The sequence below is a fragment of the Kribbella sp. NPDC020701 genome (assembly GCF_055562215.1).
The window spans coordinates 255,636-620,241 of the sequence record NZ_JBVHFT010000003.1 but is presented as its reverse complement, the minus strand read 5'-3'; the positions used below and the strand labels follow the sequence as shown (position 1 = coordinate 620,241).

General features: G+C 68.4%; 348 protein-coding genes, 10 tRNA genes, 2 pseudogenes and 1 riboswitch. Of the genes and pseudogenes, 209 read left to right on the top strand and 151 right to left on the bottom strand.

The window, feature by feature from the left end; all coding sequences use genetic code 11:
- Positions 1-272: 272 nt before the first annotated feature.
- The 14 genes from ACZ3HV_RS10180 (at position 273) to ACZ3HV_RS10115 (ending at position 14,140) form a co-directional block, all read left to right on the top strand.
- Positions 273-1,640: an FGGY-family carbohydrate kinase gene (locus ACZ3HV_RS10180; protein ID WP_465682798.1), complete on the top strand. Its 1,368-nt coding sequence runs from the start codon at positions 273-275 to the stop codon at positions 1,638-1,640.
- Positions 1,637-2,266, top strand: coding sequence for a histidine phosphatase family protein (locus ACZ3HV_RS10175; protein ID WP_465682796.1), 630 nt, complete (start codon positions 1,637-1,639; stop codon positions 2,264-2,266). The genes ACZ3HV_RS10180 and ACZ3HV_RS10175 overlap by 4 nt, the downstream gene beginning before the upstream one ends.
- Positions 2,263-3,063, top strand: coding sequence for a DeoR/GlpR family DNA-binding transcription regulator (locus ACZ3HV_RS10170; RefSeq protein WP_360366317.1), 801 nt, complete (start codon positions 2,263-2,265; stop codon positions 3,061-3,063). Before ACZ3HV_RS10175 ends, ACZ3HV_RS10170 begins: the two co-directional genes overlap by 4 nt.
- A gap of 41 nt (positions 3,064-3,104) precedes the next feature.
- Positions 3,105-4,568: an FGGY family carbohydrate kinase gene (locus tag ACZ3HV_RS10165; RefSeq protein WP_465682793.1), complete on the top strand. Its 1,464-nt coding sequence runs from the start codon at positions 3,105-3,107 to the stop codon at positions 4,566-4,568.
- A complete protein-coding gene (locus tag ACZ3HV_RS10160) occupies positions 4,565-5,584 on the top strand; it encodes a 2-hydroxyacid dehydrogenase (RefSeq protein ID WP_465682791.1) in 1,020 nt (339 codons plus the stop codon). Before ACZ3HV_RS10165 ends, ACZ3HV_RS10160 begins: the two co-directional genes overlap by 4 nt.
- A gap of 21 nt (positions 5,585-5,605) precedes the next feature.
- The gene (locus ACZ3HV_RS10155) at positions 5,606-6,304 is read left to right on the top strand and encodes an MgtC/SapB family protein (RefSeq protein WP_465682789.1); all 699 of its coding nucleotides are present in this window, start codon (positions 5,606-5,608) and stop codon (positions 6,302-6,304) included.
- A 22-nt stretch (positions 6,305-6,326) separates the two neighbouring features.
- Positions 6,327-6,758: a MarR family winged helix-turn-helix transcriptional regulator gene (locus tag ACZ3HV_RS10150; protein WP_465682787.1), complete on the top strand. Its 432-nt coding sequence runs from the start codon at positions 6,327-6,329 to the stop codon at positions 6,756-6,758.
- On the top strand, positions 6,755-8,155 hold the full coding sequence (locus ACZ3HV_RS10145; protein ID WP_465682785.1) for an MFS transporter: 1,401 nt from the start codon (positions 6,755-6,757) through the stop codon (positions 8,153-8,155). Before ACZ3HV_RS10150 ends, ACZ3HV_RS10145 begins: the two co-directional genes overlap by 4 nt.
- 40 nt (positions 8,156-8,195) lie before the next feature.
- Positions 8,196-9,008, top strand: coding sequence for an inositol monophosphatase family protein (locus tag ACZ3HV_RS10140; protein ID WP_465682783.1), 813 nt, complete (start codon positions 8,196-8,198; stop codon positions 9,006-9,008).
- A complete protein-coding gene (locus ACZ3HV_RS10135; RefSeq protein ID WP_465682781.1) occupies positions 9,005-9,955 on the top strand; it encodes a carbohydrate ABC transporter permease in 951 nt (316 codons plus the stop codon). Before ACZ3HV_RS10140 ends, ACZ3HV_RS10135 begins: the two co-directional genes overlap by 4 nt.
- Entirely contained in the window at positions 9,952-10,764 is an 813-nt protein-coding gene (locus ACZ3HV_RS10130; RefSeq protein WP_465682779.1) for a carbohydrate ABC transporter permease, read from the top strand. The genes ACZ3HV_RS10135 and ACZ3HV_RS10130 overlap by 4 nt, the downstream gene beginning before the upstream one ends.
- Entirely contained in the window at positions 10,761-12,095 is a 1,335-nt protein-coding gene (locus ACZ3HV_RS10125) for an ABC transporter substrate-binding protein (protein WP_465682777.1), read from the top strand. Before ACZ3HV_RS10130 ends, ACZ3HV_RS10125 begins: the two co-directional genes overlap by 4 nt.
- Positions 12,092-12,766, top strand: coding sequence for a glycerophosphodiester phosphodiesterase (locus ACZ3HV_RS10120; RefSeq protein WP_465682775.1), 675 nt, complete (start codon positions 12,092-12,094; stop codon positions 12,764-12,766). Before ACZ3HV_RS10125 ends, ACZ3HV_RS10120 begins: the two co-directional genes overlap by 4 nt.
- A gap of 177 nt (positions 12,767-12,943) precedes the next feature.
- Positions 12,944-14,140, top strand: a complete 1,197-nt coding sequence (locus ACZ3HV_RS10115) for a Gfo/Idh/MocA family protein (protein WP_465682773.1) — start codon at positions 12,944-12,946, stop codon at positions 14,138-14,140.
- Here the strand turns inward: ACZ3HV_RS10115 and ACZ3HV_RS10110 are convergent.
- Positions 14,137-14,517: a VOC family protein gene (locus tag ACZ3HV_RS10110; protein ID WP_465682771.1), complete on the bottom strand. Its 381-nt coding sequence runs from the start codon at positions 14,515-14,517 to the stop codon at positions 14,137-14,139. The genes ACZ3HV_RS10115 and ACZ3HV_RS10110 overlap by 4 nt on opposite strands.
- Positions 14,518-14,630: 113 nt before the next feature.
- Between ACZ3HV_RS10110 and ACZ3HV_RS10105 the strand changes: the two genes are divergently transcribed.
- Positions 14,631-14,975 carry a VOC family protein gene (locus ACZ3HV_RS10105; RefSeq protein ID WP_465682769.1) on the top strand — a complete coding sequence of 115 codons (345 nt, stop codon included), beginning with the start codon at positions 14,631-14,633 and terminating at the stop codon, positions 14,973-14,975.
- Positions 14,976-14,981: 6 nt separating this feature from the next.
- Here the strand turns inward: ACZ3HV_RS10105 and ACZ3HV_RS10100 are convergent, their stop codons facing one another.
- The 3 genes from ACZ3HV_RS10100 to ACZ3HV_RS10090 form a co-directional block, all read right to left on the bottom strand.
- Positions 14,982-15,551 carry a hypothetical protein gene (locus ACZ3HV_RS10100; RefSeq protein WP_465682767.1) on the bottom strand — a complete coding sequence of 190 codons (570 nt, stop codon included), beginning with the start codon at positions 15,549-15,551 and terminating at the stop codon, positions 14,982-14,984.
- Between the two features lie 106 nt (positions 15,552-15,657).
- Entirely contained in the window at positions 15,658-16,065 is a 408-nt protein-coding gene (locus ACZ3HV_RS10095; RefSeq protein ID WP_465682765.1) for a ParB N-terminal domain-containing protein, read from the bottom strand.
- Positions 16,062-16,742 (bottom strand): GntR family transcriptional regulator, encoded by a 681-nt coding sequence (locus ACZ3HV_RS10090; RefSeq protein WP_465682763.1) that lies wholly within the window; start codon positions 16,740-16,742, stop codon positions 16,062-16,064. The genes ACZ3HV_RS10095 and ACZ3HV_RS10090 overlap by 4 nt, the downstream gene beginning before the upstream one ends.
- Before the next feature lie 115 nt (positions 16,743-16,857).
- Between ACZ3HV_RS10090 and ACZ3HV_RS10085 the strand changes: the two genes are divergently transcribed.
- From ACZ3HV_RS10085 to ACZ3HV_RS10050, 8 genes are all read left to right on the top strand, one after another.
- Positions 16,858-19,572, top strand: coding sequence for a UxaA family hydrolase (locus ACZ3HV_RS10085; protein ID WP_465682761.1), 2,715 nt, complete (start codon positions 16,858-16,860; stop codon positions 19,570-19,572).
- A gap of 11 nt (positions 19,573-19,583) precedes the next feature.
- On the top strand, positions 19,584-20,474 hold the full coding sequence (locus ACZ3HV_RS10080; protein WP_465682759.1) for a fumarylacetoacetate hydrolase family protein: 891 nt from the start codon (positions 19,584-19,586) through the stop codon (positions 20,472-20,474).
- On the top strand, positions 20,471-21,958 hold the full coding sequence (locus ACZ3HV_RS10075) for an aldehyde dehydrogenase (NADP(+)) (RefSeq protein WP_465682757.1): 1,488 nt from the start codon (positions 20,471-20,473) through the stop codon (positions 21,956-21,958). The genes ACZ3HV_RS10080 and ACZ3HV_RS10075 overlap by 4 nt, the downstream gene beginning before the upstream one ends.
- On the top strand, positions 21,955-23,814 hold the full coding sequence (locus ACZ3HV_RS10070) for an IlvD/Edd family dehydratase (protein WP_465682755.1): 1,860 nt from the start codon (positions 21,955-21,957) through the stop codon (positions 23,812-23,814). The genes ACZ3HV_RS10075 and ACZ3HV_RS10070 overlap by 4 nt, the downstream gene beginning before the upstream one ends.
- A gap of 146 nt (positions 23,815-23,960) precedes the next feature.
- Positions 23,961-25,205: a nickel pincer cofactor-dependent isomerase, group 22 gene (locus ACZ3HV_RS10065; RefSeq protein WP_465682753.1), complete on the top strand. Its 1,245-nt coding sequence runs from the start codon at positions 23,961-23,963 to the stop codon at positions 25,203-25,205.
- Positions 25,202-26,068 (top strand): U32 family peptidase, encoded by an 867-nt coding sequence (locus ACZ3HV_RS10060; protein WP_465682751.1) that lies wholly within the window; start codon positions 25,202-25,204, stop codon positions 26,066-26,068. Before ACZ3HV_RS10065 ends, ACZ3HV_RS10060 begins: the two co-directional genes overlap by 4 nt.
- Entirely contained in the window at positions 26,065-27,441 is a 1,377-nt protein-coding gene (locus ACZ3HV_RS10055; RefSeq protein WP_465682749.1) for an FAD-binding oxidoreductase, read from the top strand. The genes ACZ3HV_RS10060 and ACZ3HV_RS10055 overlap by 4 nt, the downstream gene beginning before the upstream one ends.
- Positions 27,441-28,826, top strand: a complete 1,386-nt coding sequence (locus ACZ3HV_RS10050; RefSeq protein WP_465682747.1) for an alpha-L-fucosidase — start codon at positions 27,441-27,443, stop codon at positions 28,824-28,826. Before ACZ3HV_RS10055 ends, ACZ3HV_RS10050 begins: the two co-directional genes overlap by 1 nt.
- Before the next feature lie 323 nt (positions 28,827-29,149).
- On the opposite strand, the gene ACZ3HV_RS10045 is transcribed toward ACZ3HV_RS10050, so the two are convergent.
- From ACZ3HV_RS10045 to ACZ3HV_RS09990, 12 genes are all read right to left on the bottom strand, one after another.
- Positions 29,150-29,231, bottom strand: a tRNA-Tyr gene (locus ACZ3HV_RS10045).
- Entirely contained in the window at positions 29,232-29,663 is a 432-nt protein-coding gene (locus tag ACZ3HV_RS10040) for a methyltransferase family protein (protein ID WP_465682746.1), read from the bottom strand.
- Between the two features lie 5 nt (positions 29,664-29,668).
- Positions 29,669-30,511, bottom strand: coding sequence for an alpha/beta fold hydrolase (locus ACZ3HV_RS10035; protein ID WP_465682744.1), 843 nt, complete (start codon positions 30,509-30,511; stop codon positions 29,669-29,671).
- A 99-nt stretch (positions 30,512-30,610) separates the two neighbouring features.
- Positions 30,611-30,683: transfer RNA gene (locus ACZ3HV_RS10030), tRNA-Glu, on the bottom strand.
- A 33-nt stretch (positions 30,684-30,716) separates the two neighbouring features.
- Positions 30,717-30,805 (bottom strand) — tRNA-Ser (locus tag ACZ3HV_RS10025).
- A 224-nt stretch (positions 30,806-31,029) separates the two neighbouring features.
- A complete protein-coding gene (locus ACZ3HV_RS10020) occupies positions 31,030-32,226 on the bottom strand; it encodes an RtcB family protein (protein ID WP_465682742.1) in 1,197 nt (398 codons plus the stop codon).
- 44 nt (positions 32,227-32,270) lie between these two features.
- Positions 32,271-32,343 (bottom strand) — tRNA-Gln (locus ACZ3HV_RS10015).
- Positions 32,344-32,376: 33 nt separating this feature from the next.
- Complete coding sequence (locus ACZ3HV_RS10010; protein WP_465682740.1) at positions 32,377-32,823, bottom strand: HNH endonuclease; 447 nt, start codon at positions 32,821-32,823, stop codon at positions 32,377-32,379.
- Between the two features lie 125 nt (positions 32,824-32,948).
- Positions 32,949-33,022 (bottom strand) — tRNA-His (locus ACZ3HV_RS10005).
- Between the two features lie 2 nt (positions 33,023-33,024).
- Positions 33,025-33,098 (bottom strand) — tRNA-Arg (locus ACZ3HV_RS10000).
- A 91-nt stretch (positions 33,099-33,189) separates the two neighbouring features.
- Positions 33,190-33,265: transfer RNA gene (locus tag ACZ3HV_RS09995), tRNA-Pro, on the bottom strand.
- A gap of 176 nt (positions 33,266-33,441) precedes the next feature.
- A tRNA-Trp gene (locus ACZ3HV_RS09990) sits at positions 33,442-33,510 on the bottom strand.
- A gap of 553 nt (positions 33,511-34,063) precedes the next feature.
- Between ACZ3HV_RS09990 and ACZ3HV_RS09985 the strand changes: the two genes are divergently transcribed.
- Positions 34,064-34,139, top strand: a tRNA-Thr gene (locus ACZ3HV_RS09985).
- A 401-nt stretch (positions 34,140-34,540) separates the two neighbouring features.
- Here ACZ3HV_RS09985 and ACZ3HV_RS09980 read toward each other — a convergent pair.
- The 3 genes from ACZ3HV_RS09980 to selD form a co-directional block, all read right to left on the bottom strand.
- Complete coding sequence (locus tag ACZ3HV_RS09980; protein ID WP_465682738.1) at positions 34,541-34,870, bottom strand: hypothetical protein; 330 nt, start codon at positions 34,868-34,870, stop codon at positions 34,541-34,543.
- A gap of 114 nt (positions 34,871-34,984) precedes the next feature.
- Positions 34,985-35,422, bottom strand: coding sequence for a hypothetical protein (locus ACZ3HV_RS09975; protein ID WP_465682736.1), 438 nt, complete (start codon positions 35,420-35,422; stop codon positions 34,985-34,987).
- 105 nt (positions 35,423-35,527) lie between these two features.
- Entirely contained in the window at positions 35,528-36,529 is a 1,002-nt protein-coding gene (selD, locus tag ACZ3HV_RS09970) for a selenide, water dikinase SelD (protein WP_465682734.1), read from the bottom strand.
- 129 nt (positions 36,530-36,658) lie between these two features.
- On the opposite strand from selD, the gene ACZ3HV_RS09965 reads away from it, so the two are divergent.
- The 4 genes from ACZ3HV_RS09965 to ACZ3HV_RS09950 all read left to right on the top strand — a co-directional run bounded on the left by ACZ3HV_RS09965 (position 36,659) and on the right by ACZ3HV_RS09950 (position 40,514).
- A tRNA-Sec gene (locus ACZ3HV_RS09965) sits at positions 36,659-36,755 on the top strand.
- Between the two features lie 49 nt (positions 36,756-36,804).
- Positions 36,805-38,103, top strand: a complete 1,299-nt coding sequence (gene selA / locus ACZ3HV_RS09960) for an L-seryl-tRNA(Sec) selenium transferase (protein WP_465682732.1) — start codon at positions 36,805-36,807, stop codon at positions 38,101-38,103.
- Position 38,104: 1 nt separating this feature from the next.
- A complete protein-coding gene (gene selB, locus ACZ3HV_RS09955; protein ID WP_465682730.1) occupies positions 38,105-39,871 on the top strand; it encodes a selenocysteine-specific translation elongation factor in 1,767 nt (588 codons plus the stop codon).
- 181 nt (positions 39,872-40,052) lie between these two features.
- Positions 40,053-40,514, top strand: coding sequence for a rhodanese-like domain-containing protein (locus ACZ3HV_RS09950; protein ID WP_465682728.1), 462 nt, complete (start codon positions 40,053-40,055; stop codon positions 40,512-40,514).
- 514 nt (positions 40,515-41,028) lie between these two features.
- Here ACZ3HV_RS09950 and ACZ3HV_RS09945 read toward each other — a convergent pair.
- From ACZ3HV_RS09945 to ACZ3HV_RS09930, 4 genes are all read right to left on the bottom strand, one after another.
- Positions 41,029-41,910 (bottom strand): SDR family oxidoreductase, encoded by an 882-nt coding sequence (locus ACZ3HV_RS09945; RefSeq protein ID WP_465682726.1) that lies wholly within the window; start codon positions 41,908-41,910, stop codon positions 41,029-41,031.
- Between the two features lie 48 nt (positions 41,911-41,958).
- Positions 41,959-42,681, bottom strand: a complete 723-nt coding sequence (locus ACZ3HV_RS09940; protein ID WP_465682826.1) for a DUF4386 domain-containing protein — start codon at positions 42,679-42,681, stop codon at positions 41,959-41,961.
- 288 nt (positions 42,682-42,969) lie between these two features.
- The gene (locus ACZ3HV_RS09935; protein WP_465682724.1) at positions 42,970-43,482 is read right to left on the bottom strand and encodes a hypothetical protein; all 513 of its coding nucleotides are present in this window, start codon (positions 43,480-43,482) and stop codon (positions 42,970-42,972) included.
- A gap of 309 nt (positions 43,483-43,791) precedes the next feature.
- Positions 43,792-44,457, bottom strand: a complete 666-nt coding sequence (locus ACZ3HV_RS09930; RefSeq protein ID WP_465682722.1) for a TetR/AcrR family transcriptional regulator — start codon at positions 44,455-44,457, stop codon at positions 43,792-43,794.
- A gap of 95 nt (positions 44,458-44,552) precedes the next feature.
- On the opposite strand from ACZ3HV_RS09930, the gene ACZ3HV_RS09925 reads away from it, so the two are divergent.
- The 4 genes from ACZ3HV_RS09925 to ACZ3HV_RS09910 all read left to right on the top strand — a co-directional run bounded on the left by ACZ3HV_RS09925 (position 44,553) and on the right by ACZ3HV_RS09910 (position 48,075).
- Complete coding sequence (locus tag ACZ3HV_RS09925; RefSeq protein WP_465682720.1) at positions 44,553-45,593, top strand: NAD(P)-dependent alcohol dehydrogenase; 1,041 nt, start codon at positions 44,553-44,555, stop codon at positions 45,591-45,593.
- A complete protein-coding gene (locus tag ACZ3HV_RS09920) occupies positions 45,590-46,240 on the top strand; it encodes a DUF4386 domain-containing protein (RefSeq protein ID WP_465682718.1) in 651 nt (216 codons plus the stop codon). The genes ACZ3HV_RS09925 and ACZ3HV_RS09920 overlap by 4 nt, the downstream gene beginning before the upstream one ends.
- 132 nt (positions 46,241-46,372) lie before the next feature.
- The gene (locus ACZ3HV_RS09915) at positions 46,373-46,804 is read left to right on the top strand and encodes a BON domain-containing protein (protein WP_465682717.1); all 432 of its coding nucleotides are present in this window, start codon (positions 46,373-46,375) and stop codon (positions 46,802-46,804) included.
- A gap of 509 nt (positions 46,805-47,313) precedes the next feature.
- Complete coding sequence (locus tag ACZ3HV_RS09910; protein WP_465682715.1) at positions 47,314-48,075, top strand: class I SAM-dependent methyltransferase; 762 nt, start codon at positions 47,314-47,316, stop codon at positions 48,073-48,075.
- Between the two features lie 14 nt (positions 48,076-48,089).
- Here the strand turns inward: ACZ3HV_RS09910 and ACZ3HV_RS09905 are convergent, their stop codons facing one another.
- Positions 48,090-48,590 (bottom strand): hypothetical protein, encoded by a 501-nt coding sequence (locus ACZ3HV_RS09905; RefSeq protein ID WP_465682713.1) that lies wholly within the window; start codon positions 48,588-48,590, stop codon positions 48,090-48,092.
- A gap of 176 nt (positions 48,591-48,766) precedes the next feature.
- Between ACZ3HV_RS09905 and ACZ3HV_RS09900 the strand changes: the two genes are divergently transcribed.
- Positions 48,767-49,201, top strand: a complete 435-nt coding sequence (locus tag ACZ3HV_RS09900) for a VOC family protein (RefSeq protein ID WP_465682711.1) — start codon at positions 48,767-48,769, stop codon at positions 49,199-49,201.
- Between the two features lie 53 nt (positions 49,202-49,254).
- On the opposite strand, the gene ACZ3HV_RS09895 is transcribed toward ACZ3HV_RS09900, so the two are convergent.
- Positions 49,255-49,884 (bottom strand): histidine phosphatase family protein, encoded by a 630-nt coding sequence (locus ACZ3HV_RS09895; RefSeq protein ID WP_465682709.1) that lies wholly within the window; start codon positions 49,882-49,884, stop codon positions 49,255-49,257.
- A gap of 129 nt (positions 49,885-50,013) precedes the next feature.
- Here ACZ3HV_RS09895 and ACZ3HV_RS09890 point away from each other — a divergent pair, with 129 nt between their 5' ends.
- Positions 50,014-50,289: a YggT family protein gene (locus tag ACZ3HV_RS09890; protein WP_465682707.1), complete on the top strand. Its 276-nt coding sequence runs from the start codon at positions 50,014-50,016 to the stop codon at positions 50,287-50,289.
- Between the two features lie 449 nt (positions 50,290-50,738).
- Positions 50,739-51,005: a nucleoside/nucleotide kinase family protein gene (locus ACZ3HV_RS09885; protein WP_465682705.1), complete on the top strand. Its 267-nt coding sequence runs from the start codon at positions 50,739-50,741 to the stop codon at positions 51,003-51,005.
- 4 nt (positions 51,006-51,009) lie between these two features.
- Here ACZ3HV_RS09885 and ACZ3HV_RS09880 read toward each other — a convergent pair whose 3' ends face one another.
- Together ACZ3HV_RS09880 and ACZ3HV_RS09875 are read right to left on the bottom strand one after the other, a co-directional pair.
- The gene (locus tag ACZ3HV_RS09880) at positions 51,010-51,537 is read right to left on the bottom strand and encodes an AAA family ATPase (RefSeq protein WP_465682703.1); all 528 of its coding nucleotides are present in this window, start codon (positions 51,535-51,537) and stop codon (positions 51,010-51,012) included.
- Positions 51,538-51,639: 102 nt separating this feature from the next.
- Positions 51,640-52,125 carry an NUDIX domain-containing protein gene (locus ACZ3HV_RS09875; RefSeq protein ID WP_465682701.1) on the bottom strand — a complete coding sequence of 162 codons (486 nt, stop codon included), beginning with the start codon at positions 52,123-52,125 and terminating at the stop codon, positions 51,640-51,642.
- Between the two features lie 116 nt (positions 52,126-52,241).
- Here ACZ3HV_RS09875 and ACZ3HV_RS09870 point away from each other — a divergent pair, with 116 nt between their 5' ends.
- Positions 52,242-52,820 carry a mycothiol transferase gene (locus ACZ3HV_RS09870; RefSeq protein WP_465682696.1) on the top strand — a complete coding sequence of 193 codons (579 nt, stop codon included), beginning with the start codon at positions 52,242-52,244 and terminating at the stop codon, positions 52,818-52,820.
- Between the two features lie 6 nt (positions 52,821-52,826).
- Here ACZ3HV_RS09870 and ACZ3HV_RS09865 read toward each other — a convergent pair whose 3' ends face one another.
- The 4 genes from ACZ3HV_RS09865 to ACZ3HV_RS09850 all read right to left on the bottom strand — a co-directional run bounded on the left by ACZ3HV_RS09865 (position 52,827) and on the right by ACZ3HV_RS09850 (position 57,315).
- Positions 52,827-54,719 (bottom strand): heparinase II/III domain-containing protein, encoded by a 1,893-nt coding sequence (locus ACZ3HV_RS09865; protein WP_465682693.1) that lies wholly within the window; start codon positions 54,717-54,719, stop codon positions 52,827-52,829.
- Positions 54,720-55,033: 314 nt separating this feature from the next.
- On the bottom strand, positions 55,034-55,807 hold the full coding sequence (locus ACZ3HV_RS09860) for an SGNH/GDSL hydrolase family protein (RefSeq protein ID WP_465682691.1): 774 nt from the start codon (positions 55,805-55,807) through the stop codon (positions 55,034-55,036).
- Between the two features lie 86 nt (positions 55,808-55,893).
- The gene (locus ACZ3HV_RS09855) at positions 55,894-56,697 is read right to left on the bottom strand and encodes an SGNH/GDSL hydrolase family protein (protein WP_465682689.1); all 804 of its coding nucleotides are present in this window, start codon (positions 56,695-56,697) and stop codon (positions 55,894-55,896) included.
- 246 nt (positions 56,698-56,943) lie between these two features.
- A complete protein-coding gene (locus ACZ3HV_RS09850; RefSeq protein ID WP_465682687.1) occupies positions 56,944-57,315 on the bottom strand; it encodes a VOC family protein in 372 nt (123 codons plus the stop codon).
- 109 nt (positions 57,316-57,424) lie between these two features.
- Here ACZ3HV_RS09850 and ACZ3HV_RS09845 point away from each other — a divergent pair, with 109 nt between their 5' ends.
- The 4 genes from ACZ3HV_RS09845 (at position 57,425) to ACZ3HV_RS09830 (ending at position 60,253) form a co-directional block, all read left to right on the top strand.
- The gene (locus ACZ3HV_RS09845) at positions 57,425-57,835 is read left to right on the top strand and encodes a VOC family protein (RefSeq protein WP_465682685.1); all 411 of its coding nucleotides are present in this window, start codon (positions 57,425-57,427) and stop codon (positions 57,833-57,835) included.
- Positions 57,836-57,896: 61 nt separating this feature from the next.
- The gene (locus ACZ3HV_RS09840; protein ID WP_465682683.1) at positions 57,897-58,769 is read left to right on the top strand and encodes an alpha/beta fold hydrolase; all 873 of its coding nucleotides are present in this window, start codon (positions 57,897-57,899) and stop codon (positions 58,767-58,769) included.
- A 5-nt stretch (positions 58,770-58,774) separates the two neighbouring features.
- Positions 58,775-59,287 carry a DinB family protein gene (locus ACZ3HV_RS09835; protein ID WP_465682681.1) on the top strand — a complete coding sequence of 171 codons (513 nt, stop codon included), beginning with the start codon at positions 58,775-58,777 and terminating at the stop codon, positions 59,285-59,287.
- 81 nt (positions 59,288-59,368) lie between these two features.
- Positions 59,369-60,253: an RNA polymerase sigma-70 factor gene (locus tag ACZ3HV_RS09830; RefSeq protein ID WP_465682679.1), complete on the top strand. Its 885-nt coding sequence runs from the start codon at positions 59,369-59,371 to the stop codon at positions 60,251-60,253.
- Here the strand turns inward: ACZ3HV_RS09830 and ACZ3HV_RS09825 are convergent.
- Positions 60,243-61,202, bottom strand: a complete 960-nt coding sequence (locus tag ACZ3HV_RS09825; protein ID WP_465682677.1) for a 2-hydroxyacid dehydrogenase — start codon at positions 61,200-61,202, stop codon at positions 60,243-60,245. The genes ACZ3HV_RS09830 and ACZ3HV_RS09825 overlap by 11 nt on opposite strands.
- A gap of 91 nt (positions 61,203-61,293) precedes the next feature.
- Here ACZ3HV_RS09825 and ACZ3HV_RS09820 point away from each other — a divergent pair, with 91 nt between their 5' ends.
- From ACZ3HV_RS09820 to ACZ3HV_RS09810, 3 genes are all read left to right on the top strand, one after another.
- Entirely contained in the window at positions 61,294-62,298 is a 1,005-nt protein-coding gene (locus ACZ3HV_RS09820) for a magnesium and cobalt transport protein CorA (RefSeq protein WP_465682675.1), read from the top strand.
- A 75-nt stretch (positions 62,299-62,373) separates the two neighbouring features.
- On the top strand, positions 62,374-63,315 hold the full coding sequence (locus ACZ3HV_RS09815; RefSeq protein ID WP_465682673.1) for a hypothetical protein: 942 nt from the start codon (positions 62,374-62,376) through the stop codon (positions 63,313-63,315).
- 57 nt (positions 63,316-63,372) lie between these two features.
- Positions 63,373-63,789 carry a VOC family protein gene (locus tag ACZ3HV_RS09810; protein WP_465682671.1) on the top strand — a complete coding sequence of 139 codons (417 nt, stop codon included), beginning with the start codon at positions 63,373-63,375 and terminating at the stop codon, positions 63,787-63,789.
- Positions 63,790-63,803: 14 nt separating this feature from the next.
- Here ACZ3HV_RS09810 and ACZ3HV_RS09805 read toward each other — a convergent pair whose 3' ends face one another.
- Positions 63,804-65,120 carry a Gfo/Idh/MocA family protein gene (locus ACZ3HV_RS09805; protein ID WP_465682669.1) on the bottom strand — a complete coding sequence of 439 codons (1,317 nt, stop codon included), beginning with the start codon at positions 65,118-65,120 and terminating at the stop codon, positions 63,804-63,806.
- A 78-nt stretch (positions 65,121-65,198) separates the two neighbouring features.
- On the opposite strand from ACZ3HV_RS09805, the gene ACZ3HV_RS09800 reads away from it, so the two are divergent.
- Positions 65,199-66,170, top strand: coding sequence for a LacI family DNA-binding transcriptional regulator (locus tag ACZ3HV_RS09800; RefSeq protein WP_465682667.1), 972 nt, complete (start codon positions 65,199-65,201; stop codon positions 66,168-66,170).
- Here ACZ3HV_RS09800 and ACZ3HV_RS09795 read toward each other — a convergent pair.
- Positions 66,167-66,655, bottom strand: a complete 489-nt coding sequence (locus tag ACZ3HV_RS09795; RefSeq protein WP_360377593.1) for an Lrp/AsnC family transcriptional regulator — start codon at positions 66,653-66,655, stop codon at positions 66,167-66,169. The genes ACZ3HV_RS09800 and ACZ3HV_RS09795 overlap by 4 nt on opposite strands.
- Before the next feature lie 198 nt (positions 66,656-66,853).
- Here ACZ3HV_RS09795 and ACZ3HV_RS09790 point away from each other — a divergent pair, with 198 nt between their 5' ends.
- The 3 genes from ACZ3HV_RS09790 to ACZ3HV_RS09780 are packed head-to-tail and all read left to right on the top strand — an operon-like array spanning position 66,854 to position 70,181.
- Entirely contained in the window at positions 66,854-67,942 is a 1,089-nt protein-coding gene (locus ACZ3HV_RS09790; RefSeq protein WP_465682665.1) for a thiamine pyrophosphate-dependent dehydrogenase E1 component subunit alpha, read from the top strand.
- A 2-nt stretch (positions 67,943-67,944) separates the two neighbouring features.
- Complete coding sequence (locus tag ACZ3HV_RS09785; RefSeq protein ID WP_465682663.1) at positions 67,945-68,931, top strand: alpha-ketoacid dehydrogenase subunit beta; 987 nt, start codon at positions 67,945-67,947, stop codon at positions 68,929-68,931.
- Entirely contained in the window at positions 68,928-70,181 is a 1,254-nt protein-coding gene (locus ACZ3HV_RS09780) for a dihydrolipoamide acetyltransferase family protein (RefSeq protein ID WP_465682661.1), read from the top strand. The genes ACZ3HV_RS09785 and ACZ3HV_RS09780 overlap by 4 nt, the downstream gene beginning before the upstream one ends.
- 69 nt (positions 70,182-70,250) lie before the next feature.
- Here ACZ3HV_RS09780 and ACZ3HV_RS09775 read toward each other — a convergent pair whose 3' ends face one another.
- Positions 70,251-70,958, bottom strand: a complete 708-nt coding sequence (locus ACZ3HV_RS09775) for a TetR/AcrR family transcriptional regulator (RefSeq protein ID WP_465682659.1) — start codon at positions 70,956-70,958, stop codon at positions 70,251-70,253.
- 244 nt (positions 70,959-71,202) lie between these two features.
- On the opposite strand from ACZ3HV_RS09775, the gene ACZ3HV_RS09770 reads away from it, so the two are divergent.
- Together ACZ3HV_RS09770 and ACZ3HV_RS09765 are read left to right on the top strand one after the other, a co-directional pair.
- Positions 71,203-72,204 carry a hypothetical protein gene (locus tag ACZ3HV_RS09770; RefSeq protein WP_465682657.1) on the top strand — a complete coding sequence of 334 codons (1,002 nt, stop codon included), beginning with the start codon at positions 71,203-71,205 and terminating at the stop codon, positions 72,202-72,204.
- Position 72,205: 1 nt separating this feature from the next.
- On the top strand, positions 72,206-72,931 hold the full coding sequence (locus tag ACZ3HV_RS09765) for a class F sortase (protein ID WP_465682655.1): 726 nt from the start codon (positions 72,206-72,208) through the stop codon (positions 72,929-72,931).
- Positions 72,932-73,316: 385 nt separating this feature from the next.
- Here ACZ3HV_RS09765 and ACZ3HV_RS09760 read toward each other — a convergent pair whose 3' ends face one another.
- A complete protein-coding gene (locus ACZ3HV_RS09760) occupies positions 73,317-74,147 on the bottom strand; it encodes an aldo/keto reductase (protein WP_465682824.1) in 831 nt (276 codons plus the stop codon).
- Entirely contained in the window at positions 74,144-75,331 is a 1,188-nt protein-coding gene (locus tag ACZ3HV_RS09755; RefSeq protein ID WP_465682653.1) for an MFS transporter, read from the bottom strand. The genes ACZ3HV_RS09760 and ACZ3HV_RS09755 overlap by 4 nt, the downstream gene beginning before the upstream one ends.
- 123 nt (positions 75,332-75,454) lie before the next feature.
- On the opposite strand from ACZ3HV_RS09755, the gene ACZ3HV_RS09750 reads away from it, so the two are divergent.
- Positions 75,455-75,904 (top strand): MarR family winged helix-turn-helix transcriptional regulator, encoded by a 450-nt coding sequence (locus ACZ3HV_RS09750; RefSeq protein WP_465682651.1) that lies wholly within the window; start codon positions 75,455-75,457, stop codon positions 75,902-75,904.
- Position 75,905: 1 nt separating this feature from the next.
- A complete protein-coding gene (locus ACZ3HV_RS09745; RefSeq protein WP_360377565.1) occupies positions 75,906-76,088 on the top strand; it encodes a DUF3099 domain-containing protein in 183 nt (60 codons plus the stop codon).
- On the opposite strand, the gene ACZ3HV_RS09740 is transcribed toward ACZ3HV_RS09745, so the two are convergent.
- Positions 76,079-77,002 (bottom strand): cation diffusion facilitator family transporter, encoded by a 924-nt coding sequence (locus ACZ3HV_RS09740; RefSeq protein ID WP_465682649.1) that lies wholly within the window; start codon positions 77,000-77,002, stop codon positions 76,079-76,081. The genes ACZ3HV_RS09745 and ACZ3HV_RS09740 overlap by 10 nt on opposite strands.
- A complete protein-coding gene (locus tag ACZ3HV_RS09735) occupies positions 77,002-77,889 on the bottom strand; it encodes a LysR family transcriptional regulator (RefSeq protein WP_465682647.1) in 888 nt (295 codons plus the stop codon). The genes ACZ3HV_RS09740 and ACZ3HV_RS09735 overlap by 1 nt, the downstream gene beginning before the upstream one ends.
- Before the next feature lie 71 nt (positions 77,890-77,960).
- On the opposite strand from ACZ3HV_RS09735, the gene ACZ3HV_RS09730 reads away from it, so the two are divergent.
- From ACZ3HV_RS09730 to ACZ3HV_RS09705, 6 genes are all read left to right on the top strand, one after another.
- Positions 77,961-79,013 (top strand): SDR family oxidoreductase, encoded by a 1,053-nt coding sequence (locus ACZ3HV_RS09730; RefSeq protein ID WP_465682645.1) that lies wholly within the window; start codon positions 77,961-77,963, stop codon positions 79,011-79,013.
- Between the two features lie 137 nt (positions 79,014-79,150).
- Complete coding sequence (locus tag ACZ3HV_RS09725) at positions 79,151-79,756, top strand: helix-turn-helix domain-containing protein (protein WP_360374156.1); 606 nt, start codon at positions 79,151-79,153, stop codon at positions 79,754-79,756.
- Between the two features lie 100 nt (positions 79,757-79,856).
- Positions 79,857-81,017: an NAD(P)/FAD-dependent oxidoreductase gene (locus ACZ3HV_RS09720; RefSeq protein ID WP_465682642.1), complete on the top strand. Its 1,161-nt coding sequence runs from the start codon at positions 79,857-79,859 to the stop codon at positions 81,015-81,017.
- Entirely contained in the window at positions 81,014-82,954 is a 1,941-nt protein-coding gene (locus ACZ3HV_RS09715; protein ID WP_465682640.1) for an FAD-dependent oxidoreductase, read from the top strand. Before ACZ3HV_RS09720 ends, ACZ3HV_RS09715 begins: the two co-directional genes overlap by 4 nt.
- On the top strand, positions 82,951-83,853 hold the full coding sequence (locus tag ACZ3HV_RS09710; protein ID WP_465682638.1) for a dihydrodipicolinate synthase family protein: 903 nt from the start codon (positions 82,951-82,953) through the stop codon (positions 83,851-83,853). Before ACZ3HV_RS09715 ends, ACZ3HV_RS09710 begins: the two co-directional genes overlap by 4 nt.
- Complete coding sequence (locus tag ACZ3HV_RS09705; protein WP_465682636.1) at positions 83,850-84,851, top strand: proline racemase family protein; 1,002 nt, start codon at positions 83,850-83,852, stop codon at positions 84,849-84,851. The genes ACZ3HV_RS09710 and ACZ3HV_RS09705 overlap by 4 nt, the downstream gene beginning before the upstream one ends.
- Before the next feature lie 3 nt (positions 84,852-84,854).
- Here ACZ3HV_RS09705 and ACZ3HV_RS09700 read toward each other — a convergent pair whose 3' ends face one another.
- Together ACZ3HV_RS09700 and ACZ3HV_RS09695 are read right to left on the bottom strand one after the other, a co-directional pair.
- Positions 84,855-85,199 (bottom strand): UBP-type zinc finger domain-containing protein, encoded by a 345-nt coding sequence (locus ACZ3HV_RS09700; RefSeq protein ID WP_465682634.1) that lies wholly within the window; start codon positions 85,197-85,199, stop codon positions 84,855-84,857.
- Between the two features lie 130 nt (positions 85,200-85,329).
- The gene (locus ACZ3HV_RS09695) at positions 85,330-88,923 is read right to left on the bottom strand and encodes a hydantoinase B/oxoprolinase family protein (RefSeq protein WP_465682632.1); all 3,594 of its coding nucleotides are present in this window, start codon (positions 88,921-88,923) and stop codon (positions 85,330-85,332) included.
- 129 nt (positions 88,924-89,052) lie between these two features.
- On the opposite strand from ACZ3HV_RS09695, the gene ACZ3HV_RS09690 reads away from it, so the two are divergent.
- The 3 genes from ACZ3HV_RS09690 to ACZ3HV_RS09680 all read left to right on the top strand — a co-directional run bounded on the left by ACZ3HV_RS09690 (position 89,053) and on the right by ACZ3HV_RS09680 (position 91,717).
- On the top strand, positions 89,053-89,778 hold the full coding sequence (locus tag ACZ3HV_RS09690; RefSeq protein WP_465682631.1) for a GntR family transcriptional regulator: 726 nt from the start codon (positions 89,053-89,055) through the stop codon (positions 89,776-89,778).
- Between the two features lie 88 nt (positions 89,779-89,866).
- Positions 89,867-91,297, top strand: coding sequence for an aminopeptidase P family protein (locus ACZ3HV_RS09685; RefSeq protein ID WP_465682629.1), 1,431 nt, complete (start codon positions 89,867-89,869; stop codon positions 91,295-91,297).
- A 192-nt stretch (positions 91,298-91,489) separates the two neighbouring features.
- Entirely contained in the window at positions 91,490-91,717 is a 228-nt protein-coding gene (locus ACZ3HV_RS09680; protein WP_465682627.1) for a hypothetical protein, read from the top strand.
- 55 nt (positions 91,718-91,772) lie between these two features.
- Here ACZ3HV_RS09680 and ACZ3HV_RS09675 read toward each other — a convergent pair whose 3' ends face one another.
- A complete protein-coding gene (locus ACZ3HV_RS09675; protein ID WP_465682625.1) occupies positions 91,773-93,206 on the bottom strand; it encodes an alpha/beta hydrolase in 1,434 nt (477 codons plus the stop codon).
- A gap of 126 nt (positions 93,207-93,332) precedes the next feature.
- On the opposite strand from ACZ3HV_RS09675, the gene ACZ3HV_RS09670 reads away from it, so the two are divergent.
- Both ACZ3HV_RS09670 and ACZ3HV_RS09665 read left to right on the top strand, forming a co-directional pair.
- A complete protein-coding gene (locus ACZ3HV_RS09670) occupies positions 93,333-93,686 on the top strand; it encodes a DUF3817 domain-containing protein (RefSeq protein ID WP_360374178.1) in 354 nt (117 codons plus the stop codon).
- Positions 93,684-93,776, top strand: a riboswitch (glycine riboswitch). (Overlaps the previous gene by 3 nt.)
- A 79-nt stretch (positions 93,777-93,855) precedes the next feature.
- Positions 93,856-95,229 (top strand): L-serine ammonia-lyase, encoded by a 1,374-nt coding sequence (locus ACZ3HV_RS09665; protein ID WP_465682623.1) that lies wholly within the window; start codon positions 93,856-93,858, stop codon positions 95,227-95,229.
- On the opposite strand, the gene ACZ3HV_RS09660 is transcribed toward ACZ3HV_RS09665, so the two are convergent.
- Positions 95,230-95,937, bottom strand: coding sequence for an SDR family NAD(P)-dependent oxidoreductase (locus ACZ3HV_RS09660; protein WP_465682621.1), 708 nt, complete (start codon positions 95,935-95,937; stop codon positions 95,230-95,232).
- 102 nt (positions 95,938-96,039) lie between these two features.
- Here ACZ3HV_RS09660 and ACZ3HV_RS09655 point away from each other — a divergent pair, with 102 nt between their 5' ends.
- Positions 96,040-96,870 (top strand): helix-turn-helix transcriptional regulator, encoded by an 831-nt coding sequence (locus ACZ3HV_RS09655; RefSeq protein ID WP_465682619.1) that lies wholly within the window; start codon positions 96,040-96,042, stop codon positions 96,868-96,870.
- Here the strand turns inward: ACZ3HV_RS09655 and ACZ3HV_RS09650 are convergent.
- Positions 96,863-97,543 (bottom strand): alpha/beta fold hydrolase, encoded by a 681-nt coding sequence (locus ACZ3HV_RS09650; protein WP_465682617.1) that lies wholly within the window; start codon positions 97,541-97,543, stop codon positions 96,863-96,865. The genes ACZ3HV_RS09655 and ACZ3HV_RS09650 overlap by 8 nt on opposite strands.
- 177 nt (positions 97,544-97,720) lie before the next feature.
- Here ACZ3HV_RS09650 and ACZ3HV_RS09645 point away from each other — a divergent pair, with 177 nt between their 5' ends.
- The 3 genes from ACZ3HV_RS09645 to ACZ3HV_RS09635 are packed head-to-tail and all read left to right on the top strand — an operon-like array spanning position 97,721 to position 99,059.
- Positions 97,721-98,362, top strand: coding sequence for a hypothetical protein (locus ACZ3HV_RS09645; RefSeq protein WP_465682615.1), 642 nt, complete (start codon positions 97,721-97,723; stop codon positions 98,360-98,362).
- Between the two features lie 29 nt (positions 98,363-98,391).
- Positions 98,392-98,628: a ribbon-helix-helix domain-containing protein gene (locus ACZ3HV_RS09640; protein ID WP_465682613.1), complete on the top strand. Its 237-nt coding sequence runs from the start codon at positions 98,392-98,394 to the stop codon at positions 98,626-98,628.
- On the top strand, positions 98,625-99,059 hold the full coding sequence (locus ACZ3HV_RS09635) for a PIN domain-containing protein (RefSeq protein ID WP_465682611.1): 435 nt from the start codon (positions 98,625-98,627) through the stop codon (positions 99,057-99,059). The genes ACZ3HV_RS09640 and ACZ3HV_RS09635 overlap by 4 nt, the downstream gene beginning before the upstream one ends.
- Positions 99,060-99,083: 24 nt before the next feature.
- Here ACZ3HV_RS09635 and ACZ3HV_RS09630 read toward each other — a convergent pair whose 3' ends face one another.
- Both ACZ3HV_RS09630 and lysX read right to left on the bottom strand, forming a co-directional pair.
- On the bottom strand, positions 99,084-99,932 hold the full coding sequence (locus tag ACZ3HV_RS09630; RefSeq protein ID WP_465682609.1) for a hypothetical protein: 849 nt from the start codon (positions 99,930-99,932) through the stop codon (positions 99,084-99,086).
- Positions 99,933-100,067: 135 nt separating this feature from the next.
- A complete protein-coding gene (gene lysX / locus ACZ3HV_RS09625; RefSeq protein WP_465682607.1) occupies positions 100,068-103,424 on the bottom strand; it encodes a bifunctional lysylphosphatidylglycerol synthetase/lysine--tRNA ligase LysX in 3,357 nt (1,118 codons plus the stop codon).
- 109 nt (positions 103,425-103,533) lie between these two features.
- Here lysX and ACZ3HV_RS09620 point away from each other — a divergent pair, with 109 nt between their 5' ends.
- On the top strand, positions 103,534-104,220 hold the full coding sequence (locus tag ACZ3HV_RS09620) for a DUF998 domain-containing protein (RefSeq protein WP_465682605.1): 687 nt from the start codon (positions 103,534-103,536) through the stop codon (positions 104,218-104,220).
- On the top strand, positions 104,217-104,972 hold the full coding sequence (locus tag ACZ3HV_RS09615; protein ID WP_465682603.1) for an alpha/beta fold hydrolase: 756 nt from the start codon (positions 104,217-104,219) through the stop codon (positions 104,970-104,972). Before ACZ3HV_RS09620 ends, ACZ3HV_RS09615 begins: the two co-directional genes overlap by 4 nt.
- Here the strand turns inward: ACZ3HV_RS09615 and ACZ3HV_RS09610 are convergent.
- The 4 genes from ACZ3HV_RS09610 to ACZ3HV_RS09595 all read right to left on the bottom strand — a co-directional run bounded on the left by ACZ3HV_RS09610 (position 104,965) and on the right by ACZ3HV_RS09595 (position 112,333).
- Positions 104,965-106,194: an ROK family transcriptional regulator gene (locus ACZ3HV_RS09610; RefSeq protein ID WP_465682601.1), complete on the bottom strand. Its 1,230-nt coding sequence runs from the start codon at positions 106,192-106,194 to the stop codon at positions 104,965-104,967. The two genes, ACZ3HV_RS09615 and ACZ3HV_RS09610, sit on opposite strands and share 8 nt — an antisense overlap.
- Before the next feature lie 172 nt (positions 106,195-106,366).
- Complete coding sequence (locus ACZ3HV_RS09605) at positions 106,367-109,288, bottom strand: ATP-binding protein (protein WP_465682599.1); 2,922 nt, start codon at positions 109,286-109,288, stop codon at positions 106,367-106,369.
- 103 nt (positions 109,289-109,391) lie between these two features.
- Positions 109,392-109,601, bottom strand: coding sequence for a hypothetical protein (locus tag ACZ3HV_RS09600; protein ID WP_360374208.1), 210 nt, complete (start codon positions 109,599-109,601; stop codon positions 109,392-109,394).
- Positions 109,598-112,333 carry a type 2 lanthipeptide synthetase LanM family protein gene (locus ACZ3HV_RS09595; RefSeq protein ID WP_465682597.1) on the bottom strand — a complete coding sequence of 912 codons (2,736 nt, stop codon included), beginning with the start codon at positions 112,331-112,333 and terminating at the stop codon, positions 109,598-109,600. Before ACZ3HV_RS09595 ends, ACZ3HV_RS09600 begins: the two co-directional genes overlap by 4 nt.
- 718 nt (positions 112,334-113,051) lie before the next feature.
- Between ACZ3HV_RS09595 and ACZ3HV_RS09590 the strand changes: the two genes are divergently transcribed.
- The gene (locus ACZ3HV_RS09590) at positions 113,052-114,080 is read left to right on the top strand and encodes an MsnO8 family LLM class oxidoreductase (RefSeq protein ID WP_465682595.1); all 1,029 of its coding nucleotides are present in this window, start codon (positions 113,052-113,054) and stop codon (positions 114,078-114,080) included.
- Positions 114,081-114,113: 33 nt separating this feature from the next.
- A complete protein-coding gene (locus ACZ3HV_RS09585) occupies positions 114,114-115,574 on the top strand; it encodes an NAD-dependent succinate-semialdehyde dehydrogenase (protein WP_465682593.1) in 1,461 nt (486 codons plus the stop codon).
- A 15-nt stretch (positions 115,575-115,589) separates the two neighbouring features.
- On the opposite strand, the gene ACZ3HV_RS09580 is transcribed toward ACZ3HV_RS09585, so the two are convergent.
- The 6 genes from ACZ3HV_RS09580 to ACZ3HV_RS09555 all read right to left on the bottom strand — a co-directional run bounded on the left by ACZ3HV_RS09580 (position 115,590) and on the right by ACZ3HV_RS09555 (position 121,921).
- Positions 115,590-116,012, bottom strand: a complete 423-nt coding sequence (locus tag ACZ3HV_RS09580) for a DUF5655 domain-containing protein (RefSeq protein ID WP_465682591.1) — start codon at positions 116,010-116,012, stop codon at positions 115,590-115,592.
- A 28-nt stretch (positions 116,013-116,040) separates the two neighbouring features.
- A complete protein-coding gene (locus ACZ3HV_RS09575; RefSeq protein WP_465682590.1) occupies positions 116,041-116,787 on the bottom strand; it encodes a 3D domain-containing protein in 747 nt (248 codons plus the stop codon).
- A gap of 90 nt (positions 116,788-116,877) precedes the next feature.
- A complete protein-coding gene (locus tag ACZ3HV_RS09570; protein ID WP_465682588.1) occupies positions 116,878-119,325 on the bottom strand; it encodes a glycoside hydrolase family 2 protein in 2,448 nt (815 codons plus the stop codon).
- 67 nt (positions 119,326-119,392) lie between these two features.
- Positions 119,393-119,992 carry an SGNH/GDSL hydrolase family protein gene (locus ACZ3HV_RS09565; RefSeq protein ID WP_465682587.1) on the bottom strand — a complete coding sequence of 200 codons (600 nt, stop codon included), beginning with the start codon at positions 119,990-119,992 and terminating at the stop codon, positions 119,393-119,395.
- Between the two features lie 5 nt (positions 119,993-119,997).
- Complete coding sequence (locus ACZ3HV_RS09560) at positions 119,998-121,095, bottom strand: Gfo/Idh/MocA family protein (protein WP_465682585.1); 1,098 nt, start codon at positions 121,093-121,095, stop codon at positions 119,998-120,000.
- A gap of 76 nt (positions 121,096-121,171) precedes the next feature.
- Complete coding sequence (locus ACZ3HV_RS09555) at positions 121,172-121,921, bottom strand: sugar phosphate isomerase/epimerase family protein (protein ID WP_360374226.1); 750 nt, start codon at positions 121,919-121,921, stop codon at positions 121,172-121,174.
- A gap of 280 nt (positions 121,922-122,201) precedes the next feature.
- Here ACZ3HV_RS09555 and ACZ3HV_RS09550 point away from each other — a divergent pair, with 280 nt between their 5' ends.
- Positions 122,202-122,693: a LacI family DNA-binding transcriptional regulator gene (locus ACZ3HV_RS09550; protein WP_465682583.1), complete on the top strand. Its 492-nt coding sequence runs from the start codon at positions 122,202-122,204 to the stop codon at positions 122,691-122,693.
- On the opposite strand, the gene ACZ3HV_RS09545 is transcribed toward ACZ3HV_RS09550, so the two are convergent.
- The 3 genes from ACZ3HV_RS09545 to ACZ3HV_RS09535 all read right to left on the bottom strand — a co-directional run bounded on the left by ACZ3HV_RS09545 (position 122,674) and on the right by ACZ3HV_RS09535 (position 126,007).
- Positions 122,674-124,767 carry a molybdopterin-dependent oxidoreductase gene (locus ACZ3HV_RS09545; protein WP_465682581.1) on the bottom strand — a complete coding sequence of 698 codons (2,094 nt, stop codon included), beginning with the start codon at positions 124,765-124,767 and terminating at the stop codon, positions 122,674-122,676. The genes ACZ3HV_RS09550 and ACZ3HV_RS09545 overlap by 20 nt on opposite strands.
- 35 nt (positions 124,768-124,802) lie before the next feature.
- A complete protein-coding gene (locus tag ACZ3HV_RS09540) occupies positions 124,803-125,315 on the bottom strand; it encodes an AAA family ATPase (protein ID WP_465682579.1) in 513 nt (170 codons plus the stop codon).
- Between the two features lie 92 nt (positions 125,316-125,407).
- Positions 125,408-126,007: a TetR/AcrR family transcriptional regulator gene (locus tag ACZ3HV_RS09535; RefSeq protein ID WP_465682577.1), complete on the bottom strand. Its 600-nt coding sequence runs from the start codon at positions 126,005-126,007 to the stop codon at positions 125,408-125,410.
- Between the two features lie 142 nt (positions 126,008-126,149).
- Between ACZ3HV_RS09535 and ACZ3HV_RS09530 the strand changes: the two genes are divergently transcribed.
- From ACZ3HV_RS09530 to ACZ3HV_RS09520, 3 genes are read left to right on the top strand one after another with little or no spacing between them, the layout of a single operon-like run.
- Complete coding sequence (locus ACZ3HV_RS09530) at positions 126,150-126,635, top strand: 2TM domain-containing protein (RefSeq protein WP_465682575.1); 486 nt, start codon at positions 126,150-126,152, stop codon at positions 126,633-126,635.
- Positions 126,636-126,675: 40 nt separating this feature from the next.
- Positions 126,676-127,317 (top strand): Pr6Pr family membrane protein, encoded by a 642-nt coding sequence (locus tag ACZ3HV_RS09525; protein WP_465682573.1) that lies wholly within the window; start codon positions 126,676-126,678, stop codon positions 127,315-127,317.
- Positions 127,318-127,321: 4 nt separating this feature from the next.
- Positions 127,322-127,975: a class I SAM-dependent methyltransferase gene (locus ACZ3HV_RS09520; protein ID WP_465682571.1), complete on the top strand. Its 654-nt coding sequence runs from the start codon at positions 127,322-127,324 to the stop codon at positions 127,973-127,975.
- A 217-nt stretch (positions 127,976-128,192) separates the two neighbouring features.
- Here the strand turns inward: ACZ3HV_RS09520 and ACZ3HV_RS09515 are convergent, their stop codons facing one another.
- From ACZ3HV_RS09515 to lanKC, 8 genes are all read right to left on the bottom strand, one after another.
- Positions 128,193-128,819, bottom strand: coding sequence for a transglycosylase family protein (locus ACZ3HV_RS09515; protein ID WP_465682569.1), 627 nt, complete (start codon positions 128,817-128,819; stop codon positions 128,193-128,195).
- A gap of 302 nt (positions 128,820-129,121) precedes the next feature.
- Positions 129,122-129,625, bottom strand: a complete 504-nt coding sequence (locus ACZ3HV_RS09510; protein WP_465682567.1) for a DUF5946 family protein — start codon at positions 129,623-129,625, stop codon at positions 129,122-129,124.
- 224 nt (positions 129,626-129,849) lie between these two features.
- On the bottom strand, positions 129,850-131,091 hold the full coding sequence (locus ACZ3HV_RS09505; RefSeq protein ID WP_465682565.1) for an ATP-binding cassette domain-containing protein: 1,242 nt from the start codon (positions 131,089-131,091) through the stop codon (positions 129,850-129,852).
- A complete protein-coding gene (locus ACZ3HV_RS09500) occupies positions 131,088-132,650 on the bottom strand; it encodes an ABC transporter ATP-binding protein (RefSeq protein ID WP_465682563.1) in 1,563 nt (520 codons plus the stop codon). Before ACZ3HV_RS09500 ends, ACZ3HV_RS09505 begins: the two co-directional genes overlap by 4 nt.
- A complete protein-coding gene (locus tag ACZ3HV_RS09495) occupies positions 132,647-134,560 on the bottom strand; it encodes a prolyl oligopeptidase family serine peptidase (RefSeq protein WP_465682561.1) in 1,914 nt (637 codons plus the stop codon). The genes ACZ3HV_RS09500 and ACZ3HV_RS09495 overlap by 4 nt, the downstream gene beginning before the upstream one ends.
- A 240-nt stretch (positions 134,561-134,800) precedes the next feature.
- A complete protein-coding gene (locus ACZ3HV_RS09490; RefSeq protein ID WP_130387812.1) occupies positions 134,801-134,938 on the bottom strand; it encodes a SapB/AmfS family lanthipeptide in 138 nt (45 codons plus the stop codon).
- 3 nt (positions 134,939-134,941) lie between these two features.
- The gene (locus ACZ3HV_RS09485) at positions 134,942-136,210 is read right to left on the bottom strand and encodes a hypothetical protein (RefSeq protein ID WP_465682559.1); all 1,269 of its coding nucleotides are present in this window, start codon (positions 136,208-136,210) and stop codon (positions 134,942-134,944) included.
- A gap of 2 nt (positions 136,211-136,212) precedes the next feature.
- The gene (gene lanKC / locus ACZ3HV_RS09480) at positions 136,213-137,517 is read right to left on the bottom strand and encodes a class III lanthionine synthetase LanKC (protein WP_465682557.1); all 1,305 of its coding nucleotides are present in this window, start codon (positions 137,515-137,517) and stop codon (positions 136,213-136,215) included.
- A gap of 258 nt (positions 137,518-137,775) precedes the next feature.
- Between lanKC and ACZ3HV_RS09475 the strand changes: the two genes are divergently transcribed.
- Positions 137,776-138,330: an NUDIX hydrolase gene (locus ACZ3HV_RS09475; RefSeq protein WP_465682555.1), complete on the top strand. Its 555-nt coding sequence runs from the start codon at positions 137,776-137,778 to the stop codon at positions 138,328-138,330.
- Entirely contained in the window at positions 138,327-139,406 is a 1,080-nt protein-coding gene (locus ACZ3HV_RS09470) for a hypothetical protein (RefSeq protein ID WP_465682553.1), read from the top strand. Before ACZ3HV_RS09475 ends, ACZ3HV_RS09470 begins: the two co-directional genes overlap by 4 nt.
- Before the next feature lie 31 nt (positions 139,407-139,437).
- On the opposite strand, the gene ACZ3HV_RS09465 is transcribed toward ACZ3HV_RS09470, so the two are convergent.
- The 6 genes from ACZ3HV_RS09465 to ACZ3HV_RS09440 all read right to left on the bottom strand — a co-directional run bounded on the left by ACZ3HV_RS09465 (position 139,438) and on the right by ACZ3HV_RS09440 (position 143,379).
- Complete coding sequence (locus ACZ3HV_RS09465; RefSeq protein ID WP_465682551.1) at positions 139,438-139,671, bottom strand: hypothetical protein; 234 nt, start codon at positions 139,669-139,671, stop codon at positions 139,438-139,440.
- Between the two features lie 8 nt (positions 139,672-139,679).
- Positions 139,680-139,970: a DUF6247 family protein gene (locus tag ACZ3HV_RS09460; protein ID WP_465682549.1), complete on the bottom strand. Its 291-nt coding sequence runs from the start codon at positions 139,968-139,970 to the stop codon at positions 139,680-139,682.
- A 315-nt stretch (positions 139,971-140,285) separates the two neighbouring features.
- Positions 140,286-141,374 carry an ABC transporter ATP-binding protein gene (locus ACZ3HV_RS09455; protein ID WP_465682547.1) on the bottom strand — a complete coding sequence of 363 codons (1,089 nt, stop codon included), beginning with the start codon at positions 141,372-141,374 and terminating at the stop codon, positions 140,286-140,288.
- Positions 141,371-142,144 carry a molybdate ABC transporter permease subunit gene (modB, locus tag ACZ3HV_RS09450; protein WP_465682545.1) on the bottom strand — a complete coding sequence of 258 codons (774 nt, stop codon included), beginning with the start codon at positions 142,142-142,144 and terminating at the stop codon, positions 141,371-141,373. Before modB ends, ACZ3HV_RS09455 begins: the two co-directional genes overlap by 4 nt.
- Before the next feature lie 54 nt (positions 142,145-142,198).
- Complete coding sequence (modA, locus tag ACZ3HV_RS09445) at positions 142,199-142,984, bottom strand: molybdate ABC transporter substrate-binding protein (protein WP_465682543.1); 786 nt, start codon at positions 142,982-142,984, stop codon at positions 142,199-142,201.
- On the bottom strand, positions 142,984-143,379 hold the full coding sequence (locus ACZ3HV_RS09440) for a TOBE domain-containing protein (RefSeq protein ID WP_360374266.1): 396 nt from the start codon (positions 143,377-143,379) through the stop codon (positions 142,984-142,986). The genes modA and ACZ3HV_RS09440 overlap by 1 nt, the downstream gene beginning before the upstream one ends.
- A gap of 100 nt (positions 143,380-143,479) precedes the next feature.
- Here ACZ3HV_RS09440 and ACZ3HV_RS09435 point away from each other — a divergent pair, with 100 nt between their 5' ends.
- Both ACZ3HV_RS09435 and ACZ3HV_RS09430 read left to right on the top strand, forming a co-directional pair.
- Positions 143,480-145,402 carry an acyl-CoA dehydrogenase family protein gene (locus tag ACZ3HV_RS09435; RefSeq protein ID WP_465682541.1) on the top strand — a complete coding sequence of 641 codons (1,923 nt, stop codon included), beginning with the start codon at positions 143,480-143,482 and terminating at the stop codon, positions 145,400-145,402.
- The gene (locus ACZ3HV_RS09430; protein WP_465682539.1) at positions 145,395-146,015 is read left to right on the top strand and encodes a hypothetical protein; all 621 of its coding nucleotides are present in this window, start codon (positions 145,395-145,397) and stop codon (positions 146,013-146,015) included. Before ACZ3HV_RS09435 ends, ACZ3HV_RS09430 begins: the two co-directional genes overlap by 8 nt.
- Before the next feature lie 462 nt (positions 146,016-146,477).
- On the opposite strand, the gene ACZ3HV_RS09425 is transcribed toward ACZ3HV_RS09430, so the two are convergent.
- Positions 146,478-149,045 carry a bifunctional FO biosynthesis protein CofGH gene (locus ACZ3HV_RS09425; RefSeq protein ID WP_465682537.1) on the bottom strand — a complete coding sequence of 856 codons (2,568 nt, stop codon included), beginning with the start codon at positions 149,043-149,045 and terminating at the stop codon, positions 146,478-146,480.
- A 91-nt stretch (positions 149,046-149,136) separates the two neighbouring features.
- Between ACZ3HV_RS09425 and ACZ3HV_RS09420 the strand changes: the two genes are divergently transcribed.
- From ACZ3HV_RS09420 to ACZ3HV_RS09405, 4 genes are all read left to right on the top strand, one after another.
- Positions 149,137-149,691, top strand: coding sequence for a TetR/AcrR family transcriptional regulator (locus ACZ3HV_RS09420; protein WP_360360294.1), 555 nt, complete (start codon positions 149,137-149,139; stop codon positions 149,689-149,691).
- A gap of 46 nt (positions 149,692-149,737) precedes the next feature.
- The gene (locus ACZ3HV_RS09415) at positions 149,738-152,044 is read left to right on the top strand and encodes a CehA/McbA family metallohydrolase (protein WP_465682535.1); all 2,307 of its coding nucleotides are present in this window, start codon (positions 149,738-149,740) and stop codon (positions 152,042-152,044) included.
- Positions 152,044-152,442 carry a hypothetical protein gene (locus tag ACZ3HV_RS09410; RefSeq protein WP_465682533.1) on the top strand — a complete coding sequence of 133 codons (399 nt, stop codon included), beginning with the start codon at positions 152,044-152,046 and terminating at the stop codon, positions 152,440-152,442. The genes ACZ3HV_RS09415 and ACZ3HV_RS09410 overlap by 1 nt, the downstream gene beginning before the upstream one ends.
- A 98-nt stretch (positions 152,443-152,540) precedes the next feature.
- Positions 152,541-154,379: an FtsX-like permease family protein gene (locus ACZ3HV_RS09405; protein WP_465682531.1), complete on the top strand. Its 1,839-nt coding sequence runs from the start codon at positions 152,541-152,543 to the stop codon at positions 154,377-154,379.
- Here ACZ3HV_RS09405 and ACZ3HV_RS09400 read toward each other — a convergent pair.
- The 6 genes from ACZ3HV_RS09400 to ACZ3HV_RS09375 form a co-directional block, all read right to left on the bottom strand.
- Entirely contained in the window at positions 154,362-154,865 is a 504-nt protein-coding gene (locus ACZ3HV_RS09400; RefSeq protein WP_465682529.1) for a DUF2867 domain-containing protein, read from the bottom strand. The two genes, ACZ3HV_RS09405 and ACZ3HV_RS09400, sit on opposite strands and share 18 nt — an antisense overlap.
- A gap of 10 nt (positions 154,866-154,875) precedes the next feature.
- Positions 154,876-155,409: a TetR/AcrR family transcriptional regulator gene (locus tag ACZ3HV_RS09395; protein WP_465682527.1), complete on the bottom strand. Its 534-nt coding sequence runs from the start codon at positions 155,407-155,409 to the stop codon at positions 154,876-154,878.
- Between the two features lie 30 nt (positions 155,410-155,439).
- Positions 155,440-157,866 (bottom strand): GH116 family glycosyl-hydrolase, encoded by a 2,427-nt coding sequence (locus ACZ3HV_RS09390; RefSeq protein WP_465682525.1) that lies wholly within the window; start codon positions 157,864-157,866, stop codon positions 155,440-155,442.
- A 79-nt stretch (positions 157,867-157,945) separates the two neighbouring features.
- Positions 157,946-159,160, bottom strand: coding sequence for an MFS transporter (locus ACZ3HV_RS09385; RefSeq protein ID WP_465682523.1), 1,215 nt, complete (start codon positions 159,158-159,160; stop codon positions 157,946-157,948).
- Positions 159,157-159,603 (bottom strand): MarR family winged helix-turn-helix transcriptional regulator, encoded by a 447-nt coding sequence (locus ACZ3HV_RS09380; RefSeq protein WP_465682521.1) that lies wholly within the window; start codon positions 159,601-159,603, stop codon positions 159,157-159,159. The genes ACZ3HV_RS09385 and ACZ3HV_RS09380 overlap by 4 nt, the downstream gene beginning before the upstream one ends.
- Before the next feature lie 61 nt (positions 159,604-159,664).
- Positions 159,665-160,909: a glycosyltransferase family protein gene (locus ACZ3HV_RS09375; RefSeq protein ID WP_465682519.1), complete on the bottom strand. Its 1,245-nt coding sequence runs from the start codon at positions 160,907-160,909 to the stop codon at positions 159,665-159,667.
- A gap of 38 nt (positions 160,910-160,947) precedes the next feature.
- On the opposite strand from ACZ3HV_RS09375, the gene ACZ3HV_RS09370 reads away from it, so the two are divergent.
- The gene (locus ACZ3HV_RS09370; protein ID WP_465682517.1) at positions 160,948-161,427 is read left to right on the top strand and encodes a MarR family winged helix-turn-helix transcriptional regulator; all 480 of its coding nucleotides are present in this window, start codon (positions 160,948-160,950) and stop codon (positions 161,425-161,427) included.
- Complete coding sequence (locus ACZ3HV_RS09365) at positions 161,420-161,884, top strand: methyltransferase family protein (RefSeq protein WP_465682515.1); 465 nt, start codon at positions 161,420-161,422, stop codon at positions 161,882-161,884. Before ACZ3HV_RS09370 ends, ACZ3HV_RS09365 begins: the two co-directional genes overlap by 8 nt.
- Here ACZ3HV_RS09365 and ACZ3HV_RS09360 read toward each other — a convergent pair.
- A complete protein-coding gene (locus tag ACZ3HV_RS09360) occupies positions 161,865-162,380 on the bottom strand; it encodes a hypothetical protein (RefSeq protein ID WP_465682513.1) in 516 nt (171 codons plus the stop codon). The genes ACZ3HV_RS09365 and ACZ3HV_RS09360 overlap by 20 nt on opposite strands.
- Before the next feature lie 96 nt (positions 162,381-162,476).
- Here ACZ3HV_RS09360 and ACZ3HV_RS09355 point away from each other — a divergent pair, with 96 nt between their 5' ends.
- The 5 genes from ACZ3HV_RS09355 (at position 162,477) to ACZ3HV_RS09335 (ending at position 166,042) form a co-directional block, all read left to right on the top strand.
- A complete protein-coding gene (locus tag ACZ3HV_RS09355; RefSeq protein WP_465682511.1) occupies positions 162,477-162,872 on the top strand; it encodes an aldo/keto reductase in 396 nt (131 codons plus the stop codon).
- Positions 162,791-163,471, top strand: a complete 681-nt coding sequence (locus ACZ3HV_RS09350; protein WP_465682822.1) for an aldo/keto reductase — start codon at positions 162,791-162,793, stop codon at positions 163,469-163,471. Before ACZ3HV_RS09355 ends, ACZ3HV_RS09350 begins: the two co-directional genes overlap by 82 nt.
- An 83-nt stretch (positions 163,472-163,554) precedes the next feature.
- On the top strand, positions 163,555-164,181 hold the full coding sequence (locus ACZ3HV_RS09345) for a TetR family transcriptional regulator (protein WP_465682820.1): 627 nt from the start codon (positions 163,555-163,557) through the stop codon (positions 164,179-164,181).
- Positions 164,178-165,746: an MDR family MFS transporter gene (locus ACZ3HV_RS09340; protein ID WP_465682509.1), complete on the top strand. Its 1,569-nt coding sequence runs from the start codon at positions 164,178-164,180 to the stop codon at positions 165,744-165,746. The genes ACZ3HV_RS09345 and ACZ3HV_RS09340 overlap by 4 nt, the downstream gene beginning before the upstream one ends.
- Positions 165,743-166,042: a thiamine-binding protein gene (locus ACZ3HV_RS09335; protein WP_465682507.1), complete on the top strand. Its 300-nt coding sequence runs from the start codon at positions 165,743-165,745 to the stop codon at positions 166,040-166,042. Before ACZ3HV_RS09340 ends, ACZ3HV_RS09335 begins: the two co-directional genes overlap by 4 nt.
- Here ACZ3HV_RS09335 and ACZ3HV_RS09330 read toward each other — a convergent pair.
- A complete protein-coding gene (locus tag ACZ3HV_RS09330; RefSeq protein ID WP_465682505.1) occupies positions 166,031-166,771 on the bottom strand; it encodes an SDR family oxidoreductase in 741 nt (246 codons plus the stop codon). The two genes, ACZ3HV_RS09335 and ACZ3HV_RS09330, sit on opposite strands and share 12 nt — an antisense overlap.
- Before the next feature lie 99 nt (positions 166,772-166,870).
- Between ACZ3HV_RS09330 and ACZ3HV_RS09325 the strand changes: the two genes are divergently transcribed.
- Positions 166,871-167,716, top strand: a complete 846-nt coding sequence (locus ACZ3HV_RS09325) for a helix-turn-helix transcriptional regulator (RefSeq protein ID WP_465682503.1) — start codon at positions 166,871-166,873, stop codon at positions 167,714-167,716.
- Here the strand turns inward: ACZ3HV_RS09325 and ACZ3HV_RS09320 are convergent.
- Complete coding sequence (locus tag ACZ3HV_RS09320; protein WP_465682501.1) at positions 167,692-168,576, bottom strand: bile acid:sodium symporter family protein; 885 nt, start codon at positions 168,574-168,576, stop codon at positions 167,692-167,694. The two genes, ACZ3HV_RS09325 and ACZ3HV_RS09320, sit on opposite strands and share 25 nt — an antisense overlap.
- Positions 168,577-168,754: 178 nt before the next feature.
- Here ACZ3HV_RS09320 and ACZ3HV_RS09315 point away from each other — a divergent pair, with 178 nt between their 5' ends.
- The 4 genes from ACZ3HV_RS09315 (at position 168,755) to ACZ3HV_RS09300 (ending at position 173,653) form a co-directional block, all read left to right on the top strand.
- Positions 168,755-170,026, top strand: a complete 1,272-nt coding sequence (locus tag ACZ3HV_RS09315; RefSeq protein ID WP_465682499.1) for a ThuA domain-containing protein — start codon at positions 168,755-168,757, stop codon at positions 170,024-170,026.
- Between the two features lie 21 nt (positions 170,027-170,047).
- Entirely contained in the window at positions 170,048-171,118 is a 1,071-nt protein-coding gene (locus ACZ3HV_RS09310; protein WP_465682497.1) for a WD40/YVTN/BNR-like repeat-containing protein, read from the top strand.
- 63 nt (positions 171,119-171,181) lie between these two features.
- Positions 171,182-171,994 carry an endonuclease/exonuclease/phosphatase family protein gene (locus ACZ3HV_RS09305; protein ID WP_465682495.1) on the top strand — a complete coding sequence of 271 codons (813 nt, stop codon included), beginning with the start codon at positions 171,182-171,184 and terminating at the stop codon, positions 171,992-171,994.
- A 249-nt stretch (positions 171,995-172,243) separates the two neighbouring features.
- Positions 172,244-173,653 (top strand): C40 family peptidase, encoded by a 1,410-nt coding sequence (locus ACZ3HV_RS09300; RefSeq protein ID WP_465682493.1) that lies wholly within the window; start codon positions 172,244-172,246, stop codon positions 173,651-173,653.
- A 215-nt stretch (positions 173,654-173,868) separates the two neighbouring features.
- Here ACZ3HV_RS09300 and ACZ3HV_RS09295 read toward each other — a convergent pair whose 3' ends face one another.
- A complete protein-coding gene (locus tag ACZ3HV_RS09295; RefSeq protein WP_465682492.1) occupies positions 173,869-174,834 on the bottom strand; it encodes a quinone oxidoreductase family protein in 966 nt (321 codons plus the stop codon).
- Between the two features lie 85 nt (positions 174,835-174,919).
- Between ACZ3HV_RS09295 and ACZ3HV_RS09290 the strand changes: the two genes are divergently transcribed.
- A complete protein-coding gene (locus ACZ3HV_RS09290; RefSeq protein ID WP_465682490.1) occupies positions 174,920-175,351 on the top strand; it encodes a MarR family winged helix-turn-helix transcriptional regulator in 432 nt (143 codons plus the stop codon).
- A gap of 56 nt (positions 175,352-175,407) precedes the next feature.
- On the opposite strand, the gene ACZ3HV_RS09285 is transcribed toward ACZ3HV_RS09290, so the two are convergent.
- Positions 175,408-175,896: an inorganic diphosphatase gene (locus ACZ3HV_RS09285; protein ID WP_360360231.1), complete on the bottom strand. Its 489-nt coding sequence runs from the start codon at positions 175,894-175,896 to the stop codon at positions 175,408-175,410.
- 50 nt (positions 175,897-175,946) lie between these two features.
- Between ACZ3HV_RS09285 and dacB the strand changes: the two genes are divergently transcribed.
- The 15 genes from dacB to ACZ3HV_RS09210 all read left to right on the top strand — a co-directional run bounded on the left by dacB (position 175,947) and on the right by ACZ3HV_RS09210 (position 188,835).
- A complete protein-coding gene (gene dacB / locus ACZ3HV_RS09280; protein ID WP_465682487.1) occupies positions 175,947-177,317 on the top strand; it encodes a D-alanyl-D-alanine carboxypeptidase/D-alanyl-D-alanine endopeptidase in 1,371 nt (456 codons plus the stop codon).
- A gap of 93 nt (positions 177,318-177,410) precedes the next feature.
- Positions 177,411-178,505 carry a zinc-dependent metalloprotease gene (locus ACZ3HV_RS09275; protein WP_465682485.1) on the top strand — a complete coding sequence of 365 codons (1,095 nt, stop codon included), beginning with the start codon at positions 177,411-177,413 and terminating at the stop codon, positions 178,503-178,505.
- A complete protein-coding gene (gene tilS, locus ACZ3HV_RS09270; protein WP_465682483.1) occupies positions 178,477-179,541 on the top strand; it encodes a tRNA lysidine(34) synthetase TilS in 1,065 nt (354 codons plus the stop codon). Before ACZ3HV_RS09275 ends, tilS begins: the two co-directional genes overlap by 29 nt.
- A 5-nt stretch (positions 179,542-179,546) precedes the next feature.
- Positions 179,547-180,098, top strand: a complete 552-nt coding sequence (gene hpt, locus ACZ3HV_RS09265; protein ID WP_360360220.1) for a hypoxanthine phosphoribosyltransferase — start codon at positions 179,547-179,549, stop codon at positions 180,096-180,098.
- Positions 180,099-180,271: 173 nt separating this feature from the next.
- A complete protein-coding gene (gene ftsH / locus ACZ3HV_RS09260) occupies positions 180,272-182,311 on the top strand; it encodes an ATP-dependent zinc metalloprotease FtsH (protein ID WP_465682481.1) in 2,040 nt (679 codons plus the stop codon).
- A gap of 66 nt (positions 182,312-182,377) precedes the next feature.
- Positions 182,378-182,950, top strand: a complete 573-nt coding sequence (gene folE, locus ACZ3HV_RS09255; protein ID WP_465682479.1) for a GTP cyclohydrolase I FolE — start codon at positions 182,378-182,380, stop codon at positions 182,948-182,950.
- 131 nt (positions 182,951-183,081) lie between these two features.
- Positions 183,082-184,230 (top strand): S1 family peptidase, encoded by a 1,149-nt coding sequence (locus ACZ3HV_RS09250; RefSeq protein WP_465682477.1) that lies wholly within the window; start codon positions 183,082-183,084, stop codon positions 184,228-184,230.
- 103 nt (positions 184,231-184,333) lie between these two features.
- Entirely contained in the window at positions 184,334-185,131 is a 798-nt protein-coding gene (folP, locus tag ACZ3HV_RS09245) for a dihydropteroate synthase (RefSeq protein WP_465682818.1), read from the top strand.
- A 59-nt stretch (positions 185,132-185,190) separates the two neighbouring features.
- Positions 185,191-185,610, top strand: coding sequence for a nuclear transport factor 2 family protein (locus ACZ3HV_RS09240; RefSeq protein WP_465682475.1), 420 nt, complete (start codon positions 185,191-185,193; stop codon positions 185,608-185,610).
- A 76-nt stretch (positions 185,611-185,686) separates the two neighbouring features.
- On the top strand, positions 185,687-186,076 hold the full coding sequence (gene folB / locus ACZ3HV_RS09235) for a dihydroneopterin aldolase (RefSeq protein ID WP_465682473.1): 390 nt from the start codon (positions 185,687-185,689) through the stop codon (positions 186,074-186,076).
- A complete protein-coding gene (folK, locus tag ACZ3HV_RS09230) occupies positions 186,073-186,630 on the top strand; it encodes a 2-amino-4-hydroxy-6-hydroxymethyldihydropteridine diphosphokinase (RefSeq protein ID WP_465682471.1) in 558 nt (185 codons plus the stop codon). Before folB ends, folK begins: the two co-directional genes overlap by 4 nt.
- Positions 186,631-186,632: 2 nt before the next feature.
- Positions 186,633-187,157, top strand: a complete 525-nt coding sequence (locus tag ACZ3HV_RS09225; protein WP_465682469.1) for a DUF3180 domain-containing protein — start codon at positions 186,633-186,635, stop codon at positions 187,155-187,157.
- 95 nt (positions 187,158-187,252) lie between these two features.
- On the top strand, positions 187,253-187,609 hold the full coding sequence (locus ACZ3HV_RS09220) for a hypothetical protein (RefSeq protein ID WP_360360198.1): 357 nt from the start codon (positions 187,253-187,255) through the stop codon (positions 187,607-187,609).
- 37 nt (positions 187,610-187,646) lie between these two features.
- The gene (locus ACZ3HV_RS09215; RefSeq protein WP_360360195.1) at positions 187,647-188,039 is read left to right on the top strand and encodes a hypothetical protein; all 393 of its coding nucleotides are present in this window, start codon (positions 187,647-187,649) and stop codon (positions 188,037-188,039) included.
- Between the two features lie 25 nt (positions 188,040-188,064).
- Complete coding sequence (locus ACZ3HV_RS09210; RefSeq protein ID WP_465682467.1) at positions 188,065-188,835, top strand: inositol monophosphatase family protein; 771 nt, start codon at positions 188,065-188,067, stop codon at positions 188,833-188,835.
- Here ACZ3HV_RS09210 and ACZ3HV_RS09205 read toward each other — a convergent pair whose 3' ends face one another.
- Positions 188,836-190,041: an NADH-quinone oxidoreductase subunit D gene (locus ACZ3HV_RS09205; RefSeq protein ID WP_360360189.1), complete on the bottom strand. Its 1,206-nt coding sequence runs from the start codon at positions 190,039-190,041 to the stop codon at positions 188,836-188,838.
- 90 nt (positions 190,042-190,131) lie between these two features.
- Between ACZ3HV_RS09205 and ACZ3HV_RS09200 the strand changes: the two genes are divergently transcribed.
- Both ACZ3HV_RS09200 and ACZ3HV_RS09195 read left to right on the top strand, forming a co-directional pair.
- Positions 190,132-190,620 (top strand): PH domain-containing protein, encoded by a 489-nt coding sequence (locus tag ACZ3HV_RS09200; RefSeq protein WP_465682464.1) that lies wholly within the window; start codon positions 190,132-190,134, stop codon positions 190,618-190,620.
- Positions 190,617-192,029 carry a PH domain-containing protein gene (locus tag ACZ3HV_RS09195; RefSeq protein ID WP_465682462.1) on the top strand — a complete coding sequence of 471 codons (1,413 nt, stop codon included), beginning with the start codon at positions 190,617-190,619 and terminating at the stop codon, positions 192,027-192,029. The genes ACZ3HV_RS09200 and ACZ3HV_RS09195 overlap by 4 nt, the downstream gene beginning before the upstream one ends.
- Before the next feature lie 107 nt (positions 192,030-192,136).
- Here ACZ3HV_RS09195 and ACZ3HV_RS09190 read toward each other — a convergent pair.
- Positions 192,137-192,772: pseudogene (locus tag ACZ3HV_RS09190) on the bottom strand (SAM-dependent methyltransferase); the annotation flags it as partial.
- A gap of 192 nt (positions 192,773-192,964) precedes the next feature.
- Between ACZ3HV_RS09190 and ACZ3HV_RS09185 the strand changes: the two are divergent.
- From ACZ3HV_RS09185 to ACZ3HV_RS09155, 7 genes are all read left to right on the top strand, one after another.
- Positions 192,965-193,822 carry a Rossmann-like and DUF2520 domain-containing protein gene (locus ACZ3HV_RS09185; protein WP_465682460.1) on the top strand — a complete coding sequence of 286 codons (858 nt, stop codon included), beginning with the start codon at positions 192,965-192,967 and terminating at the stop codon, positions 193,820-193,822.
- Positions 193,819-194,646, top strand: a complete 828-nt coding sequence (gene panC, locus ACZ3HV_RS09180; RefSeq protein ID WP_360360178.1) for a pantoate--beta-alanine ligase — start codon at positions 193,819-193,821, stop codon at positions 194,644-194,646. Before ACZ3HV_RS09185 ends, panC begins: the two co-directional genes overlap by 4 nt.
- Before the next feature lie 22 nt (positions 194,647-194,668).
- Positions 194,669-196,336 (top strand): L-aspartate oxidase, encoded by a 1,668-nt coding sequence (locus ACZ3HV_RS09175; protein ID WP_465682458.1) that lies wholly within the window; start codon positions 194,669-194,671, stop codon positions 196,334-196,336.
- Entirely contained in the window at positions 196,329-197,183 is an 855-nt protein-coding gene (gene nadC, locus ACZ3HV_RS09170) for a carboxylating nicotinate-nucleotide diphosphorylase (protein WP_465682456.1), read from the top strand. The genes ACZ3HV_RS09175 and nadC overlap by 8 nt, the downstream gene beginning before the upstream one ends.
- A gap of 5 nt (positions 197,184-197,188) precedes the next feature.
- Positions 197,189-197,953, top strand: coding sequence for a type III pantothenate kinase (locus tag ACZ3HV_RS09165; RefSeq protein ID WP_465682454.1), 765 nt, complete (start codon positions 197,189-197,191; stop codon positions 197,951-197,953).
- 78 nt (positions 197,954-198,031) lie between these two features.
- Entirely contained in the window at positions 198,032-198,463 is a 432-nt protein-coding gene (locus tag ACZ3HV_RS09160; RefSeq protein WP_465682452.1) for a hypothetical protein, read from the top strand.
- On the top strand, positions 198,464-199,912 hold the full coding sequence (locus ACZ3HV_RS09155; protein ID WP_465682450.1) for a multicopper oxidase family protein: 1,449 nt from the start codon (positions 198,464-198,466) through the stop codon (positions 199,910-199,912).
- Here the strand turns inward: ACZ3HV_RS09155 and ACZ3HV_RS09150 are convergent.
- Positions 199,900-200,460, bottom strand: coding sequence for a carboxymuconolactone decarboxylase family protein (locus ACZ3HV_RS09150; protein WP_465682448.1), 561 nt, complete (start codon positions 200,458-200,460; stop codon positions 199,900-199,902). The two genes, ACZ3HV_RS09155 and ACZ3HV_RS09150, sit on opposite strands and share 13 nt — an antisense overlap.
- Positions 200,461-200,596: 136 nt before the next feature.
- Here ACZ3HV_RS09150 and ACZ3HV_RS09145 point away from each other — a divergent pair, with 136 nt between their 5' ends.
- The gene (locus ACZ3HV_RS09145; RefSeq protein WP_465682446.1) at positions 200,597-201,895 is read left to right on the top strand and encodes a hypothetical protein; all 1,299 of its coding nucleotides are present in this window, start codon (positions 200,597-200,599) and stop codon (positions 201,893-201,895) included.
- Here ACZ3HV_RS09145 and ACZ3HV_RS09140 read toward each other — a convergent pair.
- From ACZ3HV_RS09140 to ACZ3HV_RS09125, 4 genes are all read right to left on the bottom strand, one after another.
- The gene (locus ACZ3HV_RS09140; protein WP_465682444.1) at positions 201,881-202,534 is read right to left on the bottom strand and encodes a DedA family protein; all 654 of its coding nucleotides are present in this window, start codon (positions 202,532-202,534) and stop codon (positions 201,881-201,883) included. The two genes, ACZ3HV_RS09145 and ACZ3HV_RS09140, sit on opposite strands and share 15 nt — an antisense overlap.
- Before the next feature lie 46 nt (positions 202,535-202,580).
- Entirely contained in the window at positions 202,581-203,483 is a 903-nt protein-coding gene (locus tag ACZ3HV_RS09135) for an SPFH domain-containing protein (RefSeq protein ID WP_465682442.1), read from the bottom strand.
- Positions 203,471-203,917 carry an NfeD family protein gene (locus ACZ3HV_RS09130; RefSeq protein WP_465682440.1) on the bottom strand — a complete coding sequence of 149 codons (447 nt, stop codon included), beginning with the start codon at positions 203,915-203,917 and terminating at the stop codon, positions 203,471-203,473. The genes ACZ3HV_RS09135 and ACZ3HV_RS09130 overlap by 13 nt, the downstream gene beginning before the upstream one ends.
- A gap of 74 nt (positions 203,918-203,991) precedes the next feature.
- The gene (locus tag ACZ3HV_RS09125; RefSeq protein WP_465682438.1) at positions 203,992-204,570 is read right to left on the bottom strand and encodes a helix-turn-helix domain-containing protein; all 579 of its coding nucleotides are present in this window, start codon (positions 204,568-204,570) and stop codon (positions 203,992-203,994) included.
- 58 nt (positions 204,571-204,628) lie between these two features.
- Here ACZ3HV_RS09125 and ACZ3HV_RS09120 point away from each other — a divergent pair, with 58 nt between their 5' ends.
- From ACZ3HV_RS09120 to ACZ3HV_RS09095, 6 genes are all read left to right on the top strand, one after another.
- Positions 204,629-205,858 (top strand): MFS transporter, encoded by a 1,230-nt coding sequence (locus ACZ3HV_RS09120; protein WP_465682436.1) that lies wholly within the window; start codon positions 204,629-204,631, stop codon positions 205,856-205,858.
- A 9-nt stretch (positions 205,859-205,867) separates the two neighbouring features.
- Positions 205,868-207,388 (top strand): lysine--tRNA ligase, encoded by a 1,521-nt coding sequence (lysS, locus tag ACZ3HV_RS09115; RefSeq protein WP_465682434.1) that lies wholly within the window; start codon positions 205,868-205,870, stop codon positions 207,386-207,388.
- Positions 207,389-207,709: 321 nt separating this feature from the next.
- The gene (locus ACZ3HV_RS09110) at positions 207,710-208,039 is read left to right on the top strand and encodes a histone-like nucleoid-structuring protein Lsr2 (RefSeq protein ID WP_360360137.1); all 330 of its coding nucleotides are present in this window, start codon (positions 207,710-207,712) and stop codon (positions 208,037-208,039) included.
- Between the two features lie 336 nt (positions 208,040-208,375).
- Positions 208,376-210,913 (top strand): ATP-dependent Clp protease ATP-binding subunit, encoded by a 2,538-nt coding sequence (locus ACZ3HV_RS09105; RefSeq protein ID WP_465682432.1) that lies wholly within the window; start codon positions 208,376-208,378, stop codon positions 210,911-210,913.
- A gap of 406 nt (positions 210,914-211,319) precedes the next feature.
- Positions 211,320-213,302 carry a kinetoplast-associated-like protein gene (locus ACZ3HV_RS09100; protein WP_465682430.1) on the top strand — a complete coding sequence of 661 codons (1,983 nt, stop codon included), beginning with the start codon at positions 211,320-211,322 and terminating at the stop codon, positions 213,300-213,302.
- Positions 213,303-213,374: 72 nt separating this feature from the next.
- Complete coding sequence (locus tag ACZ3HV_RS09095) at positions 213,375-214,325, top strand: DivIVA domain-containing protein (RefSeq protein WP_360360129.1); 951 nt, start codon at positions 213,375-213,377, stop codon at positions 214,323-214,325.
- Between the two features lie 37 nt (positions 214,326-214,362).
- Here the strand turns inward: ACZ3HV_RS09095 and ACZ3HV_RS09090 are convergent, their stop codons facing one another.
- Positions 214,363-215,241 carry an HhH-GPD family protein gene (locus ACZ3HV_RS09090; RefSeq protein ID WP_465682428.1) on the bottom strand — a complete coding sequence of 293 codons (879 nt, stop codon included), beginning with the start codon at positions 215,239-215,241 and terminating at the stop codon, positions 214,363-214,365.
- A gap of 163 nt (positions 215,242-215,404) precedes the next feature.
- On the opposite strand from ACZ3HV_RS09090, the gene ACZ3HV_RS09085 reads away from it, so the two are divergent.
- Positions 215,405-216,061: a hypothetical protein gene (locus ACZ3HV_RS09085; RefSeq protein ID WP_465682426.1), complete on the top strand. Its 657-nt coding sequence runs from the start codon at positions 215,405-215,407 to the stop codon at positions 216,059-216,061.
- Here the strand turns inward: ACZ3HV_RS09085 and ACZ3HV_RS09080 are convergent.
- The 11 genes from ACZ3HV_RS09080 to ACZ3HV_RS09030 form a co-directional block, all read right to left on the bottom strand.
- Positions 216,032-217,546 (bottom strand): DHA2 family efflux MFS transporter permease subunit, encoded by a 1,515-nt coding sequence (locus ACZ3HV_RS09080; protein ID WP_465682424.1) that lies wholly within the window; start codon positions 217,544-217,546, stop codon positions 216,032-216,034. The two genes, ACZ3HV_RS09085 and ACZ3HV_RS09080, sit on opposite strands and share 30 nt — an antisense overlap.
- Positions 217,522-218,118 carry a PadR family transcriptional regulator gene (locus ACZ3HV_RS09075; protein WP_465682422.1) on the bottom strand — a complete coding sequence of 199 codons (597 nt, stop codon included), beginning with the start codon at positions 218,116-218,118 and terminating at the stop codon, positions 217,522-217,524. The genes ACZ3HV_RS09080 and ACZ3HV_RS09075 overlap by 25 nt, the downstream gene beginning before the upstream one ends.
- A gap of 102 nt (positions 218,119-218,220) precedes the next feature.
- Positions 218,221-219,276, bottom strand: coding sequence for a DNA integrity scanning diadenylate cyclase DisA (gene disA / locus ACZ3HV_RS09070; RefSeq protein ID WP_465682816.1), 1,056 nt, complete (start codon positions 219,274-219,276; stop codon positions 218,221-218,223).
- Between the two features lie 219 nt (positions 219,277-219,495).
- The gene (locus ACZ3HV_RS09065; RefSeq protein ID WP_465682420.1) at positions 219,496-220,434 is read right to left on the bottom strand and encodes a beta-ketoacyl-ACP synthase III; all 939 of its coding nucleotides are present in this window, start codon (positions 220,432-220,434) and stop codon (positions 219,496-219,498) included.
- Positions 220,435-220,589: 155 nt separating this feature from the next.
- The gene (radA, locus tag ACZ3HV_RS09060) at positions 220,590-221,993 is read right to left on the bottom strand and encodes a DNA repair protein RadA (protein WP_360360113.1); all 1,404 of its coding nucleotides are present in this window, start codon (positions 221,991-221,993) and stop codon (positions 220,590-220,592) included.
- 71 nt (positions 221,994-222,064) lie between these two features.
- Positions 222,065-223,378 (bottom strand): hypothetical protein, encoded by a 1,314-nt coding sequence (locus ACZ3HV_RS09055; RefSeq protein ID WP_465682418.1) that lies wholly within the window; start codon positions 223,376-223,378, stop codon positions 222,065-222,067.
- Entirely contained in the window at positions 223,375-225,147 is a 1,773-nt protein-coding gene (locus ACZ3HV_RS09050) for an ABC transporter permease subunit (protein ID WP_465682416.1), read from the bottom strand. The genes ACZ3HV_RS09055 and ACZ3HV_RS09050 overlap by 4 nt, the downstream gene beginning before the upstream one ends.
- On the bottom strand, positions 225,147-226,394 hold the full coding sequence (locus ACZ3HV_RS09045; RefSeq protein ID WP_465682414.1) for an ABC transporter substrate-binding protein: 1,248 nt from the start codon (positions 226,392-226,394) through the stop codon (positions 225,147-225,149). The genes ACZ3HV_RS09050 and ACZ3HV_RS09045 overlap by 1 nt, the downstream gene beginning before the upstream one ends.
- A complete protein-coding gene (locus ACZ3HV_RS09040) occupies positions 226,384-226,935 on the bottom strand; it encodes a P-loop NTPase family protein (RefSeq protein ID WP_465682412.1) in 552 nt (183 codons plus the stop codon). Before ACZ3HV_RS09040 ends, ACZ3HV_RS09045 begins: the two co-directional genes overlap by 11 nt.
- Positions 226,936-227,047: 112 nt before the next feature.
- Positions 227,048-227,743: a class I SAM-dependent methyltransferase gene (locus ACZ3HV_RS09035; protein WP_465682410.1), complete on the bottom strand. Its 696-nt coding sequence runs from the start codon at positions 227,741-227,743 to the stop codon at positions 227,048-227,050.
- Between the two features lie 4 nt (positions 227,744-227,747).
- Complete coding sequence (locus ACZ3HV_RS09030) at positions 227,748-228,980, bottom strand: MFS transporter (RefSeq protein ID WP_465682408.1); 1,233 nt, start codon at positions 228,978-228,980, stop codon at positions 227,748-227,750.
- A gap of 160 nt (positions 228,981-229,140) precedes the next feature.
- Here ACZ3HV_RS09030 and ACZ3HV_RS09025 point away from each other — a divergent pair, with 160 nt between their 5' ends.
- On the top strand, positions 229,141-230,565 hold the full coding sequence (locus ACZ3HV_RS09025; RefSeq protein ID WP_465682406.1) for a beta-N-acetylhexosaminidase: 1,425 nt from the start codon (positions 229,141-229,143) through the stop codon (positions 230,563-230,565).
- 153 nt (positions 230,566-230,718) lie between these two features.
- Complete coding sequence (locus tag ACZ3HV_RS09020; RefSeq protein WP_465682404.1) at positions 230,719-232,119, top strand: WS/DGAT/MGAT family O-acyltransferase; 1,401 nt, start codon at positions 230,719-230,721, stop codon at positions 232,117-232,119.
- Here ACZ3HV_RS09020 and ACZ3HV_RS09015 read toward each other — a convergent pair.
- Genes ACZ3HV_RS09015 through ACZ3HV_RS09005 form a run of 3 tightly spaced genes read right to left on the bottom strand, consistent with a single transcriptional unit; the run spans position 232,116 to position 233,691 of the window.
- Positions 232,116-232,604 (bottom strand): SRPBCC family protein, encoded by a 489-nt coding sequence (locus tag ACZ3HV_RS09015; RefSeq protein WP_465682402.1) that lies wholly within the window; start codon positions 232,602-232,604, stop codon positions 232,116-232,118. The two genes, ACZ3HV_RS09020 and ACZ3HV_RS09015, sit on opposite strands and share 4 nt — an antisense overlap.
- A gap of 55 nt (positions 232,605-232,659) precedes the next feature.
- Positions 232,660-233,007, bottom strand: a complete 348-nt coding sequence (locus tag ACZ3HV_RS09010) for an ArsR/SmtB family transcription factor (RefSeq protein WP_465682400.1) — start codon at positions 233,005-233,007, stop codon at positions 232,660-232,662.
- A gap of 51 nt (positions 233,008-233,058) precedes the next feature.
- Positions 233,059-233,691, bottom strand: a complete 633-nt coding sequence (locus tag ACZ3HV_RS09005) for a VOC family protein (RefSeq protein WP_465682399.1) — start codon at positions 233,689-233,691, stop codon at positions 233,059-233,061.
- 67 nt (positions 233,692-233,758) lie between these two features.
- Between ACZ3HV_RS09005 and ACZ3HV_RS09000 the strand changes: the two genes are divergently transcribed.
- A complete protein-coding gene (locus ACZ3HV_RS09000) occupies positions 233,759-234,712 on the top strand; it encodes an NAD-dependent epimerase/dehydratase family protein (protein ID WP_465682397.1) in 954 nt (317 codons plus the stop codon).
- Here ACZ3HV_RS09000 and ACZ3HV_RS08995 read toward each other — a convergent pair.
- Positions 234,705-235,445 carry a DUF3109 family protein gene (locus ACZ3HV_RS08995; protein WP_360360078.1) on the bottom strand — a complete coding sequence of 247 codons (741 nt, stop codon included), beginning with the start codon at positions 235,443-235,445 and terminating at the stop codon, positions 234,705-234,707. The two genes, ACZ3HV_RS09000 and ACZ3HV_RS08995, sit on opposite strands and share 8 nt — an antisense overlap.
- 87 nt (positions 235,446-235,532) lie before the next feature.
- On the opposite strand from ACZ3HV_RS08995, the gene ACZ3HV_RS08990 reads away from it, so the two are divergent.
- From ACZ3HV_RS08990 to ACZ3HV_RS08965, 6 genes are read left to right on the top strand one after another with little or no spacing between them, the layout of a single operon-like run.
- Complete coding sequence (locus tag ACZ3HV_RS08990) at positions 235,533-236,465, top strand: Ppx/GppA family phosphatase (RefSeq protein ID WP_465682395.1); 933 nt, start codon at positions 235,533-235,535, stop codon at positions 236,463-236,465.
- Positions 236,466-236,472: 7 nt separating this feature from the next.
- On the top strand, positions 236,473-237,324 hold the full coding sequence (locus tag ACZ3HV_RS08985; RefSeq protein WP_465682393.1) for a sugar phosphate isomerase/epimerase family protein: 852 nt from the start codon (positions 236,473-236,475) through the stop codon (positions 237,322-237,324).
- Entirely contained in the window at positions 237,321-237,971 is a 651-nt protein-coding gene (locus ACZ3HV_RS08980) for a TetR/AcrR family transcriptional regulator (protein WP_465682391.1), read from the top strand. Before ACZ3HV_RS08985 ends, ACZ3HV_RS08980 begins: the two co-directional genes overlap by 4 nt.
- Positions 237,971-238,567 carry an HDIG domain-containing metalloprotein gene (locus ACZ3HV_RS08975; protein ID WP_465682389.1) on the top strand — a complete coding sequence of 199 codons (597 nt, stop codon included), beginning with the start codon at positions 237,971-237,973 and terminating at the stop codon, positions 238,565-238,567. Before ACZ3HV_RS08980 ends, ACZ3HV_RS08975 begins: the two co-directional genes overlap by 1 nt.
- 48 nt (positions 238,568-238,615) lie before the next feature.
- Complete coding sequence (locus tag ACZ3HV_RS08970) at positions 238,616-239,338, top strand: ABC transporter ATP-binding protein (protein ID WP_465682387.1); 723 nt, start codon at positions 238,616-238,618, stop codon at positions 239,336-239,338.
- The gene (locus ACZ3HV_RS08965; RefSeq protein WP_465682385.1) at positions 239,335-240,072 is read left to right on the top strand and encodes an ABC transporter permease; all 738 of its coding nucleotides are present in this window, start codon (positions 239,335-239,337) and stop codon (positions 240,070-240,072) included. The genes ACZ3HV_RS08970 and ACZ3HV_RS08965 overlap by 4 nt, the downstream gene beginning before the upstream one ends.
- A gap of 6 nt (positions 240,073-240,078) precedes the next feature.
- On the opposite strand, the gene ACZ3HV_RS08960 is transcribed toward ACZ3HV_RS08965, so the two are convergent.
- Positions 240,079-241,113, bottom strand: coding sequence for a DUF695 domain-containing protein (locus tag ACZ3HV_RS08960; RefSeq protein ID WP_465682383.1), 1,035 nt, complete (start codon positions 241,111-241,113; stop codon positions 240,079-240,081).
- A 155-nt stretch (positions 241,114-241,268) separates the two neighbouring features.
- Here ACZ3HV_RS08960 and ACZ3HV_RS08955 point away from each other — a divergent pair, with 155 nt between their 5' ends.
- Complete coding sequence (locus ACZ3HV_RS08955; RefSeq protein WP_465682381.1) at positions 241,269-242,198, top strand: proline dehydrogenase family protein; 930 nt, start codon at positions 241,269-241,271, stop codon at positions 242,196-242,198.
- A 29-nt stretch (positions 242,199-242,227) separates the two neighbouring features.
- Positions 242,228-243,031: a pyrroline-5-carboxylate reductase gene (gene proC / locus ACZ3HV_RS08950; protein WP_465682375.1), complete on the top strand. Its 804-nt coding sequence runs from the start codon at positions 242,228-242,230 to the stop codon at positions 243,029-243,031.
- 98 nt (positions 243,032-243,129) lie between these two features.
- Here the strand turns inward: proC and ACZ3HV_RS08945 are convergent, their stop codons facing one another.
- On the bottom strand, positions 243,130-244,350 hold the full coding sequence (locus ACZ3HV_RS08945) for an RNA-guided endonuclease InsQ/TnpB family protein (protein WP_465682373.1): 1,221 nt from the start codon (positions 244,348-244,350) through the stop codon (positions 243,130-243,132).
- 103 nt (positions 244,351-244,453) lie between these two features.
- On the opposite strand from ACZ3HV_RS08945, the gene ACZ3HV_RS08940 reads away from it, so the two are divergent.
- Positions 244,454-245,035: a hypothetical protein gene (locus ACZ3HV_RS08940; protein ID WP_465682371.1), complete on the top strand. Its 582-nt coding sequence runs from the start codon at positions 244,454-244,456 to the stop codon at positions 245,033-245,035.
- Here the strand turns inward: ACZ3HV_RS08940 and ACZ3HV_RS08935 are convergent.
- On the bottom strand, positions 245,032-245,460 hold the full coding sequence (locus ACZ3HV_RS08935) for a TIGR03618 family F420-dependent PPOX class oxidoreductase (RefSeq protein WP_465682369.1): 429 nt from the start codon (positions 245,458-245,460) through the stop codon (positions 245,032-245,034). The two genes, ACZ3HV_RS08940 and ACZ3HV_RS08935, sit on opposite strands and share 4 nt — an antisense overlap.
- A 52-nt stretch (positions 245,461-245,512) precedes the next feature.
- Between ACZ3HV_RS08935 and ACZ3HV_RS08930 the strand changes: the two genes are divergently transcribed.
- Together ACZ3HV_RS08930 and ACZ3HV_RS08925 are read left to right on the top strand one after the other, a co-directional pair.
- Entirely contained in the window at positions 245,513-245,869 is a 357-nt protein-coding gene (locus ACZ3HV_RS08930; protein ID WP_465682367.1) for a winged helix-turn-helix transcriptional regulator, read from the top strand.
- 5 nt (positions 245,870-245,874) lie between these two features.
- Positions 245,875-246,777, top strand: coding sequence for a TIGR03560 family F420-dependent LLM class oxidoreductase (locus ACZ3HV_RS08925; protein WP_465682365.1), 903 nt, complete (start codon positions 245,875-245,877; stop codon positions 246,775-246,777).
- Here the strand turns inward: ACZ3HV_RS08925 and ACZ3HV_RS08920 are convergent.
- The 4 genes from ACZ3HV_RS08920 to ACZ3HV_RS08905 form a co-directional block, all read right to left on the bottom strand.
- A complete protein-coding gene (locus ACZ3HV_RS08920; protein ID WP_465682363.1) occupies positions 246,774-247,517 on the bottom strand; it encodes an endonuclease/exonuclease/phosphatase family protein in 744 nt (247 codons plus the stop codon). The genes ACZ3HV_RS08925 and ACZ3HV_RS08920 overlap by 4 nt on opposite strands.
- Positions 247,514-248,482, bottom strand: a complete 969-nt coding sequence (trpS, locus tag ACZ3HV_RS08915; RefSeq protein ID WP_465682361.1) for a tryptophan--tRNA ligase — start codon at positions 248,480-248,482, stop codon at positions 247,514-247,516. The genes ACZ3HV_RS08920 and trpS overlap by 4 nt, the downstream gene beginning before the upstream one ends.
- Before the next feature lie 192 nt (positions 248,483-248,674).
- Complete coding sequence (locus ACZ3HV_RS08910; protein WP_465682359.1) at positions 248,675-249,442, bottom strand: SGNH/GDSL hydrolase family protein; 768 nt, start codon at positions 249,440-249,442, stop codon at positions 248,675-248,677.
- Positions 249,443-249,769: 327 nt separating this feature from the next.
- On the bottom strand, positions 249,770-250,312 hold the full coding sequence (locus tag ACZ3HV_RS08905) for a TetR/AcrR family transcriptional regulator (RefSeq protein ID WP_465682357.1): 543 nt from the start codon (positions 250,310-250,312) through the stop codon (positions 249,770-249,772).
- Positions 250,313-250,394: 82 nt separating this feature from the next.
- On the opposite strand from ACZ3HV_RS08905, the gene ACZ3HV_RS08900 reads away from it, so the two are divergent.
- From ACZ3HV_RS08900 to ACZ3HV_RS08890, 3 genes are all read left to right on the top strand, one after another.
- Entirely contained in the window at positions 250,395-250,706 is a 312-nt protein-coding gene (locus tag ACZ3HV_RS08900) for a hypothetical protein (RefSeq protein WP_465682355.1), read from the top strand.
- Between the two features lie 93 nt (positions 250,707-250,799).
- The gene (locus tag ACZ3HV_RS08895) at positions 250,800-251,975 is read left to right on the top strand and encodes an acetoin utilization protein AcuC (protein ID WP_465682353.1); all 1,176 of its coding nucleotides are present in this window, start codon (positions 250,800-250,802) and stop codon (positions 251,973-251,975) included.
- Between the two features lie 118 nt (positions 251,976-252,093).
- Positions 252,094-252,309, top strand: coding sequence for a helix-turn-helix domain-containing protein (locus ACZ3HV_RS08890; protein ID WP_012923942.1), 216 nt, complete (start codon positions 252,094-252,096; stop codon positions 252,307-252,309).
- Positions 252,310-252,356: 47 nt separating this feature from the next.
- Here the strand turns inward: ACZ3HV_RS08890 and ACZ3HV_RS08885 are convergent, their stop codons facing one another.
- On the bottom strand, positions 252,357-252,857 hold the full coding sequence (locus ACZ3HV_RS08885; RefSeq protein ID WP_465682352.1) for a MarR family winged helix-turn-helix transcriptional regulator: 501 nt from the start codon (positions 252,855-252,857) through the stop codon (positions 252,357-252,359).
- A 64-nt stretch (positions 252,858-252,921) separates the two neighbouring features.
- On the opposite strand from ACZ3HV_RS08885, the gene ACZ3HV_RS08880 reads away from it, so the two are divergent.
- Entirely contained in the window at positions 252,922-254,160 is a 1,239-nt protein-coding gene (locus ACZ3HV_RS08880; RefSeq protein WP_465682350.1) for an amidohydrolase family protein, read from the top strand.
- On the opposite strand, the gene ACZ3HV_RS08875 is transcribed toward ACZ3HV_RS08880, so the two are convergent.
- A complete protein-coding gene (locus ACZ3HV_RS08875; RefSeq protein ID WP_465682348.1) occupies positions 254,150-255,004 on the bottom strand; it encodes an alpha/beta fold hydrolase in 855 nt (284 codons plus the stop codon). The genes ACZ3HV_RS08880 and ACZ3HV_RS08875 overlap by 11 nt on opposite strands.
- Before the next feature lie 54 nt (positions 255,005-255,058).
- On the opposite strand from ACZ3HV_RS08875, the gene ACZ3HV_RS08870 reads away from it, so the two are divergent.
- Entirely contained in the window at positions 255,059-256,873 is a 1,815-nt protein-coding gene (locus ACZ3HV_RS08870) for an AfsR/SARP family transcriptional regulator (RefSeq protein WP_465682346.1), read from the top strand.
- A gap of 3 nt (positions 256,874-256,876) precedes the next feature.
- On the opposite strand, the gene ACZ3HV_RS08865 is transcribed toward ACZ3HV_RS08870, so the two are convergent.
- A complete protein-coding gene (locus ACZ3HV_RS08865) occupies positions 256,877-257,092 on the bottom strand; it encodes a hypothetical protein (RefSeq protein ID WP_465682344.1) in 216 nt (71 codons plus the stop codon).
- Positions 257,093-257,135: 43 nt separating this feature from the next.
- Here ACZ3HV_RS08865 and ACZ3HV_RS08860 point away from each other — a divergent pair.
- From ACZ3HV_RS08860 to ACZ3HV_RS08850, 3 genes and pseudogenes are all read left to right on the top strand, one after another.
- Positions 257,136-257,381: pseudogene (locus ACZ3HV_RS08860) on the top strand (LLM class flavin-dependent oxidoreductase); the annotation flags it as partial.
- A 37-nt stretch (positions 257,382-257,418) separates the two neighbouring features.
- Complete coding sequence (locus ACZ3HV_RS08855) at positions 257,419-257,718, top strand: hypothetical protein (RefSeq protein ID WP_465682828.1); 300 nt, start codon at positions 257,419-257,421, stop codon at positions 257,716-257,718.
- Positions 257,719-257,800: 82 nt separating this feature from the next.
- Positions 257,801-257,977 (top strand): hypothetical protein, encoded by a 177-nt coding sequence (locus tag ACZ3HV_RS08850; RefSeq protein ID WP_360359998.1) that lies wholly within the window; start codon positions 257,801-257,803, stop codon positions 257,975-257,977.
- A gap of 12 nt (positions 257,978-257,989) precedes the next feature.
- Here ACZ3HV_RS08850 and ACZ3HV_RS08845 read toward each other — a convergent pair whose 3' ends face one another.
- Both ACZ3HV_RS08845 and ACZ3HV_RS08840 read right to left on the bottom strand, forming a co-directional pair.
- Positions 257,990-258,472 carry a GNAT family N-acetyltransferase gene (locus tag ACZ3HV_RS08845; protein ID WP_465682342.1) on the bottom strand — a complete coding sequence of 161 codons (483 nt, stop codon included), beginning with the start codon at positions 258,470-258,472 and terminating at the stop codon, positions 257,990-257,992.
- Positions 258,473-258,509: 37 nt separating this feature from the next.
- Entirely contained in the window at positions 258,510-259,181 is a 672-nt protein-coding gene (locus tag ACZ3HV_RS08840) for a class I SAM-dependent methyltransferase (RefSeq protein ID WP_465682340.1), read from the bottom strand.
- 144 nt (positions 259,182-259,325) lie between these two features.
- On the opposite strand from ACZ3HV_RS08840, the gene ACZ3HV_RS08835 reads away from it, so the two are divergent.
- The 3 genes from ACZ3HV_RS08835 to ACZ3HV_RS08825 all read left to right on the top strand — a co-directional run bounded on the left by ACZ3HV_RS08835 (position 259,326) and on the right by ACZ3HV_RS08825 (position 261,634).
- On the top strand, positions 259,326-259,427 hold the full coding sequence (locus ACZ3HV_RS08835; RefSeq protein ID WP_008356322.1) for a 30S ribosomal protein bS22: 102 nt from the start codon (positions 259,326-259,328) through the stop codon (positions 259,425-259,427).
- A 67-nt stretch (positions 259,428-259,494) separates the two neighbouring features.
- Positions 259,495-260,502: an NAD-dependent epimerase/dehydratase family protein gene (locus ACZ3HV_RS08830; RefSeq protein WP_465682338.1), complete on the top strand. Its 1,008-nt coding sequence runs from the start codon at positions 259,495-259,497 to the stop codon at positions 260,500-260,502.
- Positions 260,495-261,634, top strand: a complete 1,140-nt coding sequence (locus ACZ3HV_RS08825) for a lysophospholipid acyltransferase family protein (RefSeq protein ID WP_465682336.1) — start codon at positions 260,495-260,497, stop codon at positions 261,632-261,634. The genes ACZ3HV_RS08830 and ACZ3HV_RS08825 overlap by 8 nt, the downstream gene beginning before the upstream one ends.
- 10 nt (positions 261,635-261,644) lie before the next feature.
- Here ACZ3HV_RS08825 and ACZ3HV_RS08820 read toward each other — a convergent pair whose 3' ends face one another.
- The 3 genes from ACZ3HV_RS08820 to ACZ3HV_RS08810 all read right to left on the bottom strand — a co-directional run bounded on the left by ACZ3HV_RS08820 (position 261,645) and on the right by ACZ3HV_RS08810 (position 264,394).
- The gene (locus ACZ3HV_RS08820) at positions 261,645-262,466 is read right to left on the bottom strand and encodes a MerR family transcriptional regulator (RefSeq protein WP_465682335.1); all 822 of its coding nucleotides are present in this window, start codon (positions 262,464-262,466) and stop codon (positions 261,645-261,647) included.
- An 88-nt stretch (positions 262,467-262,554) separates the two neighbouring features.
- The gene (locus ACZ3HV_RS08815; RefSeq protein ID WP_465682333.1) at positions 262,555-263,598 is read right to left on the bottom strand and encodes a DUF5667 domain-containing protein; all 1,044 of its coding nucleotides are present in this window, start codon (positions 263,596-263,598) and stop codon (positions 262,555-262,557) included.
- A 253-nt stretch (positions 263,599-263,851) separates the two neighbouring features.
- A complete protein-coding gene (locus ACZ3HV_RS08810; RefSeq protein ID WP_363683870.1) occupies positions 263,852-264,394 on the bottom strand; it encodes a sigma-70 family RNA polymerase sigma factor in 543 nt (180 codons plus the stop codon).
- Between the two features lie 385 nt (positions 264,395-264,779).
- Here ACZ3HV_RS08810 and ACZ3HV_RS08805 point away from each other — a divergent pair, with 385 nt between their 5' ends.
- The 9 genes from ACZ3HV_RS08805 (at position 264,780) to ACZ3HV_RS08765 (ending at position 274,681) form a co-directional block, all read left to right on the top strand.
- Complete coding sequence (locus ACZ3HV_RS08805) at positions 264,780-266,228, top strand: class I adenylate-forming enzyme family protein (RefSeq protein WP_465682331.1); 1,449 nt, start codon at positions 264,780-264,782, stop codon at positions 266,226-266,228.
- Complete coding sequence (locus tag ACZ3HV_RS08800; protein ID WP_465682329.1) at positions 266,225-266,461, top strand: glutaredoxin family protein; 237 nt, start codon at positions 266,225-266,227, stop codon at positions 266,459-266,461. The genes ACZ3HV_RS08805 and ACZ3HV_RS08800 overlap by 4 nt, the downstream gene beginning before the upstream one ends.
- Positions 266,462-266,606: 145 nt before the next feature.
- Entirely contained in the window at positions 266,607-267,362 is a 756-nt protein-coding gene (locus tag ACZ3HV_RS08795) for a redox-sensing transcriptional repressor Rex (protein ID WP_465682327.1), read from the top strand.
- 76 nt (positions 267,363-267,438) lie between these two features.
- Entirely contained in the window at positions 267,439-268,722 is a 1,284-nt protein-coding gene (locus ACZ3HV_RS08790) for a glutamyl-tRNA reductase (RefSeq protein ID WP_465682325.1), read from the top strand.
- Positions 268,719-269,600: a hydroxymethylbilane synthase gene (gene hemC / locus ACZ3HV_RS08785; protein WP_465682323.1), complete on the top strand. Its 882-nt coding sequence runs from the start codon at positions 268,719-268,721 to the stop codon at positions 269,598-269,600. Before ACZ3HV_RS08790 ends, hemC begins: the two co-directional genes overlap by 4 nt.
- A 92-nt stretch (positions 269,601-269,692) precedes the next feature.
- Positions 269,693-271,360, top strand: coding sequence for a bifunctional uroporphyrinogen-III C-methyltransferase/uroporphyrinogen-III synthase (locus ACZ3HV_RS08780; RefSeq protein WP_465682321.1), 1,668 nt, complete (start codon positions 269,693-269,695; stop codon positions 271,358-271,360).
- 1 nt (position 271,361) lies between these two features.
- Entirely contained in the window at positions 271,362-272,345 is a 984-nt protein-coding gene (gene hemB, locus ACZ3HV_RS08775; protein WP_465682319.1) for a porphobilinogen synthase, read from the top strand.
- A gap of 253 nt (positions 272,346-272,598) precedes the next feature.
- The gene (locus ACZ3HV_RS08770) at positions 272,599-273,135 is read left to right on the top strand and encodes a mycothiol transferase (protein WP_465682317.1); all 537 of its coding nucleotides are present in this window, start codon (positions 272,599-272,601) and stop codon (positions 273,133-273,135) included.
- 28 nt (positions 273,136-273,163) lie between these two features.
- Positions 273,164-274,681, top strand: a complete 1,518-nt coding sequence (locus ACZ3HV_RS08765; RefSeq protein ID WP_465682315.1) for a KAP family P-loop NTPase fold protein — start codon at positions 273,164-273,166, stop codon at positions 274,679-274,681.
- A 515-nt stretch (positions 274,682-275,196) separates the two neighbouring features.
- Here ACZ3HV_RS08765 and ACZ3HV_RS08760 read toward each other — a convergent pair.
- From ACZ3HV_RS08760 to ACZ3HV_RS08740, 5 genes are all read right to left on the bottom strand, one after another.
- Positions 275,197-275,730, bottom strand: coding sequence for a dihydrofolate reductase family protein (locus tag ACZ3HV_RS08760; protein ID WP_465682313.1), 534 nt, complete (start codon positions 275,728-275,730; stop codon positions 275,197-275,199).
- 1 nt (position 275,731) lies between these two features.
- Positions 275,732-276,571, bottom strand: a complete 840-nt coding sequence (locus ACZ3HV_RS08755; protein WP_465682311.1) for an alpha/beta hydrolase — start codon at positions 276,569-276,571, stop codon at positions 275,732-275,734.
- Positions 276,572-276,619: 48 nt separating this feature from the next.
- Positions 276,620-278,215, bottom strand: a complete 1,596-nt coding sequence (locus tag ACZ3HV_RS08750) for an FAD-dependent oxidoreductase (protein ID WP_465682309.1) — start codon at positions 278,213-278,215, stop codon at positions 276,620-276,622.
- Positions 278,216-279,232 (bottom strand): LacI family DNA-binding transcriptional regulator, encoded by a 1,017-nt coding sequence (locus tag ACZ3HV_RS08745; RefSeq protein ID WP_465682307.1) that lies wholly within the window; start codon positions 279,230-279,232, stop codon positions 278,216-278,218. It lies immediately after the preceding gene.
- A gap of 107 nt (positions 279,233-279,339) precedes the next feature.
- Positions 279,340-281,091: a hypothetical protein gene (locus tag ACZ3HV_RS08740; RefSeq protein ID WP_465682305.1), complete on the bottom strand. Its 1,752-nt coding sequence runs from the start codon at positions 281,089-281,091 to the stop codon at positions 279,340-279,342.
- 197 nt (positions 281,092-281,288) lie between these two features.
- Between ACZ3HV_RS08740 and ACZ3HV_RS08735 the strand changes: the two genes are divergently transcribed.
- From ACZ3HV_RS08735 to ACZ3HV_RS08715, 5 genes are read left to right on the top strand one after another with little or no spacing between them, the layout of a single operon-like run.
- On the top strand, positions 281,289-282,248 hold the full coding sequence (locus ACZ3HV_RS08735; protein ID WP_465682303.1) for a carbohydrate ABC transporter permease: 960 nt from the start codon (positions 281,289-281,291) through the stop codon (positions 282,246-282,248).
- Positions 282,238-283,122, top strand: coding sequence for a carbohydrate ABC transporter permease (locus tag ACZ3HV_RS08730; protein WP_465682301.1), 885 nt, complete (start codon positions 282,238-282,240; stop codon positions 283,120-283,122). The genes ACZ3HV_RS08735 and ACZ3HV_RS08730 overlap by 11 nt, the downstream gene beginning before the upstream one ends.
- A gap of 19 nt (positions 283,123-283,141) precedes the next feature.
- Positions 283,142-284,467 (top strand): ABC transporter substrate-binding protein, encoded by a 1,326-nt coding sequence (locus tag ACZ3HV_RS08725; RefSeq protein WP_465682299.1) that lies wholly within the window; start codon positions 283,142-283,144, stop codon positions 284,465-284,467.
- Between the two features lie 25 nt (positions 284,468-284,492).
- A complete protein-coding gene (locus ACZ3HV_RS08720; protein WP_465682297.1) occupies positions 284,493-285,617 on the top strand; it encodes a Gfo/Idh/MocA family protein in 1,125 nt (374 codons plus the stop codon).
- Positions 285,617-286,531 (top strand): DUF6807 domain-containing protein, encoded by a 915-nt coding sequence (locus ACZ3HV_RS08715; RefSeq protein ID WP_465682295.1) that lies wholly within the window; start codon positions 285,617-285,619, stop codon positions 286,529-286,531. Before ACZ3HV_RS08720 ends, ACZ3HV_RS08715 begins: the two co-directional genes overlap by 1 nt.
- Before the next feature lie 349 nt (positions 286,532-286,880).
- Here ACZ3HV_RS08715 and ACZ3HV_RS08710 read toward each other — a convergent pair whose 3' ends face one another.
- Positions 286,881-288,299, bottom strand: a complete 1,419-nt coding sequence (locus ACZ3HV_RS08710) for a sensor histidine kinase (RefSeq protein WP_465682293.1) — start codon at positions 288,297-288,299, stop codon at positions 286,881-286,883.
- A 256-nt stretch (positions 288,300-288,555) separates the two neighbouring features.
- Here ACZ3HV_RS08710 and ACZ3HV_RS08705 point away from each other — a divergent pair, with 256 nt between their 5' ends.
- Complete coding sequence (locus ACZ3HV_RS08705; RefSeq protein WP_465682291.1) at positions 288,556-290,007, top strand: hypothetical protein; 1,452 nt, start codon at positions 288,556-288,558, stop codon at positions 290,005-290,007.
- 39 nt (positions 290,008-290,046) lie between these two features.
- On the opposite strand, the gene ACZ3HV_RS08700 is transcribed toward ACZ3HV_RS08705, so the two are convergent.
- From ACZ3HV_RS08700 to ACZ3HV_RS08675, 6 genes are all read right to left on the bottom strand, one after another.
- Positions 290,047-291,255 carry a cytochrome P450 gene (locus ACZ3HV_RS08700; protein WP_465682289.1) on the bottom strand — a complete coding sequence of 403 codons (1,209 nt, stop codon included), beginning with the start codon at positions 291,253-291,255 and terminating at the stop codon, positions 290,047-290,049.
- A 41-nt stretch (positions 291,256-291,296) separates the two neighbouring features.
- Complete coding sequence (locus ACZ3HV_RS08695) at positions 291,297-292,016, bottom strand: hypothetical protein (protein ID WP_465682287.1); 720 nt, start codon at positions 292,014-292,016, stop codon at positions 291,297-291,299.
- The gene (locus ACZ3HV_RS08690; protein WP_465682285.1) at positions 292,013-292,813 is read right to left on the bottom strand and encodes a CPBP family glutamic-type intramembrane protease; all 801 of its coding nucleotides are present in this window, start codon (positions 292,811-292,813) and stop codon (positions 292,013-292,015) included. Before ACZ3HV_RS08690 ends, ACZ3HV_RS08695 begins: the two co-directional genes overlap by 4 nt.
- Before the next feature lie 207 nt (positions 292,814-293,020).
- Positions 293,021-293,665 carry a response regulator transcription factor gene (locus ACZ3HV_RS08685; protein ID WP_465682283.1) on the bottom strand — a complete coding sequence of 215 codons (645 nt, stop codon included), beginning with the start codon at positions 293,663-293,665 and terminating at the stop codon, positions 293,021-293,023.
- Positions 293,656-295,389, bottom strand: a complete 1,734-nt coding sequence (locus ACZ3HV_RS08680) for a sensor histidine kinase (RefSeq protein ID WP_465682281.1) — start codon at positions 295,387-295,389, stop codon at positions 293,656-293,658. Before ACZ3HV_RS08680 ends, ACZ3HV_RS08685 begins: the two co-directional genes overlap by 10 nt.
- 128 nt (positions 295,390-295,517) lie before the next feature.
- Positions 295,518-296,750, bottom strand: a complete 1,233-nt coding sequence (locus ACZ3HV_RS08675; protein ID WP_465682279.1) for an aldose epimerase family protein — start codon at positions 296,748-296,750, stop codon at positions 295,518-295,520.
- Between the two features lie 202 nt (positions 296,751-296,952).
- Between ACZ3HV_RS08675 and ACZ3HV_RS08670 the strand changes: the two genes are divergently transcribed.
- The 3 genes from ACZ3HV_RS08670 (at position 296,953) to ACZ3HV_RS08660 (ending at position 300,712) form a co-directional block, all read left to right on the top strand.
- On the top strand, positions 296,953-297,552 hold the full coding sequence (locus ACZ3HV_RS08670) for an isochorismatase family protein (protein ID WP_465682277.1): 600 nt from the start codon (positions 296,953-296,955) through the stop codon (positions 297,550-297,552).
- Between the two features lie 7 nt (positions 297,553-297,559).
- On the top strand, positions 297,560-298,486 hold the full coding sequence (locus tag ACZ3HV_RS08665; RefSeq protein ID WP_465682275.1) for a GlxA family transcriptional regulator: 927 nt from the start codon (positions 297,560-297,562) through the stop codon (positions 298,484-298,486).
- Between the two features lie 99 nt (positions 298,487-298,585).
- On the top strand, positions 298,586-300,712 hold the full coding sequence (locus ACZ3HV_RS08660; RefSeq protein WP_465682273.1) for an MMPL family transporter: 2,127 nt from the start codon (positions 298,586-298,588) through the stop codon (positions 300,710-300,712).
- 38 nt (positions 300,713-300,750) lie between these two features.
- Here the strand turns inward: ACZ3HV_RS08660 and ACZ3HV_RS08655 are convergent, their stop codons facing one another.
- Together ACZ3HV_RS08655 and ACZ3HV_RS08650 are read right to left on the bottom strand one after the other, a co-directional pair.
- On the bottom strand, positions 300,751-303,891 hold the full coding sequence (locus ACZ3HV_RS08655; RefSeq protein ID WP_465682271.1) for a glycoside hydrolase family 3 N-terminal domain-containing protein: 3,141 nt from the start codon (positions 303,889-303,891) through the stop codon (positions 300,751-300,753).
- Between the two features lie 106 nt (positions 303,892-303,997).
- Positions 303,998-304,657, bottom strand: a complete 660-nt coding sequence (locus ACZ3HV_RS08650; protein WP_465682269.1) for a hypothetical protein — start codon at positions 304,655-304,657, stop codon at positions 303,998-304,000.
- Between the two features lie 180 nt (positions 304,658-304,837).
- Here ACZ3HV_RS08650 and ACZ3HV_RS08645 point away from each other — a divergent pair, with 180 nt between their 5' ends.
- From ACZ3HV_RS08645 to ACZ3HV_RS08635, 3 genes are all read left to right on the top strand, one after another.
- Positions 304,838-306,697, top strand: coding sequence for a S8/S53 family peptidase (locus ACZ3HV_RS08645; protein WP_465682267.1), 1,860 nt, complete (start codon positions 304,838-304,840; stop codon positions 306,695-306,697).
- Positions 306,698-306,838: 141 nt separating this feature from the next.
- Positions 306,839-307,801 (top strand): LLM class F420-dependent oxidoreductase, encoded by a 963-nt coding sequence (locus tag ACZ3HV_RS08640; RefSeq protein WP_465682265.1) that lies wholly within the window; start codon positions 306,839-306,841, stop codon positions 307,799-307,801.
- A gap of 175 nt (positions 307,802-307,976) precedes the next feature.
- Positions 307,977-311,639, top strand: coding sequence for a S8 family serine peptidase (locus ACZ3HV_RS08635; RefSeq protein WP_465682263.1), 3,663 nt, complete (start codon positions 307,977-307,979; stop codon positions 311,637-311,639).
- A 102-nt stretch (positions 311,640-311,741) separates the two neighbouring features.
- Here ACZ3HV_RS08635 and ACZ3HV_RS08630 read toward each other — a convergent pair whose 3' ends face one another.
- Positions 311,742-313,100 (bottom strand): lytic transglycosylase domain-containing protein, encoded by a 1,359-nt coding sequence (locus ACZ3HV_RS08630; protein ID WP_465682261.1) that lies wholly within the window; start codon positions 313,098-313,100, stop codon positions 311,742-311,744.
- Between the two features lie 256 nt (positions 313,101-313,356).
- On the opposite strand from ACZ3HV_RS08630, the gene hemL reads away from it, so the two are divergent.
- The 9 genes from hemL to ACZ3HV_RS08585 all read left to right on the top strand — a co-directional run bounded on the left by hemL (position 313,357) and on the right by ACZ3HV_RS08585 (position 321,993).
- Positions 313,357-314,679 (top strand): glutamate-1-semialdehyde 2,1-aminomutase, encoded by a 1,323-nt coding sequence (hemL, locus tag ACZ3HV_RS08625; RefSeq protein WP_465682259.1) that lies wholly within the window; start codon positions 313,357-313,359, stop codon positions 314,677-314,679.
- Positions 314,680-314,737: 58 nt separating this feature from the next.
- Positions 314,738-315,361 carry a histidine phosphatase family protein gene (locus ACZ3HV_RS08620; RefSeq protein WP_465682814.1) on the top strand — a complete coding sequence of 208 codons (624 nt, stop codon included), beginning with the start codon at positions 314,738-314,740 and terminating at the stop codon, positions 315,359-315,361.
- Positions 315,361-315,924, top strand: coding sequence for a TlpA family protein disulfide reductase (locus ACZ3HV_RS08615; RefSeq protein ID WP_465682257.1), 564 nt, complete (start codon positions 315,361-315,363; stop codon positions 315,922-315,924). Before ACZ3HV_RS08620 ends, ACZ3HV_RS08615 begins: the two co-directional genes overlap by 1 nt.
- Positions 315,925-315,928: 4 nt before the next feature.
- Complete coding sequence (locus ACZ3HV_RS08610) at positions 315,929-316,672, top strand: cytochrome c biogenesis CcdA family protein (protein WP_360360306.1); 744 nt, start codon at positions 315,929-315,931, stop codon at positions 316,670-316,672.
- Between the two features lies 1 nt (position 316,673).
- Positions 316,674-318,260 carry a cytochrome c biogenesis protein ResB gene (gene resB / locus ACZ3HV_RS08605; RefSeq protein WP_465682255.1) on the top strand — a complete coding sequence of 529 codons (1,587 nt, stop codon included), beginning with the start codon at positions 316,674-316,676 and terminating at the stop codon, positions 318,258-318,260.
- Positions 318,257-319,294, top strand: coding sequence for a c-type cytochrome biogenesis protein CcsB (ccsB, locus tag ACZ3HV_RS08600; RefSeq protein WP_465682253.1), 1,038 nt, complete (start codon positions 318,257-318,259; stop codon positions 319,292-319,294). Before resB ends, ccsB begins: the two co-directional genes overlap by 4 nt.
- A 1-nt stretch (position 319,295) precedes the next feature.
- Entirely contained in the window at positions 319,296-319,547 is a 252-nt protein-coding gene (locus ACZ3HV_RS08595; protein WP_360359867.1) for a DUF4229 domain-containing protein, read from the top strand.
- Between the two features lie 208 nt (positions 319,548-319,755).
- Positions 319,756-320,364, top strand: coding sequence for a TetR-like C-terminal domain-containing protein (locus ACZ3HV_RS08590; protein WP_465682812.1), 609 nt, complete (start codon positions 319,756-319,758; stop codon positions 320,362-320,364).
- Between the two features lie 60 nt (positions 320,365-320,424).
- Positions 320,425-321,993: an MFS transporter gene (locus tag ACZ3HV_RS08585; protein WP_465682250.1), complete on the top strand. Its 1,569-nt coding sequence runs from the start codon at positions 320,425-320,427 to the stop codon at positions 321,991-321,993.
- A gap of 63 nt (positions 321,994-322,056) precedes the next feature.
- On the opposite strand, the gene ACZ3HV_RS08580 is transcribed toward ACZ3HV_RS08585, so the two are convergent.
- From ACZ3HV_RS08580 to ACZ3HV_RS08570, 3 genes are read right to left on the bottom strand one after another with little or no spacing between them, the layout of a single operon-like run.
- On the bottom strand, positions 322,057-322,539 hold the full coding sequence (locus tag ACZ3HV_RS08580; protein ID WP_465682248.1) for a GNAT family N-acetyltransferase: 483 nt from the start codon (positions 322,537-322,539) through the stop codon (positions 322,057-322,059).
- On the bottom strand, positions 322,536-323,552 hold the full coding sequence (locus tag ACZ3HV_RS08575) for a M48 family metallopeptidase (RefSeq protein ID WP_465682246.1): 1,017 nt from the start codon (positions 323,550-323,552) through the stop codon (positions 322,536-322,538). The genes ACZ3HV_RS08580 and ACZ3HV_RS08575 overlap by 4 nt, the downstream gene beginning before the upstream one ends.
- Entirely contained in the window at positions 323,549-323,905 is a 357-nt protein-coding gene (locus ACZ3HV_RS08570) for a hypothetical protein (RefSeq protein WP_465682244.1), read from the bottom strand. The genes ACZ3HV_RS08575 and ACZ3HV_RS08570 overlap by 4 nt, the downstream gene beginning before the upstream one ends.
- 82 nt (positions 323,906-323,987) lie before the next feature.
- Between ACZ3HV_RS08570 and cds1 the strand changes: the two genes are divergently transcribed.
- Complete coding sequence (cds1, locus tag ACZ3HV_RS08565) at positions 323,988-325,109, top strand: L-cysteine desulfhydrase Cds1 (RefSeq protein WP_465682242.1); 1,122 nt, start codon at positions 323,988-323,990, stop codon at positions 325,107-325,109.
- A 3-nt stretch (positions 325,110-325,112) separates the two neighbouring features.
- Here the strand turns inward: cds1 and ACZ3HV_RS08560 are convergent, their stop codons facing one another.
- Together ACZ3HV_RS08560 and ACZ3HV_RS08555 are read right to left on the bottom strand one after the other, a co-directional pair.
- Positions 325,113-326,174, bottom strand: a complete 1,062-nt coding sequence (locus ACZ3HV_RS08560) for a hypothetical protein (protein ID WP_465682240.1) — start codon at positions 326,172-326,174, stop codon at positions 325,113-325,115.
- Between the two features lie 162 nt (positions 326,175-326,336).
- Positions 326,337-327,209 (bottom strand): 1,4-dihydroxy-2-naphthoate polyprenyltransferase, encoded by an 873-nt coding sequence (locus tag ACZ3HV_RS08555; protein ID WP_465682238.1) that lies wholly within the window; start codon positions 327,207-327,209, stop codon positions 326,337-326,339.
- 63 nt (positions 327,210-327,272) lie between these two features.
- Here ACZ3HV_RS08555 and menE point away from each other — a divergent pair, with 63 nt between their 5' ends.
- From menE to menD, 3 genes are read left to right on the top strand one after another with little or no spacing between them, the layout of a single operon-like run.
- Complete coding sequence (gene menE / locus ACZ3HV_RS08550) at positions 327,273-328,364, top strand: o-succinylbenzoate--CoA ligase (RefSeq protein WP_465682236.1); 1,092 nt, start codon at positions 327,273-327,275, stop codon at positions 328,362-328,364.
- Positions 328,361-329,293 carry an o-succinylbenzoate synthase gene (locus ACZ3HV_RS08545; RefSeq protein ID WP_465682234.1) on the top strand — a complete coding sequence of 311 codons (933 nt, stop codon included), beginning with the start codon at positions 328,361-328,363 and terminating at the stop codon, positions 329,291-329,293. The genes menE and ACZ3HV_RS08545 overlap by 4 nt, the downstream gene beginning before the upstream one ends.
- The gene (menD, locus tag ACZ3HV_RS08540) at positions 329,290-330,930 is read left to right on the top strand and encodes a 2-succinyl-5-enolpyruvyl-6-hydroxy-3-cyclohexene-1-carboxylic-acid synthase (RefSeq protein ID WP_465682232.1); all 1,641 of its coding nucleotides are present in this window, start codon (positions 329,290-329,292) and stop codon (positions 330,928-330,930) included. The genes ACZ3HV_RS08545 and menD overlap by 4 nt, the downstream gene beginning before the upstream one ends.
- Here menD and mptB read toward each other — a convergent pair.
- The 4 genes from mptB to ACZ3HV_RS08520 all read right to left on the bottom strand — a co-directional run bounded on the left by mptB (position 330,917) and on the right by ACZ3HV_RS08520 (position 335,761).
- Complete coding sequence (mptB, locus tag ACZ3HV_RS08535) at positions 330,917-332,338, bottom strand: polyprenol phosphomannose-dependent alpha 1,6 mannosyltransferase MptB (RefSeq protein WP_465682230.1); 1,422 nt, start codon at positions 332,336-332,338, stop codon at positions 330,917-330,919. The two genes, menD and mptB, sit on opposite strands and share 14 nt — an antisense overlap.
- Positions 332,339-332,388: 50 nt before the next feature.
- Positions 332,389-333,189, bottom strand: coding sequence for an ABC transporter permease (locus ACZ3HV_RS08530; protein ID WP_360359825.1), 801 nt, complete (start codon positions 333,187-333,189; stop codon positions 332,389-332,391).
- A complete protein-coding gene (locus ACZ3HV_RS08525) occupies positions 333,186-334,187 on the bottom strand; it encodes an ATP-binding cassette domain-containing protein (protein ID WP_465682228.1) in 1,002 nt (333 codons plus the stop codon). The genes ACZ3HV_RS08530 and ACZ3HV_RS08525 overlap by 4 nt, the downstream gene beginning before the upstream one ends.
- 944 nt (positions 334,188-335,131) lie before the next feature.
- Entirely contained in the window at positions 335,132-335,761 is a 630-nt protein-coding gene (locus ACZ3HV_RS08520; protein ID WP_465682226.1) for a PadR family transcriptional regulator, read from the bottom strand.
- 56 nt (positions 335,762-335,817) lie between these two features.
- On the opposite strand from ACZ3HV_RS08520, the gene ACZ3HV_RS08515 reads away from it, so the two are divergent.
- Positions 335,818-336,645 carry a GNAT family N-acetyltransferase gene (locus tag ACZ3HV_RS08515; RefSeq protein ID WP_465682224.1) on the top strand — a complete coding sequence of 276 codons (828 nt, stop codon included), beginning with the start codon at positions 335,818-335,820 and terminating at the stop codon, positions 336,643-336,645.
- Here ACZ3HV_RS08515 and ACZ3HV_RS08510 read toward each other — a convergent pair.
- Positions 336,635-339,172, bottom strand: coding sequence for a helix-turn-helix transcriptional regulator (locus tag ACZ3HV_RS08510; protein WP_465682222.1), 2,538 nt, complete (start codon positions 339,170-339,172; stop codon positions 336,635-336,637). The genes ACZ3HV_RS08515 and ACZ3HV_RS08510 overlap by 11 nt on opposite strands.
- On the opposite strand from ACZ3HV_RS08510, the gene ACZ3HV_RS08505 reads away from it, so the two are divergent.
- From ACZ3HV_RS08505 to ACZ3HV_RS08495, 3 genes are read left to right on the top strand one after another with little or no spacing between them, the layout of a single operon-like run.
- Positions 339,165-340,337, top strand: a complete 1,173-nt coding sequence (locus tag ACZ3HV_RS08505; RefSeq protein WP_465682220.1) for a xanthine dehydrogenase family protein molybdopterin-binding subunit — start codon at positions 339,165-339,167, stop codon at positions 340,335-340,337. The two genes, ACZ3HV_RS08510 and ACZ3HV_RS08505, sit on opposite strands and share 8 nt — an antisense overlap.
- The gene (locus ACZ3HV_RS08500) at positions 340,334-340,954 is read left to right on the top strand and encodes a hypothetical protein (RefSeq protein ID WP_465682218.1); all 621 of its coding nucleotides are present in this window, start codon (positions 340,334-340,336) and stop codon (positions 340,952-340,954) included. The genes ACZ3HV_RS08505 and ACZ3HV_RS08500 overlap by 4 nt, the downstream gene beginning before the upstream one ends.
- Entirely contained in the window at positions 340,951-341,277 is a 327-nt protein-coding gene (locus tag ACZ3HV_RS08495) for a hypothetical protein (RefSeq protein ID WP_465682216.1), read from the top strand. Before ACZ3HV_RS08500 ends, ACZ3HV_RS08495 begins: the two co-directional genes overlap by 4 nt.
- A gap of 13 nt (positions 341,278-341,290) precedes the next feature.
- Here ACZ3HV_RS08495 and ACZ3HV_RS08490 read toward each other — a convergent pair whose 3' ends face one another.
- Positions 341,291-341,908 carry an MBL fold metallo-hydrolase gene (locus tag ACZ3HV_RS08490; protein WP_465682214.1) on the bottom strand — a complete coding sequence of 206 codons (618 nt, stop codon included), beginning with the start codon at positions 341,906-341,908 and terminating at the stop codon, positions 341,291-341,293.
- 2 nt (positions 341,909-341,910) lie between these two features.
- Entirely contained in the window at positions 341,911-343,182 is a 1,272-nt protein-coding gene (locus ACZ3HV_RS08485; RefSeq protein WP_465682212.1) for an isochorismate synthase, read from the bottom strand.
- 142 nt (positions 343,183-343,324) lie between these two features.
- Between ACZ3HV_RS08485 and ACZ3HV_RS08480 the strand changes: the two genes are divergently transcribed.
- The 17 genes from ACZ3HV_RS08480 (at position 343,325) to ACZ3HV_RS08400 (ending at position 362,252) form a co-directional block, all read left to right on the top strand.
- Positions 343,325-344,026, top strand: coding sequence for a demethylmenaquinone methyltransferase (locus ACZ3HV_RS08480; protein ID WP_465682210.1), 702 nt, complete (start codon positions 343,325-343,327; stop codon positions 344,024-344,026).
- Positions 344,027-344,219: 193 nt separating this feature from the next.
- Positions 344,220-345,533, top strand: a complete 1,314-nt coding sequence (locus tag ACZ3HV_RS08475; RefSeq protein WP_465682208.1) for a geranylgeranyl reductase family protein — start codon at positions 344,220-344,222, stop codon at positions 345,531-345,533.
- 108 nt (positions 345,534-345,641) lie between these two features.
- Complete coding sequence (locus tag ACZ3HV_RS08470; RefSeq protein ID WP_360359788.1) at positions 345,642-346,001, top strand: NADH-quinone oxidoreductase subunit A; 360 nt, start codon at positions 345,642-345,644, stop codon at positions 345,999-346,001.
- Between the two features lie 3 nt (positions 346,002-346,004).
- Positions 346,005-346,559 (top strand): NuoB/complex I 20 kDa subunit family protein, encoded by a 555-nt coding sequence (locus tag ACZ3HV_RS08465; RefSeq protein WP_360359785.1) that lies wholly within the window; start codon positions 346,005-346,007, stop codon positions 346,557-346,559.
- Positions 346,560-346,632: 73 nt separating this feature from the next.
- Positions 346,633-347,340: an NADH-quinone oxidoreductase subunit C gene (locus ACZ3HV_RS08460; RefSeq protein ID WP_465682205.1), complete on the top strand. Its 708-nt coding sequence runs from the start codon at positions 346,633-346,635 to the stop codon at positions 347,338-347,340.
- Entirely contained in the window at positions 347,340-348,689 is a 1,350-nt protein-coding gene (locus ACZ3HV_RS08455) for an NADH-quinone oxidoreductase subunit D (RefSeq protein ID WP_465682203.1), read from the top strand. The genes ACZ3HV_RS08460 and ACZ3HV_RS08455 overlap by 1 nt, the downstream gene beginning before the upstream one ends.
- A complete protein-coding gene (nuoE, locus tag ACZ3HV_RS08450; RefSeq protein ID WP_465682201.1) occupies positions 348,690-349,421 on the top strand; it encodes an NADH-quinone oxidoreductase subunit NuoE in 732 nt (243 codons plus the stop codon).
- A 2-nt stretch (positions 349,422-349,423) separates the two neighbouring features.
- Positions 349,424-350,725 carry an NADH-quinone oxidoreductase subunit NuoF gene (gene nuoF, locus ACZ3HV_RS08445; protein WP_465682199.1) on the top strand — a complete coding sequence of 434 codons (1,302 nt, stop codon included), beginning with the start codon at positions 349,424-349,426 and terminating at the stop codon, positions 350,723-350,725.
- Complete coding sequence (locus ACZ3HV_RS08440) at positions 350,722-353,157, top strand: NADH-quinone oxidoreductase subunit G (RefSeq protein WP_465682197.1); 2,436 nt, start codon at positions 350,722-350,724, stop codon at positions 353,155-353,157. The genes nuoF and ACZ3HV_RS08440 overlap by 4 nt, the downstream gene beginning before the upstream one ends.
- A 76-nt stretch (positions 353,158-353,233) precedes the next feature.
- A complete protein-coding gene (nuoH, locus tag ACZ3HV_RS08435) occupies positions 353,234-354,556 on the top strand; it encodes an NADH-quinone oxidoreductase subunit NuoH (RefSeq protein WP_465682195.1) in 1,323 nt (440 codons plus the stop codon).
- Positions 354,549-355,112, top strand: coding sequence for an NADH-quinone oxidoreductase subunit NuoI (nuoI, locus tag ACZ3HV_RS08430; protein WP_360359773.1), 564 nt, complete (start codon positions 354,549-354,551; stop codon positions 355,110-355,112). The genes nuoH and nuoI overlap by 8 nt, the downstream gene beginning before the upstream one ends.
- Positions 355,112-355,948, top strand: a complete 837-nt coding sequence (locus tag ACZ3HV_RS08425; protein ID WP_465682810.1) for an NADH-quinone oxidoreductase subunit J — start codon at positions 355,112-355,114, stop codon at positions 355,946-355,948. The genes nuoI and ACZ3HV_RS08425 overlap by 1 nt, the downstream gene beginning before the upstream one ends.
- The gene (nuoK, locus tag ACZ3HV_RS08420; RefSeq protein WP_360359771.1) at positions 355,945-356,244 is read left to right on the top strand and encodes an NADH-quinone oxidoreductase subunit NuoK; all 300 of its coding nucleotides are present in this window, start codon (positions 355,945-355,947) and stop codon (positions 356,242-356,244) included. The genes ACZ3HV_RS08425 and nuoK overlap by 4 nt, the downstream gene beginning before the upstream one ends.
- 11 nt (positions 356,245-356,255) lie before the next feature.
- Positions 356,256-358,127 carry an NADH-quinone oxidoreductase subunit L gene (gene nuoL / locus ACZ3HV_RS08415; RefSeq protein ID WP_465682193.1) on the top strand — a complete coding sequence of 624 codons (1,872 nt, stop codon included), beginning with the start codon at positions 356,256-356,258 and terminating at the stop codon, positions 358,125-358,127.
- The gene (locus ACZ3HV_RS08410) at positions 358,124-359,647 is read left to right on the top strand and encodes an NADH-quinone oxidoreductase subunit M (RefSeq protein ID WP_465682191.1); all 1,524 of its coding nucleotides are present in this window, start codon (positions 358,124-358,126) and stop codon (positions 359,645-359,647) included. Before nuoL ends, ACZ3HV_RS08410 begins: the two co-directional genes overlap by 4 nt.
- Positions 359,647-361,233 carry an NADH-quinone oxidoreductase subunit NuoN gene (gene nuoN, locus ACZ3HV_RS08405; protein WP_465682808.1) on the top strand — a complete coding sequence of 529 codons (1,587 nt, stop codon included), beginning with the start codon at positions 359,647-359,649 and terminating at the stop codon, positions 361,231-361,233. Before ACZ3HV_RS08410 ends, nuoN begins: the two co-directional genes overlap by 1 nt.
- Entirely contained in the window at positions 361,230-362,252 is a 1,023-nt protein-coding gene (locus ACZ3HV_RS08400; RefSeq protein ID WP_465682189.1) for a polyprenyl synthetase family protein, read from the top strand. The genes nuoN and ACZ3HV_RS08400 overlap by 4 nt, the downstream gene beginning before the upstream one ends.
- Positions 362,253-362,270: 18 nt before the next feature.
- Here ACZ3HV_RS08400 and ACZ3HV_RS08395 read toward each other — a convergent pair whose 3' ends face one another.
- Positions 362,271-363,785 (bottom strand): phospholipase D-like domain-containing protein, encoded by a 1,515-nt coding sequence (locus tag ACZ3HV_RS08395; RefSeq protein WP_465682187.1) that lies wholly within the window; start codon positions 363,783-363,785, stop codon positions 362,271-362,273.
- Positions 363,786-363,890: 105 nt separating this feature from the next.
- Here ACZ3HV_RS08395 and ACZ3HV_RS08390 point away from each other — a divergent pair, with 105 nt between their 5' ends.
- On the top strand, positions 363,891-364,283 hold the full coding sequence (locus ACZ3HV_RS08390) for a hypothetical protein (protein WP_465682185.1): 393 nt from the start codon (positions 363,891-363,893) through the stop codon (positions 364,281-364,283).
- 12 nt (positions 364,284-364,295) lie between these two features.
- A complete protein-coding gene (locus ACZ3HV_RS08385; protein WP_465682183.1) occupies positions 364,296-364,445 on the top strand; it encodes a hypothetical protein in 150 nt (49 codons plus the stop codon).
- Positions 364,446-364,606 lie beyond the last annotated feature (161 nt).

Below are 364,606 nucleotides of genomic sequence, written 5' to 3'. Positions count from 1 at the left end.
AACTGAACGGGCAACCCCTTGTGCTGGTGGCGTCCCCGCGGACCGACGGCGGCCAGTCCGCGCCAGGCGCGGACAGATCACCCACACATCAAGCAGGAGAGCCGAAATAACCTGTGGTGAGTCCCCGGTTCCTCTCCAGGGCCCCGCTTTCCGGCCGAGCGGTGGGCCGAGATCGGCCTGTGGTGGCCGGGTTCGGACGGGGGCTGGCGCGTTCTTATCGTTATCTGGTGTTATGTTATCAACGTAGATAACACTCACCTGGGAGGCGAGACGTGGCAGGACCCGGCTGGATCGGTCTCGACCTCGGTACCCAAAGTGTGCGCGCCATCCTGGCCGATGCCAACGGCGCTGTTCTGGCTCGTGCAACCCGGCCGCTGACCAGCCGCCGCGACGGTGTGCGGCACGAGCAGGATCCCCAGTCCTGGCTCGATGCGGTCGACGCGGTCCTGGCCGAGGTCACCGAAGGCCCCGCCGACGGCATCGCCATCTGCTCGACCTCCGGCACTTTCCTCCTCACGGATCTGAACGGCCGTCCGGTCACCCCCGCACTCATGTACGACGACGCCCGCGCGGCCGATCGTCGCGACCGCATCGTGGACGCCGATCCGGACCGCTGGTCGACCGCGATGCAACCCACCTGGGCGCTCCCGAAGATCCTCGCGCTGGTCGCAGACGGCTACGACCTGACGAACCACCGCGTCGTCCACAGCGCAGACTTCGTCGCGGCCCACCTGGTCGGTCACCCCGTCGCCACAGACACCAGTCACGCCCTCAAGACCGGCTACGACCTGATCGCCGACACCTGGCCGACCACCGCCTTCGACAAACTCGGCCTGCCGCTCACCGCCTTCCCCGAAGTCGTCCTGCCCGGCACCGAGCTTGGCCGCACGCCCGCCGGCGTCCCGGTCTACGCCGGGATGACCGACGGCTGCGCCGCCCAGATCGCCGCCGGTGCCCTCGCCCCCGGCGCCTGGAACTCGGTCCTCGGTACGACGCTCGTTCTCAAAGGCGTCAGCAAAGACCTCCTCGACGACCCGACCGGTGCCGTCTACAGCCACCGGCACCCGGACGGCGGCTGGCTCCCGGGTGGCGCGTCCAGCACCGGCGCCGGCGTACTCACCGAGCTCCTTCCGGGCGCCGACCTCGACGCGTTCGACACCGCTGCCCGCAAACTCGGCCCCATCGACGCAGTCATCTACCCCCTCACCAAGACCGGCGAGCGATTCCCCTTCGTCGCGCCCCGAGCCGAGCGCTTCACCCTCGGCGCGACCCCCGACGACCTGCACACGTACGCCGCCGTCCTGCAAGGGGTCGCCTTCATCGAGCGCCTCGCGCTCGAGCACCTCGAGTCCCTCGGCGCCGACCCCGTGAGCTCGGTCTCGCTCACCGGCGGCGCCATCCGCAGCGGCTACTGGAATCAGCTCCGCTCCGACGTCCTCGGCGTACCGGTCGAGCTCCCGGCCGTCCCGGATCCGGCGTACGGCATGGCAGTCCTCGCCGCGTCGGGTGGAAACGAGCTCACCGCGACCGCGCGAAGAATGGTCCGCGTGGACCACGTTCTCGAACCGCGCAAGCAGCCGCTCGATGAGCTGTACGGCGAGTTCGTGGCCGAGCTGGATCGCCGGGGGTACCGCGGATGAGGACCACGATCGTCCTGGCCCGGCACGGGCGGACCGAATGGCACCACGGCAACCGGTACACGGGTTCCACGGACCTTCCGATCGACGACGTCGGCGTACGGCAGGCGCAGCAACTCAAGGACTGGGCGACCGACTACGCGCCGGACGCGCTGTGGTGCTCGCCGATGCTCCGGGCCCGGCAGACCGTCGGGCCGACGGCGCGGGCCCTCGGGCTGGAGCCGAGGCTGGACGCGCGGCTGCGCGAGGTCGACTTCGGTTCGGCCGAGGGCAAGATGCTCAGCGAACTCCCGCCCGCCGTGGCCAAGGCGTTCCAGCTGGACCCGGTCCGCGATCACTTCCCGGGCGGTGAACCTCCCGTCGAAGCGGCCGATCGGGTGTGCGACGTCTTCCAGGAGATCGGGCGGCGGAACGAGGGCAAGAAGGTGCTCGTCGTCGCGCACAACACTCTCATCAGGCTGCTCGTGTGCAGGGCGCTCGGACTGCGTTTGAACGACTACCGCAGACTGCTACCTGCGCTCGGTCCCGCGGCGCTGGTGCGTTTCCGGTGGCAGGACGGCACAGTGGGTCTCGAGGCGTACAACGTTCCCCCTGTGATTCCTCCTGCGCGAATGGAGACCCTGGCATGACATCGGATGTCGACGGTGACACCACCGAACTGAGCCGTCCCGCCCGGCGGCAGGCCGAGATCGCGGCCTACGTCGTCGAGCACGGCTCGGTCTCGGCCAACGATCTGGTCGAGGCGTTCGGGGTGAGCGTGATGACGGTGCACCGCGACCTCGACGAGCTCGAGCGGCAAGGCGTGGTGCGCAAGTACCGCGGCGGCGTCAGTGCGCAGCCGACGAGCGTGTTCGAGAGCAACGTGGCGTACCGGCTGAACACGGCGACCGCCGAGAAGGCGGCGCTGGCCCGGCACGCCCGGGCGATGATCGAGCCCGGGATGTCGGTGATGCTCGACGACTCGACCAGCGCGCTGGCCCTGGTCGACCTGTTCGAGGACATCACTCCGTTGACCGTGGCAACGAACTTCCTGCCCGCGATCAGCAAGCTGACCCAGCTGCGCGACATCACCCTGCTCGCGCTCGGCGGGATCTACTCCGCGACGCACGACTCGTTCGGCGGGATGCCGTGCGCGGAGGCGGTCGAGGCGCTGCACACCGACCTGCTGTTCTGCTCGGTGTCCGCGGTGTCGGCGACGCACGCGTTCCACCAGGAGGAGGAGATCGTCCTGGTGAAGCGGGCGATGCTGCGCTCGGCGAAGACCAAGGTGCTGCTGGTCGACCACGCCAAGCTGCAGCGGACCGCCCTGCACCGGCTCGCGCCGCTCACCGACTTCGACGTCGTGGTGGTGGACGAGAAGACCCCGCAAGACCTGATCACTTCGTTGCGCGACCACGGCGCCACCGTGGAGGTAGCCAAACTCTGAGGACCCCGGACGTGCGGCGGCCGGGGTGGTAGGGAGCGATGATGGACGTCGGAGTTGACGTCGGTACCACCGTCACCAAGGCTGTCGCGTTCGACGAGGCCGGCCGGCCGGTGGCCGAGGCGTCCCGGCCGACCCGGCTGGTCCGGCCCGGGACAGGCCGGTTCGAGCACGAGACCGCGGAGATCGTTGCCTCGGTCAACGAGGTGGTCGGTGAGCTGGCCGGCACCGTGGGGGACCGGCCTGGTGTCCTGGCGATCACCGCGCAGGGCGACGGTCTCTGGCTGGTCGATCCGGGCGGTACGGCGGCCCGCCCGGCGATCTCGTGGCTGGACGCGCGCAGCAGCGCGATCCTCGAGCGCTGGACCTCCGACGGTGTCGCCGAGCGAGTGTTCCGGCGCTCCGGCAACCGGATGTTCCCGGGTGCCTCCGGTCCGCTGCTGGCCGCCGTACTCGCGGAGGAGCCGGAGGTGATCGCCCGCGCCGGCACAGCGGCGTACTGCAAGGACGTCGTGATGCAGAACCTCACCGGGGTCCGCGCGACGGACGTGTCGGACTCGTCCGCACCGTTCCTCGACCCACGCACGAACCAGTACGACGACGAGGCGCTGAAGGCGACCGGCCTGTCGGAGCTGAAGCACTTGCTGGCACCTGTGGAGCCGGCCGGACCAGTCGGCGAACTGCGCGGCGACTCGACCGGCATGGCTCGTGGCACCAGAGTCTCCGCCGGCCCGTACGACCTTCCGGCCGCAGCCGCCGGAGCGGGCGTCGACGAGCCCGGCGACGCCCTGCTGACCGTCGGTACGACGCTCGCCTGCCAAGTGGTCACCCGCGAGCTACCCGTCGACGGCGAGCCCGCTGGATTGTTCCTCGGCACGTGGACACCAGGCGTCTGGCTCCGCGCGATGCCCGCGATGGTCGGTACGGCGGCTCTCGACCGAGTCCTCGCACTCGTCGGCGTCGGCACCGGCCAACTGCCCGCGTTGCTCGCGGAGAGCCCGGTCGGCGCACAAGGCGTGACCGTCCTGCCCTATCTGTCCGAAGCCGGCGAGCGCGCGCCCTTCGTGGACACCCGGGCCCGCGGCACGATCGACGGGATCTCGCTGTCCACGACGACGGCCGACCTGGTCCGCGCGACCTGTGAAGGCATCGCGTACGCCGCTCGCCACTGCCTGGACGCGGCCGGGTGGACCGGCCGGGTGACGGTCTGCGGCGGAGGCGCCCGCAGCAAGGAGTGGACCCAGATCCTCGCGGACGTGCTCAACGCGCCACTGCACACAGCCGAGGCCGAGCAGGTCGCCGCGCGGGGTGCGGTGATCTGCGCGCGGCGCGCGATCGATCCGGACAGTGCCGGACCGGAGTGGATCGCCGAGACGCGTCAGGTCGATCCCGATCCCGCCCGCGCGGAGTTCTACGCCGAGGGATACGCCCACTACCTGCGCAGGATCGAGGCAGCCCGCCCGCGCTGGTCCGACCCAGCACCAACCTTTGATTCAGGAGTTCGATGAGAACCATCACGACATTGCTTGCCGGTGACCACTTCGTCCGCAACGAACTCCTCGCCACAGCATTGTCCTCCCTCGAGCACGTCAGCTTCGACTTCCGCGAGGTCACCCTGCCCTGGCCGCTCACGCCGTACCGGCGGGTGGCCGAGGTGGACGAGGCGAGCGATGCCGAGGACCAGTTGATCGAGGCGCTGTCCGGAGTCGAGCTGGCGGTCACCCAGATGGGCCCGTTCACCGAACGAGTGCTGGACAACGCACCTGACCTGCGGTTCCTGGTCGTCTGCCGTGGTGGCCCGGTCAACGTGAACGTGCCTGCGGCAACCAAGCGCGGGATCATGGTCGCCTCCACGCCTGGACGCAATGCGGTCGCCGCCGCCGAGCACGCGGTCGCGCTGATGATGGGTGCCCTGCGCAACCTTCCCCGGCTGCAGCGGACGCTGGAGCAGGGCGAGTGGCGCAGCGACCTCTACGCGTACGACGAATGCGGCCTGGAGCTCGACGGTGCGACCGTCGGCCTGGTCGGGTACGGCGCGATCGGCCAACGCGTCGCCCGGGTGATGCTTGCCTTCGGCGCGCACGTTCTGGTCGCCGATCCCTACATCGACAAGGCTCCTGAAGGCATCGAGCTGGTCGAGCTCGACGAGCTGCTGCGACGGTCCGATGTGGTCAGTCTGCACGCCCGGCTGACCGACCAGACCCGCGGCCTGATCGGTGCCGACCAGATCGCGATGATGCCGCGCGGCGCCGTACTCGTGAACACAGCGCGTGGCGGCCTGCTCGACTACGACGCGACCGTGGACGCGCTGGAGTCCGGTCAGCTGGGGGCGGCGGCGTTCGACGTGTTCCCGGCCGAGCCGGTCCCGGCCGGCTCCCGGTTACTCACCGCGCCCAACGTGGTGATGACACCGCACCTCGCCGGCGCGACCAAGCAGACCGCCCTCCGGGCCGGCTCGATCGCTGCCGAGGCGGTCGCCGCCTACCTTGCCGGAAAGGACCCTCTGGGACTGGTTTCCGCGTAGTCGGGGAACTGGTCGAACATCATGAAACTCGCAACATCAACCACCTGGACCGAGCTCCTGCTGCTCCTGATCGCGTTCGTGCTGTCGATGGTCATCGGCATCGAGCGGCAGGTCCGGCAGAAGAGTGCGGGAATGCGGACGCACACGCTCGTCGGCACCGGGGCCGCGCTGTTCACGCTCGTGTCGGGCTTCGGCTTCAGCGCCGTCCTCGGGACCGACGTCAACCTCGACCCGTCGCGAATCGCGGCCCAGATCGTCTCGGGCGTCGGCTTCCTCGGGGCCGGGGTGATCTTCATGCGCCGCGACGTGGTCCGCGGGCTGACCACCGCCGCGACGATCTGGATGACCGCCGCGATCGGGATGGCCTGCGGCGCCGGAATGCCGGTGCTTGCGGTCGCCGCGACAGTGCTCCATCTCGTCGCGGTCGGGCCATTCGCCCGGCTGGGCCAGCTGCTGCCGTCACCGGATCGTCGTCGGACCGTCACCGTGCGGTACGACGACGGCGCCGGCGTACTGCGGTCGATCCTGGGGACCGCGACGTCGATGGGCTTCGAGGCGTCGGTGCTCGGCACCGAGGTGCACCGGGACGGTAACCGGCCGCAGGTCCGGGCCTCGATGCGGTTCCGCGGGCGCCCGCCGCTGCAGAACCTCGTCCTCGCGCTCGACGATCTGGACGGGGTGACCGGGGTCCGGCTCCGGAACGACGAGGACGACGATTGAGACCATCAGCTATGCTGATGGTATGACTTCCGCTGATGCCGCTGCCCACGAGATCCGGACCAGCCTGTTCCGGCTGGTCCGGCGGCTGCGTCAGGAGCGACCCGAGGGAGAGCTGAGCTATTCCCAGCTGAACGTGCTGGGCTGGCTCGAGCGGGAAGGCCCGATGACGAACGCCGACCTGGCGGCCGCCGAGCGCGTCACTCCCCAGACGATGATGCGCGCGACCGCGGACCTGGTCGGCACCGAACTCATCAGCCGTGCTGATAATCCGACCGACCGGCGTCAGGTGCTGCTGAAGATCACTCCGGCCGGGACGACGCTGGTCCGCGAGGACCGGCGCCGCCGCGACAGCTTCCTCGCCCAGGCGATGGAGAGCACTCTGACCCCCACCGAGCGCGACCTGCTCCGCCTCGCCGCCGGCCTGATGGACAAACTGTCCGAGGTCCACGAATGACCAAGGTCGTCGAAGAGCCGCGCGCTGCCGCGGAGGTTCAGGTCCAGCCTGGGCTGCCGGCGAAGTACGCGGCCTCGGTCGGGTTGGGCACGCTGCTGCAGCCGCTCAACTCGTCGATGATCGCGGTCGCCCTGGTGGCGATCGGGAATGACTTCCACGCGGGCAGCGAGACCCAGTGGCTGGTTTCTGGCCTCTACCTCGCGACAGCCGTCGCCGCACCGACGGCGGGGCGATTGGCCGACCTGCTGGGTGCGCGGCGCGTGTTCCTGGCCGGGCTCGGGCTGGTGGCTGTGGTGTCGGCGCTGGCGCCGTTGGCCCCGAATCTTGGCTGGCTGATCGCGGCGCGGGTGCTGCTCGGCATCGGGACCGGGGCGCAGTTCCCGTCCGGCGTCGCGATGATCCGGCGGATCGCCGACCGCCGGAAGGCCTCCGCGGTCGGCGCGCTCGGATTGATCTCGGTCTTCGCCCAGACCTCCGCCGCGCTCGGTCCGAGTGTCGGCGGCTTCCTGGTCGGTGCCTTCGACTGGCAGGCGATCTTCTTGGTCAACCTGCCCGTCTCAGCGATCGCCGCGTTCTTCGTCCTGCGTCTCGTCCCGGCCGATCCGCCGCGACCGGCCGACGACGGCCGCAAGCTGTGGCGCGAGATCGACCTGACCGGCCTGTTCCTGTTCACGCTGGCGATGACCTCGGTGATGCTGATCCTGCTCTCGCTGGCCGGCCACCCGACCTGGTGGTTGCTCGCGGCAGCGATCCCGCTCGCCGTTCTCTTCGTCCTGTGGGAACGCCGTGCCGCCACGCCGTTCGTCGACGTACGGCTCCTCGCCCGCAGCGCACCGCTCTCCCTCGGCTACCTGCGCACGATGCTCACCTACGTCGCGTTCTACGCGATCTTCTACGGTCTCCCGGGCTGGCTCGAGCAAGGCCGCGGACTCGATCCGATGCAGGTCGGCCTGGTCGTGCTCCCGATCGCAGCCCTGGGCGCGGTCACCGTCGCCGTCGCGACCAGGCTCGCCCGTCGCCACGGCCCGCGGCTCCTGCTGATGATCGGATCCGCCGGCCTCCTGGTCGGCGGCGCCGCGCTCGCCTTCGGTGTCCACGCCGGTACGCCGATCGCCGTCCTGGTCCTGATCTGCGCGGTGCTGGGTATCCCCAACGGCTTCAACGGACTCGGCAACCAGCTGGCCGTCTACAGCGCCGCCCCGCCTGAGGCCGCCGGTGCCGCGGCCGGTCTGTTTCGTACGTCGCAGTACGTCGGAGCCAACCTGGCGGCGGCCGCCATCGCGCTGGTCTTCGCCGGCCCGGCCACCGATGCCGGCCTCCACCGCCTCGGCCTGCTGGTCGGCGGGATCGCGGCCATCCTGCTCGTCGATGTGATCTTGGTGAGAAAATCACATTGATTGTCTATACCTAACCATCAAACGGTGATAATTTCACCGCGTGCTTAACACTCCGCCCCTCACTGAACTGCGCGCGCTGGCCGTCAGGCTGGCGTTCGCGGCCGGCGAGGAGTTGCTGGCACGCCAACGGAGTCTGTCGATCGATGCCGCCGGTGTCGAGACCAAAAGCTCCGCGAGTGATCCGGTCAGCGCTGCCGACCGTGCATCCGAGAAGCTGATCACCGACGGGATCACGACGGCCCGACCCGGCGACGGCCTGCTCGGTGAAGAGGGCGCCGCGCGTACGTCGGAGACCGGACTCACCTGGGTGATCGACCCGCTGGACGGCACGGTCAACTACCTCTACGGCCGCGTGGACTGGTGTGTCTCCATCGCGGTGCGGGACGAAGCCGGTGCACTGGCCGGCGTGGTTCACCAACCTCGGACCGGCATCACCTGGTCCGCGATCCGCGGTGGTGGCGCACACCGCGACGACGTCGTCCTCGGCCCGCCGCGCAAGGTCGAACTCGCCGCCGCCCTGGTCAGCACAGGCTTCTCTTACCTGTCCGATCGACGGGCCGAACAGGCTGATCACCTCCGCCGCGTGCTGCCCGCCGTACGGGATGTGCGTCGCGGCGGATCGGCCGCTCTTGATCTGTGCTCGGTCGCCGACGGTACGGCGGACGCGTACTACGAACACGTGATCCAGCCGTGGGACATCGCGGCCGGCGCACTGATCGCACGCGAGGCCGGCGCGGGAATCGTCGGCGGACCCGGGACCGCGCTCCCGGATGGCGTTTTGGCGGCAGCCCCCTCGCTGGCCGTCGCTCTTGTCGAGTTGCTCTCCCCAACAACCCCGAGGAGGTCGGTGTGACCGCACTGGACCTGCCGGTCCGGACTCAACCGGACGAACGCAAGCCGGCCGCCGGCAGCGACCAGCGACGGCGGAGGCGGCGGCGCGAGTACGGGCTGTTCGCCTTGCTGGTGGCGCCGAACCTGCTGGTGATCGCCGTCTTCGCGTACTGGCCGATCATCTACAACGCCTTCCTGAGCCTGACCGACTGGAACATGATCGCGGCCCGGCCGAAGTTCGTCGGGCTGGCGAACTACGGCCGTACGCTGACCGACCCGGCGTTCCACAAGACCCTGTGGATCACCATCGTGTTCACCGGCCTGATCGTGGCCGGCAGCCTGGTGATCGGGCTGGCGCTGGCCTTGCTGTTCAACCTTCCTTTGAAGGGACGCGGCGCGGTCCGGACGCTCGCCTTCGCGCCGCACATCCTGTCCGGTGCCGCGGTCGCGACCATCTGGCTGTTCATCTTCGACCCCGGCTACGGCCTGATGCGGGCGCTGATCGAGCCGTTCGGCGCCGAGCCGCCGGACTGGATGAACAACTCCGACTGGGCGCTCCCGGGTCTCGTCATCGTCTACCTGTGGAAGAACGTCGGCTTCGCCGCGCTGATCTACCTGGCCGGTCTGCAGGGACTGCCGAAGGAGCTCGACGAGGCGGCCGCGATCGACGGCGCTTCGACGTGGACCCGGTTCCGGGCCATCAAGCTCCCGTTGCTTGCCCCGATCACCTTCTTCCTCCTGATCACCACGGTGATCGGGACCTTCCAGGCCTTCGACGTGATCGCCGTGATGACCGGTGGTGGCCCTGGTGATGCCACCACCACGCTGAGCTGGTCGATCTACAACGAGGGCTTCCAGGCGTTCAACGCGGGCCGCGCGGCGACGCTGTCGATCATCATGTTCGTCGTCCTGCTGGTCGTCACCGCGGTGCAGGCCCGGGTGATGGAGAGGCGGGTGCATTACCGATGAAGGTGCGCGCGATCCAGTACGTCGTACTGGTCGGTGTGGCGGCCGTGTTCCTCGGACCGCTGTACTGGCTGCTGTCGACGGCGTTCAAGCAGCCGACCGAGATCTATCAGTGGCCGCCGGCGTGGTGGCCGCACTTCACCTGGGAGAACTTCAGCCTGGCCTGGAAGGCGGCGCCGTTCGACCGGTTCTTCCTGAACTCCACGATCATCACCGTGGTGGGGACCGCCCTGAAGGTGATCAACGCCGTGCTGACGGCGTACGCCTTCGCGTACTTGCGGTTCCCGTTCAAGAAGGTGCTGTTCTTCCTGGTGCTCGGCGCGATGATGGTGCCCGGTCACGTGACGCTGCTGCCGAACTACTTGACCGTGGCAACACTCGGCTGGATCAACACGTACGCGGGCCTGATCATCCCCGGCATCGGGTCGGCGTTCGCGACCTTCCTGATGCGGCAGCACTTCCTCACGCTGCCGTCGGAGGTGACGGACGCGGCCGCGGTCGACGGTGCCGGACACCTGCGCACGTTGTGGCGCGTGGTGCTGCCGATGTCGCAGCCGATGCTGATCACCGTCGTCGTGATCACCGCGGTCGAGGAGTGGAACAACTTCGTCTGGCCGCTGATCGTGACCAACACCGCGTCGATGCGGACGCTGCCGGTCGGCCTGCTGATCCTGAAGGACGAGGAGGGCCTGGCGGCCTGGGGCACCATCATGGCCGGCACTCTGCTCGTGCTCGCGCCGATGCTGCTGATCTTCCTGATCGCCCAGCGCTACATCGTCGGCGGCATCACGCAGGGAGCTCTGAAGGGATGACGATGCCCATGATCATGCGCCGCAGGATGTTCCTGGGACTCGCGGCCGGAACGACGCTGGCGGGCTGCGGCTACCGCTCCGTCGACGCGATCTACTCGCAGCCGGCCGGGACGGTCCCGAAGCAGTACGCGAACCGCGTCCGGGTCGTCTTCTGGACGTCGTACGGCGGGGTGAACGGCAAGGCCGTCGACAAGCTCGTTGCCAAGTTCAACGACTCCCAGCAGGACGTGTACGTCGAGGTGCAGTTCCAGGGCAGCTACGACGACGTGGCCCAGAAGGTCGCGGCCGCGCTGGTCGCCAAGCAGGCGCCGGATCTCGCGATCCTCTCCGACGTCACCTGGGAACGCTTCTTCCTGAACGAGGCGCTGGAGCCGCTGAACAACTACTTCAACGACGGCTTCGGCCCGGGCGTCTATCAGCAGAAGCTGTTCGGCGAGTACGTCGTGAGGGGGCAGAGCTGGGCGGTTCCGTTCGCCCGGAGTACGCCGATCATGTACTACAACCGCGATGCGTTCGCGAAGGCCGGGCTGCCGGACCGTGCGCCGCGGACCTGGAGTGAGCTGCGGTCGTGGGTGCCCGACCTGGCGAAGGTGCAGTCGGGCGGGCGGTCGCTGCGGACGATCGCGTTCGCGAAGGTCGACGGCGACTGGCAGTTCCAGGGGAACGTGTGGCAGTTCGGTGGCGCGTACTCGAAGGGACTCGACGTCACGATCGACGAGGCCGGCGCGGTCGCGGCCGGTGAGTGGCAGCGGTCGATGGTGCACGACCTCGGGGCGGCGTACATGGCGAGCAGCCCGAGCACGGACTTCGCCAACGGGCTGGTCGGCGTGATCCAGGAGTCGACCGGTGGCATGAAGACCATCACCGGCAAGGCGAAGTTCAAGGTCGGCGCCGGATTCATCCCGTCCGAGGTGGCGTCCGGGCTCGCGACCGGTGGTGGCGGGATCGGCATGCTGCGGAACATCTCCGACGAGCGCAAGCAGGCCGCCGCCACGTTCCTGTCGTTCCTTGCGCGCCCGGAGAACTCCGCCTGGTGGACGACGCAGACCGGCTACCTGCCGGTGGTGGACGCGGCCCGCGAAGACCCCGAGCTGAAGAAGCTGATCGCCGAGCAGCCGAACTACGGCGTCGCGATCGCGCAGCTGGCCAACGCCCGCCAGCAGGACGCGATCCGGCTCTACGGCCGGAACGCGAACGTCCAGATCTACACCGGACTGCAGCAGATCTACGCCGACAACGCCGCACCGAAGAAGGTGTTCGGCTCGGTCGCCAAACGGCTCGAGGCCATCGGCGACGAAGTCAAACGACTCTACGAGGAGAAAGTGCTGTGATCATCACCGGCCACCGGGGTGCACTCGGGACCGAACCGGAGAACACGTTGCGATCCTTCCGGCGCGCGGTCGCCGACGGGTGTGACGAGATCGAGCTGGACCTCCGGGTCACTGCCGACGGTGAGCTGGTGATCATGCACGACGCGACCGTCGACCGGACCACGTCGGGGTCCGGCGAGGTCGCCGTACTCTCGTACGACGAGGTCCGGTCGCTCGACGCCGGACTCGGGGAAGTGGTCCCGACCTGGGCGGAGACGGTCGCCGCGATCGACGTCCGCTTCCAGACCGAGGTGAAGGCGGAGGCCGCGGTACCGCTGCTGGCGCAGTCGCTGAAGGCCGACCGCTCGCTGGCGGAGCGGACGCTGGTCACGTCGTTCCACCCGGAGATCCTGCTGGCCGTCCGCCAGGCGTTCCCGGACGTGTCCACGGGCCGGATCTTCGGTCGTACGCCGCCCGTCGCCGACGTACTCACGCTCGCCCGCGAGGCCGAGGCCGGCTGGGCCCTGTGCGGCATCGCCGGCCTCACCCCGGAGGGCGTCGCGGAACTCCAGTCCGCCGGCCTGGCCGTCACCGCCTGGCCCGTCCCCGACGCCGAGACCCTCACCCAGGCGGAAGCCCTCGGCGTCAGCGGCATCACCACCGACAACCCCCACCTCCTCCACCGCCCCTAACCCCCCGCCCCCCGTCTCGGCGCTCTTTGAGAAGCCACCAACCGTTTTCGGTACGCCGAAATGGTTGGTGGCTTCTCAAAGTGGTGGGGGAGGGTGGCGGCGCGTGGTCGGGGTCACACGTTCCAACGTGTGAATTTGTTCTTCCGTGGAAGAAAAATGTGTGATTGCCTAGTCCGCATGGGAATCAGCATCGGTGTGGTCGGCGCCGGCCAGTTCGCTCCTTCGTTCCTGCGGCTGTGGTCCGCGCACCCGGACGTGTCCGACGTGCGGCTGACCGACGTACTGCCCGAACGGACTGCCGAGATGGCGGCCAAACAGGGCATCAAGGTCACGCACGCGTCGTTCGAGGAGATGCTCGAGTCGGACCTGGACGCGGTGGCGATCTTCACCCAGCGGTGGCTGCACGGCGAGATGGCGATCCGGGCCCTCGAGGCCGGCAAGCACGTGTACTCGACCGTCCCGATGGCGATCGAGGCGGACCAGATCGCCCGCATCATCGAGCTCGTCAAGGAGACCGGCCTGACGTACATGATGGGCGAGACCAGCTTCTACTACCCGTCCTCGGTGTACTGCCGGCAGAAGCTCGCTGCCGGTGAGTTCGGCCGGGTGTTCTACACCGAGGGCGACTACGTCCACGACATGGATCTCGGCTTCTACGCCGCATACCAGTACAGCGGTGGCGACGACTGGAAGAAGACCGCGTCGTTCCCGCCCCTGCTCTACCCGACGCATGCCGTGGGCAACGTTCTCTCGGTGACCGGGCAGCACGCGACGCACGTGTCCGCCATCGGGGTGCAGGACGACCGCGGCGACGGTGTCTTCGACAAGGACGTCAGCCAGTTCGACAACGACTTCAGCAACGCGACCGCGCTGTTCAAGCTCGCCGACGGCGGCGTGATGCGGACCAACGAGATGCGCCGCGTCGGGTACCCGTCACACATCCGCGAGTCCCGGCTGCGCGTGTTCGGGACCGAGGGCAGCTTCGAGCAGCTCGCCACGACCACGCTCTGGCAGACCAAGGAAGGCGTCGAGGACGTCAGCCACCTGATGGAGACCAAGCCGAGCAGCAACCTGGACGACGCCGACCTCGCGAACGTCGACCCGGCACTCCGGGACGCGTTCCGCTCCGGTCTCTCCCCGGTCCACGACCGCAGCCGGCTCCCGGCCGAGTTCGACGGCCTCCACAACGGCCACGAGGGTTCCCACCACTTCCTCGCCGACGACTTCGTCCGCGCGGTCGCCGACAAGACCCTCCCCCCGATCAACGCCTGGGTCTCCGCCCGCTACACCCTCCCCGGCATCTACGCCCACCAGTCCGCCCTGCAAGGCGGCGTACAACTAGAAATCCCCGACCACGGCGACGCCCCGGTCTAGAGGTAGTTGCTGAGTTCGATGAGGTTTTGGTCGGGGTCGCGGAGGTAGACGCTGAGGATGGGCCCGGTTGCGCCAGTGCGCTCGACCGGGCCTTCCTCGATCTCGACTCCGTGGCTGATCAGCTCGGCCTGTATCTGCTCGATCGGCTCGTCGACGATGAAGCACAGATCCGCGGTGCCGGCGCCGGGGTGCTCGGCCTTCGGTTCGAACTCGTGGCCGGCCTGGTGCAGGTTGATCTTGCTCGTCCCGAAGGCGAGCGCGCGTCGCCCACCCTTGAACGTGACCGCCGCCATCCCCAGCACGCGCTCGTAGAAGTCGGTCGTCGCGTCGAGGTCGGCGACGGTGAGCACCAGATGATCCAGCCGATTCACCTTCATGTCCCGACTCTAAGGACAGGAGGTAGTGCCCTCACCGGTCGGTTGCGTCGCCTGCGCGCACCGCGGGCGACGTGATCCCGGGGACTACCTCCTGTTCTTAGGTACGATCCGCTATGGCTCTGGACCTGTTTGCCGGGATCTCTGTCAGTGATTACGCGGCCGCGGTTGCCTGGTACGAGCAGCTGCTGGGTGCACCGCCGAGCTTTCTGCCGAACGACATCGAGGCGGTGTGGGAGGTCGGGGAGCACCAGTTCCTCTACATCGAGGTGGTGCCCGAGCACGCCGGACATGCCCAGCACACGTTGTTCGTCGAGGACTTCGAGGCTGTGATCCAGGCGATCGCCGAGCGCGGACTCGAGCCGGCGGTGCGGGAGACGTACGAGAACGGCGTCCGGCATGTCACCTTCTACGACCCGGACGGCAACGAGGTCTCGTACGGCGGCGCCCCGGTGGAGTGAGGTCGATTAGGGTTCGTGGTCGGCGCGGTAGTGGTAGAGGTCGGGGAGGAAGTTCTCCAGGTTGCCGATCTCCTCGACGTGGTGGCGGATCCAGGCGGCCAGCTTCGGCGGTGGGAACGCGTGCTTGTGGGCGAGCGAGTTGAAGCACAGCCGCCCGAGCGTCGTGGTGTCGCCGACGGTCAGCCGGGTCAGGTAGCGGCAGCCGGCGCTGGTGCGGGTGAACTCGTTCTCCAGCCGGATGATCGAGCTGCCGAGCACCCGCTTGGAGATGATCGCCGCCTCGTTGTCGATCGTCTCGACCGTGACCTGTAGGTCGACCAGCTTGTCCAGGTCACGGCCGAGAGCCTCGGTCATGCGGAGCTGTGAACCCGCACCGACGACGCCGGGGGTCGTGAGCTCGTACGTGATGTGGTCCAGCGGGTGCCAGACGAGATACCGCGGCCAGGTCTCACCGGCGTACTGCATCGTCCCGGGGATGTGCCCGTACCACCAGGCCAGCATGTCCGGCGTGACCTGTTGCAGTGGTGCATGGGCGATCGTGACGACGGTCCGGCTGTCGTCCGACGATGTGGTCACGGCCGCAGACTCCAGTGGCCGCAACGGCCAGAGAACCGGACGGGGAGCGGGCAGTGCCGGTGCCTTCATCCCGTCGCCGGTGCCCGAACCCCACTCCAGTAAACGCTCACCTACGTACGGCGATCGCGTCGAGGTCCTCCCATTCCAACACCCGAACCCCAATCACCTCTCGCCCCTCCAATTCGGCCCGTAACAGTCGGTGGATTCCGTCGAGAATCGTGATCCGGCCGTCCGGTCGGCGTACGACGTCCAGCGGGTGGCGGAGGTCCGCGGCCAACGTCCGCGCGTACTGCTCGTCATACCGATCCGGATCAGTGGCGACCTGCCGGGGCGTGACCTGGAAAGGTCGCTCGTACCGCCAGAACGGCAGGTCCAGGTGATGGGCCAGGTCGGACAGCGGGAGCTCAGCTGTGGGGAGATCGAGCCCGTGGAGCAACTCGACGTCCCAGTGGAAGTCGAGGATGTACGGCGTCAGGATCGGTGGGATGGCCAGCGGGAAAGGGCGGCGGGTCACTCGTAGATTCTGCGGAGGCGGAGGCTCATCGAGTTCTCGATGTGGTGGGTCATGGCGGACTCGGCGGCGGCGGGGTCGCCGGAGGTGATGGCTTCGACCAGGGTGCGGTGTTCGGTGAGGACCTCGGGGCCGATGTCGCGGTCGTAGTGCAGGCGGAAGATGTGCAGGTGGCAGTGCGTACGCTCGAACGCCGAGCGGACCTGTTCGCTGCCGGACAGCGCCGCGATCAGCAGGTGGAAGCGGCTGTCGTGGACCGTGAGTGACTTGTAGCCGGCGTAGTCGACCGAAGTCGGCTCGACCGCGGTCGCCAGCTCGGTCCGCAGCCGGTCGCGGCCGTGGTCGTCGATCAGCTCGGCCGCTCGCCGGGCCGCCCAGGGCTCGAGCAGCAGCCGGAATCTGTAGAGATCGTCGAACTCCTCGAGCGAGAGCAGCGGCGTCGCGCGGTATCCCTTCAGCGGCTCCTTCACCGCCAGCCCCTCCGACTCCAGCCGCGCCAACGCCTCCCGCACCGGCGTCGACGACACCTGGAACTCGCGCGCCAGCCCGTCGATCGAGATCCGCGCGCCCGGCCGGATGACGTGGTCCATCAGCATCGTCTTGATCGCCTCGTACACGTCGTCGGCGAGCATCTGCCGCCGGAGCAGCCGCCGGTCCTGCGGCTCCACGGTGTCCGTCATCGGTCCTCTCCGGATCCTGGTCGCGGCCTTGACCCAGCCGGGTGGTCTTCGGCAGGGTGTCACTGTAATCATGCATCATGCACGATTCGTGGTGAGAGAGCCAGAGAGGCGACACATGCTGAGGTTCGACGAGGTCGGCGTCCTGCCGGAACCCGGGGACAACGCGGCGATCTGTTCCCGCCGGCTCGACGCCGGTACGCCGATCGACCTCGACGGCACCGTGATCACGCTGCCGCACACGATCCTCGAAGGACATCGCTTCATCGTCCGCCCGGTCGCCCGGGGCGAGGCGATCACCTCCTGGAACACCCCGTTCGCCCGGGCTTCCCGTGACCTGGTCCCCGGCGACTACGTGTGTACGCCGACCAGCCTCGCGGCCGTCACCGCCCGCGGAGTGGAGGGTCTTCCGGCCCAGCCTTCGGCGACCAACGAGCCCCTCGACCCGTACGAGCTCGACGAGTCCGCACTCAACCTCGGCCGGCAGGTGACCAGCGTCGAGCAACCCGGTACCTTCCTCGGCTACCCCCGCGAGCAGGGCGCCGCGGGCACCCGCAACCACGTGGTCCTGCTGGCGACCAGTTCCCGTAACAGTGGCTTCGTCACCGAGCTCGCCCGCCGCTTCGACGGCGCGGCCGCCGGCGACGGCGTCGTACCGGTGGCGCACACCGAGGGCGGCGAGGACGAGGTCCCGAACAACCTGCACTTCCTGCTCGCCACGCTGGCCGGTTTCACGCTGAACCCGAACGTCGGCGCAGTCCTGATCGTGGACACCGGCGACGACGTGGTCTCCGGCCAGGCCATCAAGGACTTCATGGCCGAGCACGACTACCCGTCGATCAACGTGCCGCACGCGTTCTTCACCCGCCAGGCCGGCTTCGAGCATGACCTCACCGCGGCCGGTGCGCTGGTCGAGCCGTGGCTGCCGATTGTCGACAATCAGACGCGCGCTGAGGTCCCGCTCGCGGATCTGAAGATCGCCTTGCAGTGCGGCGGATCTGACGCGTTCTCCGGGATCTCGGCCAACCCGCTCTCCGGTCTGGTCGGCGCGGAGGTGATCAAACACGGCGGCACCGCCGTACTCGCGGAGACCGACGAGCTGATCGGCGCGGAACCCTACGTGCTGAAGAACGTCCGCGACCTGGCGACCGCGCGGCGGTTCCTCACCACGATCCGCTCGTTCAAGGAGCGCGTCGGCTGGCACGGCCACACCGCGGAGGGCAACCCGTCCGGCGGCAACGTGTATCGCGGTCTCTACAACATCGTCCTGAAGTCGATCGGCGCCGCCCGCAAGCTGCCCCGCGAGGTCCGGTTGGACCACGTGATCGACTACGGCGAGCCGCTGCCCGGCAACGGCTACATCTTCATGGACAGCCCCGGCAACGACCTCGAGTCGGTAGCCGGCCAGATCGGCAGCGGCTGCAACCTGATCTTCTTCACCACCGGGAACGGCTCGATCACGAACTTCCCGTTCGTCCCAACCCTCAAGTTCGTCACCACCAGTGCCCGGTACGAGCGGCTGCACGCGGAGATGGACGTGGACGCGGGCAAGTACCTCACCGGTACGCCGATGGCCGACCTGACCGCGGAGACCTTCGACCTGACCGTCCGGGTCGCGTCCGGCGAACCGAGCGCGGGGGAGCGGGCGGGCCACAGCCAGGTGTCGATCTGGCGGAACTGGAAGCAGAACGGGCCGCGCGAGGGCATCTCGATCACCACCGACGGCCGCACGAGCCGCAAGCTGACCGACCTCCCGGCCGACGACCGCGACGCGCCACTCGACGGCCTCCCGCTTGCGGGTCTCGGCGCTGACGGCCGGACGTCCGCACGCCTGCTGCAGGTCGACGACCGGCTCGTCCCCGAGGCCGTCGGCCTGATCCTGCCGACCAGCCTGTGCTCGGGACAGATCGCCTTGCGGCTAGCAGCTCAGGCGGAGCTGGAGAAATGGGCCGGCGACGCGGTCACGCGGATGGTCGCGCTCCCGCACACCGAGGGCTGCGGCAGCAGTGGCGGCGCGTCCGAGGAGACCTTCGCCCGCATCATGCTCGGCTACCTCCTGCACCCGAACACTCGGATGGCGCTCCTGCTGGAGCACGGCTGCGAGAAGACGCACAACGACTACTTCCGCTCGCGTCTGGTCGAGGCCGGCGCGGATCCGTCCCGCTTCGGCTGGGCCAGCATCCAGGCGGACGGTGGACTCGACGCTGTCGGTGCCAAGGTCAAGGACTGGTTCAACAGCTTCGACCTGGACGAGCCGATCGAGCAGAGTGGAGACCTCGGCGCCCTCACGGTCGGCCTGGAAGCGCGCGGCGCGTTGACCGATACGACCGCCGAGGCGCTGGCCCTGATCGGCCGGGAGATCGTGGGCGCCGGCGGTTCCGTCGTACTGTCGTCGCGCGGTGCACTGCTCGCGGATCCGGGCTTCCGCTCGGCCGCCTTCGGTTCGGCGGACGAGGTCGGCCCGACGATCGCGCACGGCCAGCGACTCGCCCAGCCGGGCTGGCACGTGATGCGGATGCCTGGTACCGATTGGATGGAGACCGCGACCGGCTTCGGTGCCTCCGGGGTCCAGCAGGTACTCGCGCATGTCGCCGGTGGAACCCTGTCCGCGCAACGGTTCGTCCCGGTCGTCGAGTTCAGCAACGACGCGGCGACGGTCGCGACGTACGGCGACGACCTCGATGCGGTCGCCACCGGGAGCGCGGCCGACCAGGCGCGGATCGGGCTGGACACGATCGCGGCGGTCGCGAGCCGGCAGCTCGTCCCCAAGGCGGTTGCGTCCGGCAACATCGGCTTCCAGATCACCCGTGGTCTCCTCGGCACCTCGATGTGAAAGGTCTTTCCATGCACTTGGTCCGTTACCAGTCGCCTGATGGCCGACCGGTGGTCGGCGTACGTACCGACGACACCGTCGCGCCGCTCGAGGGCGTCAGCAGCGTCGCGGAATTGCTCCGACTCCCGTTGGCGGAGCTGCAGACCGCAGTGGGCAAGACGGGTGAGGCGGTTCCGGTCGACGGTCTCAAGTTCCTCCCGCCCCTCGATGGGCGCGGTGAGGTCTGGTGCTCGGGCGTCACGTACGAGCGTTCCCGTGGCGCTCGGATGGAGGAGAGCACCGAGCAGTCCGTGTACGACAAGGTCTACACCGCGGACCGGCCCGAACTGTTCCAGAAGGCGCCGGCCTGGCGGGTCGTCACCGATGGCGAGCCGGTGGGGATCCGGGTCGACTCGGGTCACGACGTACCCGAGCCGGAGCTCGCGGTCGTGGCCAACAGTCACGGCGAGATCGTCGGCTTCACGGTCTGCAACGACATGAGCTCGCGCTCGATCGAGGGCGTGAACCCGCTGTACGTGCCGCAGGCCAAGCTGTTCGCGGGCGGTTGCGCACTGGCGACCGGGATCCGGCCGGTCTGGGAGGTCGAGAACCCGAAGGACCTCGAGATCGGCGTGGTCATCGAGCGCGCGGGCGACGAGGTGTTCGCGGACACGACGTCGACCGCGAAGCTGGTCCGCGAGCTCCAGGACCTGATCGACGTGCTGTTCCTGCCGAACGACTTCCCGGACGGCGTGATCCTGGCGACCGGTACCGGGATCGTCCCGGACTTGGACTTCGCGCTGGCCGAGGGCGACGTCATCACGATCACGATCGCAGGGGTCGGCACCCTGACGAATACGGTGGCCACCGGCCGGGAACCCTTCGCGTTCCTGGCAACCGAGAACTTGGAGGGAAAGAGATGACCCCGGACACCGGCGCCGGCTCGACGCCACGCACCGTCTCCGACACCACTCCCGCGGAGCTCGAGCAGGCGCTCGTCGCGGCTGCCGCGGCGGCGCCCGCCTTCGGTAGCTCCGAGCCCGCGACCCGGGCCGGGTGGATCCGCGCGGCCGCCGATGCGCTGGACGCGGCGGCCGGCGAATTGGTGCCGATCGCGATGCGTGAGTCGTCGCTGCCCGAGGCGCGGCTGACCGGCGAGGTCGCACGGAGCACCGGTCAGCTGCGGATGTTCGCGGACGTGCTCGACGAGGGCTCGCTGCTCGAGGTCATCATCGACACCGCCGACGCACAGGCCAAGCCGGTGCCGCGGCCGGATCTGCGGCGCGTCCTCGTGCCGCTCGGCCCGGTGCTGGTGTTTGCCGCCAGCAACTTCCCGTTCGCGTTCAGCGTCTGTGGTGGCGACACCGCGTCCGCGCTGGCCGCCGGTTGCCCGGTGATCGTCAAGGCGCACCCGGGCCATCCCGAGCTGTCCGCGCGTACGGCCGAGGTGATGATCGAGGCACTGCGGACAGCTGGTGCTCCGGACGGCTCGTTCGGCCTGATCCAGGGCTTCGACGTCGGCGTCACCGCGCTGAAGGACCCGCGGATCACCGCGGCCGGCTTCACCGGTTCGGTCCCGGCCGGCAAGGCGCTGCACGAGATCGCGGTCACGCGGCCCGAGCCGATCCCGTTCTACGGCGAGCTCGGCAGCCTGAACCCGGTCTTCGTCACCCAGGCCGCGATCGATGCCCGCGGCAAGGACATCGCAACCGGGTATGTCGGTTCCTTCACCCTCGGCGTTGGTCAGTTCTGCACCAAGCCGGGCCTGCTCTTCCTGCCGGCCGGCCACGGCCTCCAGGAGCAGCTCGCTTCAGCAGTCGATGGAGTGGCACAAGCGCCGATGCTGAACGACCGGATCAAGGACGGCTTCGGCTCCGGCCTCGACCGGCTGCAGAAGGTCGACGGCGTCCGGGTCTGGGCGTCCGGTGCCGCAACGTTGCTGCAGACAACGGTCTCCGAGTTGCTCGCCCGCCGTGACGAGATTCTCGAGGAGTGCTTCGGACCGGTCTCGATCGTGGTCGAGTACTCCTCGCTGGATGAGCTGCGTGCGGCAGTCGAGGCGTTCGAGGGCAACCTCACCGCGACGCTGCACGCCGAGGACTCTGATGTGGAGCTGGCGTCGGAGCTCCTGCCGTTGCTGACGGCAAGGGCCGGTCGCGTGCTCTGGAACGGCTGGCCGACCGGAGTCGCGGTGTCGTGGGCACAGCACCACGGCGGTCCGTTCCCGTCGACAGTCGGCTCGATCCACACCAGCGTCGGAGTGACCGCGGCCCGCCGCTTCCAGCGGCCCGTGGCATACCAGGACGCTCCCGATGCGGTGCTGCCCGTCGTACTGAAGGACTCGAACCCGGCCGGCATCAGCCGCCGGGTGAACGGGACCGTGACCACAGGTGAGGTGTCTCGATGACTGATCTGCCCCCGACCAACGACCCGCGCGACGGTGAGATCCCGGTTGATGTTCCGGGTGAACCGACCCCTGAGAAGACCGGGACTACCGGTGAGCCGGGGCGTCCGGACGCGCCGATCGGGCGGCGGAGTTTCGACCACTGGTTCGGTGAGAAGGACCGCAACGGGTTCATCCACCGGTCCTGGATGCGGGCGCAGGGCTTCTCCGAGGAGGTCTTCGACGGCCGCCCGGTGATCGGCATCTGCAACACCTGGTCCGAACTCACCCCGTGCAACGCGCACCTGCGCCGGCTCGCCGACTCGGTCAAGCGCGGCGTCTGGCAGGCCGGCGGTTTCCCGCTCGAGTTCCCGGTGATGTCGCTCGGCGAGACGATGCTCCGGCCGACCGCGATGCTGTTCCGCAACCTGCTCAGCATGGACGTCGAGGAGTCGCTGCGCGGCAACCCGATCGACGGCGCGATCCTGCTGACCGGCTGCGACAAGACCACGCCCGGCTCGATCATGGGCGCCGCGAGCGTGGACCTGCCGACCTTGGTCGTGACCGGCGGTCCCATGTTGAACGGTAAATTCCGCGGCTGCGACATCGGCTCGGGTACGGCGGTCTGGCGGTTCACGCAGGACCGCAACGCCGGCCGGATGTCCGAGGAGGACTACGCGGCGGCCGAGTCGGGCATGTCCCGCAGCAACGGCCACTGCATGACCATGGGTACGGCGTCCACGATGGCCTGCATGGCCGAGGCGCTCGGACTCCAGCTGACCGGGTCGGCGGCGATCCCGGCCGTCGACTCGCGGCGCTACTCGATCGCGCAGCAGGCCGGACAGCGCATCGTGAAGATGGTCGAGGAGGACCTGAAGCCGAGCGACATCCTGACCCGCGACGCATTCGCGAACGCGGTCCGGGCGAACGCGGCGATCGGCGGCTCGACCAACGCCGTCATCCACCTGCTCGCGATCGCCGGCCGGGTCGGTGTCGACCTGACGCTGGACGACATGGACGAGTGGGCTCGGGGCGTCCCGTGGCTGGTGGACCTGCAGCCGTCGGGCAAGTACCTGATGGAGGACTTCTACTACGCCGGCGGCCTGCCCGCGGTGATGCGGGAGATCCTGCCGCTGCTCAAGGCCGACGCCATCACGGTGACAGGCAAGACCATGGGTGAGAACGTCGCCCGGGCCGAGCGGACCGACTGGAGCGGTCAGGAGGGTCAGCCTGCGACCGCGGTGATCCGTCCTGTCGGCGACCCACTCGGCAGCGGTGCGGGAACCGCCGTACTGAAGGGCAACCTGGCCCCCGACGGCGCGGTCATCAAGCAGTCGGCTGCGTCGGAGCGGTTCATGCAGCACCGCGGCAAGGCGCTGGTGTTCAGCAGCATCGAGGAGTACGACAAGGCGGTCGACGACCCGGACCTCGACGTCGACGAGGACACGGTGCTCGTCCTGCAGAACTCGGGTCCGCGCGGCTACCCCGGCATGCCCGAGGTCGGCAACATGACGATCCCGCGCAAGCTCGCCGAGATCGGCGTCGACGACATGGTGCGGATCTCGGACGCGCGGATGAGCGGTACGGCGTACGGCACCGTCGTACTGCATGTCACGCCGGAAGCGGCTGTGGGTGGGCCGTTGGCGCTCGTGCGGACCGGTGACTGGATCGAGCTCGACGTGTCCGCCCGGCGGTTGCATCTGGACGTGTCCGACGAGGAACTGGAGAAGCGGCGGGCCGATTGGCAGCCGCCGGCGCCACCGACCGACCGAGGCTGGGCGCGGCTGTACGTCGACCACGTGACGCAGGCGAACCAGGGCTGCGACCTGGACTTCCTGATCGGCCGCACCGGCTCGGCCGTCGCCCGACAGAGCCACTGATGTCGCAGTCACAGCCGCCCTCCTCACAACCGCCGGCCTCCTCTTCACAACCGCCGGCCTCCTCGCTACCGCCGAGCGAAGCGAGGCGTTCTTGGGGACCCTTCGAGGCGGTCCGCGGATTGCGGCCGTCCGGTGTGATCCCGCAGGTGACGCCGATCCGGCGGATCCTCTCGGATCTGCCGGTCTCGGCCGACCCGTACGCCGATGCGTTGACTGCTTTGGAACCCCTGCGCGGCCGGATCCTCCCCGGCGCGCGGATCGCGGTGACCGCGGGCAGCCGCGGCATCCACGACCTCGTGCCAGTGGTTCGCGCTGCGGTGGACTGGCTGACATCGGTGGGCGCCGCGCCGTTCGTGATCCCGGCCATGGGCTCGCACGGCGGCGCGACCGCCGACGGCCAGCGGGAGATGCTCGCCGGCCTCGGCATCACCCCAGAGTCCGTCGGCTGTCCGATCGAGGCGACGATGGAGACGGTCGTCGTCGGCACCCTGCCCGACGGCACCGAGATCCATCACGACGCGATCGCCGCCAAGGCGGACGGCGTACTGCTGGTCAACCGGGTCAAACCGCACACCGACTTCCATGGCCCGATCGAGAGCGGCATCGCCAAGGTCCTCGCGATTGGTCTCGGCAACCACGTCGGCGCCGCCTCACTGCACGCCGGCGGCATCCCGTCGCTCGGCGCCAACATCGAAGCCGCTGCCCGGATGGTCGTTGCGCAGGGCAAGATCCTCGGTGGCCTGGCGATCCTCGAGAACTCGAGAGAGCAGACGGCCTCGGTCGAGCTGCTCGAAGCCGAGGGGATCGCGGAGGCGGCTGAGAGCGCCTTGCTGCAAAGGGCTTCCAGCATGCTCGGGCGGCTGCCGTTCGACGAGCTCGACGTACTGGTCGTGGACGAGATGGGCAAGGACAAGTCCGGGGCCGGGATGGACACGAACGTGATCGGCCGGTGCTGGGTGCACGGGATCCCCGAGTTCGAGACGCCGTCGATCGCCGCGATCAGCGTGCACTCGCTGTCCCCGGCCTCGCACGGGAACGCGTCCGGCTTGGGCATGGCGGACGTGATGCCGGCCCGCCTGCTGGAGCAGATCGACCTGCGGGTGAGCTATGTGAACGCCCTGACCTCCGGTGCCGGCGGAGCGCGCCGGTCCCGGTTGCCGATGGTGATGGAAGACGACGAGGCCGCCGTCCTCGCCGCCGTGACGATGTGCGGCCGGCGACACTGGTCCGAGCTCCGGCTGGCCCGGATCAAGGACACGCTTTCCCCGAACGAGTTGATGGTGACGCCGGCCCTGCTGACCGAGGCAAGTGACCGATTCGACCTGGAGATCACCGGTACGGCGCGGGACCTGACGTCGGCCGGGCGGCTCGGACCCTGGAGTGACAGATGAACCTTCGCGAGGCACACGCACTGCTGGCCGATCGTGGCTTCCGCCCGGGCGAGACGTCCACGCGGACGTTCCCGGACGGCTCGCCGTACAAGGTGGAGATCCCTTCCTGTGAAGGGCCGCGGGTGATGACCGCGGTGCTGGAGGAGGCGAAGACCCGCGGTGTCACCATCGACCGCGTCTCGCAGGGCAGCGGCGTGATGATGCTGACCGACGGCGAGATCGAGGAGATGCTCTCGCTCGGTGCTGCGTCCGGGGTCGAGGTCTGCCTGTTCCTCGGACCGCGTGGCGCGTGGGACATCGGTGGACAGGCCAAGGTGTCGGCCGCGGTCGGTGGGGTTGCGCGGGGCAACGAGATGGTTGCCGCGTCCCTGTGTGATGCGTACCGTGCGGTGGAGCTCGGCGTACGGAGCTTGCTGGTCGGGGACATCGGCGTATTGGAGTTGCTGGGGCAGCTGAAGATCGAAGGAGAGTTGCCTTCGGATCTCGTGCTGAAGACGTCGGTGCTGATGCCGTTGCCGAACGCACCGACCGCCCGGTTGTACGAGCGGCTGGGGGCGACGAGTCTGAACGTGTCGACGGACCTGCCGGTGCATGTGCTGGCGGAGATCCGGTCGGTGACGACCGTGCCGATCGACATGTACATCGAGGTGCCCGATGACCAGGGCGGGCATGTGCGGTTCTACGACGTACCGGAGATCGTTCGGGTCGCGGCGCCGGTGTACCTGAAGATGGGGCTGCGGAACGCGCCGAACATCTACCCGGTGGGTGCGCATCTGTCCGGTACGGCGGAAGCACTCGGGCGGGAGCGGGTACGCCGGGCGGAGTTGATCCTCCGACTGCTGGCCGAACAGGATGAGGGATGACCTCAGATCCGCTGGTCGCGCGGTTGCGTTCGTCGTTGGGTGATTCGGCGGTCATCGACGATCCCGACGTACTGGACAGTCATCGCAACGACCACGCGACCTTCTGCACTGCGGGCATTCCCAGGGTTCTCGTTCGCCCTCTGAGCACCGCGGACGTGCAGGCGGTCATGCTTGCGGCCGGATCCTTCGGCGTTCCGGTCGTCACCCAGGGCGCCCGCACAGGTCTCTCAGGTGCGGCGAATGCCATCGACGGCTGCATCCTGCTGTCCACCGCGCGGATGAACCGCATCGTGGAGGTCTCTGTCGAAGACCAGGTCGCCGTCGTTCAGCCCGGTGTGGTGAACGCGGATCTGTCGAGAGCCGTCCTGGAGAAGGACCTGTTCTACCCGCCCGATCCGTCGTCGTGGGAAATGTCCACGGTGGGTGGGAACATCGCGACCAACGCCGGTGGGCTGTGTTGTGTGAAGTACGGCGTGACGTCGGATTTCGTGCGTGGACTGGAGGTGGTGCTGGCGTCGGGCGAGGTCGTGCGCACCGGCCGGCGATCGGCGAAGGGCGTTGCGGGCTATGACCTGACCCGGTTGATGGTCGGGTCCGAAGGCACGTTGGGCGTGGTCACCGAGGCGACGCTCGCGCTGCGGCCTGCGCCGGAGGCGGCGCTGACCGCGGCGGCCACCTTCCTGTCCATCGAGGACGGGATCGCCGCCGCGGCTGCGATCATGTCATCGGGCCTGCGTCCGTCCCTGCTCGAGTTCCTGGATCGTCCGACCTTGCATGCCATCCAGAACTACCGCGACATGGGACTCCCCGAGGATGTCGGATCGATGCTGATCGCCCAGTCCGACCGCGGTCCGCGCGCCGCTGAGGACGTGGCCCGCATCGCGGCGATCTGCACGGAGCATGGCGCCATCGACGTTGCTGAAGCGTCGGACGCAGAGGAGTCGCGGATGCTGCTCGAGGCTCGCCGGCTGGTGAACTCGGCGCTCGAGCCTCTCGGGGTGACGCTGATCGACGACGTCGCCGTACCGCGGTCGAAGCTGGTCGCGTTGCTGCGGGGGATCGCGGAGATCGGCGCGAAGTACGACGTACTGATTTGTTGCCCTGGGCATGTGGGGGACGGGAACATGCATCCGACGGTCGTCTTCGACCGCGACGATCCGGCGGCCGAGGTGCGGGCGCTGGAGGCTTTCGGCGCGGTGATGGAGCTCGGGCTGTCGCTGGGCGGAACGATCACCGGCGAGCACGGCATCGGCACGCTGAAGGCCCGCTGGCTGGAGACCGAACTCGGATCGGTCGGGCTCGAACTGCACCGCCGGATCAAGCAGGCCTTCGATCCGGACAATCTGCTCAATCCTGGGAAGGTTCTCGTTTGATGGTGGTCGACGTCGAGCCGTCGGACAGCCCGGATGATCTGCGACGGAAGGCCTCGACGGTCCGGCCGTCGCCGCGGCAGGTCGCGTGGCAGCGGCAGGAGCTGACGGCGTTCGTGCACTTCGGGCCGAACACGTTCACCGATCTGGAGTGGGGGACAGGGGTCGACGATCCGGCCGTGTTCGACCCCTCCGCGCTGGATTGCTCGCAGTGGGTTCGTACATTGGTGTCCGCCGGTTTCAAGAGCGTGATCCTGACGGCCAAGCATCACGACGGGTTCTGCCTGTGGCCGAGTCGGTACCTGCCGCACACCGTTGCCGCGAGCCCGTATCGCGGCGACGTCCTGGCATCGCTGGCGAAGGCTTGCCGGGAGCATAGGCTGGGCTTGGGGTTCTATCTGTCGCCGGCTGATCTGTATCAGGAGAAGGCGCCAGGTGGGTACTACGGGAACGGCAGTCCTGTGGTGTCTTCGGAGATCCCTTCGCTGGATCATGGTGGTGCACGGTTCCGGTACGACGTCGATGACTACAACCGGTTCTATCTGAACCAGTTGTACGAGTTGCTGACGGAGTACGGGCCGGTTGCGGAGGTTTGGCTGGACGGTGCGAATCCGACGAGCAGTGCGCAGGGCTACGCGTATGAGGCTTGGTTCGATCTGATTCGGCAGCTCGCGCCCGATGCGACTATCGCGGTCGGTGGACCGGACGTGCGGTGGGTGGGCAACGAAGACGGGTTGGCTCGGGAGACGGAGTGGAGCGTCGTACCGTTCGCCGGCGGCGAGATGGTCGCGGCTCAGAGCGCGGCGGCCGTTGCTGGTCCCGCTGAACTGCTTCGGGCGGAGCAACTCAGGTGGTATCCGGCGGAGGTCGACGTCTCCATCCGGCCGGGCTGGTTCTACCACGCCGCTGAGGATGCGGCGGTGAAGTCGTTGCCGGAACTCCTGGACATCTATCGCAAGTCGGTCGGCCGCAACGCCGTACTGCTCCTGAACATCCCACCCGACCGCCGCGGGTTGTTCGCCGCGCCCGATGTCGAGCGGCTGGGGGAGTTCGGTGCTGCGGTGCGCGAGTATTACGACGCCGAGGTTCAGTTGCCCGGGACCTTCAACGTGATCGGCCTCCGCGAGAACATCGAGTCCGGCCAGCAAGTCGAGTCCTTCGCCGTCGACGCTCACGTCAACGACTCGTGGACGGAGATCGCCACCGGCACCACCATCGGCCACCGCCGCCTGCTACCGCTCCCCGAGCCCGTCTCCGCAACCGCCGTCCGCGCACGGATCCTCTCGACCCGCGCGGACGCCGACATCACCCTCTCCGTCCACTACGACCCAACCGTCCCCCTGCCCGGAGTCGAACCAGGACCCGAGCCTTCGGAAAGCCCGGTGTGATTCCGTCACCAGAGGGTTAGTACGCCGCCATCCGGGTGCTGAAGATGGCGGCGTACAGCTTGTGTGTGTTACTCCTCGACTGTGACCACTCGGACCCAGTCGGAGCAGTCGGCTTCGCACCACACGTGATCCCCACGGTGTGCGATTCGATCGCGCTGCACGTGCCCGCAGGCCAGCAGCACCCGCCGCATCGCGTGACCCTGTTCGACCGGAGCACCGGTCCTACCACCGGGCACTCGCTTTCTGTTCTTGAGGTCGGCCATAGCCGGTCCTCCTCTCTTGTCACTTGGTTTTGTTGCCCAAGGCATCTTCGCCTCGAGCCGTGCAGGAGGCAGGATTCGAACCTGCTCAGCCGGAACGACGGGTTTACAGCCCGCCCCACCTCACCCACGGTGGCGCTCCTGCTCATCGCCGGGGAAGGTAGCGACCTACCGTCGCGCAGTACTGCTGGTACTCATCCCCGAACAGCTCGGTCAGCCGTCGTTCCTCACTCAGAACCTCGCGGTGCACCACCGCGCCGACCAACGGCAGCGTCGTCAGAACCCACCCGGACCCCGCGGCCAGTCCGATCCCCAGGTGGAGCAACGCCCAGCCGACGTACATGGGATTGCGTGTGACGCCGTACGGCCCGGTGGTCACGAGTTCTCGGGGCCGGCCCAAGTCCGTGCTCCCCGCTGCCTTCAACGATCGCGCGATGATCACGCTTCCCGCGGCGACGATCGTGTATCCGACAGATCGTCGTACCGGGCGAAGCCTCCACGGTCGCACCTGCTCCAGCGCGATCCCGGCCGCGATCCCGGCCAGTTCGGCCTCGGGGATCGGGACGTTCCGCAGCACTGCGGTCAGCTCGGCGTTCGTGTGGCTTCCTCGAGCACGGAGGCGAATGCGTCCGGCCGTTCGATGTGCGGGACGTGTCCGGCGTCGTCGATCACCTGCAACGGCCAGCCGAGCCGGGTGCTTGCATCCTGGGCAAGACTCAGTGGAACGAATCGGTCCTTGGCACCCCACAGCAGGGTCGTCGGCACGTCGATGCGCTCGCGAACCTGTTTGGTGCCAGCAGCAACCAGTCGGCGCATCGTCCGCTTGACGTGTGGCACGACCGCGCGGCTCCGCGTGTACGTGGTGAAGGCGTCGAGCCAGTCCGGGTCGTGCCGTCGTACGCGGTCGAGGTCGGCGAACGCCCAGCGCTCGAACCGCTCCATGTTCGCCTCGGAAGGACGCAACGCGAACCTGATCGCCACTGCGCGGAGTCCGATCGGCATCCGGTACGGGCCGACACCAGGCGCTGCGTAGATCACCAATCGGCGCAGTTGCGCTCCGTGGCCTGCCGCGAACCGTGCAGCCAGAGTGCCGAGCAGCGAATGCGCGACCAGAGTCGGAGGCTCCTCACACGTCAGCCGGAGCAACGCGGTCATCCAGCCGGCGAAGGTCTCCAGGTCCAACCGACCGGCCGGCTGGGACTCTCCAAGGCCAGGTACGTCGGGGACGACGAGCCGGTGGTGCTGCGCAAGGCGGGAGACGACTGGCGCCCAGTAGATCCCTCCGCACTCGACTCCCCCGTGCAGCAGGAGCAGTGGAGGACCGTCCCCACCCTCGAGCACCGTCGTACCGATGCCGTCGACCTCAAGCCGCCGCTCCTCGACGGCGAGGCCTCTCATCAGCCGAGTCCGCGCCTTCTCCTCCATAGCCAGCTCACCTCGCTACCGACCCTAGGCGCCGGCCGCTGCCCTTCGCTTCCGAAGAACTTCGCAGTCCCAGGCAGCCGGGACCTGCGCAAAACCACGTACCCCGTACCGGATTCGAACCGGTGATCTTCCGGCTGAGAACCGGACGTCCTGACCACTAGACCAACAGGGCTGGCAGGGCGGCCGGTCTTCCCCGGCCGCCCAGCGGTGAGAGCGAGATTCGAACTCGCGAGCCGGCATCAACCGACCGACGGTTTAGCAAACCGCTGCCCTTGCCCACAGGCGGACCTCACCAAAACGTACACAACAACGGGTAGTGGCCCCTCACCCCAGCGGATCCACTCACCCAACCACGCTCACCAACCCGGCCGTCTACCCACCACTACCCGTCCTTCGGTACGCCACCACGTCCCCCGCGCAGCCGCTCACCCCCGCCTGACGACCCAGCCCAAACTCCACTACCTCCTGTCCTTACGCCCGCCGCCCGCCGTCTCCCCTGACGACGGCGGGCGGCCCCTTCAGCCCTTGACGCAGATGATCTGCTTGAGATGGGCGACGACCTCGACCAGGTCGGACTGGGCGGCGATGACGGACTCGATGTCCTTGTAGGCCGCGGGGACCTCGTCGATCACCCCGGCGTCCTTGCGAGACTCGACGCCCGCGGTCTGTGCGACCAGGTCATCGACGGTGTACCGGCGCTTCGCCTCGTTGCGGCTCATCCGCCGGCCTGCGCCGTGAGAGGCCGAGTAGAAGGACCGCTCCGAGCCCAGCCCACGGACGACGTACGACCCGGTGCCCATCGACCCCGGGATCAGCCCGAGGTCCCCGAGCCCGGCCCGGATCGCGCCCTTGCGCGTGACCAGCAGGTCGAGCCCGTCGATGTGCTCCTCGGCCACGTAGTTGTGGTGGCACGAGATCGGCTGCTCGAACCGCACCTCCTGCGCAAACGATTCCCGCACCGCCTGCATCACCAGCCCGAGCATGACCGCGCGGTTGCGGGACGCGTACTCCTGCGCCCACGTGAGGTCCCGCCGGTACGCGTCCATCTCCGCCGTACCCGACAGGAACACCGCGAGATCACGGTCCGGCAGGTCCGCGTTGTGCGGCAGTCCCCCCGCGATCCGCATGTGCCGCTCGGCGAGTTCCTTGCCGATGTTGCGGCTGCCCGAGTGCAGCATCAGCCAGACCCGGTCCTCGTCGTCGAGGCAGACCTCGATGAAGTGGTTCCCGCCGCCGAGCGAACCCATCTGCTGCTTGGCCTTCCGCTCCCGGTCCTGCACTCCGTCGTGCAGGCTGGTGAACCGGCTCCACAGCCGATCCCACGGCCGCGGGTCGAGCCCGAGCCGACGTACGCCGACCGGGTCCACGTGCGCCCGGAATCCGACCGGTACGGCGGCCTCGATCCGGGACCGGATCGCCGACAGGTCATCCGGTAGGTCCACGGCCGTCAGCGAGGTCACGACGCCTTCCATCCCACACCCGATGTCGACCCCGACCGCGGCCGGCGACACCGCCTGCTTCATTGCGATCACCGACCCGACGGTCGCCCCCTTGCCGAGGTGTACGTCGGGCATCACGCGAACCCCGTGCACCCACGGCAGCGCCGAGATGTTCCGCAACTGCTGCAGCGCCTGAGCCCCCACCTCGTGCTCGGCCGCCCACATGAGCGTGGACCCCTTCGCCCCACTCAGCTCCACCGGAAACTCCACGTTCATCTCCCCACCCCTTCTCGTCACGTACGCCGAAGTACGGCGTACAGCTGCCAGGGCAGGGCTCGAACCTGCGGGGCCTCGGGTCAGAACCGAGGGTGGGTCACCGTCGCCCACCTGGCATCGCACTCCGCCGCGACGCCGGATGGGGTCGCGTCAGAGCGCTAGCTCGGCACGCGAAGGGATCCACGGCTGCCATCGCAGTGGCATGCCGGCCTCTTCGGGCGTACGCGAGCCCTTCTTCTCGTTGCACGCTGCGTGTGCGGCGACGGCGTTCAGCCACTCACCGCGTCCACCGCGGGATCGCGGCACCACGTGATCCATCGTGGTGGCGCCGGGCTTGCCGCAGTACGCACAGGTGAACTTGTCCCGCTTCAGTACGCCGGCCCGCGTGTACTGCAGCCGGCCCGACGCGTACCGCCACTTCGTCACCACGTACCGGACCAGTCGGAGCACCCGGGGAAGAGGGAACGGTCCGATGCTGGCGCCGTCGTGCGCTTCCTCGACGACGGCGACCTCGCGGACGAGCATGCGGATGGCGTGCGGGATCGACACGACATGGAGCTGCTCGTACGAGGCGTTCAGCACGATCACACCGCTCATGTGGTTCCTCCTCCCCTCCAGTGTGCCCGACCGCACGCAGCCAGGTCGGTGATCTCGGTGTCGGTACGACGTTCTGTCCGGTACGGCGCTCGCCAGCGGGACCGGCGTACGACGCTCGTACCGAGGGTGTCCGACGGGGCTCGAACCCGCTTCCTCCGGGGCCACATCCCGATGCATCGGCCGCTTCTGCTTCGGACACAGCACGCCCGGCAGGATTCGAACCTGCACCCTCCTGCTTCGTAGGCAGGCACTCTCTCCGGTTGAGCCACGGGCGTTCGGTGCCCTGCGCCGGATGTGGTGCGGAGTTCCGACGCAGGGCACGTCTGTGGCGCCCGCTCGGCCGGTAGCAAGCATCCTGCGGGCGCCTGGTCCAGCTGGAGGGACTCGAACCCCCGACGTCCTCAACCCAAATGAGGTGGCCTAGCCGCTGGCCGACAGCTGGTGACGTCCCCGGGGCGTTGCGGGCCCCAGGGACGGTCGCCCGTTCCCGGGCGTCTTCCCCGGCGCACGAGCGGCGCCGCAGGGAAGGTCTCCCGGGCCGTCGGTGACCCGGGAGAAAATGCGATGAATGTCCAGTTGTCAATTGTTCGTGCCGATATCCGTGAATACCGGAAAAAGCATCGGTGGAAGGAATTGAACCCTCGTGAGCCGGGTTTGGAATCCGGTCTGCACCCAGTGCGCACCGACGTAGCCGAAAAGGCAAAGAAAAAGGAGCCGCCTGCTGCCGGTAGCCCGGCTCAGACGACTCCTGGGAGACTCTCCCGCGAGGAGATCACCCAGGTGGGCCGCCCGCACTCGGGCTCAGCTCGGCCTCGAGCTGGTGATAGCTGAAGTCTTCACGCACGGATCGCAGACATGCCGACAAAACCATGGGGCCAGGCCGCCATGCCTTTCTCGGGTTCCGCGTGCCGTACACGATGTCTCCTCTGTCAGTTTGGTCCGTGCGGGAATTAGTCTGACCCATCCCACTCAGCCACGTCAACGCATTTGCCGAATCAATTGTTCCCACGCCTATTTCCCGGCCATCCGACGTACGCCGGGTCCCTCAGGTTCCACCCCACCCACAGCCAGCCACCAACCAACTACCAGCCGGCACCCGCCATCCAATCCCGTCCGCTGGCCCGGGCCCCCGCCGTACCGCCCCCCTCCAGCACCCCGCCCACCCCCTCTGATCCCGCCCCGGGAGGTATCCGATTCGGAATCACCCCCACCCTCCCGCTACACTCTTGCCTCGGTACCCGCCGCCTTAGCTCAGTCGGCAGAGCGTCTCACTCGTAATGAGAAGGTCGTCGGTTCGATTCCGACAGGCGGCTCCACCCAAACCCAGGTCAGAGGCCACTCTGCGCCTGGGGTTTCCTCGTTCACGGCACCTCGTGGTGCGGGTCGTGGTGCGAACGGGTTCTGTGATCCCCGGCATGGCCAAGGAGATGTCGAAGCCGAAGCGGCCCCGCGTTGATCTCGGCTGGTTGACACCCGGTTAGGAAACCGCCGCACCCCGCCGACATGCGCCCCTCCAGGCGTAACCAGCCACCACCGGTTCGGCCCGTTTCGACCCCAGACGACACGAATCGACGCCTGTTTGTTCCCACGCTGAGCTGGTGAGCGTGACGCATCCTCGCCGCGCGCAGTTGGTCACCGAGCACAGTGGCATGCCGGACAGTGGCAGCGATCTGCGGCCACGCTGCGGGCTTGGACAGCACAGTCGGTGTAGACGGCATCAACGGTGGAAGACGCCGTTACGTTCGCTCCATACCTCGGCGACGACGGTCTGCTGCCCGTGCCGGTCTGATGTGTAGGTGAATCCGTCGTCGCTTTCGACGTGGAACCAGACCGAGGCTGGGCCCCGCACAAATGTCCCGCCGACATCCTTCACGTCGTCGTCGACGCGACCGCGTTCGCCGCCGCCCTTCCAACTCACCTTCATCGCCAAGGTGCCGATGGCGATTGGAGGCTTGTGCTGCAGTGAGGCGATGGTGTCGTGGAAGTCAGGCAGGATCACGTCCTGGACCACCAGCGTCGCGCGGCCGTGTGTGGTGTCGGCCGACACGTTGTCAGGGTGGGCTCGGTTGGTCCAGAACAACCCGGCGGCGGAGATCCCGGGGTTGAAGTCGTGGGTCTGGGTTGCGAAGGTGGGGTCGACCGACCCCTCGAAGACGTCGACTCAATAGAAGGTGAACGTGCCGACGCTCTGCCGGCCGTCGAGTCCGATGAACGTGCCGTCCATGAACCGGACGTCGACCTCGAAGGCGTGGGCCGCGTTGGCGCCGGTTCCCCGACCGTCGATGATCGCTGCCGCGACGTTCCCGTTGAAGTTGGTGATCGTGCTGGGTTCCCCCTCCCCGGGGAGGAACACGTGGAAGACCTCGCCTCCCGGGGTGAGCTGGAAGCCACCTGGGATCGGTCGCGCCGCAGCGGTCGAAAGATGACGACCCTTCGCCGGATGCGCTGCTGCGGCAGGCGCGCCGACTAACCAGCCTCCGCCGACGGCGGTGCCGGTGAGTCCAGCGGCACCGGCCATGAAGTGACGTCTGCCCAGCCCCTGGAGCTGACGCGGCGTCCGGTCCGGCGTCGTTGTTCCCCTAGCGGTTCTCGGCAGCATCCCAGCCACCCCCTCCGGTCGCTCGTTTTTGACCATACGCCCGCCCCAGGACCCGCGCCAGCGTCGATGCCGTCGCGATGTCACGGCCCGCGGAGGGTGGGGTGCTCAGCCGCGCACCAGGACGTCGTACGCGGTCCGCTCGACCAGCTCACCGACGATCGGGCAGCCCGGGAGCTCTGCGGCGACCAGCAGCCCGCCCGACGTCTGCGCGTCGGCGAGCAGTAGTTGCTCGACCTCGGGTAGTGATCCGAAGTCCGTGCCCGGTCCGACCCACGCGAGGTTGCGACGGGTGCCGCCGCTGATGTAGCCGGCGGCCGCAGACTTGCGGGCCCCGTCCAGGTACGGCACTGCGGCGGCATCGATGACCGCAGTCACACCACTGGCCCGGGCGAGCTTGACGAGATGGCCCAGCAGTCCGAAGCCAGTGATGTCGGTCGCGCAGCGAGCGCCGGCGGCCAGTGCCGCCTGCGAGGCGAGCTCATTGAGCGCGGCCATTGTCTCGACCGCCTGCGGGAACATCTCGCCGGTCTGCTTGTGCCGGTTGTTGAGCACGCCCAACCCGAGTGGCTTGCTCAACGACAGCGGGTCTCCCGCCACTCCCGCGTCGTTGCGCAGCAGCCGGGCGGGATCCACCAGGCCCGTGACCGCCATCCCGTATTTCGGCTCCGGGTCGTCGATGCTGTGGCCACCCCCGACGTGGCAATGGGCCTCGCGGGCGACGGCGAGCCCGCCGCGCAGAACCTCCTTGGCAAGCTCGAACGGCAGCACGTCCCGCGGCCACGCCAACAGATTCACCCCGACCAGCGGCCGCCCGCCCATGGCGTAAACGTCCGAGAGCGCGTTCGCGGCGGCTATGCGCCCCCAGTCGTACGGGTCGTCGACCACCGGAGTGAAGAAGTCTGCGGTGGCGACGACGGCCAGGTCGGCGCTCAGCCGTACGACGGCCGCGTCGTCGCCGTTCTCGAGCCCTACCAGCAGGTCGTCATCCACGGGGCCGCCGAGCAGGTCGGCAACGACCAGCTCCAATTCGCCGGGAGGGATTTTGCAGGCGCAGCCCCCACCGTGAGCGTAATGAGTCAGCCGGTAGGTGCCCGCGCCGGTCGTCATGTCACACCCTTCCCGCTGGCGGACCTAGTGCCCACAGCGTAGAGCCGCACCTCCAGGATGAATATGGAGATGCACGCGGATGCCGCGACCCATCGCCCTGCCGCTTCGGGTAGTCCTATGCTGGCGAACGGAGGCGTCAGGGTGTCTGGTGGCCCCCGCGGTCTTCAAAACCGTCCGGGACCGAGGATCTCGGTCCGGCGGGTTCGATTCCCGTCCGCCTCCGCCATCTTTCGTGAGTCGATGACGAGACGGGCGCGCCGCCGTACCGTCGAGGAGTGGTCGACGAACGACGCCGGATCCCGCGGGTCGACGGTCTGTTGGCGGACCCGCGGCTGGCCGACGCGCAGGAACGCCTGGGGCGGGCGTTGGTCAGGCAGCTGGTCAACGAGGTCCAGGACCGGGCGCGCCGGGGTGAGATCACGCCCGAGCAGGTGGCCGACGTCGTCGTGGCGGAGCTGCCACCGCGCGCGAGCGGGATGCGTCCGGTCGTGAACGCGACCGGTGTGCTGCTGCACACCAATCTCGGCCGGGCGCCGCTGTCCGCGGCCGCCGTCGACGCGGTGGTCGGAGCAGCGGCATGCGTCGACGTCGAGTTCGACGTGGATACCGGTCGGCGCGCTCGCCGCGGCCGACAGGTTCTGAAGGCACTCACGGCGGCCGTGCCGGCGGCAGAAGCTGTGCACGTGGTGAACAACAACGCGGCCGCCCTGGCGCTCGTGGCGACGGCGCTCGCAGCGGGCCGGGAAATCGTGCTGAGCCGGGGCGAGCTGGTGGAGATCGGCGATGGGTTCCGCATTCCCGACCTACTGACGTCGACCGGGGCGCGCCTGCGCGAGGTCGGGACCACGAATCGTACGACGCTCCGCGACTACGCCGAGGCACTTGGACCGCAGACCGGTTTCGTGTTGAAGGTGCACCCGTCGAACTTCGTGGTGACGGGGTTCACCGCCGACGTGTCGGTGCGAGAGCTAGCTTCTTTGAACGTACCCCTCGTGGTCGACATCGGATCCGGCCTGCTCGCCCCAGACCCCTCGCTGCCGGCCGAGCCCGACGCCGCGACGACGCTCAGGCATGGTGCCACCCTGGTCACCGCCAGCGGGGACAAACTGCTCGGCGGACCGCAGTGCGGCTTCCTGCTTGGTGATCGCAGGTCCGTGGAACGGCTGCGCCGCCATCCGCTCGCCCGAGCGATGCGTGTCGACAAGCTGACCCTCGCCGCGCTGGAAGCGACCCTCCGCGGACCGACCTCCCCGACGGCGCGCATGCTGCACGCGAGCGCCGACGAACTCGAGGCACGCGCCAGCACCTTGCTGGTCGGCCTCACCGCGCTGGACGTCGACGTACAAGCTGTGCCGAGCCAAGCCAGTACCGGAGGCGGCGGCGCGCCAGGACTAGTGCTGGCTAGTACTGCGTTGAGCGTCCCGGCGGAGTACGCGGAGGTACTCCGGACCCACGACCCCGTCGTCGTCGGACGGATGCACGCTGGACGGCTCCTGCTCGACCTGCGGAGCGTCCCACCCGAGCTGGATCACGTGCTGCACGAAGCGATCACCCGCGCAGCCCGACGGGCTTGACATGCACGTCATCGCGACCGCCGGCCACGTCGACCACGGCAAGTCCACGCTGGTCCGCGCACTGAGCGGAATGGATCCGGACCGGTGGGCCGAGGAGCACCGACGCGGCATGACCATCGACCTCGGTTTCGCCTGGACGACCCTGGAATCGGGGCATACGGTCGCGTTCGTCGACGTACCCGGCCATGAGCGGTTCATCGGCAACATGCTCGCCGGCATCGGACCCGCTCCGGCCGTCATGTTCGTCGTCGCCGCCGATGAGGGCTGGAAGCAACAATCCGCTGAGCACCTCGCCGCGCTCGACGCTCTCGGCGTCTGCCACGGGGTAATGGTCATCAGCCGTTGCGACCTCGCCTCGCCCGCACCCGCGTTGGCCACCGCTCGGCACGAGCTCGCGACGACATCGCTGAACGGGATCGAGCCGGTCTGTGTGAGCGCAACGACCGGTGCGGGTATGGACGACCTTCGGGACGCGCTGTCGCGGTTGGTCGCAGCCCTGCCGCCACCCGATCGGGAGCGTGCGGTGCGGCTCTGGGTGGACCGGGCGTTCACCATCCGCGGCGCCGGCACCGTGGTGACTGGCACACTGACCGCGGGAGCGATCTCGGCCGGCGACAACCTTACGATCGCGCCCGGGGAGCACCGTTCGCGCGTTCGCGGCGTGGAGTCGCTAAAGGCCCACGTGTTCTCGGTGCAAGCCGTGGCCAGGGTTGCGGTCAACCTGCGGCATCTGCCCGTGAGCCAGATCCGGCGCGGCAGCGCTCTGCTCACGCCCGAAGCCTGGGACACAACGAGGCTGGTCGATGTGCGGGCCTCTGGGCAGTTGCCTCCCCAGGTACTCGTTCACGTCGGATCGGCTGCCGTCGCGGCCCGGGTGCGGCCCTTCGGCGCGGACCTCGCCCGGCTGATTCTGGTGTCGCCGCTGCCGCTGCAGATCGGGGATCGACTGCTACTGCGCGACCCGGGCAGCAGGCGAATCGTCGGCGCTACCGTGCTCGACGTACGACCGCCAGAGCTCGTCCGCCGCGGCGACGGCGCTCTGCGACGTGCCGAGCTGGCCGCGATGACCGGACACCCGGACCCGGTGTCCGAATTGCGCCGACGCCGCGTCGTCGCTGTGGCAGACCTGCGCCGGATGGGCTGCCCGACGCCGGCCGGCGTTACCCCGGTCGCCGGCGATTGGCTGCTCGACCCCGCGTACCGCGACGAGCTGCAAGCACGGCTCGCCGCCGAGGTCGACTCCTACGCGGCCAGCCATCCCCTGGAACGGGGCCTGCCCGTCGAGGCCGCGCGCCGGCGACTAGACCTGCCCGACCGCCGGCTTGTCGACGCCCTGGTGGCGCCACCCCTGGCTGCCATGGCCGGACGGGTTCTGCGGGCACCAGACCGACACATCCTCCCACCGGAAGTGGCGTCGGCGGTGGAGACGATCCGCGCCGACCTGGCGACCGCCCCGTTCGCGGCACCCGATGCCGACAGGCTCTCGTCACTCGGCCTGACACCGGCGAAGCTCGCCGCCGCGGTCCGCACCGGCGCACTCCTGCAGGTCGGCGACGGCGTCTACCTCACCCCCGAAGCCCCCGACCTCGCCGTGCAGCGGCTCGCTGAGCTTCCGCAGCCGTTCACCGTCCGCGACGCACGGATCGCGCTCGGCACCAGCCGCCGGGTGGTCGTTCCGCTACTTCAGCTGCTGGACCGCGCAAACCTCACTCGCCGCGTCGACGACGTCCACCGCCGAGTCGTAGACCAATCCCGTCCGGACACCTAGCCCGACGCCGCAAACGGCGCCACTGCGGGCGGCCCTAGCCAGGCAGCGCCTGGACGCCGCCGGGCGGAAGCGAGACATTCTGTATGACGAGTGGCGTGGAAGGGGCGTCCGCAGCGATCGTTGGCAGTAGGTCGACTATGGGGCGAACGCCACGCGTGAGGGCCGACCTGTGGGGGGCGAGATGGGGATCGACGAGACGCTGGCCCACGTTCGGGCCGAGCTCTGCCGGCTGGACCCGGTCGCAGCTGCAGCAGCGGCGCATGAGCCGGCGACATACCTCGTCGACATCCGGCCGGAGTCTCTGCGGCGCGGCACCGGCGAGTTACCAGGCGCCATAGTCATTGAACGCAACCACCTCGAATGGCGCCTGGATCCCGGCAGCGACGCACGCATCCCCGAAGCGGCCGAGCGGGACGTTCGGTGGATCATCGTGTGCCAGAGCGGCTTCTCGTCCAGCCTCGCGGCCCACTCACTTCGCCAGATCGGCCTTGTACACACCGCCGACTTGATCGGCGGGTTCGACGCCTGGCTCGCCGCCGGCCTCCCGGTCGACCACCCAATCGAGCCAGACCGGCCTCGTGGCCCAGGTGAAGGCCCAACAGGGCGATCCCCCTCAAACAGGCGTCGCCCTGGAGGGCCTTGATCCGCAGAGATCGCTGCGGTCACGCACCACACACCCTGTCGCGACTACCAGTCGCCCGCGGCACCCCGGGTGACAACAGCCGAACCCACCAATCTTCGGGGTTCGGCTGTCACTGATCTCTTAAGACATCACAGGGTGCCCCCGGCAGGATGCGAGCCTGCACCGCGCGGTTTCGGGATGTCCCCTTCCGCGACCGCCGTGGACTTGTCGCCGAGGATGCAATCAGCAGTCCCCGCCGAGCCTGACGCCAGTCCCCGCAAGCAGCGGCCTCCCAGCCGCCCACACTTGTCCCCACATCATCTGACCCGCACCAGTTCCATGACGCCGACACGCAGCACACCCTGACACGACGCTGTGCCCCTGGCCCGCCGGCGGGGCCGGCCGGGGTGAGGGGCCGCTCCGCGCCCCCGTTTACCAATGAGCCGGGACTGTTACGTGTGCGCGGTATCAGGAGGACCAGTTCCTGGCGGGGAGATCTCGGCGAGGGCCCGTCGCGGTACGGCGAGTCGACTGGTTACGCGTTGGCCGCTGGAGCGGTGAGCCCGACCAGGTCGGCGCTTACCGCCCACAGTCGTGCGGCGACCAGTTCGTCGTAGCTGCGTTTGGAGGATCTCGTGGGCTTGTTCTTGGCGAAGTAGCGACCCGTCATCTGGTCAAGATCGGGTGCTGAGGCGAGATGGATCGAGGTCGCAGCACCCTGGGCCGGGGACTTCATGAACGGTCGCAAGACAGGAACGAACAGTCGCTGGGCGCGGCCGGGGTCGCCGGCTCCGAACGCGGTGCTCACCAGGCCGGGGTGGACGGCGTTGGCGGTGACGGAGGTGGTCTGCAGCCTTCTGGCCAGTTCGTAGGTGAAGAGGACGTTGGCGAGTTTGGACTGGTTGTAGGCGCGGGCGCCGGAGTACGACCGTTCGCCCTGGAGATCGTCGAAGTCGATGCGTCCCATCGCCTGCGCGTTGGAAGAGACCGTGACCACGCGACCCGCAGCGCTTTGCTTCAGGCTCTCGAGGAGCAGATTGGTCAGCAGGAACGGAGCGAGGTGGTTGAGGGCGAAGGTGTGCTCGAGTCCATCGGGGGTGACGTGCCGGGTGTTCCAGTAACCGCCGACGTTGTTGATCAGTACGTCGATCCGAGCGTGACGCTGGAGTACCTCGCCGGCCAGTCTCCGTACCTCCGCCTGCGAGGACAGATCCGCGACGAACAACTCCACCGGACCGCCGCCGATGGCAAGGATTTCGCCGGCCGTGTCCTCGGTACGGCCGCGATCCCGTCCGATGATCAGGACTCGTGCACCCATCGTGGCCAGACCCAGTGCGGTCGCTTTGCCGATACCTGCGGTACTACCGGTGATCAGCACCGTCTTGTCGGCCATCGGCCCGCCGTGGCTCTGCTCCATGGTGATGCTCCTTCGATTCGCAGTCAGGGCCAAGGCCCGGCCACCGTGTCAGTGAGCTTCGCTGGGCAGCCGGCGTAGCAGCATGAGGCCGATCACAACCAGCCACAACCCCCACAGGTAACTGCCGAGCAGGCCGCCCAAGTCCCAGATGGGGAATCCGGGAACAGCAGTAGCGAGGATGTCGCCCTGATTGACGAAGTACAGCGCGCTCGCGAGCACACCCAGCCAGCCGACCCAGACGGGCATCACACGGGACCGCAGGATGATGACGCTGACGGTGACCGACCAGCCAATGGCGAGGAGCTGTCCGAGATGTTCGCCGAGCAGGGCACCGCCGTACTGGTGCTGAGCGGTCCAGGCAGCCGCTACCGCCGCGCGAGTGCTTTCGTCACCAGTCATGTAGGAGTCGGCCAAGGGCGGAACGACGAAGACCCAGCGCAGGAACCCGATCAGCGACAACAGGACAGAGGCAGCCCCCAGATACGTGGCCACTCGCAATGCCGTGTCTCCACGGCGTGCGACCGCGGTCGGCAGCAGCAGAATCGCCACCCCGAGGATCGCGTAAGTCCATGCGACCGCGAACCAGGTCCACACCAGACTTGTCCCGCCGTCCGCATACTCGGGCAGCACCACATCCGCGGGTTGCCGCAGGATGTCGGGCCAGTCGAACGTCATCGACAAAACTGTCGCGGCGACCATGAAGGCCACCGTGGACACGATGAACAAGATCCCCGCAACTCGAGCGGTTCTACGTCGTCCCCCAGCCGCCACAGGCGTTGCGGCATCGGATAGAGCGGGTTCCTCGTTGCTGCCTTGATGACTACTGATTGTGTCCACGCGAACCGCCCCCAAGCACGGCCACGGACTGTGGCGGCCCTGGGGACCACTGCGCGCAATAAGCAACCGCTCGCCTCAGCATGTGCCCCGAAAGCGAGCCTGTCCATGATCGGAGAGCGACGAATGGAGACAGCAACACCCGGGCCGCGAAATGCACAAGGATCGCACCGGATCGCCCGGCGACCGGGGAGCTGGTCGCCGGGCGGTCGTCGTACAGCTGGATCAGAGGCCGCGGATGTAGAAGACCTTGCTGACGCCCGAGTGGAAGTTGTAGCAGGTCGGGAAGTAGACCCGGTACGGGATCAGGCCCTTGTACGCCGGCTGCGCGGACACGGTGAACCGCCCGCTCTGCCGGATCGCGGCGGCGCTGACACCACGCCATTGGGACGCGCCGTACAGGCGTTGCAAAGTCACCTTGCAAGCTGCCGGTGAACCGAGGACGTTGCCGTTGACCGGGACGATCGTCCCGACCGGTGCGCTGGTCTTCGACGGCGTCGCCGAGACGATCCCGGGCCGGGCGACGACGATTCCCAGACCACCGATGTCCAACGGTTTGCCAGGGATCCGAAGGCAGTTGACGGCTTCCGCGGCCGACGCCGGATATGCCTTGGTGACGGTCCCGCTCGAACTGGTGCGCAGGACCTGTCCGGTGAGGGACTCGACGCACTGGCTGTCGACGCCGAGCATCACCGCGAAGCGGGTCGCGTACGGCTTTCCGGTCGCCGAATCGGTCACCGCCCAGGTGATCGAGTAGCCTTACTCAGCTGATATGGAGTGAGTTTCTGTCAAGTGGCAGGGTGAGGCGCCTGGCGCGATGTGAATGGTTTGTTGTTCACCAGCGCAGGACGATGGGCGTTACCGTTCGCGAGGCGAAGCACTGAAGTACCTGCCGCCTGTGGCTCGACCGTTCACGGCGATCTGGAATCTCTGGCACAGCGAGACACGCGTCGCAAACCGGGGCGGCGGTCGGAGGTAGACACATCCGATGAACGGTGCTCGACGTCGGAGGGCCGCGAGTCGAGAGCCGACGCGGTTGGGGGCCAACTAACCGCTGGTGAGCGATCGCGCGAGGCCGTCCAGCACGATGCCGAGCCCGAACTCGAACTCCTCGCCATAGTCGTAGCCGGGTTTCATGACGTGCTCGACGGAGAACTCGACGAGGTGCGGGTACTCTTCGGCGGCGTACTGCGCCATCATCTGCCCGGCGACCTCGGGGATGGTGTCCGGTCCGTTGATCGGCAGGGATGCTTCGGACAGGGCGAACCCGTAGACAAAGGCGTCGATCAGTGCATACGCGTGGGCCGTCATCGGTATCGAGAACCCGGCGCCGCGAAGTGTGCCGATGACCGCATCGTGGTGTTTGAGGGTCGCTGGGCCAGGATTGGTTCGCGACTCGAGGAGGCCGATGGCCCAGGGGTGGCGCCGCAGCGCTAGGCGGGCCGAAGCGGCCCTCCGCTGCATCTCGGTGCGCCAGTCACCGCCGATCTTCGGCAGCTCGATCTCGCTGAAGACGATGTCGACGATGCTGTCGAGGATCTCGTCCTTGTTCGCGACGTGGTGGTAGACCGACATCGGCTTGGCTCCCAGTTCCGCAGCCAGAGACCGGATGGTCAGCGAACCGACGCCGCCGGCGTCGGCGACCGCGACGGCGCCCTGCAGGACTCGTTCACGGTTGAGACGAGATCGGGTGCTGGTGCCTCGAGCGGGCATCGATCCTCCATGGTTCCTTCGGGCCGTAGACGCTTTCGTACTTAGTACGTTATCGTAGCCGTACTTAGTACGACAACTCAGGGGGATGGAACGACATGACGAAGCACAACACCGCGACGGGCCCGCCCGCCGTCGACAGCTCGATGCAGGCCGTCGTGCAAGACGCGTATGGCACGGTCGACGTGCTACGCCACACGCGAACGGCCCGCCCGAAGATCGCCGACGACGAGGTTCTCGTGCGTGTGCGCGCGGCGGGCCTCGACCGTGGCACCTGGCACATGATGGCCGGCCGGCCCTACCTGCTCCGCGTCATCGGGTTCGGATTCCGCCGGCCGAAGAACCGGGTACCGGGGATCGATGTCGCCGGCACGGTCGCCGCCGTAGGTTCCGCAGTGACGAAGTTCGCGGTCGGCGACAAGGTCTACGGGATGTCCCGAGGTTCGTTCGCCGAGTACGCGGCGGTGCTGGAAGAGAAGCTGGCCCACAAACCTGCCGGCTTGTCGTTCGAGCAGGCTGCTGTCCTCCCGATCTCAGCAGGTACCGCCATCCAGGCCCTGTGCGACGTCGGCCGAGTCCGGCGTGGACAGAAGGTGCTGATCCTCGGGGCGTCTGGAGGTGTCGGCAGCTACGCTGTGCAACTGGCGAAGGCGCTCGGGGCGGAGGTCACCGGCGTGGCCAGCACCGTGAAGCTCGACATGGTGCGGTCCCTGGGCGCCGACCACGTCCTCGACTACACCCAGGACGACTTCGCCGACGGTCAGCATCAGTACGACCTGATCCTCGACATCGGAGGCAACCCCACCCTGTCGCGCCTTCGACGCGCCCTCACGACCACCGGGACGGCCGTCATTGTCGGCGGCGAGGAAGGCGGCAACTGGACCGGCGGCTTCGGCCGAACCTTGCGAGCACCGCTGGTGTCGCCGTTCGTGCGTCAGCGGCTGACGATGCTTGCCTCCAAGGAGCGCGGCAGCGACCTCGAGCGGCTCGCCGAGCACCTCGAGGCCGGCACGGTGGCGCCGAGGATCGACCGGATCTACCCGCTCGACCAGGTGCCCGACGCCATGCGTCACCTCGAGGCCGGCCAAGTGCGCGGCAAGGTCGCGATCACCATTCCCAGTGAGGACGCACGGTCATGACCACGCAGACGACAGTACAGAGCACGGCCGGCAGCTCAAGCCGACGCGACTTCATGTCCAGGCGAGCCATTGCCGCCACGGTCGGCTCCCTGTTCGTCGTCCAGATGGTCACAGCCATGGTCGGCACGTCCCTGATCCAGGATTTCCTGGACGGCGCCAACGAAGCTGCGCCGACGGTCGGCGTCCTGTTGATGATGTGCTCCGGCATCGCCGTCGTGAGCATCGGCCTGCTGATGTATCAAGTCTTGAAAGACGTCGATCGAAGTCTTGCCGTCTGGTATCCGATCCTCAGGATCATCGAGTTCGCCGTCTCTGCCGCATGCGGTGTCTATCTGCTGACCCAGCTGCAGGTCGTCCCGAACCACCTACTGTGGGTCTACGTTCCGACCGGTATCGGCGGCCTGATCCTGACCTACCTGCTCCTCGTCTCACGATTAGTGCCTCGGCCGATCGCCGTGCTCGGTCTCGTCGGTTACGCCGCGCTCTCTATAGGAGTGCCGCTCGACCTCGCTGGCGTTGTAGACATGAATGAGGGAGCAGGGCAGGTTCTCCTGGCTCCAGGCGGCCTGTTCGAGTTCTTGATCGTGCCGATCTGGTTGATCACCAAGGGCTTTCGGCCACCGTCAACCGTCAAGGACGGCTCGTGAGTCAGTTGGAGGCGGCCGACGGCCGGCGTTGCCTGGCCGCAATCGACCCGCCAGGGCCTCGCCGGTGTTGTCCAGCCGATCGCCCAGGCCTCCCTTGTGGGGCCCTCGCGGCGCACAATGGGATCCGAGACAGTGACGAACGCGCTGAAGGCGATGATCATCATGCGCAAACTGCTCGTGATCGCCGCGGCGGCCTGTGCCGCAGTCGGAGCGAAGGTCGGCATCGACAAGCTGCGCCGATCCAGCCGAGCCGAAAGCACCATCGCGGACCTGCGCCGCCGAGGCCATCATCTGGCCGGCCAGGCGAAGGGCATGGCCTACCACACGCTGCGGCGCCACCCGGACGCCAACGTCGACGACGCGACGCTGGCCGACCGCGTGCGCTCCAGCATCGGGTCGTTGGAGAAGCGGCTCCACATGCCACGTGTGCACGTCACAGTCGAGAACGGCACGGTGATCCTGCACGGCGAAGTCCCCAACAACGAGGCCGAAGCCGAGATCGTCAAGGCCGTCGAGGGCATCGCCGGAGTCCGCGACGTGCGGTCGCACCTCACAACCACCTGACACCGCCGCGAGAGTCCTCAGCGCCCACGCCGCCGGCGTCGTGAACAAGCACCGCGGCCTCAGCACTATCGAGCAGGGCACATGAGCCGAGCCGAGGGCTGCCGCGGCGCGCGGCAACGGTCGAGCCCCCGATCGCTTGCGACGCCTAGGCGCTCGCGACGCGCAATCGCTCGGGCGGTACGGGTACCGGGATGCGCACGAGCATGTGGACCCGGGAATGCTCGACATGCTCGACGCTGGTCCGCCCGACGACGTGTCTCGACTCACGGAACCTCGTGACGATTCCAAGGAATGACCGCGACTGGCGGCACTCCCATCATGCTCTCCTTGATGCTTCGGCGGCTCCGGTGGGCAGCCACTCACCCCGGCGTCGAACCCATCACCCCTGAATCGACATCGTCTCCCAAGAATTCTTTCGAGGTCCGCCCGACACACAACCCAACCGCGTCCGCTCTTCGGCGGGGGAAAATGGCAAGCGCTGGGGCGTAGAAAGGTGCCAGGATGCCGACATGGTTGTGCGGGGGTTGAGCTTCGGGGCGGTGGCGGAGGCGTACGAACGGTTCCGGCCCGGGTATCCCGTGGAACTCCTCGATCTGGTGATGGCGTACGCCGGTGGGCCGATCCGGACCGCTCTCGAGATCGGCGCCGGGACAGGCAAGGCAACGCGCCTGTTCGCGCAGGGAGGGATCGCGGTCAGGGCGACCGAGCCCGACGCGGACATGCTCGCGGAGATGCGCAAACACGTGCCGGCAAACGTCACTACCGTGCAGGCCGCATTCGAGGACCTGCCGGCGGATTCGTCGTACGAGCTGGTGTATTCGGCTGCCGCGCTCCATTGGACCAACCCTGAAGGCCGGTGGGCGCGCATGGCCGCACTCGTCCAGCCCGGTGGCGTGTTCGCCTCGTTCGGTGTACCGATGCAGCTGGCTGACCCGGCCCTCATGGAGGCGGCGCGCGCGGCACGTGCGCCGTACGTGGAGAGCGACGGCATCCCGTCGCCCGACGGCACACCCGCGGATCGCCCGATGCAATGGCCCGGCACGGAGCTCCAGCAGTCCGAGTGGTTCACCGATGTCCGGCAGCCGGTGATCGAACGGCGCCTGACGATGAGCGCCCACGACTACATCGGACAACTCTCGACGGTCTCGGCGTACGTGATCCTCCCGCCCGCCGACCGAGACGAGGTCTTCCGCCGGATCCTCCGGGTCCTCCCGGAAACCGTGGAAATCGACGCCGAGATCACCGCCCACCTCGCCCGCCGCCGCCAGTAGCACGGCCCGATTCTCTAGGTACCGAAGACGACCAGTACGACGGCGGTCGGGATGAGCAGAATCAGGAACACGGCGAGTACCGTGCGTGTCACCCGGCTCGACGACGTGTCTGGCAGTGGGAACCGTGCGGCCGGGTCCGTGCTCAGCTCCCACCACTTGCGGACCTGTCGGAAATCCGCGTGAAAGGTGGGTTGGGGGTACATGCCACCGTCCCGGAGAGCAGGCAGCGAGCGCCGCCGCCCGTCCGCGAGGGTGATCCGGGCCGCGAGGATCGTCCCGGCTCGAGTGTTGGTCTGCCGTATGTCGAGCCACCGGATCTCTTGCCAGGGATAGGTACGGCCACGCCGTCCGAGGCCCCAGCAGGTGGATATTCCGGCCGGACCGACCGTGGTCCAGCTCCGGAATGCCGCCCCGATGCCTCCGCCGACGTAGACGGCCGTCACGCCCACCAGCCAGCAGGCACCCACGACGCCGCCGAGTCGATAGAAGGCATAGACCGCTTCACCGATCAGCACGAGTCCCAGAATCGAAAGTATTGGCCAGATAGGCCGGTACCGGTCTTTCCCGCGGAAGCTCAGTTCCTTCACGAAAGCACGTTACATCTGCCGCCCGCAAGCCGTAAGTCATTTACGGCGCGCGCAAGGAGCGGGCTCGAGGAGATGATGAACGACTGCGCCTCTATGGTGGACCGATGGCATCGGTCAAGCAGTTCCAAGTCACCTTCGACTGTGCTGAACCTGAGCGCGTCGCTCGCTTCTGGTGCGAGGTATTGGGGTACGTCGTACCGCCGCCACCGAAGGGGTTTGCCACGTGGGCCGAGTTCGATCGCTCGCTGCCGCCTGAGAGTCAGGGTTCGGCGTTCGCCTGCGTTGATCCCACAGGTGTGGGCCCGCGACTGTTCTTCCAGCGCGTTCCCGAAGGCAAGGTCGTCAAGAATCGCGTGCATCTCGACGTGCGGGTCGGCACCGGGCTTGTGGGTGAAGAGCGGCTGGCCGCCCTCGAAGCCGAATGCGTGCGACTGATCAAACTCGGCGCGGTCCGCGGCCAGCTACTGGTCGCCGACGGCGTCAACGAGTCTTGCCAAAATATGCAGGACGTCGAAGGCAACGAGTTCTGCCTCGACTGAGCAGCCACAACGCCGCCCTGTCGCAGATCACCCGGCGGACGACTGGCGCGCTCTCAAAGACCTTGCAGGTGGTGGGTCTCGTTCAGCGATACGACCTGATGGCTGAAGTGGGTGTCGTTGCGGACAAGGGTGGTGATACTGCCTGACGTCAGGGGAAAGAAGGCCCGGTCTGTCGATGCCATCGGCATGCCGATCCAGGCCGCGATCAGATAGCTCGATGCGGACCCGTGAGACACCACAATCTGGTTCGCGACTGGTCGACGGAGGATGTCATCGAGGGCCGGGTACAGACGTTCGACCAGTGCCATTCGGGTCTCCGCACCAACTGGTCCGTCGTGGTGGCCGAGTCGGTCGCCGTACTCCGGAAGTGGGATGCGGCGCTCGGCGAGCCACGCTTGGGGACGCCCGTCAGCCTCACCGTTGGACCTCTCGCGAAGCCGTGCATCAGTCTGAACCTCGACGCGGAACCTCCGGGCAATTCGCTCTGCCGCTTGGCCGGCTCGACGCAGATCAGAGGAGTAGACCTCGACCGGCTGGAGTCCGATTCTGCTCGCCAGGACCTCGGCGATGCGTTCGGCCTGCAGGTGGCCGCGGGCTGTCAGAGCTGAGTCGTGCCAGCCTCCAACGATGCCGTCAACGTGATGCTGCGCCTCGGGATGCGTGACGAGGTAGATGTGTCTCATGACCCTCCTCCGAAGGCTGGGTACGGAGCTGATAGTCGGCTAAGAAGACGGTGACGGGGACATTCCTAGGTGGCTGGCAGCGTTGATACTGGTGAGAGGGCCAGTGTGGCCATCACGGAGGAGTTGATCATGAGCTTCATCGGAGCCCTGGTCGGGTACGCCCTGACGGCGTTCATCTTGCTGCTGCTCGTGCGGATGGTGCTGGACTGGTCGGGTGTTCTGGCAAACGGACCTCAGTGGGCGAGCCGGGCCCGCGAGCTGACGCATGCCTGGACAGAGCCGGTGATCAAGCCGGTGCGGCGTGTGCTGCGGCCGGTGCGTGCCGGCGGGTTGTCGATCGATCTGGCGTTCACAGCGGTGTTCATCGGCGCGCTGATCGTGCGCTCGATCGCCTTCAGCCTGTAGCGGCAGTGACTAGGGAGGGTTTGCTCGGGCAGCTTGTCGGGGTGATTCTGGGGCGGGCGCTGGGGCATCCGGTGCGAGTGGGGATTGATGGGTCGGATGCGGCTGGGAAGACGACCCTTGCTGATGAGCTTGCGCGTCTGGTGAGTGCCCACCGGCCGGTGATCCGGGCCGGGATCGATGGGTATCGGCTTCCGGATGCGGCGAGACCGCGGCCTGGTGTGAGTACGCCCGTCAGTAGGTCCAAGGAGCCGAGCGTTGCACCCTCGGGTGGGTACTTTGATGACTGTTTCGACAACGAAGCCGTCGTCAGCGATCTGCTGGTGCCTCTCGGGCCGGGTGGCGACCGTCGCTACAGCACCGTCACCTTTGACGAGGGTGCTGACTTACAGGTGGTTTCTCCGGTCCAGGTCGCCGCTCCTGACTCGGTCTTGCTGTTCGATGGAGTTTTCGTGCTTCAGCGGGCGCTTGTGGCGTACTGGGAGTTGGGTGTCTACCTGTACGCCCGTGAGGACGAGATCTTGCGGCGGGGAGTCGCTCGGGACAGCGAGCGGTTCGGGGGTGAAGAGGCGACGTTGCGGAGCCTTACGACCAACTTTCTCCCCGGGTACCGGCGCTATCAGGAGCAGCACGATCCGGCCGCGGCCGCGCATGTCGTTGTCGACAACACCGACCCGCAGCACCCCGTCGTACGGAAGTTCGATCCGCCGGCCGCTTGAGTGGTCAGCGGGGTGCGTCTGCTTGCCAGTGCGTAAGGACTTCGTCGGCGATGTCGTCGATGGTGCGGCCGGCAGTATTGATCGCGTAGTCGCTGACGTCGTCGGCGATCAGCTGGGCGGAGAGTTCGGCTGCGCGGGCAACGAGTTGGGCCAGGCCGGTACCGGTCTCGCGCGCGCGGCCGTGGATGCGCTGGGCGAGTTCGGTGTCCGGGGCGTCGAGGCGGCAGATCATCACTGGTCCGCCGGTCGCGTCCTCGAGTTGTCGCCGCTCGAGCAGGTTCTCGACGACGCCCGCGATGATCAGGCGACGGCTGCCGGCTCGGCGGTAGTTCGACCACACCGCCGCGAGGTTGGTCGCCTTCAGTCGTGACTGGTGCGGGTCGTCGTCGGGCGCCGGCCAGGCGGCGCCGAGCAGGTCGAGGTCCGCGAAGGCGGGCTTCACATCGAGGTCGGTGCAGCGGTCGAAGACCCGCCATCCGACGGACGTCTTCCCGACGCCGGGAGGGCCCGAGAGCACGAGGGACGCTGGCACCCCACCGATGATGTCGCCCAGTACCTGCGTGTGGCAAAGCGATTTGCGGACAGGATTGCCGGGGCCGGAGGACGCGGCCGGTACGTCGCTCGGCCGCGCTGTTTAGCTGGAGCGAGAGGGAGAGCCGTTCTCCAGGTACGTCGTCGTCGCGGACGCCCTGGCTTCGAGGGCAGCCGCGACCCGGGCGAACTGTCCGGCGTCGAGTAGTTGCCCAGCCTCGTCGAGAATGGCGAACCTGAAGGATCGTGCTTCGGTGGGGTCGAGCACGATCCGGTCGATGTCGGCCGGCGCCAGTACGCCGCCGTCGAAGAGGAACGCGACGATCTCGGTGAAGTCGCCCGACTGCGCGACCCAGTCCACGGCCAGCAGTTCACCTGGCTCCACGACGAGCCCGATCTCCTCCCGGACCTCACGCTGAGCGGCGGCCCGCGGCGACTCATCGCGCTCGACCAAGCCGCCGGGCAGGTCCCACGTCGCCTTGTACGTCGGCTCGACCACCAGCACCCGGCCCGCTTCATCCGTGAACAAACAATCAGCAGCCATCCGCTTGGTGGGCTGCATCGCGGTGAAATGAACCTCCTCAGTCACGCACGCCACCCAACCACGGCTCAGGTTCGCGGCCGGCGGTTCCACTCGTGCGCGTGCGGCGGGGGGAATGACGGTTCCGGAAGGGGAGTGTCCGGAATTGGGTTTACGGTGACGGTATGACTGAGACTTGGTGGGAACCGCCGCTGGCTGGGAACGAGGTTGAGCATCTGCTGGGGGCGTTGGATCGGTTGCGTACGACGTTCCGGTGGAAGGTCGACGAGCTTGACGCGGCCGGGATGCAGGTGCGGATCGGGGCTTCGTCGATGACCCTTGGTGGGTTGGTGAAACACCTCGCCGCGAACGAGGACTACATGTTCACCGTGAAGTTCCGGGGTGAGCCGATGGACCCGCACTGGGACTCCAACGGGTGGCGGGACGACAACGACTGGGAGTTCAACTCCGCGGTCGAGAACACGCCCGAGGAGCTTTACGCGCTGTGGGATGGTGCGGTTGGTCGCTCGCGTGAGCGGGTGGCTGCGGCGCTGGCTGATGGTGGGCTTGATCAGCTCGCGCATATCTCCTGGCCGGATGGGCGGCATCCGAGCCTCCGTCGCCTCATCTGCGATCTCATTGAGGAGTACGGGCGCCACACCGGGCACGCCGACCTCCTCCGCGAAGCCGTCGACGGCCGCGTCGGCGAAGACCCGCCCGCCGGCTGGCAGCCCGTCGGACCCCGCATCGCCCAAACCACCTGACCCGGGCTACTTGATCCGCTCGAGGGTGCCGTCGGGCGAGATGGCGACTGTGGTGCTGACGCCGTCGACCTTGAGGTTGAGGAGGAGGCGGGAGCCCTGCTGGGTTGTGGTGTAGGTGACAGCGGCGTTGCTGCGGGTTGGAGCGATGACCGACAGGATCGTCGCGCTGCGGCCGGAGCGGGCGAACTTGACCACTGGCGCCGGGCGGCGTTTGTCGATGGTGGTGTAGTGCCAGCCCTGGATCGGATCGTTCTGGCCGGTCGCGACCTGGATCGGTGTGGTCGCCTGCTGGAACGGGATCTGCAGCAGCGTGGTCTTGACCCGGTCGCCGGCGCGAGAAGCCACCGCTGCGTTGCCGTTGACAACCACCTTCTGGTCCTCCGGCAGATGCCACAACGTCTGGTAGTCCTCCGATGACGCCGACGTACCGCGGTCCAGCACCACCATCAGGTCGGGATCCTTGAGGACCAGCACACCACGAGTCCGATCGATCCCCGCACCCAGCGAGTCCTGCAACTCGTAGAACTCCGACGTATCCGAGATCGACGACCGGATCAGCTTGGTCACCGGGTTGGCCGTTGCCGTCGACAACACCGTCATCTCGTTGTGCGAGAACTCGCTCTTCGCCCAGCGCCGCCAGTCGTCCACCTTGTAGCCGGCGTGTCCGCCGTCGATCAGGATGTCGCGTCCGTGCGAGGTGTAGGTGATCGACGTGTGGTCATCGTGCCCGTGCAGCTTCCGCGCCGGTCCGAACCTGATGCTGTACGTCGATTCCTGCGTGAACGGTCTCGTCTCACCCCACCCGGTGCGGCCGAAAACGTACCCGGCGTCGAAGATCCCGACCCGCTGGGTCGGCCGGATCCCCTGTGCGCCGAGCGTCCCGGCGTACTCGAGCACTGTCCCCGGCACCGGAGCCGTGCGCACCACCTCGGAGTCGCCGATCTGGTGCAGGGTGCCGAGTGAGTTGGTGGCGAGCGCGAGCCACTTCGCGAGTTCACGCCGGCGCGCCTTGATCGTCGTACCGGGGTCGACGCCGCACTGCTCCAGGACGTTGATCGCCCGGCCCCAGAGCGAGTAGTTGAACTGCGCGTACGCCGTCGACTGCTCGTTGGTCGAGCCCTGCGTGTCGATCGAGGTCTTGATCGCACTGGTCAGCCGATCGGCTGCGAGCTTCTTCAGATCGCTCCGCCCGAGCGTGCAGCCCACACCGAACAGGGCGAGGCTCTCGTCGGTGCCGTGGTTCCAGTCGCCGCTGTAGTTCTTCTGCAGGAACCACGCGTGGTCGAGCAGCGCCTTGTCCAGCCAGGCGTACTCCAGGGGTAGCCGGGGCACGTGCAGCCCGGACAAGACTGCCTGACGCAAGCAGATCAGCACGTTGGTGCGGTGCATGGTCGACTCGTACGCGCCGGCGTCCGACTTCCACGAGTACGGGTTGTCGGTCACCCAGTCGTGCGCGATGGTGCTGACCCGCTGCAGTGCCCGCCGATCACCCTTGCCGCCGGCAATGATTCCCTTGCCGAGCCAGCGCAGCGAGTGCAGCCACATGTACCAGCTCGGGTTCTTGTCCGGGTTCACCCGCCAGTTGATGTTCCCCTTGCCGTCCCCGACCTTGTACGGCGGCGTCGTACCCCAGGTGAACGTGTCCCGGTAGAGGTTGGACACCGGGTTGGTGCTGTCGATCCCGCTGTACGCCGGGCACGTGTAGGCGTACCGCTTCGGCGGCGTCACGGGAGCGGTCGGCGGTTCAGGAGTGCGGGCAACGGTCGGGTCCGGCGCCGCTTCGGGCTCCGAACCGCCCCACGGGATCATCAGGACGGTCGCCAGTACGGCGACGCTCACAGCAACGGCGATCGCGAGCCGGAGCGTCGTTCCGGCCCTGTGTTGATGTCTCGCGGGCATCGTTCGTCCTCACCGCACGCCCAGGGCGTGCCTGTTCTGGCCTAGACCTGAATTCGGGACGGACGGGTCCCCGGGTGTAGGTCAGGTGGTTTTCGTAGCTCCGCTACTCGAGGCGGTCTTTCTCACAAAACGTCGGGCGGCCTGTCAAACGTTGCATCCGGCGTCGAACGTGGTGCCGGTCACTCCACTTCCAGGTCCGCCGCCCGTCGGTTCCCCCGAGAGGCCGGATTGGTCCTCTGTCTGTATAGATGTCGTGTGCCACTGAAAGGTTGTGTCGGATCGACGACTCCGGTTGCCTTGCCCGGAAGGGCAGATCAGCTGTGCTGGATCGTCTGCAGAATCAGGGCATTGCGGGCGTTCTGCCCGGCCGGGACCGTGGTGTGCCGGCCGTCGCGCAGGTCGGTCCGCATCCGCTCGGGGTGCGCCGCCAGGAACTCGGCCCAGGGCACGATGCGCAGGTTCGGGTAGCGCGACCGGGCCTGCAGCAGTTGGAGGTCGATCCACTCGCTGTTGCGCTGATCGGCCGCCTGCACGGAGGCCGGCACATCGGTCCGCGACACCTGGACGTTCACCCAGTACACGGTCCGGTCCGGCCCGGCGATCCGCATCGCACGATCGAGCTGCGCCGTGAAGGCCGGTGGATCGAAGATGTCGTTGGTGCCGACCGCCATCACGATCCGGTGCGGCAGCCCGGACACACGGTCCCAGGCGGCCATGGCGTCGACGGCAGCCGAGGTCGGCTGGCCGGACCAGCTGTGCTCGGCGAACGACGTACCGAGGTGTTTCGCCAGGAGTCGCCCGAGCGCCGCCCCATCCTGTACGGCGATGCTGTCGCCGAACAGGACGATCCCGTTCGTCCGGACGACGTGCTCGACGTGGGCGGCGCTGGAGATCACCTTGGTGTTGGCCTGCCAGGGACCGAGCATGCCCGATCCATAGCCAACTGTCGCCGCGGGCGCGGCGGCCTTCGCGTGAGCGGCGGGGGACTCGAGGTGGATGAGCGTCAGCAGGGTCGCGGTGAGCACCACGATGATGACCGCGGACGTCGCCCCGCTGCGAGCGGTGACGAGCGCGTGATCCCGGAACATGCGCGGACCTCCCTGTGACGCCGTACCCCTCCTGATAACGCGAACGGCAGCACGGAGGTTGCCATTTTCACCGACCGGTTCGGGCATCAGACATGCCCTTGGAGCGCATCGGCGATCAGTTCGTTGCGCGCGGCGCGGCCGACCGACTCGGTCGTGTGGACACCGTCGCGCAGGTACTTGGTCAACCCGTCCGGCTGCGAGTTCAGGAACTCCGCCCAGTGGATGATCCGGAGGTTGGGGTGGCGCGCCGCGGCCTCTTCCAGTTGCTGGTTGAGCCAGGCACTGTTGGCCCGGTCGGCGGCCTGCACCTCGACGGACTGGCGGAACCGGCTGACCTCGATGTCCACCCAGTACACCGTCCGCTGCGGGCCCGCGATCTCCATGGCCCGCTCCACTTGGGCTCCGAACGCCGGCGGGTCGAAGATGTCGTTGCTGCCGACCGCCATCACGATCCGCCCGGGCAGGCCGTAGGTCCGCGACCAGTCCGCGAGGGCGTCGACCGCCGCCGACGCAGGCTGACCGGACCAGCTGTGGGCGGCGATCGAGTCACCGGTCCGGTCCGCCAGCAGCTTCTCGAGTTCCGGCCGGTCCTGGACGGCGATGCTGTCGCCGAACAGGAAGACCCCGTTGAACGTGAGGGTGTCGCGGATCTCGTCCTCAGGTGAGATCCGGCGGAGCAGGTTCTGCCACGGGTCGAGCGTGCCCGAACCGTACCGGCCGGCTGCGACGATGGCGGGTCCAGAGGTGATGCTGGTCGTCGTCGGCGCGGCGCTCGTCGAGCGTGGCTCGAGCAGGACCATCAGTCCGCCGATCATCGCGAGCACCGTACACGTGACGACGATCGCGATCCCCGGCTCGATCACGAACTCGCGGAGCCTGCGCTTCAGCACCCCCAGTACCCCCCTCGCACAGTCCCCTTACCCCTCCTGACGCGATGAACCGTGGAAACCGTTGAAATGCGTCCACTTCTCAGATGCGGACCACCCCCGATTGGTTGTCCCGAACCGCACTCCGTAGCCCGCACGGCCCGGACGGTAACCACGCAATTCTTACCTACCTGGTGTCCCCAACCGCCGGGGAGGTTCAGGTGGGGCTGTGCGTAGTGAGGCGATCACGCGGGGTGCGCGCGAGAAGAGTCAGGCGGTGCGTTCGGCTTCGCTGCGCTCGACGCAGAACTCATTGCCTTCGGGGTCCTTCAGGGTGACCCAGCCGGGGCCGTCGGGGCGGCGGTGATCCTCGTGGATGGCGGCGCCGAGGGAGAGCAGGCGCTCGACCTCCTCGTCGCGGGTGCGTTCGGTGGGGACCCAGTCGATGTGGACCCGGTTCTTCACCGACTTCGACTCCGGGACGGCGATGAACAGCATGCCGGGGACCGGTGCCGGAGCGACCACGAGCACCTCGTCGTCGCCGGGCTCGTCGTCGCCGAGTGGCCAGCCGGTGACGGTGCTCCAGAATTGCGCGAGTTCGTACGGGTTTCCGGCATCGATCGTGATGTGTCGCAGGATCATGGCGCGACCCTAACCGCAGCGGAGCCGGCGAGGGGTCGCGGACTGTCGGTGGGCGGGTCTACTGTGCGGGCAAAGAGCGGTATCCAGGTTTGGGGGAAGGAAAGTTCTGATGGCGTCACGGCTCAATCCATACATTCAGTTCGACGGCAACGCGCGCGCGGCGATGGAGTTCTACCAGGGGGTCTTCGGCGGTGACGTGGCGTCGAACACCTTCAAGGAGTTCGGCGCGAGCCACGGTCCGGAGGACGACGAGAAGCTGATGCACAGCCAGCTCGAGACGCCCAGCGGCTTCACGCTGATGGCGGCCGACACGCCGCAGGGCATGCCGTACAGCCCGGGTGAGAACATCTCGATCAGTCTCAGCGGCGACGGCGACGAGTTGCGCGGCTACTACGAGAAGCTGTCCGAGGGCGGCAAGGTCACGGTCCCGCTGGAGAAGCAGATGTGGGGCGACGAGTTCGGCATGGTCCAGGACAAGTTCGGCATCAACTGGATGGTGAACATCGCCGCGCCCAGTTGACGGTAGGCGGCACGCCGGTGCGCTCGATCCAGGGCGCGCCGGCTCGTTCGCCCTGCGGTTGGTGGACGGGCGGAGGGTGCAGGGATGGGACGGCGGAGCACGGGACGGCGTCCCGGTCTTCTTCCTGCACGGCTGCCCCGACACCAGGCACGCCGCGTACGCCGGTGATGCGGCCGCTCGGCGTACCGGCGTACGACTGGTCGCGGTGAATCGCCCTGGGTACGGCGAGTCCGACGCCGACGCCTCGACCCACCAGTCGGTGGCTGACGAACTGGTCGCCGTGGCGGATCAGCTCGGGATCGAGCGCTTCGCCGTGCTCGGCATGTCGGTCGGCGGCCCGTACGCCTTGGCGTGCGCGGCGCGCCACCCGGAGCGTGTGACCGCGGTCGGTGTGGCCGCGGCTCCGGCGAGTGTGCCCGAGCTCGACCCGCCGTACCACCGCGACGACCTCGACTCAGCGGGCCAAGCGTTCTTCGCTCGCCTGGCCAGGTCGACACCGGAGGAGGCGGTCGACGCCATGCGCGCCGACTTCGAGGCGTACGTCGCCCAACTGGATCCCGAAGCCGAGGACGACGCCGCGCTCGTACGCCGTTTCCTCGCTGAGTTGGATCCCCGCGATGCCGAGCTTCTCTCGCGCCCGCCAGATTCCGGGAGTGCGATCGCCGCCTCGATCCGGGAGGCGCTCGTGAACCCGGCCGGCTATCTCCGCGACGCCGCGATCTCCTTCCGCGCCTGGGATTTCGGCCCGGAAGGGATCGAGTGCCCGGCCTTCCTCTGGTACGGCGAGTTGGACCGGAACGCCTCGGTCCGCAACGGACACTGGCTCGCCGAGCGCATCCCGCGGGCGACCCTGGTGATCCGCGAGCAGACCACGCACCTCGCCGTACTGCACGAAAACTGGGAGGAGATCCTCACCGCTTTGCGGTTAGCGTGACCCGCATGGGACTCAACGACGTGTTGTACGACCCGATCCGGCACAACAACTGGGCGACGAAGAGCCTGATCCAGTTCTGTCGCGCGCAGAACCTGACGCCGGAGCAGCTCGAGATCACCGGCGTCGGCACGTACGGCGGGATCGTGGCGACGCTCGACCACATCGTCCGGTGTGACGGCGGCTACGTCCGGCGGATCGCCGACACCCCGCTCGACTTCGTGGACAGCGAGGAGACGCCGGACTTCGACAAGCTCGAGCGCTGGAACGACGAGGCCGGCGCGGTGTGGGAGGACTTCCTCGCCAAGCCGATCGACGTCGAGCGCGTGATCATCGTCGACAACAACACCCGCGGAACGAGGGTCGGCATCTTCATCGCCCAGGCGATCAACCACGCCAACCACCACCGCGAACAGGTCTGCGCCATCCTCACCGGCCTCGGCATCGAGCCCCCCGACATCCAGGCCTGGGAGTACGCCTGGACCACCGAGCGGATCTGGGACCTCCCCGCGGCCGAATGAACGATTTCGGCGCGGATGTCACAAATCGGCGGGCTGTGGCGTCGGGTGGGTGACCCCATCGACGGCGCGAAGGAGCCACCCATGACCGGCACCGACCAGGCCACCGAGGCGTTCGTTGCCCATCGCAACCTGCTGTTCACGGTCGCGTACGAGCTGCTCGGCTCGGCGGCCGACGCCGAGGACGTGCTGCAGGAGACCTGGCTGAAGTGGGTCGGCGTCGATCTCGGCACCGTGCGTGATCACCGCGCGTACCTGGTCCGGATCGCCAGCCGCCAGGCGCTCGGCCGGCTGCGAACGCTCGGCCGCCGCAGAGAGTCGTACGTCGGTCCTTGGCTGCCCGAACCGCTGCTCACCACGCCGGACGTGGCCGAGGACATCGAGCTGGCCGACAGCGTCTCGATGGCGATGATGCTCGTCCTGGAGACGCTCAAGCCGACCGAGCGGGCGGTCTTCGTCCTGCGTGAGGTCTTCGGTCTGGAGTACGACGAGATCGCGGAAGCCGTCGACAAGAAGCCGGCCGCGGTCCGCCAGATCGCCCACCGGGCCCGCGAACACGTCGCCGCGCGCCGGCCGCGGGGGACCGTTTCCTCCGACGAGACCCGGGACGCGATCGAGGCCTTCCAGCGGGCCGTCAACACCGGCGACCTGCAGAGCCTGGTCGACGTACTCGCTCCGGATGTCGTCTTCCTCGCCGACGGTGGCGGTGTCGTCCAGGCGTTCCCCGAGCCGATCGTGGGGATCGACCAGGTGGCGAGCCTGCTGGGCGCCGGGCTGAGCCGGTTGGCCACCACGCGGACTCGGCTCACCCAGATCAACGGTCAGCCCGCGCTGCTCCTTGGCATCGAGGGAGAGTTCGACAGCGTGATGGCACTGCGCGTCGAGGACGGACTGATCAGCGGGATGTACGTCGTTCGCAATCCGCACAAGCTGTCCGGACTCGAGCAGGAGGTCACCCTCAGCCGCTGAGCCCCGCCGATTCGGGGACCGGCGTCAGCGCCGTACCGTGCGTCAGCCAGTTACGCAGGTTGTCCACGACCAGGTTCGCCATCGCGGTTCGCGTGGGGATCGTGGCGGACCCGACGTGCGGCAGGAGCACGGCGTTCGGGAGCGTCAGCAGGTCCGGGTGGATCTCGGGCTCGTGTTCGAAGACGTCCAGTCCGGCCGACAGGATCGTCTTGGTTCGCAGGGCGTCGACCAGGGCCTGCTCGTCGACCACCGAGCCGCGGGCGACGTTGATCACGATGCCCTCAGGGCCGAGCGCCTCCAGGACCTCGGCGTCGACGAGGTGGCGGGTGCTGTCGCCGCCGGGGATCACGATCATCAGGACGTCGACGTCGCGGGCCATCTCGACCAGGGACGGGTAGTAGCGGTAGCCGACGTCCTTGCGGCGACGGTTGTGGTAGGCGACGGAGATGCCGAACGGCGCGACCCGGTCCGCGATCGCCTGGCCGATCCGGCCGAGGCCGAGGATGCCCATCCGGCGGCCGTGCATCGTTGCCCGAGTCAACGGGTACGAGCCGCTCTGCCACTTGCCCTCGCGCAGGTACCGCTCGGCCTGCGGCAGCTCACGCACTGTCATCAGCAGCAGACCCAGGGCGGTGTCGGCCACCTCGTCGTCGAGCACGCCGGGCGTGTTCGTCACCACGACGCCGCGCTCGGCGGCGGCGGTCGCGTCGATCCGGTCGTAGCCGACGCCGAAGCTGGCCACCAGCCGGACCGCCGGCAACCGGTCGAGGAACGCGCCGTCGATCAGGGTGCCACCGGTGGCGACGGCAACGATCTCGTCGCGGCGCGCGGCGAGGACGGCGTCCGGGTCGCTCTCCTCCCAGAGCCTGATCAACTCACAGTGATCGGCCAGACCCTCCGCGACCGCGGGGTGCATCGGTCCGGGCATCAGTACCACTGGTTGTCCCACGGGTTCTCCTCACCGGTGTTCACCGCCGCTTTCCCGCCCAACCCTATTTCCTGTCGGCTGTCGGTACGACGATCGGGGGAGGAGGTCAGCCATGATCATCGACTGCGCTTACTACCGGGACGGACTCCGCCAGCACGTCGAGGCGATGTCGGTCGAGGACGCCGCAACCCATTGCAAGACGGGCGGGTTCGTCTGGCTGGGCATGTTCGAGCCCACCGCCGACGAACTGAAACAGGTCAGAGACAGTTTCGGCCTGCACGAGCTGGCCGTCGAGGACGCGCAGACGTTCCATCTGCGCCCCAAGGTGGAGCCGTACGAGGGCGACGTCGAGCTGGTCATCCTGCGCACCGCCCGGTACGACGACGAGCGCGAGGAAGTCGACTTCGGCGAGGTCAGCGTGTTCGTCGGGCCGGCGTTCGTAATCACCGTCCGCCAGGGCGTGGCCAGTGATCTGCACGGTGCCCGGATCCGGCTCGAGCAGCGCCCCGAACTGCTCGAGACCGGCACGAGCTCGGTGCTCTGGGCGATCCTCGACCAGGTCGTGGACGGCTACGGTCCGGTCGTCGCCGAGCTGGAGCGCGATATCGAGCAGGTCGAGCAGACCGTGTTCGCCGGTTCCGTCGCGCCGACCGAACAGATCTACTCGCTGCGCCGCGAGGTGACCGACTTCTACCGGGCCGTCCACCCGCTGCTCGCCGTCCTCGCGACCGTCGAACGCGGGGCCCGGGAGACCAAGCTGCTGCCGTACTTCCGCGACGTGCACGACCACCTGGTGCTGGTGAACGAGGAGGTCGCCGCCCAACGCGACCTGCTGGCCACCGTGCTGGAGGCGAACATGGCGGTGATCGGCGTCGAGCAGACCAAGGTCAGCGTCCGGCAGAACGCGACGATCGAGCAGCTCACGATCCTGGCCACGGTCTTCCTGCCGCTGACCTTCGTGACCGGGTTCTTCGGCCAGAACTTCGGCTGGCTGGTCGACCACATCGGCGCCGAGTGGGACTTCGTGGTGCTCGGGATCGGCGGGCTCCTGGTGCCGTGTGTGGCGCTGTTCCTGTGGTTCCGCCGCCAGCGGGCAGTCCGTCGGCAAGCTACCTGACGCATCAGATTCACACGGCGTTCCGACGATGACACGAGGGTCGGGAGAGCAAGATCCATCCCCTCGGAGGTTGTGATGCGTAAGCTCCCCGCCCTCATCGTCGCGACGACCGTTCTGGCCGCCGTTGCGCTCCCACCCGCCTCGGCCGCACGTCCCGCGGCTCAGGCTCCTACTGTTACGGCGGTCGCCGCCGAGCCCCCGTCGTACGTCGCGACGCCGCTGACGTCGTACGCCGCCTTCGACGCGAACCAGGCGGTCGCCGTCGACGCGAAGTACTTCTATGCGGTCAACAACACGACGATCACCAAGCACGACCGCCGGACCGGCGAGCCGCTGCTGCAGTTCGCCGGTGACAGCGGCGGCCCGTTCATCCACATGGACAGCGGGGTTGTCGTCGGCACCAAGCTGTACGCCGTCCACTCGAACTACTCCGACTATCCGATGGAGAGCTCGATCGAGGTGTTCGACACCAAGACGATGCGGCATATCGACTCGTACTCGTTCGGCATCTACCGCGGTTCGCTCACCTGGCTCGACTGGCGCAACGGCGCGTGGTGGGCCGGGTTCGCGAACTACGACAACATCTCCGACAAGACCGGCAAGCCGTACGGCGAGACCTACAACACCCAGATCGTGAAGCTGAACGACAAGTTCCAGCCGTTGGCGTCGTACACGATCCCGAAGCCGATCCTGGACCGGTTCAAGCCGATGTCGAACTCCGGTGGCTCGTGGGGTCCGGACGGCCGGCTCTGGCTGACCGGCCACGACCTCGGTGAGGCCTATGTGATGGAGCTGCCGACGGCCGGCGCCGAGCTGCGCTGGGTCGCGACCGTCGACCTGCCGGACGTCCATGGCCAGGGCATCGCGTGGGATCGCTCGAACCCGCGGAACCCGACCTTCTGGGCGATCAGCCGGCCGAACCGGCTGGTGCACACGTTCAGCATGCCGGTGAGCTCGATCAAGACCCCGGCCGCCAAGGGCTGGCAGGTCCTCGGCCCGGGGCAGTTCCGGAAGTAATCCACCTCGATCGGGTAGCGGTCAGCTCCTGTCCGCTACCCGATCGATGCTGGAGGCATGACCAACACAGCTACATTCCACGCGTACTTCGGTTACCGCGACGCGGTCGGCGCACTCCGCTGGCTGGAGAAGGCCTTCGGGTTCGAGACCACGACGGAGGTCCCCGACGACAAGGGCGGCATCATGCACGCCGAGATGCGGTACGGCGGGGTCGCCTTCACCCTCTTCACCGACGAGGAAGGCTACGACCGGCCGGCCCGCAAGGGCGACACCGTCGGCCAGGGTGCCTATATCGCCTTCGACACCCAGGACGAGGTCGACGCCGTCCACGCCACCGCGGTCGCAGCCGGCGCCGAGTCGATCTGGGAGCCGGCCATGACCGAGTGGGGCAACTACCGCTGCCGAGTCACCGACCCCGAAGGCCACGAATGGACCTTCGGCACCCACCGTCCAGGGCTCCCCGCCGCCTGGTAGTCATGGCGGGCCGACTAGTGGGTCCAGCCGCCGAGGTCCAGGTCGGCGATCACGACCGGCTGGCCGGTGGCCAGCGACTGATTGGCGGCGATGCCGACCGCAACCGCGCGTACGCCGTCGTGCACGTCGGCCGCGCGACCGAGGGGATCGTTGCCGGGGCCGACGAACAGGTCGGCGTAGATGAGCCGGTCACCACCACCGTGACCACCCTCGCCGCGCGGGATCTCGACCTCGACCGCGGGCGCCCAGTGCTTCTGCAGGACCAGCCGCTCGCCGTCGGACCGTACGTCGCCGGCGACCACGCGCTCCGACGGGTAGCTCGGGTCGATCTGGTCGTCGACCACCGCGGCCCGCTCGACGACCTCGAGCTCGGCGCGGCCCTCGGTGCCGTTGACCGAGACCCGGTACCCCTCCCACGGTGAGTGGGCGTTCAGCGAGTAGCTCAGCCGGGCGCCGTTCGCGTACTCCGCGACCACGGCCATGTTGTCCTCGATCGTGATGCCCGGGCCGAACACGTCCTGGTCGCGACGGTAGCCGTCGTACTGCTCGCTCTCCAGGTACAGCTGCCGGTTGACGTCGTCGGTGCGGAGATCCAGCAACCACGGATCGCTGGCCGATCCGTCGATCGTGCCGCGCTCAGGTCGTTGCCCAAGGCCACGAGCTGCGGCGTTGCCGGCGCCGTAGAAGAACAGGCCGCCGGACGCGTACACCTTGGTCGGCGTCGACGCGATCCACCAGTTCACCAGGTCGAAGTGGTGGGACGCCTTGTGCACCAGCAGGCCGCCGGAGTTCTTCTTCTCCCGGTGCCAGCGGCGGAAGTAGTCGGCGCCGTGCCGGGTGTCGAGCACCCACTGGAACTCGACGCTGGTCACGGTCCCGATCTCGCCGTCCGCGATCAGCTGCCGCAGCGCGCTGTTCCGCGGTGAGTACCGGTAGTTGAAGGTGACGACCACGGACTTGCCGGACTCGGCCATCGCCTCGACGATCTGCCGGGTGCCGCCGGCGTCGATCGTGAGCGGCTTCTCCACGATCACGTCCGCGCCGGCGCGCAGCAGCCGGGAGACGACCGAGGCGTGCGTGTAGTCGGGACTCGTCACGACCACCCGGTCGATCGACTGCTCCTTGACCATCCGCTCCAGGTCGTCGGCGCCGTACTGCGGGAGCTCCGGCCCGCCGAGCTCGCGGACGTACCGGTCGTGGAACGCCAGGCGGCCCGGGTTCGGGTCGAGCAGCGCGACCAGCTGTGCCTCCTCGGGGTGCGCCTCGATGATCGCGCGGACGTACGACCGCGCGCGTGAACCGGTCCCGGCGACTGCATAGCGTCTAGGCACGCAAGACTCCTTCTACTCGTGTAGAACACGCACGCTAGCAATCGCTTTCCGGGTCGGTCAAGGCCGTACTATCGGCACATGCCGAAGGCCACCCCAGTCACCCGGAACGACGTGGCGCAGTACGCCGGGGTCAGCTCGGCGGTGGTCAGCTACGTGGTGAACGAGGGTCCGCGGCCGGTGGCGCCGGAGACCCGGCAGCGAGTTCTGGAGGCGATCCGCGTCCTCGGCTACCGGCCGAACGCAACCGCCCGCGCGCTCCGGATGGGCACCACCCGCACCTTCGGCCTGATCACGCCGGACGGCGGCAACCCCCTCTTCGCCGAGCTGGCCAAGGCCATCGACAAGGCCGCCGCCGCCCGCGGTTACGTAGTCCTGCAAACCGGAGCCGACGGCGACCCCGCCACCGAGCGGTCAAAGGTCGCGGAACTGGCCGCCCGCCAGGTGAGCGGCCTGCTCCTGGTCGCCCCGACCGAAGACCCCGACCTCACCGAGATCGACATCCCGGTCATCGCGATCAACCGCGTACTCCCAACCGTCAGCTCGGTCCGGCCCCAGTACCGCGCCGGTGCGCGGGCCGGCGTCGAGCACCTGATCGGCCACGGCCACCGCAGGATCGGGCTCGTGGTCGGAGGTAGCGGGCGGCGGCCGGAACGCGAGCTGGGGTGGCGGGACGCGCTCCGGCATGCAGGTCTCGAAGACGGCCCCATCGCCCGCACGACCTTCAGCCGGCCGGGCGGGTACGACGCGGGCCGCAAGTTGCTCGCAGCAACAAACAGGCCGACCGCGATCTTCGCCAGCTCGGACCTGCAGGCGGTCGGCGTACTGCGCGCGATCCACGAGGCCGGCTTGAGCGTGCCCGGCGACATCGCCATCGTGTCCTTCGACGGCACCGCGGAAACCGAGTACACCTGGCCACCGCTCACCGTCGTACGGCAACCACTGGAACGGATGGCGCAGCACGCAGTCGCTCACCTGATCGACGGGCCAACCGCGGTGGCGGCGAAGACCTTCCCGGCTGAGCTGATCCTCAGGCGGTCCTGCGGCTGCTAGAGGGTGCCGAGGTCCTCGAAGATGAGGGCGGTTCGGGTGGCGAGGACTTCGGGGATGGCTTGGAGTTTTTCCAGGACTACGCGGCGGAGGCCTTCGTTGTCGGCCGCGCGTACCAGGAGGATTGCGTCGAAGTCGCCGCCGACCAGGGCCATGTGTTTGATTTCAGGGATCGCCTGCAGTTGCTGCCGCAGGGTTCGCCAGGAGCTTTGGCGGAGACTGAGCGTGACGTACGCCGACGTCGCGAGGCCCAGTTTGAGGGGGTCCACGGTGACGGTGAAACCGGTGATGACGCCGTCCGTGGTGAGCCGCTCGACGCGGGCGTAGGCGTTCGCCCGGGAGATGTGGACCTGGTCCGCGAGGGCCCGGATCGAGAGCCGTCCGTCCCGCCCGAGCGCCTCGATGATCTGCCGATCGACCTCGTCGAGCGCCGGGGCGACGACCATCTGTCCAGGACCGGCCCGGTGGACCATCACCTCGTCGGACATCGTGTCCCTCCTTTGCGCCGGATTGAGCCAAACGTCTCGTGATTCTCACAGGTCTGGATCCGATTGGCCAGAAGTACGACGATGAGGCCACCGTCCGTCTCCTGCGCAGGAGGGTCACATGAATGAGCGAAGCGAGTTCATCATCAAAAACAGTCCACTCCGCGCCTCATCGGCGCCCGGAGCGAAGCGAGGACGTCGATGAGCCTGCTCGAGGAGCGCTTGCTCCCGTCTGCGGAACCCGTCCGGTTGATCGACCAGGACGGCGTACCGCATGACAACCCGTCGTACCGGCTGCCCACCAAGGAAGCCCTGGTCGACGGTTACGTTCAGTTGATCAAGGGGCGCCGGATCAACGACCAGGCCAGCGCCCTGGTTCGGCAAGGCCGGCTCGCCGTCTACCCGTCGTCGCACGGCCAGGAGGCTTGCCAGGTCGCGGCCACGATGGTGCTCCGCGAGGGCGATTGGCTGTTCCCGACGTACCGCGACACGGTCTCGATCGTGAGCCGTGGCGTCGACCCGATCGAGACGCTGACCCTGCTCCGCGGCGACTGGCACTCGGGCTACGACCCGTACGCGCGCAACGTCGCGCCGCAGTCGACGCCGCTCGCGACGCAGCTCACCCATGCGGTCGGGGTCGCGCACGCGGCCCGGCTGAAGGGCGAGGACACCGTGGTGATGGCGCTCTGCGGCGACGGCGGCACCAGCGAGGGCGACTTCCACGAAGCGCTGAACTTCGCCGCGGTCTTCCACGCGCCGGTGGTCTTCTTCATCCAGAACAACGAGTACGCGATCTCGGTGCCGCTCGCCCGGCAGAGCGTGGCGCCGTCGCTCGCGCACAAGGGCATCGGGTACGGCGTCCCCGGAGAACGGGCCGATGGCAACGATCTCGCCGGACTGCTCGCCGTCCTCGGACAGGCTGTGGAGAAGGCGCGAGCGGGTGAAGGTCCGCAACTCGTCGAAGCCCACACGTATCGTGTGCAGGCGCACACCAATGCCGACGACGCGACCCGGTACCGCGACGAGGACGAGGTCACCCCGTGGCTGGATCGCGATCCGATCAAGCGGCTGGAGGCTTACCTCACGCAGGAGGGGTTGCTTGACGACTCGGTCAGGCAGCGGGCAGAGGCGTCGGCGGCGCAGGTCGCCGACGCGCTGCGCGACGGACTGATGCCGGAGCCGAGCGTGGATCCGGCGGATCTGTTCGCGCATCTCTACACCGAGCAGACGCAGCAGTTGCGGGAGCAGGCCGCGTTCCTGCGCGACGAGCTGGCGCGAGAGGAGGCCTGATCATGACGCACGTGAAGATCTCCATGGCGCAGGCGCTCAACCAGGCGCTGCGTGATGCGATGAAGGCCGACGACTCGGTGCTGATGTTCGGCGAGGACGTCGGCGCGCTCGGTGGTGTCTTCCGGATCACCGACGGGCTGACCGCGGAGTTCGGCGAGGATCGTTGCTTCGACACCCCGTTGGCCGAGTCCGGGATCGTCGGGATGGCGGTCGGGCTGGCGATGAACGGGATGCGGCCGGTGGTCGAGATGCAGTTCGACGCGTTCGGGTACCCGGCGTTCGAGCAGATCGTCTCCCACGTCGCCAAGATGCGGAACCGGACCCGCGGCCGGATCACCCTGCCGATGGTGATCCGGATGCCGTACGCCGGTGGGATCGGCGGAGTCGAGCACCACTGCGACTCGTCGGAGAGCTACTACGCGCACACGCCCGGGCTGACGGTCGTTGCCCCGGCCACCGTCGTCGACGCGTACACGTTGTTGCGCAAGGCAATCGAGTTCCCCGACCCGGTCGTGTTCATGGAGCCGAAGAAGCTCTACTGGGCCAAGGAAGAGGTCGATCTCACCGAGGACCAGCCGGGGATCGGGACGGCCGTCGTACGGCGGGAGGGTGCGGACGCGACGTTGATCGCGTACGGGCCGTCGGTGCCGGTCGCGCTGGAGGCGGCCGAGGTCGCGGCCGCGGAAGGCCGGCAGCTGACCGTGGTGGATCTGCGGTCGATCGTGCCGTTCGACGACGAGACGGTGTGCGCGGCAGTACGGCGTACCGGGCGGGCTGTCGTGGTCGCCGAGGCGAGCGGGTTCGCGAGCGTGTCGTCGGAGATCGTTGCCCGGGTCACCGAACGGTGCTTCCACTCGCTGGCCGCGCCGATCCGGCGGGTGACCGGGTTCGACATCCCGTACCCGCCGCCGAAGCTGGAGAAGTACCAGCTGCCCGGCGTGGACCGCATCCTCGACGCCGTCGACGACCTCCAGTGGGAGGACTCGTGAACACGTTCCTCCTGCCTGACCTCGGCGAAGGCCTGACGGAGGCCGAGATCGTCCGCTGGCTGGTCAAGGTCGGCGACGTGGTCACCGTCGACACCCCGATCGCCGAGGTAGAAACCGCCAAGTCCCTCGTCGAACTCCCCTGCCCCTACGCCGGCGTCGTCGAGGAACTCCACGCCGACCCCGGCACCACCATCCCGGTCGGCAAGCCGTTGATCACGGTCGCCGAGGTCGACGCGGGAACGACGTACCGGGAAGAGGAGAAGGCTGGGTCGGGCAACGTCCTGATCGGATATGGGACAGGTACCGGCGCAGGGTCGGGGCGGCGCCGTAAACCGCGTGCACAGGTGACTCCGGTGGTGCAAGCCGTCGTCTCGAAGGTCCCGCTCGTGATTTCGCCGGTGGTGCGGCGGTTGGCTCGGGATGCCGGCGTGGATTTGAAGGCGCTGACTGGGTCGGGTGAGGGTGGCCTGATTGTGCGGCGGGATGTTGAGCAGGCGATCGCCGAGAGGTTCGAGAAGCCGCAAGTCACCGAACAGCTCGAGTCCCGGACCGGGTTGGCGGAGTTGCGGCGGGAGCCGATGAGTGGGTTCCGCAAAGCCGTGGCTGCGACATTGAGCCGGAGCCGCGCGGAGATCCCGGAGGCGACCACCTGGGTGGACGTGGATGCGACCGCACTCGTGGAGCTCAGGGAATCATTGCGTTCGGCAAAGGATTCCGGACCGGGCTTGCTCGCCTTGATGGGCCGGTTCGTGGTGGCCGGCCTGTTGAAGTACCCGGAGTTGAACGGGTACGTCGACACCGAGCGCGAGGAACTCGTTCAGTACGACGGGGTCAACCTCGGCCTGGCCGCACAGACGGACCGCGGGCTGATGGTGCCCGCGGTAGCGAACGCGCACCGGCTCACCACGCGCGAACTGGACGCCGAGATCCGCCGACTGACCGAATCCGCGCGCACCGGCCGGCTCACGCCGTACGAGCTGGGCTGTGGGACGTTCACGCTGAACAACTACGGCAGCTTCGGCGTGGACGGGAGCGCCGCGATCATCAACCACCCGCAGGTGGCGATCCTCGGCGTCGGCCGGATCATCGACCGGCCGTGGGTGGTCGGCGGTGAGCTCGCGATCCGCAAGCTCACCCAGCTCTCACTCGTCTTCGACCACCGGGTCTGCGACGGCGGTACCGCGGCCGCGTTCCTCCGCTTCGTCGCCGACGCCTTCGAGAACCCGGCGTCCGCCTTCGCAGACCTCTGATCGCCGACCTTGAGCACGGCTCAACCACGAACGCCGAGCAGAAATGGTTGAGCGGTGCTCAAGGTGGTGTCAGGACAACTCTCGGGGGCGGAGGCCGATGAGGATCACGCGGAGGCCTGAGGCGAAACGCGCCTCGGGTCCGGCGAGGCTCTTGCGGCTCAGGTACGACGCGAGACTGGCCGCGTCCAGTCCGAGCTGACCGCCGGCCTCGCTCGCCCACCGGAACTCGTTCATCCCGCTCCGCCGGATAACGGCCGCCCACGCCGAGTCGGTGACGGCCGACCCGATCAGATAGTGAAAGATGGCCGACACCGCCGAGTCCAGGTGCGCACCCTTGAACCCGGCCGACTTCAGCGTCGTCTGCACCCGGTCGGTCAGCGCTTGATAGTTGGGCCCGAGCCCGGCGTGTGACGCGAGCAGTTGCGGCGCCCACGGGTGTTCCCACAACGCGTGGTACGCCGCTTGCACGACCACGGTCACCTGTTCACGCCAGTCGGGGTGATCCGCCGGCACCAGCGCTTCCGCGAGTACTTCGTCGACCGCGAGCTCGAGCAGGTCGTTCTTGTTCGCGATCCGCCAGTACAGCGCCGAGGTCGCGGCGGTCCCGAGCTCGGTCGCCATCACCCGCATCGAGAACGTGTCCAGACCTTCCCGGTCCAGCACTTTGATCGCCGTACGAACGATGTCGTCCCGACTCAGCCGGCTCCGCGTCGGCTCCGGTTCGTCCCGCAACCACACCGATCCCAGCACCGTCTTCTGATCCGCCGCGCGCGTCACCCGCGAGAGCATAGCGAAAACACTGTTCTGTAGAAGAAAACACTGTTTCATTGGCGTGTCGGGCCTGTTCGGCTTGCGCAGGACACCCGGTGGCCCAGAGAATGCCGGGGTCGAGCGTCCCGGGGGCAGGACCGAAGAGCGTGATTGCATGCTCGGTCCTGGGGGCGGATGCGTCGGCGTCGGCCGGTCAGTCCGATCGGCCTCGGACCATTGGGGTTGGGGAAGAGTTGTGAACGAAGCATCGATGGACGCTCCCGTGCGCTCGAAGCGGTCCCGCGCCGTCCCGCTGCTCAGCGGCGTCGGCGCGCTGGCGCTCGCGCTCGGCGGCGTCACGCTCGCGCTGGCTCCGTCGGCCTCGGCGAGCGGCGACATCATCGAAGGCAACCCGACGTGCGAGAACGTGATCCCGGGATCGACCGAGATCAAGTTCGACCCGCCGACGCCGGGTTCGGACACCGCGGACGGCGTCACGGTCACCTGGACCGAGCGCATCCTGGCGGGTGACGACCCGGATCACCCGGGTGATCAGACCGGCGGCCAGGTGGTCGACTTCACCGCCACGGGCGGCGTCGTGCTCGCCGTACTGGTCAAGGGCGGTCCGGCGGCGAACTACTACAACTACGAGCCGGCCGGGAAGACCTCGGATGTTGGCCTGCACCCGCCGGTGAACTCCAAGAACGACAAGTACTACGGCATCAGCCACGTCAACTTCTGCGTCAAGAAGGTGACCCCCACGCCGACGCCGTCGGAGTCGCCGAGCCAGACGCCGACCGAGTCGCCTACCCAGTCGCCGTCGGAGTCGCCGAGCGAGAGCCCGTCGGAGTCCCCGAGCGAGTCGCCGTCGGAGTCCCCGAGCGAAAGCCCCTCGGAGTCCCCGAGCGAGTCGCCGTCGGAGTCCCCGAGCCAGAGCCCGTCGGAGTCGCCGAGCGAGTCGCCGTCGGAGTCCCCGAGCCAGAGCCCCTCGGAGTCCCCGAGCGAAAGCCCCTCGGAGTCCCCGAGCCAGAGCCCGTCGGAGTCCCCGAGCGGTACGCCTTCCGAGACGCCGTCTGTGTCGTCTTCGCCGTCGGAGACGCCGGTCGGCGTTCCGACCGAGGTCGACGCCGGTCAGTCGGGTGGGTTCAAGCTCACCTCCGCGGTCACCACGCACCAGAGCGTCTGGGGTGCAGCCCTGCTCCTGCTCGGTGGGGTGCTCGTGTTCGCCGGCATCCTGAAGTCACGGCAGACCCGCGGTCAGCACGCCGCCTGACATGCCCACACAGCGTCGCCGCCCGGGCCGCGCCCGGTCGTCCCGATGGACGATCGCGGTCCTGGCGGTCGGCGCCGTACTGCTCCTGACCGGCGGCTACCTGCAGTTCAGGACGAGTGACACCGGGGAAGGCCGGCAGCCGACAACTGCCGGCCCGACGTCTGCAGCCAGACCGGGTGAAACCACGCAGGCTGGCAAGACGTCCGCCGTGCCGGGCGCGCCATCGTCGCAGCCGGCGAGCCCTCGGCAGTCCGTACTGCCGAAGGAGGTCCTGAGTACGACGCCGGCCCGGCCCGTGGACCCGATCAGGGTGTCGGTGCCCAGCCTCGGTGTGTCCGCCCGGGTGCTCGCGATCCGCGCCCGCGGCGGCGCGCTCATTCCGCCGTCGAACCCGCTGCTGGTCGGCTGGTGGTCCGACGGCGCCCGGCCCGGAGCGACCAAGGGCTCAGCCGTCATCACCGGCCACACAGTGCACACCGGCGGTGGCGCCTTCGACGATCTCGACCAACTGACCACCGGTGACACAGTCACCGTGACGACTCGGCGAGGGACGATCAACTATGTGGTCTCGTCCGTCACCACCTACCGCAAGAAAGCCTTGGCCAAGCAAGCCCAGCAGCTCTTCAACCAAGCGGTCCCCGGCCGACTCGTCCTCGTCACCTGCGCCGACTGGGACGGCACGACGTACCTCAGCAACGCCGTAGTAATCGCCAACCCCAAGAAGTAGCAGGTGGCCGATCCCCGTGGACCGGCCACCACGGGTCGTGTCTGGTGATCCCCCGCCTACTGCGCGGCACACGGCACGACACCTCGCCGCAGGATCACGTACGGCGCCGCGTCGGACCTGGGCGGACGCCCAGGCCATCACAATCGGGCCTGACCGCCGGCGGCCGCGAGCCGGCGCCGGAACGCCGCGAATGTGATGGCCTGGACGTCCGACCCATCCACAGCAACCGGGCGGCCGGGGCGGACCTGCCGCACTCACCAACCCAGGTCATCAGTAGCACCAGCCACGAGCTGAGCCTGGTCCAGCCCGGCCCCGTGAAGTTGGTGAGTGCTAGGCGTCCGGATCCCCGGCCCCTGGGGGTCAGGTGACCGTGAAGGTGTCCGGGTCAGATGACGTTGAAGGTGTCGGGGTCGGGGCCTGTGCGTTCGCCGCGGTCCAGGTCGGCGAGCGCGGTCAGGTCGTCGGCGGACAGGGTGAAGTCGAAGACGTTGAGGTTCTCGCGGATCCGGGACGGCGTCACCGACTTCGGGATGACGAGGTTGCCGAGCTGGAGGTGCCAGCGGAGGACGATCTGCGCGGGGGTGCGCTCGTACTGCTTGGCGAGTGCTTCGATGATCGGCTCGGACAGGAGCGTGCCGCCCTTGGCCAGTGGGCTCCAGGCTTCGGTGTGGATGCCGAAGTCGCTGCCGTACGCGCGGACTTCCGCCTGCTGGAGGTACGGGTGGAGCTCGACCTGGTTCACCGCCGGCGTGATGCCGGAGGTCTGCGCGAGGCGGTCGAGGTGTTCGGGCTGGAAGTTCGAGACCCCGATTGCGCGGACACGCCCATCGGCGTGCAACTTCTCGAGAGCACGCCAGCTGTCGGCGTACAGATCGCGCGCCGGCGTCGGCCAGTGGATCAGGTACAGATCGAGGTACTGCAGGCCGAGCAGCGAGACGCTCCGGTCGAACGCCTTCAACGTGTTCTCGTAGCCCTGGTCGGCGTTCCACAGCTTGGTGGTGACGAACAGGTCCTCGCGGTCGATGCCGGAGGCAACCAACGCCCGACCGACGCCCGCCTCGTTCTGGTACGCCGCCGCCGTGTCGATACTGCGGTAACCGGCCTCCAAGGCATGAGTCACGGCGGTCGCAGTCTCGTCGTTCGGGACCTGGAAGACGCCGTACCCGAGTTGGGGCATCTCGACGCCATTGTTGAGCTTCACGGTGGGGATCATCAGTAGCTTCCTTGAGGCAGGAGGGAGGAGACGCGCGCGGCGGTTCGGCGGCGGTCGAGTAGGCCGGAGGTCAGGGCGACGAGGAGACCGGACGCGGCGAGGGTGGCGCCGACCCAGTTGGGTGCGGTGTAGCCGAGGCCGTGTTCGATGGTGAGCCCGCCGAGGTACGCGCCCGCGGCGTTGCCGAGGTTGAAGGCGGCGATGTTGGCCGCGGACGCCAGCGCCGGCGCGCCCTTCGCCTTGTCCATCACCCGCTTCTGCAGCGGCGCCACAGTGGCGAACCCGGCCGCGCCGAACACCGCGATCGTCACCGCCGAAGAAACCTGTCCGTGCGCGGTGAACACGAACACGACCAGTACGGCGGCCAGCAGCGCGAGGATCACGTACAGACTCGGCATCAGCGACCGATCCGCCGCCTTCCCGCCGAGCAGGTTCCCGACAACCAGCCCGCCACCGAAGAGCACAAGCAACCAGGTCACCGCGCCGGCCGAGAAGCCCGCCACCTCGGTCATCATCGGCGCGATGTAGGTGAACGACGCGAACACCCCGGCGAACCCGAGCGCCGTCATCGCCAGCGCCAGCCACACCTGCACACTGCGGAACACCGCCAGTTCACTCCGCAGCCCCGGCCCTTCGGACGTGTCCTGCCGCGGCACGAGGAAGACGATGCCGAGCAGCCCGACCACGCCGAGCGCGGTCACCGCCCAGAACGTCGACTGCCAGCCGAAGTGCTGCCCGAGCGCGGTCCCACCCGGTACGCCGAGGACGTTCGCCACGGTCAGTCCGGTGAACATCAGCGCGATTGCACTCGCCTGCTTCGCCTTCGGTACGAGCGATGCCGCGACCACCGAGCCGACCCCGAAGAACGCTCCGTGGGACAGCGCGGCCACGATCCGTCCGGTCATCAGAACGCCGTACGACGGAGCGACGGCGGACAGCAGGTTGCCCGCGATGAACACGCCCATCAGCGCGATCAGCACGGTCTTGCGGGACACCTTGGACCCGATCGCGGTGAGCAGCGGGGCGCCCACCACCACGCCGAGCGCGTAGCCGGAGATGAGCAGACCGGCGGACGGGATGCTGACGCCGAAGTCGGTCGCGACCTCGGGCAGCAGACCCATGATGACGAACTCAGTGGTCCCGATTCCGAACGCACCGATCGCGAGAGCCAGCAGGGCTGCGGGCATGACTCGTCTTCTCCTCGAATGTAGTCTTATGACTGTTACCGGCGTGCGCGATAGTTGCACACGCTGGCTATTGCACAAGCGCTATGATGGCGCAGGCAATCGTAAAGTTCAAGTGGAGGAGCCGTGGGCCTACCGGATGACGCCGCCGAGGCGCGGGCGCAGGGGTGGCGAACCCTGGCCGCTCTGCATGCCCGGATCGAGGACGAGTTGGAGCGCGCGCTGCAGAAGCAGCACGCCTTGTCCGTGAGTGAGTACAGCGTTCTCGACGTACTCGCGCGCCAGGACGACTACCACCTGCGGATGAACCAGCTGTCCAACGCCGTCGTACTGAGCCAGTCCGCGACGACCCGGCTGGTGAACCGCCTGGAGGATCGCAAGCTCCTGCAGCGGTACTTGTGCCCGACCGACCGCCGCGGCATCTACACCGAGGTCACCGAGGCCGGCCGCGACCTGCTCGACCAGGCCCAGCCGACGCACGACGCCGTACTCACGACTGCCCTGAGCAAGGCCGCGGAGCTGCCTGAGCTGGCTCCGCTGGTCGATGCCCTGGACAGGCTGACGCTGAAGGTCTGAGATGGCCCGCCGGTACGACAACCGGAAGCTCTACTACTGGCTGATGGGCAGTTGCCTGGTCCTGATCGGGCTGGCCTGGTTCGTCGTCCGCCTGTTCTCGATCCCGGTCGCGATCGGGATGAGTGCGGTCGCGGCCGTGCTCCCGCCGATCGCGGTGATCGTGGCCAACTGGGGTCAGGACTGAACCCGGTCGCCCGGTGTCGGGTCCAGATAGAGGTGCCGGACCATCGGGTACTCCCGGCGTACGTCGGCATCGATCCGCTCGGCGAGCTGTTCGATCGCTGAGCCCGTGGTCCGCATGTCGGCCAGGTCGACCGTCGCCACCACCAGCACCTGATCCGGCGCGAGCCGCAGGCTGAGCAACTCGAGGACACCTTCGATCCCTGGCGTGTCGTCGATGATGCCGCGGATCTGCCGCTGGACGTCGTCCGGCAGTGCGCGGCCGATGAGCATGGCCTTGTTGTCCCGGCCGAGCGCGAACGCGACGACGATGAGCAGCAGTCCGATGGCGATCGACGCCATGCCGTCCCAGACGTGGTGGCCGGTGACGACCGCCAAGGTGACTCCGATGGCCGCGATCAGCAGTCCGATCAGGGCGGCCGAGTCCTCGAACGCGACCGTCTTGACGGCCGGCTCCGCGTTCCTCAAGTGGGTCAGGAACGGTACGCCGTGCTCGCGGGCCTCACGTCGTACCTGCGTGATCGCACGGAGCCAGGATGTTCCCTCGAACACGAACGAGATCGCCAGCACCGAGTAGATCATCGCGAGCCCCGCGATCGGCTCAGGGTCGAACACCGCGCGCAGACCCTCGGCGATCGAGAACCCGGCGCCGAGCACGAGGATCCCGACCGCGGCGAGCAGGGACCAGAAGTACCGTTCCATCCCATAGCCGAACGGGTGCCGCGCATCGGCGGGCTTGCGGCTGCGACGGAGCGCGGTCAGCAGGAACGCCTGGTTGAGCGTGTCGGCGATCGAGTGCGCCGCCTCGGCCAGCAATGCGGTGGACCCGGACAGCAGGCCGGCGACGACCTTGGCGATCGCGATCGCAAAGTTGGCCGCACCGGCCAGGAGGACTGTGCCGTCGGATTCTTCCGCCATCAACTCCGCGTGCCCGCGCCGCCGCTGCTCCAAACCAGGACGTCGATGAAGGCGGCGGCGAGCGGGTCGAGTTCGCCGCGGGTGTACGCCGTGAGCGTGCGGTAGACCGGGGGGTCCGGGTGCAGGACGTGACCGTCGAAATCCTTGGGCAGGATGTTGTCCGGAACCAGCGCCGGTCCGAGGCCGGCGGCGGCCAGCGCCGGTGCGGCGGCGGTCTGCTCAGTGCGTACGGCGACGCGCGGCTCGAACCCTGCTTGCGCACAAGCGAGATCGAGTACGTCGGCCAGCCCGTGGCCCGGGGTGTAGTGGACCCAGGCGCGGTCGGCGAGATCCTTCAAGGCGACGGAGTCTCCGACCGCCGCGGGATCGTCGGCGGCGACGACCATGACCAGCTCCTCGGTCCCGAGCGTACGGGCGACACCGGTCCAGCCGGCCGGCTCGGGGCCGACCGCGAGGTCCGCCTCACCGGCGTTCATCGCTGCGATGAGCTCGTCGGTGTGCCGGTGCTCGAACAGGCGGATGCCGACCTCGGGATGGGTCTGCCGCCAGTTTCGCAAAGCCTTGGGGAGCACGCCCAGCGTGATCGAGTACAGCGTCGCGATCTGCAGCTCGCCGACTTCCAGCCCAGCGGCCTGACGCGCGGCACAGCGGGCGCGGTCCGCATCGGCCAGGGCGGCGCGGGCGTGCGGCAACATGGCACGGCCTGTGGGTGTGAGCCGGACGTTGCGCGGCAGTCGCTCCAAGAGCGGTCCGCCTGCGGATCGTTCGAGCGTACGGATCTGGTGCGACAACGCCGGCTGGCTCACGTGCAGCGCCTCGGCCGCCTTGGTGAAGGACCCCAGGTCGACCACGGTGACCAGGTACTCCAGCTGCCTGAGCGTTGTCATGAATTCAGTTTATGGCTCTGGTGAAAAGCATGTCTTGGATTTATCTGTGCAGGTCAGCAAGGCTGTTCGGTATGGAGAACGTGGCTTTGGTGGTCGGTGCCCGCGGTGTGATCGGGACGAATCTGGTCGAGCATCTCTCGTCCCTGCCGGACTGGCGGGTGATCGGGCTGTCCCGTCGCGGCGGGGTCGACGTCGCTGGTCGGGTCCGGCATGTCGCCGTCGACCTGCTCGATCCGGACGACACCCGCGCTCGGCTGAGTGGGCTGTCCGAGGTGACCCACATCTTCTACATCGCCTATCAGGATCGCCCGACCTGGGCCGAACTGGTCGCACCCAACCTCGCGATGCTGGTCAACGTGGTGGACGCGATCGAGCCGGTCGCTGTGCGGTTGCGGCACGTGAGTTTGATGCAGGGCTACAAGGTGTACGGCGCGCACCTGGGGCCGTTCAAGACGCCGGCCCGGGAGGACGATCCGCCGCATCTGCCACCGGAGTTCAACGTCGATCAGCAGCGGTTCCTGGAGGACCGGCAGCAGGGTAAGGCGTGGACCTGGTCGGCGTTGCGGCCGTCGGTCGTCGGTGGTGTCGCACTCGGCAACCCGATGAACCTGGCCGTCGCGATCGCCGTGTACGCGTCGCTGTCGAAGCAACTCGGCGTACCACTGCGGTTCCCGGGCAAGCCCGGTGCGTACGACGCTCTGCTCGAGCTGACCGATGCGGGATTGTTGGCCAAGGCAACGGTCTGGGCGGCGACCGCGCCGGCCGCGGCGAACCAGGCGTTCAACATCACGAACGGCGATCTGTTCCGCTGGAACGAGCTATGGCCGAAGCTCGGTGCCTGGTTCGGCCTCGAGGTCGCGCCGCCGCTGCAGATGTCCTTGACGGACGTGATGGCCGACAAGGCGCCGGTGTGGAAGGAACTGCAGGCGACGCATGGGCTGGCCGCGACGTCCTTCGAGGAGGTGTCGTCGTGGCCGTTCGCGGACTTCGTCTTCGGCTGGGACTACGACTTCTTCGCCGACTCGTCCAAGGCCCGCCGCGCCGGTTTCCACGAGTATGTAGAGACCGAGCAGATGTTCTACAACATCTTCACGGACCTACGGCGACGCCAAATCATCCCGTGACCACGCCCATCCACGACGGTCACGGGGCCTCCCGTCCTGGACTGAGGAGCGCAGGGAGCGAAGCGACCGAAGCGACGAGGGAAGGACGGGAGGCCCCGTGACCACGCCGCGCCGGAGGCGCGGCCGTCGAATATGGCATGCTCCGGGCTGTGACGGCGATGGGTGCGGGTCGGTTGCTCGGGACGAATCTGCGGGCGCGGCGGGACGAGCAGGGCATCTCGCTGTCCGAGCTGGCCCGGCGGTCCGGGATCGCGAAGGGCACGCTGTCGCAGCTCGAGTCCGGGGCGGGGAACCCGACGATCGAGACAGTGTTCAGTCTGTCGAACGCTCTGGGGGTGCCGGTGTCGGCCCTGCTGAGCGAGTCGCCGACCGCCGACCTGGTCCTGGTGCGGTCCGCGGACATCGACGTACTGTCCGGCGACGCGATCGATCTGCGGATGCTGCGACGGCTGGAGAATCCGGGCGGCTTGTTCGAGATCTACAACCAGGAGGTCCGGCCGGACGCAGTCCAGCAGTCGGACGGGCATCCCGGCACCGAGCACCACATCGTTCTGACTGGGCGGTTGCGGATCACCTCACGCGGGCGGACCGAGGAGCTGGGGCCGGGGGACTACCTCGCATTCCGGGCCGGCGGTCCGCACGGGTACGAGGCGGTGGACGGGCCGGTGCGGTCGGTGCTGCTGCTCGAATACCCGCCGGACGCGTACCCGATCACGCCTGGCGGGCCGCATCTGCCGGGATAGTTCCTGGAGAGTGCCGGTTGAGTGCATTGACCGGGTAGCTGGAGGGCGCGTACGCTCGGAATCGTTCATTTTAGTGAACGTTCTCTCGGAGGAGTGCGCCATGCCCGGTTCCGCGACACCCGATGTGGTGGTCGTTGGCGCGGGCATGGTCGGCGCCGCCTGTGCCGAGGCGCTGTCCGCGGCCGGGGTCCGAGTTTTGGTGATCGACCGCGACGGCCCCGCGGGCGGTACGACGGCGGCCGGTGAGGGCAACGTGCTCGTCTCGGACAAGGAGCCCGGGCCGGAGCTGGAGTTGGCGATCGCTTCGCGGGCCGAGTGGGACGTCGTCCGCGATCGGCTGCCGGAGCGGGTCGCCGACGTCGAGTGGGAGTCCAAGGGCGGGGTCGTGGTGGCGACCGGTGAGCCTGGACCGCTGCGGGAGTTTGCGGCCAAGCAGTCGGCGGCCGGGGTCGATGCTCGGGTGATCACGCCGTCGGAGGTGTTCGAGCTCGAGCCGTTGCTCACGCCTCGGGTGACGGTCGGCGTGCACTACCCGGACGACGCTCAGGTGCAACCGGTGCTGGCGGCAACGGCTTTGCTGGCTGCGGTGCGCGATCGCGGTGGCGAGGTGCGGTCCGGGGTGACGGCGCTCGGGGTGCGGCAGTCCGGTGGTCGCGTCGTGGGCGTGGATACGTCGGACGGCGATATCGCGTGTGGCGCCGTGCTCAACGCCTGTGGGCCGTGGGCCGGAGCTTTCGGTGCATCGGCTGGAGCTCCGATCCAGGTGTTGCCGCGCCGCGGTGTGATCCTGGTGACGGCGCCGCTGCCGGAGTGCGTGCGGCACAAGGTGTACGACGCGGATTACGTCGGCGCGGTCGGGAGTGGGGACGCGGAGCTGCAGACGTCGACGGTGGTCGAGTCGACGAGGTCCGGGACGGTCCTGATCGGCTCCAGCCGCGAACGGATCGGCTTCGACGACACGATCCGGGTCCACGTGCTCCGCGAGCTCGCCCGCAAGGCCGTCGGTCTGTTCCCGTTCCTGGGCGACGTGCCGGTCATGCGCGCGTACGGCGGGTTCCGTCCCTACGCACCGGATCACCTGCCGGTCATCGGGGCCGACCCCCGTCTACTCGGCCTCTGGCACGCCACCGGCCACGAAGGCGCCGGCATCGGCCTGGCCCCCGCCACCGGCCGTCTGATCACCGAGCTCTTCCTGGGCCTCACCCCCCATGTCGACGCATCCCCCTTCCGAGTCGACCGTCCGGCGGTGATCGCCGCATGACCGCCTACCTCCGCCCAAGCTCAGGCGACCCCGCCGAAGTCGGTACGCCGCCCACCGTCCAAGTCACCGTCGACGGCGACCCCGGCACCGCGTTGGCCGGCCAAACCGTAGCCGCAGTCCTCCTCACCCAGGGCCGCAACTCCTGGCGCACCACCCGCCACACCGCAAGCCCCCGAGGAGTCTTCTGCGGCATAGGCACCTGCCACGACTGCCTAGTAGTAGTCAACGGCACCCCCGACACCCGAGCCTGCCAACGAACAATCCAAAACGCCGACACCATCACCAGCCAGGTCGGCGCCGTCCTGCCACACCCCTCCACCCCAGACCCCGACAAGCGAGCTGACCTGGAGCCGCGCAAGTCCGCCAACCCGGCGACGAACGAGCCCGTCGCCCCGCTCAGCGCGACCGCATCGTCGCCTCACGCCGACGCGTCGGCGCAGCACACCAGCCCTGCCCGGCGCCTCGCCTCCACTCCGCCGCCGGAGGCGGCTGATGTTGTGGTTGTGGGAGCTGGGCCTGCGGGGATCGCGGCAGCTCTGGCGGCTGTGGATGAAGGTGCCTCGGTGGTGCTGATCGACAGCGCGCGAGCTGTGGGTGGGCAGTTCAACCGGCAATTGCCCGTGGAGTTCGCGGCTCGGCGTCCCGAGCGGTTACAGCACGGATGGAAGGACTTCGCGGCACAGCGCGATCGGGTAGCTGCACACAACCGGATCACGCATCTGTCCGAAAGCTCGGTCTGGGCCAGCGAAGGCCTGCGGCTCTGGGTACAGCGCGGCCCGGCGGACGGCGTCGGACGGGAAGTCTTTCCAGTCAACGCAAAGGCTGTCGTCCTCGCAACCGGAGCCTATGACCGCGTGCTTCCCTTCCCTGGCTGGGATCTGCCAGGCGTCTACAGCGCCGGCGCCGCGCAAGCACTAGCGAAGGGCCAGCGAATCTCCGTCGGCCGCCGAGTGATCGTCGCGGGAACCGGCCCCTTCCTGCTACCGGTCGCAGAATCGCTGACCGGAGTAGGCGCCCGCGTTGTTGCCCTCCTGGAAGCCAACTCCCTGCAGACCGTCCGCAAGGGCTGGTCCACCGACCCACTGGTTGCCCCCAGCAAGCTTCGCGAGGCCCTCGGGTACGGCGCCCTGCTCGCCCGTCACCGCATCCCCCTCCGCCACGGCTGGACCGTCACCGCCGCCCACGGCACCGACCACGTCGAAGCCGTCACCATCGCCCGCCTAGACGAGGACTGGCGCCCCATCCCAGCCTCCGAACGCCGCGTCGAGGTCGACGCCGTCTGCCTGGGCTTCGGCTTCACCGCCCAACTGGAACTAGCAGTCTCCGCCCGCTGCGACCTCACCACCGGGCCCGACGGCGGCCCAGCCGTAGTCGTCAACGCCGACCAGCAAACCACCACCCCCGGCGTCTTCGCCGCAGGCGAATTAACCGGCATAGGCGGCGCAGCCCTCTCCACAGCCGAGGGTCGAGTAGCCGGCGCCGCAGCAGCCCAGCATGCCCGCTCCCCACGCCCCAACCCGGAACTGCCAGTCAGCCCGGCGTCTACCGCGCCCCCGGCCACAGGCCGGACCGCCTCCGACGACGGTGCGCGGGCGGCTGTGGTGAAGGGGCGGCGGTTTGCGGCGGCTCTTGCGAAGGCTTACCCCGTGCGGGAGGGATGGCGGGACTGGAGTCGGGCGGACACGCTCGTCTGTAGGTGTGAAGAAGTGAGCCGCGGGGAGATCGAGGAGGCGGTTGCCGACCGCGGTGTGGGGGACGGACGGGGATTGAGGCTCAGCAGCCGGGCAGGGCTCGGGTTGTGCCAGGGGCGGGTGTGTTCGCGCACCGTCGCCGAGTTGGTTGCCGGACAGAACGACGTACCAAGACCAAGCATGAAACGACCGATCGCCGTACCTGTGAGGTTGCGGGATCTGGCTGAGGCTCAGGAGGAGCTGTGAGCGAGAAGTTGGACGGCGTGATCGTCGCCACCGCGTTGCCGTACGTCGAGGACGCGTCGGCGCCGGCGGGGTTGCGGCCCGATCTGGACAAGTTCGCCGAGCATTGCCGCTGGCTGATCGACAACGGCTGCCGCGGTGTCGGACCGAACGGCTCGCTGGGGGAGTACTCGTCGTTGACCGACGACGAGCGCCGAGCCGTCGCGCGGACCGCGATCGAGGCCGTCGGCGACGACGGCGTGGTGGTCGTCGGTGTCCACGGCGTCGGCGCGCACCAGGCGCGGGCGTGGGCGGAGAAGGCGGGTGAGGACGGTGCGGACGGCGTACTCTGCCTGCCGCCGACCATGTACCGCGCGAACCGCGGCGAGGTGATCCACCACTTCACCGAGGTCGCGAAGGCCGGCCTGCCGGTGATGGTCTACAACAACCCGCATGACACCAAGGTCGACCTGACCCCGGATCTGCTGGCCGAGATCGCGCAGATCGAGAACGTGGTCGCGGTGAAGGAGTTCTCCGGTGACATCCGCCGGATCCTCGAGATCCGCGAGCTGGCGCCGGAGTTGGCCGTCATCGCCGGTGCGGACGACCTGACGCTCGAGGCGCTGCTGATGGGCGCGACCGGCTGGTTCGCCGGGTTCCCGAACGTGTTCCCGAAGGAATCGGTCCGGTTGTTCGACCTCGCCGTACAAGGCAAGCTGGAAGAGGCCCGGGCGCTGTACGAGCCGCTGGTCGCCGCCTTCCGGTGGGACTCGCGGACCGAGTTCGTCCAGGCGATCAAGTACGGCATGGACTACGTCGGCCGGTACGGCGGTCCGTGCCGCCCGCCGCGCGGGCCGCTGGTCCCCGAGCACGTCGCCCAACTGGAGCAGGACATGAAGAAAGCCGTGGAATCACTGCGATGAGGTCCATCCGGACGATCAGCGCGATCGACTCGCACACCGAGGGGATGCCGACCCGCGTCGTCACTGGCGGGGTCGGCGTCGTCCCGGGTGCGACGATGGCCGAGCGGCGCGAGTACTTCGTCAAGCACAACGACGACCTGCGGTTGTTCCTGATGAACGAGCCGCGCGGTCACGCGGCGATGAGTGGCGCGATCCTGCAGCCGCCGACCCGGTCCGACGCGGACTGGGGCGTGCTGTACATCGAGGTCTCCGGCTGCCTGCCGATGTGCGGTCACGGCACGATCGGCGTCGCGACCGTACTGGTCGAGTCCGGCATGGTCGAGGTGACCGAGCCGACCACAGTCGTCCGGCTCGACACCCCGGCCGGTCTGGTCGTCGTCGACGTTGCCGTGAGCAACGGTCGCGCGGAACACGTCACGCTGCGGAACGTCCCGTCGTACAGCCATGCCCTGGATGCGACGGTGGACGTGCCGGGACTCGGGACGGTGACCTACGACCTCGCGTACGGCGGCAACTTCTACGCGATCCTGCCGCTGGAGCAGCTCGGGATCCCGTTCGACCGAGCCGAGAAGGACCGCATCCTCGAGGCCGGCCTGGACATCATGGACGCGATCAACGCAACCGACCGCCCAGTGCATTCCCTCGATCCGGGGATCAACGGGTGCAAACACGTGCAGTTCACCGCACCGGGCTTCGACGGCGCGCACTCCCGCAACGCGATGGCGATCCACCCCGGCTGGTTCGACCGCTCACCCTGCGGTACCGGCACGTCAGCCCGAATGGCCCAACTCCACGCCCGCGGCGAGCTCCCCCTGAACACCGACTTCGTCAACGAGTCCTTCATAGGCACCCGCTTCACCGGCCGCCTAGTCGAAGAAACCCTCGTCGGCGACCGCCCAGCCGTCATCCCCACGGTCACCGGCCGAGCCTGGATCACCGGCACCGCCAACTACCTGCTCGACCCCGACGACCCGTTCCCAACCGGCTTCGTGCTCTAGCCGTCAGCGGTGGAGTTTGGTGCGCCAGTCGTCGGGGACGTTGCCGCCGGGGACAGGCTGGTCTTCCGGGCGGGACTCCGGCGGGGCGAGCTCGGGGCCGTCATAGTACTGGGACTCGCCGTAGTGCCAGAACCAGTCCTCGCCAGGCTCGAAGCTGCGGACGATCGGGTGGCCGGTCGAGGCCGAGTGGGCGGAGGCGTGCTGGGCCGGGGACGAGTCGCAGCAGCCGATGTGGCCGCACTGGGCGCAACGGCGGAGGTGGAACCACCAGCCGTCCGCCTGGAGACAATCCGCACAGCCGTTCCCGCTCGGTGGGACCGTCGCGTCGATCCCCGGAATATCCGTCATAGCCGCCATCCTTGCGCGCCCCAGCCTCCCGGACAAGCAACACCACTCCGCCGCGCGGCCCGACGGGTGCACGAGATCGGTGTCCGTCGTGGGATGGTGGGGGTGCGGGCTGGGAACTCCGGTTGACGAGTCAGTCGGCAGGTTCGCCGTAGCCGCCACCGCCAGGGGTCTCGAGTACGAGTACGTCGCCGGCGGCCACGGAGAGCGAATCGTTGCCGGCCATCTGTGTGACGGAGCCGTCCGTGCGCTCGATCCACTGGCGGCCGAGGCCGCCGGGCAGGCCACCAGCCATGCCGTACGGCGGCACGCGGCGGTGACTGGCCAATGTGCTCACGGTCATCGGCTCCAGGAACCGTATCCGGCGATGGCCGCCGTTGCCGCCGCGCCAGCGGCCCGCACCACCGCTGCCGGCGCGAATCTCGAAGCTCTCCAGCCGTACCGGGTAACGCCACTCCAGTACTTCCGGATCTGTCAGCCGTGAGTTCGTCATGTGGGTCTGGACGACGTCGGACCCCGCGAAGCCTTCGCCCGCGCCGGCTCCACTGCCGACGGTCTCGTAGTACTGGTGCCGGTCGTTGCCGAACGTCACGTTGTTCATCGTCCCAGAGCCCTCGGCCTGGACGCCGAGGGCGGCGTAGAGGGCGCCGGTGACGGCCTGTGAGATCTCGACGTTGCCAGCGGCAACCGCCGCGGGGTACTCCGGTGACAGCATCGTTCCCGGTGGGATGATCACCCGCAGCGGTTCCAGGCAGCCCGAGTTCAGTGGGATCTCGTCGTCCACCAGGGTGCGGAAGACGTAGAGGACCGCGGCCATCACCACCGAGGACGGCGCGTTGCCGTTGCCGGGCTGTTGTGCGGAGGTTCCGGTGAAGTCGATCTCCGCCGTCCGCGCAGAAGCGTCCATCCGGACCGCTACCTCGATCCGCGCGCCCGAGTCGAGCTGATAGCTGTAGCTGCCGTCCTGGAGCGTCGGGATGATCCGCTGGACCGCCTCGGCAGCGTTGCGGCGCACGTGTTCCATGTACGCCGACACGACATCGAGGCCGAAGTGGTCGACCATCGCCCGCAGCTCCTCGACCCCCTTCTCGTTGGCCGCGACCTGGGCCCGCAGGTCGGCGATGTTCGTCGCGGGGTTGCGCGATGGGTACGTCGCGGTGCGTAGCAGCTCGATGGTTTCGCGCTCTCGCAACGCGCCGCCCGAGACCAGCAGCCAGTTGTCGATCAGCACCCCTTCCTGCTCGATGCGGGTGCTGTTCGCCGGCATCGAACCAGGCGTGATGCCACCGATCTCCGCGTGGTGGCCGCGGGACGCGACGTAGAACAAGATGTCCTTACCAGCCCGGTCGAAGACCGGGGTCACCACGGTGATGTCGGGCAAGTGGGTGCCGCCGCGGTAGGGGTTGTTGAGCACGTACGTGTCGCCCGGCGCCATCCGGCCGGCGTTCGCGGCGATGACCATCTTGATGCTCTCGCCCATCGAGCCGAGGTGGACCGGGATGTGCGGCGCGTTCGCGATCAGGTTGCCCTCGGCGTCGAACAGCGCGCAGGAGAAGTCCAGCCGCTCCTTGATGTTCACCGACTGTGACGTGCTCTGCAGCCGCACGCCCATCTGCTCGGCGATCGACATGAACAGGTTGTTGAAGATCTCCAGCATCACCGGGTCGACCTCGGTCCCGATCCCCTGCCGAACCGGTCGTGCCGCCACCCGGTTGAGCAGCAAGTGGCCGAGATCGTTGACGCCGGCCCGCCAGCCGGCTTCGACCACCGTGGTCGCGTTGGCCTCGGCGATGACCGCCGGTCCGTCCACCCGGTCGCCGGGGACGATGTCGTCGCGCTGATAGAGGTCGACGTCGACCCACGAGCCGGCTGAGAACATCGGTACCCGGGCCACGGCGAGCAACTCGCCACCCTGTCGCACCGGGCGGATCCAGTTGTCGTCGCCGGTTCCGGCGGCGCCGAGCAGCTCGAGCGACACGGCCTCGACGACGATCGGCCGGTCCGCCATCAGGAAGGAGAACCGTCGCCGGTAGGTGGCCTCGAACTCCGCCACCATCTCGTCCACCTCGCCGACAGACACGGCGACAGCGGTGTCGGTGCCGTCGTAGCGCAGCAGCGCGCGACGGATCGCGGTGATCCGCTCGGCCGGGATGCCTTCGCCGTCGAGCTCACGCCCGGCGTCCTCGGTCAGTTCGTCGAGGACCCGCGCGAGCTCCGGGAGTACGGCGTCGCTCAGTGTCGTCTCGACCGCCCGCTCGCGCAGGGCGGCGACGTCGGCGACACCCATGCCGTACGCCGAGAGCACGCCTGCGAGCGGGTGGATGAGCACCTGTGTCATGCCCAGCGCGTCAGCGACCGCGCAGGCGTGCTGGCCGCCTGCTCCGCCGAACGTCGCCAGGACGTACCGGGTGACGTCGTACCCGCGTTGCACCGAGATCTTCTTGATCGCGTTCGCCATGTTCGCGACGGCGATGTCGGCGAAGCCTGCCGCGACCTCCTCCGGAGCCCGTCCGTCCCCGATCACGGTGGCGAGCTCCGCGAACTTCCGCCGTACGACGTCTGAGTCGAGCCGCTGGTCGCCGTTCTCGCCGAACACGGCCGGGAAGAAACCCGGCTGCACCCGGCCGAGCATCACGTTCGCATCCGTGACCGTGAGCGGACCTCGCTTACGGTACGACGCGGGGCCTGGATCCGCGCCCGCCGATCCGGGACCGACCCGGTAGCGGCTCCCGTCGAAGGTCAGGATCGAGCCGCCGCCCGCCGCCACTGTGTGGATGCTCATCATCGGCGCGCGCATCCGCACCCCGGCGACAAGCGTTTCCAGCTGGCGTTCGAACTCGCCGGCGTAGTGCGACACATCGGTCGACGTGCCACCCATGTCGAAGCCGATCACCCGGTCGAACCCGGCAGCCGTCGTGGTCCGCGCCATTCCGACCACACCGCCCGCGGGTCCGGACAGGATCGCGTCCTTGCCACGGAACGCGTGCGCTTCGGTGAGCCCGCCGTTCGACTGCATGAACATCAGCCGGACACCGTCCAGTTCGGATGCCACCTGATCGACGTACCGGCGCAGGATCGGGGAGAGGTAGGCATCGACCACGGTCGTGTCGCCCCTCGAGACCACCTTCATCAGCGGGCTGCACTCGTGCGACAGCGAGATCTGGGTGAAGCCGACCCGGCGGGCGATCTCGCCGATCACCGCTTCATGCCGCGGATAGCGATAGCCGTGCAGCGACACTACGGCGACCGATCGCAGGCCGTCGTCGTACGCACGCCGCAGGTCCTCGGTGACGGCGTGTTCGTCGAGCGGGACCAGAACCTTGCCGTCTGCGGCCACCCGTTCGTCCGCCTCGATTACCGCCGAGTAGACGAGCTCCGGCAGCACGATCTCGCGGGCGAAGATTCGCGGGCGGTTCTGATAGGCGATCCGTAGCGCATCGCGGAAGCCCTTGGTGATGACGAGCACGGTGGGCTCGCCGTCGCGTTCGAGTAACGCGTTGGTCGCCACCGTCGTGCCCATCTTGACGACCTCGATGCGCTCGGCGGGGATCCGTTCGCCGGCCGGCACCGCGAGCAGCCGGCGGATGCCCTCGACGGCGGCGTCCCGGTAGCGCTCCGGGTTTTCGGACAGGAGCTTGTGCGTCACCAGGGTTCCATCCGGGCGCCGCGCGACGACGTCGGTGAAGGTGCCGCCACGGTCGATCCAGAACTCCCACTTCCGCGCCATAGCCCTTACCGCCTTTCTGGACAGCCCGTTGTGGTGGTGAGACCGACACTAAGGATTGTTCAACAATCCTGCAAGAGGGTTGCTCCACCAAACTTTCACTGACTGGCCTGATTGCGGGATGATGCGGAGATGAGCACCGGTGAGGCCGACGACACGCCCCGGCAGGCGTGGTTGCGGTCGGTTGCCGCCGATGTCGCGCGGCTGGACCGCAGCAGTTCGGCCGAGCGGGCCGCGGACATCCTGCGCCGCAGCATCACCGAAGGTGCGCTGCCCCCGGGTGCCCAGCTATCCGAGATCGAGCTGACCGAGGTGCTGGAGGTCAGCCGCAACACGTTGCGCGAAGCCTTCCGGCTGCTCACCCACGAAGGGCTGCTGGTCTACAAGCTGCATCGCGGCGTGTTCGTCCCCGAGTTGGACGAGCGGGACGTGGTCGACCTGTACCGCCTCCGCCGGGTGCTCGAGGTCGACGTCGTCCGTGGTCTGGTGGACCGGGATCCGGAGCTGCCGGCGAGCCGGCTCGAGCCACTGCAGGACGATGTCGAAGCCGCAGAGGCGGCCGCGCTCGCGGAGCGCTGGCCGGCCGTCGGGACGGCGAACATGCGGTTCCACGAGCACCTGATCGGTCTGGCCGACAGTACCCGAATGGATGCGATGACCGGGCGGCTGCTGGCCGAGTTGCGGCTTGTCTTCCAGGTGATCGCGACGCCGCGTGAGTTGCACGAGCCGTACATCACGCGGAACCGTGAGCTGTTCGAGCTGCTCGATGCGCGCAAGTACGACGAGGCGGCGGCTGACCTGCATCAGTACCTGGTCGACTCTGAGCGCGGTCTGCTGGAGGCGTTCCGGGCCAGTTGATCCACGAGATTCCTTAAGGGCTTGCGCCGCCCCCCGCGGACCTGAGTTGATGAACTGTGACCGTCAGCTGCAAAGGGGAGCTCAGCTCATGACCGACGACCGGACCGAAGAGACGCCGAAGTCCTACCGCCCCATCGACGCCAAAGGTTTCCGGGAGTTCATCTCGCGTGGCTGGGGGCCCGTGGACCGGTCGGTGACGCTGCCGGAGGGGCTGGCCGAGGCCGCCGCCGCGCACCGGCGGAAGCTCTCCGCCGCGCTGCCGGGCCGGCGGATCGCGCTCGCGGCCGGGCGGGCGCCGGTGCGCTCGAACGACACCGACTTCCAGTTCCGCGCCGACAGCGACTTCGTCTGGCTGACCGGCTGCCAGGCCGAAGGCGCCGTACTCGTGCTGTCGGCCGATGGTGAAGCGACGCTGTACCTGCGGGAGACCGCAGGGCCGGACGAGGCGGACTTCTTCGCCAACGCGCGCGACGGCGAGCTGTGGATCGGCCCGGTGCCGGGGCTCAAGGACTGGTCGGACGCGCTGCAGATCGCGTGCCGTCCGATCGAGGAGCTGCCGGCGGCCGTGCGTGGCGCGGTCCCGTTCATGCTGTCGACGCCTGGCGTCGAGCCGATGCTGGATGCGTTGGTCCGGACCTCGCCGACCGACGGGAACTCGCTGCGCCAGACGCTGGCCGAGCTGCGCCGGATCAAGGACGACTGGGAGCTGGACCAGCTGCGCGAGGCCGTCGCGGCCAGCGTGCTCGCCTTCGGCGATGTCGCCCGCGAGCTGCCCGAGGCGATCCGGGGCGGCGGCGAGCGGTGGCTGCAGGGCACCTTCGACCGGCGCGCGCGGACCGCGGGCAACGGCGTCGGGTACGCCTCGATCGTTGCGGCTGGCAACCACGCGCCGGTGCTGCACTGGGTCCGCAACGACGGCCCGGTGAACGAGGGCGATGTGATCCTGCTGGACGCGGGCGTCGAGACGCGCACGCTCTACACCGCCGACGTGACCCGGACCTTCCCGGCCACCGGTGAGTACACCGCCGCCCAGCGGCAGGTGCACGACCTCGTGCACAAGGCGCAACTCGCGTCCCTGGAGGCCGTCAAGGTGGGAGCGCCGTACCGTGCCTTCCAGTACGAGGCTCTGCGCGTGCTGGCCGAAGGCCTGAAGGACTGGGGTCTGCTGGACGACGTGTCGATCGACGAGCTGCTCGGCCCGGACGGGCAGCAGCACCGGCGGTACATCGTCTGCGGGACGGGCCACTACATCGGCCTCGACGTGCACGACTGCGACGCGTCCCGGCCGGAGGCGTACTTCGCCGGCACCATCGAGGCGGGCATGGCGCTCGCGGTCGAGCCGGGGCTGTACTTCCACCCGAACGACGAGACCGTGCCGCCGGAGCTGCGCGGGATCGGCATCCGGATCGAGGACAACGTCGTCGTGCACTCCGACCGGCTGGAGATCCTCACCGAGGACCTGCCGATCACGACCGACGGCCTCGAGCGGTGGACCCGGTCGCACCTCGACGGCCGGTGACCGCGCGCTGACGGAAAATTAACCCGTCACAAGCAGTAACACCGATGCCCCCTGCTCCGATGTAGCGAGCGGGGGAGGGTCGAGCTCGGCCCGGCGCGTGGCAGTGGGGGGCCGCGTCCATGCGCCGGGGCCGAGGCGGCCGAACTGGGGCCATGGGGGACCCAGGATCCCTGGGCACGGGGAGTAGTCATCATGAATCTGCGGGTGCGAGTAGTCCACTACGGAGATCAGCACTGGTACGCCGACATCGACGATGCCGACGATCCGCAACCCGACGATCCGTTCTGGTACGTCGACCATTGCCGATCGCAGACGCAGGCACTCGAGACCGCTTGCGCCGAACTCCGCATGCTGTCGAGCCGGCTGGTCCATGGTGATCACCTCGACCGCGTGCTGGACGTGATCGGCGTACCGGTCTGAGGTCACATCGACACCGGGGCCGGTGCTAGTTGGGAGCGCCGGCCCCGGGTCTTCCTCAACCCACCGGTGGTACGGCGGGACAGCTGGTAGCGCGCTTCGGCACCTGACGCGAGACCAGGTAGGCGTCGATCGTCGACTGCATGCAGGGACTCGAGTTGTAGCTTCCGTGTCCCCAGCCCTCGTACGTCAGGAGTACGCCGTACCTCCCGAGCTGGCGCTCCACGCTCTGGGCCCAGTTGTAGCCGGTGGCCGGGTCGTGGATCGCGTTGGCCAGCAGGACCGGGGTCTTCAGGTCGCGGACCTTCAGCGTGTGCTGCGGATTGTTCGCCTTCGGTGCGCCGAGGCAGTTCGTGACGGCCATCAGCTGGCCCGGGTACCTCATGTCCGGGTTGTTCCGGCCGACGCGGTCGACGAGGCCGGCGAACTCGCGGTAGTTCCGCACCGGCAGGTTCCAGTCCTGGCAGAACGGCGCCAGCGTGTTGTTCACCAGCCCGGTCGGCACTGAGGCCTGTTTGCTCTCATCGAGTGTCTTCAGGGTGTCCGCCAGCTTGCGCCATTCCGGGTCGTAGAGCAGCCGGAACACCTGGAAGCTCAGCTTGAACGGATCGGTGGAGACCTTCAGCAGGTCTGCCCAGAGTGCGCGGATGTCGCGGCCGTGCAGCGCACAGGTCGTTGCCTGGTCGCACCATTTCACGAACTCGTCGAACGAGTCCTGCACCGGCGCCGCCTGCTCGTCGAGGAACGTGCGTGCGGTCGGGGAGCTGTGGTCGAGCACGCTCTCCAGAACGACTGCGCGCGTACGACGCGGGTAGGTCTCGGCGTACTGCGCGCCGAGCATCGTCCCGTACGACGAGCCGTGGAACGAGATCTGCGATTCGCCGAGTGCCTTCCGGATGGCGTCCATGTCGCGCACCGACTGCCAGGTGTCGATGTGGTCGTAGAGCGGTCCGGTGTGCTCGCGGCAGTCGGCGGCCAGCGTGCGGTTGTAGCGGACGGTCGCGTCGAAGTCGGCCTGGCTCTTCATCAACGGCGACGGCTGCTGGGACAGCAGGGCGGCGGAGCACAGCACCGGGTTGCTGCGGGCGATCCCGCGCGGGTCGAAGCTGACGATGTCGAAGCGATCCTGCAGCGTCGGGCTGAACCGGCTGATGCCGGTCTTGATCCGGTCGACGCCGGAGTCACCGGGACCACCCGGGCCGAACACCAGCACGCCGACACGCTCGCTCGGGGACTTCGCCGTACGGCGGGCGATCGCGAGGCCGAACGTCGGTCCGCCGGGGTCGCGCCAGTCGACTGGCACCCGCAGGGTCGCGCACTGCGAGCCCTTCACCTCGGCCGGGTCGTCCTTGCCTTCGGGCTTGCAGTCCGACCACTGCACTCCCGCCGGCCTGGGTACGGCGGCCGACGCCGGAAGCGTCGCGAGGCCGGCCGCCGTCAGTCCCAGGACCACACCCCACGCGGTGGTCCTGAGAAGCTCTCTCGATCTCATCAAGGAAATCTCCTGTGTCTGGGGAAGCTTCCTCGATCCTCGGCAACCGTTTGCTCGGCCGCATCGGGGACGAGCCCCCGGCGGACCCCGGGTGCGGCTTGGGGGACTTGTTAGGGTCGGTCGCTGATGACTACCAAGCACGCGGTGTGGTTCCGGACGGTGGCGATCGCCGAGGCGATCTCGTGGACCGGATTGCTGATCGGAATGCTGTTCAAGTACGTGCTGTCCGACAACGAGATCGGGGTGAAGATCTTCGGCCCGATCCACGGCGGCATCTTCGTCGTCTACGTGGTCACAGTGCTGATCGTGCGCGGGCCGTTGCGGTGGTCGTGGCCGGTGACGCTGGCCGCGCTGGCGGCGAGTGTTCCCCCGCTGTTCACCTGGTTCTTCGAGATCTGGGCCGTGCGGACCGGCCGGATTGACGTTGCCGGTCGGAGCGCCGTACCGTCCACACCGTCAGTCAATTCAACAGCCGCATGAACCCGTGCGGGAGAGACCTGGGCGTGACCCAGGCGCCGTAGGAGCAACTCTCCCCAAGAATCTCTCAGGCACCTTCACCGCACGGGCGAGGCATCTCTGGAAGGCAACGGCCTGACAGAGCGGGGAGGACACCAAACGGTCAACGGCGACCGGAAGGAACCTCCACACGATGGCGATCAGCGTCTTCGATCTGTTCAGCATCGGGATCGGCCCTTCGAGCTCCCACACCGTGGGCCCGATGCGCGCCGCCCGTACGTTCGCGCTCGGTCTGGCCGACGCCGGCCTGCTGGCCGCGACGGCAACCGTCGAGGCGCAGCTCTTCGGTTCGCTCGGTGCGACCGGGCACGGTCACGGTAGTAACAAGGCGGTCCTGCTCGGGCTCGAAGGCGAGGACCCCGAGACCGTCGTCACGCACGCTGTGGACGCCCGGGTCGAGACGATCCGCGAGCTCGGCCGGCTGCGGTTGGCCGGTACGCACGAGATCGCGTTCGACGAGAACACCGACCTGACCATGCACCGGCGCAAGGCGCTGCCCTACCACCCGAACGGGATGACGTTCGTGGCGCGCGGGTCCGACGGCCAGGTGCTGCGGGAACGCACGTACTACTCGGTCGGCGGCGGGTTCGTGGTCGACGAGAACGCGGCCGCGGGCGATCGGATCGTGCCGGACACGACCCCATTGAAGTATCCGTTCACCACTGGTGCGGAGTTGCTCGACCGGTGCCGGGAGTCGCAGCTGTCGATCAGCGAGGTGATGCTCGCGAACGAGCTGGCCTGGCGGACCGAGGAAGAGATCCGGGCCGGACTGCTGCACATCTGGCAGGTCATGCAGGACTGTGTCCGCGAGGGTTGTGAGACCGAGGGCATCCTGCCGGGCGGCTTGAAGGTGCCGCGCCGGGCGCGCGCGCTGTACACCAAGCTCACGCAGGATCCCTGGTCGGTCGATCCGTTGAAGGTGATGGACTGGGTCAACCTGTTCGCCCTCGCGGTGAACGAGCAGAACGCGTCCGGTGGCCGGATCGTCACCGCACCGACGAACGGTGCCGCCGGCATCATTCCCGCCGTACTGCACTACTACCGCCGGTTCGTGCCCGGTGCCAGTGAGGACGGGGCGGTCCGGTTCCTGCTCACCGCCGGCGCGATCGGCGTGCTCTACAAGGAGAACGCGTCGATCTCCGGTGCCGAGGTCGGCTGCCAGGGCGAGGTCGGGTCCGCCTGCTCGATGGCCGCGGCCGCGTTGTGCGAGGTGCTCGGTGGTACGCCGCTCCAGGTCGAGAACGCGGCCGAGATCGCGATGGAACACAACCTCGGCCTGACCTGCGACCCGGTCGGCGGGCTGGTGCAGATCCCGTGCATCGAGCGGAACGCGATGGCGTCGGTGAAGGCGATCAACGCGGCCCGGATGGCGATGCACGGCGACGGCGTCCACGTGGTCACCCTCGACAAGGTGATCAAGACGATGCGCGAGACCGGCGCGGACATGAAGATCAAGTACAAGGAGACTTCTCGCGGCGGTCTCGCCGTCAACGTCATCGAGTGCTGATCACCAGGGCACGGTTCCGTGCAGGCTCAGGTACTCCGCGGTCGGACCGTCCTGGTCGATGGTCGCGAGCCGGACGATGATGTCGGCACCCTCCTCGACGGTCTGGTAGCCGCTGCGGCCGTTGAAGTCGGTCGCGGTGTAGCCGGGGTCGACGGTGTTGATCCGCAGGCCGGGCAGCTGACGCGCGTACTGGACCGTCAGCATGTTGAGGGCCGCCTTGGAGGCGCCGTACGCCGGAGCCGGCACCCAGACGGGCACGGCGGTCGACTGAGCCTCCGGGGCGACGGCGGTCGCGATCGAGCCGAGCCCGCTGGAGACGTTCACGATGACCGGGTTGTCGCTGCGCTCGAGCAACGGCAGGAACCGGCGGATCATCCGGACCGGGCCGTACACGTTGAGGTCGAAAACCTGGTGGAAGTCATCGGCCGTGAGGTCGCGGGCCTCCTTGCGCGGGCCCGGGATGCCGGCGTTGTTGATCAGTACGTCGAGGCGGCCGGCCGCTGTCGCCAACTGCTCGGCCGCCGCGTCGACGGACTCCTCGTCGGTGACGTCGAGTGGGAGGTACTGCGCGCCGAGGTCGGAGGCAGCCTGCTTGCCGCGCTGCGGGTCACGGGCGCCGATGTAGACGGTATGTCCGGCCTCGATCAGCCGACGGGCGGTTTCGTAGCCGAGGCCCTTGTTCGCCCCGGTGATCAGTGTCGTGGTCATGTCTTCACCTTCTCGTCGCGGCTGTCGAGCAGGTAGTACCCACGGTGTCCTAGGGAATGGCAGTACCAGGCTGTCGCGGCCGGCGGACGGGATACTGGGGGTGTGAGCGAGCTGGGCCGGACACTGCACGCGTGGCGCGATCGGATGACGCCGGACGCGGTCGGTCTGCCTGCCGGCGGGAAGCGTCGCGCGCCGGGGCTGCGGCGGGAGGAACTGGCGCACCTCGCCGGGCTCTCGGTCGACTACATCGTCCGGCTCGAGCAAGGCCGCTCGGACTCGCCGTCGGTGCAGGTGCTGACCGCGCTGGCCCGGGCGCTCCGGCTGTCCGATGCCGAACGCAACCATCTGTTCGTACTCGCGGGGCAGGTGGAACCGTCACCCGGCCGGATCTCGGCGTACATCCCGCCTGGCGTGCAGCGGGTCGTCGACCAACTGGAAGGCGCACCGCTCTGCGTGTGCGACGCGGCTTGGACTGTGATCACCTGGAATCCGCTCTTCGCGGCGCTGATCGGGGACCCGTCCGAGTGGCAGGGCCGGTGGCGCAACATCCTCTGGCGGCACTACGCGGCGCCGGGGGACCGCGTGGTGCAGACGTCCGAGCAGCGGCAGAGCTTCCGGGTCGCGATGGTGACGGACCTGCGCGCATCCGTCACCCGCTATCCGCACGACCCGGAACTCGGGGTGCTGATCGACGACCTTCGCGCCGGGTACGACGACTTCGCCCAGCTCTGGGATCAGCCCGTCGTCGGCTTCCATCAGACCGAGCAGAAGACCATCAACCACCCGGACCTCGGCTCCCTCGTGGTGGACTGCGACGTACTGACGGTGCCCGGTAGCGATCTCCGTATGGTCGTCTACACGACTGCCCCGAACACCGAGGCGGCCGAGAAACTCCGCCTGCTGTCGGTCATCGGGCTCCAAGCCCTCACCTGATCAGCGCTGCGACGGCCTCCGGGTCCTCGACCTGCGCGTTGTGACCGAGACCGGTCAGGGTGACGGCCTGGTCGTGCAGGGCGTGGAGCTCGGCGTCGGTGTTCATCGGGTCTCGCTCGCCGCGAGCGAGGATCACCTCGGCCTTGCTCTCGGCGATGAGTGTCGGCATGTCCGGTGCGCCGACGCCGAAGGTGCCTGGATCCATCGCGAGTCGCCACCGGCCGTCGACCTCCAGGAGGCCGTGATCGACGACTGCGTCCGCCGGGTCGGCAAGTCCTTGCAGACCGGAGATCTTGAGGAATCGGGTCGCGGCCTCCGCGCGATCGTCGAACCAGGCGACCGGCTTCTGTGCCAAAGCGGCCGCCCGTCCCAGGTCGTCGTCGGACCAGGTCACCTTGACCCCGAGTGCGACGACCCGGCTGACGTCGACGCCGTACCGTCCATTCGCCAGCTCGAGTGCGATCACGCCACCCAGTGAATGCCCGAGTACGACGAGATCGCGCCGTACCTCCAATCTCTCCGCCACCGCCGCGGCCATTTCACCGAAGCTGTACGACGGGAGCGCGGCAGCCGTGCCGTGACCGGGGAGATCGGGGGCGAACCGCGGTTGCGGCCAGGCATCCCAGACTCGTCCGTTGGCACCGAGGCCGTGCAGCAGCACCAGAAAAGCCATGGGAGCAGGCTGACATACGAGGATCCCCAGTGCAGAGAAGTAGGCGCGCCATCAGCTAACTCGCTGCATTCCTACGGTCGCGTAGAAGGTATCGGAGTATCCAATAGTTGCGATCTAGCGTGGAATTTCTTCCAAGGGCTGTTTCAAGCGCTGGTTCAACCGATACTCTCCGGGACCGTGAAACAGTTCGCTGCCACGGCACCCGCCCGCCCGCCTTGGCAGGACCCTCGGCGCCTTCGTCAGGTCGCCACCGGTGCCGGCGTACTGCTGCTGCTGTACCTCGTCCTCGCGTTCGTCGCCTTCCTCGGCGGACCGCGGATCGGCGCGTCGTTCCTGCCGCTCCCCGGCGGCGGCCCCGACCCGGCCAGCCCGGTCGCCGGCCTCGAACCCAGTCAGCCGACGCAGAACGTCCCGGCCATCCCGCGCGGCAGCACGCCCGCCCCCGGGGCGACCCCGACCACGTCGCCGACCGCGTTGCCCACAGCAACCGTCCCCGGCGCCGGCGCCACCACCGCACCGGTCCCACCCGGCACCACCTCCTGGTCGACGGCCACCCCGGGCAACCCGACGACCCAGATCGTCGACCAGTTCGACCCCACGACCCCGGTCACCACCCAAACCCCACCCACCAGCACCACCACCGCCCCCACCAGCCGGCCCACGTCAGGCCCCACTACCGCCCCCACCAGCCAGCCCACGTCAGGCCCCACCAGCACCACCCCAACCACCCCACCCCCCACCCCCGAAGACCCCCCACCCCCAGACCACTCGTCCCTGGGCGGCCTGCTCGGCTCCCTCTTGGACAAGCTCGGCCTCTGAGCCGCATGTACGTGTGTTAGGGTTGGTACATGTCGATGAAGCGCACCAATGTCTATGCCGATCCTGAGGACCTGGCGTTGATCAAGGATGCTGCTCGCCGACGTGGTATTCCGGAGGCGGAGATCATCCGCGAGGGCATCCACCTGGCTGCGATGGCGAACCGGGTCTGGGACGAGCCACTCGATTGGCCGACCTTCGAGGGCACCGGCGAACCGGTGAGCAAGGACGAGGTCCGCGCGGAGATCGCGCGTCGTACCGACCGGTGATCATCGTCGCCGACACCTCGGGGATCATCGCGGCGTTCGACCGCAACGCACCTGAGGCGCCGTACTGCCGGCAGCTCCTGCAGGAAGCCGGGACGGTCATCCTGTCTCCGCTGGTCCTGGCCGAGGTCGACCATCTGGCTCGGGTTCGGCTGGGGGCGGAGGCTAGGTCGACGATTCTCGACCTGTTGCTGACGCAGGTGCGGCGGATGCGTTTTCAGATGCCAGACATCGGCGCCGAGACGCTTTCGACTGCCCTCGCCGTGATGAACCGGTACGCCGATCTGGACCTCGACCTGGCTGATGCGGTCAGTGTTGCCCTGGCCGCCGACTACCGCACGGACGCAGTACTCACCCTCGATCGGAGGGACTTTCGGGCGCTGCGCCCGCTCACTCCCCACAAGGCCTTTCGGTTGTTGCCTGACGACCTGTAGACCTCAGGCTGTTGCGAGGGTTGGTCAGTAGGCTTCGACCTCGGTGGTTTTGGCGTTGCCGCCGACGGTGGGTTCCAGGTTGATCTGCCAGCCCTGGTTGCGGCCGAAGGCCTGGTCGAACTTCTGGAACGAGCAGTCAGCGCCGAACTGGCGGCGGGTGGGATTCCAGTCCGTACCGCTCTTGAAGTAGACGTGGTAAGCGCCGCCGATCCGGCTGATGGTCGCGGTCTTGCCGGCCTGGATGTACATCATCACGTGCGGCGTTCTGGGCGGCTGCCCGTCGGTGACGACCGAGATCGCGACGTCTTCCGCCGTGCCGTTGGTGATCTTCAGCCGGCCGGTGCCCGCCTCGCCGTCGCGGACCAGGATCTTGCCGCTCGCGGGGCGCTCGGCCTCCGGCTCCGGTCCGGGATCGGGCAGCGTCGCGCCGAACTTGAGCTTCAGCCGCGTCAACGGCAGGATCGCGCCGCTCAGATCCGCGCGAAGCTTCCGCTGCACCTTCTGCGAGGTGTACGCGACACCACCGCAGCGCGCGTTCAGCTCGGTCTGATCGGAGTTCGACAAGGACTCGGCCGCCGCCGCGAGCCGGTCCTGCAGCACTTCGTGTACGGCGGTCAGCCGACCGCTCACCGTGAGACCGGCCAGCTGCGACGACGCCGCGGTGAGGGAGTCGGCGAGCGTGGTCATCGCGTCGGTCAGGCCCTCGGCGGTCCGCACCCGCGTGAGCGCACGCAGCTGGCCGGCCAGGCCCTTCTCGATCTTGGTCAGTTCCACCTGGTACGCCGTCGACCCGGTGACCCCGGCCGGTGGCACCGACGACGCCGGCGCCGGTGCGGCCGACGTACCGGTCGACGTACCGGTCGACACGGCCACCGGAGTCTCCTCCGGCGCGCCACTACAGCCGGCCACCCAAGCCAGCATCCCCACCGCCGCGCAGAGCGCAGCACAGCGCCTCATGTACTACCCCCAGGTCCGCCCCAACGCCCCGTGCCGCACAGGGTACAGGGGCTAGTCCCGCACAGCAGGGCGGACGAACGGAAAGGCGAGCGTCGCGCGGATGTTCTGGCCGGTGAGCATCATCAGAACCCGGTCCACGCCGATGCCGAGACCGCCGGTCGGAGGCATCGCGTATTCCAGCGCGGTCAGGAAGTCCTCGTCGAGAGACATCGCCTCCGGGTCGCCGGCGGCTGCCTTCAGCGACTGTTCGGTGAGGCGGCGGCGTTGCTCGACCGGGTCGACCAGTTCGGAGTACGCCGTACCGATCTCGGCGCCGAAGGCGACCAGGTCCCAGCGTTCGGCCAGGCGTGGTTCGGAGCGGTGGTTCCGGGTCAGCGGTGACGTCTCGAGCGGGAAGTCGGTGTAGAACGTCGGCACGGTGGTGTTCGGCTCGACGAGCTCGTCGTACAGCTCCAGGATCAGCTCACCGGCCGACATCTCGAAGGTCGTGTGTACGCCGTGCTCCGCGCAGAGCTCCCGGAGTCGATCGGCCGGGGTGTCCGGGTCGAGCGTCGTCCCCGTGGCCCGGCCGACCGCGTCGTGCACGGTGACGACCGGCCACTCACCGGAGATGTCGAGGTCGCCGTCCGGCCGGCGGACGACCGGCTTGCCGAACACCGCGGTCGCGGTCTCGATCAGCAGTTCGCGGGTGAGCTCGCGCATCACGTGATAGTCGGCATACGGCTGGTAGGCCTCGACCGAGGTGAACTCCGGGTTGTGGGTCGCGTCCGCACCCTCGTTGCGGAAGTTCCGGTTGAGTTCGAAGATCTTGCCGAGCCCGCCGACGCTGAGCCGCTTCAGGAACAGCTCCGGCGCGATCCGCAGAAACAGCTCGGTGTCGTAGGCGTTGATGTGAGTGGCGAACGGCCGCGCGTTCGCACCGCCGTGCACGGCCTGCAGCATCGGAGTCTCCACCTCGATGAAGCCGCGCGACTCGAAACCGTTGCGCAGGGCCCGGACCGCGGCGCTGCGGTGCCGCATCATCCGCAGTGAGTCCGGGTTCATCACCAGGTCGATGTGCCGCTGCCGGACCCGCGCCTCCGGATCGGTGAACCCCTTCCGCTTGTCCGGCAGGGGGTGCAGACACTTCGCGGCCATCAACCACGAGGTCGCCGCGATCGACAGCTCGCCGCGCCGGCTCGTCACCACCTCGCCGGTGACGCTGACATGGTCGCCGATGTCCACCAGCCGTCGCCACTGGTCGAGGGGTACCTCGCCACACGCATCGGCCGTCAGCATCACCTGCAGCTGGGCCGGCCCGTCCTGCAGTTGCGCGAACGCCAGGCCGCCGTGGTTCCGCATCCGCATCACCCGGCCGGTCACGGACACCGTCTCGCCGGTGTGGTGATCGGGTGGCAGGTTGTCGTGCAGTTCGCGGACCCGCTCCAGCGTCTCCGTCCGCGGCACCCCGACCGGGTACGGATCGATGCCAGCGGCAACGAGCTCGGCGAGCTTGATCCGGCGGATCCGTTCCTGCTCGGTGAGCTTGCGATCGGGCAGCGCCGGCCGCAGCAGCTCATCTTCCAGTTGACGTACGGCGGACGCGAAGTGACCACCGTCGGCCGCCATGATCGCGTGCCGATCGGCCGTTTCGGCACTGTCCACCCGCGTCCACGGCCGAGGCGCGGGCAGGAATCCTTCCGCGGTCCCGGCCGCCAGCAGCACGTGGGCGAGCGACGCCCCGCGGGAGTAGCAGATCAGCCTCGGCGACCAACGCGGCAAGTACTTCTCGTTCGACTGGTAGAGACTCTCCAGTTGCCAGAACCGCGAAGCTGCCGTGAGTAGTGCGCTGGTCAGGCGCAGCACCGGCCCGGCGCCGACCCGCTCGGCATCGCTGAAGATCTCCCGGAACATGGCGAAGTTCAGCGAGATGCGGTGCAGCCCGAGATCGCCGCAGGCGTCCACGAGCGAGGTCACCATGAACTCCATCAACCCGTTCACGGACTCCGGATCGCGCCGCATCAGGTCCAGCGAGACACCCCGGACACCCCACGGCACGAACGACAGCAGCCCACGAACGACCCCGTCCGCGTCGCGCGCGATCACCATCACGCATCGCGCGTCGGCCGGATCGCCGAGCCGCCCGAGCGCCATCGAGAACCCACGCTCGGTCCGCGCCCCACGCCATTTCTCGGCGAGATGCACGTACTCCGTCAGAACCTGCGCAGACAGGTCACCGGCCCGGACGACCTCCGCGTGGTAGCCGGCGCGCTGGACCCGGGTGACCGCCTGCCGGACCGGCCGCATCGTCCGGCCCTCGAGCGTGAAGTCGGCGACATCGATGATCGCCTCATCGCCCATTGACAATGCGCGCAGGCCGGCATCGACGTACGCGTGGGCGGCCTCCTCGCTCGCCGAGAGAACAGCCGGCGACCAGCCGTACGTACGAGCCTCGGCCAGCCAGCGTTCGATCGCGGCCGGCCAGGAAGCCGGATCACCCAATGGATCACCACTGGCCAGGCTGACCCCGTTGACCACTCGGTAGGCGATCGCGGCGTCGTTGCCGGGGGCGAAGACGACCGCCTTGTCCCGGCGGGTGGCGAAGTACCCGAGGGAGTCCCGCTCGCCATGCAGCAGGAGAAGGCGCCGTACTTCGAGCTCCTCGGGCTGGGTCAGGTAGCGGACCCGGCGGACCGAGCGAAGGAAGATCCAGAACGCGATCACCAGTGAGGCGGCCGAGATCGCGCCGACCGACAGCCCGATCCAGCCGTGGCCCTCGTGCCCGCCCATCTTGCTGCGGGACTGCCCGAGCGCGGCGATCACGGCCCAGCCGATCTTCTGCCGCTGACCGCTCAGCGTCCGGGGGAAGACCTGGGTCAGCGTGATGCTGACCGCGATCGAGATCAGCAGGCCGAGGACGAGCGCGCCGATCGCGAGCCGCCGCGTCCCGGGCGCGAGCCGGGCCGGGAAGGCGGCGCGGATGTTCCACAGCAGCACGATGATCGCGGCCACCACGATCACCTGGACGATGCCCCACTCGAGGTCCTGGACGCTGGCCGGTCCGAAGTCCCGGAGCAGTTCGGCGTCGTTGGGGTTGGCCAGCCGGACGCTGGTGAACGCGATCCCTGCGATCTGCGCGAGCAGCCACAGCGCCTGGAAGACCCACAGCACCCAGAGCAGCGCCGCCCGCTTGCCCCGCAGCAGCGCGCTGCCGACGACGGCCAGGTAGACAGCGGAGAAGAACGTGTGCCCGGCCGGAATGCCGAAGAAGTCGAACGCCATGTCGACGCGTTTCACGTACGCCGGGGCGAAAACGTGCAGCGGGATCGCCACGAACGACCACACGGAGGCAACCACGACGACGCGGCCCACCCAGACCGCGGCGCGATGCTTCCACGCGGGGATCACTTCCTGCTGTTCCGGCCGCACCAAGCGATCATCCCACTTGTTCATCCCGACTTCGGTCGACCTAGGTCTACCTCGACGGTATAGCTGACGCCACAGTCAATACTTTGGTTGACGTGCCAGGCTTGCCGGTGTGAGAGCCGCAGCCGTCGCCGTCCCGTATCGCCTGCTGCGCAACGTGATGATCGCCGCCGGCGTGCTCTACTGCAGCCTGCTGCTGGAGGCGGCGGCCGGATTCCCGCTGGACGTTCATCAGTCGTTTCTCAGCGAACTCGGCGCCCGGGACCAGGCCACCAGCCCGTACGCACGGGCGATGGATCTCGGTGCGGGCGTTCTGCTCTTGATCGCGGCGATCCTCGGCCGGGGCGCCGCGCGGATGCACCGGGACCTGGACGGATTGCTGATCAGTGCGGCAGTTTTCGGCGCCGGCACGCTGTTCGACTCCTTCTCCCCGATGGACTGCGCGCCCTCGGTGAGAGCGGCGTGCCGGGCGGCCGAGGCCAACGGTCAGGCCGGCGCCGCGCTCGTACTGCACGAGGTCACTTCCACCGTGGCCGGTCTCGGCAGCATTGCCATGGGCATCTTCGCGGTGCTGGTGCTGCGGCGCCTCGGCTGGGGTGGTGTGTGGGGCCGGGTGGTCGCCGTACCGGCTACTGGAGTCGCGGTGACGCAGACGTGGCTCGGGATCGAGACCGGGGTCGAGGTGCTCACCGGCGACGATCTGCATGCGCCGGGCATCCTCCAGCGCGTCTCGGTGCTGCTGGTCTGCTTAATGTTGGCGACAGTGCTCCCTGGTCTCAGGCAGGCTTTCCCTCGATGACCGTGATCTGGATCGTGCTGCCCGGCCTGGCCGAGACTCCCGAGGAGTTCGCCCGGGTCGTCGACCTGTTGCCGGGGGAGGACCTCCGCGTCATCGATCCCTGGCGTACGCCGATCACCTCCGACGTCGACGAGCTCCGGACGGCGACCGGCGTACCGGCGGAAGCGGAGATCGGTCTGGTCGGGCACTCGATCGGTGGGCTGGCGGCGTTGCGTTGGGCCCTGACCCGGCCGCTCGAGGTGACCAGGCTCGTGCTCGTCGACACCAGCCTGACCTCGGAGACCGGGTTGCGGTGGCTCTACCCGGGGACGCGTGGTGACCGGGCGGTGCGGGCGTTCCTGCGGTTCCTCGGGCGGATCGGCGGACCGCAGGTGCTCGGTCCGACGCTGCGGCGGCTGTTCGTCCGGATCGGCAGCGTGACCAATCACGACCTGTTGTCGAAGGCAACCGCCAGGGCCCGGTACGGCGTGGCGTCGTCCTGGCTGCTGTTCTGGGACGACCTGGCGAGCAGCTGGGAGCTGGCAGCCGAGGTCGCCAAGCTGGTCGCCGCGCCGGTCGGTGCGGTCGCGCCGCCGGTACTGCTGGTCGCGACCGGCGGCAGCTCACGGTTCACCGCGAACCGCTGGCTCGCGGGCCAGCGACGACTGGCCGGCCCGCTGCGCGGCACGGTCGAGGTGCTGCCGGACTCGGCCCACCTCGTCCACCTGGACCGACCGGACGCCATCGCCTCGGCCGTCCGGACGACTAGGTAGTGCTCGTGAGGGCGGGGGTCGGGAGCTTGCGCTGCCAGACCTCGTCGAGGGCCATCCGCATCGCACCGGTGACCACGGCGTCCTCAGCCAGGGCGGACAGCTCCAGCTTCGGGTGGTTGAGCGTCAGCAGCCGCAGCTGGTCCGAGATGGCGTCCAGCAGTACCGCACCCGCCCGGGCCACACCGCCACCGATCACCACGGCAGTCGGGTCCAGCACCAGTACGGCGGGGGCCAGAGCGCGGGCGAAGTCGCCGGCAACCTTCTGTACGACGGCCTGAGCCACCGGGTCACGCTCTGCCGCGGCCGCGAACACATCTGCCGTGTCGAGCTGCTCTCCGCCCAGCTCGGCCAGACGGGACTGTGGGTTGTCCAGTGCGGCCTGGCGGCCGAGTGCTGCGATCGCCTCCGAGCCGACCGCGCGTTCCAGCGGGCCCCGGCTGTCCTCGGGGTTGATGACGTCGTCCGGGGCGGTGGCGATGAAGCCGATCTCACCGGCCGCTCCGGTGCCGCGGTGCAGGCGGCCGTCGATGACGATGCCGGCTCCGAGCCGCTCACCCCACTGGACGGCCAGCAGTGTGCCCGTGCCGCCACGAGCGGCCGCGATGGCCAGTGCGGCCAGGTTGGCGTCGTTGTCGAGCATGACCGGGCAGTCGAGCAGTCCGCGGACATGCTTGATCAGGTCGACCGCGGACCAGCCCGGCACACTCGGGACCAGCTGCACCCGGCCGGTGTGCTCGTCCACGATGCCCGGGCTGGCGGCGACGGCGGCTGCGATGTCCTCGGCCGGCACTTCGGCCTCCCCGAGCGCCTCGGTGATCACCTCGCTGATGACCCCGAGCAACTGCTGCGCGGTCCAGCCGGGACCGGAGCGCCGTACCAGGGCGAGCTTGCGGCCCGCGAGGTCGGAGACACCCACGGTCACCCGGTGCGGGCCGACGTCCAGGCCGAGCACCGGTGCCGCACGTCCGCGGAGTGAGACGCGGATGGCCGGGCGACCGAGTGAACGGTCGGCCGAATCCGGGCCGTGCTGCTGCAGCCAGCCCGCGTCCAGCAGCTCGTCGACAGCCTGGGCGACGGTCGGTCTGGCCAGGCCAGTCCGTTCGACCAGTTCGGCGACGCGCAGCGGTGCGGGCGCGGACCGTCGTACCGCGTCCAGGACCGCAGCCACGTTGATCCGCCGCAGCATCGTCGTACCGCCGCCGCCGACCGTTCCCTTGCTCATGTCCGACCCCTTGCCTGCCACCCGCCCAGTATAGATAGCGAGCGTTCATAAATTACGTGTGATCTTGTACCGCGCGGCGGGCGGTCGCCGATGCGTGAGTCGACAACTATCACCCTCCGGCCGCCCGATGTTCCAGCACACGCACCTGTGCCGGAAATGGACACTGTGGCTGTCAGTCCTGGACCACCGTCCGGGCGAAACTGCTCAGCGCCTCCCGATCGGGTTGCTGCGTCTTGGTCATCAGGCTGGCCACATGTTTCTCCACGGTCCGTGGCGAGATGTGCAGCCGGGACGCGATCGACTTGTTGCCGATCCGGTCCACGAGTAAGCGGCACACCTCGTACTCGCGGCTGGTGATGCCGAGCTGCCGCAGGTTCGCGGGCACCTGCTCGGTCCCACTCCGCCGCTGCGAGACGGTCGCCCCGAGTTGCCGCAGCAGACTCCGGCACGCACTGGCCACGGCCTGGATGTCGGCGTTGTGGAAGTAGTCCTCGGCCTGCCGCAACCACGCCACCGGCTCACCCCACCCGTCCGCGTGCGCCGGCTCCGCCACCATCCGCAGCCCGAGGTAGCGCGCCAGGGGGTAGAGCGACGCGGTCTCCAGCGCCTCCGCCACCTTGTCGTTGGCTGCCTCCACCTGCCCGTCCCGCCCGAGCAGTACGGCGTGGGCGAACTGGACGAACTGCTTGTTCCATCGCATCCCACTGCCGGCCGTCGCAGTGACCGCTTCGAAGTGCGCCCAGCTGTTCCGGCCGGACAGTACGCCGAGTAACAAGCCCAGCCCGTTCTTGCCCGAGGTATGGAAGGTGGTCGGGTTCTGAGCGTCGTACGCGAGCGCCTGGGCCAGATCGGAGTCGGCCAGCTCGCGGTTCTCCTCCAGGAGTGCACAGAACGCGCGGGCCAGGCCGTAGGAGTACGGCAGCTCGTACGACGCGCGCTCGCCACCCCAGCTGGCGACTTCGGCGAGCGTCTGCTCCATGGCGGTCCGCCGGCCGCGGTGCGCCTCGAGAATCGCCTTGGTGGACAGGAAGTACGTCGCCGACCGGCCCATTCGCAGTCGCCGGGTGACCTCGAGGCACTCGTCGATGATCGCGGCGGCCTTGTCGTACTCGGCCCGCAGGATCGCCTGCTGGCCGAGGATCCCGTCGACCTCGTACACCAGCGGGATCGCCCCGATCCGCAACGCCTGCTGCCGGGCTCGTTCCAGCTCGAGGATGCTCCCGTTCGCCAGGCAAATCGTCCCGGCCTGGAAGATGTGCGAACACACCCGCTGGAACGTCATCCCGTGTTCCTCGGCGACCTGCCGGGCCCGATGGAAGTAGTCGATCGACTGATCGAGGTCGTGCTCGCGGGCCAGAATCCCCAGCAATTGCAGGGAGTCGCAGGCCACCGCGGGAAGCTTGGCGCGTTCGGCGGCCTCGGCCGCACGGGTCGCCAGCTCGGTCGCCGCCCTCAGCCGGCCGGGGCTCGAACGGGCCAGCTCGAGGTTGGCGGCGATCGCGTCGACCGGCGCGAGGTCGGCGTCGCCCGCGTCGATACCGAGCAGCGTCCGGGCGGTCGCGACCTGGGTCAGGGCGGCCGACCAGCGACCGGCCATGTGTTCGAGGTTGGCCAGCTGGACGTGGAGCGCGGCGACCTTGCGGCTGTCCAGGTTGCGGTCGGCCAGCTCCTCGATCGTCGCGGCGTGGGCGGCGCTGGTCTCGAACTGTCCGGTCTCGCCCAGTGCGATCAGCAAGGAACCCAGCACCTCGGCCCGGCTGATGGTGTCCGGATCGCCTGCCAGCAAAGCGTTCGAGCGCTCCAGCAGATTCACTGCAGACGCCATCGACCCTTCGTCGAAGGACCGTCTGCCGGCCATCGCGAACAGCCGTCCGGCCCGGGCCATGTCGCCACCGGTCTCGGCAAGCTCCGCGACCATCGGACACCACTCACCGGGCAGGCCCGGGTGCAGCTCCTCGATGGCGTCCGCGCACCGCCGCGCGAGGGTGGACCGTTCTGTCGGTGTCAGCCCGGCCAGCAAGGCGTCAGCGGTGAGGGGGTGGCGAAACGCATACCAGTCCGGCACCGGCTCGTCCGGTCCGACCAACTGCGCCGCCAGGCCGGCCCGCAGTGTGGCCAGCAGCAACCGTTCATCGGTCCCGGTGGCCTTGCGTACGACGCTCAGCGGAAAACGGTGGCCGATCACCGCGGCCAGCACGAGCAGGTCGCGTGACTGCGGTCCGAGCTGGTCGGTGCGGCTACTGATGCTCCGGACAACGGCCGCGGGCACATTCGTGTGCAGTCCGTCGACGACCTGCACATTTCCGTCGGCCTTGGACAGCTGTCCGGTCCGGCTGGCCTCCTGTAGCAATTCCTCAACGATGAAAGGGATTCCGGCGCTGTCACGCCACAGTCCGTCGACCAAAGCATCGGGCACGCCGGTGGGCGGCACCTCGAGGCAGCCCGCCGCCAGCTCGCCGACCTGGGCCCGGTCCAACGGGTGCAACTCGATCAGCTCGGCCGTGCCGCGCTGGGCCGACAGCCTGGCGAGCTCGAGCGCCGCGCAGGTCTCCGAGCGCAGGGTCGCGACCAAAGCGATCGGCTGGTCATCCAGGTTGTCGAGCAGGTACTCGATCACTGCCAGCGTCTCGGGATCGGAGCCGTGCAGGTCCTCCAGGACTAGCAGGCAACCACGGTCCTTGGCGACCAGCGCGAGTAGCCGCAGGACGGCCTCGCCGAGGACCACGGTCGAGGTCGCGGTGTCGTGCGCCGTACCGTCGTCCCACTCCGGGACCAGTCGGCCGAGCACTTGGCGGTAGGGGCCGAGCCCGTCCGCCGGGGGCATCTCGCCACGGCGGATGAGCGAGAGCAAAGCTTCGGTGAAAGGGCGGAACGCGACCATCGCGCCGATGGCTCCGACCCGGCCGCGCAGGGTCGCCATCGCGTCGTCCAGGGCCTTGGTGGTGGCCACCGCGGCCAGCCGGCTCTTGCCGATGCCGGGTTCGCCGACGAGAAAGACCGCACCCCCTTGACCGCTTCGGGCCGCGGCCAGCAGGCGATGGAGATGATCGATCTCCTGATCCCTGCCGACCACTGTGGGTGAACGGGTCTGCATGCTTGCCAACTCTAACGAGGGATCGTTGCCGCCGCAGCGAGTCAGCGAGGCCAGTCGGTCATTCCGGTGACCGACTGGCCTCGCGGTTCAAGCGTTCGCTCGATCAGTTGACACTGATGGTCGGCCAGGTGCTGGCAACATCGTTGCTGATGGCCGCGACCGCGAACGTGCTCATCCCCACGGTGCCGACCAGGGCCAATGCGCGAGCACCGATCTTGGTGCGCTTCGGCAACGTGATCGGGCCGAGCGGGTCGGTCGTGTCCGGGGTGGTGGACTGGACGTCGGGCTGTGCTGCGTGGTTCTGGGCGGTCATGCTTTTCCCCTGTCGCTGTGTGGGTCTCGGCGCAGTGGTGGGCGCTTCGACCCGGTGGATGGTTCGAGGAGCAGCACGGACGGAACGCGTTCGGTGAACGCCAGCCGGAGCAGGCCGTAGCCGATTCCCGCCAGACCGGTCAGCAGGCCTGGAGATGGAACCGCCCGCGGTGTCCCGCACTGTGGTCCGTACTGCTGTAGTGCTGCGAGCACCAGCCCGGCACGGCGTCGCCGTGCTCCCTCGACGGCTGGATGATCGTGTTCGGTCAGCCACGCCAGTGGCTCGACCGCGCCGAGCTCGCCATGACACAGACTCAGGTCTGCGAGCACCGGACGTTGTGTTGCGGCCCTCAGGTAGGCGTCGAGGTCCGCGGGTACTCCGGCCGTCAGTCGGGCCAGTGCGGTCCCGGCGTCGCCCGAGCACCAGCCATGGCCGCTGGGCCGGTCCACCCGATCCAGATCGGCTGCCGTCCGCGCGGCATCCAGGTACTTGTCACCCGGTACGCCGTACTGGCCGAGGGACCACGCGATGCCTTGGTAGCCACGAGCGAATCCGTAGTGCTGTGCGCCCCGGCCATGACGTACGCCGAGTTCCACAGCGGTCACGAGTTCGTCGGCGTACCGCTGGGCCAGCCGGCTGGTGACCGGGAGACCCTCGATACCGCGCATGGCGGCGAGTCCGCCGGCCGCGCCCTCGGCGTACGTTGGGAACTCGGTGGGCTCCGGGATGAGCTTCTCGGTGAGCTCCAGGGACGCAGCCAGCCAGGTGGTGAGGTTGGAGTCGCCGAGCAGTGTGGACAGGCGGTTCAGGCCGTAGCTGATGCCACCGAGTCCATGGAAGCCAGGGCCGACCAGTTGCGCGGACTCCAGGTCCGTCGCCAGGGCCTCCAGCAACTGGGGGATCGGACGGATCGCATCGCGCGCGAGTTCGCAGTACTTCTGCGCTCCGGTGAGGACCCCGACCTGTGCGAGGAAGAGCGCCGTACCGGTGTAGCCGTTGGAGAGGCCGGCACCCATTGGCCTGATGGCCCAGTGGTGGTCGTCGAGCAGTTCGAGACCGAGCCAGTTGGCCGCACCGCTGGGTTCGCTGATCACCTGCGCGACGATCTCGTCGGCGATGTCGGTCGCCGCGGCCAGCAGGCATTCGGGGTCCGCCTCGGTGGCACCGAGTCCGGGCCTGCTCGCTGCGGTGGTGTGCACGACCGGCTCCGGGCGGGTGGCGAGCGATGCGGAGATCATCCACTTCTGCCGATGCTCGTCGATGTCGCCGAGGCTCTTGATCTTCGCCTCGACCGCGGCCAGGCCTTCCGTGACCAGGACGTCGGGGATGCGGGTGCCGTCAGAGGACCAGACGTCACGGCTGTCCGGGCGAGCAGTGAAGAGCGGTACGTCGCCCGCCCACAGGTCGGCCAGCTCGTACGGCACCACTTGGCGCAGCGACTCGTCGGCGTCCCACAACAGGTCGAGCAGTTGACTGCGGCCGGCTGCGTCGCGCAGTGCGTCGGGATGCGTCGACTCGTCGAGGAGTCCGGTGTAGAGACTGGTGTTCCGCGGTACGAACCTGATCTGGTCCGCGGCGCATCGGGTCACCATGCCATCCGGTCCGATCAGCTCGTCGCGATGCCAGGCGATCGCCTCGTACGCGGCCCGGAACCCTGTGAGCACAGCGTTCTCGTGGTCTCGCGGTTCGATGACGGCACCGTCGAGCAACGGTCGGTTGGCGCCGCTCTGCGTCCGGCCGGGACGCCTGACCAGGTGCATCGAGTCCAAACCGGCGTCGGCCCAGTCGACCACGTCCATGGGCGTGGTCTCATCCGCGTCGCCGCCCAGCCCGGACATGTCCGCCACGCCATGTTCCCCGCTGACCAACAGTGGCAACAGCGCAGTGCGGTAGACCGAGCTCAGGAGCGCGCGATGCGCCGGGTCGCGACTGAGCGAGCCCACCGGCGTGTGACTGGGATGGAACAGCGTCTCCACATCCACGAGGATCGGCTGATCGCCGACCGCGATCAGGTTCTCGTAGTGCATGTCAGTGCCGTCCAGCACGTACAGCAGTGCCAGGAGAGCGCCCTGCCGGTGGTAGAAGCGCCGTACGCCGGCCAGATCCTCACAGGGCTCGTGTACGACGTACTCCAGCCAGCCATAGCCCTCGCGGGTCAGCTGGTCGACCGTGCGGATGTCCAGACCGGTCTTGTCGTTCAGCCAGTGGACGAACTCGTTGAAGTGCCTGTGCAGGTCGAGCGACCGGGGCTTGTAGACGAGTCGCCGCCCGTCCGCGAAGGTGAGGGTCGCCGTGCATCGCCCACCACGGTGCGGATCGCCACCGGGCGCGATGGCGGTCAGCGCGCCGGGATCACGGCCATCCAGCAGTCCGGTGACGAGCGACTCACGGTCCTCGGCGAGTCGTGCCAGTAGTTCGAGGTGACCCTCGACTCCCTGCCGGCACGACTCGCCCAGGACCCGGGCCAGCACCGGGTAGGCGGCCAGGAACTCCGCCAGCTCGCTCCCTCCGACGAGCCGGTGGGTGAAGTCCAGGAAACGTTCGGCCGGGGTGTCACCGGCCAGCTCACCGCGGTCCCGGGCGCGGGCGAGCTCGAGCACCAGCGTCCGCGCGGCCAGCTTCACCAGCCGCAGCCCGAGCCGCTGCAGGAACTGCTCGGTCAGGTCACCGGTGTGGCCGGCGGCGGCGAGATCGCGACGGGCGGCGGCGAGCAGGGGCTCAAGGCAACGCATAAGCGCCTGCCGCCAGTCGGACCCACCCGTTGCCTCTGCCGCCCCACCTGATGTGTGGCCGCCGATGACACCGGTCCCTGCAGGGCCTCGACCGGCGGCAGGCGCGCTCGGTGGGAGGGACGTACTGCGCTCCACGTACTCGGCCCAGGCCGGTGCTGACTGGGTCAGCTCCTGCGGGCGCATGCCCGCGGACCACCAGTAGTTCCTCTGGCTGGTCCGGGTCCGCCCGGCGGTCGCTGAGTTGAGCACGCGGACAGGCTGCCATCGGCGGATGGGTCCGGGCATGGGTAAGCAGCCCCCATATTTGTGCTGGGAGCGGTTGACAACGGTGGCCGGATCCGGCCAGGCGGTGCCTGCCGCGGGGTGACGACTGGGGGTTGACCACCCCGCGGCAGCAGCTCCCGGCCGAGCGGCCTCTGGTGGAAGGCCGGCCGGCTCAGGTCGGGAACGTCAGCGTCCCCAGCTCGGTAGGTGCACTCGTCGTCGGCCTCCTCTGTCCCGCGATTCCCGAAACGAACGCCGGGAACGATGCCCCACGGACCAGGGCCGGACAAGGGCTCCGAACCCCCATTTTCGAGCCGTCGGACGACCGCGGACAGATGGGTGTCCGGCGGCGGGAACTTGGGGGCTGTACACCCATGTGTGACCGTGCGGACACTGCCACGGTGAGCACGTGCATTCCCCTGTCGCTCCTGGACTGCCCGTCTCAGCTCACTCGGTGCTGGACGTCGTTCCGCAGCTGCCCGGTCAGTCGGCTGCGGCCGCGCTCCGGGAGACCTCGGAGGTGGCACAGGCCGCCGACGACCTCGGGTACCGCCGGTTCTGGGTGGGGGAGCAGCACGGCGTCCGAGGCGTCGGCGGCGCGGTACCGGCCGTACTCGCAGCGATCCTGGCCGCACGGACCGACCGGATCCGGCTGGGCGCCGGCGGTGTGCTCCTGACCAACCACCAGCCGCTCGTGGTCGCAGAGCAGTTCGCCGCGCTGGCAGCGGCGTACCCGAGCCGGATCGACCTCGGCGTGGGTCAGCAGTTCGGCATGGCACCCAGTACGGCGGCCGCACTCGGCGGTGCCGCTCGGGACGCGTTCCCGCAGCGGCTGGACGAGCTGTGCGGATTCCTTCGGGACGGACTGCCCGGCCGAGCACCTGTCGGCGACGTACGGCTCGCACTGGCCGGACTGCCGCCACCGGTGTTCGTACTGGCCGATCAGCCGGGTGCTGCCCTGACTGCCGCCGTACGTGGGTTGCCTGTGTTCCTTGCGCATCACTCCGCGTCCGCGGTGACGGCTGCGGCGTTGACGGCGTACCGGGATCACTTCGAGCCGACCGGTACCACGGTGAAGCCGTACGTCGCTCTCACGGTCGGTGTGGTCGCGGCCGACTCGGAGGAGGAGGCGATCATCCGGTTCGCCGAGTATGTGCGAGTGAAGACGCGCCTTGGTACGGCGGGACCGCGAGCGACACCCGCCGAGTTGATGATGCTCCTGGAGCAACCATTGACCGGACGGGAGCGCGGACGAGCCGAACGGATGCTGGACGACTCCGGCACCATCGTGGGCTCCCGGGCGACCGTGGTGTCCGAACTCGGTGAACTGGTGGCCGACACCGCCGCCGACGAGATCATGCTGGTCCCGCTCGCCTTCGACGGCCTGGTCCGATCGGCCATCCTGCGCACCATCGCCGCCGGCCTGACCCGCATGGTCCGCACGGTCCCAAGGCACGCGCCACCCCTGATTGCCACGGCCTAGTCTGGGTAGAGCCGACTAGCGAAAGGCAGGCCCATGTCAGGGGAGCGGGAAGTCGTCGAGGCGTGTCCGACCGAGCTGTTCATCGGGGGTAAGTGGGTAGCGGCCGAGGGAGGCAAGACCCTCGCGGTCGAGGACCCGGCCACCGGTACGACGATCTGCGACGTGGCCGATGCCAGTCCGGCCGACGGCAAGGCCGCGCTGGACGCAGCGGTGGCAGCGCAGGCGGACTGGGCCGCCACTCCGCCCCGCGAGCGTGGCGAGATCCTGCGCCGGACCTACGAGCTGATGACCGAGCGGGCCGACGAGCTCGCGCTGCTGATGACGCTGGAGATGGGCAAGCCGGTCGCGGAGTCGAAGGGCGAGATCGCCTATGCGGCCGAGTTCTTCCGCTGGTTCGCCGAGGAGGCGGTCCGGATCGACGGCGGCTACCAGATTGCACCGAACGGCAAGGGCCGCTTCCTGGTGATGCGGCAGCCGGTCGGGCCGTGCCTGCTGATCACGCCGTGGAACTTCCCGGCCGCCATGGGTGCTCGCAAGATCGGTCCCGCTGTCGCGGCGGGCTGCACCATGGTGATCAAGCCGGCCTCGCAGACGCCGCTGTCGATGCTCAAGCTGGCTGAGCTGATGACCGAGGCCGGACTGCCGGCCGGTGTGCTCAACGTGATCACCACGCACGACTCGGGTGGCGTGATGGAGCCGCTGATCCGCGACGGCCGCGCGCGCAAGCTGTCCTTCACCGGCTCGACCCAGGTCGGCCGGAAACTGATCGAGCAGGCCGCCGAGCAGGTGCTGCGAACGAGCATGGAGCTGGGCGGTAACGCGCCGCTGCTGGTGTTCGCCGACGCCGACCTGGACAAGGCGGTCGACGGCGCGATGCTGGCCAAGATGCGCAACGGCGGCGAGGCCTGTACGGCGGCCAACCGGATCTACGTGCAGTCGCCGGTGATGGCGGAGTTCGCGGCCCGGCTGACCGAGCGGATGGCCGCGCTGACGGTCGGCCGCGGGACCGAGGACGGTGTCGACGTCGGTCCGCTGATCGACGCGACGCAGCGGGACAAGGTGCGAGAGCTCGTCGACGACGCGGTCGGCCAGGGCGCCCGGGCGCTGACCGGCGGGTCGATTGCCGAGGGCAACGGGTACTTCTACCCGCCGACGGTGCTCGCCGACGTACCGAAGAGTGCGCGCCTGCAGAAGGAGGAGATCTTCGGCCCGGTCGCGCCGCTGACCGCCTTCGAGACCGAGGACGAGGCGGTCCGGATGGCGAACGACACCGAGTTCGGCCTGGTCTCGTACCTGTTCACCAACGACCTGACCCGCGCGCTCCGGGTCTCCGAGAAGCTCGAGACCGGGATGATCGGACTCAACCAAGGCATCGTCTCCAACCCGGCAGCACCTTTCGGCGGCGTCAAGCAGTCCGGCCTCGGACGTGAGGGCGGCACGGTCGGCATCGACGAGTACCTGGACATCAAGTACGTCGCCATCAACGTCGACTGATATCGCTGCTGAGCTTCACGGTGCGGTGATGCCGACGGTCGCGTAGGACTCCTCGAGCCAGCCGCGGAGTTCGTCATCGAGGTCGTCGGCGCCGATCACCCGCACGTGATGGATCTGCCAGCGCGGACCATAGTCCTCAACCTTCAGCACGCGCGCGCTGCCGAGCCGTCGCTGGAGCGCGAACGTCGCGACGAACCCCGTCTTGCGTGGGAGCAGCCCGGCGAAGCGAACCCGCGCGACGCACACCAGCCGGGACTTCTGCGGCAGAACCTGCACGTCACCGAGGGCTTCGAGCATCGCGACGTACTCCCGCGCCAGTTCCAGCACTCCGGGCCGTGCGTTCTCGAACAGCGCCTCCAGCGTGAACGTCCCGCAGGAATGCCACAGGTTACGGCTGACCAGTCGTGCGCCGCACTCGGGGCAGATCCACAGGCTCACATCAGCACGTTAGCTCCGGCACCCCCGCCTACTCGACGGTGAGCGTGAGGCGCTGGATGCCCCAGTTGCCGGCGGCCGGGCCCGGCGGGAACCAGACGTCCACGATGTCGTCCTTGATCCAGCTGCCGATGTCAGCGGCGTAGCAGTGACCGTAGCCAGGCACCCACAGCCGGGTGCCCCACGGAATGATGCGCGCGTCCACGGCACAGATACCGGTGCCGGCGTTGTACCCGAGTGACGTCTGGGCGACGTCGTTGTACGCCGACACCCGGTAGTTCAGCGTGGTCCCGGGAGCCAGCGTGAACGAGGCCAGCCGGTTCGACGAGTTCAGCCGGTACGACGTGGTGATCTGACCGATCGACGACGCCGCGGTGTCTTCCACGGACATCGCGTAGACCTGGTAGTGCGCACCGGCGCACGGGCTCGCATCCGTTACCTGCAAGGTGGTCTGGCCCCAGTCGCTGATCCACTGCAGCGCCTGACCGTTCTTGAACGCGCGATACGCCTTCGCACCGGCCACCCGGTTGAACGTGAACGTCACCTTCCCGTCCGCGCCGAGTCCACCGTTGATCCCGCTCGGCGCGGGCAGTCGTCCGCTGACGTCGTACGGCGGTGCGGTCGTCCCGTCGCCGTGTCCGCCGGAGATCGGCCGGTCGGGAATCGGCCCGGTGTAGAAGTGCTGACAGGCCGGCAACGCCGCCGAAGCCGTCGCCGGTGCGACGAGAAGGGCGGCGAAGCTGACCAGAACGATGCTCAGAGCACGCAATCGAGGCATAACGGCAAGACCTCCAAGGTGGGGCGGGACCATGAGGTTCACCCTCAAGTAGTGGTCCCGCCCCTCACTTAGTCAAGGTCTCGACGTAATTCAGTTCACCAGCTCGTTCGCCGACCGCAGCACCGGTACGCCGACCTGCTCCGGAGCCGCGGCGCCCGTCACGTGGAACGTGTGGCTCTCGCCCGCGGACAACGTGACCAGGCACGAGTCCACCCGCGCGGCCGGATTCAGCCGGTCCGGGAACAGCGCCAGATCCTTCGCCAGCGCGGTCGCGGTGACGGTCACGTCGTACCCGTCTTCCGTCAGAGTGACCGCGGCCGTATACGCGTCGCCCGCCAGCCGCAGGGCCGTGTCCTCGGCGAAGTACCAGTACGCCGTACTGCCGTCGGCGCCGCGCACCTCGAGGTACTCGCGAGCTGGGTCGCCCGCCTTGGCCACCGACTCGGGAAGCGAGCTGAGCACCGCCGATCGTGGCGCGACCTCCAGAGCGAAGGTCTCGCGGGCGAGCGCCTCACCACCGTGACCGGTCGACCGCCGTGTAACGGTCACCTCGCCGGTCCACGCCGAGTCGGTGTCGTTGTGCGCGGCAACGACCAGCTCGTTCTCCCGCGGCTGCACGGTCAGCAGGCGATCGGCGTACACACGCTTCAGTGCGAACCACAACGGCTTGCGGATCCCGTGGCCGTCGACCGCCGCCCACGAAACCACCGGCCAGTTGTCGTTCAGCTGCCACACCACCGCACCGGTGTTCAACGGGAACAAGCTGCGGAAGTGCTCGATGCCGTAGATGATCGCCCGCGCCTGGTTCAACTGTGTCGTCCAGTGCCAGTCATCGATGTCTTTCCACCGCGGCAGGTGATCCCCGAGCCCACGCTCCAGCTTGAGGTTTCCCTCGAACGCCTTCTGGTGCACGAGCATCTGCTCGCCGTACGGATCCAGCGGCGAGTCATGCACCACGGAGACCAGCGTCGACCAGGCCGGCGGCCCCTGGAACCCGAACTCCGACACGAACCGCGGCTTGTACTTGCGGTACGTCGTGTAGTCCACCTGGTTCCACACGTCCCAGATGTGCATGGTCCCGTGGCGCTCGTCGTTCGGGTGGATGAAGTGGTCGTAGGAGTACGGGCTACCCGGAGAGTACGGCGTCCGCGGATCGAGTTCGGCCACCACGCGCGGCAGCAGGTCGAAGTAGTACCCCTCACCCCACGCGCGTCCAGCCAGCGGGACCCGCCAGCTCCACTCGACGTACCCCCAGATGTTCTCGTTGTTGCCGTTCCACACCGCGAGGCTCGCGTGCTTGCTCAGCCGCGTGACCGCCTGCCGCGCCTCGGCCTCCACCTCACTGCGCAGCGGCTCGTCCTCCGAGTACGCCGCGCACGCGAAGAGGAAGTCCTGCCAGACAAGGATTCCGAGCTCGTCGCAGATGTCGTAGAAGGCTTCGCTCTCGTAGATTCCACCACCCCAGACGCGCAGCAGGTTCATCCCCGCGTCGACCGCATCCTGAATGCTGGTGCGGTAGGTGTCCGAGGTCAGCCGCGTCACGAACGCGTCATCCGGGATCCAGTTGGCGCCGCGCACGTAGATCGGCTTGTCGTTCACCGACAGGACGAACGGCGTCCCGTCGTTGTCCGGAGCAACGTTCATCGAGATGGTCCGGAACCCGACCCGACCCGACCAGCTGTCCTGGTCGACCAGCGTGACAACCACGTCGTACAAGGGCTGTTCGCCGTGTCCGCGCGGCCACCACAGGTTCACCGCGCCGACCGTCGAGACGAGTTCGACGCTCTCGGTGCCGGCGGCAACTGTCGCCGTCTGCTGCGTGCCGCCGACGTCGACCGTGACCGTCGCGTCGGCGCTCGCGTCGGCCCACGCGAGCGTGACGTGGGTGGTCAGGACGCCGTGATCGCCGTCGACCCCGGCCAGCGGCCGGACCGTGTCGATGCGTACGCCGGACCACGACTCGATCCGGATCGGTCGCCAGATACCGACGGTCGCGACGTCGGGTCCCCAGTCCCAGCCGAAGTTCGACGCCATCTTCCGCAACTCGTTGTACGGATGGAGGTTCGTGTGCGGCCAGTCGCCGACCTTCGCCCGGATCGCCTCGGCCTCGGTCACCGGACCGGCGAACTCGATCACCAGCTCGTTGTCACCGGCAACCAAAACGCCGGTGACGTCGAAGCGGTACGAGCGGTGCTGGTTGGCGGTCCGGGCGATCTCGCGGCCGTTCAGCGTCACCGTGGCGACCGTGTCGAGGCCCTCAGCCACCAGTTCCTGACGGGCGTTGCCGTCCGGAGCCCAGCTGAACTCGGTCCGGTAGCGCCACGACGTACGCCCGATCCACGCCAGCGCGGACTCGTTGCCACCGTCGAACGGATCCGGGATCTCGCGGGCCGCGAGCAGATCGGTGTGCACCTCACCGGGCACGGTGGCGGCGATCGACTTCCCGATCACACCGTCCGGCGTGGGACCCTGCACCGCGGTGACTGTCCACGCGGAGCCGCCGTCGGTGGTCAGCGGAACGAGATTTGGGGTTGTCACAGGCGTCTCCAAATGAACCGGTTTAGTTGAAGCGCACTGCTCCCCGCAGGAACGAGAAGCAGTGATGTCAGTCTTCCAGCACGACCCGGCGCCACAGGTCCGCGATCGCGCGATGCCCTGCGGCGGAAGGGTGCACCCCGTCACCGGCCAGCGTGGCCGCGCCGGCGGTCGAGGCCTGCCGGTTCAGCTCGGCATCGGCCGGCACCAGGATGGCGCCGTACTCGACGGCCAGCTTCCGGACCACCTCGAGCTTCGGATCGAGGTCCTCGCGCCACTCCTCCTGTCCGGCCTTCACCGGCAGCAGGAACGGCTCGATCAGTACGACCGGACAGGTGAGCGGATCGAGCATCGCCCGGCAGGACGTCTCGAAGGACTCGGCCGTCGTCGGGTCGTTCTCGTCGTACCGCCGCCAGGTGTCGTTGATCCCGATCAGGATCGACACCACCGACGGCTCGTGGGCGAGCACGTCCGTGGGCCACCGGCCGGCCAGATCGGCTGCCCGGTTGCCACTGATGCCGGCGTTGACGATCCGCGGCCGACGCGGGCCGAGGTCGTCGTACAGATTGCGCACGTAGCCGTCGCCGAGCCCGTCGGGGTCGGTACGACGGCCGCAGTCGGTGACCGAATCCCCGGCGAACACCACGGTTCGCCGGGGATCGAGGAGCATCGTGGTCACAGGGTGGCCGCGGTGACGTCCCAGTCGTCCGGCAGGATCGCCGCGACCTCGACCGTACTGGTCACGTCGACGAACGCGCCGGTGTCGATCGACTCGGTGATGGACGACATCACGTCGACGATGTGGAACGCCAGCGCCCCGGTGGCCCGGTGCGGCCGGTCGGCCCGGATCGCCCGCGCCATCTCCAGTACGCCGGTGCCACGCTGAGCCACCGCCTTGGTCTCGGCGATGGTCTCCCACTCGTCGGCACCCCGGCGGCGGATCTTGATCTCACCGTCGAACCCGTTCGGGTCCGGCACGGCCAGCGTCGCGTCGGAGCCGGTGATCTCGACGAACCCGCCCCGCGACAGCGGCGAGTCGAAGCTGAAGATGCTCTGCGACGACTGCCCCGACTCGAACCGGGCGATCGTGCTGACGTGGGTCGGCACGGTCACGTCGAAGTCGGTGCCCGCCAGCGGACCCGATCCGATCGTGCGCTTCTTCCGCGACTTCGAGCCGAGCCCGGCCACCGCGGCGACCGGACCGAACAGCTGCACCAGCGTGGTCAGGTAGTACGGGCCGATGTCCCACAGCGGACCCGCACCCTCCTGGAACAGGAACGCCGGGTTCGGGTGCCAGGACTCCGGGCCGGGCGACTGCATCAGGGTGAGCGCGGTCAGCGGCGTACCGATGTCACCGCGCTCGATGATGCGGCGCGACTCCTGCAGGCCCGGACCCAGGATGGTGTCGGGTGCGCAGCCCAGCCGCACGCCCGCGTCCTGGGCCGTCGACAGCAGCTTCAGGCCGCTGTCCTGGTCCAGCGAGAACGGCTTCTCGCTCCACACATGCTTGCCTGCGGCAACCGCTGCCAGGGCCACCTCGACGTGCGCCACCGGGATGGTCAGGTTGACCACGATCTCGACGTCCGGGTTGTTCAGCACCGCGTCGGGACCCCCGTGGGTCTCGATGCCGTACTGCTCGGCCTTCTCCTTCGCCGCCTCCGGCCGGAGGTCGCCGATCGCGACCACCTTCAGGTCGGGGAAGCTCTGCATGCTCTTGATGTAGGCGTCGGAGATGACCCCGGCGCCGATCACACCTACGCCGACAGGACTCATCGTCGTCCTCGCTTCGCTCCGGGCGCCGATGAGGCACGAAGCGCACTGTGCTTGATGATGACCTCGCTCCGCTCGCTCATTCGGGCGCTCCCTCACCGGTGAGGAAGGTGTAGCTGCCCTCGACCGCGTCGAAGATCTCGCCGGTGAAGTCGTCGAGCTCGACGACCCGCAGTGCGTTCGGTGCGGCCGCCAGAATGTCCCGCACCGCGATCACGCCGGCGCCGACCGCGACCTGGGCCTTGTTGTCCAGGGTTCCGTCGCCGTCCTTGACGTGGATCGCCTTCACCCGGTCGCCGAACTTGCCGAGCAGTGCCGGTACGTCGGCACCGCCGACGGCGGCCCAGTAGGTGTCCACCTCGAGGATCACGTCGTCGGACAGGTTGTCCGCCAGGATCTCCAGCGCGTGCACGCCGCCGATCTTCGACTCGAGCTCGAACTGGTGGTTGTGGTATCCGACTGTGATGCCGTGGTCGGCGGCCTCGATGGCGGCCTTGTTCAGCCCGTCGGCGATGACCTTGATGTCGTCGGCCGACTGCCAGCGCGCGGGGTCGGTGTGCGGGTCGATCACCGTGGTGATGCCGAGCCGCTGCGCGGCGGCGTAGATCGGGGCGCTGTCCTCACGGAGCAGGCCGGCGTGGGTGGTGGGAGCCGAGAGTCCGTGCTTGGGCAGCGCCTCGGCGAGACGGTCCGCGAAGGCGGTGACACCGAAGGGCTCGACCTTCGTGTAGCCGATCTGCGCGATGCGGGCCAGGGTGGCGTCGAAGTCCTCTTCGAGCTTGCCCCGGACCGTGTACAACTGGAGGGACAGATTGTCCACTGCGACCATGGTTTCTCCTCGTCGCCGACGCCTCGCCCGCTGCCCTGGGGTCCACGCCGACTGATAAGCCGAACCGGTTAAGTAACGACGGCCACGGTATCCCACCCGCCCCCGCCCACACCACCCTGCGCCCAACCACTGGGCGGTCACCAGCCACATTTCGCGGCGGGCTGAAGTTGATCAATCGGTTACTCTGTGCGCTTGAATGCTGACACGGCGTAGAAATCGGCGCACACTGAAGGATTCCGGACCGAGCCTCAGCGGTCCGGCTGCCCGTGAGGAGTCCGTTGTGTCCCGAGTGACCATCAAAGAGATCGCGCGCCGGTGCGGGGTCTCCCAAGGCGCGGTGTCGTACGCGCTGAACAATCGGCCCGGCGTCTCCGAAGCCACCCGGGCCCGGGTCCTGAAGGTGGCCGCGGAACTCGAGTGGGTGCCCAACCGCGCCGCCCGGCAGTTGTCCGCGGCGCGCAGCGAGACGTTCGGGCTCGTCCTCGCCAGGACTGTGCAGACCCTGGTCGAGGAGCCGTACTTCATGGGTTTCGTCGGTGGCGTGGAATCCGTCCTGGGCGAGAAGTCGTATGCGCTGGCCCTGCAGGTCGTCGCGGACCTGGACGAGGAGCAGGCGACGTACCGGAAGTGGGCTGCGGAGCGCCGGGTGGACGGCGTGATCGTGTCCTGGATCTTCTCGACGGAGCCGCCCCCCAGGCGCACCTCTACTCCACCCCCCTCCTCATCATCCGAGACAGCTCAGGACCGCCTGCCTACCAGGCTGTCACCGTGACCGGGACGCCGTTGACTGCGGCTGTGCCTCCGACGGGGTCGGTGAGGTCGGCGTCGGTGATGTCGTTCGCGCTGGGGCCGGCTACCTGGTTGGCGACGGTGAGGCGGGCGCCGGGGCGGTTGTGGCCGAAGCCGTGCGGGAGGCTGACCACGCCCGGCATCATGTCGTTGCTTGCGGCAACTTCCACCGCGACCGAGCCGGCCGTCGACGTCACCGTGACCAGCTGGCCGTCGGTCAGGTCGCGTTTGGCCAGGTCGTCCGGGTTCATCAGGAGCTGATGCCGCGGCTTGCCCTTCACCAGCCGGGCCGAGTTGTGCATCCACGAATTGTTGTTCCGCAGATGCCGCCGCCCGATCAGCAGCAACTCGCCGTCGTTCCCGGTCGCCAGCGCGTCCAGCCGCGGCAGATCGTCCAGGATCATCCGCTGGGCCAGATCGATCCGCTTGGATTTGTGATGCAGTGCCCCGGGCAACGCCGGCTGCAGCGGCCCGAGGTCGATCCCACCCGGCGACTTCCGCAGTTTCGCCAGCGACAGCCGGTACGGTCCGATCCGCAGTCCGAGGTCGACGATCCGCCGCGGCGACATCCGCAGCCGCGCCGTGGCCTCGATCCGCTGCCGACTCCACGACGTACGCCGCACGAAAGCCAGCCCGAGATCGCGGAAGATCTCCCAGTCGTGCCGCGCCTCGGCGGGCTTCGGCAGTACGGCGTCGTTCCAGCGCGCCGTGTTGCGTACGGCGAGTTGGTGGAAGATCACGTCGTAGTGGTCGCGCTCGAGCGGTGGCGCGGGCGGCAGGATCACGTCCGCGTGCCGAGTCGTCTCGTTGATGTACGGATCGACCGCGACCATGAAGTCGAGCGTGTCGAGGGCCCCGTCGAGCTTGCGGCCGTTCGGCGTGGACAGCACCGGGTTGCCGGCCACCGTCACCATCGCGCGGATCCGCCCGTCACCCGGCGTCAGGATCTCCTCGGCCATCGTCGACACCGGCAGCTCACCGCCGAACTCGGGCAGCCCGCGGACCCGGCTCGACCACACCCCGAGATGTCCGCGCCCGAGACCGAGCAAGGCGTTCACGGCCGGCCGCGGGAACATCGTCCCGCCGGGCCGGTCGAGGTTGCCGGTGATGATGTTGAGCACCTGGATCGCCCACTGGCAGACCGCGCCGAACTGCTGCGTCGACACCCCGACCCGCCCGTAGACGGCGGCTCGGTCGGCGGTCGCGAACTCATCGGCGATCCGCCGGATCACGTCCGCGCCGATCCCCGTCATCCCGGCCGCGCGTTCGGGCGTCCACGACTCGACCGCGGACTCGACGGCTTCGAAACCATCGACGTACGCCGCCGGCCGGGCGTGACCGTCCTCGATCACCTGATGGATCAGCGCGAGAAGAAAGGCAGCGTCGGTGCCCGGCCGGACGAAGTGGTGCTCGTCGGCGACCGCCGCGGTCTCGGTCCGGCGCGGGTCGATGACGACCACCTTGCCGCCGCGCTTCCGCAGCTCCTTGAGCCGCCGGCCGAACCCCGGCGCAGTCATCATGCTGCCGTTCGACGCGAGCGGGTTGGCGCCGAGCATCAGCAGGTACGACGTCCGGTCGATGTCCGGTACGGCGACCATCAGCTGATGCCCGTAGAGCAGGTACGACGCGAGCATGTGCGGAAGCTGGTCGATCGAGGTCGCGCTGAACCGGTTCCGCGTCCGGAGCTGTCGCATCATCGTCGGCAGGTGGGTGAGCGCGCCGAGACTGTGCACGTTCGGGTTGCCGAGGTAGACGCCGACCGCGTTCCGGCCGTACTCCTTCTGGATGCCAGTGAGCTTGTCGACCACGAGCTCGTACGCCGCCGCCCATCCGATCTCCTGCCATCCGTCGGGCGTCCGTCGTACCGGCGTGGTCAGGCGGTCGGGGTCGTCCTGGAGGTCACGTAGCGCGACCGCCTTCGGGCAGATGTGACCGCGGGAGAGCGGGTCCGACTCGTCGCCGCGGATGTCGGTCACCCGGCCGTCGTCGACGGTCACGAGCACACCGCAGATCGCTTCACACAGGTTGCACGAGGTCCGCCGTACGGTGGTCGCCATCCAGCCAAACTACCCTCGGGTAGCCCCGCTCGCCATTACTCGAAGCGGGCCTCGTCGAGGCGTCCGAGGATGGCGTCGACCGTCTCACCGGGGGACAGGTCGGAGTTGTCGAGCCAGAGCCCGCGGCGCGGACTGAACGCGTGCAGCTCGTAGTCGAGCTCGTCGACCAGATGGTAGGCCCCGCCGAGCCGGCCGGAGATCACCTCGGGCCGCGGCGTCAGTACGACGAGGTAGCGCGGGCGGGTCCGGATCCCGTCGAGGAACTCGCGGAGCAGTTCGCCGATCACCACGTCCTCGAGAACCACGGTGAAGCCGGCGTCGGCGTACCCGTCGGCGACCGTGCAGGCCAGCCGGTAGCGGAGCTGGAGCTGGCGCTGCGCCTCGGCCATGTCGTCGCGCATGGAGGCCTGGCCGCTGACGATCATCCGGCGGAAAACATCGCCGCGAAGATGGACGCCGTACTGGAATCTCTCGGCCAGTAATTGGGAAACCGTCGACTTCCCGGCCGCCATGATTCCACTGACGACGATCACCCCCTCGGATTCCATGCTGGTGATCGTGCCACGCGGCGCGAGGTTTTAGTCAGGTCTCCTCGAATCTTGTCTGTAACTGGACAGAAAACCTTGGTGAGCAAGGGTTTTCAGGCCAGGAGCGACTCGATGTGGTGCCGGAGAAGCTGCCGGACCCGGGCCGGGGTGGTGCGGTCGGGCTGGATCGTCGCATGCAGGGAGAGACCGTCGATCACGGCATGCAAGCGCTCGACCTCGCGGTGTAGATCGAGTCCCTCCTGCAAGGCTCCGGACTGGGCGAGTGCCTGCAGCAGCGACTCGCAGAGTTGGCGCAGTCCGTTGTGCACTTTGTCGACGTGTTCGTGCAGGGTGCCGGTGCCGGATTCGGCCTGGGCCTGGGCCATGAATGCGAGCCAGACGTCGAACTCGGCACGGCGTTCGGCGTCGAGGGGGAGCGCCTCCTCGAGATAGCGCAGCACGATCGACAGCGCGCTGCCCTTGGGGTCGAGGGCGTCGATCCGCTCGGTCACCCGGCGGGTGACCAGGTCCATCGCGAAGCTGAGCAGACCGTCCTGGTCCGGAAAGTAGTACCGGACCGCGCCCGCGGACCAGCCGGCCTCGGCGGCGATGGTCCGGACCGAGGCGGCGCGGATGCCGTCGCGGCGAACCACCCGCCAGAGCGCTTCGGCGATCTCCTCGCGGCGGGTCTCGTGGTCGACGATCTTCGGCATGGAGTCCTTTTTAGCACGGCCGTGTTAGAGTCGTTTTGCAACACAGTCGTACTGAAACAACACGGGAGGGTGAACCACTGTGCTGCTCGCTGTGATCGCCGCATGTGAGGTCGGCTTCTAGGTCCTGCTCGCCGCCGGTCTGGTGACGCGCTACCTGCTCCGGCTGCCGAAGGCGGGCATGGTCCTGCTGGCCGCCGTACCGCTGGTCGACGTGGTAATGCTGGTCGCCAGCGTGATCGACATCCACCGCGGCGGCGAGCCGTCGTTCAAGCACTCGCTGGCCGCGATCTTCATCGGCGTCAGTGTCGGCTTCGGGCACCAGACGCTGAAGTGGGCGGACAAGTGGGCCGCGCATTACCTCGGCGGTGCGCCGCGCCCGGTCAAGCCGCCGAAGCGCGGTTCGGAGCGCGCTCGCCGCGAGCGTGCCGGCTGGTACCGCCACCTCCTCGCGTACGTCGTCGGCGTCGGCATCATGATCGGCCTCGGCCTGCTCTCCGGACGCGGGTACGACGCCGCCCTCGGGCCGGCGTGGACCTGGACGATCGTGCTGGTGATCGACGCGATCGTCTCGTTCAGCTACTCGTTCGACGGCGCGGAGGCGGAGACCCGGGAGAAGGAGTCTGTCTGACGTCCCGGATCGGAGCGGTCACTCGTCGTACATTTCCAGCATGACGACGGTTGGGCGGATCTGGGCCGCGGTGACGGCGGCGGTCGTGGTGTGCGGGATCGTCGTACAACTGGTGGTGACGGCGAGCGGGCACGAGGGCTTCTTCCCGGACAACCCGGATCGGGTGTTCAACGTGTTCGCGTACTTCACGATCCAGTCGAACCTGCTGCTCGGCGGGACCACGCTGATGCTGGCACTGCAGGCGGATCGTCCGCAGAGCACGCTGTTCAAGACGTTGCGGCTGAACGGGGTGCTCTGCATCGCCGTGACCGGGATCGTCTACCACCTGGTGCTGGCGAGTCAGGACGAGCCGCGCGGGTGGGCGGCCGTGGCCAACTTCTTGTTGCATACGGCGGCTCCCGTGATCGGGGTGCTGGGCTGGCTGCTGTTCGGACCGCGGGGGCTCACCGATCGGCGGATCGTCTCGTGGTCGATCGTGTACCCGCTGCTCTGGTTGGTGTTCACCCTGGTCCGCGGTGAGTTCGTCGGGTTCTATCCGTATCCGTTCGTAAACGTCGACGAGCACGGGTACGGACGGGTCCTGCTGAACTGTCTGCTGGTCGCGATACTCTTCCTGGCTCTGGCGGCCGGGGCGACGTACCTCGACCGCCGATTGCGCCGGAGGACAACCGTCGAAAGGTAGACCCGTGCTGGTGACCTCGCGCTCGTACGCCGAGTACGAAGCGATGTTCGACCTGAAGGAACTCCCCGAGTCCGTGCTCGACTGCTGCGCGGGTGGTGCGAGCTTCACCGCCGGGGCCGCGGCCCGTGGCGTGGACGCGATCGCCGCCGATCCGGCGTACGAGCTCGATCACCCCGAGCTCGTCGACACGGTCCGGCGCAGCCTGCCGGCGACCGCTGGGATCGTGGACGAGCACCAGGGGAGCTTCGTCTGGCACTGGTACGGGTCGCCGGAGCGTAAGGATCAGTACCGGATCGAGGCCGCCGACTCCTTCCTGCAGGATGTCGCCGCAGCCCCCGAGCGCTACGTCGCCGCGGGGTTGCCGGAGCTGCCCTTCGGTGACCGTCGCTTCGAGCTGGTGCTGTGCTCGCATCTGTTGTTCACCTGGGCAGACAAGTACGACCGCGGCTGGCATGAAGCGGCGCTGCGCGAGCTGATCCGGGTGAGCAGCGCCGAGGTCCGGATCTTCCCGCTGGTGATGCAGGGAGCCGGCGAGCCGGTGCCGTACCTGCGGGAGATGCTGGATGCGCTGGACGGGGTCACCTGGGAGATCCGCAAGGTGCCCTACGAGTTCCAGGTGGGCGCCGACGAGATGCTGGTCATCAGCCGCGCGGAGTAGCACTGACGTTTGGTGCTTCCCACCCGTTCGCGATCACGGATGAGTTGAGCACTCACCCGCCACGAGGGGTGGGAAGCGCCAAACGCCAGGGGCGTGTCAGGCCGGCCCGGGTGCCGAGGGTCAGCCGGGTTGTGAGGGTCAGCCGGGTTGTGAGGGCCGGCCGGGCGGTGGGAGGACGGTCTACCGCCACCCGACCGGTCGGCTCAGGCGCGGACGACTAGCGCAGGTACTTGCCGCAGACGGGCCAGGGGGCGGCACCGCGCTGGGCGTAGAGCTTCTTCGCCCGGCTCAACTGCTCGGCCGCCGACGCCTTCGCCGGGTTGCCGGAGCCGCCGACGCTGCGCCACGTCTGTAGGTCGAACTGGAACAGCCCGTAGTACCCAGCCGGGTTGACGGCCCGCGGGTTCCCACCGGACTCGCAGTTCGCGACCTTGGCCCACGCGCCGCTGAGGTTGGCCTTGGCGCTCGACGCCGGGCGGTCCTGGGACCGGCTGGACCGGACCTTGCGCTCGGTCTTGCGGACCTTCTTCGTCTCGACCTTCTGCGCGGTGACCTTCTTCTTCGCGGGAGCGGTGGCCTTCTTCACGCCGTCCAGCGACAGGGTCTGCCCGATCAGGATCAGGTCCGGGTCCTTGAGGTTGTTGATCTTCGCCAGGTGATGCCAGTCGGCACCGTTGGCCTGGGCGATTTCGGAGAGGGTGTCGCCGGCCTTGACCTTGTAGTCGGCCGCGAACGCACCGCCGGCACCGGCCGCGGTGATACCGGCCCCGAGACCGGCAATGGAGAGGGTCCGAACTACCCGGCGCGTACTTCGCCGGGGGCGCGCATGTCGAGCCTTGGACATCAGAAAAGCGCTCCTCGTGAGCTGGGCATGGTGGAACGCACCAGGCCCCCCGGTCAGGGGATGGGGGCATCCGGGCAGGTCACAGGACAGCGTCCGAATGGTCACGCCACGGTAACGACGCGACCTGAGTCATCCTGTGCGACCTTGGGCCGAAGCGCAAGGCCAATCCGGCAATCTGCCCCAGGTTTTTTCGGTGCCTTGAGGTAGCGATAGCCCAACAACAGAACGGTTTCCACCCCGACACGCCGATGGTTTGGGGCCCGCCGGACCGGGGTAGTCGAGCGTTTGAACCGATCGGTTTCTCACCGCCGGAAGTAGCGTTCGGGGACCAGCTCGACGGTGAGTTTCCGGATGGTGTCCTGGTCGTCGGGCGGCCAGGACTCCCAGACCTCGCGGGCCCAGGTGATCAGCGCGCTCTCCACGTCATCCGCGGTGAGTACGTCGTACGCCGTGAGCCGGCCGACCACCGCGGGTGGGGCCATGGCGGGCCAGTCGTCGTACGCGTTGGCCATGATGCCGTGGGCCGTGCGGACGTCGATGTTGCCGGATCCGCGCTCGAGGTACATATAAAGGCCGTTCAGCGCGAACACCGGGCCGATCCGTGGGGCGTCCAGGCTGACGTGCTGAGCGCCGTACGCGTCGATCCGGAGCTGGTGCAGGTAACCGAGCTGGGCGGAGTGCTCGACCTCGTAGCCGAGCAGCTGTCCGGCGACCTCCAGGCACGCGGCTGAGGCGTTGTACTTTGCCTCGCCCGGCCACTCCGATCGCGGGAGTACGGCGCGGCAGCCGGGGCAAACCGTATTCAACTCTTTCCCCACCCCTCCGCCCCGGTCAGGTGACTCATGCGTGCCATCCGGGGAGTTCACTCGTTGATCGAAGCACGGGCACCGCCGTCCGGCAGCTGGTTTTCGCCGCCGCGACGCGCTGACCGGCGGATGAGGCAACGGATGTGATGGGGGCAGAAGCGGTGATCCGAGTGGCTCTCGGCCATCGCGGCACATTGGTGCGTGGTGCACTGGCCGCGGTGCTGTCAAGGGAGAACGATCTGGACGTGGTGGCCGAGCTGGACCGCTCGGAGGACGTCCTCCAGGCGGCCGGACGGCGGCCGCATGTCGTGCTGCTCGATCCACAGCTGCCCGGGCGGATCCGGATCGAGGAGCTGTGCCGGAAGCTGACCGGCCAGCGTGGACTTCCCGATCCCGCTCGGCCCGACGACCGCCAGATGCTCGCCCTCGGGGATGGTGAGCTCGAGTCTGTCCAGCACCGGCTCGGCATTGGGTCCGTAGGCAAAGGTCAGTCCCCGCAGGCGGACGCTGAAGCCGGTCGGACTGTCCGTGCGCCCCGGCTCCCTGACCGGTGCCGAGGTGTCGAGGATCCGTCCGAGCGTGATCACGTAGCGCAGACCACTGTCCCCAAGCGCACTCATCACCGTGTTCAAGGCCGGCTGCAACCCGATCAGCACATACGTCAGCCCACCCAGCAGCGTGCCCGTGCTGACCCCGCGCCCGCCGAGCCACGGACCGGCCGCCAACAGGATCAGCAACGGCAACCATCCACCGACCGCGAAGCACAAGGTCCGCAAAGCCGAGACCTTGGCCAACGCACGTTCCGCGGACGCGTGGGCCTCGATGGGCGCCCCGACCAACTGCCCGGCGAACTCCTCCGTCCCGGCCGCCGTGATGTCCCGCACCCCGCCGAAGACCATCCCGGCCGCTGACGCGAGCTCCTCGTCCGCGTGCAACGACATCCGCACCCGATCCGCCGCCATCCCCAGCACCGCCAGCGACAAGGCGAACCCGAGCAAGAACGGCGGTATGACGAACGCCGCAACAATCGGGGCCAGCGACAACAACCCGGTCAGTACGCCGAACAACATGACAGCGAAACTCCGCAGCACCAGGACCAACCCGGCGAACGTGTCCCGAACGATCTCCACCTGCCGGTTCAACCGCGCCACGGCACTGTCGTCCCCGGACCGCAGTGCGCCGCCGACAACCCGCCGTACCAAGTCATCCCGCAGCGGCTCGACCAGATCCCCCAGCCGTCCGTAGACCTGCCGAGCCCCAGCTGCCCCCAGACAAGCGGTCGCCACCAGCCCGCCAAGCCATGCGATCCCCTGCCAAGCGTGCCCATCGAGAAAGCTGTCCGTCGCCCGCGCGACCGCGACGCCGTAGATCGCCGTCGGTAGGATCTCCGGAACGGACCACGCGATCAGCTTGACCGTGGCTCGCTTCTTCAGCGCGCCGGCGCCGTACGACAGCTCTCGTTTCATCCGAAGACTTCGCGGTACGACGTGTGGTGCCAGAGATCGGCGTGCGGGGCGACGCCGCGGACCTGGCCGTGGTCGAGCCAGATGACCAGGTCGGCACGGGCCGCGGTGGCGGGGCGGTGGGTGACGATCAGGCGGGTGCGGTGGTGGCGGTCCTCGGTCAGGGTGTGGCTGATCTGCCGTTCACCACCGGACATCGGTGCCCTGCGCAACGAGGTGAAGTATCCGTCCGGCAACCGGCTGACGAAGTCGTGGGCGTGCGTGGCGCGGGCGGCGGCCAGCGTCCGGATCGGGCTGATCGCGTCGGGGGCGATCGCTTCGCCGATCGTCCGTCCGACCAGTTGTGGGCGCTCGAACGCGCACCCGACCGCGCTGCGCAGCGCCCGCCGGCTGACGGCCTGCAGGGGTACGCCGTCCAGCGACACCTGACCGGTCGATGGATCACGCAGCCGCGCCGCGATCGCCGCGAACACGGACTTCCCGGCGCCGCTCGACCCGACGACTGCGATGGTCACGCCGCCGGGCAGGTCCAGATTCACGTTGTCCAGCAGGACATTCTCGCCGGCGACGACGCTGACACCATCGAACCTCAGCTGCCCGGGGCCGGCTGGGATCGGCAGCGTGCCGTGCGCGATCGAGTCGATCGCCAGCACCTCGGCGGCTCGGCGGACGCCGGCCTTGGCGCGGGCGATCTCCCCGAGTACGCCGGTCAGGTTGCCGAGGCCGGCTCCGAGAACGGCGTACTGCGAGGCGGCGAAGAGCTCACCCGCGGTGATCCGGCCGGAGACGAGTTGGAGGCCGCCTACCGCGAGTACGGCGACCAGCACGAGTGGGCCAACGACCGCGGCCTGCGCGCCGGAGCGGGCCAGGATGCGCCACGTGACGACACCGTGTTTGTGGAGCTCAGGGAGGAGTCCGAGGATGCGGCGCTCCTCGCGTTCCGTCGTACCCGCGGCGGTGATGGTGCGGATGCCCGTCAGGGATTCGGACAGCAGGGCGGCGATCCGGCCCTGGGTCTCCTGGTAGGCGAGGCTGACGCCGGCGGTCCGCTTCGCGAACGTCCACAGGACCACGATCACGAGCAGCACGCCGCCGAAGAACGCGCCGGCGAGCCAGGGATCGATGAGTGCGAGCAGAACGAGGCTGCCGATCGGCGGAGCGATCGCGGCGACCGCGGTCACCGCCGCGGGGCCGGCCTGAGCGGCGTCGGTGGCGTTGGCGGAGACCCGGGTGACCAGGTCACCGGTCTCGAAGTCGCGCGTACCCTCGGGGCCGCCGTGAACGACCTGCTTGACCAGGCGGTGCTGCAGCCAGGCGGTGGTTTCGGCGACACAGGCCGCGCCGGCGAACGCATCGACGATGCTCGCCGCGATCCCCAGCGCGATCAGTACGGCGGCCGCGATCAGCCATCGGGTGTAGCCGGTGCCGCCCACGATCGAGTCGACCGAGCGGCCGAGGATCGCCGGGAGTGCCAGGGTGACGCCGCTGCCGATGAGGGCGTTGAACCCGATCAGCGGCAGCCAGCCGCGTCCGCGCTTGGCCACGTCCTTGAAGGTGATCATGACGCCAACCCGGTCTGATCGGCCAGGAATGCGAGCATGTCCGCGGCCAGGCTGATGCCGCCGGTTGCATGCCCCGCGTCTGCTTGTAGCCGCAGCAGCACCGGCCGGTCGCTGTCGGTCGCGTGCTGGAGTGCGGCGCACATCTTCCTTGCGTGCAAGGGATCCACGCGGGTGTCGTTCCCGAAGACCGTGAACAGGACGGCCGGATACTTCACGCCTTCGGCGACCCGGTGGTACGGCGAGTAGGACAGCAGGTTCCGGAAGTCGTCAGGATCCTTGGCGGACCCGAACTCCGGCACCCAGCGCTCACCGAGCCCGGACAGCTCGTACCGGACCATGTCGGTCAACGGCGCCGAGCAGACGGCAGCCGCGAACAGCTCCGGTCGCTGGCTGATGGCCGCGGCGACGAGCAGGCCGCCGTTCGACTCGCCGCAGAGCGCGAGCTGATCCGGCGTCGTCCAGCCCTGCGCGATCAGATGCTCAGCGCCCGTGATGAAGTCGTCGAAGACCTTCTGCTTGTTGTGCAGCATCCCCGCTCGGTGTGACGCGTCGCCGTGCTCACCACCGCCGCGCACATGTGCCGTGACGAACACCCCGCCGGCTTCGACCCAGGCCAGCGTGAACGCGGAGTACGTCGGGGTCAGCGTCTGCCCGAAGCCGCCGTACCCGTAGAGGATCGTGGGTCGCGGTCCGTGGGCTCCCGGCTGGGCGATCACGCTGAGCTCGAGCTCGGTGCCGTCCGGGGAGGTGCAGCTGAGGCTGTGCGTTTCGGCTTCCGTGGTGGTGGCGGGGGCTTGCGACCAGAGCGCCGTACGTCCGGTCTCGGCGTCGTAGCAGTAGACCGTCGGAGGAGTGACGCTGTCGGTGTAGGTGAACCAAGCTCGGGCGCCGTTGTCTGTGCTCAGCGAGCCGATCGAGCCGATCCCCGGCACGTCGACGGTCCCCAACTGCCGGCCCGTCAGGCGGTCATGCACGGAGATCTCGCCCGCCGTGCCGACCAGGACGACCTCGTCGAGGACCGCCAGCCCGGTCAGTGGAGTGCCAGGCTCGAGGTAGTCGTGCCAGACCGTCGGATCCCTGGGATCGCCGACGCAGACCCTCCCGGCGGGGACCTCCCGCGTGGTGACGACGTACAGCCGGCCGTCCCGACCGACCGTCATGACCGTGGTCGCGTCGACGCCCTGCTGAACTGGTATCGGCGAATCATTCGTGGAGAGATCGGCCAGCCACAGGTCGTTCGCCGTACCGCGCACCGCCGAGATCGTCAGCCAGCGACCGTCGGCACTGATCTCGAGGCCGTACGACGCTTCGCCGGCGAGGATCGTGGTGTCGTCGGGGTCGCCGAGGTGATGGCGTCGTACCTGACGGAAGCGCACGTAGCAGAAGGACTTCCCGTCGGGAAGCCAGGCGATGGGGGAGTAGCGGCAGCCGTCGATCGGTCCGTCGACGAGCCGCCCGGTGGCCACGTCGAGGACGTGGAGGACGGATTGCTCGTCCCCACCGCGCGAGACCTGGAACGCGAGCTTGCCGCCGTCCGGAGACGGTTGCCACCCGTCGAGCGCGGTCAGGCCGGTCGGGTCGAGCTGCGTCGGATCGAGCAGTGGTGTGTCGTCGACGTACAAGACCGGATGCTGTTGGCCTGCGTCCCGGCGGACTGTGAAGCACCGCTCGCCGCGCCAGACTGGTGCGGACACGCTGCCGACATTCGACAGCTCCCGCACTCTGGTGCGAAGGCGGAAACGGCTCGACAACGAGCCGGCGTACTCGAGCCACAGGTCGTCCTGGTCGCCCAGCCACCGCACGGTCGCGGCGGCCGAAGAGTCCTCGAGCCACCGGTACGGATCCGCAACGGCACAACCGTGCACTTGCTCCACGAGCGGTAGCCGCTCGGCGCATGGATAAGTCTGCACGGAATCCCTCACCCCTTCCTTCCGTCCTGACCAATCAACGACCGCCGGGGCTCCGGGCTACCGGAATTCCTGATGTCGTGCCGGCCGGACCGCCGACCAGCCGGCCAAGCGGGTCAACCTCTCGCCGCCCGGCGACCGAGGCGAGTCGGTCACCGGTTGCGTCGAGGGCCGGATGCAGGTCGGCCCTGGGTGGGTATGCCGCCCGCCCAGGGCCTCAGAACCTGACGATCCAGGTGCCCATCAGTGGCAGAGCAGGAGGCTCAGGTTGCTCGGGGTCTGCGACGCGCAGCCCAGCACGGTCAGCGTGGAGCCGCCGTGGTGGTGGCCGCCGTGGCCGTAACCCGGGGTCTCGAGACCCTGGAGGTCGAGAAGTGCCATGCTTTACACCTCCTTCGGTGCAAATCGTCGGGACAGGGACTCGGACCACTGGGGAGGTCCGAGGAACGGGAGGGACACCGGCGCGTCGTGCAGCGCCGTACCCAGAGCCAGCAGGACGCCGGCCGATCCGGTCGCCAGGTCCATCGAGAGACGGAGCAACTGGTCGCCCGGGTACGCGAGGCCGCCTTCGAAGGGCATCGCATGCCAGCCGAGCCCGTACACGAGGTCGTCGACCGTCGCCTGCTCTTCGCCGAGTGCAGCGGCGGTGAGGAGCAGGCCGGCGCGACCCATGAACAGGCCGGGCTGGACGTAGTAGGAGCAGTGCGTGACCCGCTTGAGCTCAGCGAGCGTCTTGGCGAGCTCGTCGGACGGGCGGTGGCGTAGGTACCGCTCGAGCACCAGCGCGACTCCGGCCGAACCCTCTTCGAGGTACGGCAGCGTCCGCCAGCCCTGGTTCACCTGGCGCATGCCGTCGTCGGTGAGGACGGAGCGCTTGAGGTCCTGCCTGATGGCGATCTCGGCCAGATCCAGCAGCCCGGTGTCCCCGAGCCGCTCGAACGCCTCCGGGAACAACAGCGCCGGCCCTGACGAGCCGTACATCAGCCCGGCCCGCGCATGCTGACCGCCACTGATCTCGGGTACCTCGTTGACGTTTCCGAGGCGGTCTGCGACCAGGTCGAGCACGCGGACTGCCTTTGCCCGGAGACTCGGCTCGATGTCGAAGTGGAGGAGATTCAGACCGATGCCGGCGAGACCGGAGTGCAGCCCGAGCTCGCGGGAGCTCCAGTCGTCTGCGAGCGTACGGTCGATCAGGTCCAGTGCGTGCTGCCGGTGTCCTAGTTCGTCGAGCACGTGCGCGACACCGTGCAGACCGTCGTACAGGCCCGGTCCGGTCTCTGTGTCCACGGCTCGTCGGCGCAGCCAGTCGTCGTACTGCGGGAATCGTCCGGCGCCGGTCTTCGCGAGGGCGTAGAGGACGCCCGCTGCGCCGGTGGCGAGGTTGATGCCGCCGCCGTCGCGGAACTGCGCGATGTCGCCGGGGAAGAGTCGATCGGTGCGTTCGGGGGTCGCGCCGGCGACGATGGATTTTGTGAGCGCTGTGCGCACCTCGATCCAGTCGGCTTCGCCGGGCAGCGCGAGATCGACCATCTCCGGGTCATGAGTTCGGCCGGCTCCGACGATCGTCCGGACGGCGTCCTCGATCGTTGCCCTGGGCACCGGGAAGGTCTCGGTGATCATGTCGGCGAGCTGGAAAGCCTTGCCGGGGTGCATGTTCAGCAGGATCGTCGCCTGTGGCGCGTAGACGCCCAGGGCGATGCAGGCGAGTGCGTACCGGTCGACGTCGACGCCTTGCCGGTCTTGCGGCGCCGCGTACCCGGATGGGCGAGCGTTGAGCGAGCCTTGTCCTGGGCCTTGGTCGCCACCTCGAAGTCGATGAGGGTGAGCCGGCCGTTGACGTCGAGCAGGACGTTGTCGGGGTGCAGATCGCAGAACACGACGCCGCGCTCATGCAGCTGACCGACGGCCTCCGCGACCTTGGTGATCATCGCCGTGGCCCATTCGGCGTACTCGGCCTTGTCGGCCTCGGTCGCATCCGGGTGCGTCAGCGGATACCGCCGTACGAGCTCCCGTTGTAGGGACACCGAGTCGATGTGCTCCTGCACCAGGAAGTGGTGCTCACCCAGCTCGAGGTAGTCGTGCGTCTTCGGTACGACGTCGAGTCCGTCGAGCTGATCGAGGATGTCCTTCTCGTGCGCGATCCGCGCGACCGCGTCCCGGCCGGCCATGTCGAGACCGGCGTACGGGCGTCCTTCCTTGAGGACGACGCGGTCACCGGTTTCGTTGTGGTGCCCGACGTACACACCGCCGCCGTTGGAGAACTGGATGACGCCGTCGATCGTGTACGCGAGGTCGTTGGTGGTGACCGCGTTGCGGGCGTCGAGGTGCGGTTGCAGGAAGTCGGGGATCGCGACCCAAGGCGGTGTTGCGAACGTGGGACCGCGATGGTCCGGCACGAGCCGGCCTTGGTCGTCCTCGATGGCCAGCACCCGCTCGCCGGTCGGCGACAGGCAGTGCCTGCTGACGAAGGCGCCGTACCGGACGAAGAGCGGGCCTTCGCCGTAGCGCAGATCGCTGAGAATGTACGGCCCCTGGACGCCGTCGAGGATCCCGTCGAGCTCCTTGAGGATCAACTCGCACTGTGCGTCGTCGGTCGGGTAGATCGTCACCAGCTTGCCGCTCGACCCACGGGGAGCGGCCTTCGAGTTGACCATCACCAGCACGGGCTCGTTGCGCAGGAACTTGAACGCGATCCCGCGCGGCACGCAGTACTCCCAGACGGCCTCGAGCGTCCGCTCGACGTCACTCAGCCTGGCCGAGATGTGAATCTTCCAGCCTTGCTGCGGCAGTTGGAGGTTGGCCGGCGCGTAGTGCATCCAGGTCTCCCCGGGCACATGCCGCCACCCCTGCGGAACCTCACGCGCACAGATCGCGAAATCCGGATGCTGAGCACCACGATTGGCCGGCGTCTCGTAGAACCGCCGATCCGCAAGGCAGTAGAACTCATAACTCTCGTGCATGACTGTCCGCCCCCTTTCCGTGGTGCCCCGCATATCTTGGGCACCCCGACCAGGCGAGGCGTAGTGCACGATGTCATCACTCTCATGTGAAGAACCCACACACTACGAGTGAGTAACTAAACACTCTTCGTTACATATCTGCGCACTCCAAGCGCGAATCAGCCCGTAACACCGTGTCAATCCACGACAATGCCATCACAACCCGTAACTTCCCCCATCGCGAGTCGTAGATCTGAACCGCACGACTACTGTCGACCCGTGACCGCCGAGTCTGAGAGCACAGTCTGGACGATCCACGACGAACGCCTGATCGACGACACCCGCCGCCTTCGCCTGAGCATCGCGTCGGTCGAGCTGCCAGATGGCATCCACTTCGAGCAGTACGTACTCCGGATGCCGAAGGCCGCCATGATGGTCGTCCTCAACGACGCCCGCGACCACGTCCTGATGATGTGGCGCCACCGATTCATCGTCGACCGCTGGCTCTGGGAACTCCCCGGCGGCTACGTCGACCCTGACGAGGACCCGGCCGTCACCGCCGCCCGCGAGGTCGAAGAGGAAACCGGCTGGCGCCCTCGAAACGTCAAGCCCTTGGTGGCTTGCCAGCCCTCGGTCGGTACGACGGACGCCGAAAACCTCCTCTTCATCTCCCACGGCGCCGACCACATCGGCGATCCCCCCGACAGCAACGAGGCCGCCCGCATCGCCTGGCTCCCCTTGGAATCCCTCCGCACCCGAATCCAAGCCGGCGAAATCATCGGAGCTGCGTCCCTCGTCGGCCTCCTGCACGTACTAGCGTTCCCGCACCCATGACCGAGCAATGGCTAGAGGTACGCCGCCAACTCCAAGCCAACCGCTACACCTGGGGCATCGAAGCCGCCGCCGACTACCCCGCGGACCACCACGTTGCCGGCACCCCACTACTCGCACCCCCGGCCTGGATCCCACCCCACCCGATCCCGCTGACCTCAATCCGCCTGGAGTACGACCCCGACTCGGCCTTCCAGGGCGTAACTGGCTCGGACCCCACGACACTTCCCCTGAACTCCGACGGCACCCACTACGCCACCTACGCCGAGGCAATCGCCGCGCTGGCGGCCCCTGCCGTCTTCGAAAACCGCCCCACCTACAGACTCCTGGCCGCGGACCTAGCTGCCCAGCAGCCCTTCCTTCGCCTGGGCCGAGGCACCTACTTCGACAGCATCAACACAGGCGAAGCCTCAGCCCACGAATACGCCGCCCGCCGACTCGGGCTGCCTACGTCCACAGGTCTGCGAGACGCGATCGGCGCCCCCTGGGACCCAGCCCGCCGCCCCACCAACCTCGCCATCAGCACTCTCACCATCCGCCGAGACAAAACCACCGGCGCCTCGACCTTCCTCATCCACTGGCGAGATCCCGCGAAGGTAGGCCACGCCGGCGGCCTCTACCAGGTCGTCCCCTCAGGCATCTTCCAACCAAGCGCCAACGCAACCTGGAACGAACACCACGACTTCTCCCTCTGGCGAAACCTGCTCCGAGAACTCTCCGAAGAACTCCTAGGCACCTCAGAGGACCACGGCAGCGACTCCGCCCCCATCAACTACGACACCTGGCCCTTCGCCACCCACCTGACAACCGCCCTATCCACCGGCGACGCCAGGGCGTACTGCGTGGGCCTAGGCGTAGACCCTCTGACCTTCGCCACCGACCTACTAACCGTCCTCGCAATCGACTCCGAAGTCTTCGACGACCTCTTCGCCAACCTCACCACAGGAAACGACGAAGGCCGAGTCCTAACACCCCAACCCTTCACCGCCGAGTCGATCGACAACCTCGTCCACCACAAGCCAATCCAAGCCGCCGGCGCAGCCATCCTCCAACTCGCCTGGCAACACCACCTCGCCTGAAGCTCTTCACTGACGGCGCAGCAGATGGCTGTCAGCCGACCCAGGTCACGGCGAAGATCCGGATCAGTTCGTCCTGTTCATCGATGTGGAAGGACGGGAGGCCGAATGATCCGAAGATGCACTGCCGAAAGGACGGTTCCTTCGGGTCAAGGACTTGAGCTTCCCATGGAGCGCTGACCAGCTTGGTGACGCGTTCGACCATTGCGTCGAAGGCTTGCGGAGGTAGTCCCTGAAGCTGGGCGAGTGCGGCTGCGTGGAATTCCACGCGGAAGTTCACTGACCGTCCGGCCAGCCCGGAATGACCCGTTCAGCGGGTGTGAACTCCTCGGCTCTGTTCTCACGGACTGCCTGGAGCGCGTCGTCGAAGCCGGGCTTGGAGTAGGCGACGGCGCGGATGTGCCACAGCTGAAGCACGTCTCGCAGGTGCTGAAAGCGCCACACCTCGTGCGCCGCCTCGAGGGCTTGGTGGTACTCGTCCAGGAACTGCTCGTGCCACTCGCTCGGCAGCAGACGCAGGATCTGCGCCGGATCTTCCGGCGAACTGTCCACAGGCTGCGCAGTCATGCCATCAGAATACTGGGTCAGCGGCCTCGCCGACTGAGTTATCCACAGTCGAGTGACACCACGATGCCTCGGGTGTGACGGGCCTCGGTATTAGCAAACGCTGGGCGCATGGAGGTGCTGCAGTGTATTGAGGGGACATCGCGCGGTCGCCGTGATCGCGGTTGGCTTGCGGGAGGGCGCCGACTAGGTGGTCGAGCGCGTGCGACGGAGGAGCACGCAGGGCGCGGGCGATAGCTCGCAAGGTTCGGGTGGGCGGGCAGCGCGCCTAGCGGGTGCGACGGAGGAGTGGCCGCGTAGCACGCGTGGGGAGAAATGCTAGACGGGGTAGGTGTGGATTTCGGTGGCTTTGAGGGTGGCGTGGAGTTGTTGGCCGGGGGTTAGGTGGAGGTCGGCTACTGCGGCGGGGGTTATGTCGGCGAGTAGGACTGCCGGGCCGGTGGGGGTGGCGTCGAGGCGGACTCGGACTGTGTGGGCGTGTTGTTCTATGCCGGTGACTATGGCGGGCCAGGTGTTGCGGGGGCTGCCGGAGGGTGGGGAGAGGTAGAGGCTGACTGCGGTGGGTGGGAAGGCTACGTGGACCGGGCCGGTGGCCGGTTCGGCGAGGGTGATGGTGCCGCCGGTTGCCGCGGCGCCGTTGGTGGGGTCGGCGGCGAGGGTGACGGTGGTGCCTGTGGCGGTGCCTCGGTAGAGGTTTAGGCCTACTAGTTGGGCTACGTAGTCGGTGCGGGGGCGGCGGGCTATTTCGGTGGGGCGGCCTTCTTGGACTACGCGGCCGTTCTCGACGATGACCAGGCGGTCTGCGAGGACCATGGCGTCGAGGGGGTCGTGGGTGATGAGTAGGGTGCGGCCCTCGTAGCGGCCGAGGTGTTGGCCGAGTTCGGCACGGACGTGGAGCGTCGTACTGGCGTCCAACGCGGCCAAAGGCTCGTCCAGCAACAAGAGTTCGGGATCTGTGGCCAAGGCTCGGGCCAGGGCTACTCGTTGGGCTTGGCCGCCGGACAACGAGCGCGGGCGGGTACGCGCGTACGACGACAACCCGACAGTGTCCAGCCAGCGCAAAGCTTCCGTGCGGGCGGTGTGTTTGTCGACGCCGCGGGCGCGGAGGCCGAAGGCAACGTTCTCCAAGCAGCTCAAATGGTCGAACAACAAGTAGTCCTGGAAGACCACGCTGATCGGCCGGCGGTCCGGCGTACGGAACGTGCGTGGGGGCTCGTCCCACACTTCAGAGTCCAGAGCGATGCGGCCGCCGCCCAAGGGGAGTAGGCCGGCTATAGCGCGCAGTGCGGTGGTCTTACCGGCGCCATTAGGCCCCAGCAGCGCCACGACCTCGCCCGGTTCGACAACCAGGTCCATCGAGAGGTCGAAGGATCCACGAGTCACCTGCACGTCGGCGTACAGAGTCATCGGAGACCACTGATCCAGCGCTCGCGCAGAGACGCCAGTACGACGACAGACACCAGGAGAAGCACCAGGCTCAGTACGACGGCCACATCCGGATCGGTCTCCAGCGCGAGGTAGACCGCCAGCGGCATGGTCGTTGTACGGCCAGGCAGGTTGCCGGCGAACGTGATGGTGGCACCGAACTCGCCCAGTGCACGAGCCCAGCACAGTACGGCGCCCGCCACGACACCTGGCGCGATGGACGGCAGTGTCACCCGTCGAAACGTCAGCCAGCGCCCAGCGCCCAGTGTTGCGGCCGCCTCCTCATACCTAGGGTCCGCAGCGCGCAATGCGCCCTCTACAGAGATCACCAGGAACGGCATCGCGACAAAAGCCTCCGCCACGATCACTCCGGCAGTTGTGAACGGCAAAGAGATGCCGAACCACAGATCGAGGTGCTCGCCGATCAGTCCGCGTCGCCCGAGAACCAGCAGCAGAGCGACGCCACCAACAACAGGCGGCAGGACCAGTGGGACCGTCACGAGCGCCCGGATGAGCCCGCGACCAGGCACCGCGCCCCGGGCGAGCAGCCACGCCAGTGGGATCCCCAGAATCAGGCAGACCACGGTGGCGGACGTTGCGCACACCAATGACAGCCTCAGGGCGGTCCAGACGTCCCCGCTGAACAAATGGCTCGGCAGCGTCGACCAAGGTGCCTTGGCGACCAGACCGATCAGTGGGACCAGCAGGAACGCCAGTCCGAGCAGCGCGGGCAGCAGGAGTACGAGGGGCAACCGCCCACTGGTACTCCTGCTACGACGGCTCACGGTGCGTCGAAACTACTACGACTACGGTGTGTTGAATCCGGCGGCGCTCAGAACCGACTTGCCCTGGTCGGACAGGACGTAGGCCGCGAACGCCTTGGCGCCGTCCGGGTTCGGAGCCTTGGTCAGTGTCGCGATCGGGTACTCGTTGATCGCCTTGTCCGCCTCAGGGAACTCGATGCCGTCGACCTTGTCCTTGGCCGACAGCACATCGGTCTTGTAGACGAGACCCGCGTCGACCTCACCGAGGCCGACCTTGGTCAGCACTGCCTTGACGTCCTGCTCGAGGCTGTCCGGCTGCGGCGTGATCCCGACCGCCTTGAACACCTTGTCAGCGGCGGCTCCGCACGGCACCTGGACAGCGCACAGCGCGATCTTCTTATCCTTGTCGGCGAAGTCCTGCAGCCCGGTGATCTTGCCAGGGTTCTCCTTCGGTACGGCGATCTCCAGCGTGTTGGTCACGAACGTCGTCGGAGCGTTCTTGTCCGTCACCTGGTCCATGTTCTTCGGCGCAGCCGAGGCGAACACGTCCGCGGGCGCACCTTGGTTGATCTGCTGCGCCAGCGCCGAGCTCCCGGCGAAGTTGAAGGTCACCTTCGCTCCCGGGTGAGCGGTCTCGAAGTCCTTGCCCAGTTGCGTGAACGAGCCGGTCAGTGAGGCCGCCGCGAACACGGTGACGGTCCCGGACAGGGCCGGCGTACTGCTGCTGCCCGAAGGCGAGGACGACGCGGCCGGGCTGTCGTCACCGCAACCGGCGAAGGTGAGCGCGGCGACGGCGGCGAGCGCGGCGAACGCGGTACGGCGGAACATCAGGCCTCCGGGATTTCGACGACGACATGGGTGGACTTGATCGACGCGACGGCGACCACACCGGGCTCCAGACCGAGCTCGTCGGCGGCCTCGCGACTCATCAGCGACACGACGCGGAACGGCCCGGCCTGCATCTCGACCTGGGCCATCACACCGTCCTTGAGCACGCGGGTGACGATCCCCCGCATGCGGTTGCGTGCCGAGGCGGCCGTCGTGTTCCCGGGCTCCGGCGACTCGGCCAGCTCCTGGGCGAACGCGGCGAGCGCTTGCCCGTCGATGGCCATCCGGCCGCTGTCCTGGACTGACGGCAACCGGCCCTGATCGACCCAGCGACGCACCGTGTCGTCGCTGACGCCGAGGAGCGCAGCCGCCTCACTGATCCGCAAGTTCGGCACGGGAGACAGCATACTGCCGCAAATACGGATAGTTACCCGAGTTTTCCACAGTCACCGAGTGGTGACGGAAAGTGTCCGCCATTCCGCATAAGTTAAAGGCATGAGGACATCGGGGTTGCGGGACTACCTGGACGGGCCGCACAAGGCGGCGCGGGACGTCGTGCGCGCAGGGCTGGCGGCGGAGCCTGAGCTGTTCGACCTGGCCGTGCGCTTGCCGCGGGACGAGTACCGCGACAAGGTGCTCGAGCTTCTGCAGCAGTTCACGGCCGACGGGCATCCCGCGCGCGGCTTCCCGAAGGAGTACGGCGGTGAGGGCGACCTCGGCGGGTTCATCGCAGGGTTCGAGACGCTCGCCTTCGGGGACCTCTCGATCATGGTGAAGGCCGGGGTGCAGTTCGGCCTGTTCGCCGGCGCGATCCTGCATCTGGGGACCGAGAAGCACCACAAGCGGTATCTCGCCGACGCCGTCGGTGGACGGCTGCTCGGTTGCTTCGCGATGACAGAGACCGGGCACGGGTCGAATGTCCAGGCTCTCGGTACGACGGCGACGTACGACGACTCGACGGCGGAGTTCGTCGTTCACACACCGACCGCGGCGGCGCGGAAGGACTACATCGGCAACGCGGCACGGCATGGGCGGATGGCGGCCGTGTTCGCGCAGCTCGTGGTCGGCGGTGAGAGTCATGGGGTGCATTGCCTGCTGGTTCCGATCAGGGCCGAGGACGGTACGGCGCTGGCCGGTGTGACGCTGTCCGACTGCGGCCCGAAGCTGGGCCTGAACGGAGTGGACAACGGGCGGATCGTGTTCGACCAGGTCCGGGTGCGGCGGGAGGCGTTGCTGGACCGGTATGCGCAGGTCGATGCCGACGGCAAGTATCACAGTGAGATCGAGAATCCGGACCGCCGCTTCTTCACCATGCTCGGGACGTTGGTTCAGGGGCGGGTGTCGGTCGGTGGTGCGGCGATCAACGCGAGCAAGGTCGCCCTGGACATCGCGATCCGGTACGGCGCTCAGCGTCGGCAGTTCGGTGCTCCGGGGAGTGCGGAGGAGGCGTTGCTGCTGGACTACCGGATGCATCAGCGGCGGTTGTTGCCGCTGCTCGCGCGAACTTACGCACTGCACTTCGCACAGGGCGAGCTCGTCGACGAGTTCGTGCGGGTGTTCGAGGATGGCAGCAGTGAGCATGACCGCCGGGCGTTGGAGGCCCAGGCAGCCGGGACGAAGGCGCTCGGGACCTGGCATGCGACCGAGACGATCCAGATGTGCCGCGAGGCGTGTGGTGGCGCCGGTTACCTGGCGGAGAACCGGTTGGCGACGCTGAAGGCGGACACCGATGTGTTCACCACCTTCGAGGGAGACAACACCGTCCTGCTGCAGTTGGTGGCGAAGGGTCTGCTGACCGACTACCGGGAGTCGTTCGGCAAGCTGGATCCGCTCGGGACGGCCCGGTTCATCGCGGCGCAGGCGGTGGAGATCGCGGTCGAGAAGGCGGCCCTGCGACCGCTGATCGAGCGGCTGCGGGACGCCGTACCGAATCGGAGTGATGCGGCCGATCCGGATGCCGGGCTGCGGGACGACGCGTACCACTCGGGACTGCTGCGGTTCCGGGAGGAGCACATGCTGTCGGGGGTCGCGCGGCGGTTGAAGGCCGGCATCGATGCGGGAGACGAGCCGTTCGAGGTGTTCAACCGGTGCCAGGACCATGTCATCGCGGCCGGGCGGGCGCACGTGGACCGCGTCGTGCTCGAGGCCTTCCAGGCCGCCGTACAGGATGCGCCGGAAGAGATTCGCGAGCTGTTGAAGGACGTCTACGATCTGCACGCGCTGGCGACGATCGAGGCGGAGCGTGCCTGGTACCTGGAGCACGGGCGGCTCTCGCCGAGCCGATCCAAGGCGATCACGGCGCTGGTGAACGAGCTGTGCGCGGTTGTCCGGCCGGTCGCGGTCGAGCTCGTCGACGCGTTCGGCGTACCAGGCTCGGCGGTGGAGGTGCCGATGGTTGTACCGTCGCAGCATGAGTGAGTCGATCGAACCCGCGTCGGCCGCCGAAGCCGCCCGCGAACTCGCCCGGGTGTTGCTGGAGCAGGCTGCCGCTCTGGACCTGCACGACCTGCGGGCCACAGGCGCGATCGAGAGCGTCCGGGTGCAGGCCCGGGCGCTCGCGGACGCGGTGCACGAGCGGGGCTGGGGTGACATCTTCCTGGGGATCGACTCCTACGACCCCGACGAGCTGGATGGACTCCCGCTCGGGCCGGATGACTTCGACGACCCCGCGGACTACCGCGAGATCGCCGAGGGCGTCGACGACCTCGACGACCTGGAGGAGCCGCTGCTGCCGGAGAACGGGGTCCGGGTCAGCTACCAGGCGCGGTACGACTATGTGGTGACGGACCCCGAGGCGTTCGTGGAGTACGTGCGGAGTCGCGCGGACGAAGCGCAGAACGACGAGGTCATCGACGACATCGAGGACGCACAGTCGGCGTTCGAGCTGCTCTGTTACCTCGACGGGCTGGGCTCCAAGGACTACGACAGCACCGGGCTGATCCCGGCCGGCGGCGAGGAGTCGCACAAGATCGTCGAGTTCTCCCTCTGGGACCTCGACCCCACCCGCCGCGACGACACCTACCCGTACTGACATCACCTCCGCGGCCCGTCCGAACCCTTCAAGGTGCGGGCGGGCCGTTGTTGCAGAAGGCAACGTCTGTACGGAAAGTGAAGATTCTTATACAGAGAGTTGTCTTGTTTGAAGGCAATGCAAATGTTTGATCGGGGGGATTCCCGGGGATCGCGGCCCGTGACAGCGTTCTCTTGTCGGCGGCGGACGGGTCGCTGACACAGGCTCCAGGTGGTTCCCGATGTGCTCCCGTCCGCGACCGGACTGTACCTCCCCTGCCGGTCTCGGAATGAGGCATCGGGCCCGCCCTCCTTCGGGCCGACTGCCCTCGGGGCAAACAGCAGGACGCCGGCCGTGCCGCGTGGGCAGCCGGTCGCCAGTGAGGTGGCGACCGACGCCCGGCATGGCCGGCGTTTCTTTTGCGGCGAGCTCCCCGATGTACTGGTGCTGCTGGGGACCAGTACATCGGGGAGCCGCTCTGTCTCAGGCCAGTTCGAGCTCGGTGGCCGAGCGATGCGGGATCTCGCCGTACGTCGTGCTGCGCTGCCGGGCCGGCCGGCCCGCGGCCGTGGCCATCGCGGTGAGTTCGGCGATGGACTTGCGGCTGCCGTGCTTGGAGCCGGCCATCCGGCTGATGGTCTCTTCCATCAAGGTGCCGCCGATGTCGTTGACACCGCCGTTCAGGACCGCGACGCAACCGTCGACGCCGAGTTTGACCCACGAGCACTGGATGTTGTCGATCCGGCCGTGCAGCATGATCCGCGCCATCGCGTGCACCGCGCGGTTCTCGTCGTACGTCGGTCCGGGGCGGGCCACGCCGGCCAGGTAGATCGGCGAGTTCTGGTGGATGAACGGCAGTAGCACGAACTCGGTGAACCCGCCGGTCTGATCCTGGACCGCGGCGATCGTCCGCAGGTGCTGGACCCAGTGGTGCGGCGCGTCGACGTGCCCGTACATCATCGTCGAACTGGACGGCAGGCCGACCTTGTGCGCCGTGCTGATCACCTCGATCCACGAAGCGGTCGGCAACTTGCCCTTGGTGAGGATCCAGCGCACGTCGTCGTCGAGGATCTCCGCCGCGGTGCCGGGGATGCTGTCCAGCCCGGCCTCTTTGACCGAGATCAGGAAGTCCTCGATCGACAGGCCGGTACGCACGGATCCGTTGACGATCTCCATCGGCGAGTACGCGTGGACGTGCATGTCCGGCACCCGGTCCTTGACCGCACGGACCAGGTCGGCGTACGCCGTACCCGGTAGGTCGGGGTGGATACCGCCCTGCATGCAGACCTCGGTCGCGCCGATCACCCAGGCTTCCTCGGCGCGCTGGCCGACCTCGTCCATCGACAGCGAGTAGGCGTCCGCGTCGGTCCGCCGCTGGGCGAACGCGCAGAACCGGCAGCCGGTGTAGCAGACGTTGGTGAAGTTGATGTTCCGGTTCACCACATAGGTGACGTCGTCGCCGACCGTTGCCTTGCGCAACTCATCCGCGATCCTGGCCAGTTGGTCGAGCGCCGGGCCGGTGGTCGTCATGAGCGTCAGCGCCTGGGCATCGGACAACCCGGCCGGGTCGCGCTCGGCGGCGGCCAGCGCGGCCTTCACCTCAGCGTCGATCCGCTCCGGCGAGCCGGTCGAGGCGCTGGCCAGGGGGGCCGCTCCAGCGCCGGCCTCGGCCGCGCGACGAGCCGCCACGTCCTCGCGGAGGACGTCCCAGTCGCCGTACGCGGCGTCGAAGTCCGAGCGAGTCTCGGTACGACGGCCCTCGGTGTCGATCGCGGTATGCAGATCGGTCCGGCCGACGCTGTCCCAGCCGCCATCCGGCTCCTGCCACGGCAACCCCACCGGCAGAGCGGACTCGTTCGCGAGACCAGTCGCCGGATCGACCAGTGCCTCGACATGCGAGATCAGCCGCGGGTCGAGCCACGGCTCACGCAGGTACTCCGGATGCGCGGTCAGCCTTTCCCGCAAGACAAAACCGGCATCCGCCGTCACCTTGGCCAGATCATCGATCTGCGGCCAAGGGCGCTCCGGGTTCACGTGGTCCGGCGTCAGCGGCGACACGCCGCCGAAGTCGTCGACGCCCGCATCGAGCAGCGCCCGGCACTCGGCCAGGTCGACCAGGTTCGGCGGCGCCTGTACGCGGACCCGCGGCCCGAGCACGACCCTGGTGACGGCGATCGCGGCCAGCCACTCGTCCAGCGGTACGTCGGCGTCGTTGCGCATCGCCGTGTCCGGCTTCACCCGGAACCCCTGGATGATGACTTCCTGGATCCCGTTGTACTGCCGCGCCACCTTCCGCAGCGCGAAGATCGAGTCCGCCCGCTCCACGAGCGTCTCGCCGATCCCGATCAGCAGCCCGGTGGTGAACGGCACGTTCGACCGCCCGGCGTCCTCCAGCACCCGCAGCCGGATCGCCGGGTCCTTGTCAGGCGAACCGAAATGCGGCTGACCCTTCTCCTCGAACAGCCGCCGGGACGTAGTCTCCAGCATCATCCCCATACTCGGCGCGACCGGCTTCAACCGCTGCAGGTCCTGCCACGACATCACCCCGGGGTTGAGGTGCGGCAGCAGCCCGGTCTCCTCCAGGACGCGGATCGACATCGCCCGTACATAGTCGAGCGTGCTGTCGTACCCCGCCTCCTCCAGCCACTGCCGAGCCGCCTCCCAGCGGTCCTCGGGCGCGTCGCCGAGGGTGAAGAGCGCCTCCTTGCAGCCGAGGGCCGCACCCTGCCGCGCGATCTCCAGCACCTCGTCCGGCGACAGGTACGGCGAATGCACCCGCCCCGGCGTGGTCGCGAACGTGCAGTAGTGACACCGATCCCGGCACAGCCGGGTCAGCGGGATGAAGACCTTCTTCGAGTACGTGACGATGCCCGGCCGGCCGGCGTCCGCCAGACCCTGGTCGCGGACCCGGGCCGCGGTCCCCATCAGGGCGGTCAGGGCGTCGCCGCTCGCGCCGAGCAGGACCTCCACCTCCGCCGGGTCGAGGGTCTTGCCGTCGTCCGCGCGCTTCAGGGCGCGCCGCATCGCCGTACTGATGTCGTTGGTTGTCACGTCATCCGAGCCTAGGTGCCGGACGGCAGTGGTTCCCGCGATTCCGGGGACCAAAAACAATCCGTACAGACGTCCTGATAGTTTGCCGTTCGTGCAGGTCAGCAAGGGTGTCGACGGCCGCCGGATGCGCGGTGAGCAGCGGCGGAGCGAGCTGCTGCGGGCCACGCTGACCGTGATCGAGCGCGACGGAGTCGCAGGTGTGAGCCATCGCGCGGTGGCCGCGGTGGCGGATGTGTCGGTCGCGTCGATCACCTACCACTTCGCAACGCTGGACGAGCTGCTCGTCGCGGCACTGGGCTGGGCGGCGGAGGATCTCGCGGCCGAACTGCACGCGCGGGGGAGTGAGTCGGGCGCGCGTCCGGCGGACGAACTCGTGCGCCTGATCGAGCACAGCGTGGTGCGCAGGCGGGGACGGACCCTGGCGCTCTACGAGCTCTATCTGTACGCCGCTCGCCGTCCGGAGCTCAGGCCCGCCGCAGCGGCGTGGCTGGAGCCGTTGACGGACATCGCCCGAGCGTTCACCGCGGATCCGCAGAAAGCAAGGCTCCTGGTTGCGGCGCTGGACGGGCTGCTGATGCAGGCACTGATCGGTAGCCGGCAGGTGGACCGTGCAGACCTCGCCGCCTTATTAGAGGTGCTGAGGTAGGCGGCTCCGGGTAGGGTCGCGAAGGACTCGCCATCGGGAGGTCCGAGTGTCTGACCCCGCAGTTCAGCCACTGTTCGCATCCGCCGTCCGCGCCGTACGAAAACTCCACGATCTGGGCGATCCTCTGCCCGACGACGTGGTTACTCAACTGCCAAAGCTAGAAGGCAGTTCGCTGAGCGAGGCGGACAAGCGCAGCCAGCTCGAGACCCTGTTGCGGCCGTTCGTGCTGGTCGACGTGTCGATCGACGAGCAGGGAATCGCTGTGTCCGCACCGGGAGCCGCGCCGCCGAGACTGGTTCAGCACGGCTGGCGCAGCTTCCTCGTGCGAGTCGCCAACCCGCACCGGATCGAGGCCAACCTGGTCACGTGGAACGGCGGCGTGTACGGCTTGATCGACTACCAGAGCCACTCCGCCCGCATCGCGTTGCACGACACGCTGACGATCGTTCCGCGGATCAAGGACGCGTGGCTGGACGCGAAGATCGCCGCACCCGGTGACCTCTCCGGCCTCGAGGTCGAATACCAGGTCATCAGCCTGTACACCCGTGACGGCGGCATCCGCTCGGGCGGGTTGTCGCTCTTCGCCGCGGACGAGCACAACCACCACAGCCTGAGCCGGTCGCCGCTGGGGTTCGCCGGCTTCCGGACGAACTTCGAGTTGCGCGAGTACGCCGCGTCGTTCGACTTCGACTGTGCACCGGCGCGCGACATCCGTCTGGACATTCGTGAACCCGACGGCCGCAGCTGCATGGCCGCGATCACGGTCCGGGACGCGCAAGGACGTTCGTACCCGTCCAAGGCGATGCGGCTGGCTCCGGACATGTTCTTCCATGAGCACGTCTACCGCGCGACCGGCGAGATGATCCGGCTGCCCGAAGGGCGATATGAGGTCTCGGCGATCCGCGGACCCGAGTATCGGCAGGTAGTGCAGACGGCCGACATCGACGCGGGCACCGAGACGGTTCCGATCACCTTGGACCGCTGGGTCGACCCGGCGAGTCACGGCTACTACTCGGGCGACCCGCACATCCACGCCGGCGGCTGCTCGCACTACAACGTCCCGAGTGAGGGCGTCACGCCCGAAACGATGATTCGGCATGTGCGCGGGGAAGGTCTGTGGCTCGGCAGCGTGCTCACCTGGGCACCGTGCTACTACCACCAGAAACAGTTCTTCACCGGTGAGTCGATCAGTCCGCCGGCCGACCTGGAATATCCGGCGATGCAAGCCGCACAGGGTATGACCTGGAGCCCGCAGCCGACGGATCGCGATGCCGAGAGTGCGTTGCGGTACGACGTCGAGGTGTCCGGATTCCCGTCCAGCCACTCCGGTCACCTGATCCTGCTCGGACTCTCCGACCAGGACTACCCCGGGACCAGCCTGATCGAGGACTGGCCGTCGTGGAACCTGCCGGTCCTGCGCTGGGCCAAGGAGCAGAACGCACTGGTCGGGTACGCGCACTGTGGAGTCGGTCTGGGCGTCGGCACCGAGGAACTGCCCAACTACATCGTGCCGTCGTTCCAGGGCATCGGCTCCAACGAGATCATCGTCGACGTACCGCTCGGGGCCGCCGACTTCCAGTGCGGCGGCCAGTTCGCGCCCGCGGCCGAGCTGAACATCTGGTACCACCTGCTCAGCGTCGGCTACCGCACCCTCATGCTCGGCGAGACCGACTATCCGTGCATGTACGACGAGGGCCCGGGAGTCGGGCGTACGTACGTCCGACTGGCCGAACCGCCCGCGGGTCCACAGGCGATCGAGGCGTGGATCACCGGGCTGCGGGAGAGCGCGTCGTACTTCGGTGACGGCCGCAGTCACATGTTCGACGTGGCCGTCGACGGTGACGTCAGCCGTGAGCACCCGCTGGACGCGGCCGGCCCGGTGCGGGTCAGCGCGACCGTCGCCGCGTGGCTGCCCGAGGAGCCGCCTGCACCGCCGGCGGGCCGTCCCGTCTACAGCGCTCCGATGGGCTGGCATCTCGAGCGGTCCCGGATCGGCACGTCCCGTGCTGTGGTGGTCGAGGTCGTGCTGAACGGTGTCGTGGTGGCGTCGCAGGAGGTGGTTGCCGATGGCACCGAGCAGGAGGTCGCCTTCGACGTGACGGTCGAGCGCTCGTCCTGGCTCGCGCTGCGGATTCTGCGCAGCGTGCACACCCAGCCGATCTTCCTCGAGATCGACGGCCGGCCGATCCGGGCATCCCGGCGCAGCGCTCAGTGGCTGCACGACTCCGTCGATCAACTGTGGAAGGTGAAGTCGGGGTTCATCCGGGAGACCGAGCGGGATGCCGCACGGCAGGCGTACGACGAGGCGCAGGCAGGCTACTTGGCAAGGCGAGACGAATGCGAGGCCGACTGATGACTCACCAAGCACCCGCGATCGGCTGTTGCGGGCCGGTCGAGACCGACGCGCCGCTCGCGGTGACCATCAACCCGGAGGCGCGGGTGAACGTCGCCCGCAGTGGCGCGCCGATCGGCACCCTGAAGCCGGGCGAATGGCACACGCTCGCCGTGACGGTCGTCAACGACGGCTTCGTCACCGGGCCGTTGGCGATCGACGCCGAACCGGTCAGCGGGCTCCAGCTTGACCTGCCGGCGCACGAACTGACCGGTGAGCATCGCCAGGAAGCGGCCTTCCGGGTCCTGCTCGACGCGCCCACCGTTGTGGACGTGACCCTGACCTTCCGCGCTCTCGGCGCGCTGGGGGGTCTCGCCAACCACAGCACCGTCAACCTGCTGCTGTCGGCCCGCGCGTGAGGTAGCGCGGAAGCTACCCACGCTGGGGTCCCTGAGCCAGGGCGACCGCATCCTCCCACCTGTTGGGTAGGAGGATGCTGAGGTTGTCTGTGGGTGCCGTGCGCACGAGGTGGCAGTTGTTCGCCGGCGCAGTGGTCGCTGTCGCGCTGGGCGTGGGCCTGGTGCAGTCGGGGCTGCAGATGCTCGCCGCCACCGATCGACCAGTGCTGCCGGCCGGACTGTCGGCGTACGACCGGGCCAGAGTGCGTGAAGGGTACGTCGGGGCCGCCACACTGCTCGGGATGTCGGTGATGCTCGCGGTGTTCCTCACCGTGTTCATCGTGAGTACGACGTTCGGCTTCACGGTGGTGCAGCGGCGCCGGGAGCTGGGACTGCTGCGGCTGGTCGGGGCACAGCGCGGATACCTCTGTCTGATGCTGCTCACCGAGGCCGGACTGCTCGGTCTGATCGGAAGTGCGGTCGGTGTGCCGCTCGGACTGCTCGGGACCTGGGCGCAGTCCTGGCTGCTCACCAAGCTCGGGATGCTGCCGTCATGGTTCGACGCGCCGTGGGATCAGGGCGCTCTGTGGGCAGCGATGATCATCGGCGTGAGTACGGCGTTGGCCGGCGTACTCGCAGCGGCCTGGCGAGCGTCGCGGATCAGTGCGCTCGAAGCCCTCGTCGACAGCCACGCCGCGCACAAGGTGATGACCGGCTGGCGATGGTTCTGGGGACTGTCGGCCACGTTCTGTACGGTGGTGCTGGTGATCGCCGCGCAGGCCGCGCGTGATCTGGTCGCCGGGTTGATGATCGGACTCGTCGTGATGATCAGTGGCTCGGTCGCGCTCAGTCAGCTCAGCCCGATCGTCGTACCGCTGGCCGGTCGGCTGCCCGCGGCCGTCCTCCGCGGCAACTTGATCGCCGATCTCGCCCGGGCCGGCGTCCTGCACGCCGTACGGCGAAGTGCGGCAACGGCGGCGCCTTTGATCGTGCTAGTGGGGCTCGTGGTCGGGTTGTGGGGGACGTTCGGGTCGCTCGCGAAGGCGGTCGGGGTGGAGCAGGAGCGGTTGATCACCGCCGACCTCGTCGTCGACCACGCGGTAACCAAGGGATCGGGAGTCGCGATCGCGTCGGTGCAGACCGCTGTACCCATCACCATCCGGCGCGGCAAGAACACGGTGTACTCGGAGGCGATCGGGATCGATCCGACGGCGTACCAGCAGACGCACAAGCTGCGGCCGCGGAAGGGATCGCTGGATCGGCTGACCGGCCGAGCGATCGTCATCGGTCCAGGCATGGCTGCGGAGGGCTACAAACTCGGGTCGACCCTAAAGATTGCCCTTGGCAACAGAACGATGCCGGTCAAGGTCGTGGCGATCATGCCGGAGACGCTGGATGTCAGCGAGAACTTCTTCATTCCCAGAGGCCTGTTGCCCGCGGGGGGTCGGACGGAGACGCTGGTGAAGGTTGCGTCGGGCAGTGCGTCGGGTCAGGTCGCGGCTGAGGTGGGTGGAAGGGTGCAGACGGTGGGGGAGTGGGCGGAAGGCCGTGGTGCGGCTCAGCAGCGGAGCAACTCGGGGTTGTTCGCCGCGTTGATGGGGCTGGCCGGGATCTTCGCGGCCGTTGCCGTGGTCAACGCGGTGGTGATGTCCACGGCCGACCGGCGTCGGGAGTTCGCGCTGGCCCGGATGGCCGGGCTGACTCGCGGGCAGGTCGTCGCGGTTGCGCTTGTCGAGTCCGCCACCGTCGTCGTTGTCGGCGTACTGCTCGGATCGGTCGTTGCGGGCGCGGCGTTGGCCGGCATCGCGGCAGGTCCGTACGGCCTTGCGGCGTTGGCGATTCCGTGGCGGCTGCTCGGCCTGCTCTTCGGCACGGCACTGGCCGTGGTCGGTGCGGCCGCGGCCTTGACCGCTCATCAGGCAACGCGGCCGCACCCGTTGTCAGCGGCCCGCGACTGACTTTTCGCCGGCCCGGCACATGCTGAGCAGCACCAGGTGGTGGAAAGGCCGGATCAGGTTGTAGTAAAAGCGTCCGGCCGGTCGCAGATACTTCACCAACGTCACAACCTTGAACGAGGCCGGCTGTTCGTTGTCGGTGATGATCGCCAGCCAGCCGATCAGGTGGTTGTCGGAGATCTCCAGCAACAGGTAGTGATCCTCCTCGCCGCGTACGACGGTGAAGAACGACGCGCGATCGCCTGGCGTGAAACTCACCGTCTCCGGCCGCAGCCGGAACGAGTCGGGGACCCCAGTGGTCTCCAGCCGGAGCACCAGGGCCACCACCATCCGAACCCCGAACAGCGCCTTCACCCACAGCGGTGCATGACCGAGCGCGCCGGCGATGAACTCGCGCAAGGACACCGGACCGCGAGCGGTCTTCACGTCGACCACGTCAACGGTAGGCAGCAGGTCGTCCAGCTCAGGCAGGTCGGTGCGGGTCGGCATGGCGACTCCTCTAGTCGATGGACGCGAGACGCAGGGTCATCGCGTAGATGTCGCGCAGGTCGGTCTTGGTGACGGGCGGCAGCACCTGCTCGGCGCCGATCAGGATCAGGTACAGCAGTTGCGCGAACCGGTCCGGATCCACGTCCGCCTTCAGCCCGCGACACAGCTCCGTCAGGTACGCCGTTCGCGCGCGGTCCACCCGCTCTTGCGCAGCCCGGACTTCGGGATCCTGCAGGGCCCACGCCCGTACGGCGATCTCGAGCCGTGCGCTGTCGGGGTCGGACAGCACGAGTCGCAGCAGGTGCTGCAACTTCGCCGAGGGCTCGGCATCGCGCTCGACGATGTCGATGAGGCGGGTGGTGAACTGCGCTTCGAAGTACTCCAGCAGTGCGGTCCGGAAGCCGGCGGCGCCCTTGAAGTGGTGGTAGTACGAGCCTTTGGTGACGCCGAGCTTCCCGGTCAGCCGCTCGATCGTCACCGCCGGCGCACCTTCGTCCGCCAGCAGCTCGAGACCTGCGTCCAGCCATTCCGTCCGCGTCACCATGTCTAGAACATACCATACCGTTTGGTATGGTCAGATCCTCTCACCGAAGAGCTCGACCGCCGTGAGGAACAAGTCGCCTTCGGTGACCTGGAGGGCTCGCTCGACGGTGTCGAAGGTGCCGAAGGCGTTGCCGGTCGACCAGAAGACCTGCCGTACGCCCGCGATCCGTGGGGCGAAGCGCATCACTCCGGACCGGCCGTCGTAGTCGAAGCCGGTCAGCGCGACGACCGCACCCCAGCTCGCCATCGCCCGCGCGTAGTGGTGACCGCACTCCGCCTCGTCGAACGGGTTCCGCCGCTCGCCGTCGTACCGCGCCCGGATGTCGGCGATCACCTTCAGCCCCTCGTCGACCAGCCCTTCCGAGATCAGGCCGACCGCGAGGATGTGCTCGAATCCGGTCATCACCTCGGTGAAGTACGGGAACGGCCGCTCGGGCCGATTGCCGCGCGGGTAGCTGCACATCAGTACGGCGGACTCGTCGCCCAGCACGTAACTCCGCATGTGGTTGAAATGCCCGTCGAACCCGGAAAGCCCGTTGTGCTTGAGGATGCTGCGCAACGTCGTCACAACGTGGTCCGGATTGTGCAGTGTGCCGAGCTGCGTCAGGCGGGCGAGGTGTTGCCCCACGAGCTGATCGACGAGACAACCGTCGCCCAGTTGCAGCACGGGGTTGGTCGGATCGGCCGCGCCCATCGTTTCGCGCAGGCCCGGCGCGACGTCGTCGGCGGACGCCGGCGGACGAATCTCGTGCCGGTAGTACTCGCCGTTGAACAGATGCTCATCCATCCACGCTCGCCCGTTGTCGAAGAGCTTCCGGCATTCCGCGGCGAGGTCGTCGACGCCGAGGTGCTTGGCCATCTCCTCGGATGCGCGGAGAGCGGCCAGGTACCAGGACTGCATCTGCGGGTTGGGGCCGTAGTACTCGACGTCCATCGTGTTGTGCTGGCAGCCCTCCATCACGCCGTCGCGGTCGGCGTCCCACCCGCCGGGGATCCAGCAGAACTCGAGCGCCCGCCGGGCCGCGGGCCACAGCGAACGCAGCAGGTCGTCGTCACCGCTGAGTCGCCAGTCACGATAGAGCTTGACCAAGCTCCCGAGTTGGCCGTCGGCCGCGGCGGCCCGCCAGTCCCGTGCGCTCGTCTTCAAGGGCAGTCCGACCCGGAAGCTCATCAGGCCCTGCTCGTCCGTCGCGTGGCCGAACTCGACTTCGCGCAGTGAACGAGCGATCTGGCCGAACAGGAACGGCGTCGCCTGCTCGTAGTTCCACACGTGGGTGCAGTTGCCGAAGCAACTGCCTTCATGATCGGAACATCCTTCCCAGCCGAAGAATCGGCCGTCCGGCGTACGGAAAACGGTCTGCGTCCGCAGCGTGCTGAGATTGAACAGCGCGGCTTCCTGCACCTGCGAAGGGAGATCGCTGCCGAGGAAATCCGTGACGAATGCGACGGTACGCCGTTCCAAATCGTCGAGTTGTTGCGCGAAGCGGCACAACGAAGTCCAGGCATCGTCCACCAGCGTTGTGTAGTAATTGCCGACGATGTCGGATTTCTCCCAGGCGCGCCGATTCGGGAAATGCCACGCGAGCAGGAATGTGAAGCGTTCCGTCGCGCCGGCGGCGATCGTACGGCGGTCGGCGACCGAGGCGATCGGGGTGGCGGATTCGCTGGTGCGTTCATCGAGCCGGCCGTCGGCGCTGAAGTCGTCCCAGAAGTCGAGCAGGCTGTCGCCCCAGGTCCGGTCCGCCCAGCCGGTCCGACGACTCACGTCTTGCCCGTCCAGCACCGCCAGCGCCATCGAGCCGAACTGCTCGGCGCTGGGATCGACGCCGCGACTGCGCAGCAGCACACCATCCGCGCGGACGTCCGAGCCATCCAGCCGCCCCGCCTCGCCGGTGGCCGTGGTGTTGTAGTTGCCTGCAGCAACGTCCGTGGTGCCGTCCCGGCCGATGAAGTTCTCCAGCGATCCGGCCGGCGACACGGTCAACGGCTCGGTGCCCCGGTTCGTCACCACGAAGCGCAGTACCGCGACCGGCCACGAGCTGGCCCCGACGTCGGCCGGGACGAGCGGGTTGAACGCTTCCAGATCGACGTCGACCGGTACGTCGTCATCGCGGAGCTCGAGCCGCCCGAACGGGTACGCCGTACCGAAGGTGGCCTCGCGGAAACGCGGGAGGCCATGGTTCTGGGCGCGGCTGCCGTGGGCGCCTTCGTACTCACTGAGGTCCAGTGGGCCCTCGACGGCACGAGTGGTCACGATGCCGTCAGGGGACTCGGTGCGGATCGCGAAGAACGCCGTACCGGGCTGGAAGCCCTTGGCCGGACGGTTCACGATCTCCCAGTCGCGGAGGTTGCCGCGGCCGCCGAGGCTGACCGTTCCGGTCCCGATACCGCCGAGCGGCAGCGCGATCCGGCGCAGCTGACGGTCGCTGTACGTACGCAGAATGGGCCAAGTCGTCATGTGACCCACTGTCGCCTCTTTGGGCACCCACCAACCATTTCGCCCCGCCGACGGTGGTTGGTGGGTGCCCAAAGAGGGGTTAGGCGTCGGCGGCGGTGAGGGCTTCGGCTTCGACCTTGGAGTGGTTGGCGGGGATGCGGAGGTGGGCGAGGGGCTTCCAGCCGGTGGCCAGGACGCCGACCGCGAGGAGCACCGCGAAGGCGCCGACGTAGAACGGGAGCTGGATGTTGACTTCTTCGCCGAGCTTGCCGGCCAGCCACGGCGCAACCGCTCCGCCGGAGAACCGGACGAAGGAGTACGCCGCCGACGCCGTACCGCGCTCGACCGGGGCGGCACCCATCACGGCCTCGGTGATCAGCGTGTTGTTGATGCCGAGGAAGAGGCCGGCCACGATCACGCCGACCGCGAGCACGCCCTTGTGGTGTGCGTAGATGCCCATCACTGCGAGGTCAGCACCGAACAGCAACAGCGACGTCATGACCACCGGCAGCGTGCCGAACAGGCGCTGCAGCCGCGGCGCGACGAATACCGAGGTGACCGCCAGTCCGATGCCCCAGCCGAAGAAGATCAGGCCGATCTGGCGCGCCGACATCGCCAGCGGGAACGGGGTGAAGGCGAGCAGCGTGAAGAAGCCGAAGTTGTACAGCAGCGCGGTGACCGCGACGGTCGCCAAGGACCGGTGCCGCAAGGCCTTCAGTGGCTCGATGATCGACGTACGACGTCCTTCCACCGGCGATGCGGGGAGCAGGAATGCCGTCGCGGCCAGCGCGATCGTCATCAGTACGGCGACGCCGAAGAACGGACCGCGCCACGAGATCGTGCCGAGCTCACCACCGACCAGCGGGCCGGCCGCGATGCCGACACCGAGGGCGGCCTCGTACAGGATGATCGCTTGGGCGACCGAGCCGCTGGCGGAGTTGACGATGGTGGCCAGGGCGGTGGCGATGAAGAGCGCGTTGCCAAGACCCCAACCGGCCCGGAAGGCGACGATCATGCCGATCGAGTTGGACAGGCCGGCCAGTGCGCTGAACACGACGATGATGGCCAGGCCGATGAGCAGGGTGCGCTTCGCGCCGATCCGGCTGGAGACCGCGCCGGTGATCAGCATCGCCACACCGATGACTGCCATGTAGCTGGTGAACAGCAGCGAGACCTGGGACGGGCTCGCGTGCAACTGCTCGGCGATCGGCTTGAGGATCGGGTCCACCAGGCCGATGCCCATGAATGCGATCACGCAGGCGAACGCGACCGCCCAGACGGACTTGGGCTGCTTCAGAAACGACGAGTTGCTCACCGGTGCGTGTCCTCCGACGGTTCGAGGGTGAGGAGTTTGTGGATGACGGTGACCGCGGCCTCCAGGGTGGTGAGGTCCGTCGCGGGGAGCTGGCTCAGGCGGGCCGACAGCGCGACGCCGGCCTGCTGCCGGGCGCTCCGCAACTCGGCCAGGCCGGCGTCCGTGAGGCTGATCAGGCTGGCGCGGGAGTCGGCCGGGTCGGCCGCACGGTGCACCCAGCCCTGCTCTTCCAGGCGTTGCACCAGGGTGGACATGGTCGGCTGGGAACACCGGTCGGCCTTGGCCAGCTCACTGATCCGGGCCTGACCCAGCTCATCCAGCCGCCCGAGCACCCGCATCGCGGCGTGCGGCAGCGTGTTCACATCCCTGGTCGCCATCCGCGTCAACCGCGACGACGCAACCACGACATCCTCGCCGAGCCGAGTCAGCTCCGTAGCAATCACACCTATGAATATACATAGGAAACCTATGTATCTCCACCGGCTGAACGGTGAACCAGGTCACTCAGAGCTGGTGGGCGATGACCGCGGCGGCTTCGGCCGGTCCGTCGGCAGCGGCGTAGAGCTTCTGGATCCGCTCGGCGGCCTCGCGGTGGGATTGGTTGTCGAGCATTCGGGCGGCTTGGGTGACCAGGGTGGTGGGGCGGGCTCGGCGGGCGGCGTTCAGGCGCTCGACGAGGGCGACGTTGAGGTCTTGCTCGATGTGCAGGGGGATGCCGAGGAGCGGCGTACCGCTGGCCATCGCGGTTTGGACGCTGCCCTGGCCGCCGGTGGTGACGGCGAGTTCGACCTGCGGCATGACAAGGTGGCTCGGCAGCACGCCCTTGATCAGGATCTGGTCCGTGGCCAGGTCGCCGAGGTCGTGGATGGTGCCGGCGACCAGGATCCGTACGTCGAGGCGGCTGAGCTCGGCGATCGCCGTACGGACCTGGGCGGCTGGGGTCGACGTCATGGCGAGGTAGATCGTCGGACCGGGCCGGTCGAGGAACTTCTGTACGTCGGCCGGCATCGGGAGATCCAGTTGCGCGAACAGCGGCCCGACCGCCCTGAGTTGCGCGCCGGCCCGATACCCCTTGCCCGGGGTCCAGGCGGCCAGCTCGGCGGCGGAGATCCCGAGCACCTCCGGAACCTCCGGGACCAGCGAGAGGTCGCCGAGTAGGAGAGAAGCCAGGCTCGGGATCCCTTCCACGCCGAGCTCGGCGGCCACCCGGTTGAAGCCACCGCAGTACGCCGTGATGCGGTTGGGGGACCGGTTGACGAGGAACCGGGCCAGCCAGGCCGGCGCGTGCTTCAACCGCGGATCCACGGGCCGGGTCGGCGCCGGAAGGAGTCGATGCTCGAAGACCGGCGGCACGAAGCTCCCGGCATGCTCGGTGATCACGCGTACGCCGGTCAGTCGCGACGACAGCAACGTGGTCAACGTGAATCCGGTGACCGCGACCGTGATCTTGTGGGTGCGGAAGTACTCCGCCTCGGCCGCGACGTACGTCCGGATCTCGGCGTCGTCGTACATGCTCTGCCGGGGATCGCCGAGGCCGACGGCCGAACCGACGAAGGCGGCCGCGCGAGTGGGGGACAGTCCGGGACCGAGTACGTCGTACTCGACGCCGGCCTCCGCGAGTAGGCGTTCATGGGGTCCGCCGTGGGTGGCGACGCGCACTGCGACGCCGAGCTCGGTGAGGGCGCGGTGGAGCTCGAGCATCCGGGACGTCTCGGACAGGTAGGCGCAGTGCGGCAGTAGACAGATCACGATTGCCCCCTTCGACGATGATAGGTAATATATTGCCTATGTCGTCGTGGAACAAGACCGAGAAGCTGTTCGGGCTCGGAGCGGGTTCGGAGTTGGCGCCGCCGGTCCGGGCCTTCCGGACGGCGCTGATGCTCGCCCAGAAGCTGCGCAACGAGATGGACGAGCGGCTGCGGGCGGACGGACTGACCACCCAGCAGGCCGCGTTGATCACCGTCGTCAAGGCGATGGGGAAGCCGTCGCTGGCCGAGGCGGCCGCCGCGCTGGGAAGCACGCATCAGAATGTCGCGCAGATCGTCGCGGCCTTGCAGCGCAAGGAGTTGCTGCAGGTCGAGCCCGATCCGGCGGACGGCCGACGCAGATTGCTCTCGGCAACGAATCACAGTGCGGCCTACTGGCGGGAGCGTGACGCCGGGGACATCGCCGCGGTGGCCGACTGGTTCTCCGACCTGAGTCCGGACGAGCTCCAGACCTTCTGCGAACTGTCCGAGCGCGTGATCGGGAGAATCGACCGTGCTTAAGGCAGTGCTGGGCAGCACGGCGTTCTTCTTCGCCGCACCGTGCATGGTCGGTGGTGTGGTGCCGTGGTGGGTGAGTGGGTGGGCGGCGCCACGGTTCTGGCCGGGGTTCGTGGTGGTCGCGGCCGGTGCGTTCGTTGTGCTGCGGGCTTTTGTGCGATTCGTTCGGGAAGGGCGGGGGACGCCGGCGCCGGTGGCGCCGACGGAGGAGTTGGTGGTGGGTGGCGACTATCGCTTTGTTCGCAACCCCATGTACGTGGGGGTGGTGACCGCGATCTTCGGGCAGGCGCTGGTCCTTCTCGACCCGTGGGTGCTGGCGTACGGCGTACTCGCGTGGGCCGTGATGGCGTCGTTCGTGCGTTGGTACGAGGAGCCGGTGTTGCTGGAGCGGTACGGCCGGCAGTACCAGGAGTACTGCCGAACCGTGCCCGCGTGGGTGCCTAGGATCGGAAAAGGCTGAGTGGGATCGGGCCGCGGTGGAGAACATGCGGGATGTCGGCCCAGGGGTAGAGCGGTTCGGTGGCATTGAGATTGCGGAGCCGCTGGAGAGCTTGGTCCGACGGCGTGGCGAGAGCGGCCGCGGCGGCCGGGCTGTAGGGGATGAAGTCCTCAGGCGGCTGCGGGCGGAACTCGGGGTCGTAGCGCTTGAGCAGGATGCAGGTACGGCGTGGGTCGAGCAGGTCGGCGTCGAGAGTCCAGTAGTCCAGCGAGCCGGGTCCGATCCGGCCGGACTCGCGGAGGGCGTCGAAGATCGGCGCGGGGTGGACCGGTGACAGGAAGACGACATCGCTCCAGGTGCAGCCGAGTGGTGGCACTGGGTGGTTCATCGTCTCGGGGCGGGCGGCGTACTTCTCGGCGTGGCGTTCGTAGAGGTCGGGGTAGCGGTCGCGGAGCTGGTTCAGCGGCAGGATGTCGATGCCGCGGATGTCGCCGGCGGCTTTGTAGAGAACGGTCATACACGAAAGCCTCCGAACGCGGGAACGCGTGTCGGAGGCTTTCGTTGTTCATTTTACCGGAGGACGGGGTCCTGTCGGCGCGGGTACGTTGACAGGATGAACAAGCGCTTTCTCGGTCGGACCGGGCTCGAAGTCAGTGAGTTGGGTCTTGGCACGATGACGTTCGGCACTGAGACCGACCAGTCGACCGGCCACCGGATCCTGGACGAGTTCGTCGCCGCCGGCGGCACGATGATCGACACCGCGGACACGTACGCCGCCGGTCGTTCGGAGGCGATCATCGGCAGCTGGCTGAAGACCAGGAACCGTGACGACCTGGTGATCGCGACCAAGGTGTACGGCGAGGCCGGGCCGGGACTGCCGGTCCGCGGAGCCGGACGCAAGCACATCATGGCCGGTGTGGAGGGAGCCTGCGCCGGCTGCAGACCGACTTCATCGACCTTTACCAGATCCACGTCTTCGACGACGCGACTCCGCTGGAAGAGACGCTGACCACGCTCGACAACCTGGTGACCAGCGGAAAGGTCCGGTTCATCGGCGCCAGCAACCTGACCGGCTGGCAGCTGCAGAAGGCGATCGACCTGTCCCGCCATCACAACCTGGAGCCGTACGTCTGCCTGCAGCCGCTCTACAACCTGCTCGACCGCGACGCCGAGCTCGACCTGATCCCGGTCTGCCAGAACGAGGGTGCCGGTGTGATCGCCTGGAGCCCACTGGCCGGCGGCTGGCTGTCCGGCAAGTACACCAGGGACGCGGGCGGTCCGCCGCCCGGCTCCCGCTCCAACCAGGCCGACTGGGACGCTCACAACACCGACCGCACCTGGCGCGTGCTCGACGCCCTCCGCTCGGTCGCGACCGAGGTCGACCGTACTCCCGCCCAGGTCGCCCTTCGCTGGGTGATGCAGCGCCCAGGCCTGACCGCCCCCATCATCGGCGCCCGAACCCCGGACCACCTGACCGACAACCTGGGCGCAACCGGCTGGTCGCTCACCGACGACCAGATGCACCGCCTGACCGAGGCGGGCGACGGCCCCCTGCCCTACCCCCACAACATCCTCCGCCTCCCCCAGTTCGTCCGCCGCCGGAGCTGACGATGCCCGAACGTGCAGTTGTGCAAAGTTTCAGGGTTAATAGTTTGCAGTGAGTGCAAGTTTGTTCTTAGCCTGGGTGGGTGATGCAGGCAGAGGGTGGGTTGCGGGAGCGGAAGAAGCGGGAGACGCGGGCCGCGCTGGCCGAGGCCGCGTTGCGGCTGGCGCTGGAGAAGGGGCCGGACCACGTCACGGTCGAGGAGATCGCCGAGGCGGCGGACGTCTCGGTGCGGACCTTCTTCAACTACTTCCCGCACAAGGAGCACGCGATCCTCGGGCGCAACCCCGAGCACCTCGAGCGTGCCCTGGAGCGGATGCGGACGGCCCCGCCCGCGGAGTCGCCGCTGACCACGATGTGGTTCATCGTGCACGACGTACTGCGCGACCTCGAGAACGAGGGCGAGTTGTCGCGGCGCGGTGAGCTGATCATGGGATCCCCGAACCTGCTGTACCAGCTGATGATGGCGAGCTTCGACGACGAACGGCAGCTCACCGCCGCCCTCGCCGCCCGGATGGGCGAGCCGGAGTCCGCCGTTCGGCCGGCGCTGATCGTCAGCACCGCCGGCGCCGCCTGCCGGGTGGCGATGGAACTGCACAAGAACGCCCCCGGCCGGCCGGTCCGCGAGCTGGTCGACGAAGGCTTCCGACTACTTGCTCAAGGCATCGATCCCGCCTTCGGGCCGAACCAGAGCAACCAGAAAGGTCACTCATGACGACGACCTCGGCACCGGACAGTACGGCCGAGGGGGCCGGTCCCGCGGTCGCCTTGACACCACGCCAGACCATCCAGGCCATCTCCGGCCTGATGATGGGGATGTTCGTGGCGATCCTGGCCGGCACCGTGGTGTCGACCGCGCTGCCGCGGATCATTCACGACCTGGGGGCGAGCCAGTCCTCCTACACCTGGGTTGTCACCCTCGAGCTGCTCACGATGACGGCCACGGTGCCGTTGTGGGGCAAGCTCGCCGACCTCTACAACAACAAGCTGCTGGTCCAGCTGTCGCTGGGCTTCTTCGTGATCGGCTCGCTCGTCGCCGGCTTCGCTCCGAACATCGAGGTACTGCTGGGCAGCCGGGTCCTGCAGGGCCTCGGCGCCGGCGGTCTGACCGCGCTGGTGCAGATCGTGATGGCGGCGATCATCCCGCCGCGCGAGCTCGGCCGGTACTCCGGGATCTTCGGCGCGATCTTCGCCTCGGCAACCGTCGGCGGACCGTTGCTCGGCGGTTTCCTGGTCGACTCGCCGCTCGGCTGGCGGGCCTGCTTCCTGGTCGGCGTGCCGTTCGTACTCGCGGCGATCGTGCTGCTGCAGCGCACGCTGAAGCTGCCGACCGTTCGCCGGGAGGTGAAGATCGACTGGTGGGGCGCGTTCCTGATCACTGCCGGGGTGAGCACGCTGCTGGTCTGGTCGTCGTTCGCCGGGAACAAGTTCGAGTGGGTGTCCGGCTGGAGCTTCCTGCTGGTCGCGGTGGCGCTCGTGGCGCTGGTGGCCGCGGTGCTGGTCGAGCGCGGGCACCCCGAGCCGATCATCCCGATGGACCTGTTCCGCAACCGGACGGTGACGCTGGCCATCGTCGCGAGCGCGCTGGTCGGCGTGGCGATGTTCGGTGGCTCGGTGTTCCTGGCGCAGTACTTCCAGATCGCGCAGGGTTACACCCCGACCAAGGCCGGGCTGATGAGCCTGCCGATGATCCTGGCCATGATGGTCGCGTCCACGATCGCCGGTGGGCTGATCACGAAGTACGGCAAGTGGAAGGTCTACCTGGTCGTCGGCAGCGTGCTGCTGCCGATCGGGCTGGCGTTGTTCGGCACGATCGACGCGCACACCTCGAAGTACCTGCTGTGGGGGTTCATGATCGTCCTCGGGGTCGGTATCGGCCTGGTGATGCAGAACCTGGTGCTCGCCGCGCAGAACGACGTACCGGCGCGAGAGCTGGGCGCGGCGACCTCGGCGGTGAGCTTCTTCCGCAGCATGGGCGGCACCATCGGCGTGAGTGTGCTCGGTGCCATCCTGGCGAACAAGGTCACCGAGACGCTGAACCCGGGCGGTGCCTCGTCCGGCGGCAGCGGCGCGGTGCCGAACATCGCCGAACTGCCGGAGCAGGCCCGAGCCGTCGTCGAGAACGCGTACGGCGCGGCGACCGCGGACCTGTTCATGATGTCGGTGCCGTTCGCGGTGCTCGCACTCGTCGCGGTCCTCTTCATCAAGGAGAAGCCCCTCCTCACCACCTCGGGCGCCGAGCGCCGAGCCCAGGAGGAGCCTGACATCCTGGATGCATGATCGTTGCATTCAGCATCAGCCCTTCCGGCGGTGACGAGACCGGAGGCGTGAGCCAGGCGGTGGCCGAAGCCATCCGCGTGGTCCGCGCCTCCGGTCTGCCGAACGAGACCAACGCGATGTTCACCAACCTCGAGGGCGAGTGGGACGAGGTGATGGCCGTGGTCAAGCAGGCCGTCGACGCGGTCGCCGCCGTCTCACCCCGCGTCAGCCTGGTCCTCAAAGCGGACATCCGCCCCGGCTACACCGGCCAGCTCGCCGCGAAGGTGGAGCGGATCGAGCAGGCGCTAGCCGACTGAGTTGAGGGCCGCGACGACAGCGTCGTACCGGTTCTCGCGTTCGGCGTCGCGGAGGAAGCGGACGCGGTCGACGAGGATCTCGTCGGCCTCGGGGTGCTTCTCCAGCAGTTCCATCGTCTCGGACAGGTACTCGTCAAGCGGCATCGCCCGCTCGTCGTCCTCCTGGCCCAGCAGCGCGGTCCGGACGGCCGGCGGGACCACTTCGATCACCTGGACCCCGCTGTCCGCGAGCTGGATCCGCAGGCTCTGGGTGTAGCTGTGGATCGCGGCCTTGGTGGCGCTGTAGGTCGGTGTGATCGTCAGTGGCACGGAGGCGAGACCGGACGAGACGGTCAGGATCGCCGGATCGCGCTGCTTCAGCAGGTACGGCGTGAACGCGGTGATGGTGCGGATCGTGCCGAGCAGGTTGATGTCGATCGTCTGCTCGGCGGTCGCGAGGTGACCGGGGTCGCGCAGGTCCTCGATCTGCATGATGCCGGCCATCGTGATCAGCACGTTGACCTCATGGGTGCTGGTCACCTGTTCGAAGGCGGCCGCGATCGAGGCCGGGTCGGCGACGTCGAGCGTGATGCCCTCGATGCCGTCCTCCGCGGCGATCCGGTCGAGCAGGTCCTTGCGGCGGCCGCTGATGATCACGGTGTTGCCGAGGTCGCGGAACTTACGGGCCAGGCCGAGGCCGATACCCGACGTACCGCCGGTCAGGAAGATCGTGTTGCCAGTCGGTTTCATGCCTCCAGACTGTGATCGGATGCCGACGGCAACCAGGCCCGGCTCAGCCTCTGCTCGGCAAGCAGTGGATAACTACCGCCGGTTGGCGACACTGGAGACATGGAGTACGCCGACCTGTCCGATTTCCTCCGCAAACGCCGCGAGGCCCTGCAACCCGAGGACGTCGGGATGCCCCGCGGCCGGCGCCGCCGGACCCCGGGGCTCCGGCGCGAGGAGGTCGCCGCGCTGGCGTCGATGTCGGCCGACTACTACAGCCGGCTCGAAGGCGGCCGGGGCCCGCAGCCGTCGGTCGAGATGCTCGGAGCGATCGCCCGCGCGCTGCGGCTGACGCTGGAGGAGCGCGACCACCTGTTCGTGGTCGCCGGGCACGGTACGCCGCCGCGCACGACTCGGGCGTGTCACGTCGATCCGGGGATGCTGCGGATCCTCGACCGGCTGCAGGACACGCCGGCGCTGCTGCTCAACCGGTGCGGTGAGACGCTCGCGCAGACGCCGGCGCACGTCGCGTTCGCGGGGGAGCTGACGAACTTCGAGGGTATGGAGCGCAGCGAGGTCTACCGCTGGTTCGTGCATGCCGAGTCACGGTCTCTCTACCGCGAGCCCGAGCTGTCCACCCACAGCCGGATGCTGGTCTCGATGCTGCGGACGGTCTTCACGGCCGACGGGCCGAAGTCGTACGCCGCTTCGCTGGTCCGTGCGCTGCAGAAGCTCAGCCCGGAGTTCGCCGAACTCTGGGACGTGCACGAGGTCGGCGTCGTACACAGCCGCACGAAGCGGTTCAACCATCCCGTGGTCGGCGAGCTCGAGCTGTACTGCGAGGTGATCGACAACCGGGACCAGCAGCAGACCCTGGTGGTCTTCACCGCGGAACCGGGCAGTGAAAGTGCGGCCAGACTGCGGTTGCTGACGGTGCTCGGAAGTCAGGCCCTCGATCCCGCCCTCTGAGCCGTCGGGCGATGGCTGAGGTAGTACGCGAAGGCGGCCGTCGGGAAGAACATCACGATGCCGTAGACCGCGACCGGGATGGACATCTCGCTGTTGTCGAGCAACGCCGGGCTGAGCGCGATCGTGAGTGCCAGCGTGGCGTTGTGGATACCGATCTCCATCGAGCAGGCGATCGACTGCCGCTCACCCAGCCGGGCCAGCTTGGGTACGACGTACCCGAACCCCAGACTCAGGACGTTCAGCAGTACGGCGACGACGCCGACGGCGGCCAGGTAGTCGAGAACGTTCGCGCGCTCGGTGTAGATCGCGGCGAAGATCACCAGCGCGAGCACGAGAATCGAGCCGACCTTCACCGGACGCACCATCCTGTCCGCCACACCGGGGAGCCGCCGGCGGATCAGCATGCCGATGGCGACCGGGACCAGCACGATGGCGAACACCTGCAGCATCTTCGCCGGCTGTAACCCGAGCTGGCCTTCGCCGAGGAAGTAGTCGAGGGACAGGTTGACCACGATCGGCAGCGTGAACACGGCAAGCACCGAATTGACCGCGGTCAGGCTGACGTTGAGAGCGACGTCGCCGCTGGCCAGGTGGCTGAAGAGGTTGGCCGTGGTGCCACCGGGGGACGCTGCGAGCAGCATCATCCCGGCCGCGAGCGCGGGCTCCAGGTCGAACAGCGTCACCAGCCCGAAGCAGATCGCCGGGAGCAGCAGCACCTGGGTGCCGAGCGCGATCAGGACTGCCTTGGGCATCCGCAGGACCCGGCTGAAGTCGGCGACGGTGAGGGTCAGGCCGAGGCCGAGCATGATGATCGCGAGGGCGATCGGCAGCAGTACCGAGGTGAGCACGGAGTCGTTCACCGGCGGCTCCTTCGAAGGTCGGTGGCTCAGGGTGACAGCGGCGCGTGGCGTCGGCAAGGTCTCGCGAAGTCCCGGCGGGTTCCGGGACCGCCGAAGCCTTTACCCTCCTTACGCCATGAGTTAATTTAAGTTCTGAAATCTCATTGCGTAACTGTTCCGTGACTGAGGGGATCCGCCCATGCCCGCTCGGAAGGTGTTGCCTGCCCTGTTCGCGTTGCTGCTCTGCCTGGTCTCCGGCAGTACGGCGTACGCCCAATCCGCTCGAGCTCAAGCGAACTTCAACGTGCTTGCGTTCTACAGCGGTACCTGGGACGCCGCGCACATCGACTTCGAGAAGGAAGCCAATCAGCGGTTCCCGCAGTTCGGGGCGCAGAACGGCTTCACCTACACCGCGACGAGCAACTGGGACCAGCTCAACAACTTGACGGCCTCGCAGTACCAGGTAGTGATGTTCCTCGACGACTCGCCACACACCGACGCGCAGCGCACCGGGTTCCAGCGGTACATGAACAACGGTGGCGCGTTCTTCGGCTTCCACGTCGCGGCGTACAACGACGCGAGTGGCGGCTGGCCGTGGTTCAACAACACGCTGCTCGGGACCGGCCGGTTCCAGTCGAACACGTGGGGACCGACCGCGGTCACGCTGAAGGCGGAGAACCGTTCGCACCCGGCGCTGGTGAACACACCGGCGACGTTCCGGTCGTCGGTGAGCGAGTGGTACAGCTGGCAGAACGACCTGCGGACCAACCCGGACATCCAGATCCTGGCCTCGATCGACCCGTCCAGCTTCCCGGTCGGCACCGACCCGGCGCAGACCTGGTACAGCGGCTACTACCCGATCATCTGGACCAACAAGAACTACAAGATGATCTACGCGAACTTCGGCCACAACGCGATGAACTACGAGACCAACACCCGGCTCTCGTCCACCTTCGACAGCCCGGCGCAGAACCAGTTAATGATGGACGCGCTCAAGTGGCTGGGTGGCGCGGGTACGACGCCGCCGGTGGACCAGCCGTCGCCGACCGCCTGGTACACCCTCTCGAACAAGGGGAACGGCAAGTGCGTCGACGCGCGCGCCGCCGCGACCGCCAACGGCACCGTGATCCAGCAGTACAGCTGCAACTCCACGCAGGCACAGCAGTTCCAGTTCCAGCCGACGTCCGGCGGTTTCACCCGGGTGAACAACCGCAACGACGCGAGCAAGGTCATCGACGTGACCGGGGTGTCGGCCGCCGACAACGCCGGCCTCCAACTGTGGACCTACAGCAACGGCAACAACCAGCAATGGCAGGCGGTCTCCGAAGGCAGCGGTTACTTCCACCTGGTCAGCCGCCTCAGTACCAAATGCCTGACCGTCCCCGGTGGCTCCACCGCGGACAGCACCCAACTCGTCCAACTCACCTGCAACGGAGGCGCGACGCAGTCTTTCAAGCTGACGATTGCCTGACCATCGACTAGGTTCACGCGCATGAGAATCCTGCGTGTGGCCGCGATGGCGGCAGGAGGTTTGCTGTTGATGTCTCAGCTCGTCCCCGCCCAGGCGAGCGGCAGGCCGTCGTACCAGTGGAACGTGACGCCGACCGGGAGTACGGCGCAGTTCCGCGGGCTGGCGGCGGTCAGCAAGGACGTCGCCTGGGTGGGTGGCACCGAAGGGACCGTGCTGCGGACCGTCGACGGCGGGCAGCACTGGCAGAACGTCAGCCCGCCCGGTGCCGGCGCGCTGCAGTTCCGCGACGTCGAGGCGTTCGACGCGAAGCGGGCACTGGTGCTGTCGATCGGCAACGGCGAGGATTCGCGGATCTACCGGACCGTGGACGGTGGCAAGTCGTGGACCGAGACGTTCCGGAACACCGACGCGAATGCGTTCTACGACTGCTTCGCCTTCAACGACAACAAGCATGGGCTGGCGTTGAGCGACCCGGTCGACGGGAAGTTCCGGATCGCGGCGACATCGGACGGTGGCAAGTCGTGGAAGGTGCAGTCGAACGCCGGAATGCCGGCCGCGCTGACGGGTGAGTTCGCGTTCGCGGCGAGCGGGACCTGCCTGGTCGCGGGACCGGGCCGGACCGCGTGGTTCGGGTCGGGCGGTGGCGATCGGCCGCGGGTGTTCCGGACCGTTGACGGTGGCAAGCACTGGACCGTGGCGGACTCGCCGATGGCCAGCGGTGAGGCGGCCGGCATCTTCAGCCTCGCGTTCCGCGGTTCGCGGTTCGGGGTCGCCGTCGGTGGCGACTTCCTCAAGCCGACCGAGGCCGTGAAGGCCGCGTCGGTGACGTACGACGGCGGGCGGACGTGGAAGCTGGTCGCGGCCGACAAGGCGCCGAAGGGGTACCGCAGTGGCTCGCATTTCGTGCCGTGGTCACCGTCGACCGTGGTCGCGGTCGGACCGTCGGGCAGTGACGTGAGCTTCGACGGCGGCCGGAGCTGGAAGCAGTTCTACGACGGCAGCTTCGACAGCGTCGAATGCGCCGGTCACGGGGTCCAGGCGGGCTGCTGGGCCTCGGGTGCGAAGGGCGCGGTCGCCCGGCTCGTGCACTGACGTTCAGACCGGCGACACTCGCTCGTTGTGCGGGTGTCGCCGGTTTTCCGGAAAGATTGGTGCATGCGTAAATTGCTAACCGTTCTCGTGGGGTTGCTGATGGTGGTGCCGACCGTTGCCGCGGCTCAGCCCGAGGGCGGGCGTCCGGCGCGGCCGCTGACCGTGATGACCTACAACATTCACCACGGCGCCGGGATCGACGGAGTGCTCGACCTCGAGCGGATCGCCGTACTGATCGAGAAGTCCGGGGCGGACGTGATCGGGCTGCAGGAGGTCGACCGGCACTGGGATGTGCGGAGCAACTGGGTCGACCAGCCGGCTTGGTTCGCCCAGCGGCTCAACATGCACTACGCGTACGCCGCGAACCTCGACCTCCCGCCGGTGAACCCGGGGGAGCCGCGCCGCCAGTACGGTACGGCGATCCTGTCGAAGTACCCGATCAAGGACTTCACCAACACCCTGCTGCCGAAGTACCCGACCGGTGAGCAGCGTGGACTCGCGGTCGCGTCGATCAAGGTCCGTGGCGCCGATCTGCGGTTCGCGAACACACACCTGACCAGCAACAACAACGCCGAGCGGCTCGAGCAGGCGCAGAAGGTGGTCGAGCTCCTGGGTAAATCGAAGGTGTCGACGCTGCTCGTCGGCGACCTGAACGCGGAAGCGACTGCTCCGGAGATCAAGACCCTGACCGCGGTCCTGAACGATACGTGGACCGAGGTCGGTGCCGGGCCGGGTAACACCATCGAGGCGGGCAATCCGACCAAGCGGATCGACTTCCAGCTGCACAGCCCGGGCCTGCGGCCGACGTCGGCCACAGTCCCGGTCACGCCGGCGTCCGATCATCTGCCAGTAGTGGCTTCGTTCACTCTGCGCTAGTAGTTTCACCCCGCGCTGACAGCTCGTCACACGGCGCTCGTCCGGTGTCCGGACGGGCGCCGTTTGCATGCCGCGAGAATTACAAGCTTGTAGTTTGTCAAGTCGACACACGGGTGCAACAAAGATACTTGTGTGAAAGGTGTTCCAAATGGGGCTACAGGCAACTAGTGTCACGTGTGTGGTCCACGAGGACCACAAGTTCACGAACCCTGGGGAAGGGGTTCGTGACCGGCGGAAGGAACGATCCCGATGCGGACCCCCTCGAGGGCCAGGTCCGGCGGGCGGGTCGGGAGCACTGGGAAGACCGGCAGGGCGCTGCTCTCCGGGGTGCTCGCGATCTGCTTGGCCGGCTCGATGGCCGTGCATCCTGTCCAGGCCGACGCAGCCAAGCCGAAGCCGCCAGTGATCCCCTCCAAGGCCGCGGTCGAGCGGGCCAAGCAGGCCGCCGCCTCGAAGGCCGCTCGGGTCGCCGCGATCGAGCGGCAGTTGGCCGCCGCGAACGCGCGGCTCGAGCAGCTCGGCGTCCAGTCCGGGATCGCGGACGAGGCGTACAACGGCGCCGTCTACAAGCTGCAGCAGGCCAAGGCCGAAGCGGCCGCCGCGGCGGCGCGGGCGGCGAAGGCGCAGCAGACCCTGGTCACTCAGCGACAGCAGATCGGCCGGTTCGCGGCAGCGTCGTACCAGGGTGGTGGCGACGTGGCGAAGATCGCGCCGCTGTTCAGCGCCGAAGGACCGCAGCAGTTGCTGGACTCGGCCGGGGCCGCCCGCTCGGTGTCGACCGCGATGCAGGGGGCGTATCTGCGATTCACGGCGACCCAGGTGGTCACCAACCTGTTCAAGGTCCAGGCCGACCAGGCCGTGGTGAAGGTGAAGCAGGCGACCGACGAGGCCGCCAAGGCGAAGAAGGCCGCCGAGCACGCGGAGGCCGTGCAGGCGGCGGCGGTGACCGCGATGGGCGTGCAGCGGACGCAGTCGATCGCGCAGCTCGCCGTACTGCAGAACACGTCGGTCCGGGTGGCCGCCCAGCGGCAGCGAGGGCTCGAGGAGCTTGCGCGACAACGAGCCGCCGCGCTCGCCGCGAAGAAGGCCGCCGAACTGAAGCGGCGGATCGCCGCCCGGGAGGCCGCCGAGCGGGCCCGGGAGAAGGCCGAGGAGGCCCGGGAGAAGGCCGAGCAGGCGCGCGAGGAGAGGGAAGCCCGCGAGCAGGCGAAGCAGAACCCCGGCAAGAAGCCACCGAAGCAGCACAAGCCGGACCGGCCCAGCAACGACAACGGCAACAGTCACGGCACGCGCCGGGGTGCGCAGGCGGCGATCGACTTCGCACTGTCCCAGCTCGGCGACATGTACCTGTGGGGTGGCACCGGCCCGTCCCGCTGGGACTGCTCCGGACTGATGATGGGCGCGTGGGATCGGGCCGGCGTCCAGTTGCCGCACTACAGCGTCGCGCAGTACGAGCAGGTCCGGCACATCGACGAGGACGAGCTGCGGCCGGGTGACCTGATCTTCTGGGCGCTCAACCCGGACGACCCGGGGACCATCCACCACGTCGCGATGTACCTCGGCAACGGGCGGATGATCCACGCGCCCCGGACCGGCAAGCCGGTGCAGATCGACAGCGTCTACTACTGGGAGCCGCCGGACTTCTTCGGCCGCCCGTGATGAAACGCTTGCGTAGCAGGGCAAAGATCGCGTCCGCGATGTCCTGGGTCCGGCCGGCCGGGAGACGGGCGAGGGATGCGAGTCCACCGTTGGATGCCGCTAGCAACGATGCTCGCAGCCCCGGCCGGTACGCCGCGATGCCCGAGGCGAACCCGATCGAGCCATCCGGTTCGAGCAACGCCGCGCCGTACTCGCTGATCGGCTGGTAGGCGCCGCTACGGCGTGGCGATGAGGCGGCCGAGGTTCTTGCGGGCGTCGAGGGTTTCGTGGATTCGGGTCACGTCGGTCAGCGGGTGGGTGGCGTGGACGATCGGCCGCAGGTCGCCGTTCTGCCAGCGGCGGGTGACTTCGGCGACGTCGGCGCGGGCCTCGTCCGGGCGGGCCTGGCGCCAGCCCATCATCGAGACACCGGTGACGGACCGCAGACCGAACAGGCCGCTCGCCGGGACTGTCGGGAGCTCGGTGGTGATCGCGCCGTACGTAACCATCGTGCCGAGCGGTGCGACGAGGTCGAGGCCTTGGTCGAACACGGTGCCGCCGACCGCGTCGAGGACCGTGTCCACGCCGTCGGCGGCGAGTTCGCGGACTTTGGCCGGCCACTCCGGGTCGCTCAGGTCGACGGCTTCGGCGCCGAGCCCCCGGATGAAGTCGAGCCGCTCGGCCGAGGACGCCGTACCGATGATCGTCTTCGGGTCGAAGAACCGGGCCAGCTGGACGGCGAGGTGGCCGACGGTGCCGGCCGCGGACTGGATCAGGACGGTGCCGCCGGCGGGGATCCGGCCTGCTTCGAGGAGGCGGAGGGCGAGCGGCGCGGTCATCGACATCATCGTCGCCTCGCCCGCGTCGGCGACCCCCGGGATCGGGGCGAGGAACGCGGCGTCGGCGACGGCGAAGTCCGCGAAGGCGTCTTCGGTCAGGGCGGCGACGCGTTGGCCGACCTCGATGCCGGGTGGAGTGTCCGGCCCGAGCTTGCTGATCCGGCCGACCACATCGCCGGTGAGCGTGCCTGGCAACGGCCGGTCCCAGGGCGTGCCGCCGCGGCGGAGAACGGTGTCGATGGCGTTGGCGCCGATCGCCTCGACCTCGATCAGCACCTGGCCGGTGCCAGGCTCCGGTACGGCGACCTCGTCGAGCTGCAGGACGTCGGGACCGCCGTGCCGGTGGAAGCGCACTGCGCGCATGAGCTGCTCCAAATCGTGGGAGTTATAAATAATGGGTAGTTCCCACGATAACGCCATGCAAGAGCTCTGCCAATAGAGTGGGCAGGTGAAGAAGGCGCCGACGCATCGTCTGGCCGACCGGGTGCTGTGGGCGCTGGGGCGGTCGAGCCAGCAGGCGCAGCGCCTGGTCCGGCAGCACATGACCGAGGCCGGCGTCCGGACGCAGCACTACCACGTATTGGCGAGCCTGGCCGACGACGGCGAGGGCGCCCAGGCGACGCTTGCCGACCGGATCGGCTTGGACCGCAGCGATTTGGTCACCCTGCTGGACGAGCTGGAAGACCTGAAGTACGTCGAACGCCGGGTGGACCCGGCGGACCGCCGCCGCAAGATCGTCGCGATCACGCCGGCCGGCGAGAAGCAGCTGATCGCGATGGATCAGCTGATCGTCGCGGCGGAGGCGGAGTTGCTGGAGCCGTTGAGCGCGAGCGAGCGCAAGACCCTGCTCGGCCTCCTGCACCGCCTGTCAGGCGACTGAGGTCCACGGCCTGTCAGGCGACTGAGGTCCGCCGCCTCGAGGGCGGCGGCGCAGCGTCAGTGACCTTCGGTCTTCAGGCGTTCGAAGGAAGCGGTGATCTCGGTCTCGGCGTCGGTCCGGCCGACCCAGGTGGCGCCTTCGACGGACTTGCCGGGCTCGAGGTCCTTGTAGACCTCGAAGAAGTGCTGGATCTCGAGCCGGTCGAACTCCGGCACGTGGTGGATGTCGCGCAGGTGCTCCTGGCGCGGGTCGCCGGCCGGGACGCAGAGGACCTTGTCGTCCGGGCCCTTCTCGTCGGTCATCCGGAACATGCCGATCGCGCGGGCCCGGATCAGGCAGCCCGGGAAGGTCGGCTCGGGGAGGAGCACCAGCGCGTCCAGCGGGTCGCCGTCCTGGCCCAGGGTGTCCTCGATGAATCCGTAGTCGGACGGGTACTGAGTGGCCGTGAAGAGGGTTCGGTCCAGCCGCAGCCGGCCCGTCTTGTGGTCCAGCTCGTACTTGTTGCGGGTGCCCTTGGGGATCTCGATGAAGACGTCGAACTCCATACGGCAGATACTGTCACGGTTCCGACCGACCGATTGACAGGAGCAGCCTGGTGGCCCGTCCTCCCCGTGCGGTGTTCGTCACGCTGCTCGCCATGCTCATGAGCGGGTCCCTCTGTGTGGGGCTGGTGAGCGGTGCACGCGCCGTACCCGGATCAGTGCAGGCAGCTCAGCAGGCGCCCGCCGTCCTGGCGCCCGCGAAGGCCGAGGGGGTCGCACCGACGGCGGCCGGCGTACAGAAGGCGCTCGCCGCGATCCTCGCGGATCCGTCACTGGGCAAGCACCGTGGCATCTATGTGTACGACGCCTCCCGCGGCAAGACGGTGTTCTCGGCCGGTACGGCGGTCCCGTTCACCCCGGCGTCTACGTTGAAGCTGCTGACCACGGTGTCGGCGTTGGAGACCCTCGGTGCCGACCACACGTTCACCACGAAGGTGGTGAGTGCGGGCAGTGGTTCGATCGTCCTGGTCGGTGGTGGCGACCCTTTGCTCGCTACCAAGCCCGCAGCGAACGCGGAGTTCCCGACACGGGCCACGCTCCAGAGCCTGGCCGCGAGTACGGCGAAGGCACTGAAGGCGCAGGGTGTCGCCGGCGTCAGCCTGGGCTACGACGCCTCGCTGTTCACCGGTCCGGCTGCCAACGCGAACTGGGAGGCGAACTACCTGCCCGAAGGGATTGCGGCCCGCACCTCGGCGCTATGGGTGAACGAGGGGCGGCTCTCGCCGGGGATGGCCAAGCGCGCGGACTCTCCGGCGCAGGCTGCGGCGACCGCGTTCGCCAAGCTGCTGGCGGGCTATGGGATCAAGGTGGCGGCGACGGTTCGGGCGGCGACCGCCCCGGCCGCGGCCAAGCCGATCGCCCAGGTGGCGTCGCCGACGCTGGGGCAGATCGTCGAGTACGTGAACCTGCACAGCGACAACGACGGTGCGGAGGTGCTGTTGCGGCACGTCGGTCTGGCGACCAACAACGGCGGTTCGTATGCCGGTGGGGTCAAGGGACTGCGCGCGACGCTCACCAAGCTCGGCCTGGACGTCAGCAAGGCGACGATCTACGACGGCAGTGGTCTGACGCGGGCCAACAAGGTGCCGCTCGAGCTGCTGGCCGGTGCGGTCCGGGTGGCGGCGTCGGAAGACCACCCGGAGCTGCGGCACCTGCTGACCGGTCTGCCCGTCGCAGGCTTCAGTGGCAGCCTCGAGGACCGCTTCGCCGCTCCCGGGACCAGCACCGGCACCGGACTGGTTCGGGCGAAGACCGGCACGCTGACTGGGGTGCACAGCTTGGCTGGACTGGCCCGTGATCGCACCGGCACGCTGCTGGTGTTCGCGATCGCCAGCGACAGTGTGCCGGTACCCAAGACCCTCGATGCCCGGGCTGCTCTCGACCGGGCCGCGGCCGCGCTGGCCAACTGCGGCTGCGCCGTCTGAGGGCCGTCTGAGGGTCGTCTGAGGCCGGTCTGAGGGCTTTCTGACGCGGTCTGAGTGCGGGCGCATGTTGGGACATACGACTAGGGTCTGAATATGAGTACGGCGGAAGGCGGGACCACGGCCGACATGGTCGACTGGCAGCTGGCGACCGGAGTGGCGCGCAAGCTGCTGCGCCCCGGGCCGGCGGTCAGCCGCGCGGAGGCGGACCAGGTAGTGGCCGAGCTGCGTCAGTTCGCGGCCGACTCCGAGCACCACGTGCGGGAGTTCACCGGACTACAGGCCACCTCGGCGACCGCGCCCGTGGTGATCGTGGACAGGCCCGGCTGGGTGCAGGCGAACGCGGACGGGTTCCGGACCGTGCTGCAACCGCTGGCGGACAAGCTGCGGGAGAAGGCGGAGCGGACCGGCGGGCTGTCCTCGGCGGTCGGCTCGCGGGTGACGGCCATCGAGGCCGGTGCGCTGCTCGCTTTCCTCTCTTCCCGGGTGCTCGGTCAATTCGACCCGTTCTACCCAGCTGAGCCGGATCCGGATCGGCCCGATCTGACTGGTCGCCTCCTGCTGGTGGCGCCCAATGTGATGCACGTGGAGTCCGAGCTGGGCGTCGTACCGCGGGACTTCAGGCTGTGGGTGTGCCTGCACGAGGAGACGCACCGGGTCCAGTTCACCGCTGTGCCCTGGTTGCGGGATCACCTGCGGTCGGAGATCGCGCTGTTCCTGGACCAGGCTGAGCTGGACGCATCGGCGTACGCGGCGATGTTCCGTGAGGCAGTGCAGCGGCTGGGCCGGTCGGTGCGGGGGGAGGCCGAGCTGAGTCTGGTGGATCTGATGCAGTCCCCGGAGCAGCGTGCGGTGCTGGACCGGCTGACCGCGGTGATGTCGCTGCTGGAAGGCCATGCGGACTTCGTGATGGACGGGGTCGGGCCATCTGTGATCCCGACGGTGGACAACATCCGGTCCAAGTTCACGTCGCGCCGCCAGAGCGGCAGTCCGGTGGATCAGCTGCTGAAGCGGTTGCTCGGGCTGGACGCCAAGCTGCGGCAGTACAAGGACGGTGCCGCGTTCGTCCGCCGAGTTGTCGATCGGGTCGGCATGGACGGGTTCAACCGGGTCTGGACCGGTCCCAACACGCTGCCGACCAAGAACGAGATCGCGAACCCCGATGCCTGGGTCGCCCGACTCCACGGCTGAGCCGTCGGGCAAGGCGGCTGCCGAGGAGCTCGTCCAAGGCCGGAGGGGCAAGTTGCACCCGGCGGTGGCGCGCACGCGGGAGGCGGTCCGCGCCATGCTGGCCGAGTTGCCGCACGGTACGACCGTCCTGGTCGCCTGCTCCGGTGGCACGGATTCACTCGCGCTGGCTGCGGCGACTGCCTTCGAGGCGCCCAAGCTGAACCTGTACGCCGGTGCCGTCGTCGTCGACCACGGTCTCCAAGCGGACTCCGCCCACGTCGCGGAGACCGCTGCCGCGCAGTGCCGGTCGCTCGGACTCGACCCAGTCCAGGTGCGGGCGGTCGAGGTGGGCTCCGAGGGTGGCCCGGAGGCGGCTGCCCGGTCAGCCCGGTACGACGCTCTCCGCGACGCAGCGGATGAGCTCGGGGCGGACGTCGTACTACTGGCTCATACGCGCGACGACCAGGCCGAGACTGTATTGCTGGGGCTGGCCAGGGGGTCCGGGGCTCGCTCACTGGCCGGGATGGCTCCGGTTGCCGGATTGCTCCGGCGGCCGTTGCTCGACCTCCCTCGTGCGACAACAGCGGCCGCGTGCATCGCATCGGGGCTGCGCCCGTGGCACGACCCACACAACGACGATCCGCTGTACACCCGGGTCAGAGTCCGCCATGAGGTGCTTCCGGTGCTGGAGGAGGCACTAGGACCCGGAGTGATCGAGGCATTGGCCCGTACGGCGGGACTCCTCCGGGCAGATGCGGATGCGCTGGACGTGCTCGCCGCGGACCTTGCGGAGACGGCACTCCGCCGTACTGACGATGAAGTCCACTGTGACATCGGGATGCTGGAGGGCGAGCCGGCCGCACTGCGGACCAGGGTGCTGCGTCAGGCGGCGCTGGAAGCCGGTTGCCGGGCCACGGACCTCACCGCGGGGCATGTGGCGGCAGTCGACGCGCTGATCACGGATTGGCGCGGGCAACGCTGGATCGACCTGCCACAGGGAGTTCGAGCGGTCCGCAGGACCGGATTCATCGTGTTGGGTCCGGATGTGACAGGCTGAGCCACGTGGATGCGGCGGACATCGAGAAGGACCTGACCAAGATCCATTACACCGAGGACCAGATCCTGGCGAAGCTGCGGGAGCTGGCGGGGCGGATCGAGCAGGACTACGAGGGCAAGGACCTGCTGATGGTCGGCGTCCTGCGTGGTGCGGTGATGGTGATGGCCGACCTGGCCCGGTCGTTCAGCCGGCACGTGGAGATGGACTGGATGGCCATCTCGTCGTACGGCTCGGGGACCAAGTCGTCCGGTGTGGTCCGGATCCAGAAGGACCTGGACACCGACATCACCAACCGGCACGTGCTGATCGTCGAGGACATCATCGACACCGGGCTGACGCTGAGCTGGCTGGTCAGCAACCTGGAGTCACGCAAGCCCGCCTCGCTGGAGCTCTGCACCGCGTTCATGAAGCCGGACGCGGCCAAGATGCGGGTCCCGGTGAAGTACGTCGGGCTGGACCTGCCGGACGAGTTCGTGGTCGGTTACGGTCTCGACTACGCGGAGAAGTACCGGAACCTGCGCTGCGTAGCGACGCTGGCCCCGCACGTCTACTCCTAATCCCTCCCGCGGGGCAGACTTGGTGACGGCCTGTACAACAGGTCGTACCGTCTATTGGTGACCCTCGTGGTGTGTTGTCTTGTGCGACACGAGACACTTGGACTGGTTGTACCGTCTCAAGCCCGCATTCCCGGGCCTGCCGAGCTAGGAGGGACGGGGCGTAGGCCTCGATCATGGACGTGAAGCGCATCTTCCGAGGACCCCTGTTCTGGATCGTCGTCGCCTTCCTCGGCGTACTGGTGATCGGACAGCTCCTGACCGGCTCGACCGGCTACAAGACCGAGCCCACCGGCCAGGTCGTGCAACTGATCCAGCAGGCCAAGTCGTCGAGCGACAAGACGATCAAGTCGGTGACGCTGATCGACCCCGACCAGGAGATCCGGGTCGAGAAGACCGACGGGACCAAGGTGCGGGCGCACTGGGTCGACGGCCAGGCCAACACCCTCGGCACGGACCTGCAGACCCTGTTCCAGGACGGCAAGATCGAGCGGTACGACGTCGAGAACCCCAAGCCCAGCTTCATCGGCCAGGTGTTCTCCACACTCATCCCGTTCCTGCTGATCGCGGTGGTCTTCATCTTCTTGATGAACTCCATGCAGGGCGGCGGCTCGCGGGTGATGAGCTTCGCCAAGTCCAAGGCCAAGCTGATCACCAAGGACACTCCGAAGACCACGTTCGCCGACGTGGCCGGCTGTGACGAGGCGATCGAGGAGCTCGGCGAGATCAAGGAGTTCCTCCAGGAACCCGGCAAGTTCCAGGCGGTCGGGGCGAAGATCCCGAAGGGCGTGCTGCTCTACGGCCAGCCCGGTACCGGTAAGACGCTGCTGGCCCGCGCGGTCGCCGGCGAGGCCGGCGTGCCGTTCTACTCGATCTCCGGTTCGGACTTCGTCGAGATGTTCGTCGGTGTCGGTGCCTCCCGGGTCCGCGACCTGTTCGAGCAGGCCAAGACGAACGCCCCGGCGATCGTTTTCATCGACGAGATCGACGCCGTCGGCCGGCACCGTGGTGCGGGCCTCGGCGGTGGTCACGACGAGCGCGAGCAGACCCTGAACCAGTTGCTGGTCGAGATGGACGGCTTCGATATCCGCGGCGGTGTGATCTTGATCGCGGCCACCAACCGGCCCGACGTGCTCGACCCGGCGCTGCTGCGGCCCGGCCGGTTCGACCGGCAGATCGCCGTCGACGCGCCGGACCTGCCCGGTCGCGAGCAGATCCTCAAGGTGCACGCGCGGGGCAAGCCGATGGCGCCGGACGTGGACCTGCGGGCGGTCGCCCGCCGTACGCCGGGCTTCACCGGTGCGGACCTGGCCAACGTGCTGAACGAGGCCGCTCTGCTCACCGCCCGGAACAACCAGCAGGTGATCGACAACCGCGGGCTGGACGAGGCGATCGACCGGGTCATCGCCGGTCCGCAGCGCCGCAGCCGGCTGATGTCGGACAAGGAGAAGGTGCTCACGGCGTACCACGAGGGCGGGCACGCCCTGGTCGCCGCCGCGCTGCCGCACTCCGACCCGGTGCAGAAGGTGACGATCCTGCCGCGGGGCCGCGCGCTCGGCTACACGATGGTGATGCCGGACGAGGACAAGTACTCGACCACCCGGTCGGAGATGCTGGACAAGCTGGCCTACATGCTCGGTGGCCGCGCCGCCGAGGAGATGGTCTTCCACGACCCGACCACCGGTGCGAGCAACGACATCGAGAAGGCGTCGGCGCTGGCCCGGGCGATGGTCACGCAGTACGGCATGACCGAGCGGCTGGGCGCGATCAAGTTCGGCTCGGACGGCAGCGAGCCGTTCCTGGGCCGCGACTTCGGCAGCCAGCGGAACTACTCCGAGGAGATCGCGGCCGCGGTCGACGAGGAGGTCGGCAAGCTGATCCTGAACGCGCACCAGGAGGCGTTCGACATCCTGGTCGAGAACCGCGCGGTCCTGGACCACCTGGTCGAGGAGCTGCTGGAGAAGGAGACCCTGGACAAGAACGAGATCGCCCGGGTCTTCGTGCCGGTGGTCAAGCGGGAGCGGCGGCCGGCCTGGACCGGTTCGTCCACCCGGGTGCCGTCGGACCAGCCGCCGGTGATGCCGGTGCCGACCCGCGCCGAGCAGAACGGATCGCTCTCCGATGTCCTGCCGGGCGGTGTGGTCGGCCCGGACGAGGCCGTGCGGCCGCCGAACTACGGCAGCGGCCCGACCCCGCCGTCGCCGCAGGACAGCTGACGAACCAGCGCCGCCACCCGATCGGGTGGCGGCGCTGCTGTCTGTGGTCCCGCCTAGAGTGACCAGATGACGTCGCCGAAGTTCGACCATGCCCGGGCTGAGCGGGCTGTCCGCGAATTGCTGATCGCGATCGGGGAGGACCCGGACCGCGAGGGCTTGCAGGACACCCCGGCCCGCGTGGCACGGTCGTACGCCGAGATGACCGGCGGACTGGGAAAGCGGGCCGAGGACGTGCTGACGACGACGTTCGACATCGGCCACGACGAGATGGTCCTGGTGAAGGACATCGAGGTCTGGAGCCTGTGCGAGCACCACCTGGTCCCGTTCACCGGGGTCGCGCACGTCGGCTACATCCCCAGCCGGGAGGGCCGGATCACCGGGTTGTCGAAGCTGGCCCGGCTGGTCGACGTGTACGCGAAACGGCCGCAGGTTCAGGAACGGCTGACCACCCAGATCGCCGAGTCCCTGGTCGAACTGCTCGAACCGCGCGGCGTGATCGTCGTGATCGAGTGCGAACACCTCTGCATGACCATGCGCGGCGTCCGCAAACCCGGCGCCAAGACGATCACCTCCGCCGTCCGCGGCCAGCTCCGCAACCCCGTCACCCGCGCCGAGGCCATGAGCCTGATCGTCGGCTGACCGTAGCCTCCTTGAACCCGCTCTCGTTGGAGTTTGAAAACCGGCAACTGTGGACATTCTGTCGCTGAGCGTTTACTTTCCGTAGTGGTGCTTGGCCAACGGGGATCAGGTGCCGGTGTGAGGAGGACAGGATGTCGGGGCGTTTCCGGGTCAGCGCCGCACTTGCCGGGGTCGTCGTACTGACGGCCGCCGGGCTGGTCGCGGCGAACTGGGCCACCGCCGAGACGCGGACCAAGCCGGCCGGCCAGAAGTCGGAACCGGCCGGGAAGGTGGCCGAGAAGTCGCCGCTGGTCGCGGAGGCGGTCGAGGCGCAGCTCGGGCCGGACTCGGGCGTGGTCGGCAGCTACTACGACGACGCCGGCGAGCTGGTCGTGGCGGTGTCCGACCTGACCACCGCCGCGCTGGTCCGCCAGGTCGGCGCGATCCCGCGGCTGGTCCAGTTCACCGCCGACCAGCTGAACGCCGTCCAGGACAAGCTGAACCGGCTCGCCGCCGGCTCCGGCGCGGGCAAGGTCCGGTCCTGGTACGTCGATCCGCTCTCGGGCACTGTGGTCGTCACGGTGCCGAAGGGCGCGCGTGACCGGATCACCGAGCGGTTCCTGTCCCGAGCCAAGGCGAACGGCGACCGCGTGACGGTGCGCAGGGTCTCCGGCACGGTGACGACGACCGCCGACGACTTCAGCCTGCGTGGCGGGGTCCAGGTCGACAAGAACACCGGGTACGTCTGCTCGCTGGGCTTCAACGCCCGGACCACCAAGGGCACCAAGATCTTCCTCACCGCCGGGCACTGCACGGCCGGCAAGCCGTCGTTCTCCCGCAACGGCTACATCCTCGGCAACACCCGGACCTCGAGCTTCCCGGGCAACGACTTCGGCACGGTCGGCGTGATCGACGGCTGGGAGCAGCAGGGGTACGTCGAGGGCTGGGGAGCCGGCAACATCGCGGTCCGCGGGCTCGCGAACGCGACCGTCGGGTCCACGCTGTGCAAGTCGGGCAAGAGCACCGGCTGGACCTGCGGGAAGATCGTCGCCCGGAACGTCACCGTGAACTACGGCAGCAACAGGGTGGTCCGCGGGCTGTTCCAGCACACCGCGTGCGTGGAGGCCGGAGACTCCGGTGGCGCCAACATGACCGGCAACTACGCGCAAGGCATCACCAGTGGCGCCGCGCTCATCAACGGCCAGTGCCTGGAGAAGGTAGGCCAGGCCAACGAGTCCTACGCCCAGCCTGTCGCCGAGGCACTCGAAGCGACGAAGTCACGCTTGATCCTCAGTAATTGATCCCACCCAGCGGGTTGGGGGTGGTGGCCACTACGGTGGTCGGGTGAGTGATGGGTCGTGGGGTCGCGTCGACGGGCTGCCGGTGCTGGATCGGTGTCTCGTGATGGGTGTCGTCAACGTGACACCGGACTCGTTCTCCGACGGTGGTGAGTGGTTCGAGCCGTCCGCGGCGATCAAGCACGGCCGCGAGTTGCTCGCCGAGGGTGCCGACCTGCTGGACGTCGGCGGGGAGTCGACCCGGCCGGGTGCCGACCGGCCAGCCCCCGAGGAGGAGATCCGCCGGGTGCTTCCGGTGATCGAGACCCTGGCCGCCGAGGGCGCCCTGATCTCGGTCGACACCATGCGGGCCGGCGTCGCCGAGCTCGCGCTGGACGCCGGCGCGGTGATGATCAACGACGTGTCCGGCGGCCAGGCCGACCCGGACATGCTCGCGCTGGTGGCAGAGCGGCGTACGCCGTATGTCTGCATGCACTGGCGTGGACACTCGATCGACATGCAGAACAAGGCCGAGTACGTCGACGTGGTCGCCGAGGTGATCGCCGAACTGGCGCTGCGGATCGACGCGATGCGCGACGCCGGAGTCGATCTGAACCGGGTCGCCCTCGACCCCGGGCTCGGTTTCGCGAAGAACGCGGACCACAACTGGGAGGTCTTGCGACGATTGCGGGAATTCGCCGTACTGGATCGGCCGTTGCTGATCGGTGCGTCCCGGAAGGCGTTCCTCGGTAGGCTGCTCGCCGACGAGCAGACCGGTGAACCCAGACCGGCCGTACGACGAGACGATGCGAGCGCGGCTGTCTCCGCCCTGGCCGCCGCCGCGGGAGCCTGGTGTGTCCGGGCCCACGCGGTGGCACCCAGCGCGGACGCGGTCCGGGTGGCGAAGAGATGGGGAACGGTATGACGGACGGTCCGAGGCAGGGCGCGACAGGTGAGGGCGCGCCCAGGAGTCACAACGCCACGGTGGAGGACGTCGTGCTGACCGCGAACACCGCGTTCTACAACGCGTTCGAGGCCGGTGACCTCGATCTGATGGCGGCGGTCTGGCTGCCGGACCCGGACCCCGTCTGCATCCATCCCGGCAACGCGGCGATCTCCGGGTACGCCGAGATGATGCGGGCCTGGGCGATGATCTTCGCGAACACGCCGTACATCCAGTTCTTTCTGACCGATGTGCAGGTCCGCGTAGATGAAGACGTGGCCTACGTCACGTGTACGGAGAATGTCCTGTCGTCCGGTGAGGGCGCGCCGGAGGAGGGCTTCGCGGGGGGCAAGGCGCTGGCCACGAACGTTTTCCGTCGAACTTCTACCGGCTGGCGGTTGTGGATCCACCATGCCTCCCCGGTACTGTCGTCTGGGGGCCGACAGGAGGAGGCGCCGTGAGCGAGCGAAGCGAGTTCACCATCGAGCACAGCGCGTACCGTGCCTCATCCGCGCCCGGAGCGAAGCGAGGACGTGGATGAGTACTCCCGTGCTAGCTCCTGATGTGATCGAGATCCGGGGCATCCGCGGTTTCGGACGCCACGGGGTGTTCGAGCACGAGCGGGCCGACGGGCAGGAGTTCGTCGTGGATGTCCGGCTGGAGCTGGACACCAGACCCGCCGCGGCCTCCGACGACCTGGCCGACACCGTGAACTACGGGGTGGTGGCCGAGCAGGTGCACCACGCGATCGAGAACGACCCGGTGGACCTGATCGAGACCCTCGCCCAGCGCATCGCCGACCTGTGCCTCGCCGACCGGCGGGTGACAGCGACCGCGGTGACCATCCACAAACCCTCGGCGCCGATCACGGTGCCGTTCGACGACGTTGTCCTGACCGTGCAGCGCAGAGCCGGAGAATCCTCGTGACTGAGACCCCTAGTCCCCACGTCATCGACGCGGACACCCTGAGCGGCGGCCTGAAGCCGATCCGCCAGGTCATCTTGTCGCTCGGCAGCAACCTGGGCGACCGTGAGGCGAACCTGCAGGGCGCGGTCGACGCACTGCGGGACACCCCTGACGTCGTGGTGGTCGAGGTCTCGCCGCTGTACGAGACCCAGCCGATCGGCGGTCCCGAGGAGTCCGGCCCGTACCTGAACGTCGTGCTGCTCGCCGACACCACGCTCGCGGTCGACCTGCTGCTGGACCGCGCGCATGCGATCGAGCAGGCCTTCGGCCGGGAGCGCAGCGTGCCGGGCGCGCCGCGGACCCTCGACGTCGACCTGATCACCTACGGCCAGAAGACGGTCGAGTCCGAGGAGCTGACCGTTCCGCACCCGCGGGCGCACGAGCGCGCGTTCGTTCTCGCACCCTGGCTCGACATCGAGCCGGACGCGGTGCTGCCGGGCCACGGCCCGGTCACGGAGCTGCTCGCCAAGGTCGGTTCCGAAGGCGTGACCAAGCTCGACCTCGAGCTGCAGTAGTGGTGTCCGGCGGTTCCGAGCCAGGCCGGGCGCCGGAAGACGAGCCCGGCAAGGAGCCGCCGCGTCCGGGCTCGGTCCGGCCGACCTCGCGCCGGCTGCTGATCGCGATCACCGTCCTCGGGGCGGCGATCGGCCTGACCGCGGTCAAGGCGATCGAGTCCGGTGGCGGCGTCGCGCCGACGGTGTCCTGGCTGACCCTGATCGCCTGGGCGTTCCTGGCCGCGCTGCTGTTCGCCGCGGCCCGCAACACCCACCAGCGGATCCAGGTCCGCCGGGAGCGGATGGAGCCGTCCCGCGCGGTGTTCCTGTTGCTGATCGGGAAGGCGAGTGCGTTCGTCGGCGCGTTGTGCGCCGGTGTTTACGCAGGGTTCGCGTTATCCTTCCTGCAGGCGATGGGCGCCTCGGCGCCTCGTCAGCGTGTGATCATGGCCGGTGCCGCGGCGGTGGTCTCCGTGCTGGTCGTCACGGCCGGATTGTTGCTCGAACGCGCGTGTCGTGTTCCCGAGGACCCCGACGAGACCCCCTAACATGTCGGTCCATGGGGTCAAGGGGTAGCCGCCGTCGAACCAGGACCACAGTTCTCACCGTTGCCAACGGTCTGCTGATCGTTGTCTGCCTGGGCGTGAGTATCGCGCTCTTCACGCAGAATGCCTGGATTCTCCGGGCCGCCGCGGTGGCCGGCGTACTGGTCGCGATCGCGGCCACGGTGCTGTTCCGCCACCAGTTGCTGGTCGAGCGGCTGGCCCATTCCGACGAGCGCGCCCAGGTCGCCCAGGAGTATTCGCGCATCACCAGCGCCCGCGTGGTCGAGAACGCGGAGTTCGTCGACCTGATGCAGCGCCGGCTGGACAAGATCGACCGGCGCCTGGACAAGATCGACGAGGAGGTCGCCACGGTGGTTGCCGCCGGCGACAAACACTCCCAGGCCGACGCCCCCACCGTCGTGGACCTCAAGCTGCGAGGTCTGGCCGCCTCCTGACTCCGGCCCCATACTGCGGTGTGGGGAGGGATTGACCATGGGGCTGGACGCGAACTATCCGGCCGTGACGATGAACGACCCGAACGGTCACGTCACGGTCTACAACGAGGATCACCTGCCGATCGGGCAGCTCGGGCCGACGCCGTTCGAATCGCCGTCGGTGAACGTGACCTGCAAGCGGAAGGCGTGGGACGACGCCTACTGGTACCGCCTGCTGAGCGCCGAGGGCTGGCCGTTCCCGGCTGAAGAGGCCTACGTGGCGGCCGATGAAACGCATGAACTGAACCCCGGTCAGCCGTACCCGATCCCGGAGTGCGCCAGCGGGTGCCCGATCAAGATCGGCCAGGCCGCGGCCGGCGTACTGGCGGTCGGCGGGCTGGCCGCGGCGGCTGCCTGGCGCCGCAAGCGCAGGGCGCTGGGCACGGCCTGAGGCCCGTTCGCGTAGGTTCTGGGGTGTGGATCTCGCGAAGCTGCTGAAGGTTGCCGAAGCCGCCGTCGATCGCGGGCGGGTGATCACCGACTCGCGGGGACCGGGTGCCCTGACGTTCAAGGGCGATCGCGACATGGCGTCCGAGGTGGACTTCGCGGTCGAGCGGGAGGTGCGGGCCTTCCTCGAGCGGGAGACGCCGGAGATCGGCGTCCTCGGCGAGGAGGAGGGCGGCGCGACGGACGGGACGCGGTGGGTCCTGGATCCGATCGACGGGACGGTCAACTTCGTTCACGGCGTGCCGCTGTGGTGCATCTCGCTGGGCCTGATCCACGACGGTCGCGCGGTGGCCGGCGTGATCGACCACCCCGCGCTCGGGACCAGGTACGCCGCCGCCGAAGGACTCGGCGCGACCTGCGACGGCAAGCCCATCCGGGGCAGCGAGTGCACCGACCTGAACGACGCACTGGTTGCCGTCGGCGACTATGCGGTCGGCCCGGACGCGGACCGGATCAACGCCGAGCGCCTCGCGCTCACCCAGCGCCTCACCCCGCGCGTGCAGCGCCTCCGGATGATCGGCACCGCCGCCACCGCCCTGACCTGGACCGCCGCCGGCTACTTCGACGCGATGATCATGTTCTCCAACAAGCCCTGGGACACCATGGCCGGCGTCTCCATCTGTCGCGAGGCCGGCGTCACCGTCCTGGACCTCGACGGCTCCGAGCACAGCCCCGAGTCCCGCGCCACCTTCGCGGTCTCGCCCGCCCTCCGCGAGCCGCTGCTGGAGCTGATCGGCTGACTACTTGTCGATGTCTCCGACCACGAAGAACATGCTGCCGAGGATGGCGATCATGTCGGGGATCATGGTGCCGGGGAGCAGGGCGGGCAGCGCGGAGATGTTGTTGAAGCTGGCTGAGCGGAGCTTGAGGCGCCAGGGCGTCTTGTCGCCGCGGGAGACCAGGTAGTAGCCGTTGATGCCGAGCGGGCCCTCGGTCCAGGCGTAGGTCTGGCCCTCGGGGACCTTGAGGATCTTCGGCAGCCGGACGTTGATCGGCCCGGCCGGCAGGGCCGACAGCTTGTCCAGGCAGGCGTCGACCAGGTCGAGCGAGACCTTCACCTGCTCCAGCAGTACGGCGAACCGCGCGAAGCAGTCGCCGTCGGTCCGGGTGACGACCCGGAGTACGCCGTCCCGCAGCAACTCGTCGTACCCGAGGTAGGGCTCGTCGCGGCGGAGGTCCGCGTCCACGCCGGAGGCACGGGCGATTGGGCCGGAGACGCCGTACTGCGTGACGAGCTCGGGGGCGAGTCTGCCGACGCCGACCGTACGGGCCCGGAAGATCTCGTTGCCGAGGATGAGGTCCTCGATGTCGGGCAGCCGCTTGCGGACCGCGGCCGAGGCGGCGGACGCGCGGCCGAGCCAGCCGTACGGCAGGTCCTCCTTGAGCCCGCCGACCCGGTTGAACATGTAGTGCATCCGGCCGCCGGAGAGCTCCTCCATCACCGCCTGGATCGTCTCCCGCTCGCGGAAGGCGTAGAAGACCGGCGTGATCGCGCCGAGCTCGAGCGGGTACGAGCCGAGGAACATCAGGTGGTTCAGGACCCGGTTCAGCTCGGCCAGCAGCGTGCGCAGCCAGACCGCGCGGATCGGGACCTCGAGGCCCATCATCCGTTCGACCGCGAAGACGACGCCGAGCTCGTTGGAGAACGCGGACAGCCAGTCGTGCCGGTTCGCCAGCACGATGATCTGCCGGTAGTCGCGAACCTCGAACAGCTTCTCCGCGCCGCGGTGCATGTAGCCGATGATCGGCTCGCACCCGACGATCCGCTCGCCGTCCAGAGTCAGCCGGAGCCGGAGTACGCCGTGGGTGGCCGGGTGCTGCGGGCCGATGTTGAGCACCATGTCGGTGGTCGCCAGCTCGGAGCCGGTCCCGGTCCCGCCGCGCTCGTACGCGGGGTCGAATCCAGCCGCTCCCGCGCCGATCCCGACCACTCTTTCGGTACTCATAACCCCTAGTGTGCCGTGAGCGGTGCAGCTGGACGCCAGCAGCACTCAACCTTCACCGCTCACGGCACACTTTCGTGACAGGCTTGGGTTGTGGATGACCTCTTCGCACCCTCGGATGTCAGCTGGACGCCGGTCTCGCCGAAGCTGGCCACGGTCCGGCGGCTGAACTCGGCGCTCATGTTCGGCGTGGCCGGGATCGGCGCGCTGGTCGTACTCGGGCTGACCGCGGGCTGGACGTACGGCGTACTCGCGCTGGTCGTGCTCGGAGCCGGGTTCGTCTGGTCGTGGGTGCTGATCGGCCGCAACCAGCGGTCCTGGAAGTACGCCGAACGCGACGACGAACTGCTGGTCAGCCACGGGATCATGTTCCGCGAGCTCGTGGTCGTGCCGTACGGGCGGATGCAGTTCGTCGACGTGACCGCGGGGCCGCTGGAGCGCGCGTACGGGATCGCGACCGTGGAGCTGCACACGGCGACGCCGGCGACGGACGCCAAGATCCCCGGCCTGCACCCGGACGAGGCCGGCCGGCTGCGCGACCGCCTCTCCGCTCTCGGCCAGGCTCAGGCGTGGGGCCTGTGACCGAGCCGGCGCCCGGGCAGACCGCGGTCGCGGAGCAGACCGGGGCGCGATTGCACCCACTCACCCCCTTCGTGAAGGGCTGGGGCTACTTCGTCGTCGCGGCCTTCGCACTGGTCAACAACGAGGGCCTGCGGAGCAATCTGGAGCTGGCCGGCATCGGACTGGCCGTCGTACTCGTCGGCGGCATCCTGCTCGGCGCGCTGTCGTGGTGGTTCACCAAGTGGCAGCTGACCGATGACGCGATCCGGGTGGACAGCGGGTTCCTGTTCCGGCGGACGCGGATCATCCGGTTCGACCGGATCCAGGCGATCGACGTGGCCCAGCCGATCGTCGCTCGTCTGTTCGGCATGGCCGAGCTGCGGATGGACGTCGCCGGCGGTGGCAAGAGCGACGGCAAGCTGAGCTACTTCCGGTACGACGAGGCGGGCAAGCTCCGCACGATTCTGCTGGTCCGGGCCAAGGGTGGGCGCGTCGCGGAGCAACAGGAACAGCAGGTGGCGTCCGAGCCGCTCCTGGTGGTCCCGACGAGTCGCCTGCTCGGTGCGACCCTGCTGTCGTCCACAGTCCTCGGTAGTGCGGGCGCTCTGATCTGGTTGATCGTCGCCACGATGGTGCTGGACTTCCACATCGGTCTGTTCGCCGCTCTGCCGCTGGCGTTCGGTGTGGTGCAGCCGATCTGGAAGCAGGTCGTCGGCAACCACGGCTTCACCTTGTCGGAGACCGACCATGGTCTACGGACCAAGCGCGGTCTGCTCGATGTGCAACGCCAGACCGTGCCGCCGGGCCGTGTCCAGGGGCTGCTGATCACCGAGCCACTGATCTGGCGGCTGCTGGGCTGGGCCCGGGTCGAGCTGGACATAGCCGGTGTGGCGGGCAACAGGGAGGACGGCGACGACGAGCGCGAAGGCGCTCAGCTCCTGCCGGTCGGCGACCGTGGCGAGGTGGCTGGCGTGCTCGCCCGCATCCTGCCGGGGCTCGACCTCGCGCGCATCCAGATGCATGTCGCACCGGAGCGCGCCAAATGGCTGCGCCCGGTCGGCTGGCGCTACCTCGCGTACGGCGCTGACGACCAGGTAATGGTCACAGTCCGCGGCTGGGTGAGCCGCCGTACCTCGATCGTGCTGAACCACAAGACCCAGTCGGTGCGGCTCGAACAAGGCCCGCTCCAACGTCGCCTGGGCCTGGCCAACGTCCACGTGGACACCCCGCTCGGCCCGACCGACGCCATCGCGCTCCACCGCGACCAGTTCGAGGCAGCGGCGCTGGTGCAGGCTCAGGCCGACAGAGCCCGCGAAGCCCGCCGTACGGCGTCCGCACCGGCCGCTGTCCACACCCAGCCGAACCCTCCGAGCCCGGACGGGTCCAGTAGCTCGGCAGCCTCGCCGGCCGACGACAGCTCGGCCAGGTAGCGCAGCGGTTCCGTCTGAGCCAGCTCCAGGCTCGGACGGGCCGCACTGACCCCCAGAGCGCGCAGGGCGTCCCGCTGGCGCACGATCGACCCGCCCAGCGAGTCCAGTGCCACGTGGGCTGTCACGTCGCAGGAGCCGTCCAGGACGGGTTCACACTCCCGGCCGGCGCGGAAGCCGGTGAGAGTCCCGTACGGCGGGCGGTCGGCGCGTACGTGGCCGTAGTCGATCGCCACCGCGACCGCACCGTCGGCCAAGCGATTGATCACGGACGTCCAGGCCTCGTCGCGGGTCAGGCCGATCTCGGCCCGATCCCCGGGCTCGCCGGGCCACCACCGCTCCAGCCACTCCAGGTCGTTGCCGCTGACAACAGCTGTCGGAGTGAGGTCGGCGGACAGGTACCGGGGTGTGCCGTCCTCGTCCCACTCCACGAGCTCGCACGGGACGTTGTCGAGCCACTCGTTGGCGACGACTAGACCAGTGAGCGTGGCGGGAAGGTGGTCGTCGAGCTCGATCTCCACGACAGCCAGGCCCTCGGCCCGCAACACCTTGCCCAACTCACCGGACCCGGCGCCGATATCCACAACCTGCTCGGCCCCGACCGCGCGAGCCAGCCGACCGATGGCCTGCCCAAACAGCGGCGAAGCATGCACGGACGTCCGAAAGTGCGCGCCCGGCCGCTCCCGCCGATAAAAACCGTCAGCCCCATACAGCGCCGTGTCCCAAGCCTCCCGAAACGTGCTCATGCGCCCAACGAAACCGCGCCGAACTGCCGCCAGCGGTCCGTGGATGGCGCGAGGTTGGGGACTGTGATCAGGATCGCGGTCAATCCGCTGCGCGTGGCCCAGGCATCGCTCACCAAGGCATGCTCTCATCACCTAGGCTGGCGAGTAGATCGTCTGGTACCCCGAGTGGGACTGGAACGAAGAGAGTGAGTGATGGAACGGATCGGCTTGATCGGAGCCGGCCGGGCCGGGACCGCCCTGGGAGCAGCCTTGGCGGCAGCCGGGCATCGGTTGGTCGGCGTCACCGCACGGTCGAGCGCGTCACGTGAACGCGCCGCCCGGCTTCTTCCGCGTGTGCCCGTGCTGACCCCCGATGAGGTCACGTCCCGCGCCGACGTCGTCCTGGTCGCCGTACCGGATGACCTGATCTATGACGTGGCTCACGCGCTGCCGTTGACCAGTGCGCAGTACGTCGTCCATCTGTCCGGAGCACACGGGCTCGGACCGCTGGCCGGGCTGGCTGCGACACCGGTGGCGCTGCATCCGTCGATGACGTTTCCTGGCGGCCCGGTCCGGCTGGACGGTGTCATGTTCACGGCCACTGCGCCGGACGAGGCACGGGCGATGGTGGAGCGGCTGGTGAAGGCCCTCGGGGCACAGCTGCAGTGGGTCGACGACGAGCAGCGGGCGCGGTACCACGCGGGCCTCGTGCACGGCGCGAACCACCTGACAACGTTGCTTACGCAGGCGATCGACGTACTGCGGGAGGCAGGCGTCGACGATCCGGCGGCAACGCTTCGGCCACTCGTGGCCGCAACGCTCGACAACACGCTGCGATCCGGTCATCATGCGCTCACCGGGCCGATCGCGCGGGGCGATATCGACACGGTGGCAGCACATCTGGCGGCACTGCGGGACTCGACGGCGCGTACGTACGCCGAACTGGCCCGGGCGACGGTGGAGTTGGCGGCGGCGGACGGACGACTGGACCCGGAGACAGCGGCCCGCTTCGGCGAGGTGCTGAGCGGGCACTCGACCGAGCGGGATCGGACAGGGGAGGCACCGCGATGAGACTCACCCAGACGAAGGCCGAGCTGCGAGCGGCCGCGGCGATCCGGCCGCGGGCGGTCGTGATGACGATGGGCGCCCTGCACGAGGGCCATGCGGCCCTGCTGGCCGAGGCTCGCGAGCGGGTCGGGCCGGACGGCAGTGTGGTACTGACGATCTTCGTGAACCCGCTGCAGTTCGGGCCGACCGAGGACTTCGACCGCTATCCCCGCACGCTGGCCAGTGACCTTGCGATCGCCAAGAACGAGGGCGTCGACCTGGTCTTCAACCCGTCCCGCGACGAGCTCTACCCGAACGAGCCGTCCATCACCGTGCATCCCGGCCCGCTGGCCGACGAGCTCGAGGGCATGGTACGGCCGGGCCACTTCGCCGGTGTGCTGACCGTGGTGGCGAAGATGCTGCACCTGACCGCGCCCGATCTGGCCTTGTTCGGCGAGAAGGACTACCAGCAGCTCACGCTGATCCGCGAGATGGTGTGCGACCTCGACTGGGACGTCGACATCGTCCCGGTGCCCACTGTGCGCGAGCCCGACGGACTGGCGATGTCCTCACGCAACCGCTACCTCGACGAGACCGAGCGTGACGAGGCGCTGGTGCTCTACCGCGCGCTCACCGCCGGAGCGAAGGCCGGGATGAACGGCCCGGACGCCGTGATGGCCGCCGCGCACGCCGAGCTGGAGGCGGTCCCGACGGTGAAGATCGACTACCTCGCCCTGCGCGCACCGGATCTGGGCCCGGTGATCGGTCCGGGGGAGGCCCGCATGCTGATCGCGGCCCGCGTGGGGATGACCCGTCTCATTGACAACATTTCCATCACCCTTCGATGAAATCGATTGATACCGTCGCGGGATGAGTGCACCCGCAGTCCCGCAACGGCTCTCCGCGCCCGAGGCCGGCTGGACCGACACCGTGGACGTCGTGGTGATCGGTTCCGGCATCGCCGGGCTGACCGCCGCCTTGAAGGCCCGTGAGCTGGGCTCCGTGCTGGTGGTGACCAAGGATGTCGTCGCGTCCGGCTCGACCCAGTGGGCCCAGGGCGGGATCGCCGCGGCGCTCGATCCGGAGGACTCACCCGAAGAGCACCTCCAGGACACCTTGGTCGCGGGCGCCGGCCTCAGTGATCCGGAGGCTGTGCGCGTGCTCGTCACTGAGGGACCGGAAGCCGTTCACGACCTGATCGAACTGGGCGCCCGCTTCGACACCCTGGCCGACGGCGAGATCTCGCTGGGACGTGAAGGTGGGCACCACCGCAATCGGATCGCCCACGCGGGCGGTGACGCTACCGGTGCCGAAATCGAGCGCGCACTCGTCGCGGCGGTCAAACGGGCCAAGGACATCCGGCTGATCGAGCACGCCCTCGTCCTCGACCTGCTGACCGCCGAGGACGGGGCGATCGCCGGCGTCACCCTGCACGTCATGGGTGAAGGCCAGTTGGACGGCGTCGGAGCGATCCGGGCCCGGGCCGTCATCCTCGCGTCGGGCGGCATCGGCCAGCTGTACGCCGCCACCACGAACCCGAGCGTCTCGACCGGAGACGGCATGGCGCTGGCGTTGCGCGCCGGCGCGAAGGTGCGGGACCTGGAGTTCGTGCAGTTCCACCCGACCGTGCTGTGGCTGGGCAAGAGCGCGAAAGGCCAGCAACCGTTGGTCTCCGAGGCCGTCCGGGGCGAGGGCGGGTTCCTGGTCGACCACGAGGGCAACCGGTTCATGCTGGGCCGGCACGAGCTGGCCGATCTCGCTCCGCGGGACATCGTGGCGAAGGCGATCATGCGGCAGATGCTTGCTACCGGCAAGGATCACGTCTACCTGGACGCGCGGCATTTCGGCGACGAGAAGTGGCGGGTGCGGTTCCCGACCATCCTGGCGTCCTGCCGTTCGCACGGTATCGACCCGGTCCGCGAACTGATCCCGGTCGCACCGGCCTGCCACTACTCCTCCGGCGGGGTGTGGACCGACCTGCACGGGCAGACGTCCGTGCCCGGGCTGTACGCGTGCGGTGAGGTCGCCTGCACCGGCGTGCACGGCGCCAACCGGCTCGCCTCGAACTCCCTGCTCGAAGGGCTCGTCTTCGCCCGCAGGATCGCCGCTCACCTGGCGAAGGGGCTGCCCGAGCACCGCGAGCCGGCCGACGACCTCCGGGTCCCCGGTCTGGTCGATGCGGACGTCGTACCCGAGCTGCAGCGGGTGATGACGATCGGCGCCGGCGTGATCCGGAGTGCGACCGGACTGTCGGAGGCCGGCGCGACACTCGGCAAGCTGATCGAGCAGCCGGCCGGCGAGCCCGGTACGCCGGGCTGGGAGGCGACCAACCTGGTCACGGTGGCCTCCGCACTGATCGCCGCCGCGACCGCGCGCGAGGAGAGCCGCGGCTCCCACTGGCGTGAGGACCACCCGGATCGCGATGACGCGCAGTGGTCGGGCAATCTGGACCTCACCCTCCCGTCCGAGGGCAAGACCGCGAGACCGACGACGACGTTCGTCCCGCATGAATCCGAGGAGAACCACCAGCATGGATGAGACTGTCGACCGGCAGTGGGTCGGTGACCTCGTACGGGCCACGATCGAGGAGGACCTGGCCGGTGGCGTCGACGTCACCACGACCGCCACGGTCGAGGAGGACCAGGTCTCCGTGGCCGAACTGGTCGCCCGGTCCGATGGCGTCGTGGCCGGCCTGGAGATCGCCGAGCTGGTGCTCCGGCAGGTCGCCGCTCCGGGCGAGGTCGAGCTCGAGTACTCGGTCCGCGACGGTGCCTCGGTGCGCCAGGGCGACGTCCTGATGACGATCCGCGGCAAGACCCGCCAGCTGCTGACCGCCGAGCGGACGACGCTCAACCTGCTGTGCCACCTGTCCGGCGTCGCCACGCTGACCCGGAAGTGGGTGGACGCGGTCGAGGGCACCGGCGTGGTCATTCGCGACACCCGCAAGACGATGCCGCTGCTCCGGTCCCTGGAGAAGTACGCCGTCCGGTGCGGTGGCGGGAAGAACCACCGGATGGGCCTGTCCGACGCGGCGCTGATCAAGGACAACCACGTGGTCGCGGCCGGCGGTGTCGCCGAGGCGTTCCGGCTGGTCCGCAAGGCGTACCCGGACATCGCGGTCGAGGTCGAGGTGGACACGGTCGAGGACGCGCTGATCGCGCTGGAGGCCGGTGCCGACCTGATCCTGCTGGACAACATGGACATCCCGTCGCTGCGCGAGGCGGTCGAGAAGGTGGCCGGCCGGGCGCGCCTGGAGGCCTCCGGCGGCCTGACGCTCGACCAGGCCAGGGCAGTCGCCGAGACCGGTGTCGACTACTTCGCGGTCGGGGCGCTCACCCACTCCGCGCCGGTGCTCGACATCGCCTTGGACCTGCAGGAGGCCTGAGCCCGATGCTGCTCGCCGTCGCCGTCGAGAACACCCGGACCCTCGTCGGCCTGGTCTTCGAGGGGACGGTCAAGCGGCACTGGTGGGTCGGCACGGACCCTCGCCGGACCGCGGACGAGTGGGCGGTGCTGCTGCAGGGGTTGCTGGCCGGCGAGTCCCCGGTGGACGGGATCGCCGTGTGTTCCGCCGTACCGCATGTGCTGCACGAGCTACGGGACGTGGTCGCGCGGTACTACCAGGACGTGCCGAGCGTCGTGGTCGAGCCGGGGGTGAAGACCGGGCTGCCGGTGCTCGTGGACAACCCGCGCGAGGTCGGCACCGACCGGATCGCCAACGCGCTCGCGGCGGTCCATCGGTACGGCGCTCCGTGCCTGGTCGTCGACGTCGGTACGGCGATCACCATCGACGTGGTCAACCCGGCCGGCGCCTTCATCGGCGGAGTGATTGCCCCCGGCATCGAGACCGCGACCGATGCGCTCGGCAACGCGGCCGCCCAGTTGCGCCGGGTCGAGCTGGTCCGGCCGCGGTCGGTGGTTGCCAAGAACACCGTCGAAGCCCTGCAGTCCGGTGCGATCCACGGCTTCGCCGCTCTCGTCGACGGGCTGGTGGAGCGGATCCGGACCGAGCAGTCCCTGAGCCCTGACACGCCCGTGGTGCTCACGGGAGCGCTGGCTCCGCTGCTCGCCGGCGAGCTGTCGGCACCGATCCGTCACGAGCCGTTGCTCACCTTGCACGGTCTGCAGCAGGCCTTCGCCCGTAACCACCAGTAGCTGCCCGATCGGGTAAATGCTCTTGTGCCCTTGAGGTGACGTGGACCACCATGAAGGCAGCTACGGTGGGAGGAGACCATGAGAGCTACTTATCGGGTACTGGCCGGTCTTGTTGCGATCGGCGTTGTTCTGCAGGCGATGTTCATCGCGCTCGCCTGGTTCACGGCGATCAAGGACATCGACGACGGCCTGGTGGTCGACAAGAACTACGACGGCAACACCGGGCACATGCTGCACGGCCAGTTCGGAATGATGGTGATCCCGCTGATCGCGCTGTTGCTGCTGGTCGTGTCGTTCTTCGCGAAGGTGCCGGGCGGAATCAAATGGGCACTGTACGTCGTCGGCCTGGTCGCGCTGCAGATCGCGCTCGCGTTCGTGTCGTTCGGCGCGCCCGTGGTCGGGCTGCTGCACGGTCTGAACGCGTTCGCGCTGATCGCCGTCGCGAGTATGGCGGCGCGACGAGCCTCCGCTGCACCGGTGGTGGCCACTGAGACCACCAGCACCGTCTAGATGCCTCTGGCAACTAACCTGGCCGGGCATCGCCGACTGCTGATCGCGATCCTCGCGACCGTCGTCGTGCTGGCGCCGATCGCCTTCTTCTGGCAACGCAGCCTGGTGCCGAACGACCTGTCGCCGATGGCGATGGGGTACGCCGACTACGGCGGTGGGCCGGCGACGGCGCATGCGCATCACGGGGTGGACGTCAGCACGCTCAAAGGTCCGGCCAGGCCCGCGGACGTGTCTGTGGATCTCGTTGCCCGTAAGGAGAAGTTCGACATCCCCGGCCGCGGGTCGATGGATGGCTACACGCTGAACCACACGTCGCCCGGACCTCAGATCGTCGCGAAACAAGGCGATCTGATCCAGGTGACCCTGCACAACGAGTCCGTGCCCGACGGGATCACGCTGCACTGGCACGGCGTCGACGTACCGGCGGCCGAGGATGGTGTCGCCGGAGTCACCCAGGACGCGGTCGGAGTCGGCAAGTCGTTCGTCTACACCTTTGTCGCGAAGGACGCCGGCACGTACTGGTACCACTCCCACCAGGTCTCCCACGAGCAGGTGAAGAACGGTCTGTACGGCGTACTGATCGTCAAACCCACGCCCGCCGACGTGATCGCCGCCGTCCACACCTACAACAAGGTGCGGACCGTCAACGGCGCGTACGGCGAACGTCGGGTGGCCGCACCTGGTCCGACGGTCCGGGTCCGGCTGATCAACACCGACAACGGACCAATGGCGGCTTGGGTCGACGGAGCGCCGTACAAGGTCGTCGCGGTGGACGGGACCGACGTGAACGCTCCGCCTGAGGTGAGCAACAAGAGCGTGCTCGTCACCGCGGGCGGCCGGATCGACCTCGAGGTGACGATGCCGGCAGGTTCGGCGGTGCGGATCGGCCTGGGTGGTGGGCCGACCACTCTGGTGATCGGCGACGGCGGTGCGCCGGCTGGTGCCCAGCCGCGGGATCAGGTCGACCTGTTGACCTATGGCTCACCGAAGGCGCTTCCGTTCGATCCGGTGAAGGCGACGCGGGCGTTCCAGTACAACATCGGCCGGCGGATCGGGTTCTTCGACGGGAAGCCTGGGCTTTGGTGGACGATCAACGGGCATCAGTTCCCGGACGTGCCGATGTTCGTGGTGACCGAGGGGGACATCGTCCGGATGACGATCAAGAACACGTCCGGTCAGGTCCATCCGATGCACCTGCACGGTCACCATGTCGTCGTCCTGAGTCGCAACGGCGTGGCCGCGACCGGCAGTCCGTGGTGGACCGATTCGCTCAACGTCGAGGACGACGAGTCCTATGAGGTCGCATTCGTCGCGGACAATCCAGGGATCTGGATGGATCACTGCCACAACCTGCCGCACGCGGCTCAGGGCCTGGTCACGCACCTGATGTACACCGGGGTCACCACCAACTTCCACCTCGGCGGCGGACCGGACAATCAGCCCGAGTGAATCGGGCGCCCGACGGTGAGCGCCGTACGGAGGCCTTCCGGCAGGTTGTCGAAGGCGGAGTCGGGTGGAGTGCCGGTCGCTTCGAGTGTCTTGGAGAAGAAGCAACGCACGGCCGCGGCCAGCACGACGTCGAGGACGTCCGCGTCGGACAGGCCGAGCGCCTTCAGGGCGTCCACATCCGCCTGCGTGATGTCGTCGGCCGACAGCGCGACCTTCCGGGCGAAGGCCATCACCGCCCGGTCGACCGGGTCGTTGGGCGGCTCGGTGACCAGAGCGGCGACCTCCTCGGCGGTGTAGTACTTGTCCGCCAGCACTTGGCCGTGCGCGAGGGAGCAGTAGCTCGATTTCAGCGCGGTCGCGGCGGCCAGGGTCGCCAGCTCGTACCGGCGCAGGTCCATGGACTCCTTGATCGCGCCGTTGAGCTGCTTCCACGCGTCGAACACGGCCGGTCGCGCCGCGAACGTGGTGACGAAGTTGGGCACGTGCCCCGCCGGTGCCCGGTTCTGCTCGAAGAACTCCGGGTCCTTCGGTGTGTCGATGAATGCCATCCTGGTATCCCCCCCTTGGTGCTCCTTCACGGTAGAAGCGCCGTACCGATTCGGCAACGGGGCTTCAGGGGAGGCGCCTGGAACTGGGTATGGTTCACCCGATCGGTTGTGAGGCAGCTGAGACGAGGTGATCCGAGTGCGGCGCTGGTTCGCCGTGGCGCTGGCAGTGCTGGTCGGGGCGACCGCACTGACTGCTTGCGCGTCGGACCCGATGCCCACCGATGTCACGGTTGCCTGGGCTCCCAAGGGCCGGGCCGCCGTCCTGGTCACCTGGAAGGACTCCAACGCCCCGAACCGGATCACCATCGAAGGTGTGCTCAGCGAGAGTCCGTCGTACGTGAAGTACCTGCCGGCCGGCGAGCCGAACAGCTGGGAGATCCCGACCTCGGTCTTCCCGCCGGACGGGAACTACAAGGTGGCGGTCGCCGCCGGTACGTCACAGGGCGGCGTGACCAGCAAGCTCGCCCGCTCCGTCGTGTTCGACACCGACGGCCCGGTTCGGCCGAGCGCCGCCGCGGCGTCCCCGCTGGGCCGGGGTGTGCTGGTCAAGTGGGCGGTGCCGGCCGCACCGCAGGACTTCACCCCGAACGACCCGCTCGACGTGAAGGGCCCGCGCACCCAGCGGTACGTGCCGATGATCGGCCGGACCGGGCAGCAGCTGCGGGTGATCGGCCCGGCGACCACGTCGACGCGGCAGGTGATCAAGAGCATCAAGCCGCCGTACGTCTTCCAGCTCCGGACCCAGAACGAGTGGAGCACCCGGATGGGCGGGGAGGTGTTCGGCGTGACCAGCTCGATCAACTCGGCCGTGCCCGCCCTGGCGCAGTTCGGCGTGCCGATCGTGGTCCGGGGGCGAGTCGTCCTGCAGCAGGTCACGTGTGAGGTGGAGACGCCGTGCGTGCAGCACCGGGCGACCCCGGCCGGCGTGCCGGTGGTGGTGCTGACCCAGATCACTCCGGGTGCCCGCTGGACCCCGGCGGCCCGGGGTACGACGACCGCGGGTGGCCACTACAACATCGCCGTACCGACCGGGGCGAGTCGTCCGTACAAGCTCTCGGTCCCGGCGTACAGCAAGGACGGCGTGATCACGGGCCCCGCGACCGACAAGCCGGCGTACACCAAGACGGTGGTCCGGGTCGCGGCGGCCGGGTTCATCGGCGGGGAGACGTCGAAGAAGCGGGGCTCGAGCGTCACGGTCTTCGCGACGGTGCAGCCGGCGATGAACACCACCGCGATGCTGCAGGCGTGGAACCGGCACACCCGCAAGTGGGTCAACCAGAAGGCGACGCCGATGCGTAAGGGCCAGACCTCACTGGCCTTCATCGCTGGGCCGGCCGGTGACTTCGTCTACCGGTTCGTGATCCCCAACGCGATGATGCTCGGCCGGCCGATGGCTGGGACCACCACGCCGCCGCTGGCGCTACACGTCCGCTGACTGAGGCTCCGGTGCTGCCGGGGCGGTGTGCCGGCGGCGCCGGACCTTGTGGACGACGTACGCCGCGACCGCGAGCACCGCGATGACCACCAGGGCCCAGACCGACAGCCGGCCGAAGATCTGGTCCGCGTTGTCGCCGATCTTGTACGCCACCAGGCCGATCGTGGTGGCCCAGGCGATACCGCCGGCGGCGTTCGCGGCCAGGAACCGGGGGTAGTGCATCCGCAGCATGCCGGCCATCGGGCCGGCGAAGATCCGCAGCAGCGCCACGAAGCGCCCGAAGAACACCGTCCAGACGCCGTACTTGTGGAAGTACTTCTCGGCCCGGACGATCCGATCCTCGGAGAAATGGTGGAACCGGCGGCCGAGCCGCTCGAACAGGCCGCGACCGGCCTTGCGACCGATGAAGTACCCGATCGAGTCGCCGACGATCGCCCCGATCGCGGCCGCGGCGATCACGTACTGGATGTGCAGGTGCCCCTGGGAGGCGAGCAGCGCCGCCGCGATCAGCGTGGTCTCACCCGGTAAGGGCACCCCCATGCTCTCGATACCGATGACGAGTCCGACCACCAGATACGCCAGGATCGCGACCCCACCGGTCGGGATCACGATCGCCAGCGCGAGCCAAGGTTCCCCCATGCACCCATAGTGACATTCGGGGGCAACCGATTAGGTGACCAGGCACCTACTTGGGGGGAATCTCAGGGACGTGGCCGTTGGGAACCTCGGGGACCTGGCCGACGGGGAGGTCGGGGAGGGAGCCGTTGAAGGCCTTGGTGACGCTCTGCAACGCGGCGGTGACCTCGGAGGGGATCACCCAGAACGTGTTGCCGGGGCCTTTGGCGAGCTCGGGCAGCATCTGCAGGTACTGGTACGCGAGCAGCTTCGGGTCCGGGTCGTTGCGGTGGATCGCCTCGAACACCGTGTCGATCGCCTTCGCCTGGCCCTCGGCCCGCAGGATCGCCGCCTGCCGCTCGCCCTCGGCGGTCAGGATCCGGGACTGCCGCACGCCCTCGGCGGTGAGGATCGCGGCCCGCTTCTCCCGGTCCGCCCGCATCTGCTTCTCCATCGACTCCTTGATCGACGGCGGCGGGTCGATCGCCTTCAGCTCGACCCGGTTCACCCGGATGCCCCATTTGCCCGACGCCTCGTCCAGTACGCCGCGGAGCTGGGAATTGATGTGCTCGCGGGACGTCAGCACCTTCTCCAGGTCCAGGCTGCCGATCACGTTGCGCAGTGTGGTGACGGTGAGCTGCTCGATCGCCTGCTCGAAGTTGGCGATCTCGTACGCCGCCGCGCGGGGATCGGTGACCTGGACATAGAGCACCGTGTCGATGTCGACGACCAGGTTGTCCTCGGTGATCACCGAGCGCGGCTCGAACGAGATCACCTGCTCGCGCAGGTCGATCAGTTGCCGGGGCCGGTCGACGAACGGGATGAGGATGTTCAGCCCGGGTTCGAGGGTGCGCAGGTACCGGCCCAGACGTTCGACATTGCTGGCCCGTGCCTGCGGCACGATCCGGACCGTCCGGATGACCAGCACGATGGCGAGCAGGGCGACGATCAGTCCGATGATCAGTTCGGCCATGGATCCTCCTGAGGATGCACGAGGGCGGTAGCGCCCTCGATGGCGAAGACGTCGACCCTGGTGCCCGCGGGGATGAGCAGGTCCGGGTCGTACGAGCGAGCGCTCCACTCCTCGCCGCCGATCTTGACCCGGCCGGGTTCGCGGCCGCACGGGGTCAGGACGACGGCCTCACGCCCGATCAGCGCGGCCACGCCGCTGCGCAGCTGGGGGTGTCCCATCAGGTGCCGGCGCGCAACCGGGCGGACCAGCGTGATCATCGCGGCGGCGGTGACCGCGAACGCGAGCAACTGCAGCCCGATTCCCAGGCCCAGGCCGGCGATCCCGGCCGCGGCCAGCGCGGCGACGGCGAGCAGGAGCAGATCGAAGGTCGCGGTCATCAACTCGGCCGTGCCGAGGATGCCGGCGATGATCAACCACAGAACCCAGGACTGCATAACGGACCACCTAGCGGCGGAAAGTACCTCTCTTTCGAAGGTACTCCGGGATACGCGGATCCGTAGCTAACGGTTCAGCTATGGTGTGGCGGGTTCCCGGTCGGTACGACGGCCAGCAGCATGCTGATCGAGCGGGTGCCGGCCGGGTGGGACGTCGCCGTCCGTCCCTTGCGGAACCCGTCGATCACGTCGTTCAGGTCCTTCGCGAGCTGCTCGGTCTCCTCGCGGGTCAGCCACAGCCGGTTCCGGCCCAGCGTGCTGAGGTCCTCCCACGGGTCGTCCGCCGACAGCTCCTCGAACTGCTCCAGCACCCGGTCGACGTTGGTCCGCATCATCGCGTGGGCGGCCACCCGGCCGGATTCGGCCGACTGCGACGTGATCTGCAGCCCGGTGCCGAGCGCGCGCCAGGGGCGCTCCCGGCCGTCCGAAGACGCCTCGGCGCGCTCGACGATGCCCCAGCGCTCCAGCGCCCGGAGGTGGTAGCTGGTCGCCGACGGGGTCAGGCCGGCCAGCTCGGCGCACTCGGTCGCGGTCAGCACGCGGCCGCTGTAGAGCTCGTCGATGATCCGCTGCCGGGCCGGATGGGCCAGGGCGCGGATCGCCCGCGGGTCGCTGATCACGACGCGCTTGTTCCGGGAGTTCTTCGCGGCCACGAGGTCAGCGTAGCGAAGGTCTTGACGCCGGTAAATGTGAAGCATTGACTTCATAATTATGAAGCAAACCCTTCAGACTTCGATCTGGTCATTCCGGGACATCCGCCTGGTGCTGCCGGCTCGCGCGCTCTCCTACGCCGGCGACTCGGTCGCCCTGATCGCCTTGATGCTGCGGGTCTCCGACCACGGTGGGGGCCCGGCCGCGATCACGGCCCTGCTGCTGGCGTTCGCCGTACCGATCGTCGTGATGATCCCGTTCGCGGGCCGGATCGTGGACAGCTATGACTCCCGCACAGTCCTCGTCTGGGCCTCACTGCTGCAGGCGGTCGCAGGTGTCGGGATCGCCTTCAGTCATGGGCTTGTAGAGACGGTGGCTCTGGTCTGTGTGTTGCAGCTGGGGCAGTCGGTCGCCGGTCCGGCCTGGGGTGCGCTGATTCCCAAGATCGTGGGGGAGGACCTCGTCGGGCGGACCACCGGCACCAGCCAGGCGCTGATCGGCGCGGCGACCTTGGCCGGCTCGGCGGCGGGCGGCGTACTGGTCGGGTGGTCCGGGGACCGGGGTGCGCTGCTGGTCGACGCCATGACCTTCGTCGGTCTCGCTGTGGTCGCGCAGTTGGTACGGACGCGCCGGCGGCCGGAACCGGGGAGCGTGAAGCAGAGTGGTGGCCTGATGGCCGGACTGCGGAGCATCTTCGGCGACGACCTGCTGCGGGTGCTGCTGCCGGCGCTCTGGATCTTCGTAGTGGTCGGCGAGGCCGTCAACGTCGTCGAGGTCTTCCTGGTCACCGACGAGATCGGACTGGGTCCGACGGCCTTTGGTCTGATCGGAGCTCTCACCGGAGCGGGTGCGATCGTCGGTGCTTGGAGCAGCGGCCGGTTGCGGGACGACCGGATCCGGTCCAGGGCCGTGCTGGCCGGGATGGCCACGATCGGCGCATCCAGCGTGCTGATGGGCCTCGCCGGCGGTGTGCTGACGCTAGGCCTCGGCGCTCTGACCATCGGCGTCGGTAGCGGCATGCTGAACGCGTCGGTCAGCTCGCTGGTGGTGACGAGGACGGCCGACCACCTGCGCGGCCGGGTGAACGCCGCCATGAACGGGACGATCCGCTGCTTCAGCATCCTGGCGCTGCTGCTCGGCGGGATCGTCGGTGCGGTACTCGGGCCGCGCGGCACCTTCGTCGGCGGCGGAGTGCTGGGCGTGCTGACCGCTCTGGTGGCCGGCGTACTGCTCACTGTGAGTGGGGTGCGGGCAGGAAAGGATTCGTTGGTGAAGGCAGTCAGTCACTAGCCTTTAGGCATGACTGACGCACACGTGGACCCGGTGAACCCCGACAGCGGGCAGGACGACCTGCCCGAGCAGATGCGGGTCCGCCTGGAGAAGCGTGACCGCCTGCTGGCGGAAGGAGTGCAGCCATATCCGATCTCGGTGCCGCGGACGCACCTGCTGAAGGACCTGCGAGCCACCTACGACGCCCAGGACCTGGAGCCCGACACCAAGACCGGTGAGCAGGTTTCGGTGGCCGGCCGGGTGATCTTCCTGCGCAACACCGGGAAGCTGTGCTTCGTCAGGCTCCGCGAAGGGGACGGGACCGAGCTTCAGGTGATGCTGTCGGTGGCTGATCTCGGTGAGGAAGGGCTGGCCCGGTTCAAGCAACTCGTCGACATCGGCGACCTGCTGTCCGTCCAGGGCGAGGTGGTGACGAGTCGCCGCGGTGAGCTGTCCGTGCAGGCGACCGGCTGGCAGATGGCCGCCAAGACGCTGCGCCCGCTCCCGAACGAGCACAAGCCGCTGAACGAGGAGGCGCGCGTCCGGCTCCGGTACGTCGACCTGATCGTCCGCCCCGAGGCCCGTGAGATGGTCCGGGCGAAGGCCGCCGTACTCAAGTCGCTGCGCTCGACCTACGACGAGCACGGCTTCCTCGAGGTCGAGACGCCGGTGCTGCAGCTCACCAACGGTGGCGCGGCGGCCCGGCCGTTCGCGACCCACCTGAACGCGTTCGACCAGGAGATGAAGCTGCGGATCGCGCTCGAGCTCGATCTCAAGCGAGCCATGATCGGCGGCGTCGACCGGGTCTACGAGATCGGCCGGACGTTCCGCAACGAGGGACTCGACTCCACCCATGCCGCGGAATTCTCGATGATCGAGGCGTATCAGGCGTACGGCGATTACGACACGATGGCCGAACTCATCGAGGACCTGATCCGGAACGCCGGCCGGGCGATCGGCCGCACCGTGATCACCGCGCGCGACGGTTCGACCATCGATCTGGAGCAGCCGTTCCGGCACGCGACCCTTTTCGAACTCGTCTCCGAGGCGGTCGGCGAGACGGTCGACTTCAGCACCGACACGGCCACGCTGACCAAGCTGGCCGACCAGCATGACGTCGAGCTGCAGCCGGGCTGGAATGGCGGTGAGATCGCGCTGGAGTTGTACGAGAAGCTGGTCGAGCACACCCTGATCCAGCCCACCTATGTCCGCGACTATCCGGAGTCGGTACGGCCGCTGGCCAAGCCGCACCGCGAAATTCCGGGCCTGGTCGAGGCGTGGGACATCATCATCAACGGGGTCGAGCTCGGCACCGCCTACTCGGAGCTGAACGACCCGGTGATCCAGCGTGAACGCCTGGTAGCGCAGTCGATGCTGGCCGCCGCCGGTGACCCGGAGGCGATGGAGCTGGACGAGGACTTCCTGCGGGCGATGGAGTTCGGGATGCCGCCGGCCGGTGGTATGGGGATGGGCCTGGACCGGCTGATCATGCTGTTCACCGGCGCCGGTATCCGGGAGACGATTCTGTTCCCCTTGCTCCGGCCGGAGTGATTCCGCAAACCCCGGCCAAACCCAGGCCCCGGGCGTTGCCGCGATCGTTGCGTAGCACAACGGACGGTCACGGCAATTCCCGGGGTCCTTTTCATTCTGGTCCAACCGGTTTCCCCGGCGGTAGGACGGTGTGAATACTCAAGGTGACCTCGGATGCACAGCGTCGATCGCCACCACCTGATCCCGGAGGATTTGGTCACATCTTTCCGGCACATTCCCGATGGTGAATGACACGAGGCCGGTTTGTGCGGTACAAATCAGGTGCTAACAATTCGGCAAGGGGGATTGTGCCCGATGGCGGGCGCGGAAAGGTTGTCATCGATGGCACAAAGGGTGCAGGTGGTTCTCGAGGACGATCTCGACGGCGGTAAGGCCGACGAGACCGTGACCTTCGGGCTGGACGGTACGACGTACGAGATCGACCTGTCCAAGAAGAATGCCGCCAAGCTGCGTGACGCCCTGGCCGGCTACGTCGGCTCCGGGCGCCGGGTGTCCGGTCGCCGCGGTGCGGCGGGCCGGTCGCGAGGCCGTGGCCGGTCGGCGTCGGACTCCGCCGACATCCGGGCCTGGGCCAAGGACAACGGCTACGACGTGAGCGAGCGGGGACGGATCTCCGCCGAGGTGCGCGCGGCGTACAACGAAGCCAAGTAATTCCCAGCACTGCCGGTCCCGGCCCCTGTGGGGTGCCGGGACCGTCCGCATTCCGGTTGTTTCACACTGTGGACACATCGGTCCGGGGCGGATGGCTGACCGGACAAGTAGTCCGGTGAATTCGCTGGTGGCGAACACGCTGTCGGATCGTGCTCAGGCGGGAACACCCTGGAGATCAGCGGGGTTGTTCCCTTGTGATGCCGCCCGGCCGGTCGTTGATGCGGTGAGCAGGTGTTCGCCCAGAGCGAGCTTGTAGGTGCCGGGGACTAGCATGCATGTACGGGGGTCGGGCCACACGGTACGTCCGACTCCTCTGAGGCAAGGAGCGCTTTGGCGATGTTTGAACGATTTACGGACCGCGCCCGTCGGGTAGTCGTCCTGGCTCAGGAAGAGGCCAGGATGCTCAGCCACAACTACATCGGGACCGAGCACATCCTGCTCGGCCTGATCCACGAGGGTGAAGGGGTCGCCGCCAAGGCTCTCGAGAGCCTGGGTATCTCGCTCGAGGCCGTCCGCTCCCAGGTCGAGGAGATCATCGGCCAGGGGCAGCAGGCACCGAGCGGGCACATCCCGTTCACCCCCCGCGCCAAGAAGGTGCTGGAGCTCTCCCTGCGCGAGGCCCTGCAGCTGGGCCACAACTACATCGGCACCGAGCACATCCTGCTCGGCCTCATCCGCGAGGGTGAGGGTGTCGCCGCGCAGGTCCTGGTCAAGCTCGGCGCGGACCTGAACAAGGTCCGGCAGCAGGTCATCCAGCTGCTGAGCGGGTACCAGGGCAAGGAGCCGTCGAGCGCCGGTGCGCCCACCGAGGGTGCGCCCAGCAGCTCTCTGGTGCTCGACCAGTTCGGCCGGAACTACACCCAGTCCGCTCGTGAGGCGAAGCTCGACCCGGTGATCGGGCGCGAGAGCGAGATCGAGCGGGTCATGCAGGTGCTGTCCCGGCGGACCAAGAACAACCCTGTCCTGATCGGTGAGCCGGGTGTCGGCAAGACCGCGATCGTGGAGGGTCTGGCCCAGCAGATCGTCCGCGGTGACGTCCCGGAGACACTCAAGGACAAGCAGATCTACTCCCTCGACCTGGGCGCCCTGGTGGCCGGTTCGCGCTATCGCGGTGACTTCGAGGAACGCCTGAAGAAGGTGCTCAAGGAGATCCGTACCCGCGGCGACATCGTGCTGTTCATCGACGAGATCCACACCCTCGTCGGGGCCGGCGCGGCCGAGGGCGCGATCGACGCGGCGAGCATCCTGAAGCCGATGCTGGCCCGCGGTGAGCTGCAGACCATCGGTGCCACCACCCTCGACGAGTACCGCAAGTACGTCGAGAAGGACGCCGCGCTGGAGCGCCGGTTCCAGCCGATCCAGGTGGCCGAGCCCTCGATCGCGCACACGATCGAGATCCTCAAGGGCCTGCGGGACCGCTACGAGGCGCACCACCGGGTGACCATCACCGACGCCGCGCTGGTGAACGCCGCGCAGATGGCCGACCGGTACATCTCCGACCGGTTCCTGCCGGACAAGGCGATCGACCTGATCGACGAGGCCGGGGCCCGGCTGCGGATCCGCCGGATGACGGCTCCGCCGGACCTGCGCGAGTTCGACGAGAAGATCGCGACCGTGCGCCGGGAGAAGGAGTCGGCCATCGACGCGCAGGACTTCGAGCGCGCCGCCGGTCTCCGCGACGACGAGAAGAAGCTGATCAACGCCAAGTCGGAGCGCGAGAAGCAGTGGAAGGCCGGCGACATGGACGTCGTCGCCGAGGTCGACGAGGAGCTCATCGCCGAGGTGCTGAGCACCGCGACCGGCATCCCCGTCTTCAAGCTGACCGAGGAGGAGTCCTCCCGGCTGCTCGACATGGAGAAGGAACTGGCCAAGCGGTACATCGGCCAGGAGGACGCGGTCAAGGCGCTGTCCCGCTCGATCCGGCGTACGCGCGCCGGCCTGAAGGACCCGCGCCGCCCGAGCGGCTCGTTCATCTTCGCCGGCCCGTCCGGTGTCGGTAAGACCGAGCTGTCCAAGGCGCTGACCGAGTTCCTGTTCGGCGACGAGAACGCGCTGATCAGCCTCGACATGTCGGAGTACTCCGAGAAGCACACCGCGTCCCGGCTGTTCGGTTCACCGCCTGGGTACGTCGGCTACGAAGAGGGTGGCCAGCTGACCGAGAAGGTCCGCCGCAAGCCGTTCTCCGTGGTGCTGTTCGACGAGGTCGAGAAGGCCCACCCGGACATCTTCAACTCGCTGCTGCAGATCCTGGACGAGGGTCGTCTGACCGACGCCCAGGGCCGCGTGGTCGACTTCAAGAACACCGTCATCATCATGACCACCAACCTGGGCACCAAGGACATCGCCAAGGCGGTCAGCCTCGGGTTCTCCCAGGCCAGCGACGTCGGTGGCTCGTACGAGAAGATGAAGGCGAAGGTCACGGAGGAGCTCAAGCAGCACTTCCGCCCGGAGTTCCTGAACCGCGTCGACGAGATCGTGGTGTTCCACCAGCACGACATGGCGGCGATCGTTCGGATCGTCGACCTGATGGTCGCGCAGGTGGAGGAGCGGCTGAAGGACAAGGACATGGGCATCGAGCTCACGCCGGCGGCGAAGGAACTGGTCGCCAAGCGGGGCTTCGACCCGGTCCTGGGAGCTCGCCCGCTGCGCCGCGCCCTGCAGCGCGACGTGGAGGACATCCTGGCCGAGAAGATCCTGTTCGGGGAACTGCGTCCCGGCCAGATCGTCGTGGTCGACGTCGCCCCCGAGGGCACGGTCAACGAGGACGGCGTCACCGAGTACTTCACCTTCACCGGCAACCCGAAGTCGACGGCTCCCGACCTGGAGCTGACCGACCTCGCCGCCGGCGGAAGCTCGGGTCTGCAGGACACGTAACCCGCACCAACCGCACAGCAGGCCCCGCGCAGCGCGCGGGGCCTGCTGTTTTTTGCGCCTCGAACCCCCACGGCGCGCAGTGGGGAAGTAGGCTTCGCGACGTTGGGGGAAAAAGCAGTTGGGGGAGAAACCGGTCCAGGCCGCTGTGCGAGTACTGCGACAGCGATGTGCGTACAGGGAGACACGCTTGAGTTACGCGGTGCGACCTGGTTGGTCGTATCGTCCTGCGGAGCGTGATCTCTTCGATACCGGGCCGGGCCCCAGAGCCTACGTTTCGGTGGGAGGATCTCGCCGCGGCAGGAAAAGGCAAGTTACTTCCCACCCAAGTACCGCGTTGTAACCCTGTGACCACGCTGATGGACCCGGACTGTCGGAAAGGGGGCCGGGGATGGAATCATCTCGTCGCATGGACGCTCCGCGTCTGCCCTTGACCCAGGAACCGGTCGCCGACACCGGTTCCTTTGGCGTGCGGCAAGCGGGTGGCGTGCTCGAGCGGGCGCAGCGGATCGCCGACACTCTGCGCGAGCAGGCGGAGTACGAGAACGATCTCGCCCGCGACGAAGCCGACCGGGTCCGCTCCGACAGCGAGCGCCTGAAGACCGAGGCCGAGGCGGCCGCGCAGAAGCTGCGGTCCGACGCGATGTCGGCCGCGCAGCGGCTGCTGAACGACGCGGAGCGGGCCGCCGAGCAGCTCCGGACCGACGCCGAGGCCGAGGCCGAGCGGGTCACCTCCGAAGCCCACGAAACCGCCGAACGGCTCCGCGCCGATTCCACCGCCGAAGCCGAGCGGGTACGGCGTGATGCCGCCAACGCGGCGTACAAGCTGCAGACCGAGTCGACCGCGGAGGCAGAGCGGGTCCAGGCGGAGGCCAGCGCGATCGCGGAGCGGCTGAAGGCCGGCTCGGAGGCCGCGGCCGAGCAACTCCGGGTCGCGGTCGCCGAGGAAGTCGGCCAGCGCCGGGCCGACACCGAGGCCGCGGTCGAGAAGCTGCGGAACGAGAGCCAGGCGACCGCCGACCGGCTGCGGGCCGAGTCGCAGGCCGCCGCGGACCGCCGGATCGCCGCCGCCGAGGCCGAGGCGGGCCGGTTGAAGGAAGAGGCCGACGAGCTCCTCTACGAGGCCCGGATGGCTCGCGAGTCGGCGCAGCAGTCGGTCGATCGGGCCGGCCGCGAGGCGCAGCAGCTGGTCGCCGACGCCGGCGAGCAGGCGGCGCTGGTCTCCCAGGCCGCGGTGCGCAACGAAGCCGACCTGATCGCCCGGGCCGAGACCGAGGCGAGCGAGCTGCGCGCGGCGGTCGAGCGCCAGGTCGAGGTCGCGCGGGAGAAATCCCGGATCGAGATCGCTGAGGCGCACGCCGAGATCGAGCAGCTGCGCGGCGAGAACCGGGCCGAGCTGCAGCGCCGGACGGCGGAGCTCGAGGAGACCGAGCGGGCCAAGATGGCCTCGATCTCCCTCGAGGTCGACCGGCTCCGGGCCGAGGCGGTCGCGGAGATCGCGGAGCGCAAGGCCGAGGCCGAGGCCGGCAACGAGCGGCTGATGGCGGACGCCCGGGCGCAGGCCAAACTCGTTGTCGACAGCATCGAAGCGGACCGCCGGATCGCGTCCGCCGAGGCCCAGCGGATCATCGAGGACGCGAACCGGGCCGCCGAGACGGCGATGGCCGAGGCCGAGAAGCAGACGCTGTGGAGCAGGAAGACGGTCGACGACCTGATCGGCGCGGCCGAGTCCGAGGCGCAATCGATCCGCGACCAGGCCGCGGCCGAGGCGAGCGACTACCTCCGGCAGAAGCGAGCGCACCTGCGCCGCGTGGTCGGCCGCTCGACCAGCCGGCTCAAGCAGACCCAGGACGCGATCGCCAGGGAGAACGCCGAGCTGACCGCGCTGGCGGAGCGGACGTTGTCGTCGGCAACCGAGCAGGCGGAGGCGACCCTGGCGGCGGCCAAGCAGGATGCCGAGAAGCTCACCGCCCAGGCGCATGCCCGGATCGACCGGCTGAAGGCGACCGCCGGGTCGGACGCCCGCGAGATCATCGAGCGGGCGAACCGCCGCGAGGCCGAGGCCGAGGCCAGCACCCAGGTGCTCCGCGAGCGCGCGGCCAACGACCTCGCCGACGCGCAGCGCCAGTCGCACGATCTGATCCGAAAATCCCGCGCCGAGGCTCAGCAGATCGAGGCGCAGGCCCGCGAGCACGCCGACGATCTGCGTGCCCAGGCCCGAAAACTTCTCGCCGACGCCGAGGCGAGGGTCGCGGCTTTGAACCAGCGCCGTGATGAGATCACCAAGGAGCTCACCCAGCTTTCGGGTGTGATCGAGGCACTCGCTGTACCCGGCTTCCGCTCAGGTGGTGGAATGTCCTCCAGCGAGGGTTCCACGGGGGAATCAGGATGAGGACGTGACAGTCAGATCCTTGTCAGTGACAATGTGTGATCCACCCACCCACCGAAGTGAGCATCAGAAGACATGAGCAGTGAAAGCCCAACCCCGTTCCGCACCGTTCTGCGTGGCTACGAGCCTGCCCAGGTGGACCAGCACATCCGTGAGCTGACCACCTCGCTGACCGCGCTGCAGCAGCAGTCCGAGCAGCTGCAGCGGCATGTGCAGGAGTTGCAGACTCGCACGGACGCCGCGGAGTCGGCCGTCATCTCCGCCCAGGAGGAGAGCAAGGACCGCACCCCGACCTTCACCGAGTTCGGTGAGCGGGTGGCGAAGATTCTGTCGCTGGCCGACGACGAGGCCCGCGATCTGGTGACCCGTGCCCGCACCGACGCCGAGGCGATCGTCGCCGACGCCGAGGCGCACGCGAAGAAGGTCCGCAAGGAGGCCGAGCAGTACTCCCTGGACTGGAAGAGCGAGGTCGACGCGGAGGCGGCTCGCATCCTCGAGGAGGCCCGCACCCAGGCCGACGACATGCGTGACGAGGCCGAGCGCGACGCCACCGCGCGGCGCAGCGAGGCCCAGGCGCTGTACGAGCAGGAGCGCGCCAAGTCCGCCCAGGCCGCGGCCGCCTTCGAGACCACCCTGGCCGAGCGCCGGGGCAAGGTCGAGCAGGAGTTCGCCGCCCGGACCGCACTGGCCGAGCAGCAGCTGGCCGCCGTCACCGACCGCGCCGCGCAGGTGCAGCGCGAGGCCGACCGGGCTCGTTCCGAGGCCGAGCGCCTGGCCCAGCAGCAGCTGGCCGACGCGAACCGGCAGGCTCAGGAGATCGTCGCCGCCGCCAAGGACAAGGCGGAGCGGATCCGGGCCGAGTCCGAGCGTGAGCTCGCCGCCGCGACGCAGCGTCGCGACAGCATCAACGCGCAGCTGACCAACGTCCGCCAGATGCTGGCGACGCTGTCCGGCAGCCCGGCGATGCCGCTCGACCTGCTGACCGACGACGACGAACAAGCCACCACCGGCAGCAAGAAGAACTGAAACACCTGAAGCCGGCCCGGATCCTCGGGCCGGCCCTTCAGTTGGGCAACCGGTAGCGGCCGCGCGGAAGCGGCTCTACCAAGCCATCGGCGACCAGACCGTCGAGGGCGCGCTCCCGCTGGGTCTGGTCGTGCCAGCAGGCGTCGAGTGCCTTCTTTCGTACGGCGCCCGGCTCGGCGCGCAGCACCGCCAGCAGACGACCACGGACCTGGCGGTCGGTCCCCTCATAGGTCTGCCCCTTGCGCGGCGGACCGTCGTACGGCGGACTGCCGGCGAGCACCCACGCACACCGGTCACGGATCGGGCAGTCATCGCACCGCGGCGTACGCGCGGTGCAGACCAGTGCGCCCAGCTCCATTGACGCCACCGCCCACCGGGCTGCTGTGGCTTCGTCCGCAGGTAGTGCGGTCGCTGCAAGCTGCTGGTCGGCCGCAGTGGGGGAGATGGTGGGCTGGGCGACACCGGTGAGGGCTCTGGCCAGGACTCGGCGCACATTGGTGTCCACAACCGCGTGGCGCTGGCCGAATGCGAAGGACGCAATGGCAGCGGCCGTGTACGTGCCGACGCCGGGCAGTGCGAGCAGCGCGGCGTGGTCGTCCGGCACCTCACCACCATGACGCTCCACAATCGCCTGAGCCGCCGCGTGAAGCCGCAGCGCTCGTCTGGGGTACCCGAGCCGGTCCCAGGCCCGCACAGCCTCACCTGGCGGCTCTACAGCCAGGTCCACCGGCTTAGGCCACCTCTCGAGCCACGCGGCGTACGCCGGGAGCACTCGAGTGACCGGCGTCTGCTGCAGCATGAACTCACTCACCATTACCGCCCATGCGCCCGCGTCCGGCTCCCGCCAGGGGAGCACACGCGCGTTGTCGTCATACCACCGCAGGACCGGCTCATGGAGGGCAGCGGCCGCGGTCATGGGGCCTCCCGGCCTGGACTGAGGAGCGCAGGGAGCGAAGCGACTGGAGCGACGAGGGAAGGCCGGGAGCCAAGGCCCCATGACCCGCCGCGCCAGAGGCGTGGCCATGTGCACAGCGGCGAGCCTGACTTGTGGAGCACATACCCGATATTAGGGTGCGATTATGAGCAGCCTGCTCCGTCCGGTCGGGCATCTGCCCGCCAGCGTGTACTGGTTCCGCCGGGGACTGGTGCTTGCGGTCGTAGTCCTGCTGTTCATCCTCGTCTCACGGCTTTTCAGCGGTGGCGGTGACGACGCCAAGAATTCGGCCGCGACGGACCCGCAGCAGAACCCGAGCGGCGCCCCGCCGGCCACGCCGACGACGACACCGGCTCCCACGCCCACGGTCACCGGGACGAAGACCGAGAAACCGACCAAGACCACGCCTCCGGCCGACAAGACGTGCGACGGATCCGACGTACAGCTCGAGGCACTGCCGGCGAGCCGGAAGGTCGTCTCGGGCTCGGTGCTGAACTTCGTGATCCAGTTCGACGCTGTCTCGGACGGATGTAAGGCGACGCTCGACGCCAGCAAGCTCACGGTGTCGGTGATGTCCGGCAACGACTTGATCTGGACGACAACCCATTGTGGACAGGCGATCCAGCGGGCCACGCTCGTAGTTGCCAAGAGCAAGCAAGCCGCCAGCACGGTGGCGTGGAACGGACATCGGTCCGGGCCTGGCTGTCTTCCGGGTCAACCGGCCGCCAAGCCCGGAACCTATGTCGTCAAGGCCGTCTACGACGGTCGTGCGTCAGCCGCGCAGGCTTTCCAGGTCGTCTGAGGGCCGCTCCTTCAGGTACGTCGGCTTGGTGAACAGCAGCGCGGCGACCAGACCGATCAGCAGCACCACCGCCGGCAAGATCAACGCCTGCGCCATCGAGTCACTGAAGCCCTGGTGCAGCACCTCCGGCAGCTTCCCGCCGAAGCTGGCCTCGCCCGCGGGTGCGCCGCCCGGCGCGGCCGGCAGGTTGTGGGCCAGCCGGGACTCCATCAGTACTGCGATGCCCGCGCTGCCGAGGACAGCGCCGATCTGCCGGGTCGTGTTGTAAACGCCCGCACCGGCTCCGGCCTGGTGCAGTGGCAGGTTGCGCGTCGCCGTACTGCCGATCGGCGCCCACATGAAGCCGTTTGCCACGCCCAGCAAAGCGATCGGGAGCAACAGTTCCCAGATCGGTACGTCGGGCTCGATCACCTGGCTCAGCCAGAACAGCGCGACAGAGCAGCACGCCAAGCCGAAGCCGGCCAGGTAGCGCGGGTGTGTCCGGTCCGTCAGCTTGCCGACCCACGGTGAGAGTGCACCGGTGATGACGGCCATCGGGACCAGCAGCAGTGCCGACTTGGTCGGGGACAGGCCACGCACCGACTGTGCGTACAGCATCAGCGGGAACGTCATCGCCGTGATCGCGAACCCGACCGTGGTGATCGCGGTGTTGGCCAGCGAGAAGTTGCGGTCCTTGAACAGGCCCAGTGGCAACAGCGGTTCGCTGCGGTTGCGGGACTGCCAGAAGACGAAGATCGCCAGCACGACCAGACCGGTGATGATCAGCGACCAGACCGAGATCGGTCCCTTGATCGTGCCCCAGTCGTACTTCTGCCCTTCCTGAATGCCGAACACCAGGCAGAACAGGCCGATCGAGCTCAGCACCACACCCGGGATGTCGAACTTGTGCTGATGGGTCGGCAGGTCCGGCACGAGTCGCATCGCCAGCACGAAGCCGATCACGCCGACCGGTGCGTTGATGAAGAAGATCCACTGCCAACCCAGTCCGTCGACCAGCACACCGCCGAGGATCGGGCCGACCAGCGTCGCGACGCCGGCGGTCGCGCCCCACAGACTCATCGCCTTACCGCGCTGGTCCGGCGGGAAGATCCGGGTGATCACCGCCATCGTCTGCGGTGTCATCATCGCCGCGCCGAAGCCCTGGAAGACCCGGGCCACGATCAGCATGCTGATCGTGGTGGTGAATCCGCACCAGACCGAGGCGAGGGTGAACAGCGCCAGCCCGGTCAGATAGACCTTCTTCGGACCGATCCGGTCACCCAGTCGTCCGGTCACCAGCAGAGGTACGGCGTACGCGAGAAGGTAGGCGCTGGTCACCCAGATGACGTTGCCGACATCGGTGTTCAGGTCGGTCAGGATCGCGGGGGTCGCGACCGACACGATGGTCGAGTCGACCAGGATCATGAAGAAGCCGATGACGAGTGCCCACAGCGCGGGCCACGGCCGCACCTCCGAAGGCCTCACTTGTTCTTGGGGGGTTGCCATGGCAGGTCCTTGCTCTCGATCCGTTCGATGGTGGTAGCGAGCCAGTCGCGCTCGGCGGCGATCTGATGGCGGATGAAGGCGCCGCCGATCCAGTACGGCTCGTGTACGCCGCGTTCGCGGGCACCGCCGATGGCTTCGTCCAGGTCGGCCAGCCAGTCGTCCAGGTCCGCGATCCGGCGGCGGAACCGCAGTACCGCGTCTTCCTCGGTCAGGTTGTGCGCCTCGCTGAGGACGACCGGGAACAGCGGATATTCGTAGACGTACTTCTCGATCCCGCTCTCCACCCGCTGCCGCAACGCCTCGGCGCCGGCCGGAGTGATCTCGTACGTCGTGCGTTCGGGGCGGTTGCCGGCTCGCCCGGTGCCGATCGCGCGGACGTACTCCTGCCCGGCCAGCCGCTCGACGGTGTGGTAGAGCGAGCCCGGCCGGACCTTCACCATCCGGTTGTTCTGACGGCTGATCAGCAGTTGGTACATCTCGTAGGCGTGCATCGGGTTCTCGTGCAGCAGCGCCAGGACCGAAATCGCCAACGGCGTGAGCTCGGCCATCATCCTCCACCCGGATTGTTCCACGCGAAATATTCCACGTGGAGTATTACTCGCCGGGGTCGCGAAAGGCAAGTGCCCCGGAGCTCGACGAGCCGGGGGCACTTGGTGACGCAGTGTCGGAAGAGGTCAGACGTAGCGTTCGAGGATGCTGGACTCGGCCAGCCGGGACAGGCCCTCACGGACGGTGCGGGCCCGGTTCTCGCCGACCCCCTCGACCGTCTGCAAGTCGTCGATGCTTGCCGCGAGCAACTTCTGCAGGTGACCGAAGTGGTCGATCAGCCGGTCGATCACGGCACCCGGCAACCGCGGCACCTTGGCCAGCAGCCGGTAGCCGCGCGGGGTGACCGCGGCGTCGAGCTGCTCGGCGCCGCCGAGCTGCAGGGCGCGGGCGACCTGGCCGATGTCGAGCAGGTCCGTCGGGCTGACCGCGTCGAGCTCGAGCAGGACGTCGTCGGCCGTCTTGGGCCGGCGTCCCGCGGACGGCGGCAGGTAGTCGCGAACCACGAGCTCGCGCTCGCCGGCGACCCCGGCGACGAGCTCGTTGAGCTGCAGGGTGAGCAGCCGGCCGTCGGTGCCGAGCTCGACGACGTACCCGTCGATCTCGGTGGCGATCCGCCGGACCATCTCCAGCCGCTGGGCGACCGCGGCCACATCGCGCACCGTGACCAGATCCTCGATCTCCAGCGCGGACAGCGTGCCGGACACCTCGTCGAGACGCAGCTTGTAGCGCTCGAGGGTGGCGAGCGCCTGGTTCGCGCGGGACAGGATGGCGCCGGAGTCCTCCAGTACGTACCGCTGGTCGTCGACGTACAGCGCGATGATGTGCATCGACTGCGACACCGAGATCACCGGGAAGCCGGTCTGCCGGGCGACCCGGTCGGCGGTGCGGTGCCGGGTGCCGGTCTCGTCGGTCTCGATCGACGGATCCGGCATCAGGTGCACGGCGGCCCGGATCAGCCGGGTGGCGTCGCGGTCGAGGACGATCGCGCCGTCCATCTTGCTCAGCTCACGCAGGCCGGTCGCGGTGAACTCGACGCCGATCTCGAAGCCGCCGGTCGAGATCGAGTCGACGATCTTGTCGTGCCCCAGGACCAGCAGGGCGCCGGTGCGCCCGCGCAGGATCCGTTCCAGGCCTTCGCGCAGTTCGGTCCCGGGTGCCACCGCCGCGAGGGTCGCGCGCATCCGGGCGCCGGTGCTGTTCTTGTCGGAATTCGGAGCCACGGAACCTGAGTCTATGCGGTCGTGCGGACACGAGCGGGCGCAAGTCCCCCGCTCGGCGTCGGTCGCGGGGTGCGGTCGGGGTCGCGCTTGCACGTGCGCGTGCAAGCGCCCGTGCATCCGGACCGTGCAGTTCAGGTTTCCCGCGTGAATCAAGCCGTTCGCCGTACGGCGCCTGCCGCGTCAGGGGCAGCGGATGACCTGACCGGCATACGAAAGACCGCCGCCGAACCCGAACAACAGCACCGGCGCGCCGGACGGGATCTCGCGCCTCTCGACCAGTTTCGACAGTGCGATCGGGATGCTCGCGGCCGATGTGTTGCCGGACTCGACCACGTCTTTCGCGACCACCGCGTTGACCGCGCCGAGCCGCTTCGCCAGCGGCTCGATGATGCGCAGGTTGGCCTGGTGCAGGACCACGCCGCCGAGCTCCTCGGGTTTCAGGCCGGCCTTCTCACAGACCTGCTGCGCGATCTCCGGCAACTGCGTCGTGGCCCAGCGGAAGACGCTCAGCCCTTCCTGCTGGAACGGGCCTTCGCGGCCCTCGATCCGGACCGCGTCCGACATCTCCGGCACCGAGCCCCAGACGACCGGGCCGATCTCGGGCTCGTCGCTGGCCACCACCACGGCCGCACCGGCGCCGTCGCCGATCAGCACGCAGGTGGTGCGGTCGGTCCAGTCCGTCCAGTCGCTCAGCTTCTCCACACCGATCACCAGCGCCTTCGACGCGGCGCCGGCCCGGATCGCCTGGTCGGCGGTCGCCAGCGCGTAGGCGAAGCCGGAGCATGCCGTGTTCAGGTCGATCGCGGCCGGATTGCCCAGGCCCATCCGGGCGGCGACCCGGGCGGCGATGTTCGGTGACCGGTCGATCGCCGTACAGGTCGCGACCACGATGTAGTCGATCTCGGCCTTGTCCAGGCCGGCGTTCGCGACGGCCTTGTCCGCGGCCCGCCAGGCCATCTCGTCGACCTGCTCGTCGGGCGCCGCGATCCGGCGCTCCCGGATCCCGACCCGGCTCTGGATCCACTCGTCGTTGGTCTCCACCATCGTGGCGAGTTCGTCGTTGGTGAGCACCCGCTCCGGCTGGTAGTGGCCGAGCGCGACAACTCTGGATCCGGTCATCTGGTGCTCCTGCAGTCATCCGGGGTACGCCGGGCAGTGTCCAGGCTCGACGCTGAACCCGGTGGGGGCGCCACCAGCGTACGTTCCCGGCCCGCACGCTGTAGAACCCCCGTCTCACCCCCCGACCGCGCGGTGTGGCCGGGAACACAACCACCTCAGGCGAGGCCGGCAGCCAGCAGGGCGGAGGGGAGGTCGGGGGCGGCGAAGACGCGGAGACCGTACTTGGCCTGCATGTCCATCGGCTTGAGGTCCTTGCTGCGGTTCGGGACGTCGGCGGGCACGATCGCCTTGGTGAACCCCAGCCGGGCGGCTTCGGCGAGCCGCTTCTCCAGGCCACCGACCCGGCGGACCTCGCCGGCCAGGCCGACCTCGCCGATGGCGATCAGGCCGGGGTGGATCGGCCGGTCCATCACCGAGGACGCGACCGCGATCGCGACAGACAGGTCGGCGACCGGCTCGGTGATCTTCACGCCGCCGACGGTGGCGACGTACACCTCTTGGTCGGTCAATTTGAGGCCGACCCGATTGCCGAGGACGGCGAGGACCATCGCAACCCGGGACGTCTCCAGACCCGACGTGGTCCGGCGTGGTTGTGGGGCGGCGGACGGGCCGACCAGTGCCTGCACCTCGGCGAGCAGCGGTCTGCGGCCCTCCATCATCACGGTCACGCAGGTGCCGGCGACCGGCTCGGCGTGCTCGGAGACGAACAGTCCGGTCGGGTCGCTCACCTCGACGATCCCGGTGTCGACCATGTCGAAGCAGCCGACCTCGTCCGACGGCCCGAACCGGTTCTTCGTCGCGCGCACCATCCGGAACCCGGAGTGCCGGTCGCCGTCGAACGCGAGCACGACATCGACAAGATGCTCGAGCATCCGCGGGCCGGCGATCGCGCCGTCCTTGGTGACGTGACCGACCAGCACGACGGCGATGTGCCGCTCCTTGGCCAGCCGCACCAGCGCGCCGGTGACCTCGCGAACCTGGGTCACCCCGCCGGGCGCGCCGTCCACCTCGGGGTGCGCCATGGTCTGCACCGAGTCGATCACCAGGAACGACGGATCGACCGCGTCGACCTGACCGACCACCGCGCCCAGGTCGGTCTCGGCCGCGAGGTACAGCTCGTCGACCAGTGCGTCGGTCCGTCCGGCGCGCAATCGCACCTGTGCGGCCGACTCTTCACCAGAGACGTAGAGCGTGCGTTGACCGCGCCGAGCCGACTGGGCAGCGACCTCGAGCAGCAGCGTCGACTTCCCGACGCCCGGCTCACCCGCGAGCAGGATCACCGCGCCTGGTACGACGCCGCCGCCGAGGACCCGGTCGAGCTCGGCGATACCGGTCGGGCGGGACTCTGCCTCGATCGCGGACACCTTGGCGATCGGCATCGCGGGCGACGACACCGGGCCGGCCGTGATCCGGGCGGCCTTCGGCGCACCGACCTCGGCGACCGTGCCCCACTGCTGGCACTCACCACACCGGCCGATCCAGCGCGCCGTGGTCCACCCACACTCCGAGCACGCATACGCCGGTGCCTTGCTCTTGGTCTGCCCCGCCGCCTTCGCCATGCCCAACAACCTAGGCGACCCCGCCGACAACTCCCGGCAACCCATCCACAACCACCCCGAGCCCCGGTGGGTCAGCGGTTCAGGGTGAGGTGGCCGCGCAGGCGGTTGAGGCTGCGGGTGAGCCAGTTGACGGCCAGGTGCCGGGGAGTGTCGTCGGGGACGACGGGGAGCTGCGCGGTTTCGCGGGCGGCTTCGAGGTACTTCGTCAGGAGCTGGCTCTCCGAGGTGCGTAGGAGGGCGCTCTGTTCGAGGCGTTCGACAGCGGGTTGCAGATGGCCGGCGGCGACCTCGGCGGAGCCCAGGTGTTGCAGGCAGCGGGCGCGGCCTTCGCGTTCGTCGATCTCCGCATACAAGTGGGCGGCGTGCTCCCACCAGCGCTTGGCTTCGTGCGGACTGCGCTGCATCCACGCGGCCACACCAGTCAGCTCCAGTGCGTGTGCCTGACCACTCACATCGCCGGCGGCCGTAGCGCGAGCAACCGCTGGCCGAAGCTGGTCCAGCGCACCTTCGGCGTCCTGCTGATACAGATGCACGACCGCGAGGTTGATGAAGATCGCCACCTCGGCCGCGAGGTCAGGACCCGGCCGGCTCAGTCGTGCGTCGTCCAGCCGATCGCGTGCGTTCAGCACCGCCTCGACGCGGTCGTTTCCGGCCGGCGCCTGCTCTGCTCGAGCCAGGTGCAACAGTGCCCGCTCCACTTGCCGACGAGTCGTCAACGCGGCCGCCGTACGGCTGTGGGTCGCCACGTTGTCCGAGATGCCCAGCCGCGTGCTCGCCGCTTCCGAGTCGCCCATCATCCGGTACGCCGTTGCCGCGCGAACAGCAGCCAGCTCCGCAAGGTCCCGGCGTCCACACCCGTCCGCGACCGCGTTCAGGAACTCACTCAACTCCAGCAGTGCACCCGGCTCAGAGCGACGTACGTACCAAACCTCCAGGGCGTCGCAGATCCGGGCCAGATCGTCGGCGGTGTCGTCGCGCGCTTTCTCGGTGAGCAGGAGCTCCCGCAGCCAGGGCTCGTTCACCGAGTACCACTCGGCCGCGGCCATGCCGCCGGCGTCGGAGCCGAGCGCGATCATCCACTGCTCTGCCTCCTCCGCGGCCGCATGCAGTTCCGGTGCAGCCATCGGAACGACATCGCCGCGCCGCCAGCGCCGATAGGCCCGCAACACGGTCGGTGCGTTGTAGACCGCCCAGACGAGGAAGAAGCCGATGGTCAGCGACAGACCGGCCACGCGGACCCAACCGCCGCTGTCGAGGCTCTGCGACAACCTCTCGGACGCCAGTCCGGACAACAAACCGGACGCCAGCGCGCTGATTCCGAAGAACCAGCCCCGCGACCGGTTGGGTCGTGGCTTCTCGTCTGGTTTCGGTTCTTCTGCGGTCACGGCCTGCTCCCCGCGGTCAGTCCGCGGACCACGGTCTGCCAGAAGCTCAGCATCAGTGCTACGGGTATGACGGACGCGACCACGGCGGCGGCAGCCACAGTCCCACTCGAGGCCGAGAACTGCCGCGCCTCACCCCACAGCACCAGCGACAACGGCGTCGTACCCGGTCCGCTGATCAGGAAGCCGACGATGAAGTCGTTCCACACCAACGCGAACTCCAGCACCGCAACTGCAAGCAGTGCGGGCCGATAGGTCCGCTGCACAGTAGCCAGTACGGCGCTCTGCCGCGCAGGACCCTGCAATGCCTCAGACACCAACGCAGGTGGAGCAGATGCGAAGGCGGACCGCAGCAAGAGCACCGCGAACGGCAGACCGGCAGCCGCATGCACGAGCGCCAACGCGACCCGGGAACCCGCGAGCCCCGCAGTACCGATCGCATCCCGCAGTGGAGCGGCGTACATCTGCACAGGCGTAACCGCCAACACCACAAAGGCAGACGTGACCACGCGGCCCAACCACTGCGGCAAACCACCCCAGGCAACCAGATAGGCCGTCGGTACGGCGATCACCAGCAAGACAGCCGTGGCAGCGCCCGCAATGAGCACTGTGGACAGCAAAGCCCGGAACAGCCCGACATTCGCGGCAGCGGCGAACGACGAGAACCCAAGTCCTGAAAGCGACCACCAACCCCGCAGACCGGCTTCGCGTGGTGAGTGCAGGGCGGTGGCGACAAGCACCACGGCAGGGAAGATCCACACCAGACTCACAGCGAAGCCGACCGTCCAGCCGATCCGCCGCACCCGCTTGCTCGGCTTCGGTCGACCCACCGACGGATCAGGCGGTACGACGGCCACGGGCATCGCCCAGCGCCGCCGCCGCAGTCCACGGACGCCGATCACCCCGACAGCGGCCACGATCGCGAACAGCACCACCCCGAGTGCCGCCGTACGTCCGGAGTCGTCGCCACTCGTGGTCGCACGCCACCAGTTGAGGCCGAGCACGTCCGCGGACCGCTGCATCGAACCCGGTACGACGATCAGCACCAGGTCGAAGACCCGGACCGCCGCGATCACCAGGGTCAGCGTGACCACACCGGTGATCGGTCGCAGTAGTGGGATCTCCAACGCACGCAACCGCCGCCACCCGGTCACACCTTCGGCAGCGACAGTCCGGGTGACGTCGTCGGGGATCGCGTCCAGTCCGGCCCGGAATAGCGACACGACGTACCCGAGCCAGGTCCAGCCGAATGCGGACACGAGTACGAGCCAGATCAGACCAGGCCCGAGCCAGACCGGGCTCGCCCCGAACAACCGGCTCCAGACCGCCGTCACGGTCCCGCGTTCCGGCGTCGGGTCGAAGATCAGCCGGAACGTCGCACCGGAGACCAGGATCGACACCGCGAACGGGATCACCAGTGCGGGCTGCAGGAACGAGGTCAGCGCGGGGAGCCGATAACTCAACAGGGCAAGGAAGAACCCGACCACCACCAGTCCGAAGGCGACCAGTACCCAGAGCAGACTGTTGCCCACAGCACGCAATGCACCGGGGTCGCCCATCACCGCGAAGTTGCCGAAGCCGAAGCCGCCGGGGGTCCGGAACGCCGCGACCACGGTCACTCCGATCGGCACCAGCAGCAGACAGCTCAGCAGCAGCGCCGGCAACCCCAGCAGGTACGGACCGGCCGGCCGCCGCGGCTTGCCCGGTACGGGTCGGCCGCTCACCTCGCGGCCGACGACCTCGAGCGACAGGCCGTTGGTCTGCAGGCCCATCAGCCCTCCACCTTCCGTATCTCGGTCATCGCCGCGTCGACAGCCTGGGGTACGACGGAAGCCCCGCGGCCACCGATCTGGATCAGGAAGTCCGTGAGCACGCGCCAGAGTCCGTTGATGTCACCGAGGCGACCGAGCCGGTCGGACAGGTCGAACTCCAACAGCTCCCCGGGCCTGGTCAGCTGTTCGGCGAGCCGGGTGAGCTCGGGGGAGTAGCCCGACACCCGTCCGTCGACCAGGAACCCGCCTTCCTTGATCCACGGGTCCGCAGCGGTCGGTGCGGCCAGCCGACGGACGAGATCGAGCGCGTCGTCGGTCGTCGGCTTCGGCAACACCATCACGTCACCACCCACCACCACAGGCGCTGCCCCACCCGGTGTCAGCGGCGGGAAGGTGAAAACGCCGATGTCGGCCGGGTCCGCGGCAAACGACCGTACGACTGGCTCCGCGAAGTCGGATGCCAGCACCATGGCGGCTCTGCGGTGGCCGAACACCTCCACCAGGGCATCTGGGAACTGCTGTACCAGAGAGCGGTTCACACCACCGGCCAGTGCATCCGGAGCCGACCACATCGTCCCGAGCAACCGCAGCGCGGCGGCGAACTGTGGCTGCCGTGACGGACGCGGATCAGTCGCTGTCGCAAGACCCTCATAGACAGCGGGCGCTATGCCCAGCAGCACGTTCTCCAGGAAGTCCGTCAGCACCCAGCCGTCACCAGCGGCGAGGGACAACGGCGTGATACCGGCCTGTGTGAGTGTCTGGTTGAGCTCCAACCACTCCGCCCACAGCCGCGGAGGTTGTACGCCGGCCTGCTGGAAAACCGAGGGCCGATACCAGACCACCGATTTGTGAGCCGTCTTGAAGGGCACGCCGTACGTCGTTTTGTCGTGCACCAGAAGGTCTTTCCACAGACGGGCCTGGCCGAGTCCGGCGAGGTCGGCCGGGATGGGTTCGAGGTCTTGGAGATGACGAGGGACCAGACCGGGCTGCGGCAGCATCACGATGTCCGGACGGCGCGTGGACCGAGCTCCGAACGCGGTGGAGATGTCATCGCCGAGCGGCACGACCTCTACGGGATAGTCCAGCTTGCCGAGGCCGTCGAGTACCTGATGGAAGGCGCGTAGCTCCTGACCGCTCCAGCTCACCGCAATGCGCACGCTGCGGCGCAGGCCGAGCACGTCACTCGAACAGCCCGTGACCAGTAGTGCGCCGGCGGCGCCCAGGAAAACCCGACGACTACTCCGCATCGAGGAAGCCCGTCGTCCGTGCCGCATTGGTCGTGATCAGCAGCAGAGCGGCCGAGGAGAGGTCCGGGTTGTGTTCGATCCGCAGCAGAGATCCCCACGTCGGCAGGCCGTTCGCGTCCTCCAGCAGGATCACGCGTGGGTACGCGCCGAGTGCCCGGGCCACACCGGCCAACCGGCGCCGGCCTGGCGTGATCTCATGCGGATAGCGGTCCAGCACGTCCTCGAGACCGCAGCGGGCCGCCTTGACCAGACTCTGTTCCTTCGCGGCCTGCTTGGTCACGGGATGCGCCACTCGGTGCCCGTGGATCACGTTGTCGAGAACAGTCAGGTGTGGCAGCAGTCCGCCTTCGGCCGGGACCAGCCGGACCGGTCCGCCGACCTTCACCACCACACCGTCCGGTGGATCCTCCGCACCGGTGACCAGGTCGGCCAGCTGGCGGGCTGCGGCGGCAGAGGGCATCACCAGGGCTCGCTGCTCACCTACATCGATCCGAAGTCGGTCCGGCAACCCCGGTACGCGTTCGAGCAGGAGTCCGTCCATCCCTGGCTGGCGCCTCCCCAGAAGACCCGTCGAGTGGTCCGTCAACCCTATGGGTCATCGAGGTCCGTCCGCAGCCGGTCCCGGGTGTCGCTCCAGTGAGTTCAGAACGCGTTCAGAAGTCCTTGCTCCAGAGATTGATCGCATAGTCGACCTCGACACCGGAGTGCGACGCGATGATCCGGTCCGCGTCGGCGGGCTTGAACTCGATCCGGACCACGGCCTCGAAGTCCGCACGCCGCTCGAACCGCCAGCCCATGTCCAGGAGTGTTCGCGTCCATCCGCGTTCGGTGAAGAACTTCTCCACGACGTCCGGCTTGATCATCGGGTACGCCGCACTGAACCAACGGCCGAACGTCGACCGGCTCGCGTCGTTGTCGATCACGAACGCCGTGCCACCACGCCGCATCACCCGGTCCAGCTCCGCCAGTCCGGGCTCACAGCCGGGCCCGAAGAAGTACGCCCAGCGCGCATGCATCACGTCGACCGAGGAGTCCGGCACCGGCAACTCCTGCGCCGTACCCTGCCGCACCTCGACGTTGGCCAAGGCACGCGTTCGCCGCCGGGCCGCGTCGGCCAGCGTGCCATGCGGCTCCACCCCGATCACTCGCGCGGCGGTCGCGGCGAACATCGGCAGGTGGTATCCGGTCCCGCATCCGATGTCGAGCACCGCCAACCCGGCCCAGTCCCGGATCGCCTGCATGGCCGGCTCGATCACCCCACCCGGATCCACCGCCCGGTTCTCGACCTCGTACACCCTCGGGTGATGCCAGATGTTCGGACTGGGAATCCCACCCTCCGCAATGCTCACGTTGTTAGACCTTAGTTGCCGCCGGCAGCGGTCTGCTCGTCGCGGCGGCCAGCAGAGCGACAGGGATCAGGAGCATGCCGCAGAGTACGGCGAGCCAGTGGAAACCGAGGTGCGCCAGGATCGGGCCGGCGGCGATGCCGGCGATGGAGGCGAAGACGCCCATGGTGAGGTCGGACAGGCCCTGCGCGGACGTGCGGATGTCTTCCGGGACAGAGCGGGACAACAGAGTGGACCCGGCGACCAGGCAGGCGGACCAACCGAGGCCCAGCAGCGCCAGGGCGGCGGCGGTCAGGCCGTGGGCGTCATCCGGAGCGAGCGCGGCCACGGTCATGGCTATGGCGAGGATGGCCAGGCCGATGCCGATGGTCGGGATGCGGCCGAGGCGGTCCGCCAGCCAGCCCATGACGGGGGACAGGGCATACATGCCGGCCACATGACCGCTGATGACGAAGCCGACGATCGTCAGAGAGGCGCCGTGGTGCCGCAGGTGGACCGACGTCATCGACATGACTCCGACCATCACCGCATGTGCGACAGCGATGGAGAACAGTCCGAGCCGGGCATTGGGGATCGACAGCACGCGCCGGAAGGTTGGTGCCAGCGGCTGTCGCTCCACCTTGGCTCGCGGCGTGACCTGCTGCAGTCGGCGCAACCCGAACCACACCGTGGCCAGACTGAGCCCGAACGCGATCACGGAGAACACGTACGGACCAGCGAGCGCCATGACTCCGAGCGACGTACCAACGGAGCCGCCGACGCCGGTGAGGTTCGGTCCGACGACCACACCGATCGTGGTGGCCCAGACGACCAGCGACAGCGATCGGGCGACGTGGGCGGGGTCGGCTGAGTCGGTTGCGGCGTACCTGGACTGCAGGTTGGAGGCCGAGCCGCTGCCGAACAGGCATCCGGCGAACAGGAGCAGCAAGAGCGAGTCCACCTGCGCTGCGACGATGCTGAGCAGTGCACCGACCGTGGCGATCAGATAGCCGATCGTCAACGACACCCGTCGCCCGCGTGAACGCGCCACCCGAGCCAGCGGTACGGCGAGGAGCGCGGCACCCAGCGTGGTCGACGTGGCGACCAATCCGGCCAGCGAGGTCGAGCCGGAGATGTTCTCCGCCAGCAGGCCCGCCACCGCGAACCCGCTCGCCACGGCCACCCCACCGAGCACGTTGCTCGCCACCAGTACCCGCAAGGTCGTTCGCTGCAGCTCGGCGGGTCTCGGGTCAGCGCTCACCGGCTCACCTTCTCATCAACCTGACTCCGAAGGCAGTCGATTACGGAGTGTTCAGCAGCGTTCTCAGCATGTGGGTTGCACGCACTTCCGAACGTGGACGAGCAGCGTTCCGCACTTATAGGATCGTTCTGACGTAATTCAGATCCTCTTTGGAGTCCGGATGCCTGACATCGCGATCGTCCCTGCCCCGCGTGAACTCACCGTCGAGGAAGGCCGGTGGATCACCGGCAATCCCGTCGCCGAGGCGATCCGGGACGTGGTCGAGAACCTCGGCGAGACCGAGTACCGGATCGACGTGACCGCGGACGGCGCCCGGCTGTCCGCCGGCTCCGAGGACGCGCTCCGGCACGCCGAGACGACGTACCTGCAGTTGATCGACGCGGCCGAGCCGGCCGCGGACGGCCAGGTCGCGGTGCCGGCGGTGCGGATCGCGGACGCGCCGCGGTTCGGCTGGCGCGGGATGATGCTCGACGTCGCCCGGCATTTCATGCCCAAGGAGTTCGTCCTCAAGGTCATCGACGTCCTCGCCCTGCACCGGCTGAACGTGCTGCACTTCCACCTCACCGACGACCAGGGCTGGCGGGTCGAGATCGAGGCCTACCCGAAGCTCACCGAGATCGGTGCCTGGCGCGACGAGACCATGGTCGGCAAGATGTCCCGCGGCCAGACGGAGTTCGAGTACGACGGCAAGCGGCACGGCGGCTTCTACACCAAGGACGACCTGCGCGAGATCGTCGCGTACGCCGCCGACCGCGGGATCACCGTGGTCCCGGAGATCGATCTGCCGGGTCACATGCAGGCCGCGATCACGGCGTACCCGGAGCTCGGCAACAACCCGGACACGCAGCTGAAAGTCCGGCAGTACTGGGGTATCAGCGACGACGTGCTGAACGTGAACGACGAGACCGTCGAGTTCGTCCGGACCGTGCTGCGGGAGGTGCTGGAGATCTTCCCCAGTCCGTACATCCACCTCGGCGGCGACGAGTGCCCGTCGGTGCAGTGGCGTGACTCAGAAGTAGCGCAGAAGCGGCAGGCCGACCTCGGGCTGACCGAGCCGGGGCAGCTGCAGGGCTGGTTCACCGAGCAGGTCGCGACGGTGCTGGCCGAGGAGGGGCGCCGGCTGGTCGGCTGGGACGAGATGGTCGAGACGGACTGCCCGAAGGACGCGGTCATCATGGCCTGGCGTAGCGCCCACCGCGGCGAGGTCGCCGTGAAGGCCGGGCACCAGACCGTGATGGCACCATGCGAGTCGGTGTACTTCGACTACTACCAGGGCGATCCGGCCACCGAGCCGCTCGCGATCGGCAACTTCATCCCGCTGGAGAAGGTCTACGACTTCGAGGTGATCCCGGCGTCGCTCACCGCGGAGGAAGCCGAGCTGATCATCGGCACCCAGTGCCAGATCTGGACCGAGTACATGCCGGACGAGGCGCAGGTCGGCTACATGCTGCTGCCGCGGCTGTCCGCGTTCGCCGAACGCGCGTGGGGTTCACCCAAGACGTCGTACGACGAGTTCCTCGGCCGCCTGCGTCCGCACCTGTCGCGGATCGAGGCGATCGGCGTCAACTACCGCCCCCTCGACTAAACCCCACCCGCCCGCCCTCCTGCCGACTTTGGGCACCGGCCAACCATTTTCAGCGCGCGAAAGTGGTTGAGGGGTGCTCAAGGTCGGGGGTAGACGGGCCGGGGTACGGCGGCGACGATGGGGTGCCGGGACCAGGTCGGGAGCGGAGGGGTCATGACCGCGGTGGGGCCGCTGGACGCGATGTTCCTGCTGGGGGAGACGCGCGAACAGCCGATGCATGTCGGCGGACTGATGCTGTTCGAGCTGCCGGAGGGCGCCGAACGGGACCAGGTGTTCCCCGAAGGATCCCGGGACTACGTGTCGCGGCTGTACCAGGACATGGTCGCGGCGCAGCCGGTCAATCCGCTGTTCGCCCGGCGGGTTCGCCACCGCGCCCGGGACCTCGGTTACTGGTCGTGGGACCGCGACGACGAGGTCGACCTCGAGTACCAGGTCCGGATGTCGGCCCTGCCCCGCCCGGGGCGCCATCGGGAACTCTTCGAGCTCACCAGCCGGCTGCACGGGACGCTCCTCGACCGGCATCGTCCGCTGTGGGAGATGCACCTGATCGAAGGTGTCGAGGGACGCCGCTTCGCCCTCTACAGCAAGATCCATCACTCGATGATCGACGGCGTCTCGGCGCTGCGCCGGCTGGCCGACACCCTCACGACCGACCCCACGCGCACCGGCATGCCCGCGACCTACGCACTCCCGTCCGCGCCGGAGACCCCGTCTACCAGCTTGCTGACGACGGTCGGCCGGATGCCGGGTAACACCGTGCGGTTCCTGGCCGACCTGGCCGGTCTCACGCCGGTCGGGCTGAAGAGCATGATCCGGAGCGTGGCGGCCGAGCACTCGGCGGCGGCGTTCCAGGCGCCGCGGACGATTCTCAACCAGCCGATCACCGGTTCGCGGCGGTTCGCGGCGCAGTCCTGGCCGATCGAGCGGCTGGAGAAGGTCCGGGCGATCACCGGTGCGACGCTGAACGACGTCATGCTGGCGATGTGTTCAGGTGCCTTGCGCAACTATCTGCTCGAGCTGAACGCCCTTCCGGACAAGGCGTTGACGGCCATGGTCCCGGTGTCGTTGCGCAGTGCGGCCGATGCTCCAGGTGGCGGGAACTCGTTGAGCACGTTGATCGCCGAACTCGCCACCGACGAGGCGGACCCGGAGCGCCGGATCCGCCGGATCATGGCGTCGACCGCCTACGCCAAAGGCGTGCTGTCCGGGCTCAGCCCGTTGCAGCAACTGCTGATCGGCGCCCTCGGCTTCAGTGTCGCCGGGCCCGCCGCGGTCCTCCCGGGAGTGGCCGGCCGTACGACGCCGCCGTACAACCTGGTCATCTCGAACGTGCCCGGGCCGGCCGGGAGTCCGCTGTACTGGAATCGGTCGCGGCTGCTCGGGATGTACCCGGCGAGCATCGTGCTCAACGGGCAGGCGCTCAACATCAGCGTCACCAGCTACGACCACCAACTGCACTTCGGGCTGACCGGCTGCCGCCGTACGGTGCCGCACCTGCAACGGCTGCTCACCCACCTCGAGACTTCACTCGCGGACCTCGAGAACATCCATTAGTCCTCGGCGAGGAGCGCTTCCATCTGCGCGACGCTCTGCGCGAGTCCTTCGGCCATGCCCATGCCGAGCAGCTGATCCATCTGCTCTCGCGAGTCGAACACCGACCGCAGTTCCATCCGAGTGCCCCCGTCGTACGCGCCGAGCTGGATCCGGATGCTGTTCGTCGGCAGGTCGGGGACCGGCTTCCCTTCGGAGTCCGCGAACACGTCCACGAACTCCACCGAGCTCGGCGCGTCGACCGCGGTCACGTTCCACCGGCCGTGGAACTTCTCACCCTCGGGGCTGGTCATGTAGTAGAAGACCTCGCCACCGGGTGTCAGGTCGTGCTCGATCACTGTCGCCGGATGCGTCGGCGGTCCCCACCAACGCTCCAGCTTCCGCGGATCCGCGAACAACTCCCACACCCGCTCGGCGCTCGCGTCGAAGTCCGCGATCACGGTCAAGGTCAACCCATCAAAGTCCTTGTCAACGCTGGTAACACTCATCGTCTTCAGTCCCCTCGATCTCGCTTGGTCCCGCAGCCCGGCCCGTGGGTCTCGCTCAGTCCCGCGGCTCGGCCGGCTCATCGGGTTCGGTCAGCAGTGCCGACATCCGGTCCACGCGTCCGCGCCAGGTCGCTTCGAGCTGGTCGAGTGCATCCCGAGCCCGCCGTACGGCGTCGACGTCGGTCCGCACGAGCTGCTCCCGGCCACTGCGTTCCTTGCTCACCAGCCCGGCCCGTTCCAATACGGCGACATGCTTCTGCACGGCCGCGAAGCTCATCGGATATGCCTCGGCCAACCGCGACACCGACGCCGCACCCACCAGGCACCGCCGCACAATGTCCCGCCGAGTCCCATCAGCCAACGCATGCAACAACCCGTCAACCACACCATCATCTACAACCATTTGGTTGTACGTTAGCTCCACACCAACACCACGTCAACCAGGTACGACGGGTTACAGGCGGACTGGGCCGTTGGGGGTTTGGAAGACGGCGGCTACGAGGCCGGGTTGGCCGTTGGGGCCTACCCAGGCGACGTCGAGGTCGTCGAGGAGGTGGTCGGCGGGGTGGCCGATCCAGTCGGTGACGCGGACGGGGTCGCCGGCGATCTCCAGGGCGGTCAGCCTGGTGCCCTTGCCGCCGACCGACGGGTGTTCGGCGAGGTCGTCCCAGTGGATGAAGAACGGCAGTTGCGGGTCGGCGATCAGGCCTTTCACGCCGATCTGCCGCCACGTCAGGTTCACCCCGTCGGGCCGGTGCCGGTTACCGGGCACGGCTTGGCGGCCGAGGCGCTTCTCCATCCGTTCCATGTCGCGCACCGCCACCACCCAGCCCAGCCAGCCGCCGCCGAGCTCCTTGCGGGCGCGGACCGCCTGACCGAACGGTGCCTTGTCGGAGGCAGGGTGGTCGAGCACGTCGACCACCTCGATGTAGCGGTCGTTCTCCAGCGGCAGGATGTGGTTCACCGTGCCGAAGCGCGGGTGCACACCGCCGTCCACGAACTCCGCTCCGAGTAGCGCGGACAACCGCTCGACGGTCGCACGGCACCCATCGGGCCCGCACGCGTACGACAGATGATCCAGACGCATGCCAGCCATTCTGGCCCCACCCACCGACAGTCGCGGCGGCAGGGGTGTGTCGGGCTAGGGTCGGGGCATGCGTACGGTCGTTATCGGAGGCACAGGTCATATCGGCACTTACCTCGTTCCGGGGCTCGTGCGCCTCGGGCACGAGGTCACGGTGCTCAGTCGCGGCGCACGGACGCCGTACCAGTCGGACGCGGCGTGGAAACACGTCGAGCTGGTCCAGGTCGACCGCCAAGCCGAGGACGCCGCCGGAACCTTCGGCCGGCGGGTCGCCGACCTGAACCCCGATGTGGTCATCGACCTGATCTGCTTCACCGAGGACAGCGCGCGTCAGCTCGTCGAGGCGCTGGAAGGAAAGGTCCAGCACCTCCTGCACTGCGGGACGATCTGGGTGCACGGCCCGAGCGTGACCGTCCCGACCCGGGAGGACGCGCCGCGCAGGCCCTTCGGCGACTACGGCGTACAGAAGGCCGCGATCGAGTCCTACCTGCTCGGCAAGGCCCGCCGCGACGGGCTGCCGGTCACGATCATCCACCCCGGTCACATCAGCGGCCCCGGCTGGACGCCGATCAACCCGGCCGGCAACCTCGACCTCGGCGTCTTCGAGAAGCTTGCCCGAGGCGACGAGTTGGCGTTGCCGAACTTCGGCCTGGAGACCATGCATCACGTCCACGCGGCCGACGTCGCGGGCGTCTTCCTGGCCGCGCTGTCCAGCCACTCGACCGCGGTGGGCGAGAGCTTCCACGCGGTCGCCGACGGCGCGATGACACTGCGCGGGTACGCCGAAGGCGTGGCGAACTCGTTCGGTCAAGAAGCCAACCTGACGTTCATGTCCTGGGACGAGTGGACCACGACAGTCTCCGATCGGGACGCGGCGACGACCAAGGACCACGTCGCGCACAGCCCGAACTGCTCGATGGAGAAGGCGGCCCGCCTACTTGGCTTCCGGCCGCGCTATTCCGCTCTCGAAACCACCCTGGAAGCCATCCGTTGGCTCGTCGACAACGAGAAGATCACTACTTAGAGGCGGGGTGCGGTAGCAACGGCCGCGCCGCCTCCAGGTGCTGCTTGCACAGCTCCGCGAGTACGTCGTACGCCTTGAGGCCCATCAGGGTCTGGAGCTCGACCTTGCTGGACTCGAAGACGGCCTCGACGCCGATGTGGGCCTCGGTGTTGCCGGTGCAGTACCAGTCCAGGTCGTGTCCGCCCGGACCCCAGCCGCGCCGGTCGTACTCAGCGATGCCGACCTCGGTGTACGTCGTACCGTCCGGGCGCTCGACCTCGCGGAACGTACGCCGGATCGGCAGCTGCCAGCAGACGTCCGGCTTGGTCTCGACGAAGTGCACGCCGCGCTTGAGCGCCAGCCCGTGCAGCGCGCAGCCGGCGCCGCCGGGGAAGCCCGGGCGGTTCAGGAAGATGCAGGCGCCGTCCCAGACCCGGGTCTTGCGGTCGCCCTCGTCGTCGGTCTCGACCCAGCCGTTCTTGCGGCCCTCCTTGCGGAACTCCCAGTCGTCCTTGGTGAGCTCCTTGACGTACGACTTCACCCGCTTCTCGTCGTCGGAGTCGGAGAAGTGCGCGCCGAGGGTGCAGCAGCCGTCGTTCGGCCGCCCCTTGTAGATGCCCTGGCAACCACCGCCGAAGATGCAGGTCCAGTTGGACGTCAGCCAGGTCAGATCGCAGCGGAACACCTGGTCGGAGTCGTCGGGATCGGTGAACTCGACCCACGCGCGGGGAAAATCGAGAGAAACCTCAGGCACTTGGAAAGCGTACGCGCATCCGTCCCACAACTGTGAACGAAGACTCCGGAACACGCTCGTGCTCGCGGAGTCCAGTAGCGTGAGGGTATGCGGCTCGGCGTACTCGACGTGGGATCCAACACCGTCCATCTGCTCGTGGTGGACGCGCATCGCGGTGCCGCGCCGTACCCGGCGTACTCGCACAAGACCGAACTGCGGCTGGCCGAGCACCTGGACAAGGACGGCAAGATCGCGCAGTCCGGGTCCGACGGGCTGGTCTCGTTCGTCAAGGAAGCGTCCGAGCTGGCCGAGGACAAGGGCTGCGAGTCGGTGCTCGCGTTCGCCACCTCCGCGCTCCGGGAGGCGCCGAACGGCGAGAAGGTGCTCGACCGTGTCCGGGCCGAGACCGAGATCGACCTGCAGGTGCTGAGCGGTGAGGACGAGGCGCGGCTGACCTTCCTGGCGGTACGGCGCTGGTTCGGCTGGTCCTCGGGTCGCCTGGCGGTCTTCGACATCGGCGGCGGCTCACTGGAGATCGCGGCCGGGTCCGACGAGGAGCCGACGGTCGCCGTTTCAGCGCCGCTCGGCGCCGGCCGCTTGACCCGCGAGGCCCTGACCACCGACCCGCCGGACAAGGACCAGGTGCGGGCGCTGCGCAAGCGGATCCGGATGGAGATGGCCGCGGTGGCCGGCGGGGTACTGCGCGCAGGCAAGCCGCAACGGTCGGTCGCCACCAGCAAGACGTTCCGCTCGCTGGCCCGGATCTGCGGCGCGGCACCGTCGGACGACGGACCGTACGTGCCCCGCGGACTGAACCGGAACGATCTGGCCGAGTGGATGCCGAAGCTGACCAAGATGTCCGCCGCCGAGCGGGCCGAGTTGCCCGGGGTGTCGGCCGGCCGGTCGTCGCAGCTGCTCGCCGGCGCGATGGTCGCGGACGCGGTGATGGACCTGTTCGACCTGCCCATGCTCGAGGTCTGCCCGTGGGCGCTGCGCGAAGGTGTCATCTTGTCCCGGCTCGACCAGTTGCAACCCCGATAGGTTCTCGATGAACACCAGCAAGACCGCGCGGATCGGCCTGTCCACCGCCTCCGTCTATCCCGAGTCCACCGCCAGCGGTTTCGAGCTGGCTTCGCGCCTCGGGTACGACGGTGTCGAGGTGATGGTCGGCATCGACCCCCTGAGCACCCAGATCGACGCGATCCAGCGGCTGGTCGACTACCACCACCTCCCGGTGCTCGCGATCCACGCGCCCTGCCTGCTGATCACCCAGCGGGTCTGGGGGACCGATCCGTGGGGCAAGCTCGAGCGCAGCGCGGAGGCCGCGAAGGACCTCGGTGCCGACGTGGTCGTCGTACACCCGCCGTTCCGCTGGCAGCGGGACTACGCGCGCGGTTTCGTCGAGGGGATCGCCCGCCTCGAGGCGGAGACCGGAGTGATCTTCGCGGTCGAGAACATGTACCCGTGGCGCGCGCCCGGCAAGGGCCTGCAGGCGTACGCGCCGAGCTGGGACCCGACCGAGCAGGCCTACGCGCACACCACCCTCGACCTGTCGCACTCGTCGACCGCCGAGCAGGACTGCGTCGAGCTGGCCGCGACGATGGGCAGGACCCTCAAGCACATCCACCTGACCGACGGCACCGGCTCGGCGAAGGACGAGCACCTGGTGCCCGGCCGCGGCACGCAGCGCGCCGCGGACCTGCTCAACGGCCTGGCGAACCAGGACTTCCGCGGTCACATCATCATCGAGATCAACACCCGTCGCGCGACCAGCCGGTCCGAGCGTGAGGTCGACCTGGTCGAGTCCCTCGAGTTCACCCGCAAACACTTCGTCCGTTCGTCCCGCCGTACGTCGTTCGCCGTCACCCCGGAAGGTGAGATCTCGGAGCTCACCCCGTGACAACCCGTCGTACGGCGGACTCGACCGCGGCCCGTACGACGGGGTCCACCGGCCGGCGTCCGGCGGGAGCCGGGCGGCCAGGGCGACGGCCAGGCGGACCGGACACCCGCGGTGAGATCCTCCGAGCGGCCCGGGATTCCTTTGCGGACAAGGGTTTCACCGCCACTTCGATCCGCGCGGTCGCCCGCGAGGCCGGCGTGGACGCGGCCCTCGTGCACCACTACTTCGACAGCAAGGACGAGCTGTTCATCGAGGCGATGGCGATCCCGGTCGACCCACGGCAGATCGCCGCGCACATCCTCGACGGACCGCGCGAGGAGCTCGGCCGGCGGATCGCCACCGTGTTCCTCGGGGTCTGGGAGTCGGCCGACGGACAGCAGCGGATGAAGGCGATCTTCCGCAGCGTGGTCAGTAGTGACGAGGTCGCCCGGGTGATGCGCGAGGGCATCACGCAGTTGATCATCCAGCCGGTCTCGCGGGCGATCGACGTACCCGACGCGCATCTCCGCGTCAGCCTGGTCGCGACGCAGCTGATCGGACTCGCGATGGCCCGCTACCTCGTCGAGCTCGAACCGGTGGCCGGTACCGACGTACAGACCCTGATCGACCGGTTGGCCCCGGTTCTCCAACTCCACCTGACTGGCTGATGCAGATCCCGACCGACCGCGAGATCGAGACGCTGCACCGCGATCACGCCCCGACCCGCGAAGCCTTCGAGGCGGTCTACTACCACTGCGATCTGGTGTGCCAGATCGCCGAGGAGTTCTTTGCCGGCCTGGTCGTCTACCTGGACACCGACCTCGTCCGCGCCGGCGCCCTCCTGCACGACATCGGCGTCTACCGCCTCTACAGCTCGGCCGGTGAGCTCGACACCACTGACTACGTTCGACACGGCGTACTCGGGCACGAGCTCCTGCAGGACCTCGGCTTCCCCGAGGAGATCTGCCGCTTCGCCTCCCGGCACACGGGCGTCGGCATCACGCGTGACGACGTACTGCGGCAGTCCCTGCCCATCCCGGTCGACGACTACATCCCCGGATCGCCCGAGGAGGAACTCGTCATGTACGCCGACAAGTTCCACAGCAAGCGGACACCGCCGGTCTTCGTGTCCGGCGACTCGTACGCGGCGGGGGTCGGTCGCTGGGGCGCGGACAAGGTGGTGGCGTTCGACGCACTCCGGCGGCGGTACGGCGAGCCGGACCTGGAGTCGCTGAGCGACATCACCGGACAAGCCGTCATCTGAGCTTTCCCCGGTCTTGCCAAGGGGTGCCTGCGGCGCTAAATTCATCACATGATGAAAACCGCCGTGAGTTGCCGGGACGTCGTGGTGGTGCGCGGCGACCGGGAGGTCCTGCACGGGGTCGGGTTCGATCTCCGGGCCGGGACGGTGACCGGGCTGCTCGGGCCGTCCGGCTGTGGCAAGACGACGCTGATCCGGGCGATCGTCGGTCTGCAGGCTCGCGTGACTGGCGACGTGTCCGTCCTCGGGTCGCCCGCCGGAGCACCCAAGCTGCGCGGCCGGATCGGGTACGTCACCCAGGAGTCCAGTGTGTACTTCGACCTGACCGTCACGGAGAACCTGCGCTTCTTCGCCGCCGTGCTCGGTGCTCCGTCTGACGACGTGGACCGGGTGATCGACGCCGTCGATCTGCGGAGTCACGCCAACCAGCGGGTGGATCGACTGTCGGGTGGACAGCAGTCGCGGGCCTCGCTCGCCGCGGCCCTGCTCGGGAATCCGGAACTGCTCGTCCTCGACGAACCGACAGTCGGCCTCGATCCGGTGTTGAGGCGCGACTTATGGAACCTCTTCCACTCACTCGCGGACGCCGGTGCGACGTTGCTCGTCTCGAGTCACGTGATGGACGAGGCTTCGCGCTGCGACCGCCTCCTCTTGATGCGCGACGGCGACCTGCTCGCCGACGACACCCCGCAGGGCCTGCTCGACTCGGTCGGTACTGACGACATCGAGCAGGCGTTCCTCACCCTGATCGACCGAAAGGCTGGTGCACGATGACGCCCCGGGTCACCTTCGCCGTCGCCGCTCGGGTCCTGGCCCAGTTGCGCCGCGACCACCGGACGGTGGCGATGCTCATCGTTCTGCCGGCGTTGCTGGTCAGCCTGATGTGGTGGATGTTCACCGACGCACCCAACGCCTTCGACCGCTTCGGCGGGCCGCTGCTCGCGGTGTTCCCGGCGATCATCATGTTCGTCGTCACCTCGGTCGCGACCCTGCGGGAACGCTCGAGCGGCACACTGTCTCGGCTTTTCACGATGCCGATGGCGAAGCTCGACTTCCTCCTCGGCTACGCGCTGGCCTTCGCCCTGATCGCCGTGGTCCAGGCCGTCGTGGTCGTGTCGATCGCCTTGTACGCCTTGGATCTCGACATCCAGGGCCCCGCCTGGCAACTCGGAGTCGTCGCGGTCCTGGATGGAGTTCTCGGTACGGCGCTGGGCCTGTTCGCGAGCGCGTTCGCCGCCACCGAGTTCCAGGCTGTCCAGATGATGCCCGCTGTGATGATCCCGCAGATCCTGTTGTGCGGCCTCCTCATCCCCCGCGACCAACTCCCCACGGTCCTGCACGCCATCAGCGACGTACTCCCGCTCTCCTACGCCGTCGACGCGGTCAAAGGAGTTGCCCAAGGCAACGGCTTCACCACCGGCACCGGCCGCGACGCCCTCATAGTCCTGGCCTTCATCCTCGCCGCCCTGACCCTAGGCGCCGCCACCCTGAAACGCCGCACCCCGTAGCCCCAGTCAGCCCGCGAGGTGGGAGACGTTGTGCCAGGCGGGGTCTGGGGTTGTGGTTACGGTGACCGCGCCGTGGGGCCAGCCGGTGGTGGCGGCTTTGAGTTGGGCTCCGGCGGGGGTGGTGCCGTCGGTGTAGTAGTGCAGGATGCGGGTGCCGGCGGAGGTTTCGTGGGCGAGGAGGTTGCCGGAGCCGCCGAGGCGGTCGGTGAGGTGGTCTTCGAAACTGCGGAGTTCGTCGAGCATCTCGGCTTCGGGCAGGCCGTCCTCGCGGACCACGGGGTACCCGATCGAGACCGCGACGTGGGTGTCGAGGTGCGGGCGGCGGATCGAGCGGAGTGGGTACTCGGCGGTCGCGATCAGCCGGTGTCCATCGCGCGTACCCTCGAGCATCTTCCACGCCGGACTGCCGTCCTCGAGCGTGTGCTCGGACGCGAATCCCGCGACCTCCGGCAGTAGCGCCTCGATGGGCCGAGCATCATCCGGCATCGAGGTGAGCGTCTCGATGGCGCCGACCCAGGTCTCCACCATCTCCTCGCCGAGAACCAGGTCGAGGATCAGGAACGTCACCCGCCGCTGCACGTCGATCGGCAGCTCGGGGAAAACAGGATGATGTACGCCGACGTGGATCGAGGCGGCATCGGGTTCGACCGAGACGACGGCCTCGTCGACCGGAATCGGCGGCAGCCCGTCGAAGCGGATCGTGAACGCGGGCCCGGGCCGGCGCAGGTCGGCGTACTCCCAGGTCTGGTCGGACGGCGGCGCGGCGCGCAACCAGCGGCGGGCGACGGCCCGGTGCGTGGGATTGCCGGCGGCGGTGACGATCAGGACGTGCTCGGCGTGGAGACCTGGACCGAGCTCCCACTCGAGGTCCGGGTGGATCTCCGCGATCCGCTCGGTCAGGAGACCGCTCGTCTCGGTCGGTTCCTTCCGGGCGATCGAGTCGGCGACGACAGCGGCCCCGGACGCGGACCACCACGACCAGAACGCGCCGATCGGATCGGCCTCCACCACGGTCCGCCGCCGACGCTTGAAGATGGGCATGCCCGCATCTTTCCTGAGCAAGGGGCCGAGCACCGAACCAGTGGAGCCGCTGGTGTGGTCCCGGCCACATGATTAGGGCGGGTTCGGTTCAGGCGCGTAACCTTCTGACACCACTGGCATATGGGGCCGGGTGGGTTGATGAGGAGGAACCTGTAGTGCTTCGGCGAGTCCTGCTGGGCATGTCCCGCAGCCCCCAGATCAAGAAGGCCGTGTCGTCGCTCCCGGTGTCCAGTGGCATCGTCTCGCGGTTCGTGGCCGGCGAGACCAATCCGGAGGCCGTGCTGGCCACCGAGAAGCTGGTCAGCAACGGCCTGAACGTCACCCTGGACCACCTCGGGGAGGACGTCACCGACCTGGCCGCCGCGACCGCCACCGCGGACGCCTACCTCGAGCTCCTGAAGCAACTCGCGGCCGCCGGCCTGACCAAGCACGCCGAGGTCTCGGTCAAGCTGTCCGCGGTCGGCCAGGCGCTGCCCGGCGACGGCGAGAAGATCGCGCTGGAGAACGCGCGGACCATCTGCCTCGCCGCCCGCAACGCCGGTACGACGGTCACCCTCGACATGGAGGACCACACCACCACCGACTCCACCCTGGGCATCCTGCGCGAGCTGCGCCAGGACTTCCCGGAGACCGGCGCAGTGCTCCAGGCGTACCTGCGCCGGACCGAGAGCGACTGCCGCGATCTGGCCCACGCCGGGTCCCGAGTCCGGCTCTGCAAGGGTGCGTACAAGGAGCCGGAGTCGGTCGCGTTCCAGGAGAAGCGCCAGGTGGACAAGGCCTACGTCCGGGCGATGAAGATCCTGATGAACGGCACCGGCTACCCGATGATCGCCTCGCACGACCCGCGGCTGATCGCGATCGCCGGTTCACTGGCCGAGCGCGCGAACCGTCAGCCGGGCAGCTTCGAGTACCAGATGCTCTTCGGTATCCGGCCCGAGGAGCAGCTCCGGCTGTCCGGCCTCGGCCACACCGTGCGCATCTACATCCCGTACGGCGAGGACTGGTACGGCTACCTGGTCCGCCGCCTGGCCGAGCGCCCCGCCAACCTCCAGTTCTTCGCCCGCTCCCTGATCAGCAAGAAGTAATCCGGCCGAGGGTCAGTAGTCTGTTGGGCATGACTAGTCAGGTGGCCATTCTCGGGGCCGGTGTGATGGGGGAGACGTTGCTGTCAGGGCTGATTCGGGCCGGGCGGCGACCGGAGGAGCTCCTGATCACCGAGCGCCGGGAGGAACGTGCCGCCGAGCTGCGGGAGCGGTACGGCGTCGACGTCGTGTCCAACGTGGACGCGGCGACCAAAGCGGACACCCTGGTCCTGGTGGTGAAGCCGCAGGACATGGGCGACCTGCTCGCCGAGATCGCCCCGGCGGTCCGCGCGTCGCAGACCGTGGTTTCGCTGGCCGCGGGGATCACCACCAGCTTCGTCGAGTCCCGGTTGCCGGAGGGTGTGGCCGTCGTCCGCGTCATGCCGAACACGCCGGCGCTGGTCGACGAGGGCATGGCCGCGATCTCCCGCGGTGCGCACTGCGACGAGAGTCACCTCGAGCTGGCCGAGGGCCTGCTCGCCGCGACCGGGCGGGTCATCCGGGTGCCGGAGAAGCAGCAGGACGCGGTGACCGCGATCTCCGGTTCCGGTCCGGCGTACCTGTTCTTCGTGGTCGAGGCGATGATCGAGGCCGGCGTCCACATGGGCCTGCCCCGCGGCACCGCGTCGGAACTCGTCGTCCAGACCGTCGTCGGCTCCGCGAAGCTGCTCCGGGAGACCGGTGAACACCCGACCGTCCTGCGCGAGCGAGTCACCTCGCCAGGCGGTACGACGGCCGCCGCGATCCGGGAACTGGAGGACCACAAGGTCCGCGCCGCGTTCCTCTCCGCCATCGAAGCCGCCCGCAACCGTTCGCGAGCCCTGGCAGCCGAATAACACCTCTCCACCAGCTGGCGTTATTGTTGGCGCCGCAGTTCCCCGCCGTGTTCGAGGGTTGACGTCCTCCCCATCGCGAAGGACGGGGATTCCAACCACTACGCAGGGGTAGCGAGTTGAGGTTCACGCTTCGGCGAGACCCGTACGGGCGTCCCTCGGCGTGCTCTGACGGCCCGTCCGGCCGCGATGTTCACTGCAGCGTTCACGTCCGCGTTCGCCTGATGCCCGCAGGCCACACACCGGAAGACCGCTTGGCTCTCGCGGTTCTCCGATGCGCAATGCTCACAGGCGCTGCAGGTCTGCGACGTGTACGCAGGATTGATTTTCTCGACCCGTCCCGGCGCTTTGTGCTCCAAGCGATTGACCAGATCTCCCCAGCCGTTGGCCAGAATGCCTCGGTTCAGACCCGCCTTGGCATTGCGACGATTCGGCAAGAACTTACCTGGTCGCCCCGGAGAGGGTTTGGGCTTCGGTCGCCTGGTCATTTGGGAAATGCGCAGGTCTTCCACCCGGATGATGTCGAAGCGTCGCGCTAGGTCGGTGCTGGTCTTCTCCACCCAGTCCTTGCGACGGTCGCGAGTCCGGCCGTGCAGCTTGGCGATCGCAGCTTGTATCTGTTGGCGCCGGCCGGATCCTCGACGGCAGCGGGCAAGGCGCCGCTGCAGGTGTATGAGTCGGTCTAGCTCGCGTTCCGACAGTCCGGGGCACAGCAGGAGCCGACCGGTGGACAGCGCAGCAGAGACGGTGACTCCGCGATCTACGCCGACGACTTCGCCCGTTCCCGGCGCTGGAATCGGCGGCGGGGTAACGGCGAACGCGAGGTGCCAGCGGCCGGCCCGGTCGCACGTGACGCGGTACGACTTCGCATCCGGTATGCCGCGGGATAGCCGGAACCGTACCCATCCGACCTTTGGCACCAGCACCCGCGCCCACCTACGGTTGAGTTTTACGACTCGGGACGCCTGGCCACCGACAATGCGGAATCCCTCGTGTCTCCCGGCTTTGCGCCATGTCGGCCGTCGATGAGTCCGACCGTAGAAGTTCCTGACGGCTTGGTCGAAGTCCCGCAGGGCTTGCTGCTGCACGGTCTGCGACCCGGCCCGCAGCCAGTCGAACGCAGCTCGTGCCTCAGTCAGTTGCCGTGCCTGTTCGACGTACCCGGGCGTCGGTCTCTTGTCACGAGTCCACATCGACCACTGCTCGAGCGCGAGGTTCCACATGTGCCGCGCATGTCTGCACTGCTCCAGCAGCGCGGCCTGCTGCGCGGGAGTCGGGTACAGCCGGAACCGGGACATGCCGTCTACCCAATCAGCCGGCACCGACAGCCTCCTATCTCCGAGAGCAGTGAGCAGTTGTTCCTGCCGTCCATGAACGACGGGGTTTCCCGCGCCCGATCTCGAGGAGTCGACTATTGTCCCGCCCATGAGTAATCGTTCGGAGCAGGAGAGCCCCGAGCACATCAGCCCTGCTCCCGTGCGCGCCGCCCAGGTGCCGCCGCTGCCTTGGCGCGTGCCGTTGGATCCGGCGCCGTGGTGGGCATGGGCGTTGTTCGTCGCGCCGTTCGTCGTTGTGCCGGCGCTGAACTCCTGGCTCTGGATGGGTGCCCGCGACATGCTCGCGGTCGGCCTGCTGACGATCATCGGCGCCTCGGTCGTCCGCGTTGCCGGCGGAGTGGTCCTCTACCGCGTAGAGCTGACCGAAACCGCGCTCAGAGCCCGCACCAGCATGCTGATCCGCAGCCTCGCCTGGCAGGACGTCGACAAGCTCGAGATCGGCGACGACAACGTCGTTCTCAGCCGCGGCCAGGACGAGAGCGAGATCAACGGCATCCCCAAGGACCGCACGGCCGAGGTCGGCGCGGTGATGGAGGCCATTCGCGGGCAGGCCGCCGACGCACCGGTCCGCCGCCACCGCCCGCGTCCCGGCATCGGCGCCCTGCTCGTCCTGGCCTACCTGATCCTCTCGATCGGCGCCTTCCTCCTCCGCTGGCACATCGTCGTCTAGACCCAGGGTCCTTCGCCGGTGACCCGGTCGACGGTGATCCGGGCGATCATGCCGGTGTCCCAGATGCCTTCGCCGAAAGGGAATTCGGGTACGCCGAGGTAGCGCTGCGACATGCGGTCCATCAACGCCTTGTAGTCCGCCCGGATCCCCGGTCCGTCGAGCTTCGCCGTACCCCGGACGACCAGGTACTGCGTGACGCCGCGAGAGCTCACCTGGTCGTCCTGGACCAGCAGCGTCACGCGCGGATCGCGGAGCAGGTTGCGGGCCTTGCGGTGCGGTCGCTGGATGCCGAGCACGAGCTCGTCGCCGTCGCGATCGGCCCAGACGAGCGAGGCCTGCGGTGAGCCGTCGGGGTCGAGCGTGATGACGGTGACGTCCTTGGGCTCGGTGAAGAGTCGATGGGTGCTTTCGGGAAGGCCGCTCATGGCAAGGGACGGTAGCCAGCGCCGTGGGAACCGCTGGGTACCCTGGTCAGCCGTGGATGGTTTGGATCCCGGCAACGTCTTCCTCGCCGACTGCCCGGCGCGCCTGGCGGTTGAAGTGATCGCGGACAAGTGGGCCGTGGTCGTCCTGTGGGGCCTCAACGAAGGCCCGCGGCGACACTCGGAGCTGATCGCGCTGATCGGCGGCATCTCGAAGAAGGTGCTCACCCAGACCCTGCGGCGACTCCAGGCGAACGGTCTGGCCACGCGCACGGACTACGGCGGTGTCCCACCCCGCGTCCAGTACGAGCTGACCGACCTCGGCCGCACCCTGATGGACCCGATCCGGATGCTCACCATGTGGGCAGAGGAGAACGGCGAAGCGGTCCTCGAAGCGCAAGAGAGAGGATGACTGTCATGGACTTCTCTTTGTGGCCCGCGGCATCCAGGAACTGGTCGGAAGTGCTCGAAGGAGCCGAGTACGCCGAACGCACCGGATGGCACGGCGTCTGGATAGCAGATCACTTCATGCAGAACGGCGACGACCTGTCCGTGCCCGTCAACGAAGCCTTCGCGCTGCTGGCCGGGATCGTCGCCCGGACCGAGCGGGTCCGGGTCGGCTCGATGGTGCTCGGCAACACCTACCGGCATCCCGCGGTCGTCGCGAACGCGGCGGCGACGATCGACCAGATGAGTGACGGCCGGTTCGTGCTCGGGATCGGTGCCGGCTGGCAGGTGAACGAGCACGAGGTCTACGGCATCGAGTTGCCGCCGGTCCGCGAGCGGCTGGCCCGGTTCGAGGAGGCCTGCCAGGTCATCAAGGGCCTGCTCACCCAGGACCGGACGACCTTCGACGGCGCCTACTACCAGCTCACCGGCGCCCCGCTCGAGCCGAAGCCGGCCCACCTGCCGATCATGATCGGCGCCGCCGGCGAGAAGGTTGCCCTCGGCATCGTTGCGAAGTACGCCGACGAGTGGAACCACTGGGGTGACCCGGCGCTGGCCGCCCGGAAGGGCGAGGTTTTCGCCGCGCATTGCGAGCGCCTCGGCCGCGACCCGAAGTCGGTACGCCGGTCCGCGCAGACGATGCTCGAGGTCGTCGTACCGGGTGACACCGGGGCGATCGAGCGCAAGGAGCGGCTCGAGAGCCGTGGCGGGCATGTGATCATGGGGTCGGCGCAGGAGGTGCTCGACAAGGTCGCGCGGTACCCGGCGGCGGGAATCGACGAGTTGCTCGTACCCGACTCGTTCCTCGGCACCGGCAACCGCAGGTTCGACGCGTTGGAGCGCCTCCGCGAAGAGGTTTTCGCCAAGATCTAAAGCGAAAGCGTGGCCAGCACCGGCCAGTGGTCGCTGGGCAGCCGTCCGTCCGGGCGGTAGTGGGAGACGGCTGCCTCGACCACTGTCCACTCCGGGCTGACCAGGATGTGGTCGATGCGGTCGTCGTCCTCCGCGCCCGTGAAGTCGTGCCAGCTGCCGCCGGCCTCGATCGGTACGGCGAGGCGCAGGCCGGACTCGGTCAGCGTCTTGAGCGGCGGGGATTCCGGCGTCGCGTTCAGGTCGCCCATCACGATCCACGGCAGTTCGCCCGCGGTCCAGCGCGCGATCAGCCGCGACGACTGCAGTTGGGCCACCTCGCCGGCGTGGTCGTAGTGCGTGTTCGCGACGGCGATCGTCGTACCGTTCTTGTGCCGGAGCCACACCAAGGTCGCGATCCGGGTCAGGTCCGCGTCCCAGCCGACCGATCCCGGCGTCCCCGGGTCGTCGGACAGCCAGCGGGTCTCGTGCTTCTCGACCCGCCAGTCGCCGGGCCGGACCAGGACGACGGAGTGCTCACCAGCGCTCATTCCGTCGTCCCGGCCGACGCCGACGATCTCGTGCTTCGGGAACCGCCAGCGCAGGTACTCGAGCTGGTCGGGCAGCACTTCCTGCAGCCCGACCACGTCCGCGTCCAGGAGCTCGATCGCCGCCACTGCCGCGTTCCGCCGGACCGGCCAGGCGTTGTCGCCGTCGGGTGCGGAGGAGTTGCGGATGTTGAACGTGGCGACGCGAATCTTCATGGTGCCGATCCTGCCAAACCCATGGCGCGCACCGCCGCCCGGAGTCGGGGTTCGCTCGTCTCGATGGCCCGATCACGGCCCTGCGCGAGCAGGTTGTCGATCGCACCCGGGTCGGTCGCGAGCCGCGCGTACTCCTTCTGTAGTGGCTCGATCACGGCCAGGACCGCGTCCGCGACGTCCTGCTTCAACGAACCGTACGACGAGTACGCGTCCGCCAGCCCGACCGGATCGCCGTCGGTGCAGGCGGCCAGGATCTCGAGCAGGTTGGTGACTCCGGGCTTGGCCGCCTCGTCGTGCCGGACCTCGTTGTCGGAGTCGGTGACCGCGCGCATGATCTGCCGGCGGATCACATCCGGCGGGTCGAGCAGCCGGATCGTCCCGATCGCCTCGTCGGCGTCGGATTTGCTCATCTTGCTGGTCGGGTTGGCCAGATCCTTGACCCGGGTCGCGAACGCCGCCTTGGCAAGCTGCGGTACGACGAACGTCTCGCCGTACTCGCGGTTGAACCGGAGCGCGACGTCACGGGCCAGCTCGACGTGCTGGTCCTGGTCGCCGCCCACCGGGACGCGTTCGGCGCCGTACAGCAGGATGTCCGCGGCCATCAGACATGGATATGTGAACAGGGAGGCCCGGGTCATCGGCCGGTCCTTGCCCTTCTCCTTGTACTGGATCATCCGGGACAGCTCCCCGACGTACGACGTACATTCCAGGAGATAGGCGAGTTGAGCGTGCGCGGGGACGTCGGACTGCACGAAGACCGTGCCCTCGGGAACGCCGGCCGCGAGCATCAGCGTCGCGAACTCCCGGGTGAGCGAGGCGAGCCGACGCGGGTCGTGCTTGGTGGTCATCGCGTGCAGGTTCGCGACGAAGTAGAACCCGTCGGGGTCGGTGAACCGCCGCAGGGCGCCGAGGTGGTTGCCCAGCGTCAGCCGGCCGGACGGGGTGATACCGGATAGCGATGTCATGACTGTTCCTCTCGGTGAGTGTGGGCGCCCCAGCCGAGAGAGGGCATCAAAAAGGCCGCCTCGGCGAGGCGGCCTCTTGGATGCGTGTGAACGCCGGGTGACCGCCCTAGGCGGCCCACCAGCTCTGCAACAAGTTCGTGTTCACACAGCCAGCGTATCTCATCGACCGGGGCGGTGGGTTGGGGAAGGAATTCAACGCTGCGTCAGTGCCTGGACGATCAGTTCGTTGCGGGCGTCCTGACCGAGCGGCACCGTCGGGTGCACGCCGTCGCGCAGGTAGTTGAGGAGCCGGTACGGCTTGACCCAGAGCCACTCGGCCCAGTGGATGATGCGCAGGTTCGGGTGCTTCTCCTGGGCGTCGTACAGCTGCATGTTGAGCCAGGCACTGTTGCGCTGGTCGGCGAGCTGCACGGTCGCGGTCTGGGCCGTGCGGACGGCCTGGAGGTTGACCCAGAACAGCGTCCGGTTCTGGCCGACGATGCTCATCGCCCGGTCGATCTGCGCCGCGAACTTCGGCGGGTCGAAGATGTCGTTCGACCCGCTCGCCATCAGGATCCGCTGCGGCAGTCCGTACGTCGTCGCCCACTGCTGCAGCACGTCGACCGCGGGGGAGGTGGGCCGGAGGGACCAGTTGTTCACGGCCAACTGGCTGCCGTCGCGGTTCAGCAGCCGGATGGCCAGCGCCTTCCCGTCCTGGACGGAGATGCTGTCGCCGAACATGTACACGCCGTTGGTCTCGCGGACGCGCTGGATCTGCGCCGCGGTCGAGATGGCCCGGGTCGCGGTGGACCAGGAGCCGAGCGTGCCGGAGCCGTACAAACCGCCGGGCGTGGCGGTGCTGGTGCTGGTGGTGGCCGTCGCGGCCAGGGTCTGGACGGCCACGGTCGACGCGGCTACGGCCGCCCCTGCCGTGAAGATTTGCCGTCGATTGGGTTTCAACGTGCTCAAGCGCTTCCTCACGGGAAGGAACTGTGCGGTCTGACCATCGATCCGCGCAAGTCCGATTCTCACCAGTTGCAGGAACCTGCAACGCGCTGGGGACGAGCCGGGGCAGAATACAGGACTAGACCGGGATCTGTAACCCTCCGCAACCGAATTGCCGGTGGCTTTGGCGACATGCTGCAAATGTTGTAACGCCTTGCAGTCCTTGAGCGATGAAGCATCTGTCGGACCAGTGCCTGTGGTGACGGGCCGGCGCGGCTACAGGAGGGGTGTCGCGCCGCCCGGATCCATGTGCAGGTCCGGTCAGGGCTTCAGACGGGTCATGCAGTCGGCACCGGACTGAGGTCAAGCAGTGGTCAATGCGGTGATCAGCGGGCCTGCCACCGCCATCACCTCGTCCGGGTCCGCATCCAGTCCGTCCAGCCGGACCAGGTGCCGCCCGATCACGAGCCCGAGTGTCAACGCTCCGATCACTCCGGACCGCAGTACGGCGTCCTCCCCGGGCAACTGTTCCGCCACCTGACGCTGCTGCGCCGTGATCGCGGACCGCACCTCGTCGGCCGCCTCGGGGTGACTGAACATCGCCCGCAACGCTGCCAGCGCCACAGCGGGCTCGTCCGCGAGCTTCTGGGTGAGCCCGGCGGTCAACTGCTCGGCGATCTGCTCCGGCGAACCCTCGATCGGCCCATCCGCCGGGATCGCTGCCGCCTGGGCGAAGAGCTTCTCCTTCGACCCGAAGTACCGCATCACCAGGCCGGGATCGCTGCCGGCCGCCGTCGCGATCGCGCGGATCGTCGTCCGGTCGTACCCGCGCTCGCCGAACAACCGCCGCGCCGCCGCCAGGATCCGGGTCTCGGTCCGCTGCCGCTGTTCCACCCTCGTCGTCATCGGCTCAGTCTACGCATGTTGACTGAAGCGCGATGACCGGTCTACGGTTTCAGTCAACGTCTGTAGACTGAAATGAGGACCCATGATTCACGTGATCGTCCTGACGTTCCTGGCCGGGCTGATGGGCACGAACGGCATCCCGCACTTCGTCCAGGGCATCTCCGCCCGTGAGTACCCGAACCTGACCGGCAACTCACCGACGCGGAACGCGGTCGGCGGCCTGGGTGCGTTCGCGATCGCCGGCGTACTGACCGCCTGGGCGCACGTCGGTTCGCATCCGTGGGCCGCCCTGATCGCGGCCGCTGTCGGCATCCTGGCCATGACCGTCTTCCATGCGCAGCGAGGCGCCTACCGACTGAGTGTCAGGTTCGGCAAACCACTTCCGGAGAGTTGACGGTTAAGGTCGGAGCATGGACGAGCGGAGCGAGTTCATCAACAAGCACAGCAGCAAAAGCTCATCCGCGCCCGGAGTGAAGCGAGGACGCGGATGAGCGGTGAGGCGATGCTGGTCTTCGATGACGGATTGACGGCGTACGACTTCGGCCGCGGGCATCCGATGAGTCCGATCCGGGTGCAGCTCACGATCCGGCTGGCGAGTGCGCTCGGCATACTCGACGAGCTCAAGGTCGTGCCGGCGCCGACGGCCGATGATGCGCTGCTGCAGACCGTGCATACCGCTGAGTACATCGCCGCGGTCAAACGGGCGGGTGAGGACCCGGACAGCACCGACCCGGCGCATGGTCTCGGCACCCACGACACCTATTGCTTCCCGCGGATGCACGAGGTCTCCGCCCACATCGTCGGCGCGACCGTCGAGGCCGCTCGGGCGGTCTGGGAGGGCGACGTGCTGCACGCGGCGAACATCGCCGGCGGCCTGCACCACGCGATGCCGGACCGGGCCAGTGGTTTCTGCGTCTACAACGACCCCGCCATCGCGATCCAGTGGCTGCTCGACCACGGCGCCGAGCGGATCGCGTACGTCGACGTCGACGTGCACCACGGCGACGGCGTACAGACCGCGTTCTACAACGACCCGCGCGTACTCACGGTCAGCCTGCACGAGTCGCCGACCACGCTCTTCCCGGGCACCGGCAGCGCGGGGGAGACGGGTGGACCGGACGCCGAGGGTACGGCGGTCAACGTCGCGCTGCCGCCGGGGACGGGGGATGCCGGCTGGTTGCGGGCGTTCCATGCGATCGTCCCGGACGTGGTGAAGGCGTTCCGGCCGACCGTGATGGTGACGCAGCACGGCTGTGACTCACATGTCGAGGATCCCCTGGCGCACTTGACGAAAACGATCGACGGGCAGCGCGCGGCGTACCTGGCCTTGCACGATCTCGCCCACGAGGTAGCGGGCGGGAAGTGGATCGCTACGGGTGGTGGCGGGTACGCGATCATCGACGTCGTCCCACGGGCCTGGAGTCACCTGCTCGCGATCGTCGCCGGCAACCCGATCGACCCGCTGACGCCGGTGCCGGAGGCGTGGCGCGAGGAGATCCAGCTCCGGTTCGCGCAGGTCGCGCCGTTGCGGATGACGGACGGCCGGGATGCGACGTACGTCGACTGGTCCAGCGGCTACAACCCCGACACCTGGCTGGACCGCGCAATCAAGGCGACACGCGACACCAGTTTCCCTCTTCTGGGTCTCGATCCTTCGTACTGAGTCACAGGAGTCCCCCTCTTTCCCATTCGTACCAACAGCCACTACGCTCGTTGCATGCACGGACGGAGGTGCCGGAGGGGAAGCCGGCGCACGATCCGTGCTGGAAGTGCGGTGCGCAATGGCATCAAAGAAGTCCGGTGGTGAGCAGCCGCTCGCCGAGGTGAAGTTCCTGACCGTGGCGGAGGTCGCCACGGCCATGCGCGTGTCCAAGATGACGGTGTACCGCTTGGTGCACTCCGGTGAGCTGCCCGCGGTGCGGGTGGGTCGTTCGTTCCGGGTGTCGGAGGACGCCGTGCACGACTACCTCAAGGGCGCGTTCTTTCAGGCCGGATAACCACGAGAAGCCGAGGCGGCCGGATCCCTCTGGGACCGGCCGCCTCGTCATGTCCCGGGCTGCTCGGGTAAGCCGGAGAGTGCCCGCAGCGCGGCGATCGCGCGCTGGACGGTTTCGTCGGGCAGGCCGTCCCACAGCTTGTGATGCGCCGCGGCGCTCGCGATCACGGCCTCCTCCGCGGCGGCCACTCCCTCGGTGGTGAGCCGGATCTGGGTGCCACGGCCGTCGTCCGGATCAGGCTCGCGCGCAACGAACCCCCGCCGTACCAGTTGGTTGACGACGTTGCTGGTGCCCCCGGACGACAGCAGCAGACTGCGGCTCAGATCCGACGGCTTCTGCCGGTACGGCGCTCCCGACCGGCGCAGCGCGACGATCACGTCGAACTCGGCCGCGGTCAGGCCGAGCTCCCGCAGCACCGGCCGAGTGGCCTGATCCAGATCGTCGGCCAGCACCATCAGGCGCTTGGTCAGCTCGCTGGTCGGGTGCAGCGCGTCCGGCAGTTCCTCTTGCCAGGCCGCGAGGATCCCGTCTACCCGGTCACTCGTCATGGTTGACAGTTTAGGTTCCTTTAGTGATAGCTTTTCATAAAGCTTTCTACTGAGGGGATTTTCCATGCGCATACTGGTGCGAGGCGGCCTGGTGATCGACACCGCGCCGGAGGTGGTGGTCCGGCGGGACACCGACGTACTGATCGCGGACGGCCGGATCGCAGCGGTCGGATCCGGTCTGGTCGCTGACGACGCGGAGGTGATCGACGCGACCGGGCGGATCGTGCTGCCCGGCTTCGTCGACACCCATCGGCACGTCTGGCAGACGGCGTTGCGCGGGATCGGGACAGACGGTGACCTCGGGTATTACTTCGACCGCGTGATGCAGGCGCGCGGCACCCGCTATCGTGCGGAAGATGTTGCCGCGAGCAACCTCGTGGGTGCGTTGGAGTGCGTCGACGGCGGGATCACCACGGTGCAGGACTACTCGCACGTGCAGGGCTCGGCTGAGTTCGCCGACGCTGCCGTCGACGCGCTGGACCGCAGCGGCATCCGGGCGGTCTTCGGGTTCGGTCCGTCGCCGCTGGCCGGCAGTGCGGTGGATTCCGACGGCCTGCGCCATGTCCTCGGCCGTGTCTCCGGCCGGATCACTGTCGCGGTCGCGTCGCTCGGTCCGGCGTACGCGCCCTTCGAGTACGTCGAAGCCGACTGGGCGCTGGCCGCGGAGCTCGGTCTGCCGGTCGTGACCCACATCGACAGCAGCGAGCTCACCCCCACGCCGATCGCCAAGCTCCGGGAGGCGGGACTGTTGCGGCCGGACACCCTGTACGTGCACTGCAACAACCTGCCCGAATCCGAGCTGAAGCTGATCGCCGACTCCGGTGCGTCCGTCTCGGTCGCGCCCGCGGTCGAGTCGCGGTTGGAGATGGGCGAGCCGGTCGCCGCACGGCTGCGAGCCGCGGGGGTCGGTGTCAGTCTCGGGATCGACACCGTGACGAGCTCTCCGGGCGACATGTTCAGTGTCATGCAGCAGGTGCTTGCTCTCGGCCACCGATCCTTCACGGCGGCCGAGGTGCTCCAGCTGGCGACCGTCGGTGGTGCCCGTGCGCTCGGCCTGACCGACGTCGGATCGCTTGCCATCGGCAACCAGGCCGACCTGATCGTGCTGCGCAGTACGGATCTGAATCTGGCCGGTGGCCTCCAGGACCCGGTCGCCACCGTGGTCACCTCAGGGCACCCGGGCAACGTGGAGACCGTCCTGGTCGGTGGTACGCCGGTCAAGCGCGACGGTCAGGTGGTGAGTACGTCGCTGTCCGCCGCGCTCGACGCCCTCGCGGAATCGACCGCCTACCTCACCGCATGAGCAGTTCCCTGATGGCCGCGGACACCTCGCCGGGGGACTCCTCGGCCAGGAAGTGACCGGAGTCCGTGGTCTCGTGATGAAGGTCGGTGGCCCAGGCTTTCCAGCGGGCCGCGGCGTCGAAGCCGAGCGCGGCGCCCCAATCCTGCTGGATCACTGTCACCGGCATCCGCATTTTGTTGCCCTTGGCAAGGTCGTCCTGGTCGTGGCTGACGTCGATCGTGGCCGAGGCTCGGTAGTCCGCGACGATCGACGGGATCGCCGACCGACAGGCGTCCAGGTAGGCGGTACGGACGTCAGCAGGGATCGCGTCCGTGCCCCAGCTGTCCAGGAAGTGCCCGAAGAAGGTGTCTGGTGCGGCAGCGATCAGCTCTTCGGGCAGGCCGGGCGGTTGGGCCATCAAGTAGAGGTGGAAGCCGACCGCGGCGCTGGTCCCGTGCATGACCTCCCACATGTCCAGCGTCGGCAGGACGTCGAGGCACATCAGGTGAGTGATGGTGTCCGGGTGATCGAGTCCGGCGCGGAAGGCGACCAGGGCGCCGCGGTCGTGCCCGGCAAGGGCGAACGCCGGATGCCCGAGTTCGCGAGCGATGGCGACGATGTCGGCGGCCATAGTGCGTTTGGAGTAGCCATCTGCGGGCTTGTCGCTGGCGCCGTACCCGCGGAGGTCCGGGCAGATGACGGTGTGGTCGGAGGCCAGGTCCGCGGCGACGTGCCGCCACATCACGTGCGTCTGCGGGAAGCCGTGCAGCAGGACGATCGGCGTACCGGAGCCGGCGACGGCGACGTTGAGCTTGACATCGCCGGCGCCGGTGATGCGGTGGTAGTCGAACCCGTTGATCTTCATACCGGCCAGCCTCGTCGGTCCGGATGAGCAACGGATGAGCGCTACCGTGGCCGGGTGGAATTCGGGGTGCTCGGGCCGGTCGTGGCCTGGGACGATGCCGGCCGGCCAGTGGCGTTGAAGGGGCCGCGGCATCGGGCGGTACTGGCGCGGTTGATCGTGGCGCGCGGTCGCGTCGTACCGGCGACTCTGCTCGTGGATGAGTTGTGGATCGATCCGCCGGACGGTGCCTTGAGCGCGGTGCGGACGTTCGTGGCGGCGCTGCGGCGGGCGTTGGAGCCGGAGCGGGCACCGCGTGCACCTGCCCAGTTGCTGGTTACCGAAGGCCCTGGCTATGCCTTGCGGACGAACGCCGTCGACGCGTGGCGGTTCGAGGAGGCGGTGCGGAGCGCAGCGCAGCCGGGGGAGTTGGTGAAGGCTCTGACGTTGTGGCGCGGGCCGGCGTACGCCGAGTTTGCCGAGGAGGGCTGGGCTCAGGGGGAGCGCTCGCGGCTCACCGAGTTGCGGCTGCGTGCTGTGGAGCGAGTGGCGGAGACTCGGTTGGCGTCGGGGCTGGCCGCTGAGGCTGTGCCTGAGCTGGATGCACATGTGACCGAGCATCCGTGGCGTGAGGACGCATGGCGGTTGCTGGCGTTGGCGCTGTACCGGAGTGGCCGGCAGGGCGACGCTCTCGCCGTACTGCGTCGTGCTCGGGCGATGCTGGTCGGTCAGCTCGGTGTAGATCCCGGTACGGCGCTCAGCCGGTTGGAGACCGACATCCTCAACCAGGCTTCGCATCTGTCCGCCGGAAACGTGTGGGCTGAGACAGCTGCGGTCTACGACCGGACTGTCGGTGCCCGGGCCCGGTTGGAGTCCACGGTCGGACTGCTGCGGAGCCTCGCGGTGACCGGTGGACTCGAGGCAGCACGTCGGCAGCGGCTCGCAACCATCAGCGCAGCCGAGGAACTAGGCGATCCCGACCTGACCGCGCGAGTCATCGGGGCGTACGACGTACCCGCAATCTGGACGCGGTCCGACGATGAAACCCACGCCGCCGCGGTAGTCGCAGCAGCCGAACGAGCCTTGCCGACGCAGCAACACCCCAAGGCCCGGGCCCGGCTCCTCGCGACCATCGCACTCGAATCACGCGGCGTACGGGCTCCCCAGGCCGCCCTCGAAGCCGAAAGTCTCGCCCGCGGACTGGACGACCCCGCGCTGCTCGCCTTCGCCCTCAACGCCCGCTTCATGCAGACCTGCGACCGCGCCGGCCTGGCCCCCGACCGCGACGCCATCGGCGCGGAGCTCATCACCCTCTCCCAGCGCCACGAGCTCACCACCTATGAGGTCCTCGGCCACCTCATCCGTCTTCAGTCCGCGTGTGCCCGGGCCGACCACGCCGCCGCCGACCACCACGCCGCAGCGGCCGACGCCCTTGCCGTCAGCCACGAACTCCCCCTCGTCGCTGTCTTCACCCGCTGGTACGCCGCCCTCCGCGAAGACACCGCAGAGTCGTACCGCGCAGCCGCGACTCTCCTGGACACGGCCGGCATGCCCGGTCTGCAGGAAGGCCTACTTCCACTCGCGTTGGCCTGCCGATCCATCCGCCTCCACCAGCCCATCCCGGTCGCGGACTACGGCCCGCACGACCCGTGGATCCGCCCGCTCCTTCTCGCGGACGCGAGCGAAGCCATCGCGGCCCTCAAAGCCGCACCGGATCCACCGCCCGGCCTGCTACTCGAGGCCCACTGGGCTCTGATCGCCCACGCCGCCCGGCAACTCGGCGAGACGCACATCCTCAAACGTGCTCAGACCGCCCTCACCCCCGCGTCCACCGAACACGCAGGAGCCGCCTCCGGCCTGCTAACCCTCGGCCCGATCTCCAACTACCTCTAGGTGCTAAAGGTCGTCCGGGGAGCCGGTTTCGGTCTTGCGGTCGGCGGCTGTGCGGAGCTCGTGGTGGGACTGGTGGGCCGTCGTGCGGTAGGCCTCTTCGTACGCCGCGATCGCACCGGCGATTCCGGATCCGCGGCCACGGCGTTTGACCCAGGATGCGAACCAGGTGAGCGCCGCTAGTACGACGACGAGTCCGCCGAGGAATAGCACGTACGCCATTCCCACAAACTACCTGGTGAGTGCGAGATTCTGGAGCGGCCGGATGAAGGTCAGCATGACGGTGACGGACCACGCCTGGACCGATGGTGTGGACGGCTTGCGGCGGATCGTGAGCATCGCGGACGAGGGCGGGCTGGACAACATCTGGGTGCCGGACCACCTGTTCCAGGCGGATCCGACGAGTCATCCACAGGCCGAGCTGTTCGAGGCTGTCAGCATGCTCGGGTTCCTGGCCGCGATCACCAGCCGGGCGCGCCTCGGGATGCTCGTGTCGCCGGTGCCGTTCCGGCCGCCCGCCGTACAGGTGAAGCCGATCGCGACGCTGGATGGCGCGGGGCGCGGACGCGTGCAACCTGTTCGACCTGCCCGACGGCGGTACGACGGTCCGCCGCAAACTCGACGTACTCCGCAAGCACTGCGAGGACAGCGGCCGTGCGTACGCCGAGATCGACAAGACGCTGTCGACCCGCCTCACCCCCGACGACACCGTCGCCACTTTCGTTGAACGTTGCCAAGAGCAAGCATTGTGGGGAGTCGAGCACGCGATCGTGATCCGCTCCGGCCCATGGACCCCGGAATCAGTGCGGATCCTCACCGCCGCGGTCCCGGAGGTTGCAGGCTTCTGACTCCCAGGGAGCTCCCAGGTTGCTCTCAGCGCCGTCGCAGTCCGGGCGATGAGGATGGAGTCATCGACCCGAGGAGGAACTCATGATGCCGATCAAGATCGTGAAAACCGTTGCCGTAGGCACCATCGCCGGCCTGGGCCTGGCCGCCGTCGCCTTCACCCCCGCCGCCTACGCCACCACCACCAAGCAGACCACAACTCCCCACCTGGCCGTCCTCACCGACAAGATCGTCCAAATCCCCGTCCGCAAAGCCGCCTGACCGCCTTCGGCTTCACAGGTCGAGGGACCAGTCGTTGCAGCGGATCCAGTGGCCTTTGGGGTACTCGAAGTCGCGCTCGCCGCGGAGGGTGAAGCCGGCCTTGCGGCACAAGGCGTTGGAAGCGGCGTTCGTGACGTTGGGGTAGGCGTGCAGAGTGCTGTGCTCGCCGGCTGCCCCGGCGACCTTCGCCACCTCGCGCACCGCCCCGGTGGCGAGTCCGCGGCCCTGGAACTCGGGCAGGATCGCCCAACCTGTTTCCCAGACGGTCTCGGCAGCCTCGGTGTGTTCCCAGTAGCCGACCGAGCCGGCTCGCTCTCCATCGTCGGTGACGATCACGTACATCTGTCCCCGGAAGCCGCTCTCGACGTACCGCCGGTGCCGATCGTGCAGCTTCTCGGGAGTCTCTGGACCGCCGAGGTGCGCGGTCATCTCCGGTGTGTTGCAGCGCTCGAGCAGCCAGAAGTCCGGCTCGTCCCACGGATCCAGCGTCACCATGCCGATCAGTCAACCAGTCGGCATCGACAGGTCTCGGTCAGCTTGTGCGTCGAGCTCGGACGGCGAGGGAGTAGGGGACGCCTCGGCTGTCCGGCTCTTCGAAGCGTTCGAGGGTGAGGCCGGGGGTGAGGAGGGCGTTCAGGTAGTCGGCGAGGGGGACGTGGTGCATGCCGACGTGGCGGCGGATGCCGTCGCCCCAGTAAGGGGACTCTTCGTGCCAGCCCGCTTGGCGGTAGGAGGGGTGGACGAGCCGGCTGTCGTCCTCGTTCCAGACGACGTGCGGGCCGTTGAAACAAGGATGGACGCCGTACACGACCAGGACGCCGTTCGGCCGGAGTACTCGCGTCGCCTCGCGGACGACCTCGGCGAAGTCGTCCACATCGGTCGAGATCCACATCACCATCGCGGTATCGAAGGAGGCATCGGCGAACGGGAGTACGCCGGCGTCCGCGACCATCAGCGGTCCGTCGGTGCGGGTGCGGGCCAGCCGGAGCTGGTCGGCGGAGAAGTCCAGGCCGACGACGCTGCGGCCGCTTGCCCGGATCGTCTCGAAGTTGCGCCCGGTACCGCAGCCGATGTCCAGGCACGGCCCGGACCCTGGCCCGAGAAGGTAGAGCAGGCCGGGTTGGTGATCGTCCTGACCGGCCACGTACCGTGCGTCGTACCAGTCGGCGAGTCCGTCGTAGCGCGCCGTCGTACCTGTCGTCATCCGTGCCTCCCCAGGTCGCTCCCCAGCCTAGGCCGTGTCTGGCGCGGGACCACCAGACACGACCTCCAAAGGACTGCTTTAGGTTGAGCGCGTGACCTGCAGGTAAGCTTTGCCGACGTTCTCTTTGAGTTTGGATGGTCAACTGTGGGTTCGGTAATCAAGAAGCGCCGCAAGCGTATGGCGAAGAAGAAGCACCGCAAGCTGCTGAAGAAGACGCGGGTGCAGCGCCGCAAGCTCGGCAAGTAGCCAGTTTTCGCCGCGCCGGCGACCGGCGCGGTCAGCGGTGGGGTTGCTGTCTGGCTGGGGGTCTCTCGTGGCACAGGTGGTGATGGTGACCGGCGTCTCCCGGGACGCCGGCGCTCGCTGTGCGCGCAGGCTGGCCGACGATCCGTCGATCGGTACCGTGCTCGGCATCGACGTGGTGCCCCCACGCGCCGAACTGGGCCGGGTCCGGTTCGTCCGGGCCGACATCCGCAACCCCGTGATCGCCAAGGTGATCGCTGCCGAGGGCGTCGACACGGTGGTCCACACCGGCGTCGTGGCGACCCCGGGCAGTGCCGGCGGCCGGTCGTCGATGAAGGAGATCAACGTCATCGGCACCATGCAGCTGCTCGCCGCGTGCCAGAAGGCGCCCGGCGTGGCCAAGCTGGTGGTGAAGTCGTCGACCACGGTGTACGGCGCTGGTCCGCGCGACCCGGCCATGTTCACCGAGGAGATGGCGCCGCGGGCGATCCATCAGACCGGACTGAGCAAGGATGCCGTCGAGGTCGAGGGGTACGTGCGCGGGTTTGCCCGGCGCCGCCCCGACGTCTGCGTCAGTACGCTCCGGATGGCGAACTGGATCGGCCCCAAGACCGTCTCCCCGATCACCCGGTACTTCGCGATGCCCGTCGTACCGACCGTCCTGGGGTACGACGCCCGCCTGCAGTTCCTGCATGAGGACGACGGCATCGCGGCCATCCTTCACGCCACCGTGAACGACCTCCCGGGCACGTTCAATCTGGCCGGCGACGGCGTACTCGCGCTGTCCCAGGCGATCCGCCGGCTCGGCCGGCCGACGCTGCGGTTCCCGTCGTTCACCGCGGCCAGTACGGCGGCCGCCGTACGACGCGCGCGGCTCGCGGACTTCTCGCCGGATCAGATCACTTTCCTGACCTACGGACGGGTGGTGGACACGACGCGGATGCGGACGGAGTTCGGGTTCGAACCGGGGTACACGACGGCGGCGGCGTTCGACGACTTCCGGAGCTCGCTGGGGCCGGGCGCGGTCACGCGGATGTCGGGGTTGCTGTCGGCGGGGCTGGGAGCGGTTCGTGGCTGACGCCGACGTGATTCCGATCGGTGCGGGCGGACGTCCGGGCCGCGGTTCAGGACGCCGTACGACGCCTTCCGCCGCGGCTCGCGCGCTCGCCGGGCAGTCCGGCGCTGCCGGTGCAAAGAAGAAGGCCCGCGCTGCCGGGGGCAAGCGGGACGATGCTGCGAAGCCGGGGGCCGCTGAGCGACTGGCTGAGCCGGCCGAGATCCAGCTCGACACCACGCCGGGCGACGCCCAGATCCCCAGTGCCGTGGCGGGATTCGACTTCGCGGGGCTCGAGCGGGTGGTGCGCCAACTGTTCGGGGAGGACGGGGAGCGGCGGGTCGCGCAGTGGCTGGCGTTCCTGCGGCGGCGGCTGACCGGGGTGTACGAGGTCGACGAGTTCGGGTACGACCCGGATCTGACCGATCAGGTGCTGCTGCCGGTGCTACGGCCGCTGGCCGAGAAGTGGTTCCGGGTCGAGGTGCGCGGGGTGGAGAACATCCCGTCCGATGGCGGCGCCCTGATCGTCGCGAACCACTCGGGGACGATGCCGCTGGATGGGCTCGTCACCCAACTGATCGTCGCGGATCGCGCCCATCGGCCGTTGCGGACGCTGGCCGCGGATCTGGTGTTCCAGACGCCGTTCGTGGGTGAGCTGGCGCGCAAGGGTGGGGCGACGCTGGCTAGCAACGACGACGCCGAGAGGTTGCTCGGGCGCGGTGATCTGGTCGGGGTGTGGCCGGAGGGTTTCAAGGGGATCGGGAAGCCGTTCTCCGAGCGGTACAAGCTGCAGCGCTTCGGCCGGGGTGGTTTCGTCAGCGCCGCGATGCGGACCGGCGTACCGATCGTCCCGTGCTCGATCGTCGGCGCCGAGGAGATCTATCCGCTGGTCGGCAACATCGCGTCCCTGGCCCGCCTGCTGGGTGTCCCGTACATCCCCATCACCCCGTTCTTTCCCCTGCTCGGACCCCTCGGCCTGATCCCGCTCCCGTCGAAGTGGCTGATCGAGTTCGGCGAGCCCATCCGCACCGACGACTTCCCCGACGGCGCCGCCGAGGACCCCATGCTCGTCTTCAACGTCACCGACCAGGTCCGCGAAACCATCCAGCAAACCCTCTACACCCTCCTCATGCAACGGCGAAGCGTCTTCTTCTAGCCGCGCCGCGTCAGCCGAGCTCTCCGACTTCTAGCTGGAGTTCGACGATCCAGTGGGATTCGTCTTCGCCGTCTGCTTCTAGGTAGTGCTCGCGCCAGCGGGGGGCCTCGAGGATCTTGTGGTGGCCGTTGGCTTCGGCCCAGCGCGCGAGGGTCTGGTACGCCGTGGCGATGCCGGACATCGGGCCCTGGTGAATCGTCGAGGCCACCTCGGCAGCGGGGAGGCTGTACGTCGCCAGCCCGGGCACCGAGTCGGCGGGTACGGCGTACCCGGCCGTGACCTGGACCTCCGCGTCACCGGCGCTCGACACGTAATGGGCAACCGGCGTGGTCCGATCGGCCGTGACGGCTTCCATCCGCTCGATCACCTGGCCGAACAAGCTGTAGACGACGGCGCCGGTGCTCAGCCGGCTAGCGTCGGCGGCAGTCGCCGAGAGGGCAGCAAGGGTCAGAGCATCGACCTGCTTGGTTTCGATCTGTGCGGTCACCTGGGTCTCCTGTTCGATCAGTCGGAGACGCGCCGTCACCCGGTCGAGTGCGTGCCGGTCGTGCCGCATCCGGCGTTCGAACTCGGCCTGCCGCAGCCGCAGCATGCCCTGCAGTTGGGCCGGCTCCACGCCTTCGCCGAGCAGTACGCCGACCTCGTCCAGGCTGAAGCCGAGCCCCTTGAGGGCGATCAGCCGGTTGAGCACAGGCAACTGCGCCACGTCGTACGAGCGTCGCCCACTGGACGGATCGACGTCGTCGGGCTCGAGGAGGCCGATGGCGTCGTAGTGCCGCAGCATGCGCGTCGACACACCACCGAGGCGAGCGAATTCTCCGATGTTCACCATGACCCCCTCACCGTTGCAGTTGACACTGTGTCAACTGCAAGACGAAGCCCGGCGCAGGGTCTGCGCCGGGCTTCGTGGTGTCAGGAACCTACTTCCACGGTGGAAGGAGGGTCTGGATGAGTCCCGGGACGTTGATGATCGGCGTGCTGGGCAGGCTCAGTGTTGGAAAGGGCCAGGGCCAGGACGGGGTGCCGGGGGTGGGGAGGGAGGGGACCACCGTCGGAGTCGTCGAGTTCGACGAGGTCGGCGGGGTCTTGAGGCTCGGCGGGGGAGTGTTGGATTCCTGCACGATCGTCGTGTTCGGCAGCTGGGACGGTGAGGTGCCCGGCTTCGTCGACGCACCGGGGGTCGGCGCCGTGGACGGCTTGACCGACGGATTGCCGTTAGCGGGGTCGCTCGGCTCCGTACCGACGCTCGGACGGTTCGGCTGGCTGCCGCCGCCCTTGCCCGACTTGGGTGCGTCGCACTTCGGGCAGGCGACCGTGGTGTGCTGGGCCAACTGCTCGATCGTGGCGAGTGCTTCGACGCCGGACTTCAGCGACTCCGGCGGGAGTTTCGGCGCGAGCTCACCAAGAGCCTGGCGGGCGTTCGTGATGAAGGTCGTGATCGCCGTGATCGAACTCTCGTCGCCGTCCTGCTGGTACGACGCGACCAGTCGGGACACACCCTTGCGGGCCTGCACCGAGAAGTCGTCGAGCGTGCTGTTGATCGTGCCGACAGCACCGCCGGAATCGGCGAGCTGCTGGACCTCGGACAATCGGGTCATCGCGTGCTCGAGATCGCGCCGGCCCCGGGAGTCGTCGCCGACGCTCACGTTGGTCGAGACGTTCTCGATGCTGCGCTTCATCCCGTACAAGGTGTCGCCGGGCATCGCCTGCTGAGCGGCGGCGGCAGAACCGATGCCACCTCCGAGCAGGACGAGCGCGGCGGTACTGGCCACGAGCCGGATGCGCCGGCCGTGACGATGACGGATATCTGTCACGGACGCGTCGACGTCCTCGCCACCCGGCGGGTCGTCGGAACTGTCCGGCGTGCTGCGCACCACCGTCGGAGTCGTCGTCGCCGCGCGGGCGGCCGCCTGCTCGAGCAGGCGGTGCCGTAGCTCGGCACTGAACTCCGGACGGGGTGCCACTGCGCCGGCGGTCCTCAGCCGTCCGGCGAGTTCAACACACTCCACAAGCTCCGGGTCATCGCTGTGTCGCGAAGAGTGACGGGGCCCGTGATCGACGGCGTGCGCGAATGTCTCCGCGCGCGCTCGAGCCCTGTGTAGGTCACTCATGAGTTCTCGTTCTCCTCAATGGCCAGCCGGGGTCACCGACAGGTCCTCACCAGGCAAACGAGGAAACTCCCTGACGGGTTACGAAAGACATTCGTTGTCATCCTCCTCACCTCAAGTCCTTGGGGATAACCTTCGCCAAGTGCCGTACGGCCCTCAGTTGCAGTTGCTTGACGGCGCCTTCGGACTTCTCCAGCGCCTTGGCCGTTTCCGCGATCGACAAACCGGCGAAGAACCGCATCGTCAGGCAGTCGCGCTGCTCGTCGGGCAAGCCCGCGACGGCGTCCCGCAGCACCTCGGCGGTGGCGGCGGCCAGGACGTCGACCTCCGGCCCCTCGGTCTGCCGGTCGTGCGTCTCGATCTCGTCCGTGACCACTTCCAGCCGGACCCGGCCGGACTTGTAGTGGTCGGTGATCAGGTTCCGGGCGATCGTCACCAGCCAGGCGCCGAAGTCCCGGCCCTGCCAGCGGAACGAGTCCAGCGCGCGGAGCGCCCGGACGAAGGTTTCGCTGGTCAGGTCCTCCGCGAGTGCCGATGACGACACCCGCGCGTAGATGTAGCGATACACGGTGAGCGAGTACTCGTCGTACAGCTCACCGAAGGCACCGACGTCCCCGGCCTGGGCGCGATCGACGAGCTCTGCACGTCTCATCCCGTCCGGGCTTGGCTCCGGCGTCGTCAAGATTTCTCCCCGTTCAACTGACACGTCGTTTGACACATCCGCGAATGGCCACAGCGGCTGAGGCAGCACCGAGCGTTACCTGATAAGCACTCGCTGTCAACAGTCTGAGGCGTGCCGCCTTCCATTCGGTCCGAACGTCTGCGAATGCGCCAGCGGACTGCCCCCGCGCAGCGGCGCAGCCTGCTGTCGGGGTTCATCGCGCATGGTCACCCCACGCGGACCAGCTTCTGCAGTGTGAGGTTCAGCAGAATCGGACCCACGAGTTCACTTGTATATCTGTCGTCACGCTCTGCTGCAACCGTTCCAGCGTGCCGGTTGATCTCGGACGGCACCTGCCGCATGACAGACTCACCTGGTGAACTTGAATTTCGCGGACATTCTTCGTGACACAGCGCAACGTCACGGCGAACGTCTGGCGCTGGTCGACGGGAATCGGCGGCTGACCTGGGGCGAGCTCGACCAGGCCGTCGACCAGGCCGCGCAAGGGTTCGCCGCGGCCGGCCTGGTGCCTGGCTACCGGGTGGTGCTACTGGTTGCCAACAGCATCGAATTCGTCACGTCCTACCTGGGGATTCTGCGCGCCGGACTGGTTGCCGTACCGCTGAACACCGGCCTCACCACCCCCGAGATCGCGACCGTCGCGGAGCATTCCGGAGCCCGGATCGCGGTCGCCGACGCCGATCTCGCGGACAAGATCGAGGGGCTTCGTACGGTCGCCCCCGGCGAACTCGTCGGTAACGCTCCGTTACTTCCATCGATCGACCCAGAGACCCTCGCGGTTCTGCTCTATACGTCGGGAACCAGTGGCGATCCGCGCGCCGCGATGCTCACCCATCGGGCACTTGCCGCCAACGTGCGGAATCTTTCCGAGCTCGGCGAGGACCGGATGGGGCCCGAGGACGTCGTCCTGGGCGTCCTGCCGATGTTCCACGCGTTCGGCCTGAATGCCGTCCTGGGGTGGACCGTCGCCACCGGCGCGGCCCTGATCATCGACCGGCGGTTCGACCCCGCGCACACCATCGACCTGATCCGCCAGTACGGCGTGACGCGGCTGCCGCTCGCCCCGCCGGCGCTCCACGCGCTCGTGGCCCGGCCGGATCTGCGCGAGGCGCTGCGGACCGTCAAGGTCGTCCTGACCGGCGCGTCGGCCCTGGATCGTGCGCTCGCGGATCGCTTCGAGCAGGCCAGCGGTCTGTTCGTGCACCAGGGCTACGGCCTGACCGAGGCGTCCCCAGGTGTCACCACGACACTGGGCGAGGCCGAGCCGAAGCCCGGTTCGGTCGGCCGCGCACTGCCGAACGTCGAGCTCCGGATCGCCGACGAACAGGGCGAGGACGTCGAGGGCGACGACCCCGGCGAGATCCTGATCCGCGGCGGCAATCTGTTCTCCGGCTACTGGCCGGACGGTGTGGACGGCCCCGACGCGAACGGCTGGTACCGCACCGGCGACGTCGGCTTCCTCGACCCCGACGGCGACCTCTTCCTGGTCGACCGCCTGCGCGAGCTGATCATCGTGTCCGGCTTCAACGTCTTCCCGAGCGAGGTCGAGGATGTGCTCGTCGGTGCTCCCGGCATCCAGGAGGCCGCGGTCATCGGCGTACCGTCCGAGGAGACGGGCGAGGCCGTGAAGGCGTTCGTCGTACCGAAGGCGGGTACGACCGTGGATGTCGCAGCGGTCCGGGAGTACGCCGGGACGCGGCTGGCCCGGTTCAAGAGTCCGGTCGAGATCGAGGTCGTCGACCAATTGCCGCACTCGGTGACCGGCAAGGTCGCCAAGGGCCGGCTCCGGGAGACCCCCCGATGAGCCGCGTCACGCTGTACGGCAAACCCGGCTGTCATCTCTGCGACGACGCCCGCGCGATCGTCCAGGCGGTCTGCGCCGAGCTCGGAGTGGACTGGACCGAGGTCGACATCACTCAGGATGACCGCCTGTTCACGGAGTACGGCGAGCAGATCCCGGTCACCTTCGTCGACGGCAAGCAGCACGACTTCTGGCGAGTGGACCCCGCGCGGCTCAGAAAGGCACTGACCAGCTGAGGGGTGTCTCCCACGTCACATTCCATACTTGGACAGCTCATCGCGTCCTGGCACCGATTTTGTTCTCACGTTCACAAGCTCCTAGAGTAAGAAGCGGCCGCCGGCCGTCAGACCGCGGCCTGGACTTACCGTTCCCAGGAGAATTGTGACGCGTGCCAGCAGCCGTCGCCCCGGCCCGCCGACGAGAACCGAACGCGGCATCCCCGAGGCGACTGTCGCGCGCTTGCCGGTGTACCTGCGGGCCCTGACCGCGCTGTCCGACAGCGGTATCGCCACCGCGTCGAGCGAGGATCTGGCGACCGCGGCCGGCGTGAACTCGGCCAAGCTCCGCAAGGACCTGTCCTACCTGGGCTCCTACGGCACCCGCGGCGTCGGGTACGACGTGGAGTACCTGCGCTACCAGATCGCCCGCGAGATCGGTGTCACCCAGGACTGGGCCGTGGTCATCGTCGGGATCGGAAACCTGGGTCACGCGCTCGCGAACTACTCCGGCTTCGGTACGCGCGGATTCCGCATCGTCGCCCTGCTCGACGCCGACCCGAACCTGGTCGGCGAGCGGATCGGCGACATGGAGGTCCGCGACTTCGCCGAACTGGAGGACATCGTCGAGTCCGATCGGGTCTCGATCGGCGTCATCACCACCCCCGCCGGTCCGGCCCAGGAGGTGTGCGACCGACTGGTCGCCGCCGGGGTGACCAGCATCCTGAACTTCGCGCCGGTGGTGCTGTCCGTGCCCGACGGCGTCGACATCCGCAAGGTGGACCTCTCGATCGAGTTGCAGATCCTGGCGTACCACGAACAACGAAAGTCCGGAGAGGCGGCGCTCCCCCAGGTGCCCGAACTACCAGCGATGAACGGTCTGACCGATCTGCCGAGTGTGGGCGGAGGTGTCGGCGCGTGAACGAGCGGAGCGAGTTCACCATCCAGCACAGTGCGATTTGTGCCTCATCCGCGCCCGGAGCGAAGCGAGGACGCGGATGAGCTACCTGGTCGTCGGCATCAGTCATCGAAGCGCTGACATCAACGTCCTCGAGCGGGTGGCGCTCGACCCGGACGCGGCGACCAAGCTGGCTCTGACCGTCAAGCACACCCCGGCCGTCGCGGAGTCCGCGGTGCTCGCGACCTGCAACCGGACCGAGGTCTACGCGACCGTCGACCGCTTCCACGCGGGCATGGACGAGGTCACCGCGATCCTGTCCGACGTCACCGGCGTACCGCTGCTGGACCTGGCCGAGCACCTCTACGTGCACTTCGAGGAAGGTGCCGTCGCGCACCTGTTCCAGGTCGCCGTCGGACTCGACTCGATGATCGTCGGGGAGAGCCAGATCCTCGGCCAGGTGAAGGACACGCTGCGCGTCGGCCAGGACCTGGAGACGATCGGCACCGATCTCAATGCCCTGATCCAGCACGCGTTGCGGGTCGGCAAGCGGGCGCGCACCGAGACCGGCATCGACTCCGCCGGACGCTCGGTCGTCTCAGCCGGGCTCGACGCGGTCGGCGGGTTCGAGGGCCGCCGCGCACTGATCGTCGGCGCCGGCTCGATGGCGTCGCTGGCCGCGCAGACCCTGATCAACGGTGGCGCCACGAGCGTGACCATTGCCAACCGCAACTATGAGCGCGCGGTCGCGCTGGCCGAGCGGGTCGGCGGTACGGCGATCCAGCTCGCGAACGTGCCGCACGCCTTGACCGAAGCCGACCTGGTCGTGTCGTGCACCGGCGCGCGAGGCGTCGTACTGACCGAGGAGATGATCCGGAACGCGGCGGACGGGCGGCCGTTCGGCGTCCTGGACGTCGCCCTGCCGCGGGACGTCGCGCCCGAGGCCGCGCGGATCCCCGGCGTCACGCTGGTCACCCTCGCGGACCTGGCCGGGACCGCGGGTGGCAGCGAGCACGACATCGACGAGGTACGCCGGATCGTCGGCGAGGAAACGGGTTCGTTCGAGGCCACCCGGCGGGCCGCGTCGGTCGCGCCGACCGTGGTCGCGCTGCGGACGATGGCGACCGAGCTGGTCGACTCCGAGCTGGCCCGGCTGGAGCGCAAGCTGCCGGGGCTGGACGAGACCCAGCGGCACGAGGTCGCCCGGACCATCCGCCGCGTCGTCGACAAGGTCCTGCACAACCCGACGGTCCGGGTGAAGGAACTCGCGGCCGATCCGGGTGGCCCGACGTACGCCGATGCCCTCCGCCAGCTGTTCGCGCTCGATCAGGCGACGGTGGACGCGGTGACCACTCCCAAGTCGAGCGGAAGTGAGCAGGCATGATCCGCCTCGGCACCCGACGGTCCAAGCTCGCGACCGCGCAGTCGGAGCTCGTCGCCGACCAGCTGCGGGCGCTCGGTCACGAGGTCGAGCTCGTCCTGATCACGACGACCGGTGACGTGAACCGTGCCCCGGTCGAGCAGATCGGCGGCACCGGCATCTTCGTCAGCGCACTGCGCGACGCACTGCTGGCTCATGAGATCGACGTCGCTGTGCACTCGTTGAAGGATCTGCCGACCACGCCGCTCGACGGTGTGACGCTCGGCGCGATCCCGGTCCGCGAGGACCCCCGGGACGTCCTCGTCGCCCGCGACGGACTGACGCTCGGCGAGCTGCCCCACGGTGCCCTCGTCGGCACCGGGGCCGCGCGTCGCGTCGCGCAACTCGACGCGCTCGGGCTGGGCCTGGAATGCACCGGGATCCGCGGCAACGTGGACACCAGGATCGCGATGGTGGCCGATGGCAAATTGGACGCGGTGGTGCTGGCAAGGGCAGGGTTGTCCCGGTTGGGACGGCTCGCCGAGGTGACCGAGACACTGGACCCGATCCAGGTCCTGCCCGCGCCGGGACAAGGTGCCCTGGGCATCGAGTGCCGCGCGGACGACACCGAGGTGCTGGCCGCACTGGCGCCGCTGGAGGACCCGTCCACCCGGGCGGCGGTGACGGCGGAACGGCAACTGCTGGCGACTCTGGAAGCAGGGTGCACGGCTCCGGTCGGTGCGCTCGCCGAGGTGGTCGACGGTGAGGACGGCCCCGAGCTGTGGCTGCGGGGCGCGCTGGGCCAGGACGACGGCGTCCGGCGGCTCTCCGCGAACGGGTCGGTGGACGACCCGGAGTCCGTAGGCAAAGCGCTGGCGAACGAACTGCTGGAGCGGACATGACAGCGGCACGGGGAACGACGGCCGCCCACAGGACGGCGCACGACAGCGGCCACAAGACGAGCAGTAGATCGAGGACGAGGGCGAAGGCAGACGTGAGTAGCGCGAAGACAGCCACCGCAGCATCCACGACACCTCAGAAGGTGCCGGCGAAAGCCGCTGCCACCAGCACGGTCAAACAGACCAGACCGCTCGGCCACGTCACGTTCGTCGGCGTCGGGCCCGGTGACCCGTCCCTGCTGACGCTGGCCGGCCGCGACGTGCTGGCGAATGCCGACGCGGTCGTGGTCGAAGGCCCCGAGCACGACCCCTTCCTGACCTTCTGCAAGCCAGGTGTCGAGGTGATCGACGGCTCCGGTGCCGAGGGCAGCCGGGCGCTCAAGGTCGCCGCCCGGGCCCGGCTCGTGGTGAAGACCGCCAAGTCCGCGGCGAACGTCGTACGCCTGCTGACCGGCGACCCGTTCACCTTCTCCAGCGGCGCCGAGGAGGCGGCCGCGTGCAAGAAGGCAGGCATCGGGTTCAACGTCGTGCCGGGGGTGAGCGAGGTCAGCGCGGTCCCGACGTACGCCGGGATCCCGTTGACGATGAAGGGCGACCGCGAGGTCACCGTGGTCGACCTGGCCGAGGCCAAGCTCGACCTGACCCGGCTGCACCCGAAGCAGACGCTCGTACTGCTGAACGCGACCGAGGTCCTCAAGGACACCGTCGCCGCGCTGGTCGAGGCCGGCTTCGACGCGTCGACCCCGGTCGCCGCGACGGTCGGTGGTACGACGACCGCGCAGGCGAGCGTGATCGGCACGCTGGAGACGATCGTCGCCGACCTGCGCGCGGCCAAGGTGACCGGCGAGGCCGTCATCGTGGTCGGCGCGGTGGTCGAGCAGCGCGAGGCGCTGTCCTGGTTCGAGACCAAGCCGCTGTTCGGCTGGCGGATCCTGGTGCCGCGCACCAAGGACCAGGCCGGTCCGCTGATGGACCGCCTGCGTCGGTACGGCGCCATGCCGGAAGAGGTCCCGACCATCTCGGTCGAGCCGCCGCGCAACCCGCAGCAGATGGACAAGGCGATCCGCGGCCTGGTCGAGGGCCGGTACGAATGGGTCGCGTTCACCTCGGTCAACGCCGTCAAGGCGGTCCGGGAGAAGTTCGACGAGTACGGGCTGGACGCGCGGGCGTTCTCCGGCCTGAAGATCGCCGCGGTCGGCGACAAGACCTCCGAGGCGATCGGTGCGTGGGGCATCCGTCCGGACCTGGTCCCGTCCGGTGAGCAGTCCGCAGCCGGGCTGGTCGAGGACTGGCCGCCGTTCGACGAGGTGCTGGACCCGATCAACCGGGTGTTCCTGCCGCGTGCGGACATCGCCACCGAGACGCTGGTCGCGGGACTGACCGATCTCGGCTGGGAGGTCGACGACGTCACGGCGTACCGGACCGTCCGGGCCGCGCCGCCGCCCGCGCCGACGCGGGAAGCGATCAAGTCGGGCAAGTTCGACGCGGTCGTGTTCACCTCGTCCTCGACCGTGCGGAACCTGGTCGGCATCGCCGGCAAGCCGCACGCGTCGACGGTGATCGCGGTGATCGGCCCGGCCACGCTGAAGACGGCCGAGGAGCACGGGCTGCGGGTCGACGCGATGGCCGAGTCGCCGTCCGCCGAGGAGCTGGCCGACGCACTCGCTCGTTTCGGCGCCGACCGGCGTGACACCATGATCGAGGCCGGTGAACCGGTCACCCGTCCGTCCGAGCGACGCTCGGGCTCTCGTCGGAAGAGCTGAGATGCCTGGATTCCCGGAAGTGAGGCCACGGCGGCTGAGGTCGTCGGCGGCGGTGCGCAGGCTGGTCGCGGAGACCACGCTGGAGCCGCGGCAGCTGATCCTGCCGATGTTCATCCGGGAAGGCGCTCGCGAGCCGATCGCGATCACGTCGATGCCGGGCGTCGTACAGCACACCCGCGACACCGCGCGGAAGGCGGTCGCCGAGGCGGCTCAGCTCGGACTCGGTGGCGTCATGCTGTTCGGCGTACCTGAGGTGAAGGACGCGGTCGGGTCCGGTGCGCTGGACCCTGACGGCATCTTGAACGTCGCGATCCGGGACGCTGTTTCCGAGGCGGGTGATGCGCTGCTGGTGATGTCGGACCTTTGCCTGGACGAGTTCACGTCGCACGGGCATTGCGGCGTACTCGACTCTGCTGGTCGCGTGGACAACGACGCGACTCTTGCGATCTATGCCGAGATGGGTGTCGCGCAGGCGTCCGCGGGTGCGCATGTCGTCGGGCCGTCCGGGATGATGGACGGTCAGGTCGGGGCGGTTCGTACGGCGCTGGACGCGGCCGGGTTCCTGGACACGGTGATCCTGGCGTACGCCGTGAAGTATGCGTCGGCGTTCTACGGTCCGTTCCGCGAGGCCGTGGACTCTTCGCTGACCGGTGACCGCAAGACCTACCAGCAGGACAACGCCAACGCCCGCGACGCACTCCGCGAGGTCGACCTCGACGTGGCCGAAGGCGCCGACATCGTGATGGTCAAGCCCGCCCTGGCCTACCTCGACATCATCCGCCAGGTCCGCGACCACGTGAACGTACCCGTTGCCGCGTACAACATCTCCGGCGAGTACGCGATGGTCGAGGCCGCCGCCGCCAACGGCTGGATCGACCGCGACCGCGCAATCCTCGAAACCCTCACCTCAATCCGCCGAGCCGGCGCCGACACAATCCTCACCTACTGGGCCACGGACGCAGTCAGCCTCCTCAACCACCGCTGACGCGCGCGTGGTCTGACCCACGCGTGCTCCAGCAGTCGCTCCTCCGTCGCGCCTGCTACGCGTGCTCCCTCCACCCGAGGTTTCCTTGTGGGCTACCGCCCGGAGTCTGCGCGCCGCCGCGCGCCATCGACGGCTTGGCCGGCGCTGTCGGTGAGACGACTGCCCGTCGCGCCGACCGCGGACCTGTGCACCGTTCGACGTACTCTCCGGAAAGCCTCGACATCGTTCCAGTTTGGTGCTTCGGTGAGTGCACATGGATTGGACAGACATTCCGCTGACTGAGTGTCTGCGCGGCGATGAGGCGGAGATGCTGCAGTTCGCGCTGGATCGCGTACGGCGGCAGTTCGCCTGGAAGACGGGTGGGCTGGATGCCGAGCAACTCCGCCGGCAACATCCTCCGTCGACGATGACTCTGGCCGGGTTGATCAAACACCTGGCATTCGTCGAGGACGGATTCACTGCGATGGCTGCCGATCAACCCCTCGGTCCTCCGTGGGACGTACGCGACTGGGTCGGCAACGACGAGTGGGGCTGGGAATCCGCGGTCACCGACGATCCGCAGGAGCTGTACGGGCTTTGGTACGGGAGTGTCGAACGCTCCCGGACCGCCTGGGCGGCGATGAGTGCGGACGGCGGTCTTGACGCGAAGGTCGATGACGCGGACCCAGCGTGGATGAAGAATCGCCGCCGGGTTTTGATCGACCTGCTCGAGGAGTACCTGAAACACACCGGTCATGCCGATGTTCTTCGGGAGGCGGTCGACGGGTTGAGGGGCAACGATCCTCGTTGACAGAATGAGACGGGAGGGGGGATCAGTCGTGCCGAGTGATTTGTTGCCGATCGTCGCGGATACTCCTAGCGAGCAACCGTCGATGGGGTTTCAGGCTTATGCGGAAGCGATTGCGTCCGCTGTTCGCGGTGGCTCGCCGCCGCAGTTCACGGTGGGGATCTACGGCTCGTGGGGGAGCGGCAAGTCCTCGCTGCTGAATGCCATCCGGGCCGAGTTGGCGAAAGACGATGGCGTGCTGACGGTGATGTTCGACGCCTGGCGGTACGAACGCGCCGATCACATCGTCGTCCCCATGCTCAACGCGATCTACAACGCGACGCCGGAACTCTCCGACAAGAAGCTCACCGAAAAGGTGCGCTCGGCGCTGGCGTCGGTGGTTCGCAGCATCACGATCAGCGTTGGGCCGTTGAAGATGGATCCGGGAGCGGCTTTCGCGCCGGCTGATTCCGACGAGGGATATGCGGCGGCGCTCGACTCGGCGTACGTACGCCCGTACCAGGATCTGAAGGCGATCGCCGGAGCGCTCGGGAGACGTCGCATCGTCGTCCTTGTCGACGACTTGGATCGCTGCTCGCCTGACAAGGTGGTGTCGCTGCTCGAGGCGATCAACCTGGTCCTGGACGTGCCGGGGTTCGTGTTCGTACTGGCGCTGGACTACGACGTGCTCGTACGCGCGGTGACGGCGAAGTACCCGCATGCGTCCGGGCATGTGTTCATCGAGAAGATGGTCCAGGTCCCGTTCCGGGTGCCACGGCTGGATATTCAGCCGGAGTTGTTCCTGCAGGAACTCGTTCCGGGGTGGGCGCCGCCGAAGGACGCGCTCCCCGATGAGTTCGGCAGCATTGCGTTCGATGTTGCGACGATGGGGCTGGCGGCGAATCCGCGGCAGGTGAAGAGATTCATCAACTCGTTCCTGCTGCTGTTGCGGATCGCGAGGATCCGCACGGTTTCGACGAACCCTCGGTTGATCGCTGGGCTGGTCGGGCTGCAGCTTCGCTGGCCGGCGGAGTACCAGGATCTGACGGATGCCGTCTATGCGGAAGACGATGATCCGCTGGCGGCACTGCAGTCCGATCAGGCTGACCTCGCCAGGTACGCGAAGGCGTTCTTCGCGCCGGCGCCTCGCGTCGAGGAACTGCGGGCAGTGCTGCATCTGACCGAGTCGGTGGCTCAGCCCGAGCCGTACAGCGGCTACCAGACCGGGGAGTATGCGTCGAACGCCGGCAGTGCGCAGGAGGTGCGGACGGCGGCGGCCGCGGAGATCCGGGCGACGCTCGCCCAGCGGGGGTTCACCGAGTCGGCGCGGGCGGCGGACATCTACAACCACAAGGAGCTCCCATACCACCGGGTGCGCATCGGCAAGACCGTCGTCCGCTTCGAGGTGAAGGACGTCGAGGGGCGCTGGTTGTCCGGTACGTCGCTCTACCTCACCAAGGCCCTCCCCGAGGCCGTCCAGCTGATCGAAGATTTCCCGGCGCTCCGCGACCAAACCAATCGCGACGCCCTCAGAGTCTCCGGCCGAACCCTCCCCAACGCGGCCCTGTAACTGGCCGCTCGGCGGGCGGTCTGTGGGACGATGCGTCCATGCTGAGCAACAGAAAGGCCGATGCCGCGTAGGCGTCCGGCTCAACTCCGCGCGAACTTTGCCGCGCGTGTGGATGTTGGAAGTTCGGGCGATCCTGCACATCGTCGAGGGGAATCTCCCGCGGCGAGACGCTCGGCGGCTCCGGGCTCGGCTCGATGAGCTCGACGAGTGCTGGCGGCACACACAGCCGCGGCCGAGATCGCCGTGACACGTTGGTGAAACGCCTGCTGCTCGTCGGGTGTTGGGAGGGGAACTCGGGGCCTAGAACAAGTTATTGCCTGTCTCAGACCCCCGCGGCCTGTCCCAGGTCCCCACTTCCTGTCCGAGGCATCCACATCCAGTCCGGCGTCCCCACTTCCTGTCCCAGGCACCCACATCCGGTCCGGCGTCCCCACTTCCTGTCCGAGGCACCCACATCCGGTCCGGCGTCCCCACTTCCTGCCCCAGGCCTCCACGTCCGGCGGCGGGAGAGCGGGCTAGCGGGGGAGGGTGTAGTCGGATTGGGTGAAGCCGGCTTTGAGGGTTCGGGTGGCGTTGTGGGTCAAGGGGATGTCGGCGGGCAGGTCCCCGAAGAGGGGGATGCCGGCGCCGAGGAGGACGGGGGCTGTGGTGATGGTGAGTTCGTTCAGGAGCCCGGCGCGGAGGAAGGTCTGGATGACGGCGCCGCCGTCGGCGTAGACGCGCTGGGCGCCACGGTCGTTCAGGGTCTCGACGAGGCCGTCCAGGGTCCGGTGCACGATGACGCGTTCGTCGGCGTCCGGGTCGAGCGTCGTACTGAGCACCTCGACCTGCTTGCCCTCGTACGGCCAGAAGTCGAAGCTGAGCACCTTCTCGTAGGTGTTGCGCCCCAGTACGACGGTGTCGATCGACGCCATGAACTCGTCGTACCCCGTGTCGCCGGCCTGCTCGCCGCGCTCGGTGAGCCAGTCGATCGATCCGTCCGTCCGCGCGATGTACCCGTCGAGGCTGGTGGCGATGAACACAGCCGCATGAAAACTCACATTGCACATCTTAGGAGTGATGGTTGCGGATGAACGCGAGAGCGGCGTCGGCGACCGGTTCCCAGCCGGAGTCGATCACCAGGGAGTGGCCGCGACCGGGCAGCTCCTCGATCTCGGTGACAGCCGAATTGACGCGCTGCTTCTGGTAGGCGGCGTTCGTGAGCGCCCAGGGCACGGTGTGGTCCTTCTCCCCGGAGAGGAACTTCATCGGCCCGCGGTCCGCCGCGGCCCGGTCCACCGCCGTCTCGCTGTCCGGGTTGAAGTTCGCACCCGCCGCCTGGAACAGCGGCAACCCGGCCCCCGGCACCGGGAACTCGTAGTACAGCCGGTGCGCTTCGTCCTCCGGTACGGCGTTCACGAAAGCGAACCGGAACTGGCGGTAGGTCAGCATCACGGCCTTGTGCCGGTTCGCCGGATTCCGCAGCACCGGGAACGACGCCCGCAGCGCCGACAACGGCAACGGCAGTACGCCGCGACCCGGCGCCGGATCGATCGGGACCGACACCGCCGCGAGTCCCATCCCAGCCAGCTTCTGCGTGATCAGCCCGCCGAACGAGTGCCCGACGATCGCCGGCTTGCTCTCCAGCCGCGAGAGCATGTCCGCGTAGTACTCGGTGATCGCGCCGACCGACTTCCCCGCGAACGCCTCAGGATTCGCCCGCCCTTCGCCCACGCTTTCGGGGTCGTCCGGCCAGCCCGGCGTGACCGTTGCGTACCCGGCCGCCTCGAACTTCTCCCGCCAGCGCAGCCAACTCCCGGCCAGCAACCACAGCCCGTGGACGAAGACCACTACCGGTCGCCCGGAGGTGTTGGCGATCTCGACCTCGCCCAGCTCCCGCGCAGTAGCCATCCGCACTCACCCCCTTTCGCGCAGTAGACCACACCGCGCGGCACGGGGTCAGTAGCCGGTGACGTCCGGCCAGCCGAGTTCGACGCCGTCGGCAACCAGTCTGGACTGGAATTCGCGCAGCAGCGCCGGGGTGTTGCGGACCGACCGGGGGCTCGCGTTGTGGTCCAAACAGAAGGCGGCGAGCAGGCCGGCGGATTCGCCGATGTTCCATTCGACCGGGTGCAAGCGGTAGCAGCCGTTGGTGATGTGGGTGGTGCCGAGGTTCTTGTTCGCCGGCAGCAGGTTCTCGACGCGCCGCGGGATGAGCGACCCGAGCGGGATCCGGAACGGGCTGCTGGCCACGTCGATGTAGTTGTCCCCGCCGGTCGACGGGTGCAGGTCGATGCGATACATGCCGACCCCGACACTGTCGTTGTACTCGACCGCGCCTCGCTCGCCGCGCACCGCGACCGACAGGTCCTGCTCGACGACCGTGTACTCCGCCTTGATCCGCCGGGACTCCCGAATGTACGGCGCCTGCGCCAGACCGTCCGTGGATCCGACCAGATCGCCCCGCAACCGTAGTCCGGGGAAGCCGGCGCCTCCGTCCGGCCGGGGTGCCTCGGTCTGCAGCCAGTAGAAGACCGACTGGGACAGCTCTTTCGCCGCTGCGAGGTGCTTGTCCGCGTCCGGTACGTCGATGACGGAGCCCTCGAAGTAGTCGATCATCGGCCAGTTCACCAGGCAGATGTCGCTGGCGTACGCACCCGGCTCGAAGTGCCGGCGGGCCGCGATCCGGCGGAACGTCCAGAGGTTGGTGTCGCCACCGGTCAACCGCTGGTCGGCGACCACGCCGAGCGGGTCGTCGTCGGGGTTCGGCGTGAACGTCCGCTGTGAGCTCTCCAGCGTGCGTGGGTTCGGCGCGGTCCAGGACAGCAGCCGATCACCCCAGAACGAGGGCTGGTAGTTCCGCCAGAAGGCGTAGTTGGCCGGCTTGTCCCCGACGTGATCGCCGTCGACGTGATCGATCGCGAAGCAGTACGACACGGCCTGCATGTTCATCGGCTGCGCCTCGGCCGGAGCGCTCGGCTCACCGGTCTCGCTCTGTGCCTCGAAGCCGGTGACGTACTCCGTGCCCGTCAGCGGGAGCAGCTCACCGGTCTCGGTCGCGTCGAGGATGTACGGCGCTGTCACGGTCAACTGCTCGCCCGTGTCCCGATGCTTCACGGTCACTGCGGTCACCCGATCGCCATCGGTCTCCGCGGCGACGGGTACGTAAGGCTGGAGCACCTCGAGCCGGCGGCTCGCCCGGTAAGGCGCGAGCATTCCCTCGAGGACGGCCAAAGCCACCCGTGGCTCGTGGCAGAGCTTCGACACATACCCAGCGCCGGGATTCAGCTGCGCCGTCGCCCGTGACGCGGCGGTGAGTGGATAGTAGCGGCGGTAGTACTCGCGGATCCCGTCCCGCAACGCCCGGTACGACGCGGTGACGCCGAACTGCTCGACCCAGGTGTGCTCGTCCGGCGGGACGGCCTGGCTGGTCAGCTGCCCGCCGAGCCAGTCGAACTCCTCGGTCAGGACGACCGAGCGACCGGAACGCAGCGCAGCCAGGGCCGCGGCGACTCCGCCGAGCCCGCCGCCGACCACGAGAACATCCGTATGCATTTACACACCTTTGCTGGGCGGGGAGAGGGTGGTTCCGTCAGTGAGTTCGCACGGGAGGAGCAGTTGGCGCTCGGTGGCGGTGCCGCTCAGGATGGCCTCCAGCAGCTCGACCGCCCGCAGCCCCATCGCGCGCCGCGGCACGTGGAAACCGGTGAAGTCGATGTCGCTCGCGACTGGCCGCGTCGAATCACCCAACGCCACCACCGACAGCTCCCCAGGCACGTCAACCCCACGCGCCGAAGCCGCCGCCACCAGCGCCGCGGCATCAGCCCGCTCCTCCACAAACACCGCGGTGATGTTGCGATCAAGGAGAGAGTCGAGCAGGTGATCGCCGGCTGGTAGGTGGAGAGCCTTGGGGCCTGCGGCCTTGTGGTAGCCACGGAGACGATCGGCTGAGGACTCCGCACCGACGCCCGGCCCGGCGTACGCGAACTGACGGTGCCCGAGGGCCACGACTCGCTCGACCATCAGGCGGGTGGCGGTGGTGTAGTCGGCGCCTACGTAGGGGACTGGGCCGCCGGCGTTGTTGCGGCGGCCGACGGAGACGAAGGGGTAGTCCTCGGCGATGAGGCGGGCCAGCTCGTCGGCGGGGACGTCACGACCGAGGAGGAGGCAGCCGTCAGCGATGCGCAGGCGGTTGTTCTCGTGGAAGATCCGGCGTCGACCGGACGTGACCGGTGCGCTGGTGAACAGCAGCAGGTCCAAGCCGAGTCGCTCGGCGCAGTCCTCGATCCCGGCCAGGAACGGGTGGTAGAAGTCGCCACTCGCACTCGGGAACACCGACTCGTAGGTGAACACCCCGAGGATCTGGTTGCGCTGCTTGAGCATCCGGCGGGCCAGCGGATCGGCCTGGTAGCCGGTCTCGCGGATCACCTTGAGCACCCGGTCCCGGGTCTCGGCCGGGATCCGGGCGGTCGCGTCACTACGGTTGTTGAGCACCAGCGAAACGGTCGTCTGGCTGACGTTCGCCAGCCGCGCGACATCGCGCTGCGTCAGTCTGGTCGCCTTGTCCGGCATCGTCCGACCGTAGCCCGCCCACCGGACAAGGGTCAAGCCAGACGCCAGTGATAATACGAATCATCAGGTCTGCAGCGCAGCCGCGCGGCCCGCACAAAGGGCTGTCGCTACGAGGTGCGCAACCTCAATACCTGGCGGTTTGGAGTGCGTCCGGTCAGGTAGGCGCGGAGGCCGTCCGGCGTGAGGCTGCCGTTGAGATAGGTGAACCGCTCGCCAGGGTCCATCGGCACCCGCGCGGCGCCGTTCCCCGGCCCGAACTCGATCCGGTCGGAGCCAACGGTGTAACTGCCGGTCCCGGACACCAACTGATAGTTGCCAGGGGCATCCAACGCCTCAACACCGGCCAACGTGCCGCCGGCCCGGAAACAGAGCTCGATCGCGTACGCCGTCTCGTCACCGTCCAGCTCGAACGTGAGGTCGAACCCGTCGCCGACCTCGACCACCGTGACCTCGGTCCGCAGCGAGCGGTACTGCTTCGGCCGGTGCGGGAAGTCCATCGACGCGTAGAACCGGCCGTCCAGCGTGAGCGCGTACCGGCCGTCCGCCCGCCGGTACCGCTTCGGCAACGGCAGGTGGTACGGAACCTTCACCTCATCGGCGAGCTTGAACGTGCTCGGGCCGGTCCGGCGCAGCCCGTCGCTGCGGAAGTGACCGGTACTGAAGAACTGTGGTGACAGCCGGACCGAGTCGAGGATCGCGGCACCCTGCCGGAGCTTGAAGAACGTCGGGTTGGTGGACAGCCCGGACGAGATCACCGGAATGTCGTGGAAGTCGGTCCCGCCGAAGACTGTCGCCGTACGGGCGCCGCGCCGAAGCCGGGCCGAGGCCTGCGAGGGGTAGTGCTGGACGAAGTCGGTCGGCGCGGGTTTTGCCACCGGCAGTACGGCCGCCAGCTCCGGTCGTTCGAGCACCTCGGCGAGGAAGTCGCCCAGCTCACCGGTCCCACGCTGTTCGATGCTCTTGGCAACGGTCGTGAACCGGCCGTCGTCGGCGTGCAGGGCAAGCTCGCGGAACTGGGTCAGGTACCACCAGACGTCCCGGATGCCCTTCTGGTCTTGTCTCCGGGAGGCCGTTGTGTCCACCTCACCGTTGGGCTCGAGGAGGTACAGCGTCGTCTCGAGGTTGCGCCGTACGTAGTCGACCAGCTTGGGCTTGTCGCGCAGCCAGGCGATCGTCAGCAGGCACGGGTTCGTCACCTCGGCCGCGTACGTCGAACTCCGCTCGCTGTAGAGCCCGTCCGGAGTCGCGTCGATGCCCTCGTCGAGCCAGTCGTCGATCCGCGCGGCGTACCGGCGGTCCGGGAACAGATGATGGGTCCGCGCCAACGCGGCCGAGACCTCCCAGCGGTGGTTCGGCGTGTGCACACCGCCGGCCGCGAGCGCAGGCCCGGCCTTCTTGATCACCGTCGCGAGGATCGCGCGGTGCCCCTCGGTGGCCGCTTGGTCGTCGGTGTCGAGGAGGGCGTAGAGCATGCAGACGTCCTGGATCGCGAACGCGCTGTCGGGCGGCGAGTGCAGGTTGCCGACGTCGTACAAACCGTCGTCGTGCTGTCGCGAGGCCAACTGTTCGACCAGCCACTGGAGCGGTGCGAGCAGCGACGCGTCGTGGTGGTACGACGACCGGCCCCAGATGTACCCGGAGATCAGCCGGCGAGCCTTGCGCGCCACCGTCCGGATGCTGTCGGAGGTGTTCTGGTAGTTCGCGAGCACCAGCGGGATCTGGGTCTGGTTGGCGTTGGTCAGCAGGGTCAGGAAGTCCTCGTCCACAGCAGTCACTGTCGCCTCCGCGGCGTCGGTCGAGTGCAGCGCCCCGACCGTGAGGGTGGTCAGCGAACCGGCGAGGAAAGTACGGCGCAGCATCGGAAGGCCTCCACAGCGAGTCGGTAAGCGGTTGCCAAATGATCAGAACTGTCGCCGCGGGACTTTGTCCTGTCAATAGCTCGCAGCCAGTCCGCATCCGGTCACTCCGGGAGCGTCCGAACCCTTGCATAAACCGGTTTCTCGTATTAGTTTGACCCGCCAAGGCAAGCGCTTTCCAAGTCCGGAGGTAGTGAGTTATGAGTGCGCTGGGTGAGCTCGGCAGCCTCCGGGGGAAGAAACCGGTCGGTCAGAAGCCTGACCGGGGTGGTGGGGCGGGGAAGGTCTACAAGAAGGACAACCTGGCCGCCTACCTCTTCCTCGCGCCGTGGTTGCTGGGACTGTTCCTGATCACGATCGGGCCGATGCTGGCCTCGCTGTACCTGTCGTTCACCGACTACAACCTGATCCAGGCGCCGCAGTGGATCGGGCTGGAGAACTTCACCCGGATGCTGTCCGACGAGCGGCTGCACAACTCGCTCCGGGTGACCTTCACCTACGTCTTCGTCTCGGTGCCGCTGCAACTCGCGATCGCCTTGCTGCTGGCCGTCGTGCTCGATCGCGGTGTCCGCGGGATGGCCTTCTACCGGTCGGTCTTCTACCTGCCGTCGCTGCTCGGCTCGAGCGTCGCGATCGCGGTCCTCTGGCGTCAGGTGTTCGGCACCGAAGGGCTGTTCAACCAGGTGCTCGGCCTGGTCGGCATCGACGGCAAGGGCTGGATCTCCGACCCGAGTACGGCGCTGGGCACGCTGGTGGTGCTGAACGTCTGGACGTTCGGGTCGCCGATGGTGATCTTCCTGGCCGGCCTGCGGCAGATCCCGACGATGTACTACGAGGCCGCGTCGGTGGACGGCGCCGGCACGCTGCGCCGGTTCTTCAGCATCACGCTGCCGCTGCTCACCCCGATCATCTTCTTCAACCTGGTGCTGCAGATCATCCACGCGTTCCAGTCGTTCACCCAGGCGTTCGTCGTCTCCGGGGGCAGCGGCGGGCCGTCGGACTCGACCATGTTCTTCACGCTCTACCTCTACGACCGGGGCTTCGGCAATTTCGACATGGGCTACGCGTCCGCGATGGCGTGGTTCCTGCTCGTGATCATCGGGGTCTTCACCGCGGCGAACTTCTTCGCCTCGAAGTACTGGGTGTTCTATGACGACTGAAACGCTCCGAGGCACGGTGGCCGCGAGGCGGGCCGCCCCGATCAGCTGGGCCCGGGTCCGGCCGGTCGTGATCCATGTCGCCCTCGCGGCCTCCGCGCTGGTGATGCTCTACCCGGTGATCTGGATGGTGGTCAGTTCGCTGCGGCCGGGCAACGAGATCTTCCGGGACCCGGGGATCCTGGTGAAGGACCTGCGGATCGAGAACTACCGGGTCGGCTGGAACGCACTGACCGAACCGTTCACCCGCTACCTGCTGAACTCCGCGCTCGTCGTGTTCGGCGCGATCCTCGGCAACCTGGTGTCCTGCTCGATGGCGGCGTACGCGTTCGCCCGGCTGGAGTTCACCGCGAAGAAGTTCTGGTTCGCGATCATGCTGCTCAGCATCATGCTGCCGATCCACGTGGTGATCGTGCCGCAGTACATCTTGTTCTCGCACCTGGGCTGGATCAACACCGTCCTGCCGCTGATCGTGCCGAAGCTGCTGGCCACCGACGCGTTCTTCGTCTTCTTGATGGTGCAGTTCATCCGCGGCATCCCGCGCGAGCTGGACGAAGCCGCCCGGATCGACGGCTGCGGCCGGGGCGGGATCTTCCTGCGGGTGATCCTGCCGCTGATGGTGCCGGCCTTGGCCACGACGGCGATCTTCACCTTCATCTGGACCTGGAACGACTTCTTCAGCCAGCTGATCTACCTGACCGACCCGAAGATGTACACGGTGCCGGTCGCCCTGCGGTCGTTCGTCGACGCGACCGCGAGTACGTCGTGGGGGTCGATGTTCGCCATGTCGGTTGTCTCCCTCGTCCCGGTTTTCCTCGCCTTCCTGCTCGGCCAGCGGTTCCTGATCAAGGGCATCGCGACCACCGGCATCAAGTAACCCCTGAAAGGTGCACATCATGAGGCCGCACATCCCACCCACCGCGGGCCGGCGCCTGCGAGGCCTGGCCGCCGTCGCGATCGCCACCACCCTGCTCGCCGCGAGCGCCTGTGGCGGTGACTCCGGCGGCGGTGGCAGCTCGTCCGCCGACGGTCCGGTCACGCTCCGCTTCACCTGGTGGGGATCGGACACCCGGACCAAGCTGACCCAGCAGACGATCGACGCCTACCAGAAGGACCATCCGAACGTCACCATCAAGGGTGAGTTCGGCGAGTGGGCCGGCTACTGGGACAAGCTCGCCACCACGGTCGCCGCGAACGACGCGCCGGACGTCATCCAGATGGACGAGAAGTACCTGCGCGAGTACGCCGACCGCGGCGCGCTGCTCGACCTGAAGAAGGCCAACGGGCTGGACACCGCCAAGTTCGAGCCGGACACGCTGGGCGCCGGTGAGTTCGACGGCGGCCTGTACGGCCTGAACGCGGGGATCAACTCGTTCGCCGTGATCGCGAACCCGGCCGTCTTCAAGGCCGCGGGCGTGGCGATCCCGGACGACACCTCGTGGACCTGGGACGACTTCAACCGGATCGCCGCCGAGATCTCCACGAAGATGAACGGCAAGGCCTGGGGCACCGGTGCACCCGGTACGAACGAGGCAGCGCTCAACCTGTGGGCCCGCCAGCACGGCGAGTCGCTGTGGACCAAGGACGGCAAGCTCGGCGTCTCGCCCGAGAAGACGACCGACTTCTACAACTACGTGCTGAAGCTGCGCGACTCGAAGGCGATCCCGTCGGCCGAGTTCACCGCGCAGGACATGAACGCGCCGCTCGACCAGTCCGCGATGGCGACGGGCAAGCTGGCGATGAGTTTCGTCTGGAGCAACCAGCTCAACGCGTTGAGCAAGGCGTCCGGCCAGCAGCTGAAGCTGCTGCGGATCCCGAGCCCGGACGGCAGCGCGAGTACGAACGGCTCCTACTACAAGGGCTCCATGTTCTGGTCGATCTCGTCCCGGACGAAGCACCAGAAGGAGGCCAGCGAGTTCGTCAACTACCTGGCCAACAGCACCGCCGCCGGGAATATCCTGCTGGCCGAGCGGGGCGTGCCGCCGAACACCGAGATCCGCGCCGAGGTGACGCCGAAGCTGAAGCCGGCCGACGCCGCGTCCGCGAAGTTCATCCAGGACATCGGCAAGGACCTCGGCGAGCCGTCGCCGGCGCCGCCGGTCGGCGGTGGTCAGGTGGAGAAGATCATCCAGCGCTATACGACCGAGGTGCTGTTCGGCCGGCTCGCCCCCGACAAGGCGGCCCAGCAGTTCCTCGACGAGGTCAACGGGGAGCTCAAATAGTGTTGCTATCGGCAACTGATTGTCGATGACGGGGCCTCGCGTGGCCGTGGTGGGAATCCACGGCCACGGGGCCTCCCATGTTCGCAACGTGGCCCGGCTCGCCGCGGCCGGCCAGGCCGAGCTGGTCGCCGTCGCCGATCCGCAGCCGGCCACGGAGCTGCCGCCTGAGGTGCAGGTCTTCGGTGGTCTGGACGAGCTGCTCGCGGCGACCGAGGTCGACGTGGTGATCATCAGTACGCCGATCCAGACGCACGTACCGCTGGCGACGCTGGCGATGCGCGCGGGGGTCGACGTACTGCTGGAGAAGCCGCCGACCGCGTCGCTGGCCGAGTTCGAGCAGTTGTCCGCGGTGGTCGCCGAGACCGGACGGGCCTGCCAGGTCGGCTTCCAGGCGCAGGCGTCCCAGGCCACGCTGACGCTGGCTGGAATGGTTGCCGACGGCCGGCTCGGTGAGATCCGCGGGATCAGTGCCGTCGGCAAGTGGGTCCGGAAGGCGCGGTACTTCCAGCGGGCCCGGTGGGCCGGGCACCGGACGCTCGACGGCGTGGCGGTGGTCGACGGTGCGGTGACGAACCCGCTGGCTCATGCGACCGCGGCCGCGTTGCTGCTGGACGGGTCGACGGGTGCCGACGACGTACGGTCGGTGGAGACCGAGTTGTACCGGGCGAACGCGATCGAGTCCGACGATACGTCCACGGTCCGGATCGTCACCGGCCGCGGTACGACGATCCTGATCGCGGTCACGTTGTGCGCCGCGGAGCATCTCGAGCCGGCCGTGGTCGTGCACGGCTCGGAGGGGCGCGCCGTACTGCGGTATGCGTCCGACACCCTCGAAACCAGCGCGGGGACCACGAAGTACGAGCGGGCTGATCTCTTGGAGAACCTGCTCGCTCATCGTGCGGATCCCGCCGTACCGCTGTACTGCCCGCTGGAGGCGACGGGTGGGTTCACCCGCGTCGTCGAGGCGGTGCGGACGGCGAAGGACCCGGCCGAGATCCCGGCCGGGCTGATCCGGTGGGAGGACGAAGAACTCGAACGGCATCCGGTCGTGCTCAACGTCGAGCAATGGATCGACCGGGCCTCGGACGAGCTGGCGTTGTTCAGCGAACTCGGGGCGCCCTGGAGTATTTCATCGACACGGGAGAATTGATGACGCAGAACCTCGGCTGCAACCACGCTGTCGGACATTCGATCCAGGTAACCGCGGGCGATGGCGAGCTGTTCACCTACGTCTACAACGCGGATGACCCGCAGTACGAGTCGCCGCGACCGTACTTCCACCCGATCCGGACGCTGACCGGCGACCTGGTCAGCGTGTACCGGCCCTGGGACCACCTCTGGCACAAGGGGATGTCCTGGTCGTTACCGCACTTCGGCCACGACAACTTCTGGGGCGGGCCGACGTTCACCAAGGAGAACGGGTACAAGCCGCTCGACAACAACGGTTCGCAGGACCACGACCGGGTCGACGCGCTCGACGTGGCCGATGACGAGGTCCGGTTCGCCCACCAGCTGTCCTGGCACACCCAGGGCGGCAAGCATGTCGTCGACGAGGCGCGCACGATCACCGCGCGGCTCGCGGACGACGGCTGGGTGATGGTCTACGAGACCGCGATGACGAACGTCTCCGGCGAGACCATCCAGATCGGCAGCCCGACCACGGCCGGCCGGCCGAACGCCGGCTACGGCGGTCTGTTCTGGCGTGGTCCGCGCGCGTTCACCAACGGCACGATCCTCGCCCCGCAGGGCCAGGGCCGCGACGAGCTCCGCGGTCAGCGCGCACCGTGGATGGGCTTCACCGCCCGCCAGGACGAAACCGACACCGCCTCGACGATCATCGTCGCCGATGCCACCGACAACATCCGGCACCCACCGGAGTGGTTCGTCCGCTCCGAGGACTTCGCCGCCGTCTGCCCGGCCCCCTTCTTCTCCGAGGAGCTCCCCTTCACCGCGGGCGAGACCCTCAGACTGAAGTACGCCGTACTGGTTGCCGACGGCCTCTCCGACGACCAACGAGCCAGAACCCTCGCAGCCCAAGCCCAAAAGGCGCTGGCGGCCGGCTGACAGCCGTACCGAAGGACGGGTAGTGGTCGGCCCGGGAACCTTCGGCCGAGCGTGAGAGCGGGTGGCGATCCCAGCCGAACCGGGACCACTACCCGTTCTTCGGTACCTAAACCGGCCGGTCCGCTCGGTCAGTCCCACACCGACGAGGTCGCCGGAAACGAGGCGGTATCTACGGGTTCGGTTCGGGTAGTAGGTGTACGACGCCTGACCGCTCGCGTTGGTGGTGAGGTAGCTCAGCCCTTTCCAGGTCGAGGTGCCGATGTTCTGGTACGCGGAACCGGGAAGTTCCCCCGGCCCGCGAGGAGAGTGCCGGTGCAGTCCTGTCACGACTGCCTGACGTCGGCTTTCATCAGAGGGGTAGGGCGAGGGTGAAGTTGGTGTTGCCGGGGGCTGAGGTGAGGGTGAGGGTGCCCTGGTGGGCGTGGGTGATGGAGTGCGCCAGGGACAGACCCAGGCCAGCGCCGCCGGAGTCGCGGGTGCGGGAGGTGTCGGCTCGGGTGAACCGCTGGAAGACGTTCGGCTGGAGGTCGGACGGAATGCCGGGGCCGTTGTCGTGGATGGTGAGCACGGCGGAGTGATCCGCAAGGCCGGCGGCGACGGTGACGGTCGTGCCAGGCGGAGTGTGGCGGCGTGCATTGCTCAGGAGATTGGTGACGACCTGGTGCAGGCGTTGCTCATCGCCGATGACGACAATCGGTTCGGGTGGCAGGCTGAGTTCCCACAGGTGGCTGGGGGCAACGATCCGCGCATCGGCGACCGAGTCGCGGGCTAGGCGAGAGAGGTCGACTGGACGGCGGTCGAGCGGCCGGCCGGCGTCGAGGCGGGCCAGTAGCAGGAGGTCTTCGACCAGGGAGGCCATTCGGGTGGCCTCGACCATGACCTTGCCCATGGCATGGGTGTAGAGCTCGGGGTCGCGTTGGCGGAGGCTCAGCTGGGCGTAGCCGTGGATCGTGGTCAGGGGTGTGCGGAGTTCGTGGGAGGCGTCGGCGACGAACTGGCGGACTTGCTGCTCACTGCGGTGGCGGGCGTCGAGTGCGTGCTCCATGTGGCCCAGCAAGGTGTTGAGTGCGACGGCGACCTGGCCGACCTCGGTCCGCTCGTCGGTGAGTTGGTCCGGCACCCGTGCGGTCATCCCGATCTCGCCGGTGTCGAGTCGTAGACCGGCCACCTCGCGGGCGGTCTGCGCGACCCGGCGCAGTGGCCGCAATTGACGCCGTACGACGAAGACCGCGACGCCACCCGCGGACAGTACGCCGACGCCGCCGAAGAGCACCTCCCAGCCGATCAGGCTGTTGATCGTGTCATCGATGTCCTTCGTCGGCAGCCCGGTGACCACCGTGATCCCGTCGAACTGCGACGCGTGCACTCGGTACTCCCCGAGCCCCGGGAGGTCAACGGTGTCGTTCGTCCCATCAACCGGTACGTCGTCGAGTACGGAGACTGCCGCGTCCGAGAGGTCCGCCACCACGCCGTCCGCGGTGATGACGTTGCCGCTGGCACTCGACGGCGTCAGGTAGGCGGTGACCGTGCCCGCGTCCTGCCCGTGCGGCGCATCCCCCGGCGGGCCACCGCCGCCCTTGGTCAGCACCCCGATCGCCCGGCCCTGCGACGCCTGCACCTTGCTGTCCAACTGCTTGGTCAGGTAGGAGCTGATCGCGGCGGTCGTCAGCACGCTGATCACGACACTCACCACCGCGACCAGCACCACCATCGCCGCCGCGACCCGCACGCTCAACGAGCGCGCCGCGAACCCCCACCTCGACCTCATGCCCCCAAGCATGAGCACCCACCCCTCGGACACCCTCCGATTTCCCTGTGACCTCCCTGTGAAGGTCACAGTTAAATGAATTGGGAGGTGTGAAGGTCGGTGAGAGTGGGGAGGTTCGAGACGTTTTCCGGATTCGTCTCCCCTATCGGGGCCGGAAACCGGTAGCCTCATGCAGCGCCCATTCGGGGGAGAGGTCGCCGTACTACCATTCCCGACGAAACTGCCGGAGAGCCCAAACCGGTCAGGAGACCACGTCTTGCAGGAGAACACCAGCAATCCCAGTACTGGCGAACTGGCGAACGTACCCCTAACCGGTGCGGACAAGGTCGCCTACGCCTTCTACGCCACTGCGGCCGCGGCTGCACTTGTCGGCCAGGTCTGGGCCGGCGTGACCCACATCCCCTGGCCGGACTCCGGCTTCTCGACGTTCCTCAAGATCCTCCTCGTGACGCCCGCGGTCGCCGTGCTCGAGCTCGGTGGTGTCGCCACCGCCGCGCTCGCCGACCTGCGCCGGCGCAAGGGCGAGCAGGCCTACGCCTACCGCGCGATGTCGTTCTTCGCGGCGCTGGTCGCGGTCGTCTTCAACGTGGTCGGCCACTGGCGGCCGGAGGAGCGGTTCCTCGCCTTCGGCTTCGGAGGCCTGTCGGCGTTCGCCTACGTGCTCTGGCTGATCCACAGCTCGGCCCGTCGCCGCGACGCGCTGCGGCGGGCGGGTCAGATGCGCGAGACCGGCCCGGTGTACGGCGTCATCCAGTGGGCCCGCGAGCCCCGGGTCACCTGGCTGGCCCGGTCGCTGGCGATCGAGCACGGCTACGGCCTGTACGAGAGCCTCCGCGCGGCCCACCACCAGATCCGGAACCGGAGCCGCCGCGAGGCCATCGCCGGGACCGTTGCCGAGTACATCCGGTCCGAGCACCAGGACGAGCGGCTGGCGAAGATCGCCGAGACGACGTACGACCCGGACCGGCTGGCCGGGATGCTCGAGGAGCGGATCAACTACGAGGTCATCACCAACAAGCTGACCAAGGCGATCTCGCCGCCCCCCGAGCCGGCGGAGCTCGAGGAGCGCGGTGACCTGCGCGCGGCGGTCTGGGTGCTCGAGGGTGGGCAGCCGAGGCGAGCGGACAGCTCCGGGATGTCTCTCCGCGACGAGGACGCCTGGACCGGCGAGCTGATGGCCATCGTCGACCAGCAGCCCGACAGCGACGAACCGGTCGCCGAGGCGGTCGTCGTGGAGGACGAGAGCGAGCCGCAGCACGTCGTCCAGTCCAACGGCGCCCAGAACGGTGCCGCGAGCAACGGCGCCGCGAGCAACGGCGCCGCGACGAACGGGGCCGAGCGCAACGGGGCTGCCAAGCTCAAGCCGCTGGCCCCGCAGCCGAAGGCCGAGCCGGTCGTGCAGAAGCCGCAGCCGCCGTCGCCGTTCGCGGATGCGACGGACACGCAGCCGCCGGCACTGATCACCGCTCCGGTCGTCAAGCCCGAGCCGACTGCCCAGAAGGCCGAGCCGGCGGACGACCAGCCGGAGCCGACCGCGCTGGAGAAGAAGCGGATGCGCGCGTGGGCCTTGCTGTCCGACTGGCCGGAGGGTCACGAGCGTACGGCGAAGAAGCTGGCCGATGCGATCGCGTCGAGCGAGCCGATGGCCGCGCGCTTCATCGAGCAGTACGAGGCCGAGCACGGCTTGGCCTTCACCTCGCAAAACTGAATCAGTACCTCGCAGACCTGACCGACCTGCCGGTGGATCTCAGCCTTCGAGGCCGAGGTTCACCGGCAGTTCGGCGAGGCCACTCACGAGCACGCGACGCCACTCGAGCTCCTCGGCCGGCTTCGCCAGGCTCATTCGCGGGAACCGCCGTACCAGGGCCGGCAACGACTCCTGCAGCTCGATCCGGGCCAGCTGCGCGCCCAGGCAGAAATGCGGCCCGAAGCCGAACGACAGGTGCTTGTTGTCCGGCCGGTCCAGCCGCAGCTCGTCGGGAGCGTCGTACGCGCGCGGATCCCGGTTCGCCGAGTTGAGCGCGGCCATCACGCCCTCGCCGGCCTTGATCTGTACGCCGTGCAGCTCGAGGTCCTCGACCGCGACGCGCAACTGACCGACCTCGCTGAAGCGGTTGAAGCGCAGCAGCTCCTCGATCGCCGACGGGACCAGCTCGTGGTTGTCGACGAGCTTGGCCCAGTTCTCCGGCCACCGCAGCAACGTCGCGACACAGCTCGAGATCTGGTTCGCCGAGGTCTCGTGGCCGGCGACCAGCAGGTTCACCCCGAACGCGATCAGCTCTTCCTGGCTGAGCCGGTCGCCCTCCTCGCGGGCGCGGACGAGCTCGTCGAGCAGGTCCTCGGCCGGCTTGTCGGCATTCGCGAGCTTCTTGGTGACCAGGTCCTCGATGTACGCCGTCAGACTGGTCATCGCGTCCTCGACCAGATCCTTCTCGGCCATCTTCATGCTGTACCCGAGCTCGGTCCACTCACGGAACTGCTCGCGGTCCTCGTACGGTACGCCGAGCAGCTGGCAGATCACCTGGATCGGCAAGGGCAACGCGACCAGCTGCCGGATGTCGGCGCCATCCCCGGCTCTCGCCACATCCTCGGCAAGCTGTGCGGAGAGGTCCGCCACCCACGGCCGGGTCCGCTCGATCCGCCGGTGCGCGAACGTCGACGACACCAGCTTCCGCAACCGGGTGTGCTCCGGCGGGTCGGTCGTGGTCAGGCTGTTCGGCATCGGCTTGGCCAGCGCGACCCGCGGTGCGCCCTGCTTGACGACGGCCGCTCGCGAGAACCGCGGATCCGCGAGCACCATCCGCACGTCGTCGTACCGCGTCACCAGCCAGACCTCGGCCCCCGCCAACGTCCGCACCCGCGCCACCGGCCGGTTCTCCCGGAGCTCGGCGAACGTCGGCGAAGGATCGAACCGAAACGCATCCTCGAAGGGAATCTGCAACACCGGCTCCGACATACCCCGACCCTAAGCGCCTTAGGTAACCCTTCGTCCGCTTCTCAGCGCGTCGTCCGCGCGGGCCGGGTGGCGAACGCCGGGACGATGAGGGCGGCGGCGATGAGCAGCATCAGGACGGCGCCGACGAGGGAGCCGACGGTGATGCCTTCGACGGCGGGGACGGTTCCGCCCATGCTCAGTTCGGTGGCGACGTTCGGCGATCCGTCGGCGTTCATGATCACCACGGACCAGTCGCCGCTCGTGGCGGTCCAGGTGAGCGTGCTGGGTCCGGTGCCGGTGGCGGAGGCGACCCAGAACGACTGGGATGCGGGTGCGGCGGCAGGCTTGTCGCCGGCGCGGGCCGTGGTGGAGAGCTTGAAGGGATCGACGTCGAAGTCCGTGACCTCGTCGTGGCCGACGCCGTTGAGGTACGCCGCCACATCGGCGGCCGGCCCGATCCCGATGAACACCGGTGCGCCGGAGGTCGAGGCGAAGTCGACCCGGACCTCACCGAGGAAATCGTCGGTGTAGAACGCGTCCGGCCCGTTGCCGCCGAGGTCCAGCGACGGTGAGACCAACGCGGACGTGCTGGTGCTGACCCGCTCCGGTCCCGCGGTGAAGTAGCCGTTGCCGTCGCGTTGCTGCTGGGCCCACAGCCCGAAGCCGCCGATCGCGAGCAGGACGACGCTGACCAGTGCGAACACGGCACCCAGGACGACGGCGAAGGTACGCCAGCCACTCCACGAGCGGTGGATCGCAGGAGCAGGGACTGTGGTGGTCATGAGACTGTCTCCGTGACGTTGGTCTGGTGGCGCGGCTCGATGGCGTCCGCTGGTGCGGGGCTGGTCCAGAAGCGGCGGCTGCCGATCAGCAGGACGACGGCGACCGCGCACCACACGACGACGTACAGCCAGGTCTCCCGCGTCGCGTCCACGCCGGCGGGCCAGAGGTCCTCGGTGTTGATGCTGCCCTCGGTGGCGTGCGCGATGAGGGTGATGAGTGCGCTGCCGGCGGCGTGGTTGAACAGCCACGCGTACCAGAAGGTGACCGCGACCGTGGTCAGCGCCTCGAAGGGCTGCAGGCCGAACGAGGAGATGAAGAACAGGGGCAGGTGCCAGCCGGTGATGGCGGCGGCCATGATCGCGGTCGCGGCGAGCGGAGTGCGGGTCGCCTGCAGCCGGGGCTGTGCGTACCCACGGAAACTCGGCTCCTCACTGAACGGGCCGCCGGTCGGGTTGACGATGTTCATCCCGATCACGATCGCGATGCCGTACCAGGGCGTGAACTGACCGGTGTCCGGTGCGGGCGCGCCTAAGGCCTGGTTCGCCGAGATCGTCACGAAGTGCACGAGCAGCGGTACGGCGATCGCGACGACGTACCAGAACCAGCGGACCCGCCAGCGGATCATGCGGGCTCCGACCGATCGCAGGCCGGCGAGACCTTCGGTCAGGGAGACGACGACGAGCGCGGCGATCAGGGCGCCCGGAGCGAAGAAGCTCCCGAACGGGATGCCTCCCCAGGCCAGGACATAGGCCAGGACGAAGAAGCTGGCCACGGGGTGGTTGCGGATGAACGACATGACGGATCTCCTTGCGGAAGAGTGATTGCGCTTTTCGGCGGGTGCGGGCTGCCTGGCCGGTGGCGGTGTGCCGTCGTCGTCAGGCTGGTTCTGGATGATGCGGGTCTTCACGGTGCCTCCAGGGGTCTACCTCGAGGCTCGCGCCGCCGGGCGCGTTCGGCAGACCGGGTCACCGGTGAAGGAGGGGTTCGGGTTTCTGGTGTCCCGTCAGGCGCGCAGATACAGCAGTACGGCGAGCACCCGGCGGGATTCGCTGCGGGTGGACGGAATGCCGAGCTTGGTGAAGATGCCGGAGACGTACTTCTCCGCGGCCCGCAACGTGACCACCAGGTCGTCCGCGATGCCCTGGTTGGAGGCGCCGGTCGCCATCAGCTCCATGACTTGACGTTCGCGTGGCGTCAGCACGGCCAGCGGGTCGTCGCTGCGCCGTCGTTGCAGCAAGGTGGAGACGATCTTCGGATCGATGGCCGAGCCGCCACCGGCCACCCGCCGTACCGCGCCGGTGAAGTCCTCGACGTCGCTGATCCGGTCCTTCAGCAGGTAGCCGACGCCTTCGGCCGATTCGGACAGCAGTTGCATCGCCAGGCCGAGCTCGAGGTACTGCGACAGCACGAGCACCCCGACGCCGGGATGGTGCTCGCGGATCTGCAACGCCGCGCGCATGCCTTCGTCGTTGTGGGTCGGTGGCAGCCGGATGTCGAGGATCGCGATGTCCGGTGGGAAGCCGCGGACGTAGCGCAGCAGGTCGTCGGCATTGTCGTACGCCGCGACCACCTCGAAGCCGGCGTCACCGAGGATCCTGGTCAGTCCCTCGCGCAGCAGCACGCTGTCCTCGGCGATGGCTACCCGCATGGGATCTCCGCCTCGAGCCGGGTACCGCCGTCGGTGGGACTCCAGATCCGCAGCCGGCCGCCGATCGCCTCGACCCGGTCGGCGAGACCGCGCAGGCCCGACCCGCGTTCGGTGTCCGCGCCGCCGACGCCGTCGTCGCGAACCTCGACGACGAGTTGACCGGCGGACCGCGTGACGCGGACGGACGCCGTACTCGCGTGGGCGTGCTTGGCGATGTTCGTCAGGCTCTCGCTGACCACGTAGTACGCGGCGACCTCGACATGCTCGGGCAGCCGTCCGTCGGCCGCGACCTCCAGCATGACCGGGACGACAGCCTCGGCGGTGAGGGACTCCAGCGCGACCCCCAGACCATGTCCGGTCAGGACTGCGGGATGGATGCCGCGCGCAACGTCCCGGAGCTCGTCCAGCGACGTGGTGACCTGCAGCTTGGCCCGCATCAGGCGTGCCTTGGTGTCGGCGTCGCCGGCGGACCGGCCGGCGATCAGTCCGAGTTCGAGCGCCAGCGCGACCAGACGCTGCTGTGCACCGTCGTGCAGGTTGCGTTCGAGCCGCTTCCGTTCCTGCTGCTCGGCGTCGATGACCCGCGCCCGCGAACCCTGCAGCTCGTGCAGCCTGGCCCGCAGCTCTGCCTGGAGGCGGCTGTTCTCCAAGGCGATGCCGGCCGCTGCCGCGACCGCGTCCAGCAACTCGTGCTCGTCCTCGAGCGACCGGTCGAACTCGAGGGCGACGACGGGTTCGTCATCGCGATAGATGACCCGCGTCGCCCGCCCGTCGGCCACCTCGGGCAGGGTGACCGCATGTCCTTCGGAGTCGGCCCAGCTGCCGTACTTCGGCAACCAGAAGGCAATGGTCAACGAGGGATCGTGCAGGGCTCGCGCCAGCGGCTCGCGCAGGTCGCCGGCCGGGTGTGCGCGCAGGTCCATCAGCAACGTGCCGACATCGGTGCGGGCCAGCCGGGCGTCCAGCAGCCCGAGCAGGAACACGACGGGCGCGAGTCCGAGCGCCGCGAAGGTGACGTGCCGGATGGTCTCGATCTGCGGCCAGCCCCGCAGACCCGCGATGAACAGGATCGCGAGCATGATCAGTGCCAGCCCGAAACTGTCCACGAGCAACGCAACCGGCCGCCGGCGGACCAGACTCGCCGACGGTCGCCGTACCAGCACAACGGCGGCGCCGACGAGCAGCAGCACGCTCATCGTGATCAGCTCGAGCTGCTCGATCCGGCCGGCCAGGACCGGTCGCGTCGTGACGGTGAAGATGCTGTCCGGGTTGATCCCGAGCAGGATCTTCGCGAGCTGCAGGACCAGCGCGGTCGCGTAACCGCAGCCGACGACGAGGCGGCGGAGCCGTCCTGTCACCCGTCCGGTCGGATAGGCGAGGAACACGTGCAGGAACATCGCGGCCGGTAGCAGGTCGAGCAGATGACCGATCGAGAGCAGCACCGGCACGGTCGACCACTGCAGGGCGGTCAAGGCCATCACGAAACCGGTGGCGATCATCAGCGGACCGAGCCGGCTCGCCGGCCGGCGCCACCAGGCGAGGGTCCCGCTGATCAGGTACGGGATGGTGATCCAGTTGAAGAGCAGTGCCTGCAGGCCCGGCCGGACCAGTTCGTCGCCCGCCAGCGCGAGCGCGACCGAGACGACCAGCGTGCCGAAACCCGCCACGACGGTCGCCCACAGCGCCCACGGCCCCGGTCCGCGGGCCGGTTCGATCGTCGGCACCGCCACAACCTGTCACCCACCCTCTACCGCCACCCTGCGCTCGTTACCCCGCGCAGGCAATGCGTGGGCTCCGAACGGCATGAGGTGGCCCCGTCGGTGACGGGACCACCTCTCTGCGCGAGCCGGGGCTACTTGGTGCCGAAGGTGTAGATGGTGGTGGACCTGTAGGTTTCGCCGGGGCGCAGGATCGTGGACGGGAAGTTGGGGTGGTTCGGGGAGTCCGGGAAGTGCTGGGTCTCGAAGGCGAAGGCGTCGCCCTGGCGGTAGGCCTTGTTGCCGATTCCGAGGAACGTGCCGTCGAGGAAGTTGCCGCTGTAGAACTGGGCACCGGGCTGGTCGGTGTGCACGGTGACCGTGCGGCCGTGCTCGGGCTCGGTGAATCGGCCGGCGAAGCGGAGACCGTCGTCGTCCGGCTGACCGCCGAGGGCGAAGTTGTGGTCGTACCCGCGGCCGACGATCAGCTGCGGGTGGTCGTGCCGGATCCGGGCGCCGATCGCGGTCGGCTTGCTGAAGTCGAACGGCGTACCGGCGGTCGGTGCGAGCTCGCCGGTCGGGATCAGTCCGGCGTCGACCGGGGTGTACTTCGGAGCGTTCAGCTCCAGCACGTGGTCGTAGATGGTCCCGTTGCCCTCGCCGAGCAGGTTGAAGTACACGTGGTTGGTCAGGTTGACGATGGTCGCCTTGCCCGCGACGGTCGCGTGGTAGTCGATCCGCAGGTTGTCGCGCTTGTCCAGCGTGTACGTCACCGTGCTGGTGAGCTCACCGGGGAAGCCCATCTCGCCGTCGGGGCTGACGTAGGTGAAGGCGACGCCGACGGCCTTGTCGTTGCGGACGACCACCGCCTTCCATACCTTCTTGTCGAAGCCGATGGTGCCGCCGTGCAACGCGTTCTCGCCGTTGTTGATCGGGATCTGGTACGTCGTCCCGTCCAGCGTGAACCGGCCCTTCGCGATCCGGTTGCCGTAGCGGCCGATGGTGGCACCGAGGTACGGGCTGAGCGCCGCGTAGTCGGGCAGGTTGTCGAAGCCGAGGCTGATGTTCGTGGTCCGGCCGCGCCGGTCCGGGGTCTCGACGCGCTGGATGGTGGCCCCCCAGGTCAGCATCGAGATCGTCACCTGGCCGTTGGTGAACGTGTACACGTCCACCTGCCGGCCGTCCGGTGTGATGCCGAACGGATCCTTGCGAATCTCGAGCTTGCCGTGGTGTTCGCCCATGGCGGCCAACTTAGCGGTCGTACCAGCGGTGGAACTGGCCTGGGTGGTGGCCTCGGCGGTGCTGTTCAAAGCGCCCGCGGCGGCGGCACCCAAGCCCAGTGCGCCGGCGGTCCGGAGGACCTGGCGGCGGGGCAGGTGGTCGGGCATCGCAATCCCCTCAATCGTTGTAGAACGGCTTTTCGGCACGATAAGCACGCCAGACCAGTGTTTGGAACAGTTCGTAACAGTTCGAATTCGTCCGATGTCTCCGGTCCGATCGAGGGGATTGCCCGGTGCTGACCGGATCGGTCCGGTCGCGGCCCCGATCGGGTCTACTACGGGTACGACGTACGCCGCGAGGATGAGCGGTATGAGCCGAACCGCACTGATCGTGATCGACGTCCAGGAATCGTTCCGGGTCCGCCCGAACTGGGTGGCCGTGAACCACCCCGACATCGCCGAGCGGGTCGACCGCTTGGTCCACGCGGCCCGGGACTCCGGTGACCTGGTCGTCTGGGTCCTGCACACCGAGCCGGGCACCGGCGGCGCCTTCGACCCGGCGGAGGGCCACGTCCGGCTGATCGAGGGACTCGCGCCGATGGAGGGCGAGCCGCTGATCACCAAGACGTCCCACAACGCGTTCACCACAACGAATCTGCAGCAGCTCCTGACCCAGCACGGCGTCACCGACCTCGTGATCAGTGGTATCCGCACCGAGCAGTGCTGCGAGACCACCGCCCGGGTCGCGTCGGACCTCGGGTACGAGGTCGTGTTCGTCACCGAGGCGACCGCGACCACCCCGCTGCCGCACTGGACGATGCCCGCGGACGCGACCCTCGACGAGATCCTGGCCGACCCGCGGACGCTCAGCCCCGAGGTCGTCACCGAGCGCACCGAGTACGCCCTGGCCGGCCGGTTCGCCACCATCCGGACGCTCGACGAACTGACCGCCGTAGCCGTGTCATCCTGACTGGATCATGACTACCCAGGTCGTCTTCCTGCTGGTGCCGAAACTGCACCTGCTGGATCTGGCCGGGCCGGCGCAGGTGTTCTCGACCGCGAACGACCTCGGCTACGGCTACCAGCTGAGTTATGTGGCCGAGATCGACGAGATCGTCACCGCCCAAGGGGTGCCGGTGAAGGCGCGGCTGGACTGGCCGGACCTCGGTCCGGACGACCTGATCGTCGTACCGGGGTGGCGGTCGCCGCGGCTGTCGCCGGTGCCGCCGATCGGCCCGGAGACGCGCCAACGGTTGCGGAGTCACCACGCGGCGGGGGGATCGGTGGCGAGTGTGTGTTCGGGTGCCGACGCGCTCGGCGCGGCCGGGTTGCTGGACGGGCATCGGTACACCACCCACCACGACCTGACCGACGAGCTGGCGGCGCGGTACCCGAAGGCGACCATCGTCCGCGATGTCCTGTACGTCGTGGACGACCGCGTGATCACCTCGGCCGGGATCGCCAGCGGGATCGACCTGGCACTGCACCTGGTCGCGGTCGCGCGTGGTGCCGAGGCGGCGGCGCGGATCGCGCGGGAGATGGTCGTGTACGCGCGTCGCAACGGCGACGAACTGCAGGAGAGCGCGATGCTGCGGCACCGCGGTCACCTCAGTGACCTCGCCCATCGCGTGCAGGATCTGATCGACGCCCGGTACGCCGATCGCCTGCTGCTGACCGAACTCGCCCAGCAGATCGGGGTCAGTGAACGAACCCTGACGCGGATCTTCACCACTGCGACCGGCCTGACCCCGCTGCGCTACCAGCAACTCCTCCGCCTCGAGCGCGCCGAACACCTGATCGGCCACGGCACCACGATCGAGGCGGCGGCCCGAGCGGTCGGTTTCGAGGACGCCCGGATGCTCCGCCGGCTCCGCGCCCGCGCCGCCGAACCCGTCGCCGGGTAGAGGTAGGTCTACCTCCGGTGGGGGCGCAGGACTCCTGAGTTCCGCGCGCCGTCCAGCGAGGCTCGTTCTGTGAACAGAACGAGCGTGAGCAGAGGTTCGGTGACTGTACGGGTGGCGCGCTGGAGTGCCACCCATCCATGGCGGGCGATCGGCCTGTGGCTGTTGCTCGTCGTCGTGGCGGTCGGGATGTCGGTGGCGATCCCGAAGCAGCAAACTCAGGACAAGGACACCTGGGTCGGGCAGTCGGGGCAGGCGGCCGAACTGATCCAGCAGGCCGGACTCGCCGGCAAACCGGGTGAGACGGTGTTGCTGACCGATCCGGACGGACCGCTGGACAAGGCCGCCGCGACAGCGGCGATCGGCCGGCTCCGGCAGAAGTTCACCGCCCTCGAGGCGGTCCAAAGCGTTGGCCGGCCGGTCTGGTCGGAGAACGGCAAGGCAGCACTGCTGCCGATCGAGCTGAAAGGTACGGCGGACGACGCGGCCGACTCCATCGACAAGGTCGTCGCCGCCACCAGCGAGGTGCAGCAGGCCAACCCAGGCCTGAGCATCGCGCAGGCCGGGGAGGCCTCCCTCGACGCGGGCATCTGGAAGCAGGTCGGGTCCGATCTCGCGAAGGCGGAGAAGCTCAGCCTGCCGATCACCTTCGGGTTGATGCTGCTCGCCTTCGGCGCCTTGATCGCGGCCGGGATCCCTGTCCTGCTGGCGTTCTCGGCCGTCGGCGCGGCGCTCGGCTTCTACGCGCCGCTGTCCTACCTCTTCCCGGACGGTGGCTCGGTCGCGAACGTCGTACTGCTGATCGGGATGGCCGTCGGCGTCGACTACTCGCTCTTCTACCTCAAGCGTGAACGCGAGGAACGCCGCAAAGGCTGGGACACGTTGCACTCCGTCGAGATCGCCGCGGCTACCTCCGGGCACTCGGTGGTCGTGTCCGGTGTCGCCGTGATCGTCTCGATGGCCGGCCTGTACGTCGCTCAGGACGCGACGTTCGCGTCGATGGCGACGGCCACGATCGTCGTTGTCGCGGTGGCGGTCCTCGGTTCGTTGACCGTCCTCCCCGCCCTGCTCGCGAAGCTGGGGCACCGGGTCGACCGGCCGCGCGTCCCGCTGCTGTGGCGGCTCAACAGGCGCATCGGTCCCGGTGGGATCAGCCGCCGCATCCTGGCGCCTGTACTGCGTCACCCGCGGGCGGCCCTGTCGCTCTCGGCCGTCGTCGTCGTGGCGCTCGCCGTACCAGCACTCGGGATGAAGACCGAGTCGGGCGACCTGAACTCACTGCCGCAGAGCATTCCCGAGGTGCGCACTTTCAAGGCGCTGCAGGAGAACTTCCCGTCGCAGGGCGGCCTCTCGTACGACGTGGTCGCGCGAGGCGACGGTGCTGCCGCGGGGCTGGCTCGGTTGCAGGAGTCCGCCGTACAGAGCGGGAAGTTCGTCGTACCGCCGGCGGATGCGGTTCGGCAGTCTGGTGAAACCGCTGTGCTGACGGTCGTGTCGGTGTTGCCGGAGAGCAGTGGGAACGCCGAGGTTGCGCTGGACCAGTTGCGCGACGAGCTGGCGCCGGCCGCGTTGGGATCGACGACCTGGGCCGTGGGTGGAGAATCGGCCGACTCCGTTGACTATGGCAACAATCAGCGGGACAAGCTGCCGTGGGTGATCGCGTTCGTACTGGCGTTGACCTTGGTGATGATGGCGGTCACGTTCCGGAGCGTGGCGATCGCGCTGGTGACGACTCTGCTCAACCTGGCCTCGGTGGCGGCGTGCTTCGGGGTGCTGTCGCTGGTGTTCCAGCACACGTGGGCCGAAGGGCTGCTCGGGTTCGCCTCGGTCGGGTTCGTGGTGTCGTGGATCCCGCTGTTCCTCTTCGTGATCCTGGTCGGCTTGTCGATGGACTATCACGTGTTCGTGCTCGGCCGGATCCGCGAGGGTGTCGCCGAGGGCCTGACGCCGCGCGAGGCGGTGCGCAAGGGCATCACCGAGTCGGCCGGCGTGGTGACCAGTGCGGCCGCGGTGATGGTCTCGGTGTTCGCCGTCTTCGCGACCCTCGGCATGCTCGAGATGAAGCAGATGGGCGTCGGCCTGGCCGTCGCCGTACTGATCGACGCCACCCTGGTCCGGATCGTCATGCTCCCGTCGATCCTCGTCCTGCTGGGTCGCAAGGCGTGGTGGCCGAACCGGCTGTCCAAGCAGGCCCCGGATCCGGCCGAACGCGAACTGATCTCCGTGTGACCAGCTGAGGGGGTGGGCGATCAGCCCACCCCCAACCGTCAGCTTGCCTTGTAGGCCGCGATCAGCTTGCTGGTCGCGGCGTTCAGGCTTCCGGTCAACAGCAGATGCTCGGCGTCCGAGGTTAGCTTGGACGCCGGCTCGGTGAGGTTCTGGCCGATCTTGTTCTGGGCGATCCAGCGGGCGGCGCCGACGACGGCGTCGTCCTCACCGAACGCGTCCGCCGTGGTGCGCTCCAGATACTTCGCGGACTGGGCGACCGCCGCCAGGGCGATGGTTGCCTGCGGTCCCGACCAATCCTTGACCTGGAGCGCGACACCGGCCGCGATTCCGGCCGCCAGCGCGTACGGATCCTGCGTGCGCAGCAGGGTGTTCCGGGCCTCCGTCAGCTTCTGCCGCGCCGCGGCCTGCGTGGTCAGACCCCAGCCGTAGGGGTACTGCGGATCGTAGGAGGCGTCACCGACGTTCAGTGGCTGCTGGGCCCCGGTCCGCGGCCAGCTGACCGGGAGCCGGCCACTGAACGATCGCTTGCCGAACAGTACGTCGGCCACCCCGGCACCCTCGGTCCCCGGCAACCACGACGCCACCAGCGCATTGATCTTGCCGAGTTGGTCCGCGATCACCTGCGGCCGGCCGGACACGATCAGCACGACGCACTTCATCGCACCGCACACCTTGTCCACCGCGGCCTTGTCGGCATCGGAGAGCAGGAGGTCGTGACCGTTGCCCACGTCACCGATCCCTTCGGCGTACGGGCGTTCGCCGACCACGACCACGCCGACGTCGTGTCCCTCCAGTGGTGCGGAGGCATCCGCGCTGAACGTTGCCGTCGGGACCACCTGCTTGATTCCGTCCAGGATCGTCGTACCAGTGGTCGTCGCTCCGGAACCGCCTTGCCAGGTGATGCTCCAGCCGCCCATCTGGTTGCCCAGGTCATTCGCGTTGCTGCCGGCGACGTACACCTTCGCGGTGGATGCCAAGGGCAACAGGTTGCCGTCGTTCTTCAGCAGCACTTGGGACTTCGCCGCCGCCTCCCGGCCGACCGCGCGGTGGGCGGCTGACCCGATCGAGCTCGCTTGCGACGTGTCGGCATACGGGTGCTCGAACAGGCCCAGCTTGAACTTCTCGGTCAGGATCCGCCGGACCGCGTCGTCGACCCGGGACACCGGCACCCGGCCGGCGGTGACCTCGTCGGTCAGGCCCTGGGTGAAGCCCTGGTAGTTCGTCGGCACCATGATCATGTCGAGGCCGGCGTTGATCGACGTACGGATGTCGCTCGCGTAGTCGCCCGGCAGCTGGTCGATCGCCTGCCAGTCGCTGATCACGAAGCCGTTGAAACCCATCCGCTGCTTCAGCACACCGTTGATCAACTCGCCGTTCCCGTGCATCTTGACCGGAGCCTGGCCGTCGATCGCGACACTCGAGTACGACGGCATCACGGTGCCGACCCCGAGATCCACGGCGGTCTCGAACGGCGCCAGGTGCAGCGTCTCCAACTGCTGGCGAGTGACCTCGGTGATCCCCTGGTCGATCTTGTACGAACCCGTCGTCGACGATCCGTACGTCGTTCCGCCGTCGCCGACGAAGTGTTTCGCGGTCGCCAGTACGTGGTTGTTCTGCGCGAGCTGGCTGCCGTCCGCCTTGCCCTGCAGGCCGGTGATCACGGTCGCCATCGACTGCACGAGCGCCGGATCCTCGCCGTACCCCTCGTACGCGCGGCCCCAGCGGTCGTCGCGGACCACGCAGACGCAGGGCGCGAAGTCCCACGGGATGCCGGTCGCGCGGACCTCGGTGGCGGTCACTTCACCGGTCCGCTTGGCGAGGTCCGGGTCGCGGGTGGCGCCGATGCCGATGTTGTGCGGCAGGATCGTCGCGCCGACCACGTTGTTGTGACCGTGGACGGCGTCCACGCCGTAGATCAGCGGGATCTGCAGCCGGGTCGCTTGCGCGTTCAGCTGGAAGTTGTCGATCATCGCGGCCCACGCGGCCGGGGTGTTCGGCGTCGGCACCGAGCCGCCGCCCGACAACAGCGAGCCGAGTGCGTACGTCGCGATGTCGGTGCGGGACCGCAGTGCGTTGCGCTCGGCCTGGGTCATCTGGCCGACCTTCTCGGCCAGAGTCATCCGGGTGAGCAGGTCGTCGACGCGCTTCTTCAGCGGGAGCTTGGGGTTGAGGTACGGGAGATCGTGGGCGTTGATCACCACGACCGGCTGGGTCGCGGGGGCCTTCGCGCCGGTGACCGTGAGCTCGAGCGGGATGGTCTCCGCGGCCTCGGCGGTGCGGTCCTTGCGGGTCGTGACGGCCACGGTCTGTGCGGTGCCGGACGGCGTACCGGCGGGGAAGGTGAGCGTGCCGGACACGGGGGTGTAGTCGTCGGCGCCCGCGCTGCCGGTGCCGGTCTTGTAGTCGACGGTGACCGGCTCCTCGAGCGGGGTGCCACCGGTCGTCGCGACCGAGACCTTCACCTGCGCGGTGCCGCCCTCCTTGACCGGGTAGACGCCGGCGTCGGTGACGACGCTCGCCTTCAGCGCGGGATCCACCTTGCCGTAGATCTCGACCTGGTCGATCGCGAACTCACCCGGCGAACCGACCGGCATAGTGATCGCGTAACCCCACATCTGGGTCAGGTTGAGCACCTGGTCGATGCCACCGACCGGCTGGTAGTCGGTGCGGTACGCAAGTTCGCTGAAGGGGATCTCGACCAGGTGCCAGCCCTGCCAGTCGTCGGTGAAGCTGGTGTTCCACAGCTCGGAGGCCTCGGCGTTCGCGCCGCCGTCCTTGATCTCGAAGAAGATCCGCTTCCCGGAGCCGGGTGGCAGCGGTGCGGTGTTCTGGCCGTACCACCAGAACCGGATCCCCTTGTACGCCGACCAGTCGCCGGGGTTCACGTCGTACGTCACGTCGTGGCTGAAGCCGCCGTACCCGCTGATGTTGTAGGTGCCGTGCAGCACCTTCTCGCCGGACGGGGCGTCGGCGCGGGTCTGCAGTTCCATCGTCGGCGGGTCGTCGGCATCGCTGCCCCACCCGAAGATGCCCGCGTTCGGCGGGAACGCGAACGGCTCCCCACCTTCGAACGCCGCCAGCACGATCGGCGCCGGATCATCGGCTGACGCCTGGAGTGGCAACAGTCCGGCGACCAGAGCCGCCGCGGCGACCAGAGCTGTCCGACGAAAACCACGCATGGCCGCTCCCCACGTCCGCGCGAGCCTCACACCCACGTCCGGCCCCGACTCTCAGCTCTCCCCGCCCCCAGGTCAAGACCCCACCGGTTCCGGAACTAGAGCGCTCTCACGCCAGGACCGGAGCCATATGAGCCCGCGGTCCAGCGCAGTACCGGAACCGCACAAGCTCCGCCTCCGCAACCGTGACCTCGCCGATCTCGGTCCTCCGATGCGCACCCACCCAGTCGACCAGCTCCTCAGGCTGCGCGACCGCGGTGGTGAAGTGCAGGAGGTTCAGGTACCAGATGTCGCGACGACCATGCGGACGTTCGAACCACCCATCCGGCCCGAGCTCGGTGGCGAGCCGATCCATGAACTCATCGGCACTCGCGTCGAGGGGGACAGCGCAGGCCATCACGCTGCCGGGGGTGAGGGTGAGGCCGGTGACGCGGAAGCGGGTCGGGCCGTGGACGGCCCGGGCTAGCGCGGATCGGTAGCGCTTGATCGCGGCGTCGTCGGGTGGGATGACTTCGCGGTAGCCCTCGAGGGCGCGGACGGTGAGGTGGGCCGATCCACGCTGGCCTGTTTGCCAGTGGCCGGGACCGGCGAGGGCCGCGGCGTCGGTGGTGAGGGTGTCCAGGTGGCGACTGAGAGGACTGTCCAGGGGTGGGCGGAGGACGGCGCTGACGGGCCAGCGGCCGCCTTCTTGGGGGAGCGCGTCGCGCTGGTGGTGGCCGGTGGTGATGAGGGGGACGGCGGTGGCGAAGAGCTCGTCGAACTTGGGCACATGATCTCCCTTGACGTTGGTCGGGTAGGACGCCGGGGGCATGTCATCGGTTGGTGGGATCTGGACAGTGGGGCGTTGGTGCGTGAGTGTGTTGGCGGGGCTGCGGGGTCGGGTGGAGCTCTTGGGGGCTGGCTTTCGTGGTGTCTGCGTTCTCCGAGGTGTGTGAGGCGAGGAGGAACTGTGAGAAAGCTGGCCTGTCTACTGAGTGGTGTGGCGTTGATCGTCCCGATGGCGATCGTCGCCGCTGTCCAACCCGCCACGGCGGCTCCGGCTGCCGCTGCGGCCGAGCCGTCCAAGATCCCGACCTTGCTGCGGCAGACTGCCGAGCTGGCCAAGGCCTCCGCGGCGGCCAAGGCAGGTGCAGTCGATCCAGAAGCCCGCTCGCTGGGCGTCGGCGCCAGTGGCCGGATCGGCGTCCAGGTGTACGCCGCGGCACCGGTGACCGCGGCGCAGGAGGCGGACCTGTCCAGGCTCGGCGTGTCCGTCCTGACGAACTCGGCCGACTTCAAGGCGGTCCCCGGTGCGGCCCTGCCGAGCACCGGCCTGGTGTCCGCCTCGGTCCCGTACGACAAGCTCGACGCGGTTGCCGCACTTGGTTGGGTGGCTGCCTTGCGGCCGTCGCTGCGGCCGGCCGTCGACGTCGGCCCGATCACGGCCGAGGGCGTCCAGGTGCACAAGGCCGACAAGGCGCAGGCCCGCGGCCTGACCGGTCGTGGTCAGAAGGTCGGCGCGATCTCCGGCGACGTCGACCACCTGGCCGACTCGATCGCCCAGGGTGAGCTGCCCAAGAACGTCCAGGTCCTGAGCCAAGCCGACTACGAGGATGACGAAGGCACCGCGATGCTGGAGATCATCCACGACATGGCACCGGGCGCGAAGCTCGCGTACGCCAGTACGCGCGACACCCTCGCGCAGTACGTCGAGGCCTTCCACGACCTGGCCGCCGCCGGCGTCACGATGATCGCCGAGGACATCGCGTTCGACGACGAGCCGGCGTTCCAGCAAGGCATCGGTGCCGCCACGGCCGAGGGTCTGGCCAAGCACGGCATCTGGGTCAGCTCGTCGGCCGGGAACCTCGGTGGCAGGCACGCGCCACGCGTGACCGCGACCGGAACCGGCAGCGGGCCGGACGGTGTCGTCGGGCCCTTCACCGGTTGCCCGAACGCGCCCGACAACGTGGTGAAGCTGCGCGGCGCGGACACGACGTACGACCTGAACCTGCTGCCCGGCGCGGCGATCCTGCCGACCCTGCAGTGGAGCGAGCCGCGGGCGATCTACCCGACCGCGGGACAGGGCGGCTTCACCGACCTCAACCTGTATCTGATGGACGCAGCCGGTACGACGTGCCTCGCGGCCAGCAACGGAGTTCAGGCCAACGGGGTCGGCGACACCATCGAGCAGTTCATCTACGAGAACACGACCACCGTGGCGCAGCCCGTCAAGCTGGTCGTCGACGTCCAGGGCACCTCGACGGCTCGCAAGGCGCCGATTCTGGATCTGCGCTGGCGTGCGCTGTCGGCCGGCGTACAGACCATCGACCCGCCGGAGCGGGCCGGTTCGATGAACCCGGACTCGAACTACCTGGGCTTCGCGACCAGTGCCGGTGCCGTCAACGCCAGTCTGTCGGTGGACCCGAAGACCATCGCGCTGGAACCGTTCAGCGCGGCCGGTCCGACCCAGATCATCACCACCACGCGCTGCCCGGGCGGAAAGCCGGGCCCGTGCAAGGGGATCTCCGGTGGGTCGTCAAGGAGCTTCCCAGCGCCGTACTGGGCCGCCGCCGACGGCGTCTCCGTGAGTGGAGCCGGCGGGTTCGGGTCCGGCGTCTGTCCGACGACGGTCCAGGGTGAGTGCCGCTTCTTCGGTACGTCGGCCTCCGCGCCGACCGCCGCCGGTGTGGCAGCGCTGACCAGACAGGAGTTCGGTGGCCGGTTGGCGCCGGTGGCGCTGAACGCGATTCTCGCGCTCCGTGCCGTCGACCGATCGGGACCCGGCTTCGGCGCGGGCGTCCTGAGCGCTCGGGGACGTAGCGCCCCGTAAGCCAAACACGTGTGGCCCCTGGGTGCATCCGGCGTACGGGTGCACCCAGGGCGCATTAAGAAGTTCTAGTGGTCCGATTGAGAACGAATTCAGTAGTCAGAGTGATAGACCCCGACCGGCGTCGCCGGAAAGGATGTCAGCATGACTACACGTTTCGGGATTTTCGTCCCGCAGGGCTGGAAGATGGATCTGGCGCAGATCGCCGATCCGATAGAGCAGTGGGAAGCGATGACGGACGTCGCCAAGCGGGCCGACGACCAGTCCTGGGACTCGATCTGGCTCTTCGACCACTTCCACACGGTGCCGGAGCCGACTGACAACACCACCTTCGAGTGCTGGAGCGCGACGGCCGCGCTGGCGCGCGACACCACGCGGGTGAACATCGGCCAGATGGTCGGCTGCAACGGTTACCGCAACCCGGCGCTGTACGCGAAGATCGCGTCCACCGTCGACGTCGCCAGCCACGGCCGCCTGTACGCCGGGATCGGCGCGGGCTGGTACGAGCACGAGTGGAAGGCCTACGGCTACGAGTGGACCGACATCCCGCCGCGGATGGCCGCCTTCCGTGAGGCCACCGAGATCATCTACAAGATGTGGACCGAGGACAAGCCGGTCTACAACGGCAAGCACTACTCGATCGACGCGCCGATCAACGAGCCGAAGGGTGTCCGCAAGCCGCACCCGAGCTTCTGGATCGGCGGCGGTGGCCCGAAGGTCACGCTGAAGCTGGTCGCACAGTACGGCGACGCCGCGAACATCGGCGGGGGCAACCCCGAGGTGATCCGGGAGAAGGCCGCGATCCTGCGCGGGCACTGCGAGAAGGTCGGCCGCGACTACGACGAGATCATCAAGTCGACGTCGTTCAACGTGTTCCCGATCGACAAGGGTGACGACCCGACGCGGGCGACCGAGAAGGCCCTCGGCCCGATGGACCGGGAGAAGTTCGACAAGGACAACCTGATCGGCACCGAGGACGAGATCGCCGCCAAGGTCGAGGCCTCCCTCGAAGCCGGCGCCGACTACATCATCTTCTACGTGCCCGGCGTGGCCTACGACCTGGACCTGGTCGACCGGGTGGAGCAGGTAGCCAAGCGCTTCGCCTGAGGAAAGAAGTGTGAGTGAGAGACCGGGTCGAGCAGGTGGCCAAGCGGTTCGCGTGATGGCTGGTATCGGTCATGGCGGGTGTTTGACAACTCCAGTGGTGGACCGGGGCTAAGGGCAACTGTCAGGCTCCCGGCGATGGCCTCGCGTGGGTCGGGGCATCGGGAGGTGTCCGCCTGTGTTTGCCCGATCGTCCCGGCTCGCGAGGAGCCTGCTCGCCGCGGTGGTCGTCAGTTCCCTGCTGCTGACGACCACCGCGAATGCCGACGGCCCCGACGGCACAGTCGCCAAGCCGACCCCAGGCGCGAGTACGCGGCTGATCACCCTGGTCACCGGTGACGTCGCCGAGCTGACCACGAGTTCGAACGGGCAGGTCTCCGCCCGGCTGACCAGCGACGAGCCGTACTACTTCGGCAGCTTCGACGGCGAGCTCAGCCTGGTTCCCGCCAAGGCCTACCCGCTGCTCACCGAGGGCCGCCTGGACAAGCGGCTCTTCAACCTCACCGAGCTCGTCGCGCAGGGGTACGACGACGCGAGCAGCGACCGGCTGCCCCTCCTCCTCACCGCGCCGGCGACCCTGCGCAGCGCGCCTTCCACCCCAGCGGCCGCGACACTGCGCCGTACCCTCCCCAGTGTCGACAGCAGCGCGGTCACCGTGCAGAAGTCCGACGCCAAGTCCTTCTGGGACAGCATCAGCGGCCCCACCACTCTCAAGACCGGCCAGGTCACCAAGATCTGGCTCGACGGCCGCACCCACGCCACTCTCGACCAGTCCACGGAACAGATCGGTGCCCCGACTGCGTGGAAGGCCGGGTACGACGGCCATGGCGTCAAGGTGGCCGTCCTCGACACCGGGTACGACGCCGGCCACCCCGACCTCGCCAAGCAGGTCGTCGCGTCCGAGAGCTTCGTCCCCGACCAGGCGGTCCAGGACCTGCACGGCCACGGCACCCACACCGCGTCGATCGTCGCGGGCCTCGGTACGGCGTCCGACGGCCAGCGCAAGGGTGTCGCACCGGGCGCGGAACTGCTGATCGGCAAGGTGCTCGACAACAGTGGCGGTGGCTACGACTCCGAGGCGATCGCCGGCATGGAGTGGGCCGTCCAGCAGGGCGCGAAGGTCATCAGCATGAGCCTCGGCGGCTGGCCGACCGACGGCACCGACCCGATGAGCCAGGCCGTCGACGAGCTGTCGAAGTCCAGCGGTGCCCTGTTCGTCGTCGCCGCCGGCAACGCCGGCGACGAGGAAACCGTTGGTTCTCCCGGTACGGCGTCCGAGGCGCTGACCGTGGGCGCGGTGGATCGCGACGACAAGCTGGCGAACTTCTCCAGCCGCGGCCCGCGCCTCGGCGACGGCGCGATGAAGCCCGAGGTGACGGCGCCCGGCGTGGAGATCGCGGCCGCCCGGGCCGCCGGCACTGAGCAGGGTCACGTGCTCGGCCAGTACTACACCGCGATGAGCGGCACCTCGATGGCTACTCCGCATGTTGCCGGCGCCGCTGCGATCCTGGCCCAGCGTCACCCGGACTGGACCGGCCCGCAGTTGAAGGCCGCCCTGGCCGCGACGGCGGTTCCGTCCAAGGACGCGCGAGCGGACCAGCAAGGCCTCGGCCGGGTCGACATCCCGAGCGCACTCGACCCGAAGGTGCTACCGGACACCGCGAACCTGTTCTTCGGTGACCTCTCCTGGACCGGACCGACCGCGCCCGCCCCGGTCACCCGCACAGTTGCCTACCGCAACAACTCGAACCGGCCGATGACCCTCGACCTGACCGTCGGCGCCCAGTCACCCGCGAAGGTGAAGGCCGCTCTCACCGTCAAGCCCGCACGCCTGACCATCCCGGCCAACGGTACGGCGTCCGCCACGGTCACTCTCGATCTCGCCGAGACCCAGCCGGCCAAGTACTCCGGCATCCTCACCGCGCGGACCGGAAACCAGTCGTTCCGGACCGGGCTCGGGTTCGCGGCCGGCGGCCGGCTGAACCAGGTGACCGTGAAGGCGATCGGCCGGGACGGTCAGCCGGCCACTGCGGCGGCCGGCGCGAGCGGCGTGCAGTTGTGGAACCAGGACACCGGTGCCGTGGACGGGATTGCGTTCGACGACACCGGCAGCCGGACTCTCGACGTACCGACCGGGCGCTACAGCGTGATGGCGTACGCGATGGGCGGCGACGAGGCCGGCTGGGGGAACTCGGTCACCTTGCTCGGGGACCCGGACGAGTGGATCGACAGCGATCGGACGTACACCTTCGACGCTCGTAAGGCGCACAAGGTGACGGTGAAGACGCCACGGCGGGCCGACCTGCAGAGCATCGGGATCGCCTGGCACCGCAAGGTCGGCGACCGGGACGCGGTCTCCGGCTGGGGATTCGACGAGCGGGTCAGCGACAACGTCTACGTGCAGGACTTCGGAAAGGTTGCCAACGGCACCTTCCAGGTCGTGCAGCGCTGGGACCTGGCGGAGCCGATGCTGACTGTCGACGTCAGTGGCGTGGGCAGCAGCTTCCGCCTGCCGACCCCCGCCCAGGGCGACTTCCGGAAGGTGTACGTCGGGACCGAGAAGCTCCCGCTCTACAACGGCGGCGACGGGACGGCGGGCGAGCTGGCCGGCGCCAAGGACAAGGTCGCGCTGATCCGGTTCCGCTCGAACGACGACACGCAGGCGCAGGTCAAGTCGGCCAAGGACGCCGGCGCCAAGGCGGCCTTCATGTACAACGAGGCGTCCGGCTTCTGGTCGAGCATGGTCAGCGAAGACTTCCCGTTCTACATGCTGCGGGCGGAGCAGGGGAGGCAGCTGCTCGACCTGCTGGCGAAGGGCCCGGTTTCCCTGCAACTGAACGGTTTGCTCGACAGCACCTACCGGTACGACCTGGTCGTCGGGCCATCGACGGTGAAGGGTCCGTTGACGTACGACTTCGCGAAGCTGCGGCCGGCCGTGGTGACCACGGACTTCCAGCGCAACGACGCCTGGTACCTGCACACCGACCAGCGGGTCGCCCACCTGCCGGGAATCCTCGTCGGGCTGACGTCGACGCGGTCCGTGACCGGACCGGTCACCCGCACCGACTACCTGGCCACGGATCTCAACGGCGTCACCTGGGACGAGAAGACGCGCGCGGGGGAGTGGAACGAGTCCGGCTTCGAGAACACGCTCCCTCGCGGCTACCGCCCGAACGAGAAGGTCACCCGCGACTGGTGGGCGCCCTTGATGCGCCCAGCGGTGCCGGAAGCGTCGGGTGACGAAGCGCAGGGCTGGCCGCCGGCTCGCTTCGAGAACGCGCTGCGGATCGCGATCCCGCAGTACGTGAACGGCGACCGGACCATCTACGGCTGGGGCGACCGGGGTGACGTGACCAGTCTCAAGCTCAGCAGCAACGGGGTCGAGGTCGGCAGCAAGGACTGGTCGGTCGCGCAGTTCGCGGTGCCGGCGAAGGCGGCCTGGTACGACCTCACGCTCGACCAGAAGCGTGGTCCGAACAGTTGGGCGACCACGTCGACCGCGACGCACACCGAGTGGCACTTCCTGTCCAAGCCGGCGAAGAGTCGGGCCGTGCTGCCATTGGTCCAGGTTGACTACAGGCACTCCGACGGTTGGCTCGAGCTGACGCCGGCGTACCAGCCCGGGGTCCATGGGCTCGCGATCTTCCGGACCACCGCGGAGATCTCGTACGACGGGAAGACCTGGCAGCGACTCGCGTTGCGGGGACTCGGCGGGACCGTCCGCGCGCAACTGCCGGCGGCTCCGGGCGATGCGTCGTACGCGAGCATCCGGGTGACGGCGACGGACCTGATCGGCAACAAGGTCAGCCAGCGCATCGAGCGGGCCTGGCCGGTGAACTGAACGTTAAAAGGCGACGCCACGAAGCCGGGGGGGTGTGCTCCGTGGCGTCGCCGGAGGCGCGCCCAGGGAGGGGTGGGGGCAGGCGCGCCGGTCTTGGAAGGGTCAGTTCCCGAGGATGCCTCCACCGAGAACGCCCAGCAGTCCGAGCAGGGACAACAGGTTGCGGATGACCTGGTCGACGGCCTTCGCGCCGCCGGTCTGGTAGGCCGTCACGCACTTCTGCAGCTGGTCCTGGGTCGGCTTGGTGATCGTCACCTTCGTCAGCTCGGACTGGCAGTACTGCGTCGCCGTGGTCAGCTCGCCCACCGTGCTGCCGACGGTGCCGACGATCAGGCCGGCCGCCGTCTCCAGGGTCGCGAGACCCGGCGCGGGCGGCTTCGTCGTGACCGGCGGGGTGGTCGGGACCGTGGTCGGCGGCTTGGTGGTCGGCGGCTTGGTGGTCTGGTCGTCCGTCGGCTTACTCGTGGTCGGCGGCCGCTTGGTCGGGTCAGTCGTCGGCTTGCCGCCCTGTTCGTCCGTGGTCGTCGGCTGGACCGTCGGATACGTCTCCTGGTCGGTCGCCTGCGGCAGGTTGTCGTCCGCCGGGGCGTCGATGTCCGGGTCGCCGACCTGGTCACCGGCCCGGTCGACACCCTGCTCGTCGTCCTCGGTCCCGTTGCCGACCGCGATCCAGCTGCCACCGGCATACGCCTTGGCGATGCTCACCACGAGGTCGACGTACTGCTGGGAGTGGTTGTAGCGCAGGACGGCCGAGTTCAGATCGGTCGCCTTGGAGAGGTCGGTCTTGCCGGAGCACAGGTAGACCGCGGTGGACATGGCCGCATCGTCGATGTCCTGCGGGTTCCGCACGCCGTCGCCGTCACCGTCGACGCCCATGGTCCGCCAGGTGCCCGGGATGAACTGCATCGGGCCGACCGCGCGGTCGAACGCCCCGTCACCGTCGAACGCACCCGCGTCGGTGTCGGAGATCTTGGCCGTGTTCACGCCGTCCAGCCGCGGGCCGTAGATGCCCGGTACGGCGACGCCCTGTGAGTTCAGCGCGTTGCCGCCGAAGCGGCCGTGGTTCGACTCGACGCGCCCGATCGCGGCCACCAGGGTCCAGGGCAGGTGACAGGCCGGGTCCACCTGGGCCAGCACCTGTTGGGCTCGTGAGTATGCCTTCAGGGCTGCGTTCGGGATCCCGTTGCGCGACAGGCCGGAGACGACCTGGGTCGGCCGCTCACCCGGATCGACACCGTGGCCGAGGACACCCGGCACCGGCACGTTGGCCGGCTCGGCGATCGGCTGCTTGGGCACGACGACCGGACTCTTCCCGGACAGACCCTGCTCCAGCGACGCCGTGGCGACGGCCGGATCGTCCGTGGCACTGACGGTGAACGCGCTCGCGAACAACGCCAACGGGATGAGCGGCGCCACCTGACGCCACCCGCCACTCGTGGCGCGGCGCTTGCCCTTCGCCATCGATGATCCCTCCGTGACTCATCGACCTGCCCAGCCCCACGCTGTGGACACGTCAGTTCGCCCGCTAGGGGCTGCTGTCTCGGTTGCCGTCGTTACTGGTCTAACGTCCGCCCCGTGCGTGGGTTACGCGCCGAACTCAGACGGTATACGTGCGGTGACCGGGTACCCATACTGGCGCGTAACAACACCCCTTGTGAACCCCCGGCGGCGCAATTGTGCCTGCCCGCCCACCTGACCGGCGGGCCGGTCGGGGAGAATGGCGGCCGTGCCCGACCACACAGAACAGTCCGCCGCGCTCTTCGCCAGGGCGTCCGCAGTCACCCCGGGCGGGGTCAACTCTCCCGTCCGCGCGTTCCGCGCCGTCGGCGGCGTGCCGCGCTTCATGGCATCGGGTGACCGATGTCACATCACCGACGTCGACGGCAATCGCTACCTCGACCTGGTCTGCTCCTGGGGCCCGATGCTGCTCGGCCACGCCCACCCCGAGGTGATCGCCGCCGTCCAGGCCGCGGTCGCCCGCGGTACGTCGTACGGGACGCCGACCGAGACCGAAGTACTGCTCGGTGAGGAGATCGTCGCCCGCACGCCGGTGGACAAGGTCCGGCTGGTCTCGTCCGGCACCGAGGCGACCATGTCCGCGCTCCGGCTGGCCCGCGGCTTCACCGGCCGGGCCAAGATCATCAAGTTCGCGGGCTGCTACCACGGACATGTGGACGCACTGCTGGCCCAGGCCGGTTCCGGCGTGATCACCCTCGGCATCCCCGGTACGCCGGGGGTCACCGAGGCGACCACCGCCGACACGATCGTGCTGCCGTACAACGACCAGGCCGCCGTGTCCGCCGCCTTCGCCGAGTACGGCGACCAGATCGCGGCCGTCATCACCGAGGCCTCGCCGGGCAACATGGGCGTCGTACCGCCGCGCGACAACTTCAACGCCTTCCTGGCCCGGATCTGCACCGAGAACGGCGCTTTGTTCATCTCCGACGAGGTGATGACCGGCTTCCGGATCACCCGCTCCGGTTGGTACGGCGTCGACGGCGTCCAGCCGGATCTGATGACGTTCGGCAAGGTGATGGGCGGCGGCTTCCCGGCCGCGGCGTTCGGCGGCCGGGCCGACATCATGGCCCACCTCGCGCCCGAGGGCTCGGTGTACCAAGCCGGGACTCTGTCCGGGAACCCGATCGCCACGACGGCCGGCCTGACCACGTTGCGGCTGGCAACCGACGAGGTCTACGCCCGGCTGGACGAGACCTCGGCCACCATCCAGCGCCTCGTCGGCACCGCGCTGGACAAGGAAGGTGTGCCGCACGTCATCCAGACGGCCGGGAACCTCTTCAGTGTCTTCTTCGTGGAGTCCTCGGAGGGACCTGCCGAAATCCGGGACTTCAGCGGAGCCAACGCCCAGGTGCTGCCCCGGTTCGCCGCGTTCTTCCATGCAATGCTGGACGCTGGCGTCTACCTGCCGCCGAGTGCGTTCGAAGCCTGGTTCGTCAGCAGCGCCATCGACGATGACGCGCTGGCCGAGTTGGAGTCCGCCCTCGCCCCGGCCGCCCGGGCGGCAGCCGCAGTACAGATCTGAAGGGCTGAGTAGAACAGATGAGAGGGCAGCGGTGACCGAAACGACGGTCGTGCACCTGATGCGTCACGGCGAGGTGCACAACCCGACCGGTGTGCTCTACGGCCGGATTCCCGACTTCCATCTGTCCGAGCTCGGCCGCGCGATGGCCGAACGGGTCGCGGAGCACGTCAAGGGCCGCGACATCGTGCACCTGGTCAGCTCGCCGCTCGAGCGGGCCCAGGAGACGATGGAGCCGATCGCCAAGGTGTTCGGGCTGACCCCGGACATCGACGAGCGGGTGATCGAGGCGGCGAACCTGTTCGAGGGCAAGAAGTTCGGTGTCGGCGACGGCGCACTGCGTAATCCGAGCGCCTGGTGGCTGCTGCGCAACCCGCTCAAGCCGTCCTGGGGTGAGCCGTACCAGCAGCTCGTCCGGCGGATGCGGGACGCGATCGAGACCGCCCGGCAGAAGGCCGCCGGGCACGAGGCGCTGATCGTGTCGCACCAGCTGCCGATCTGGATCGTCCGGTCCGCGATCGAGGGCCGCCGGCTGCCGCACGACCCGCGCAGGCGGCAGTGCAGCCTGGCCAGCCTGACCTCGTTCACCTTCCACGGCGATCAGATCGTTTCGGTCGGCTACTCGGAGCCCGCAAAAGACATGCTGCCGGTCAAGAACCCGAAGAAGTTCGTGGGTGGCGCGTGATGCGTCGTACAGCTGTCCTGGTAGGCGGACTGATGCTCGCGGTGACCGCGTGTTCGTCCGGTCAGCAGGCAGCGCAGAACCGGCAGGGCCAGGCGGGATTCGTGAGCGGCACCGGCAACGTGTCGGTGTTCGCCCCCGCCGATCGCAAACCGGCGCCCGCGCTGACCGGTACGACGCTGGACGGCAAGGCCTGGACGCTGTCCGACCAGGTCGGCAAGGTCGTCGTACTGAATGTGTGGGGTTCGTGGTGCCCGCCGTGCCGTAAGGAAGCGCCGGACCTCGTTGCCGCGGCCAAGGAGCTCGGTCCGTCGGTCCAGTTCATCGGCCTGAACACGCGTGACCTCGACCCTGCTCCGGCGAAGAAGTTCGTCCAGGAGTTCGGCGTGCAGTATCCGAGCATCTACGACCCGAACGGCAAGGCATTGCTGCGGTTCCGCGGTCAGATCTCGCCGAAGGCGATCCCGACGACGCTGGTGATCGACAAGACCGGCAAGGTCGCGTCCCGGGTGGTCGGCGAGGTTTCCCAGGAGACCTTGCTCGGCATGGTGAAGGATGCCGGTTGAGCTGATGGGTCAGTGGTTCGCCGACTCGATGACGGGGTCGATGCTGGTGGCGTTGCCGATCGCGGTTCTGGCCGGCGCGATCTCGTTCTTCTCGCCGTGCGTCGTTCCGTTGCTGCCCGGCTACCTGTCGTACGTCACCGGGCTGTCCGCGGCCGAGCTCGACTCGGCCAAGCGCGGCCGGATGCTGGCCGGGACGGCCTTGTTCGTCGCCGGGTTCTCCGCCGTGTTCATCCTGACCGGGGTGGTGTTCGGCAAGGCCGGTGACCTGCTGATCGATCACCAGACCGCGATCACGCGGGTGCTCGGCGCGCTGACCGTCGTACTCGGGCTGGTCTTCCTCGGCGGGTTCGGGTTCCTGCAGAAGGACGTGCGGGTGCATCGGGTGCCGGCCGTCGGGATCGCGGCGGCCCCGCTGCTCGGCGTACTGTTCGGATTCGGGTGGACTCCGTGTATCGGTCCGACGCTCGGGACCGTGATGACGCTGGCCACGACCGAGGGCAGCACCGCGCGGGGTGCGACGCTGGCGCTGGTGTTCAGCCTCGGGCTGGGCATTCCGTTCATCGTGGCGGCGCTGGCGTTCCGGCGGATGCTGGCCGCGGTGGCGTGGGTCCGGCGGCACCAGTTGCTGGTGATCCGGATCGGCGGCGTACTGATGATCGCGGTGGGGCTACTGCTGCTGACGGGAGTGTGGGATGCGATGACCGCGGACCTGCGGCAGTGGGTCGCCAACTTCGGGTCGGCGGTGTGAGATGACCGAGCTCAAGGACCGCATCGGCGCCGCCTCCGGCCCCGGCGAACCGTCCGAACCGCCGGCGATGGGCCTGGTCGGCTGGCTGCGCTGGACCTGGCGGCAGCTCACCTCGATGAAGACCGCGCTGGTGCTGCTGTTCCTGCTCGCGCTCGGCGCGGTGCCGGGTTCGCTGGTCCCGCAGACGCCGATCGACCCGATCAAGGTGTCCGACTTCCTCGAGGCGCACAAGAGGCTCGGGCCGATCTACGACAAGCTCGGCCTGTTCGACGTCTACAAGTCGGCCTGGTTCTCGGCCATCTACCTACTGCTGTTCATCTCGCTGATCGGCTGCGTCGTCCCGCGGCTCAGCGTGTACTTCAAAGCCGTCCGGGCCCGGCCGCCGAAGCCGCCGCGCAACCTCAACCGGTTGCCCGGGTACGCGCGCTTCACCGTCGACGAGCCCGGTGACGTGCTGGCGGTGGCGACGCGCGAGCTCAAGCGCCGGCGCTTCCGCGTCCAGACGTACGACGGTGCCGTCGGGGCGGAGCGTGGTTACCTGCGCGAGGCGGGCAACCTGTTGTTCCACTTCTCGCTGATCCTGGCGCTGATCGGGGTCGCGTGGGGTTCGCTGTTCGGCTACCGCGGCACCGTACTGGTTGTCGTGGGCAACGGGTTCGCCAACTCGGTGGCGCAGTACGACGACTTCACGCCGGGGCGGGCGTTCAGCGGTGACGAGGACCTGCCGCCGTTCTCGCTGACGGTGAAGGACTTCCAGGTGAAGTTCCAGGAGGACGGTCCGCAGCGGGGTGCGGCGCGCGAGTTCAAGGCGCAGCTGGCCTACCAGGAGACGCCGGACGCGCCGGAGAAGTCGTACGAGCTGCAGGTCAACCACCCGCTCAAGCTCGACGGCAGCAGCGTCTACCTGCTCGGCCACGGCTACGCGCCGCGAGTGACGGTGAAGGACGGCCAGGGGAACGTGGCGTTCTCCGGGCCGGCGCCGTTCCTGCCGCAGGACGGCAATTTCTCGTCGTTCGGCGTGATCAAGGCACCGGACGCGCGGCCGATGACACTCGGCTTCGAGGGCTTCTTCCTGCCGACCGCGGTGATCGACCAGCGCGGTCCGGTCTCGGTGTTCCCCGACGACCTGAACCCGATGCTCGTGATGACCGGGTACTACGGCCGGCCGCAGCCGGAGACCGGGAAGCCGGAGTCGGTGTACCAGCTGGACAAGTCGAAGCTGACCCAGTTCCAGAAGAACGGTGACAAGCTGCGGTTCCAGCTCGCGCCGGGACAGAGCATGGCGCTGCCGGACAAGGCCGGGTCGATCACCTTCGACGGTTACAGCCGCTGGGTGAAGCTGCAGGTCAGCCACACACCGGGTACGAACCTCGCGCTGGCGGGCATCCTGCTGGCGATCCTCGGGCTGATGGGCTCGCTGTTCATCCATCCGCGCCGTACCTGGGTGCGGGTCCGGACCGAGGACGGGCGTACCGTGGTCGAGGTCGCGGGTCTGGACCGCGGACCCGAGCGCGGCCTCGGCGACGAGATCCAGGCCATCACCAAGAGTTTGCAACCCGCTCGATCGAAAACCCAGGAGCAGCCATGAGCCCGGAGACCTACGCGCAAGTCTCCAACCTGCTGATCCCGACCGCGACCGTGATCTACGCCTTGGCGATGGTCTCCCACGCCATGGAATGGGCCGTCGGCCGCGCGGTGGTGGCGAAGACTGAGGACGTCAAGGAAGAGGCGCAAGCCGAACTCCTGGTCGCCTCCGGCGCCTCGACCGTCGGAGACGGCGTCGCCTCGACCGGCTCCGACTCCAGCTCCAGCGGCTCGGCCGCCCCCTCCACTTCCGGCGCCGAAGGCGCCGCCTCGGAGCGGATGGAGGCTGCTAGCCGCATTGGGCTGTTGCTGACCTGGTTGGCATTCGTGCTGCACCTGGGTGGTGTGGTGACCCGCGGGCTGGCCGCGGGGCGGGTGCCGTGGGGCAACATGTACGAGTTCTCGATCACCGCCTCGCTGGCGGTTGCGATCGTCTACCTGATCTTCGTGCAGCGGTACAAGCTGCAGTGGCTGGGTCTCGGTGTGACGCTGGTGGTCGCCGCCGTACTCGGCCTTGCGACGCTGGCGCTCTACACCCCGGCCGGGCCGCTCGTGCCGGCGCTGCACTCGTACTGGCTCGTCATCCACGTGTCCTCGGCCGCGATCTCCGGTGGTGCGTTCACCGTTGGCGGCCTGGTGTCGGTGCTGTACCTGGTCAAGGCCCGCGCCGAGCGCAAGGTTCTCGCGGGTGGCTCGATGTCGGCGTCACTGCGCCGGCTGCCGAGTGCGGAGGCGATGGACGGTACGGCGTACAAGGTGCTGGCGTTCGCGTTCCCGCTGTGGACGTTCGGGGTGCTGGTGGCCGGTCCGATCTGGGCCGAGTATGCCTGGGGCCGGTACTGGGGCTGGGACCCCAAGGAGGTCTGGTCGCTGGTGACCTGGGTGGTGTATGCCGCCTACCTGCACGCGCGGGCGACCGCGGGCTGGCGGGGCCGCCGGGCCGCGACGATCGCGATCGTCGGCTGGTTCGTGTTCATCTTCAATTTCGTCGGAGTAAACCTGTTGGTCTCCGGTCTGCACTCCTACGCTGGGGTGTGAGATGAAGGAATTCGCCATCTACACCGGCTTGCGGGCGGGGTTGTTCGCCGTCTGCCTGGCCGTGCTGTGGGTCGCCCTGCACACCTGGCTGAATCTGTTCCCGTTGTTGCTGCTGGCCCTGATCCTCTCCTCGATCCTGTCCATCTTCGTGCTCCGCGCCGCCCGCGACCGCCTGGCCGGCAAGATCGAGCACCGCGCCGAGAAGATCTCGCACCGGATCGAGCAGGCCCGCACCGCCGAAGACGACGACTGACGGGCAGTCGCCCGGTCCGTCCGCTCGCCCGATCGGGCACCCACGCCTGAGAACGCCGTACCAGTGGTTCACTGGTACGGAGAGTGACCTATGCCACTCCGGAATTCCCGGCAAAATCGTTTGTGCACCTCTTCACGTGAGTCGTAGAGTGATGGATGAAACGAAACGGTTTCGTTCTATCGTGACTTGATACTTACGCAGGGTGATGATGGTGGTGGACACAGCCGGGGTGCGGCAGCGGCCGCGGGTCGAGGGTGGTCGCGAAGAGGAGATCCTCGATGCGACCGTCGCGGTAGTGGCCGAGCTGGGCTATGACCGGCTGACCATGGACGCGGTGGCGACGGCGGCGAAGGCCAGCAAGGCGACGCTGTACCGGCGCTGGACCACCAAGGCCGAGCTGGTCGTCGACGCGATCAGCCGGGCCAAGGGCTGCCCGATCCCGGAGGACGTTGACACCGGCAGCCTGCGGGGCGACCTGATCTCGATGTCGTGTGGTGACGGCGGCTTCACCGACGAACTGCCGATGTCGGTGATCGCCGGTCTGCTCACCGCCCTGCACCGCGACCCGGAGCTGCAGAAGGCGTTCCAGGAGCGCTTCGTCGCGCCCCGGCAGCACGTGGTCGCCACGGTCTACGCCCGGGCCGTCGAGCGCGGCGAGATCGCGCCGGACGTCGACGTCGAGCTGCTCTCGGTGACGCTGCCCGCGGTCATCATCCACCACGCCTACATCCTCGGCGTCGAGCCGACGGACGACCTGATCCTCCGAGTGATCGACAACGTGATCCTGCCTGCGGCGCGGGGGTCGCAGGTGAGCTGACCGGTGAGGGGCCGGTCCGCGACGAAGCAAGACAGTCTGCCCAAGAGGGGAAGTTTTCTTATGTCCGAAGAAGTCATCAAGGCCGATCCGCCAGACGATCGGCCGGCCGACTCGGTGACCGAGGCCGAGAACGGCCATGGCCACCGCAATCTAGGTATCGCGCTCGCGCTGATCTGCATGGCGCAGCTGATGGTGGTGCTGGACGGCACCATCGTCAACATCGCCCTGCCGCACATCAAGGACGACCTGGGCTTCAGCAACGCGTCGCTTCCGTGGGTGGTCAACGCCTACGCGCTGGCGTTCGGCGGCCTGCTGCTGCTCGGCGGCCGGATCGGGGACATCCTCGGCCGCCGCAAGGTGTTCGTCTTCGGCGTCGTGCTGTTCGGCGTGGCGTCGTTCGTCGGCGGTATCGCCCAGAGCGAGGAAGTCCTGCTGGTCAGCCGGATCCTGCAGGGCGTCGCGGCCGCGGCGGCTGCGCCGAACGCGCTCGCGCTGATCACCACCACCTTTCCGGCCGGCAAGGAGCGCAACCGCGCGATGGGCGTGTACGCCGCCATGTCCGGTGCCGGCGCGGCCGTCGGCCTGATCCTCGGTGGCGCGCTGACCGAGGCGTCCTGGCGCTGGACCTTCTTCATCAACACGCCGATCGGCCTGATCGTGGCGGTACTGGCGTTCCGGTATCTGGGCGAGTCGGCCCGGCAGACCGGCAAGTTCGACCTGCCCGGTGCGATCACCGGCACGCTGGGTCTGACCTCGCTGGTCTACGGCCTGACCCACGCGGCCTCGAACGGCTGGGGTGACGCGGCCACGCTGACCTACATCCTCGGCGGTCTGGCCCTGATCGGGATCTTCCTCGGCATCGAGGCCCGGTCGCGGCACGCACTGCTGCCGTTCCGGATCCTCGCGAACCGGACCCGTGGGGTCAGCTTCTTCGTGATGCTGATCGTCGGTGCGGCGATGTTCTCGATGTTCTACTTCCTGGGCATCTTCGTGCAGAGCATCATGGGCTACAGCGCGATCAAGACCGGCCTTGCGTTCCTGCCGTTCAGCGTCGGCATCGTGGCCGCGGCCCAGGTCGCGTCCACGCTGGTGGCCCGGATCGATCCGCGCTGGATCGCCGGTGCCGGTGGTGTGCTGGTGGCGGGCGGCATGTTCGGGTTCAGCCAGCTCGAGGTCGACTCGACGTACTGGACCCACCTGCTGCCGTACATCCTGGTGCTGTCGTTCGGCATGGGCCTGATCTTCGTGCCGATGACGCTGACCGCGGTCAGCGGAGTCGCGAACGAGGACTCCGGTGTCGGATCCGCCGTACTGAACACGGTCCAGCAGATCGGTGGTGCGATCGGCCTGGCGCTGCTCGGCACGATCTCCACCAACGCGATCACTGACAAGTTCAACGAGCTGGCTCCGGGTCTGCAGAAGGCCGCCGAGGCCGGGCAGTCGCCGGACCAGATCAAGCAGTTGCAGGGTCAGTTCACGGCGCTGGCGACGACGCACGGCTTCACCCGGGCGTTCACCTGGTCTGCCTTCCTGGCGCTGGGCGCGGCAGTGATCACCTTGATCGGCCTGTCGATCAAGCACAAGGATCTGGCCGCGGACAACGCGGACGGACCCGTCCACGTGGGCTGATGCTCCGAATGCCCGAAGGGCCCGCTTCCCGGGAGGGGGGAAGCGGGCCCTTCGTCTGTCCGCTCAGAGCTGCTTGCGCATCACGAGTTCACGCCGTACGCCGTCCGGCATCAGGTCACCGAGTTCGTCGGTGTCGGTGAAACCGTTGCGGAGATAGAGGTTGTGGGCGGGGTCGTTGCCATCCGCAACCGAAAGCTTCAGGATCGTCGCGCCGGTGCCACGGGCCCAGGTCTCGACCGAGGTCATCAAGGCGTTGCCGATGCCCCGGCCGCGGCCCGCCGGAGCGATCCACATCGAGACGAGTTCGGTGACTCCCGGCTCGTCGGCACACAGTCCGCCGGCCATGCCGACCGGCGTACCGTCCAGCGACGCGATCACCTGGTAGGCGCCGGGCACGCTGAGCCGCTCGCGCCAGCGCTCCTCGGGGGCGTCCACCCAGTCCACCAGCTGCGAGCCGAACGCGTACGGCGCTTCCTCGAGCGCGGCCAGCCGCAGCTCCCGCCACACCTTCCAGTGGTTCGGCCCGACGTCGAGCAGATCGATCATCTCGGCGGGAACTTGGACGAGACCCAGTCGCGGACGCCGCCCAGGCCGTCGCTGAGGTCGCGGAGGAACTTTGCCAGCGGGTCCTGCGAGCGGGCGAAGGCGTCGGAGTACGACTTGGCGGCGTTCTTCGCCTCCTGCGACATGGACGCGGTGGCGTCGTCCTGGCGCTTGGGGTAGTCGCCGGAGACGATCGTCGTGTACTCGCCGTCGTTGATCCAGCGCCGCAGCTCGTGCGCGCGGATCACGGCCATCGGGTGCGTCTGCGCCTCGAGCAGCAGCAGCTTCAGCACGCTGTCACGTAGGTCGCCGGCGCTCTCGTACTCCGTTCCCTGGGCGAGGAAGGCCGTGGTGTCGAGCTCGGCGAGCTGACCGCCGCTGGCCAGCTTCATCTGCACGCGGAGCGCGACCGCCGGGTCCTGGACCGCGAGCAGGCCGGCCCGATCGCCGGACAGCTCGGCCTTGCGGGACCACTCGTGCAGCGCGGCGATGATCGCGCGGATGCCCAGCGCGCCGACCGGCATCCAGTTGATCGCGCCGGTCAGCCGCATCAGCCACAGCAGCAGCGACTGGTAGAGCGCGTGTCCACTCTGCGCGTGGCCGAGCTCGTGGCCGAGGATGAACCGCAGCTCCTCCTCGTCCAGGCCCTGCAGCAGGGCGCTGTTCACCACGATGAACGGCCTGTCCATGCCGATCGTGACTGCGTTCCAGATCGGGCTGTTGCTCACGTACAACTCGGGGAGCTGCCGGACGTCGAGCGTCGTACCGGCTTCGGTGAAGAGGCGGTGCACGGTGGGGAACTGCCGCTCGTCGACCCGGATCGCCCCGCCGAGGAACTGCAGCCGGAAGGCTCGCTCGTTGATCATCCCGGACATCTTCCGCAGGACGTAGTCGAACCCCTTCAGCTGCCGCAGGGCGACCAGCGCACCGCGGTCCGCCGGGTGCTCCCACGCCCGCGAACTGATGTCGGTCAGCGTGACCCGCTGGCGCGTCGGCCGGTCGTCGTTCTCGCTCATCGCTCCCCCTGCCCAGTCGTCATGTCCTCCCAACCTAGCTCGCGCCCGGGTCGCCGGACTTTGGGATTGAGCATCCAGGCGAGCAGGAGGGAAAGCGGCCAGCTGAGCGGGACCGACCACCACCGCAGATGCAGGTAGAGGAAGGCCGCCACACTCCCCAGCGTGAGCCCGGTGCCCCACAGCCGGTACCAGAATGCGTTCCAGCCGGGGTGCTGCACGCCGCGCCGGTGCCCGACCGCCGCGAGCGCGGCGGTGGCGGGGAGAGCGGTCAGTACGCCGAAGCCGACGACGAGCACGACGATCAGCACGATCTCACCGGTGGAGAAGTGCGGCACGAACCCCAGGGGAACCATGCGTCTCATCCTCGCGGTCCGGCTGGCCGCTCACCGAGCGTAGGAATACTCAAATCGCGCTATACGCCCTAGCCTGGCCCGCATGAGTGAGGTTGACGGGGTGTGTCGTGAGGTGGATCGGCGGGACGACAAGGCGCGCGCCTGGGTGTCCGAGGCGATCCGGATCGTCGACGCCGACGCGAACCGGAGCGCGGACACGCACCTGCACGTGTTCCCGATGCCGGCCGGCACCGGTGTGGATCTGTACCTGAAGGACGAGTCCGTGCACCCGACCGGCTCGCTCAAACACCGGCTGGCCCGGTCACTGTTCCTCTATGCGCTGTGCAATGGCTGGATCACCGAAGGCACCACGGTGATCGAGGCGTCCAGCGGCTCGACCGCGGTCAGCGAGGCGTACTTCGCCCGCCTGCTCGGCCTCCCGTTCATCGCAGTGATGCCGCGCTCGACCAGCCCGGAGAAGGTCGAGCTGATCGAGTTCTACGGCGGCCGCTGCCACTTCGTCGAGCGCTCCGGACAGATCTACGGCGAGGCCAAGCGGCTGGCCGAAGAGACCGGCGGCCACTACATGGACCAGTTCACGTACGCCGAGCGGGCGACTGACTGGCGTGGCAACAACAACATCGCCGAGTCGATCTTCGGCCAGCTTTCGTTGGAGGAGCATCCGATCCCGACCTGGATCGTGGTCGGCGCCGGCACCGGCGGTACGTCGGCCACCATCGGACGCTACGTCCGCTACCAGCGCTTCGACACCTCGGTCGCGGTCGTCGACCCGGAGAACTCGGCCTTCTTCCCGGCCTTCGAAGCCGGTGACGACAACTTCTCCACCGGCCGCCCGTCCCTGATCGAAGGCATCGGCCGGCCGCGCGTCGAGCCGTCGTTCGTCCTCGGCGTCGTCGACCGGATGATCTCCGTCCCCGACGCCGCCTCGATCGCCGCGATGCGCTTCTGTTCCCGCGTCACCGGCCGCCTGGTCGGCGGCTCCACCGGCACGAACCTGTGGGGCGCCCTCCGCCTGGCCGCCGAAATGCGCCGCACCAACGTCCGCGGCAGCATCGTCACGTTGTTGTGCGACAGCGGCGAACGCTACGGCAACACCTACTACGACGACGCCTGGCTCCGAACCAACGGCATAGACATCACCCCGTACACGGTGACCCTCGAAACCTTCGCAACCACAGGCCGTTGGGTCGAACCCGTCAGGTGACCGTCAGTTCTCGCCGCCGAGGTAGTAGTCCGCCTCGCGTCGCGCTCGGGCACGGGCGAGGTAGGTAGCCAACTCCACTCGCCCGCCGTCGTGGTCGTCCTTGCTCTCCAGAATGCCTTGCAGATAGATGCGATTCGCCATGCCCTCGAGAACAGCCTCCCTGACCTCTTCGGGCTGATTGGCGATGAATCCATGGACGGTGCGCAGTCGAAGATCGGCTCGCTTGGACCTTCGGGACTCGCGATGATTGACGGCCCCGCGCGCGAAGCAGAGGCAGCCGAGCCCGATTGCCGTGAACGCGATCCCGAGCCTTGTCAAGGTGATCGCCGGCGTCGCCAGGATGCTTGAATCCGAGCTGAAGTAGTGGGTCAGGAGGATGACCAGCGGAACGCCGCCGACCGTCAGTCCCATCAAGTCCCAGGTCCAACCGGCGAGCGCCTTGTTGCGCGCATTCTTTCCGTAGCTGTCGGCAACGGCCTGTTGAGTCAGCGCAGCCAAGACATTCGCACCCTGGGATCGCATCTCCTCCAAGCTGGCTAAGTCTCGACTTGCCCCGAGCGCGGCCGTCATGAGCGTTTCCTCGAGCTCATTGAGGTGCGCTCGATAATTCTGCATGGCATCCGAGACCTGCTTCTCCAGCGAATCCTTGATCTCCTTCTCGAGTTCCCTCTTGTACGCCGTGATCGTGACCGACTGAGCTTGACCGATGCCTTTCGGACTGAGTGCCGGCCAGGTTCCCAGTTGCTCGAGCACAGCGTCGATCCCATCAGCGGCAGCCCGCAGGTCACGTGCGCAGCCGTCGCGATCGCGTGCATAGTGGGCGAGATGGGCCTGCACGTTTGCCGCGATATGAATGTGGACATTGTCGAGCATGCGCGTCGAGTACCGTCGCGGATCTTCCTGACGGTGATCCTGAATTGTCTCGACCAGCCACTGCAGGCGGGACAGTGAATCCGCCTCGTCCACATCATCGGGCAGAACGAGGCGCTCGAGTTCGCCAGTGATCTGATTGATCAGTGCCCATAGCGGATGATTATTGAATCTGGTTTCCCAAATCGATCCCATACGTCCCCCACTGACTTGAGGACAGGATGCGCGCCGGACCCGAACGCGTCAACGCGTCTGCGGGCCGGATATCCACAAAGCGTATGCAATCGTTACCCACCGTAGGAATCGAACCGGTCGGTCTCGCAAGAATGCGCGGCCCGAAGCCCACGCAGGGGGAAGCTAGCCGCCGAGGGCGAGGCCGATCGCCAGGCCGACGGCGTACAGGAGTTCTGTCTGGCCGGTGCCCTTGAGGACTGGGATGAGGGCTGGGCCTACGGCGTCGCTGAGGACTACTCGGGTGGACTTGATGGCCAAGGGCAGGGCTACCAAGGCGAGCAGGGTCCAGGGGGTGGCGATGACCGAGACGGCTGCCAGGACGAAGGCAACTGCGATGAGGGCGGCGTAGAACTTGCGGGAGCGGGAGGCACCCAGGACTACGGCCAGGGTGCGTTTGCCGGTGACCGTGTCGGTGGGGATGTCGCGGAGGTTGTTGGCGACCAAGAGGGCGCAGGCGATGGAGCCTACGGAGACTGCGCCGGCGACGGCGGTCCAGTTCAGGGTCTCGGCCTGGACGTAGGTGGTGCCCAGTACGGCGACCAGCCCGAAGAAGAGGAACACGCTGACCTCACCGAGGGCCCGGTACCCGTACGGCCTCTTGCCGCCCGTGTAGAACCATGCACCGATCAGGGAGGCCGCACCGGCGACCAGCAGCCACCAGTTGGAGGTGGCGCACAGGATTACGCCGAGTACGGCGCCCACACCGAAGCAGGTGAAGGCTGCGGTCTTCACCTGTCCCGGAGTGGCGACCTTGGAGCCGACCAGCCGCAGTGGGCCGACGCGGTTCTCGTCGGTACCGCGGATGCCGTCGCTGTAGTCGTTGGCGTAGTTGACCCCGATCTGGAGCGCCAGGGCCACGCCAAGCGCGAGCAGTGCCTTCCACCAGACGAAGCCGTCCAGGTACGCCGCCGCACCGGTACCGACGAGGACAGGGGAGATCGCAGCGGGCAGCGTGCGCGGGCGGGCGCCTTCGATCCACTGGGCAGGGGTGGCCATGACCGTCGATTCTGTCAGCCACTCGGCTGGTGCCCGCAACGAGGGCCGTACGCTCGGACTGACATGTCTACCTTGCGCCTGGTCCCCGGTACGCCGGAAGCCGTGCTGTCCGCGCTCACCGGCGTACTGGACGGCAGCGGTACGCCGTTCGCTCCGGTGCCCGCCGATCCGGCAGCGGCCGCCCGTGTCCGGCAGGCGGCTGCACCGGATGAGCCACTGGAGGACGACTGCGCGGTGGTGCTGACCACCTCCGGGTCATCCGGCGAGCCAAAGGGGGTACTGCTTTCCCGCGAGGCCCTACTGGCGTCCGCGGTCGCTACCCACGATCGCCTCGGCGGACCGGGCCAATGGCTGCTCCCGATGAAGCCGTACTTCATTGGCGGCCTGCAGATCCTCACCCGCTCGGTAGTTGCCGGTCTGGCGCCGGTGATCTCCGGAGAGAGCTTCACCGAGAGCGCTCAGGCGATGTCCGGGTCCCGGCGGTACACCGCGATGGTGCCGACCCAGTTGGCGCGCTATCTGGAGACAGACCTGGACGCATTGCGATCGTTCGACGCGATCATCATCGGTGGTGCCTCCACGCCGGCGCCTTTGAAGGCCCGCGCGGCTGAGGCCGGCGTTACGGCGATTCCGGCGTACGGGATGACGGAGACGGGCAGCGGTTGTGTGTACGCCGGTGTGCCGCTGGACGGGACGTCGATCGACTTGGACGGCGGGCGGATCCTGATCAAGGGGAGCACGTTGTTCTCCGGGTACCGGCTGCGACCGGAGTTGACGGCGGAGGTGCTGCGGGACGGGTGGTTTCGGACCCAGGACCGTGGTGAGTTTGTGGACGGACGGCTGCGAGTGGTCGGCCGGGTCGACGACGTGGTGATCTCCGGTGGGGTGAACGTCACGCTGACCACGGTGCAGGCGCGGCTGCTCGAGCATCCGAAGGTGAAGGACGCCGCCGTACTGGGTGTGCCTGATGCGGAGTGGGGTACGCGCGTGGTCGCGTTCGTGGTGGGCGAGCCCGGTCGCGATGAGGTGCGGGACTTTGTGTCCGAGGTGTTGCCGCGGGCGTGGGCGCCTCAGGATGTCATCCGGCTGGGCGCGTTGCCGATGCTTGCCTCGGGCAAGGTTGATCGCCAGGCGCTGCTGGAGGGCGCGCGGTGATCACGTACTCGATCGGCCTGAAGAACAAGTTCCGTGGGATCACCGTGCGCGAAGGCATGCTCTTCGAGGGACCGGCGGGCTGGGCGGAGTGGAGCCCGTTCCTGGACTACGACGAAGCGACCTGCGTGTCCTGGCTGCGGGCTGCCCGTGAAGCTGCCGAGGTTGGTTGGCCGGCGCCTCTCAGGGACGTCGTACCCGTCAACTGCACAGTGCCCGCGGTCGGTCCCGAGAAGGCAGCGGAGCTCGTCAGAGCGTCAGGGTGCGGTACGGCGAAGGTGAAGGTGGCTGAGCCCGGCCAGACGCTGGCGGAGGACGTCGCGCGGGTGGAGGCGGTCAGGGATGCGATCGGTCCTGGTCGGGTGCGCATCGACGCCAATGGTGCGTGGACAGTCGATCAGGCTGTGAAGAGTGTGAAGGCGTTGCGCCGGTTCGAGTTGGAGTACGTCGAGCAGCCGACAGCAACTGTTGAGGAGTTGGCCGAGGTACGCCGGCGCATCGACGTACCAGTAGCTGCCGACGAGTCGATTCGGCGGGCCGAGGATCCATACCTGGTCAAGAAGCTCGAGGCCGCGGACATCGCCGTACTAAAGGTGCAGCCGATCGGTGGAGTCCGAGCGTGCCTGGAGATCGCAGAGCGAATCGGACTGCCCGTCGTGGTGTCGTCTGCGCTGGAGACCTCCGTGGGCATCGCTGCCGGAGTCGCCCTAGCCGCCGCCCTGCCGGAGCTGCCGTACGCCTGCGGTCTGGCCACGGTGTCGATGTTCACGCAAGAGGTCGTCGCGGAACCGCTGCTTCCCGTCGACGGCTTCCTGCCAGTGCGGCGCGTGGAGCCGGATCCCAAGTTGCTGGACGCGGCTCGGGCGGACGAGACCAGGACTGCGGTGTGGGAAGACCGTATGGCGCGAGTACAGAAGAGGAGTGCCGGATGAACCCGTCCACGGCGTTCGCGACGGTAGTGGTCGACGAACTGATCCGGTGCGGTGTCCGCGAGGCCGTAGTGGCCCCGGGCTCCCGCAGCGCACCACTGGCGCTGGCACTCGCCGCGGCGGACCGAGACGGCCGGCTGCGGCTGCACGTCCGGATCGACGAGCGTACGGCAGGATTCCTGGCGATCGGATTGATCCGGGGAACCGGACTGCCGGTGCCGGTGGTGACTACCTCCGGTACGGCGGTGGCCAACCTGCACCCGGCTGTCTTGGAGGCGTCGCACAGCGGACTGCCGTTGATCGTCCTCAGTGCCGACCGACCGCCGGCGTTGCGGGGCAGTGGTGCCAACCAGACCACGGACCAGATCAAGGTATTCGGCTCCGCGGTCCGGCTGTTCCACGAGATGGGTACGCCGGTGCGCGAGTTCGGCCAGGTTGCGTACTGGCGCTCACAGGTCGCACGGGCCGTGGCCAACGCCACGGGTGCACGGTCTGCCGATCCGGGACCGGTGCAACTCAACTGCCCGTTGTCGGAGCCGCTCGTACCTACCGACGGTCCTGAGTGGCCAGAGCCACTAGGTGGACGCAGTACTGGGCCGTGGACCGCCGTGCACGCGGCAGCAGGGCAGCCGTCGGCTGTGGCACCGGGACCCAGGACCGTGGTGGTCGCTGGTGATGGCGCGTCGCAGGCCGCGCGGCTGGTGGCCGAGGCCGGCCAATGGCCGTTGTTCGCGGAGCCGTCCAGTCGGGCCCGGACCGGTCCGTCGGTGATCTCGGCGTACCGGCTGTTGCTGCAGGCAAGTTCTTTGGCGGACGAGATCGAGCGAGTGCTGGTGTTCGGGCACCCGACGTTGTCGCGGCCGATCTCCAAGCTGCTGGCGCGGCCGGACGTCGAGGTGATCGTGGTCTCGCCGACCGGGCTGTGGCCGGATCCGGCGCGCCGGGCGGCCTCCGTGGTGACCGGTCTCGAGGTCACCGACGCCGATGCAACCAACTGGCTGGACAGGTGGCAGCAGGCGGACCAGTCGGCCCGGCCGGCGATCGACAAGGTCCTCGCCGACAGCCTGAGCGGACCGCGCGTCGCGGCGATCGTCGGCGAGGCGGCCGGCGCCGACGGCATGCTCGTGGTCGCGTCCTCGAACCCGGTCCGCGACCTCGACCTCGCCCCGGTCGTCCCGATCCGGACCATCGCCAACCGCGGCCTGGCCGGGATCGACGGCACCATCTCGACCGCGGTCGGCGCGGCGCTGGCGAACGCCGGCCCGACCTACGCGCTGATCGGCGACCTGGCCTTCCTGCACGACGCCAACGGCCTCGTGATCGGTCCGGACGAGGCGCGGCCCGACCTGCGCATCATCGTCGTCAACGACAACGGCGGCGGCATCTTCTCCACCCTCGAGCAGGGCGACCCGACCCACGCCACGCACTTCGAGCGCGTCTTCGGTACGCCGCACAACGTGGACCTCGCCGCACTCTGCGCCGCCACGAATACGCCGTACCAGCTGGTGGAAACGCCGGATGCTCTCCGGGCTGCGTTGGCGCCGATCGTCGCCGGACTGGACGTGGTGGAGGCTCGCGTCTCCCGCACTGATCACCGGCCGCTGAACGAGGCGCTGCTGGCCGGCCTCAGCCAGTCGTAACCGGCACAGCTGCCTTTCGTGCTGGGTGCAAGGTGCGCAGGTGGTTGAGCAGCGGCAGGACCGAAGCGATGACCAGTGCGGTCGTTGTGAGGATCGGAATCGTCGCACCGCGCAGTGACGAGTTGAGTGGCGCTGCGATGGTGAAGATGAGGCTCACTGCCGTGATCGTGGTGATCAGTCGCCGGCCGGGTCGAGCGACGGCAAGGAACGGCAGACACCACAGGAAGTACCAGTCGTGCGCGGTCGGCCCGAGGAGGACCACAGCCAGCAAGGCGATGCCGACCGCCCGCGCCGCATGGTGGATCGACGACCGCAGACTCAGCACTGCGATCAAACTGACAGCGATGACCATCCCGACCAGCCGGACGATCTGTAGCGCCTGCTGGGCGGCGGTGTCCTCGCCCAACCACCCGAGTAAGCCCGACGCCGCCATGCCGATCAGGTTCGCGATCGAGAACGGCGAACGGACCAGTCCGGGTACGTCGAGGGCACTCAGCCATCCGGAACCCACGCCGGTCAGTTCGCCGATGGTGACCAGGGTGAGCACCGAGACCGCACCAGCGATGACCAGACTGGCGAACCGCAACGCCCGTCCGGCGAGTGGGCTCATCACTGCGGCGATGGCGATCACCACGAGTCCACCAGGCAGCTTCACCGCAGCCGCAGCACCTGCGACGACTGCCGCCGTACCCCATCGGCCGGTGAGGGCCAGGGCGAACGCGCTGCAGGCCAGTCCGAGCATCAGTACGTCGTTGTGCGCCGCGCCGATGCCATGCGTGATCAGCATCGGGTTCAGCACCACCAGCCAGGTCGCGAAGACCGGATCCACCCGGCAGGCGGTCGCGAGCCGCGGTACGGCCCAGGCGATCAGCACGATGCCCAGTACGGCGAGCAGTCGGTGGGCCAGCATCAGGACGTACGGGTCCATGGTGAGGTGTGCGACCAGACCGCCGTACGCGAGTGGCAGTGGACCGTACGGCGCAGGTGTCTGCATCCACATCGGGTCGACCGCTTCGACGATGTGGCCAGACAGTACGCCGGGGCCGACGTCGTACGGGTTGTAGCCCTCGGCCACGAGTGCGCCCTGCGCCGCGTAGCTCCATGCGTCGCGGCTGAACAGTGGTGGGATCAGGAGCAGCGGTGCGCTCCAGTACGCCGCCATCCGCAGCAGGGGAGGCCGGAGTCCGGCCATCACCTGGCGGCCCACGGTCAGCCAGGCCCAGGCCATCAGCCCGAGCCCGGCCACCATGAACGTGAGCCCGACCATCCGGCCGGGCAGGGAGTGCCGCAGCGCACCGGTGAACGGCAGTGTGGCGACCCATGAGGACGGCGGCACCACTGATGTCACCAGGCTCGCCACGGCAACTACGACGGAGCCGACAACCCCACGGACCATCGGCGAACGCACAGCAGGACGCTAGGCCTGCTGTGCGACCTCCCGATGAACAACGGCTTGCGTCAGGCGGATTCCTTGCGGAAGGTGCGGGCGCCGACCGCCAGGCCGATGACCGTCAGCAGAACCACCCAGAACAGCCCCCACAGCGACGCACTGCTGCCGATGTCGCCGCGGAACAGCGCTCGTACGCCGTTGACGACGTGCTTGAGCGGACTGATGTCGGACAGGCGCTGCAGCCAGGTCGGGCCGATCTGCATCGGCAGCAGGATGCCGGACAGCAGCAGCAACGGCATGGCGATCCCGTTCAGCAGTGGGGCCAGTGCGTCCTCGCTCTTGGTGATGAGCGCGACGGAGTACGACAGCGAGGCGAACGTGGCGCCGAGCAAGGCGACGATCACCAGCGACAGCAGTACGCCGCCCCATGGGGCGCGCAGTCCCAGCGGGAGCGCGGCGAGCAGCAGCAGGATCGACTGGACCACGAGTACGACGACATCGCGCAGTACTCGCCCTGCCATCAGAGCGATCCGGGACGCCGGGGTGACCCGGTCGGCCTCGATCACGCCGGCCCGGTACTCGGCGATCAGGCCGAAGCCGACGAACATCGCGCCGAACATGCCGAGCTGGACGATCAGGCCGGGGATGAACACCTGGTAGGCGTTCGTGGTCGCGCCCTGGCTGATCTGTGCGGTGATCGGCTTCAGCAGCGGGCCGAACAGGAACAGGTACAGCAGTGGCTGGCTGAGCATCAGGATCGACCACATCGGGTTGCGCAGCGACAGCCGCATCGCCCGGTGGAACACGATCCAGGTCTCCCGGAACACGTTACCGGGGTAATGGAGTCGGGTCAGGGTCTGCGCGGTCATGCCACGGCCTCCTTCTCGGCTTCCTCGTCGGCTGCGGGTGTGGTGGCGTCCTCGTCGCGCAGGGACCGGCCGGTCATGGTCAGGAACACGTCGTCCAGGGTCGGGCGGTGCACCTCGACTCCGTGCAGCTCGATGCCCTGGGCATCGATCGAGCGGAGCAGACCGGGCAGCACCGAACCACCCTTCGGGATGCGGAAGCCGACCACGTCACCATCGGTCTCGACCTCGACCGCGCCGGGGAGCTCAGCCGCGATCTTGCTCACCGCGGGAGCCTCGGTGCCGTCGGCCAGGCTGAGCCGGACCGCGTCGCCGGAGACCTGCTGCTTCAGGGTCTCCGGGGTGCCGGAGGCAACGATCTTGCCGTGGTCGATGACCAGGATCCGGTCGCAGAGCGCGTCCGCCTCGTCCAGGTAGTGGGTGGTGAGGAAGATCGTCGCGCCGCGGTCGCGGAGGCCGCGGATGTGCTCCCACAGGTTCGCCCGCGCCTGCGGGTCGAGGCCGGTGGTCGGCTCGTCCAGGAAGATCAGCTTCGGGTCGTGGATCAGGCCCATCACGATGTCGAGACGGCGCCGCTGGCCGCCGGACAGGGTCTTGCATTGCCGCTTCCACAGGCCGGGCAGATCGAGTTCCTCGAACAGGCGCTGCCCGTCCGCGGCCGCCTTGGCCTTCGGTACGCCGTACAGCCGGGCGTGGTCGACGACCTCGTCACCGGCGACGGCCTCCGGCAGGGTCGACCCGCTCTGCGGCACGTAGCCGATGCCGCGCCGGACGCCGACCGGATCCTTGGCCAGGTCGCACCCGGCCACTGTCGCGGTGCCGCTGGTCGGCGTGATCAGGGTCGCCAGCATCCGCAGCGTGGTGGTCTTGCCGGCCCCGTTCGGCCCGAGAAAGCCGACGATCTCCCCGTCGGCGACATCAAGGTCAACCCCCTGCACGGCCTGCACCGGCCCGCGCTTGGTCTTGAAGGTGCGGACAAGCCCGCGAGCTTCGATCATCATCCGGCCAGTGTCATAAATCAACCTTGAATAGTCAATGTTGATTAAATCCGGTACCAGGAGCCTTCCCGCGCGTGCTACGCAGGCACTCTTTCGTCGCACCTGCTACGCGCGCTCCCGCCCACCGTCCGGCTCGTCGCCGGTGCATCCTTGCCGAGCTACCGCCGGCGCTTGCGGGCCGACGCCCGCGATCTGCGAGGGCTGCCGCCCCGCGTGTGGCTCACTGACGCTCAGCGCTCTGCGGCCCCATCACCCACGGTTTGCGGCTCATCGCCCGCAGGCTGCGCGCTCCCACGTCGCGCGATCGACTACGTCGCTGCCGTCCGCCCGCTGGACAAACCCCTGTCCGGGGTAACCGAGCTGAGCCTGCCGACGTTGATTCGTGGATGGTGGTTCCCGACACGCCGTCGATTGGCAACCCGATCCACGACTCGACGACCGGCCTCCAACGGCGGAGGGACCTGGATGCACGACTCGACGATTGGCAGGCGCGCGTAGCACGCATGGGGCCACCCGGTTGACGTCACGGGCGCCCCGCCCGAGGTGAACGCCGACCCAGCCGTCGACCGGCGGCGACAGCCGCACACCGCGGCGGCAGCCCGCAAGGTACGTCGGGTGGGCGGGCAGCGCGCGTGGCCGGCGCGACGAAGACATCCCAGCGTTTGGGTGTCAAGCGGCCGTGGTCACCAGCTCAACGTGAGTCGCCCGAGCTGTGAACTCGCGATGGACTGGGGAGGGTTTTCTCCCGATTCGGGGGTAAAAACCTCCCAAGTCCGTGGGGAGCTGACGGTTGGCGTGACGGCGGTCGTCTCGCGGGCGTGCGGCGGTCTGGGGTGGTTGATCGCGCGCGGCAGCACGCGTGGGCTCAACCCAGCACGCGTCAGCACATCGCCTGACCCACCACGGTCCGCGGGGTACTCGACCGCGGTAGCACGCGTGGGGAGGAATCAGTCGGTGGGTGGTTTAGGGGTTTCGTCCCAGTGGGTGATCAGGCCGGGGGTGGGGGTCCAGTCGTCGGGTTCGCCGGCGAAGGCGTAGGCGCCGTCTTGGATCCGCTGGTGGAAGGAGCGGGTCCAGTCGAGTTCGCCGTTGTCGCGGGCGGTGGTGATGCGGAACATCTCGATCACGTGGTTCGGCGTACCGGGGTCTTCCAGGATCTGACGCTCGCTGAACGGCTCGGCCTTCTGGCGTTGCTCGAGTTGGACGATGCGCGCCTCGAGCGCCGCGAGCACCTCGTCGCGCCGCAGCGACCACATGAAGGCCAGCGCGGCCCCCATTCGGTCGGGGTGGAAGCCGTCCACGGTCCACAGGATCTCCCGCAGCAGCGAGAAATACTCCGTCTCGCCGTCGGCCGTCAGCTTGTACGACGTGCGCCCGGGCCGGTGCGGGCCGTCCTGCTCGATCTCCTGCAGGTACCCGTGCTTGGCCAGCGTCCGCAGCCCGGTGTAGATCGAGCCGGGGTTGATGTTCGCCCAGTCCTGCACGTTCCAGGTGATCAGCTCACGACGCAACTGGTACCCGTACGCCGGCTGGAAGATCCGCACGACCCCGAGCAGCAGCAACCGCGTGGTGGACATGCTCGCAGTGTAAATCCGGGCGACTCGGTGAGCGTGGAGGCGTACTCTCCGGAGCCATGGATGTGCGTGTGACGAGCGACCCGAGAGCCTTCGAGCAGACGGTGTTTCCTTTCCTGCAACAGGATCCGGTGCTGCACACGATCATCATGAGTAACGTCCACGAGCGTGCGAACGGGACCGCCCGCGCCGAGGACGAGCCGTCGTACTTCGTCTCCGTCCATGACGGCGGCGTGGTCGGGGTGGCCATGCGGACTCCGGGGCGCGGTGTCTACCTCGGTGCGCTGCGGCCCGAGCTCGCGGAGCCGGTGGCCGATGCGTACGCCGACGTACTGCCGGAGCTCACCGGTGTCGCGGGTGATCAGCCCGCTGCCAAGGCCTTCGCAGAGCGGTGGTGTGAGCGGCGCGGCGGCCAGGCGACGGAGACCAAGGGCACCCGGCTGCACAAGCTCGGCACGCTCACGTCGCTCCCGGCGGACGCGGGCGGGCCACGGCCGATGAACGCGGATGAGGTCGACCTGGTCAGCACCTGGGGCCACGACGGATTCGCGGAGGAGCTGCGGACCGGCTACCGGGAGTGGGCCGAGCGGCACTTGCGGCAGCAGACCATGTGGATCTGGGAGGTCGACGGCGAGCCGGTGAGCATGGTCGGCTACCACCTCCCGATCTTCGGCGTCTGCCGGGTCGGCCCGGTCTACACGCCACCCGAGCGGCGCCGGCATGGGTACGCCGGCGCCCTGACCAGCCACGTATCCGCCGAGATCCTTGCGCAAGGCAACCAAGCCTGCCTCTGCACCGACCTCGCCAACCCGACCTCGAACAAGATCTACCACCAGGCCGGCTACCGCCCCGTCGCCGACTTCGTCGACGTCGAGTTCACCGCATGAGTCCGTGGCGTGAAGTGATGCCGAGCTTGGTGTAGATGTTGCCGAGGTGGTACTCGACGGTGCGTGGGCTGAGGAACAGCCTGCTCCCGATCTCGGGGTTGGAGCATCCGTCGCCGGCCAGGCGGGCGATCTGGCTCTCGCGGGCGGTGAGTTGGTTGGTGGTGGCGGGAGTGCGTTTGCGGGCGGTTTCGCCGGTGGCGAGGAGTTCCCGGCGGGCGCGTTCGGCGAAGGCTTCGGCTCCCATCTCGGTGAACAGGTCGTGGGCGGTGTGGAGTTGTTCGCGGGCGTCGTGGCGGCGGCGTCGCCTCCGGAGCCATTCGCCGTACAGAAGGACGGCACGGGCGAGGTCCGTGCGGACCCGGGTCTTGGCGAGCCGGTCGATCGCTTCGCGGTAAAGGGGTTCGGCCGTCCGGTCGTCGCTGACCAGCGCGCGTGAGCGGGCCTCGATCCCGAGTGCCCAGTCGGTACCGCTCGCGCTGGTCATCGCGGTGATCCAGCCCAGGGTTTCCCTCGACGCCGCGCTCTTCCCGCTGCGTACGGCCGCCTCGACGAACTCGGTCGCGGCCCAGTTCACCGCGCCCGGGGTCCGCACCTCGGGAGCGTTCACCCGGCCGAGTGCGCGGTGCGCGGCGGCCATCGCCTCGTGGTAGCGGCCGAGGCCGTTGTTGAGCACCGCGTTCGCCCGTTCGGCGACGACGACCCCGATGCCCTCGCCCCGGTGGGTCGCGTCCGCGATGGTGGCTTCGATCCGGGTGGACGCCTCGGCGCGCTCACCGCGCAGAGCGGCAACGGCGAGCGCGGCGTACGGCGCCGGATTGCTTCCGGTCGCCTCGGTCACGGTCTGGACCTCGTCGACGAGAGCTCCAGCGGCGCCGAGATCGCCGGCGAACAGCAGCAGATAGGCGCGCATGCTCAGCGCGAGCGGTAGCTCACTCAAGGCGCCGGTCGTGCGGGCGAGCTCGAGGTAGCGGGCGGACAGATCGTCCCAGCACTCGTCTGCCCACAGATGCAAGGCCGCGACGCAGGCCAGCCACGACCAGCGCAGCTCCTCCGCGGCGGACATGCCCTCGCCGAACGAGGTCACTGCTCGCCGCAACAGCGGGACACCGGCTGCGTAGCCCTCGGTGAAGTTGGCGGCCAGGCCGGCCAGGAGGAGATCCGGCGAGGTGGGCTCTTGCGGCCGGGGCGTCGCACTGGCGGCGCGCGCCACGGCCAGCGAGTTCCCCTCCGGATCGGCCAGCCGGTCCGCGAACATGGCAGCCGTCAGTGCGTCCAGGTACGTCTCCCGGGACAGCGCGGTGTCGATCGGCGCGAGGCGCTTCGCGGCGTTGTGCAGCAGCGGCGCGGCATCCCGGCCCCGGTTGGTGGCGAAGGCGACCTGCGCGCGCAGGAGGTCGACGCGAGCCTGTTGCAGTTCGCTGAGTGGTCCGGCCTCCGCCATCACCAATAGGTTCAGCGCCGCATCGAACGCCCCGGCCTGGCTCTTGGTTCGCGCCGCCGCCAGCGCCCGGGTCGCCCGCTGCGCCGGATCCAGGGTCAGCTGTGCGGAGCGTTCGAGGAACGCGGCGGCCGCGGCCAAGCCGCCGCGGGCTTGGGCGCGGCCGGCGGACTGTTCCAGTTCCGCGGCCACGGCGTCGTCGGGGCCACTCGCCGCGTGGGCGAGGTGCCAGACGCGGCGGTCGGCGTCGCGCGCCGGATCGGTGACGTCTGCCAGCGCGCGGTGCGCCTCCCAGCGTTCCTCCGGCGTCGCCTCCCGATGGATCGCCGAGCGCACCAGCGGATGCCGGAAGGTGACCCGCTCGTGGAACCGCACCAGACCGGCGAACTGCGCTGGATCGACCGTGTCGACGGCGATGCCCAGTTGTTGCGCGGCACGACGTACCAGGGCCGCGTCGCCGGCCGGTTCGACCGCGGCGACGAGGAGCAGCCGGCGGGTGTCGGACGGCAACGGCGCGAGTCGGCGCTGGAACGTGTCCTCGATCCGATGGGTGAGTTGCTGTGCGTCGGGCAGGCCGAAGCCACCGGCGAGTTCGGCGTAGCTGAGGTCCTGGGGTAGCTCCAGCAGTGCGAGTGGGTTTCCGCGAGTCTCGGCGAGGATGCGGTCGCGGACCCGTTCGTCGATGGGTCCGGGGATCGCCGCGCTGAGGAGCTCTCGTGCGTGTTCTGGCGGGAGGCCGCCGACGTCGAGCCGGGGCATGCCGGAGAAGGGCTCGTCGTCGGCCGAGTCGCGGAGGGCGAAGACGATGGCGACGGATTCGGCCATCAGCCGGCGGGCCACGAACGTGAGAGTTCGTGCGGAGGTGTCGTCGAGCCATTGCGCGTCGTCGACAGTGCAGAGCAGTGGTTCCTCGGCAGCGGCATCGGCCACCAGGCTGAGGACGGCCAGGCCGACCAGGAAGCGGTCCGGTGGGGGACCGGTCCGAAGGCCGAAGGCGGTGCCGAGCGCGTCACCTTGTGGGGACGGAATGTGGTCGAGCCGGTCGCCCACGTTCACCCGCGGCCCGGGCGAGTCGCTCGGCGTGTTCACCCTCGAGACGGCGATGGACGAGCTCGCCTACCAGTTGGCCATCGATCCGGTCGAGCTGAGGCTGCGCAACCACACGCCGGTCGACCCGTTCGGCAATCCTTGGTCCAGCGACGGGCTGGTGGAGTGTCTTCGCCTCGGCGCCGAGCGGTTCGGGTGGTCCGGACGGAACCCCGCGCCACGGACGACCCGCGACGGCGAGTGGCTGGTCGGCACCGGGGTGTCGGCCGCGGCGTACCCGATCGCGTTCTTCATGCCACCGCAGCGGGCGCGGGCCCGGATCTTCGCCGACGGCAGCGCGATCGTGCAGACCTCGACGCAGGAGTTCGGCACCGGCGTACTGACCATGGCCACCCAGGTCGGCGCCGATGCCCTCGGCGTCGCCCTGCGCGACATGGAGTTCCAGGCCGGCGACAGCGACCTGCCGAACAGTACGGCGGCCGTCGGCTCGGCCGGTGCCGGCATGGTCAGCTCCGCCGTCCACGCAGCGGGTACGGCGCTGCGCGAGCAGCTGATCGCCTTGGCGGTCGGCGATGAACAGTCGCCCCTGCACGGAGCCGGACCAGGCTCGGTGAAAGTGGCGGACGGCCACCTGACGTCGGCCGAACGCCCGGGCGCGGTCGACACGTACCGTGAGCTGCTGTCGCGCAATCACCTGTCCGACGCAGAGGCGCTCGGCGCGTGGCGGCCGCCACCCCTGGACACGCCGCACGGGCTGCTCACGTTCGGCGCGCAGTTCGCCGAAGTAGCGGTCGATCCCGAGCTCGGCCTGGTCCGCGTGCGCCGGCTGAACGGCGCGTTCGCACCCGGGCGAGTGCTCAACCCGCTGCTGGCCCACAGCCAGCTGATGGGCGGCATGCTGTGGGGGATGAGCCAGGCGCTCCTCGAGGGCAACCACATGGATCCTCGCTACGGCCGGTGGGCAGAGACGAACCTGGCGGAGTACCTCGTGCCGGTCAACGCCGACGCCCCCGAGGTTCGCGTCGACTTCGTGGACGTGGACGACGAACTGGTCGGCCCGCTCGGCGCCAAGGGCGTGGGCGAGATCGGTCAGGTCGGTGTCGCGGCCGATGTCGCGAACGCGGTCTTCCACGCGACCGGCCGACGGATCCGCAGCCTGCCGATGGCGCCGGAGCTCGTGATGGATCCGGCCGACGCCGGGAGATGAACACTGTCGGGCCGGCGGGTTCCCCCTCGCCCGCCGGCCGCTCCCGGCTCCCGGAACGACCGCCGCTCTCGCAACCACGCAGTACCGGCTCGCGATCGTCCCGGCAGCCTGCACTCGGGTTGCTCGGCCTGCTGCTCGTCGTCCCGGTCGCGGTGGCGCTGGCGATCGGTGCCGGCGGCGAAGGGTCGATCCGCGTCCTCGCACCGCTCGTGACGTTCTCGCTGCCGCTCGTCGTGATGATCGCGTTCTGGTGGGAGGACTGGCCGGGCACCCGGCTGCGAAGTAGCTGGTCGGGCTGGGCTGACACCGTACTGATCATTGCGGGCGCGATCGTCCTGACCGCTGCCGGTCAGGCCCTGGCTGGTCGTCTCGATCCCGCGGCCCTGTTCGATCCGGCACCCGGTCCGGGCCACGTACCGACGTTTCCCGCGACCATGCCGCTCGCCGGGCTGGCGTTCGTCGTCACGCTTCAGATCACGCTCGTCGGTGAGGGGTGGCCGCTGCGACGCCTCGACACGCTGGCCGTTCGCGACTGTCGCGAGTCGAGCGGCTCGCCTCACCATCGCCCACGTCACGGTGATCGGCGGCGGGATCGTCAGCTACCTCGTCCTGCGTGAACTGCTGGGATTTGACTCCTGCGCGCATCACCGCGCTCAGTGGCTGCTTCATCGCCGCCGGCCTGTTGTTCGGCATGCTGTTCGAGGGCTGGCTCGGCAATCTCGGCCCCACCGTCGAACGTGTCGCCCTCCTGTTGGCCACGCTCGCCTTGGCGGCCCTGTTGGCGATCGCCTTGCAGGAAATCGCGAACAGGGCCATGCACCTGACGCCCAGGGCCGCCGACGACTGGGTCGGCCACGCCGCCCTCAACGCCCTCGCCACCGCGACCATCCTCCATGTCGCGATCGGACGCCGCTGGCCTTTCCCGAACCCTGCCGAGTAGCGGCTGTTCAGGGTCAGTTGATGTCTAGGGTGTCGCCGGGGGCGAGGGCCTTGTAGGGGCGGTCGTCGGAGTTGAGGAAGCGGGGCATCATGCTGAGGCCGATCGGGCTGAGCAGGCCGTCGTGGATGCCGACGAGCTGCTCGGCCTTGACCGCGCGGGCGTAGTCGACGGCCGGCGGCAGCGCGAACCACGGGCCGGAGATCGGCACCAGATTGGTGTGCACGGCCCGGTCCGGCTGGGTGAACGAGTCGCCCGGGTGGTAGACGGCGTCGTCGATCAGGAAGCCGATGTTCTCGCAGGGCACGCCCCACTCCGGCAGGATCACCGCGTGGTCCTTGCCATAGGCACTGACCGAGAACCCGGCCGCCTCGAAGGACTGGCCACCGGCCACCACGTGCACCTTGTCGCCCAGTGCGGTCAGCTGCGCCGCGACGCCGGCGTTCGTGTAGACGGGTACGTCGAGCGCGGCGACCCGCTCGATGTCGAGATGGTCCTGGTGCTCGTGCGTCACCAGGATCGCGTCGGCCTTCTCGAACGCCGCGTCCTCACTGAACGATCCCGGGTCGACGAGCAGCGTCTTCCCGTCCTTCTCCAAGCGGACACAAGCGTGTGCGAACTTCGTCAGCTTCACAGTCAGTCTCCCAGAGCGTCTCTCATCGGAACCAGTTTGGCGTTCGTCTCGGCCAGTTCGGCGACCGGATCGGACCCGGCCACGATGCCCGCGCCGGCGAACAACCGCATCCGGCGTGGGTCGTCCGGGTCGGCCTGGCCACAGCGCAGCGCGATGCACCACTCGCCGTCGCCGGCCGCGTCCATCCATCCGACCGGTCCGCTGAAGCGGCCGCGCCGCATCCCCTCGATCTCACCGATCAACGCCCGCGCCACGTCGGTCGGCGTACCGCAGATCGCCGCTGACGGGTGCAGTGCGGCGGCCAGGCCGAGGGCGGAGGCGCCGTTGTTGGCGACGCCGGCGACATCGGTGGCCAGATGCATCACGTTCGGCAGGTGCAGCACGAACGGCGTCTCGGGGACGTTCATCGACGTGCAGTGTGGCGTCAGCGCTTCCGCTACCGAGCGGACCGCGTACTCGTGCTCCTCCAGGTCCTTGCTCGATCGCGCCAGCGACGCCGCCAGGGCCAGGTCGTGCGCGTCGTCACCCGTACGGCGGATGGTCCCGGCCAGCACGCGTGACGTGATCAGGCCCTTCTCCCGCCGGACCAGCAGTTCGGGAGTGGCGCCGATCAGTCCGTCGACGGAGAACGTCCAGCAATTCGCGTACGCCGCTGCGAGCCGGCGCAACGGCCAGCGCAAGTCGATCGGCTGCTCGGCGATCGCGATCAGGTCGCGCGCGAGCACCACTTTGTCGAGTTCGCCGGCGGTGATCCGCTGGACCGCGTCAGCGACGATGCTCGACCAGTCCGTGCCGGAGCGCGCGCCGTCGGCGAACGCGACGTCGTACACCGGGGAGGGCTCGTGCGTGACCAGCTCGGGCGATGTGGCGATCGAGCTCGCCGGCGAGATCGTGGTCACCCAGGTGGTGCCGCCGCGGCGGCCGACGATCACCTCGGGGACGACCAGCTGGCTCGGGTCCTGGTCGGTGAAACCGAACGATCCGAAGCAGACCAGCCCCGATCCCGGTACGCCGACTTCGTCGCGGACCACCGCGGCCGCGGTCAGCTCCTGCCACCAGGAGACCGCCTCCTGGAAGCGGTTGCCACCGGCAACGTCGAGACGGGCGGCGACACCCCAGCCGACCTGACCGTCGCCCCGCCGGACCCAGGCCAGGCCGCCCTCGGCCGGCAGATGGTCCATCAGCTGCGCCGACACTCCGTCGACAGGCTGGCTGCGGATGACCAGATGTGGGGCGGGCTCATGACCGGATCGGACCGGGTCAGACAAGCTCACGACACCCCTCCTCGCTCGCGCTCCGGCCCCGGGTCACGATGGCCGGCCGACTCCCTGGAGATGCACTCACGAGATGCAAGCGTATGCCTGCCCGATGTCCAGCGAATTTCGGCGCCCGTCGGAGCCGTGATCAACTAGACAGGTGACCCGCGCAGACCTGAGCAAAGAACCGCATGCCGTGGCGGCCATGTTCGACAACGTGGCCGAGGGGTACGACCGGACCAACGCGGTGGCGACGATGGGTCTGGAGAAGCTGCACTGGCGGCCGGCGACGCTGGCCGAGATCGCGCCGCGGAAGGGGATGAAGATCCTCGACCTGGCGGCCGGGACCGGTGCGTCGAGCATCAAGCTGCGCGAGGCCGGCGCCGAGGTGGTGTCGTGCGACTTCTCGGTCGGCATGCTCCGGGTCGGCAAGCGCCGCTATCCCGACCTCGACCTGATCGCCGGGGACGCGCTGAAGCTCCCGTTCGCCGACGACACGTTCGACGTGGTGACGATCTCGTGGGCCCTGCGGAACGTGAACGACGTCGGCCTCGCGCTGCGCGAGATGCTCCGGGTGACCCGGCCCGGCGGGCGCCTCGTCGTACTGGAGAACTCGCACCCGACCTGGAAGCCGTTCCGCGTCGCGTACCTGGAGTACATGATGCGTGCCGTTCCCGTAGTCGCGAAGGCGGTCTCCACCAACCCCGAGGCGTACGAGTACCTGGCGGAGTCCGTTCGCGCCTGGCCCGCCCAGGAACCCCTGGCCCGGACCATCGAGTCCACCGGCTGGACCCGGGTCCAATGGCGCAACCTCACCGGCGGCCTGGTGGCCATCCACCGGGCCGTCAAGCCCGGACAGTAGACCAGCGGGATCACTGGTCCACAGTGCGGCGGACACAGATTTACGCAAGGTGAATCGTGCGTAAATCTGTGTCCAGCAAGGGGATCAGGGCCGGTTTCGTGTCCGAGTCAGGCAGTCCTAGACTGTCGGATGACCAGGCCTCGTGAATCCCTTCACGAGTGAACAAAGCCCCAGACTTCCAGGCCGGGATGAGATGAGCCAGAGCGTGCCGAGCGGGCAGCAGGCGGAGACCGCCGATGTGATCGTCGTCGGCGCCGGACCCGCAGGCTCGGCGGCGGCGTACCACCTGGCCACTGCGGGCCTCGACGTGCTGCTGCTGGAGAAGACCGCGTTCCCGCGGGAGAAGGTCTGCGGCGACGGGCTCACCCCGCGCGGGACCAAGCAGCTCATCAACATGGGCATCGACATCTCCGAAGAGGCCGGCTGGATCCGCAACTACGGTCTGCGCATCCAGGGCGCGGGGCACGTGCTGCAGCTCGACTGGCCGGATCTGGCCAGCCACCCGAACTACGGCCTGACACGCAACCGGATGGACTTCGACGACATGCTCGCCCGGCAGGCCGTGAAGGCCGGGGCGCGGCTGCGCGAGCGGACCAACGTGTCGGGACCGATCCTGGACGACAAGGGCTTCATCGTCGGCGTCACCGCGAAGCCGGTCGACGACAACGGCCGCCGCGCCGGTGCCGACCTCGAGTTCCGCGCCCCGCTGGTGATGGCCGCCGACGGCAACTCGTCGCGGCTCAGCATCGCGATGGGCCTGCACAAGCGCGACGACCGCCCGATGGGTGTCGCCGTACGGACGTACTTCACCAGCCCCCGCCACGACGACGACTACCTCGAGTCGTGGCTGGAGCTGTGGGCCGACGACCCGAAGCAAGCGGGCCAGAAGGTGCTGCTGCCCGGGTACGGCTGGATCTTCGGGATGGGCGACGGCACCGTCAACGTCGGCCTCGGCATCCTGAACACCTCCGACGCCTTCGGCAAGGTCGACTACGCCGACCTGCTCAAGCAGTGGCTGAAGAACACGCCGGAGGAGTGGCAGTTCCGCGACGAGTTCCAGACCATCCCGATCCGTGGTGCCGCCTTGCCGATGGGCTTCAACCGGCAGCCGCACTACACCCGTGGACTCATGCTGCTGGGTGATGCGGGCGGCATGGTCAACCCGTTCAATGGCGAGGGCATCCCGTACGCGATGGAGTCCGGGGCGTTCGCCGCCGAAGTCGCCGCCCAGGCACTGCGCCGGCAGCTGAACCAGCGGGAGCGCGCGTTGACGGCGTACCCGAAGGCGCTCAAGCAGGAGTACGGCGGTTATTACACGCTCGGCCGGATCTTCGTGAAGCTGATCGGAAATCCGGAGGTGATGCGGCTGTGCACCAAGTACGGTCTGCCGCGCACCACGCTGATGAAGTTCACCTTGAAGTTGCTGGCCAACCTCACCGACCCGCGTGACGGGGACGTGATGGACAAGATCATCAACGGTCTCACCAAGCTCGCACCGGCGGCCTGACCGGCGGGGCGAGTGAGCTGAGCCACAGCGGTACTGATAACACAGTGCTGTTCCGAAACAGACAGAAACAGACAGACCACCGGCTGAAGGAGAGGGAGCACGAGACCGATGCACCCTTACGTACCGATCCTCGTTCTCGGTGTGCTCGCGGCGATCTTCGTGGCGGGCACCCTGGTGACGAGCGCGCTGGTCGGACCCAAGCGCTACAACCGGGCCAAGCTCGACTCCTACGAGTGCGGGATCGAACCGACCCCGCAGCCGGTCGGTGGCGGGCGCTTCCCGGTGAAGTACTACATCACCGCGATGCTCTTCATCGTGTTCGACATCGAGATCATCTTCCTCTACCCGTGGGCGGTCGCCTTCGACCAGATGGCGCTGTTCGGGTTGATCGAGATGGTCATCTTCATCGTCACCGTCTTCATCGCGTACGCCTACGTCTGGCGCCGCGGCGGTTTGGAATGGGACTGAGCAATGGGTGTTGAGGAACAGCTTCCGGCCGGCGTCCTGCTGACCACGATCGAGGGGCTTTCCGGCTACATGCGGAAGGCGTCGTTGTGGCCGGCAACCTTCGGCCTCGCGTGCTGCGCGATCGAGATGATGACCACCGGTGCGCCGCGCTACGACGCCGCCCGGTTCGGCATGGAGGTCTTCCGGGCATCTCCGCGGCAGGCCGACCTGATGATCGTGGCCGGCCGGGTGAGCCAGAAGATGGCCCCGGTGCTGCGCCAGATCTACGACCAGATGCCGAACCCGAAGTGGGTGCTGGCGATGGGTGTCTGCGCATCGTCGGGCGGCATGTTCAACAACTACGCGATCGTGCAGGGCGTGGACCACGTCGTACCGGTCGACATGTACCTGCCCGGCTGCCCGCCGCGGCCGGAGATGCTGCTGGACGCGTTCCTGAAGCTGCACGACCACATCCAGCACAGCAAGCTCGGCGCGAACAAGCGGGCGGAGCTGCAGGAGCGTGAGGTAGCCGCGCTGGCCGCCGCCCCGACGATCGAGATGAAGGGGCTGCTCAGGTGACCGAGCGAAGCGAGGGCACAAATCAGCAGAGCAGCGTCTCGCTCATCTGTGGACGAGCGAAGCGAGGGAGCAGATGAGCGACACGCAACCCGAGAACCTGCCGGCGACGTCGGCGGCCGGTGACGCTCAGACCCCGGCGGCCGAGGTGGTGGACCAGCGGGAGGGCATGTTCGGTGTCCGCGGCACCGGTGACACCTCCGGCTTCGGCGGCCTGCGCCGCCAGGTCGCCCTGCCCGGTGGTACGCCGAAGCCGTACGGCTCCTGGTACGACGGCGCGACCGACCGGCTGGAAGGCCTGGTCGGGGACGGCGCGATCGAGAAGGTCGTGGTCGACCGCAACGAGCTGACCCTGCACATCGCCCGCGAGCACCTGGTCGAGATCTGCCGGCACCTGCGCGACGACGAGGCACTGCGGTTCGAGTTCTGCTCCGGCGTCAGCGGGGTGCACTACCCCAACGAGACCGGCCGCGAACTGCACGCCGTCTACCACCTGCTGTCGATCACGCACAACCGGCGGATCCGGCTCGAGGTGTCGGCGCCGGACTCCGACCCGCACATCCCGTCGATCGTCTCGATCTACCCGGCCAACGACTGGCACGAGCGGGAGACCTGGGACTTCTTCGGCATCGTCTTCGACGGTCACCCGGCGCTGACCCGGATCCAGATGCCGGACGACTGGCCGGGTCACCCCCAGCGCAAGGACTACCCGCTCGGCGGCATCGACGTCGAGTACAAGGGCGCCGTCATCCCGCCGCCCGACACGCGGAGGTCGTACAACTGATGACTGAGACACAGGACCCCTACGCTGCATTTGCCACAACTCGCGACACCACCGAGGGCAAGGTCTTCACCGTCACCGGTCAGGACTGGGACTCGGTCGTGGCCGGCCTCGGTGACGAGCCCGAAGAGCGCATCGTCGTCAACATGGGCCCGCAGCACCCGTCCACGCACGGCGTGCTCCGGCTGATCCTCGAGATCGAGGGTGAGACGGTCACCGAGGCCCGCTGCGGCATCGGCTACCTGCACACCGGTATCGAGAAGAACATGGAGTTCCGCTCCTGGGTGCAGGGCGTCACGTTCTGCACCCGGATGGACTACCTGTCGCCGTTCTACAACGAGGCGGCGTACAGCCTCGCGGTCGAGCGGCTGCTCGGGATCGAGGACCAGATCCCCGAGAAGGCGAACGTGATGCGGGTGCTCCTGATGGAGCTCAACCGGATCAGCAGCCACCTGGTCTGCATCGCCACCGGTGGCATGGAGATCGGTGCGCTGACCGTGATGACGATCGGCTTCCGTGAGCGGGAGATGACGCTCGACCTGTTCGAGCTGATCACGGGCCTGCGGATGAACCACGCGTTCATCCGGCCGGGTGGCGTCGCGCAGGACCTGCCCCCGGGTGCTCTGGACAAGATCCGCGAGTACATCACCTGGATGAACAAGCACCTGCCGGAGTACGCCGAGCTCTGCAACGCGAACCCGATCTTCAAGGCCCGGCTGCAGAACGTCGGCTACCTGGATCTGGCCGGCTGCATGGCGCTGGGCATCTCCGGCCCGCCGCTGCGCTCGACCGGCTACGCGATGGACCTGCGCAAGACCCAGCCGTACTGCGGGTACGAGACGTACGACTTCGACGTACCGACCTGGGACTCCGCGGACTCCTACGGGCGGTTCCGGGTCCGGCTGCAGGAGATGCACGAGTCGCTGAAGATCGTCGAGCAGTGCGCCGACCGGCTGGCGAAGATGGACGGCGACCCGGTGATGGTGGCCGACAAGAAGATCGGCTGGCCGAGCCAGCTGGCCGTCGGCTCCGACGGGATGGGCAACTCCCTCGACCACATCAAGCACATCATGGGCGAGTCGATGGAAGCGCTGATCCATCACTTCAAGCTGGTCACCGAGGGCTTCCGGGTACCGGCCGGCCAGGCCTACGTGGCGCTGGAGTCGCCGCGCGGCGAGCTCGGCTGCCACCTGGTCTCCGACGGCGGCACCAAGCCGTACCGGGCGCACTTCCGTGACCCGTCCTTCGCAAACCTGCAGGCGATGCCGATCATGTGCGAGGGCGCACAGGTCGCCGACGTGATCGTCGCCGTCGCCAGCCTTGACCCGGTGATGGGTGGAGTGGACCGATAGATGGCCGAGAATCACGCGACTGCGACCGACAAGCCGGTGCCGTACAGCACCGGTGACTCGAAGATCACCGACACCACGATCGCGGAGATGCGCGAGCTGGCCGCCCGGTACCCGGTCGGCCGGTCCGCGCTGCTGCCGATGCTGCACCTGGTGCAGTCGGTCGAGGGCCGGGTCACCCCGGAGGGCATCGAGGCGTGTGCCGACGTGCTCGGGCTGACCGGCGCCGAGGTGTCCGCGGTGGCGACCTTCTACACGATGTACAAGCGCCGCCCGGTCGGCGACTACCACGTCGGGGTCTGCACCAACACGCTGTGCGCCGTGATGGGCGGTGACCTGATCTTCGAGCGGCTGAAGGATCACCTCGACGTCGGCAACGACGAGACCACCGAGGACGGCAAGATCACCCTCGAGCACGTGGAGTGCAACGCGGCCTGCGACTACGCGCCGGTGATGATGGTGAACTGGGAGTTCTTCGACGACATGACGCCGGAGTCGGCGACCCAGCTGGTCGACGACCTGCGCGAGGGCACCGAGGTGAAGTCGCCGCGCGGTGCGACGATCTGCACCTGGCGCGAGGCCGAGCGCGTGCTCGCCGGCTTCCCGGACGGCCGCGCCGACGAGGGCCCGACCGGCGGCAAGGCGACGCTGGCCGGTCTCCGGCTGGCCCGCGAGCGCAACTGGACCGCCCCGGGGCAGCCGTCCCGGCCCGACCGGACCCAGAAGGAGGACTGACCATGCTGACCCCGGTGCTGTCCGACAACTGGGACCAGATCCGTTCCTGGCAGCTCTCGTCGTACCAGCGGTCCGGCGGGTACGACGCGCTGCGTACGGCGCTGCAGATGCAGCCGGCCGACGTGGTCACCGCCGTCAAGGACTCCGGTCTGCGCGGCCGTGGCGGCGCGGGCTTCCCGACCGGGATGAAGTGGTCGTTCATCCCGCAGGACAACCCGAAGCCGAAGTACCTGGTGGTGAACGCGGACGAGTCCGAGCCCGGCACCTGCAAGGACATCCCGCTGATGCTCGCCTCGCCGCACACGCTGGTCGAGGGCGTCATCATCGCGTCCTACGCGATCCGCGCGAGTGTCGCGTTCATCTATGTCCGCGGTGAGGTCCTGCACGTGGTCCGCCGGCTGCAGCAGGCGGTCGCCGAGGCCAAGGAAGCCGGCTTCATCGGCCAGAACATCCTCGGCAGCGGCTACGACCTGGACGTCATCGTGCACGCCGGCGCCGGCGCCTACATCTGCGGCGAGGAGACGGCGCTGCTGGACTCGCTGGAAGGACGTCGCGGTCAACCTCGGCTGCGTCCTCCGTTCCCGGCGGTGGCGGGTCTGTACGGCTCGCCCACTGTTATCAACAACGTCGAGTCGATCGCGTCGGTTCCCGTCATCATCAAGAACGGCGCCGACTGGTTCTCCTCGATGGGCACCGAGAAGTCCAAGGGCATGACGCTGTACTCGCTGTCCGGGCACGTCACCCGCCCGGGTCAGTACGAGGCGCCGATGGGCATCACGCTGCGGGAGCTGATCGACCTGGCCGGCGGCGTCCGTGCGGGTCATGAGCTGAAGTTCTGGACGCCGGGTGGCTCGTCCACGCCGTTGCTGACCGCGGAGCACCTCGACGTACCGCTCGACTACGAGGGCGTCGGATCGGTCGGCTCGATGCTGGGCACCAAGGCACTGCAGATCTTCGACGACACCACCTGCGTGGTCCGCGCCGTCCTGCGGTGGACCGAGTTCTACAAGCACGAGTCCTGTGGCAAGTGCACCCCGTGCCGTGAGGGCACGTGGTGGCTGGTGCAGATCCTCGAGCGGCTGGAACACGGCAAGGGCACCGAGGAAGACCTGGTCACCCTGCTCGACCTGTGCGAGAACATCACCGGCCGTTCGTTCTGCGCGCTGGCCGACGGCGCGACCGCGCCGATCACCAGCTCGATCCAGTACTTCAAGGACGAGTACCTGGCGCACTTCGAGAACGGCGGCTGCCCGTTCGACCCGATGGCAAGCACTGTCTTCGCTACCGCTGGAGCAAGCGCATGACGATCGCTAACAACACAGTGAACCCGTCGTCTGCCGAGGTGGAGCGGACCGACCTGATCACCGTGACCATCGACGACATCGAGGTCAAGGTTCCGAAGAACACGCTGCTGATCCGGGCCGCGGAGCAGATCGGGATCCAGATCCCGCGATTCTGCGACCACCCGCTGCTCGACCCGGTCGGCGCCTGCCGGCAGTGCCTGGTCGAGATCACCGACGCCGGGAACGGCCGGGGCATGCCGAAGCCGCAGGCCTCCTGCACGATCACCGTCGCCGACGGCATGGTGGTCCGGACCCAGGTGTCCTCGCCGGTGGCGGACAAGGCCCAGCACGGGAACATGGAGTTCCTGCTGATCAACCACCCGCTGGACTGCCCGGTCTGCGACAAGGGTGGCGAGTGCCCGCTGCAGAACCAGGCGATGAGCAACGGCCGCGGTGAGAGCCGCTTCCACGAGATCAAGCGGACCTACCCCAAGCCGATCAACATCTCGGCCGAGGTGCTGCTGGACCGCGAGCGCTGCATCCTCTGCGCCCGCTGCACCCGGTTCTCCGAGCAGATCGCCGGTGACCCGTTCATCGCGCTGATCGAGCGCGGTGCGCTGCAGCAGGTCGGCATCTACGAGAAGGAGCCGTTCGAGAGCTACTTCTCCGGCAACACGATCCAGATCTGCCCGGTCGGTGCGCTGACGAGTGCGGCGTACCGGTTCCGGTCCCGGCCGTTCGACCTGGTCTCGGTTCCGTCGGTGGCGGAGCACGACTCCTCCGGCGCGGCGATCCGGGTCGACTACCGGCGCGGCAAGGTGATGCGCCGGCTCGCCGGTGACGACCCGCAGGTCAACGAGGAGTGGATCTCCGACAAGGACCGGTTCGCGTTCAACTACGCGACCACCGGCGACCGGCTGACCCACCCGATGATCCGCGAGGACGGCGAGCTCCGGCCGGCGTCCTGGCCGGAGGCGCTGACCTTCGCGGCGGAGAAGCTGACGGAGGCCCGCGGCAACGCGGCAGTGCTGACCGGTGGCCGGCTGACCATCGAGGACGCCTACGCGTACTCGAAGTTCGCCCGGGTCGCCCTCGGCACCAACGACATCGACTTCCGGGCCCGGCCGCACTCCGCGGAGGAGGCGGACTTCCTCGCCGCCGCGGTGGCCGGTACCGGTCTCGGTACGACGTTCGCCGACCTGGAGCGGGCCGGATCCGTGCTGTTCGTCGGGTTCGAGCCGGAAGAGGAAGCGCCGTCGGTGTTCCTGCGGCTCCGCAAGGCCGTCAAGGCTCGCGGGACCAAGGTCTTCACGGTCGCGGCGTACGGCTCCCGCGGAGTCGAGAAGCTCAACGGTGTCGTCGTCCACGCATCGCCTGGCACGGAGGCCGCCGTACTGGCCGACCTCGGCAGCGCCGGTGAGGCCGGAGCGGCTGCCCGCGCGGCGCTCGGTGCGGACTCGATCATCATCGTGGGCGAGCGGCTGGCCAATGCACCGGGCGGCTACTCGACCGCACTGCGGCTGGCGCTCGACACCGGTGCGCAGCTGGCCTGGATCCCGCGGCGTGCGGGTGACCGCGGTGCCCTCGAGGCCGGATGCCTGCCGGGGCTGCTGCCCGGTGGCCGGCTGGTGACCGACCCGCAGGCGCGGGTCGACATGCAGGCCGCCTGGGGTGTGGAGAAGCTGCCGTCGAACGTCGGCAAGGACCTCACCGAGATCATCGCCAACGCCGGATCGCTGCAGGCGCTGGTGGTCGCGGGCGTCGAGATCGACGACCTGCCCGACCCGGCCGCCGCACTGGCCGCGCTCGAGGCCGCGCCGTTCGTGGTCAGCTTCGAGGTCCGCAGCTCGCAGGTGACCGAACACGCCGACGTGATCTTCCCGGTGGTTCCGCCGGCGGAGAAGGACGGCACCTTCGTCAACTGGGAGGGTCGCGAGCGGCCGTTCCCGGTGGTGCTGAAGGTCCCGACCGCGATGCCCGATGTCCGGGCACTGGCCGCGCTGGCGCAGGAGATGGACCGCTCGCTCGGGTTCGGTACTCCGGCCGGGGCGAAGAAGGAGCTCGACGAGCTCGGCCGCTGGGACGGCGACCGCGCGCAGGAGCCGACGTACCACGCCGGTCCGTCGCTCGGGGCGTTCGACTCCACCCGGCTGGCGACCTGGCGGATGCTGATCGACGACAGCCGTGCGAACGACGGTGAGCCGCACCTGACCGCGACCGCGCGCAAGCCGGTAGCCCGGGTGTCGCTGACCACGGCGCGCCGGGTCGGTGTCGCCGACGGCGACGAGCTGGTGGTGAGCACCGACGCCGGTTCGATCCGGCTGCCGGTCGTGATCACCCCGATGACCGAGAACGTGGTCTGGCTGCCGGCCAACTCGGCCGACTCCCACGTCCGACGGTCTCTGCACGCAGACCATGGCTCGATCGTCACGATCGCCGGAGGGAACGCATGAACGAGCGAAGCGAGTTCATCATCAAGCACAGCCCGTGCCGTGCCTCATCGGCGCCCGGAGCGAAGCGAGGACGTCGATGAGCTCCATCCCGCTTGCGGTGCCGGATGCCGGCGTCGGGAACGACGAGTGGTGGGTCGTCGGCCTCAAGGTGCTGCTGGTCTTCGTCTTCCTGATCGTGCTGACGCTGTTCAACATCTGGTGGGAGCGCCGGGTCGTGGCCCGGATGCAGCACCGGATCGGCCCGAACGTGCACGGCCCGCAGGGCCTGCTGCAGTCGCTCGCGGACGGCATGAAGCTGATGTTCAAGGAAGACCTGATGCCGAAGGGCGTGGACAAGCTCGTCTACGTCCTGGCGCCGGTGGTCGTGTCGATCCCGGCCTTCCTGACCTTCGCGGTGATCCCGTTCGGGCCGACGGTGAAGATCCCGTTCACCGACACCTACACCCGGCTGCAGATCACCGACCTGCCGGTCTCGGTGCTGTACGTGATGGCGGTCGCCTCGATCGGCATCTACGGCATCGTGCTCGGCGGCTGGTCGTCCAACTCGACGTACTCGCTGCTCGGCGGCCTGCGGTCCAGCGCGCAGATGATCTCGTACGAGGTCGCGATGGGCCTGGCGCTGGTGACCGTGTTCCTGTTCGCCGGCTCGATGTCCACCTCGGAGATCGTCGCGGCGCAGTCGCACCAGACCGTGCACCTGTTCGGTACGGCGATCTCGCTGCCCGGGTGGTACGCGTTCCTGCTGTTCCCGTCGTTCGTGATCTACGTGATCTCGATGGTCGGCGAGACGAACCGGGCGCCGTTCGACCTGCCGGAGGCCGAGGGCGAGCTGGTGGCCGGCTTCCTGACCGAGTACTCGTCGATGAAGTACGCGATGTTCTTCCTGGCCGAGTACATCAACATGGCGACCGTGTCGGCGCTGGCCACCACGCTGTTCCTGGGCGGCTGGCGGGCGCCGTGGCCGATCTCGATCTGGGACGGCGCGAACTCCGGCTTCTGGCCGGTGCTGTGGTTCGTCGGCAAGATGATGTGCTTCATCTTCTTCTACATCTGGCTGCGCGGAACGCTGCCGCGACTGCGCTACGACCAGTTCATGCGGCTCGGCTGGAAGATCCTGATCCCGATCTCGCTGGCGTGGATCCTGCTGGTCGCCACCGTTCGCGCGGTCGGCCGGGAGACCACCTTCAGCCGCACCACGCTGCTGGTCGCCGCCGGCATCGTGCTGGTGTTCGCGGTGATCAGCCTGTTCGTGCCGGGCAAGCCCAAGGAAGAGCAGCGTTCAACCGATCCGGCCGAGGTCGACGACGGCGAGGAGTTCGACGCCTTCGCCGGCGGCTTCCCGGTGCCACCACCGCTCGTCAAGACTCCGAGCCGAAGCGAGGAAGCACGTCGTGGCTAGTGTCAAAGAGTCCCTCTGGGACCCGGTAGCGGGCTTCGGGGTCACCTTCCGGACGATGTTCCGCAAGGTGTTCACCGAGGAGTACCCGTTCGAGAAGAAGCCGACCGCTCCCCGCTTCCACGGCCGGCACCAGCTGAACCGCTGGCCGGACGGCCTGGAGAAGTGCATCGGCTGCGAGCTGTGTGCCTGGGCGTGCCCCGCGGACGCGATCTACGTCGAGGGCGCGTCCAACGTCGACGACGCCGACGGCGCCTCCGGCCGGTTCTCCCCTGGTGAGCGGTACGGGCGCGTCTACCAGATCAACTATCTGCGCTGCATCCTCTGCGGTCTGTGCATCGAGGCCTGCCCGACCCGGGCGCTCACGATGACCAACGAGTACGAGCTCGCCGACAGCACCCGCGCGTCCCTCATCTACGAGAAGAAGGACCTGCTGGCCCCGATGCTTCCCGGGATGCAGGAGCCGCCGCACGACATGCAGCTCGGCACCACCGAGAAGGACTACTACCTCGGTCTGACCGGTGCCGCCGTACCGGCTGAGAGTGGTGAGGCCAAATGATGGTCCCCCTGGTCACCGGTGGGCAGTTCGCCTTCTGGCTACTGGCGCCGGTGATGATCCTGGCCGCGATCGCGATGGTCCTGGTCCGCAAGGCGGTGCACTCGGCGCTGCTGCTCGCGACGGTGATGATCTGCCTCGCGGTGCAGTACGCCGCTCAGGACGCGCCGTTCCTGTTCGCCGTACAGATCATCGTCTACACCGGCGCGATCCTGATGCTGTTCCTGTTCGTGCTGATGCTGGTCGGTGTGGACGCGTCCGACTCCCTGGTGGAGACGATTCGCGGCCAGCGGCTGCTGGCCGCGCTGGCTTTCCTGGGCTTCGGGATCCTGCTGGTCGCTGCCGTCGGCAACGCGATCTACGGCAACCCGGTCGGGCTGGCCGAAGCGCAGCCGGAAGGGAACCCGAGGGGCATCGCGCAACTGCTGTTCGGTAAGTACGTGTTCGCCTTCGAGGTGACGTCCGCGCTGCTGATCACCGCGGCGCTGGGCGCGATGATGCTGGCCCACCGTGAGCGGCTGACCAAGAAGCGGACGCAGCGCGACCACTCCGAGGAGCGGATCCGCAAGTACGCCGAGCAGGGGATCCACCCGGGTCCGCTGCCGACTCCCGGCGTACTGGCGCGGCACAACGCCGTCGACACCCCGGCGCTGCTGCCGGACGGGTCGATCGCACCGACCTCGGTTTCGCGCGTGCTCCAGGCACGTGGCACGGTGTTCCCCGAGGCCGACGAGCGCTCGGACATCGAAGAGGTGCGCAAGCTCGAAGCGGGCGAGGACTACCCGTCCGAGGCCGAGAGCACCGACCTTTCCGGATTTGGCGAGGAGGACAAGCTGTGACCACAGAGCCGTACATCATCCTCGCGGCGATCCTGTTCAGCATCGGCGCGCTCGGCGTGCTGGTGCGCCGCAACGCCATCGTCGTCTTCATGTGTGTCGAACTGATGCTGAACGCGACCAACCTCGCGTTCGTCAGCTTCGCCCGCCAGCACGGCAACCTCGACGGTCAGATCGCCGCCTTCTTCGTGATGGTGGTGGCCGCGGCCGAGGTCGTGATCGGGCTGGCGATCATCATGGCCATCTTCCGCACCCGTCGCTCGGCCTCGGTCGACGACGCCAACCTGCTCAAGTACTGAGGTAAGCACCGATGAGTCATGAGCTGACGTGGCTGCTGGTCGCGGTCCCGGCCGTGTCCGCGGCGATCCTGCTGCTGGGTGGCAAGGCCACCAACGCGTGGGGTCACCTGCTGGGCACGCTGGCACCGCTGATCTCCTTCGCCTTCGGCGTCGTCCTGTTCTTCCAGATGCAGGCCAAGGCCGGCGACCAGCGGTCCGAGACGATCAACCTGTTCGAGTGGTTCTCGGTCGGCAACATCAAGGTGGAGTTCAGCCTGCTGATCGATCCGCTGTCGATCCTGTTCGTGCTGCTGATCACCGGTGTGGGTTCGCTGATCCACATCTACTCGATCGGCTACATGGAGCACGATGCGCGGCGGCGCCGGTTCTTCGGCTACCTGAACCTGTTCATCGCCTCGATGCTGCTGCTGGTCCTCGCGGCCGACTACCTGCTGGTGTTCGTCGGCTGGGAGGGTGTCGGCCTGGCGTCGTACCTGCTGATCGGGTTCTGGCAGCACAAGAACTCCGCCGCGGTCGCCGCGAAGAAGGCATTCGTGGTGAACCGGGTCGGTGACATCGGGCTGTCGCTCGCGGTGATGAGCATGTGGGCGCTGTTCGGCTCCTCGGCCTTCGCCACGGTGGACGCCGGCGCCGAGCACCTCTCGAGCACCTGGGCCACGCTGCTCGGCCTGATGCTGCTGCTGGCCGCCTGCGGAAAGTCCGCGCAGGTGCCGCTGCAGTCCTGGCTGCTGGACGCGATGGAGGGCCCGACCCCGGTGTCGGCGCTGATCCACGCGGCGACCATGGTCACCGCGGGCGTCTACCTGGTGGTCCGCTCGAACGCGATCTACGAGGTCACTGACGCCGCGTCCACCGCGGTGGTGATCGTCGGTACGGTGACCGCGCTGGCCGGTGCGATCATCGGTTGCGCCAAGGACGACATCAAGAAGGCGCTGGCCGGTTCGACGATGAGCCAGATCGGCTACATGATGATCGCCGCGGGTCTCGGCCCGGTGGGCTACGCCTTCGCGATCTTCCACCTGCTCACGCACGGCTTCTTCAAGGCCAACATGTTCCTCGGTGCCGGCTCGGTGATGCACGGCATGAACGACGACGTGAACATGCGGCGCTACGGCGGCCTGGCGAAGTACATGAAGGTCACCTTCGTGACGTTCGCCTTCGGCTACCTGGCGATCCTCGGCATCCCGCCGTTCTCCGGCTTCTTCAGCAAGGACCACATCATCGAGGTCGCTTTCGCGGAGAACACCGTGGTCGGTCTGTGCGCGCTGCTCGGCGCCGGGATCACCGCGTTCTACATGACGCGGCTGATGATGATGACCTTCTTCGGCGAGAAGCGCTGGGAGAAGGACGTGCACCCGCACGAGTCTCCGAACGTGATGACGGGTCCGCTGATCATCCTGGCGATCCTGTCGCTGGTCGGCGGCGCGCTCTACTTCGTCAACCACTGGATCGTCACCTGGCTGGAGCCGGTCACCGGTTTCGAGGAGGCCGAGCCACCGATCGGCGCGCTGCCGATGACGCTCATCATCCTCGCGGTGGTGGTCGTCGGCGCCGCGATCGGAGTCGTGCTGTTCCGCCGGGACATCCCGCGCGAGGCGCCCGTCCGGGTCTCGCCGGTCACCACCTTCGCCCGCCGTGACCTGTACGGCGACGCACTCAACGAGTCGGTCTTCATGCGCCCGGGCCAGTACCTCACCCGGACGCTGGTCTGGTTCGACAACCGCGGTGTGGACGGCCTCGTGAACGGGCTGGCCGCACTGTTCGGTGGACTGTCCGGCCGGCTCCGCCGGTTCCAGACGGGCTTCGTCCGTTCCTACGCACTCAGCATGGTCTTCGGCGCCGCACTCGTGGTCGTCGCCCTCCTCGCGGTGAGGTTGTCGTGAACATCGGTTGGCTGACCCTGTTACTGCTCCTGCCGTTCGTGGGGGCGATAGCGACGATGCTGGTCCCCGGGGCGAAGGCCCTGCTGGCCAAGCAGGTCGCGCTCGGCTTCTCGCTCGTCACGCTGGTGCTGACCGCGATCGTCGCGATCGGCTACCAGCGCAACGGCGCCGAGGACTACGCCGAGACCTACACCTGGATCAAGGCCTTCGGCGCGCACTACGCGCTCGGCCTGGACGGTGTCGGTGTCGTCCTGCTGGTGCTGACCGCGCTGCTGACCCCGGTCGTGCTGATCGCTTCCTGGAACGACGCGCAGAAGGGCCGCTGGTCGGAGAAGTCCTTCTTCGCCTGGATCCTCGGCCTGGAGGCCCTGTCGATCGGCGTGTTCAGCGCCACCGACGTGTTCCTCTTCTACGTCCTGTTCGAGGCCACGCTGATCCCGATGTACTTCCTGATCGGCGGCTTCGGCGGTCCGCAGCGCTCGTACGCCGCGGTGAAGTTCCTGCTCTACTCGCTGCTCGGCGGTCTGCTGATGCTGGCGTCGGTGGTCGGCCTGTACGTCGTGTCGGCCAAGCAGGGCGAGCCGTCGTACCTGCTGAGCGACATGATGAAGCTCGACATGAGCCAGAACACCGAGCGCTGGCTGTTCCTCGGCTTCATGATCGCCTTCGCGGTGAAGGCGCCGATGGTGCCGTTCCACACCTGGCTGCCGGACGCCGCCGGCGAGGCGACGCCGGGGACGTCGGTCCTGCTGGTCGGCATCCTGGACAAGATCGGCACCTTCGGGATGATCCGGTACTGCCTGGGCCTGTTCCCGAACGCGTCCGAGTGGGCCACCCCGGTCGTCCTGGTCCTCGCGCTGATCTCGGTCCTGTACGGCGCACTGCTGGCGATCGGGCAGACCGACATCAAGCGCCTGATCGCGTACACCTCGATCTCGCACTTCGGCTTCATCGTGATGGGCATCTTCGCGCTGACGTCGCAGGGCCTGACCGGATCGACGCTGTACATGTTCAACCACGGTCTCTCCACGGCGGCGCTGTTCCTCGTCGCCGGGTACCTGATCTCCCGGCGCGGGTCCGCGCGGATCGCCGACTACGGCGGGGTGGAGAAGGTGGCGCCGGTGCTGGCCGGAACGTTCCTGTTCGCCGGCCTGTCCAGCCTGGCGCTGCCGGGTATGTCGCCGTTCATCTCCGAGTTCATGGTGCTGGCCGGAACGTTCAGCCGGCACAAGGTGATCGCGGTGATCGCGGTCGTCGGTATCGTGCTGGCCGCGCTGTACATCCTGCTGATGTACCAACGCACGATGACCGGACCGGTCCGGGACGGGATCGAGAAGCTCAAGGACCTGAATGTGCGTGAGATCCTCGCGATCGCACCGCTGATGGTCCTGATCGTCGGCCTCGGCATCTACCCGAAGCCGGTGGTCGACATCATCAAGCCCGCGGTCGAGTCGACCATGCAGCGGGTGGGCGTCACCGACAAGGCTCCGCAGATCCCCGTGACGGAGGGACAGAAGTGATCGCGCACATCCTGCCGCTGGCGGATTTCACGGCGCCCAAGATCGAGTACAACGAGCTGGCTCCGCTGCTCGTGGTCTTCGGTGCGGCGTGTGTCGGCGTACTGGTCGAGGCGTTCCTGCCCCGGCAGTTGCGGCACCTGGTGCAGCTGGCGATCGCCGTGGTGGCCCTGGTCGCCGCGGGCGTGCTCAGCGGCATCCTGCTGGCCGACGGGAAGGAGCTGATCGCGGCCCAGGGCGAGATCTCGGTCGACGGCCCGGCGCTGTTCACCTGGCTCCTGCTGCTGGCGCTGACGCTGATCAGCCTGCTGCTGTTCGCCGAACGGTCGGTCGACGGTGGCCTGTCCGCGTTCGCCGGCCAGGCGGCCGCCGTACCGGGGTCCGAGGCCGAGCGGGAGGGCACGGCGGCCAAGGTCGAGCACACCGAGATCTTCCCGCTGACCCTGTTCGCGGTCTTCGGCATGATGCTGTTCGCCGCGTCGAACGACCTGCTGGTGCTGTTCGTCGCGCTCGAGGTGTTCTCGCTGCCGCTGTACCTGCTCTGCGGCCTGGCGCGTCGTCGCCGGCTGATCTCGCAGGAAGCCGCGATGAAGTACTTCCTGCTCGGCGCGTTCTCCTCGGCGTTCCTGCTGTTCGGCATCGCGCTGCTCTACGGGTACGCCGGCACCATGTCGCTGGGCGGGATCTCGGACGCGCTGTCGACCCAGGTCGGTGGCGACACCATCCTGCTGGCCGGCACGGGTCTGGTGGCGGTCGGCCTGTTGTTCAAGGTCGGCGCCGTACCGTTCCACTCGTGGACCCCGGACGTGTACCAGGGTGCACCGACGCCGGTCACCGGGTTCATGGCGGCCTGCACCAAGATCGCCGCGTTCATCGGCCTGATGCGGGTCTTCTACGTCGCACTCGGCGGGACCCGCTGGGACTGGGCGCCGATGATGTGGATCGTCGCGATCCTGACCATGGTGGTCGGCTCGGTCGTCGCGATCACCCAGAGCGACGTGAAGCGGATGCTCGCCTACTCGTCGATCGCACACGCGGGCTTCCTGCTGACCGCGTTCATCGGGCTGGCGCAGGCCGGTAACGGGGTCACCACCGGCATCACCTCGACCCAGGCGGTGCTGTTCTACCTGGTCACCTACGGCTTCCCGACCATCGGTGCGTTCGCCGTCGTCACGCTGGTGCGGGATGCCGGCGGCGAGGCGACCCACCTGTCGCGGTGGGCCGGACTGGGCAAGAAGTCGCCGCTGCTCGCCGGCATCTTCGCGTTCTTCCTGCTCTCCTTCGCCGGCATCCCGCTGACCGCGGGCTTCACCGGCAAGTGGGCCGTGTTCAGCGCGGCGTGGACCGGCGGCGCGTGGCCGCTGGTGGTGGTCGCCGTCCTGTGCAGCCTGGTCGCCGCGTTCTTCTACGTCCGCGTGATCGTGCTGATGTTCTTCTCCGACCTCCCGGCCGACGCGCCGGACGTGGCGCTGCCCGGCTGGCAGACCACGACCGCCGTCGCCCTCGGTCTCGCCGCCACCGTGGTTCTCGGCCTGGTCCCCGGACCGGTGCTCGACCTGGCGGCCCGCGCAGGTGAGTTCATCCGTTGAGCCCGACCCCGCTGCCGGCCGAGAGCCTGGGATTCGCGTTCGCCGACGAGGCGCTCGAATCCCGGGTTCGTGCTGGGCTGGAGACCGTCGAGCAGGCGCTGCGCGACGCGACCCAGTCGGAGGCGCCGTTCGTCACCGCGGCGGCGCAGCACGTCATGGTTGCCGGCGGCAAGCGGTTCCGGCCGCTGCTGGTCCTGCTGGCGTCCGAGTTCGGGCCGGACGCCGGGGCTGAGGACGTGGTGAAGGCGGCCGTCGTGGTCGAGCTCACCCACGTCGCGACCCTGCACCACGACGACGTGATGGACGAGGCCGCGCTCCGGCGGGGCTCGTCCACCGCGAACGCCCGCTGGGACAACTCGGTCGCCATCCTGTCCGGCGACTGGCTGTTCGCGCGGGCCTCCGACCTGGTCGCCGACCTCGGACCGGAGGCGGTCCGGATCCAGGCCCGTACGTTCGGCCGCCTGGTCGAGGGCCAGATCCGCGAGACCCTGGGTGTCGGCGAAGGCCAGGATCCGCTGAAGCATTACCTGTCGGTCGTCGCCGACAAGACCGGCTCGCTGATCGCGACGTCGGCCCTCTTCGGTGCCCGGTACGCCGGTGCGTCCGAGGAGATCCAGGAGTCGTTGCGGGCCTTCGGTGAGGAGATCGGTGTGGCCTTCCAGCTCGCCGACGACATCCTCGACATAGCCTCGGAGTCCGACCAGTCCGGCAAGACTCCCGGCACCGACCTGCGCGAGGGTGTCCCCACCCTCCCGGTCCTGATCTTCCGTGCCCAGGCCGACCCGTCGGACTCGACGGACGCGCGCCTGCTCGAGCTGCTCGACTCGGACCTGTCCGACGACGCTCGCCTGGCCGAGACCCTTGACCTGCTCCGCGCCCACCCGGCGTTCCGTCAGGCCGAGGACGACGTACGCCGTCGTGCGACGGACGCCCGCAAACTCCTCGCCACCCTTCCCCAAGGCCCCGCCCGAGAAGCCCTCGACTCCCTCTGCGACCTGGTAGCCACCCGCTCGGTCTAGAGTCGCCGCCTGCTTGGGCTAGAAGCGGTTGCGGCGTCGTAGTGAGCGGGGGCGGCCGTCGGGGTCGTAGACGTGGTTGGCGAGCCAGCGGGACCAGATGGCTTGGACGCCGGTGACGGGGGCGGGACGGTGGGGACGGATCCGGCCCGCGGGTCGTGGCCCAGAGCAACCAGTTGCGTGCCAGTCGTCGAGTTCATCGGCACTGTCCCGCCACTGGTCGAAACCGGCGACCGGGTCGAGTTCCGGGTCGTCGATCCCCAGATGCTCCGACCACAGCTCCGACCGCAGTGCCCGCGCCAGCTCGGGTGACTCCACCGCGCAGGTCAACTCACTGTCGTTCGTCCAGGACCTGCGGTTGAAGTTGTCCGAGCCGCAGGTGAACCACTCGTCGTCGATGATGCAGACCTTCGCGTGGACATAGATCGGTACGCCGGCCTCGTTCTCCAGGTCGTAGACCGCCACGCGATCCGACTCGAGCAACCGCAACGCCTCCAGCTGCGCGTACCGAGCCGGCGGCCCGCTGACCCGGCCATCCTGATCCGGATACCGCGGTACGACGGCGATCACGCGCAACTCGGGTGATCGCACCAGCGCCTCGCGGAGACCCCGCGTCACCGCAGCGGACCACAGATACTGATCCTCCACGTAGATGAGCGATCGAGCCCGAGCGAACGCCTTCAAGTACCCACGCGCGACACTGTGCTCCCCGCGCGGCGCGAACGGGAATCCCGGGTGCTTGTGCGCATAAGTCCGCAGTACCTGAACGGCGTGCGGACCGGCCGGAGCGGGATCCGGAAACGCCTCGGGCAGGTTCGAGGGATGCCGTGGCATCCGGGCCAGCCGCTGGATCAACATCCGGTACGGCGTCCGCCGGTCGAGCGGATGTGGATCGTTCCAGCGCTCGACGAAGCAGCGCAGCAGATCTCCCACTGCCGGGCCGCGGATCTCGAGCGTGAGATCGTGCCAGGGAGCACGAGGCCCGTAGCGCCGATCCATCGGTACCTGCTGCGGATCGCCCAGATGGGCCGCGTCGTCGCGCCGGCCGCGGCACAGATCGATCCCGCCCACGAACGCGACGTCGGCGGCCGGATCGTCACGATGCCGGATGACGAACAGCTTCTGATGGTGCGAGGCCAGTCTGCGGACCCGTTGGTCGAGCAACACCTCCGCACCCGCCTCGTTCAGTTCGGTGCCGAGGCGCTGGTTCTCCTGGGCGTTGAAACTCAGGTGATCTGAGTGCGACCGCCACAGCAGAGCCCGGATCTCCACACCGGAGCGGGCGAGATCACACAGCACCGTACCGATGCTCGGACCGTCGCCGACCAGCGCCTCGTCCGGATCACCGCGCCAGTCCGTGAAGTAGATCCGATCACCGGATCGCAGTGCGCACAGTTCGTCGTACAGGCGCCGGAAGTACGTCGTACCGTGCACCAACGGCCGGACCAGATTGCCCTCGGTCCAGGAGCCATCGGCGTCGATGTCCGTCGCGGGGTTACCGCGTTCCTCGGCAGTCAGGAACCATTCGCGCTTCACCTACCCACGGTGCCCACGATTCCCGAACACATGAGCCGGTGAAAGCGAAGTGAAAGGCCGGCGTGCTCAGCTGTGCTCACCAGTCGGCGGCGCGGGAGGTGCTGGATGAGCACAGTGGAACCGGTCAAATCCAGCGAACGACCCTGGACCGCGCGGCGCTGGCTCGCGATCGCCGGCGTCGCCATGGCCGCCTTCGCGGCCTACGGCATCGACACCGGCGCCGAGGTCGCACCGATCGTGACGGCCTCCGCCTTTGTGTATCTGGGATCAGCGGCGCTGCAACGACGTACCGCTGCCTGGCCGGTGTTCGCCGTCAGCTGTGTGGTGGTCGGGGTTGGGGCGAACGTCGACGGGGTCAACGCGACCTGGGTGATGGTGACGCTCGCCGCCGTACTCGCGGTGTGCGGGGCGCTCCGGCCGTCATGGGGGCTGCCCTTGCAGGCGGGTGCCTTGGTGGTGCTGGCCGCGGCTGCGCTGGTGGCGGTCGAGGCGAAGTAGACCCTGGCCGGAGTGCTCGTGGCCGTAAGTCTGCTCGCCCACGCCGCCTGGGACACCTACCACCACCACGCCAACCGAGTAGTCGTCCGCTCCATGGCCGAGTTCTGCGCCGTCCTGGACACCCTCCTCGCCGCCGCAGTCCTAGTTGTCACCTTTACCTAACCCCACAACACCGAGCCCAGCGGCGACCCCGACAGCACCGAGTCCCGCGGCGAGCCCCGACGTCGCCGAGTCCCGCGGCGAGCCCCGACGTCGCCGAGTCCCGCGGCGAGCCCCGACGTCGCCGAGTCCCGCGGCGAGCCCCGACGTCGCCGAGTCCCGCG

Bases quoted from the DNA above. Each gene is read 5' to 3' on its own strand.
- ACZ3HV_RS08515 (WP_465682224.1), top strand. From the start codon at position 335,818: ATGGATGTGCGTGTGACGAGCGACCCGAGAGCCTTCGAGCAGACGGTG.
- ACZ3HV_RS09185 (WP_465682460.1), top strand. From the start codon at position 192,965: ATGGAACGGATCGGCTTGATCGGAGCCGGCCGGGCCGGGACCGCCCTG.
- ACZ3HV_RS08800 (WP_465682329.1), top strand. From the start codon at position 266,225: ATGAGCCGCGTCACGCTGTACGGCAAACCCGGCTGTCATCTCTGCGAC.
- nuoH (WP_465682195.1), top strand. From the start codon at position 353,234: ATGAGCTCCATCCCGCTTGCGGTGCCGGATGCCGGCGTCGGGAACGAC.
- ACZ3HV_RS09130 (WP_465682440.1), bottom strand. From the start codon at position 203,917: ATGCAGTCCTGGGTTCTGTGGTTGATCATCGCCGGCATCCTCGGCACG.
- ACZ3HV_RS09765 (WP_465682655.1), top strand. From the start codon at position 72,206: ATGCCCACACAGCGTCGCCGCCCGGGCCGCGCCCGGTCGTCCCGATGG.
- ACZ3HV_RS08820 (WP_465682335.1), bottom strand. From the start codon at position 262,466: ATGGTGAACATCGGAGAATTCGCTCGCCTCGGTGGTGTGTCGACGCGC.
- ACZ3HV_RS09295 (WP_465682492.1), bottom strand. From the start codon at position 174,834: ATGCGCGCAGTGCGCTTCCACCGGCACGGCGGTCCCGACGTCCTGCAG.
- ACZ3HV_RS08615 (WP_465682257.1), top strand. From the start codon at position 315,361: ATGCGTCGTACAGCTGTCCTGGTAGGCGGACTGATGCTCGCGGTGACC.
- ACZ3HV_RS09360 (WP_465682513.1), bottom strand. From the start codon at position 162,380: ATGACCGTTCTCTACAAAGCCGCCGGCGACATCCGCGGCATCGACATC.
- ACZ3HV_RS09555 (WP_360374226.1), bottom strand. From the start codon at position 121,921: ATGGTCGCAGTGGACAATCTGTCCCTCCAGTTGTACACGGTCCGGGGC.
- ACZ3HV_RS08760 (WP_465682313.1), bottom strand. From the start codon at position 275,730: ATGTGCAATGTGAGTTTTCATGCGGCTGTGTTCATCGCCACCAGCCTC.
- ACZ3HV_RS08975 (WP_465682389.1), top strand. From the start codon at position 237,971: ATGCAGATCCCGACCGACCGCGAGATCGAGACGCTGCACCGCGATCAC.
- ACZ3HV_RS09815 (WP_465682673.1), top strand. From the start codon at position 62,374: ATGCGTAAGCTCCCCGCCCTCATCGTCGCGACGACCGTTCTGGCCGCC.
- ACZ3HV_RS09730 (WP_465682645.1), top strand. From the start codon at position 77,961: ATGGAGAACGTGGCTTTGGTGGTCGGTGCCCGCGGTGTGATCGGGACG.
- ACZ3HV_RS08970 (WP_465682387.1), top strand. From the start codon at position 238,616: ATGATGAAAACCGCCGTGAGTTGCCGGGACGTCGTGGTGGTGCGCGGC.
- ACZ3HV_RS08855 (WP_465682828.1), top strand. From the start codon at position 257,419: ATGGCGCGGGGCGCGGACGCGTGCAACCTGTTCGACCTGCCCGACGGC.
- ACZ3HV_RS08940 (WP_465682371.1), top strand. From the start codon at position 244,454: ATGAGTAATCGTTCGGAGCAGGAGAGCCCCGAGCACATCAGCCCTGCT.
- ACZ3HV_RS09355 (WP_465682511.1), top strand. From the start codon at position 162,477: ATGAACAAGCGCTTTCTCGGTCGGACCGGGCTCGAAGTCAGTGAGTTG.
- ACZ3HV_RS09795 (WP_360377593.1), bottom strand. From the start codon at position 66,655: ATGTCCGACGAGGTGATGGTCCACCGGGCCGGTCCTGGACAGATGGTC.
- ACZ3HV_RS09275 (WP_465682485.1), top strand. From the start codon at position 177,411: ATGAGTACGGCGGAAGGCGGGACCACGGCCGACATGGTCGACTGGCAG.
- ACZ3HV_RS08925 (WP_465682365.1), top strand. From the start codon at position 245,875: ATGGACTTCTCTTTGTGGCCCGCGGCATCCAGGAACTGGTCGGAAGTG.
- ACZ3HV_RS09545 (WP_465682581.1), bottom strand. From the start codon at position 124,767: ATGGCGACCACCGTACGGCGGACCTCGTGCAACCTGTGTGAAGCGATC.
- ACZ3HV_RS09000 (WP_465682397.1), top strand. From the start codon at position 233,759: ATGCGTACGGTCGTTATCGGAGGCACAGGTCATATCGGCACTTACCTC.
- ACZ3HV_RS09920 (WP_465682718.1), top strand. From the start codon at position 45,590: ATGACCACGCAGACGACAGTACAGAGCACGGCCGGCAGCTCAAGCCGA.
- ACZ3HV_RS09565 (WP_465682587.1), bottom strand. From the start codon at position 119,992: ATGCTCCTCGATCCCCGGCGAACCGTGGTGTTCGCCGGGGATTCGGTC.
- hemL (WP_465682259.1), top strand. From the start codon at position 313,357: ATGGCGGCCGTGCCCGACCACACAGAACAGTCCGCCGCGCTCTTCGCC.
- ACZ3HV_RS09490 (WP_130387812.1), bottom strand. From the start codon at position 134,938: ATGGCACTTCTCGACCTCCAGGGTCTCGAGACCCCGGGTTACGGCCAC.
- ACZ3HV_RS08655 (WP_465682271.1), bottom strand. From the start codon at position 303,891: ATGCGTGGTTTTCGTCGGACAGCTCTGGTCGCCGCGGCGGCTCTGGTC.
- ACZ3HV_RS08720 (WP_465682297.1), top strand. From the start codon at position 284,493: ATGACGGGGCCTCGCGTGGCCGTGGTGGGAATCCACGGCCACGGGGCC.
- ACZ3HV_RS09330 (WP_465682505.1), bottom strand. From the start codon at position 166,771: ATGAAACCGACTGGCAACACGATCTTCCTGACCGGCGGTACGTCGGGT.
- ACZ3HV_RS09345 (WP_465682820.1), top strand. From the start codon at position 163,555: ATGCAGGCAGAGGGTGGGTTGCGGGAGCGGAAGAAGCGGGAGACGCGG.
- ACZ3HV_RS09010 (WP_465682400.1), bottom strand. From the start codon at position 233,007: ATGGTTGTAGATGATGGTGTGGTTGACGGGTTGTTGCATGCGTTGGCT.
- ACZ3HV_RS10170 (WP_360366317.1), top strand. From the start codon at position 2,263: ATGACATCGGATGTCGACGGTGACACCACCGAACTGAGCCGTCCCGCC.
- ACZ3HV_RS09860 (WP_465682691.1), bottom strand. From the start codon at position 55,807: ATGTTCCGGGATCACGCGCTCGTCACCGCTCGCAGCGGGGCGACGTCC.
- ACZ3HV_RS08675 (WP_465682279.1), bottom strand. From the start codon at position 296,750: ATGCCCGACCACCTGCCCCGCCGCCAGGTCCTCCGGACCGCCGGCGCA.
- ACZ3HV_RS08965 (WP_465682385.1), top strand. From the start codon at position 239,335: ATGACGCCCCGGGTCACCTTCGCCGTCGCCGCTCGGGTCCTGGCCCAG.
- ACZ3HV_RS08440 (WP_465682197.1), top strand. From the start codon at position 350,722: ATGACGATCGCTAACAACACAGTGAACCCGTCGTCTGCCGAGGTGGAG.
- ACZ3HV_RS08810 (WP_363683870.1), bottom strand. From the start codon at position 264,394: ATGAGACGTGCAGAGCTCGTCGATCGCGCCCAGGCCGGGGACGTCGGT.
- ACZ3HV_RS09835 (WP_465682681.1), top strand. From the start codon at position 58,775: ATGGGACTCAACGACGTGTTGTACGACCCGATCCGGCACAACAACTGG.
- cds1 (WP_465682242.1), top strand. From the start codon at position 323,988: ATGAGTGAGGTTGACGGGGTGTGTCGTGAGGTGGATCGGCGGGACGAC.
- ACZ3HV_RS09820 (WP_465682675.1), top strand. From the start codon at position 61,294: ATGATCATCGACTGCGCTTACTACCGGGACGGACTCCGCCAGCACGTC.
- tilS (WP_465682483.1), top strand. From the start codon at position 178,477: ATGCCTGGGTCGCCCGACTCCACGGCTGAGCCGTCGGGCAAGGCGGCT.
- ACZ3HV_RS09675 (WP_465682625.1), bottom strand. From the start codon at position 93,206: ATGAGATCGAGAGAGCTTCTCAGGACCACCGCGTGGGGTGTGGTCCTG.
- ACZ3HV_RS09015 (WP_465682402.1), bottom strand. From the start codon at position 232,604: ATGAGTGTTACCAGCGTTGACAAGGACTTTGATGGGTTGACCTTGACC.
- ACZ3HV_RS09485 (WP_465682559.1), bottom strand. From the start codon at position 136,210: ATGCACCCCGGCAAGGCTTTCCAGCTCGCCGACATGATCACCGAGACC.
- ACZ3HV_RS09315 (WP_465682499.1), top strand. From the start codon at position 168,755: ATGCCCGCTCGGAAGGTGTTGCCTGCCCTGTTCGCGTTGCTGCTCTGC.
- ACZ3HV_RS10125 (WP_465682777.1), top strand. From the start codon at position 10,761: ATGACGATGCCCATGATCATGCGCCGCAGGATGTTCCTGGGACTCGCG.
- ACZ3HV_RS08890 (WP_012923942.1), top strand. From the start codon at position 252,094: ATGGCATCAAAGAAGTCCGGTGGTGAGCAGCCGCTCGCCGAGGTGAAG.
- ACZ3HV_RS09715 (WP_465682640.1), top strand. From the start codon at position 81,014: ATGACCGCCTACCTCCGCCCAAGCTCAGGCGACCCCGCCGAAGTCGGT.
- ACZ3HV_RS10055 (WP_465682749.1), top strand. From the start codon at position 26,065: ATGACCTCAGATCCGCTGGTCGCGCGGTTGCGTTCGTCGTTGGGTGAT.
- ACZ3HV_RS09610 (WP_465682601.1), bottom strand. From the start codon at position 106,194: ATGAGCAAGGGAACGGTCGGCGGCGGCGGTACGACGATGCTGCGGCGG.
- ACZ3HV_RS09725 (WP_360374156.1), top strand. From the start codon at position 79,151: ATGCTCCGGGCTGTGACGGCGATGGGTGCGGGTCGGTTGCTCGGGACG.
- ACZ3HV_RS09500 (WP_465682563.1), bottom strand. From the start codon at position 132,650: ATGATCACCTTCAAGGACGTGGCCAAGCGCGGACGCGGCTGGCTGCCG.
- ACZ3HV_RS08905 (WP_465682357.1), bottom strand. From the start codon at position 250,312: ATGACGACGAGGGTGGAACAGCGGCAGCGGACCGAGACCCGGATCCTG.
- ACZ3HV_RS10160 (WP_465682791.1), top strand. From the start codon at position 4,565: ATGAGAACCATCACGACATTGCTTGCCGGTGACCACTTCGTCCGCAAC.
- ACZ3HV_RS08665 (WP_465682275.1), top strand. From the start codon at position 297,560: ATGACTACCCAGGTCGTCTTCCTGCTGGTGCCGAAACTGCACCTGCTG.
- ACZ3HV_RS09435 (WP_465682541.1), top strand. From the start codon at position 143,480: ATGAGGACATCGGGGTTGCGGGACTACCTGGACGGGCCGCACAAGGCG.
- ACZ3HV_RS09740 (WP_465682649.1), bottom strand. From the start codon at position 77,002: ATGGCGGAAGAATCCGACGGCACAGTCCTCCTGGCCGGTGCGGCCAAC.
- ACZ3HV_RS09080 (WP_465682424.1), bottom strand. From the start codon at position 217,546: ATGGCAACCCCCCAAGAACAAGTGAGGCCTTCGGAGGTGCGGCCGTGG.
- ACZ3HV_RS09025 (WP_465682406.1), top strand. From the start codon at position 229,141: ATGCCTGACATCGCGATCGTCCCTGCCCCGCGTGAACTCACCGTCGAG.
- ACZ3HV_RS09910 (WP_465682715.1), top strand. From the start codon at position 47,314: ATGGTTGTGCGGGGGTTGAGCTTCGGGGCGGTGGCGGAGGCGTACGAA.
- ACZ3HV_RS08570 (WP_465682244.1), bottom strand. From the start codon at position 323,905: ATGGTTCCCCTGGGGTTCGTGCCGCACTTCTCCACCGGTGAGATCGTG.
- ACZ3HV_RS08455 (WP_465682203.1), top strand. From the start codon at position 347,340: ATGACTGAGACACAGGACCCCTACGCTGCATTTGCCACAACTCGCGAC.
- ACZ3HV_RS09925 (WP_465682720.1), top strand. From the start codon at position 44,553: ATGACGAAGCACAACACCGCGACGGGCCCGCCCGCCGTCGACAGCTCG.
- selD (WP_465682734.1), bottom strand. From the start codon at position 36,529: ATGACGACCGGCGCGGGCACCTACCGGCTGACTCATTACGCTCACGGT.
- ACZ3HV_RS08390 (WP_465682185.1), top strand. From the start codon at position 363,891: ATGAGCACAGTGGAACCGGTCAAATCCAGCGAACGACCCTGGACCGCG.
- ACZ3HV_RS09895 (WP_465682709.1), bottom strand. From the start codon at position 49,884: ATGAGACACATCTACCTCGTCACGCATCCCGAGGCGCAGCATCACGTT.
- ACZ3HV_RS09785 (WP_465682663.1), top strand. From the start codon at position 67,945: ATGACGCACGTGAAGATCTCCATGGCGCAGGCGCTCAACCAGGCGCTG.
- hemC (WP_465682323.1), top strand. From the start codon at position 268,719: ATGATCCGCCTCGGCACCCGACGGTCCAAGCTCGCGACCGCGCAGTCG.
- disA (WP_465682816.1), bottom strand. From the start codon at position 219,276: ATGCGCGCGACCCTCGCGGCGGTGGCACCCGGGACCGAACTGCGCGAA.
- ACZ3HV_RS09595 (WP_465682597.1), bottom strand. From the start codon at position 112,333: ATGCGTTGCCTTGAGCCCCTGCTCGCCGCCGCCCGTCGCGATCTCGCC.
- ACZ3HV_RS09975 (WP_465682736.1), bottom strand. From the start codon at position 35,422: ATGCTGCCGAGAACCGCTAGGGGAACAACGACGCCGGACCGGACGCCG.
- ACZ3HV_RS10035 (WP_465682744.1), bottom strand. From the start codon at position 30,511: ATGGAGGAGAAGGCGCGGACTCGGCTGATGAGAGGCCTCGCCGTCGAG.
- ACZ3HV_RS08500 (WP_465682218.1), top strand. From the start codon at position 340,334: ATGAACACTGTCGGGCCGGCGGGTTCCCCCTCGCCCGCCGGCCGCTCC.
- ACZ3HV_RS09705 (WP_465682636.1), top strand. From the start codon at position 83,850: ATGAGGTCCATCCGGACGATCAGCGCGATCGACTCGCACACCGAGGGG.
- ACZ3HV_RS09575 (WP_465682590.1), bottom strand. From the start codon at position 116,787: ATGCCTCGATTGCGTGCTCTGAGCATCGTTCTGGTCAGCTTCGCCGCC.
- ACZ3HV_RS09680 (WP_465682627.1), top strand. From the start codon at position 91,490: ATGAATCTGCGGGTGCGAGTAGTCCACTACGGAGATCAGCACTGGTAC.
- ACZ3HV_RS09335 (WP_465682507.1), top strand. From the start codon at position 165,743: ATGATCGTTGCATTCAGCATCAGCCCTTCCGGCGGTGACGAGACCGGA.
- ACZ3HV_RS08745 (WP_465682307.1), bottom strand. From the start codon at position 279,232: ATGCCGGACAAGGCGACCAGACTGACGCAGCGCGATGTCGCGCGGCTG.
- ACZ3HV_RS09110 (WP_360360137.1), top strand. From the start codon at position 207,710: ATGGCACAAAGGGTGCAGGTGGTTCTCGAGGACGATCTCGACGGCGGT.
- ACZ3HV_RS09605 (WP_465682599.1), bottom strand. From the start codon at position 109,288: ATGCAGACCCGTTCACCCACAGTGGTCGGCAGGGATCAGGAGATCGAT.
- ACZ3HV_RS09700 (WP_465682634.1), bottom strand. From the start codon at position 85,199: ATGACGGATATTCCGGGGATCGACGCGACGGTCCCACCGAGCGGGAAC.
- ccsB (WP_465682253.1), top strand. From the start codon at position 318,257: ATGAGCCCGGAGACCTACGCGCAAGTCTCCAACCTGCTGATCCCGACC.
- ACZ3HV_RS09800 (WP_465682667.1), top strand. From the start codon at position 65,199: ATGCCGAAGGCCACCCCAGTCACCCGGAACGACGTGGCGCAGTACGCC.
- ACZ3HV_RS10075 (WP_465682757.1), top strand. From the start codon at position 20,471: ATGACCCCGGACACCGGCGCCGGCTCGACGCCACGCACCGTCTCCGAC.
- ACZ3HV_RS09600 (WP_360374208.1), bottom strand. From the start codon at position 109,601: ATGACCGCCCAGAACCACGCAGCACAGCCCGACGTCCAGTCCACCACC.
- ACZ3HV_RS09505 (WP_465682565.1), bottom strand. From the start codon at position 131,091: ATGAAACGAGAGCTGTCGTACGGCGCCGGCGCGCTGAAGAAGCGAGCC.
- ACZ3HV_RS10060 (WP_465682751.1), top strand. From the start codon at position 25,202: ATGAACCTTCGCGAGGCACACGCACTGCTGGCCGATCGTGGCTTCCGC.
- ACZ3HV_RS10090 (WP_465682763.1), bottom strand. From the start codon at position 16,742: ATGACGGACACCGTGGAGCCGCAGGACCGGCGGCTGCTCCGGCGGCAG.
- ACZ3HV_RS08580 (WP_465682248.1), bottom strand. From the start codon at position 322,539: ATGATCGATCTGCTCGACGTCGGGCCGAACCACTGGAAGGTGTGGCGG.
- lysS (WP_465682434.1), top strand. From the start codon at position 205,868: ATGACTGACGCACACGTGGACCCGGTGAACCCCGACAGCGGGCAGGAC.
- ACZ3HV_RS09615 (WP_465682603.1), top strand. From the start codon at position 104,217: ATGACCGTGATCTGGATCGTGCTGCCCGGCCTGGCCGAGACTCCCGAG.
- ACZ3HV_RS08470 (WP_360359788.1), top strand. From the start codon at position 345,642: ATGCACCCTTACGTACCGATCCTCGTTCTCGGTGTGCTCGCGGCGATC.
- ACZ3HV_RS09900 (WP_465682711.1), top strand. From the start codon at position 48,767: ATGGCATCGGTCAAGCAGTTCCAAGTCACCTTCGACTGTGCTGAACCT.
- ACZ3HV_RS09285 (WP_360360231.1), bottom strand. From the start codon at position 175,896: ATGGAGTTCGACGTCTTCATCGAGATCCCCAAGGGCACCCGCAACAAG.
- resB (WP_465682255.1), top strand. From the start codon at position 316,674: ATGACCGAGCTCAAGGACCGCATCGGCGCCGCCTCCGGCCCCGGCGAA.
- ACZ3HV_RS09770 (WP_465682657.1), top strand. From the start codon at position 71,203: ATGGACGCTCCCGTGCGCTCGAAGCGGTCCCGCGCCGTCCCGCTGCTC.
- ACZ3HV_RS09045 (WP_465682414.1), bottom strand. From the start codon at position 226,394: ATGCGGAGTAGTCGTCGGGTTTTCCTGGGCGCCGCCGGCGCACTACTG.
- folB (WP_465682473.1), top strand. From the start codon at position 185,687: ATGAGTACTCCCGTGCTAGCTCCTGATGTGATCGAGATCCGGGGCATC.
- ACZ3HV_RS08685 (WP_465682283.1), bottom strand. From the start codon at position 293,665: ATGCGGGTAGCCATCGCCGAGGACAGCGTGCTGCTGCGCGAGGGACTG.
- ACZ3HV_RS09470 (WP_465682553.1), top strand. From the start codon at position 138,327: ATGACCGAGCAATGGCTAGAGGTACGCCGCCAACTCCAAGCCAACCGC.
- ACZ3HV_RS08610 (WP_360360306.1), top strand. From the start codon at position 315,929: ATGGGTCAGTGGTTCGCCGACTCGATGACGGGGTCGATGCTGGTGGCG.
- nuoF (WP_465682199.1), top strand. From the start codon at position 349,424: ATGCTGACCCCGGTGCTGTCCGACAACTGGGACCAGATCCGTTCCTGG.
- ACZ3HV_RS09430 (WP_465682539.1), top strand. From the start codon at position 145,395: ATGAGTGAGTCGATCGAACCCGCGTCGGCCGCCGAAGCCGCCCGCGAA.
- ACZ3HV_RS08770 (WP_465682317.1), top strand. From the start codon at position 272,599: ATGGATTGGACAGACATTCCGCTGACTGAGTGTCTGCGCGGCGATGAG.
- ACZ3HV_RS08590 (WP_465682812.1), top strand. From the start codon at position 319,756: ATGGTGGTGGACACAGCCGGGGTGCGGCAGCGGCCGCGGGTCGAGGGT.
- ACZ3HV_RS08595 (WP_360359867.1), top strand. From the start codon at position 319,296: ATGAAGGAATTCGCCATCTACACCGGCTTGCGGGCGGGGTTGTTCGCC.
- trpS (WP_465682361.1), bottom strand. From the start codon at position 248,482: ATGACATCGCTATCCGGTATCACCCCGTCCGGCCGGCTGACGCTGGGC.
- ACZ3HV_RS08935 (WP_465682369.1), bottom strand. From the start codon at position 245,460: ATGAGCGGCCTTCCCGAAAGCACCCATCGACTCTTCACCGAGCCCAAG.
- ACZ3HV_RS09390 (WP_465682525.1), bottom strand. From the start codon at position 157,866: ATGACGACTTGGCCCATTCTGCGTACGTACAGCGACCGTCAGCTGCGC.
- ACZ3HV_RS09105 (WP_465682432.1), top strand. From the start codon at position 208,376: ATGTTTGAACGATTTACGGACCGCGCCCGTCGGGTAGTCGTCCTGGCT.
- ACZ3HV_RS09870 (WP_465682696.1), top strand. From the start codon at position 52,242: ATGACTGAGACTTGGTGGGAACCGCCGCTGGCTGGGAACGAGGTTGAG.
- ACZ3HV_RS08895 (WP_465682353.1), top strand. From the start codon at position 250,800: ATGAGCGGTGAGGCGATGCTGGTCTTCGATGACGGATTGACGGCGTAC.
- ACZ3HV_RS09810 (WP_465682671.1), top strand. From the start codon at position 63,373: ATGACCAACACAGCTACATTCCACGCGTACTTCGGTTACCGCGACGCG.
- ACZ3HV_RS09525 (WP_465682573.1), top strand. From the start codon at position 126,676: ATGACGACGGTTGGGCGGATCTGGGCCGCGGTGACGGCGGCGGTCGTG.
- ACZ3HV_RS08840 (WP_465682340.1), bottom strand. From the start codon at position 259,181: ATGACGACAGGTACGACGGCGCGCTACGACGGACTCGCCGACTGGTAC.
- ACZ3HV_RS10020 (WP_465682742.1), bottom strand. From the start codon at position 32,226: ATGAACGTGGAGTTTCCGGTGGAGCTGAGTGGGGCGAAGGGGTCCACG.
- ACZ3HV_RS09155 (WP_465682450.1), top strand. From the start codon at position 198,464: ATGCCTCTGGCAACTAACCTGGCCGGGCATCGCCGACTGCTGATCGCG.
- ACZ3HV_RS08960 (WP_465682383.1), bottom strand. From the start codon at position 241,113: ATGCCCATCTTCAAGCGTCGGCGGCGGACCGTGGTGGAGGCCGATCCG.
- ACZ3HV_RS08670 (WP_465682277.1), top strand. From the start codon at position 296,953: ATGAGCCGAACCGCACTGATCGTGATCGACGTCCAGGAATCGTTCCGG.
- ACZ3HV_RS09085 (WP_465682426.1), top strand. From the start codon at position 215,405: ATGAGCAGCCTGCTCCGTCCGGTCGGGCATCTGCCCGCCAGCGTGTAC.
- ACZ3HV_RS10145 (WP_465682785.1), top strand. From the start codon at position 6,755: ATGACCAAGGTCGTCGAAGAGCCGCGCGCTGCCGCGGAGGTTCAGGTC.
- ACZ3HV_RS09735 (WP_465682647.1), bottom strand. From the start codon at position 77,889: ATGACAACGCTCAGGCAGCTGGAGTACCTGGTCACCGTGGTCGACCTG.
- ACZ3HV_RS08525 (WP_465682228.1), bottom strand. From the start codon at position 334,187: ATGATGATCGAAGCTCGCGGGCTTGTCCGCACCTTCAAGACCAAGCGC.
- ACZ3HV_RS08695 (WP_465682287.1), bottom strand. From the start codon at position 292,016: ATGACCACCACAGTCCCTGCTCCTGCGATCCACCGCTCGTGGAGTGGC.
- ACZ3HV_RS09370 (WP_465682517.1), top strand. From the start codon at position 160,948: ATGTCGTCGTGGAACAAGACCGAGAAGCTGTTCGGGCTCGGAGCGGGT.
- ACZ3HV_RS10165 (WP_465682793.1), top strand. From the start codon at position 3,105: ATGGACGTCGGAGTTGACGTCGGTACCACCGTCACCAAGGCTGTCGCG.
- ACZ3HV_RS08555 (WP_465682238.1), bottom strand. From the start codon at position 327,209: ATGGCCACCCCTGCCCAGTGGATCGAAGGCGCCCGCCCGCGCACGCTG.
- ACZ3HV_RS09090 (WP_465682428.1), bottom strand. From the start codon at position 215,241: ATGACCGCGGCCGCTGCCCTCCATGAGCCGGTCCTGCGGTGGTATGAC.
- ACZ3HV_RS10080 (WP_465682759.1), top strand. From the start codon at position 19,584: ATGCACTTGGTCCGTTACCAGTCGCCTGATGGCCGACCGGTGGTCGGC.
- ACZ3HV_RS09135 (WP_465682442.1), bottom strand. From the start codon at position 203,483: ATGGCCGAACTGATCATCGGACTGATCGTCGCCCTGCTCGCCATCGTG.
- ACZ3HV_RS08865 (WP_465682344.1), bottom strand. From the start codon at position 257,092: ATGGCGTACGTGCTATTCCTCGGCGGACTCGTCGTCGTACTAGCGGCG.
- ACZ3HV_RS09535 (WP_465682577.1), bottom strand. From the start codon at position 126,007: ATGCCGAAGATCGTCGACCACGAGACCCGCCGCGAGGAGATCGCCGAA.
- lanKC (WP_465682557.1), bottom strand. From the start codon at position 137,517: ATGCACGAGAGTTATGAGTTCTACTGCCTTGCGGATCGGCGGTTCTAC.
- ACZ3HV_RS08520 (WP_465682226.1), bottom strand. From the start codon at position 335,761: ATGTCCACCACGCGGTTGCTGCTGCTCGGGGTCGTGCGGATCTTCCAG.
- ACZ3HV_RS08990 (WP_465682395.1), top strand. From the start codon at position 235,533: ATGCGGCTCGGCGTACTCGACGTGGGATCCAACACCGTCCATCTGCTC.
- panC (WP_360360178.1), top strand. From the start codon at position 193,819: ATGAGACTCACCCAGACGAAGGCCGAGCTGCGAGCGGCCGCGGCGATC.
- ACZ3HV_RS09930 (WP_465682722.1), bottom strand. From the start codon at position 44,457: ATGCCCGCTCGAGGCACCAGCACCCGATCTCGTCTCAACCGTGAACGA.
- ACZ3HV_RS09175 (WP_465682458.1), top strand. From the start codon at position 194,669: ATGAGTGCACCCGCAGTCCCGCAACGGCTCTCCGCGCCCGAGGCCGGC.
- ACZ3HV_RS08740 (WP_465682305.1), bottom strand. From the start codon at position 281,091: ATGCTGCGCCGTACTTTCCTCGCCGGTTCGCTGACCACCCTCACGGTC.
- ACZ3HV_RS08640 (WP_465682265.1), top strand. From the start codon at position 306,839: ATGACTACACGTTTCGGGATTTTCGTCCCGCAGGGCTGGAAGATGGAT.
- ACZ3HV_RS09560 (WP_465682585.1), bottom strand. From the start codon at position 121,095: ATGAGTCCTGTCGGCGTAGGTGTGATCGGCGCCGGGGTCATCTCCGAC.
- ACZ3HV_RS08735 (WP_465682303.1), top strand. From the start codon at position 281,289: ATGAGTGCGCTGGGTGAGCTCGGCAGCCTCCGGGGGAAGAAACCGGTC.
- ACZ3HV_RS09685 (WP_465682629.1), top strand. From the start codon at position 89,867: ATGACCGACGACCGGACCGAAGAGACGCCGAAGTCCTACCGCCCCATC.
- nuoE (WP_465682201.1), top strand. From the start codon at position 348,690: ATGGCCGAGAATCACGCGACTGCGACCGACAAGCCGGTGCCGTACAGC.
- folP (WP_465682818.1), top strand. From the start codon at position 184,334: ATGGGTGTCGTCAACGTGACACCGGACTCGTTCTCCGACGGTGGTGAG.
- ACZ3HV_RS10150 (WP_465682787.1), top strand. From the start codon at position 6,327: ATGACTTCCGCTGATGCCGCTGCCCACGAGATCCGGACCAGCCTGTTC.
- ACZ3HV_RS09340 (WP_465682509.1), top strand. From the start codon at position 164,178: ATGACGACGACCTCGGCACCGGACAGTACGGCCGAGGGGGCCGGTCCC.
- ACZ3HV_RS09455 (WP_465682547.1), bottom strand. From the start codon at position 141,374: ATGACTCTGTACGCCGACGTGCAGGTGACTCGTGGATCCTTCGACCTC.
- ACZ3HV_RS09095 (WP_360360129.1), top strand. From the start codon at position 213,375: ATGAGCAGTGAAAGCCCAACCCCGTTCCGCACCGTTCTGCGTGGCTAC.
- ACZ3HV_RS09100 (WP_465682430.1), top strand. From the start codon at position 211,320: ATGGACGCTCCGCGTCTGCCCTTGACCCAGGAACCGGTCGCCGACACC.
- ACZ3HV_RS09640 (WP_465682613.1), top strand. From the start codon at position 98,392: ATGTCGATGAAGCGCACCAATGTCTATGCCGATCCTGAGGACCTGGCG.
- menE (WP_465682236.1), top strand. From the start codon at position 327,273: ATGTCTACCTTGCGCCTGGTCCCCGGTACGCCGGAAGCCGTGCTGTCC.
- ACZ3HV_RS09695 (WP_465682632.1), bottom strand. From the start codon at position 88,923: ATGGCGCGGAAGTGGGAGTTCTGGATCGACCGTGGCGGCACCTTCACC.
- ACZ3HV_RS08575 (WP_465682246.1), bottom strand. From the start codon at position 323,552: ATGAGCGAGAACGACGACCGGCCGACGCGCCAGCGGGTCACGCTGACC.
- ACZ3HV_RS09050 (WP_465682416.1), bottom strand. From the start codon at position 225,147: ATGGGCCTGCAGACCAACGGCCTGTCGCTCGAGGTCGTCGGCCGCGAG.
- ACZ3HV_RS09850 (WP_465682687.1), bottom strand. From the start codon at position 57,315: ATGATCCTGCGACACATCACGATCGATGCCGGAAACCCGTACGAACTC.
- ACZ3HV_RS09670 (WP_360374178.1), top strand. From the start codon at position 93,333: ATGACTACCAAGCACGCGGTGTGGTTCCGGACGGTGGCGATCGCCGAG.
- ACZ3HV_RS09585 (WP_465682593.1), top strand. From the start codon at position 114,114: ATGTCAGGGGAGCGGGAAGTCGTCGAGGCGTGTCCGACCGAGCTGTTC.
- ACZ3HV_RS10010 (WP_465682740.1), bottom strand. From the start codon at position 32,823: ATGAGCGGTGTGATCGTGCTGAACGCCTCGTACGAGCAGCTCCATGTC.
- ACZ3HV_RS08585 (WP_465682250.1), top strand. From the start codon at position 320,425: ATGTCCGAAGAAGTCATCAAGGCCGATCCGCCAGACGATCGGCCGGCC.
- ACZ3HV_RS09660 (WP_465682621.1), bottom strand. From the start codon at position 95,937: ATGACCACGACACTGATCACCGGGGCGAACAAGGGCCTCGGCTACGAA.
- ACZ3HV_RS10155 (WP_465682789.1), top strand. From the start codon at position 5,606: ATGAAACTCGCAACATCAACCACCTGGACCGAGCTCCTGCTGCTCCTG.
- selB (WP_465682730.1), top strand. From the start codon at position 38,105: ATGCACGTCATCGCGACCGCCGGCCACGTCGACCACGGCAAGTCCACG.
- ACZ3HV_RS08630 (WP_465682261.1), bottom strand. From the start codon at position 313,100: ATGGCGAAGGGCAAGCGCCGCGCCACGAGTGGCGGGTGGCGTCAGGTG.
- ACZ3HV_RS10050 (WP_465682747.1), top strand. From the start codon at position 27,441: ATGGTGGTCGACGTCGAGCCGTCGGACAGCCCGGATGATCTGCGACGG.
- ACZ3HV_RS09310 (WP_465682497.1), top strand. From the start codon at position 170,048: ATGAGAATCCTGCGTGTGGCCGCGATGGCGGCAGGAGGTTTGCTGTTG.
- ACZ3HV_RS09300 (WP_465682493.1), top strand. From the start codon at position 172,244: ATGCGGACCCCCTCGAGGGCCAGGTCCGGCGGGCGGGTCGGGAGCACT.
- nuoL (WP_465682193.1), top strand. From the start codon at position 356,256: ATGAGTCATGAGCTGACGTGGCTGCTGGTCGCGGTCCCGGCCGTGTCC.
- ACZ3HV_RS10070 (WP_465682755.1), top strand. From the start codon at position 21,955: ATGACTGATCTGCCCCCGACCAACGACCCGCGCGACGGTGAGATCCCG.
- ACZ3HV_RS10110 (WP_465682771.1), bottom strand. From the start codon at position 14,517: ATGAAGGTGAATCGGCTGGATCATCTGGTGCTCACCGTCGCCGACCTC.
- ACZ3HV_RS08985 (WP_465682393.1), top strand. From the start codon at position 236,473: ATGAACACCAGCAAGACCGCGCGGATCGGCCTGTCCACCGCCTCCGTC.
- nadC (WP_465682456.1), top strand. From the start codon at position 196,329: ATGGATGAGACTGTCGACCGGCAGTGGGTCGGTGACCTCGTACGGGCC.
- ACZ3HV_RS10105 (WP_465682769.1), top strand. From the start codon at position 14,631: ATGGCTCTGGACCTGTTTGCCGGGATCTCTGTCAGTGATTACGCGGCC.
- ACZ3HV_RS08850 (WP_360359998.1), top strand. From the start codon at position 257,801: ATGATGCCGATCAAGATCGTGAAAACCGTTGCCGTAGGCACCATCGCC.
- ACZ3HV_RS08750 (WP_465682309.1), bottom strand. From the start codon at position 278,215: ATGCATACGGATGTTCTCGTGGTCGGCGGCGGGCTCGGCGGAGTCGCC.
- ACZ3HV_RS08790 (WP_465682325.1), top strand. From the start codon at position 267,439: ATGAGCTACCTGGTCGTCGGCATCAGTCATCGAAGCGCTGACATCAAC.
- ACZ3HV_RS08885 (WP_465682352.1), bottom strand. From the start codon at position 252,857: ATGACGAGTGACCGGGTAGACGGGATCCTCGCGGCCTGGCAAGAGGAA.
- folE (WP_465682479.1), top strand. From the start codon at position 182,378: ATGACGTCGCCGAAGTTCGACCATGCCCGGGCTGAGCGGGCTGTCCGC.
- ACZ3HV_RS09865 (WP_465682693.1), bottom strand. From the start codon at position 54,719: ATGCCCGCGAGACATCAACACAGGGCCGGAACGACGCTCCGGCTCGCG.
- ACZ3HV_RS08725 (WP_465682299.1), top strand. From the start codon at position 283,142: ATGAGGCCGCACATCCCACCCACCGCGGGCCGGCGCCTGCGAGGCCTG.
- radA (WP_360360113.1), bottom strand. From the start codon at position 221,993: ATGGCGAAGGCGGCGGGGCAGACCAAGAGCAAGGCACCGGCGTATGCG.
- ACZ3HV_RS08845 (WP_465682342.1), bottom strand. From the start codon at position 258,472: ATGGTGACGCTGGATCCGTGGGACGAGCCGGACTTCTGGCTGCTCGAG.
- ACZ3HV_RS09945 (WP_465682726.1), bottom strand. From the start codon at position 41,910: ATGGAGCAGAGCCACGGCGGGCCGATGGCCGACAAGACGGTGCTGATC.
- modA (WP_465682543.1), bottom strand. From the start codon at position 142,984: ATGTTCCGCCGTACCGCGTTCGCCGCGCTCGCCGCCGTCGCCGCGCTC.
- ACZ3HV_RS09305 (WP_465682495.1), top strand. From the start codon at position 171,182: ATGCGTAAATTGCTAACCGTTCTCGTGGGGTTGCTGATGGTGGTGCCG.
- ACZ3HV_RS09790 (WP_465682665.1), top strand. From the start codon at position 66,854: ATGAGCCTGCTCGAGGAGCGCTTGCTCCCGTCTGCGGAACCCGTCCGG.
- ACZ3HV_RS09665 (WP_465682623.1), top strand. From the start codon at position 93,856: ATGGCGATCAGCGTCTTCGATCTGTTCAGCATCGGGATCGGCCCTTCG.
- ACZ3HV_RS10130 (WP_465682779.1), top strand. From the start codon at position 9,952: ATGAAGGTGCGCGCGATCCAGTACGTCGTACTGGTCGGTGTGGCGGCC.
- ACZ3HV_RS08755 (WP_465682311.1), bottom strand. From the start codon at position 276,571: ATGGCTACTGCGCGGGAGCTGGGCGAGGTCGAGATCGCCAACACCTCC.
- proC (WP_465682375.1), top strand. From the start codon at position 242,228: ATGACTAGTCAGGTGGCCATTCTCGGGGCCGGTGTGATGGGGGAGACG.
- ACZ3HV_RS08460 (WP_465682205.1), top strand. From the start codon at position 346,633: ATGAGCGACACGCAACCCGAGAACCTGCCGGCGACGTCGGCGGCCGGT.
- ACZ3HV_RS09165 (WP_465682454.1), top strand. From the start codon at position 197,189: ATGCTGCTCGCCGTCGCCGTCGAGAACACCCGGACCCTCGTCGGCCTG.
- ACZ3HV_RS09150 (WP_465682448.1), bottom strand. From the start codon at position 200,460: ATGGCATTCATCGACACACCGAAGGACCCGGAGTTCTTCGAGCAGAAC.
- ACZ3HV_RS10175 (WP_465682796.1), top strand. From the start codon at position 1,637: ATGAGGACCACGATCGTCCTGGCCCGGCACGGGCGGACCGAATGGCAC.
- ACZ3HV_RS09830 (WP_465682679.1), top strand. From the start codon at position 59,369: ATGACCGGCACCGACCAGGCCACCGAGGCGTTCGTTGCCCATCGCAAC.
- ACZ3HV_RS08900 (WP_465682355.1), top strand. From the start codon at position 250,395: ATGATTCACGTGATCGTCCTGACGTTCCTGGCCGGGCTGATGGGCACG.
- ACZ3HV_RS09215 (WP_360360195.1), top strand. From the start codon at position 187,647: ATGGGGCTGGACGCGAACTATCCGGCCGTGACGATGAACGACCCGAAC.
- ACZ3HV_RS09160 (WP_465682452.1), top strand. From the start codon at position 198,032: ATGAGAGCTACTTATCGGGTACTGGCCGGTCTTGTTGCGATCGGCGTT.
- ACZ3HV_RS09140 (WP_465682444.1), bottom strand. From the start codon at position 202,534: ATGGGGGAACCTTGGCTCGCGCTGGCGATCGTGATCCCGACCGGTGGG.
- ACZ3HV_RS09040 (WP_465682412.1), bottom strand. From the start codon at position 226,935: ATGGACGGACTCCTGCTCGAACGCGTACCGGGGTTGCCGGACCGACTT.
- ACZ3HV_RS09325 (WP_465682503.1), top strand. From the start codon at position 166,871: ATGGAGTACGCCGACCTGTCCGATTTCCTCCGCAAACGCCGCGAGGCC.
- ACZ3HV_RS09460 (WP_465682549.1), bottom strand. From the start codon at position 139,970: ATGACTGCGCAGCCTGTGGACAGTTCGCCGGAAGATCCGGCGCAGATC.
- ftsH (WP_465682481.1), top strand. From the start codon at position 180,272: ATGGACGTGAAGCGCATCTTCCGAGGACCCCTGTTCTGGATCGTCGTC.
- ACZ3HV_RS08560 (WP_465682240.1), bottom strand. From the start codon at position 326,174: ATGGGATCGATTTGGGAAACCAGATTCAATAATCATCCGCTATGGGCA.
- ACZ3HV_RS09005 (WP_465682399.1), bottom strand. From the start codon at position 233,691: ATGCGTCTGGATCATCTGTCGTACGCGTGCGGGCCCGATGGGTGCCGT.
- ACZ3HV_RS09690 (WP_465682631.1), top strand. From the start codon at position 89,053: ATGAGCACCGGTGAGGCCGACGACACGCCCCGGCAGGCGTGGTTGCGG.
- ACZ3HV_RS09650 (WP_465682617.1), bottom strand. From the start codon at position 97,543: ATGGCTTTTCTGGTGCTGCTGCACGGCCTCGGTGCCAACGGACGAGTC.
- ACZ3HV_RS09410 (WP_465682533.1), top strand. From the start codon at position 152,044: ATGACTCACCAAGCACCCGCGATCGGCTGTTGCGGGCCGGTCGAGACC.
- ACZ3HV_RS10085 (WP_465682761.1), top strand. From the start codon at position 16,858: ATGCTGAGGTTCGACGAGGTCGGCGTCCTGCCGGAACCCGGGGACAAC.
- ACZ3HV_RS08700 (WP_465682289.1), bottom strand. From the start codon at position 291,255: ATGTCGGAGCCGGTGTTGCAGATTCCCTTCGAGGATGCGTTTCGGTTC.
- ACZ3HV_RS08425 (WP_465682810.1), top strand. From the start codon at position 355,112: ATGGTCCCCCTGGTCACCGGTGGGCAGTTCGCCTTCTGGCTACTGGCG.
- ACZ3HV_RS08620 (WP_465682814.1), top strand. From the start codon at position 314,738: ATGCGTCACGGCGAGGTGCACAACCCGACCGGTGTGCTCTACGGCCGG.
- ACZ3HV_RS09515 (WP_465682569.1), bottom strand. From the start codon at position 128,819: ATGTCCAAGGCTCGACATGCGCGCCCCCGGCGAAGTACGCGCCGGGTA.
- ACZ3HV_RS08920 (WP_465682363.1), bottom strand. From the start codon at position 247,517: ATGAAGATTCGCGTCGCCACGTTCAACATCCGCAACTCCTCCGCACCC.
- ACZ3HV_RS10115 (WP_465682773.1), top strand. From the start codon at position 12,944: ATGGGAATCAGCATCGGTGTGGTCGGCGCCGGCCAGTTCGCTCCTTCG.
- ACZ3HV_RS08530 (WP_360359825.1), bottom strand. From the start codon at position 333,189: ATGACCGCGCAGACCCTGACCCGACTCCATTACCCCGGTAACGTGTTC.
- ACZ3HV_RS09755 (WP_465682653.1), bottom strand. From the start codon at position 75,331: ATGCCCGCAGCCCTGCTGGCTCTCGCGATCGGTGCGTTCGGAATCGGG.
- hemB (WP_465682319.1), top strand. From the start codon at position 271,362: ATGCCTGGATTCCCGGAAGTGAGGCCACGGCGGCTGAGGTCGTCGGCG.
- ACZ3HV_RS09395 (WP_465682527.1), bottom strand. From the start codon at position 155,409: ATGGTGACGCGGACGGAATGGCTGGACGCAGGTCTCGAGCTGCTGGCG.
- ACZ3HV_RS09950 (WP_465682728.1), top strand. From the start codon at position 40,053: ATGGGGATCGACGAGACGCTGGCCCACGTTCGGGCCGAGCTCTGCCGG.
- ACZ3HV_RS09400 (WP_465682529.1), bottom strand. From the start codon at position 154,865: ATGCCGACCCGCACCGACCTGCCTGAGCTGGACGACCTGCTGCCTACC.
- ACZ3HV_RS09720 (WP_465682642.1), top strand. From the start codon at position 79,857: ATGCCCGGTTCCGCGACACCCGATGTGGTGGTCGTTGGCGCGGGCATG.
- ACZ3HV_RS09745 (WP_360377565.1), top strand. From the start codon at position 75,906: ATGGCCCGCCGGTACGACAACCGGAAGCTCTACTACTGGCTGATGGGC.
- ACZ3HV_RS09250 (WP_465682477.1), top strand. From the start codon at position 183,082: ATGTCGGGGCGTTTCCGGGTCAGCGCCGCACTTGCCGGGGTCGTCGTA.
- ACZ3HV_RS09845 (WP_465682685.1), top strand. From the start codon at position 57,425: ATGGCGTCACGGCTCAATCCATACATTCAGTTCGACGGCAACGCGCGC.
- menD (WP_465682232.1), top strand. From the start codon at position 329,290: ATGAACCCGTCCACGGCGTTCGCGACGGTAGTGGTCGACGAACTGATC.
- ACZ3HV_RS08710 (WP_465682293.1), bottom strand. From the start codon at position 288,299: ATGAGGTCGAGGTGGGGGTTCGCGGCGCGCTCGTTGAGCGTGCGGGTC.
- ACZ3HV_RS09020 (WP_465682404.1), top strand. From the start codon at position 230,719: ATGACCGCGGTGGGGCCGCTGGACGCGATGTTCCTGCTGGGGGAGACG.
- ACZ3HV_RS09205 (WP_360360189.1), bottom strand. From the start codon at position 190,041: ATGAGTACCGAAAGAGTGGTCGGGATCGGCGCGGGAGCGGCTGGATTC.
- ACZ3HV_RS09890 (WP_465682707.1), top strand. From the start codon at position 50,014: ATGAGCTTCATCGGAGCCCTGGTCGGGTACGCCCTGACGGCGTTCATC.
- ACZ3HV_RS09540 (WP_465682579.1), bottom strand. From the start codon at position 125,315: ATGGAATCCGAGGGGGTGATCGTCGTCAGTGGAATCATGGCGGCCGGG.
- ACZ3HV_RS08880 (WP_465682350.1), top strand. From the start codon at position 252,922: ATGCGCATACTGGTGCGAGGCGGCCTGGTGATCGACACCGCGCCGGAG.
- ACZ3HV_RS09065 (WP_465682420.1), bottom strand. From the start codon at position 220,434: ATGACCGGATCCAGAGTTGTCGCGCTCGGCCACTACCAGCCGGAGCGG.
- ACZ3HV_RS08875 (WP_465682348.1), bottom strand. From the start codon at position 255,004: ATGAAGATCAACGGGTTCGACTACCACCGCATCACCGGCGCCGGCGAT.
- ACZ3HV_RS08475 (WP_465682208.1), top strand. From the start codon at position 344,220: ATGAGCCAGAGCGTGCCGAGCGGGCAGCAGGCGGAGACCGCCGATGTG.
- ACZ3HV_RS08730 (WP_465682301.1), top strand. From the start codon at position 282,238: ATGACGACTGAAACGCTCCGAGGCACGGTGGCCGCGAGGCGGGCCGCC.
- ACZ3HV_RS08715 (WP_465682295.1), top strand. From the start codon at position 285,617: ATGACGCAGAACCTCGGCTGCAACCACGCTGTCGGACATTCGATCCAG.
- ACZ3HV_RS08690 (WP_465682285.1), bottom strand. From the start codon at position 292,813: ATGTCGTTCATCCGCAACCACCCCGTGGCCAGCTTCTTCGTCCTGGCC.
- ACZ3HV_RS08465 (WP_360359785.1), top strand. From the start codon at position 346,005: ATGGGTGTTGAGGAACAGCTTCCGGCCGGCGTCCTGCTGACCACGATC.
- ACZ3HV_RS09120 (WP_465682436.1), top strand. From the start codon at position 204,629: ATGAAGCAAACCCTTCAGACTTCGATCTGGTCATTCCGGGACATCCGC.